Annotated in this window: 404 protein-coding genes, 33 tRNA genes, 3 rRNA genes, 1 pseudogene and 1 riboswitch (2 of these 442 running past the window's edge); of the genes and pseudogenes, 272 read left to right on the forward strand and 169 right to left on the reverse strand. The window is 36.0% G+C overall.

Translation table 11 applies throughout. The annotated features are described in order from the left end of the window. From ribD to rbfA, 6 genes are all read right to left on the reverse strand, one after another. Nucleotides 1-376, reverse strand: the beginning of a protein-coding gene (ribD, locus tag BUE84_RS03125; protein ID WP_079240453.1) for a bifunctional diaminohydroxyphosphoribosylaminopyrimidine deaminase/5-amino-6-(5-phosphoribosylamino)uracil reductase RibD. 650 nt of this gene lie to the left of the window's left edge; 376 of the gene's 1,026 nt are visible here — the first part of the coding sequence; it begins with the start codon at nt 374-376; the stop codon falls past the left edge of the window. Nucleotides 377-440: 64 nt separating this feature from the next. After that, nucleotides 441-2,240, reverse strand: coding sequence for a DUF349 domain-containing protein (locus BUE84_RS03130; protein WP_079240454.1), 1,800 nt, complete (start codon nt 2,238-2,240; stop codon nt 441-443). Between the two features lie 74 nt (nt 2,241-2,314). Then, on the reverse strand, nt 2,315-3,052 hold the full coding sequence (locus BUE84_RS03135) for a shikimate dehydrogenase family protein (protein WP_079240455.1): 738 nt from the start codon (nt 3,050-3,052) through the stop codon (nt 2,315-2,317). A 61-nt stretch (nt 3,053-3,113) separates the two neighbouring features. Beyond that, nucleotides 3,114-4,907: an endonuclease gene (locus BUE84_RS03140; RefSeq protein ID WP_079240456.1), complete on the reverse strand. Its 1,794-nt coding sequence runs from the start codon at nt 4,905-4,907 to the stop codon at nt 3,114-3,116. Nucleotides 4,908-4,986: 79 nt separating this feature from the next. Continuing rightward, nucleotides 4,987-6,192 (reverse strand): ABC transporter permease, encoded by a 1,206-nt coding sequence (locus tag BUE84_RS03145; protein WP_079240457.1) that lies wholly within the window; start codon nt 6,190-6,192, stop codon nt 4,987-4,989. A gap of 3 nt (nt 6,193-6,195) precedes the next feature. Then, on the reverse strand, nt 6,196-6,555 hold the full coding sequence (rbfA, locus tag BUE84_RS03150) for a 30S ribosome-binding factor RbfA (RefSeq protein WP_034693455.1): 360 nt from the start codon (nt 6,553-6,555) through the stop codon (nt 6,196-6,198). A 93-nt stretch (nt 6,556-6,648) separates the two neighbouring features. Between rbfA and mce the strand changes: the two genes are divergently transcribed. The 10 genes from mce (at nt 6,649) to BUE84_RS03200 (ending at nt 15,609) form a co-directional block, all read left to right on the forward strand. Beyond that, nucleotides 6,649-7,047, forward strand: a complete 399-nt coding sequence (gene mce / locus BUE84_RS03155; protein ID WP_062675576.1) for a methylmalonyl-CoA epimerase — start codon at nt 6,649-6,651, stop codon at nt 7,045-7,047. A gap of 62 nt (nt 7,048-7,109) precedes the next feature. Continuing rightward, nucleotides 7,110-7,183 (forward strand) — tRNA-Ile (locus BUE84_RS03160). Nucleotides 7,184-7,640: 457 nt separating this feature from the next. Continuing rightward, nucleotides 7,641-7,847 carry a hypothetical protein gene (locus BUE84_RS03165; RefSeq protein ID WP_079240458.1) on the forward strand — a complete coding sequence of 69 codons (207 nt, stop codon included), beginning with the start codon at nt 7,641-7,643 and terminating at the stop codon, nt 7,845-7,847. Between the two features lie 197 nt (nt 7,848-8,044). Continuing rightward, nucleotides 8,045-8,335 carry a lantibiotic dehydratase C-terminal domain-containing protein gene (locus BUE84_RS25020; protein WP_409993847.1) on the forward strand — a complete coding sequence of 97 codons (291 nt, stop codon included), beginning with the start codon at nt 8,045-8,047 and terminating at the stop codon, nt 8,333-8,335. Between the two features lie 394 nt (nt 8,336-8,729). Next, entirely contained in the window at nt 8,730-9,251 is a 522-nt protein-coding gene (locus BUE84_RS03175) for a DUF6624 domain-containing protein (RefSeq protein ID WP_145953201.1), read from the forward strand. Between the two features lie 315 nt (nt 9,252-9,566). Beyond that, nucleotides 9,567-9,722 (forward strand): hypothetical protein, encoded by a 156-nt coding sequence (locus BUE84_RS24335; protein WP_158521340.1) that lies wholly within the window; start codon nt 9,567-9,569, stop codon nt 9,720-9,722. 88 nt (nt 9,723-9,810) lie between these two features. Then, nucleotides 9,811-10,839 carry a grasp-with-spasm system ATP-grasp peptide maturase gene (gene gwsG, locus BUE84_RS03180; protein WP_079240461.1) on the forward strand — a complete coding sequence of 343 codons (1,029 nt, stop codon included), beginning with the start codon at nt 9,811-9,813 and terminating at the stop codon, nt 10,837-10,839. Between the two features lie 182 nt (nt 10,840-11,021). Then, a complete protein-coding gene (locus BUE84_RS03190; protein WP_079240463.1) occupies nt 11,022-12,020 on the forward strand; it encodes a hypothetical protein in 999 nt (332 codons plus the stop codon). Between the two features lie 102 nt (nt 12,021-12,122). Further along, nucleotides 12,123-14,315 carry a peptidase domain-containing ABC transporter gene (locus tag BUE84_RS03195; RefSeq protein WP_079240464.1) on the forward strand — a complete coding sequence of 731 codons (2,193 nt, stop codon included), beginning with the start codon at nt 12,123-12,125 and terminating at the stop codon, nt 14,313-14,315. After that, a complete protein-coding gene (locus tag BUE84_RS03200; protein ID WP_079240465.1) occupies nt 14,305-15,609 on the forward strand; it encodes an HlyD family secretion protein in 1,305 nt (434 codons plus the stop codon). Before BUE84_RS03195 ends, BUE84_RS03200 begins: the two co-directional genes overlap by 11 nt. A 329-nt stretch (nt 15,610-15,938) precedes the next feature. On the opposite strand, the gene BUE84_RS03205 is transcribed toward BUE84_RS03200, so the two are convergent. The 4 genes from BUE84_RS03205 to BUE84_RS24340 are packed head-to-tail and all read right to left on the reverse strand — an operon-like array spanning nt 15,939 to nt 21,388. Beyond that, complete coding sequence (locus tag BUE84_RS03205; protein ID WP_079240466.1) at nt 15,939-16,784, reverse strand: thiopeptide-type bacteriocin biosynthesis protein; 846 nt, start codon at nt 16,782-16,784, stop codon at nt 15,939-15,941. Nucleotides 16,785-16,795: 11 nt separating this feature from the next. Further along, nucleotides 16,796-19,024 (reverse strand): lantibiotic dehydratase family protein, encoded by a 2,229-nt coding sequence (locus BUE84_RS03210; RefSeq protein ID WP_079240467.1) that lies wholly within the window; start codon nt 19,022-19,024, stop codon nt 16,796-16,798. Beyond that, nucleotides 19,025-21,205 (reverse strand): prolyl oligopeptidase family serine peptidase, encoded by a 2,181-nt coding sequence (locus tag BUE84_RS03215; protein ID WP_079240468.1) that lies wholly within the window; start codon nt 21,203-21,205, stop codon nt 19,025-19,027. Between the two features lie 6 nt (nt 21,206-21,211). Beyond that, nucleotides 21,212-21,388: a hypothetical protein gene (locus tag BUE84_RS24340; RefSeq protein WP_158521341.1), complete on the reverse strand. Its 177-nt coding sequence runs from the start codon at nt 21,386-21,388 to the stop codon at nt 21,212-21,214. A 202-nt stretch (nt 21,389-21,590) separates the two neighbouring features. On the opposite strand from BUE84_RS24340, the gene BUE84_RS03220 reads away from it, so the two are divergent. After that, nucleotides 21,591-23,306 carry a helix-turn-helix domain-containing protein gene (locus BUE84_RS03220; RefSeq protein ID WP_079240469.1) on the forward strand — a complete coding sequence of 572 codons (1,716 nt, stop codon included), beginning with the start codon at nt 21,591-21,593 and terminating at the stop codon, nt 23,304-23,306. Nucleotides 23,307-23,379: 73 nt separating this feature from the next. On the opposite strand, the gene BUE84_RS03225 is transcribed toward BUE84_RS03220, so the two are convergent. After that, nucleotides 23,380-23,886: a hypothetical protein gene (locus BUE84_RS03225; protein ID WP_145953202.1), complete on the reverse strand. Its 507-nt coding sequence runs from the start codon at nt 23,884-23,886 to the stop codon at nt 23,380-23,382. 224 nt (nt 23,887-24,110) lie between these two features. Between BUE84_RS03225 and BUE84_RS03230 the strand changes: the two genes are divergently transcribed. The 4 genes from BUE84_RS03230 to BUE84_RS03245 all read left to right on the forward strand — a co-directional run bounded on the left by BUE84_RS03230 (nt 24,111) and on the right by BUE84_RS03245 (nt 28,922). Continuing rightward, a complete protein-coding gene (locus BUE84_RS03230) occupies nt 24,111-25,862 on the forward strand; it encodes an alkaline phosphatase D family protein (RefSeq protein ID WP_079240471.1) in 1,752 nt (583 codons plus the stop codon). Nucleotides 25,863-26,153: 291 nt separating this feature from the next. Then, nucleotides 26,154-26,849, forward strand: a complete 696-nt coding sequence (locus tag BUE84_RS03235; protein ID WP_079240472.1) for a hypothetical protein — start codon at nt 26,154-26,156, stop codon at nt 26,847-26,849. 162 nt (nt 26,850-27,011) lie between these two features. Continuing rightward, nucleotides 27,012-28,061: an MBL fold metallo-hydrolase gene (locus BUE84_RS03240; RefSeq protein WP_079240473.1), complete on the forward strand. Its 1,050-nt coding sequence runs from the start codon at nt 27,012-27,014 to the stop codon at nt 28,059-28,061. 12 nt (nt 28,062-28,073) lie between these two features. Beyond that, on the forward strand, nt 28,074-28,922 hold the full coding sequence (locus BUE84_RS03245) for a GLPGLI family protein (RefSeq protein ID WP_079240474.1): 849 nt from the start codon (nt 28,074-28,076) through the stop codon (nt 28,920-28,922). 51 nt (nt 28,923-28,973) lie between these two features. Here BUE84_RS03245 and BUE84_RS24750 read toward each other — a convergent pair whose 3' ends face one another. Then, the gene (locus tag BUE84_RS24750) at nt 28,974-29,813 is read right to left on the reverse strand and encodes a DUF4822 domain-containing protein (protein ID WP_079240475.1); all 840 of its coding nucleotides are present in this window, start codon (nt 29,811-29,813) and stop codon (nt 28,974-28,976) included. 237 nt (nt 29,814-30,050) lie between these two features. Here BUE84_RS24750 and BUE84_RS03255 point away from each other — a divergent pair, with 237 nt between their 5' ends. The 3 genes from BUE84_RS03255 to BUE84_RS03265 all read left to right on the forward strand — a co-directional run bounded on the left by BUE84_RS03255 (nt 30,051) and on the right by BUE84_RS03265 (nt 32,471). Then, on the forward strand, nt 30,051-30,764 hold the full coding sequence (locus tag BUE84_RS03255) for a DUF434 domain-containing protein (RefSeq protein ID WP_167595379.1): 714 nt from the start codon (nt 30,051-30,053) through the stop codon (nt 30,762-30,764). Nucleotides 30,765-30,767: 3 nt separating this feature from the next. Continuing rightward, nucleotides 30,768-31,418 carry a hypothetical protein gene (locus tag BUE84_RS03260; RefSeq protein WP_079240477.1) on the forward strand — a complete coding sequence of 217 codons (651 nt, stop codon included), beginning with the start codon at nt 30,768-30,770 and terminating at the stop codon, nt 31,416-31,418. Between the two features lie 267 nt (nt 31,419-31,685). After that, nucleotides 31,686-32,471 (forward strand): TatD family hydrolase, encoded by a 786-nt coding sequence (locus tag BUE84_RS03265; RefSeq protein WP_079240478.1) that lies wholly within the window; start codon nt 31,686-31,688, stop codon nt 32,469-32,471. A 51-nt stretch (nt 32,472-32,522) separates the two neighbouring features. Here the strand turns inward: BUE84_RS03265 and deoD are convergent, their stop codons facing one another. Continuing rightward, nucleotides 32,523-33,233: a purine-nucleoside phosphorylase gene (deoD, locus tag BUE84_RS03270; protein ID WP_079240479.1), complete on the reverse strand. Its 711-nt coding sequence runs from the start codon at nt 33,231-33,233 to the stop codon at nt 32,523-32,525. A 77-nt stretch (nt 33,234-33,310) separates the two neighbouring features. Further along, nucleotides 33,311-34,183 carry an AraC family transcriptional regulator gene (locus tag BUE84_RS03275; protein WP_079240480.1) on the reverse strand — a complete coding sequence of 291 codons (873 nt, stop codon included), beginning with the start codon at nt 34,181-34,183 and terminating at the stop codon, nt 33,311-33,313. A gap of 109 nt (nt 34,184-34,292) precedes the next feature. Between BUE84_RS03275 and BUE84_RS03280 the strand changes: the two genes are divergently transcribed. The 34 genes from BUE84_RS03280 (at nt 34,293) to BUE84_RS24990 (ending at nt 53,512) form a co-directional block, all read left to right on the forward strand. Next, nucleotides 34,293-35,435: an acyltransferase family protein gene (locus BUE84_RS03280; protein ID WP_079240481.1), complete on the forward strand. Its 1,143-nt coding sequence runs from the start codon at nt 34,293-34,295 to the stop codon at nt 35,433-35,435. Between the two features lie 6 nt (nt 35,436-35,441). Beyond that, nucleotides 35,442-35,831 (forward strand): VOC family protein, encoded by a 390-nt coding sequence (locus BUE84_RS03285; RefSeq protein WP_079240482.1) that lies wholly within the window; start codon nt 35,442-35,444, stop codon nt 35,829-35,831. A gap of 281 nt (nt 35,832-36,112) precedes the next feature. Further along, nucleotides 36,113-36,769 (forward strand): hypothetical protein, encoded by a 657-nt coding sequence (locus tag BUE84_RS03290; RefSeq protein ID WP_167595380.1) that lies wholly within the window; start codon nt 36,113-36,115, stop codon nt 36,767-36,769. Next, entirely contained in the window at nt 36,756-37,337 is a 582-nt protein-coding gene (locus tag BUE84_RS03295) for a DUF4919 domain-containing protein (protein ID WP_079240483.1), read from the forward strand. The genes BUE84_RS03290 and BUE84_RS03295 overlap by 14 nt, the downstream gene beginning before the upstream one ends. A 12-nt stretch (nt 37,338-37,349) precedes the next feature. After that, nucleotides 37,350-38,483, forward strand: coding sequence for an AAA family ATPase (locus BUE84_RS03300; protein WP_079240484.1), 1,134 nt, complete (start codon nt 37,350-37,352; stop codon nt 38,481-38,483). Then, nucleotides 38,456-39,199 carry a hypothetical protein gene (locus tag BUE84_RS03305; protein WP_079240485.1) on the forward strand — a complete coding sequence of 248 codons (744 nt, stop codon included), beginning with the start codon at nt 38,456-38,458 and terminating at the stop codon, nt 39,197-39,199. The genes BUE84_RS03300 and BUE84_RS03305 overlap by 28 nt, the downstream gene beginning before the upstream one ends. Continuing rightward, a complete protein-coding gene (locus BUE84_RS03310) occupies nt 39,190-41,568 on the forward strand; it encodes a hypothetical protein (protein WP_079240486.1) in 2,379 nt (792 codons plus the stop codon). Before BUE84_RS03305 ends, BUE84_RS03310 begins: the two co-directional genes overlap by 10 nt. Continuing rightward, complete coding sequence (locus tag BUE84_RS03315) at nt 41,558-43,255, forward strand: hypothetical protein (protein ID WP_079240487.1); 1,698 nt, start codon at nt 41,558-41,560, stop codon at nt 43,253-43,255. Before BUE84_RS03310 ends, BUE84_RS03315 begins: the two co-directional genes overlap by 11 nt. Beyond that, entirely contained in the window at nt 43,248-44,270 is a 1,023-nt protein-coding gene (locus tag BUE84_RS03320; RefSeq protein WP_079243842.1) for a tetratricopeptide repeat protein, read from the forward strand. Before BUE84_RS03315 ends, BUE84_RS03320 begins: the two co-directional genes overlap by 8 nt. Before the next feature lie 424 nt (nt 44,271-44,694). Beyond that, nucleotides 44,695-44,823: a penicillin-binding protein gene (locus BUE84_RS03325; RefSeq protein WP_167595381.1), complete on the forward strand. Its 129-nt coding sequence runs from the start codon at nt 44,695-44,697 to the stop codon at nt 44,821-44,823. Nucleotides 44,824-45,398: 575 nt separating this feature from the next. Continuing rightward, nucleotides 45,399-45,466: transfer RNA gene (locus BUE84_RS03335), tRNA-His, on the forward strand. An 8-nt stretch (nt 45,467-45,474) separates the two neighbouring features. Further along, nucleotides 45,475-45,548, forward strand: a tRNA-Arg gene (locus BUE84_RS03340). A 68-nt stretch (nt 45,549-45,616) separates the two neighbouring features. Then, nucleotides 45,617-45,690, forward strand: a tRNA-Lys gene (locus tag BUE84_RS03345). 7 nt (nt 45,691-45,697) lie between these two features. Continuing rightward, nucleotides 45,698-45,771 (forward strand) — tRNA-Arg (locus BUE84_RS03350). Between the two features lie 68 nt (nt 45,772-45,839). After that, nucleotides 45,840-45,911 (forward strand) — tRNA-Pro (locus BUE84_RS24275). A 6-nt stretch (nt 45,912-45,917) separates the two neighbouring features. Next, nucleotides 45,918-45,989, forward strand: a tRNA-Glu gene (locus BUE84_RS03355). A gap of 5 nt (nt 45,990-45,994) precedes the next feature. Continuing rightward, nucleotides 45,995-46,068: transfer RNA gene (locus BUE84_RS03360), tRNA-Ile, on the forward strand. Nucleotides 46,069-46,072: 4 nt separating this feature from the next. Further along, nucleotides 46,073-46,144 (forward strand) — tRNA-Asn (locus BUE84_RS03365). Between the two features lie 217 nt (nt 46,145-46,361). Then, nucleotides 46,362-46,443 (forward strand) — tRNA-Cys (locus BUE84_RS24280). Nucleotides 46,444-46,642: 199 nt separating this feature from the next. Further along, nucleotides 46,643-46,729 (forward strand) — tRNA-Tyr (locus tag BUE84_RS03370). A 77-nt stretch (nt 46,730-46,806) separates the two neighbouring features. Beyond that, nucleotides 46,807-46,878: transfer RNA gene (locus BUE84_RS03375), tRNA-Glu, on the forward strand. A gap of 372 nt (nt 46,879-47,250) precedes the next feature. Beyond that, nucleotides 47,251-47,324: transfer RNA gene (locus BUE84_RS03380), tRNA-Leu, on the forward strand. A 91-nt stretch (nt 47,325-47,415) separates the two neighbouring features. Next, nucleotides 47,416-47,491: transfer RNA gene (locus tag BUE84_RS03385), tRNA-Leu, on the forward strand. Nucleotides 47,492-47,569: 78 nt separating this feature from the next. Continuing rightward, a tRNA-Phe gene (locus BUE84_RS03390) sits at nt 47,570-47,641 on the forward strand. A 177-nt stretch (nt 47,642-47,818) separates the two neighbouring features. After that, nucleotides 47,819-47,889 (forward strand) — tRNA-Trp (locus BUE84_RS03400). A 126-nt stretch (nt 47,890-48,015) separates the two neighbouring features. After that, the gene (locus tag BUE84_RS03405; RefSeq protein ID WP_034693776.1) at nt 48,016-48,501 is read left to right on the forward strand and encodes a ribonuclease H-like YkuK family protein; all 486 of its coding nucleotides are present in this window, start codon (nt 48,016-48,018) and stop codon (nt 48,499-48,501) included. A gap of 36 nt (nt 48,502-48,537) precedes the next feature. Continuing rightward, nucleotides 48,538-48,909, forward strand: coding sequence for a cyclic-phosphate processing receiver domain-containing protein (locus tag BUE84_RS03410; protein ID WP_079240490.1), 372 nt, complete (start codon nt 48,538-48,540; stop codon nt 48,907-48,909). Further along, entirely contained in the window at nt 48,909-49,472 is a 564-nt protein-coding gene (locus BUE84_RS03415) for a DinB family protein (RefSeq protein ID WP_079240491.1), read from the forward strand. The genes BUE84_RS03410 and BUE84_RS03415 overlap by 1 nt, the downstream gene beginning before the upstream one ends. A 6-nt stretch (nt 49,473-49,478) precedes the next feature. After that, nucleotides 49,479-50,495, forward strand: a complete 1,017-nt coding sequence (locus tag BUE84_RS03420) for an RNA ligase, Rnl2 family (RefSeq protein WP_079240492.1) — start codon at nt 49,479-49,481, stop codon at nt 50,493-50,495. A 199-nt stretch (nt 50,496-50,694) separates the two neighbouring features. After that, on the forward strand, nt 50,695-51,639 hold the full coding sequence (locus BUE84_RS03425; protein WP_079243843.1) for a peptidase: 945 nt from the start codon (nt 50,695-50,697) through the stop codon (nt 51,637-51,639). A gap of 22 nt (nt 51,640-51,661) precedes the next feature. Further along, nucleotides 51,662-52,225, forward strand: a complete 564-nt coding sequence (locus BUE84_RS03430) for a metallophosphoesterase family protein (protein ID WP_079240493.1) — start codon at nt 51,662-51,664, stop codon at nt 52,223-52,225. A gap of 87 nt (nt 52,226-52,312) precedes the next feature. Beyond that, complete coding sequence (locus tag BUE84_RS03435) at nt 52,313-52,855, forward strand: 3'-5' exonuclease (protein ID WP_079240494.1); 543 nt, start codon at nt 52,313-52,315, stop codon at nt 52,853-52,855. Between the two features lie 106 nt (nt 52,856-52,961). Next, nucleotides 52,962-53,282: a 3'-5' exonuclease gene (locus tag BUE84_RS24985; RefSeq protein WP_317047288.1), complete on the forward strand. Its 321-nt coding sequence runs from the start codon at nt 52,962-52,964 to the stop codon at nt 53,280-53,282. Continuing rightward, nucleotides 53,255-53,512: an exonuclease domain-containing protein gene (locus tag BUE84_RS24990; protein WP_317047289.1), complete on the forward strand. Its 258-nt coding sequence runs from the start codon at nt 53,255-53,257 to the stop codon at nt 53,510-53,512. Before BUE84_RS24985 ends, BUE84_RS24990 begins: the two co-directional genes overlap by 28 nt. 66 nt (nt 53,513-53,578) lie before the next feature. Here BUE84_RS24990 and BUE84_RS03445 read toward each other — a convergent pair whose 3' ends face one another. The 3 genes from BUE84_RS03445 to BUE84_RS03455 are packed head-to-tail and all read right to left on the reverse strand — an operon-like array spanning nt 53,579 to nt 55,237. Next, on the reverse strand, nt 53,579-54,460 hold the full coding sequence (locus tag BUE84_RS03445) for an alpha/beta fold hydrolase (RefSeq protein ID WP_079240495.1): 882 nt from the start codon (nt 54,458-54,460) through the stop codon (nt 53,579-53,581). A gap of 5 nt (nt 54,461-54,465) precedes the next feature. Then, nucleotides 54,466-54,804: a GIY-YIG nuclease family protein gene (locus BUE84_RS03450; RefSeq protein ID WP_079240496.1), complete on the reverse strand. Its 339-nt coding sequence runs from the start codon at nt 54,802-54,804 to the stop codon at nt 54,466-54,468. Between the two features lie 7 nt (nt 54,805-54,811). After that, nucleotides 54,812-55,237, reverse strand: coding sequence for a MarR family winged helix-turn-helix transcriptional regulator (locus BUE84_RS03455; RefSeq protein ID WP_079240497.1), 426 nt, complete (start codon nt 55,235-55,237; stop codon nt 54,812-54,814). Nucleotides 55,238-56,041: 804 nt separating this feature from the next. On the opposite strand from BUE84_RS03455, the gene BUE84_RS03460 reads away from it, so the two are divergent. Genes BUE84_RS03460 through BUE84_RS03470 form a run of 3 tightly spaced genes read left to right on the forward strand, consistent with a single transcriptional unit; the run spans nt 56,042 to nt 60,409 of the window. After that, the gene (locus BUE84_RS03460) at nt 56,042-56,359 is read left to right on the forward strand and encodes a hypothetical protein (protein ID WP_145953203.1); all 318 of its coding nucleotides are present in this window, start codon (nt 56,042-56,044) and stop codon (nt 56,357-56,359) included. A 6-nt stretch (nt 56,360-56,365) separates the two neighbouring features. Next, complete coding sequence (locus tag BUE84_RS03465) at nt 56,366-59,062, forward strand: DUF6493 family protein (protein ID WP_079240499.1); 2,697 nt, start codon at nt 56,366-56,368, stop codon at nt 59,060-59,062. A gap of 3 nt (nt 59,063-59,065) precedes the next feature. Next, entirely contained in the window at nt 59,066-60,409 is a 1,344-nt protein-coding gene (locus BUE84_RS03470) for an SWIM zinc finger family protein (RefSeq protein ID WP_079240500.1), read from the forward strand. 82 nt (nt 60,410-60,491) lie between these two features. Here BUE84_RS03470 and BUE84_RS03475 read toward each other — a convergent pair whose 3' ends face one another. Then, nucleotides 60,492-60,944, reverse strand: a complete 453-nt coding sequence (locus tag BUE84_RS03475) for a VOC family protein (RefSeq protein WP_079240501.1) — start codon at nt 60,942-60,944, stop codon at nt 60,492-60,494. Nucleotides 60,945-61,360: 416 nt separating this feature from the next. Between BUE84_RS03475 and BUE84_RS03480 the strand changes: the two genes are divergently transcribed. The 5 genes from BUE84_RS03480 to BUE84_RS03500 all read left to right on the forward strand — a co-directional run bounded on the left by BUE84_RS03480 (nt 61,361) and on the right by BUE84_RS03500 (nt 66,902). Continuing rightward, nucleotides 61,361-62,878: a TROVE domain-containing protein gene (locus BUE84_RS03480; RefSeq protein ID WP_079243844.1), complete on the forward strand. Its 1,518-nt coding sequence runs from the start codon at nt 61,361-61,363 to the stop codon at nt 62,876-62,878. A 161-nt stretch (nt 62,879-63,039) separates the two neighbouring features. Continuing rightward, nucleotides 63,040-63,702 (forward strand): hypothetical protein, encoded by a 663-nt coding sequence (locus BUE84_RS03485; RefSeq protein ID WP_079240502.1) that lies wholly within the window; start codon nt 63,040-63,042, stop codon nt 63,700-63,702. A gap of 252 nt (nt 63,703-63,954) precedes the next feature. After that, a complete protein-coding gene (locus tag BUE84_RS03490; RefSeq protein ID WP_145953204.1) occupies nt 63,955-64,482 on the forward strand; it encodes a DUF6584 family protein in 528 nt (175 codons plus the stop codon). Between the two features lie 344 nt (nt 64,483-64,826). Next, entirely contained in the window at nt 64,827-65,048 is a 222-nt protein-coding gene (locus tag BUE84_RS03495; RefSeq protein WP_079240504.1) for a phosphate ABC transporter substrate-binding protein, read from the forward strand. A 1,014-nt stretch (nt 65,049-66,062) separates the two neighbouring features. Further along, nucleotides 66,063-66,902 (forward strand): hypothetical protein, encoded by an 840-nt coding sequence (locus BUE84_RS03500; protein WP_079240505.1) that lies wholly within the window; start codon nt 66,063-66,065, stop codon nt 66,900-66,902. Nucleotides 66,903-67,338: 436 nt separating this feature from the next. Here the strand turns inward: BUE84_RS03500 and BUE84_RS03510 are convergent, their stop codons facing one another. Next, nucleotides 67,339-67,644: a helix-turn-helix domain-containing protein gene (locus BUE84_RS03510; protein WP_238594352.1), complete on the reverse strand. Its 306-nt coding sequence runs from the start codon at nt 67,642-67,644 to the stop codon at nt 67,339-67,341. A 43-nt stretch (nt 67,645-67,687) separates the two neighbouring features. Then, nucleotides 67,688-68,116, reverse strand: a complete 429-nt coding sequence (locus BUE84_RS03515; RefSeq protein WP_079240508.1) for a transposase — start codon at nt 68,114-68,116, stop codon at nt 67,688-67,690. A gap of 620 nt (nt 68,117-68,736) precedes the next feature. Between BUE84_RS03515 and BUE84_RS03520 the strand changes: the two genes are divergently transcribed. After that, on the forward strand, nt 68,737-70,275 hold the full coding sequence (locus BUE84_RS03520; protein WP_079240509.1) for a SulP family inorganic anion transporter: 1,539 nt from the start codon (nt 68,737-68,739) through the stop codon (nt 70,273-70,275). 128 nt (nt 70,276-70,403) lie between these two features. Here the strand turns inward: BUE84_RS03520 and fusA are convergent, their stop codons facing one another. After that, nucleotides 70,404-72,470: an elongation factor G gene (gene fusA / locus BUE84_RS03525; RefSeq protein WP_238594353.1), complete on the reverse strand. Its 2,067-nt coding sequence runs from the start codon at nt 72,468-72,470 to the stop codon at nt 70,404-70,406. Between the two features lie 625 nt (nt 72,471-73,095). Between fusA and BUE84_RS03530 the strand changes: the two genes are divergently transcribed. From BUE84_RS03530 to BUE84_RS03570, 9 genes are all read left to right on the forward strand, one after another. Next, nucleotides 73,096-73,764 carry an HAD family hydrolase gene (locus tag BUE84_RS03530; protein WP_079240511.1) on the forward strand — a complete coding sequence of 223 codons (669 nt, stop codon included), beginning with the start codon at nt 73,096-73,098 and terminating at the stop codon, nt 73,762-73,764. A gap of 8 nt (nt 73,765-73,772) precedes the next feature. Beyond that, nucleotides 73,773-74,597 (forward strand): phosphoribosyltransferase family protein, encoded by an 825-nt coding sequence (locus BUE84_RS03535; RefSeq protein WP_079240512.1) that lies wholly within the window; start codon nt 73,773-73,775, stop codon nt 74,595-74,597. Then, nucleotides 74,587-75,144 (forward strand): TerD family protein, encoded by a 558-nt coding sequence (locus BUE84_RS03540; protein WP_047377805.1) that lies wholly within the window; start codon nt 74,587-74,589, stop codon nt 75,142-75,144. Before BUE84_RS03535 ends, BUE84_RS03540 begins: the two co-directional genes overlap by 11 nt. Before the next feature lie 2 nt (nt 75,145-75,146). Next, on the forward strand, nt 75,147-76,322 hold the full coding sequence (locus BUE84_RS03545; RefSeq protein ID WP_185117012.1) for a toxic anion resistance protein: 1,176 nt from the start codon (nt 75,147-75,149) through the stop codon (nt 76,320-76,322). Nucleotides 76,323-76,338: 16 nt separating this feature from the next. Then, nucleotides 76,339-77,286 (forward strand): hypothetical protein, encoded by a 948-nt coding sequence (locus tag BUE84_RS03550; RefSeq protein ID WP_079240513.1) that lies wholly within the window; start codon nt 76,339-76,341, stop codon nt 77,284-77,286. Between the two features lie 67 nt (nt 77,287-77,353). Beyond that, entirely contained in the window at nt 77,354-77,962 is a 609-nt protein-coding gene (locus BUE84_RS03555; protein ID WP_079240514.1) for a TerD family protein, read from the forward strand. 85 nt (nt 77,963-78,047) lie between these two features. Next, nucleotides 78,048-79,091 carry a TerC/Alx family metal homeostasis membrane protein gene (locus BUE84_RS03560; RefSeq protein ID WP_079240515.1) on the forward strand — a complete coding sequence of 348 codons (1,044 nt, stop codon included), beginning with the start codon at nt 78,048-78,050 and terminating at the stop codon, nt 79,089-79,091. 346 nt (nt 79,092-79,437) lie between these two features. Then, complete coding sequence (locus BUE84_RS03565; protein WP_079240516.1) at nt 79,438-79,965, forward strand: TetR/AcrR family transcriptional regulator; 528 nt, start codon at nt 79,438-79,440, stop codon at nt 79,963-79,965. Nucleotides 79,966-79,968: 3 nt separating this feature from the next. Further along, on the forward strand, nt 79,969-80,382 hold the full coding sequence (locus tag BUE84_RS03570; protein ID WP_079240517.1) for a DUF1348 family protein: 414 nt from the start codon (nt 79,969-79,971) through the stop codon (nt 80,380-80,382). 208 nt (nt 80,383-80,590) lie between these two features. On the opposite strand, the gene BUE84_RS03575 is transcribed toward BUE84_RS03570, so the two are convergent. Then, on the reverse strand, nt 80,591-81,598 hold the full coding sequence (locus BUE84_RS03575) for a catalase (RefSeq protein ID WP_079240518.1): 1,008 nt from the start codon (nt 81,596-81,598) through the stop codon (nt 80,591-80,593). Between the two features lie 296 nt (nt 81,599-81,894). Here BUE84_RS03575 and BUE84_RS03580 point away from each other — a divergent pair, with 296 nt between their 5' ends. The 5 genes from BUE84_RS03580 to BUE84_RS03600 all read left to right on the forward strand — a co-directional run bounded on the left by BUE84_RS03580 (nt 81,895) and on the right by BUE84_RS03600 (nt 85,802). After that, nucleotides 81,895-82,332, forward strand: coding sequence for an FKBP-type peptidyl-prolyl cis-trans isomerase (locus tag BUE84_RS03580; RefSeq protein WP_079240519.1), 438 nt, complete (start codon nt 81,895-81,897; stop codon nt 82,330-82,332). A gap of 141 nt (nt 82,333-82,473) precedes the next feature. Further along, entirely contained in the window at nt 82,474-83,424 is a 951-nt protein-coding gene (locus BUE84_RS03585) for a hypothetical protein (protein WP_079240520.1), read from the forward strand. Nucleotides 83,425-83,489: 65 nt separating this feature from the next. Then, nucleotides 83,490-83,900 carry an Rrf2 family transcriptional regulator gene (locus BUE84_RS03590; RefSeq protein ID WP_079240521.1) on the forward strand — a complete coding sequence of 137 codons (411 nt, stop codon included), beginning with the start codon at nt 83,490-83,492 and terminating at the stop codon, nt 83,898-83,900. Nucleotides 83,901-83,958: 58 nt separating this feature from the next. Next, entirely contained in the window at nt 83,959-84,612 is a 654-nt protein-coding gene (locus BUE84_RS03595) for an NAD(P)-dependent oxidoreductase (RefSeq protein ID WP_079240522.1), read from the forward strand. A gap of 17 nt (nt 84,613-84,629) precedes the next feature. Then, a complete protein-coding gene (locus BUE84_RS03600; protein ID WP_079240523.1) occupies nt 84,630-85,802 on the forward strand; it encodes an MBL fold metallo-hydrolase in 1,173 nt (390 codons plus the stop codon). A 313-nt stretch (nt 85,803-86,115) separates the two neighbouring features. Here BUE84_RS03600 and BUE84_RS03605 read toward each other — a convergent pair whose 3' ends face one another. Next, on the reverse strand, nt 86,116-87,147 hold the full coding sequence (locus BUE84_RS03605) for a M23 family metallopeptidase (protein WP_079240524.1): 1,032 nt from the start codon (nt 87,145-87,147) through the stop codon (nt 86,116-86,118). Between the two features lie 224 nt (nt 87,148-87,371). Between BUE84_RS03605 and BUE84_RS03610 the strand changes: the two genes are divergently transcribed. Beyond that, complete coding sequence (locus BUE84_RS03610) at nt 87,372-88,412, forward strand: NAD(P)H-dependent glycerol-3-phosphate dehydrogenase (RefSeq protein WP_079240525.1); 1,041 nt, start codon at nt 87,372-87,374, stop codon at nt 88,410-88,412. 76 nt (nt 88,413-88,488) lie between these two features. Here BUE84_RS03610 and BUE84_RS03615 read toward each other — a convergent pair whose 3' ends face one another. From BUE84_RS03615 to BUE84_RS03625, 3 genes are read right to left on the reverse strand one after another with little or no spacing between them, the layout of a single operon-like run. Further along, entirely contained in the window at nt 88,489-89,232 is a 744-nt protein-coding gene (locus BUE84_RS03615) for a hypothetical protein (protein WP_079240526.1), read from the reverse strand. A 38-nt stretch (nt 89,233-89,270) separates the two neighbouring features. Continuing rightward, the gene (locus BUE84_RS03620) at nt 89,271-90,092 is read right to left on the reverse strand and encodes a hypothetical protein (RefSeq protein ID WP_079240527.1); all 822 of its coding nucleotides are present in this window, start codon (nt 90,090-90,092) and stop codon (nt 89,271-89,273) included. 14 nt (nt 90,093-90,106) lie between these two features. After that, the gene (locus BUE84_RS03625) at nt 90,107-91,210 is read right to left on the reverse strand and encodes a hypothetical protein (protein WP_145953205.1); all 1,104 of its coding nucleotides are present in this window, start codon (nt 91,208-91,210) and stop codon (nt 90,107-90,109) included. 502 nt (nt 91,211-91,712) lie between these two features. Between BUE84_RS03625 and mqo the strand changes: the two genes are divergently transcribed. The 3 genes from mqo (at nt 91,713) to BUE84_RS03640 (ending at nt 94,555) form a co-directional block, all read left to right on the forward strand. Continuing rightward, nucleotides 91,713-93,218 carry a malate dehydrogenase (quinone) gene (gene mqo, locus BUE84_RS03630; RefSeq protein ID WP_079240529.1) on the forward strand — a complete coding sequence of 502 codons (1,506 nt, stop codon included), beginning with the start codon at nt 91,713-91,715 and terminating at the stop codon, nt 93,216-93,218. Between the two features lie 67 nt (nt 93,219-93,285). Next, complete coding sequence (locus BUE84_RS03635) at nt 93,286-93,687, forward strand: hypothetical protein (protein ID WP_034693615.1); 402 nt, start codon at nt 93,286-93,288, stop codon at nt 93,685-93,687. A 1-nt stretch (nt 93,688) separates the two neighbouring features. Then, entirely contained in the window at nt 93,689-94,555 is an 867-nt protein-coding gene (locus BUE84_RS03640; RefSeq protein WP_079240530.1) for an AadS family aminoglycoside 6-adenylyltransferase, read from the forward strand. Nucleotides 94,556-94,557: 2 nt separating this feature from the next. Here the strand turns inward: BUE84_RS03640 and BUE84_RS03645 are convergent, their stop codons facing one another. Beyond that, on the reverse strand, nt 94,558-96,138 hold the full coding sequence (locus BUE84_RS03645) for a GMC family oxidoreductase N-terminal domain-containing protein (protein WP_079240531.1): 1,581 nt from the start codon (nt 96,136-96,138) through the stop codon (nt 94,558-94,560). Nucleotides 96,139-96,329: 191 nt separating this feature from the next. Between BUE84_RS03645 and BUE84_RS03650 the strand changes: the two genes are divergently transcribed. The 4 genes from BUE84_RS03650 to BUE84_RS03665 all read left to right on the forward strand — a co-directional run bounded on the left by BUE84_RS03650 (nt 96,330) and on the right by BUE84_RS03665 (nt 101,041). Next, complete coding sequence (locus BUE84_RS03650) at nt 96,330-96,887, forward strand: DUF1684 domain-containing protein (protein WP_309521825.1); 558 nt, start codon at nt 96,330-96,332, stop codon at nt 96,885-96,887. 4 nt (nt 96,888-96,891) lie between these two features. Further along, nucleotides 96,892-97,365: a GNAT family N-acetyltransferase gene (locus tag BUE84_RS03655; protein ID WP_238594354.1), complete on the forward strand. Its 474-nt coding sequence runs from the start codon at nt 96,892-96,894 to the stop codon at nt 97,363-97,365. Between the two features lie 73 nt (nt 97,366-97,438). Further along, on the forward strand, nt 97,439-98,248 hold the full coding sequence (locus BUE84_RS03660; protein WP_079240533.1) for a glucose 1-dehydrogenase: 810 nt from the start codon (nt 97,439-97,441) through the stop codon (nt 98,246-98,248). 120 nt (nt 98,249-98,368) lie between these two features. Further along, nucleotides 98,369-101,041, forward strand: a complete 2,673-nt coding sequence (locus tag BUE84_RS03665) for an MGH1-like glycoside hydrolase domain-containing protein (protein ID WP_079240534.1) — start codon at nt 98,369-98,371, stop codon at nt 101,039-101,041. Between the two features lie 6 nt (nt 101,042-101,047). Here the strand turns inward: BUE84_RS03665 and recO are convergent, their stop codons facing one another. From recO to BUE84_RS03685, 4 genes are read right to left on the reverse strand one after another with little or no spacing between them, the layout of a single operon-like run. After that, a complete protein-coding gene (recO, locus tag BUE84_RS03670; protein ID WP_079240535.1) occupies nt 101,048-101,734 on the reverse strand; it encodes a DNA repair protein RecO in 687 nt (228 codons plus the stop codon). After that, nucleotides 101,734-103,998 (reverse strand): hypothetical protein, encoded by a 2,265-nt coding sequence (locus BUE84_RS03675; RefSeq protein WP_079240536.1) that lies wholly within the window; start codon nt 103,996-103,998, stop codon nt 101,734-101,736. The genes recO and BUE84_RS03675 overlap by 1 nt, the downstream gene beginning before the upstream one ends. A gap of 1 nt (nt 103,999) precedes the next feature. Then, nucleotides 104,000-104,950, reverse strand: coding sequence for a bifunctional metallophosphatase/5'-nucleotidase (locus BUE84_RS03680; protein ID WP_079240537.1), 951 nt, complete (start codon nt 104,948-104,950; stop codon nt 104,000-104,002). 2 nt (nt 104,951-104,952) lie between these two features. Then, on the reverse strand, nt 104,953-105,708 hold the full coding sequence (locus tag BUE84_RS03685; RefSeq protein WP_079240538.1) for a 5'-nucleotidase C-terminal domain-containing protein: 756 nt from the start codon (nt 105,706-105,708) through the stop codon (nt 104,953-104,955). 107 nt (nt 105,709-105,815) lie between these two features. Here BUE84_RS03685 and dapA point away from each other — a divergent pair, with 107 nt between their 5' ends. From dapA to BUE84_RS03705, 4 genes are all read left to right on the forward strand, one after another. After that, nucleotides 105,816-106,688, forward strand: coding sequence for a 4-hydroxy-tetrahydrodipicolinate synthase (gene dapA, locus BUE84_RS03690; protein ID WP_079240539.1), 873 nt, complete (start codon nt 105,816-105,818; stop codon nt 106,686-106,688). 124 nt (nt 106,689-106,812) lie between these two features. Next, on the forward strand, nt 106,813-107,316 hold the full coding sequence (locus BUE84_RS03695; RefSeq protein WP_079240540.1) for a GNAT family N-acetyltransferase: 504 nt from the start codon (nt 106,813-106,815) through the stop codon (nt 107,314-107,316). A 294-nt stretch (nt 107,317-107,610) separates the two neighbouring features. Then, a complete protein-coding gene (locus tag BUE84_RS03700) occupies nt 107,611-108,192 on the forward strand; it encodes a helix-turn-helix domain-containing protein (protein WP_034693638.1) in 582 nt (193 codons plus the stop codon). Next, nucleotides 108,185-108,634, forward strand: a complete 450-nt coding sequence (locus BUE84_RS03705; RefSeq protein WP_079240541.1) for a response regulator — start codon at nt 108,185-108,187, stop codon at nt 108,632-108,634. Before BUE84_RS03700 ends, BUE84_RS03705 begins: the two co-directional genes overlap by 8 nt. 610 nt (nt 108,635-109,244) lie before the next feature. Here the strand turns inward: BUE84_RS03705 and recG are convergent. From recG to BUE84_RS03735, 6 genes are all read right to left on the reverse strand, one after another. Continuing rightward, nucleotides 109,245-111,332: an ATP-dependent DNA helicase RecG gene (gene recG / locus BUE84_RS03710; protein WP_079240542.1), complete on the reverse strand. Its 2,088-nt coding sequence runs from the start codon at nt 111,330-111,332 to the stop codon at nt 109,245-109,247. Between the two features lie 163 nt (nt 111,333-111,495). Further along, nucleotides 111,496-112,029: a thioredoxin family protein gene (locus tag BUE84_RS03715; RefSeq protein ID WP_034693649.1), complete on the reverse strand. Its 534-nt coding sequence runs from the start codon at nt 112,027-112,029 to the stop codon at nt 111,496-111,498. A gap of 41 nt (nt 112,030-112,070) precedes the next feature. Beyond that, on the reverse strand, nt 112,071-113,582 hold the full coding sequence (locus BUE84_RS03720) for a peptide MFS transporter (RefSeq protein ID WP_079240543.1): 1,512 nt from the start codon (nt 113,580-113,582) through the stop codon (nt 112,071-112,073). Between the two features lie 23 nt (nt 113,583-113,605). Next, entirely contained in the window at nt 113,606-114,598 is a 993-nt protein-coding gene (locus BUE84_RS03725; protein WP_079240544.1) for a YhcG family protein, read from the reverse strand. A 58-nt stretch (nt 114,599-114,656) separates the two neighbouring features. Next, the gene (locus tag BUE84_RS03730) at nt 114,657-116,411 is read right to left on the reverse strand and encodes a peptide MFS transporter (protein WP_079240545.1); all 1,755 of its coding nucleotides are present in this window, start codon (nt 116,409-116,411) and stop codon (nt 114,657-114,659) included. Between the two features lie 134 nt (nt 116,412-116,545). Next, nucleotides 116,546-118,201, reverse strand: a complete 1,656-nt coding sequence (locus tag BUE84_RS03735) for a peptide MFS transporter (protein WP_079243847.1) — start codon at nt 118,199-118,201, stop codon at nt 116,546-116,548. A 263-nt stretch (nt 118,202-118,464) separates the two neighbouring features. Between BUE84_RS03735 and BUE84_RS03740 the strand changes: the two genes are divergently transcribed. The 3 genes from BUE84_RS03740 (at nt 118,465) to BUE84_RS03750 (ending at nt 121,110) form a co-directional block, all read left to right on the forward strand. Next, nucleotides 118,465-118,653 carry a hypothetical protein gene (locus BUE84_RS03740; RefSeq protein ID WP_079240546.1) on the forward strand — a complete coding sequence of 63 codons (189 nt, stop codon included), beginning with the start codon at nt 118,465-118,467 and terminating at the stop codon, nt 118,651-118,653. A gap of 72 nt (nt 118,654-118,725) precedes the next feature. Next, entirely contained in the window at nt 118,726-120,285 is a 1,560-nt protein-coding gene (locus BUE84_RS03745; RefSeq protein ID WP_079240547.1) for a vitamin K epoxide reductase family protein, read from the forward strand. A 6-nt stretch (nt 120,286-120,291) separates the two neighbouring features. Then, a complete protein-coding gene (locus tag BUE84_RS03750) occupies nt 120,292-121,110 on the forward strand; it encodes a GLPGLI family protein (protein ID WP_079240548.1) in 819 nt (272 codons plus the stop codon). 69 nt (nt 121,111-121,179) lie between these two features. On the opposite strand, the gene BUE84_RS03755 is transcribed toward BUE84_RS03750, so the two are convergent. After that, entirely contained in the window at nt 121,180-123,309 is a 2,130-nt protein-coding gene (locus BUE84_RS03755) for a S9 family peptidase (RefSeq protein WP_079240549.1), read from the reverse strand. Nucleotides 123,310-123,530: 221 nt separating this feature from the next. Between BUE84_RS03755 and BUE84_RS03760 the strand changes: the two genes are divergently transcribed. The 5 genes from BUE84_RS03760 to BUE84_RS03775 all read left to right on the forward strand — a co-directional run bounded on the left by BUE84_RS03760 (nt 123,531) and on the right by BUE84_RS03775 (nt 127,646). Then, entirely contained in the window at nt 123,531-124,004 is a 474-nt protein-coding gene (locus tag BUE84_RS03760) for a hypothetical protein (protein WP_079240550.1), read from the forward strand. A 12-nt stretch (nt 124,005-124,016) separates the two neighbouring features. Beyond that, the gene (locus BUE84_RS03765; protein WP_047428132.1) at nt 124,017-124,205 is read left to right on the forward strand and encodes a DUF6496 domain-containing protein; all 189 of its coding nucleotides are present in this window, start codon (nt 124,017-124,019) and stop codon (nt 124,203-124,205) included. Between the two features lie 507 nt (nt 124,206-124,712). Continuing rightward, nucleotides 124,713-124,874 (forward strand): hypothetical protein, encoded by a 162-nt coding sequence (locus tag BUE84_RS24345; protein WP_158521342.1) that lies wholly within the window; start codon nt 124,713-124,715, stop codon nt 124,872-124,874. Nucleotides 124,875-124,893: 19 nt separating this feature from the next. After that, entirely contained in the window at nt 124,894-126,501 is a 1,608-nt protein-coding gene (locus BUE84_RS03770; protein WP_079240551.1) for a sulfatase, read from the forward strand. Between the two features lie 47 nt (nt 126,502-126,548). Continuing rightward, entirely contained in the window at nt 126,549-127,646 is a 1,098-nt protein-coding gene (locus BUE84_RS03775; protein ID WP_238594355.1) for a formylglycine-generating enzyme family protein, read from the forward strand. Nucleotides 127,647-127,648: 2 nt separating this feature from the next. On the opposite strand, the gene glgP is transcribed toward BUE84_RS03775, so the two are convergent. Further along, nucleotides 127,649-129,313 carry an alpha-glucan family phosphorylase gene (gene glgP, locus BUE84_RS03780; RefSeq protein WP_079240553.1) on the reverse strand — a complete coding sequence of 555 codons (1,665 nt, stop codon included), beginning with the start codon at nt 129,311-129,313 and terminating at the stop codon, nt 127,649-127,651. Between the two features lie 204 nt (nt 129,314-129,517). On the opposite strand from glgP, the gene BUE84_RS03785 reads away from it, so the two are divergent. From BUE84_RS03785 to BUE84_RS03805, 5 genes are all read left to right on the forward strand, one after another. Beyond that, nucleotides 129,518-130,315 carry a hypothetical protein gene (locus BUE84_RS03785; protein ID WP_079240554.1) on the forward strand — a complete coding sequence of 266 codons (798 nt, stop codon included), beginning with the start codon at nt 129,518-129,520 and terminating at the stop codon, nt 130,313-130,315. A gap of 199 nt (nt 130,316-130,514) precedes the next feature. Next, a complete protein-coding gene (locus BUE84_RS03790; RefSeq protein WP_079240555.1) occupies nt 130,515-132,617 on the forward strand; it encodes a T9SS type B sorting domain-containing protein in 2,103 nt (700 codons plus the stop codon). Nucleotides 132,618-132,702: 85 nt separating this feature from the next. After that, on the forward strand, nt 132,703-133,293 hold the full coding sequence (locus BUE84_RS03795) for a DUF1572 family protein (RefSeq protein ID WP_079240556.1): 591 nt from the start codon (nt 132,703-132,705) through the stop codon (nt 133,291-133,293). Between the two features lie 66 nt (nt 133,294-133,359). Then, nucleotides 133,360-134,706 carry a tRNA (N(6)-L-threonylcarbamoyladenosine(37)-C(2))-methylthiotransferase MtaB gene (gene mtaB / locus BUE84_RS03800; protein WP_079240557.1) on the forward strand — a complete coding sequence of 449 codons (1,347 nt, stop codon included), beginning with the start codon at nt 133,360-133,362 and terminating at the stop codon, nt 134,704-134,706. Nucleotides 134,707-134,759: 53 nt separating this feature from the next. After that, a complete protein-coding gene (locus BUE84_RS03805) occupies nt 134,760-136,277 on the forward strand; it encodes an FMN-binding glutamate synthase family protein (RefSeq protein ID WP_079240558.1) in 1,518 nt (505 codons plus the stop codon). A 65-nt stretch (nt 136,278-136,342) separates the two neighbouring features. On the opposite strand, the gene BUE84_RS03810 is transcribed toward BUE84_RS03805, so the two are convergent. Further along, the gene (locus BUE84_RS03810; RefSeq protein ID WP_079240559.1) at nt 136,343-137,116 is read right to left on the reverse strand and encodes a hypothetical protein; all 774 of its coding nucleotides are present in this window, start codon (nt 137,114-137,116) and stop codon (nt 136,343-136,345) included. Nucleotides 137,117-137,171: 55 nt separating this feature from the next. Here BUE84_RS03810 and BUE84_RS03815 point away from each other — a divergent pair, with 55 nt between their 5' ends. Continuing rightward, nucleotides 137,172-137,609, forward strand: coding sequence for an RNA-binding S4 domain-containing protein (locus tag BUE84_RS03815; RefSeq protein WP_079240560.1), 438 nt, complete (start codon nt 137,172-137,174; stop codon nt 137,607-137,609). Between the two features lie 19 nt (nt 137,610-137,628). Here the strand turns inward: BUE84_RS03815 and BUE84_RS03820 are convergent, their stop codons facing one another. Beyond that, a complete protein-coding gene (locus BUE84_RS03820; RefSeq protein ID WP_079243848.1) occupies nt 137,629-138,144 on the reverse strand; it encodes a shikimate kinase in 516 nt (171 codons plus the stop codon). 115 nt (nt 138,145-138,259) lie between these two features. On the opposite strand from BUE84_RS03820, the gene BUE84_RS03825 reads away from it, so the two are divergent. From BUE84_RS03825 to BUE84_RS03835, 3 genes are all read left to right on the forward strand, one after another. Continuing rightward, nucleotides 138,260-138,332, forward strand: a tRNA-Lys gene (locus BUE84_RS03825). A 35-nt stretch (nt 138,333-138,367) separates the two neighbouring features. After that, nucleotides 138,368-138,450: transfer RNA gene (locus tag BUE84_RS03830), tRNA-Leu, on the forward strand. Nucleotides 138,451-138,505: 55 nt separating this feature from the next. Continuing rightward, nucleotides 138,506-138,578: transfer RNA gene (locus BUE84_RS03835), tRNA-Lys, on the forward strand. Nucleotides 138,579-138,764: 186 nt separating this feature from the next. Here BUE84_RS03835 and panC read toward each other — a convergent pair. Further along, nucleotides 138,765-139,613, reverse strand: coding sequence for a pantoate--beta-alanine ligase (gene panC, locus BUE84_RS03840; protein ID WP_079240561.1), 849 nt, complete (start codon nt 139,611-139,613; stop codon nt 138,765-138,767). Nucleotides 139,614-139,784: 171 nt separating this feature from the next. Here panC and BUE84_RS03845 point away from each other — a divergent pair, with 171 nt between their 5' ends. From BUE84_RS03845 to BUE84_RS03885, 9 genes are all read left to right on the forward strand, one after another. Continuing rightward, nucleotides 139,785-140,555, forward strand: coding sequence for a glycogen/starch synthase (locus tag BUE84_RS03845; RefSeq protein WP_034693703.1), 771 nt, complete (start codon nt 139,785-139,787; stop codon nt 140,553-140,555). Between the two features lie 13 nt (nt 140,556-140,568). Then, nucleotides 140,569-142,218, forward strand: coding sequence for a DUF4270 family protein (locus tag BUE84_RS03850; RefSeq protein ID WP_079240562.1), 1,650 nt, complete (start codon nt 140,569-140,571; stop codon nt 142,216-142,218). A gap of 36 nt (nt 142,219-142,254) precedes the next feature. After that, nucleotides 142,255-144,108 carry a glutamine--fructose-6-phosphate transaminase (isomerizing) gene (gene glmS, locus BUE84_RS03855; protein ID WP_034693705.1) on the forward strand — a complete coding sequence of 618 codons (1,854 nt, stop codon included), beginning with the start codon at nt 142,255-142,257 and terminating at the stop codon, nt 144,106-144,108. 108 nt (nt 144,109-144,216) lie between these two features. Next, the gene (gldK, locus tag BUE84_RS03860; protein WP_079240563.1) at nt 144,217-145,638 is read left to right on the forward strand and encodes a gliding motility lipoprotein GldK; all 1,422 of its coding nucleotides are present in this window, start codon (nt 144,217-144,219) and stop codon (nt 145,636-145,638) included. Nucleotides 145,639-145,697: 59 nt separating this feature from the next. Then, nucleotides 145,698-146,390, forward strand: coding sequence for a gliding motility protein GldL (gene gldL / locus BUE84_RS03865; protein ID WP_079240564.1), 693 nt, complete (start codon nt 145,698-145,700; stop codon nt 146,388-146,390). Nucleotides 146,391-146,442: 52 nt separating this feature from the next. Next, nucleotides 146,443-148,035 (forward strand): GldM family protein, encoded by a 1,593-nt coding sequence (locus tag BUE84_RS03870; protein ID WP_079240565.1) that lies wholly within the window; start codon nt 146,443-146,445, stop codon nt 148,033-148,035. A gap of 20 nt (nt 148,036-148,055) precedes the next feature. Next, entirely contained in the window at nt 148,056-148,994 is a 939-nt protein-coding gene (gene gldN, locus BUE84_RS03875; RefSeq protein WP_062675469.1) for a gliding motility protein GldN, read from the forward strand. Nucleotides 148,995-149,051: 57 nt separating this feature from the next. Then, nucleotides 149,052-150,086: an NAD(P)/FAD-dependent oxidoreductase gene (locus tag BUE84_RS03880; RefSeq protein ID WP_079240566.1), complete on the forward strand. Its 1,035-nt coding sequence runs from the start codon at nt 149,052-149,054 to the stop codon at nt 150,084-150,086. A gap of 34 nt (nt 150,087-150,120) precedes the next feature. Next, on the forward strand, nt 150,121-150,381 hold the full coding sequence (locus tag BUE84_RS03885) for a SemiSWEET transporter (protein WP_079240567.1): 261 nt from the start codon (nt 150,121-150,123) through the stop codon (nt 150,379-150,381). A gap of 69 nt (nt 150,382-150,450) precedes the next feature. On the opposite strand, the gene BUE84_RS03890 is transcribed toward BUE84_RS03885, so the two are convergent. Both BUE84_RS03890 and BUE84_RS03895 read right to left on the reverse strand, forming a co-directional pair. Then, nucleotides 150,451-150,885, reverse strand: coding sequence for an META domain-containing protein (locus BUE84_RS03890; protein WP_079240568.1), 435 nt, complete (start codon nt 150,883-150,885; stop codon nt 150,451-150,453). 38 nt (nt 150,886-150,923) lie between these two features. Beyond that, entirely contained in the window at nt 150,924-151,316 is a 393-nt protein-coding gene (locus tag BUE84_RS03895; protein ID WP_079240569.1) for a multicopper oxidase domain-containing protein, read from the reverse strand. Between the two features lie 637 nt (nt 151,317-151,953). On the opposite strand from BUE84_RS03895, the gene BUE84_RS03900 reads away from it, so the two are divergent. The 8 genes from BUE84_RS03900 (at nt 151,954) to BUE84_RS03935 (ending at nt 166,991) form a co-directional block, all read left to right on the forward strand. Next, on the forward strand, nt 151,954-152,340 hold the full coding sequence (locus tag BUE84_RS03900) for a hypothetical protein (protein WP_079240570.1): 387 nt from the start codon (nt 151,954-151,956) through the stop codon (nt 152,338-152,340). Between the two features lie 148 nt (nt 152,341-152,488). Next, nucleotides 152,489-153,571 carry an efflux RND transporter periplasmic adaptor subunit gene (locus BUE84_RS03905; RefSeq protein WP_034693811.1) on the forward strand — a complete coding sequence of 361 codons (1,083 nt, stop codon included), beginning with the start codon at nt 152,489-152,491 and terminating at the stop codon, nt 153,569-153,571. 21 nt (nt 153,572-153,592) lie between these two features. Next, nucleotides 153,593-156,784 (forward strand): efflux RND transporter permease subunit, encoded by a 3,192-nt coding sequence (locus BUE84_RS03910; protein WP_079240571.1) that lies wholly within the window; start codon nt 153,593-153,595, stop codon nt 156,782-156,784. Further along, the gene (locus BUE84_RS03915; protein WP_079240572.1) at nt 156,756-158,213 is read left to right on the forward strand and encodes a TolC family protein; all 1,458 of its coding nucleotides are present in this window, start codon (nt 156,756-156,758) and stop codon (nt 158,211-158,213) included. The genes BUE84_RS03910 and BUE84_RS03915 overlap by 29 nt, the downstream gene beginning before the upstream one ends. A 273-nt stretch (nt 158,214-158,486) precedes the next feature. Next, on the forward strand, nt 158,487-160,133 hold the full coding sequence (locus BUE84_RS03920) for a T9SS type A sorting domain-containing protein (protein ID WP_079240573.1): 1,647 nt from the start codon (nt 158,487-158,489) through the stop codon (nt 160,131-160,133). A gap of 4 nt (nt 160,134-160,137) precedes the next feature. Further along, nucleotides 160,138-162,987, forward strand: coding sequence for a hypothetical protein (locus BUE84_RS03925; RefSeq protein ID WP_145953206.1), 2,850 nt, complete (start codon nt 160,138-160,140; stop codon nt 162,985-162,987). 10 nt (nt 162,988-162,997) lie between these two features. Next, the gene (locus BUE84_RS03930) at nt 162,998-166,687 is read left to right on the forward strand and encodes a DUF6443 domain-containing protein (RefSeq protein WP_079240575.1); all 3,690 of its coding nucleotides are present in this window, start codon (nt 162,998-163,000) and stop codon (nt 166,685-166,687) included. A 16-nt stretch (nt 166,688-166,703) separates the two neighbouring features. After that, nucleotides 166,704-166,991: a hypothetical protein gene (locus BUE84_RS03935; RefSeq protein WP_079240576.1), complete on the forward strand. Its 288-nt coding sequence runs from the start codon at nt 166,704-166,706 to the stop codon at nt 166,989-166,991. 118 nt (nt 166,992-167,109) lie between these two features. Here BUE84_RS03935 and BUE84_RS03940 read toward each other — a convergent pair whose 3' ends face one another. Continuing rightward, nucleotides 167,110-167,514 carry a helix-turn-helix domain-containing protein gene (locus BUE84_RS03940; protein ID WP_079240577.1) on the reverse strand — a complete coding sequence of 135 codons (405 nt, stop codon included), beginning with the start codon at nt 167,512-167,514 and terminating at the stop codon, nt 167,110-167,112. Then, entirely contained in the window at nt 167,481-167,648 is a 168-nt protein-coding gene (locus BUE84_RS24350; RefSeq protein WP_158521343.1) for a hypothetical protein, read from the reverse strand. The genes BUE84_RS03940 and BUE84_RS24350 overlap by 34 nt, the downstream gene beginning before the upstream one ends. 415 nt (nt 167,649-168,063) lie before the next feature. On the opposite strand from BUE84_RS24350, the gene BUE84_RS24995 reads away from it, so the two are divergent. The 6 genes from BUE84_RS24995 (at nt 168,064) to BUE84_RS03970 (ending at nt 172,928) form a co-directional block, all read left to right on the forward strand. Next, the gene (locus BUE84_RS24995) at nt 168,064-169,371 is read left to right on the forward strand and encodes an RHS repeat-associated core domain-containing protein (protein WP_079240578.1); all 1,308 of its coding nucleotides are present in this window, start codon (nt 168,064-168,066) and stop codon (nt 169,369-169,371) included. After that, nucleotides 169,368-169,808, forward strand: a complete 441-nt coding sequence (locus BUE84_RS03950; RefSeq protein WP_079240579.1) for a hypothetical protein — start codon at nt 169,368-169,370, stop codon at nt 169,806-169,808. The genes BUE84_RS24995 and BUE84_RS03950 overlap by 4 nt, the downstream gene beginning before the upstream one ends. 168 nt (nt 169,809-169,976) lie before the next feature. Next, a complete protein-coding gene (locus BUE84_RS25000) occupies nt 169,977-171,077 on the forward strand; it encodes an RHS repeat-associated core domain-containing protein (protein ID WP_409993848.1) in 1,101 nt (366 codons plus the stop codon). Between the two features lie 17 nt (nt 171,078-171,094). Continuing rightward, nucleotides 171,095-171,631, forward strand: a complete 537-nt coding sequence (locus tag BUE84_RS03960) for an STM3941 family protein (RefSeq protein WP_079240581.1) — start codon at nt 171,095-171,097, stop codon at nt 171,629-171,631. Between the two features lie 228 nt (nt 171,632-171,859). Next, the gene (locus BUE84_RS03965; RefSeq protein WP_079240582.1) at nt 171,860-172,225 is read left to right on the forward strand and encodes a hypothetical protein; all 366 of its coding nucleotides are present in this window, start codon (nt 171,860-171,862) and stop codon (nt 172,223-172,225) included. A 37-nt stretch (nt 172,226-172,262) separates the two neighbouring features. Then, a complete protein-coding gene (locus BUE84_RS03970) occupies nt 172,263-172,928 on the forward strand; it encodes a hypothetical protein (RefSeq protein WP_079240583.1) in 666 nt (221 codons plus the stop codon). Between the two features lie 111 nt (nt 172,929-173,039). Here BUE84_RS03970 and BUE84_RS03975 read toward each other — a convergent pair whose 3' ends face one another. Beyond that, nucleotides 173,040-173,450 carry a helix-turn-helix domain-containing protein gene (locus BUE84_RS03975; RefSeq protein WP_079240584.1) on the reverse strand — a complete coding sequence of 137 codons (411 nt, stop codon included), beginning with the start codon at nt 173,448-173,450 and terminating at the stop codon, nt 173,040-173,042. 748 nt (nt 173,451-174,198) lie between these two features. Between BUE84_RS03975 and map the strand changes: the two genes are divergently transcribed. After that, the gene (map, locus tag BUE84_RS03980; RefSeq protein ID WP_079240585.1) at nt 174,199-174,963 is read left to right on the forward strand and encodes a type I methionyl aminopeptidase; all 765 of its coding nucleotides are present in this window, start codon (nt 174,199-174,201) and stop codon (nt 174,961-174,963) included. A gap of 269 nt (nt 174,964-175,232) precedes the next feature. Here the strand turns inward: map and BUE84_RS03985 are convergent, their stop codons facing one another. Continuing rightward, complete coding sequence (locus BUE84_RS03985; RefSeq protein WP_079240586.1) at nt 175,233-175,820, reverse strand: FMN-dependent NADH-azoreductase; 588 nt, start codon at nt 175,818-175,820, stop codon at nt 175,233-175,235. A 178-nt stretch (nt 175,821-175,998) separates the two neighbouring features. Here BUE84_RS03985 and BUE84_RS03990 point away from each other — a divergent pair, with 178 nt between their 5' ends. Then, nucleotides 175,999-177,531 carry a M20/M25/M40 family metallo-hydrolase gene (locus BUE84_RS03990; protein ID WP_079240587.1) on the forward strand — a complete coding sequence of 511 codons (1,533 nt, stop codon included), beginning with the start codon at nt 175,999-176,001 and terminating at the stop codon, nt 177,529-177,531. A gap of 360 nt (nt 177,532-177,891) precedes the next feature. Then, nucleotides 177,892-178,587 (forward strand): hypothetical protein, encoded by a 696-nt coding sequence (locus tag BUE84_RS03995; RefSeq protein ID WP_079240588.1) that lies wholly within the window; start codon nt 177,892-177,894, stop codon nt 178,585-178,587. Nucleotides 178,588-178,709: 122 nt separating this feature from the next. Here the strand turns inward: BUE84_RS03995 and BUE84_RS04000 are convergent, their stop codons facing one another. The 4 genes from BUE84_RS04000 to BUE84_RS04015 all read right to left on the reverse strand — a co-directional run bounded on the left by BUE84_RS04000 (nt 178,710) and on the right by BUE84_RS04015 (nt 181,674). Next, nucleotides 178,710-179,504, reverse strand: a complete 795-nt coding sequence (locus BUE84_RS04000) for a DUF2490 domain-containing protein (protein WP_158521344.1) — start codon at nt 179,502-179,504, stop codon at nt 178,710-178,712. A 417-nt stretch (nt 179,505-179,921) separates the two neighbouring features. After that, nucleotides 179,922-180,338, reverse strand: coding sequence for a hypothetical protein (locus BUE84_RS04005; protein WP_034696971.1), 417 nt, complete (start codon nt 180,336-180,338; stop codon nt 179,922-179,924). 177 nt (nt 180,339-180,515) lie between these two features. Next, nucleotides 180,516-180,602, reverse strand: a tRNA-Ser gene (locus tag BUE84_RS04010). Nucleotides 180,603-180,657: 55 nt separating this feature from the next. Further along, on the reverse strand, nt 180,658-181,674 hold the full coding sequence (locus tag BUE84_RS04015) for an asparaginase (protein ID WP_079240590.1): 1,017 nt from the start codon (nt 181,672-181,674) through the stop codon (nt 180,658-180,660). Nucleotides 181,675-181,834: 160 nt separating this feature from the next. On the opposite strand from BUE84_RS04015, the gene BUE84_RS04020 reads away from it, so the two are divergent. Further along, on the forward strand, nt 181,835-182,515 hold the full coding sequence (locus BUE84_RS04020; protein ID WP_079240591.1) for a TrmH family RNA methyltransferase: 681 nt from the start codon (nt 181,835-181,837) through the stop codon (nt 182,513-182,515). Nucleotides 182,516-182,563: 48 nt separating this feature from the next. On the opposite strand, the gene BUE84_RS04025 is transcribed toward BUE84_RS04020, so the two are convergent. From BUE84_RS04025 to tsaD, 3 genes are read right to left on the reverse strand one after another with little or no spacing between them, the layout of a single operon-like run. Then, nucleotides 182,564-183,259 carry an RsmE family RNA methyltransferase gene (locus BUE84_RS04025; RefSeq protein WP_079240592.1) on the reverse strand — a complete coding sequence of 232 codons (696 nt, stop codon included), beginning with the start codon at nt 183,257-183,259 and terminating at the stop codon, nt 182,564-182,566. Then, nucleotides 183,256-183,651, reverse strand: a complete 396-nt coding sequence (locus BUE84_RS04030) for a hypothetical protein (protein WP_079240593.1) — start codon at nt 183,649-183,651, stop codon at nt 183,256-183,258. Before BUE84_RS04030 ends, BUE84_RS04025 begins: the two co-directional genes overlap by 4 nt. Continuing rightward, on the reverse strand, nt 183,648-184,664 hold the full coding sequence (gene tsaD, locus BUE84_RS04035) for a tRNA (adenosine(37)-N6)-threonylcarbamoyltransferase complex transferase subunit TsaD (RefSeq protein WP_079240594.1): 1,017 nt from the start codon (nt 184,662-184,664) through the stop codon (nt 183,648-183,650). The genes BUE84_RS04030 and tsaD overlap by 4 nt, the downstream gene beginning before the upstream one ends. A 4-nt stretch (nt 184,665-184,668) precedes the next feature. On the opposite strand from tsaD, the gene BUE84_RS04040 reads away from it, so the two are divergent. The 3 genes from BUE84_RS04040 (at nt 184,669) to BUE84_RS04050 (ending at nt 190,511) form a co-directional block, all read left to right on the forward strand. Beyond that, the gene (locus tag BUE84_RS04040) at nt 184,669-189,459 is read left to right on the forward strand and encodes a translocation/assembly module TamB (protein WP_079240595.1); all 4,791 of its coding nucleotides are present in this window, start codon (nt 184,669-184,671) and stop codon (nt 189,457-189,459) included. Nucleotides 189,460-189,593: 134 nt separating this feature from the next. Further along, nucleotides 189,594-190,064: an Lrp/AsnC family transcriptional regulator gene (locus BUE84_RS04045; RefSeq protein WP_034696982.1), complete on the forward strand. Its 471-nt coding sequence runs from the start codon at nt 189,594-189,596 to the stop codon at nt 190,062-190,064. 69 nt (nt 190,065-190,133) lie between these two features. Beyond that, complete coding sequence (locus tag BUE84_RS04050; protein WP_062675432.1) at nt 190,134-190,511, forward strand: hypothetical protein; 378 nt, start codon at nt 190,134-190,136, stop codon at nt 190,509-190,511. Between the two features lie 82 nt (nt 190,512-190,593). On the opposite strand, the gene gwsS is transcribed toward BUE84_RS04050, so the two are convergent. From gwsS to BUE84_RS04080, 6 genes are all read right to left on the reverse strand, one after another. Then, complete coding sequence (gene gwsS / locus BUE84_RS04055) at nt 190,594-191,664, reverse strand: grasp-with-spasm system SPASM domain peptide maturase (protein ID WP_079240596.1); 1,071 nt, start codon at nt 191,662-191,664, stop codon at nt 190,594-190,596. Further along, the gene (locus BUE84_RS04060; protein ID WP_079240597.1) at nt 191,661-191,840 is read right to left on the reverse strand and encodes a hypothetical protein; all 180 of its coding nucleotides are present in this window, start codon (nt 191,838-191,840) and stop codon (nt 191,661-191,663) included. The genes gwsS and BUE84_RS04060 overlap by 4 nt, the downstream gene beginning before the upstream one ends. Further along, the gene (gwsG, locus tag BUE84_RS04065; RefSeq protein WP_079240598.1) at nt 191,837-192,742 is read right to left on the reverse strand and encodes a grasp-with-spasm system ATP-grasp peptide maturase; all 906 of its coding nucleotides are present in this window, start codon (nt 192,740-192,742) and stop codon (nt 191,837-191,839) included. The genes BUE84_RS04060 and gwsG (BUE84_RS04065) overlap by 4 nt, the downstream gene beginning before the upstream one ends. After that, entirely contained in the window at nt 192,739-193,605 is an 867-nt protein-coding gene (locus BUE84_RS04070) for a hypothetical protein (protein ID WP_079240599.1), read from the reverse strand. Before BUE84_RS04070 ends, gwsG (BUE84_RS04065) begins: the two co-directional genes overlap by 4 nt. A gap of 94 nt (nt 193,606-193,699) precedes the next feature. After that, nucleotides 193,700-193,864, reverse strand: coding sequence for a grasp-with-spasm system A modified peptide (locus tag BUE84_RS25025; RefSeq protein WP_158521345.1), 165 nt, complete (start codon nt 193,862-193,864; stop codon nt 193,700-193,702). A 642-nt stretch (nt 193,865-194,506) separates the two neighbouring features. Further along, nucleotides 194,507-196,357, reverse strand: a complete 1,851-nt coding sequence (locus BUE84_RS04080) for a helix-turn-helix transcriptional regulator (RefSeq protein WP_079240601.1) — start codon at nt 196,355-196,357, stop codon at nt 194,507-194,509. A 238-nt stretch (nt 196,358-196,595) separates the two neighbouring features. Between BUE84_RS04080 and BUE84_RS04090 the strand changes: the two genes are divergently transcribed. The 7 genes from BUE84_RS04090 to BUE84_RS04115 all read left to right on the forward strand — a co-directional run bounded on the left by BUE84_RS04090 (nt 196,596) and on the right by BUE84_RS04115 (nt 200,349). Beyond that, a complete protein-coding gene (locus BUE84_RS04090) occupies nt 196,596-196,916 on the forward strand; it encodes an import component protein (protein WP_079240603.1) in 321 nt (106 codons plus the stop codon). Between the two features lie 18 nt (nt 196,917-196,934). Next, on the forward strand, nt 196,935-197,396 hold the full coding sequence (locus tag BUE84_RS04095; protein ID WP_079240604.1) for a hypothetical protein: 462 nt from the start codon (nt 196,935-196,937) through the stop codon (nt 197,394-197,396). 28 nt (nt 197,397-197,424) lie between these two features. Next, nucleotides 197,425-198,381, forward strand: coding sequence for a DUF3829 domain-containing protein (locus BUE84_RS04100; RefSeq protein ID WP_079240605.1), 957 nt, complete (start codon nt 197,425-197,427; stop codon nt 198,379-198,381). Between the two features lie 26 nt (nt 198,382-198,407). Continuing rightward, nucleotides 198,408-198,584: a DUF6903 family protein gene (locus tag BUE84_RS24360; protein ID WP_158521346.1), complete on the forward strand. Its 177-nt coding sequence runs from the start codon at nt 198,408-198,410 to the stop codon at nt 198,582-198,584. Nucleotides 198,585-198,682: 98 nt separating this feature from the next. Further along, nucleotides 198,683-199,216, forward strand: coding sequence for a DUF4303 domain-containing protein (locus BUE84_RS04105; RefSeq protein ID WP_079240606.1), 534 nt, complete (start codon nt 198,683-198,685; stop codon nt 199,214-199,216). Between the two features lie 157 nt (nt 199,217-199,373). After that, nucleotides 199,374-199,853 carry a hypothetical protein gene (locus tag BUE84_RS04110; RefSeq protein WP_079240607.1) on the forward strand — a complete coding sequence of 160 codons (480 nt, stop codon included), beginning with the start codon at nt 199,374-199,376 and terminating at the stop codon, nt 199,851-199,853. Then, nucleotides 199,831-200,349, forward strand: a complete 519-nt coding sequence (locus tag BUE84_RS04115) for a hypothetical protein (protein ID WP_238594357.1) — start codon at nt 199,831-199,833, stop codon at nt 200,347-200,349. The genes BUE84_RS04110 and BUE84_RS04115 overlap by 23 nt, the downstream gene beginning before the upstream one ends. Before the next feature lie 139 nt (nt 200,350-200,488). Here the strand turns inward: BUE84_RS04115 and BUE84_RS04120 are convergent, their stop codons facing one another. From BUE84_RS04120 to BUE84_RS04130, 3 genes are all read right to left on the reverse strand, one after another. Beyond that, nucleotides 200,489-201,433, reverse strand: a complete 945-nt coding sequence (locus BUE84_RS04120) for a transketolase family protein (protein ID WP_034697001.1) — start codon at nt 201,431-201,433, stop codon at nt 200,489-200,491. Nucleotides 201,434-201,463: 30 nt separating this feature from the next. Further along, a complete protein-coding gene (locus tag BUE84_RS04125; protein ID WP_079240608.1) occupies nt 201,464-202,315 on the reverse strand; it encodes a transketolase in 852 nt (283 codons plus the stop codon). 110 nt (nt 202,316-202,425) lie between these two features. Then, the gene (locus BUE84_RS04130; protein WP_079240609.1) at nt 202,426-202,944 is read right to left on the reverse strand and encodes a hypothetical protein; all 519 of its coding nucleotides are present in this window, start codon (nt 202,942-202,944) and stop codon (nt 202,426-202,428) included. A 336-nt stretch (nt 202,945-203,280) separates the two neighbouring features. Here BUE84_RS04130 and BUE84_RS04135 point away from each other — a divergent pair, with 336 nt between their 5' ends. Further along, nucleotides 203,281-205,518 carry a reprolysin-like metallopeptidase gene (locus BUE84_RS04135; RefSeq protein ID WP_079240610.1) on the forward strand — a complete coding sequence of 746 codons (2,238 nt, stop codon included), beginning with the start codon at nt 203,281-203,283 and terminating at the stop codon, nt 205,516-205,518. Between the two features lie 296 nt (nt 205,519-205,814). Continuing rightward, nucleotides 205,815-208,043, forward strand: coding sequence for a reprolysin-like metallopeptidase (locus BUE84_RS04140; protein ID WP_079240611.1), 2,229 nt, complete (start codon nt 205,815-205,817; stop codon nt 208,041-208,043). A 63-nt stretch (nt 208,044-208,106) separates the two neighbouring features. Here BUE84_RS04140 and BUE84_RS04145 read toward each other — a convergent pair whose 3' ends face one another. The 14 genes from BUE84_RS04145 to BUE84_RS04210 form a co-directional block, all read right to left on the reverse strand. Next, nucleotides 208,107-209,666: a sodium:solute symporter gene (locus tag BUE84_RS04145; RefSeq protein ID WP_079240612.1), complete on the reverse strand. Its 1,560-nt coding sequence runs from the start codon at nt 209,664-209,666 to the stop codon at nt 208,107-208,109. Nucleotides 209,667-209,851: 185 nt separating this feature from the next. Beyond that, the gene (locus BUE84_RS04150) at nt 209,852-210,139 is read right to left on the reverse strand and encodes a GNAT family N-acetyltransferase (protein WP_171006298.1); all 288 of its coding nucleotides are present in this window, start codon (nt 210,137-210,139) and stop codon (nt 209,852-209,854) included. A 1-nt stretch (nt 210,140) separates the two neighbouring features. Next, a complete protein-coding gene (locus BUE84_RS04155) occupies nt 210,141-210,536 on the reverse strand; it encodes an OsmC family protein (RefSeq protein WP_034697005.1) in 396 nt (131 codons plus the stop codon). After that, nucleotides 210,536-210,754, reverse strand: a complete 219-nt coding sequence (locus BUE84_RS04160) for a (4Fe-4S)-binding protein (protein ID WP_034697006.1) — start codon at nt 210,752-210,754, stop codon at nt 210,536-210,538. Before BUE84_RS04160 ends, BUE84_RS04155 begins: the two co-directional genes overlap by 1 nt. A 1-nt stretch (nt 210,755) precedes the next feature. Beyond that, the gene (locus tag BUE84_RS04165) at nt 210,756-211,334 is read right to left on the reverse strand and encodes a TMEM175 family protein (RefSeq protein ID WP_034697007.1); all 579 of its coding nucleotides are present in this window, start codon (nt 211,332-211,334) and stop codon (nt 210,756-210,758) included. Next, nucleotides 211,335-211,865, reverse strand: coding sequence for an NADPH-dependent FMN reductase (locus BUE84_RS04170; protein WP_079240613.1), 531 nt, complete (start codon nt 211,863-211,865; stop codon nt 211,335-211,337). It abuts the gene before it with no gap. A gap of 22 nt (nt 211,866-211,887) precedes the next feature. Continuing rightward, entirely contained in the window at nt 211,888-212,787 is a 900-nt protein-coding gene (locus BUE84_RS04175) for a pirin family protein (protein WP_079240614.1), read from the reverse strand. Between the two features lie 55 nt (nt 212,788-212,842). Continuing rightward, complete coding sequence (locus BUE84_RS04180; RefSeq protein ID WP_079240615.1) at nt 212,843-213,154, reverse strand: GNAT family N-acetyltransferase; 312 nt, start codon at nt 213,152-213,154, stop codon at nt 212,843-212,845. A gap of 153 nt (nt 213,155-213,307) precedes the next feature. Next, entirely contained in the window at nt 213,308-214,183 is an 876-nt protein-coding gene (locus BUE84_RS04185; RefSeq protein ID WP_079240616.1) for a pirin family protein, read from the reverse strand. A 101-nt stretch (nt 214,184-214,284) separates the two neighbouring features. After that, a complete protein-coding gene (locus BUE84_RS04190) occupies nt 214,285-215,688 on the reverse strand; it encodes an MFS transporter (protein ID WP_079240617.1) in 1,404 nt (467 codons plus the stop codon). A 139-nt stretch (nt 215,689-215,827) separates the two neighbouring features. Beyond that, nucleotides 215,828-216,670, reverse strand: a complete 843-nt coding sequence (locus tag BUE84_RS04195) for a hypothetical protein (RefSeq protein ID WP_034697012.1) — start codon at nt 216,668-216,670, stop codon at nt 215,828-215,830. 389 nt (nt 216,671-217,059) lie between these two features. Further along, nucleotides 217,060-218,727 (reverse strand): asparagine synthase B, encoded by a 1,668-nt coding sequence (asnB, locus tag BUE84_RS04200; protein WP_079240618.1) that lies wholly within the window; start codon nt 218,725-218,727, stop codon nt 217,060-217,062. Nucleotides 218,728-219,047: 320 nt separating this feature from the next. Beyond that, the gene (locus BUE84_RS04205) at nt 219,048-220,715 is read right to left on the reverse strand and encodes a GLPGLI family protein (protein ID WP_079240619.1); all 1,668 of its coding nucleotides are present in this window, start codon (nt 220,713-220,715) and stop codon (nt 219,048-219,050) included. A 190-nt stretch (nt 220,716-220,905) separates the two neighbouring features. Next, nucleotides 220,906-222,111, reverse strand: a complete 1,206-nt coding sequence (locus BUE84_RS04210; RefSeq protein ID WP_079240620.1) for an RsmB/NOP family class I SAM-dependent RNA methyltransferase — start codon at nt 222,109-222,111, stop codon at nt 220,906-220,908. 464 nt (nt 222,112-222,575) lie between these two features. Between BUE84_RS04210 and BUE84_RS04215 the strand changes: the two genes are divergently transcribed. Beyond that, on the forward strand, nt 222,576-222,920 hold the full coding sequence (locus BUE84_RS04215) for a zinc ribbon domain-containing protein YjdM (RefSeq protein ID WP_034697018.1): 345 nt from the start codon (nt 222,576-222,578) through the stop codon (nt 222,918-222,920). 301 nt (nt 222,921-223,221) lie between these two features. Here BUE84_RS04215 and BUE84_RS04220 read toward each other — a convergent pair whose 3' ends face one another. Further along, nucleotides 223,222-224,157, reverse strand: a complete 936-nt coding sequence (locus BUE84_RS04220) for a sulfate/molybdate ABC transporter ATP-binding protein (RefSeq protein WP_079240621.1) — start codon at nt 224,155-224,157, stop codon at nt 223,222-223,224. A gap of 75 nt (nt 224,158-224,232) precedes the next feature. Here BUE84_RS04220 and BUE84_RS04225 point away from each other — a divergent pair, with 75 nt between their 5' ends. Continuing rightward, on the forward strand, nt 224,233-224,892 hold the full coding sequence (locus tag BUE84_RS04225) for a YceI family protein (protein WP_079240622.1): 660 nt from the start codon (nt 224,233-224,235) through the stop codon (nt 224,890-224,892). Between the two features lie 126 nt (nt 224,893-225,018). Next, nucleotides 225,019-226,029 (forward strand): phenylalanine--tRNA ligase subunit alpha, encoded by a 1,011-nt coding sequence (pheS, locus tag BUE84_RS04230; RefSeq protein ID WP_079240623.1) that lies wholly within the window; start codon nt 225,019-225,021, stop codon nt 226,027-226,029. A 300-nt stretch (nt 226,030-226,329) separates the two neighbouring features. Here pheS and BUE84_RS04235 read toward each other — a convergent pair whose 3' ends face one another. Further along, nucleotides 226,330-227,100 carry a DUF3108 domain-containing protein gene (locus BUE84_RS04235; RefSeq protein ID WP_079240624.1) on the reverse strand — a complete coding sequence of 257 codons (771 nt, stop codon included), beginning with the start codon at nt 227,098-227,100 and terminating at the stop codon, nt 226,330-226,332. Between the two features lie 153 nt (nt 227,101-227,253). Between BUE84_RS04235 and BUE84_RS04240 the strand changes: the two genes are divergently transcribed. Together BUE84_RS04240 and BUE84_RS04245 are read left to right on the forward strand one after the other, a co-directional pair. Next, nucleotides 227,254-228,309, forward strand: a complete 1,056-nt coding sequence (locus tag BUE84_RS04240) for an NAD(P)/FAD-dependent oxidoreductase (protein ID WP_034697025.1) — start codon at nt 227,254-227,256, stop codon at nt 228,307-228,309. A gap of 12 nt (nt 228,310-228,321) precedes the next feature. Beyond that, nucleotides 228,322-228,651, forward strand: a complete 330-nt coding sequence (locus tag BUE84_RS04245; protein WP_034697026.1) for a 2Fe-2S iron-sulfur cluster-binding protein — start codon at nt 228,322-228,324, stop codon at nt 228,649-228,651. 64 nt (nt 228,652-228,715) lie between these two features. Here the strand turns inward: BUE84_RS04245 and BUE84_RS04250 are convergent, their stop codons facing one another. The 5 genes from BUE84_RS04250 to BUE84_RS04270 all read right to left on the reverse strand — a co-directional run bounded on the left by BUE84_RS04250 (nt 228,716) and on the right by BUE84_RS04270 (nt 232,517). After that, nucleotides 228,716-229,084 carry a hypothetical protein gene (locus BUE84_RS04250; protein WP_079240625.1) on the reverse strand — a complete coding sequence of 123 codons (369 nt, stop codon included), beginning with the start codon at nt 229,082-229,084 and terminating at the stop codon, nt 228,716-228,718. Between the two features lie 17 nt (nt 229,085-229,101). Continuing rightward, the gene (locus BUE84_RS04255) at nt 229,102-229,683 is read right to left on the reverse strand and encodes a TIGR00730 family Rossman fold protein (protein ID WP_079240626.1); all 582 of its coding nucleotides are present in this window, start codon (nt 229,681-229,683) and stop codon (nt 229,102-229,104) included. Between the two features lie 190 nt (nt 229,684-229,873). Further along, nucleotides 229,874-231,316 (reverse strand): aminoacyl-histidine dipeptidase, encoded by a 1,443-nt coding sequence (locus tag BUE84_RS04260; RefSeq protein WP_079240627.1) that lies wholly within the window; start codon nt 231,314-231,316, stop codon nt 229,874-229,876. A gap of 80 nt (nt 231,317-231,396) precedes the next feature. Further along, a complete protein-coding gene (locus BUE84_RS04265) occupies nt 231,397-231,888 on the reverse strand; it encodes a hypothetical protein (RefSeq protein ID WP_079240628.1) in 492 nt (163 codons plus the stop codon). 23 nt (nt 231,889-231,911) lie between these two features. After that, complete coding sequence (locus BUE84_RS04270) at nt 231,912-232,517, reverse strand: hypothetical protein (RefSeq protein ID WP_034697031.1); 606 nt, start codon at nt 232,515-232,517, stop codon at nt 231,912-231,914. 542 nt (nt 232,518-233,059) lie between these two features. Between BUE84_RS04270 and recR the strand changes: the two genes are divergently transcribed. After that, nucleotides 233,060-233,671: a recombination mediator RecR gene (gene recR, locus BUE84_RS04275; RefSeq protein WP_076596214.1), complete on the forward strand. Its 612-nt coding sequence runs from the start codon at nt 233,060-233,062 to the stop codon at nt 233,669-233,671. Continuing rightward, entirely contained in the window at nt 233,667-234,506 is an 840-nt protein-coding gene (locus tag BUE84_RS04280) for a glycosyltransferase family 2 protein (RefSeq protein WP_099049831.1), read from the forward strand. The genes recR and BUE84_RS04280 overlap by 5 nt, the downstream gene beginning before the upstream one ends. 52 nt (nt 234,507-234,558) lie before the next feature. On the opposite strand, the gene secG is transcribed toward BUE84_RS04280, so the two are convergent. The 3 genes from secG to BUE84_RS04295 all read right to left on the reverse strand — a co-directional run bounded on the left by secG (nt 234,559) and on the right by BUE84_RS04295 (nt 238,454). Continuing rightward, complete coding sequence (gene secG / locus BUE84_RS04285; protein ID WP_079240630.1) at nt 234,559-234,909, reverse strand: preprotein translocase subunit SecG; 351 nt, start codon at nt 234,907-234,909, stop codon at nt 234,559-234,561. 133 nt (nt 234,910-235,042) lie between these two features. Then, on the reverse strand, nt 235,043-237,088 hold the full coding sequence (locus BUE84_RS04290) for a M16 family metallopeptidase (protein WP_079240631.1): 2,046 nt from the start codon (nt 237,086-237,088) through the stop codon (nt 235,043-235,045). A 52-nt stretch (nt 237,089-237,140) separates the two neighbouring features. After that, nucleotides 237,141-238,454: a M16 family metallopeptidase gene (locus BUE84_RS04295; RefSeq protein ID WP_079240632.1), complete on the reverse strand. Its 1,314-nt coding sequence runs from the start codon at nt 238,452-238,454 to the stop codon at nt 237,141-237,143. Nucleotides 238,455-238,877: 423 nt separating this feature from the next. Here BUE84_RS04295 and BUE84_RS04300 point away from each other — a divergent pair, with 423 nt between their 5' ends. Both BUE84_RS04300 and BUE84_RS04305 read left to right on the forward strand, forming a co-directional pair. Next, a complete protein-coding gene (locus tag BUE84_RS04300; RefSeq protein WP_079240633.1) occupies nt 238,878-241,208 on the forward strand; it encodes an ATP-dependent helicase in 2,331 nt (776 codons plus the stop codon). A gap of 410 nt (nt 241,209-241,618) precedes the next feature. Next, nucleotides 241,619-244,396 carry a TonB-dependent receptor plug domain-containing protein gene (locus BUE84_RS04305; RefSeq protein ID WP_079240634.1) on the forward strand — a complete coding sequence of 926 codons (2,778 nt, stop codon included), beginning with the start codon at nt 241,619-241,621 and terminating at the stop codon, nt 244,394-244,396. 74 nt (nt 244,397-244,470) lie between these two features. Here the strand turns inward: BUE84_RS04305 and BUE84_RS04310 are convergent, their stop codons facing one another. From BUE84_RS04310 to BUE84_RS04330, 5 genes are all read right to left on the reverse strand, one after another. Then, nucleotides 244,471-246,312, reverse strand: a complete 1,842-nt coding sequence (locus BUE84_RS04310) for a carbon starvation protein A (protein WP_185117013.1) — start codon at nt 246,310-246,312, stop codon at nt 244,471-244,473. A 194-nt stretch (nt 246,313-246,506) separates the two neighbouring features. Further along, complete coding sequence (locus BUE84_RS04315) at nt 246,507-247,541, reverse strand: alpha/beta hydrolase (RefSeq protein ID WP_079240635.1); 1,035 nt, start codon at nt 247,539-247,541, stop codon at nt 246,507-246,509. A 21-nt stretch (nt 247,542-247,562) separates the two neighbouring features. Continuing rightward, the gene (locus BUE84_RS04320) at nt 247,563-247,946 is read right to left on the reverse strand and encodes a DUF3037 domain-containing protein (protein WP_079240636.1); all 384 of its coding nucleotides are present in this window, start codon (nt 247,944-247,946) and stop codon (nt 247,563-247,565) included. After that, nucleotides 247,933-248,706: a HipA family kinase gene (locus BUE84_RS04325; RefSeq protein WP_079240637.1), complete on the reverse strand. Its 774-nt coding sequence runs from the start codon at nt 248,704-248,706 to the stop codon at nt 247,933-247,935. The genes BUE84_RS04320 and BUE84_RS04325 overlap by 14 nt, the downstream gene beginning before the upstream one ends. A 15-nt stretch (nt 248,707-248,721) precedes the next feature. Continuing rightward, nucleotides 248,722-249,978, reverse strand: coding sequence for a T9SS type A sorting domain-containing protein (locus BUE84_RS04330; RefSeq protein ID WP_079240638.1), 1,257 nt, complete (start codon nt 249,976-249,978; stop codon nt 248,722-248,724). Nucleotides 249,979-250,039: 61 nt separating this feature from the next. Here BUE84_RS04330 and BUE84_RS04335 point away from each other — a divergent pair, with 61 nt between their 5' ends. Next, complete coding sequence (locus BUE84_RS04335; protein ID WP_079240639.1) at nt 250,040-250,882, forward strand: alpha/beta hydrolase family protein; 843 nt, start codon at nt 250,040-250,042, stop codon at nt 250,880-250,882. Nucleotides 250,883-250,930: 48 nt separating this feature from the next. After that, nucleotides 250,931-251,440, forward strand: a complete 510-nt coding sequence (locus tag BUE84_RS04340; RefSeq protein WP_079240640.1) for a hypothetical protein — start codon at nt 250,931-250,933, stop codon at nt 251,438-251,440. Between the two features lie 54 nt (nt 251,441-251,494). Here BUE84_RS04340 and BUE84_RS04345 read toward each other — a convergent pair whose 3' ends face one another. The 10 genes and pseudogenes from BUE84_RS04345 to BUE84_RS04390 all read right to left on the reverse strand — a co-directional run bounded on the left by BUE84_RS04345 (nt 251,495) and on the right by BUE84_RS04390 (nt 261,892). Next, nucleotides 251,495-252,094, reverse strand: coding sequence for a hypothetical protein (locus BUE84_RS04345; RefSeq protein ID WP_079240641.1), 600 nt, complete (start codon nt 252,092-252,094; stop codon nt 251,495-251,497). Nucleotides 252,095-252,107: 13 nt separating this feature from the next. Continuing rightward, nucleotides 252,108-252,929 (reverse strand): flavin reductase family protein, encoded by an 822-nt coding sequence (locus BUE84_RS04350; RefSeq protein ID WP_079240642.1) that lies wholly within the window; start codon nt 252,927-252,929, stop codon nt 252,108-252,110. A gap of 80 nt (nt 252,930-253,009) precedes the next feature. Continuing rightward, nucleotides 253,010-253,396 (reverse strand): annotated as a pseudogene (locus BUE84_RS04355) (GxxExxY protein). A gap of 32 nt (nt 253,397-253,428) precedes the next feature. Then, nucleotides 253,429-254,676 carry a fumarylacetoacetase gene (fahA, locus tag BUE84_RS04360; RefSeq protein WP_079240643.1) on the reverse strand — a complete coding sequence of 416 codons (1,248 nt, stop codon included), beginning with the start codon at nt 254,674-254,676 and terminating at the stop codon, nt 253,429-253,431. A gap of 54 nt (nt 254,677-254,730) precedes the next feature. Further along, nucleotides 254,731-255,192 (reverse strand): hypothetical protein, encoded by a 462-nt coding sequence (locus BUE84_RS04365; protein ID WP_079243851.1) that lies wholly within the window; start codon nt 255,190-255,192, stop codon nt 254,731-254,733. Nucleotides 255,193-255,263: 71 nt separating this feature from the next. Then, on the reverse strand, nt 255,264-256,394 hold the full coding sequence (gene hppD / locus BUE84_RS04370; RefSeq protein ID WP_062675378.1) for a 4-hydroxyphenylpyruvate dioxygenase: 1,131 nt from the start codon (nt 256,392-256,394) through the stop codon (nt 255,264-255,266). Between the two features lie 237 nt (nt 256,395-256,631). Further along, nucleotides 256,632-257,423 (reverse strand): hypothetical protein, encoded by a 792-nt coding sequence (locus tag BUE84_RS04375; RefSeq protein WP_034697425.1) that lies wholly within the window; start codon nt 257,421-257,423, stop codon nt 256,632-256,634. Nucleotides 257,424-257,563: 140 nt separating this feature from the next. Then, nucleotides 257,564-258,838 (reverse strand): acetyl-CoA hydrolase/transferase family protein, encoded by a 1,275-nt coding sequence (locus BUE84_RS04380; RefSeq protein ID WP_079240644.1) that lies wholly within the window; start codon nt 258,836-258,838, stop codon nt 257,564-257,566. Nucleotides 258,839-259,057: 219 nt separating this feature from the next. Further along, on the reverse strand, nt 259,058-260,569 hold the full coding sequence (locus BUE84_RS04385; protein WP_079240645.1) for a succinate CoA transferase: 1,512 nt from the start codon (nt 260,567-260,569) through the stop codon (nt 259,058-259,060). A 171-nt stretch (nt 260,570-260,740) separates the two neighbouring features. Next, nucleotides 260,741-261,892, reverse strand: a complete 1,152-nt coding sequence (locus BUE84_RS04390) for a homogentisate 1,2-dioxygenase (protein ID WP_079240646.1) — start codon at nt 261,890-261,892, stop codon at nt 260,741-260,743. Nucleotides 261,893-262,015: 123 nt separating this feature from the next. On the opposite strand from BUE84_RS04390, the gene BUE84_RS04395 reads away from it, so the two are divergent. Next, nucleotides 262,016-264,085, forward strand: a complete 2,070-nt coding sequence (locus tag BUE84_RS04395; RefSeq protein WP_079240647.1) for a TonB-dependent receptor plug domain-containing protein — start codon at nt 262,016-262,018, stop codon at nt 264,083-264,085. After that, on the forward strand, nt 264,082-264,543 hold the full coding sequence (locus tag BUE84_RS04400; RefSeq protein ID WP_079240648.1) for a thioredoxin family protein: 462 nt from the start codon (nt 264,082-264,084) through the stop codon (nt 264,541-264,543). The genes BUE84_RS04395 and BUE84_RS04400 overlap by 4 nt, the downstream gene beginning before the upstream one ends. Nucleotides 264,544-264,927: 384 nt before the next feature. Here the strand turns inward: BUE84_RS04400 and BUE84_RS04405 are convergent, their stop codons facing one another. Beyond that, nucleotides 264,928-265,422, reverse strand: coding sequence for a cupin domain-containing protein (locus tag BUE84_RS04405; RefSeq protein WP_079240649.1), 495 nt, complete (start codon nt 265,420-265,422; stop codon nt 264,928-264,930). A gap of 3 nt (nt 265,423-265,425) precedes the next feature. Further along, nucleotides 265,426-266,415, reverse strand: a complete 990-nt coding sequence (locus BUE84_RS04410) for an NADP-dependent oxidoreductase (protein WP_079240650.1) — start codon at nt 266,413-266,415, stop codon at nt 265,426-265,428. A 91-nt stretch (nt 266,416-266,506) separates the two neighbouring features. Here BUE84_RS04410 and BUE84_RS04415 point away from each other — a divergent pair, with 91 nt between their 5' ends. Continuing rightward, nucleotides 266,507-266,884 carry a winged helix-turn-helix transcriptional regulator gene (locus tag BUE84_RS04415; RefSeq protein WP_034697438.1) on the forward strand — a complete coding sequence of 126 codons (378 nt, stop codon included), beginning with the start codon at nt 266,507-266,509 and terminating at the stop codon, nt 266,882-266,884. A gap of 292 nt (nt 266,885-267,176) precedes the next feature. On the opposite strand, the gene BUE84_RS04420 is transcribed toward BUE84_RS04415, so the two are convergent. The 4 genes from BUE84_RS04420 to BUE84_RS04435 all read right to left on the reverse strand — a co-directional run bounded on the left by BUE84_RS04420 (nt 267,177) and on the right by BUE84_RS04435 (nt 271,012). Then, entirely contained in the window at nt 267,177-268,031 is an 855-nt protein-coding gene (locus tag BUE84_RS04420; RefSeq protein WP_079240651.1) for a glycine betaine ABC transporter substrate-binding protein, read from the reverse strand. Between the two features lies 1 nt (nt 268,032). Continuing rightward, complete coding sequence (locus tag BUE84_RS04425; protein ID WP_079240652.1) at nt 268,033-268,860, reverse strand: ABC transporter permease; 828 nt, start codon at nt 268,858-268,860, stop codon at nt 268,033-268,035. A 1-nt stretch (nt 268,861) separates the two neighbouring features. Further along, the gene (locus BUE84_RS04430; RefSeq protein ID WP_079240653.1) at nt 268,862-270,112 is read right to left on the reverse strand and encodes a glycine betaine/L-proline ABC transporter ATP-binding protein; all 1,251 of its coding nucleotides are present in this window, start codon (nt 270,110-270,112) and stop codon (nt 268,862-268,864) included. Between the two features lie 534 nt (nt 270,113-270,646). Next, nucleotides 270,647-271,012, reverse strand: coding sequence for a DUF1304 domain-containing protein (locus BUE84_RS04435; RefSeq protein ID WP_047429381.1), 366 nt, complete (start codon nt 271,010-271,012; stop codon nt 270,647-270,649). A gap of 63 nt (nt 271,013-271,075) precedes the next feature. On the opposite strand from BUE84_RS04435, the gene BUE84_RS04440 reads away from it, so the two are divergent. The 3 genes from BUE84_RS04440 (at nt 271,076) to BUE84_RS04450 (ending at nt 272,595) form a co-directional block, all read left to right on the forward strand. Further along, nucleotides 271,076-271,648 (forward strand): Crp/Fnr family transcriptional regulator, encoded by a 573-nt coding sequence (locus BUE84_RS04440; RefSeq protein ID WP_079240654.1) that lies wholly within the window; start codon nt 271,076-271,078, stop codon nt 271,646-271,648. Nucleotides 271,649-271,711: 63 nt separating this feature from the next. Continuing rightward, the gene (locus BUE84_RS04445) at nt 271,712-272,143 is read left to right on the forward strand and encodes a DoxX family protein (RefSeq protein WP_167595382.1); all 432 of its coding nucleotides are present in this window, start codon (nt 271,712-271,714) and stop codon (nt 272,141-272,143) included. 8 nt (nt 272,144-272,151) lie between these two features. Then, nucleotides 272,152-272,595, forward strand: a complete 444-nt coding sequence (locus BUE84_RS04450; protein ID WP_079240655.1) for a carboxymuconolactone decarboxylase family protein — start codon at nt 272,152-272,154, stop codon at nt 272,593-272,595. 246 nt (nt 272,596-272,841) lie between these two features. Here BUE84_RS04450 and BUE84_RS04455 read toward each other — a convergent pair whose 3' ends face one another. From BUE84_RS04455 to BUE84_RS04480, 6 genes are all read right to left on the reverse strand, one after another. Beyond that, entirely contained in the window at nt 272,842-273,810 is a 969-nt protein-coding gene (locus BUE84_RS04455; RefSeq protein ID WP_079240656.1) for a cyclase family protein, read from the reverse strand. Between the two features lie 195 nt (nt 273,811-274,005). After that, nucleotides 274,006-274,989, reverse strand: coding sequence for an aldo/keto reductase (locus BUE84_RS04460; RefSeq protein ID WP_079240657.1), 984 nt, complete (start codon nt 274,987-274,989; stop codon nt 274,006-274,008). Between the two features lie 164 nt (nt 274,990-275,153). Then, nucleotides 275,154-275,906, reverse strand: a complete 753-nt coding sequence (locus tag BUE84_RS04465) for a type 1 glutamine amidotransferase domain-containing protein (RefSeq protein ID WP_202971508.1) — start codon at nt 275,904-275,906, stop codon at nt 275,154-275,156. A gap of 2 nt (nt 275,907-275,908) precedes the next feature. Continuing rightward, the gene (locus tag BUE84_RS04470; protein WP_079240658.1) at nt 275,909-276,196 is read right to left on the reverse strand and encodes a putative quinol monooxygenase; all 288 of its coding nucleotides are present in this window, start codon (nt 276,194-276,196) and stop codon (nt 275,909-275,911) included. Nucleotides 276,197-276,198: 2 nt separating this feature from the next. After that, entirely contained in the window at nt 276,199-277,083 is an 885-nt protein-coding gene (locus tag BUE84_RS04475; RefSeq protein ID WP_079240659.1) for an NAD-dependent epimerase/dehydratase family protein, read from the reverse strand. Further along, entirely contained in the window at nt 277,080-277,697 is a 618-nt protein-coding gene (locus tag BUE84_RS04480) for an NAD(P)H-dependent oxidoreductase (RefSeq protein WP_079240660.1), read from the reverse strand. Before BUE84_RS04480 ends, BUE84_RS04475 begins: the two co-directional genes overlap by 4 nt. 314 nt (nt 277,698-278,011) lie before the next feature. On the opposite strand from BUE84_RS04480, the gene BUE84_RS04485 reads away from it, so the two are divergent. Both BUE84_RS04485 and BUE84_RS04490 read left to right on the forward strand, forming a co-directional pair. Then, nucleotides 278,012-278,758, forward strand: coding sequence for a metallophosphoesterase family protein (locus BUE84_RS04485; RefSeq protein WP_079240661.1), 747 nt, complete (start codon nt 278,012-278,014; stop codon nt 278,756-278,758). 40 nt (nt 278,759-278,798) lie between these two features. Continuing rightward, entirely contained in the window at nt 278,799-279,695 is an 897-nt protein-coding gene (locus BUE84_RS04490; RefSeq protein ID WP_079240662.1) for a LysR family transcriptional regulator, read from the forward strand. On the opposite strand, the gene BUE84_RS04495 is transcribed toward BUE84_RS04490, so the two are convergent. Together BUE84_RS04495 and BUE84_RS04500 are read right to left on the reverse strand one after the other, a co-directional pair. Continuing rightward, the gene (locus BUE84_RS04495; RefSeq protein WP_079240663.1) at nt 279,672-280,139 is read right to left on the reverse strand and encodes a GNAT family N-acetyltransferase; all 468 of its coding nucleotides are present in this window, start codon (nt 280,137-280,139) and stop codon (nt 279,672-279,674) included. The genes BUE84_RS04490 and BUE84_RS04495 overlap by 24 nt on opposite strands. Next, nucleotides 280,139-280,573 (reverse strand): GNAT family N-acetyltransferase, encoded by a 435-nt coding sequence (locus BUE84_RS04500; protein WP_079240664.1) that lies wholly within the window; start codon nt 280,571-280,573, stop codon nt 280,139-280,141. Before BUE84_RS04500 ends, BUE84_RS04495 begins: the two co-directional genes overlap by 1 nt. 332 nt (nt 280,574-280,905) lie before the next feature. On the opposite strand from BUE84_RS04500, the gene BUE84_RS04505 reads away from it, so the two are divergent. From BUE84_RS04505 to BUE84_RS04520, 4 genes are all read left to right on the forward strand, one after another. Next, on the forward strand, nt 280,906-281,781 hold the full coding sequence (locus BUE84_RS04505; protein ID WP_079240665.1) for an aldo/keto reductase: 876 nt from the start codon (nt 280,906-280,908) through the stop codon (nt 281,779-281,781). A 103-nt stretch (nt 281,782-281,884) separates the two neighbouring features. Then, on the forward strand, nt 281,885-282,589 hold the full coding sequence (locus BUE84_RS04510; RefSeq protein ID WP_079240666.1) for a DNA alkylation repair protein: 705 nt from the start codon (nt 281,885-281,887) through the stop codon (nt 282,587-282,589). A 140-nt stretch (nt 282,590-282,729) separates the two neighbouring features. Beyond that, nucleotides 282,730-283,788 carry an NAD(P)H-dependent flavin oxidoreductase gene (locus BUE84_RS04515; protein ID WP_079240667.1) on the forward strand — a complete coding sequence of 353 codons (1,059 nt, stop codon included), beginning with the start codon at nt 282,730-282,732 and terminating at the stop codon, nt 283,786-283,788. A gap of 94 nt (nt 283,789-283,882) precedes the next feature. After that, nucleotides 283,883-284,497 (forward strand): hypothetical protein, encoded by a 615-nt coding sequence (locus tag BUE84_RS04520; RefSeq protein ID WP_079240668.1) that lies wholly within the window; start codon nt 283,883-283,885, stop codon nt 284,495-284,497. A gap of 51 nt (nt 284,498-284,548) precedes the next feature. Here the strand turns inward: BUE84_RS04520 and murC are convergent, their stop codons facing one another. Genes murC through BUE84_RS04540 form a run of 4 tightly spaced genes read right to left on the reverse strand, consistent with a single transcriptional unit; the run spans nt 284,549 to nt 287,809 of the window. Further along, complete coding sequence (gene murC / locus BUE84_RS04525) at nt 284,549-285,886, reverse strand: UDP-N-acetylmuramate--L-alanine ligase (protein ID WP_079240669.1); 1,338 nt, start codon at nt 285,884-285,886, stop codon at nt 284,549-284,551. A 6-nt stretch (nt 285,887-285,892) separates the two neighbouring features. Next, the gene (locus BUE84_RS04530) at nt 285,893-286,330 is read right to left on the reverse strand and encodes a hypothetical protein (protein WP_079240670.1); all 438 of its coding nucleotides are present in this window, start codon (nt 286,328-286,330) and stop codon (nt 285,893-285,895) included. Between the two features lie 15 nt (nt 286,331-286,345). After that, nucleotides 286,346-287,152, reverse strand: a complete 807-nt coding sequence (locus tag BUE84_RS04535; RefSeq protein WP_034697173.1) for a lysophospholipid acyltransferase family protein — start codon at nt 287,150-287,152, stop codon at nt 286,346-286,348. A 27-nt stretch (nt 287,153-287,179) separates the two neighbouring features. After that, nucleotides 287,180-287,809 carry an NUDIX hydrolase gene (locus BUE84_RS04540; RefSeq protein WP_079240671.1) on the reverse strand — a complete coding sequence of 210 codons (630 nt, stop codon included), beginning with the start codon at nt 287,807-287,809 and terminating at the stop codon, nt 287,180-287,182. A 481-nt stretch (nt 287,810-288,290) separates the two neighbouring features. On the opposite strand from BUE84_RS04540, the gene BUE84_RS04545 reads away from it, so the two are divergent. The 6 genes from BUE84_RS04545 (at nt 288,291) to BUE84_RS04570 (ending at nt 293,702) form a co-directional block, all read left to right on the forward strand. Then, complete coding sequence (locus BUE84_RS04545) at nt 288,291-289,109, forward strand: RIP homotypic interaction motif-containing protein (protein ID WP_079240672.1); 819 nt, start codon at nt 288,291-288,293, stop codon at nt 289,107-289,109. Between the two features lie 118 nt (nt 289,110-289,227). After that, nucleotides 289,228-289,626, forward strand: a complete 399-nt coding sequence (locus BUE84_RS04550) for a hypothetical protein (protein WP_099049832.1) — start codon at nt 289,228-289,230, stop codon at nt 289,624-289,626. A gap of 7 nt (nt 289,627-289,633) precedes the next feature. After that, nucleotides 289,634-290,368: a curli production assembly/transport protein CsgE gene (locus BUE84_RS04555; protein ID WP_238594359.1), complete on the forward strand. Its 735-nt coding sequence runs from the start codon at nt 289,634-289,636 to the stop codon at nt 290,366-290,368. Between the two features lie 11 nt (nt 290,369-290,379). Next, nucleotides 290,380-290,790, forward strand: a complete 411-nt coding sequence (locus BUE84_RS04560) for a curli production assembly/transport component CsgF (RefSeq protein ID WP_034697196.1) — start codon at nt 290,380-290,382, stop codon at nt 290,788-290,790. Nucleotides 290,791-290,814: 24 nt separating this feature from the next. Then, on the forward strand, nt 290,815-292,179 hold the full coding sequence (locus BUE84_RS04565; RefSeq protein ID WP_079240674.1) for a CsgG/HfaB family protein: 1,365 nt from the start codon (nt 290,815-290,817) through the stop codon (nt 292,177-292,179). A gap of 11 nt (nt 292,180-292,190) precedes the next feature. Next, nucleotides 292,191-293,702: a carboxypeptidase-like regulatory domain-containing protein gene (locus BUE84_RS04570; RefSeq protein ID WP_034697159.1), complete on the forward strand. Its 1,512-nt coding sequence runs from the start codon at nt 292,191-292,193 to the stop codon at nt 293,700-293,702. A 271-nt stretch (nt 293,703-293,973) separates the two neighbouring features. Here BUE84_RS04570 and BUE84_RS04575 read toward each other — a convergent pair whose 3' ends face one another. The 5 genes from BUE84_RS04575 to BUE84_RS04595 form a co-directional block, all read right to left on the reverse strand. Continuing rightward, nucleotides 293,974-294,624, reverse strand: a complete 651-nt coding sequence (locus tag BUE84_RS04575; RefSeq protein WP_238594360.1) for a response regulator transcription factor — start codon at nt 294,622-294,624, stop codon at nt 293,974-293,976. Between the two features lie 213 nt (nt 294,625-294,837). Then, entirely contained in the window at nt 294,838-295,305 is a 468-nt protein-coding gene (locus BUE84_RS04580; protein WP_079240675.1) for an OsmC family protein, read from the reverse strand. A 170-nt stretch (nt 295,306-295,475) separates the two neighbouring features. Then, a complete protein-coding gene (locus tag BUE84_RS04585) occupies nt 295,476-297,035 on the reverse strand; it encodes a ribonuclease E/G (protein ID WP_079240676.1) in 1,560 nt (519 codons plus the stop codon). Nucleotides 297,036-297,403: 368 nt separating this feature from the next. Continuing rightward, nucleotides 297,404-297,694, reverse strand: a complete 291-nt coding sequence (locus tag BUE84_RS04590) for an HU family DNA-binding protein (protein ID WP_002984212.1) — start codon at nt 297,692-297,694, stop codon at nt 297,404-297,406. 318 nt (nt 297,695-298,012) lie between these two features. Next, entirely contained in the window at nt 298,013-298,684 is a 672-nt protein-coding gene (locus BUE84_RS04595; protein WP_034697153.1) for a response regulator transcription factor, read from the reverse strand. 179 nt (nt 298,685-298,863) lie between these two features. On the opposite strand from BUE84_RS04595, the gene tssO reads away from it, so the two are divergent. The 19 genes from tssO (at nt 298,864) to polA (ending at nt 323,202) form a co-directional block, all read left to right on the forward strand. After that, nucleotides 298,864-299,400, forward strand: a complete 537-nt coding sequence (tssO, locus tag BUE84_RS04600) for a type VI secretion system TssO (protein WP_079240677.1) — start codon at nt 298,864-298,866, stop codon at nt 299,398-299,400. Nucleotides 299,401-299,411: 11 nt separating this feature from the next. Further along, nucleotides 299,412-299,936: a type VI secretion system transmembrane protein TssO gene (locus BUE84_RS04605; protein WP_034697149.1), complete on the forward strand. Its 525-nt coding sequence runs from the start codon at nt 299,412-299,414 to the stop codon at nt 299,934-299,936. A gap of 49 nt (nt 299,937-299,985) precedes the next feature. After that, the gene (locus BUE84_RS04610; RefSeq protein ID WP_034697147.1) at nt 299,986-300,897 is read left to right on the forward strand and encodes a PKD domain-containing protein; all 912 of its coding nucleotides are present in this window, start codon (nt 299,986-299,988) and stop codon (nt 300,895-300,897) included. 47 nt (nt 300,898-300,944) lie between these two features. Further along, on the forward strand, nt 300,945-303,350 hold the full coding sequence (gene tssR, locus BUE84_RS04615) for a type VI secretion system protein TssR domain-containing protein (protein WP_079240678.1): 2,406 nt from the start codon (nt 300,945-300,947) through the stop codon (nt 303,348-303,350). 372 nt (nt 303,351-303,722) lie between these two features. Beyond that, complete coding sequence (gene tssD / locus BUE84_RS04620) at nt 303,723-304,130, forward strand: type VI secretion system tube protein TssD (protein WP_034697144.1); 408 nt, start codon at nt 303,723-303,725, stop codon at nt 304,128-304,130. Between the two features lie 171 nt (nt 304,131-304,301). Further along, nucleotides 304,302-306,233 carry a type VI secretion system Vgr family protein gene (locus tag BUE84_RS04625; protein ID WP_079240679.1) on the forward strand — a complete coding sequence of 644 codons (1,932 nt, stop codon included), beginning with the start codon at nt 304,302-304,304 and terminating at the stop codon, nt 306,231-306,233. Between the two features lie 95 nt (nt 306,234-306,328). Continuing rightward, nucleotides 306,329-307,627: a hypothetical protein gene (locus tag BUE84_RS04630; protein ID WP_238594361.1), complete on the forward strand. Its 1,299-nt coding sequence runs from the start codon at nt 306,329-306,331 to the stop codon at nt 307,625-307,627. Between the two features lie 6 nt (nt 307,628-307,633). Next, nucleotides 307,634-308,242 carry a hypothetical protein gene (locus BUE84_RS04635; protein ID WP_079240681.1) on the forward strand — a complete coding sequence of 203 codons (609 nt, stop codon included), beginning with the start codon at nt 307,634-307,636 and terminating at the stop codon, nt 308,240-308,242. A 266-nt stretch (nt 308,243-308,508) separates the two neighbouring features. Beyond that, the gene (locus BUE84_RS04640; protein WP_145953207.1) at nt 308,509-308,910 is read left to right on the forward strand and encodes a hypothetical protein; all 402 of its coding nucleotides are present in this window, start codon (nt 308,509-308,511) and stop codon (nt 308,908-308,910) included. A 35-nt stretch (nt 308,911-308,945) separates the two neighbouring features. Next, nucleotides 308,946-309,617 (forward strand): hypothetical protein, encoded by a 672-nt coding sequence (locus BUE84_RS04645; protein WP_079240683.1) that lies wholly within the window; start codon nt 308,946-308,948, stop codon nt 309,615-309,617. 258 nt (nt 309,618-309,875) lie between these two features. Beyond that, nucleotides 309,876-312,371, forward strand: coding sequence for an ATP-dependent Clp protease ATP-binding subunit (locus tag BUE84_RS04650; protein ID WP_079240684.1), 2,496 nt, complete (start codon nt 309,876-309,878; stop codon nt 312,369-312,371). 64 nt (nt 312,372-312,435) lie between these two features. Then, a complete protein-coding gene (locus tag BUE84_RS04655; protein WP_062675332.1) occupies nt 312,436-313,299 on the forward strand; it encodes a lytic transglycosylase domain-containing protein in 864 nt (287 codons plus the stop codon). Nucleotides 313,300-313,648: 349 nt separating this feature from the next. Next, entirely contained in the window at nt 313,649-314,062 is a 414-nt protein-coding gene (tssD, locus tag BUE84_RS04660; protein WP_047429480.1) for a type VI secretion system tube protein TssD, read from the forward strand. Nucleotides 314,063-314,269: 207 nt separating this feature from the next. Further along, nucleotides 314,270-316,438 carry a type VI secretion system Vgr family protein gene (locus BUE84_RS04665; protein ID WP_079240685.1) on the forward strand — a complete coding sequence of 723 codons (2,169 nt, stop codon included), beginning with the start codon at nt 314,270-314,272 and terminating at the stop codon, nt 316,436-316,438. Nucleotides 316,439-316,442: 4 nt separating this feature from the next. Then, nucleotides 316,443-317,495 carry a LysM peptidoglycan-binding domain-containing protein gene (locus tag BUE84_RS04670; RefSeq protein ID WP_079240686.1) on the forward strand — a complete coding sequence of 351 codons (1,053 nt, stop codon included), beginning with the start codon at nt 316,443-316,445 and terminating at the stop codon, nt 317,493-317,495. A 15-nt stretch (nt 317,496-317,510) separates the two neighbouring features. Then, nucleotides 317,511-318,047 (forward strand): hypothetical protein, encoded by a 537-nt coding sequence (locus tag BUE84_RS04675; protein WP_079240687.1) that lies wholly within the window; start codon nt 317,511-317,513, stop codon nt 318,045-318,047. 74 nt (nt 318,048-318,121) lie between these two features. After that, entirely contained in the window at nt 318,122-319,432 is a 1,311-nt protein-coding gene (locus BUE84_RS04680; protein ID WP_079240688.1) for a hypothetical protein, read from the forward strand. 356 nt (nt 319,433-319,788) lie between these two features. Further along, nucleotides 319,789-320,202 carry a type VI secretion system tube protein TssD gene (gene tssD / locus BUE84_RS04685; protein WP_034697132.1) on the forward strand — a complete coding sequence of 138 codons (414 nt, stop codon included), beginning with the start codon at nt 319,789-319,791 and terminating at the stop codon, nt 320,200-320,202. Between the two features lie 165 nt (nt 320,203-320,367). Beyond that, complete coding sequence (gene polA, locus BUE84_RS04690; protein ID WP_079240689.1) at nt 320,368-323,202, forward strand: DNA polymerase I; 2,835 nt, start codon at nt 320,368-320,370, stop codon at nt 323,200-323,202. A gap of 90 nt (nt 323,203-323,292) precedes the next feature. Here polA and BUE84_RS04695 read toward each other — a convergent pair whose 3' ends face one another. The 4 genes from BUE84_RS04695 to BUE84_RS04710 form a co-directional block, all read right to left on the reverse strand. Then, nucleotides 323,293-324,027, reverse strand: a complete 735-nt coding sequence (locus BUE84_RS04695; protein ID WP_079240690.1) for a protein phosphatase 2C domain-containing protein — start codon at nt 324,025-324,027, stop codon at nt 323,293-323,295. Between the two features lie 44 nt (nt 324,028-324,071). Then, the gene (locus BUE84_RS04700) at nt 324,072-324,683 is read right to left on the reverse strand and encodes a hypothetical protein (protein WP_079240691.1); all 612 of its coding nucleotides are present in this window, start codon (nt 324,681-324,683) and stop codon (nt 324,072-324,074) included. A 105-nt stretch (nt 324,684-324,788) separates the two neighbouring features. Next, nucleotides 324,789-325,187, reverse strand: coding sequence for an immunity 22 family protein (locus tag BUE84_RS04705; RefSeq protein ID WP_079240692.1), 399 nt, complete (start codon nt 325,185-325,187; stop codon nt 324,789-324,791). Between the two features lie 15 nt (nt 325,188-325,202). Next, nucleotides 325,203-325,787 carry a hypothetical protein gene (locus BUE84_RS04710; RefSeq protein WP_079240693.1) on the reverse strand — a complete coding sequence of 195 codons (585 nt, stop codon included), beginning with the start codon at nt 325,785-325,787 and terminating at the stop codon, nt 325,203-325,205. Between the two features lie 203 nt (nt 325,788-325,990). Here BUE84_RS04710 and BUE84_RS04715 point away from each other — a divergent pair, with 203 nt between their 5' ends. Continuing rightward, a complete protein-coding gene (locus BUE84_RS04715; protein WP_079240694.1) occupies nt 325,991-326,638 on the forward strand; it encodes an MgtC/SapB family protein in 648 nt (215 codons plus the stop codon). Between the two features lie 41 nt (nt 326,639-326,679). Here the strand turns inward: BUE84_RS04715 and BUE84_RS04720 are convergent, their stop codons facing one another. After that, nucleotides 326,680-327,165: a copper resistance protein NlpE gene (locus BUE84_RS04720; RefSeq protein WP_238594362.1), complete on the reverse strand. Its 486-nt coding sequence runs from the start codon at nt 327,163-327,165 to the stop codon at nt 326,680-326,682. Nucleotides 327,166-327,464: 299 nt separating this feature from the next. Here BUE84_RS04720 and BUE84_RS04725 point away from each other — a divergent pair, with 299 nt between their 5' ends. From BUE84_RS04725 to BUE84_RS04735, 3 genes are all read left to right on the forward strand, one after another. Then, nucleotides 327,465-329,603: a S46 family peptidase gene (locus BUE84_RS04725; protein ID WP_079240695.1), complete on the forward strand. Its 2,139-nt coding sequence runs from the start codon at nt 327,465-327,467 to the stop codon at nt 329,601-329,603. A 71-nt stretch (nt 329,604-329,674) separates the two neighbouring features. Then, on the forward strand, nt 329,675-330,673 hold the full coding sequence (locus BUE84_RS04730) for a polysaccharide deacetylase family protein (protein WP_079240696.1): 999 nt from the start codon (nt 329,675-329,677) through the stop codon (nt 330,671-330,673). Beyond that, nucleotides 330,670-331,746, forward strand: a complete 1,077-nt coding sequence (locus BUE84_RS04735) for a GNAT family N-acetyltransferase (RefSeq protein WP_079240697.1) — start codon at nt 330,670-330,672, stop codon at nt 331,744-331,746. Before BUE84_RS04730 ends, BUE84_RS04735 begins: the two co-directional genes overlap by 4 nt. Before the next feature lie 74 nt (nt 331,747-331,820). Here BUE84_RS04735 and BUE84_RS04740 read toward each other — a convergent pair whose 3' ends face one another. Then, entirely contained in the window at nt 331,821-334,688 is a 2,868-nt protein-coding gene (locus BUE84_RS04740; RefSeq protein ID WP_079240698.1) for a M16 family metallopeptidase, read from the reverse strand. Nucleotides 334,689-336,238: 1,550 nt separating this feature from the next. Here BUE84_RS04740 and BUE84_RS04745 point away from each other — a divergent pair. From BUE84_RS04745 to BUE84_RS04805, 14 genes are all read left to right on the forward strand, one after another. Then, a 16S ribosomal RNA gene (locus BUE84_RS04745) occupies nt 336,239-337,755 on the forward strand. Nucleotides 337,756-337,947: 192 nt separating this feature from the next. Next, a tRNA-Ile gene (locus tag BUE84_RS04750) sits at nt 337,948-338,021 on the forward strand. A gap of 82 nt (nt 338,022-338,103) precedes the next feature. Then, nucleotides 338,104-338,177: transfer RNA gene (locus BUE84_RS04755), tRNA-Ala, on the forward strand. Nucleotides 338,178-338,330: 153 nt separating this feature from the next. Next, nucleotides 338,331-341,087, forward strand: a 23S ribosomal RNA gene (locus tag BUE84_RS04760). Between the two features lie 126 nt (nt 341,088-341,213). Continuing rightward, nucleotides 341,214-341,321: ribosomal RNA gene (gene rrf / locus BUE84_RS04765) — 5S ribosomal RNA — on the forward strand. The 16S, 23S and 5S rRNA genes sit together here with 2 tRNA genes alongside, the layout of an rRNA operon. A gap of 558 nt (nt 341,322-341,879) precedes the next feature. Beyond that, nucleotides 341,880-343,202: a sigma-54-dependent transcriptional regulator gene (locus tag BUE84_RS04770; protein ID WP_079240699.1), complete on the forward strand. Its 1,323-nt coding sequence runs from the start codon at nt 341,880-341,882 to the stop codon at nt 343,200-343,202. A gap of 353 nt (nt 343,203-343,555) precedes the next feature. Continuing rightward, nucleotides 343,556-343,633: a potassium-transporting ATPase subunit F gene (locus BUE84_RS25030; protein WP_077415921.1), complete on the forward strand. Its 78-nt coding sequence runs from the start codon at nt 343,556-343,558 to the stop codon at nt 343,631-343,633. 6 nt (nt 343,634-343,639) lie between these two features. After that, nucleotides 343,640-345,334: a potassium-transporting ATPase subunit KdpA gene (gene kdpA / locus BUE84_RS04775; RefSeq protein WP_079240700.1), complete on the forward strand. Its 1,695-nt coding sequence runs from the start codon at nt 343,640-343,642 to the stop codon at nt 345,332-345,334. Nucleotides 345,335-345,506: 172 nt separating this feature from the next. Continuing rightward, nucleotides 345,507-347,546, forward strand: coding sequence for a potassium-transporting ATPase subunit KdpB (gene kdpB / locus BUE84_RS04780; protein WP_079240701.1), 2,040 nt, complete (start codon nt 345,507-345,509; stop codon nt 347,544-347,546). Nucleotides 347,547-347,556: 10 nt separating this feature from the next. Beyond that, a complete protein-coding gene (gene kdpC, locus BUE84_RS04785; RefSeq protein ID WP_079240702.1) occupies nt 347,557-348,114 on the forward strand; it encodes a potassium-transporting ATPase subunit KdpC in 558 nt (185 codons plus the stop codon). A gap of 69 nt (nt 348,115-348,183) precedes the next feature. Continuing rightward, nucleotides 348,184-349,269, forward strand: coding sequence for a porin (locus BUE84_RS04790; protein ID WP_202971509.1), 1,086 nt, complete (start codon nt 348,184-348,186; stop codon nt 349,267-349,269). Between the two features lie 57 nt (nt 349,270-349,326). Further along, entirely contained in the window at nt 349,327-350,436 is a 1,110-nt protein-coding gene (locus BUE84_RS04795; protein ID WP_079240703.1) for a histidine kinase, read from the forward strand. Nucleotides 350,437-350,441: 5 nt separating this feature from the next. Further along, entirely contained in the window at nt 350,442-352,157 is a 1,716-nt protein-coding gene (locus BUE84_RS04800; RefSeq protein ID WP_079240704.1) for an ATP-binding protein, read from the forward strand. A 91-nt stretch (nt 352,158-352,248) separates the two neighbouring features. Further along, a complete protein-coding gene (locus tag BUE84_RS04805; RefSeq protein WP_079240705.1) occupies nt 352,249-352,707 on the forward strand; it encodes a hypothetical protein in 459 nt (152 codons plus the stop codon). Nucleotides 352,708-352,788: 81 nt separating this feature from the next. Here the strand turns inward: BUE84_RS04805 and BUE84_RS04810 are convergent, their stop codons facing one another. Together BUE84_RS04810 and ligA are read right to left on the reverse strand one after the other, a co-directional pair. Next, a complete protein-coding gene (locus BUE84_RS04810; protein ID WP_079240706.1) occupies nt 352,789-355,080 on the reverse strand; it encodes a T9SS type A sorting domain-containing protein in 2,292 nt (763 codons plus the stop codon). Between the two features lie 183 nt (nt 355,081-355,263). Then, entirely contained in the window at nt 355,264-357,270 is a 2,007-nt protein-coding gene (gene ligA, locus BUE84_RS04815; RefSeq protein WP_079240707.1) for an NAD-dependent DNA ligase LigA, read from the reverse strand. Nucleotides 357,271-357,594: 324 nt separating this feature from the next. Here ligA and BUE84_RS04820 point away from each other — a divergent pair, with 324 nt between their 5' ends. The 8 genes from BUE84_RS04820 (at nt 357,595) to BUE84_RS04855 (ending at nt 371,248) form a co-directional block, all read left to right on the forward strand. After that, complete coding sequence (locus tag BUE84_RS04820; RefSeq protein ID WP_079240708.1) at nt 357,595-360,678, forward strand: TonB-dependent receptor; 3,084 nt, start codon at nt 357,595-357,597, stop codon at nt 360,676-360,678. A 171-nt stretch (nt 360,679-360,849) separates the two neighbouring features. Continuing rightward, nucleotides 360,850-361,596 (forward strand): glycerophosphodiester phosphodiesterase family protein, encoded by a 747-nt coding sequence (locus BUE84_RS04825; protein ID WP_079243857.1) that lies wholly within the window; start codon nt 360,850-360,852, stop codon nt 361,594-361,596. 488 nt (nt 361,597-362,084) lie between these two features. Then, nucleotides 362,085-365,045 carry a SusC/RagA family TonB-linked outer membrane protein gene (locus tag BUE84_RS04830; RefSeq protein ID WP_079240709.1) on the forward strand — a complete coding sequence of 987 codons (2,961 nt, stop codon included), beginning with the start codon at nt 362,085-362,087 and terminating at the stop codon, nt 365,043-365,045. Between the two features lie 11 nt (nt 365,046-365,056). Then, nucleotides 365,057-366,505, forward strand: coding sequence for a SusD/RagB family nutrient-binding outer membrane lipoprotein (locus BUE84_RS04835; protein ID WP_079240710.1), 1,449 nt, complete (start codon nt 365,057-365,059; stop codon nt 366,503-366,505). A gap of 71 nt (nt 366,506-366,576) precedes the next feature. Next, complete coding sequence (locus BUE84_RS04840; protein WP_099049833.1) at nt 366,577-368,139, forward strand: calcineurin-like phosphoesterase C-terminal domain-containing protein; 1,563 nt, start codon at nt 366,577-366,579, stop codon at nt 368,137-368,139. 336 nt (nt 368,140-368,475) lie between these two features. Next, a complete protein-coding gene (locus BUE84_RS04845) occupies nt 368,476-369,189 on the forward strand; it encodes a 3-ketoacyl-ACP reductase (RefSeq protein WP_077415804.1) in 714 nt (237 codons plus the stop codon). A gap of 367 nt (nt 369,190-369,556) precedes the next feature. Then, the gene (prmA, locus tag BUE84_RS04850; protein ID WP_079240712.1) at nt 369,557-370,384 is read left to right on the forward strand and encodes a 50S ribosomal protein L11 methyltransferase; all 828 of its coding nucleotides are present in this window, start codon (nt 369,557-369,559) and stop codon (nt 370,382-370,384) included. Nucleotides 370,385-370,408: 24 nt separating this feature from the next. Next, nucleotides 370,409-371,248: an SH3 domain-containing protein gene (locus BUE84_RS04855; RefSeq protein WP_079240713.1), complete on the forward strand. Its 840-nt coding sequence runs from the start codon at nt 370,409-370,411 to the stop codon at nt 371,246-371,248. Nucleotides 371,249-371,390: 142 nt separating this feature from the next. Here BUE84_RS04855 and BUE84_RS04860 read toward each other — a convergent pair whose 3' ends face one another. Beyond that, nucleotides 371,391-372,869 (reverse strand): helix-turn-helix transcriptional regulator, encoded by a 1,479-nt coding sequence (locus BUE84_RS04860; protein WP_079240714.1) that lies wholly within the window; start codon nt 372,867-372,869, stop codon nt 371,391-371,393. Between the two features lie 371 nt (nt 372,870-373,240). Here BUE84_RS04860 and BUE84_RS04865 point away from each other — a divergent pair, with 371 nt between their 5' ends. Next, nucleotides 373,241-373,963 carry a hypothetical protein gene (locus BUE84_RS04865; protein WP_079240715.1) on the forward strand — a complete coding sequence of 241 codons (723 nt, stop codon included), beginning with the start codon at nt 373,241-373,243 and terminating at the stop codon, nt 373,961-373,963. A gap of 759 nt (nt 373,964-374,722) precedes the next feature. On the opposite strand, the gene BUE84_RS04870 is transcribed toward BUE84_RS04865, so the two are convergent. The 4 genes from BUE84_RS04870 to BUE84_RS04885 form a co-directional block, all read right to left on the reverse strand. Then, nucleotides 374,723-374,796 (reverse strand) — tRNA-Arg (locus BUE84_RS04870). A 12-nt stretch (nt 374,797-374,808) separates the two neighbouring features. Next, nucleotides 374,809-374,883 (reverse strand) — tRNA-Pro (locus BUE84_RS04875). Nucleotides 374,884-375,129: 246 nt separating this feature from the next. After that, nucleotides 375,130-375,203, reverse strand: a tRNA-Arg gene (locus tag BUE84_RS04880). Between the two features lie 13 nt (nt 375,204-375,216). Further along, nucleotides 375,217-375,291: transfer RNA gene (locus BUE84_RS04885), tRNA-Pro, on the reverse strand. A gap of 232 nt (nt 375,292-375,523) precedes the next feature. Here BUE84_RS04885 and BUE84_RS04890 point away from each other — a divergent pair. The 11 genes from BUE84_RS04890 to BUE84_RS04940 all read left to right on the forward strand — a co-directional run bounded on the left by BUE84_RS04890 (nt 375,524) and on the right by BUE84_RS04940 (nt 392,677). Continuing rightward, the gene (locus BUE84_RS04890) at nt 375,524-376,075 is read left to right on the forward strand and encodes a hypothetical protein (protein ID WP_145953209.1); all 552 of its coding nucleotides are present in this window, start codon (nt 375,524-375,526) and stop codon (nt 376,073-376,075) included. A 9-nt stretch (nt 376,076-376,084) separates the two neighbouring features. After that, on the forward strand, nt 376,085-376,582 hold the full coding sequence (locus BUE84_RS04895) for a hypothetical protein (RefSeq protein WP_079240717.1): 498 nt from the start codon (nt 376,085-376,087) through the stop codon (nt 376,580-376,582). Between the two features lie 104 nt (nt 376,583-376,686). Then, entirely contained in the window at nt 376,687-376,929 is a 243-nt protein-coding gene (locus tag BUE84_RS04900) for a hypothetical protein (RefSeq protein WP_079240718.1), read from the forward strand. Between the two features lie 48 nt (nt 376,930-376,977). Beyond that, nucleotides 376,978-377,616 carry a hypothetical protein gene (locus BUE84_RS04905; RefSeq protein WP_079240719.1) on the forward strand — a complete coding sequence of 213 codons (639 nt, stop codon included), beginning with the start codon at nt 376,978-376,980 and terminating at the stop codon, nt 377,614-377,616. A 305-nt stretch (nt 377,617-377,921) separates the two neighbouring features. Beyond that, a complete protein-coding gene (locus BUE84_RS04910) occupies nt 377,922-379,313 on the forward strand; it encodes a T9SS type A sorting domain-containing protein (protein WP_079240720.1) in 1,392 nt (463 codons plus the stop codon). Nucleotides 379,314-379,321: 8 nt separating this feature from the next. After that, complete coding sequence (locus BUE84_RS04915; protein WP_079240721.1) at nt 379,322-389,632, forward strand: SpvB/TcaC N-terminal domain-containing protein; 10,311 nt, start codon at nt 379,322-379,324, stop codon at nt 389,630-389,632. A gap of 4 nt (nt 389,633-389,636) precedes the next feature. After that, nucleotides 389,637-390,236, forward strand: a complete 600-nt coding sequence (locus BUE84_RS04920) for a hypothetical protein (RefSeq protein ID WP_145953210.1) — start codon at nt 389,637-389,639, stop codon at nt 390,234-390,236. 212 nt (nt 390,237-390,448) lie between these two features. Beyond that, on the forward strand, nt 390,449-390,919 hold the full coding sequence (locus BUE84_RS04925; RefSeq protein WP_238594416.1) for an RHS repeat-associated core domain-containing protein: 471 nt from the start codon (nt 390,449-390,451) through the stop codon (nt 390,917-390,919). A gap of 134 nt (nt 390,920-391,053) precedes the next feature. Next, nucleotides 391,054-391,311 (forward strand): hypothetical protein, encoded by a 258-nt coding sequence (locus BUE84_RS04930; RefSeq protein ID WP_079240724.1) that lies wholly within the window; start codon nt 391,054-391,056, stop codon nt 391,309-391,311. Nucleotides 391,312-391,330: 19 nt separating this feature from the next. Further along, nucleotides 391,331-392,011 (forward strand): hypothetical protein, encoded by a 681-nt coding sequence (locus BUE84_RS04935; RefSeq protein ID WP_079240725.1) that lies wholly within the window; start codon nt 391,331-391,333, stop codon nt 392,009-392,011. A 141-nt stretch (nt 392,012-392,152) separates the two neighbouring features. Next, nucleotides 392,153-392,677 carry a thermonuclease family protein gene (locus tag BUE84_RS04940; protein WP_079240726.1) on the forward strand — a complete coding sequence of 175 codons (525 nt, stop codon included), beginning with the start codon at nt 392,153-392,155 and terminating at the stop codon, nt 392,675-392,677. Nucleotides 392,678-392,831: 154 nt separating this feature from the next. Here the strand turns inward: BUE84_RS04940 and BUE84_RS04945 are convergent, their stop codons facing one another. From BUE84_RS04945 to prpB, 9 genes are all read right to left on the reverse strand, one after another. Then, entirely contained in the window at nt 392,832-393,656 is an 825-nt protein-coding gene (locus BUE84_RS04945; protein WP_079240727.1) for a 5'-nucleotidase, lipoprotein e(P4) family, read from the reverse strand. Between the two features lie 139 nt (nt 393,657-393,795). Continuing rightward, nucleotides 393,796-394,578 (reverse strand): enoyl-CoA hydratase/isomerase family protein, encoded by a 783-nt coding sequence (locus BUE84_RS04950; protein ID WP_079240728.1) that lies wholly within the window; start codon nt 394,576-394,578, stop codon nt 393,796-393,798. A 2-nt stretch (nt 394,579-394,580) separates the two neighbouring features. Beyond that, complete coding sequence (gene mmsB / locus BUE84_RS04955) at nt 394,581-395,465, reverse strand: 3-hydroxyisobutyrate dehydrogenase (RefSeq protein WP_079240729.1); 885 nt, start codon at nt 395,463-395,465, stop codon at nt 394,581-394,583. Between the two features lie 2 nt (nt 395,466-395,467). Continuing rightward, the gene (locus tag BUE84_RS04960) at nt 395,468-396,577 is read right to left on the reverse strand and encodes an enoyl-CoA hydratase/isomerase family protein (RefSeq protein WP_079240730.1); all 1,110 of its coding nucleotides are present in this window, start codon (nt 396,575-396,577) and stop codon (nt 395,468-395,470) included. A 15-nt stretch (nt 396,578-396,592) separates the two neighbouring features. Next, nucleotides 396,593-397,753, reverse strand: coding sequence for an acyl-CoA dehydrogenase family protein (locus tag BUE84_RS04965; protein WP_079240731.1), 1,161 nt, complete (start codon nt 397,751-397,753; stop codon nt 396,593-396,595). Between the two features lie 7 nt (nt 397,754-397,760). Further along, nucleotides 397,761-399,257, reverse strand: a complete 1,497-nt coding sequence (locus BUE84_RS04970; protein ID WP_079240732.1) for a CoA-acylating methylmalonate-semialdehyde dehydrogenase — start codon at nt 399,255-399,257, stop codon at nt 397,761-397,763. Between the two features lie 67 nt (nt 399,258-399,324). Further along, on the reverse strand, nt 399,325-400,776 hold the full coding sequence (locus BUE84_RS04975) for a bifunctional 2-methylcitrate dehydratase/aconitate hydratase (RefSeq protein ID WP_079240733.1): 1,452 nt from the start codon (nt 400,774-400,776) through the stop codon (nt 399,325-399,327). A gap of 34 nt (nt 400,777-400,810) precedes the next feature. Further along, nucleotides 400,811-401,965 carry a 2-methylcitrate synthase gene (gene prpC, locus BUE84_RS04980; RefSeq protein WP_079240734.1) on the reverse strand — a complete coding sequence of 385 codons (1,155 nt, stop codon included), beginning with the start codon at nt 401,963-401,965 and terminating at the stop codon, nt 400,811-400,813. After that, complete coding sequence (gene prpB, locus BUE84_RS04985; protein ID WP_238594363.1) at nt 401,952-402,809, reverse strand: methylisocitrate lyase; 858 nt, start codon at nt 402,807-402,809, stop codon at nt 401,952-401,954. Before prpB ends, prpC begins: the two co-directional genes overlap by 14 nt. Before the next feature lie 495 nt (nt 402,810-403,304). Then, nucleotides 403,305-403,498: riboswitch (cobalamin riboswitch) on the reverse strand. A gap of 248 nt (nt 403,499-403,746) precedes the next feature. On the opposite strand from prpB, the gene BUE84_RS04990 reads away from it, so the two are divergent. Next, entirely contained in the window at nt 403,747-404,313 is a 567-nt protein-coding gene (locus tag BUE84_RS04990) for a hypothetical protein (RefSeq protein ID WP_079240736.1), read from the forward strand. 94 nt (nt 404,314-404,407) lie between these two features. On the opposite strand, the gene BUE84_RS04995 is transcribed toward BUE84_RS04990, so the two are convergent. The 5 genes from BUE84_RS04995 to BUE84_RS05015 all read right to left on the reverse strand — a co-directional run bounded on the left by BUE84_RS04995 (nt 404,408) and on the right by BUE84_RS05015 (nt 405,366). Then, nucleotides 404,408-404,671 carry a GIY-YIG nuclease family protein gene (locus BUE84_RS04995; protein WP_079240737.1) on the reverse strand — a complete coding sequence of 88 codons (264 nt, stop codon included), beginning with the start codon at nt 404,669-404,671 and terminating at the stop codon, nt 404,408-404,410. 85 nt (nt 404,672-404,756) lie between these two features. After that, the gene (locus tag BUE84_RS05000) at nt 404,757-405,026 is read right to left on the reverse strand and encodes a GIY-YIG nuclease family protein (protein ID WP_079240738.1); all 270 of its coding nucleotides are present in this window, start codon (nt 405,024-405,026) and stop codon (nt 404,757-404,759) included. Between the two features lie 49 nt (nt 405,027-405,075). Beyond that, nucleotides 405,076-405,149, reverse strand: a tRNA-Arg gene (locus BUE84_RS05005). 42 nt (nt 405,150-405,191) lie between these two features. Continuing rightward, nucleotides 405,192-405,266, reverse strand: a tRNA-Pro gene (locus tag BUE84_RS05010). A gap of 15 nt (nt 405,267-405,281) precedes the next feature. Further along, nucleotides 405,282-405,366 (reverse strand) — tRNA-Ser (locus BUE84_RS05015). 136 nt (nt 405,367-405,502) lie between these two features. Here BUE84_RS05015 and BUE84_RS05020 point away from each other — a divergent pair. From BUE84_RS05020 to BUE84_RS05035, 4 genes are all read left to right on the forward strand, one after another. Further along, nucleotides 405,503-406,528, forward strand: coding sequence for an N-acetylmuramoyl-L-alanine amidase (locus BUE84_RS05020; protein WP_079240739.1), 1,026 nt, complete (start codon nt 405,503-405,505; stop codon nt 406,526-406,528). A gap of 72 nt (nt 406,529-406,600) precedes the next feature. Further along, on the forward strand, nt 406,601-408,001 hold the full coding sequence (aspA, locus tag BUE84_RS05025; RefSeq protein WP_079240740.1) for an aspartate ammonia-lyase: 1,401 nt from the start codon (nt 406,601-406,603) through the stop codon (nt 407,999-408,001). Between the two features lie 86 nt (nt 408,002-408,087). Next, complete coding sequence (locus tag BUE84_RS05030) at nt 408,088-408,942, forward strand: glycosyltransferase (RefSeq protein ID WP_079240741.1); 855 nt, start codon at nt 408,088-408,090, stop codon at nt 408,940-408,942. Between the two features lie 119 nt (nt 408,943-409,061). Next, nucleotides 409,062-410,102 carry a glycosyltransferase gene (locus tag BUE84_RS05035; protein ID WP_079240742.1) on the forward strand — a complete coding sequence of 347 codons (1,041 nt, stop codon included), beginning with the start codon at nt 409,062-409,064 and terminating at the stop codon, nt 410,100-410,102. Nucleotides 410,103-410,123: 21 nt separating this feature from the next. Here the strand turns inward: BUE84_RS05035 and BUE84_RS05040 are convergent, their stop codons facing one another. The 7 genes from BUE84_RS05040 to BUE84_RS05070 form a co-directional block, all read right to left on the reverse strand. Beyond that, nucleotides 410,124-411,623 carry a lipopolysaccharide biosynthesis protein gene (locus BUE84_RS05040; RefSeq protein WP_079240743.1) on the reverse strand — a complete coding sequence of 500 codons (1,500 nt, stop codon included), beginning with the start codon at nt 411,621-411,623 and terminating at the stop codon, nt 410,124-410,126. Between the two features lie 8 nt (nt 411,624-411,631). After that, nucleotides 411,632-412,426: an FkbM family methyltransferase gene (locus BUE84_RS05045; protein ID WP_079240744.1), complete on the reverse strand. Its 795-nt coding sequence runs from the start codon at nt 412,424-412,426 to the stop codon at nt 411,632-411,634. 267 nt (nt 412,427-412,693) lie between these two features. Next, nucleotides 412,694-413,359, reverse strand: coding sequence for a DUF2461 domain-containing protein (locus BUE84_RS05050; RefSeq protein WP_079240745.1), 666 nt, complete (start codon nt 413,357-413,359; stop codon nt 412,694-412,696). Between the two features lie 147 nt (nt 413,360-413,506). Next, nucleotides 413,507-414,736, reverse strand: coding sequence for an ABC transporter permease (locus tag BUE84_RS05055; RefSeq protein ID WP_079240746.1), 1,230 nt, complete (start codon nt 414,734-414,736; stop codon nt 413,507-413,509). Nucleotides 414,737-414,759: 23 nt separating this feature from the next. Next, nucleotides 414,760-415,509 carry an ABC transporter ATP-binding protein gene (locus BUE84_RS05060; RefSeq protein ID WP_079240747.1) on the reverse strand — a complete coding sequence of 250 codons (750 nt, stop codon included), beginning with the start codon at nt 415,507-415,509 and terminating at the stop codon, nt 414,760-414,762. A 48-nt stretch (nt 415,510-415,557) separates the two neighbouring features. Further along, nucleotides 415,558-416,826 (reverse strand): efflux RND transporter periplasmic adaptor subunit, encoded by a 1,269-nt coding sequence (locus BUE84_RS05065; protein WP_079240748.1) that lies wholly within the window; start codon nt 416,824-416,826, stop codon nt 415,558-415,560. Between the two features lie 3 nt (nt 416,827-416,829). Beyond that, nucleotides 416,830-418,140, reverse strand: a complete 1,311-nt coding sequence (locus tag BUE84_RS05070) for a TolC family protein (RefSeq protein ID WP_079240749.1) — start codon at nt 418,138-418,140, stop codon at nt 416,830-416,832. Nucleotides 418,141-418,367: 227 nt separating this feature from the next. Here BUE84_RS05070 and BUE84_RS05075 point away from each other — a divergent pair, with 227 nt between their 5' ends. The 8 genes from BUE84_RS05075 (at nt 418,368) to BUE84_RS05110 (ending at nt 426,562) form a co-directional block, all read left to right on the forward strand. Continuing rightward, entirely contained in the window at nt 418,368-420,074 is a 1,707-nt protein-coding gene (locus BUE84_RS05075; RefSeq protein WP_079240750.1) for a DEAD/DEAH box helicase, read from the forward strand. A 151-nt stretch (nt 420,075-420,225) separates the two neighbouring features. Then, the gene (locus BUE84_RS05080; protein ID WP_027374906.1) at nt 420,226-420,864 is read left to right on the forward strand and encodes a DUF47 domain-containing protein; all 639 of its coding nucleotides are present in this window, start codon (nt 420,226-420,228) and stop codon (nt 420,862-420,864) included. A gap of 13 nt (nt 420,865-420,877) precedes the next feature. Then, a complete protein-coding gene (locus tag BUE84_RS05085; protein WP_079240751.1) occupies nt 420,878-422,020 on the forward strand; it encodes an inorganic phosphate transporter in 1,143 nt (380 codons plus the stop codon). Nucleotides 422,021-422,122: 102 nt separating this feature from the next. After that, nucleotides 422,123-423,094: a polyprenyl synthetase family protein gene (locus tag BUE84_RS05090; protein WP_034697588.1), complete on the forward strand. Its 972-nt coding sequence runs from the start codon at nt 422,123-422,125 to the stop codon at nt 423,092-423,094. A 73-nt stretch (nt 423,095-423,167) separates the two neighbouring features. After that, nucleotides 423,168-424,118, forward strand: coding sequence for a GSCFA domain-containing protein (locus tag BUE84_RS05095; protein WP_079240752.1), 951 nt, complete (start codon nt 423,168-423,170; stop codon nt 424,116-424,118). Next, nucleotides 424,119-424,640 carry a DUF4269 domain-containing protein gene (locus BUE84_RS05100; protein ID WP_079240753.1) on the forward strand — a complete coding sequence of 174 codons (522 nt, stop codon included), beginning with the start codon at nt 424,119-424,121 and terminating at the stop codon, nt 424,638-424,640. Nucleotides 424,641-424,645: 5 nt separating this feature from the next. Further along, nucleotides 424,646-425,413 carry a TatD family hydrolase gene (locus tag BUE84_RS05105; protein WP_079240754.1) on the forward strand — a complete coding sequence of 256 codons (768 nt, stop codon included), beginning with the start codon at nt 424,646-424,648 and terminating at the stop codon, nt 425,411-425,413. Nucleotides 425,414-425,416: 3 nt separating this feature from the next. Further along, on the forward strand, nt 425,417-426,562 hold the full coding sequence (locus BUE84_RS05110) for a hypothetical protein (RefSeq protein ID WP_145953211.1): 1,146 nt from the start codon (nt 425,417-425,419) through the stop codon (nt 426,560-426,562). Between the two features lie 46 nt (nt 426,563-426,608). Here the strand turns inward: BUE84_RS05110 and BUE84_RS05115 are convergent, their stop codons facing one another. Continuing rightward, nucleotides 426,609-427,913: a DEAD/DEAH box helicase gene (locus BUE84_RS05115; RefSeq protein WP_079240756.1), complete on the reverse strand. Its 1,305-nt coding sequence runs from the start codon at nt 427,911-427,913 to the stop codon at nt 426,609-426,611. Nucleotides 427,914-428,547: 634 nt separating this feature from the next. On the opposite strand from BUE84_RS05115, the gene BUE84_RS05120 reads away from it, so the two are divergent. Then, nucleotides 428,548-429,693 (forward strand): hypothetical protein, encoded by a 1,146-nt coding sequence (locus BUE84_RS05120; protein ID WP_079240757.1) that lies wholly within the window; start codon nt 428,548-428,550, stop codon nt 429,691-429,693. 12 nt (nt 429,694-429,705) lie between these two features. Further along, entirely contained in the window at nt 429,706-431,424 is a 1,719-nt protein-coding gene (locus BUE84_RS05125) for a T9SS type A sorting domain-containing protein (protein WP_079240758.1), read from the forward strand. A 57-nt stretch (nt 431,425-431,481) separates the two neighbouring features. Here the strand turns inward: BUE84_RS05125 and BUE84_RS05130 are convergent, their stop codons facing one another. From BUE84_RS05130 to BUE84_RS05145, 4 genes are all read right to left on the reverse strand, one after another. Then, nucleotides 431,482-431,973: a DUF6438 domain-containing protein gene (locus tag BUE84_RS05130; RefSeq protein ID WP_079240759.1), complete on the reverse strand. Its 492-nt coding sequence runs from the start codon at nt 431,971-431,973 to the stop codon at nt 431,482-431,484. A 341-nt stretch (nt 431,974-432,314) separates the two neighbouring features. After that, nucleotides 432,315-433,298: a GTPase ObgE gene (gene obgE / locus BUE84_RS05135; RefSeq protein ID WP_079240760.1), complete on the reverse strand. Its 984-nt coding sequence runs from the start codon at nt 433,296-433,298 to the stop codon at nt 432,315-432,317. A gap of 56 nt (nt 433,299-433,354) precedes the next feature. After that, nucleotides 433,355-433,933, reverse strand: a complete 579-nt coding sequence (locus BUE84_RS05140; RefSeq protein WP_079240761.1) for an adenylate kinase — start codon at nt 433,931-433,933, stop codon at nt 433,355-433,357. A gap of 152 nt (nt 433,934-434,085) precedes the next feature. After that, entirely contained in the window at nt 434,086-434,640 is a 555-nt protein-coding gene (locus BUE84_RS05145) for a phosphoribosyltransferase (protein WP_034697447.1), read from the reverse strand. Nucleotides 434,641-434,853: 213 nt separating this feature from the next. On the opposite strand from BUE84_RS05145, the gene BUE84_RS24905 reads away from it, so the two are divergent. Further along, complete coding sequence (locus tag BUE84_RS24905) at nt 434,854-434,988, forward strand: hypothetical protein (protein ID WP_262487978.1); 135 nt, start codon at nt 434,854-434,856, stop codon at nt 434,986-434,988. A 50-nt stretch (nt 434,989-435,038) separates the two neighbouring features. Next, nucleotides 435,039-436,628, forward strand: coding sequence for an ABC-F family ATP-binding cassette domain-containing protein (locus BUE84_RS05150; protein ID WP_079240762.1), 1,590 nt, complete (start codon nt 435,039-435,041; stop codon nt 436,626-436,628). 227 nt (nt 436,629-436,855) lie between these two features. Here BUE84_RS05150 and BUE84_RS05155 read toward each other — a convergent pair whose 3' ends face one another. The 4 genes from BUE84_RS05155 to BUE84_RS05170 all read right to left on the reverse strand — a co-directional run bounded on the left by BUE84_RS05155 (nt 436,856) and on the right by BUE84_RS05170 (nt 439,561). After that, nucleotides 436,856-437,374: a hypothetical protein gene (locus tag BUE84_RS05155; protein WP_079240763.1), complete on the reverse strand. Its 519-nt coding sequence runs from the start codon at nt 437,372-437,374 to the stop codon at nt 436,856-436,858. An 80-nt stretch (nt 437,375-437,454) separates the two neighbouring features. Next, nucleotides 437,455-438,000, reverse strand: a complete 546-nt coding sequence (locus tag BUE84_RS05160) for an AAA family ATPase (protein ID WP_079243858.1) — start codon at nt 437,998-438,000, stop codon at nt 437,455-437,457. Between the two features lie 31 nt (nt 438,001-438,031). Continuing rightward, nucleotides 438,032-438,958, reverse strand: a complete 927-nt coding sequence (locus BUE84_RS05165) for an alpha/beta fold hydrolase (RefSeq protein WP_079240764.1) — start codon at nt 438,956-438,958, stop codon at nt 438,032-438,034. An 18-nt stretch (nt 438,959-438,976) separates the two neighbouring features. Further along, complete coding sequence (locus BUE84_RS05170) at nt 438,977-439,561, reverse strand: hypothetical protein (RefSeq protein WP_079240765.1); 585 nt, start codon at nt 439,559-439,561, stop codon at nt 438,977-438,979. A gap of 180 nt (nt 439,562-439,741) precedes the next feature. Between BUE84_RS05170 and BUE84_RS05175 the strand changes: the two genes are divergently transcribed. The 26 genes from BUE84_RS05175 to BUE84_RS05300 all read left to right on the forward strand — a co-directional run. After that, on the forward strand, nt 439,742-441,028 hold the full coding sequence (locus BUE84_RS05175) for an adenylosuccinate synthase (protein ID WP_079240766.1): 1,287 nt from the start codon (nt 439,742-439,744) through the stop codon (nt 441,026-441,028). Nucleotides 441,029-441,231: 203 nt separating this feature from the next. After that, the gene (locus tag BUE84_RS05180; protein ID WP_079240767.1) at nt 441,232-441,519 is read left to right on the forward strand and encodes a hypothetical protein; all 288 of its coding nucleotides are present in this window, start codon (nt 441,232-441,234) and stop codon (nt 441,517-441,519) included. Between the two features lie 253 nt (nt 441,520-441,772). Further along, on the forward strand, nt 441,773-442,615 hold the full coding sequence (locus tag BUE84_RS05185) for a hypothetical protein (protein WP_079240768.1): 843 nt from the start codon (nt 441,773-441,775) through the stop codon (nt 442,613-442,615). Between the two features lie 164 nt (nt 442,616-442,779). Further along, nucleotides 442,780-443,553, forward strand: coding sequence for a ParA family protein (locus BUE84_RS05190; protein ID WP_002981269.1), 774 nt, complete (start codon nt 442,780-442,782; stop codon nt 443,551-443,553). Between the two features lie 69 nt (nt 443,554-443,622). Continuing rightward, a complete protein-coding gene (locus BUE84_RS05195) occupies nt 443,623-444,513 on the forward strand; it encodes a ParB/RepB/Spo0J family partition protein (protein WP_034697457.1) in 891 nt (296 codons plus the stop codon). Continuing rightward, entirely contained in the window at nt 444,514-445,152 is a 639-nt protein-coding gene (locus BUE84_RS05200; protein WP_079240769.1) for a DUF5683 domain-containing protein, read from the forward strand. A gap of 63 nt (nt 445,153-445,215) precedes the next feature. Then, the gene (gene dapB, locus BUE84_RS05205; protein ID WP_079240770.1) at nt 445,216-445,917 is read left to right on the forward strand and encodes a 4-hydroxy-tetrahydrodipicolinate reductase; all 702 of its coding nucleotides are present in this window, start codon (nt 445,216-445,218) and stop codon (nt 445,915-445,917) included. Nucleotides 445,918-446,051: 134 nt separating this feature from the next. Then, on the forward strand, nt 446,052-447,698 hold the full coding sequence (lepB, locus tag BUE84_RS05210; protein ID WP_079240771.1) for a signal peptidase I: 1,647 nt from the start codon (nt 446,052-446,054) through the stop codon (nt 447,696-447,698). 59 nt (nt 447,699-447,757) lie between these two features. Further along, on the forward strand, nt 447,758-448,381 hold the full coding sequence (locus tag BUE84_RS05215) for a WbqC family protein (RefSeq protein WP_185103729.1): 624 nt from the start codon (nt 447,758-447,760) through the stop codon (nt 448,379-448,381). 87 nt (nt 448,382-448,468) lie between these two features. Continuing rightward, on the forward strand, nt 448,469-450,151 hold the full coding sequence (locus tag BUE84_RS05220) for a S8 family serine peptidase (RefSeq protein ID WP_079240772.1): 1,683 nt from the start codon (nt 448,469-448,471) through the stop codon (nt 450,149-450,151). 124 nt (nt 450,152-450,275) lie between these two features. Further along, a complete protein-coding gene (locus BUE84_RS05225) occupies nt 450,276-450,767 on the forward strand; it encodes a lipocalin family protein (protein WP_034697462.1) in 492 nt (163 codons plus the stop codon). A gap of 25 nt (nt 450,768-450,792) precedes the next feature. Next, nucleotides 450,793-451,482, forward strand: a complete 690-nt coding sequence (locus BUE84_RS05230; RefSeq protein WP_034697463.1) for an OmpA family protein — start codon at nt 450,793-450,795, stop codon at nt 451,480-451,482. 107 nt (nt 451,483-451,589) lie between these two features. After that, entirely contained in the window at nt 451,590-452,477 is an 888-nt protein-coding gene (locus BUE84_RS05235) for a decaprenyl-phosphate phosphoribosyltransferase (protein WP_079240773.1), read from the forward strand. After that, nucleotides 452,474-453,793, forward strand: a complete 1,320-nt coding sequence (locus BUE84_RS05240) for an FAD-binding oxidoreductase (protein ID WP_079240774.1) — start codon at nt 452,474-452,476, stop codon at nt 453,791-453,793. The genes BUE84_RS05235 and BUE84_RS05240 overlap by 4 nt, the downstream gene beginning before the upstream one ends. Then, on the forward strand, nt 453,793-454,518 hold the full coding sequence (locus BUE84_RS05245) for an SDR family NAD(P)-dependent oxidoreductase (protein ID WP_079240775.1): 726 nt from the start codon (nt 453,793-453,795) through the stop codon (nt 454,516-454,518). Before BUE84_RS05240 ends, BUE84_RS05245 begins: the two co-directional genes overlap by 1 nt. A 3-nt stretch (nt 454,519-454,521) precedes the next feature. Next, entirely contained in the window at nt 454,522-455,109 is a 588-nt protein-coding gene (locus BUE84_RS05250; protein WP_079240776.1) for an HAD-IB family hydrolase, read from the forward strand. A 24-nt stretch (nt 455,110-455,133) separates the two neighbouring features. Next, entirely contained in the window at nt 455,134-455,601 is a 468-nt protein-coding gene (locus BUE84_RS05255; RefSeq protein ID WP_079240777.1) for a hypothetical protein, read from the forward strand. A gap of 2 nt (nt 455,602-455,603) precedes the next feature. Further along, nucleotides 455,604-456,779: a cysteine desulfurase family protein gene (locus BUE84_RS05260; RefSeq protein ID WP_079240778.1), complete on the forward strand. Its 1,176-nt coding sequence runs from the start codon at nt 455,604-455,606 to the stop codon at nt 456,777-456,779. Between the two features lie 84 nt (nt 456,780-456,863). Further along, the gene (gene trxA, locus BUE84_RS05265; RefSeq protein ID WP_027374941.1) at nt 456,864-457,181 is read left to right on the forward strand and encodes a thioredoxin; all 318 of its coding nucleotides are present in this window, start codon (nt 456,864-456,866) and stop codon (nt 457,179-457,181) included. Nucleotides 457,182-457,307: 126 nt separating this feature from the next. Continuing rightward, nucleotides 457,308-457,381 (forward strand) — tRNA-Asp (locus BUE84_RS05270). A gap of 31 nt (nt 457,382-457,412) precedes the next feature. Then, nucleotides 457,413-457,486: transfer RNA gene (locus tag BUE84_RS05275), tRNA-Asp, on the forward strand. Nucleotides 457,487-457,519: 33 nt separating this feature from the next. Beyond that, a tRNA-Asp gene (locus BUE84_RS05280) sits at nt 457,520-457,593 on the forward strand. A 31-nt stretch (nt 457,594-457,624) separates the two neighbouring features. Further along, nucleotides 457,625-457,698, forward strand: a tRNA-Asp gene (locus BUE84_RS05285). A 233-nt stretch (nt 457,699-457,931) separates the two neighbouring features. Further along, a complete protein-coding gene (locus BUE84_RS05290) occupies nt 457,932-459,845 on the forward strand; it encodes a polysaccharide biosynthesis protein (RefSeq protein WP_079240779.1) in 1,914 nt (637 codons plus the stop codon). Nucleotides 459,846-460,173: 328 nt separating this feature from the next. Then, on the forward strand, nt 460,174-460,884 hold the full coding sequence (locus BUE84_RS05295; RefSeq protein WP_238594364.1) for a polysaccharide biosynthesis/export family protein: 711 nt from the start codon (nt 460,174-460,176) through the stop codon (nt 460,882-460,884). Nucleotides 460,885-460,887: 3 nt separating this feature from the next. Beyond that, nucleotides 460,888-461,373: the 5' portion of a GumC family protein gene (locus BUE84_RS05300; protein WP_079240781.1), read on the forward strand. Its footprint extends 1,857 nt past the window's final position; the window shows 486 of its 2,343 coding nt (coding positions 1-486); the start codon lies at nt 460,888-460,890; its stop codon lies beyond the right edge, outside the window.

Below are 461,373 nucleotides of genomic sequence, written 5' to 3' on the forward strand. Positions count from 1 at the left end.
TGGCTTCAATTCCAGCATCCTGAATGATTTTCTTTCCTTTGCCATTCACTTTATCATGAGAATCCATAGCACCAATCACCACTTTTTTAAACCCTAATTCTTTAATTTTCAAGGCACATGGCGGAGTTTTTCCATAATGTGCGCAGGGTTCCAGAGATACATAGATTGTAGATTCCGGAATAAGATCTTTATTCTTAACAGAATTGATTGCATTGATCTCTGCATGGTGTTCTCCTGCTTTGTGATGATATCCTTCACCAATGATCTCTCCGTTGTGTACGATCACACTTCCAACAAGAGGGTTAGGATAGGTGTTGCCAAGAGCTTTTTGAGCCAGCTCGATACATCTTTTAATATAAAATTCGTCGTTGTTCATATGTATAAAAAGAAAAAAGCGAAGACAAATTGCTTTGCTCCGCCTTTATTTATTTTGTTATCTGTTAATCTCCGCTGATAATACTGTGAAGATTTTGTTTTAACGTTTCAAGATGAGCTTTTTTCTCATCAATCGTGTTATATGTGTCTTTTAAAAGAGGGTTTTCTCTGGACGGTTTGTTAAAGAAAGAAAGGTTATTTTCCAGTTTAACGATTTCTGCCTCAAGATCAGAGATTTGATTTTTGATCTTTCTGGCTTTGTCTGTAAGTTGGTTTTCAGATAAACCTTCCTCTTTCAGTTCAAGTTCATTGATTTTGTTTATTTTCAATTTCTCTCTTAATGTCTTGTTGAATTCAGAGTTGATTGAAATTTTATCTCTAGGAACTTTTCCGATGTTATTCCATGAAGTTTTAATTTGCTCAATTCTTTCGATACTTCCTTCTTCGTTGGAAACTTCCTTAAGCTCATCAAGAAGAGCTTTTTTGTTCTTATAGTTTTCTTTCCAGTTGTCAGTAGATGTGTTGCTCTTCTCTCTGTAGTTGTTGAAGAATGCATTACAAGCGTCACGGAATTCATCCCAGATTTTATTGGTCATGCTTTTTGGAACATGCCCGATTTTTTTCCAGTCTTCCTGAAGTTTTTTGAATAACGGAACGGCAATATCCCATTCCTCATTATTCATATTGTCCTGTGCAGTCTGGATCAGTTTTAATTTTTCTTCAAGATTCGCCTGTTGAGAACCTTTTAACGATTTATAATAGTTATTTTTCGTTGTATTGAAACCTCTTAGTGTTGTTTTGAAATCATTCCAGTTTTGGTTGGAAAGTTTTCTTGGAACACTTCCTGTCATTAAAAAGTCAGAACGCAGATCTTCCACTCTTTTGATGGCATTTTGCCAGTAGTTGTGGTTAGGAGTTTCAGAAGGTTCAGACAGTTTCTTGATTTCAGCAATAATCTGATTTTTCTTTTCAAGATTTTCACTCTGTTCTTTTTCAATAGAAGCTGAAAGTTCAGATTTTCTTTCATGAATTTTGTTCGAAATTTCTTTGAACTCTTCCCATGTTTTCTCACGGAATTCCTCTGCTACAGGCTCAGCTTCTTCTTTCCAAAGTTTGTGAAGATACTGAAGTTCATTTAGAGCCTTCTGGATAACGGGTTCATTTTCCAGCTCTTTAGCACGGGCAATAATGTGTTCTCTCTTTTCCAGATTGTGGCTGTATTCCTGCTCCAAAAATTCCTTATTAAGATCCAGCATCTGATAAAACTGATTCAGGTGGTGGAAATAGTTATTGTTAAGAATTTTGAATTCAGACTTTGCAACCTGTCCGGCTTTTGACCAGTCTTCTTTAATCTCACGAATAGATTTGAAAAGATTGACACCCGGTTCAGAGTTGGTGTATAGATTTTTAAGTCTTTCGATAATGCTTTGACGGTGATCAAGGTTTTTCTTTTGCTCTTCTTCCTGTCCTTTCTGGAAGGTATCATGTTTTTCCTTGAAAATATTAACCAACGCAGAATACTTAGTCTGAGAAGGGTGTTCGTAGCTGAAATTTTCAGCTGGATTTCCGGCTTCTACATATTCATGCTTTTTATCCTCCACTTCATCATGGATGTAATGACTTGCTTTCTCTTTCAGCTGGTTGAATCTTTTGAAGTTCTCACCGGCGTTGGGAGTATTGATGATTTTTTCCATTTCCTTTAAAGCATCGGCAAGGGAAATTTCTTCTTCATGGTCATCCAAGTGTTCTGTATCATCTTCATGTTGGTTTGCATCATGAGAAACGGTGTTTTCTGATGGGTCCTGAGATACTTCGTTAGGATTTTTCTTTTCTTCGTTTTCAGAAAGATTGTTTTCTGTAGTCATAGCAAATCTTTTATGTGAGTGGCGTTAATATCCTTTAAATATAGCTTTAAGGCCAATTAAAGTACTAATTTATGTTATTTTTTTTGAAAATTCCAAATTTCCCAAGCTTTTTCTGCTTGCTGTTCAAGCATATAGTACCCATTCACTGTTTTTGCTCCTTTTTCTGAGGCATTGATGATGAATTGGGTGTAGTTTGGGTTGTAAATCAGATCAATAACCAGATGATCTGAAGAAAGCCCGTCAAAAGGAAAGTTCAGACAATCTTTCACATTCGGGAAAGTACCTACCGGTGTACATTGGATGATAATTTTATGTTTGGCAACAGTTTCCTGATCAAGATTTTCATAATTGATTTCTGTACTCCTTGAAATAGTTACAGAAGGAATATTGTGTTTGTCCAATGCATATTTGACTGCTTTTGCTGCGCCTCCGTTTCCTAAGATCAATGCTTTATCCTGTGAAGGTTTTTTGTGTAAAAGAAGCGTCTTTTCAAAACCGAACGCATCTGTATTGTAGCCGGTTTTTTTGCCATCCTGAATAAGAACGCAATTGACGGCACCTATTTTCTCAGCTTCATCACTTAGTTCATCAAGATAATCGATTATTTTTTCTTTATAAGGGATGGTCACATTGAATCCTAACAGGTCCGGAGAAGCAAAAAGGTTTTCTACTTCATTGATTTCATTCAGATCAAAAATATCGTAGGAGAAATTCTTCAGCATGAGCTTTTGGAAATTGTTTTCGAAGAATTTTTTAGAAAAAGAATAAGAAATATTTCGTCCTATCAATCCTAATTTTTTATTGGAATCCATACATCAAAAATAAAAAAAAGACCGGATAAATCCGGCCTTGGTTTGAAATATTTTTTAATAATTAATCTACGATAAATTTAGAAGAGAAATTATCTGTTTTAAGGATATAAGTTCCTTTTACCATACCTTTAAGGTTGATTTTGTTTGAATGTCTGAAAGGGTTTGCAATTGTTTCAATTAGTTTTCCTGAAAGATCATAGATCTCAGCTTTTGAAATTTTGCTAAGGTTTTCTCCTTTTACAAATAATTCATTATTTCTTACCGGGTTAGGGTAGATGGTAAATGCTGATTTGTCTTTTTGGTTTTCAGCAGTAGCTAACGTAGTTCCGAAACATGTCCAGCTAAGATCATCCAGAGCAACTCTGTTGGAAGTAGAAGAATTTGTCAGTTTAATCACCGCATTTCCGCTTACATTTATATTATTGATGGTAGTTGTAGTAACAACATTACTGTAAGGAATAGTTCCTACATTAACATCGTTTACAAAAACATTGAAATATCCTGCGCTTCCGGAGAATTTCAATTGAGTTGTTAAAGTTAAGCTTTGAACTCCACCTGAAAAAGTTGAACTTGTTAAAGTTCCATTTTTTATGGTAATGGCTTTATTATTGATGGTTTGGTCAACTCTTGAGTCAGTAGCAGTCCATGAAATTCCATTGTTGGTCCAGTTTACTGTCAGGTATGTATTTACAGGACCGCTGATTGTTTCAAAATTTTCAGTTCCACAGCTTCCTCCACCGGCAGGTACATCAAGAGTTGTTTCTGTAGCTGTTGTACTTTGTGGAGAAGAGTTTGCGAAAGCATCTTTAGCAATGATGTAGAATGTGTATTGAGTCAATGGTGATAATCCAGAAACAATAGTAGATGTTGTTGTGCCTGAAACAGTCGCTTTTAAGGTTCCGTTGGCATAAATCTCATACGAAGTTACTCCCACATTATCCGTAGCAGCTGTCCAGCTTAAAGCAATAGAGTTTGAAGTTGGGTTGCTGGCAACAAGGTTGGTTGCTGCTGTAGGGGCTTGGTTATCAACAACCGGAGCTCCCCAGATCTGAGTGACATATTCAGGGTGATCAATGAAAGGATTTCTGTTTCCCTGGTAAGTATAAGAAGCATTGTTTCTTGCAATTTCTTCAGCAGACACAGGGTCCATAGCATTCCATGCTAAATATTGATTAAGTGCCCAAGGCTGTAGTCCCGGGAATGCTGTGTTACCAAGCATGTCACCAGTAGTGAAATTAGGAAGTTTATCCTCATATCTTGTCACAAAATAAAGAATCATTCTCGCAATGTCTCCTTTGAAAGCGTCAATAGGTTCAAATACCGTACCTCCGTATCCTGCTGATACGGATGTACCTAGTTTAGATCCGTTTTTAGATGTAAAAGAAGTATTGCCAACGATTCCGAAAGGGTAGTTGGATCTCATTCCGTTTACTTTTCCATCGGTAGCTCGGATAAAATGAATATCCGCAACCATAGGAGAAGCACTGTTGAATAAACTCTGAGGAATCACGTGCTCTCTGTTGTAGCAGTCGCCTTCATTAGAATATCCTGTAGATCCGCACTGACTGGTTCCCAGGGTGAAATTATACTGATCCGGTCCATTTGGATTTTCAGAATAAATATCCAGAATTGTCCCGTCATTTTCATAGAAATAATCACGATCCGTGGTAGCATAGCCTGTCCATAAACCACCATAGCCATGATCTATATGTCCATCACTGATAATGGTTTTAAGAGCTGTTTTAAGAGCAGCACCTGTTAAGGTCGGCGATTGGTTATAATATCCTGCCGGAGCCTGTGCCAAAGCGCTTATAAATGTCACGCTTAAAAGAAAAAAAGATAAAATTTGTTTCATTTTTTAAAATTGGGGCGTAAAGGTACGAAAAAATGAAACCGAAGTATATTAATTGTATGTAATATATAAAGATGAAATGTTAGCCTTTAGTAATATATTCTTTACTGATTTTTGAAAAGAACCATGAAATAGTAATTCCAAATAAGGAAGCTGTAAGAGCTACGATAAGATAATTTTTACCTACAATTTTTACCGGGAATGGCAGAACCTCATTGGCTCTGAAGAATTCTGTGTAAAGCTGGAAGTAGCAAAGTGCTGTTCCAAGAATTAATCCTGTAATCACTCCGGAAATAACAATCAGGAGCCCAGTGTAGAAATAGGTCATTCTTAAATGGCTTAAAGGGAAGCCGAGTGATATCAATGATTTTGCCTGCTCCTTTTTATCAAGCTGAAGAATAATAATGGCTCCGGCAAGATTAAAGGTCGTAATAAAGATGACCAATGCAAAGATCAGGTAAATAAAAAGCTTTTCAGTGTTGATCATTTTCCAGAAAGCAGCATTTTCCTCTTCCTTGGTTTTGATCTCGATATTTTTTCCGAGAGAAGAAAGCAGGCTTTGTTTTACAGTATCTGCATTTTCCGGATTTTTCAGTTTAATAACAATCTGGTAAGCGGACTTTTTAGGAAGAGTAAGTAATTCTTCTGTAAGCTCAATAGGAGAAACGATATAATTGTCCAGCTGGTCTTTTCCCGGGAAAACACCCGTTACCAGAATATCTCTTTTATTATAGATGTCTTCTTCCTTACTGATAATCCCTGTTCCCGGTTTGGGCATAAAAACGGTTGCATAATGATTGGAAGAATCCACAGGAATTGAAAGTCTGTTATCCAGACTGTTTTCCATCAATACCTCATTCGAGTATTTGAAACTTGGATAAGTTCCGTAAAACACTTCTTTATTAATAGGATTTACCTTAACATAAGCCGAATCTACACCTCTTAGGTAAGCAATATCACCCTTTCCGTTGAAACTGATATATACTTTTTCTTCAATAACGCGGGAAAAACTACTGATTTCCTTATTGTTGCTCAAAACTTTACTGACGTTATCCAGATTTTTGATGGTTTTTCCGGAGGTGCTTTTTAACGTAAGATCAGCATGAAGATTGGAAATAAGATCTTTGTTCAGGTCTTCAAGTCCTGAAAAAACAGAAATAATGACGAACATTGCAGCCACAGCAACCGTCATGGCACCTACGGCCAGCCACGTAATGAACGTAACGGCAGTACTTCCCTTTTTAGCCAAAAGGTATCTGGATGCTATGTAAAATGCAATATTCTTCAAGATCTATAAAACAGGATTGTCGCCTTCGCCTCTTAATTCTCTTTCCAGTCTTTCAACATCATCAAGAGCGGTATCCAGGTAAAAGTTAAGTTGTGGAATAATACGCACCTGTTTTGCCATTTTCTGGCCAATGAAGTTTCTGTATTGAGGTTTGTTTTCTTCAATCTCCTTCATCACAGCGGTACGGAATTCCTGTGGGAAAATGCTTAAATAAATCTTAGCAATTCCTAAGTCAGCAGTTACTTTTACATCTGAAACAGATACCAATATGCTCTGTTTGCTTTCTGAGGCCTGTTTGCGGAAAAGCTCTGCGAAGTCTTCCTGAATGATCTGTGCTACTTTTCTTTGTCTGTTACTTTCCATAATTTCTGCAAATTTAGTACTTTTGTTTGAATTGATACTTTGAAATTCAACTACAGTATCAAATTTACGATTTAATTATATTGATTAGTATTTATGAAACTAGAACATATTGGTATTGCTGTAAAGTCTTTAGGGGTTTCTGATGAACTTTTTGCCAAATTATTAGGAAAAGAATCCTATAAAAAAGAAACAGTGGAAAGAGAAGGAGTAGTAACTTCTTTCTATGAAACGGGAGAAAGTAAAATTGAGCTTTTAGAAGCCAGTAATCCTGAAAGTCCGATCTCTAAATTTATCGATAAAAAGGGAGAAGGCATCCATCATCTGGCATTTGGCGTTGAAAATATCGTGGAGGAAGTGAAAAGACTGAAAAAAGAAGGATTTCAGTTTATCTCCGAAGAACCGAAAGAAGGTGCTGATAACAAATTAGTTGTATTCCTTCATCCTAAGTCTACAAACGGTGTACTGGTAGAACTTTGCCAAGAAAAGCAATAAAAAATTTTGTAGTGAAAGAAATTTTACTATTTTTGCAAACACAAAATTTAACCAAGTTTTGAGGTCCTATAGCTCAGTTGGTTAGAGCACCTGACTCATAATCAGGTGGTCCCTGGTTCGAGCCCAGGTGGGACCACTTTTTAAATCAAGCACTTACAGAAATGTAGGTGCTTTTTTATTTTTCTGACTAACATTTGAGAGCGGCTAATCTTTTTTATATTTTATTTGTATTTTTATATTCTAAAAAGATTGGAAAGCAGGACAAAATATAATTCTTGAATTTATAAATAAATATAGCACATTTAAAACCTCGCAAAAGGATTATTTGGAACTAAACAAAGGTGATTTCAGTTTAACAGCAGATATTTTGTCAAGATATAAGGATAAATTATAACTATCTTAGTTGTAATACAAGTCCTTTCGTATTTAATAATCGCCAAATCATTGCAATAAAAGATGCAATGATTTTTTTGTTGTAAAAAAAACATTGTAAAAATGTGTTCAATACTTAGTTTATCTTATTTAGGTTTATTTTACAAAATTGTACTGGTTTAGTAAGTGCTGTAAGCATATACTTTTGATAAAAAAGTTTTATGAAACCAACAGAAAAAATTATTGCATTAGGGAAACAAATTGCTACTCTAATAGAAACACAAACAGAATTCACTTCAAAAGCCTTGTTAATCCTCTCTTTAGGAGTTAAAAGTATCTATTCAAAAGAAGAGGCTGCACTTTTTTTTAATCTTGACCCTGATTATCTGTATCAGCTTAAACACCATTGGAAGATATTACACGATTAAAAAAGACTTTATCCTTAAAAAATATGTTGAAATGTTGAATTGATAGCTAATGAAAATAAAATTATTGTTTCGATGTTTTACATCGAGCAAATGTTTTCAGAACTTAAATTACCGATTACTGAAAAGCATGATTGGTTAGCGAATCAAACAATTCTTTCAAGAAAGAGTTCAATGCAGATAAGAGATTGAATAACCAATTGAATAAAAAATTTATGGAATTTGATCCAAAATATCACGCATTTTTTGAATCGGCCGAGTTTGAAGAGACAAGAAATTTAATTATTGAAAACATATCAGAAACCAAATCGGCTTTAAAAAAGATAACAGAATATAATTCTAATTTTTTGGTTTCTTTTTTTATTGATATTTTCCATATGCATATCAACAGGACTTTTATTTCCAGCCAAAGATTGTTCGAAATGATCATTTATGATTACTTACTCCGCCACAATAAGATATTGTCTAAACAGTCCTGGATGTTAAATTAAAATATTGAAAACCAATATTTTGAAATAGAAATAAGCCCTGTAAATTTATAAATCTATATTGTATTTATTAGGAAATCTTATAGTGAACAGATAAATTTGCTGCAGAAAATATAACATAGCAGAATCCGAAAAGCTTATAGAGTAGGACAATTCAAGGAACTTTCAAATGATTATTAGTAATGTGTATTTTCCGAATCAATTAAATGTTATGATGTTTATGTTTTGTATGTGTACGGTACATAATTAAATATAGCTGATCATCAAAAAGCCCAATGCCAGGGTGTGTATGGCAAAAACAAATTTTAATTTTTATTTTTTTTTAATTATGAGAATAAAAAAAATATTACTTAGCATATTCGCTGCTCTTGTTTTAATGATATCAATATTTCTTTATATGAATAAGGATAAATTTGTCTATGTAGGTTCAGTAGATATTATTGAAGTCGATTGCAGCAAAAAAATTCAAATCTTGAGCGAAGTTTTAGAAAGTGACCAAAGGATTAGAAAATCAAATGAATTAATCAAATACGCTAAAGAAGATCACAGGAATCAAGAATTAGTCATTAGCATTATTGAAAAGTGTGGGATGCCAACATTAAAGGAGGTGGGTCAAAAACAAATGGATGCAATCTGGTTGGGACTGCAACATACTACTAATGAAATCAGAAAAAAGTATTTTCCACAAATAGAGAAAGCGGTTGAAAATGGAGACTTATCTAAACAACAATATGCATTGATGAAAGATAGGATTTTAATGGACGAAGGAAAACCCCAAATATATGGTTCGCAAATAGAAAATGGTAAATTGTATAAATTAGAAAATCCTGAAACTGTGAACGAAAGAAGAAAAAAAATGGGAATGGAACCAATAGAGGATTATTTAAAGAATTTCCATATTCAGTTCAATCCGAATTAACAACACAACATATAACTCCGGTCATAATTATAGGAGTAGGTGATTTATCGATACGTTTATGTCTTTCTGGACGAAGTGCGTTTAATATTCTTGAATTAATGAAATGCATGGGTGCCCCTATAGAATACTGCAAAAAACTTATTCTTACGACGCATATCAATGTGATTTCGAAATAAGTTTACAAAGATAAAATTTCTTATAATTTTTCCTTAATGCAAAATATTTGCATTAATATATTTTACATTATTATAAATCATATAATAGGGAATGCCCTGCCCCCTTTAAGTGCAGAGTTAATACTTAAATCGTTTTATTATGTTAAAATTAGAAGATTTCAAAATTAAAGAAATTGAGACTTTAGATTCAATCAAAGGTGGTAAAGGAGATTGTCTTTACACGACCCATGAAACTGTGAATTTTTTAGGTTGGATCATTGAAACTGGTACTAAGGGTGATATAAGCCCAGATTAGTATTAGCAAGAGCTAATTTGCAATTAATTACCTCTATAGCAAATTCTTATTTGTAGATAGAGGTAATTTTATTTTAAAATAACAATCAATGGCAAAACATTTAATTGTAACTCAAGATAGTGATGGATCTTCAGATGAAGTTTGTAGCTGGTTTTATAGATATGGTGTGTCTTTTAAAAGATTAAATCTTGATTCATATAAAATAATAGATCGTAATAATGATCTATATTCAGACTATTTTAATTTCGATAATATTGACATAAGTATTCCCGGTGAAAAAAAAGTTAATGATGAAAACTTTACGGAAAAATTTACTTCGATTTGGTATAGAAGGCCAAGTGCTAATGTTGAAAACATGGTAATTGACGAAACTGAGTCAGGTCTCTCTAAATTTCTTCTCCATAAAATAAGATCAAATCAAAAATCGGAATTAAAAGAACTTTACAGTTACATTTTCAATTCCATACAGGGTTCGGTCATATTAGGAAATAGATTAAAAACTAGAGTGAACAAATTAGAAATTCTATCTATAGCAAGCAAATTAGGAATTTGCATTCCTAGAACCAAAGTAATTTCTACAAAAAGTCAAATTTTAGAATTTCAAAAAGAGGTTAACAGTTCCCTTATAACTAAATCAATTTTTGAGCCAATAGCTGCTATGGACGATGACTCAAAACAAAGACACATATCTTACACGAATGAATTGACGGATTCTATACTAGACAAAATACCAAATTATTTTTCACCGAGCTTGGTACAAGAAAAGATAGAAAAAGATTTTGAAATCAGAACTTTTGTTATGGGAGAAAACTACTACAGCATGGCTATATTCTCCCAGAACAACGAACAAACCGCTGTAGATTTCAGAAGATACGATTTTAAAAAACCAAGTAGAAATATTCCTTTTACTTTACCTGAAGAATTGACTATAAAAATAAAAGAACTGTTAAAAATAATAGAATTTAATACGGGTTCAATTGATATTATCAAAGGTAAAGATGGGAAATACTATTTTTTAGAAATCAACTCAGTCGGACAATTTGGAATGGTTAGCAAGCCTTGCAATTATAATATAGAGTATCACATATATAAATATTTAACCAGAGATGAAGAATAAACTTCTTAATTCGGAAATTTCACTTGAAAAGTTATCCCTTAACAATATTTTAATTGATTCATTTGAATATTCAGATAATAATAACATTAGGAAATTTTTTTTAGCTCGAAATTCATTGATAAATACTAATCAATATGTAGTCAGAGAATACTATAAACAAAATACGACAGTAATTTTGAATTATGAATAAAAATAAATATGTAAGAGTTTTTACAGACTGTTATTTAGTTGATGGAGATAATGGCTATCTAATATATGATTTATCAAGACAGAAACTCCTTTCTATAAGTCAAACTGCATACAACGTACTAAAAGAAATTGATGGAAAAAGGATTGATTCTATAATATCAAAATTTGGGAATGGCATAATTGATATAATTGATTATTTCCTTACAGAGGAAGTATGTTTTTTAACTGACAGTCCCACAAATTTTCCTAAAATTAGCGAAGATATACATTTTGAGAATGAATGCTATTCAGCTATTTTAGAAATAGGTACTTCTACTAATTATGATTATGTTGAAGTAATAAATGAACTTAATCAATTAGGATGTCAAATGTTGATGCTTTCCATTAAATCAGATAGTAATATCACATCAGAGGAAATTTTAAACATTTTTAATGCTACAACAAATTCTTTTTTAAGATGTATTGATGTTGTTGTTCCAAGCTCTTTTGAGAATATATTTTCTATGGACTTTTTCAACCACAATATTAGAATTACTTCTGTAACTTATTTAGGTTCTAAGCAATTTAAAACAGAAGAAAATAAGAATTATGTATTAATAAAAAGAGTAAAAGATGAAGAGTTAAATTGGACTGAAAAATTTGTTCGTTCAAATTTCACTTTTACTTTGAAGAGTTTTATGGAATCAAAGAAATATAACATTGCTCTTAATCGTAAAATTTGTATTGATGAATTTGGTTATATCAGAAATTATATAAATCATCAAGAGCATTTTGGAAATCTATCAGATACTACTACTTCAATAAGCCAAGTATTTAGAAGTCCTGAATTTCAGAAAAAATGGGAAGTTAGTAATGATTTAATTGAAAAATGTAAGTTGTGTAAATTCCGCTATTGCTGTTTTTCCAATACAGATCTTCATTATTCCAATGAGAAATGGTATAAAGTAAATTCTTGTGAAAATTTTGAGCCTGTAAAAGAAAATGCAAAATGATTTTTATTAATATCTAATTAAGACAGTAATAATAAGTCTAAAACAGAAGACAATTAAATATCAGAAAATATAATTAAAAAATAATTTTCAAATAGATTTATTTTGAGAAAGTTCCCGTTTTATAAACAACCCGATACCAAAGATTGCGGCCCCACTTGTTTGCGAATAGTTATCAAACATTATGGTAAGACCATTCCTTTGCAGCAAATCCGTAACCTTACAGAAACTACCAGAGAAGGAAGTTCTATGTTAGGGCTTAGTAATGCTGCTGAAAATATGGGGTTAAAAAGTTTAGGGATTAAAATAAACTATAAAACCTTACAAGAAGACGTTCCATTACCATGTATTGTACATTGGAATAAATCTCATTTTGTAGTAGTTTATAAAATTGATAAAAATACCGTTTATATTTCCGATCCCAGTTATGGTTTAATCACTTATAACAAAGAAGATTTTATCAAAAACTGGATTGGAGCAAACGCAAATGAAACCACAGAAGAAGGTATTGCCTTACTTTTAGAAACCACACCTCAATTTTATAAAAGCGATTGGGACGAAACCAAAGATAAAAAATCACCATTACAATTTGGTTTACAGTATTTTGCGAAATACAAATCATTAATCGTTCAACTTTCTGTGGGTTTATTGACTGGAAGTATTATTTCATTAATTACTCCGTTTCTTACCCAAAGCATGGTAGATGTGGGGATACAAAATCAGGATTTAAACTTTATTTATCTTGTTCTCATTGCACAAATAATGCTTTTTATCGGCAGAATAGGAATTGAAGTGATACGCAGTTGGATTTTACTTCATCTTTCCGCAAGAATCAATATTTCCATTATATCAGACTTCTTTATCAAACTGATGAAACTTCCGATTTCATTCTTTGATACAAGAATGACGGGAGATATTATGCAGCGAATCAACGATCATACGAGAATAGAACAATTGCTTACAAGTTCATCTCTGAATACATTATTCTCATTAGTCAACCTGATTATTTTCAGTATTGTACTGCTGTTTTATGATTATAGACTATTTCTGGTTTATTTGGCTGGAGCAATTCTTTATATCGGATGGATTAGTTTTTTCCTCAAAAAAAGGAAAGAACTTGATTACAAAAGATTTTCCCAAATATCCCAAGAGCAAAGTAAGGTCATTGAATTGGTTAACGGAATGCAGGAAATTAAAATGCATAATGCCGAAAAGCAAAAACGTTGGGGCTGGGAGTTTTTGCAGGTCAAATTATTTAAGCTTAGAATAAAATCTTTATCATTAGAGCAATGGCAATCTGTAGGAGGAAATTTCATCAATCAAATGAAAGATATTTTAGTGAGTTTCCTTTCTGCCAAATTGGTGTTAAGCGGAAATCTTACTCTGGGAATGATGCTTTCGGTTCAATATATCATCGGTCAGCTCAACAGTCCTTTATTACAATTGGTAGAATTTATAAGACAAACGCAGGATGCTAAAATATCGTTGGAACGTCTGGGAGAAATTCACGATAAGGAAGATGAAGAAAATGCTGATGAACAATATGTTTCGGAAATTCCACAAAATGATATAGAGGTACACAATATGTCTTTTAGATACATCGGTTCCAGCCAATTCGTTTTTGAAAATCTCAATCTTTCAATTCCGTACCAAAAAACCACCGCAATAGTCGGAGCCAGCGGAAGTGGAAAAACTACTTTACTGAAATTGTTGATGAAATTTTATGAACCCAACAACGGTGAAATTAAAATAGCAAATACTAATCTCAAAAATATTTCTCCCAAAAAGTGGAGAGACCATTGCGGCGTGGTGATGCAGGAAGGTTATGTTTTTAATGACACTATTGCGGAAAACATTGCTGTCGGCGAAGATTTTATTGACAAGCAAAAACTAAGAAAAGCTGTAGAGATAGCAAATGTCAAAGATTTTATTGAGGGACTTCCGTTAAGTTACAATACTAAAATCGGGAATGAAGGAGTTGGTATTAGCGGAGGACAGAAACAGAGATTATTTATTGCAAGAGCTGTTTACAAATCCCCTGATTATATTTTATTTGATGAAGCAACAAGTGCTTTGGATGCTAATAATGAAAAAGTGATTATGGAAAACCTTGAGCAATTTTTCAGAGGAAAAACTGCAGTTGTAATTGCCCACAGACTTTCCACTGTTAAACACGCCGACAAAATTATTGTTTTAGACAAAGGAAAACTGGTAGAAGAAGGAAATCATACCGAATTGGTAGCTAAAAAAGGTGAATATTACAGACTTGTAAAAAATCAATTGGAACTTGGAAACTAGGAAAGACATATTAGATAATATCGAACTTCGCAGCGAAAGCGTTCAGGATATTCTTACACAGCCTCCACATTGGATGATTCGGTGTGGAAATACGGTTATTTTCATTATTATGATAATGGTATTATTGATGAGTTGGTTCATCAAATATCCTGAATTTATTCCCTCATCCATCGTGGTGACTTCACAAAATCCACCGGAAAAACTGGAAGCAAGAACTAACTCGAAAATTGAGAAAATTCTTATCAAAGACCATCAGAAAGTTGAAAAAGGCCAGGTAATGATGGTTTTGCAATCTACGGGAAATTATCAGGATATTTTAAAACTGAGAAACTTGATGGATTCTGTTTCCACCAATCATTTACAAGATTTTCCTTTGAAAATGGTGTCTGCTTTTAAATTGGGAGAGATTCAGAGTGATTATAATAGTTTTGCAAAAGCATTTCAGGATGAAAATTTATTTACAAGACTACAGCCTTATGCTCCGGAAAATCTAGCAGCCAATCAAGGTATTTCAGAGTCTAAAAGTAGAATCACGAATTTAACACAGCAAAGAAATCTTGAAGTTGCAAAAACCGAACTTACACTAAAGAATTATAAACGTTCACAAGAATTGTTTAACCAAGGAGTTATCGCAGCGGTAGAGTTGGAAGGTGAAAAAATAAAATATCTTCAGGCTCAGCAAAACTTAGAGAACATAAATATTTCTTTGTCTCAAATGCAGGAAAGTATATCCAATTTCAACAAAACAAAAAGCGGAGCGGCGATTAATACAGAAAAAGATAAAATCACTTATTCATCCCAGACCCTTCAGTTATTTGAGCAATTAAGAAAATCTTTAAAGCAATGGGAGCAGAATTATTTAATAGTGTCATCCACAAACGGAACGGTAAGTTTTCAACAATTCTTCGGCGAAAATCAATTTGTTAAATCAGGGGATGCAATTCTTTCAATTCTGCCTAATGACAAAGTTGCTTTAGTGGGTAGGATGTCCGTTCCTGCAACCAACTCTGGCAAAGTTACTACAGGTGAAAAAGTTTTAATAAAATTGGATAATTACCGCTACCAAGAATTTGGAATTGTAGAAGGTAGGGTTCAAAATATATCATTAACACCGAATGGTGAGGGCAATTATTATGTAGATGTTATCCTTCCTAAAGGTTTAAAAACTTCATATAATAAGAGACTTCCATTTGACAAAGAATTGAAAGGGAATGCTGAAATAGTTACCAAAGATTTAAGACTAATTGAAAGGTTTTTCTATCAAATTAGGGAACTTTTAGGACATCAGACATGAAACAATCATCAGAAAATATCCCAAATTATAAACTTAATTTTTAATAATTATGGACCTGAGAAAACTAATCTATATAAAATACGGCTTCTATTAAAGATGTATTGGCAAAATAATGAAGTTAAAAGTTTTGAAGATTTTATACGCAAATACTTTTCTATTCTACAAAAAACGGTAATTTAGGTCAATAAAAAAGTGTTGGCTTCGTTCAGTTTTAATATATTTCCATTAGTGCCCTGCGTAAGAATTTATGAGATACTAATGGAAAGTGTTTTTTAAGGGAATAATATCAGGAAACAGAAGGAAAAGAATGGAGCATTTTGAAAAATTCTTTATAAGGATGACACGTAAGCAAGCGTTTTATAATACCTCACGAGATAATCATAAATTACCATTTCAAATAATCTTTGTTGAGAAACAAATATTCTATTGATATTCATATGGAAAATACTCTGAAATAAGAATTGCAGAGGCATTTCTAAAGATTGATCTTTATGTTTATAAAGAATGCTTTGTAGTGCTGTGTTCTTTTCTTCAATCGTATGAATAACAAAGTTTCTTTCTTCCAAAAACTCTTTAGAATTAATAAAGTCTACAAATTTAGGTTTGAACTCGCGGTATTTTTTGTCAAGCTGGCTATTGAGCTTTTTATCTGCCTTAAATTCCTGTTTGAAAGTATGATTAAAGTATTTGATCCACTCCAGCTTTTCTTGAATGGAGAGATTAAGTTTATTCAACATCTCATCCATATAAAACAAGCTAACGATGATCTTTTCCTCATCATCATAATGCAAACATTCCAATGTGAACTCACTATTTTTGTAAAACAAGGTTTCTACTTCTTCCATGGTATTCTTTCCATACCTTTCAATTTCCCGGTTATAGGTGTCGACCATAATGGTAAAAATCTCTCCACTATCTATATATGGCTGGAAAATATTTTGTGCCGTGTTAAGAATTTCATGGTAATAGTGGGGATCATTTAATTTTAATCTTATCCTCAAATGGGATTTAGGATCATAATACCGTATAAAAAACCATTCGGAAATATAGCCGTTCTTCTGAAAAGACTCTATTAAAGGTTGTATTGCTTCTTCAAGGATAATATCAGAAGTTTTTATACCTGTATATATTTTCAGGTATAACCAATTACTTCCGGGGATAAAAGTTCGTTGCATTATTAAATATCTTACTTATTTTTCTCTTCTACGGCTTTATACACTGGAAAAATGAACTCTCGTCTGAAATGGTCATTTTCATTGTATAAAAATTCTTCTATAACGATTGATTTTTGACTTTTAACAGTTTCAATAAAAAGCTTTGCCATGTCATAATTTTCAAGAGCCATGGTTAAAGTATTGTCAAATTTAGACCATTGAATCCAGTCCGGAATTTTTCTTTTGTTTCTCCAGTTTCTTAGTTCCTGTAAAAAATCCTTTTTGTTCAATTTTAATTGATCTAACAAAAAAATATCTTTTTCTGTAATCTTCCACCGTGCTTTTGAAAGAATGATATTATGATATTCTACCCTTGGCAAAAATGTATAAATATATTCTAAATCACCCCAGTTAAAATAAAGCCCGGGTTTGATATTCTGTGTATGTAAATCTGATAAGAAATGATAGACAGGTAATGTATTGGTATAATAATTATGGGCGTTTGTGAGATAAGGTATAACCCTCTTATTTAGTTTTTTTGAACGTAAAATAATCTCATCATTTTTTAAAGAAATATAAAGATCCTCTGTAGATATCTGATTTTCTTGAGGCAATAAAGATTGAGCTAAATAAGGAATTTCATACGCTCTCAAAGTAGGTCTTCTTATTATATTTCCTATTCTTGCTTCTGGTAAATGAATGATTTCGGCCAGGATCTCATCAGGTCTGAGTTCTTCTTCTTTTTTAGCAATATTTTTGAGGAGATTCTGTACTTCCGATTTTTCGGAACAAAATCGTCCTAACAGCGTGCCGGCACTACTTCCTGAACTTGCATTTAAAAATATTTTTTCCTGATTATTTTCAGAAATGATTTCTGCCATGATAGAGGTGGTATCAGGCATATTATCCCAGTTTTCCTGGAAATCTTCAAAATCCGTATCGGCCAGTTCTATACTATACTGGTTATCTAACAGAGCTTCCTGTAACTTTTCGTTAAGTATTATCTGGATTGGAGTAAACTCAATTTTTTTGTTTTGTTTTTCCTGCAGGGTAGGAAGTGCCAAATCTTCTATATAAGGATGGATACCCTTTGAAGATACATTTTGCTTATATCCAATACCTATTTCAGTATCTAAGACATAGAGTAGGGGCATTTCCTGAGTGTCAAACTTTTCGACAAAAGCTTTTTTAAATCTGGAAAATTGATTTTCCTTTTGTGTTAAAGTGATTTTATTCAGAAAACTTATTCCGGTTTTTAATTCTTTTTTCCAACTTTGGGATAAGTAAAAAGGAGAGGTATTATAGAGATCCGTCTGAAAGAGATATTTTTGTTCATACTCCATTGTGAACGATTGTATCAGATCTCTGATTTCATCGTATAGTATAGTAGGATTACCAATATTTAAATCCAGTTTCTCCAGGTTATCCTTTAAAGAAACTAAAATATCAGTTTCATTTTTTATTTCTAATCTGTTTAGAACAGTGATAATAGTATTTAAAAAATCAGTTCCCGACACATTAGGTTCCAGCTCACTTACCAGGACCTGATTATCAATTAATTCTTCTATAAATTCTCTTGCATCATCTTCTGTTATCTCTTCATTAATTAGAATACGAGAAATCTCACTAATGGTTTTACCTTGTTTTGAAAAATTTATTATTTGCTGTAACTCTACAGATATTGGAGCTGAGGAAATAATATATTCTCTTTTTCCTCCTGTATATTGATATTCTATATATCGAATTCTACGGCCTATTTTATAGATGCTGTTATTAGGGAAAAATAAAAGCTTATTCTTTACTATGGGTAGTTGTGTAAAATATTGTGCAAGAGAAACAAGAAAATGCATATCCAATCTGGTATCCCGTACTAATTGATCAGTTGGTAGCTCGCATCCTGTTGTGTTGTCGGAAAATTTGGATGCTTCCAAAGAAAATTCTCCTAACCCTATACCAGAAAATAAGCCGAATGGAGTACAACGGGTACTCATTCGGCTATAATATTTTATAAGGGTATTTTTTAGTTTATGAAATTCTTTGGAAGAGAGTGGTTTTTCTGAGCTCAGCCATTTATCAAATTCTTCATATAGATGAGATGAAGCAAGATAGATAGCCTCCCTAAAAACAGGATTGTTAAAAATTTCTTTTAATTTTCCATCTGAAATTTCATCTTGGCTAAGTTGTTCCTGAAAGTTCTTTTGTGAGAATAAAGGGGTTCGTACTATATACTCATTAAAAAAATGATAAGGGAAGCGTGACATCTACTTTTTTATTTGTTCTTTTGGTTGGTAGTCGGGATGGCCTAATTGCCAAAATGCAAAAGTAAATATATCATCAATATTAGTATATCTTTGATCTACTGCGACATTATTTCCATGACCTCCTTCAAAATCTATTTTTAATAACTGAGGATTGGAAGAAGTATCATTAAACATTAGTTTAGCAGCATATTTTACTGGCTCCCAGACTATAACCCGCTGATCATTTATTCCTCCGGTTATAAACGTAGCAGGATATTTTTCTCCTTTTTTAATATGCTGATAAGCATCCATTTCCAGCAAACTTTTGAATTCTTTTGGATCGTTAATCGTTCCAAATTCTTTGGGCTGCCCATTAGGGGTTATTTCATCTCTTAGCGGATTCATTACTCCTACTTCAGCAATAACTACTTTAAAGAGGTCAGGTCTCTCCGTCATGGCTCTTCCTACAGTGATTCCTCCGGCACTGGCGCCCCAAATCGCTACTTTTTCCGGGGAGGTGTATTTTTCTTTTATCAGATATTCTGTACAATCTATCAAATCCCTCCAGGTATTGGGTTTAGTTTCTTTATATCCTCCCAAACGCCATTCTTCTCCTTTTTCTCCTCCTCCTCTTACATGAGCTATTGCAACTACACCACCTTGTTGAACCCATAATAAATAAGTGGGTGAAAAATAGGGATTATTAGAAATGCCATAAGAACCATAGCTGTTAATAAGAGTCATATTCTTACCATCTTTTTTTATATTTTTATTATATAGTAAGGATACCGGGATTTCTTGTCCATCTCTTGATTTTACGATGATTTCATTAACAATAATATCCTGAAACTCGGGATATTTAGTAATAGGGGTAAGATTTTCTGGCTTGAAAGAATTGGTCTTTAGGTCATATTTAAATCTTTGCTCATCATTGGCCCAACCGGAGCAAGTTATCCACATATCGGAATGATTTTCTCCTTTGCCTCTTAAATTAATGTCTCCGGATGGATAGGGAAGATCAATAGAATGGTTTTGTCCGTTTTTATATAAGTACAGCTTAGCTTCTACTCCGTTTTTTGTAGTGGTATAATAAATACCATCTTTTGTAATTTTATAGCTTTTAATGATTTCGTCTTTTTTTTCAGGAATCAAAACTTCACCATTCTTAAAGTCAGGATTGAGAATGTTGGTTTTACAAAGCTTATTGAGAGAAGTATTGTAGCCTGATATAAAAAATATTTTATCTTTTTGAAAAGTTAAACTTTTAGCTTTATCGTCCGAATTGGAAAATAATTTCCAATTTTTTTTACCTGCTAATAAATCCTGCTTACGAATGATAAATGTTTTTCTATAAGACTGGAAATCAACCAACATACCAATATAGTATTGATCATCAGTACTAAAGTCTAAAATGATTGGAAATTGATCTTCGGTAATATGTAAATCAGGATTATTTTTAGCAGAAAAAACGTCTACCGATTTATTAGGATCAGTTCCAATTTTATAGAATACAGTTTTTGTATTTTTATAAAAGTTTTGAGATGTTGGGTCAGTTGTAGAAAACTCTACATAGATAAACCCTGTATTATCATCTGTCCATTTTATGCCATCGAAAGTAGCGGGTGCTGAGTTGGTAATAATCTCAGGATGTACATATTTCGTTTTTACATCCAGGATAATTATTTCTGATAATTCTTTTCCTTTTTCAGACATGGAAACAGCTATTTTACTTCCATCCGAACATGGGCTTATATAATTGATAACGAAAGAATGACTTCCGTTATTCTCTTTATACATAGCAGGATCATATAGCAATATTTCTTTGCCTAAAAACCCTTCCTTATAATATAATTTGGCAATCTTTTCATCGCCATTTTTCTTTAAATAAAAATATTTGTCATTATCGGTAATTTCAAAATCCGATATAGAGTACCCCTGCCTTCTGTCAAATTCCAACCTTTTTTCAATATAATAGTTTTTTTTGGGAATTTGATTTAATATAGAATTGGTATAATTGGTTTGAGACTGCATCCAATTTATAGTTCCAGCGTTTTGAAGATCCTCAAGGTTTCTATATTCATCTATTATTTTAGTTCCAAAATAATTTTCTGTAACAGGTTTTGAAGGTGCTAAATTGTTTTTTTGAGCCTTTATGGGAAGTACATATAAAATAGCAATAATGACAAATATTAAGTTTTTCATATTTATTTAAGGCTTGATTGTATGTTTAATGGGTGTGTTTGGATCAACTTCGCCATTTTCATCTAAAAATACCTGATTACCATTCCCTCCATATCCTCCATGGATTCTCTTTAAATCATTAATCTTCATAATCTGTACTTTTTTTAAAGACAATTTCTTTTGCGCGTTGTTTTCTTTTTTCATGATTGTTATTATTATGGTTTATAAAAATTAATTGTACAAAGAAAGCAATATTTCTTTGACCTACTGAAAATATATCTATAGATTTATAAATATATGTTTGTAAAATGTCAATAAAATAATAATGATCAATTAGTTAAAATCAAAATACAAATTATACATTTTCTTGAAAAAATGAATATTTTTGTACGGTATAGAAAAATTAATGAAAAAGATATTCCTGCTTTTATTTGCATTCTTTTGTAGTCTATTTTTTGCTCAAAACAAAATTGATAGTTTAAAATTATTGAATTATGAGGAGTTAAAAAATAAATTTAATGTTTATGATGAATCTAATAAAAAGTTAGAAGCAAAAGTTATTTCTCAATATTACTTAGCAAAAGCAAAAAAAGAAAAAAATATCCTTGAAATTGCAGAAGGGTATAATCTTATGCATTCAACTGAGGACTTCCAGGGGGCTTTAAAGTATATTGATAGTCTGGCTATAATTACAAAAAATGTGAAAGGAGATGTATATCCAGCCAGAACATTTATTATAAAAGGAAATTTATATTATAAATATGACAATTTAAAAGCTGCCCTTGATAACTATATTTTAGGTTTAGAATATTCTAAAAAGCAAAAGAATTTGAAGCAAATAGCTTATGCCAATATGAATATTGCTTATTTAAATAGTTATATGGGGAAAAATAAAGAAGCAGCAAAAACATTTAGATATTATTTATTGAATTCCGACGATATAACAGATGAATATCAGCATGATCAGATGCGGGTAAGTCTTGCATACTGCTATATTAAAATAAATAAAATTGATTCTGCCAGTTTTTTCATTAAGGAAGGATTGAATTCTCCCTTTGTACAAAAGAATATATATAATAGGAATCAGTATTTATATTTATCTGGACAGCTGCATCTTAAAACCAAAAATTATCAAGCTGCTATTGCTGAGTTAACAAAGGCGTATACTTATTTTTCAAGTATTAATGATAACAATCAAAATTTTGTATTATATAGTCTGGGAAAATGTTATGAAGAATTAAATAACAAACAAGAGACGATAAAATATTTTACTCAGATAGATTCCAATGTAAAAAAAACGGAGATTACTTTTCCAGAGCTAGGAGATGTATATACTTTTCTAATAGATTATTATAGGGAAAGCGGTGATAAAGAAAAACAACTCTATTATATTGACCGTTTTCTAAAAGTTGATAAAAAGCTTGATGAACAATTTCGATACTTATCAACGGAGTTGCACCAGAAATATGATACACCCAATCTTTTACAAGAAAAAGAAGTTATAATAAATGAATTAAAAAATAAAAAAACATTTTTGTATGCTTCTGTTAGTATTTTAGTATTAATATTAATCTTGCTTACCTATTTTTATTACAAAACTAAGAAAGCTGAGAAAGAACATCGAAAAATTGCTCAGGACTTAATTCATTTGATTGAAAAAAGAAATCTTGAAGCAGCTCAAAATAAAAATGATAAACCAGTAGAAATATACGAACCGGTAAAAGTAGAAAGTGAGACCAAAACAATTAAAACGGTTCCCGAAGATGTTGCTCAATCTATTTTAAAGGATCTGGACAATTTCGAAAACAAACTTCTTTTTTTGAAAAACGGGATTACATTAACAAGTCTTGCGAAAAATATAAAAACCAATACTGCTTATTTGTCGGAAATCATTAATAACCATAAAGATAAAAATTTCACTACTTATCTTAATGATTTGCGTATTGATTATGCTTTAGATCAGCTTGTAAAAGATAAAAAATTTCGTTCTTATAAGTTACCTGCTATTGCTGAAGAAATAGGTTATAATAATGTTCAGGCATTTTCGATTGCTTTTAAGAAAAAGACAGGAACTACTCCGTCTATTTATATTAAAGAGATTGAAAAATCAATTTTGAATTAAACCAAAACAAATAGTGTTTTAGTATAGAATATATTTTCTGTGTAATTCGAATAATTTCATATTTATCAAATACTTACTTAAGAATTAAAACCGGTAATCTATACCTGTCAAACTGACTTATAATAGTAAGCAAGCGATTATTATCCACTGGAGTTGCCCAGCCGGTTAATCTATTTTGAAGTCCCAGATCATTTTGATCTAATGAAATTTCGCTTTCAAAGACTAATGTATTATTTGAATAGATAAATATTTTACTTGGTATTGTTGAAACATCTGCATTATTATAGTTGAAATCACAGTTGAGCAGACTATGTATCAAAGCTGTATTGTCAGACTTTAGAACTTTCCATTTCGGGATTGATGAGTTTAAATTTTTTCGGTCTTCCGGAGTTAATATTATATATACAACCATATTTTGAGAGCTTTTCAGTTCCGGAATATCTTTTAATTTAAATATTTGGCCGGGTTTAAAGTTAATGGGTTCAGGATCTTTTATATCAGTCGATGAAATGATCAGCGGATTATAGAAAAAATATCCTGCCATTAAGAGGAGCATCGAAAAAATAACTTTTTTAGTCATGTAGTTTAATCATCATTATTAGTATTGTGAATGTAATAAAAAGCCGCACAACTTTTTAAAAATATTTATACAATTTTCATTTTTATTTTCTTAAAAAGAGACATTTTGCAAAGGCTGAATTTCCTATGTATAACATTAAACATTTGTTTAAAAAACCATAAAATACATTTAAAATTCAGTTAACAACCTTTTTCCCCAGATACTGTTGCTTTGCAAAAAAAGTAATGATGGAAAACAACCCCCAATTCAACAGAAGAAGGTTTCTTAAAAATTCACTATTGGCAGCCGGAGGAATTTTTCTTGCTCCTCTTATTGAAAGCTGCAGTGATGATTTTACTGAAAATGGAAATGCTCCCGATAATCTCCAAAACGGAGGTTTCGAATCCGGGGTAGCGAGTTTTGATCCCAGCGCAACAGAAATTATTATCTGGACCCGATATTCAAAAGGAACGGATGCCGAGATTACATGGGAAATCAGTAAAAACAGTAACTTTTCAGAAGTGGTAAGAAGAGGACAGGCGAATGCCACCGTTGTGAATGATTTTACTATAGCGGTAGATGTTCAGAATATCTCTTCCAACACAAAATATTACTATAGATTCTATAATGGTAAAACTAAAGAAGTCAGTGTAACAGGAGAGACTCTTACTTTACCTTCAAAGTCAGATGCTGTAGGTGAAGTAAAAATGGCAGTGGTGTCTTGTTCCAACTTTCCTGCCGGACTTTTTAATGTATACGGTGCAATTGCAAAATCTGAAGCTGATGTTGTCGTACACCTTGGAGACTATATTTATGAATATGCTCCGGGAGAATATGGAACAAATCCTTACACCAACCAGTTGGGAAGAGCCCATCAGCCGGCGAAGGAAATTCTTAACCTCAGCGATTACAGAGAAAGATACAAGCAGTACAGAGGAGATAAGAATCTTCAGCTTCTTCATCAGAAAAAACCGTTCATCTGTGTTTGGGATGACCATGAATTTGCCAATGATACCTATAAATCCGGGGCAGAAAATCATCAGCCTAACGAAGGAGATTTTCAGGCAAGAAAAATGGCGGCTTTCCAGGCATATAGCGAATATATCCCTCTTAAAACGGGGAAAGATATGAGAATTTACAGAAGTTTCAACTTCGGGAATATCGTTTCACTTTATATGATGGATACAAGGGTGATTGCAAGAGATAAGCAAATGGAATATTCCGATTATCTTGATAACACTGGGAATTTTAATCAAATACAGTTTAAAACAGATTTTTTAAGTACGAACAGAAAACTGATCGGTAATGAGCAAATGGCATGGCTGGGCTCTCAGATCAATAGCGATATAGCAAAATGGAAAGTGCTTGGACAGCAGATTTTAATGACTAAAATGATGGTTCCTGCAGAACTTCTGATGCTGTTGAATCAAATTCTGGCAGAAATTAAACAACATGGAAGCGCACAGCCGGCAACCATGCAGGCACTTCAAAATACGATCACACAACTGATTATTCTTAAAACAAGACACCAGCAGCAGGATCCAACGCTGACTCCGCAGGAAATTGCAAGAATCACAACTACTTTACCATACAATCTGGACGCATGGGATGGATATTTCATGGAAAGAGAACAGCTTTATTCCCTTCTTGCAGGAAAAAATGTAGTGGTATTAGCAGGAGATACTCACAATGCTTGGTTAGGAAAACTGAACGATGCACAGGGTAAATTCATAGGAACAGAGCTTGCTTGCAGTTCCATTTCTTCTCCTGGTCTTGAAGGATATCTGGGGCTCACTTCAGATCCTGCAAAAGCGATAGAACTGGCACAGGCATTTTCATTACTGATTGATGATCTGGATTATGCCAATCTTTATAAAAGAGGATATCTGCATGTGAAATTTACCACTGGAAGTTCAGTTGCAGAATGGAGATTTGTAGATAACGTTATCTCTGACACTTATAATGTAAGCACAGAAAAAACCTATACCATTTCATAGTTTCAATAATCATATCTTATTTTCAATTAAGTAAAAAGAGTCACGGTGTACTACGGTGGCTCTTTGTATTATCTAATCTGATTAAGTAGTTTGGAAGCTGGAAGCAGGAGGAGGAAAGTTATTGAGATCATAACAAAAGCTACTCTTCACAACTTTATCATTTTTTTATGGAAAAATTTATGGATTTTACGATAACTGCCAGAAATTATCAGACTAACAGTTGCCCCCAGCCTCCCTCTTCCAGTTTCCATCTATACCAGAGTTTACTTAATTTTTTTGTATCTTGAACAGATGCAAGAGGAAGTAAGAAAAGATTTTTTGCCATTAGTTTCTACAACATGGTGGTTCATGACCTTGTTGACCAGGACTTTTGGGATACTTTTATTGTTGGTAGCGTTTCTGATCATATTAGGATTACCTGTTGTGATGAGTGATAAACTGGTCATATTGGTTATTGTAGCCATACTATACTATCCGGCAGTTGCTTTCGGTTTATATCGTTTTTTTCTTTACCAACGGAGAATCAGAAAAAGAATAGTCAGAAAAATAAAGGTTGATGATAAAGGAGTTCACTATGAGAGAGCCGATGGAACGATAGATAAAATTTTGTACAATAACCTGAAAAAATATTCCTTTTCTGATGAATATGATGTGAGTATCAGTCCAAGGCACAAAACTTATATATTGAAAGTAAATGACAATGGCTCGGTAGCAGAAGTTGACTTTAATGGAATGGATGCAGGCTACACTACTTATATTGGAAATTTGAGAGCTTTACGAAGAAGATACATCCAGGGAATTGTGTATTTTCGACCAGATTTGCGTATAAATCCTTTGGTGTATGATGTCTATTATATTAAGCCTGTTGATTTTACTTTCGATCATAAAAAGTTTTGGGCAGAATTTGGGAAGATTTTTGCGGTAATGATCCTATTCTGTTTAGTATTAGGAACAATCATGCTCGTATTAGTTAAATGGCTTTTTTAAGAATTTCTCATTGATTAATGAAGAATTTAAATTTCATATCCTTTTCAATTTATTTTTACATCTCAAAATCTTATGCTTATATTTATTTTATATTAAGGTTTGCCGGTCAATAAAATAGAGTGTATTTCTCTAGAAACTATGGCTGGATTTAAAATTAAATGAATGAAAAGTTTAAAAAAACAGCTCGGACAGTTTCCCGATGAAAAAAGAAAAGAATATTTCAGTACATTGCCCAATTATCTCAACGGACGATTTCAGAATATATTAACAACTCCGGCACTGTTAGAAGGAGAAAGCATGACTAAATTGCTCCTTCAAAGCTTGTGCAAAGTAGAAAATGCATCACCAAAAACCGCTCTCCCTTTTGTCGTGACTGACCTTAAGAATCTTCGGCCGGATGAAAATGTGTTGGTATGGTTTGGGCACAGTTCCTATTTCATACAGGTTGATGGAAAGAAATTCCTGATAGACCCTGTTTTCAGTGGCAATGCATCCCCAATGCCCGGTTCTATAAAAGCTTTTCAGGGAGCAGATTATTACAAACCGGAACATATGCCGGATATAGATTTTCTGCTTATTTCCCATGACCATTGGGATCATCTTGATTATAAAACTGTTCAGGAATTAAAAGATAAGGTCGGTAAAGTTATTTGTGGTCTGGGAACTGGACAACATTTCGAATACTGGGGATGGAACTTTGATACCATTATTGAAAAAAACTGGTGGGAAAGTATAGATATTGCAGAAGGCTTCAGAGTTACACTCACTCCGGCAAGACATTTTTCCGGAAGATTACTGAACCGTAATATATCACTCTGGGCTTCTTTTGTTTTAAAAACTCCAACTAAAAATCTGTTTTTGGGTGGTGACAGCGGCTATGGAAGTCATTTTACAGAAATTGGAGAAAAATATGGACCATTTGATTTAGCCGTAATGGAAAATGGACAGTATAATGAAAAGTGGCCTTATATTCATACATTGCCAGATCAGTTGATGACAGAAATAAAAGAACTGAAGGCCAAAAACTTTATCCCGGTACACAATTCTAAATTTAAACTGGCACAGCATACCTGGTATGAGCCTTTAGAATTGGCTTCAAAACATGCAGAAGAAAATAATATTCCGATAACCCTTCCGATGATGGGAGAAAAAGTAGATCTGAATCAGTTGGGAACTGCAGTATGGAAAAAATGGTGGGAAAACTATATATAATTAAAACCCTTGATGTACTACTATAAAAAACTAATAACATTATTAATTCTGTTTTACAGTATTTTGTCATACGCTCAATCCTATGAAAAAGATACTTTGCATGGAGATTTTACATATCGCTTAAAAGCCAGGTTAAATATACAAACAGATTACATTCACGAGGAGCTCTTCTCATTACAGGTAAGTAAGAACCGGGCATTTTTTACGAGTGTTCAATCCCTTAAAAGAGATTCGGTGATAGAAAATTCTTTGCAGACAACAAAGAATCCGGATGGAAGCATTAGTCTTAGCCTTGCAGGGGTATCGGTACCTAAAACAAGATTTCTCTCTACTATATTACAGACCAATGAAAATGTACAATATTTCCAGTTAGCCGGAATGTCTTTGCTTACTTATAAGCAACCCGTTATGAACGGCTGGAAACTTATTAATGAATCAAAAATAATTAATACACTACAGTGCAAAAAAGCGGAACTCAGCTATAGAGGAAGAATCTGGATAGCATGGTATTCCACTGAAATTCCGTTTCCTTATGGTCCCTATAAATTTGGTGGATTGCCAGGACTGATCATAAAAATAGCTGATGAAACAGGAGATTTTGATTTTGAACTTGTAAAATCTGTACCCACTGCTGAACTAAAGGGTAAACCTGTTAAGATCAATAAAAGAAGATATACTGAAGCTATAGAAACTACACAGCCAAAACTGGAACAGGCATTAAAGACTGCCAGAGAAAATACTGCTGCTGTGCTGGCAAGCTATGGTACGACAATTTTAAAAGGGCAGGAAATTGTACGGCAAAGGGAAAGAGAGCAAAAACAGAACCTTACATATGATAATCCGATAGAACTGGAAAAATAAAATCCGGCCCATTATTGGGCCGGTTCATCATTTTTATCAAAAAAATAATCACTACAAAGGCTCTTTATGGTTGACCTTAGTATGAATGATATCGTAAAATACAGAGGAATTTGCAGCGTCAGGTGTAATTCTGTAAGTAAATGTTGTTTCATTCAGCACCAAAATATCTACAACACGGGTAAAATTAGGAGTAGTAAGCGTTCTCTTTTTCCCATCCGGAGAAATAGACCATGTCCCTTCAGATCTCAAGACATCATTTAAACCGAAAATTTTAAAAGTTCCGTTGGCCTTAAAGTAAGAATATCCTACAAATCCGGCTACACTGGCATCATTTAATGCAACATTATTTCCATTTTTATCCTTAGCTCCGGTAGTTTCCCATGGTGTAGAAGCCAGAGTAAGCTGTCCATTGGTTGGCTCAGCATGAGAGGTTTTTGTATGGATGATATCATAATAAACAGAAAGATCATTGGAGTTAGGGCGAATTCTGTAGGTGAACTCATTTTTGTTCAAAACAAGAATTTCAACATCACGTGTGAAAATAGTGGTCCCATCCGGGTTGAGTGCGGCAATAGTTCTTGTTTTTCCCTGTGCATCTACAGACCATGTTCCCATAGATCTTAATACGTCAGTAAGATTATAAATCGCAAACTTTCCATCTGCTTTGAAATAAGCAAAACCCACATATCCGGCTACGCTGGCATCGGTAAGGGCTACGTTATTTCCATTTTTATCTTTGGCTCCTGTAGTTTCCCATGGAGTAGAAGACAATACCTGTGAGGGAGTCTGTTGTTCAATGCTTATTTCATTGTCATCACTTGAGCATGAAACAAAAGATGCTGACAATAATATAGCAGCAGACAGATAACATAATTTTTTCAGTGTATTCATAAGGGTATTTTTTAAGTCTTTGCAAACTTATTTCTAATAAATATCAATGTGTTGTACGAAATATCTCTTTTGTTGTAGAAAACATAACAGATCCCAGATTAGAATGAGAAGAATAATATCATTGACAAATTTAACAATCAAAGGTGTGAAATTCCCCTCCCTTGGAGGGGTGTCAAAAATTCAAAGAATTTTTGACGGGGTGGTTTCTAACATCCATCAAAAATTCTATTTTTGAGTATGAATAACAGAAACCGTGGAAAAAATACAGGTGATGATACCTTATTTGGCTCAGAAAAACAGATCTCTAAACTGAGACTAGCTGTTGAAGACATGCAGTATCTGTTAAGCAGAGAGTATCCGGAAAAAGCCGCTTCTGATCTTGTAGGCAACAGATATAGGCTCAAAACCCGTCAGATACAAGCTCTTCGGGGAGCATCAGCATCCTTTCAACAGCTTCATAACAGACAATTAAAGCATGTTGGTACTTTAGATTTAAAAGATAAAACGGTATATCTTGATGGATTTAATGTTCTTATCTTACTGGAAAGTCTGCTTTCCGAAGCTTATATTTTTGAAGGATTGGATGGCTGCATCCGTGACCTTTCAGGAGTTCATGGAACTTATAAAAGAGTGAATCAAACCTTAAGAGCAGTAGAATTAGTGGCTTCTTTTTACCGGAAAAATCAGATTCATCAATTGGTATGGATCTTTGATAAGCCGGTTTCCAACAGTGGAAGAATCAAACAGATTATTCTGGAATTTGCCGAAGAACATTATCTCAATTGGGAGGCAGATCTGCAATACAATCCCGATAAATTCCTGGCAGAAAGTTCAGCAATTGTTATTTCCTCCGATGCCTGGATTCTGGATCACTGTAAAGAATGGTTTAATCTGATCGGATATTTGATTACAGAAGAAAGTCTTCCTGTTAATCTGATTAAAATGAAGTAAAATATGAATCTGTTCGAACCCTATATTGGCCTGTTTTCCGAAACATGGAAAGACCAATACAAAGCTCTTTTAGCAAAAGAACATCTGGAAGATCTGGAAAAAAATATTCAAAGATTTAAAAAAGGAACCTTAGATTGGGATTTTCCCTATTTTAATGAAGAAATAAAGATCAACAGAGAAGAAAGCTTTGAAAAGTTGATGAAAATTCTTGATAATAATGATTCAGATGAGGTAAAAGCCAAACTTATGGAAACTATTTCAATTGAGGATTGGCTCAGCATTTTAGGACAAAGATTGACTTCAGCAAGCATTCGTGATGAAAATGCCATTCCCCCATTGAAAACAATGTTGATCAATGCCTGCAAAGACCCATTCAACAATGAAATTACGATTGCACAAAGAGCCTGGGAAAAGCATATTGGAAGAATGGATGATGATTTCTGGGGAGAAATAAAAGGAAACAATCAACAGAAACAGGAAAAAGTAATGGCAAAAATCAATGACATCCTTGATAATAAGACCTGGTGGAATGTTTTTTTCCATTACAAACATGAGCTGGTTTTTGAAGTTCGGGAAAAAGAAGGCCATGGAATCCGCTGGAGCCATGGAGGAACAAAGCTGATCGGTTTTCTCGAAAAATTTATCAACGAATAAGTTATCCACAAACATCTGCGCCATCTGTGAAATCCGTGGGAAATAAAAACTCCCGCCGATTATGTTGTTTTTACTCTTAAAACTATTTCACCTTTTCGTTTTTTTTAACTTCTTTTTTACTGCGTAAAAACATTGCGTACCATGCTTCTAGTTTTGCAGCCAAAAAACAGAAGCTATGAATCAGTCAGAACAAAAGTTTTCAAACAGAATTCTGCGAGTTTCCATTTTATATTTAGAAATTAACATTTAATAAAGATTAAAAAACAAATGAATACTTATATTGATATTGGCATTAATCTGACCAATAAACAGTTCCATAATGAACACGAAGAAATTATCAACCGCGCATTAGATCATGGTGTTGAACATATGATTCTCACAGGAACCAGCGTACGTGGAAGCAAAGAATCTGCAGAAATTGCAGAAGAATATCCTGAAATCTTGTTTTCAACAGCAGGAATTCACCCTCACGATGCCAAATCTTTTAATGGACAAAGCATCACCGAACTGAGGAATTTATTAAAAAAGGATCATGTGATTTCAGTAGGTGAGTGCGGACTGGATTTTGACCGGGATTTTTCTCCCAGACCTGTTCAGGAAAAATGCTATAAAGCACAACTGGAACTCGCCATAGAAATGAATAAACCCCTTTTTCTTCATGAAAGATCCGCATTTAAAAGATTTAATGAGCTCACAGATGATTACCTCTTACAGTTACCTGAAGCCGTTGTACATTGTTTCACAGGAACATTGGATGAAGCGAAGATCTATCTGGATAAAGGATTTTATTTAGGATTTACAGGAGCTATCAGTGATGGAAAAAGATTTAAACATCTTGAAGACGTTATAAAATATACACCTCTTGACAGGATGATGATTGAAACGGATGCGCCATTTATGCTTCCGAAGAATATGCCCAGAATACAGAACAGGCGAAATGAACCTTCTTTCTTGCCTTATGTAGCACAAACGATTGCCCATCTGAAGAAGATCAGCATTTCTGAAGTAGCAGAAGAGACTACAGAAACAGCCAGAAATTTTTTCAGACTATAAAAAAGAGCTCTACTGATAAAGTAAAGCTCTTTTTTATAATTAATTTATTTCTTACAAACTCTTTATTGCCGATTCCAAAGCCAGTTCCATCATCGGATTCAACGCTTTTTCTCTTTCGTCAGCAGAGATTTTTTCATGGGTAGGGATAATATCCGTTACCGTAAGAATAGTTGCTGCATTTTTTCCTAAATGTTGGGCATTGGCGAATAAGCCGAAAGCTTCCATTTCTACTGCAGGACAATTATATTTTGTAGCAATTTCCGGAGTGTTAGGATCTTTTCTGTAGAAAATATCACTACTGTGGATATTAATGGCTTTAGCATTTAAAGATAAATCTTTAGCCGTTTCATTGATGGTATTAAAGATATTCCCCTGGTGAGAAAGGATTTCGTCTTCAATTCCCCATGCATATTTGGCATAAGTGCTTTCGCTGGCTGCTTTGTCAATATTTAAAATATCAAAAAGTTTAAGATCTGTATTGTAAGCACCACAAGTTCCGATTCTGATGATCGTATCTACTTCATATTCTGTAAACAGCTCAAAAGAATAAATTCCGATACTCGGGAATCCCATTCCACTTGCTCCTACAGTAATTTCTTTACCCTTATAAAGTCCTGTATAATAAAAAATACCTCTGGTTTTGCTTACCAGTTTAGCATTTTCTAAATAATTTTCAGCAATATACTGTGCACGAAGCGGATCCCCCGGCTGCAATACTACTTTAGCAATTTCTCCTTTTTTTGCACTGATGTGAATACTCATAATATTTTTTTGAATGCGACAAAGATAGCAAATATGTAAATAGTGAACAGACCATCCGGTAGGTTATCATTTTTTATCTATTGCATTCCGGATGCACTGGAGTGTTCTGCATTCTTCCTGAACTGTGTGGGAGGAACGTTTTTAATTTTCTTAAAAACCCGGTTGTAGTAAGGAATATCACTAAACCCTGAAGCAATACAGATTTCAGCGACTGACAGTTTTGTCTTCAATAACATTTGACACGAAGATTCTATTTTAAATTCTGTCAGATAAGTGAAAAAAGATTTTCCTGTCATTTTTTTGAAAAAAACACAGAAGGATGATTTTTGCATTCCTACAGACCTTGAAATTTCTTCCAGGGTAATGTTCCGCTGAAAATTATTTAAGATAAAAAGATATATTTCCTGCAGCTTTTTTTCTTTTTTGTTTTCAGAAACGGGTCTTCCAACCACCTGCATTTCTTTACAGTAAGAAACTAGCTCTAATAGTTTGATAAAAGAAGAAAGCCTCTCAATATTGTTCTGATGAATCATAGAAGCCATTAAGGTCTGAAGCTTTTCCAATAGTTCATTTTTAAAAGAAACCGCATTTTTATTACTTTGAAGTTCGGAAATACTATTCAACAGTTCAGGGAAACTATTTTTACAGCTTTCTAAAAAATCGTTTTCAAAAACAATCGTGATATTTTCAATGTTACCTTCACTGTCATGCACAGATTCATCAAAAGACCAGCAATGTGGAATGTTGGGAGGAATAAGAATGATTTCACCCTTTGAAAAATTTTCCACAATATCACCAATAATTCTTACACCGCTTCCGGTAATAATATAAGACAATTCCCAGGTTTCCTGCTGATGTAACGGAACCTGCTGATTCCATTTGATATGAACATGATCAAAATGAAACGTATGGGTTCTGGCTTTTGGATAATATTTTAAATTTTGCTTCATTTAAAGAATAAAAATCATAATAATGTAAATATAAGACAATGATTGGAAAATATAGAACAAACTTTTTGATGACAGACCCTCTATTTTTGCATCAAATCTTATTTAAAATATGAATCAGACCTTATCTGTTTCTCAATCGAAACCCCATTATGAAATTCTTGACGGCCTTCGTGGAGTAGCTGCTATCATGGTTGTATTTTTCCATGTTTTTGAAACTTTTTCCAATGGAGATCATACAAAGCAGATTATTAATCATGGCTATCTGGCAGTAGATTTTTTCTTTATGCTTTCCGGATATGTGATCAGTTACGCATATGATAACCGATGGAACAACATGACACTGAAAGATTTTTTTATCCGTCGTCTTGTGAGATTACAGCCGATGATCATCATAGGCTCTTTGGCAGGAGCTGTTTTATTCTATTTTCAACATTCGGAAGGATTAGGGTGGGGCGGAATTTCCACGACTCCGGTTTGGAAAGTAGTATTGGTTATGTTGGTAGGGATGACGGTTATTCCGGTGGGTAAAAGTCTTGATATCAGAGGCTGGAATGAGATGCATCCTTTGAACGGGCCATCATGGTCGCTGTTTTTTGAATATATTGCCAATATTGTGTATGCTTTGGTTTTAAGAAAAGTTTCCAAAATCGTATTGGGAATTCTGGTATTAATTTCTGTTGGTTTTACCATTCATTACGCATTTACCAATCCAAATGGTGATATCATCGGAGGTTGGTCTATAGACGATGCAATACAATTGAAAATAGGCTTTACAAGGCTGGCTTTCCCTTTTTTGATGGGAATATTTTTAGCGAGAGCTGTATCATTAAAATTTACAAAAAATGCCTTTTTTTCAACAAGTATTTTACTGGTCATTTTATTTGCATTTCCACGTCTGGGAGGAACTTCTGCACATTGGCAAAATGCGTTCTATGAATGTTTCGTTTTGATGATCATGTTTCCGGTTGTTATTCTGCTGGGAGCTGGAGGAAAAGTGACGAATGCAGAAGCGAGCCGTTTCTGCAAGTTTTTAGGAGATATTTCATATCCGATATACATCACCCATTTTCCATTGGTGTATGTTTATATGGCCTGGATTGTAAATGGAAAACATACATTGGAAGAACCTTTGTCCTGGATTTTAGGATTGATAACCGTATTGGCTTCGGTAATTTTAGCATACTGTTCTATGAAATTCTACGATATTCCTGTAAGAAAATGGTTGAACAAAAAATTAATTTCAAAAAAATAAAAAGAAATGAAAATAGAGCATATCGCGATTTGGGTGAAAGATCTTGAAAAATCCAGAGCATTTTATCAGAAATATTTCGGAGCCGTTTCCAATGAAAAATACCATAATCCTGTTAAAAACTTTCAATCCTATTTTTTAAGTTTTGAAAATGGCTGCCGTCTTGAAATCATGACCAGACCGGATATCAAAGAAAGCGAAAACTCTTATGAATCTCAGCAATATGGAATGATTCATCTTGCATTTTCTGTAGACAATAAACAAAAAGTAGATGAACTTACAGAAATACTGAGAAAAGATGGATATAAAGTGGTCGGCGAACCTCGTACCACAGGAGACGGATATTATGAAAGTGTAATCCTTGATCCTGAAAATAATATCATTGAAATCGTAGCTTAACCTGTCATTGCGAGGAGCTTTAGCGACGAAGTAATTTTTAGTATAGTAATGAATACGTAATTTCAAACCTTGTAGGTTTTAAAAATCTATAAGGTTTAGATTGTAAGATTTATTTTGCTGAAAATCTTTGATTTTCTTGTGCCTTAAAAACAACATAATGCTATAACCTTTGCGCCTTTGCGTTTTCCAACCATATAATTTCCCCAAAGAATCCATATTTAACACGAATCTTCTTCGCAAAAATTTTATTCTCAACGAAATAATTTTATTTTTGTTAGATCATGGAAACCAAGTCACCGTTTTTAGACACGATCTTTTTGCTTCGTAAAGAAGAATGTATTACTCTTTTTTCAAACTTACAGCAAATTTCCCCTCAGGAAGAGGCGGAAGCAGGAGATTATTTTGAAACTGAATTCGAAAAAGAAAGACTTGAATTTTTGTCAGATCAATTAATCTGCAGCAAAGAAACATCTGTTTGGGCTGCCAAAGTGCTCTACCATAGTATACAGCTTTATCTCATTAGAGAAAATACAGAAAAAAATATTGACAATCTTATTCCCCGATTCAATGGAATACGGGATATTCCTTCTATCTTATCTGCAGATTTATCCCTAAGATTTTTGCCACAGGTAATAGTTGCCTTAAATACTGTTGATCCTGAAGATCCAATAATAACCATGCTGGAAAATATTCTGACACAGTTTCACTATTCCGGAATAGGGTATGATCTTGATCTGAAGAATGTGAACTGGAAAGAAGAACTGAAAGACAATACATACAGAAAACTCTATCTGGAAAGAATTGTTGAAAAAAGAGATTATAAACTGGCGGAAATTCCGTTTATTAATAAATTACTAATAGCCGAATTCGGAATGCACAAAGATACATTCTGGCGAGAACTAAAAACTATAACCGAAGACCACAATGAAAACGTATGAGAAAGTATTTGAATTTTTAACTGACCCTACAAAAGAAACATTCCTGAAATGCCGTGAACTGGTGATCAATAATCCTGAATATGATCCCTATTCCGAAGACATTGAAAACATGCAGGATTTACTGAATGAAAGTAAATTTGAAGAGGTTATACAATATGTCAACGTCAATATTTTGTTGAGTCCCAGAGCACATATCTGTAAATATTTTGCTTACAAAGAGCTGGGTGATGAAAAAGGAAGGAATATTGAAATGACCATAGCACAGCTTATTTTTGAATGCCTTGAAAAAACAGGAGACGGAACCAAAGATTCTCCTTATATGATCACAAGAATTTCTGACGAAAGAGATCTGATCAGACATCACCTCAATAAACAGGATGTTTCACAAAGTCTGGTTAAGGATGGAGATAAAATCATGGATGCCCTTACACTGGATGACGGAACACAGCTGTATTTCGATATCAAAGTGCCTTATCAGAGACTGGCTTTTTCATTCAGTAAAAGAAATGAACAGGCAGAAAATAAAGAAGAAGAGAAAAACCCGAAGAAAAAGTGGTGGAAATTTTAATTTTTAAAATCAATGAACCAAAATATAAATCAGCTTAATACCGTCCTTAACTACGTAAAAGATACTTTTGTAGGTAAAAATGATGTCGTAGACCTATTGGGAATATGCCTTTTGGCCAGAGAAAATGCCTTTTTGTACGGACCTCCGGGTACTGCAAAATCAGCTATTGTCAGAACATTGGCAAAAACAGTAAAAGACGGAAAAAACTTTGAATATCTGTTAACCCGTTTTACAGAACCGAACGAAATTTTCGGACCTTTTGATATCAGAAAACTGAAAGAAGGGGAGCTTTTGACCAATACAGAAGGAATGATGCCCGAAGCCTCAATGGTTTTTCTTGATGAGATCTTCAATGCGAACTCGGCAATTTTGAATTCCCTTCTGACGGCACTCAATGAAAAAATATTTAAAAGAGGAAAAGAAACCAAACACCTTCCTGCACTGATGTTTGTAGGAGCAAGTAATGTTCTTCCGGAAGATGAAGCACTGAATGCATTATTTGACCGTTTTCTGGTAAGAATTAACGTAGACTATGTCAATCCTGAACTTTTACAACAGGTACTTTTGGCAGGAAGAAAACTGGAGAATGATGAAGAAACAGAAGTTCCTGAAATCCATGCCGATGAAATCAGGCAGCTCCAGAGCCTATGCCGGACAATAGACCTTAAACCCATTTATGAAGTATATCTGAACACAATCATGAGCCTCAGAAATACAGGAATTGCCATCTCAGACCGTAGAGCGGTGAAACTTCAGAACCTGATTGCTGCAAGTGCTCTGATCTGTGGAAGAAAAGAAGCCGTACTTTCTGATTTGTGGGTGTTGAAGCATATCTGGGATACCGAAGAACAGATTGAAATTCTGGAAGGAATTATCAACAGAACAATTGAGAAAGATGACCATCCGGATTCCCATCCACAGGCCATGCAAAACAAAACTCCCAATCCTGAAGAAGTCATGAAAGACGTAAAAATTCTTGTGGAAAAATGGAATGGAGGAACATTGAGTTTTGAAGAACAGAATGTAATAAAAGATAAACTGAGATATCTGCAGACCCGTTGCGACTGGATCAGAAATCCGGAACAGAAGCAGTATATCCAGCAAGAAATTGAAAGCTTATGGCAGAAGATTCTTCAAAGCGTTTAAAAGAATTCTGGGCGGAAATTCCCCGGGCAGATGAAGACTTTCTGGGCTCAATCCGAGACTGGAAGAATATCCAGATTGCTGTAGAGGATGAAACGATCTGGCTGAAAGGTTTTACCGAAGAACAAGCAACAGCCTCAGAAATACAACAATTGCCCGATTTTATTTTATATGAACTTCGTGATGGCCTTTTATTCAGAAAAGAGGCTTTGGTTCCCAGTAAAAAAATGAGAACAGCATTGCTCTGGATTCCTATAGACAAAGCATTACAACTTAGTCTTCCCCCTTCAAACCAAAACTATTTTGGGATTCACAAGCAGATTCAGATACAACTAAAAGAAAGTAATGAAGAACAGCCGGCCATCGCTTTACTCTGTAATATTGCTGATATTAAAGACCGTATTGTAGCATTGCCCAAATTTAAACTTGAAAAAATACAATGGACTTTACTGGGAGATCAAGCACTGTTTGTAGGAGTTCCTTTACTCAGCTTTCCCGGAAAAACCTATTGGACCAAAGACAGACATTTACTGCCTGCAGGTCTGGATTTTGAATTTAAAAATGTAAGCCCACTGTTGCAGCAGAAATATAATAAAGAGCCGGAAGGATGGCTCTTATGGGATGAAAATGGGAACTGTATTTTAATGAAAGATACCGATTTCCGTTCGTTGTCCGTAAGCTCATTCCGTCTTACCGAAAAATCAAGAGAATGGAATTAAAGACTTATTTCCAGTCCTACGAAAATTACTTTTGGGAATGGAAAACAGATGAAGATGTTCCCGGAGATTCCGGTTATCATGATCATAATCTTCTCTCGGTTCCGGGAGTGGGAGCCATTGCTTACAGACCTTATGTAATGGAGATTCTGAATTATCTTCAGCCTGTGGGATGGCCTCCGTTCGGGGCATTGCTTATGGTTTTATATGCGATGCAGGATGGCTATACAGATTTTACCAGTCCATTAAGACGTACAGCAGAGTTTTATAGCGGAGAGGATTTTGAATTCAGTGTAGAAAAACAAATTGAATTTCTTGAAAAAATAAAATCACTTCCTAAAGCCTATAAACAAAGACAGAACAGAATTGTACTGCTGCAGACTCTTTTTGAAAACGGACACAACAGATTGTCTCCAAGCCTTTCCGATGGTTTCCTAAGATTCTATTATAAAAGACCACAGGAACTTGCTTCCAGTGCAGAAAAACATGACGAAGGTTCATCTGCTTTAAACAAAGATTTAAGTGCTCTGAACCTGAACGAAAAGTTTCCTACCATGCAATCCATCATCGATGCCATGAAAGGATTGATACATGAGCCAGAGCTGGATGATGAGGTGATAGAAGAAGAAACAACTGCAGATACCGATAAAGATTTTATCAGAGAATTAATTGAAGAACCTAAGACATTTCAGGTGGGAAGCCTCATTAAAAGAATATGGAGCGGGCTGAAAATTCCGATGCGTCATCTCTCTCCCGGTGAACAACCTATCGGAGGAATTTCTGATATGACCAACAAAGGTGATTTTCACAGGATGCTTCTTTCCGAATTTGCCAATGAAGATGATGTCTTTATGAATCGTGTTGCCAATAACGAAGCCCTTTATATTCAAAGAGAAATTCCGCCTGAAGAAAATATTTTTGAAAGAATTATCCTGATTGATACTTCCCTTAGAAACTGGGGAACCCCGAAAGTATTGGCTTATGCTTCTGCAGTAGCCATTATCAAACATCCGAAAGCCCATTCCGAATGTAAAGTCTTTGCATTAGGCCAGACAAACCTGCCCATTGAACTTAACAAAGTGGAAGAAGTGGTGGAAAACCTGAATCAGGTAAGTCCTGTGCTAGAAGTTTCAGAAGTGTTGGAAAAATTTTTTAATGAACACCATTCACAAAAAGATATTGAAGTTTTCTTCATTACCCATCAGGACAATATGGATGATGAGAAAATTCAGCGGGTTGTACATCAGAACAGAGATAAACTGAAGTTTTTGGTGACAACAGCTTCAGATGGTGAAATTAATTTTTATAAACATCATAAAGGAGCAAGAAAACATATTCAGAAAATAAAACTTCCATTGCAGGAGATGTGGGCCAATCCGCCGCAGCAAAAACAATCTGCTCAGAACTTTAATGGAAGGAAAACAGATCTTCCGCAAAATTATCCGATCTTATTCCCAACACCCGTTAATAAGATTGCTAAGTTCTTATATGAAGGCGAATTTTTCATTCTGAGTTCAAAAAAACAATTGCTGAAGACTTATCTTTCCGATAATTATTATGACAGACATTCCTATGATTATTATAAAACACATCATGGCTGTGAAGTACTGTTTGATCAAATTTCCATAAAACCCAAAGGACAGTTTGCTCTTGCAAAAAACAGACAGCAGCAGTTTATTCTGTGTCAGTATCAGCCTGGTCAGAAACTGATTTCAAAGCTTAATCTTAATACTGGAGAATATTCTGAGCAGAATCTTACAGGGATGAATATTCCGGAATCTTATATACTGATTTATTTTGGCCGAAATTTTTATCTGCATCACCCTGACAATGCTACCCATTATAAAATCAATATGGATGGGAACATTTCTATAGAACCTATTACCGGAAAAGAAAAAGAATTTGAAAAAAACACCATAAAAGCAGAAGCCGAAGTGGCAAAATTGCAGGGAAGCGGGTTGAGAATTGTTAATAATTTCAATAAGATCGGAATCAACACCTTTCAAAATCTGGTTGTTTCAGGAAATGAATTATACAGTGCTTCTGAAAACACCCTGGATTTTTCCAAAAATAAATATGATATTAAAATTTTCGCAGAGCAGAATAAAAATAAATTTACATTTCCGGATGGAAGTGAAATTATTACCGATTCACGAGGAATGCTGACATTCAGAAGCAGTAACAAAAGCATTGAAGAATTCTTTATTCCCTCTACTTTGGGAGGCTTTCTATCACTGGCAACTTATACGGAATTTGGAGGATCAGAATATTATCTTCCGGAGCACGCCCTGTTGAAAGTAAGAACCATGGATGATATGTGTGACAGGTTTTTAAAACCGTTTATAGAACAGATTTTGGATTATGGAGCTTAGAATAAAACCTTTCCCGAAAAATAATTTTCCCAAAAAAGGACTTTTGATCAGAGGCTCTTCACCTGTGGTATGGCTTCAGGAAATGGAAATCCTTGGAATCAGTTTGAACCAGGTCAGGTCTTATGCTATTCCGGCGGATACTCCCAATGTGCTGTATGGTTGTTTTCTGGTTTTTAATGACCATGTTCCACAGGAAATAGGCAGAAATGCTTACTTTCAAAATGTGGACGACAGGCTTTTTATTCCTGAAAATACAACTTTTTATCCCAAAATAAATCCGGAAGACTGGGCACAGCTTGATTCCCGTTTTCTGATTATGCATCCTGAATTCGGATTGGTAAAGCTGTCTGAAGAGATTGATTGGATTGCTCTGATTCAACAGCCCGGAACGATAGATGAAAGAATCACAAAACCTCTGAAGGGCGTTTCAATTCCTCAAAAAATAGAAAGCTATACGGTTGAAATAGATGATGAAAAAGTTATCGAAGCATTGCAGCCAAAACAAACCGAAGAAGAATGGATGAACAGCCTGCCGTTTGACCTTAAAAAAGTGATGGCCGGGAACAAAAAAGAAATAGAGAAATATTTACAGTATATTGAAAAATACCCTGAAAGAGCTGTAGAATTGGGCATTTCTCTGGATGTTATGGGAACTTCCCGAGGAGATGGCTTTGGTAAGTTTACCTGGCTGGAAGGATTATTTGGCGGAGGTTCAGGTGGGAAAACAGAAAGTGCGGGGACAAGGAATTTTCGTAGAGCATTCTGGGCGCTTATTATTGTAGCTATTGTTTTAAAGATTGCACTGCCTTCAGATAAAATAAATTCAGAGCAGGAAGAACATAATAATTCATCAGGAACTATTGTAAACAATGAAGTAAAGGCACCTTCTGATATGATTGCTTTTCAGTCCGGAACGTCGGAAATTGATCTTAAGATAGATTCAATGTATCATCAGGAGAGAAAAGGATTGTCCCAAGAACTTATTCATGCGGGAATTATAGAATCCAAAACAAAAGAAGACAAAGAAAACTATAAGAAAGGAGGTGGAAGAGATGTAAGCGAAATAGGAAGGGATATTGAAAAGCTTGTTCATAAAGAAAAGCAGAGCAGAGATTCCCTTAAAACCATTTACACCCAGAAAATTACAAAACATATTGAACAAAAAACTGAAAATCTGAAACGTAAAATTTCAGATTCTCTAAAGCAATACACCAAAGGAAAACCGGTGAATGGTGATGTTGTAAAATATCTTCTGAAAAAGAAGAAGGCATTGATGGCAGATTCACTAGGGAAACTTTACGGTACACTGGAGATCGTGGACCCTTCTCCTGCTTCCATAGACAAATCGAAAGTAAAAGGCTTGGGTACAGAAGGTACTCCGCTAGAGAAAAAGGCTCCGGTTTCAGATATTCTGTACATGGTTATTCTCATGATTGCCGGAGTAGGATTGTACTCATTCCTGTTTAAAAATAAATTGTTAAACCTTGGTGGAGACAATGTACCCAACTGGGTAAAGTTTGTTTTAATAGCAATTCTTGTAGCCATGCTGGTGTATTTATTTTACCCGTTGGTAAAAATGTTTGGATACAACTGGTTTGTTTGGGTTCTGGTAATTTGTGTGCTGTTACTCCTTTACCGTCTGTTTAGAGAAGATAAAACCATTTTAAACTCCGATGATGATGAATAGACAGAAATTTATAGACAAATTTATGGCAGCATTTGTACTGTTGGCCATGTTTAAGATTGTTGGAATTGTAGCCCAGTTATTCCATGAAAGTTTTTGGAGTGTAGTGGGAACATTGGGTATTTTCTTAATTGTAGCCTTTATTATCCTTTTGGTGATCACTTCTTTAAAAGATAAAGAGCAAAATAACAGGAATTCATCAGGAAGAAAAGGCAGCGGAAGCAGCAGTTTCTATCTGGAAAATTCACTCTTTGACAGAATCAGAAGTAAATATGAAGAACTTGCCGAAAAATACATCGCCGAAAAAGACTATAAAAAAGCAGCAAGAGTCTATATGAATCTTCTGCAGGATAACTACAGAGGTGCAAAAACACTGGAAAATGGAGAGTTCTACAACGAAGCAGCAGTAGTATACCTAAAAAAACTGAACAATAAATCCGATGCTGCCGTTTGTTATGAAAAAGCAAAGCAACATAAAAAAGCCATTGATCTTTATAAAGAAATGGAGCAGAAAGAAAAAGTAGGAGATCTCTATAAAGAAATCAACGACCTTAAAAACGCTCATCACTATTATCAAATGGTTGCTGATGATTATGTGAAAAACAGTCAGATGGTAAAAGCTTCTTTGGTATACCGCAGAAAAATGGAAAAAATAGAAGAGGCACAAAAAGTACTGCTGAAAGGATGGGAAGAAGATAAAGATGCCTTCAACTGTTTGAATAATTATTTCGCCAATATTTTTGATATTAAAAAGTTGGAGTCTGAAATACAGAATTTATATGAAAAAGCTCCGGCTCACAAAAAAATCACGTATCTGGACGTTATGAAATATGAATTCAAGAAAGATCCGAAACTCCATACCGTTACAAGAAATATAGCTTATGAAATCATTGCTGAAAAAGTAAGCACCCGATCCGAAATTGTGAATGAACTGAAGTTTTTTAATCCTGATGATGAGGTGATTTTGAAAGATATTTCAAGATTCAAAACAGGAAGAAATAAAATGTTCAGGAATTAAATATTTAAAGATTGAAGAATTTAAAAATTAAAGAAAAATTTCTCTTTGGAAAAGAAATATCATCCGCTTAATCAAATCAATTGTAATTGATCCATAAAGATAAGAAACTCTTGAAATAAAAGATAACTTAACAATTCTATTTTTGTTGAAAAATTGCAAAGACGCAAAGGTTTTATAAGTTTTATCTATAATTTTTTTAAGTCGCAAAAAAAATCAAAGATTTTCAACAAGGTTAGCTTATTAATTAATTGCATTATTTAGCAATATTAATTAGCAGTATTAAATTTTATCGGAGATAAAATCCTCGCGCCTTAAAGCACAATTTTTTGATATTATTTTGCGCCTTTGCGTATATAAAACCTTCCAGAAATTGTAAATATTATAAAAATGATACCAAAAAGATTTATCTTTGCACCAGAAAATTATGACAATACAAAGAGCACATATCAATGCAGAACTATTCAAAAGTCCTTCTAATAAAGGATTATTTGGACGTGATGAGGTGATATGGAATGAGGCGAAATGTGCTGACTTTGGAAATTATTTACTATAAACTTGTAAAAAATTAATCAAAATACAACAGAAACGCCTCGGAAAACCGAGGCGTTTTTTGTTTTTTAGGTCAGAAATTATTTAGAATGAAAAAAAATAACCGTAAACATGAAAATTTTTTAATAAACAATGAAACTTTAATACGATAAAATAGAGTGATAAGCAACCCGGTGAGAGACAGTCATTTAGGTAATTAAGATATCCGCAAAATATTGCGGACAGAAATTCTCTATTCTAAAATTCAAACTTAATTAATTGATTGTCAATAATTTAATTTGAAAATTTATTTGCGGATTCCAAAAATTCATATTTACTTTGCAACCGAAAATTGAAAGCAACAGGTTTTCAGGATTCAGTTAAAAATAATTTAGAAACAAACAAAAATAAAATGAAACAGTTACACAGCATATTCAATCAATATTCAAGACTATTCGGACAGGAACCGACAGGTGTTGTGTGTATTCTTGATCGTGGAATTGTGGATAAAAGGTGCTTATATACGTGGGTCAGCTAATGATCTCTTACGTTTAAATATATGAAGCGCCTCCCTAAAAGAGGCGCTTTTTTTATGGTTTCTTTAGCTTATTTGGTAAAGCGCCGGTCTGTGGAACCGGAGAACAGGGTTCGATCCCCGGAGATACCCAAAGTAGAAAATCTCATGGCTCAATTGGATAGAGCGTCGGTTTACGACACCGAAGGTTGAAGGTTCGAGTCCTTCTGAGATTACAAAGAATGTGAATTTTAAAATTAGCAAGCCAAGCAAATTGATTATTGATGATTCACAAAACCAAAACAATCTCATAGCTCAAATGGTTAGAGCACCGGTCTTTTAAACCGGGGGTTGAAAGTTCAAATCTTTCTGGGATTACAAAAACGGTTCCGTAGCTCAACTGGATAGAGCATGGGTTTTCTAAACCCAGGGTTAGAGGTTCGAATCCTCTCGGAATCACAAAAAGGTTCATGGAAACTTTCCCATCCGGCTGTCTCCCGGAAAAGAAACGGAAGTGAACCCCAAAGCTGGAAAGATAACGGTGGTTGTTTACCCGTCTTGGACGCGGGAGGTCGCAAGTTCGAGTCTTGCTTTCCAGACAATTTGTTCCATTAGCATAGTGGTAAGTGCATTCGGCTTTCTACCGAACGACAAGGGTTCGATCCCCTTATGGAATGCAAATGATTTCGTAGCTCAAGTGGTTAGAGTGTCGGTCTGATACACCGAAGGTTGAAGGTTCGAGTCCTTCCGGAATTACAATGATTTTGTAGCTCAATGGCAGAGCACCGGTCTGTTAAACCGGAAGTTGAAAGTTCGAGTCTTTCCAGAATCGCAGGTAACTAATTGTTAATTGTTTCAGGAGAAAAAGTAAAAGTTTGTCGAGAGCAGAAGATCTTTACGCCAAACACGAAAAATAGAGACAGGCTTTTCTTCTCTCCGGATTCATTAAAAGTAGGAATATCATTTATAAATTTTTAGGTAAAATAAAGTTTGTCAAGCGCAGAAGTTCTTATATCAAACAAATGAAGACAGACTTTATTTTTTAATCTGATGGTTCGCCGAAGTGGAAGAGTCGGGGCGGTCTGCAAAACCGTTGTGTAAACTGAGTGGGTTTGAATCCCATAACCATCTCAAAAAAGGGAAAATAATAGAAAGGGAAATACACAAATGAAATATTATTACTCTTATGAAATATCCTTTATTAATAAAAGAAAAAGGCTGTCGAGCGCAGAAGATCTTTAATCAAACATTCAATAAAGACAGACCTTTTCTTTTTAAAAGGAAAAATGAGGAATTACTTATTAATCATTATTAATTGCTCATAAAATACGGAAGTACGCCGAAGTTGGAGAGTCGGGGCAGACTGTAAATCTGTTGCTTCATTGCTGAGTAGGTTCGAATCCTACTACTTCCACCAGCCGCTGATAATGTAATGGCAGCATGCAGGAAATGTACTCTTGTTGTTTAGGTTCGATTCCTGGTCAGTGGCTTAATGCTCTATTCGTCTAACGGTGAGGACGCCTGCCTTTCGAGCAGAAAACAAGGGTTCGATTCCCTTATAGAGTACTGGATGTGAATAGCTGGTCAATATTGAATTGATATTAATACCATGAAAGTTCAGATTTTTTTAAAAAAATTGGCCAGTTACCATTCACACAAAAAATGAAGAAAAGAGAAAAAAGGACTGTCGAGAGCAGAAGATCTTTAGTCAATAAAAACAGACAGCCTTTTATTTTTTTAAACCAAAATACAATTAGGAAACGAGAAAGGTTTGTCAAGCGCAGAAGATCTTTACAAACACTAACAGGCATAGTTTATCAACAGACAGAGCTTTCTCAAACCTAGACACAATATGATGAGTAATAAGCAATGAGCAATAAGTAATAACCATAGATTTTCATATTACTAATTACCCATTACCCATTACTAATAAATTACGCCTCTCTATTCCAATTGGCAGAGAAAACGGCTTTAAACCCCGTAAAGTCCCAGTTCGAATCTGGGGAGAGGTACAAAACATGAGCAATAAGCAATGAGCAATAAGTAATAACTATAGGTTTTTATATTACTTATTACCAATTACTCATTACTCATGAAAAACCTGCGGGAATGGTGGAATGGCAGACACTCTTGATTTAGGATCAAGCTTTTGGGGGTTCGAATCCCTCTTCCTGTACCAAAAATAAGCAATAAATAATGAGCAATGCGTAATAATGCCAGTCATAGATTTTCATATTACTCATTACTTATAAAATCCGGAAGAGTGGTGTAGAAGGTCTGCACGTTAGTCTGAAAAACTAAAGTACAGGTTCAATTCCTGTCTGTTCCGCAAAAACATGAATGATAAGTAATAAGCAATGAGCAATCATTGATACCTGACTGATTTTTGATATTACTTATTACCAATTACTCATTATTCATAAAATTGATTCATAGTGTAATAGGCAGCACACAAGATTTTGATTCTTGGAGTTTAGGTTCGAGTCCTAATGAATTAACAGTATTTACTCTGATAGTATAATGGCAGCATCTCAGTCTCCAAAACTGATGGTATCGGTTCGAGTCCGGTTCGGAGTGCTAAAAATGAATGGTCAATAGTGAATTTTGCTTTGCAAATGAATCTTTAAAAATTGACGGTAAAACGAATTGACGATTCACAATTCACAAATTAATTTAAAACAAAATTTAAAACATGTAGAAAAAATGGAAACGCAACAACAAACATGGCAGAATATGAATGGAAAAATTTTCCAACACTCTATCACGCAGCTGGTAGAAGAAGCCATCCTCCGCGAACAGGCCAACGGACATCGTCTGAAAGTATGTGTGGGATCAGACTCTCATGTATACGGAGATGCCATCAACTATGCTACAGCAGTAGTATTTATTCGTGAGGGAAAAGGAGCGTTTACCTTTATCAGAAAAGAAAGAGAAATACAGAGTATCAGTATCAAAGAGCGAATGCTGAATGAGGTCAACAAATCCGTAGAAATTGCATACGCGATCTGCTCTGTGTTGGATGCTTATGGTGTGGAAATGGAGGTACACGCAGACATTAATACCGATCCGGATTTTAAATCCAACGTAGCATTAAAAGATGCCATGGGATATATTCTCGGAATGGGATATGTGTTTAAAGCAAAACCTTTTGCCTTCGCAAGTTCCAATTGTGCTGATATGATGGTGTAATAAAGCTGGAAGCTTAAGAACTATAAAAATTAACTCATGGAAAAAACAAAAAGATTATTATTTCTGGATGATATAAGATACCCGATTGAGGCTTATCATTATACAAAACAGGACATTTTCCTCAGAAGCGACTGGCATATTGTTCGGAATTACGAGCAGTTTGTCAACAGAATTCTGGAAAAAGGCCTTCCGGAAATGATCTCTTTTGACCATGATCTTGCGGACGAGCACTATTTGAAACAGAATTCTCAGGAATTTGTTGAAAAAACAGGAAACGACTGTGCCAAATGGCTGATAGAATATTGCATGGACAATTATCTGGACCTTCCAGAATTCTATTGTCACTCCATGAATCCGGTAGGAAAGGAAAATATCTTAAACCTGCTGCAAAACTTTAAAAAATTGTAATGAACATTTTTAGATTTATCGAAGATATAAAAAGCCATTTGAAACTCACATTTGACGAAGTGGATGGATGGTTTGAAAAAGATAAAAAAATGTTGAATCATCAGCCTTCTAATGGAGGCTGGACGGTTCAGCAGATTTTAGAGCACATTTATCTTACAAATTTTTACCTGCTGATCCTTATCGAAAAAGGTTTCAAAAAAGCAATGAAGAATTCTTTAGATCTTGATATTGAATCTGAAATAAAAAATTACAGTTTCAACAAAGAAAATTTTGACAAAGTAGGAGAATATGGTGCTTTTAAATGGATAAGACCAGAACATATGGAGCCGAAAGGAGAATTGAGTTTGAATGAAATCCGAAACTTAATTAACCAGCAATATCTTCAATGTTTAAACTATCTTGAAGTAATGAAAAATGGGGAAGGACTCTTGTATAAAACGACAATGACAGTGAATGACCTGGGGAAAATTAATGTATATGAATATATTTATTTTCTGGCACTCCATGCCCAAAGACATAGTACCCAGATGGAAAAAAACGAATCAGAAACGATTAAAAACTAAAACAAAATGATTTTCAAAACATATAACGCTATAGAAAATGCTTACCAGGCCCGCGTGATCGAACAGATCAGGATGCAGGGTTTTGGGGATGAGGTTTTCATTGTACAGGAAAAAGTTCACGGAGCTAATTTCTCTTTCTTTACCGACGGAAAGGAAATTAAAATCGCTAAGAGAACTGCTTTCATCGAAAAAGATGAGAAATTTTTCAATGCCCATCAGATGTTGGAACGCTACAGAAAAAATGTAATAGAAGTGTTTCAAAAAGTAAAAACCATTCATCCGGATGTAGAAACTGTAGTGATCTACGGTGAATTGTTCGGTGGCGGTTACAAACATAAAGAAGTAGTACCCGTAAAAGATGCTGTAAAAGTACAGAAAGGTATTGAATATGCACCTTACAACGAATTTTACGCTTTCGATATTAAACTGAATGGTATTACCTATTTAGATACAGAAGTTGTCAATCAGATTTTTGAAGAAACAGGATTTTTCTATGCAAAAATTTTGTTTCAGGGAAGTCTTGAAGAAGCTTTGAAATTCCCTAATGTTTTCAATTCAAAAATTCCCGCTTGGCTTGGATTACCCGAATTGGAAGACAATAGGTGTGAAGGAACCATCGTAAAAACTTTGAAAACCAGATACTTTGGAAACGGAGCCAGAATTATTCTTAAAAATAAGAATGAAAAATGGGTAGAAAAGTCCAAAATGGTTAAAAAAGAGGGTAAAACTGTTCAGAAACAGATTCACTTCAGCGAAAAAGCTCAGGAAATCTGGGAGGAAATCCAAAAATATGCTACAGCCAACAGATTGAATAATGTGGTGAGCAAAATCGGCGAATTCGAACCTAAAATGATAGGTAAGGTAATTGGTCTTTTTTCACAGGATATTTTAGAGGATTTCCAGAAAGACTTCCCGGCAGCTTTTGCAACTATTGAAAAAGAAGAGCAGAAAAGGATCAACAAAAAGTTGAATTCTTTAGTCATTGATTTTATAAAAAAAGAGTTGATGACTCTTAAAGTATAGTTTCGGTAAATTTTTACCGAAACTTTTTTATGTATAAACTAAACCATAGAGGCAACATAAGTCTTAGAAATTTGATTTTCATTATGCAGTAAGTTTGTCATTCCGTTAGGAATTTCAATTGTTAAAAGTGAAAATATATTTTAAGATTCATTCAAAATGGCAAATGTTATAAAGATTTATGGTTCAAAAAAAGAAAACTATGTTACAAGCAGAAATAAAAAGTCTTTTAAAAGAAGACATCAGTATATTAATCAAAATTCCTAATTCCGGAAAGCATTATTTGTGCGATTGTGGGGAAGCGAGTTTATTGACTGTGAAAGAAGTTCAGTCCATATCCGCAATATTCATCAGTCATACGCATATAGATCACTTTTCAAATTTCGACGGAATTTTCAGACATCAGATCGGAAGTGGTGAAAAAGTAGTGATTTGCGGACCGAAAAATATCCATCTACAAGTTGAAGCAAGATTAAAATCTTACACTTGGAATCTGATTGATGAAAAGGCAATTGCCTACGAAATCCGTGAGATTGTTTCAAAAGATGAAGTTAATGTTTACACCCTTCGTCCGCCACAATGGGATATGGAATTGATCAACACCCAGAATTTCCTGTTTGAAGACGAATATGTCAACGTTGACTTTGCTATTCTGGATCACAAAACAGATTCTATTGCTTATTTGTTTAAAGAAAAAGACACGGTAAGCTTCAGTGAAAATGCTTCAGATTTCAAAAAAGGAAAGTGGATTGGTGAGCTGAAGACTGCATTTGAAAATAATGATACAGAGAAAGAGATTGAAATCGAAGGGAATGTTTACAAAGCAACAGAATTGTTCCACTTATTAACCCTTAATGAAGGTTACAAACTTGGTGTCATCATGGACCATGCAGTAGCCGAAAACAATTATGACAAAATAAAAGCGGTTTTTGCAGGAACGGATTTGGTATATATCGAAACATTCTACAAGGACTCTGATCAGGAATTTGCAAAGATCAACTATCATAGTTTTGCTTCAGCATCAGGAAAAATCATGAATGAATGTCAGGTGAAAGAAGCCATTCCGATTCACTTTTCGAGAAGATATACAGAAAGTGATCAGGAAGAAATTGAAACTGCTTTTTATAAAGCATTTCGTAAAAATTAATTAAAAACAAACAATTAAAAAAATGAAACCCAATATATTTTTTACAGCAGATCATCATTTTGGTCACGAGAATATTATAAAGTTTTCAGAGAGACCTTTTGAATCACTGGACCATATGAATGAAGAACTCATAACAAGATGGAACGAGAAAGTTGCTACCGGTGATACCGTCTACCATTTAGGAGATATGAGTTTAGGAAAACCTGATTTTACAAAAGAAATTTTAGATCGGTTAAATGGTAATATTCATCTGATCAAAGGCAATCATGAAGGAGCGGCTTTAACCTATCCCAAGCGGTTTGCTTCCATCAGAGATTACCACGAACTGAGAATTGATGAACCGGAGGAAAGTAATGGTAAACAGAAAATCATTCTTTTCCATTACGCCATGCGTACCTGGAATGGCTCACATCGCGGAGTCTGGCAGTTATACGGCCATTCACACGGAACCTTGCCGGATGATGAAATGGCACTCAGCTTTGATGTAGGGGTAGATTGCCACAATTTTTATCCGGTTTCCTATGAGGAAGTCAAAGAAATAATGAAGAGGAAAAAATGGACGCCTCCATTTGCTCCCAGAAATTAACAATTAATGATGAAAATGAAGCTTGAGGATATGAGAAGTATAAACCTAACTAACTTCTAACCTCTAGCTTCTAATTTCTAAAAAATCATGAAAACAGCCAATGAGATGATAATCATCGATCTGGAAGCTACATGTTGGGAAAACGACAGAATTCCCAATGGACAACAGGTCGATATTATAGAAATAGGAATTTGCAAATTAAACTTAACATCAAAAGCAATTTCCCAAAAACAAAGCATTTATGTAATTCCAGAACGGTCAGAAATCAACAGATTCTGTACACAATTGACCGGAATTACCCCGCAACTGATAGAAGAAAAAGGAATCTATTTCGAAGAAGCCTGTGAAATAATCAGGGAGCAATATCATTCAGAACTGCTTATCTGGGCAGGATATGGAAACTTCGACGGTGAGCAGATCATAGAACAATGTGATTGGCTCGGGATAGCCAATCCTTTTTCAGAAAACTATATGAATGTGATGCATGAATTTAAAAGGCATTTCAGACTGCATAAACAAATAGGACTTAAAAGAGCTCTGAACTATCTGAATATGGATTTTGAAGGTACCCATCACAGCGGAGCAGACGATGCTTATAATACAGCCAGAATTTTAAGTAAGATTCTGTAAATAGTAATCAGGCCGGAAGACTGAAACTAAAGGCGGGAGGTAAAGTAGATACTATGGAAAACTTCCGTATCCGTCTTCTATCCTTTAACAATTAAATTTTTAACAAGTGAAAATAACAGAAAATATATTAATAGTAGACCTTGAAGCAACGTGCTGGGAAAACCGGCCGCCAAGAGGTCAGGAAAGTGAGATCATCGAAATCGGAGTATGCATTATGAATGCAAAAACCGGTAAGATCTCTAAAAATGAAGGGATTTTAATAAAACCCCAACATTCAAAAGTAAGCCCGTTCTGTACGGAACTGACCACGCTTACCCAAAATATGCTGGATCATGAAGGCATTATGCTGGATGATGCTTTCGATATCCTGAGAGCAGAATATGATTCCGAAGAATTGACATGGGCGAGTTACGAAATTATGATCTGAATATGCTTCAAAACCAGGCAAGAAGATTCTACACAGATTATCCGATGAGTGATGACCACATCAATGTAAAAACATTATTCGGTGAAATTCACCCTACTATCAGGAAAAGTGTCGGAATGAACAGGGCTTTGGGTGAATTGGGGATGACTTTAGAAGGTACCCACCACAGAGGAGTAGATGACGCCAAAAACATTGCAAAGATTCTGCATTGGTGTCTGAAGAATTATTAAATCATCTGAAATAAAGCAGATATTTAAAAAATGAAGACTGTCTCAAATGATGAGGCAGTCTTTTTATTATGCTATATCAGATATCCTGTTACAAATAAAGTTGTGAAGCTCCACCGGAATAGAATGTCCCATTCCTTCAATAAGAAGCCATTCAGCACCGGGAATAGAATCCGCAATATCTTTTCCGCAATCAGAATGAAAGATCAGATCGTCTGTTCCATGAATAATCAAAGTCGGAGCTGATATTTTTTCCAATATCTCAGCATTATACTGATAAGAACCCATCGCTAAAAGCTGACGGATAATTCCATTTTTTGTTTTTGAACGGGTAAGTTCTTTTTCAAGCAAAGCCATTTCTTGATTCGAATCAAAAATATATCCCGAACCCGATATTTTCTTTGCAAAACGGATCTTTTCCCTCAAATACTCTTCTTTCTGAAGAACAGGATCAGCAGATACCTGTGTCATCATAGCCATCATTTCAGAATCAGGCTTAGGAAGAGACGGATTCATAGAGGTGGACATGATGATCGTTAATGATAAAACTCTTTCAGGATAATAGGAGCCTAAAAGCTGTGCAATAATTCCTCCCATGGAACGTCCCACAATATGCGCTTTTTCAATCTTTAAATAATCCAGTAAACCAATAACATCATTTGCCATATCCATCAATGAATAAGGTATACCTTCCTTACTCAATGCAGCAAAGATTTCGTCAATCCCTTTACCAGACGGAAGTTCCCTTTGTATATCGAAAACAGAACTGCCTGAATCTCTATTATCAAAACGGATTACTCTGAAACCTTTTTTTACCAAAAGATCACAGAATTCACGATCCCAGCGGATCATCTGACTTCCTAATCCTGAGATCAGGACTATATTTTTGGAATTTCCTTCACCAAAAATTTCGTAACATAAGTCTACATCTTTTATAGAAGTTATTTTCATAGAGTTTAATAGAATTCTGCTTTACTTTCTGATCTTACTTTTTGTTCAGCTTTCTGTATCTCCTGACGATAATTGATATATTCATTATTCTGGTCAGGTACAATTGTAGCAAACTCAAATGTAAAAGATTCACTTCCGAGCTCAGTCCATTCCTTTTGTAATTGATAATTGGTAAACAATCTGCCATTTAAAAGAAATTTCATCTTGTTCACCAATGCTTCCAGATGTAAAGAAGCCTGAACATATTTTTTCCCGTTTAAAGTATTGGTAACAGCAAGTACTCCCATTGTTGTGGTATAGTCTTTTGCCTTTTCTCTTAGCTGTTTCTTTAATGCATTTTTCATATTTTCATTATTGTATATTTCCTCCTAAATCAAATAAAAGCTCATTGACTATGCGTAGAGATTTACCTTTTTTGGATGAAAGAATTTCTTTAGTAATATTTTCGGCGCTTAGCTTAGCTTCTTCAAATATTTTTTTACCGTTAGAAGTGATGACCACATAACTTACGCGGGCATCTCTTTCATTGGTTTCTCTGGATACCAGTCCGATTTTTTCCAATGGATTCAATAAGCGGGTGACTCCTGATGCTGTAAGTCCTATTTTTTCGGCAAGATCTATTCTTCTCATTTTGCTCTCAGAGGAAGAATAGAGCACATAAAGAATAACAAAGTCATTGAGTCCCAGACCATGAACGCTCAGAGAATCAAATTTTCTGGCAATTACAGACTGTAATTTATTAATGTTTATTAAAAATAATAATTCTGTGCTTATCATTGATATGTATTTGAGTTGTTAAGTATTTTATTTTGCAAATATATAAAATTTAGAGAATTACAATCCTGTTTTTATTATTTTAAAAAAAATTAACGTATTGATAAGCTAACCTGATTTGTTATATGGTATCTCAAATTCTGGAATTAAGACACCAAATGTTGTGTAAATATCATGATATAGTGCTTTTAATCACTTTTTTATTAATATATCTTTAAACAGGGAATTGTTTTTATATGACCAAAGGCTTTGATAGCTATTGTTTTAATTAACTTAATATTTGTTAAAAAAATCACTTTTATGGGATAATTTACTGTCTGTCAGTCATTTTTTTTTATTTTAGCCGATAAGAATGAGTTTATGCTTATTGATAAAGATTTTCAGGTGAAAAATTTAAACTGTTGACGTATTGTAAAACAGGAAACGAGTACAAATAACAGAATTCTGATATGACAAGACGCCTGTTGACATTGTCATATCAGAATTCTTTGATCGTTACATTCCTGATAATACTTCTTTTTTAAATACTTCATTCAATTTTATCAAGGTGTTTATGATAATAATCTGATGAGAATTTTACATATGGTATCCTGTTTTTCAGACTCTGCTTTTACAGGAAAAAAATAGTAAAACTTATTAAGTATTGTATATCAGTGTTTTATTTAAATATATATTATATTTCCGAATGTTTAGATGAAACAGAATTCGCTTCTCGGAAGAGGCTTTGTTTATTCCTGTTTTTGGGGCTGTTTAATACTGTTAAATGCTCTGTGGTACGGCTTTTGAAGCCTTATAAACAGGATGTTTTTGAATAATTTTAAAGAAATGAAGTGGGGAACAATAATTGGTAAAAAGTTAAGTTTTGAATGGAATCAGATAAAAGGATTTATCAACAAAATTCCAAAACTTATCAATCTGATTATCAGTTATAATGTTGCTTCCGGAAAACTGCTGATACCCATTCTTTCAACAGTTGAAAAGACAGTTTTGAATGCTGAAAAGTTCTTTGGGCTTTATCATAAACTGTTAAAATCAAATCAGTCTGGGATGAAAAAAATTTTGTCAGACAACCTAAAGAATGGAAAAAAAATGAATAACCTGAAACAAATTTATACATCAAATTAAAGCACCATGAAAGAAAGACTTTATGAGATCCTTAATGAGGAAAAAATACATGAGATTATTCCCTTTCTAAAAGAGCTTAGTATTGAAGAAAGGAAAACACTGGTACCGTCTATAAAGAAAATGGACCGTGAGATCAGTAAAATTGTAATGACTAAAAACTCCTACCATACGGCAGGATCTGTGAATCAGCATTCCATTATAGATATTGCTTCATTTGTCTGCATGGACAAAAAGAATTTCGGTAAAAATTACTGGAGTCTTTTCCGCAATGTAGAACAAACTGATCAGATACTGGAATGGGGCTGCCCCGATTGGTTTTCAGACTTTATCAATGAATCAGTAGAAGCTGAATTTACAGCATTTAATTATAAGGATATTTTAGGATGGACAGAGAAAGGCTATGTACAACCTAAACCGGAATTACTGGGACATCATCTGAGTAATTATCCGGCAGATCTTGACCGCCATCCTGAAACACTCAATACTCATTTTTGGTATTTGTGCGAATTTCCTTCCAAATCTTTACCTTTCCGTAAAGAATGGTTTCCTATTGTTCAAAAGCTTATTACGGATAAAAAAATTGAAAGAAAAAGATTTCTGAAAGAGTGTCTTCTGGCTGCCAACAGGAATTTTAATAAAAATGTCACGGGTTGGTTTATGGATGCGTTTACCTCATTAAAACCCACGGAAGAAGAATTATCTGATTTACAGGATGAACTCCTAGCAGGGCTTGTTTCTTCACAGTCAAAAGCCGTAAATACATTATTATCACACTTGAAAAAAATTGTGGGAACTTCAGAATTTAAGAATGAAGAATTTTCACATTATCTTCCGAATCTACTAAGCTCTGAGGTAAAAACAGTAGTGATTTCCAGTCTGGGACTTACTGAAAAAATATTCCAGAGAAAGAAAATGGATCCGGATATGCTTGGAATGGCTTTAAGTACAGCATTTGTCAGTAAAGATGATGGAATACAATCAAAAGCAGCCAAGATCATCCTTAAATACATTCCGGCTTCAGAAAATATGATAGAGGCACTTTCCCATTATTCAGATAATATACTGACCAATGTGCGCCCTCTTTTGGTAAAATATATTGAAGGAAAACAACCAGAGCTTGAGGCGATAGCTTCGGAAAAAAGAGTATTGACCTCAGACGAAAATGCAGTACAGGTACTTCAGAACTTTGAAGATCTCATGTTCTATCTGCCTTTAGCAATGGACGATCCGTATAGCTATCATTGTGATATTGCTTTGACAGCGTTTATCAAATTTGCCGGAGACGTGGATGCAGAATCTGTAAAACTGGTGGAACCTGTATTTTTGAAGGCTTGTAAAACCATTGCGAAATGGGAAGTTCCTTATCTGAATGTTTTACTGTGCAATGCAATCATCAATTATGGTTTGGCTTTGATGGAGCAATATCCTGTTCAGCTAAAGAATCTGGAAAAAATATATCAGAAAACCAAAGAAGAGGAAGCTGCTAGAGAGTCTTACTCCAATTATCAGAAAAAACTAGGTCCGATAGAAGATGTTGGGGCAGATTGCCCAGCAAGACAGGCTTTTAAAGATATTGCTATCTATGCAGTTGAAAAAATAAAATCCGGTGACAAACTTCCTTTGTTGTTTCCTATCACCCATGCACCTTGTTGGATTTCTCCTGTTACTTTGGTTGAAAGGCTTGAGAGCTATCAGAACAGCAATACAGAGCCCCATCATCTGGATATTCAGCTTGCTCTGCAACGTTGTGCTTTAGATGATACTTTAAAAGCTATTGCCGAAGCAGAGAAAAGATTAAAAGGTGAATATAAAGAATTACTGCTTTTCTTCTTTGGAAAAAATGAAAACCCGGAAGGTAATTTTATACATCCTTCATGGTGGATGACAGCGGGAATTACCCGTTCACCGGAAACTGTTTTTGAGGAATTTAAAAATTTCGGATATGATAATATTCCCACAGAATTCTTTTCAGGAGCTTACCAATGGAAAACCATTGACAATAAGAAAAACTCATACTATCCGGTAGAACTGAACATTACGATTCCAAAATATCATCTTGAAAAAAGAAAAGAACCTTTGTTCATGGAATATTTTGTTGCTGAGCAGAAAGAGCTTAATGAAATTCCTGCACTGATGCTTTGCTTCCCCAATACACCTGCAAACGCGCTGGCGAAGGTAATTAAATATTGCCTTTTCTATTCAGGAATTGCAGAAGTTTTTGAAAGAAGTCTTGTTCTGAATACTGCCAATACATTATATCAGATCAAAAAACCTCTCGATGAAATTGGGTATCTGTTTCTGGGGACTATTTTTCTGGACAGTGATAAGGCCATTCGTGGAACAGCTGCTGAAATTTGGCTTGAACATGTTTCTTGCCAGATGATGGATAATGCATGGTTGGGAAGAGTAATTGGTTTACACGAAAAATTGGAGTGGGCACCAGTGAAGAGATTGACCGATCTTATGCAGCACCACATGCTTAATATAAGTAAAAATCATAATGCGGCTCTTGAAGAATTGATTTTCAATATTTTACTTCAAATGGAAGAACCTGTTACCAATCTGAAAAGAATTCTGGAAATTTACCATGAAGTATTGGCATTGAACCATTCCTCAGTACACCAGGAAGTCGTTGAAAAATTAAACAGCTGGAAAGAAAACTCGAGTCTTAAAAAAATATGTAATCTTCTTCTGAAAAAATAAAACATGGAAGATATGCTTATTTATAGCTATTCAGGAGTATCCTCTTTAGCCAGGAGAGGTGCACTTGAAGAGTTATTTCTTGCTAAATACTGTGAGATTGACAAAAATACCAATGTTCCCTGTTTTTTCTGGGGAAATGTAGGACAACCCTTTATTTTAGCCCGATGTCTGATTACACTTTCTAACATTGTAAAATCCAGTTTTAACCTGTCACCTTTTCAGATGGTATTTCTTAAAGATCCCATAGTAACGGCAGGAAATGAAAGACTAAGGTTTGAAGGTTTTTCTCATTGTGCAGGAGTGTATGCAAGAGTAGATGTGCTACCTGAGGGATTGGATGGAGAGTTTCTTGAAAACGGTACAACGAATGTGGATTTCAATCAGCCTATGATAACGGCTTTGGGAAGCATCTGTCCGAATGAAAAAATTATGCTTTCTGTAGGACAAAAAGAAGTTGGGTTATACAAGGAGGGAAGTAAGGTCATAGAAAGAAAAGTACCATTGCCTGCTAAATGGATCAAAGGACTGGGAACTGTTCAGGTGTACTTATCAGAGTCAGAAAAGCGTCATACCTTCAATAAAATCCAGACACAGCAATTGTTTAAAGGAATGCCTAAAGGAGTGGTGAAGCCAGATTATTATTTAATTGTGAGAGGAAATAAACCTATTTTTTCTCCGGTAAAATCTGCAGATTCTGTTTGTATAGGAGGACTTCACAGACTACGTCTAATAGAACCTCTTCTTCCTTATATTGATGGTATGCTGGTTTTCGCACATGCTAATATGAAGTCTACCACATGGCAACTCAATATGGGAAATATCCGGTTTAGTTTTTCTTTATCGAGAGAATGCTGGAGAGGTTTTCCAGGTGAAGGTGCGGTGTTGGATAGTCTGATCTCAGATGTTCCTGATGAATGGATTGATGCGTTGGATAAATATGCCTTTGCCAATCAGACTTTTAATCCTGGCAGATTTGCTTTGGAAGAGAATATCAGTTTTGACAAAGTTGAAAATATTACTGGCAGACTCGCTGCAATGGGATTACTGGGTTACGATCTTAATGACAGAGAATTTTTTTATCGTAGACTTCCCTTTAAATTAAGCCGTATTATCGGACTCAATCCCCGCTTAAAAAATGCAGAAAAACTGATAGAAGACGGAAAAGTTGAGATTTTAAATAATAATAAAGAAAGGACAGAAGCCAGAGTAAAAGGAACTGGTGTGCATCATACAGTAATTATTCAAGAAGAAAAAGTACGTTGTACCTGCGAGTGGTTCAGTAAGTATCAAGGGGAGAGAGGTCCTTGTAAACATGTGTTGGCAGTAAAAAAACTAATCAATGTTTAAATACTGCTGATGCTCATCTTATCATTTTGTTGACCAGCACAAAACCGCAACATCTTGCGCGACTGTGTTGTATTAACTTTTATTAATTGTCAGTCCACTTCATCCATTCTTCATAGCTAAGTACTCCCAATTCGGGTTTGCCTTCACCCTCCAGAATAGAAATAAATTCAAGCTGGTTTCCATCTGGATCATTAAAATAAATAGCCAATGCAGGCATCCATGCAAATACCATAGGCTCTACAGTTCCGTTTTTCAGAAAATTGTAAGGTTTTAAATCTTTTTTTTCAAGAAACTCCACAGAATAATTCAAAATATCCTCCTTACTGCTGGAAAAAGCAAAATGTCTGGTCTGAAGATTCTCCTTCTGCTCCCACAGCCCCAGCATAAAATCTTTTCCTTCTCCTGCCCATAAAAAAGCAATAGGTCTGGTTTCATCTCTATGAGCGAGCTTCAACCCTAATATATCTGTGTAAAATTGTATTGCATTTTCCAGATTGCTCACCTGAATATGAGTCTCATATATTCCTTTAATCATAGCTTAATTTTAATAAAAACAAAGCTAGAAAACTCTCATCTGAAAATGCTCTATACGCGATTTCTTTAATAAAAATGAATGATAGAAGGATTTTATAATTAGGAATTAGGAATTAGGAATTAGGAATTAGGAATTAGATTGTCATTAAATATCAATATCAGTTTTCAACTTTTATTCAATAGGGGTGGGCTTTAGCCCACTCTTTCAAATATAGCCACTTTCATCCGGCTTTAGCCGAAACCTATCTAATTTAAGCACAAAATATCCAGCATACATTATCATTTAATCACATTTTAATAAAAAAAATCTAAGAAAATTTTTATGCGCAAATAGATTGCGCAATACTGTTTTTATTTTGCATCAGAAATCAGAGAGGAAGTATCAACCTTCCCATGTTTAACAAAAAAACAGTAACCATGAAATTTAATTTTTTAAGAAAAGAAAATAAAGTAGTACAGAACTACGAAGGTGCAAAAGCATATGCCATGACACCTGCAGAAGAATTGTATAGTGCTGTTGTTACAACAGGACTGTCAGATGCCAATTATGAAAAAGGAAATGACAGATTGAAGAGAATCCAGTCTCTGATCAAAAAAAATGATCCTGAATTTGTGGCAAAGCTGGCCGTATATGCAAGAAAAGATATGTATCTGAGATCTATCCCATTGGTTTTGACAACTGAATTGGCAAAGCAGACTTCGGGTACAGATCTTGTAAGCAAAACAGTAGATGGAGTAGTTCAGAGAGCAGATGAAATCACAGAATTGCTGGCGTATTACCAGCTTGCCAACAAAAGAACAGATACCAAGAAACTGAACAAACTGTCCAAACAGATTCAGAAAGGTCTGGTAAAATCATTCAATAAATTTGATGAATACCAGTTTGCAAAGTATAACAGAAAAGCAGAAGTAACGCTGAAAGATGCATTATTCCTGGTTCATCCGAAAGCTAAAGATGAAAATCAGCAGGCTGTTTTCAACAAAATTGCCAATAATACACTGGAAACCCCTTACACTTGGGAAGTAGAACTTTCCGTTTTGGGTCAGAAGAAATTTGCAAACGATGCAGAAAGAAAAATGGCCTTCAAAAACAAATGGGAAGAATTGATTTTCAGTAATAAATTAGGCTATATGGCAACCATGAGAAACCTGAGAAATATCCTGGAAGCCGGAGTATCACCTGATGCAATGAATAAAGTTTGCAGATATCTTTCCGATGAAAAAGCAGTATCCAACTCAAAGCAGCTTCCGTTCCGATTCCTGGCAGCCTATAGAGAATTAAAAACAATAGATTCTCCTTATCTGTCTTCAGTACTGGAAGCCTTGGAAAATGCGGTGGTGGTAAGTGCTGAAAACATCAAAGGTTTTGGCTTTGACACCTCTGTAGTAATTGCAGCGGACGTGTCAGGCTCTATGCAGAAAGCCGTTTCGAGTAAAAGTAAAATTTTACTGTATGATATCGGTTTGCTGATGTCTATGATCTTGCAGTCACAGTGTAAAAATGTGGTAACGGGTATCTTCGGTGACCGTTGGTTGAGGGTTTCAATGCCGAAAAACGGTATTTTAAGGAACGTAGATGCATTCTACAAACGTGAAGGTGAAGTAGGATATTCCACCAATGGTTACCTGATAATTGAAGATCTCATCAAAAGAAAAGAGCAGGTGGATAAAGTAATGCTTTTCACCGATACTCAAATGTGGGATAGCACAGGAAACAGAAACTCTTTCGAAGACGTGTGGAAAAAGTACAAAGCCATCGCGCCTCATGCAAAGCTGTATATTTTTGACCTTGCGGGTTATGGTACACAGCCACTTGATATCAGAAAGGATGATGTATACCTTATTGCTGGTTGGTCCGACAAAATTTTCGATGTACTGAATGCTCTGGAAGACAAAAAATCTGCCGTAAAAATGATTCAAAAAGTAGTGCTGTAACAGGCACTGCTTTTAAATAAAAATAAATATTCACGAACATCCTCAATATATTTAGGAGCTTAATCCCGCTTTCCACTGTATCTTTTTCGCCAAAGCTTTTTGCAAGCCATTAAGAAAAAGGATGCCGTTGCAATCGGGGCTAGAAAAACAAACGATACGCTATGAAACTCATTAATACCATTGAAATTAGTCCACTGAGATATGCTAAAGAAGAATTCGAACTGCCGGAAAGTTCTGATTATCCGGATCCTGAAGAGTGGTATACAAAATGGGAAGAAGTTGCTTCTCGATTGAATTTTAATTTTAAAACAATTCAAAAAGGATCTTATCTGGTGAATATTGAAGATATTGATGACGATAATCTAGAGATGATTGTAGAGGCCAAAATGGAAGACATGGAATCAGATGAATCTGAAGAAGATATTTGCATCATGGCTTTTGACGGTGGAATTGTATTAAAAATAGAAGATGAAATATTGATACAACCTAGCTGTTGTGGTGATATAAGCAATATTGAAGATTGGAGAAATATTTTTAAGATACCATCTTCAGAATGGAAAAACCTTTGGATAGGCCATCCATGGGTGTTTTACAAAAGGGAAAATGGAAAAGTCTGTTTCTCAGAATATACAGAATCCAATGTTGAAGACGTTGAAAACATAAAAATTGTTGCAGAAGTAGAAGAATCTGAACTCAAAGCTGAGTTAGAAAAAGTAGTCATGCAACAAATCAATTTAAAAAACAGAATAATGTCTGTTCTAAAAACACTGAATTGTAAATATCCAGAGAAAATTTCAAAACAATTGGCGGGAACTAAAGAATGACATAGGAAACGGAGGCGTTAAAAAAATAAACTATGCGAACGTTAAGAAAATTCTATTGTCTGAAGCGCGACAAAGAAATTGAAACGAAGAACTCATATTACATTCGCGCAAGTTTTAGAATTTTTAGTGAGCGTAGATTATTTTTAGCCGGAGTTTCCAAGTCTTGAACTTTTGGTTCTTTTGCTTCAAGGCAAAACGAACAGAATCAAAAACTCTTATACATGGTTACTTGGTTTAATTTAAAATAGTACTATGGGTAATTTAATGTTCAGAATTGAACAGGATCTTAAAGCAGGCAGAAAGAAAAAAGCATGTGACAGGCTAAGAAATATGATCAATCAGTTTCCCAATGATATTTCCCTGAGAAAAAAATTAGGACAGATTTATTTTGAAGCAGGATTTCTTGATGAAGCAGGTAAATTTTGGATTCTATGTACTCCAGAGAATAATGAAATGAAAAATGCTGTGGAGATTTACAGAAAATCATTAAGCAAGTCGGGAAGCGCAATTCTAAAAGATATTGTTTTCAGAGGAGACAAAGATTGTCTTGATGAGTATGCTATAAAAGTAATGGCTGAACTTGAGCAGGATAGTTTCAAAGCCACAAAGCATATTCCTGTTTTTAAAGCTAAAATAAGAGAAAAGGGAAAATATTCAGAAAGTCAAACAGGTTTTCTAAGTATACTTGGAACTTTTTTATTCGTTGGATCAATTATTTTGATCCCTATTCTCGGAATATATAAACTGTTTGAATTGATAAAATCATTTTTCTTTCAATAAAAAAATAAACTACGTAAAAAGATTGCGTACATGTAATATAATTTTGCAGTGTTAATACTATCGGTGCCGTTAGAAAGACATTCTTCGATTCCAAAAACAGACAGAGTCTTTCACATGATTGCCCGCTAGCTAACCAATGCCGTCGATAAGAGTTTCATCGTCAACTTCCAATTGAATATCATTTACTCTTATTATTAATTTGCTTGGTTTTTTAATAAAAAAATAAGTGTGTAAAAAGAATGCGGACTAGCCATATAAATTTGCAAAATATAAAACGAATAATTATGATTCATCATAAACCAAATCTAAAAGGAACACTGTATTGAGGTTAATACTCAATACTTATGAAAAAAATTAAAAAAGTAAGAAAGAAATTCGGATTCAATGAATATGAATTGACTGACTTTCCGAAGAAAATTTCCGGTGTACAGATTTCAAGAATCTTGTACGGGAATGAAATGGGTTGTTCGTACTGTTTTCCACACGGTTATGAAGTGGTGAATGCAAAGTACACCAAATTCCAGAGAAACTGGAAGAAGTATAGAAGAACTCAATGGAAAAATTAAAATCAGGTGTCGTTTTGGAATCATACTTCGGGTTACTCCTTCAGATGCGGGTTCAACTCCGGCCATTCCTGTTGTAAACGGAATGTAGCTCAAATGATAGAGCAGAGGGAAAGGAAAAGGTTCCGCCACTTTTACCCTGATCATATAAAAGACTGCCATAGGGAATACTTACTTCGGTATAAGTTGGTTCGACTCCAGAATGTAAATGATCTTGTATCAGTCTTTTTGAACCTAACTTCTTTTATTTAAATCACACACATGAAAAAATAATAATAAATAGGATGAAATATCCGGCGATGACAGCTATGGAAATGTGACATAGTAAACGGAGGCGTTAAAAAAATAAACTCTGCGAACGTTAAGAAAATTCTATTGTTTGAAGCGCGACACAGTAAAGGAAACGAAGAACTAATGGTAAATTCGCGCAAGTTTAGAATTTTTAGAGAGTAGAGATTATTTTTAGCCGGAGTTTCCAAGTCTTGAACTTTTGGTTCTTTTGCTTCAAGGCAAAACAAAATTTAAATAAAAAATAAGTGCGTAAATAGAATGCGCAGTGACAATATAATTTTGTAAAAAGAAAACGAATAACTATGAATAAACATAGAAAGTAAGTGTCGTAAAGCAGAGTTACTTCTTTAGGGACGGTAATACAGGTTCGAATCCTGTTCTGCAATCGCAGATAGTAGAAATGGTAACACCCCGTATAAGTCTCTGTTTGATTTAATTACCTTACTAAAATAAAAATCAGGTGTCGTCTTAGAATCATACTTCGAGATTGAATAAACATTGGGTCGCAGGTTCGAATCCTGCCTTTTCCCCAGAAAAGGAGAGGTAGCTCAGCAGGTAGAGCAAATGCACGGAAGATTCTGAAAAAAATTACCTTGATTGATATAAAAGAGTGCCGTAGAAAAGGCCTACTTCGGTTTAATTTGGTTCGACTCCAGAAGGTCATGGAAATGATCTTGTACAAGTCTTTTCGAATCTTGCCTCTTTTTTATTATAAAATTAATAACAATGGATATACCAAGTAATCTGACTGAATTTTTATACTGGATTAAAGAACGCACAGAAAAACTGTGGTCTGTAGATGATGAAAATTGTCCGAAAGGATTTTATGGTGCCAGATGGCAAGGGCTTTCTGAAGAACAGATTGATCAGGTTGAGCGAAAATATGAGGTCAGTTTTACTCCTGAACATAGAGCGTTTCTAAAAATTCTTCATGCGATCGACAAAAAAGAAATTGTTGAATATGAAGATGAAGGAGAATTAATTACTGAAGAACGTGATTTCTTTTATAATTGGCTTGCTGATGAAAAGGAAGTTAAAGAAATAATAAAAGGTTCTTATAATTGGATGAAGTACGATGTGAATGAGAAGAGCCAGGTGTGGCTTAATTCCTGGGGAATAAAACCTGCATCTTTGGAAAAGAGAATAGAAGTTTTTGAAGAATGGTTTTCTCATGTTCCTGCTCTTTTACCATTAACAGGTCTCCGATATGTTATAAGTGATGAGAATCTTAAATGGAAGCCCATTATTTCTATGGGATCTTCCGATATTATTGTCATGGGTTGGGATTTTAGAACTTATTTATTAAATGAAATAGGTAACCATCTTGATATTCATATTGAGGTCTTTGATGAAGAAGATCAAATGTTTTATCCGGAACTTATTGATGAGGTAAAGAATATATTTAGTGAGAACTTTAAGTATGATGAAACCAAAGATATTCCTTATCTGAAAGAAAGGATTCTCTATTGGTCTTCCGGATTGAGTAGTTTTGGTTTAAGCTATCACCCTGAAAATGCCAGAGTTCATCCTATTGTTAAAACATATACAACTGAAGAAGAAAAATAAAAACAAACAAGTGTCGTAGAAAAATGTTACTTCGCTCATCACGACGGGGTCACGGGTTCGAGTCCCGTCTCTTCCACAACAAAAAACACAGTCTATAATAGGAAGAGTAGCTCAGTTGGTTAGAGCACGACTACATTATTCGCGTATTGCCTTGTTTTCATAATATGAGAAGCCGGAAGTGGGACGTTGAAAGATTTCTTTGTATCATAATTTTCTATAAAGTCAGAGAGATTTTCAGGCTTTAACCCCTTTCTTCTGCCCACTTCCAGCTTCTTTATATGACCATTTTGAAGTGTCGTTAGGAAAAAATTCATCGTAACACAATCATGGGAGGAATAGCGAAGCCGGTCACTCCGGCAAGGTTATCCGGTTCGACTCCGGCATACGTTTAGCCCAGTTTTTTCCTTACTTTTACCTTTAAAAAAATGCCGGTAGATTACTTACTGGCATTTTTCATTGTATTTTCAAGCTCTTCTTCAAACATTCCTTTCCATTTTGAAAGCGTTGTTCGGCTTATTTTATATTTTCGTGACATATAACTCGTAGAATGACCATGCTTTTTTTGATACTGAAGCAGTTTTAGCATAGTCTGTCTGTCATAGGTTTTGAGTTTTTGATTTTCTCTGGACTGTTTGAACAGTTTTTCATTGAACTTAAGAACATCTTCGCTCGTATGAAGCTTTTCAAGAAGGTCTTTAACTTTTGGATCTTTAAGCTTTTCGGGATATTCCATCCTCAGCATATCCTGGTAAATTTTTTTGTAATTAGGGCGCATGTTTATCTGTTTATCCGTTTGCGTTATCACTCTTCTGAAGCCATCTGTGAAGAGTGCTTTTCGGAATAGAATATTCTTTAATAACTTCACTTTGAGTCATTTCACCAGAAAGAATTCTTTTCATAATAAAATCTTTGATTTCCTGTGTATAAATATTTTTCCTGAAATAAGGTGTTTTTTCGGATTTCTGCTGATTTTTATTAATGGCGGAAGGAGGAGCGTATAAAATCAAATGTGAACTGTAAAGTCTGAAAAAATCATATTCCAGCAATTTGCTCCATCTTAAAAGAAGATCCGTATCCATTGATCTGCTGTCATACATCATTTCGACAGCCTCTTCATCTTTACTTAAAAATTTACATATTCTCTCTACTGTAATTTCATTTTCATCAACTCTTTCCTTAATGAATTTCCCAATATGGATTTCTTTATATAACATTTTTACTAAATATTGTTCTTTTGTTTAAACTTATATATAAAAAAACGAGAATAGGTGATATATATTATCTTAGGTGGTAGGAAATAATTCACAGAAATTTGAAATTGATAAAGAATAGAAATTATGATTAAGAATATTAAAATAGCTTTCATAAGACGATTTATCTTATAAAAGTTGATCTTTATTTTGCCAAATATCTTAAAGACAGGTGGGTAGGGATCACCTTAATGTACTTGGATTATATTCTTTATTTTCAATGGTTTCCTCTTCTTCTCTTTCAAACTTCTTTTCCTGCCATTTGTGTGAAATAATATATAACCTATTAAGGTTTTATACAATTCTATGAGTTGAAACTGCGGATAGGTTGATAAACAGCTTTTTACTCGTTGAATTTTTAATTAGTACCAAATAATTACTTATTCGCTTTCAAATGTAGACAAAAATAAGAAGCAAAAACAATCATAAATATAAAAATTACACCTTATGTGTTTATTTTAATTAAAATTAACATATTATAAGAACTGATGTGTGAATTATTCAAATTAACAGATTTGTTCATGAGAAAATCATAAAAAGAAAAAATTGTATACCATCGTGACAGTCCATACCTTTGTCAATCAATGAAAAATACTATAAGCTTTTTCGATTTTTCAAAAAAAATCAATTATAAAAATGAGCTGCTGGCTGGCTTTACGGTAGCGATGACGATGATTCCGGAATCTCTTTCATTTGCTATCCTGGCCGGTCTTTCTCCGCTTACAGGTCTTTATGCAGCTTTTATGATGGGACTTGTAACAGCTGTTTTGGGAGGTCGTCCGGGAATGGTTTCTGGTGGAGCAGGAGCAACCATCGTTGTGTTAATTGCTCTTATACAATCTCATGGGATAGAATATCTTTTTGCAACTGTAGTACTTGCCGGAATCCTTCAGATGATGGTAGGTATTTTTAAACTGGGAAAATTTGTAAGACTGATTCCGCAACCCGTTATGTACGGATTCCTGAACGGGTTAGCCATTATTATTTTTATGTCACAAGTAGAACAGTTCAAAGTTACAGACAACAATGGAGCGGTAAGCTGGCTGCAGGGAATGCCTTTGTACATCATGGCGGGTTTAACTGCCCTCACGATTGCCATCGTCTATATTTTTCCAAAAATAACGAAAATTGTTCCTGCCTCTCTGGTGGCTATTATCATCATATTTGCTGTAGTTCTTGGGTTTAATATTCCAACAAAAACGGTAGCAGACATTGCCCATATCAGTGGGAATCTTCCTAGTTTCCATATCCCACAGATTCCTTTTTCTCTGGAAACTTTACAGATTATTTTTCCCTATGCCTTAATCATGGCTGGAGTAGGTTTAATTGAATCTCTTCTGACATTATCTATGGTGGATGAAATTACCAATACCAAAGGAAGTGCCAATAAAGAATCCGTAGCTCAGGGATTGGCTAATATTACCAATGGTTTCTTTGGCGGTATGGGTGGATGTGCGATGGTAGCACAGACTCTGGTGAATCTTAATGCAGGTTCCAGAGCAAGATTATCCGGGATAATAGCATCATTGTTAATTTTAATCATTATTCTGTGTGGAGCACCTGTCATAGAGAAAATTCCTATGGCTGCTTTAGTAGGAGTGATGATGATGGTAGCCATCAGTACTTTCCAGTGGGTATCCATCAGGATTGTGAATAAAATGCCGAAGTCTGATATTTTTGTAGGAGTTACCGTAGCATTGATTACAGTGATTCTGCACAACCTGGCTTTAGCGGTTTTAGTAGGAGTTATCATTTCAGCATTGGTTTTTGCATGGGATAATGCTAAAAGAATTAGGGCGAGAAAATATGTTGATGAAAACGGAATAAAGTATTACGAAATATACGGACCTTTGTTTTTTGGTTCAGTAACAGCGTTTACAGATAAATTTGATCCGATGAACGATCCTGAGCAGGTAGTTGTTGATTTTAAAGAAAGCCGTATTGTAGATATGAGTGCAATAGACGCTCTGGACAAGTTATCCAAACGCTATAAACAGGAAAATAAAATAGTACATCTGCGACATCTCAGTGAAGACTGCCGGAAGATCCTTAAAAATGCAGAAGCTGTAGTAGAGGTGAACATCCAGGAAGATCCAACCTATAAAGTGATGCCGGAAAAATAAAAAAGGGGTCAATAAGTGAATTTTGCTTCGCAAGTGAATAGTGAGCGTAGCGGATTGACGATTAACAATTCACCAAACATCCATAACCAGACAAGGACTGTAAGAAAAAATCTACAGTCCTTGCTTGTTTAGGTTATTAATGTATTGGCGATAAAATCAGGCACTAAAGCATAGTGCGACAATTTCATGCTGATGGAAGCCCTTCCGCTTGTCAGCGTTCTCAGATCAGAAATGTACCCGAAAGTGGAGGCTAACGGAACTTCCGCTGCAAAGATCTTTCTTCCTGATCTTTCATCAATAGAAGTAATTATTCCTCTTCTTCTGTTGATATCGGCAGTGACAGCGCCTGTGTATTCCTCAATACTTTGGATCTCAACCTGCATGATAGGTTCCAGAAATTTAGGACTGCATCCTTTTGCAGCTGCTTTGAACCCTTCTCTTGCTGCAATTTCAAAATCAAAAGCTGCAGAATCCTGAGCGTGGAAAGAACCATCCAGAAGAGTGATCTTCATATTTTCAAGAGGATATCCCTTCAATGGTCCGTGTTCCATGGCTTCTCTGAATCCTTTTTCAGCAGAAGGAATAAATTCAGTGGGGATAACTCCTCCTTTGATCATGTTGATGAATTCCAATCCATATTCATGATCATCCCTTGGTCCTATTTCAAAAGTGATATCAGCAAACTGACCGCTTCCTCCGTTTTGTTTGGAAAGCTTTTCTCTGTGAATTCTGGTTTCTGTTAAGACTTCACGGTAAGAAACTTTAGGTTTTCCCTGATTAATTTCAATACCATGGTTCAGACGGATTTTCTCCAAAGTAACCTCAAGATGAAGTTCTCCCAATCCACTTAATAAAGTTTCTCCGGTCTGTGGGTCTCTTTCAACCACCAAAGAAGGATCTTCTTCCTGAATTTTTGCCAGCACCAAACCGAAAGATTTCTCATCACCATTCGTTTTCGGCTCGATAGCCACTCTGATCACAGGAGTCGGAATTGTAATGGCTTCCAGTAAAATCGGTTGCTCTGTAGAAGATAAAGAATCTCCGGTTTTGGCATCCTTTATTCCTGTTAGAGCAACAATATCTCCTGCTTTAGCTTCTTCCATGGATAATGTTTTATCGGACTGCATTTGTAAAATTCTGGAAATCCTGAAACTTTCACCCGTTCTTACATTCAGTAGGGTGTCTCCGGATTGTATCGCTCCGGAATATACACGAAGCATAGCCAGTCTTCCCATATGTTTATCAATCACCACTTTGAAAACAAGGCCTGAAAAAGCTGCCGCTTCATTTCTTTCCAATGTTACCGTTTCTTCCGTATAAGGATCCCTTCCCTGTAGGTCAGCAAGCTGATCAGGAGCCGGAAGATAAGTTACGACAGCATCAAGAAGAGGCTGAATCCCTTTGTTTTTAAAGGCAGAACCACAGAGAACAGGTACGGCTGATCCGGATCTGCAGACTCTTTGTATCGCTTCTGAGATCATTTCATCGGTGATACTTTGTTCATCATCCATAAAGATCTCAAAGAAAGTCTCATCATATTCTGCCAAAGTTTCCAGTAATATTGTTCTGTATTCCTTTGCTTCAGCAATAGAATGATCGGGGATTTCTTTTTCCACCATGGTTTCTCCATTTTCATCCGTCCAGTATAATGCTTTCATTTTGACCAAATCAATGACCCCTTCAAAATGTACTTCAGCTCCAATCGGAATCTGAAGAGCAAGAGGAACGGCATTCAGTTTAGTTCTTATCTCATGAAGAACGGCGAAGAAATCGGCTCCAATTCTGTCCATTTTATTGATGAAGCAAATTTTGGATGTTCCATGTTTCTCAGCCTGGAACCAAACATTCTCAGTCTGTGGCTGTACTCCTGAAGAAGCACAGAAAACAGCAACAACGCTATCCAGAACCCTTAGAGAACGTTCCACTTCCACCGCAAAATCAATGTGCCCAGGAGTATCAATAATGTTGATATTATACACATTATTATCTTTTTTCCATTGAGTAGAAATGGCTGCAGAAGAAATCGTAATTCCTCTGTTTCTTTCCTGAATGTCTTTATCCATGGTGGTATTTCCATCATCTACATTCCCAATTTTATGAATGAGCCCTGTGTAATAAAGAATTCGTTCTGATAATGTTGTTTTTCCTGCATCTACATGTGCTATAATCCCTATATTTCGTGTGTTGTATTTCATTTTGTTTGATTTAAATTGTTGATTTTTAGATCTGTATTTTGAAAAGGTTCTGAAAAAAATGAACACAAAATACACTCCGGACTTATGAAGCCGGCAAAACATTTTTGTATTTCGTATCAAAGGAAAATTTTCAGAGATCTTAACAAACAACAGAAGTTTTTGGATTTGTTAAAGTCTGAAAATAGGGCAGCAAAAAAGACCTATCCGAATAGACAGGTCTTCAATATATTTTTGGGTATAAAAGATCTATAGAACTATTCAGATAAATATTCAGTGCTGCCAAAGAACACAGCTCTGACAGGATTGCTTAACGTTATAATATTTATCATTTTTGTTGACATTGTTGATTTTTAATCGGTTGCGAAATTATAATTTTTTTTTGATTTCCAAAGAATTTTTCAAATTATTTTTTGTAAACGGATATTAAACACTTCGTAATCCATCTACTTTGAGCCTCTCAAATTCATAGGATTTCATAAAAATATCTTAAAACAGATAACGAACGTAATGCTTTTATGATAAATATTTTATCTTTGGGAAGAATAGTATTGTAAACACTTTTTGATGATTAAAAAATTTTAAATCTTTTTCAAGAAGCTAATAAAAACTTTTAACTTAAAACCTATTGAAAACAGATATCGACATCCATAACCACTGTCACTTTTCCTTTGACCTGTGGCTCACTTTAATCAAATCTCATCCTGAATTTAAGGCAAAAAGAGTTGAGCTGTTCTCCTCATTTTTCAACGTAGAAAAACCGATAGAGGAGGTTGCGAAAACCGTAAAATATTATGATGATCTTTGTAATACCATTAATGAAGTCACTGGAGGGAATATAGATACTTTTGAAATCTATCTGATGATTCTTGGTGTTTTGGATGTAGATGTAAAACAATTGAATAAAGAAAAACTCAATGCGTTTTACAATAAAAGCGAAGATTTGTTTCTGGAATATAAGCCCGTTGTAATTTTTGAAAATATCCACGGTTTTTTTGAGGATATCAAAAATCAGGGAAAGACAATTAATATTCTGAGTAATACAGGCTTTATCAAAGGAAAAACAATGAGGAAATTTCTGATCCATGAAAATCTGGATCAGTACATAGATTTTCATATCTATTCTGATGAGATTAACTGTTCCAAACCGAACCCGCTTATTTTCCAGGAAGTGAAGAACAAGGTTAAAGATCAGGATTTGCCACTGCATCAGATCCTGCATATCGGAGACAATCCGGTGGCAGATTATCAGGGAGCAAAAGACTTCGGTTTCAGTGCACATTTACTTAAACACTAAAAATAAACATGAATAAAAGATACAGCTTACACCACATTCATTCGGCGGATGAGTTCACTTTCTCACCTGCGGAATACAGCTATTTCAAGTATGGCGATAAGTCGTATGCTGAAAAATTTGCCAAAGAATTATTCGATGGATTTATTTCTGAAAATGAGGAACTTTTAAATACCGATAAAGAGATTGTTGTGCTGCCAAGCCCTTATATGGCGATTCCTACGGCATCCAACTTTTTATGCTTTTACTTTAAAAAACACCTGGATTTTTACCTGTTTCAGAAAGGAAAGAAGTCAAGTATTTTATCTAAGATCAATCGTAATCATACCTATATCACAGATTATGGGAATCTTAATTTTGAAGATCGTAAAAATCTGATTGCAAATGATACTTATTATATCGATAAAGATTTTTTGAGAGGAAAACTTTGTATTTTTATAGACGATATAAAAATCACTGGAAGTCATGAATATACGGTCAACAGAATTTTGAATGAATATGATGTGGAGGCGGACTTTATGTTCATGTATTATGCTGAGCTAATGAATTTTGACCTTGACCCTAAAATTGAAAACTTTTTCAATTACTATGCAGTAAAAAATGTAAAACATGTTGCAGAAGTGATGAATAAAGAAAGTTTTCAGTTCAATACAAGGATTGTAAAATATATTTTAGGACTGGATTCAAGTAATTTTGATTATCTTACGTCTAAAGTAAAAAGAGAACAGATGGACCTGCTTTTGGAGCTGGCTATCAGTAACAATTATCATTTAATAAAAGAATACGAAAATAACATCAATACTTTAACACAAACGGAATTATATTATGGCTATTAACTTACAAAAAGGACAAAGAGAAAATATTAACGCACCTAAATTCACTGTAGGTTTAGGATGGGATATCAATAATACTTCTACAGGAACAGGGTTTGACCTTGATGCCTCCTTATTTTTGCTTGGGGACGACAAAAAATTAGTTTCAGATAATCACTTTATTTTCTATAACAACCTTGAGTCTCCGGACAAATCTGTAATCCACACAGGAGATAACCTTACGGGAGAAGGTGCGGGAGATGATGAGCAGATCAAAATTGACCTTACAAAAATTGATGATGCCATCAAAGAAATTACAGTAGTAGTAACTATTCACGAAGCAGATTCAAGAAAACAAAACTTTGGACAGGTAAGAAATTCTTTCATCAGAATTTTCAATACAGATACGAATGAAGAGATCTTAAAATATGAATTAGACGAAGATTTCTCAATCGAAACGGCTGTAGAATTCGGAAGAATCTACAACAGAAACGGAGAATGGAAATTTGAGGCTGTAGGTGCAGGACAAAGAGACGGCCTTGAGAAGTTTGTATCAATTTATCAGAAGTAATCATGGACAATCAGGAAAATCAACCCATAGATCCGCTAGGATCAATAGAACCTCTTAAAACCTTTGAACCTACTCCAATGGTTCCGCCAACACCGGCTCAGCCTGTTCAAAATGCAGCGCCGGCAGTGCTTGTGGATAGAGAAGGGAATGTAAATCTGACTCAGCTGCAGTCGGAAGAACGTGAGAAATATGAAGTTCTTGCAAACTCTATTGACGAAGCCAATCCAGGTTCTATCGTGAATTTCGGGGCAGAGCTTCAGAAAACATTAACCAACCAGAGTGACAGCTTCTTAGGAAATGTAAGAAGATCCAACTCAGGAGAAGTAGGAGGGCTTATCAATGATCTTTTGGTAGAGCTTAACTATGTAGATGTAGAAGAACTTAACGGAAATAAAGTGAAAAGTTTCCTGAGCAAATTACCCTTCATGAAAAAGGTAATGACTCAGGTAGAAAATCTGTTTGCTAAATACGATAAGATCATCAACAATATCGAGCAGATCTCTTATAAAGTAAATGCAGGAATCATTACTTCTACAAAGGATAATGCTGTCCTTCAGACCATCTTTGAAAGCAATGTGAATTCTATCAAACAGATTGAAGGTCTTGTGATTGCAGGAAATATAAGAATGGAAAGAGCTGCTGCAGAATTGGCTCAGATGGAAACGAGTCCTCAGAATTTTCAGGATTATCAGATTGCTGATAAGAGAGATTTCATTGCAAGATTAGACAGAAGAATGGCTGATCTTAAAGTGGTGCGTGTGATCATGATGCAGTCGCTTCCACAGATCAGACTGGTACAGAATAACAACGTTTCTATCGCTGAAAAAGCACAGACTATTCTTACCACTACACTTCCTGTTTGGAAAAACCAGCTTTCACTGGCTGTAGCAATGTACAGACAACAGCAGAATATTGAGATCCAGCAGAAAGTATCTTCTACTACAGAAGAAATCTTAAGAAAGAATGCAGAGCGTCTTGGTCAGAATTCAATAAATGTTGCCAGAGCAAACGAACAAACTATTGTATCTGTAGAAACATTGAAAGAAACAACGTCAATGCTTATCAATACACTGAATGAAGTGAAACAAATCCAGAAACAGGGAGCAGATAACAGAAGAAAACTGGATCAGGATCTTCAGACATTGGAGCATGAACTTAAAGCGAATGTCAGAGGTTAATTTATAGAGTACTAAGGTGGGGGATGATGCAGCAACCATATTGTCGCAAAGCAAAAGAAGATTAACAAAGCTTAAGCTTCTCGCTAATTTTTTTGAACATATTGATATCATATCAATTTATATCAAAACAGATATTATCCACAATCTGTTCCAGGAAAATACGGCTTTGGATTACAATAAACTGGAACTTTTCCACCTGCAGTATACGGACAGCCTCATAGAACTTCTGACTAAAATTAAAAAGCAGAAAGAAAATGATATGCTGGCGGTCATTAATGAAATTAACATCAACAGTAAATATATTTCAGGTTTTGAAGAAAGACAGGTAGACAGTTTTCAGACCGACAGGAAAATGTACAGCGGTGTATTTTCCCAACATCTGAAAACATTGTATAAAGATCTTACGGAAGATAGTTTTACAGCCAATTGGGATAATGTATTATACTTTCATAAAAAATATGCTCAGGAATTTTACAGAGCGGAAGCAGATGAAACGCTGTTGAAATCCGATTCATTTCCCGCCTATCAGTATAAAGATTACTCTATTGAAAGAAAACTGCTGGGAAGGCTTAATATACAGGGGTTTAAAGTCCGTTTTGTATGTGGTTACCTCATTGGAATCCACGATTATGAACTTTTCAAAATCTTTCAGTCTGATGATCATTTTATTTTCAGTGTTGACGAAAAGAAATTGTATCTTTTTGACAAAGAACTGGATAAGCTGGATATTTCTGAAAATCAATCTAATCAGAGTTCCATTATTGATCAGCTGAAAAGTAAAAATGAACTGCTGGAACACAGTATGAACGAAAGAAAACGTACGTTGCCGGCAGAAGTGGAAGGGGTTTTGAAAGACTATATCAAAAACCTGGAAAATATGGACATTATGAGCAAAATATTTGACTTCGATGAAGAAACAAATATTCTGCGGGCAATGCTTAATTTGAATTTGAATAATAACTAGAACGAAATTTGAAAAGCAAAGAAGATTACTTTTTTGCAAAATGTAAATAACAACTAAACATAAAAAGATGGCTATCAACTTACAAAAAGGTCAGAGAATTAACCTTAAAAAAGAAAATGGTGCTGAACTTTCCCAGGCATGTGTAGGAATCAACTGGGGAGCAATTGAAAAGAAAGGATTTTTTGGAACTAAAAAAGAAGCAGTAGACTTAGACGGAAGCTGTATTTTATATGATTCAAATAAAAACGTTACTGAAGTAATTTATTTCGGAAATCTTAAATCCAGAAACGGATCTGTAAGACACAGTGGAGATGACCTTACAGGTGACGTAGATGGAGATGATGGATTGGATAACGAAGTAATCACAGTAGATTTCAGTCAGCTGGAGCCCAATGTAGAACACGTGGCAATGGTTTTGAACAGCTACAGAGGCCAGGATTTCGGAACAATTCCTTTTGCTTCTATCCGTATTTATGAAGGATCACCTACCAATGTAAGAGAGGTTTTTGCAAAATATGATATTGCCAATGATGCCTCTTTCAGCGGACATGTTGCCATGATAATGGGTGTTTTCTACAAGAGAAACGGAGAATGGAAATTCAACGCTATCGGAGATCCTACAGCAGACAAAAAGCTGGAGCAGACGATCCAAACGGTTCAGATGAATTATCTATAATCAATTGACAATCAAAAGATAAATAAAATAGCAATATTTGTACTCTGTGCATCTATTGCTTTTATCATATAATAACATAACTCAAGTGGAACATCAAAGTATTTTAGAACTGCACCCAGGTCTGGTGTGGGGATTTGCAGTAACAGTCGTTATCATGCTGCTCCTGGACTTAGGAGTATTTAATAAAAAAAGTCACGAAGTATCTTCCAAAGAAGCTACCATATGGTCTATCGTGTGGATTTCGCTTTCTATGGTCTTTTCAGGAGTGGTGTATTGGGTATTCAATACCGATGGTACTCCGGCAAGCCATGCTTTGGCAATAGAAAAATTCACACAATATCAGGCTGCCTATTGGATTGAAAAAGCCTTGTCTGTGGATAATTTATTTGTATTTATCCTCGTTTTCGGATTCTTTAAAGTTCCGAAATACCTTCATCATAAAGTCCTTTTCTGGGGGATTATCGGGGCCTTGATCTTCAGAGCAATCTTCATTTTTGCAGGAGTAGGATTAATAAATCTGACTTATCTTCCTGAGATGAACATCTTCGGAGAAGCAGTGAAAATCAACGTTGTAATGACATTATTCGGGTTGTTCCTTGTTTATGCAGGGATTAAATCCTGGGGTGATGGTGGTGATGACGATGATGAAGATTACAGCAATACAGCAGGTGCAAGACTGATCAAAAGTTTCTGGAAAGTTTCTGACAACTATGATGGAGATAAATTCTTCACGATCCAGAACGGTATCAAAATGGCAACTCCTCTTTTAGTAGTGGTAGGAGTTATCGAATTTACTGACGTTCTTTTCGCAGTAGACTCTATTCCGGCTATTTTTGCGATTTCAAATGATCCATTCATCCTTTATACATCAAATATCTTTGCGATTTTAGGATTAAGATCATTATACTTCCTGTTAGCAAACTTTATCCACATGTTCAGCAAACTTCCCTACGGATTGGCCATTATCCTTTCCTTCATTGGAGTTAAAATGCTTATTGCACCATGGATTCACATTCCGTCTCCGGTTTCTTTAGGAATTGTAGGAGGAGTATTGGTGATCTCTGTTCTTTTATCTATCATCTTCCCTGAAAAAGAAGAAGAGAAGAAGGAAGAATTGGATGAAAAATAATCACATTTAAAATAAAATGAAGGCCTCCGGATTTAGTTCTGGAGGCTTTTTTTTGATTTTTTTTTGTTGGAGAACGCAAAGGCGCAAAGAAGATAAAAATTATGCTGCTTTTTAAGACGCAAAAAAAATCAAAGATTTTCAGCAAGATCATTTCTTAATTTTTCAGTCCTATTTGCGGTATTCAATTTTATCGAAGATAAAATCCTTGCGCCTTAATACATTATTATAAAAACTTTGGCGGCTTTGCGTTTCCAACAAAGCAAAAAAATATTTTAAAAATAAAAACAGACAGACTGGTCTGTATATTGTTTTTTTTCCTACATTTGTTGCATAAAAGAAAAGCAATATGAAATCTCCAAGAGAAAGAATTATAGAAACCACATTTCAATTGTTCGCAAGACAAGGCTATAATTCTACAGGAATCAATCAGATTATTTCAGAAGCAGAAGTGGCCAGAGCAAGTTTCTATCAGTATTTTAAATCCAAAGAAGACCTATGCGTGGAATTTCTGAAAGTGAGACACGAATATTGGTTCAATGAACTCAATAATTTTTTAGCAAAAGAAAAAGATTCAAAATCTAAAGTCACCAAATCTTTCGATTTCTTAGTCTATATGAACGGGAAAGAGAACTTCAGAGGATGCAGTTTTTTGAATATTCTCTCTGAGATACCCATGGATAATACTAAAATTCTGAGTGTCATTCAATCTCACAAAGCCGATCTCAGAAACTTCTTTTCAGAATGGGTGAATGATGAGGAACTTTCCGATCATATCTACATGCTTTTTGAAAGCAGCATCATAGAAAGCCAGCTTTTTAAATCCAATGAATTAATTGAAAAATCAAAAAAAATAGTCACCAATTTAATACAATAAGTTATGGAACAAAAACATCCGCTTCCGCCTTTCACTCTTGAAACGGCACTTGAAAAAATCCAACTGGCAGAAGATGCCTGGAACAGTCAGAATCCTGAAAAGGTGTCCAAAGCATATACTACCGATAGCGAATGGAGAAACAGAGATACCTTTGTGAATGGGAGAGAAGAGATTGTAGCATTTCTCCAGAAAAAATGGGAAAGAGAGTTTAATTATAAACTTAAGAAAGAATATTGGGCTCACACAGACAATCGTATTGCTGTTCGTTTTGAGTATGAATATCAGACCAAAGAGGGAAACTGGTTCAGGGCATACGGAAACGAAAACTGGGAGTTTGATGAGAACGGACTGATGGCGAAAAGATATGCCAGCATCAATGACCTTGCCATCAAAGAAGAAGACCGAAAGTTCAGATGAAATAATAAGAAATTATCTCAAAACTCAAATTATTTGGTTTTTGTCATTCTGACGAAGGAAGAATCTTTATGATAAACAATGATATGAGATTCTTCACTACATTTCATTTCGTTCAGAATGACACTTCCAAGAAATGCTCTTTTTTAGATAAAACCTTTAGATCTGCATGCAAAAATTCATCACTCATCATTTATAATTCATCATTATTTTAACTGTTTTTCCCATGCAGCAGTTTATTAATCTTTCTCCTCGTCTGTACAGACACTTTATAAGCTTCATCACGCAGCTTTTGTATTTTTCCTACAGGCTGAAAAAATATTTTACTTTCAAAAGGATTGAATGAAAGAAGTTCTGTCGTACAATTATGTGAATCCAGCAATGAATTTTTATTGATTCTGACTTCGCCGATTTTAATAAAAGGAGCATTTTTCCATTCAACATTAAGTTTGTTGATGGGTTGGTCTTTCAAATCATGGCAAATCTGTATCAAAACATCTGCTGCAAAATCATTCGTTTGCAGATAATTTTTTAAAGAATCCTTGACCTTCTGTTTTTTTCCAAAATTTTTATCCACAGATTGAGGAGACAGTTTTATTTTAATGACCTGATCCCCCAGACGGTAAGTTCCTACAGAATGATAATCAAATGACAGAATAAAATCATTTCTCTTCCCGATAAGTTTTATCATATTGCGGAGCATATCCCCAGTGAATAAAGAAGGAATTATTTTAACCATCTGAATACACAAAGGGAATACTTTTCTCCATTGCTTCATATAAAGCTGGTTAATGGCTGTAAACAACTTCAAAAACGTAGAAACAGAATTAATAGGAAACAAAGGAAAATTGACCAACGGATAATTGGCAAGCAATACTCCGTTTTCATCCTTGATCTGCACAGCAAAGCCATAAGCCGGAATATCTTTCTTTGAGTTTTTGATTTTCAGCTGAGCATTAGAGAAACGTATGGTAAGGTCAAACTTTTCCTTATCGAAAAAAGATTGCAGCGATTCCGGAATATCGGGTTCTATCCAGAATATACCCTTTGCTACCGCATAGGTTTTAGCATGGGCATTTCTGGTCGCATAATTGACGTCACTGATGGAAGAGGATTGTTCAACAAAATCTGCAATTGTTTTTTTATTGATTTCCAGAAGTTTTTTTTCCTCCTCATTCAGTTCATCAAACTTCTTATTATATTTTAATGGATTTGGCATTTAGTTTTTAAAATTCAATTATAACGCCAAGTTTTGAAATCTGTGTTAAGCAAGTATTACAATTGTTTGAATTTTGTGGAAAAGAAGGTTAGTAATAAAGAATTATAAGTCAATATGATTGTATAATTTTAACTGATAATTTATTTAAGTTGTTGATTAATAATGTTTAATTGTTTTTAATAAGAATGAATTAATTAGATCTTGTTGAATGTTGAAAGACTTGATTTTTGAATTTCCATCCTCGAGCTTCCATCTTCCAAGCTTAAAAAAGCCTTATCTTTGTAAAAAATTATAATATGGGAGTAGCAGATATGTTATTTAAACGTAAAAAAGAATTAGCAGAAAAGAACCTGAAAGATGGTAAAGAATATATGGAAGAGTATGGTAAAAGAGAAAGCGTTGTGCAGTTACCAAGCGGCTTGCAATATGAAATCATTACAGAAGGTGACGGTGCAAAACCAGGTCCTAAATCTACTGTAAAGTGCCACTATCACGGAACTACCATTTCCGGGAAAGTATTTGACAGCTCTGTAAAAAGAGGCACACCAGCATCTTTCCCTTTGAACAGAGTGATTTCAGGATGGACAGAAGCTCTTCAGTTGATGCCTGTCGGAAGCAAGTGGAGATTGATTATTCCTCCACACTTAGCATATGGAGATCAGGAAATCAGCAAAGAAATCGGGCCCAACAGTACTCTTGTTTTCGAAGTTGAATTGCTGGATATTAAAAAATAATCCTTCTTAAAAATAGATTAAAAATTTACCTGATTTCAGGTAAATTTTTTTATTTGTGCTATATTCGTATTGATAATTGTAAAGAAGAAGAGGAAAATGAATGAAATACAATATATCAATCCTGCACAAAAAAATGACTGAATGAAAAAACTTTTTTACCTTTTGATTGTTTTCGGGCTTCTTACTTCCTGTGTTTCCAGGAAGAATCAGGCTATTCAGCAGAATATTCTCACGCTGAAAGACAGTTATTGTAAAGCTCCGTTCAAATATAACTACAGCAATAAACTTCCGTCGTATAATTCTGACTCTATCTTAGCAGCCAATAAAGAATTAAAAGAAGTCTTTTCTGACCAAAGTATCCTCATCTTAAACGCACTGGATAATTTAGATGAGGTTCATGAGATTATAGATCTTAAAAAAGATTCATCCCTTGCTTCTCAGGTTAAAGTTTTACAGCTGAAGACAAAAATAAACAGTAAAATAACGATTGCTCTTACAGAATTAGATGCTGTCGCTGCAGAATTTGACTGTGAAGGAGAAAGAGTAGCCCAGATTGGAAATTATGTAGATAATCTCAACTCATCAAGAAATAACAAGCTTATTTTATATTCCATAATTGCAGGAGCGGCAGCTTCCATCGCAGGAGGAATTGTACATGATGAAGGCTGGAGTAACGCCATCGATATAGGCGGAGGGGTTCTGGGAGCAGGTTTTGGATTGGCAACTCTTAATCCAAAAGGAAAAAAAGTTGAGTTTATTCACCAGAGAAACCTTTTGAGGGATATCTGGAGAGAAAAACTGGAATCACCCAATTTTCCTCCTTTTATCTGGTATATGTACACAGAGAAAAAGTTTTCCAATAGAGAAGAACATTCCATTATCGGAAACATGAAACTAAGATGGCTTCACTATCAGTTTGATGACAATAAAGAAGTAGCAGATAAGTCTGTGATTTTCAGTGATGGCGGGCTTTACAGAGCCGATGATCTTCACAACCGTGCAGCCATGCTGAATCAAATGCAGTCGGCTACCCGTACCATCAATCAAAACATCAATTATTTGTTGCTTGATCTGGATAAATTAATCCTTTAAGAAAAATTTAACTGTAATAAATTTTGTTACAGTTAAAAAATGTATATCTTTGCAACGTAATTACAATGAACAATACAAGATTTGCTACGGCAGTACATATTATGACATTATTGGCGAAAAGCCCTCAGGAGTGGCTTACTTCTGACTGGATGGCTGGTAGTATCAATGTGAATCCGGTGATTATCCGAAAGGAGATCAGCGTATTGAGAGAAGCAGGTCTGATTATCAGCAGACAAGGAAAAGAAGGAGGGAGCCAGCTTGCAAAAAATGCTGAAATGATCACTATTTCTGAGATCTATAAAGCAGTAAAAAATACAGAAGTATTAGGCAAAAAAAATCAGAATCCCAATCCCGCATGCAGTGTTGGTAAGGAGATTAACAATCATTTAAATACTTTATTTGAAGAAACAGATCGTTTGGTGGTAAACTTTTTAGGAAACAAGTCATTACAAGAATTCACTGACCAGTTTGAATAAAATTTTTTATCCTTAAATGTAACAAAATTTATTACAATTTAATTAAAAATAAAACATTATGAAAAAAGTAGCAGTAATCGGTGCAACAGGATTTGTAGGAGCACACGTAGTATCAGAATTAGCAGACAGAGGATACGCAGTAGAAGCATTGGTAAGAGATGCATCAAAAGTAAAAACACAGGAGAATGTGACAGCAAAAAGTGTTGATGTAAACAATGTAAATGAACTGGCTGAAGCATTGAAAGGAAGTGATGCTGTAATCAGTACATTCAATGCAGGATGGACGAATCCTAATCTTTACAACGATTTTTTAAACGGTTCCGAGAACATTGAAAAAGCGGTAGAACAGTCAGGAGTAAAAAGACTGATTGTAGTAGGTGGGGCAGGAAGTCTTTACACGCCTGATCATGTACAAATCGTAGATACTCCTGATTTCCCGGAAGCTTACAAACCTGGTGCAACAGCAGCAAGAGATTATTTAAACAAAATTAAAGAAAATAATACGTTGGATTGGACATTCTTCAGCCCAGCTGTAGAAATGAATCAGGCGAAAGTAGGGGAAAGAACAGGAAAATACAGAACCTCATTAGAAACTCCAGTGTTTGATGAAAACGGAAGAAGCCGTCTTTCTGTAGAAGATGTAGCCGTAGTTTTAGTAGACGAATTAGAGCAGAATAATCACATCCGTGAACGTTTCACAGCAGCTTACTAATCGATAAAAGAACAGAAATGATACAAAAAAAATTATGGTCGTTATTAGCACTGTTGGGATTCATCAGCATATTTGCGGGGAATCTCAAAGTGAAAGTTTATAATCCGGGAACCAAGGCTATTTTTCCTATTACGTCAACTATTATCTATGGAGATAAAGATGCTATATTGGTGGATGCTCAGTTTCAGAAACAATATGCAGAACAGCTGGTTAAAGAAATAAAAGCAACAGGAAAAAACCTGAAAACGGTTTTTATTTCTCATAGTGATCCTGACTTCTATTTTGGATTGGATGTGATTAAAAAAGCTTTTCCTAATGCTAAAATTATTTCAACGGCACAGACTGCTTACCTTATATCAGCATCAAAAGATGATAAAATGGGAGTGTGGAAACCACAATTGAAAGCAGATGCACCAATAGAAATTATAATTCCTGAAGCTGTTACGTCAATTCCTGATCTTGAAGGAAACAAAATTGAAATCAGACAAAATCCGGAAGATCCTGCACATAGCTTTCTTTGGATTCCTTCCATCAAAACTATTGCAGGCGGTATTTCAGTTTCCGTTGGTTCACATCTCTGGATGGCAGATACTCAGAATGTAAAAGCAATTGATCAATGGATAGAACAGATTGATGCTATGAAAGCACTGAAACCACAGCAAGTAGTTCCTTCTCATTTTGCAGAACTTTCCACATCACCACAATCTCTTGATTTTGTGAAAAGCTATCTGGAAAATTATAAACAGGCAGTTACCGAAAACAAAACTACATCTGCTATTGTAGATTTCATGGTAAAAAAATACCCTAATCTGCCAGGAAAAGAAGAACTTGAAATGGGAGTAAAAGTTTATCTTAAAGAAATGGATTGGGATCTTAAGTCACCATATCCGGCAATCGGACAGAAAGTGGAAGTGGACTTTGGAGAGGTAAAATTCCTTCTTGATTTTAAAGATAATAAAACCATGACGTTCACAGGAACAGCCGGAAGTTCAAAAAACAGTACAGATACGGTAGAATATACTGCTGTAGAAGTGGCAAAGAATGTTTTTATGGTTTACTGGCATGAGCCCCATCTTGGTTTCAATGTAACCCATATTCAGGATTATAATAAAAATATCATTTATTCAAATATTGCTGGTCCGGACGGTACATTTACCCATCCAAAAGGAACGCTTAAAGTCTTAAAATAAAAAACAGCTGCATGGGCAGCTGTTTTTTTATATCATAAGAATTAACAATCAAAATATCCTTAAAGCTTCGTTAAATCAGCTTGCTGATTCCAACCTTACCTCCTTAAAAGCAAAGAAGGGAAATTAAAAACTTTGTGTTAAAATAATCTCTCGCAGATTTTACAGATTCTGCAGATCTATGATCATGAGCATTATATTCGTGATTCGTGACATTCGTGAAACTATTCGTGTTCTTCGTGTTTAAAAAAGGCCTTTAAATGAATACTCTATTTTTTAAAACCAAAAAACTGCCTCATAAGAGACAGTTTTCTTTTTATAGATTCATAAACAATTTCGGGTTAATCGGAGTATTGTTTTTGTGTACTTCATAATGAAGATGAGGACCTGTAGAGCGTCCGGAATTTCCGGATTTTGCAATTACCTGACCTACTTTTACTTTTTCGTTTACTTTAGCAACAAGCTGAGATAAATGGCCATATAAAGTAGCCAGTCCGTTTCCATGCGAAACAATTACACAGTTTCCATAGCCTCCTTTTTGTCCGGAAAAAATGATTGTTCCGGCAGCGGCGGCTCTTACATCAGAGCCATAGGCAACAGCAATGTCCAGTCCTTTATGGAACTGCATCTGATCAGCTTCAGCAGGTGGATTGTTTTTTTCAGCTACAGCAGTTTTAGTTGCAGGCGTTCCGGAAGCAGCTTTGGTTGTCGTTGCAGGAGCAGAAGTTGCAGCTACAGGAGCCGCTTTTGGGGTAACCATTACTTTTACTTCTCTCTTATTTCCATAGCTGTCTGTAAGTTCTATAATTTTCTCCACAGGTTCAGCTTTTACTTCAGGCTTAGCTGCTGCCACTACTGTTGGTTTTGCCTCTGTTGCTGCACTTGATCTTACCGAAGCAAAAACAGTTTTGAAAGGAATAGGATTTTTTCTTATCCCGAAATTAGAGGAAATATAACCATCAGTAGGCATTCCTAATGGAACCTGCATCAGTTTTTTCTGAAGATCCATTAAATACTGGCTGTATCGGTTGGCCTGTTTGGAAAGATAAATAGAGTTTGAAATACTGTCCTGGTTGAGCATCATTAGTTTTTCATTGGTGATGTCTTTGGACTTCAGGAAGGAGTTGAGCTGAGCAACGGTTTGATCTACAAGAGTAAGATCAGTTTTCATTTTTAGATAATCTACACTGTCTTTTTCAGTGTTTATTTTTACAAGGTTTACTTCGTAGGTTTTGTCATCTCTTTCAGAAAAGAGCTTCGCAATGAATACACCTTGTGCAAAAACTACTAGTAAAAGTCCTCCCAGGAGAATGTTTACGTTCTTCTTGCTGTTTAGAAATTTTTTCATATTTCTTCTCTTAGTAAGTTAAAACGGTTTTGAAGCTGCAAATTTAATTAAAAATAAGCTTTGTGAGTTATTTTTAATTAAAATTCAGTTTTTTCTGTATTTAACGGCTAATTAGCTATTTAATTGTGTTGTAGTGTTAATTTTTTCAGAAAATGGCTTTTATCATAGTTTCAAAGCCCGCGTTACGTCTTTGTTTTAATATCTTTGCAGTTCACATTCCAATTATGGCTAAAAAGAAAATTATTTCAGAATCTTCGAATCCAAAAAAGAATAAAAAGGATATTTCTGTAGGAGTTGTAGGAAGCGGAAGTTTTGCAACCGCTATCGTAAAAATGCTTGTTGAAAACTGCAAAGTAGTACACTGGTGTGTAAGAAGTGAATTTGTAAAAGGAGCTATTGAGCTTCGTGGACACAACCCAACTTATCTTACGGCTGCCCATTTTAATCTTAAAAGTTTAAAACTGACAACAGATATCAACGAACTGGTTACTGCCTGTGATGTTATTGTTCTGGCAACACCGTCTATCTATCTGTCTGATACGTTGGATAAAATGACCTGTGAATATTCAGATAAGATCTTTATTTCAGCAATTAAAGGAATTATTCCTAAAGTAAATGATGTGGTAGCGCATTATCTGCGTGATGAATTTAAAATTGGTTTCAGAAACCAGGCCGTTATTGCAGGGCCATGTCATGCCGAAGAGGTGGCTATGGAAAGACTTTCTTATCTTACTATTGCGACCGTAGAAGATGAGACTGCTGAAAAACTTGAAGGAATCTTCAGTTCAGATTTTATTAAAGTTCATACAAGCAAAGATATTTTAGGAAATGAATACAGTGCAATCCTTAAAAACATTTTTGCCATAGGAGCGGGAATCGCAAGTGGATTAGGGTATGGAGACAACTTTACGGCAGTATTTGTTTCCAATGCGATCCGTGAAATGGAAACATTCCTGGAAGCGATTTATGAAGCACCAAGAGATGTAAATGAAAGTGCCTACCTGGGTGACCTTTTGGTAACGGCATATTCACTTTTCTCAAGAAACAGAAACCTTGGAAACCTGATTGGGAAAGGATATACCGTGAAATCTGCCATTCAGTCTATGAACATGGTAGCAGAAGGATATTACGCTGCAGATTCCATTTATAAAACGGCAAAACAGAAAAATCTTAAACTTCCGATTATTGATACCGTATATGCTATTTTGTATGAAGGGAAAAATGCTGAAAAGCAGTTTAAAAAATTGACCGCAAAATTGAATTAAAAAACAGGACTTTAAAAATTAAAGTCCTGTTAAACATAAATAATGAAACTTAAGCATTTTTCATGCTTAAGTTTTTTTATAGACTCATCTTGGTAATGACAAGTGATAATGATGATCTGACATTAAGATTACTGGCGGTGAAACCATTTCCTGTATCAAATTCGAACTTCTGACGGATCGTTGTTGGAGCTGCCAATGTTAAAAAATAACTTCCCTGAAAGAATGTAAAAGAGCTTGATAGCTGGCACATTCTGTTGGTTTCCGTAATCGTTGCTGTAGTAGCGGAGTTAATCAGGTAAGAACGGGTACAGGTGAAATTCTGGGAAAGATACTGAGTGTTGGCTGTTCCGTTGTTATTATTCGCATTGCTGGAATCCACAGAATACCGTACAATATAAGTTCCGGCAGGCAGGGTAATCGTGGAATTATCTGCCCCTAGTGAAGCTCCTGTAATTTTATTCGAAGTAACGGCAAAGTTTCCTAACGTATTATTCGTACTTCCAGTAGGGATAAGTACTCCCGAACTGATGAGGAGAGACATAATCTGAGGTTCAGAACCGGAAACGACAATACGCTGCCATTGATTTCTTACCCAAACATAATATCCTTTCGGAAAAGTAGATGCTCCTCCGTTATTGTAAATAATAAGTCCGTCCGTAGGATTAGCAATGGGAGTTGAGGTACTATTCAGAACAAGCAGGTCATATTGAGGAAAAAGAACTCCTTTATTGGAAGAACTAATGTCCAGAACACTGCTCGAATTGGGTGTGTTTGTATTAATACCAACTTGTGCATTTGAGAAAATGCTTAACAGTATCATACAGATTATGTAAATAGATGTTTTCATTGTGCAATTGATTATTGATTAAGCGCTGATCTTTGAATATCAACTTTAGCATTTGTGATGATGATTTCTCCGTTATTAGGAGTTGTTCCTCCGGATCCATTTTGGTAAGTTCCTCCGGCATCATGAGCAATGGCAGGAACTAAAAGAATAGGAGCTGCTGAAGTAGTCACAAAAGAGAAACTCATATTCAGGGTATGGGTCTTATTACTGGCAATCGATTGGGCGTTGATACTAATTGTTTTACCATATTGATTTCCGCTGGACGGATCAACAAGTTTTACAAGATACTGATGCAAATGAACAGAAGTTCCTCCGATTCCGGCAGTAGTGCTTTCAAGAGCTGTTCTGATATTCAGACATACATTCACCAGATAACCACTGTTTCCGGGAAGTGTGATAATTCCTGTAGAAGTATTGTATAAAGCTCCGATATCATTAGATACAACAGTAAATGCAGCATCGTTGAAATTTTTGTATGTACCGTTGGCAAGACCTCCAAGTATTGAATAATCAGAGGTGCGTTGGAGCATCATATAACTTACAAGGTTATACGTATCAGAAAGCTGAGTCCACATATTGTTTTTCCAGATATAAAGACCGGGACTAATGGAGTTCCCTTTATTATAAACAACCAGCCCTTCTGCCGGATTATTTACCGGAGAGGTATTACTCAAAACATCTACAATATCTACTCTTGGAAGAAGTACTCCTTTATTGGTAGTCTGCGAAACATCCAGAACAGCTGAGCTGTTGACTGAAGTTTTTCCAATAGCAACCTGTGCATATATGGTCTGGGCTATAATCAATAATAGCAGAATATAACTTTTTTTCATATGTTGATTGTTTTTTATAACTGAGATATTTTAATATAAGAACCGGTAGGAATTACATTCACGAGATCGTAGAATGTACTGTTTTGCATTCTTCCAAGATTTAATCTTAAGCCTCCTATAATGTTGGCATTCGCATTAGCAGGAACGGTGTAATAATAGGACCAGGTTGCAAGATGGTTGGTGCTGACTTTAGAAACAATAGGAACTTCTTTCCTTGTAGCGCTTCCTCCGGTAAATGTATTCGTAGTATTATTATAGGTGTCGTTGATGAAATCTATAAAATATCCCATCAGATAATAAGTACTCCCGGAAAGTGGAGCTGTTCCTCCCTGTCCGGATGGACTTTCCTGAGGTGAATTTAAATTCAGGTTAACTTCTACCAGATATTTTCCCTGTGGAAGAATCAGCGAATATCCTCCGGAAGTGTTCGGAAGAACTTTAAATCCACTGATGTTTGATACCCCTGAAACTGCCGGATTATTAACCATAAGCTGAGTGCTGGCACCCGCTATCGCATTGTCAAGAGCTGATAATGATCCGGTAAAATCAAGATAGGCAACTTTGGGAGTGTTTTGTGCATCAATTGTGCTTTGCCATGAATTGGTAGTACTATTAAAAAAATGAAGAGCTTTGTTGTTACTGTTAGTTCCTCCATTGAATCCAATAAGTCCATTGGCAGGAGAGGCAACAGGACTTGTTGTACTGGTCAGGTTAGCAATATTCAGGTTGGGGAATAATACTCCTTTATTACCTCCGGAAACGGTTACCGTGGGAGCTGTGGTATAGCCACTACCTCCGTTGTTAATCGTTATACCTGTAAGCTGACCATTGGAAATAACTGCTGTAGCACGGGCTTTTGAACCTCCGTTCACCACAGATCCTCCTGCATAAAAATTAATTGTTGGTGCGGAAGTATAACCACTACCTCCGTTGTTGATGGTAATTCCGGTAACAGCACCTCCCGAAATGGTAGCTGTAGCTGTGGCTGGGGTTCCACTGAAGTTCTCAATGTGCAGAATTGCACTGGGGTCCGGTGTGGACGTGTTGATTCCTACACTTCCGCTCTGGGCAAATCCCATTGTCGCGAACAATGTACTCACGAAGTTAATAATTCTCATCTTTAGTATGTTTATGAAATAATTTTAATTAAATACTTGTTGGAATAGGTATTAAATCAATTGAAAGGTACGTAAAAAAAACAGTTATCCAATGTGGTATGTATAGAATTACATCTATAAAATTATTCATTTATCAATAAAAAGTGATATTTTATGTTTTTAATATAATTGTTTATCGCTTATTGTTGATAAAATATAATGACGTAAATAGTTATGGTTACAGTATTTAATATGATGAACTTAAATAAACTTAAATTTTTATAAAATTTTATCCTTGAAAAATTTGTCAATTAGTTACCATTCAGTGAAATAAAAAAAATGAAAAATTAATATTTTTATAAAGAAATATTTTACATTATCAATCATTTCAATGGTGCTTTATTGAAATTTTCCATGGTTTTTTGTTGTGTACTCAATAAGTGCTTTGAGCTAAAAAATAACGTGTTAAAATCGTTCCGGTTTTTAAAACTTTTCCCGAAATTTGAAGTAAAATTTTAAAATTATGTCACAATCGCTTACAAGCAGAACACCGAAACCTAAATACGACGTTGTACTGATAGGCGGCGGAATCATGAGCGCCACTTTAGCAACGCTGCTTCATGAATTTGATCCAAATCTTGAAATCGCTATCTTCGAAAGACTCGGAAGATTTGCCAAAGAAAGTACAGCTGCATGGAACAACGCCGGAACAGGACATTCCGCTTTTTGTGAGCTAAATTATACCCCTGAAAAACCAGACGGATCTATTGATATTTCCAAGGCAGAAAGCATTGCAGAGCAGTTTGAAATTTCCAAACAATTCTGGTCTTATCTGATTACCAAAGGATATATTCATGAGCCGAAAGAATTTATCAATTCCTGTGCACATATGAGTCTGGTATTCGGAGAAAAGGATGCTGAATATCTTAGAAAACGTCATGATAAAATGGCAGAATCTGTCCTTTTTTCAGGAATGGAGTTTTCTACTGATCATGAAAAACTGAAAGAATGGATTCCTTTGGTGATGAGCAAAAGAAACCAGTCTGAAGTAATGGCTGCAACGAAGATGGATATGGGAACGGATGTGAACTTCGGAACACTGACAAGAAAAATGGGAAGACATCTTCTGGAAGATTCCAATGTTGAGGTTTTCTTATACCATGAAGTGAAAGACATCAGCCCGAGAGAAAGCGGTAAATGGGAAATGAAAGTGAAAGACAGAATCCATAGCCACAAACAGGAAGTAGTAGCAGATTTTGTATTCATCGGGGCAGGAGGCTATGCGCTTCCGCTACTGGACAGTTCAGATATTAAAGAAAGTGAAGGATACGGAGGTTTTCCGGTTTCTGGTCAGTGGTTGGTCAGCCATAATCAGGAGTTGGTAGAAAAGCACCATGCTAAAGTATATACTCAGGCTACGGTAGATGCTCCGCCAATGTCTGTTCCGCACCTTGATCTTAGAATCATTGATGGGAAAAAAGCACTTCTTTTCGGACCTTTTGCAGGATTTTCAACCAAATTTTTAAGAGAAGGAAGCTATCTTGATCTTCCTGAAAGTGTTAATACGAAAAACTTAAAATCACTTTTCGGAGCATGGTGGCACAATATTCCACTAACGAAATATCTTATTCAACAGGTTGCCATGACGAAATCTCAGAGAATGCAGCATTTGAGAGAGTTTATCAAGGATGCTAAAGAAGAAGACTGGGAACTGAAAGTAGCAGGACAGAGAGTTCAGATCATCAAAAAAGATGAAAAAGAAGGAGGTAAGCTGGAATTCGGAACTGAAGTAGTGGTGAACAAGTCTGGAACTATTGCTTCTTTATTGGGAGCTTCACCGGGTGCTTCCACTGCAGTCTATGCCATGCTGAACGTGCTGGAAAAATGTTTCCCTGAAAAACTACATGGAGAATGGAAAGGGAAGCTGCTCGAAATGGTTCCTTCTTACGGACAAAAACTTGCTGAAAACCCTGAGCTGACCCATGAAGTAAGAAATTACACCAAAGAAAAATTAGAACTAGAATATTAACATCAATAATGAGCAATGAGTAATAGCCTTTATTACTCATCGCTCATTACTTATTACTCATAAAAAGGTGGAGGAAGTAATTGTAAAACCAGTCATTGCAAAGGAAATCCTGGAATCTCTTCAGGCAAAAACAGAAGAGGAGAGGCAGGTGATTGTACATTGTTGTTTTCCGGCGTCACCGTTTCTGGGAAACCTGATCAGGATCTGGCATTCGACCTATCTTTTTGACAACCAGTCTGAGCATAGAAGCAAAATGATTCATGCAGAAAATATTTCAATTTCGCCCTATTGGACGCCGGTTCCTTTTATGAAAGACTTTTGGTTTACCTTGATATTTTCCGGGCTTCCGAAAGATTGTAAAAGTTTTGATCTGAAAGAAGTGATTCCTGAGGAAGGAGGCTTTTTTGTAGAATCAATCAAGAGAAATTCTTCTGACGTATATCGTGTGAAAATATCAGAATCTTATTAATATGAAAGTAAGGGAAGAAAAGCTGGAACAGATTATTCAATGGGCTGAAAACAATCCTGATATCCGTGCTGTTCTCCTGACCAGTTCATTGGTAAATCCTTATGCTCCGGTAGATGATTTTAGTGATCTTGATGTAGAACTTGTTTTTGAAAACAGAACATCTTATGAATCCGGAAATGAATGGATCAGACTCTTTGGTGAGCCTATTTCCATGATTGAAGAAGATGACGGCGTTTTTGACGGAAAACATGCCATGAAAATGGTGTTGTACAAAGACCATGTGAAGGTTGACTTTAAACTGTATCAGGCAGCAGAGTTTATTGAAGAAATTAAAGAAGAAAACCTTCCTGAAGACTGGGACGTAGGATACAAAGTTTTAATAGATAAAGATAAGCTGACTAAGAATTTGAAACCACCAACGTATCAGTCTATCATGATTCAGAAGCCAACGGAAAAAGAATTTCAGCAACTGATGAATGATTTCTGGTGGGATACAACCTATGTGGCAAAGTGCTTGAAGCGTGGAGATATTTTTTACGCCAAGTTTATGTCTGAAAATATTCTCCGTACAGATTATTTTGTCCCTTTGATTGAATGGCATATTGCCGGAAATCATGACTGGCAAAATACCACAACCAATAAACACGGAAGACTTTTCAAAAAATATTTATCACAGGATCTATGGAATAAAGTAGAAAAAACATTCTCTGGAAGCAATATTGAAGAAAACTGGAATGCATTGTTTGCTTTTGCAGATCTTGTTCATGAGTTGGGAATTTCACTGGCTGAAAAGCTTCATTTTATCTATCCGGCAAAGCTGGAGGATGATATTCGGAACTATCTTAAGGAAGTACAGACAATGCCTTAATTTCAGGCAAATTCATTCTGCTTAATAAGATTTTCAATACAATATTCTGCAATGGCCGTAATGGTTACAAACGGGTTCACACCAATGGTTCCCGGAATTAAAGATCCATCCAGAACATAGAGATTTTCATGATCTTTGAGTTTTCCATATGAGTTGGTTGCTTCTCCTAAAACACACCCACCAAGCGGATGATAACAAATATCTGCCCCAAAGCCATTATCGAAAAGAAGATGACTTCTGGTACCGCCATTAGCTTTATTCATTTTGCGGATAAAATACTGCGCATTTTCTTTCATTTTGATAGTGTTGCTTTCATTCCAGTTTAATGTCAGTGACTTGCTGGCTTTATGGTAAGCAACTTCTCCTTTTTTATCCACCCTGTTGATCAGCAGATACAAAGCGGTGGCAACATCCATTCCCATTGGCAGAGGGGCAATTTCTGTGAAAAACGGATGCTCAGGATCATCCCAGTTATCAATTCCTCCTACAGGGATAGTGGATTGCTTAGCTCCGGTGCCACCAGACAAAGGCTTAACCCAGTTTCTTCCTGTCATGAAATTTCCGTTATTTCCCCAGTTTTTGCCAATCTTTTCATGGATGGGAAACCCGTTTTCTGCATTGGATTGCAGCAGCAGCTGTAAAGTGCCCATAGTTCCTGCAGAAAGAATCAGTTTTTTACAGTTGAAAACTTTGTTAGTAATCAAAGTCCCGGAAGTATCAGTCTGCTGCACATTTAATGTATAGCTTTTGTCATCATTCAATTGAATAGTCTGGACACGATGAAGATCAAGAATTTCTAAATTTCCGGTCTCCATTGCTTTTCTGAGATAGGTTTTATCTAAACTGTTTTTCCCGTGATTGTTTCCATAAATCACTTCAGTATTAAGAGCTGAACGGGGAACTTCATTCCGGAACTCTTTTTCCATGTATTTAAAATCATACACATTCGGAACCCGAATGGTTTTAAAACCGGCTTTATGAGCTTCTTCTTCACCCACCCGCGTAAATTTATAATATGGACAGTCTTTCAGAAACTGTTCGTCAATCACATTTACTTTAAGTTCTTCCCGTACCAGAGGAAAGTAATGGCCATAAAATTTTTCAGCATCAAGATCAGGGAAAACCTCTTTGAAATAGCTTTCTTTAGGAGTGACAGCCATTCCGCCATTCACCAGAGAACCTCCGCCTACACCTCTTCCTACCCAGATTTTAATATGATCAAAATCCAGACGGTCCAGTGTTCCGGTAAAAGGAGTCAGCGAAAAAATATTCATAAAAGGAGCAATACTTTTGTTTTTCAGCCATGCAGAACTTTTCCCTGGTTTCAACAGATTGGAATAGGGAATTCCTGCTTTTTCCCAGTTAAGCCCCATCTCCAGTAGTACTACTTTTTTTCCGGCTTCACACAGACGAAGGGCAGATACAGCACCTCCATATCCACTGCCAATAATAACAATCGGAACATCATGATATTCCTTTATCCGATTGTTTCTTCTTTCCGCAGCATGAAATAACTCGGATTGAAGAAAGTAAAATCCTGATATTGCCAAAACACCGGTCTTAATGAAGCTTTTTCTGTCCATGAGCTTTGTTTTTCAAAAAGTATGCTACATATGCAGGTGCTTATTTTATTTATTACAGATTATATCTTTTTATTACAATTTTAACTTTTATTGTTTCGGAAATTCATAGTTTTACTTATAATTTTAAATTCATGAAAAAATATATCATACTCTTTCTATTGCTTCCACTATGGGTTTTTTCTCAAAAAAAGATGTCAAAGGAAGAGAAAGAAGTACAGAAATTTCAGAAAGAACTTAATGCCGAATACCTCAATCCAAAAGAAACTCCATTAAGAGGTGATAATTTTAAAAATTTTAAAAAACATCCTTTCTTTCCTTTTGATGCTAAATACAGAGTTACTGCAGAATTTGTAAAATCAGAAGATACAAAACCCTTTGATCTTCCTACGTCTTCAGGAAAAACAAAATCTTATCAGGAATACGGAAAAGCAACATTTACACTGGATGGGAAACCTTATACCGTTACTTTATACCAGAGTCTGGATTTGATCAAACAGGAAAAATATAAAGATTATCTCTTCCTTCCGTTCCGTGATGCTACCAATGAAAAGGAAACCTACGGAGGAGGGAAATATATGGATCTTAAAATCCCGAAAGGAAATACCATTGTGCTTGATTTTAATCAATCCTATCATCCTTTCTGTGCTTACAATGCTTATGATTACAATTGCCCTATTGTTCCTGAGGAAAATAAACTTCCCGTGGAAATACGTGCTGGGGTAATGTATGAAGATATTTACCATCACTAATACTATGATACACTTAGAATTCTTTAAACCAGAAGATCTTTCCGGAGTCAGTTATGCTTTGGATGAAAATCAGATGAGATTTACAGCAACTGCTCAGCAGGCCTTACAAAGCATCAGCGAACGGGATGATGATGACGCATTTCCCGTGACAATCTTTGAAAGTGATCTGCCTGTAGGTTTTTTTGTCCTTGATTTTGGAAAAGATAAATTAGATCTTACGGATAATGAGAATTCGGTTTTACTGCGTTCCCTTTCTGTGAATCCCCAAATGCAGGGCAAAGGAATTGGAAAAGCGGCGATGCTTGAAGTGGGTACTTTTGTTAGAAACCGTTTCAATAGCTGTGATGAAATTGTACTTGCTGTCAACCAGAAAAATGAATCTGCTTACCATATTTATCTTCAGGCAGGATACATTTATGATGGTAAAACCAGAATAGGAAGAAGCGGACCTCAATACCTGATGTACAAAAAACTTTAATAAAATTTTAAAATCATAATTTTTTATCTGCTGATATCTTTCCCTAACTTTGAGTAACATCAAATTATAAAACATGGAAATATCACTTCAGAATCAGGTAGCTGTAGTCACAGGAGCTTCCAGTGGAATCGGTTCAGGAATTGCAAAATCATTGGCAGCAGCAGGAGCAACAGTCATTGTTAATCATTCTTCAGAAAGATCTGCAGAAGAAGCTAAAGCTGTTTTAAAAGAAATAACGGATGCGGGAGGTAAAGGAATAACCTACCAGTGTGATGTTTCCAAAGAAGATCAGGTAGTGAAGATGTTTCAGGATGTTGTTTCTGAATTACAAACGGTAGATATTCTGATCAATAATGCAGGTATTCAAAAGGATGAGAAATTCACTGAAATGACTATGGATCAATGGAATGCTGTGATAGGAGTCAACCTGACCGGACAGTTTCTTTGTGCCAGAGAAGCTATTAAAGAATTTCTAAGAAGAGGAATTGATCCTTCAAGGTCTGTTGCCTGTGGAAAAATCATTCATATCAGTTCAGTACATGAGATTATTCCATGGGCAGGACATGCTAATTATGCTTCCAGTAAAGGTGCAGTCAGAATGCTGATGCAGACATTAGCTCAGGAATATGGTGCAGACAAAATTCGTGTCAATTCCATTTGTCCGGGAGCTATTCAGACACCGATTAACCAGAATGCATGGGGCACTCCGGAAGCCCTCAATTCTCTTCTTACTCTTATTCCCTATAACCGGATCGGTCAGCCTCAGGATATTGGAAACTTAGCCGTATTTCTTGCGAGTGACCTTGCAGATTATATTACAGGAACCAGCATCTTCGTGGATGGTGGAATGACTACGTTTGAGAGTTTTTCTACGGGAGGATAGGGGAGTTCAGAACTCAAGGATTAAAGTTCAAAGTTTAAGGTTCAAGGTTTAAAGTTTCTGAGGTTGTTCTCAGAGCTTGAAAAGAAATTAAATATAGCTCATTATTCATAATTATCGCTTATGTCAGAAAAACAGAGAATTTCAGATGTTTCATGGAAAAAATGGGGACCTTATGTCAGTAACCGTGAATGGGGACTTGTTCGTGAGGACTACAGTGAAAACGGAGATGCATGGAACTATACCAATCATGATACTGCTGAAGCCAAAACCTACCGTTGGGGTGAAGAAGGAATATGTGGAATCTGTGATGATCTCCAGAAGCTTGTATTTTCTGTAGGATTTTGGAATAAAAAAGATAAAATGGTTAAAGAGCGGTTCTTTGGACTCACCAATGGCCAGGGAAACCACGGTGAAGATGTTAAAGAATATTTTTACTATCTGGATTCCACCCCTACGCATTCTTACATGAAGATGCTGTATAAGTATCCTCAAAATGCTTTTCCTTATGAAGATCTCATAAAAACAAATGCTGCAAGAGGAAAAGAGGAAGCTGAATATGAATTGCTTGATACAGGGATTTTTGATCACAATGAATACTTTGACATCTTTATTGAATATGCAAAAGAAAGTCAGAATGATATCCTTGTAAGACTAACAGTAGTCAATAAATCCGAAAAAGAAGCACCTTTGGTAATTCTTCCGACTGTCTGGTTCAGGAATACATGGAATTGGGGATATGATGATTATAGACCACAATTGTCTGCTGAAGATGCAGATCATATTAAAATCAATCATCAGGATATCGAGGTTAAAAATGTCTATGCAAAACAATCTTTAAAGACATTGTTTTGTAACAACGAGACCAATAATGAAAGGCTTTACCAATCTTCCAATGAGTCAAAATACTGTAAAGACGGGATTAATAATTTTGTGATGACGGGAAATTCTCAGTCTGTGAATCCCCAAAATACTGGAACCAAAGCTTCTTTCTTTATTGATGAGGATTTTAAAGGCGGAGAATCAAAAACATTTGAATTCAGGCTTTCAGATAAAGATATAAGAGGACCTTTTAAAGATTTTGAGATTCTTTTTGAACAAAGACAGAAAGAAGCAAATGAGTTTTATGCAGAAATTCAGAAAGGAATTGCTTCAGAAGATGAAAAACTGGTTCAGAGACAGGCTTTTGCCGGAATGCTTTGGAATAAAATGTTTTATCACTACAATGTAGAAAAATGGCTGAAAGGTGATCCTGCAGAAATGCCACCGCCAAAGTCCCGTGAAACTATAAGAAACTACGACTGGAAGCATCTTAACAATGAACATATCATTTCAATGCCCGATAAATGGGAATATCCATGGTATGCAACATGGGATCTGGCATTTCATACCATCAGTTTTTCGCTGATAGATCCGGATTTTGCAAAACATCAGCTAAAACTTTTCCTGTTTGAATGGTATATGCATCCCAACGGACAGCTACCTGCTTACGAGTGGAATTTCAGTGATGTAAATCCTCCGGTACATGCATGGGCAGTTTTCAGGGTATTCAAAATTGATGAATATTTAAAAGATAAACCCGATCTGGAATTTCTGGAAAGTGCTTTCCAAAAGTTATTGATGAATTTTACATGGTGGGTTAATAAGAAAGACCTTAACGGAAATAATATCTTTGAAGGCGGATTCCTGGGGCTTGATAATATTGGGGTTTTTGACCGGAATTCTGTTTTACCCAACGGAGAACAGCTGGAGCAGTCGGACGGAACGAGCTGGATGGCGATGTTTGCCCTGAATATGATGAGAATTGCTTTGGAACTGGCACTCTATAACAATGTATATGAGGAAATGGCGATGAAGTTTTTCGAACACTTTCTGGCTATTGCCCATTCACTGGACAATATGGGTGATGAAAATTTCAGTCTTTGGGATGAACAGGATGAATTTTTCTATGATGCCATAGCTTCCAGCGACGGAACTCATATGTATTTGAAATTGAGAACCATTGTCGGACTAATTCCGATGTTTGCCGTTGAGGTCATCGATGATGAAATGATTGAAAATCTTCCCAATTTCAAGAAAAGAATGAAATGGGTGCTGGATAATAAACCTGAACTGGCTTCTCTGGTTTCAAGATGGGAAGTGAAAGGACAGGATTCCAAACACCTTTTGTCTCTGCTTCGGGGGCATCGTTTGAAAAGACTGTTAAACCGAATGTTGAATCCGGATGAATTCCTGAGTGATTACGGAGTAAGAGCTTTATCCAAAGAATATGAAACCAATCCTTACACTTTAACATTAAATGATACGAATTACAGCGTGAAATATACACCTGCTGAAAGTGATAGCGGACTTTTTGGTGGAAATAGCAACTGGCGCGGTCCGGTGTGGTTTCCTATCAATTTCCTTATTATTGACAGCCTTCAGCGTTTTTTCTTTTATTACAGCCCGGATTTTTTAGTGGAATATCCTACAGGAAGCGGTAATTATTCTAGCCTGGATCAGATTGCAGATTCCTTAAACAAGAGATTAGCCAAGATATTTTTAAAGGATGAAAATGGGAAACGCCCGGTTCATGGACAGTATGAAAGATTTCAGACCGATCCTGATTTTAAAGATTATATTTTGTTCTATGAATATTTTCACGGCGACAACGGCCGTGGAGTAGGAGCTTCTCATCAGACGGGCTGGACAGGACTTATTGCTAAGATTCTTCAACCTAGATTTTCCAAAAAAGAAATGGCAGAATCCGAAACAGAAATGCCGGAAGATATTGGAAAAGCAACAGGGAAGGAATAATATTATCTATTCAAATATCTGCTGTATAATTTCCAAGGAGGCAGGAGTTTTGAAATCCGTGATATGATAATGATAGTATACTAAAAGACTGTCAAGGAAATCTTTTCTTAAGGAGGAATGGATTTTTGTGGCGTAAAAATCTTCTGCACAAAGTGCTTCTTTCCACAGCATGGAAATTTCTTCATTGAAAAGCTGGTGGCTTATTCCCAGTGAAAAAGTGCCTGTTTCCGGATCTAAAAACCTGCCTTCGCTCAATAAGGGTGCAACACCCTGAATTTTTAAAAAAGCAAGCAAAAACAGAAGATGTGCCTGATAATTTTTATTGGTCAGCTCACTGATAAGATGATCAATACAAGAATAGATCGGAATATTTTTATTCTCATGTTTAAGAATATGACTCAGAAAATCTGAGATAAAGAAAATGACGGTATTGACCTTGATGTCTGTATAAATATCATTGTTTTTTACCAGTTCAAACTTTGAAACAGACGGAATACCGTTGCCTCGTGATGGATTTACAGAAAAATTGAGCTGGCTCAACGGTTGAAGCAAGGCTTTCTTTTTATTCTTTTTGGAATAAATTCCCTTCAGAAAATAGCTCTGGAAACCTTCTTCTTCTGTAAAACAATGCAATACAGCATCATTTTCCCCATATTTGATAAATGAAAGTAAAAAACCGTTTTGTGAATTCATTAATTAACTACTCCTATTTTGGCGGTAGCTTTATCAGATCCGTCTTCATTCGTCATCAGGACAAAATAAATTCCTGAGGCTACTCTTGTTCCTTTCTGATTATTCAGATCCCATTCATAATATCCTCCTCTTGCTACAGCTGAGTGAACTACATTTCCTGCAGCATCTACAATTCTTATATTGGTCTTTTCTGCAAGGCCTTTTATCGTTACTTTTCCTTTGAAATTAGAATAAACAACAGGATTAGGATATACTACCACATCACCAAAATTAGATGTCACATCTGCAACATCTCCCTGATACGTTACAATACCATTATACGTCACAAAATATACCTTACCTGTTTTCTTATCAACTTTTATATCAGTAACACTATTCGTAGGGAGTGGTGAATTTTCTTTTGTAAAATGTTTTATGGTTCTCTGACCGTCTGAAGACAGGTAATAAACACCACCACCATCAACAGATACCCATTTATAATCACCTGCATCCACAGCGACCTGAAGAATTGCGGATTCTCGGAAAAGTTCTTCACCTAAACCATTCTGCTCTATAACTATAGGCTCCACTTTTGGCTGGGCGCTTTTTATTTCTGTTGCTGCATTAGGCATAATCCTTAAGCCTCCGTCCGTACCGATCCATGCATCTCCGGACTTATCAAATGCTACCGATAAAATTCCTCCCGAACTGTTAAATCCATTAGATGTTCCCAGGATATAATCATTATCATCAGAAAGATTAGTGGCATTTTTATAGTCATATACCCAGAAATTATTAGATCTTGGCAGAGGAGTCCATAGCATGTTTTCATGGTAAATAGTCTTTTGTATTCCATCACTGGCAAGAACTATTTTCTTGATAAGAAAATCATCAGCTGCTTTATCGTAGATTCCTATAGAAGGGTTTCCATCATTGAACCCAAAAGAAACAAACAGATTATTTTGCGGGTCTACAGCAAAACCTACCGGACGTCTGAGGTAAGGCTGTGCTCCCAGATTATAATATTTTACCAGTTCAAAATCTTTGCTTGTAGGATTATATTTCATTTTATATACCCCGTTATCCAACATTGTATAATTGGTAAAGAGTACTTCATTACTGTTATAAGGACTTATAATAGCATCCAATACGTTGATAAAGATGGGACGATTGGGATTACTTTTATTGAAAAATGAAGGATAAATCCACTCTGTACCATTGAAATAATAAAATCCTGGTTCTTGTGGCTGAATAAACGGATGGTTGTAGTTATTGGCTCTGGCACCAGAGGAAACCAGAAGCTGATTATTATCAAAAAGATTGATATTATAAGCAAAATTGAAGTAAGGTCCGGAAGGTTTAAAAGTATTGTTCCCTTCATCCTTAATTCCCGATAATACTGTTCCGCCTAAAATCTTTCCACCAGCTGTTAAAGCAGTATTACATTCTTCACCAAGGCTTACCGCATTTTGCGATACTCCGTTGATTCCATAAGTGTATACTCTGTTATCTGTAACCACAATACTATTTGAAGTCATAACAACATCCCTGATTTTTTCAAAAGTAGTCGGAAGCTGTGTTGGAGTACCGTTGTTATAAATATAAGCTGCTGTAGCCGTTGAATAAACCAATTCTGATTCTGAATCTATGTGTTTGAAAGCTCCCGGAGCTTCCGTTGTCCAGGTAGAATATACAGGAAATGTAGTATTCATTTGATGACTTTTCAATCCTGTATCTGTTACAGAATATACTTTATTCCCGAATATCGTAGCTTCATTACTTGCCTGATAAACACCACCGGACAGGAAAAATGCAGAATCACCAAACTCTTTATTCTGAAGGTTAAATATGGAAACTCCATATCCAACAGAAATGACAGCCTGATTTCCGGTGATAGAAATGTGGTTAATCTTTTTATCTCCATTATATCCTGTAGCAATAGGAATATCAACAATATATTTGATCTCCTGCGGGGTAATCACATCCATAGATCCGTTTTCATAACCAATAAGCCCTGTTTTAGTCTGAGGATTATAATCGAAAGCGGTAATTCCGATGTTGTGCAGACCATTGGCTTTGGATAACTTCGTAATTTCTCCTGTTGATATTGTATAATAGAATATTCCGTTTTGAGTGGCTGCAATGATTTTTCCATTGTCTTCTTTCATTGCTAAGACATTATTGTAGGAAAAAAGATCTGCCCACTTTTTGGATGAAATTACCTGCGCTTTTGTCAGTTGCAGGGATGCTAAAATACCAAGAGAAATTATAGAGAGTTTTTTCATATTATGCGGTTATGCTGCTATCTATCACCTGATTGTTCCAGGAAATATGCTGTACGTTTTTGTTTGTATCAAAATAAAAATCTATTCTACCTAAAAGAAGACCTGCCCATCCCACCTGGTTAACAAGGACATTTTTGCCCTGTCTGTTGGTAAAGGTCTGAGGTTCCGGTAAGAATGTATGAGTATGGCCTCCTAAGATAATATCAATATTTTCTGTATTGACCGCTAAAATTTTATCACTTATTTTATTAGGTTCGTCCCTGTAGTCGTAACCGATGTGTGAAAGACAAATCACAAGATCACATTTCTTCTCTTTCTTCAGGAAGTTTGAATAATGCTGTGCTACATCAATCGGGTTGGAATAAACGGTTTCTCCGTACTGTTTTTTGCCTACAAGTCCATCCAGCTGGATTCCCACTCCAAAAATTCCTACTTTGATTCCATTCTTATTGAATATCTGGTAGGGAAAAGTTTTCCCGTCAAGAACAGTGTTTTTAAAATCATAATTGGAACAGATAAAAGGAAACTTCGCATTAGGAAGCACTTTTAAAAATCCATCAAGTCCATTGTCGAAATCATGATTTCCCATGGTAGAGGCGTCATATTTCATCATAGACATTAATTTGAACTCCAGTTCTCCTCCGAAGAAATTAAAATAAGGAGTTCCCTGGAAAATATCTCCGGAATCAAGAAGAAGAACATTGCTTTCCTGACTTCTGATCTGTTGGATTAAGTTTGCCCTTCTTGCAAAACCTCCCTGATTAGGATTTTTGGTATAGCTTGCATCAAAAGGCTCTATTCTGCTATGTTGGTCATTGGTATGTAGAATAGTCAGTTTATTTGCAGATTTTAAATTAAGAATTTTTAATTCCTCTGCCATCATCATATTGGGAGCTAAAGCCATTGCTAAAGATCCTCCGCCTATTGCTTTTAAAAAACTTTTTCTATCCATTATTACTTCCCAATAAAATTTAAACGAACATCCGAATTAGCCACCACTTCAGGTGATTTTTTAAAATAATCGATAAATAAATCTCTCATTTTAATTCCTGTTGCAATGGATTCTCCTTTGGCAAAGAATTTCATATTGTCTCCTCCCAGTGCAAGATAGTCTGAAGTAGCAATATAATAATCTTTAGAAGGATCTACTGTATTACCATTGATTAAGGATTTGATTACCTGTCCGTTTTTTGTTTCAATATATAAATGAGAAACAGGATTGTTGACCTGCGTTTTTGCATAATACTCAAAAAGCCCCTGTAAATCTGCTCCTTTCATTTTTACAATGACCACTTCATTTTCGAAAGGCATTACTTCAAATACATTTTTAAGTAAAATATCTCCTTTTCCAATAGTGGTTCGAATTCCTCCGATATTGATTAGTGCAGCGTCTACGTTTTGCTTAAGATGAGTTTTAATCCATTCATTACCTCCTTCAAACGTATAGTCAGCTAAAAGATTACCCAGATTGCTGTTATCGCCCTGCTTGGTAAGATCCACATTGGTATGCGAGATCTTCTGGTTCATTTCTTTGTCCAGTTTCAGCTTATAAGGTTCGATAAATTTTACAAACTCCTCATCATTCTTTAGCTCATTATTAATAGAAATATTTTTCTGGGTCTTTACACTCACAAGCTGCGGCACAGAAGCCGTTTTGCATGCAGTAAGCGACACCAGAGCAATTCCTAGTAATAAGAATTTATTTTTCATAATCTCTTTTAGTATATGCAAATATAACTATATGTATAATAAAACATTATTATTTATTATAAATTCTTACTGTAAATTATTAAATTTGACAAAAATAATTCTAACAGATGAGCATTTTAAAAGGAGTAGGAGTTGCATTGGTAACGCCCTTTAATGAAGATTTATCCGTTGACTTCGACAGTTTAACAAAACTGGTAGAGTACAATATCGAAAACGGAACCAATTATTTAGTTGTATTGGGAACAACGGCAGAAGCCGCAACGCTTTCTGCAGAGGAGAAAAAACAGGTAATTGAGCATATCATTAAGGTGAATAATAAACGTCTTCCTTTAGTTTTGGGAATTGGCGGTAACGATACTCTTGACGTCAAGAAACAGATTGAAGAAGCAGATCTTTCTGCATTTGAAGCCGTACTTTCAGTATCTCCATACTATAATAAACCTAACCAGGAAGGTCTTTATCAACATTATAAAGCTTTAGCTTCCACAGGGAAAAATATTATTATTTATAATGTTCCGTCAAGAACGGGGCAAAATGTAGAAGCAGATACTACGCTTCGTCTTGCAAAGGAATTTCCGAACTTATTCCTGATTAAGGAAGCTTCTCCTAACATTCTTCAGTATTTTGATATTCTGAGAAAGAAACCTGAAGGATTTTCTTTAGTTTCCGGAGATGATGAATATACATTACCGGTAACATTAGCAGGTGGAGATGGAGTGATTTCAGTAATCGGGCAGGCATATCCTAAAGAATTTTCTACGATGGTACAGCTGGCTTTCGAAGGTAAAGTAAAGGAAGCTTATGAAATTCATAACAAACTGGTAGATATTACCCGTCTGATTTTTGCTGAAGGTAACCCTTGTGGTATTAAAGTAATACTAACAGAAAAAGGAATCATCAAAAATTATCTGAGACTTCCTTTGGTAAAAGCTTCAGAAGGACTTCATGCAAAAATTAAAGCTGAAATGGCTAAGATTTAATTTAATAATGAACCGACAAAATGGTTTTTAATAATGTTAAAAACTCATCAGTCATCATTGAACAATATAAAGGGTGAAAAGTTTAGGCTTTTCACTTTTTTTAATCATCATAATATAACCAATCATGAAATTACAACAGGCAACAGCAGCAGATATCCCTTTGATTCAGGATCTTGCAAGACGATCATGGGAAAATGCTTATGCAGACATTCTTTCGAAAGAACAAATGGAGTTTATGCTCGCAGAAATGTATTCTGAAAAGGAAATTTTACATCATTTCCAAAATCCGAATTATCATTATTATCTTATTCAGGATGAAAATAATGATACCAGTGAAGGCTTTATCGGATACGAGTATAACTATGAAGAGAAAACCACCAAATTACACAGGATTTATCTGGTTCCTGAGAGTAAAGGAAAAGGATTTGGGAAAGGAGCACTTCAGTTTCTGAATGAGAAAGTTTCTGAAAACGGAAACAACAGAATTATCCTGAATGTCAACAAAAACAATGCTGCCAGAAACTTCTACGAATCCCAGGGATACAAAGTGTATGACGAGGGTGTTTTTGATATTGGTAACGGTTTTGTGATGGATGATTTTCTTATGGAATATCTAATTCACAGATAAATGACTTAAAATTTTGTAACTTTATCCTGTAATTCTATAACAAGTGATTTCTTTTTTTAATTCATCTTTGCTTCAGAACCAAATCACTTATACAATACATTCATATGCTTGGTTTTGAGCTGAAAAGCTTTTTATCAGTATATTTTTTTCATCCTTAGTGTTTAAATTCCTGTATTCTAAAATACAGGAGTTTTTTCGTATATATAGTAAAATATTAAAAATATACATCTATTTCACATTTACTTGAAATAAATTATTATATTTACTAAATAATATTGGCTTATATATACTAGGATGAAAATGTATGTTAAATTTGATTTCAATGCCCTTTGTAAAAAGGTATTGGACGAGAAACTTAAAGAACACGGGCTGAAGTACAGATTACTGAACTTCGGTGAAGTGGAATTCTATGAGCCCCTTACACAAGAACAGCACAATCTTTTTAAGAAAAATCTTGAAGATTATGGGATCGAGATCATAGAAAGCCAAAAAAGTGCGCTGGTACAGAAAATAAAAGATGCTATTGTAGAGCTTGTCTTTTCTGATGAAATTATACCGGTAAAAGCGTCCATATATATTTCTGAAAAGCTGAATCACAGCTATGGATATCTTTCCAATCTTTTTTCAGAAGTTGCTTATACCTCTATTGAGAATTTTATTATTCTGCAAAAAATTGAGCATGCAAAGGCTCTGATCATAAGAAATAAACAAAGTCTTACAGAAATTGCCCATAAGCTGAACTATTCCAGCGTGGCGCATTTAAGTACCCAGTTCAAAAATACAACAGGAATTACACCATCCCAGTTTCAAAAAATTATTGGCAAACGAAGAAGAGCACAAAGCACTGTAATAAACCATAAAATGCAGTATGAATAAAGAATTTCTGAACGTAATTGTAGCAGATAACGATGAAAACACTTTGATTTTTTTTAAAAATATTCTGAAAGAGTTGAAAATCTCTATAAAAGTTCAATGTTTCAGTAACGGAAACAATCTGATGGAATACCTGAATAATGATGATGCAGTAGTTCCGGAACTTGTTTTTATCAATTATATGATTCCCGGAAAAGAAAGCATGGAATGCCTGGAAGATATCGGTTCGAATTCAAAATTCAACAATATGGTAACGGCTATTTTTTCTGACCCCATTCCGGAAAATGAAATAGAAGACATTTTTGTAAAAGGAGCTCATATTTTTATGAAAAAACCTGAGTGTTTTGAGAAGCTTAAAAAGGTACTTACGGAAGTGATTACCATCAATTGGCAGTATCATACTTCTGGATTGAATAAAGATAATTTCATCTTGAAAATAGGATGAATAAAGGATTTGTTAATTAAATATTAATAATTTTTAAATCATATTTATAGCATACTATTCACAAATAGGTGAAAATTTTATAACTAATGATTAAAATAATATAAAAGGCAACTGAATTAATATACAGACATTTGTAAAAGTAAACTAAGACACAAATTTCATAATATAGTAGAAGATACAGATGAATGAAAGTAATTGTTTCTAAAGAACAAAATTATATAAATCACGATGTTAGTTAAACAAAATGGATTATACTAATTTTCCAATTATAAAGCACAGAAGATCTTTAAACAAAACGGTACAATCATGAAAACTCAATAAGTAGTTGGAGATATTTTTATTCGTTTCATTCCCTCATCTCCACCGAAACACAGTTAGTTTTTATAATAAGCAAGTTGGAAAAAAATAATTCATTTTGTTTTTTATAATTTATTTTAATAGTTATGGTTTTAGCTCATTATTATATTGTTATATAAATATTTTCACACCACATCACAAAATATTAAGCCTGAACTATTAAAATAAATTTTTTTTGGACATACCAAAAAGTAATTTCTTCTAAATAACAGTTTTATAAGGGGGCCGCAGGAAGTTTTTTCTGCGGTTTTTTTTATGATATTTTACTCCACTTATTTTTTCCTTTGTAGTATCTGATATAATAATTTTTGATGATCAGATTGTCAGGTCTTGAAAGCATAGGATCTGCTTCAAGTATTCTTTCTACCGTATTTTTTGTTGTTTTGATGATCACCGAATCATTAATAAGATCCAGTCTTTTAAAATCTACCACACCACTTTGCTGAGTACCCAATATATCTCCGGGGCCGCGAAGTTGCATATCCACCTCGGAAATTTTAAAACCGTCATTGGTTTCTGTCATTGTTTTAATACGTGTTCTGCTTTCTTTTGACAACTTATCGGAAGTCATCAGGATACAGTAACTCTGTTCAGCTCCTCTTCCCACACGGCCTCTGAGCTGGTGAAGCTGTGATAGTCCGAACCTTTCTGAGCTTTCAATCACCATTACCGAAGCATTCGGAACGTTTACCCCAACTTCAATTACCGTTGTTGCAACCATTATTTCAGCTTTTCCTGAAGCAAAATAAGCCATGGCAGCATCTTTTTCATCTGGTTTCATTTTTCCGTGAAGCATGGTCACATTGTATTCTGAGAAATAATCCATTACATGCTCCAAACCTTCCATCAGATTTTTATAATCCAGCGTTTCTGATTCTTCAATGAGAGGATATACGAAATAAATCTGCCTGCCTTTTTTGATTTCATCTTTACAGAAATTATACACATACAATCTGTCTTTTTCCCTGCGGTGGGCTGTAATAATAGACTTTCTTCCTACAGGCATCTCATCTATCACGGAAACATCCAGATCGGAATAAAAACTCATGGCCAGAGTTCTTGGGATAGGAGTGGCGGTCATCACCAGAATATGGGGCGGGATTTTATTTTTAGCCCACAATTTAGCCCTTTGAGCAACTCCGAATCTATGCTGTTCATCAATAATGGCTAATCCCAGGTTTTTAAATTTAACCTTGTCTTCTAAAACGGCATGAGTTCCTACCAAAATAGAAAGTGTACCATTTTCCAGTTCTTCATGAATAATTCTTCTTTCTGCTGCTTTGGTAGAACCTGTGAGAAGTCGGATATTAATTCCTGTTTTTTCCAACAGCTCTTTGATACCATTGTAATGTTGTTGGGCAAGAATTTCCGTGGGAGCCATCAGACAGCTTTGAAAGCCGTTGTCCATTGCGATAAGCATGGTAAGAAGGGCAACCATCGTTTTCCCAGAACCTACATCACCCTGCAAAAGCCTGTTCATCTGAATCGGCCTTTTCATGTCCATTCTTATTTCTTTCAAAACCCTTTTCTGCGCATTGGTAAGCTCAAAAGGAAGGTGTTTTTCATAAAAATCATTGAAGTGATCTCCAATAATCGGGAAAGGATTACCATGGGACTGTGTTTTATGATGGAGTTTCTTTAAGCCATATCCTAACTGAAAGAAAAATGATTCTTCAAATTTCAGTCTGTAATCTGCTTTATCAAAATGTTCCTGATCTTTTGGAAAGTGAACATTCAGAAAAGCATGTTGTCTTGACATGAACTTGAATGTCTTCATCAGATATTCCGGAAAATTTTCTTCAATAAGACTCGGTATCTCTTTGCAGATATTTCTTAAAGCATTTTGGAAAAATCTTTGATTTAATCCTCTTTTGGTCAGTTTTTCAGAACTCGGATAAATCGGTTTAAGACGGGTGTCGCCTTCCTTTTTTTCTTCTGCTTCAATCTCAGGATGCGGCATAGAAAACTGGCGGTTGAAAACATTAATCTTCCCAAAAATATAAACCTCTTTATTGATTGGAAGCTGTTCTTTCAACCACTTGGAGTATTGAAACCAAACCAGATCTATACTACCTGTTTCATCATTGAACTTTGCAGATAATCGCTTGGTTTTACCAGTCTGAATTTCCTGTACCTGAGTAATTCTTCCCTTCAATTGTATTTCCTGACTGGTTTCTTCTTTGAGCTGAGAAACGGTATAGATTTTACTTTTGTCCAGATAACGGATAGGGTAGAAATTCAACATGTCTTCTACAGTAGATAACCCCAACACACTTTTGATGAGTTTGGCTCTTTCCGGACCTATTCCTTTTACATATTCTATGGAGGTTTCGAGATTCATTTTCAGGTTTCAGGATACTAATTTTCGAATTTTTTGATCCTTATTTCGGATAATAGAAATAAAGGTTCGAATTTCGGTAAAATAAAAAAGACTTCCAAAAAATTGGAAGCCTCTATAGTGAATTTTTAGAATTGAAACAGAAAATCCGTTTCAGAGTTCTCAATTAATCTTTTATTTTAGATTTGAATTTTTTCTGGTAATCCTCCCATTGTTCTCTGGTCTTAATCTTTTTAAATAAATCTTTTGAGATAAGTTCCAGATAAGGTTCCAGTTCTTTGGCAGACAATTCTCCCTGAAGAATGGTAATGGGATCGCCATGTTCATCCAGAAATACGGTACTTGGAACAGCTCCTACATTCATATACTGTGTAAACTCATGCAGAGAATTCTTTCCCTTTTTATGTTCAGAATTAGGATTTGAAAATGTTCTTCCAAAGATTTCAATGCTCTTTTTTTCTTCTGCATTGAACTTTACAGGATAATAATTCTCATTTAAAATCTGAGCAATTACAGGGTGACCATAGGTTTTTTTATCCATGATTTTGCATGGACCACACCAGTCTGCGTAGAAATCAATTAATATTTTTTTGGGACTTTCCTTTTGGGCTTTTAAAGCTTCTTCAATGGTCATCCACTTTACCTGGGCAAAACTAAAATTTAATAAAAATAAGAGTAGTATGCTTAAAATTTTCTTCATATTGTGATATTTGGATAAAAATAAGCATAATTACTTATTTTTTATTTTACATCTTGCATTAATTTTTTCACGTACGGAGATATCAAAATTAATACCACTCCGGCAATTACCGCATATAAACCCAATTGTTTATATCCATCAGTATAAGTGATCAATTCATCATAGTTCGTAGAACCTTCTTTGGCTGTGGCAAGACTTGCACCAATAATTCCGGCAACATACTGTCCATAAGCAGAAGCAAGGAACCACATTCCCATCATCATTCCCTGAAGATTCTTGGTAGAAAGCTTGGTCATGATGGATAATCCGATAGGAGAAAGGCATAATTCTCCAAGTGTAATGATTAGCAGTGCCAGCGTGAAGAAGTTCAGTGAAGTGATGCCCTGAAGATCAGCAAACAGACGGGTTGCAAACAAAACATAATATCCTAGTCCTAAGAAAATGAATCCTAATCCGAATTTGATAATCGTGTTGGGTTCAATTTTTCTTTTGTTCAGCCAGATCCAAAGAAGACCGATTAATGGAGCAAGGAAAATAATGAAGAATGCTCCTCCAGAGTTGTTTACACCATTTGGGTCTAATCCCAGAAGGTCTTTATTCAGGTTTTTAGCTGCGAAAATACTTAAAGAACCTCCACTTTGCTCATAGATTCCCCAGAATATGATGGAAAATATAATGAATACTAAAGCTGCCCAAAGTTTTTTGCGTTCAGAAGCGGTTACTTTAGACATTTCATAAAATAAATAGATTAAGGTTAATGGCCCGATTGTCCACATGAAATAATCTGTATATTCTGTCTTGGCTACCATGGTCATGATGATAGGAACGAAAATTAAAGACAAAACATATACTCCATACTCTTTCCATTTTGGTATTGGAGCGTTTTTTTCTTCTGCTAAAGGGTGTCCCGGTTGTAAACCAATAGTACCCAATGTTCTTTGTGTGAATACAAAATTAATTAAGCTCACCACCATTACTATTGAAGCAAGTCCGAAAGCAATATGCCATCTCATCTCTTCTGCAATGACATTGCCCAGGAATTCTCCTTTACCAATAGCGATACACAAATAACCTCCCAATAATGCACCAAGGTTAATTCCGGCATAGAAAAGTGAGAATCCTGCATCTGCTCTTGAATCATTAGGTTTATAAAGCTGTCCCACCATAGATGAAATATTAGGTTTAAAGAAACCTGTCCCTACTACGGTGAATGCTATTCCTAAGAAAAAGAATTTGTGGGGATCGGTTGCAAGAATTAAACTTCCTACAATCATCAGAAGGCCGCCCCAGAACAAGGATTTTCGGAATCCTAAAATTTTATCAGCAAAAAGACCTCCTACAAAAGTAAAGGCATAAACGAAAGCCTGGGTGGCTCCATATTGAAGGTTGGCTTCTTTTTCATGGAAATTTAGCTGGGAGATCATAAAGAAAACCAGCATTCCGCGCATTCCGTAGAAACAGAAACGTTCCCACATTTCAGAGAAAAACAGGCTCCAGATTTGTCTGGGATACTTTCCTTTGAAATTTTGTATTTCATCTAAAGTTAAGCTCATAATGGTATATGATTAAGTTCTAATTAAGGGTTTTTATCTTTCTGATCCAGTTCAAAACGGATTCTGTCCTGGTCAATAATTTGTTTTAGTTCTTCTTCTTTTGGGAGGTACAGCAGGTATTTGCTGGCAAATAAATTGTTTTTATCATTCAAAACGGAATATTTTACGATAGTCTCATCCTTTTCTGAACATAATAAAATTCCGATGGTTGGGTTATCTCCTTCACCGCGTTTCAGATCATCATACATTCTTACATACATATCAATCTGTCCGATATCCTGATGGGAAAGTTCTCCGGTTTTTAGATCGATGATGACAAAACACTTCAAAATGTAATTATAGAAAACAAGATCAATGTAGAAGTCCGATGTATCCGTAGAAATATGTTGTTGTCTGGCTACGAAGGCAAAACCTTTCCCGAATTCCAGTAAAAACTTTTGAATATGGTCAATAATGGCTGTTTCAATTTCTTTTTCTGAAAATTGTTCATCAGCTTTAAGACCGAGAAACTCAAAAATATAAGGATCTTTTAAAACACTGTGAATAGTTTCCGGAGAAGATTTTTTATGTTCTAAAACTCTTTCGTAAGCAAGCGAATTGATTTGTCTTTTAAGATCCCTGTAATTCCAGTTATTTTGAACGGATTCATTGACATAGTAATTTATTTTATCAGCATTATCCAGCCTTATCAGTAATCTGTAATGGGTCCAGCTCAATTCGTGACGCAATGCGTCAACAATTGGAAATGCGGTGTAAAATTTCCGCATATTGGATAGATTGGTATAATCAAACCCTTTTCCAAATTCCAAAGTGAGTTTTTCAGAAAGTTTTTTCAGCGTATATTTTCCGTATTCTGCACGTTCTTTTCCCTGTTGTTCATCTTCAACAATTAATTTTCCAATCTGCCAGTATGTAAGCAGTAGTGTAGAATTCGCGATCCGAAAAACTTTTTCGCGCGACTGTCTAATGATTTCCTGTACGGATTGGAATAAAGAATCTTCGGAAATTTCCATCATACGAAAATAAAAAAAACCTCTGACTTTGCAGAGGTTTTATTATATTTTGTTGACACAATTAGTTTACACCATGCATCATTTTCTTTAAGATAGGTGAAATTAAACCTAAAATTACAGAAGCAATACCGCAAAGTACTACGAATACCATGAAGAATTCGAATAGATTGTGAATTTCAAATCCTACAAACGTAGGGTTGTGTAATGGAAGCTGAGCCTTATCAAAAGCTGCTACCTGATCAGCTGTCAGTGTTACTTTTTTATCCAAAACATCCTGTAGATTAACTCCCATTTCTTGAGCTTTTTTGAATTTATCACCTGTTGCAGGGATAAGTGCTCCTAATGAACCTGCTAATGCATAACCAGCAGCGTTAGAAATGAAGAAAACACCATATAATAATGAAGCAAATCTTTTCGGAGCTAGTTTACCAACCAATGATAAACCAATTGGAGAAAGACAAAGCTCACCACAAGTTTGGATGAAATATAGTAACATTAACCATTTGATAGCTAGCAGACCTGAGTTTCCAAGATCTTTTACATTGTGTGCAATGATGAAATAAGAAAGTGCGATCAATGCTAATCCCATCGCTTGTTTGAACGGAGATACCGGCTCTTTTCCTTTAGCCCTTAACTTGTCCCAGCATAAACTGAAAGGAACAGCTAAAAGAACTACGAAAATACCGTTGAAGATCTGTACCATTGAAGGAGGCATATTCCATCCGAAAATGTTTCTGTCAGTCTGGTTGTCTGCAATAAATGTTAATGAAGATCCTGCCTGTTCAAATGCTGCCCAGAAGAAAATAATAAAGAATGATACGATATAAATTACCCAGATTCTCTGTCTTTCAACTTTATTTTCTGCAGAAGACATAATTAAGAATGCAAGAGCAATACCAGCCGAATAGATGAATGGATAAATGATCCCTTTAATCAACTGTCCCATTTCTACGGAGTTGAATCCAAACTCACCTACAAGAAGGTATCTGAAAACGAAGAATAAAACAACAAATATTCCTCCGGTGATTCCTAAAGCCTGACCTGAGAATTTAGCAGTTTGAGTTTCTCCTTCCTCGAAGTCAGCACTTGTATTATTTTTTGGTAACCCTCCGATAGGTCTTCCTTCAGGAGTTACTACGTATTTGTTTTTAAGGATAAAGAATGTAATTGTTCCGATTACCATGGCAATAGAAGCAGCTAAGAATCCCCATTTGAAAGCGAAGATATCTCTTACTCCAGTTGCAGCATCTTTTACATCACCTACATATGGACAGATAAATTGACCTAAGAACGCCCCAATATTGATCCCCATATAGAAAATGGTGAAAGCAGAATCCAGTTTGGATTTTTCCTGCTTTGGATAAAGGCTTCCTACCATTGAGGAAATATTCGGTTTGAAGAATCCGTTACCGAAAATAATAACGAATAACGCCAGCCACATGATAAGTTTAGCACTTCCAATATCCGCTGAGAAAGTAGAGGCACTGATGAATAATAAGAACTGGCCGATAGCCATTAACGATCCTCCGATGATGATCGCATATCTGTTTCCGATATATTTATCAGCAATAAATCCTCCTAAAAGAGGGGTTAAATAACATAAAGCTAGAAATCCACCATAGATGATCGCTGCATCAGCTTCTTTTATCAATAAGGAATTTACCATGAAGAGCGTTAAAAGAGCTCTCATTCCATAAAAGTTGAAACGCTCCCACATTTCTGTTCCGAAAAGAACCCATAATCCTTTAGGATGCCTGGAATTCTTATTCTCTACAAATTCATCCGGTTTCGGACTCAATGCTTCAATATTATCCATTTCTATTGTTAATTTTTGTTAAGACTGACAAATATAGTTTATTTTGGGTTTTTGGCAAGGTTTTAATTTTATTTTTAAATAAAAAAGCTGCGGGACTCTTCCGCAGCTTAGTTATCTTTATAATATTAAGGATTTTAGTGCCCTTTTTCTGTCATAATTTTATTCAGTCTTTTTAACATAGAAAGGCCTAAAAGTGTAGCAAATATTAACAAAGTGAAGTTCACAAGGAAATAATTCGTCTTGTTTTCGTAATTGTACCATGTACTTGCGAGGATTCCGGAAAGTTTATTTCCCACAGAGTTAGCCAGGAAAAATCCTCCCATCATCAATGCTGTAATTCTTGCAGGAGAAAGTTTGGATACAAAAGAAAGCCCCATCGGAGACAGACATAGTTCCCCGATCGTAATTACTCCGTAGCTGGCAACCAGCCATAGAGGAGAGACTTTTACAGATCCATTGTCCCCGGCCATTACTGCTAAAACCATTACCAGACAAGAAAGTCCTGAAATGAATAATCCTAAAACAATCTTGGTAGGCGTTAAAGGTTCTTTACCCTTTCTTCTTAACAGTGCCCAGAAGCCCACAATAACAGGAGTGAGCGCAATAACCCAGAATGGATTGATAGACTGGAATAATTCTGTATTGTATAAATATACTTTGTTTTCAGGATTTTTTTCAAGGGCAGTACGTTGCTCAGGAGAGATGTTTTTAAAATATACATCTTTACCCATTTCCTTTTTAGTCTCACCATTATCATCTTTCTGAGAACGGAACTGATTGTCATAAACAGGAGTTTCTTTGTCTTCATAACTTTTCCCTTCCACCATATAAATTCCTTCCAATGGTTTTTCAAGAGAAGCAGGAACACTTCTGTCCGTATAATAATTGGCCCATCTTGTTAAAGCCGTACCATTCTGTTTGAAAACAGCCCAGAAGAACATACTGATCAGGAATACAGAAAGTAATGCTCCGATAGAGGCTTTTTCATCAGGTTTAGCTTTAAAATAAAGAGAAGCATAGAAATAAATAACGGGTATACAAGCGAAAATAAAGGCATCCGTACTGTCACTTCCGAAAATATTTCCAGGAATAAACCAACCTATTGCTCCGGCAACGATAGCAGGAACGAATACTTTGATCAGAATTTCAGAAAGCTTCGTATCTCCTTCCTGTACAGGTTTCATCTGAGCAGCGTGGATATAATGTTTTCTTCCGATAGTAAAAATAACCATTCCGATAAGCATTCCCACACCAGCAGTGATGAACGCTTCACCCCAGCCGAATTTATTACGCATGAAAGCGGCAATAATATTACAGATAAACGCTCCAATATTGATTCCCATGTAGAAAATATTATATCCGGAGTCTTTATTCGCTTTATAAGGTTCCTCTGAATAAAGATTTCCTAAGAGTGTTGAAATAGTAGGTTTAAAGAAACCATTTCCAATGATAATTAATGCCAGAGAAGCATAAAACAAAGGCAAATCTTTAAAAACACCCATTCCTATATATCCTGCGGCCATTAAAAAACCTCCAAGATAAATAGATTTAATATACCCTAAAACCCTGTCAGCCAGGAATCCTCCAATGAATGGAGTCAGATAAGTTAAGGCAATATAAGTTCCGAAAATGTCATCAGCAGTTTTATCCGGAAGTCCAAGTCCGCCTTTCATACCCGTAGGCTCAATAACATATAGGACAAAGATTCCAAGAATCAGGTAGTACCCGAAACGCTCCCACATTTCCGTAAAAAAGAGAAAGGGTAGCCCTTTAGGATGTTTAGTCTTCATATAATCAATTTTCAAATTTCCCAAAAATAGCTTTTTAATTTCAATTGATAAAATAAATAATACTTACCCAAATGATTAATGAAATAAATAAGAAATATGAATGTACATAAGGGTTTTCTTTATTTAAAAACTTGTACATATTTCACAAATTAAAATACAATGAATAAACATAAAATATGCATATGTATTTCCTTTCTGAGTGACATTTGTTTTCTATTTTCGCCCATGTCAATAGTGACAAATAATATCAAAAAACATTTATTATGAAAAAGATCAATTTAAAAAAGATGAAAGGAAGTTTATCCCGAAATGAGTTGAAAACTATTAAAGGGGGATTAAGACAGGAAGATCCTATTTCGGATGGAGGATGCGGGTGTACGAATGCAGCTTGTGCCAATACCCATAATGGGAATGGTGATTCTTATTGCAACGGTACCTTTTGTTGTGGATAATCACTGGAAACCTTTTAAAATGGCAACAGGAAACTGTTGCTGTTTTTTTTAATACAAAATAGTTATAGTAAAATGACACGCAAAAGTTATACTGCTGTTATCAATTATCTGGATGATTATAAAATACATATTGATAAGAATGAATTTGAACTTCAGCTGGAAGGGCATCCTGATTTTCCAAGTCTTCTGGCATTTTCTGATGCTTTACACTTTTTCAATATTGAAAATTACAGTTACAGAATTGATAATGATGAAAAAGACATTTTACCTGAGGATTTTCTGGCTTTAGTAAAAGGAGAATTAGCAGTGGTGAATAATATAGGTGATAAAATAACAGTCAATGGTTCTCCTACAGAAGGTTTTTTTTCAGAATGGGAAAATGTAATACTTATTGTAGAAAAGTCTGAAGAGAAGTCCTATACAAAATCAAAACTTGATTATGCATACCTTAATTGGGGAATTGTAGTGCTGCTGTTTCTGTTTCTTTTAGGATATGATGATTCTAACCTGGTTTTGAAATTAATCTTTGCGGCTACTGGCCTTATTGGATTCATCTTTGCCCGTGAAGCCTACAAAAAAACTCATGGCAAAGGAACATTCATACCGGTTGGAGTATGTAAAAGCAATTATTTGAATACGGACTGCGATCTGGTTTTTAATTCGAAAAAATGGAAGATTTTTAACAAAATAGATTTATCTGAGATTTCACTGCTGTTTTTTACCAGTCAGATCGTATGTTTTATTTTATTTGGTCTGATAAAAAATCTTGAACTCTTTTTTGAGATCTATCAATATGGATTATTTGCCTTCATACCCATTGCTTTCTTATCATTATTCTATCAGATATTTATTGTTAAAAAATACTGCCCTGTCTGCATGGTAATCATAGCCTCAGTATGTATTCAACTGGTGGCTGCCAACCTTATATCCTTTACCAGTAAAAAGCCAGACATAAGTGCTGTTCTGTTTCTAATTGGAAGTTTAGGCTCGCTCATCGTTTTGATGAATTTTAGGATAAAAAATCAAAATGCACAGAAAGATGAAAATACGCTTAAAAGAAATTTAAAATTCAGGAGAAACTATCAGTTTTTCAAAAATAATTTGTCTTTGCAGAAAAGGTTTACGAATAAAGATTTTTCGAGCGCTTTTGTGTTTGGAAATGAAAAAGCAGATCAAACTTTAACCTTTGTTACCAATCCTTTTTGTAAGCATTGTAAAGAATTTTATCCTGTTTTTCTAAAGCTGGTTAAAAAGTATTCTGATGAGTTGAGAGTCAATATTTTCTTTGATATAGATCTTAGCAGGGATGATCTGGATAATAGAACCGTTCATGTAAATCTTACCAATATCTATATCAACAGCGAAAATAAAATAGAATTTCTGGAAGCATTGAGCGGCTGGTATGACGTTCAGGGATATAGTGAAGACAAAAGTAACTGGTATCAAATGTATTCTAAATATTTTGGAAGTTCAGAGAATGCACTGGAATTATTAAAAGGACACGAAAAGTGGGTAAGCAGCAATGGTGTGCATTTTACACCCAATATCTTTATCAATGACACGGAATACCCGGTTCAGTATGAAAGAGCAGATCTGGAGTTCTTTATCCCGGAATTATTATCTGAAAATTAAATTATTATGAAAAGCTTATTATTTATATTGCTGGGAACATGTATGATGTTGGCTCAGAACAACAGGTTCATCTATGAGGTGAAATACAAGAAAGATTCAACCTCAAAAGATATTACAAGGGAAAATTATTATCTGGATGTTACAAAGGAGGATATAGCCTATTATAACAGATTGAATTATATTAGGGATTCAATATTTACAGCTACAGAACGATCTCCAATTAATAGGCTGACTTCGTTTCTCATCAAACAGAACAACAGCAATGTCTATCAAAACTATGAATACATAGGAGATGTGAATTTCTACAAGATTAACGAAAAGGCGGAACAGAATTGGAAAATTTCAGATAGTATCAAAACAGTTGAAGGTTATCGGGTTCAAAAAGCGGTAACCGCGTTTGGTGGAAGAAGTTGGGTTGCATGGTTTTCCAAAGATATCCCAGTTTCTTACGGACCCTATAAATTTAATGGTTTGCCTGGTTTAATCATGGAGCTATATGATTCAAAAAAAGATTATTATTTTAAAGTAATCAAAAGTGAAAAAATTCCGGAGAGTTATCAACGTATTTCATTGGAAGGCTTTATATCCAGAGCAATTCCCGTTACCCAAAAAGATTTAAATAAACTAAGGCTGGACCTCTATTCCAATCCCTTTAAATACGCTTTTAATGGAAATCTTACAATTCCTGAAGGTAAAAAACTACTTTTGGAGGATGGAACAGTCTTGTCCAAAGAACAGCTAAAGCCAGCAGAAGACAACGAAAGGAAAAAACTAAGAACTTTTAATAATCCTATAGAACTGGATAAAGCGGTAAAATATCCTTAAGAGGTACATCAATAAAAATTCCTTTCAGAATTTCTGAAAGGAATTTTTATGATATATATATATTTGATATTATAGATTATTCACGATGAAATCCGTTATTTTCTGATACAACTGAGGTCTCGTCTGTCCACCATAGATTCCGTGGTTTTTATCCGGGTAAGCCATGAAGTCAAACTGTTTTTTGTTCTGAATTAAAGCTTCAGAGAATTCCATAGAGTTCTGGAAGTGAACGTTATCATCAGCAGTTCCATGAATCAACAGGAATTTACCTTTCAACAGATTCGAATATTCTGTAGGAGAATTTTTATCGTATCCATCAGGGTTTTCCTGAGGTGTTCTCATAAATCTTTCTGTGTACACAGAATCATAATATCTCCAGTTGGTTACCGGTGCTACAGCAATTCCTACTTTGAAAACATCGGCACCTTTAGTCATTGCTAAGCTGGTCATATAACCCCCAAAGCTCCATCCAAACATTCCGATTCTGCTTTTATCAATATAAGATTGATTCCCAAGCCACTTGGCTGCAGTGATCTGATCTTCGATCTCATATTTTCCTAAATTCATATAGGTTACTTTCTTATATTTTGCTCCTTTATAACCAGTCCCACGTCCGTCCACACAAGCAACAATATATCCTTTTTGTACAAGGTGATTGAACCACATGGCGTTTCCGTTGTCCCATGAGTTGGCAACCTGTTGAGATCCAGGGCCAGAATATTGGAACATGAATAGAGGATATTTCTTATTCGGATCAAAGTTTTTAGGCTTCATGATCCAGGCATTCATCTGATCGCCTACAGCATTGGGAATCGTAATAAATTCTTTTTCAACAAAATTATCACTCTTCAACTTCTGAAGCTGATCGTTGTTGTTCTGAAGTTCTTTTACTGCTTTTCCGTTACCGTCTTTTAAAACGTATGTATAAGGTTTTGCTGCGGTAGAGGATGTCTCAATGAAATAATTATAGTTTTTGCTGAAATTAGCAGAATTATTTCCTTCTGCATTAGAGATCAGCTGAGTTTTTCCGTTTTCAATATTTACTTTGGAAATCACTTTATTAATGCTTCCTTTTTCAGTAGTCTGAACGTAAATTTCTTTAGATTTTGGATTAAAACCATAATAATCCGTTACTTCCCAATTTCCTTTTGTGATTTGTTTTTTCAACTTACCGTCTTTATCATACCAGTAAAGGTGACGGTTCCCGTCTCTCTCAGAAGCCCAAAGGAAGGAATCATCTTCAAGGAATTCGAGAGTAGGGCTGTCTGTATCGATCCATTTGTCATCCGTTTCAGTAAATAATTTCTGAACTGCTCCTGTTTTGGTATTTACTTTTAAAATATCCGAAGCATTCTGGATTCTCTCAGAAGTAATTAAAACAATTTCGTCCGGTTTTGCGGTCTGGAATACATTCGGAATATAATAGTTTTTGAAAGAACCTAAATTCAACTGCATTGTTTTCCCGTTATCAAGACGGTATAATTGTGCTGAAACTACAGAGTTCTTTTCACCTGCTTTTGGATATTTATAACGCATCTCAGCAGGATAAAGGTTTTTCCCGTAAATCGGAATATAGATTTCCGGAACCTGGCTTTCGTCAGACTTCACAAATACGATGGCATCAGAATTTTTTGTCCATTCATATTGTCTTGCATGCCCGAATTCTTCTTCATATACCCAATCTGCCAAACCATTCAGAATAGAGTTCTTTTTACCATCCGTAGTAATTTGTGTGATTTTTCCTGAGCTAAGATCCTGATAGAAAAGATTATTGTCAGATATAAACGCCACTTTTGTAGCATCTGGTGAAAATGTAGGCTCCTGAACCGGTTTTCCTTCATTCAGGCTTATTACTTTCCCGGATTTTAAATCTTTTACATCAAATTTTCCCAGAAAAGAATGTCTGTAAATAGGCTGGCTTCCTGTTTGTAAAAGGATTTTAGATTCATCATCAGAAAAAATATAGCTTTCAAATCTTCCATCCACAAGATTCCCTTCCTTCTGTGAAGTTTTGTAAGAATATTTTGCAATTCCTGAAGGTTCAATGACAAGATAGTTCTCTCCGTTTTTCATAGATGAGATTCCTGCAATCCCTTTTCCACGGTAATATCCTGAATATATTTTATCTAAAGTAATTTCCTGTGCTGAGACATTTTGAAATACGGCAGCAACAGTAAGAGTTAAAAGGAGTTTTTTCATTTTCAATTTTAATGATTCCAAATTTAATAATTCTTACTTACATAACCATATAAAATAAAAATCAGAACCGGATGTCATTTTTTCTTATTGTTTCAGGAAAATGGTTTTTAGTTTTCGAATCTGGAGTAATTGAAAATATTCATTAATGAAATTTCTTTAAAAAGGCAATTTGGCAAAAAAATTGAATATATAATAAGTATAAATCAAATCAAATAATAATTATGGAAACGAATGCATACAACCAGAAACTGAACCGTTATGTATTAAACGACCAGATTGTTTATACAGGTTTTTCCAGCTTTAGTGATGCGGAAGAATGTGCTCATAAAAAAGGAGGAACATTGGTAGAAGTGGTGTTTAGAGACGGAAATGATAATCCCGAAATTACAGATGAAGCGGGTTTGATAGAGAAAAAAATTCATTACTATGTGTATGCAGGCGATGAGTATAAATTTATCCATTCTTCAGATCCGGGATTCAGAAAATATGCGGATGAGCTGCAGAAAATAAAAGCACGAAATGATAAAACCAGTCCGGACGAACGATACTTTGCCAATTTTGAAATTGAAAATATAGAAGACCCGATTATTGTGATCAAGAATGATCATTTTGAATCGGTAACATCGAGAGAGCGTTCAAAGTATTTGAAACATGCCTGTGTCTATGAATTAGGGGTATCCCTGCCAAAATCTTAAAAAAATCTGATCATGAGCAAGACTAAATATTCGGAAAAAGCTCAGGACAAAGTAGGAAAAGTGATGCATGAATTCAAGGAAGGAAAACTGAAATCTTCTTCCGGAAAGAAAGTGACAAGCAGAAAACAGGCCGTAGCCATCGGTATTTCTGAAGCGCGGGAAAAAGGTATGAAAGTACCAGTGAAAAAGAAAAATAAGTAACTCATAAAATCCAGAAAGAATACCTTTCTGGATTTTTTTTATCTCAAATTCTATATTTTATCTGTTTCGAACAATAAATAGGCAAAGAAGTGATGGGGAAATTAGCTGATTTTGTTTTTTTAAGTGCAATTTTTCCTATACTTTGATGTTATTTAATTTATTTTAAATATCTGCAAATTAATATGTTGTGTTGTTGATGTATATATGCTGTAGTTTACTTTGCTGTAGTTTATTCTTTTTTGTTGCAAATTCACATCATTCATAATTCGTTATATTTTATTTCAAATAAACACAAATGATGAAAAAGAATCCTTAATGTTTTATGAATGGTTAAGTTTTTCTTTATCCAGTGTTTAATTAAGATAAAACAGCCTTGGAAGTCTCAACTTCTGCCATAATGTAGTTCATATTCTTGCAAAGCTGATTATTTAAAACTAATTGATATGTTCGGAGTTTCTACTTTAAAAACACTAGCTATTCTTTTGTTGACAAAAGCCTGGAGAACTTGTGGCCTGGGAGCTCTATGATCTTACTTCAGATCCCAAAGAGAATTTTAATATTGCCGTTTATCCTGAAAATAAGGACATCCTGGAAAAGCTTTCGGACGAGCGTAAGAAAGGATGGAAAGAAGTGAAAAATAAGCTGATAAAGACCAGGTCTTATCAATAAAAAGAAAAAAATATATCCGATGAAAAATTTCAATTTTTTTAAAATATTATTCATTGTAGCGTTTTGCAATTGCATAACGGTATGGGGAGGTAATTTCAAAGATAATCCTAAACCTAAAAAAAGTATAAAATCCAGTATAAAACAAACAAGACCCAATATCTTATTTATTCCTATTGATGATTTAAGACCTGAAATGGGCAGCTATGGGAACACGGTTATAAAAACACCTAATATGGATAAACTTGCGGCAAGAGGAGTAGTTTTTAAAAGGGCATACTGTCAGCAGGCTGTATGTAACCCTTCAAGAGCCAGCCTTCTGACAGGTCTGAGACCTGATTCCGTTCGTGTATGGGATCTTCAGACAGATTTCAGGAAGAACCTGCCGGATGTAGTAACGCTTCCCCAGTTATTCAAGAATAATGGTTATTATACGGTGGGTATCGGAAAAACTTTTCATAATATTTTTCCTGATGAGAAGTCCTGGAATGAAGAGCTTCATGTAAACGGATATCCTTTTGATCCGGATGCGGTATATCAACTGGAGAAAAACAAGATAATTCAGAAAGAAAAGGAGCTTGCCCTTAAGAAAATGGGAAAAGCCAATCCGGATGCTTATGGATTTATCTACACAAAGTCCAATTCCGTTGAAATGGCAGATGTTGATGATGATGCTTATTATGATGGGGCACAAACAACCATGGCCATTCAAAAGCTGAAAGAATTAAAAGGAAAAGATAAACCTTTCTTTTTTTCAGTAGGTTATTACCGTCCGCATTTACCATTTAATGCTCCTAAAAAATATTGGGACTTGTATAACAGAAACGACATACCACTTGCAAAAAATCAATTCATGCCTGAAAATGCTCCGGAATTTGCGGTACATGGAGATAGTGAACTGAGAGGCTATACAGACAGATCAGACCTGCCTTTACCATCGGAAAAGCCTTATGATGTGGAAAAGCAAAGAGAGCTTCTCCATGGGTATTATGCCTCTGTCTCTTATACGGATGCCCAGATAGGAAGGCTGTTAAAAGCACTTGATGAATTAGGGCTGAGTGAAAATACCATTATTGTATTGTGGGGAGATCATGGCTGGAAACTGGGAGAGCATAACGGTTGGTGTAAGCAAAGCAACTATGAGATTGATACCAGAGTGCCGCTTATTATCAGTGGAGCAGGAGTAAAGGCAAAAGGTAAAGCAAGCAATGCTCTTACAGAATTTGTGGATATTTATCCTACTTTATGCGATATGGCGGGACTAAAAGTTCCGGATTATCTTCAGGGAACCAGTATGAAACCCCTGCTTACAGATCCTGCCCGTGCATGGAAAACTGCGGTCTACAGTCAGTTTTTATTGGGAAGATATGGAGTAAAAGCCAAAGGAACACAAAATATAGAAAGAATGGGATATGCGATCCGTACCGGCCGTTATCGATATGTAGAATGGTTCGAATGGAATAAAGAAACGGAAAAACCCGGAGACTATCTCGCCAGAGAACTTTATGATCATAAAAATGATCCTGATGAAAATATAAATATTGCTGAAGAAGTTTCTTCTAAAAAATTAGTCAGTCAACTTTCACTTCAGTTGAAAAAAGGATGGAGATATAGTAAACCGAGATCATAAAAACTATAAATATTCAGATAGAGATGATGCTTTCCGTTATAAAAAAAATGATCATTTATACAGGTGTATTAAGTTTTGTCTGTTCCTGTAACAAAGAGAAAACCTTAAAGCCGGAGGAAAATAAATCCGGGCATACCTGCATGACTATTCCGAAGAGATTAGGTACAGCAGATTCTTCTCATATCAGTTTTAGCGGAGCTATTTCTCTGGAGGGAATGGTGCTTATCCCGGGCGGAGAATTTGACATGGGTGGTGATAACCGTCAGGCTGATCCGGATGAATACCCTAAACATAGAGTAAAAGTTTCTCCGTTTTATATGGATATAACAGAAGTCACAAATGCACAGTTCCGTAAATTTGTAGATGCTACAGGATATATCACAACGGCGGAACGTAAACCCGATTGGGAAGAATTAAAAAAAAACCTGCCCGAAGGGACTCCGAAACCTCCGGATAGCTTATTGGTAGCTGCTTCATTAGTATTTAAACCTACAAATAAACCTGTGAATCTGAATGATTTCAGCCAATGGTGGAAATGGGTAAAAGGAGCTAACTGGAAACATCCGCAAGGACCGGCTAGCAATATTGAAGGTAAAGATAATTATCCTGTAGTGCACATAAGCTGGGACGATGCGCAGGCGTATTGTAAATGGTCCGGTAAACGTTTACCCACAGAAGCGGAATGGGAATTTGAGGCGCGAGGCGGATTAAAAAATAATATTTATCCATGGGGAAATGAGTCCATTAATGCAGGAGTGCCTAAGGTGAACAGCTGGGAAGGAAAATTTCCTTACCTTAATGAAAAGAAAGATGGCTATAGTACCCTTGCTCCTGTACAGTCATTTAAAGCCAACGGATATGGCCTGTATGATATGGCTGGAAATGTTTGGGAATGGTGTAATGATTTATACAACTATGATTATTATAAAAAGCTTGAAGGCAGACTGGTTCTAAATCCTCAGGGTGCCGACAGGTCGTATGACCCTCAGGAACCATATAGTGTAAAACGCAGCCTGCGCGGAGGAAGCTTTTTATGCAATGATAGCTATTGCAGTGGATACAGGGTAGCCAGACGCATGAAAAGCAGCCCTGATACAAGTCTTGAAAACACCGGATTCAGGTGTGTTCAGGATATTGCTCATTAATTCTATTGCTGATTATTATAGAGGATTCTGTAATATTCATCCGCCATCCTGTCGCTGTTGAAATGATCTTTCACATCATTCATTGCATTATGCTGAATTTTTCTCCATTGGTCAGGACGATCGTAGTAGGTGGGAAGAATTTCGTTTTCCAGGATTTCATACAATGTATTTAAATCATAATTGTCCTGTTCATAAATGCTCATATTCTGATAATCAGCTTTAGGAACAACGAAAGAGTTTTCTCCGTGCTTGGCAAATTCCGGAATCCAGCCGTCATCTGTTGATAAATTCACAGAACCGTTCATGGCAGCCGTCATACCGGAAGTTCCTGAAGCTTCCCTTGGAACTCTCGGATTATTAAGCCATACATCAGAACCCTGCTTTAAAGACTTGCTTAAAGAAAGCTCATAGCCTGTAAGAACAGCAATGTTTTTATGATTTTTACTTTCTTCCACCAGGGTGTTGAATGTAGAAATTGCTGAGTAGTCCATTGGGTAAGGTTTTCCTGCCCAGATGATCTGTACCGGATATTTTGGATGATTCAGAAGTCTGTAGAATCTTTCCTTGTCGTGCAAAAGAAGTTCTGCTCTTTTGTAACCTGCAAATCTTCTTGCCCATACAATCGTGAAGACATTAGGATTAAATAAATTACCCGTTTGATCAGCAACAATATTGAACAGTTTTTTCTTTAAATATTTTTTACGGAAATCAAAAACAGTGGCATCATTTTCATCTTTTGCATTGTATAAAGGTTTATCAGACCAATATTTAAATTCCTGAGCATTGGTAATAGAGGTGATTTCACAGATTCCCGGGTATTTATTCCACATAGCTCTGGAAACTACCCCATGAAGCTGGGAAACACCATTAGCCATTCTTGCCATTCTTAAGGCACAGAGAGAGTGATTGAAACGGTCATCATCAGATCCTTCAATCTTTTTTACTTCTTCCATGCTGTATCCCGAAAAATAGGACATATCATAACATAATCTGAAACTATGCTTTTCATTACCTGCTTCTTCCGGAGTATGAGTGGTGAAAACGAGTTTTTCTTTAACTTTATTAAGGTCGCCGTTATATTTTCTCAGAAGATGAAAGGCTGCCGGAAGTCCATGGGCCTCATTAAGATGGTAAACCTCTCTCTCAATATTCATTTCATCCAGTAACTTGGCGCCTCCTTTTCCCAGTAAGATGTATTGTGCAAGTTTTGTGGATTCATTGGCATCATACAATTTGTGACAGATCGTTTTTGAAACGTGATCATTTTCCGGAACATCTGTGGAAAGGAAAAACATAGGTGCTGTATTGAAAATTTCAGGATCAAGATACCAAACCTTTACCCAAACCGGAGCACTATGGATTTCGATTTGGAATTTTATTCCGGTGTCTTTAAGAAAACTGTACATTTTTCTGGTCCATACAGGCTGTAAAGTCTGATCGTGATTTCTTGCCTGGTCATAATAACCGAACTTCCATAAGATACCAATTCCGATAAGATCCTGCTTAAGGTTATAAGCGCTTCTCATGTGGGATCCTGCCAAAAAGCCAAGTCCTCCTGAATATATTTTCAGTACCTGCTCAAGAGCAAATTCCATTGAGAAATAGACGGTCTTTTTTGAATATTGAGGATTGATAGTGTAGGGTATTCTGAAATTCCTAAAATCCATAAATGTGGGTTTGTGTTTAAAAAGACAAAGGTATTAATTATGAAAATAAACTTTACATTAATTAATCGATAAATTAATTAAAAAACTAAGTATTGAATTGTTTTTTTACTTACCTTTAAGAGTGTAAATTTTTGATTATCAAAAACTTTTAATAATGAAAGCCATTGGCTGCATGTGTTCTTTAATTAAATAAAAAAATCACACATGAAAAAGACGTTTTCTGAAGAAGATCTGATCAAGAATCTGAGTTTATATTACCTGAACCGGCATTTGAAAAAAAAGCCCATAGAGAAGTATCACCGTACCATAGACGAATCTCCGCTGCATGACCGTGAAAAGTACAGAAAGAAATCCGAGATTCTGCTTCTCAATTCTTTTATGCATCACTTCCCCGAAGTGAAATTTGAAAACCTTACCTGCGAGAGTCCAGACTTTATTGCCAAATTAAACGACAAAAAAATCGGAATAGAACTGACTGAAGTAATCAATCATCTGGAAATGAAAAAAGTAGAAAGTACTTTGAATAAAATGTTCCGTCAGGCAGAAATATTATTAGAACAGGAAGACACTACGAAATATCGTGGTGTTTATTTTTTAGAATTCTACCCGGAAACTAAATTTGATAATCTGGAAGTACAACAGGAAAACATCATCAGCATTTATAAGAGCATCAAAAAAAATAAAGGAGTGGGCTGTGTAAAAAGTGTAAGAAAATCTTTCCATCGTAGAAATGTATTTATAACCCATGAGTACAGCATGAATCTGTTTGATGAACTATGCTCCGAAAAGATTCTGGAACTCATTGAAAAGAAGAATGAAAAATTTCCTTATTATGACACCTCTGTTGACGAATGCTGGCTGGTCATTGTTTCCGATATGAATTCTATTGCTTCACGATATACTTTCATTCAGGATAAAGAACATCTGAAGGAAGTGAAAAGTCCTTTCCATAAAATATTTCACCTTGAAAATCTCTGTGGAAATATTACAAGTATAAAATAAATCTAATGTTTTATTGTATTTGGTTATTTCGTTCTTTAATTTGATATAATGTGAATAATTGAAGGTTATTTAGTGTTTTAATTTGTAATAGTTTAAAATTATTTAGATTTTATTGTTTTTAATTAAAATAAGATTATATTTGATGTGCATTGAAAATCAATACAATGTATAACTAATGTAACCATAAAAACATTAATCTATGAGAAAATTTTTACTTTTTATACTTCTCAGCCTCTCTCATACTTTCTATGCTCAGGCCGACTGTGCTACCGCACTGTCTGTTTGTGGAAACTCAAATATTACGTATAGCCCTACAGGATATGGCAATATAAAAGAATTGGTCAACTCAGGAAGCTGTATAGACTTTACAGGAGAGCACAACTCAATCTGGTATAAAATTACAATTGCTACTGGAGGAACTCTTACTTTTGATCTGGTTCCTAATAATCCGGATGCTGATTATGACTGGGCGATTTTTGGTCCCAATGTAAACTGTGGAAGTTTAGGCTCACCAATACGCTGTAATGCTGCAACAGTTATTGGGCCTGGTCCTGCAACAGGATTAAATATGACAAGTACGCTTTTAAGTGCTGCAGGAGGTTCTTTAACTCCTTATTGCAGATATCTTGATGTTTTGCCAGGACAGACTTATTATTTGTTTATCGACAACTGGGTGAGCAGTACCAGTTCTACAACAGCTCCGTTTTCTTTGACATGGGGAGGAACTGCAACACTGGCTTCACCTTTTACAGATCCAAATATCCAGACTCAGCCTTTTAATCCTCCCGGAATTCCGGCTGCAAATCCTGCAGACCCAAGAGAAGTGGTGATATGTTCTACAACAGCATTATTTGATTTTTCTACCTTATCCTCAGGAATTCTTAATGGAAATCAAAACTTTGGGGTAAGCTATCATCTGAGCCAAAATGATGCTTTAACAGGGAATAACCCTATTACAGTTCCTATCACTGTAAATACAACAACTGTCTATTATTACAGCATCAATTATACCGACCCAGCCAATGCATCTAATCCGCTGAATAAATGTAAACAGGTTGGAACCTTTAAATTTAAAGATGGTTCTATTACAGCAAAAAATGCAACTTTGACCCAATGTAACAATAATAATGCAGGTACAGCTTTATTTGATCTCACAACTGCAGATGTTATCGCCAATCCGAATGTTACTAAAAAATATTATCATACAATGGCAGATCTCAATGCCGGAACCAATGAGATTACCACCCCAATGGCGTTTGTATCTGCAGAAGGAATTATTTATGTGAAAATAATATCTGAGTTTGGTTGTACTGCAGTCGCACAGATTACTTTGAAGTTTTATCCGGTAGTGGTAGTGAATGAAACAACCCTGAGATCATGTTTCATTGAAGCCAGTCCATCTACTGCCTCTTTTAATCTTGTGAATGCTTCGGTGACCGGACAAACCAATCCAACAAAAAAATATTATCCTTCATTAACGGATGCTCTTAATCAGACCAATGAAATTCTGAATCCTAATAATTACATTGCACCTAATGGTTTTGTGTATATTAGAGTTTCTAATGCTCAGGGTTGTTATAATGTGGCTAAAGTTACTTTGATCGTTATTCCACCTGTCTATTCTGATAAACTTAAAGATGTGATTATTTGTGCAGAAGACCAGACAACGCTGGATGCAGGCCCCGGATTCAAAAGTTATGAATGGAGCACAGGAGCTACTACACAAACCATCAAAGCCGGAATAGGTGTATATTGGGTAAAACTTAAAACAGGAGAATGTGTTACCACACAAACGGTAAAAGTACTTCCTTCCGAACAGCCTGTTGTTTCCGGCATCGATATCTCAAATAATACAATCACAGTATCTGTCATAGGAGGAACTCCGGCTTATAAATATTCAATAGATAATATTATCTGGCAGGATTCCAATGTTTTCAATAATCTTTCAAGAGGAGATCATAAAGTATACGTAAAAGATGCTTATGACTGTGATCCGATAGAAATAGGAATTGTTGTCCCTAATCTGGTGAATGTGATTACCCCTAATGCAGACGGAATAAATGATGTGATTGATTATTCAGCACTGGCAAACAAACAAAACCTGATCATGAATGTCTTTGACCGCTATGGAAATAAAATTTTCCAGGCAGACAGATCCAATGGCTATAAATGGGATGGTACCCAAGGGGGAAGAAGAGTCCCTACAGGAACATACTGGTATTCTATCACATGGAATGAAAATGATAAAAAGAATACAGCCATTAAATTCACAGGTTGGGTATTGGTGAAAAACAGAGAATAGTATATAAAACAGATAGAAAAAACCACTTCAATAGAAGTGGTTTTTATTTTTAAAAGTTTTTAAATTAGATATCAAAATAGAAAGAATGAAAGACCTGTTTGTAAAACGTTTTGAATACTATAAATCTCTTGGTGATAAAACCTTTGAACAGTTAACAGATGAGCAGATGTTCTGGCAGTATAATGAAGAAAGTAATTCTATTGCCATTATTGTAAAACATCTTGCAGGAAATATGCTTTCAAGATGGACTAATTTCCTGACTGAAGATGGTGAGAAATCCTGGCGTAACCGTGACGGAGAATTTGTCAATACTTTTAGCACTAAACAACAGGTTCTGGATTTTTGGGAACAGGGTTGGAAATGTTTCTTTGATGCTCTTGATAAAATAAACGAGGAGAATCTCTACTCAACAACATATATCAGAGGAGAAGCCCATCCGGTGATTGATGCCGTTCTTCGTCAATTGGCTCATTATCCTTACCACATCGGGCAAATTGTTTATATCGCCAAAATGATAAAGAACGAAGACTGGAACACACTTTCCATTGCCAGAAACCGATCTCAACAGTTTAATACAGAAATGAAAACCAAATTTTCAAATCAGGATCCGGAGACCAATTCATCACCTGTCTGCTTTCAAAACAGCCCCGAAGTAAGAGACGAATATAAACAATAGATTGAATCAATCTTGGATTCTTATTAAAATTACTATCTTTGCACCCATAAAATTCAGGAGTAACAAATGTCTACTTTTCATAGAACTGCCGCGTTTCATACACTTGGCTGCAAATTAAACTTTGCAGAAACATCTACTATTGCCCGTCAGTTAACAGATGCAGGTTATGATAAGGTAAGCTTTGATGAAAAGGCGAATGTGTATGTTATCAATACATGTTCTGTGACAGAAAATGCTGACCGTGAATGTAAACTTCACGTCAAAAGAGCAATGAAAGCCAATCCGGAAGGACTGGTTGTAATTGTTGGATGCTATGCACAGCTAAAACCTGAAGAAATTTCACAGATTGAAGGTGTTGACCTGGTTTTAGGAGCAAAAGAAAAATTCAATATTCTGAGCTACCTGGATGATTTGGAGAAATCTGAGAGTGAAGGCGTAGTGCATTCATGTGAAATTGAAGAAACCGATTTCTTTATCGGAAGTTATTCTATTGGGGACAGAACCAGAGCTTTCCTGAAAGTACAGGATGGTTGTGATTATAAATGTACCTACTGTACGATTCCATTAGCTAGAGGAATTTCACGTTCTGATACCATTGAAAATGTTCTCAAAAATGCCACGGAGATCGCTGCAAAAGACATCAAAGAAATTGTTCTTACAGGGGTGAATATCGGTGATTATGGTAAAGGAGAATTTGGAAATAAAAGACACGAACATACTTTCCTTGATCTTATTTCTGAATTGGATAAAGTAGAAGGAATAGAAAGAATTCGTATCTCTTCTATTGAACCCAATCTTTTAAAAGATGAAAGTATTGAACTGGTTTCTAAAAGCAAAAGCTTTGTTCCGCATTTTCATATCCCGTTACAGTCCGGAAGCGATGATCTCTTGAAAAAGATGAAACGTCGTTATCTCACCAAGCTTTATAATGACAGAGTGAACAAGATCCGCGAGGTTATGCCTCATGCGGCTATCGGTGTGGATGTTATTGTAGGATTCCCGGGAGAAACAGAAGAACGATTTATGGAAACTTATAATTTCCTTAATGAACTTCCTATCACTTACCTTCACGTATTTACCTATTCTGAAAGAGAAAATACGGAAGCCGCAGCAATGGAAGGTGTAGTTCCTGTTGCGGAAAGAAAAAAACGTAATAAAATGTTGAGAATTCTTTCTGAAAAGAAGAAAATGGCATTTTATCAGACACAACTTGGAAAAACGCTTCCTGTTCTTTGGGAGCATGAAAATAAAGACGGGAAAATGTTCGGCTTCACAGAAAACTATGTGAGAGTCCAGAAAGACTTTGATCCTGCATCCATCAATCAAATTGAATTTCTAAATTTAGAAAAAATCCTGTCAGATGGCACGGTTTCTGTGCAATCTTCTTACCAAAATTTTTTAGCAAAAGCATAGGCTCTTTGCAAAAATTCTACTAAATTTATTTTTAAACTTTAAATACTACATTCATGAGAGATAAGTTTTTATCTTGGGGAATTGTATTAGTAGTTGCTACATGGATTGTAGCAATACTGATCAGAGCGCATTATTGGATACCAACGCTGTTATCCGCCATTTATGCATTGGGTGTTTACAATGCTTACCAATCGAAACACGCTATTTTGAGGAACTTTCCTGTATTGGGATACTTCAGGTATTTTTTCGAAAGTATTTCACCCGAAATGCAGCAATACTTCATTGAAAGGGAGACAGACGGGAAGCCGTTTCCAAGAAACCAGCGTTCTGCAGTATACAGACGTGCAAAAAATTTAAGTGATACCGTCGCTTTTGGTACGCAGTTGGAAGTGAATCACAGAAAATACGAAGGGATCAAGCATTCTATTTATGCAAAATCACCATCAGAAGAACTTCCGAGAGTATGGGTAGGCGGAGAACAATGTACACAGCCTTACCATGCTTCTTTATTCAATATCTCTGCAATGAGTTTCGGAGCTTTGAGTGACAGAGCACAGATCTCACTAAACAGAGGAGCTAAAAAAGGAAACTTTTACCACAATACAGGAGAAGGAGGAATTTCGTCTTATCATATGGAAGGAGGAGATTTATGCTGGCAGATTGGGACAGGGTATTTTGGATGCCGAGACGCTGAAGGAAAATTCAATCCTGAATTATTTACAAAATATTCCACCCTCCCGAATGTGAAAATGGTTGAAATAAAATTATCACAGGGAGCAAAACCGGGACACGGAGGAGTTCTTCCAGGAGTAAAAAACACACCGGAAATTGCAGCAATTCGTCACGTAACACCGGGAATGACCGTTATTTCACCACCATCCCATAGCGCTTTTTCTGATGCTGCCGGATTGCTGAGGTTTGTACAGCAATTAAGAGACCTTTCCGGAGGAAAACCGGTTGGTTTTAAACTTTGTATTGGTGATACCAAAGAATTTGAAGATATCTGTGTACAGATGAATGTTCTGAAGATTTATCCTGATTTTATCACTATAGACGGAGCAGAAGGAGGAACAGGAGCTGCACCACCAGAATTTTCCGATGGAGTAGGGATGCCTTTAGAACCTGCGTTGATCTTTGTGAACAGAACGCTTAATAACTATAATCTGAGAAGTAAATTAAGAGTGATCGCCAGCGGTAAAGTTCTTACAAGCCTTGATATCCTGAGAGCAGTCGCAATGGGTGCAGATATGTGTAACAATGCCAGAGGATTTATGTTTTCTTTAGGGTGTATTCAGGCGTTGAGATGTAACTCAAACAACTGTCCTACGGGAGTAGCAACACAAGATAAAATGCTTATCAAAGGACTTGATGTGACAGATAAGGCAGAAAGAGTATATCACTTCCACAAAAATACACTTCATACCTGCAATGAACTGATTGCTGCTGCAGGAAGAAGCTCTTATGAAGAAGTAGATGCTACCATGTTTATGAGAGGAGATGAGTTTGACCACCTTGCAGATCTTTACTTCCCTGATATTTTAGGAAATGTAAAACAGAAAGCAAGATCGTAATAACATTCTATAAAATAAAAAACACCATCATTGAGACGGTGTTTTTTATTTTATAGAATTATCTTTTATTGCTGTTGTTCCTGTGTTTGTTTGTCATCACTTGGTCTATCTTCTCTTCCATAAATTTGAAAGTTGAACACAAAAGATTTATTTCTGTACGAAGTATTTAAATAAGGGTAATGAGGATTTCTTGCAAAAGCAGCTCTGGAAGGAATGATAATTACTCCTTGTAAGTTATATGGAGTTTCACCGGTAAGATTATCAAATGCTTTAAACTTCTGTAAAGCTTCTCTAAATCCTGGAATTTGATAATATTTTGCTTTTTTTGCAGCATCAGGGGTAGTAACAGTGTTCAATATTGATTTCTTTACATAATAATACATTGGGTCAATAACAGGCACACCTGTTCCGTCAATGGTATTTAAAAAGGCAGCTTTCGCTTGGAATGTAGTGTTTCCATCAGCATTAACGGCCAGATACGAGTATCCTCTTCCCATAATTTTGATAATATCATCATCCTTGATGGTTTGATTAGCTGCAGGATTAACAGGCTGAGCACCGCTTCTCATTATATAGATTGTTCCTGAAGGAAGCGTTACAGGCGAAAGCTCAGATAATTTCTTTTCGTTATCATCTGACGTGTCCGTAGAGCTGAAAGCTTTTATATTACCTTGCGCATCGAGATAATTCTCATCCATGAATTTCTTAATGGCTTGATCATCATAGGTGTTTTGTGTAGTAATGTCTTCCGGTTCTACATAGGCTGATGTATCATCATCTTTCTTACAAGCAGAAAAACACAAAGATCCTGCAAGGATATATAAAAATATTTTTTTCATTTCAAAAAACTTTAATTACTTTACAAATAATATAACGGCAAAAGTATAAAAAATTATGAGAATAGATAAATTTTTATGGAGCATTCGTTTTTATAAGACGAGAAGTATTGCAGCAGAGGAGATTAAAAAGAATAGAGTTTCTATAGGAACGTCTGCCGTAAAGTCATCTAAAGAGGTAAAAGAAGGAGATACTATTAAAATCCGTAAGAATCAAATTGATTATAAAATAAAGGTAATTCAGATTCCTAAAAGCAGAATTGGAGCCAAGTTGGTGCCTCTTCATATTCAGGATGTGACAGATAAAGAGCAGTACGAACTGTTGAAACTCCGTAAAATGTCACAAGATTATTACAGGAATAAAGGAGAGGGAAGGCCTACCAAAAAAGACAGAAGAGAGATGGATGACTATGTAGGAAACGATATCGACTCCGATTTTACAGACTGGGATGACTTCTTTGGAGAAACAGGTAGTGAATCTGATGATGAGGATTAATAGTAAAATAAAAAAAGCTCTAGAGATAGAGCTTTTCTATTATTTCGTTGACAATGTCTTCCGGCTCTCTGGAATCTGTCCCTACAGTGAATTGTGCTTTGCTGTAAAATTGATTCCTTTCAAATAAATGTTTGGCAATGAATTCCGGCAGGTCTTCGTCAGATATATTGGCAATTAATGGCCTTTTTTCTTTCTGTTTTGAAAGTCTTTCTACCAATGTTCCAACTCCTGTTCTTAAAAAAATACTCTTGGAGTTATGATTAATGATCTCCATATTATTATAATATACAGGAGTTCCTCCACCAAGGCTTAAAACCACATTTTCTTCAGAAGCTAATATCTCTTCAAGTGTCTCTCTTTCCAGTTTTCTAAAGTAAATTTCTCCCTTTTTCTCGAAAATTTCAGGGATGGTTAATTTATTTCTTCTGGAAATCTCTTTATCGAGATCAATTAATTTAAAATCTATTTTTTCGCTTAATATTTTGGAAATGTGAGATTTGCCACTTCCCATGTATCCTATCAGTGAAATTACCATGAATTTTTTTTTAACAAATTTGCGAAAAAGTTTTGAGATAAAGAAAAAAGTCATATCTTTGCACCACTTAAAACAAGGGACATTACTTAAATGAAAACTTGTTATACAAGTGGCCGACTCGGTAGCTCAGCTGGTAGAGCAATACACTTTTAATGTATGGGTCCTGGGTTCGAATCCCAGCCGGGTCACTAGCAATAATAATTACTTAATTTGTAATTTTATTGCCTGCGTGGTGAAATTGGTAGACACGCCATCTTGAGGGGGTGGTTTCCTAAGGATGTGCTGGTTCGAGTCCAGTCGCAGGCACTGCAAAGAAAATTTTATAATTAATATTGAAATTTATTTCATTTTAATTGTGGCCGACTCGGTAGCTCAGCTGGTAGAGCAATACACTTTTAATGTATGGGTCCTGGGTTCGAATCCCAGCCGGGTCACAAGTTTACTGAAAAGTAAATTTTTTTCATATTAATATTTTGTGATTTGGTGTTTCAAAGGCTTCCTTCAGGAGGCCTTTGATTTTTGTATGAATTCAAGTCTAAACCTAGTCTCGTTTTGTTTGTGTATTCAAAAAAAATCCCCAGCTGAAATAGCTAGGGATAGTATATTTTAATAGATAAAGTTTAATCCAGGTGCATGTTGTCAATTAATCTTACTCCATCTACTACAACTACGATGAAGGCTCTGAAATTTCTGTCTTTATAGAAAAAATCAGTCTCCTGTAATGTGTTTTCATCAGCAATCAGAAAGTATTCAAGCTTCATGCCCTGCTGGTCATCAAAAACATCAGCTACTCTTTCTTTTATTTCCGGAATACTAACAGTTCTGAACCAGTCGTTTACTTTTTTTAAAGTCTCATAAATTATTTTAGAAGTTTCTTTTCGGTCTTCATGAAGTCTTTGGTTTCTTGAGCTTAGTGCCAGTCCGTTTTCTGCCCTGTAAATAGGAACTCCAGTTATTTTAACGGGAAGATGTTTTTTTTCCACCATTTTTTTAATAATAGCAAGCTGCTGAAAATCTTTTTCACCAAAATAGGCATTATCAGGCTGTACCTGTCTGAAAAGCTCTTCTACAACAGTTCCGACTCCGTTGAAATGTCCCGGCCTGGATTTACCTTCCATTTCATTTTCCAATCCATCAAAATCATACGGTTGGCTTTCTGCTTTTTCAGGGTAAATATCTGCTACTTCCGGGATGTAAACAGCATCTACAAGGCCTGAATTCTGAAGAATAAGTATATCTCTGTTAACATCTCTTGGGTATTTTTCAAGATCTTCAGGGTTATTGAACTGAGTTGGATTTACAAAAATTGAAGAGATAACAAGGTCATTTTCTTTTCTTGCCTCTTCATACAGAGAAAGATGGCCATTGTGCAGGGCGCCCATAGTAGGGGCAAAGCCAATTCTTTTTCCCATTTCTTTCTGTCTTTCAATGAAATCCTGAAGGACTTTTCTGTTTTTTAGAACTTCCATAGTTTATTTTAATACTATTTCAAAAATACTAAAAATATCGCATAATAATATGTACTTTTAATAATTTGGAAAAGGGAATTTTCGTAAAAAAATGTTAATTAAAATAATGTTGGATGTTTTTTTGTAATTTTGCACATTAAAGCATTTTTACAAAAATTAGATAGAAAGTTTATGCCGAATCAAAAAATACTGTACATTACTACAGAGATGTATCCATATCAGGAAGATACAAATATGGCTGCAGTGGTAAACAAAATGGCACTTAAGATGCACCAAGAAGGCAATGATGTAAGAGTTTTTATGCCAAGATTTGGACAAATAAGTGAGAGAAAGTTCCAGCTTCATGAAGTAATCCGTCTTTCAGGGATGAATATTATTATCAATGACCTGGACCAGCCTCTAATCATTAAAGTAGCGTCTCTTCCGGGGGAAAGACTTCAGGTTTACTTTATTGACAATGAAGAATACTTCAAAAGAAAACAATATTATTTTGATGATGAAGGAAACCCTTTCGAAGACAACGACGAAAGAGCTATTTTCTTTGCCAGAGGAGTTATTGAAACCATTAAGAAACTAAACTGGGTGCCGGACGTTATCCATTTAAATGGATGGATGTCTTCTTTTGTTCCAATTTATCTTAAAACTTACTACGAATCAGATACTTATTTCAAGGACGCGAAAATTGTACTTTCTCTTTACAATGAGAAAGATGCCGACCTGGACAAAAAGATCGATGAAAAGCTGCAGTTTGATAATATTTCAGGATTAAAAGCGTTAGATAACCCAACTATTAAAAGTTTTGTTATCGAGAGTATGAACTATGTAGATGCCGTTGTAAAAGGTGACGAGTTTCTGGATGAAGACCTGGATAAGGCTTTCAACGAAACAGCAACCCAGAAATCGGAATATCTGGACGTAGATTCTATAAATCAACTTTATTAAAAACACATTTTTAATGACTCATAATCTTAAAAAGACCTTCGCCATGCTTTTATTGGCGATTTTTGGAAGTGCATTACTTTATAACTGTGAACCAGATCCGGATTCTCTTGGGGAGCAGCTGTTTAATGGTGATGCAGCACAAGGCAATGAAACTGCATATCCTGTTATAGCATACAATTATGACAATAATGATTCCATCAGAAGTGATGCTTCAAGATTGATCAGTGGGTTGAGTGAATCAGGGGTTACCACAAATGTTGCTGTTCTTGGAGCCTTTACTGAATCCCAGTTTGGAATGCAGAGAGCATCTTATGTTACCCAGTTGAGAATGCCAACAGATAATTTCGACTTCAACGGTGCGAATCCAAAAGTAGATTCCGTAGTCCTTGTAGTAAGACCCCCTGCGAATACAACTTCGAATACTTACTTCTTTGAAGGCGATTCATTAAGAACAAATACATTAGAAAAAAGTGATTTTCCTGTAGATGGAGTTGCTACAGCGGTTTCCATTGAGAAGAAAACTTATCCTGTTCGTAAATACGGTAAAATAGGTGGTGCTTCAAAATCAATGAAAATCAACGTACATGAAGTGACTACGTTCTTAGATGCAAATAATGATGCGCTAAAACGTTCCAATGCATCAATAAGTACTGGTGAGCTATTAGGTTCAGGAGTATTTGATGGTAACATGAGTTCTTTGTCTATTACAAAAAAATCGGATAATTCAATTGTATTCTCAGGAAACCTAGGATTCAGAATGAAATTGAGTAATACAGATTTTTTCCAGACTCATATTCTTGATAAAAAAGGAAAACCTGAACTTCAGGATGCTGCGAACTTTATCAGATATTTTAAAGGAATAAAAATTTCTGTGGACGAAACGGACAGATATCTGTATCAGTTCTCTCCTAATGACCTGCAGGTTATTATGTATTATAAATATGATAAGACAGACAACGGAACAACCACAAGACCACAAACAACACTCAATTTTAACCTAGGAAGTGCTAATGCGCATATCGGGCTGTTTGAATATAACAGATTGGGAACACCTGTTAAAGAAGCATTGTCAGGAAGTAATCCTAGTGAAGGAGATGAAAGACTTTTTGTTCAGGGAATGGGAGGTCCTTCCGTGGTAGTAAAAATTAAGGATGAGACAATTGTAAAGCTTAAGGAGATTTATGCTGAAAAGAAAGCAGGTATTTTAAGTGCTAAGATCAGAATCTATCTGGACCCTGCAACATGGAAAAATACTGGTTCTACTGAAGATCGTAAGTTTACACTTTTAAACAATACATTAAATGCCGGTAAAATTGATTACTCAAAATTAGCATTCACTTCAGATCTGACAAACGGACTTGGATTGTACTATTTTAAGGATAAACCTGAGCCAGGTTATTATGATTTTGTAGTCACAAAAACAGTCAAGGATATTGTTGAAGGAAAAACAGAAACAGTTGGAGATGCTACACAGCCGATTGTTAATAAACCATTAATCATCAGTGCAGGAGCATTTGCAGCAAGTACTACAGGAACCCTTTTAGGTGTTCGTAATACGACAAGAGCATTTGATATGAACAGAATTATTCTGACAGGTATAGATAAAGCCAATACGAATCCAAAAAGAATCCAGCTAATGGTGACTTATGGTACGAAAAAATAGAACACGATAAACAAACAACACTAGACAAAATAAAATATGTGCGGAATAGTAGGATATACAGGTTTTCAAGACGCTTATGAAATTGTAATTAATGGTCTTAGAAGATTGGAATATAGAGGGTATGACAGTGCCGGAATTGTTTTAGAAGGACCAGAGAATAAACTGGAAGTAGAAAAAACAAAGGGTAAAGTTGAGGATTTGGTGAATATTTCAAAAGGACTAAAAGGAACGTCTAAAATTGGAATGGGACATACCCGTTGGGCAACCCACGGAGTTCCAAGTGACAGAAATTCCCACCCGCACTTGTCAAACAACGGAAAAATTGCAATTGTACATAATGGTATTATTGAAAACTATGATACCATTAAAACAATGCTTACTGAGAAAGGCTTTACTTTTAAATCAGAAACAGATACTGAAGTACTGGTAAACCTTATCCAGTATTTTATGGATCTTAATCCGGATATAGACTTCCCAACTGCAGTGAGATATGCATTGAATGAAGTATATGGTGCCTATGCAATCACTGTACTTCATGAAGATTATCCTGGAGTATTGGTTGTAGGAAGATTAGGATCTCCTTTAGCAATCGGAATCGGAGATAAAGAATATTTTATTGCCTCTGATGCATCTCCTTTCGTAGAATTTACAAAAGAAGCTATATATCTTGAAGAAGGACATATGGCAACAATTTCTCTGGAAAATGGAGTAGATATCAGAACCATCAATGAAAACTCTAAGATTGAGCCTGAAATCCAAGAACTTAAGTTGAGTCTTGAGCAAATCGAGAAAGGTGGATATGAGCACTTTATGCTTAAAGAAATCTTTGAACAGCCTAAATCTGTACACGATACCATGAGAGGTAGGCTTCTTGTAGACGAAGGAGTAATCAAAATGGCTGGAATCTGGGATCATGTTGAGCGATTCAAAAATGCTAACAGAATTATCATCATTGCTTGTGGTACTTCATGGCATGCAGGTCTTATCGGAGAATATCTGATCGAAGAATATGCAAGAATCCCTGTGGAAGTAGAATATGCATCAGAATTCAGATACAGAAACCCGATCATTACAGATAAAGATGTGGTGATTGCCATTTCTCAATCTGGAGAAACAGCTGATACCATGGCTGCTTTAAAACTAGCAAAAGAAAAAGGTGCATTTATATATGGTATATGTAATGTTGTGGATTCTTCCATTGCAAGAATTACAGACGCTGGTTCATATACCCATGCCGGTCCTGAAATAGGGGTTGCTTCTACCAAAGCATTTACGGCACAGCTTACCATTCTTACTTTAATTGCATTTAAATTAGGAAAACACAACGGAAACTTAGGAAACGCTGAATTTATGAGCTTAATTGCTGAGCTTGATGCTATTCCTAAGAAAATCGAAGAAGTGTTGAATACCACGCATGAACTTACGCAGAATATTGCAAAAGATTTTGTGAAAGCTACCAATTTCCTTTACTTAGGAAGAGGATACAATTATCCTGCAGCCTTAGAAGGAGCCTTAAAATTAAAAGAAATTTCTTATATCCATGCAGAAGGATACCCGGCTGCAGAAATGAAGCACGGTCCGATTGCCCTGATCGACGAAAATATGCCAATTGTAATTATAGCACCTAGAAAAGGTCACTATGATAAAATTGTAAGTAACGTTCAGGAAATTAAAGCGAGAAAAGGAAAAATTATCGCTGTAGTTAATAAAGGAGACCGTCAGGTGAGCGAAATGGCAGATTATGTTATCGAAATCCCTGAAACTTCAGAATGTTTCTCTCCAATCGTTGCTTCCGTACCTCTGCAACTGCTTGCTTATTATATAGCAGTATATAGAGGAGCCAACGTAGATCAACCGAGAAACCTTGCAAAATCTGTTACCGTGGAATAAAAAGTTGTTGTAAATAAAATAAATTTAGATTTCTTCCGTTATTTCAAAAAAAATCTTAAAAGTTTCTTAAAAAAATTATATATTTACGGCTTAATTATAAAAATTAACATGAAAAGGATATTTCTTTTATTATTGTCTGCGTCGGTAGCATCGGTATCTTGTTCAGGTGGTGGCAGCTCTTCTGTAGGGAAGCCAGGAACAAAAGGAGAATTGATACCAAGAGAAAAAACTAAATCATTTGTTGCGGAAAGACCATACGGAATGGTTGCAATTCCTGCAGGTTCATTTGTTGCTGGTTTAGCAGACCAGGATCCAACAAATACTCCTGAAAAAGCAGCATTGAAGACAGTTACTGTTTCTTCTTTCTTCATGGATGAAGCAGAAACTACCAACTCGGAGTACAGAGTATTTATCAATTATGTAAGAGACTCTATCGCGAGAACTTTACTTGCCGAAGCTGCCGGAGAAGGTGGTGATGAAGGCGGACGTAAAGGAGCTGCAATAGGAGATTATGCATATCTTGCTAAAAAAGAAGAAAATTTAACACCTTATCAAGAATATATGGAAGGCCAGGGTGGCCGGGAAGACGGAAGCTATGATGCCAGCAAAAGATTAGATTGGAAAATCCCTTTACACTGGAGCACATCAAAATATCCGGATGTAGAATACGCAGAAGTTTTAGAATCTCTGTATCTACCTTCTTCTTCAAGAATCGGAAACGAAAGAATTTTAGATGTAAGTAAGCTGAAATATACTTACCGTTGGGGAGATATGGACGCTGCAGTTGCAGATAACGAAAGAGGAGCTAATTATCTGAAAAGCGAAAGTATCGCGATCTATCCTGATACTACAGTTTGGGTAAAAGATTTCCACTTTGCTTACAATGAGCCATTGTTTGAACAGTATTTCTGGCACAAAGCTTACAAAGACTATCCTGTTGTTGGGGTTACCTGGGATCAGGCAAGGGCTTATTGTAACTTCAGATCTAAATTGAAAACAGATTACAACGAAAGTTTAAAAAGAAAAAAACAAAGACCATTAGAGTTCCGTCTTCCAACAGAAACTGAATGGGAATATGCTGCAAGAGGAGGTATGCAAAATGCTACTTACCCTTGGGGTGGTCCATATTTAATGGACGACAGAGGTTGCTATTTGGCTAACTTTAAGCCGAAAAGAGGTAACTATATGGAAGACGAGAAAAAAGGTACTTATACATATACAGCTCCAGTTAAGAAATTTAAGAAAAATGGGTTTGGGTTATTTGATATGGCTGGAAACGTTTCTGAATGGACACTATCTTCATTTAACAATTCTTCTTCAGGATTCTCTTCTACATTAAATCCTTCTACTAAGGATAAGTTGGATACGAAGAAATCTGTAAGAGGTGGATCTTGGAAAGATATAGGATATGCACTAATGACAGGTGCTAGAGATTGGGAAAGAAAAGATTCCGCAAGAAGCTATATCGGATTCAGAACTGTACAGGACATTCCTGAAGCAGCCGTTAAACCAAGAAGAGTTAACAGATAACTAATCAGACAATTATTTTCAATAACAATTTTATTTAACATTAAAAAAACTAACTCAATATGTTTAAGACTAAAGATGCTTGGATGAATTTCTTTTATTCATTCGGTGCTGCAATTGTAATTCTTGGAGCTTGGCTTAAAATTACTCACATTACCTTGGGACCTATTAACGGTAACATCGCTCTTACCGTAGGACTTATCACTGAGGCGATTATCTTTATCATCTTTGCATTTGACCCTCCAAAAACTGAAGAGTCTTATGCTTGGGAAAATGTTTATCCTGAGTTATTAGATAAACATGCTAACCCAAATCCTTTACACTCTAATGTAACAACTAAAAATACAAGCGCTCAATTTGCTGAATTAGAAAACTCTCTTTCTAACAAATTGGATAAAATGCTTGAAGATGCTAGATTAGACGTTCAATTATTTGAAAGATTAAGAACAGGAATTGATAAATTCTCAAACTCTGTTGATCAGATCAATCAAACTGTAGACGTATCTGCTTCTACTCATAAATATAACGACCAATTAAATAAAGCAGCTCAGCACATGGAAAGCATGAATGCTCTTTATGCAATGCAACTTGAAAGCGGTAAGAGACAATCTGAATTTGCTAACAAGTATGTTGCAGATATGCAGAAATCTGCAGAGCAATCTGAGAAATTCAACCAAGAGCTACAAGGTTTAACATCTAATCTTAATAACTTAAATAGAGTTTATGGTGGTATGCTAACTGCTATGAAGTCTTAATTCCTAACCATTTCTAAATTTAACTACTTAATCAAAAAACAAAGAAAAGAGAATGGCACAAGGAAAACAGACCCCTCGTCAGAAGATGATCAACCTGATGTATTTGGTGTTCATCGCGATGATGGCCCTAAATATTGATGCAGAAATCATCAGATCATACTATGACTCTACCAGAGCATTGAATGAAACAAGAACTTTAACTGAAAAAAAGAACGAGAAGATTTTTGAAAGAACGTTGGAAGCTAAGGCTCAGCAAGTTCCGGATACTTATGCACAGCCGTGGTCCCAGTACAAAGTATTGAAAACCAAAATTGATGCATTGGTGAAGTCTGCTCAGGATATTAAAGATTTGTTGAAAAAACAATCTGAGTTTCACGACAAAGATCCTCAAACAGGAAAAGATATTGATGTAAGTGAAAACTTTGCTGCATTGAACAATAATGAAGCAACTACTGAATATTTCTTCAAAGAAGGAGATGAAAATACTCCATCTAAGAATGCATTAGACCTGAAAGCTAAAATTGATGATGTAAGAAACTACATCAATGCAACTTTCGGAAACAATGCTCAATTACAGGATTTAGTAGCAAGAGCTAACAAGTCTCTGATTGCGGAGTATCCTAAAGGAACATCTCCAAATGAAAAGACCTGGTTTCAAAATAAATTTTATCATCAGCCGCTAATTGCTGCAATATCTAACTTGGAGATTATCCAAAATGATGCCAGAAATGTGCAGTCTGATGCATTGGCATTATTACTTCAGGAAAAAGTAGATGCGAGTATTAAATTCTCAAGCTACGAGCCTATCGTTTCAGGTCCGGTGGATATCCAGGCAGGAAAACAGGCTGAAGTAAAAGTAATGCTAGGTACTTATTCTAATAGTAATAAGATCAGCATTTCTGGAGTAAGTAAAGTAGAAAACGGTAAAGGTTCTATCGCAATTTCAGGTTCTGGAATTGGTGAACATAAATTGGGTGGTACTATTACATTAACGGATGCTTCAGGTAAGCCACAAAGCTTCCCTTGGACTCATACTTATAATGTAATTGCAGGACCAAGAGAAGTAAAACTTGAAAAAGGATTATTACTTGCTGCAGACAAAATGAATGTAATGTACAGAGGACTTGAGAACCCTGTTTCAGGATCAATCTTAGGTGCTGACAATTCTAAACTTTCATTATCTGCTCCAGGTGCATCTGTAAGAAGTACAGGTCCAGGTAAATGGAGTGTGAAACCAAGTTCAGGTAATGTTGTTAAATTAACATTATCAGGAATTGATCCTTACGGAAAATCAGTATCTCAGGTATTTGAATACAGAATTAAGAACGTTCCGCCTCCAAGAGGAGAAATGAGAGGGCAGAATGTATTGTCTATGCCGGCAACTTCTATTCCTAACCAGTCTGTTCAGGCAGCAATCCCTGACTTTGACTTCCCTGTTTCATTTACTGTAACTCAGTTTATGGTAAGAGTACCAGGTAGAGCAGCGCTTCTTGTTCATGGTAACTCTCTGGATGAAGCAGCAGGTTTAGTGAAGAATTTGAGAACAGGTGATGTAGTTTCTATCTTTGATATTAAAGCAACAGCTCAAGGTCTTGACGGTCAGATTATTAAAAACATTACTCCTATAATCATTAATGTTCAATAGGACTAAAATTGTAATTTATTATGAAAAAATATATTAGCACCCTTTTAGTATTAGTTTCGGGATTTGCTTTTTCCCAGACTATTCTGAACGCATCTTCTCCGGAAGAGTTCAGACAGATGAGAGCAGAAAACAAACAGAAAGTTGGTGATACTATTGTAGATAAAACAGTAAAGCCTCTTGAATATGGTTTTGTAGAAGACAAAGATATCCTTAAGAGTATGTTTGTATGGGAGATCATTGATATGAATGATAAGATCAACCAGCCATTCTATTACGATAATCCGGATGGCCTTCTTGCTACACCTACAAGATCTCTATACCAATTATTATTGGATGCTGCTTTGAGCGGTAAGATTGAGCAGGTATATGATGATGAAAACTTTACTGTAAAACTTTCGCCGGAAGGAATTCAGAAGAGATTGGAAAAAGTAATCATCAATGATGCTGCTATTGATATCTTAAACTCTGGAAGACAGCTTACAGAAGCAGAAAAGAAACAATATACTGACGTATTTAAGACAACTACTGATAAAGTAAAAGTTCTTAAAATCATGGGTATGTGGTTTATTGATAAGAGAGACGGACAAATGAAATACAGACCTCTTGGTATTGCTGCAATGGGACCAGATCCTGCAGTACAGGGAGTTATTGGTCCGGATGGTAAGCCTATTGCAAGTAATGATGAGCTTATTGACCTATTCTGGATCTATTACCCAAGTGCTCGTGATATCTTAGCAAACAATTTTGTTTTCAATAGAAAAAATTCATCTGCTGACTTATCTTTCGATGATGTTATCAATGCAAGAAGATTCTCTTCTATCATTTATAAATCTTCAGCTGGTTTAGGAGACGGTACTATTAAGGATTATATTCCTAAAAATGCCGATGAACAACTTGAAGAAAGCGATAGAATCAAAGCGCAGATTCTTGAAATGGAAAATGATATGTGGAATTACTAGATTTCGCTTGATATTTATAGAAAACCTGAGTATTTTTACTCAGGTTTTTTTTTTATTATGAGAAATGTAGATTATATTATTGTAGGAGACGGATATGCAGGGCTTTTCTTAGCTCATCAGCTGATTAAAAATAAAAAGTCTTTTGTGATCTTTACGGAAGGAAGAAAAAGTGCTTCTCAGGTTTCAGCAGGAATTATCAATCCTGTTGTTCTAAAGAAGTTTACCACATTCTGGAAAGCACAGGAACAAATAGATTTTCTTAAAGACAGTCTTAAAGAAATAGAATCATATACCGGAGAAAATTATTTGATCAATGCTCCCATTCACAGAATTTTCCATGATGAAAATGAACAGAATTTATGGTTGAAAAAATCGGCAAATGAAGAATTATCAAATTTTCTTGATCAAAATTTTGATCGTTTAAATGTAGTAAAAAACGACTTTCTTACCGGAAAGGTGAATCAATCTGCAAGACTTAATGTTAATGGATTTTTCAGTGGTTTATTCAATTATTTTGAAAAAAATGATCATCTGGTAAAAGAAAAATTCGATTATTCAAAATTGAATCCATCTGAATCGGCATATAAAGATTTTACATTCAAAAATATAATCTTTTGTGAAGGAATGGGTGTGAAGGATAATCCGTATTTTTCAGAGATTACAGTAAACCCGAACAAAGGGCACCACATAAAAGTGAAGCTTTCTCAACCGATTCCGGAAAATATAACCATTAAAAAGAAACACTTTTTATTTCCAACCGGAAACGGATTATATTTTTATGGAGGAACTTATGACAGAGAGCAGCTTCACCATCATATTGATGAATCAGCAGTTGCCCAGCTGGTGAAAGGACTTTCAGAATTTTATCCTTATGATTTTGAAGTAGAAGAAGTACATTTTGGATTTCGTCCAACCGTAAAAGACAGAAGACCTATCATCGGAAGGCACGATAAGTTCAGTAATCTTTATGTCTTTAATGGGCTTGGAGCCCGTGGGATTCTTAATGGGTGTTATTTTTCAAGAGATCTGTTCCGTTTTATGGAAGAAGATATTCCATTGCATGAAGAAGTTTCATGGAAGAGATTTCAATAGTGTATCTTAGTATTGATATTCAAGGTGAACATTTATGAATGAAAATATATTAGGTATAGTGGCCGGAGTTCTTACTTCCGTTTCAATGATTCCACAACTTATAAAGGTAATCAGAGAAAAGAATGTAGAAGATATTTCTTTACTCATGCTCCTGGTTCTGATTTCAGGGCTCTCTTTATGGGTATGGTATGGTTTTGAAAAAGACGAACTCCCTATTATTATATCAAATGCATTTGCTGTTCTGGTGAATATCAGCCTCCTGATCTGTTATATAAAGTACAACAACAAAAAATAGAAATATCAATATAAAAAATACGCCTCATCATGATGAGGCGTATTCTATTTTTATTTAAGTGAGATTCAATTACTGAAGAACAAATTTAGCTAAAGGAGCCATTCTTGCTTTGTTTAAAGTAAGTGTATTTCCGTTTACTGAGTAATTGTCTGCTGCAAGAATTGCTTTGGTAAATTGATTTTCAATATCAAGATCCTCGCAAGCCATCATGGTAGACATTCCCTGATTGAATTTAATTCTCATCATTTCAGGTTTGATCTCAAAAGTTCCTCCCAAACCATTACATCCTGCATGTCCCTGATATCTCATACCATCCATTTCGAGTTTAAAATAAGGATTGTTTTTAGGATTTTTCAGTTCAATCGGCTTTCCGTTAAGCTCTGTAAGTTTCCATGTTTTTCCTGTAATATCAGTAGTTGCTTTTTGAGCATTTTGTGTTTTACATGAAACAACTAAAAATGTTGCGAGAACAAGTGCCGATAAATAATAATATAAACTTTTCATAATGTTTATTTTTTTAATTTGAATTGCTAATCCCTATGCTAATACGATGCCATTTTTGCAGGACCAGATTCTTTTTTTGCCTGTTTAAGATGGAACAGAACCATATCTACATTCTTTTTCAGGAAGGTGATATTTCCTTTAATATCAGAATATTGATACTCTTCATTGGAGGCAGTATATTCAGGTAAGGCATCACTTTTTTTAAGGTCAAAAGTTTTGCCGTTTAAATGTATTGTTGCTGTATTTTTGGTGTTGTTGATTGTGACTTCTATTTTTTCTCCATAGCTGTCAACATACACATTTTTTGAAATGTCATCTGTATTTTCTGGAGCAACAGCAGTAATGGTTTCAGCTTCTTTTCCGGGATGTTTACACGCTGTTAGGGAAATAATGGTCAATCCGAAAAGGACTGGTAATAATAATTTTTTCATAGTGATAAGTGATTTTAAAGTGTTTCATGAATTATGATGTTAATGCTATATAAATTTACAAATATTTTTAATAAATATATGTTAATTTTTCATAAACTAACAGAAAATTAAAGTTTTAGATAATTTAACTCACTGTTTTTGGAAACAAAATTCACAAAACAGAAAGTAATAATTATTGAAGAAGATTAAGGATAACCGTTGTTAATTCAGGGTTTTTAACGAACTTGTTTTCAGTAGTATAATGTTGTTTTTTTTCATTTTTCATTTGTTGTGTTAATTTTCGGCAAAAATAATTCAAAAAGAAGAGAGTAACAATAAGTTAATGTTAATAATTATAATTCATGATAAAGTTTAGGTTTGCCTAATGAAATTTTCAAAATAGAGTACCAGGTCACTTAAAATGTTCAAAAAAGCAACAACTTTAAAATTAAAATTTCCTTAAATCAAAAAAAATGGCTTGATATTTGAAAATTGAAACTTGCACAGATGAGATGTCAGGGTTGCTCGAATTATGCTTGAATAAACGAAATATTTAATATTTATCATTTTTTAATATTCAGGTATTTTAAAGAAGAGTTAAATTTTGTTAATCCATGATGGTAATATCATAATCTGGGTGTACATTTGCAACTTCAAAATGAGAAACTTCGTAGTATATTTTTTAACCGGTCTTTTTCTGCTCTTTGTAGTAGAAAGCAGACTTGATGTTAAAACGCTCCGAAACGATTATAACGGTCATGTTTCTCATCATATGCCGAAAAGAGCCAACCGCCTGAATCAGACTTTTGAAAAACTCTCTGTTCAGCAGATGGCCGATAATGTAGACAATTCCACTTTAGAACTTACCGAAGATGATTTCCAGCTTTCTGATGTATGGCAGGCTGTTATTGTTTTTGCCGGAGTCTTCTCTTTAGTCTATATTTTTGGATTAAAAAGCTATAAACGATCCAAACCGGATATTCATGGCTTTGTTCTTGGTTTAGCAACCAAAAGATTTATTCTTATCCGCTCTATTAGAATTTAAAAATTTTCCGTTCTATTTATTTTCTGCCTGATTCCGGGTGGAAAGTACTTGCGTTGTGTATGCCGGTAATCATCACATCGTACTCCTTTTATTACCATTTTTTATTTCTATCAAAACATTAACGATTTATATAAACTCTAGAATTATGATAAAAAGAGTTGCTTCGGGAATTGCGCTGAGTGCCCTTTTGTTGGCGGTTGGCTGCAATAAGAAAAAAGAAGAAAAAGAAGAAGTTACCGTCTATCCGGTGACGTCCCCTGTGGTAATGGATACCGTAATCAACAAAGAATACGTAGCCCAGATTCAATCTGTAAAAAACATTGAAGTGAGAGCTCAGGAAAAAGGTTTCCTGGAAAAAATCTTTGTAGATGAAGGACAATACGTACAGGCAGGACAAACATTGTTCCGTATTATGCCTAAACTGTATCAGGCAGAATTATTAAAAGCAAAAGCAGAAGTAGAACAAGCTTCTATTGAGCTTAAAAATGCAAGTACACTGGCAGGAAACAACATCGTTTCTAAAAATGAAAGAGCAATGGCAAAAGCTAAATTGGATGCTGCCAATGCAGAAATGAAACTGGCTCAGATCCATCTGTCTTTTACTGATATCAAAGCACCGTTTTCAGGGATTATTAACAGAATTCCACTGAAATTGGGAAGCCTTGTAGATGAAGGCGATTTGTTGACTTCGTTATCAGACAACACAAGTATCTACACCTATTTCAACGTTTCAGAACCTGAATATTTAAGCTATCAGACTCATGCTGCAGACAGAGGCAGTAACCAGGTTTCTTTGATTACAGCAAATGGAGAAACGTATACACAAAAAGGAGAAATTCAGACGATTGAAGGTGAATTTGATAACGAAACCGGAAATATTGCTTTCCGTGCGAAATTCCCTAATCCTGACAAACTTCTGAGAAACGGAGAAACCGGAAAAGTGCAGATGTCTATGCCTGTTCATAATGCATTGATTATTCCACAGAAAGCAACCTATGAAATTCAGGATCAGAAATATGTATTTGTAATTGATAAAAATGGAGTGGCAAAATCCAGAAATATCAAAGTAGCCTATGAACTGCAGGACTTGTATGTGGTAGGATCAGGAATTTCAAAAGGAGATCAGATCCTTCTTGAAGGAGTTCAGAAAGTAAAGGATGATCAAAAAGTGAAAACAAAATTCCAGGATCCTAAGAAAGTTCTTCAATCATTGAAACTAAAAGCAGAGTAGTGGTCTCTAAAGTGAAACAGTATGTTTAAGAAATTCATTCGCAGACCAGTTCTGTCTATAGTAATCTCATTGATTATTGTATTTATGGGAATACTGTCATTGGTAAAACTTCCGGTGACCCAGTTCCCATCCATTTCTCCGCCTAAAGTAAATATCACCGCAGAATATCCCGGAGCTAACAACGAATTGTTGATTAAATCCGTAGTAATTCCTTTGGAAAGAGGATTAAATGGAGTTCCAGGTATGAAATATATGACTTCGGATGCCGGAAATGACGGGGAAGCTTCCATTCAGATTGTATTTGATCTGGGAACAGATCCCAATGTAGCTGCAGTAAACGTGCAGAACCGTGTATCTTCAGTGGTAAATAAACTTCCGCCTTTGGTAGTGCGTGAAGGGGTAAAGATCACGCGTGAAGAACCCAACATGTTGATGTATATTAACCTGTACAGCGATGATCCTAAAGCTGACCAGAAATTCCTTTTCAACTATGCAGATATCAACGTAATGTCTGAATTGAGAAGGGTAAGCGGTGTTGGTTTTGCCGATATCCTGGGAACCCGTGAATATGCCATGCGTATCTGGCTTAAGCCTGATAGATTAACAGCTTATAATATTTCAGCAGATGAAGTAATGGAATCTCTGAATGAGCAGAGTTTGGAAGCTTCCCCGGGTAAAACGGGTGAGAGTTCCGGGAAACGTTCTCAGTCTTTCGAGTATGTATTAAAATATCCAGGTCGTTTCAATAATGAAAAAGATTACGGAAACATTATTTTAAAAGCAAAACCGAACGGAGAATCTGTAAGGCTGAAAGATGTTGCCGATATAGAGTTTGGAAGTTCCATGTATGATATTTATTCCACATTGAACGGAAAACCTTCAGCAGCAATCACGGTAAAACAATCCTATGGATCCAATGCAAGTGACGTTATCAAAAATGTGAAAGCATTGATGAAAGATCTTGAAAAAAATAACTTCCCTAAGGGAATGCATTACGATATCAGTTATGACGTTTCAAGATTCCTGGATGCATCTATGGAAAAAGTAATCCATACTTTGTTTGAAGCCTTTATTCTGGTTGCTATCGTGGTATTCCTATTCCTTGGTGACTGGCGCTCAACATTGATTCCGGCATTAGCCGTTCCGGTTTCATTGGTAGGAACATTTGCGGTAATGTCTGCTTTCGGAATTACCCTGAATATGATTTCCCTCTTTGCCTTGGTAATGGCGATCGGGGTTGTGGTAGATGACGCGATTGTAGTTATTGAAGCCGTTCACGCCAAGATGGAAGAAAAACATCTTTCTCCATTGAAGGCTACTGAAGAAGCTATGCATGAGATCAGTGGAGCAATTATCGCAATTACATTGGTAATGGCATCGGTATTCATTCCGATTGCATTTATGTCCGGGCCGGTTGGGGTATTCTATCGTCAGTTCTCTATTACAATGGCTTCATCCATTATTTTATCAGGGGTAGTGGCGCTTACTTTGACGCCGGCTTTATGTGCTTTGATCTTAAGAAATAATCATGGAAAGGCGAAGAAGAAAACTCCGATTACTATTTTCCTTGATAAATTCAACAATCTGTTTACGAAAGGAGCTGGGAGATATGAGAAGATGCTGAATAAAACAGTAACGAAAAAGACAATAACATTACCGTTGTTGTTAGCGTTTTGTGCCTGTACATTCTTTCTGAGTAACTCTTTACCTTCAGGATTTATCCCGGCTGAAGATCAGGGAATGATCTATGCCATTATTCAGACGCCTCCGGGATCTACATTGGAAAGAACAAACCAGATTGCCAGAGAACTTTTGAGGGAATCTGAGGATATTGATGGGGTACAGTCTGTTTCTTCTCTTGCCGGTTATGAGATTTTGACGGAAGGTACTGGGTCAAACTCCGGAACCTGTCTGATCAACCTTAAAAGCTGGGAAGAACGTAAAGAATCTGCTGCAGAAATCATTGAAAAACTGGAAGAAAAAGCCAAAAATATTCCGGGAGCTAATATAGAATTCTTCCAACCACCTTCCGTTCCGGGATATGGAGCTGCAGGAGGTTTCGAACTTCGTTTGCTGGATAAAGCGGGAAGTGGAGATTATCATAAAATGGAGCAGGTGAGTAATGACTTTGTGAAGGAGCTTAAGAAGCGTCCGGAGCTTGGATCAGCATTTACGTTCTATTCTGCGAGTTTCCCACAATATATGCTGAAAATTGATAATGATCTTGCAGAACAAAAAGGAGTCACGATTGAAAAAGCGATGGATAACCTTTCAACATTGATCGGTTCCAACTATGAAACGAGTTTCATCCGCTTTGACAGACCCTATAAGGTAATTGTTCAGGCCGGTCCTCAATACCGTGCCTTGCCAACTGACCTGCTGAAACTGTATGTTAAAAATGATAAAGACCAGATGGTTCCATACTCAGACTTTATGAGATTGGAAAAAGTATATGGACTATCCGAAATTACCAGACATAATATGTATAACTCTGCAGAGGTAAGTGGAACTCCGGCACCTGGATATAGTAGTGGACAGGCCATCAAGGCCATTCAGGAAGTTGCGGATAAGACACTTCCAAGAGGTTTTGGTATCGACTGGGCGGGGATCTCTAAAGATGAAGTAAGCCGTGGTAATGAAGCCGTATTTATCTTCCTGGTATGTTTAGGATTTGTTTACTTGATTCTTTCGGCACAATATGAAAGTTTCATCCTTCCGTTACCGGTTATTTTATCCCTTCCGGTAGGTATTTTCGGAGCATTTTTATGCTTAAAATTATTAGGATTGGAAAACAATATCTATGCACAGGTGGCGATGGTCATGCTTATTGGACTTCTGGGTAAAAATGCCGTGTTGATTGTAGAATTTGCCGTTCAGAAAAAGGCAGAAGAAGGAATCCCTGTGGCAAAGGCTGCTATTGAAGGAGCTGCAATCCGTTTCCGTCCGATTTTGATGACATCATTTGCATTTATTGCTGGGTTGATTCCTCTGGTAATCGCAACAGGACCGGGAGCGGTCGGTAACAGAACCATTGGTACTGCAGCAGCAGGAGGAATGTTAATCGGAACTATTTTCGGATTGATGATTATCCCCGGACTGTATTATATCTTCGGAACAATTGCAGATAAGTCACGATTGGCCAGATATGAAGAAGAGAATCCTTTAACAGAACAAACTGAACCTTATGAACATGATGGAAAATTTGAAGACTAAAAATATAATCGCAGCCATTGCCTTATCACTTGTACTTGCAAGTTGTAAGACACCGATGGCGACTGTTATAAAAGACGAGGTAAAAGAAAATATTCCTCAGAACTTTAATCAGGAAGAACAGCAGGATGCTAACAACAATAGCGGAACAACACCGTGGAGACAGTTCTTTACTGATCCCAACCTTGTAACGCTTATTGAAACTGCTTTAAAAAATAATCAGGAGCTTCTGATCACTCTTCAGGAGATTGAAATTGCTAAAAGTGGTGTTTTAGCTAAAAAAGGAAGATTGACTCCAACGGTTTCTGCTGGAATAGGAGCGGGATTGAAAAAATCCGGCCGCTATACCAGTGAAGGAGCTGGTGATGCTACCACAGAAATAGAACCCGGAAAAGAAATGCCGGATCCTCTTGGGAATTTTGAAGCAGGATTAAATGCAAGCTGGGAAATTGATATCTGGAAAAAACTGAGAACTGAGAAAGAATCTGCAGTGGCCCATTATCTTTCTACAGTGGAAGGGAAGAACTTTGTTTTATCTAATCTTATTGAAGAAGTTGCAGATAATTATTATGAGTTATTGGCGCTTGATAATCAATTGGATATTATACAGCAGTATATCAAGCTTCAGCAGAGAGCATTGGAAATTTCCAAAATTCAGAAAGAAGCGGCTGCGGCAACGGAACTCGCTGTGAAAAAATTTGAAGCAGAACTTGCGAAATCCAAAGCAGCAGAATATACAATCCGCCAGCAGATCACGGAGAAGGAAAATGAAATTAATGCTTTACTGGGAAGATATCCACAGCCAATTGTGAGAACAAAGGAAAACTTTATGTCTACCATTCCTCCCACAGTGTATACCGGAATCCCATCTCAGTTATTAGCCAACCGTCCTGATATCAAACAGGCAGAGTTGGAATTGAAGGCCTCAAAACTGGATGTGGAAGCAGCAAGAAAAGAATTCTATCCTTCTTTGGAAATTTCTGCAACATTAGGATTGGAAGCGTTCAAGCCTTCATACCTTGTTAAATTACCTGAATCGATTGCTTATAATCTTGTGGGCGAGCTGGCTGGACCACTTATTAACAAAAGTGCGATAAAAGCCAATTTTCAGACAGCAGATGCAAAACAGGTTCAGGCATTATACGAATATGACAAAACCATTTTGAATGCTTATCTGGACGTTGCCAATTTAATGTCAAAGGTGAAAAATATAGATCAGTATTATCAGTTGAAATCACAGGAAACCAGAGCCCTGGATCAGTCTATTGATATTGCCAATCAGTTGTTCCGTAATTCAAGAGCAGATTATCTTGAAGTGCTTTTGAACCAGAGAGATGCTTTAGATGCTAAAATGGAGCTTATCGAAGCAAAACAAAAACAGCTCAGCACTGTAGTCGACATCTATAAAAGTTTAGGTGGAGGCTGGAAATAAAACATCATAATTCTATCAATAAACAGTTAATGTTTTTTGGAAGGGTCAATTCTTTTGAGTTGGCCCTTTTTATTTTTAACACGACATGTTCTGTCGCTGCGGATAGATATTTTTGCATTATAATAAGATAAATTGTAATACAACATAAAGTAAATTTGATTATTAATAGTATGATTTATAGCAGGTTGAAGTATTTCGATTTTCGTATCTTAAAAAGTGTTAAATTCGCTTCGTTTTAATAAACTAATTACTAACTCAAAAAACAACACGGGAATGAAAAAATTCTATCTCGGTGCATTTACCTTATGCACGGTTCTGGGCGCATCTGCTCAGGAAGTGGTGTGGCAAAAAGACATCCAATCCTCTACCCAGGATTTTCTGAGCCAGGTCACCACAACCATTGATCAGCAGTATCTGATCACAGGTAGTTCTATTCAAAGCAATAAGCAACAGGCTTCAGGCAGTAAGCAAAACAACGGTTACGATTTTCATCTGGTAAAACTTAACCAGCAGGGACAGGAAGTCTGGGAGAAATATTTTTCAGGACAAAACCATGATTATTTATCTGCTACGGTCACAACACAGGATGGCGGATTTCTTTTAGCTGGAACTTCCTATTCAGGAAAAGGCTTAGACAAAAAAGACGATTCCAAAGGCGGTTCAGATATCTGGCTGATCAGAATCAATGAATTCGGGGATGAATTGTGGCAGAAAACTCTGGGAAGTTCTTCTGATGAAGAAGCAAGATCTGTTATTCAAACTACCGATTTAGGATTCTTTGTGGCCGGGAATATACAGAACTCACCCAAAGGATACGGGTCAAAAGATGTTTCAATTACCCGATTAGACAAAGACGGAAAAGAACTTTCTCAATTAATTTTAGGCGGAAAAGGCTTGGATGAAGTGGAAAAGATGATTCCAACGAGAGATGGAGGTGCGCTACTTGGGATTTATTCGAGGAGTTCCGAGGTTCGTGATTCGGGATCTGAACAAGGTTCCGGGATGCGAGGTGCGGGTTCTGCATCAAACGTTCAAAACCCGAACCCCGTATCCCGAAACTCGAAACAAACTGAAAACTTCGGTGAGGGTGATTACTGGATCGTAAAGCTCGACAAAAATGGAAAAGTAGAATGGGAAAAGAATTTTGGAGGAAAAGGAGATGATCATGTCAGAACTTTGGCTTTAACTTCAACAGGTTTCATCATTGGCGGAGAATCAAGATCAGAAAGATCAGGAAGCAAAACCGTTGGATTGGAAGAAGGAACAGACCTTTGGCTGATTGCTCTCAATGAAAGAGGAGACGAGCAGTGGCAGAAATCTTACAATTTCAAAAACAGAGATATTCTAATGGGAATGAGTGTGATTCAGAGCCAAGATGCAAGAACCAAGAATCAAGACTTTACAAAAGGAATATTGTTGGGAGGTTATACTCAGGCTGAAGGAAGAATACAAACGGATGATGAAACCTTCTGGATGCTCTATCTGGACCAGAATGGAAATGAGCAGTGGAGAAAACACGTAAAGGGAGAGTCCAGACAAAAAGAAGAAAGACTTTCCGACTTAAAACTGAACAGAGACGGTTCGATTATTCTGGCAGGAACCAGCGCAGAAGAACTCGGAAAAGAGAACTGGAAAATCGTGAAACTGGGAGACAAACAGGTTGATCAGCTGATTGAAAAATACGATATCAAAATCTATCCCAACCCTGTTTCAGATTATGCTTACGTAGAAATTGGCTTCAACGACTTTAAAGAAGCTGATATTCTGTTATATGACATGAGCGGAAGGCAGCTTCAAAGTATAAAAACCAAAAACAGAGTCACAAAGATCAATACCCAGGCTTTGGTACAGGGAGCTTATCTGGTGACGATAAAAACTGATACCAACAAAACGGCGAATGCCAAATTAATTAAGAAATAAACAGATGAGAAGAAAAGTGATACTAGTATCCTTATTGTCCATGATGGCACAAAAGGGATATTCTCAGCAAAGTGTCGGAGATGTTGTAACAACTCCTGTTGCGTCACCGTCCATGGCAGCCATGTCCCGTTATTCCGATGTACCCATGTCATTATCCTCAGGGCTTCCTGAAATCGGCCTTCCTCTTCTGAATGCACCGCTTTCAGATGATACGGCATGGCCAATGGGATTAGGTTATAATACAGAAAGTATTTATCAGTCCGGTACAGCGAGTGATGTGGGAGCAGGCTGGTCATTCTTTGGAGCTGCCGTCATCTATAAAAAGATTATTAACGGACTGGATGAATGCTATGATAATGCAAGTTCTGCCAATTATCTGAAAAATGAATTTGATGATATCTACTACTATAATCTTCCGGGATTATCCGGAAAGTTCACTATAAAAAGGGATATCGTAAATAATACGTTTACCCTGATTAATCTTACCCCTAACCATGTCAAAATTGATTATGTAAGGAACAGTAATACAGCAACTTTTAAAGCAGATAGTTTTACCATTACCGCAGATAACGGATACCAATATATTTTTACAGATTTTGATGCGGCCAGATATAGCTGTGGAGAGTTTTTTATGGGAAATGAATACAAAACAGCATATTACCTTACCCGTATTCTGAATCCTATCGGAGTAGAAACAGCGGCGGTAACCTATGATAAAAAAACAAAATACAAAGGAACCAATAATCAATACTTAATCTTCCAGCAGAATAAAATCAAAAGCATTACCAGCCGCAAAGGGCAGGTAGCATTTGACTATGTATATGATGAAACGCTGGAAAACAAAGATGCCAATGCAGAGGCTACTAGTGATCCCTATAGTTTACAGAAAATATACATGAAAAACCCTGCCGGAGAAACATTGTATTCTTATGCATTTAATTATACCATGCTTTCTGTAGGAACTGCTGCTGCACAGAAGAAAAGGATACTGAATTCTGTTATTAAAAATGATAAAAATGGCACTCCTATAGAAAAAAATACTTTTGTGTACACCTATCCTTCAGGGGATGGAGCATTAAAAAAAATGATATCTCCTACGGGAGGTGTAGCTGAATACAACTATGAACCCGGAGAACTGTATTTTAATTTTAATGATCCTGCATTTCTTGCCGGTCTTGTAGGAACCAGTGAGATATCTTATCCCAATATTCAGTATTTTTCTGCTATTAACAGTGGTACGATTAATACCACACAATCTCTGGTTTATAACTTCAATATCCCGGGAAATCAACAGGTAAAGAAAAACTTCCGATTTGTCCTCAATATTACAGATTATGAACGTCCCGATCCTCCACCACCACCATTCCCACCTAAAGAACATAATCTAAAGATTACCTTAAAAAGAGGAACTGAAGTTATTATTCCCACTTTTACCGTTACTTATGATCTATATAACCAAATATATAATCTGAATGCTTATCCGGGAGATTATACTCTGGAAATCGTGCGTACTGGAGAAGCAAAAGCCAATGGAACTTTCAGCAGTTCGGAAGTAAAGGTATACCCGGGACCTTTCAGAAATGCAAAACCAGTAGGACATTCGAGGATTAAAAATATTAAGTATTATAAAGATATCAATGACACAGCTCCACAGAGAACTGTAAATTATACCTATGATTCTTTTGATCTGCCTGACAGTGCAAGCGGATATTTATTTGAAAATGAGAAAGACAGTGAAGAAGATATGGGGACTACGTATACCCTATATAAAAATGTAAAAGTTTCAGAAGCAGGTAAGGGGTCTGTACGTTATTCATTCAAAAATCCGGATGATTATCCGAAGCAGCAAACCGTAGGAGGATCATCTCCTGAATATTTCTGGCCTTATTACAATATCACCAAAGGAGGACTGCTTTCCAAAAAAGAAAATTATGATGATCAGAATACCCTTCTGACCACAGAATTGTATGATTATGAACTGGATAATTTTTCAGATAACGAATATAGCTTTGTAGCAGGTTCCAAAATGACTTCAAAACCCGCCTACATAAAGAAAAGCATCAATACCAATAAGGCGTTCTACCCGGGAGGAAGATTTTTGGAAAGTAAATCTGAAACTACAGTCAGCAGTTCTAACTTAAAACCCGTCTATACAAAGATGACTACAGATGGTGATATTGCTGAAAAGACTTATACGTATCCGATAGGACTGTCTGCTTACCAGAAACTTGAAAATGCCTACATGACAGGGGTTCCTGTGATTACAGAAGAAAAGAAAAACGGGAAAATATTGTCCAGAGGAGAAACATTATACAGTAATCCTTCTCTTCTGATGCCTACCTCTGTATTGGCAACCAATATTGCAGACGGTTCTAAGAAGGAAACCGGAACATTTGATTTGTATGATGATAAAGGAAATCTTCAGCAGATAACATCCGCTGTGGGAATTTCCACGACCTTCATTTATGGATATAATAAAACACAACTCATTGCCAAAATAGACAGAGCCAAGTTATCAGACATCCCGCAGTCTGCTATCACGGCTATTGTAAATGCTTCCAATGACGATTATATCCAGCCTCAGGGAATAACTCCACAACAGTCAGAACAAAATCTCATTAATGCCCTTGATACGTTCAGGCAAAATCCGGCATTGGCAAATTATGTTGTTACCACCTATACCTATGATCCTTTAGTAGGGATGACCAGTACAACTCCACCATCAGGTTTCAGGGAAGTGTATGAATACGATGATGCAGGAAGACTGAAGAAGGCAAAAAAAATGGAAAAAGATGCAGGAGGAAATATCTCGTATAAAACTGTAAAAGAATATCAGTATCACAACAAACAATAAGCACCATACCATGAAAAATTTTTTAAATATACTCAGTCTGTTGTTTGTGACATTCAGCTTTGCGCAGACCAACCTAACGGCTTCTGAAAATTATATTTACAGCAAAACATGTCTGAATAACGATTGTACCAAAACTTCAGAAAACGTACAGTATTTTGACAGCTGGGGAAGGCCGGTACAGGGCGTAGCCATTAAAGCTTCTCCTTTGGGAAATGATGTGGTAAGCCACATAGAATATGATAACTATGGAAGACAGGTAAAAGATTATCTTCCGGTACCACAGACAGGAACACAAAACGGAGCGTTTTACCCCTCTCCGCTTGCCAATGCCTCCTCTTTATACGGTAATGAAAAGATCTATTCTGAGAAACTCGTGGAAAACTCTCCGTTGCAAAGAATACAACAGCAGATTCCTTTAGGAAATGCCTGGAGTAATAATCCTATCATGTTTTCTTATGATGCTAACAAAGATGGTGAGGTCACAAAATATACTGTGACAACCACATGGGTAGAAGGAAGAACAAACAGTATTCTTTCCAACAATGGAAACTACGCTGTTAATACTTTAGCCAAAAACATGGTAACCGATGAAGACGGCAATGTTACCATAGAGTTTACCAACAAACAGGGACAAATGATTCTTGCCAGAAAAATGCTCAGCGCTACCGAAAAGGCGGATACTTATTATGTGTATAATGAATTCAACCAATTGGCATATACTCTTCCGCCGTTGGCTTCTGTTTCCGGTGCGGTTTCTGCATCCACCCTGGATAATCTTTGTTACCAATACCGTTATGACGGATGGAACAGACTGGTAGAAAAGAAACTACCGGGGAAAGGCTGGGAATACTTGGTGTATAACAAAGCTGATCAGATTATTCTGACTCAGGATGCAGCGCTTAAAGGAAAAGGGCAATGGTTTTTTACCAAATATGACCAGTTTGGAAGAATTATTTATACAGGAATTACAAATAATACAGCAAGCAGGGTAACGATACAAAACAGTGCCAATATCAATACTGTTTTATATGAAACCAGGGTTGCAACAGCAGGACTGACCTTAAATGGCATGGCTGTTTATTATACTAAACTTGCCACACCTACCACTGTCAGTCAGGTGCTAAGTGTTAATTATTATGATACTTATCCTGCTGGAACTCCTGCAGCACCCACTCAGGTAATGGGGCAGGATATTCTTTCTCAGGATGCCCAAAACAGTGTGATCAGTACGAAAACCCTGCCTACAGCTGCTTATGTAAGGAATATTGAAGATAATGGCTGGACAAAGAACTATATCTGGTATGATACCAAAGGAAGAGCAGTTGGATCGCACACGATTAATCATTTGGGAGGATATACCAAAACTGAGTCTGAAATCGATTTTTCAGGACTTATTAAACAAACCAAAGCTTACCATAAAAGGCTGACTGGTGATCCTGAAAAGACCATTACCCAAAATTATGAGTACGACAGCCAGGGCAGACTGCTGGTACACAAGCATCAGATTGATAATAATACCGTAGAGATCCTTGCGCAAAACACCTATAACGAGCTTTCTCAGCTTTTAAATAAAAAAGTGGGCGGAACCCAGATATCCCAGCCTCTTCAGACGATTGACTACCAGTATAATATCCGAGGGTGGATGACTCAGATCAATGATCCTGCTAATCTTGGGAATGATCTTTTTGGATATAAGATGAACTATAACCAGGTAGAAGGGCTGGAAACTCCTAATCCTGATTATCCTAATTTGAAGGTGAAGCCAAGGTTTAACGGAAACATTGCCGAAATATCCTGGAAGACTCTGACAGAAGAAAATGAGCCTCTGAAAAGATACAGCTATTCTTACGATGCCTTAAACAGACTTTCTGCAGGCTTTTACCAAAAGGCAGGGAAAGAAACGGCGAAAGAGTATTTTGAAAGTATGGAATACGATCTGAACGGAAATATCACGAGACTGAAAAGATCCGGAGAACTGGTCATTGGAAATACAACAGCTCTGGCCATAGATAATCTGAAGTACGATTACACAGGAAATAAACTGATCAGGGTTACCGATGAGCAACAGAACCCATCAGGCTATCCTTATATGGCTAATCCCGGAACCATAGGCTATGATAATGACAACTCAGACGGAAACGGAAATATGATCAGCAACCCTGATCAAGGTATTTCTGCTATCCAATATAATTATCTAAATTTACCGCAACAAATTACCCAAAACGCTAAAGTAACCCAATATACCTACAGAGCGGATGGTGTAAAGGTAAAGAAGCTCTTTGGAGATATAGAAACGGATTATCTGGACGGGTTTCAGTATAAATCTACCTTCCAAATAGAATCATGGAATGGAGAAGGAATTTTCCAGCCTGATCCGAATGAGATCCCGGTTTTAAAACTAAGGATCATTCCCACAGCAGAAGGATATTACGATGTACTGAATGAACGCTATGTCTATAACTATACAGATCATCTCGGAAATGTAAGACTTAGCTATACAGACACCAATAAGGACGGGATCATCCAGCCAAGAAGATATTATACCTCCATTTGTACAGGAAAATTTTGTATTGATGATTGGAAGCCTGGTGAAATAGTAGAAGTGAATAATTATTATCCTTTCGGAATGATGCATAATTATACCGCTACGACGCAGAATGCTTATCAATACAAGTACAACGGAAAGGAGCTTCAGGAAAGTGGAATGTATGATTATGGGGCAAGAATGTATATGCCTGACCTTGGAAGATGGGGTGTAATAGATCCGCTGGCAGAAACATCCAGAAGATGGAGTACTTATGCCTATGCCTATAATAATCCTGTGATGTTTATTGATCCGGATGGAAGAGAAAATGTGTCTGCATTACATTGGAAATTTGATCAAAACAGTACTATCCTTGGAAGCAGTTGGTTTGGCAGTTCTTATGAAAGTGCAGGATTTGGTAATAATTTCAAAACCATGTGGAATGGTGGAGATCATGGTGGAAGTTCTCGAGCTATGCAGGGGCCTAAACCTGGTTTTTGGAAAAGTATAGGTAATGCCATTAGGTGGTTATTTGGTGGGAACAACAATAAAATTAAATTAGAAGTTGGTCCAGCAGAAAGAATACCAGAAGATTATAGTGCCAGCGGGAGCAGGTTATTTGGTTTAATACAAGGAGCCAATTATAATCATATGGCTGAATACCGCGCACGACGTGATAATCCTTTTTATAATGAAGGAGAATCTAGTCTGGACAGGTCTTTTAGACTAATGAATAGTTCCCACATAGAAATAATGCAGGACTTCGGTGGTGGTGGTTATAATATGTTTGGAGGGTATGGTAGACTTGCAAAAGCAGCTAATGCAGTTGCGGCAGCAGAGGAGACGGGAAATGGAATATCTAAAATACTTTCTTCTATCGATGAATTTGATCCTCTTGTTACATTATACAGAGGAACTAGTGGATCTGAAGTTGGAAGTGAATTTTTGTTTTTAACAGATAATGTTGAATATGCAGCCAGTTATATTAAAAATGGAGGAACAATCAATCAATACCAAATTAGTAGATCTGGGCTATACATTTTGGAACATACTCAAAGACTATCAATTAGTCCCGGACAGCATATGGGAATCTCAGGTACTTTTAATGAATATCTATTCACAGGGAAAGATTTGGTCGAAGCTTTAAATAAGCTAGGTATATCACATATTCCTTAAAGATAAAATAAATAAAATGGAAAATAAAAATTTTTGTTGTGAGAGATTAAGTTTTTTTAATAGACCACAAAATAAAGCAAGTCTCAATTTTAGAATTGTAAAATACATTGGTGATTTTAGAAAAAAAATGCTTTTACTAGATCCTAAAGCCGACGAAAAAGGATTTGTCATTACTTCAGGTTATGAAATAAGTGTAAATGATGAAAAGACTATGAGAATGGTCGTAAATTACTGCCCCTTTTGTGGTCAAAAACTGAGTGATTTTTATAAATCTGATGATTATGTACAAGAAATCATTGGGTAAAAATTGATAATGCTTTCCCCCGCTGGCGCGAGCGTCCCGCTCGTGCCCACAAATAAACAAAACCACTGCACAGCAGTGGTTTTTCGTTTTATTAAAAGTGTATTTTTTATAAGCTCTATTATTTATCAAGCAGCTTTTCCAGTCTGCTCATCATTTCATCCTTTTCCTTCAGCATACGCTCATACAAAGCTATTTTTTCTTCGTGAAGCTGAACAATTTTATCAATAGGATTGATATTTTGGACTTCAATTCTATTATTAAACATTGCATTATCTGAAAAAGTACAAGAAATTAAATTCACAGCTTGCTCCTCATCAAAATTCTGAAAAGCTTCTACAGGAATTTTCAGTACTTCGGATATTTTTTCCAGCAGCTGGTTTTCAATGGTTTCTTTTTGTTCAAGTAAAGAGATCTTTTTTTGGTTCCAGTCTTCACCTAAGTCCAGCGCCAGTGCTTCCTGCTTGATGCCCAGCATTTCTCTGAAACGTTTTACATTTCTTCCCTGATGTATTTTGTAGTCCATTCTTTAATCAATTTGTGAAGATTCAAAGATAATACATTCTGTAAAGTAAAGGTTAAAAAATGTCCGGTAAAATATTCCGGCCATACGTAGTAAAGTGTCGGCAACTGGTTTATAAACGGTTTCCAGCCACTCATAGAGTTTCTCTAACCATTATCCTAAGTGTCTATACCACCTTCATTAAGTGAGTAAAGGCACTTCAGAGCTGCCTTTACTCACTTAATGAAGCCTCTCCGCCCGCTGGCACAAGGGTTTCGCTCATATTCGTGAGTAAAACAAAAAGCCACTGTTTTTGCAGTGGCTTTTATATGTATAACTGGTTAATAATTATATTTCTCCACCCAATATAATTATCTAAATTTACCGTAACAAATTACCCAAAACGCTAAAGTAACCCAATATACCTACAGAGCGGATGGTGTAAAGGTAAAGAAGCTCTTTGGAGATATAGAAACAGATTATCTGGACGGTTTTCACTATAAATCTACCTTCCTCATAGAATCATGGAATGGAGAAGGATTTTTCCAGCCTGACCCTAATGAGATTCCGGTTTTGAAACTGAGAATTATTCCCACAGCAGAAGGATATTATGATGTACTGAATGAGCGCTATGTCTATAACTATACAGATCATCTCGGAAATGTAAGACTTAGCTATACAGACACCAATAAGGATGGGATCATCCAGCCAAGAAGATATAATGCTTCTATGTGTAGTGGTAAATTTTGTATTGATGACTGGAAACCGGGGGAAATTGTAGAGGTCAATAATTATTATCCTTTCGGGATGATGCATAACTATACAGCCACTACTCAGAATGCCTACCAGTACAAATACAATGGTAAGGAGCTTCAGGAAAGCGGAATGTATGATTATGGGGCAAGAATGTATATGCCGGACCTTGGACGATGGGGTGTAATAGATCCGCTGGCAGAAATATCCAGAAGATGGAGTAACTATGCTTATGCTTATAATAACCCTGTAATGTTTATAGACCCGGATGGAAGACAGAACGTGTCTGCACTAAATTGGAAATTTGAGCAGAACAGTACTATCCTTGGAAATAGTTGGTTTGATGATTCTTATGTGAGTTCAGGCTTTGGAGGGAATTTCAAAACCATGTGGAATGGTGGAGATCATGGAGGTTCGGGAAGTAGACCCTTCGTACAGACACAGGCGTTTGCAGATCTGATGGATGCATTTTATAATGGGGGAAGTGGCGGATTGGTTAATCAGAATGGTACTTTGAAATGGTGGACAGATTATGAGGATTCTGACCCAAATGTCACTGGAGTGGGACAATTTAACATGCTGAAATTAAGGCGTAAAAATTTTCCTTCAAATAAAGAAATAACTCCTTGGCAATTAGGTGTAGAGTGGCTTTCAGGAACAGGTCCAAAACATCGAGATTTTACTAATGGAGACTTAATGACAGAAATGTTAAGACAACATAGTCATGTACAAGCCACTAGGGATATTATCCTATCTAAAATGGCTTTAAGTCAAAGTAGTTTAGAGGGGTCAAATTCTTATAAGCTAGGTGGTATAAAAGGAGTTGGGCTTTATCTTAAAGATTATTCAACGTTATTAACAGGCGGGTTAACAGGGAATTTAGCAGTAACATATTTAGGATCTTATAACTTAGAATACACGGCAGCAGCATATAATAAGAGTGTAGTTGTTTCATTTCATGTTGAAAATTCTTCTACAATGCAATCTGCGTCCCGCCCTCCTGTGCTTGGCTATCTTCCAATTTGGCAACAGACAGCGGGGAAACTTATTAATGAAAAATTTAAAACAGGTTGGGGGTCTAAAACTACTCAATCATTTCACTGGACAGAAGTATTATATCTAAAATGAAAACAAAATTAAAATATTTATTAATTACACTATTAACAATTATGTTATATAGTTGTGGTGAAACTAAGCCAAAACAATCAGATTTTATAGGAACTTGGAAGTCATCTGATAATGCATATATCAAATTAAATAAAAATGGAACTTGTATTTTGAAAGGGGTCGATCATTATAAAATCAGTAGTTTTCCAAAAAATAAAAATAGAGAATTAAATGATGAAGGAACTTGGCAGTTTACAGAAAATGTAGAAAGTGGTATTCTTGATAATATAGACAATGGAATTACTATGAAATATAATCTACCCGAGGGAACAAAAGGGGAAATTTTATTTTATATCTCAGGGCAAGGTATCAATGGAAATAACCCACCTTGGAATATTTTTATATGGGAAGGTGATCCTGATGAAATGCTAAAATACGAGTTTGAAAAAAATAATTAAATACATAAGCAACAAACTGCAAGCTAGTGTTAGCGTTCATATCAGGTGTTTCAGATGTGTTGGTAAAAAGACCACCTTGGAAATGCCAGGGTAACCTTTACCAAAAACAGCGCAGGCGTTCCTGAAATTATCGATACCAACAATTATTATCCTTTTGGGCTGAACCATATCTCAGGGGCTTTCAGTACTTCTAACTTTGGAGGTTTCTACAGTTATAAATACAATGGTAAAGAGCTTCAGGAAAGCGGAATGTATGATTATGGAGCAAGAATGTACATGGCTGACATCGGACGATGGGGTGTAATCGATCCGCTGGCAGAAACATCCAGAGGATGGAGTACCTATGCCTATGCTTATAATAATCCTGTGATGTTTATAGACCCGGATGGAATGCAGAATGTGTCTGCATTACATTGGAAATTTGATAGGAACAGTACTATTCTTGGAAACAGTTGGTTTGATGATTCTTACGTAAGTTCAGGCTTTGGTAATAATTTCAAAACCATGTGGAACGGAGGGGATCATGGAGGAGGTTCTGGTTATTATTTTAGTGGAAGTGACGCAGTTAAAATGCTCAATTATTTTAAAGATGGAGGCACCATGGATGGACTCAGTTTTGATGGTAATGAAGCGACATGGTGGAAAGGAACACCTACTTTAACTTCTTATAGTGGGACAGATATACATGGAGAAATTGATCTCGGAACAGGATATCATGCCAAATTTAGTGAGCTTCCAATGGAAGCCTATAAAAACTGGGCAGATTGGGGAGCTACTACTGTTGGAGGAGGATTTAAATATGTTGCTGACCAGAGAACGTCTCTTTATAATAGCGGATATTGGATTGATAATCTTGGACAAATGAGAAGTACTGCATATGCAGGAAGAGCTAGAGGATCGTTAATAGGACTAAGAAGCGATTATGTTCGAACTACTACAATGCTTGGGAAATATGCCAAAAGAGCAGGTTATGTAGGCTATGCAATCAGTGCAGGACAAATAGGGTATGGAGTTTATAAAGATGATTGGAAGTTTGGTGTTAGGGCTCAGGTAGCAACAGCAAATGTAGCCGGAGGAATGGCTGGAGCGGCAGCCGGAGCTTGGGCACTAGGTAAATTCGGCGGAGCTATAGGAACCCTTGTTGGACCTGAGGGAACGATTATTGGAGCTGCAGTTGGTGGTATTGTAGGAAGTATTGTAGGAGGAGTTTGGGGTGGTGACATTGCCGAGGGTTGGGCAAGTAAAGCATTGAATAAAGCCGATTATTAAATATAATAAAATAAATAATGAATACAATTGAAATAAAAAGTAGTAAAACAAAATTAATATTATTAGTATTAGGCTCGCTGATATTTACAATATTAGGTGTCTTTTTTGTAGTTAGTCCTCATAAATTTGCGTCTTTTATATTTAGAAGTGTAACAATCATACGTATGGTAGGAATTGTAGCAATATTGTTTTTTGGATTATGCTTGATAATTTTAATAAAAAGTTTGCTTACAAAGAAATTTAATCTTATAATAAATGAAAAAGGAATTATTGATAATTCTAGTTATGTAAGTGTAGGACTAATTTTTTGGAATGATATTAACTCAATAAAACGGATTGATGTTGTCTCAACAAAATTTTTAATTATTAATGTAAAAGATCCCAATAAATATTTAAATAAACAAAGCGGGATAAAGAGAAAAATATTAGAGAGAACAAATAAAATATATGGTACGCCTATTTCGATTTCTTCCGCTACATTATCTTATAATTTTGATGAGTTTGAAAAGACTATTTCCGAATTTTATAATGAATATAAGAATGCTCCGAAGTAAAAATAAATATTAGAAATACATGTAAAAAACTAGGAACTATATTACCCCCGCTCTCGCACGAATCCTTTCGTGTGGCAGGTAATAATAAAAGCCACTGCAAAAACAGTGGCTTTTACTTTTTATTCTAGAGAAACCGTTATATTTACTAGTATAGAAATCATATCAAATATAAAATGAAAAGAAATGTCACGAAAGGTAATGGTTTATAAAAAATGGTAAAGAAATTATATGGAAGAAAGAGATATTATTATACGAAAAATCCTAGAAAAATTATATATTGAATTTAATCCAGAAAATCTCTCTAGGCTCACTATAGATCAATATAGAGATTTCTTCTTTTCAATATTTGAATACATAAATCTGTACAAAAATAAATATCATTTGACAGAAAAAGATTTTGTTGAATTTAGCAAGAATATACATCATAAGTATAACTTTGATGAATACGAAGATAACTGTTGGGAAAGAGTTGCTTTTTTTATGGATGAGCTAATATTTCGGTTTGCTACACCTCCACCTTATTTTTTTCATGCTAACTTTGAAGATTTTAAAGATAAATTAAAAAGAGACTTTACAGAAGGTAATGGTTTGTGAAAATTAGTATACATCTACTCCTTTGAATATCTAAAATATGAAGTTAAAACAATTAAATAAAATAATAGTTTTGATAGTTTTTGCTATCAATACAAATATCTTTTCGCAAATAAAGATGTCTGATATTGAGAACAAGAAATTTTCAATTAATTCAAAAACGCAAAAACAGAATCTTATAAAAATATCTGATAACAGCGATTATAGTATTTATTATATAGTAAATAGAAGAGATTTTAACTTAAAAAAAGGAATAGGAACCAGTGGCATAGCTAAAATTATCTTTTTTTCGAAGATGTATAATAAAGGTATACTTATTAATTTTAAGCAGATGATATATCATGCAAAAACAAATATTTATAATATCAGTTTGCATACAGGGGCTAATGATAAGTATATGTTTGTTTCTTCAATGGCTGTACTAGATAAAGACTTCAACTACGAATATTTTATAAAATATCATTATATGCAATCACCCCCATCAGAAAATGGGGTTTACAAATCCTGGATTACAATACAAAACACTAAAAATTATTGTAATTTAATAGACATTGATCTAAGAGATAATGTTATTTATGAAAACATTAATGATATTTTGAGTAATATTCCGAAGATACCAAAAGAAAATAATATTGAAAAAAAGTGTACTCCTATAATTTATGATATGGACTTAAAGGACTTTTTTTCAGAGAAGATTATCAAATAGTTTTTATGTCCCCTGCTGGTGCGAGCGACTCGCTCGTGTTCACAAATAAACAAAACCACTGCTGTGCAGTGGTTTTTCGTTTTATTAGAAGTGTATTTTTTATAAGCTCTCTTACTTATCAAGCAGCTTTTCCAGTTTGCTCATCATTTCATCCTTTTCCTTCAGCATACGCTCATACAACGCGATTTTTTCTTCGTGAAGTTTTTTAATTTCTTCAATAGGATTGATGTTGAAAGTAGGTTTGGAATTTCCTATGTAAGCATCTTTATCAATATTAAATGTATTAGAAATAATATTCACAGCCTGTTCCTCATCAAAATTCTGAAAAGCTTCTACAGGAATTTTCAGTACTTCGGATATTTTTTCCAGCAGCTGGTTTTCAATGGTTTCTTTTTGTTCAAGTAAAGAGATCTTTTTTTGGTTCCAGTCTTCACCTAAGTCCAAAGCCAATGCTTCCTGCTTGATGCCCAGCATTTCTCTGAAACGTTTTACATTTCTTCCCTGATGTATTTTGTAGTCCATTCTTTAATCAATTTGTGAAGACTCAAAGATAATACATTCTGTAAAGTAAAGGTTAAAAAATGTCCGGTAAAATATTCCGGCCATATGTATTAAAGTGTCGGCAACTGGTTTATAAACGGTCTCCAGCAACTTCGGAAGTGTTTTCAGTCACTCTAGTAAATGTCTGCAGTCGCTCATTAATTTGCTATAACCATTTCGTAAACTGTCTCCAAACATTTAAGAAATGCCTTCAGACACTATTGTAAGTACCTTCGGACACTTTATCAAATAGGTATAACGACTTTACAACCGTTTCAACTGTTTTCATAAGTCCCTATAGCCTTTTATTCAAGTACCTGGAGACCGTTATTGAACCCTCTTCAGCCCCTTCGGAACAGCCTGTAACCCCTTCCTTAAAAGCCTCCAGACCGTTCCATAAGACCCTTTATCCACTTATCAAAGTACCTGGAGACCGTTATTGAACCCTCTTCAGCCCCTTCGGAACAGCCTGTAACCCCTTCCATAACAGTCTCCATACCGTTCTATAAGTGCCTGTCACCCCTTATTCAAGCAGCCGGAGACCGTTATGGAACACCCTTTAGCCCCTTAGATAACTGGATCTACCCCCTTACCCAAGGGGGTAGAGGGGGTTGGTGAAGGGGGTAATCACTATATTTTCAATAAATAGATGTAAGTAATGGAACCAGGGCATACGGTAATATTTTAATTTCCTAACTTTGTAGTTCTCAATAACAATCAAAACAAAACGATGTCAATCACCAACGAAGATCAGATGCTCGGAATGCAAAAAGTAAGCGAAGCTGTTGCCTATACGCTGAAGAAGATGATGGATTACGCCAAACCCGGTATGACCACCAAAGATCTGGACGAATATGGAGCCAAAATACTGGAAGGCTTTGGAGCAAAATCAGCCCCTTACCTTACGTATGGATTTCCAGGCTGGACCTGTATCAGCGTGGACAATGAATTCTGTCATGGGATTCCAACAGATCAAAGGATTTTGAAAGAAGGCGATCTGATCAATATTGATGTTTCTGCAGAATTGGACGGATATTGGGCAGATAACGGAGGTTCTTTCGTGATTGGAGAAGATATTCACGGACATCAAAAATTGGTGGAGGCCTCCAAAGATATTTTAAGAAAAGCTATCGACAATATCAAAGGCGGGGTAAAAATAGCAGACATAGGATTGTTAATGGAAACAGAAGCAAAGAAGAGAGGTCTTAAAGTTATTAGGAATCTTGCAGGCCATGGAGTAGGGAGAAGCTTACACGAACAGCCTGATGAATTGCTGAACTACAGAAACCGCTATGATTCCAGACGTTTTAAGAAAAATTCTGTAGTGGCTATTGAAACATTTATTTCCACCGATTCCAATATCGCTGTAGAATTAAAAGACGGCTGGACCATGGTAGGCAATAAAGGCGGTTATATGGCCCAACATGAACATACCATTGTAATCACGGATGGAAAACCGATCATTTTAACTGAAATGAACGAAATCCTGAATTAAAAGAGGTAGGTTTATCACAAAAACATGTATAATAAAAGTTTTATAAGGCACAATTCTATCATAACTTCCTTGCTGAAAATCTTTGATTTTCTTGCGCCTTATAAAACAAAGCAATATTAAAAAACCTTTGCGCCCTTGCGTTAAAAAAATAAGTGTTCTTTTAATTTCAAAGCTTCATCCAATCAACTTGTTGATGTTTTCTTTGCTCCCTTATCTTCAATATTAATAATTGAAAACTTTGCGTTAAAAATAAACCCTATTATCCACCATCAAAACTCTTTCAGAATACTTTCATAATCCGCTGTAAAACCATTTTCCATAGTCCCTTCAATACAATAGGTTTCCACATCTGTAATTCCGGTATAACTCCTTAAAACATCTTTGATATAAGCGGAGATATAATCAGGTGCACCCTCCGTACTTCTTCCGCCCGAAGCAACCGCTAGATATACTTTTTTATCTTTAAACTGTCCCACACGATTCCAGTGTTCATCAAAAATATAGGTAACACCTGCCCGGATCAGCTGGTCCAGCCATGCTTTTAAAAGAGTAGAAATTCCCAGATTAAACATGGGCGTTCCCATAACAATAATATCTGCTTCGCGGAGTTCATTCACAATCCTGTCGGCATATGAAAGAAGCTGTCTGCTCTGTTCATCATACAATTCCGGATGTTTGTAAAACTCATGAATAGAAACTTCATTCGCTAGCGGTGGCATATCCTTTACCAGATCTCTTACCGTAATCTGACTGATAGTATTTTGTTGTAAAATTTTTTCGACAATAGCTGAGCTGAGTCCTTTGCTGTAAGACAGATCTCCTCTTGCGCTGGAGATAATGTGCAGAATATTCTTCATACTTTTTTTCTTTATTCCAATGACGATCTTGTTTTTATCAAAGGGACATGATTAATTAATTTAAAACGGTAAAGAGTGTATTCACTGGATTTGTCGAGTGAAAGCCGGGTTTTAAATTGTCAGACATGAAATACTTTGTTATATTTATAGAATAAAATCACATCACAAACTATCCGCTATGAAAAAATTTCTTTTAATCCTTTTTGGAATCGTGGTCATTCTGACTGCTGTCGTATTGATCAAAACCTATACTTATCCGTTTAAGAAAAATAATATCGGGGCAGGTGAGGGCTGGAAACCCATAAAAAATGATTCTGCAGTCATGAGACTTTCAGGAGGAATAAAAGTACCCACCGTTTCTACAGGAAGTTTGGGTGAATTTGATTATGCACCGTTTGAACAGTTCAAAACCTATTTAAAAACATCTTATCCGTTAGTCTATCAGAATACAGAAAATGTTGAGGTCAACCAATACGGATTGGTGTTCAGACTTAAAGGAAGCAATTCTTCGCAGGAACCTATTTTATTCCTTTCCCATATGGACGTAGTTCCTCCCGGAGATGCTGATATTAAAAATAACGAAGAAAATATATTCCGTCCCGATGATAAACCGTCCGAGCCTGTTTCAAAAGTAGCGGAAGATTGGGAATTTGCCCCTTTTTCAGGAGCTGTTGCCAACGGAAGAATCTACGGAAGAGGTGCCATAGATATGAAGGGAATGCTTTTTTCCTTGATGGAGTCCATGAATTCGATGATCAAAAACAAACAGATTCCACAGCGTGATATTTATCTGGCTTTCGGTTTTGATGAAGAAGTAGGCGGAAAAAAAGGAGCGATCCAGATTGCCGATTATTTTAAGAAAAAAGGATTGAAGTTCGATGCCGTTTACGATGAAGGCGGATTAATTATGCGAAAAGGAAATGTGGCCGGAATTGATACAGACGTTGCCGTAGTAGGATGTGCTGAAAAAGGGTTTCTTTCTGCAAAAATCAAAGTAAAAGGGTTGGGCGGACACTCTTCTATGCCTCCTATGGAAAGTGCAATCGGAAAAGCAGCCGTTATCATGCAGCGCCTGGAGGATCACCAGATGAAGCCTGTTATTACCCCTTTAATCAAAGAATTTTTTAATAATATCGGAGGCGAAATGCCTTTTACTACAAGAATGGCACTTGCGAATCAATGGCTGTTAAAACCGGTATTGATTTCCCAGCTTACCAAAAATAATACAACCAATGCGTTGGTGAGAACCACAACAGCTTTAACGATGATGAAAGGAAGTGATGGGACCAACGTCCTTTCTCCCGAAGTGGAATTTGTGGTTAATTTCAGGTTACTTCCCGGAAATTCAGTGAAAGATGTAAGAGATCACATTGCCAAAGCCACTGAAGGTTTTGATGTTGAAGTAGAAGAAATTGATAATACGAGAGAAGCTTCCGCTATTTCTCCAACCAATACAAAAGCTTTTAAAATGATAGAAGCCGGAGTGAAAGAAATTCATCCAGGAGCTATTGTCACTCCATATCTTACCATGGCTGGAACTGATGCCGGTAAATATGAAATTGTAAGCAAAAATGTCTACAGGTTCATGCCGATTAAGATCAACAGTGCCGAACAGCAGAGTATTCACAGTACCAATGAATATCTTAGTATTGAAAACTATCTGAAGATGATCCACTACTTTGAGTACATCATGAAGAATTATGATAAATAAATGTCAATGGTGAATGGTGAATTCGCTGCACTTGTGAATTTTAATATAAGCTCGTATATAATTAAACGCGGTGTTCGCAAAGTTTTTTATGATGTTTAATTTCTTTCGATCGCTAAGGCGTTTCACTCAGCAATGTATGTACTAAGGTCCTGGCTGAACGAAGTGTCTTTGCGAACTAATAAATTCTGTATATCAATAAACCTTGCGAACCTTAGCGTTAATTGTGATTGACAATTGATTTTGCACAGCAAAAATTGCCCCTTGACTTAACAATCTTTCAAATCTTTTTCACAAAAAATATATTGCGTCAAGTTTTGTCGCATTACGGATATAGCTTTGTCATATCAAAATTACAGAGCTATGGAATTGCCATTTTACTTAAACTTTAACGACTTTGAAAGTAATTATTACGATAACCTTGAAAAATGGTTTGAAGAATATCATAATACCAGCGAAACAGATTATCTGAAAGCGCTTGCGGAGCTTTACCGTCCGTATGTGTATTATAACTTTGCAGATGACATGCTAAAGCCCGATGCCTCCATCGAAGTGAAAGACTGCTTTTTCCCCTATCATGAAAAAATCGGGATCTCTTTCTGTATTGATAGTGAAAACGGAATTTCCCCATCCAACGGAATCAATCAGGTATTTGAATTTAAAAATATCTCCATGATGGAGTATGCCCAGCATATTCTGGATAAGATCAATAAATTCTGTTCAAAAAATACCCATGCTCTGGACGGCAGTAAGAATATTCAGGATTATATTAATAACTATGCTATTATTACCTCAATGGAAGGAGTTGGCTATTGTATCAGCTATAACCGTCATCAGAAAGCCATTCCTTTTTTAAAAGCGTATCTTCCTTATTATGGACAGACCGTTAATATGGCGGTATACAGAGACTTTCTTTTTTCTGTTGTTCAGATTGCAGAGTTTATAGATCAGAAATTAAAAACTGTACATGCTTTTAAACAGACTATTTATGCACGCTCAAGAGCAGAAGCCAAATTCAATGTGCAGTTGAGCCGTCAGTTTTTGACTTTGTGCAACTAAAATTTTACACCAAACATTCATACTTAATTATATTGCGGAAAACTTATGTTTTCAACCAAAAATCCCGGTCAGTAATGATCGGGATTTTGTATTGCAACTTAATGAATACTTGCTTACGTGTATTACTTGTTTTTTTTATAAGGAATGTTCCATACCAGATCAGCAGCCAGATAATGAACACCTCCATGGTGAATACTTCTGCTGTCTCTGATCAGATCATCCATATATCCAATATCTACAGTAAAGGGTGAATTGGGAATCGTAAACATATAATAAGCCGAAATACGCATTTCACGATATCCAAACGAACTCCATTCAGGATCCGGTTCGTTGAGATGGCTTATAGAAAACAACGCTTCTGCACTCAGGGCCAGTTTCTGATTGTTTTTTGGAGATAAATTATAGGTGAGTTGACTCTTGATACGTGTTCTCAACTGAAAATCTTCTTCGACTTTATGAAAGTCTGCATCAAAAAACTTCCTGAATTCCTGACGTATGGTACTTTTAAGTTTCCATTTCCTGCCAAGATCAAAAGTATAGGCATATCTTCCATAAATTCTGAATTCCTGTTCTGTATTTTCCTTATCATAAGGAGCTGTACTTTCGTATTGTGGCTGACGTCTGTAACTTAATGCATAACTATACTGCTGGTGTGGAGCAAAGGAATGATAAATTTCATGATTTAAAACAATGATCGCTTGCTTTGAAAACAGATTGTGATCATCCGGACTGCTTTTTCTCCCGATGGCCACATAGCTCAAAGCCTGTTTTTTGCCCAAAGAGTCAAGTTGTCGCTTTACTCCAAAGGCTCCCCAGAATGCATTGTTGGCATCTCCCAGTCCAGGTGGACTGATCTGTGCTTTTATTGATGTTCCTATACATCCCAATAAAAATAATCCTGCAAAAAATTTCTTCATGCTCAATAGTATAGATAGCTGTTTTACTGTTAATTTTAAATAACTGCGAAACCATGAAACGGATGAGAATACTGTTGATACGCAGAGAGAATACTTTGTAATAGCAAAATTAGAGGCTTTGTTCATAGAATGTTTATTCAAAATCTTTTAATACTGTTTAAAAACAAGACAAAGTAAAGGCCTGATTTAGGATAGATTTAGGAATAAAGATTGTCTAAGAATTGAAAATGAGTTTCAGAAGAGTATTCTGATTGTGGATAAAATGTTGGTAACTTGTTAGTAGTTTATGGATAACCTATTTTTTATTTATAAATAATGCCATAATAGATTGATTGTCTATGGTATAGGTGTAATAGTAAATTGCCACAATATAAAATACTGTGGCAATGGGGTTGTATGGACTGGTTGATTTACTTGTTAGTTCTGTCTTACTCCGCACATAGCATCCCATGTTGTCCAGAAATGGGCATTAATAGCTCCGATAGGAGGATTTGTACTGTCTGCAACAATGCCTACCATTGAAGCACAGTTGGAGTTACAGCCTATTTCATTATGACTTCCAGCCTGAGGTGGAATCTGGCGCCAAGTACCGGTAGATCCGCTTAATAATTCTACTTTGATTTCAAAAATCCCTGAAAGATTAGGAGTCTGAATCTGTTTAGTAGGATTCTCACTTGAGATGAAATCACTCCAGTCTCCCTGTGAAAAAGTTACACGCCATGTAGAAATCATTTTAGAAGTATCATTTTGTGGGGAAAGATACACCCAGAATTGTGCTCCGTTTCCAAGTACTAACTGACCTGAAGAATTTGCATTTACACTTGTTGATGTCATATTGATTTGTTTTTTAGGTGATTAGATTGTATTTCAAAGTAACGAAGAACAAGGCTCCTGCAGTAGAGTATAAATTACCAATTATTAGAGTGGGTATAAATACCTATGAGAAAAGGTATTAAAATCTTAATCATAAAAAAGCCTGTGCTAATCATTAGCACAGGCTTTTATTTCTTGCAGAGAGGAAGGGATTCGAACCCTCGATACAGTTACCCGTATACTACCTTTCCAGGGTAGCTCCTTCAACCACTCGGACACCTCTCTTTTTGAGATTGCAAAAATAGTGTATTTTCTGGAATATCCAAATAATTCTTACAAATTAATCTGTAATTTCTCCACAAAGGCTTCTGGTGAAATTATCAGCAAAACTTCCGGAGTAGCTTGGATTATCAATTAAGTGCATAGCTTTGGTAATCGCTGTTTCTGCTGTCATGTCTCTTCCGCTGATCGCTCCGATTCTGGAGAAAATATTACTGTTTTCATATTTTCCGAATGAGATACCTCCTGAAATACACTGGCTTACCACCACAATTTCAGTTCCGTTATCCCGGATTTCCTGAAGCGTTTCCTGGGTTTTTGCACTGCTGAAAATAGTTCCCGAGCCAAAAACCTGAAGAATAAGAACCTTCATTTTAGGGATTTCTCTGAAGTGGCTCAGATGCATTCCCGGAAAAATTCTCCAGAATAAAATATCTTCAGAAATATGTTCATCCACGTGAAACTCTACCTCAGGATCACAACGGAATAAGTTGTCTTTAATAATATTCAGATGAACGCCGGATTGTCCTAAAATAGGATAGTTCGGACTTGAGTAAGCATCAAAATACTCTGCAGAATATTTCAACGTTCTGTTTCCTCTTAATAATTTGTATTCAAAATAAATGGCAACCTCCTGAATGACTGCTTCATCATTCTCGTAAAGACTTGCATAATAAAGACTGGTCAGAAGATTTTCCTTGGCATCTGTTCTCAGATCACCAATCGGAAGCTGAGACCCTGTCATGATGACTGGCTTTCTTAATCCTTTTAGCATGAAACTTAGTGCTGATGCGGTATAAGACATCGTATCCGTTCCGTGAAGAATCAGAAAACCGTCGTAGTCATCATAATTTTTGTGAATATAATTTGCGATAACTCTCCATTCTTCAGGTCCCATATCCGAAGAATCCAGTGGTTTGGCAAAAGGATGAACAAAGACTTCACATTCCATAAGCCTCATTTCAGGCATCTTTTCGAATATATTTCCAAAATCAAAGGCACGGAGACTTCCGGTTTCGTAATCTTTTTCCATTCCGATGGTTCCACCGGTATAGATGAGCAGGACTTTTCGCTTCATGTACTAATTTATTAAGAATTGGGCCCCGATTAGGGTTCATAGGTCAAAATTACGTTAATTTGCAAAGATTTGAAAATGAATGAAACGCTTATCATGAAATTTTATAAAAATAAAATGAAAATGGCAGATGTTTTATAGGGCTATTGAAAAAAATAACTAAATGCGGATGAAAGATTTAGCGCAAACTTTTGAATATTTAAAACAGTTTTTAACCGAAGAAAGACTAGAGAAAATTGAACATTTTTCTCAGGAAAGTTCAGACTTTGTTCTTCCGGTGGTAGAAGATATCTATCAGTTTAGAAATGCAGCTGCGATTGTACGTTCTGTGGAAGCCTGTGGTTTCCATAAAGTAGTGGCGTTGCAGGAAGAATATAGTTTTGAACCCAACCTTCGTGTAACAAAAGGAGCAGATACCTGGGTTGAGGTGGAAAAACTACCCCGGAATATGGAATCTTTCCAGAATATTAAAGACCGGGGATATAAAATAGTGGTTGTTTCGCTGGAAAAGAACGCTAAAATGTTACCAGAATACGAAATAACACAACCCATTGCTTTGGTTTTCGGAACTGAAATGGAAGGCGTTTCCCAGGAGATTTTAGATTTTGCTGATGAGACACTGGCTATTCCAATGTATGGCTTTACCAGAAGCTTTAATGTTTCTGTAGCCGCATCAATTTGCATGTATGAATTAAAACAAAAGCTGATAAAGTCTGGTATTGATTATAAACTGAATGAAGAAAAGCTTTTAAGGATGCAGATCCTTTGGGCAGTGAATTCAATGAGAAGCGGACAGCAGATTTTTGAAAAATACCTGAAAGAGAATAATATTGACTGGAAATAAGATTCAGAAATAAAAAAGAGAAGATTCAATGTCTTCTCTTTTTGTTTTTTATATCATATTATAATAATTCCAGGCTGCTACAAAAACGCCGGCCGTTTCCGTTCTGAGTCTTTGATTTCCGAGTGAGACTGCTCTCACTTTATTTTCTGCCAGAAATGCAATCTCCTTTTCAGAAAAATCACCTTCAGGGCCAATTAAAAATGTAAGCTGCTGCAGTTGAGGAATGTTTTTAAGATCAATCCTTTCCAGATTCTCATGGCAGTGCGCCACAAATGTATGTTCCGGATCAATATTTTTCAGAAAATCACCTAGTCTTACAGCGTCGTTGATAACCGGAAAATGAAATCTCAGACTTTGTTTGGAGGCAGCAACAGCCTGTTTTCTGATTTTATCAATATTAATATTCTTACGTTCTGTTTTCTCTGTAACAATAATACTGATCTCAGAAATTCCCATTTCCACAGCTTTTTCTACAAAGAATTCAATTCTGTCAATATTCTTAGTAGGAGCGATCGCAATATGAAGTTTCGGATTGAATTCTGGTAGATTTTCTTTGATCTCAGAAACTTCAATACCGGCTTTCTTGCCTTCTATAATAAGTTTCCCGGAAGCCCGTTTCCCTTTTCCATCCGTCACATGAATATCTTCTCCATCTCTCATGCGAAGAACTTTTACGATATGCTGCTGCTCTTCATCATTGATTGTAACTTTATTTCCGTTGATATCTCCGTAGAATAGTTTCATATATCCTGGTTTATAAATGCAACTCCTGTTTTGATGGTTGTATATATGTCTGTATCACATTCCCGGTAAGAACACATGTATATTTCTTCTATCCATACATTATTAATGAAAATCAGATTTAAATATTCCTGTTTTCTCAAATTATTTTTGATGGATAAATAATCTCCTTCTTTTGGAGTATAGGGAAAACTAAAAAGATGTTCAGAATTGATTAATTTTAAAACTTCATCTTTGATATCCTGAATATATCCTGTTTCAGAACTTTCTCCGTTAAACTCTGAAAAAGTTTCTGATCCCTCATGTCTTCCTGTAATAGTTTCTAATACCCAATAATATTTTGAGTTCTTTTTAGAATGCGTTCCCAGTACTTTTTCTTCTAAGAGTATTTTCATAAATCGTATTTTGCGGTTGCGGAAGTTCTTAAATCTGTAAATTCTCCTCGCTCAAACTTCAGTTTTGCCACCATAGCAATCATAGCTGCGTTGTCTGTTGTATATTCGAACTTAGGAATATAAATATCCCAACCAAGTCTTTCTTTGTTATCTTCCATTACTTTTCTAAGTGCAGAATTGGCAGATACACCTCCTGCAATCGCCACCTGATTTACATTGAGATCTTTGGCTGCTTTTTCAAGCTTATTCATCAGTATTTCAATAATTGATTTCTGTACAGAAGCACACAGATCATTAAGATTTTCCTTGATGAAATCCGGATTTTTTCTGACTTCTTTCTGAATGAAATACAGCACGGAAGTTTTAATTCCACTGAAAGAATAATCGTAGTTTTCCAGCTTCGGTTTGTTGAATTTAAAAGCATCAGGATTTCCTTCCCTGGCCAGTCTGTCGATGATAGGTCCCGCAGGATAATCAAGGTCAAATATCTTTCCGATTTTATCAAAAGCTTCTCCCGCTGCATCATCAATGGTTTTCCCGATGATTTCCATGTCAAAATAGTCTTTTACCAATACAATCATGGTATGTCCACCGCTTACGGTAAGACATAAAAAAGGAAAGGTAGGCGGCACAGGATTTGCATCTTCGATGAAATGGGCCAGAATGTGGGCTTGAAGGTGATTTACTTCAATCAAAGGTACATTCAGGCTCATAGCCAAAGACTTAGCAAATGATGTTCCTACAAGAAGAGATCCTAAAAGTCCCGGTCCGCGAGTAAATCCTATAGCAGAGATAGCATTTTGTTGTATATTTGCTTTAGAAAAAGATTTTTCAACAACGGGGATAATATTTTGCTGATGGGCTCGTGAAGCCAATTCAGGGACAACGCCGCCATATTCTTTGTGGATGGCCTGGTTCGCGGCAATGTTTGAAAGAATAGAATTTCCCTTGATGATAGCTGCTGAGGTGTCGTCACAGGACGATTCAATACCTAAAATTATAGAGTCGCTCATAATAATGGCAAAGTTAGAGAATAATAACGAGAATGAGAATAAAAAATCAGTAGCTGAAAACCTAGGGGATCAGGTACAGAAAACTGTTGAAAATGTAGAGGGAAAAGTACGGGAAACAGTGAAAGAAGCATCTGAGCTAGCTTCGGATGCTATACATCATCCTGTGGAAACAGCTGAAGAGTTTGGGAAACAGGCGGTAAAGGATGTTACCAGCTACACTTGGTGGGCAAAACTTCTCTTGATTCTCTTTTGGCTGGGGATTTTCCTTGTAGGTGGAGTACTGATTGCCATCAATCTTCCGGTAACAAAAAAATGGGCAGCTGATCAGGCACTAAAGCTTGTTAATAATGATTTTAAATCTGATTTTTCTACAGAAAGTGTGGATGTAAATTACTTCGGTGATGTTACCATAAAAGGGTTAAAAGTAAAAGACTATAAAGGATTTAATTTTATTACAGCCCGTGAGTTTCGCGCAGATTCAGACTGGATATCTCTGGCGGTAAATGCCATCTCAGGAAGCAGCAATTCTCTAAGTTTTAACTCTCTTGCTCTTGTGAATGCTGATGTAAAAGTAATTACTTATAAAGGCGATAGTATATCCAATTTTGTCAGGTTTGTAGAACTCTTTGACAACGGGAAGAAGAGAGATCCAAAGAAACCACCTTTTCAGCTGAATTCCAGAATTCAGATTATTGACTCTAAAGTTTCTATTGTTAATGAAAATTCTCCCGGTGAACAAGGAAAATGGCTGACTGCAACAAAATTTAACTTAAAGGCACCAAACGTAAAAGTCAATGGTCCGAATGTCTCGGCATTAATTAATAATATGTCATTTGTAACTTCAAGGTGGGGGAAATCTCATTTTGTAGATACTTTTTCAACAGAACTGTCTCTAACGAAGCAGTTTTTGTCATTAAAAGACCTTACCCTGAATACAGATCATACCTTACTTCAGGGAGATATTAAATTTAATCTTCACGACGGATCCTGGGCTGATTTTGCAGACAAGGTACGTTGGGATATGAATATTCAGCAGGGAAGCCAGCTAAGCGGATACGATATCAGTTATTTTGTAACCAACTGGGATAATATTAAACCTTTCAATCTTTCCGGGGTAATGACCGGCCCTTTGAACAAATTCCATCTTGAAAATTTTCTGATCAGAAACCCTGATGTGAATATTGCCACCAAAACAATGAAGGTGAATAATTTACTGAAAGGGAATTTTGCTATTGAAACGAAAGAACTTTCCACAGATTTTACCTACAAAGATTTAAAAGCGATGATGCCTTCTTTTATCTCCAAAAAGATGAAGAACTTTGCCGATGATTTTGGAAAACTGAAGTACAATGGAACGGCAAAAGTGAATCCGGATCAGATCTATGTGGATAATGGAAACTTAATGACAGGAATCGGGCAGGCGAAAATCTCCAAGCTTACCTTGACGGGCTACAGTACTGCTATGCCGAAATATTCCGGTTATCTTGATGTGAAAGATCTCAATACCTCAGTCATCACAAAGAATAAAGCAGTAGGTTTAATTTCCGGTAAATTTGATCTTAACGGGCAAAGTTTTGATGTTAATACCATGCGTCTGACCACAAAATCTCAGATTGCAAGTATTGAAATTATGGATAAAACGATCAATAATCTGTATCTGGATGGTTTATTGGATCATAAAAAATATAACGGGCTCATCACTGTTAATGATGAACAGGCTAAAGCTACGGTCAAAGGATTGATAGATTTCAGTACTTCGAGAATTGCTATGGATGTGAATGCAGATGTTACTTATCTGAACATGAACTATTTTACCAATAAGCCTGGTAGTCAGGTAGTAAGTGGTCAGGTTGACGGTAAAATGGCGATGTCTTCTATCAACGATCTTACCTTAGATGTGAATGCCAATAACCTTCACTTTGCTTCAGCTACACAAAAATATAATATTCCGAATGCCAAGTTAAAAACGTTTGTTGAAGCAGGCGGTCGTGTGATTGATGTGGATGCTCCGGGAGCAGCTACAGGTAAGATTTCAGGAAAATACAGTCTTGCGGATCTTGCAGGAATGGTAGAAAATGGAGTAGGGAAAATATTAGTGGGACCACCACCAAGAAAATTATACCGTGGACAGAATTTTGCGTTGAAGTTTGATGTTCAACAGGGATTGATCAATTATTTCTTACCCGAATTGAGATTGCCACAAGGAGCTCTTGTAGAAGGTGAATATGATGGAAACTCAAACAATCTGATTCTGAATCTTGATGCGGCATCTTTAAAATATATTATGACTAAGGAGGAAGAGATTACAGATGCTGATCAGGCGCTGGCATCTTCAAATCCTGATTATAAAATTAATGATCGTAAGAATCTCAGCAGAGACAGTGCGATGGTGGATAGTGTTAAAGTTAGAATTAACACAGGTGATCTTAACCAGCAATTGTACGCGAAGATTAACAGAGTTATTTATAATAAAAATGTGATCAAAGATTTTGAGCTTAAAGGGAATAATGAAAATGGAAATACACTTCATTTAGCCACTGTATTTAAGCATGGAAGTCCTGATGACGAGATTAATGAAAAGCTTAAAGAATATGCCATCAATGTGGATCAGTCTACTGATGCGGCCGGAGATTATGTATTCAGGTTTGAACCTACCGAAGTAAAATTCAATGACGTTACGTGGGCAATAGATACAAGTCCAGAACTGGATCACTCCATTACCTACAGAAAGAAAACCGGAGATTTTGATATCAGAAATCTGAGAGTTTATTCCGATAAAAGCGCTTTGTTTATTAAAGAAGCCCAGTTTAAGTCTGCGAAAGATTTTTATGTAGATGCAGACATCAACGATTTTGCTGTAGAAAAACTTCTGGAAATGCAGTCCGGAGGAAATACCATGGATATTAAAGGTCTTGCCAATGGAAGCGTTAAAATCAAAATGGATAAAAGTACCCTCCAGCCACTGGTAGATCTTAACATTGATGATATTAAGATGAATGGTAATGATATGGGAGATATCTCTATTTCTGCTACCAATGGATTCTCACTGAATGTATATGATATTGATGTGAAAGTTCACTCTGCCGGTGTACTGGGAAATAATAGTCTTAATCTGACAGGAACAGTTAACAATAATACATCTTCGCCAATTATTGATCTTACAGCAGAAATGCGTGATTTTGACTTATCATTTACACAGCAGTTTGTGCAGACTATTTTTGGAAACCTTCGTGGAAAAGCAACAGGTGATCTTAAAATCAATGGAAAGCTTAACAACCTTGATTATAATGGAGATATTGCTTTAAAAGATTTTGGATTAAAGCTTCTGTTTACCGGAGTTGATTATTCATTTGATGATACGGTAATTCAGCTGACCAAAGGACTTGCGATTCTCAACAATATTGAAGTACACGATGGAAGAACCAATTCTAAGGGGAATATTTCCGGTGCGATCCAGTTTGAAACCCTTTCTTCAATGGGGGTATCTCTCGTAATGAGAGCAGATAACCTGTTGATGCTGAATACTACGCAAAAAGATTTTGACTTGTTCTGGGGAAGAGTTTACGGACAGGGAGATCTGTACGTGGACGGACCTGTTTCAGGACTAAGTATAACGACTCCTAATATGAAGGCACTTAACGGAAGTACCTTTACCTTTAATTCCAGCTCTACTTCCAATGTGGAAGAATTTAAAATGCTGAGGTTCCTGAAAGAAGGAAAAGATGGTCTGATCACGCTGGAAGAAAAGAAAAAAACAGGAGCCAATATGAACATTGACTTCAATCTGGCAGTAGATAAAGGAACTACTGTAAATGTACTGGTAGGAGACGATGTGGGAAATATTACGGTAAAGGGATCTGCTGATCCGCTAAGGTTCCATATGAACAGACAGGGAAATATTGCCATGAGCGGTACCTATAAAGTAGATAACGGAACATTTGTCTCTAAAGCTATTCTGAATAAAACATTTCAGATTGAAAGAAACAGTAGTATCAGATGGGATGGGGATGCTATGAAACCTACATTAGATATTAATGCCAATTATATAAGAATGGTTTCCAATGCAGGAGAATACCTTAGCATGGGAAAACTACAGCCTATAAGTATTTTGCTGCAGGCCCATATTACTCAGTCGTTGGTAGATCCTCAGATTGATCTTAATGTAACTGCAATGGATGTATCCAGTCAGGTAAGAGAAACGCTGGCTGCGAAAATGAGCCAGGAAGGAGAGAAAGTTCTCCAGTTTGGTTCTGTATTGCTGTTGAGTACCTTCAATGTATCCAATACAGGTGGATTTGATGTAAATGTAGGAAATGTAGCAGAGTCTTCCGGATATAATATGCTGTTGAAACAGCTGGGATCTGTTCTTAATACGATGAGTAATGAATTCCAGATTGACCTTAATTATGTAAAAGGAGACCAGAATTCCAATTTTGGAGATCGAGCCAATGCAGGAGTAAGTGTAGCACTTTCCCCAAGAGTTAATATCAAGACCGGTTTGGGTATTCCGTTATCAAAAACAGATGGTGCCCAAAACAATTACCTTTCCACGGAAGGTTCGGTAGAATATGATTTGTCTAAAAAGAATGACGGTTCACTGGTGATACGTGCTTATTCCAAGCCTACAAACATCGGAATGGTGAGTACAAACGGTTCTGCTAATCAAGCCTATGGTGGAGGGGTAGTGTGGAGTAAAAGCTTCAATTCTTTGTTTAAAAAGAAGAAAAAAGACAAAAAAACTTCAGACGCAAAAGGTGAAATAAAAACAGATTCTATAAAATCAAATGGTAAATAATTAGAATATTTTAATGATTTTTATCATCTGTGTTAATTATTGTTAATATTTGATATATATTTTTTAGTTAAATTATTTTTCGTAAATTTGCAAAAAATACATAGATTTTTTAAAGAAATTGTAATTTAACTAATATGAACTATCAACTGGACGAAATAGACAAGAAAATTCTTGATTTCTTAGTAGAAAACACAAGAATGCCTTTTACTGAAATTGCAAAGCAGATGGATGTTTCTGCTGGAACAATTCACGTAAGAGTGAAAAAGATGGAAGATGCAGGTATTATTTTGGGATCATCTCTTAACATCGATTATGGTAAGCTGGATTATCACTTTACAGCTTTTATAGGTATCCTTTTGACAAAATCAAACCGTACTCAGGAAGTATTGAAAGAATTGTCAACTCTTCCTAACGTAATCGAGGCTAGCGTTATTTCCGGGAAATATAATATTTTCTGTAAAGTAAGAGCTAAGAATACTGATGATGCTAAAAGAATTATTTACCAGATCGACGACATTCAGGATGTAATGAGAACTGAAAGTATGATCTCTATGGAGGAATTCTTAAGTGACAAAAACAGACTGATCAACGCAATCTCTGTGTAAGTCAAATTTTAAACGAATAATTATAAAAGAACTTATGAAATCTCTCATAAGTTCTTTATTTTTGTAGGTATGGAAGAATACAGCTATTTTGACGAAGACCCAAAGAAAGGATGGGGATTTATACTGGCATTTGCAGCCTTAATGTTGTTTACTATAATGGGGCTTGGTATCGATGTGGATGAATATCTGCAGCATGAATATCTTCAGATTCCAAGGTGGTATTTCTATGTGATTTTTTCTATTGATGTACTGATGATGATCGGGCTGGTGCTGATGTTCTTTTACAGAAAAGTGGGAATCTTTATGTTTCCGGCTTTGCTGGTGCTGCATTTCTTTATGCACAATTACTACCTGTCTACATTTTTGTATACAGATGTTACCAACCTTTTCCTGTTTACAGGTTTCGGAATGCTTGCCATTATCCCAAAATGGAAGTTTTTTAAATAAAGTTTCAAATACAATAAGATAACAAACCGCTTTTAAATCAAATTTAAAAGCGGTTTTCAATTAACAAGGTTTATGGAAAAAATTATCTGAGTTCCAGAGAATTAAAAATTTCCTGTTTTAAAGGATTTTTTGACCAATCATCCCAAATGCCTGTATAAGGATTGTAGCCACATTTCAGAGGTTTTGATACATTCAGTCCTTTTTTGTTTTTAACAGCATTTTCAGTGTATGCCCTGCAGTCTGTGCAGACATAACGGAATTCGCAGTCTTTGCATATTTCAATATGGTCTTTGGTGAGATTCCAGTATTTTTTGAAATCAGGCTGATTGAGTGTTTCTTCAAGGCTTTGTTGATAGATATTTCCAAAGCTTTCACTCATGAGCGGACAATTTTTGATGTTACCATGCCTATCAATGCCTATCTTTTTATACAGGCAGGAATTGTGGTTGATAGCTTCTATAACTTTAGTTATATTCGTATTGAAGTATTTCAAATCCACTTTTCCACACGCAGATATTTTCAGGTCATCTTTCAGGAAATGCAGCGAGAAACGGTATTCATCTTTAGCTTTGAAAGGAGGTTTCGAACAATTGTAAAGAATGAGACTGTAAATTCTTACCGTGTTTTTTTGAAGATCCTGTATAAAAGATAGGTTGATTTTCTGATGAAACGGAGAGAAAATTTCTATTCCGGATAAGACCGAAGTTTTAAAAATTTCATCAATTTCTATAAAATCTTTTAAAGCTAACGGGTTCAAACTGTAAATAACCAAATGTTTAACTCCAAGATTTTCTATTGACAGGTATATCTTCTTTAAGATCCCTATATCTTCCATTTCTATAAAAAGATCTGTTACAGAACTGGGTTCATGATAGTCGTAAGAGAGAGGAAGGAAATTTCTGTCCCAATCATTTTCAGTAACAAATCCATACTCTTTTTCCAGTAGAAGATTGATGTAGGCCTGAACAATTTCTCTGGATTCTTCATCATAATTTGTCATCATAGTTTCAATAGAATGAGTTTTCAATTCTACAATGATCTCGTATAACTCCAGAGGATACAGTTCTGATACATTTCTTTGTAGATCCGAAATCAGGATTCTGGTGGTTCCTTTGGTGATAAGGATATTACTAAATAAGTTGAAGTATTTCATAGTAGCCGGTTCAATGATTTGATAGGTCTTTCTCGTATATAATAATTGGTCTGATATTTTTCACATTCTAAAACATAGATGACATCATTAGGTTTTGTAAGTTTCTGATCATTGAAGGGTTCAATATGTTTGAAGGTAAGCGGAAGCTTGTTTTTTTCTTTAACTTTAATTTTCATAAATAATCTGCTATTTCTTTGTCCAACGAATAGTTACAGGTATGAGACAGTGCAAGAAACTGGCCGATGGTATTAACTTCTAAAAAGTAAAACTTGCCATCTTTTCCTTTTAAAAAATCAAGTGATCCACAATTAAGATCCAATGATTGCATCAGAAGTTTAATTTTTTCTTCAATGCTAGAGGAAAGATTGTAGGGAACATTTCTATTAGGTTTTTCTAAATTATATTTTCTGAAATCAGTTTTTGTCTGTTCATCATTTTGAGAAAAAATAGCCATCGAGTAGCATTTTCCGTTGAGATAAAATGTTCTGATTTCAAATTCTTTATCAACCTTATCCTGAAAGAAAGTAATGAAGAACTTTGCTTTCTCTCTTTCGTGTACCGTTGAGGTATACATGATACCATTTAAATCTTTATCAATGTCATCCAAAATAGGATTTCCACCAATGGTTTTTACAATAGTTTTATCCAGAGAAACCAGATCTGTATTATCTGCCAGATAATATTCAGGAATTTCTAAACCTATTTTTTTAGCCTTTTCCAGTACCAGCAGTTTATTAATATCACTATTACTTTCTTTGTTGATATGTTTTTTGGATTCCAGGCTTTTTCTTACATAATCTTCCAGCCAATGCTGTACTTCATTCATATGAGCGTTTACAGAAAGGTTTTCATACTTTAAGCGTTTGATTTTTAATCTGCCTCTTCTGTACCACACGCTTGTGATCTCATCCAGAAAAAAAGAACTTCTGCTACTCCTTAATAGTATTTTTTTGTTCTCCACTGCAATTTCAAAAATTTCATCTTCATGAATACGGATGAATTTCTTTTTCATTTCAAGGAGCCATTCTATAATTTTATTAGTGGTTCTTTCATTGTTGTTGGAAATAATAAGAATCATTTTTTTAAGTAATCTTTTGTGATTTTAGAAGAATGTTGAATACTGGGTATACCTATTTTTTTTCTTTCCTGATTGGCTTTTATTGTATCCACAATAGCATCATAGCTTAGATAAACTCCATATATGATTCCTTCTTTACTTATTTGCAGATTGTGGCGGTCTACCATATTGGCATAGTCTTTTGGAATGCAGTCTCCGGATTGTATATATTCCAGCATTTTAGTTTTGAAATAAGGATATTCTTTTTCACCTATCATGTGACTGAACAAGGGGTGCATAGGCATAAACACGCCACCATTTCCAATGAGACCTATTTTTTGTACTGAAGGATAGCCGTAGTTTTCAAAGGTCCATTTCAACAGTTGTGCATTGATTCTGTCATTCTTTTCCATAAGCTGTGGGTTTCTCCTGCCTTCCGCCTGATCACGGACAAATGCCACGCTGAAAGAATCTACCAGTCGCTTATTCAAACTTTTTTTCCAGCTTGCAATTCTTTGTTTCACCTCAGTACTGTCGATACCGTATTTTTGAAACAGACCGAAATAGCTTTTTTCTGAACCTTCATAGGGAGCAATCAGAGGGATAAGCTTGTATAGACTTTTCTTTCCACCGAAATTCTTTTGATGTTGATCAGCCAGCTTAATATAAGTCTCATATTCTTTGATACGATCTTGATTTTTTGGAATGTATTTTTTAAATAGTTTTCTGTACTGCTTTATAGCTTTCTCAGGTTGGTTTGCAATCCGGTAAATACTATCAATTTCGTTCACTCTGTTATAGTAAGCAATATAATCATTGCTTTTACAGGAAAGGACGATGAAGACGGTAATGAGTAAGTATATCAAAATTGAATTTCGTTTCATTGGTAATCAGTATTTATTGGATTAACGATACTCTTATTTGTAAAAGGGAGGAATTATTTCCTCCCTACACAATATATTAACACTTTTATTGATCTTAGCAGATTTCTAAAGTTGAATCAAGTGTGTGGTCAATCCACGTTTCTTTGTCATAACATTCTCCTTTGTTAGTAGCAACGTAGTTGATAGCAGTTTCCCCACCTTTAATAGTCTGTAGATTTTTCATTTTTTTGTTTTCCAAAGAAGAGAAGTCTCTCTTCATTCCATTTAATTTTTTCATGTGTGTAATTTTTAATTGTTTTATGTAAATCATTTGTGTCAAATTATCCCATGACCTGGGGTGAATAATTCTAAACTTTATCATACACTGTACACTTGTAGTCAAAAATGAAGAATGTATTTCATCAACGTTGATGGGATAAAACTATAACTATTTAGATCACTTTATAGGGATAAAATGTGCAAATGATTTGTATTTTTTCTGTATACACAAATGCAAATTTTACTCTGAAAGAGAGCTGGGTTTTGGTGAAATATTTGAAATATGAAAAAGTATAAATTACATGATCATCATCTAAATAAAACAAAATGTCTTAATACGAGGTTACAGAGTAATATTTTCTATTGTACAATATCCGGAAATAAATAGTTTTTAGTCCGGAAATAAGACCTTGGTCAACTTATGTTGGTTATAATTTGTATGCTTTCGGTGTGATTTTTTATGAAGAAGTCCCACTTTTTACTCAAAAATAAAGGTAAATATCTTCTCTTTTTTTATAGAAAACCTCTGGTTTTAAAAATTTAAAGCTGAACAAATGAAATATAAATATAAATATAAATATAAATATGAGGCATTTCAGCAATGAGTTGAAATGCCTTTTAGTATACTATAGATATTGACTGCTTACTCAGCGAGTACTCCCTGAAAAAAAGATTCTAAGGCCATATTTTCATCCAGCCCGAACTTCTTTTTCAGGCGGTATTTGGTCATTCTTACACTCTTGGGCTCTACATTGAGGAGGTTGGCTATCTGTTTCGTATCCATTCCCAGATAGATGTAGGCGCAGTATTTTAAATCCAGAGCTGTAAGTTTTTGTTGGGCTTTTTCAGTAATGTTTTTAAAAAAATCAGGATGCAGTTCCTGAATGGTGAATCTGATCTTTTCAAAATCATTATCAACGCGGTTTTCTCCCTTTACAACCTGATGAATATTGATATCAGTATCAGAAAGCTGGTTCTGAAGGTTCTGAAGAACTTCATTCTTATGTTGGATATGAAGCTGGCTGGCTAGTACCTCACTTTGAAGCTTTTGTTGCTGAAGGGTAAGAAGTTCCTGCTCTGCTTTTAATCTGGCCTGTTCTTCCTTCTGGAGTTTGATTTGTATTTCTGCTTCATGCTTTTCCGTATCAAGCTTATTTTCTCTTTCTATAGAATATCGCAGCTTAAAATGATAAGAACGGAACATAAAGAATGCTCCAATCAATCCTATAATCCCCAAACCGATATAGAGGAGTTTCTCTTTTTTCAGACTGGCTGTTTTTTCGGTGAGAGATCTGAGTTCAGTTTCTTTTTTCTGAGATTGAAATTGAGCTTCCAGTCTTTTGGCAGTTTCAGCCTGTCCTTCATCAAAAAGAAGGTTATTGTATTCTGTTACCTTTGACTCATACTCATAGGCTTTCTGGTAATTTTTTTGTTTGGCATATAGCTGGGCAAGATCTTTTACCACATTAATCATCACATGGTAATAGACCGGCTTTTGGGTAAGAAGAATTGTTTCTGCTTTCAGGAGATATTGTTCTGATAAAGCGTCATTTTGATCCCGTGATGCAAGATTGCTCAAAACACCAAGTGCTCCAGCCTGCATTCCCTGATTAAGGGTGGTATGCTCAGTAAGGGCTAATATTTCGTTAGCATTCTTCTGAATTTCCTCCCGTATCTCAGGAGTCATAACAGGATAGCTCAAATAGTAATTGATAAGATTCAGCAGTGCCATAGCATGTACGTGTGCAGAAACATGCCCAGGAAACTGATGATATAGGGCTACAGCCTTTTTACACATTTCTATGACAGGTTTCAGATCTTTTAAGTCTCCGGTCTTTGCATGTTGGAAAGAGTAGCAAACTGCCAATGCAGAATAGGCCGAACTCAATAGATTTTTATTTCCTGATTTCTCAGCAAACTCAATGGATTTTTTTGCATATTTGGTAGCATTTTCAGCATCATTCCATTCAGTGTAGATTCCGTAGAGAAGATAATTGAGTTTTGCATTCAGCATGATTTCTGAAGGCTGCTTTTCTACCATAGGAAGTACTTTCTGTATCAGTTTGATTGTGCTTTCAGATTCACCAAGAGCATTCATGTAGTAGATATTCAGATAACTGGCATATAGCGAGGCAGTTTTATTATTGCTCTTCTGAACAATTTCATTCGCAGCATCAATGATAGGTGGAATTGTATTGTACTCGGACTGGTTAAGCTTAATAATTCCTTTTTGGGTAAGTGCTTTTACTTCTTCGGCATCATTTTGTTCCTTTTTAGCCAGTTCCATTTGTTGCTGTACATATTTTTCGGCGGTATTATATTGATCACTGACTCTGTAATATTCGGTAAGCTCGTTATAAATTTTGAATTTTTCTGCGGTTGTAATATGCTCTTCGCTCAATTGGTTTTTAATGCCATCGATAAATGTATTCTGTGCAGGGTATAAGGTGCAGATAAAAAGTATACAATATAAAAGTGAGTACTTTAGTTTCATAGGGTGAAAGTACAAAAATTGTAGACACCTGTCAATTTCCTACATAAAAAAGTAAAAATGATTTTAGTTTTTATATTGTTGTAAATCAGTGTTTTATTTGTTTTTGTAGACGTTTTGTAGTCAGTTTTAATCTCGGTTGAAGGTGTTTTGTAGTTGCTGAAATGATGAAGAAGGAATTTTTCTGTTGCAATTTTGAACCAGGAAAAAATCAAAAAATATTAATTAAAATTTTACAATTATGGACAACAAAACATTATCAATTGTTTCTTATATTACGCTTTTCGGATGGCTGATTTCCTTCATTATCGGAAAAGAAAAGTCGAATAAACTTTTAAAATATCATCTGAAACAGTCTTTGGGATTGATTATTTTTTCAGTTATATTATCCATCCTTCTCAATATCATATTGATGGTAACCAAAATCGGAATTCTTGGGATATTTGGTTTTATTCCTTTGGTACTGATGATTATCGGAATCATTAATGCAGCCAATGATGTTGAAAAGCCTTTACCTCTGATCGGAAAAATGTTTGAAGATAAATTCTCTTTCATCGGTTAGGATCTGATTTTTTTGGATATGGAAGGCTTTAAACACTTAAAGAAAAAGGGTACGGAATATGAGGTGAAGCAGTATATGGCACTTCAGCATATTATAGGAATAGCCTGGGTTTGCATTTCGATGTTGCTTATTACCAATACCGGCTATATGAAGACAGGAATTGTTTTGCTTATCTTTTCATTATTGCTCACCATAGTTTCTTTTATTCCCCCAAAAGTAAATTTCGATACTGAAAATAAAACTCTTACTGTAGCGAATAATGGTTTGAACCGAAAGATATTTATTTATAATCTGGATGATTTTGAAGGTTTTGAACTGCAGACATTTCAGTTGGGATTTATTCCTCTGGGATGTTATTTGTATGCCAATTTTAAAAATGTATCACAATTTAAACGGCCTGTAATATCCCAGTCTTTCAGCAAAAGAATCATACAGGAAATCACTAATGAGCTGGAAGATATTACTACAAAAATAAAATAAAAATACCTATCACAATTAATATAGAATTATGAAAAGATCATTCGTTATCATTGGAGTAATTTTTCTGAGCCTTTCTGCAATATCGTGTGATAAATTGGAGAAAATTAAAGAAAAGCTTTCACAGAATACTGCTCCTAAGCAGGTAAATCCTTTCAGTGTCAATTCAGGAGATCCCAACAGAGATATTATTTCTTTTAACAATAAAATCGTAAAAATGGATGATGCCCATTCAGATTTTATCAAAAACTTCCAGAATTCACTGATTCAGATGGAAGAGTATGTAAAGAATGTAACTGCTAATCCGCAGTTTTCAGGAATCACACCTATTTTCACACCTACAATTATGATGCATGCCCATCAGGAATTGAAAGCTCCTGATGTATTGGGAAAAGATTTTCAGACACTTGTTGATACAATGAAGGATACAATGACTCAATTGGAAACTTTAAAGAAAGAACTAGAAAGCTATAAAGAAGCAGAAGACTGGAAGGATGATCAAGGTAAAAAAGTAACTGAGATGAGTGAAAAAGCTAAAAAGCTAATGCAGGAAAACCGTACTGCTGCCACGGATTTGTTTGCAAAACTTTCTCCCAGAGCAGATAAGGCGGAAATAGAAATCCTTAAAGATCATCCGCTTAAAACACAGATCCTCCAATCCAGAGAAACGATGGAACTGGCTCAGAAGATCATAGATGACTCTTATGATGTAACGGATATCAATGTCTATAAAAATAAATTTTCCCAACAGTATCTGCAGATGGAAAAATTATACAACAGAAATATCAGCGAAAGTATTCCATCATCGGAAAAACAGAAGGAAAGCAGTTATCAGGCATTCAATAATTCTGTTAACGATTTTCTTGGTAAAATGAGAATTGTACAAAGGAGTCTGAATGAAAATAATCAGGAACTGAACAGAGATCTTGATGACCTGGAAAGAGAAGCAGGCTACATCCTTGATCGTTATAACAGTTTTGTAGACTGATTTACCAATAACTAAAACCTGATAGTATGAAAAAAATACTAGGAATTATTTTGATAATAATAGGCTTTTGCCTGGTAGTTGTGATTAAAATAGGACCATCCAGAGAAACTTCCTGGCTGTTTAAATATGGAGAGCTGATTCCTATGCTCGCTGGAGCAGCGATTTTGATTCCCGGATTAATCCTCTATAATAAAAACAGATAGCTATAATCATGAAATTGAACAGCCTTTGTAAGAATATAAGGTGCTGATTTGACAGGATAAAGGTATTTTTACCGCCCATTTTAAAAAAGAAAAGAAATATGGATTTTGAAATTTTGAAACAGCAGATAGAAGACGCTGCTAAGAAAGCTTTTTTAGAAGTGTATGAAAAGCATGGTGCAGAAGGAATTTACAGCTTTGCACTGTACAGCGATGAGGGAGCAATGACAGTATGTCCTGCAGCCAATACATTGAAAGTAATGGAAAATGCAGAGGAGGAAGATGCTCTTTATTATAAATATGAACCGGCAGAATGGACCTATGAAATGGAAGGAGCCGATAAAGAATTTGATAGCATCTGTACTCAGTTGAGGGCAGAGCTTAGTAAACATGATGACGATGATCAATGGTTTGAGCGTTTTCAGATCAAATTATATTCAACCTGCATTGAAGTACTGGAGAAACTTAAAAATGAGAACTTTTTCACAAAGATTACAGGCAAAGATGTTTTCCTGATTTTCACGGTTTCAGATTATGAGTTTGAACAAAAAGACCTGAAGAATCTTATCATTAGACTGAATGATAATGAATACAAAAATGAATATCTGGACTGGATGGCTACCTGGGGCAATTAAAAGAATGAGGAATTAAAAAAACACTTTAAATATATACGTATGAAGTCCGATAAAATAATTGTCTCAGAAGCCTCTTATACATTACAATCTATATAAAAGCTTTTTAAAGCATTAGACTCAACTCCCAACTAAAATATAAAGAACAATTACATTCATTATGAACAACTATCAATTTTATAAACAAGAAGGAAATCAATACATTTTTAGAAACCAGCCGGTGTTTATTGCGGTGCTCTGCATTATTTTTCTGGTCATTGCAGGGTTAATTTTTAACAGTGTAAGAACCGGTAGCTATATTATTATGGCAGTAGTAGCACTTATTGTAGTCAACTTCTTTACCAAGAAATTTATCATCGATATGGATCGTAAAACGATTACCGGGAAACATACGATTTTTGTTCCGGCAAGAACATATCCTATTGAGAATTTCAGAAATTTTCATGTGGTAGCAACAAAATATATGGGTTTTATTACCACCAATGTAATGCTTTCTGTTTATTTTGAAGTAGATGGTAAAGAAAAACAGCTTACAATAGGCCAGGCGCTTACCCAGAAAGGAATACAGAAAATGGTCAATGAAACAGAGGATATTTTGAACATTAATCATCCTGAAAATGAACATCAAAGACCGCTATAAGTTTGAAGAAAACGGAAGTGAAATCAGCTTTATGCCCAATTACAGTTTCATTCGCACTTTGGTTTGGTGGCTGGCATTGGGAGTCATTGCACTTCCTGTGATCATCTATTATTTTATGGATAAAATGTCCGGAGATCAGTTCAAAATTGCCATGGGATTATGGGTTGTTTATATGATCTACTTCCTGTTTGACCTCTTTTTCAGAATTCCTGTGAAATATATTTTTGATAAATCGGAAAAGTGTATTTACAGAAAACTGTTACTTTCCAAAAAGCTCATGAATTTTGATGAAATGACCTATTTTGTGAATGATGAAAGAGGTGGATATTATTATTCCATCGGTAAAAAGAGAAATCAGTTTGTAAAAAACTACAGAATCAGTAATTATTTTTCAGGTTCAAAAGCTTCCGAGAGAAGACAGGACGAGTATATAAAAGAAATTTTATGTCCTGTTCTCATTGCAGTAGGAATTCCCTTGAGTCAGGAAGAACAATAATAAGCAGGGTAAAAACTAATACGATGAAGAATGAAGGTGTAACCATTCCTCTCTTTTTGACGGGGTGGTTTATACACAATAAAAAAACCCGACGGTTTCGAAGAAACCGCCGGGTTTTGTCTATATAAAACAGCTTATATTAAGCTAAAATTCTCTTCACAGCTTCTTTTACTGCAGCAGCATCAATTTTATACTTCTTCATAAGCTCTGCTGGTGTTGCAGACTCTCCGAAAGTGTCGTTTACCGCCACAAATTCCTGTCTTGTAGGTCTTTTTCTTGCAAGCATTCCTGCAACAGATTCTCCTAAACCTCCAAGGTAGTTGTGCTCTTCAGCCGTTACAATCTTACCTGTTTTTTCAACAGATTTTAAAATGATCTCTTCATCAAGAGGCTTGATCGTGTGAATGTTGATAACTTCACAAGAAATACCTTCTTTCTCAAGCTCATCAGCAGCTACAAGAGATTCCCAAACAAGGTGTCCTGTTGCAACAATTGTTACATCAGTACCTTCCTGAAGCATAATTCCTTTTCCGATTTCGAAAGGCATATCTTCCGGAATGAAAACAGGAACTACTGGTCTTCCGAATCTTAAATATACAGGACCTTCAAAATCTGCAATCGCTAAGGTAGCAGCTTTTGTCTGGTTGTAGTCACAAGTGTTGATCACGGTCATTCCAGGAAGCATTTTCATCATCCCGATATCTTCAAGAACCTGATGAGTAGCTCCATCCTCTCCTAAAGTAAGACCTGCGTGAGATGCACAGATTTTTACATTTTTGTTAGAATAAGCGATAGACTGACGGATCTGGTCATATACTCTTGAAGTAGAGAAGTTAGCGAAAGTTCCTGTAAAAGGAATTTTTCCTGTAATACTAAGACCAGCTGCAATTCCCATCATGTTTGCTTCTGCAATACCAATCTGAAAGAATCTTTCAGGAGCTTTCTCAATGAATTTCTCCATCTTCAAAGAACCGATAAGGTCTGCGCAAAGTGCTACTACATTAGGATTTTTGTCAGCCAGTTCAGCTAATCCTGCTCCGAATCCTGAACGCGTGTCCTTTTTTTCTGTATATGTATATTTCATTTTTATTTTATTAATCGAGATGTTAAGATATTAGTAGTCAGCCGGAGCTTCTAGGTATAATTGCTTGATTGCTGTTTCCAACTGCTCATTATTAGGAGCTTTACCATGCCAAGCATGAGATCCCATCATATAATCAACACCGTAACCCATTTCTGTATGAAGAAGAATTGCTACCGGTTTTCCTTTTCCAGTTTCTGTTTTTGCTTTCTCAAGGATTGCAATCACAGCTTCAAGATCATTACCATTTTTTTCTTCCAAAACAATCCATCCGAATGCTTCCAATTTAGCATGAAGATTTCCTAAACTTAATACATCATCTGTATCACCATCAATTTGACGACCATTATAGTCGATAGTAGAGATGATATTATCTACTTTTTTGGCAGCCGCATACATCAATGCTTCCCAGATTTGACCTTCCTGAAGCTCACCATCTCCGTGAAGAGAGTAAACAAGAGATTGATCACCATCCAATTTTTTACCCTGAGCTACTCCAAGCGCTACAGAAAGTCCTTGTCCAAGAGAACCTGAAGCAATTCTGATTCCTGGTAGTCCTTCATGAGTAGTAGGGTGTCCCTGTAATCTTGAATCTAATTTTCTGAAAGTTTTAAGTTCTTCTACAGGGAAGAAACCAAATCTTGCTAAAGTAGAGTAGAATACCGGAGAAATGTGCCCGTTTGATAGATAAAAATGATCTTCATTTTTGCCTTCCATTGTGAAAGGAAGTTTATAGTTCATTACCTTTCCATAAAGTGCTGTAAAGAACTCTGTACAACCTAAGCTACCACCTGGGTGTCCTGAATTTACAGCGTGAACCATTCTTAAAATGTCTCTTCTGATCTGCGTAGTAAGAGTTTTTAACTCTTCGATACTTTTACTCATTATATCTGATTTATTTGCATGCGAATTTACAATTTTTTACCGGCTTATGGAAATGCAAAAATCCGGATATGAAAACCCGGATTTTGACTGAATTGAATATTTTTCTGCTTTTAACAGCCTTCATTGAGATAAACTGAGATTTCTGTCACGATATTATTAACAAATTTAAAGCTTAGTAGTGTTCCTGCCTGACTGTCTTCAATATTAAAATAACCGGAATCTTTAATCGGTTTACCATTGGAATCCCAATCCGGGCGTACACTGAAATTGGCGTAACTTCTATAAGCATTAATCAGATCATCTCTGGTACTTCCTACCCCGATTCCGCTTTTCGTTTTAAATTTTTTACTCGAGGTTGTCATAAAGGTAATGGAAGGAACACTAGGATTAGCTTCATTGATGTAATTGTCAAAAAGATCAATCTGGATCGTCTCCCCATTATACTTCACCCTATTTTTTTTCTCTCCATTTGAGTTGACCAATTTTGTTCCTGCAATTTTTTCTGCTTCAACCTTGGGCATAAAGACTTTAAACGGTCCAATTCTTAAGGTTGATACTTCAAAATTTTCCTGAGCATTCATAAAGTTAAACGTCAATAGAAATGTAAAAATCGAGATAATTTTTTTCATGGTTTTTTAATTTTTGTTTTTTTTATTTCGATGATTTTAAAAATTAATTTATATCATTCGTGTCAAAGATAATTAAAATATAAAAGTCTATAAAATCAGTTATTTATACAAATACAAAAAAATGAAAAATATTTATTAACGGTAATGCTTTGTGGTAGCTGGATCATTGGTTTTTTACTATTAAATATCGCTCTTTTTTGAATTTTAGTTTGTGATGATTAGATTAATTTAACTAATTTTATAATTCAAATAATCTTGAATTATAAACCTTTAACTAATTATTCTTTGGTTTTTAGTCTGAATGTTTGAGTTGATAAAAATTACATACCATTATATATGAAAATTAAACAATTATTTTATTTGGGGATATTTGTGATATCCGTTTCCTCAGGGAAAGCCCAGGATTTTTTTACTGTAATCAGTGAAAGGTCTATCAAAGCAGATCCTAAAAACAGAACAGTGCAGCCGGAAAAGTCATTGACTTATACACTGGATGTAGCGGGAATGAAAAGCTATTTTAATTCAGTTCCTGAACTAAAAGACAATGACCGTAAAGACAATGCTCCAATCATTGTATTGCCAATGCCTGACGGTACGAAAGCAAAATTCAGAATCTGGAAATCTTCAGTGATGGCTCCCGAATTAGCCAGCAAGTTTCCTCAGATTGTCACTTTTACAGGACAGGGAATTGACGACAAATATGCAACCCTAAAACTTGATTTTACAGAACTAGGATTCCATGCACAGATAAAATCTTTGGTAGCAGGTGATTCTTATATTGATCCTTATGCAAAACAGGATGTCAACAATTATATCATTTATAAAAAAAGTGATTTGATTGATAAAAATCCAAAATCCTGCGGAGTGAAGGATGAAGAAGATTCTTCACTAGCAAAAAAAAACGCTCAAAAAACCACAGCTCCAAGCGTAGGAACTCAAATTAGAGTTTTCAGACTTGCAGTAGCTTGTACCAATCAGTATGCAATAGCGGCAACAGGTACAGCAACTCCCACTGTTGCGCAAACCCTCTCGGCAATTGTAACTTCTGTAAACAGAGTGAATGGAGTGTATGAGCAGGAAGTAGCCTCCAGACTAGTGTTGGTAGATAGCGAAACCAATGTTATCTTTACAAGTGCTGCTACAGATCCATTTACTGGAAATAATAATGCGAATACATTAATTAATGAAAGCCAGACTCAGATTGATTTACTTATTGGGAATGCTAATTATGACATCGGACATACCTTCAGTACCGGAGGTGGTGGATTAGCGGGATTAGGAGTAATCTGTAATAATTCAAATAAAGGAAGAGGGATCACTGGTTCACCTAATCCTGTGGGGGATCCTTATGATATTGATTATGTAGCTCATGAAGTAGGCCATCAGTTTGGAGGTCCACATACTTTTAACGCAACTACAGGAAGTTGTGGAGGAGGAAACCGTAGTGCAGCCAACGCTGTAGAACCTGGAAGTGGAATCACCATTATGGCCTATGCAGGAATTTGTGGAAGTGTAAATAACTTAGCAGCTAACAGTATTCCAACTTTCCATACCAAATCCTACCAGTCTATTACAACGAAAGTTCAGTCAACAACATGTCAGGTTACTCTTCCAACCAATAATTTCGCTCCTACTGTAAATGCAGGAGGTGATTATACCATCCCTAAGAGTACTCCGTTCAGATTAGAAGGATCTGCTTCAGATATAGATAACAATCCACTTACTTACAGCTGGGAACAGAATGATGTAGGCCCGGCAAGTGACTGGAATGCACCTACAGGCAATGCTGCTATTTTCAGATCCTATGTGCCGGTAACTGTTCCTTACAGATATTTTCCGAAACTTACTGATGTAATCAACGGTACGGTTTCTAAAGGAGAAGTTAGACCAGCTTATGCAAGAACAATGGAGTTCAGGCTGACGGTAAGAGATAATAATGCGGGTTGTGCGGGGGTAGCCAATGATGATGCAATCATTACCGTTGATGGAAATTCAGGACCTTTTAACGTAACTGCACCTACTACAGCGGTAAACTGGGCTGGTAATTCTACTCAAACAATCACATGGGATGTAGCTAATACTACTGCATTCCCGGTGAATGCTGCTACTGTAAATATTTACCTTTCCACGGACGGCGGGCTTACTTATCCTACGTTGATCCTGGCATCCACTCCGAATGATGGTTCTGAAGCTGTTACCATTCCTAACGTCAATACGACACAGGCAAGAATTATGGTCGCTGCAGAAACAAATGTTTTCTACAACATTAATCCAATCAACTTTACGATTACCCAGACATTGGGAGTGAATGAGATTGCGGCCAATAAAGATGTGTTTGTAGTGTATCCTAATCCAAGCAAAGGACTTCTGAATGTGAAATTTACCAATTCAAATGAAGTGTATGATATTACAGTATATGATGTAAGCGGTAAATTAGTGTTCACTCAGGTCAATAATAAACTGAATCATGATAAAACAGGTACTTTTGACTTGTCTCACCTGGTTACAGGAGATTATCTGATTAAAGTTAAATCTGAGAATACGGAGAAAACCATCAAATGGATTAAAGAATAATTACTTCACTCCATTGATTAAAAAAATCAGGGCTGTTTCTTAGAAACAGCCTTTTTTATTTTAAATGATGAAAATCTCAATATTCAAAGGGTAATTTTGTTTTTTCTATTGGGTTCTCAGGAAATAAAAGTTTAAACAATTTTAATAATTATTGTGGATTAATAGATGGTTATTTTTCGAATGTAAATATTTGATTTATTTTATGTTGGTTATTGTGGTTTTTTGATGTAAAATACTGTTTTTCACTATGTTGTGGTTTTTATTTTTATATTTGAAACTCTTAAAAACATCATAGTATGAAAATTAAACAACTATTTTATTTAGGGATATTCATTTTATCAATTTCTCTAGGAAAAGCTCAGGATTTTTTTACTGAAATCAGTGAACGAACAATTAAAGCAGAATCTAAAAGCAGAACAGTACAGCCTGAAAAATTTCTTACTTATAAGTTGGATGTGAGTGGTCTGAAAAACTATTTTGCTTCAGTTCCGGAGCTGAAAGATAATGAACGTAAAGATAATGCCCCAATTATTGTTTTACCAATGTCAGATGGAACGAAAGCTAAATTCAGGATCTGGAAATCCTCAGTAATGGCTCCTGAGTTAGCTGATAAGTTTCCCCAACTTATTACGTTGACAGGGCAGGGTGTAGATGATCAATATGCTACCATAAAACTCGATTTTACAGAGTTAGGATTCCACGCTCAAATAAAATCAATAGCATCAGGAGATACTTATATTGATCCCTATGCAAAAAATGATAGTGGAAATTATATCATTTATAAAAAAGGTGATTTAATTGATAAAAAGCAGAGAGGCTGTGGATCAAAAGATGAGAATTTTAAATCAGGAAAAAAAAACGTCCAAAAAACCGTAGCTCCAAGCGTAGGAAGTCAAATTAGAGTTTTCAGACTCGCTGTTGCCTGTACAGGAGAATATGCGGTAGCAGCAACAGGATCAGCTACTCCTACTATTGCACAAACTTTGTCTGCTATTGTAACAACTGTAAATAGGGTAAATGGAGTATATGAACAGGAGGTTGCTGTAAGATTGATCCTCATTCCTACTGAAAACAATATTATATTTGTAAATAATACGAATGACCCTTTCACAGGAAATGATGATGCAGATATATTAATTGATGAAAGTCAGACGGTCATTGACTCAATAATAGGAACAGCTAATTATGATATAGGGCATACCTTTAGTACCGGAGGAGGTGGATTAGCTGGATCAGGTATATGTGATTCTTCATACAAAGCAAATGGAATTACCGGTTCATCTAATCCTGTTGGTGATCCTTATGATATTGATTATGTAGCCCATGAAATGGGGCATCAGTTTGGAGCTCCGCATACTTTTAATGCAATAACAGAAGCTTGTTATGGAAACCGTGAAGCTTCCCATGCTGTAGAACCGGGAAGCGGAATTACCATTATGGCATATGCCGGAATTTGTGGAAGTACCAATAATCTGGCTTCTAACAGTATTCCTATTTTTCATACCAACTCATTTCAATCAATTACTTCAGAAGTTCAGTCTCTCACATGTCAAGTGACAACAGCAGTGGCTAATACGGTGCCTGTTGTTAATGCCGGAAATGACTATACAATCCCAAAAGGAACACCATTTAAGTTAACAGGTTCCGCAATAGATACTGAAAATAATCCGCTTACCTATTGCTGGGAGCAGAATGATGCAGGGCCAGAAGGTGACTGGAATATACCATCAGGAAATGCTGCTATATTCAGATCATTTATGCCTGTAACCGTTCCTTACAGATATTTTCCAAAACTTACAGATGTAATCAATGGCACGGTTTCCAAAGGGGAAGTTAGACCTTCTTATGCAAGAACGATGGAATTCAGGTTGACTGTAAGAGATAATAGCGCAGGTTGTGGAGGAGTAGCCAATGATGATGCTATTATTACAGTTGATGGAAATTCCGGACCTTTTAATGTAACTGCACCTGCTACAGCGGTAAGCTGGATAGGTAATTCTACTCAAACAATCACATGGGATGTAGCCAATACAACTGCATCTCCGGTGAATGCTGCTACTGTCAATATTTATCTTTCCACGGACGGCGGGCTTACTTATCCTACGTTGATCCTGGCATCCACTCCGAATGATGGTTCTGAAGCTGTTACCATTCCTAACGTCAATACGACACAGGCAAGAATTATGGTCGCTGCAGAAACAAATGTTTTCTACAACATTAATCCAATCAACTTTACGATTACCCAGACATTGGGAGTGAATGAGATTGCGGCCAATAAAGATGTGTTTGTAGTGTATCCTAATCCAAGCAAAGGACTTTTGAATGTGAAATTTACCAATTCAAATGAAGTGTATGATATTACAGTATATGATGTAAGCGGTAAATTAGTGTTCACTCAGGTCAATAATAAACTGAATCATGATAAAACAGGTACTTTTGACTTGTCTCACCTGGTTACAGGAGATTATCTGATTAAAGTTAAATCTAAGAATACGGAGAAAACCATCAAATGGGTTAAAGAATAATTACTTCATTCCATTGATTAAAAAAAGGCTGTCTTCATTTCGAGGACAGCCTTTTTTATATGATTAAACAACTCTTAAATGTTGTTTGTTTTTTACCAACCACAGACCAATGAAAGTAAGTAATCCGTTTAAAACAATTAGTTCTACACCAATTTTATAATCCGTATAAGTTGTAACTGCCGTATTAATGAAATAAGTCAATACCGGTGCTAAAAGGGTAACTGTAAGAATTGAGTATTTTCTGGAGATCTGGAATTTGGTAAAAATGCCAAAAGCAAAAAGTCCCAGAAGCGGTCCGTAAGTATATCCTGCAATTTCCATGATCAGATAAACGATGGATTTATCATTCAATGCTTTGAAAACCATAATCAGGACGAAGAAAACTACCGTGAAAATCAAATGTACTTTCATACGAAGGCGTTTCTTTTCTTTTTCAGTTTTGGTTTTGTCTTCGTTAAGGTTTAGTAAATCTACACAATATGAACTTGTTACAGCTGTTAAAGCACCATCAGCAGAAGGGAATAAGGCTGAAATTAATCCAATAATGAAAATAACAGAAATAGCCATTGGGAAATATCCCTGAAGTGATAATGCAGGGAAAAGATCATCTCCCATGACATTTTTAATATTTCCTGAAGCATCTTTAAATCCGAAAATATTGGTAACCGTTTCAGCGTTCAGTGTTCCATATTCTGCTCCGTGTTGCAATGCAAAAAGATATAATAATCCTCCCAGGAACAAAAATGCAAGGTTCACAATAAGAAGTGTTCCTGCAAAGGTTAACATGTTTTTCTTTGAATTTTTAAGATTATCTACAGAGATATTTTTCTGCATCATTTCCTGATCCAATCCTGTCATAGCAATGGTGATGAAAATTCCGCCCAGAATCGTTTTCAGGAAAAAGGTTTTGGAATTCGGATCAAAATTTATGAAATGAGTATAGTTTTTCTGTTCAAGAATTGTATAAGCTTCACCAAAAGATAAATTCAGGTTGGATAAGATATAAACAATACAAGCTACAAGACTGATAATCATAAAAGATGTCTGCAGTGTATCTGTAATAACAATGGTTTTTACACCGCCTTCAAAAGTGTACAGAAGTACCATTAATAAAAGAACAAGAGATGTTACCCAAAACGGAACTCCCAATCCTTCAAGTAAAAATATCTGTAAAACATTCACTACCAGGTATAATCTTGCGGTAGCTCCAATGGCTCTTGAAATAATAAAAAAGATCGAACCGATTTTATGTGCTTCCACATTGAATCTTTTCCCCAGATAGGTATAAATAGAAGTCAGATTCATCTTATAATAGAGCGGGAGCAATATTGCAGCAACAATAAAATATCCGATGAAGAACCCGATCACCATCATGTAGTATTCAAAACCTCCGTAAATATATTCGGAACCGGTCATTTTCCCTACAGTTCCCGGAACTGAAATAAAAGTAACCCCGCTTAAGCTGGTTCCTATCATTCCGAATGCTACGAGCCACCATTTACTCTTTTTGTTACCAATAAAAAATGACTGGTTATCAGAATTCCGGCTGGTAAAATAAGAAATTACCAAAAGGCCGATAAAATAGACGAAAACAAATAACAAAAGGATAGTTCCTGGATTCATTCTTGATTTTTAAATTTTAGCAAATATATAAAAAAGATCAGTCGTGAATCATGAATTTGAATCCCTGTTGGTTTCAAAATAAATTGTGATGGTTAATTTACTTGTAAGCAATGATTTCCTTTAAAAATAAAAACCTTCCAGAGATTGCTCTGAAAGGTTTGTATGGTAAGGGAGTTATACCGTGATTAATTCACCAAAACATCCTGAAGTTCTTCACTTTTCTGAAAACTTGCTTTAGCGAAAGGGCAGAGGGGAATAATCTTCTTATCATTTTTTCTGGCAAAATCTACGGCTGCCAGAAGCATTTCCTTGCCTACACCTTTTCCGTTGTAAGCTTCTTCCACCTCAGTGTGGTCAATAATAAATCTTTCTTCTCCGGCCCAGGTATACGTCATCATTCCTGCGCGTCTTCCATCTATGAAAGCTTCAAAACTTCCGTGTTTTTCGTCGTTGTTTTGTTTTACTTCGATCATGTTATGAGAATTTAGTTAGTATTTCTATGTCGTTGGTTAATATTTTATGAACTGGGCATGCATCCGCAATGGTGTGCAGTCTTTTTCGCTGCTCATCATCCAGAATACCTTCAAAGCTGATGTCTCTTTTGAAAACTGCTCTTTTTGTTAAGGGGAAATTTTCAAGCTCTACTTCTACATTGATGTTTTCCACATCCCATTCCTTTCTTTCAATATACATTCTCAATGTAGCTGCTGTACAGCTTGCCAGTGATGTGGCCAGAATTTCCATAGGATTAAGACCTTTATTCTGTCCGCCTTTATCAATCGGTTCATCCGTAATGATTGTATTTTCGCCGGCTGTTACTTCTGTATAATATTTTGTTTTTCCTAAACTTGCTTTTACCGTTACCGCCATTATTTTGCTGTATTGAATTTATAACTTAATGCACCTGATGGGCATAGATCTATCTGATTTTTAAGTTCTTCAGGACTTGCGTTTTCTGCTTTTATCCAAGGTCTTTCTTTAGGGTTATAGACTTTTGGAAGTGTTTTTACACATACAGCCGAGTGGATACACTTTTGAGGCTGCCAGATGACGGTGATGTTACCGTTGGGATATTCGTGTGTTTCCATATCAATTTTCTTTTAATGTTTTTTCGATTCTTCTGTCCGGAATCAGCCATATAAGAGCCACGATATAATAAAAACCTATGGCAATATAAGGATAAAAAAATGAAGTAGCGATTCCCAGGACATAAAATACAATAGAGATATATTCTTTATATTTCGAATGAATAGCTTCCTTTAGCTTTGAATCTTCTCCTTCGCACCTGATAATCAAATGTTCCAGAATGGTGTAAGCAATAGCTGACATAATGAGCCCAATACCATAGACTGCAACAGGATTTTTTGCAAAATTCGTAGTTCCGATCCATTCTGTGGCAACAGGCATCAGAGAAAGCCAGAACAGCAGGTGAAGATTAGCCCAAAGAATGCTACCATTTACTTTCTTTACCGTCTGAAATAAATGATGATGATTGTTCCAATAGATTCCTACATAAATAAAACTGAAAATATAAGCCAGAAACTTAGGAAGAAGAGGTTTGACACTGGCCCAGCTATTCCCTTCAGGTACTTTCAGTTCAAGTACCATAATCGTGATAATAATAGCAAGGACACCATCACTGAATGCCTCCAGTCTTCCTTTATTCATTTACTTTACCTGATTTTTAAAGTTTTGTATCTTCCCTTTAAGATCATTCAGCATATCCGGATTGATAACACCGCTTTCCATATCAAAATTTTCATAAAACTTTGGGAGTGAAAAAGTATCCTTGATATCTGCTGCAAACTGAGGAAAAAAAGTTTTTGCTGTATTCATTACATTTCCACCTCCGTAACCTCCGGGAGAGGTGCTCATCAAAAGCATGGGTTTATTCTGAAATACTTTTACATTAATCCTCGAGGACCAGTCAAAAACATTTTTAAAGGCTGAACTGTAAGAACGGTTGTGTTCTGCAAGAGAGCAGATGATGACATCACATTCCTCAATCACTTTTAAAAACTGATGCGCTTCATCCGGAAACCCTTTCTTTTCGAGATCCACAGAAAAAACGGGCATCGTGAAATCGTTGAGGTCTATCAGATTGATTTCTTCGTCCTGAAAATCTTTCAGAACAAATTTTACCAGTTCTCTGTTGATGGAGGTGGAAGACGTACTTCCTGCAAATGCTAATATTTTCATGGCTGATAAATCTGGTGTGAAGTTATTTTCTGTTTAAAATAGCCTTAGGCAGCGGAACGTATTCCTTTTCATCGCCAGGAACCAAAGGGAATGCTTCGTGATTCTGGTCATTCCAGTTTACCTTTGCCTGATCGATTAATTCTTTATCAGAGTTAACAAAATTCCAGAATATAAAACGTTCTTCATCGAATGGCTCGCCACCGAAAAGATAAACTGTTCCGTTTTCACTCATCTCAAATTCGCAAAGCTTGGTATCTTTAGCAATCATCAGCTGTTTTGAACCATAAGAGTTTCCGTCTGTGGTTACCGTTCCATCCAGAACATACATGGCTGCTTCCCCATAAAGATCTTTCCCGATGCTAATTTTCTTTGCTTCTTTTGTTTTGATCTCAATGAAAAATAATTTGCTGTGTACCGGAACTGCTGACGTTCTTCCGAATGCTTCACCGGCAATTAATTTATACTGAATACCATCTTTTTCCCAAACCGGAATATCATCCGCTTCAATATGATGAAAAGTAGGCTCCGACTGCTCGAGGTGTTTTGGAAGCCCTACCCAGATCTGAAATCCGTGAAGTCTTTTATCACTGTGTCTTAAATATTCAGGTGTTCTTTCAGAATGTACAACTCCTTTTCCGGCAGTCATCCAGTTGACAGCACCTGGTTTTATTTCGATAGCGCTTCCGATACTGTCTCTGTGGAAAATAGAACCTTCCAACAGGTAAGTTAATGTAGATAAGCCGATATGCGGATGTGGCGGAACATCAAGATTCTGATAATCTTTTAATTCTGAAGGTCCCATGTGGTCAATAAAAACAAAAGGGCCAACGGCTCTTTTTTCACGGAAAGGAAGGAGTCTTCCTACCAGAAAATTTCCGATATCTGCTGCTTTTTCTTCAATAATAAGTCCAATATTTGACATGATGTGATACTTTTTAAAATGTTATTTAAATAAATTGATGAGTACTGATGAAGGTTTAAAGTTTGTCATAACCTTCAAATCTCTCATCTACGATACGTTTCCATTCAGGATGTTTCTTAATAAAAGCGAAAACATAAGGACAGAAAGGAAGAAGTTTTTTTCCGCTTTCTTCAATAAAATTCAATGTCTTCTCTACTACCGCAGCCGCTGCGCCAGTTCCGGCTAATTCCGGTTCTGCTTCAGTATGGATCAAAGAAATCTGATGCATGGTTTCACGGTAATCAATAAATGCAAAATGTCCGTTGAATTCTATTTCAAACCTTTTTTCGGCTTTTACAAGAGTTATATTTTCAAATTCTGGTTTCATAATATTTGTACTAAGGGAATCACATTTCCTATAAATGCAGGAAATTGTGTGTTAAGACAATTAAACCTTATAGGTTTTAAAACCTATAAGGTTTGCCATTATATAAAGTTAATAAAAAAGGAATAATCAAAGATTAAGATAAATTTAAATCTTTTAATCTTCCAGATATCCGAATTTTCCGGTATTATAATCCTCGAAAGCCTGCATGATTTCTTCTCTGGAATTCATCACAAAAGGTCCGTGAGGATAAATAGGTTCGTTGATAGGCTCGCCACTGATAATTAAAATAACTGCATCTTCTTTTGTTTCGATGGTGAATGTTTCACCTTCATTTTTAAATAATACAAAATGATCTGATTTAACGGTTTCTTCTCCATTAATGATTATACTTCCTTCAATCACCAAAGCAGCCGTATTGAAATGAGCGGGGAAATTAAATTCTGCTTTTCCTCCAGCTTTAAGTTTGGCATTCATCATATGAACCGGAGTGAAAGTACTGGCAGGTCCTTTGTGACCATCATATTCTCCGGCAATTACTTCTATAAAACCATTTTCACCCAGATCCACTCGTTCCATTTTGGAATTTTCTATAGCCTGGTATTTTGGGCAGCTCATTTTATCCTTCGCAGGGAGATTTACCCAAAGCTGAACCATCTGAAAGATTCCTCCTTTTTTTGCCCATTCGGTTTCATGGTATTCTTTATGAAGAACTCCTTTAGCAGCAGTCATCCACTGAACATCACCTTCTCCGATCACACCGCCACCGCCAGCGCTGTCATGGTGCTCTACTTTTCCGCTATATGCTATGGTTACTGTTTCAAAACCTCTGTGCGGATGTACACCAACCCCTCTTGGGGTATCTGATCCGTTGAAATGAAATTTTGAATTGTAATCCAGCATAATGAACGGATCCATTCTTTTCATATCCAATCCAGGTACTCCCGGAATGAAATTGTGAACCCTGAATCCATCACCTACAAAGTGCGCAGGTTTTGGAGATACTACGATTTCTATTTTTTTGGTTGCCATCACATTGTTGATTTATGTAAACAAAATTACCATTGTTATATGCGAAAAGCATTGATCTGTGTTAAGTTCGTAGGAAGGGGTGAAGCTGTGATCAGATCTATTTAATCTTCCTTCGACTTCATATTCTTTCCATCCGAAATATGCAGTCTTCTAAACACGAATCCGGATAAAATTGTTAATATTCCTACGGTGAGAAAGGTTAATCGAAAAGCATTGTGGATTTCTCCTTTAATAAGATCTGTATTTTCAAATAGCTTTAACACAATAAGTCCGAAGGCAATTCCGAAACCGATGGCCAATTGTTGATTAACGGAGATTAATGAGTTTCCGCTGCTGGTCTGGAAATTTCGAAGATCAGCGATTGAAATCGTGTTCATGGACGTGAATTGTATAGAGTTGAAAAAACCTAATACAGCGATGATGGGAACAAACCAATAGAGAGAAGTGTGAATGTTAGGTATGGCAAGAAGGCATATTAATGTTCCGATGATGAATGTGTTCACCATTAAAGTCTGACGATAACCATACTTATCTAAAATTTTAATGACAGAGGATTTCCCGAAGATAGCCGTTAAAGCCATAGGAGCAATGATCCATCCTGAAGTGACTGCAGATTGTTTGTAGGCGATCTGAATCATCAATGGAAGCAATAACGGAACGGAGCTGATTCCTAATCTGGTAGCTAGATTTCCTACAATACCTACCCTGAAAGTTCTTACCTGAAACAAGTTTAAAGGAAAAATAGGATGTCCTCCCTTTTTTGCATGTTTGTAATAATAATAAAGGAATAAGAAACCAAGGATAAAGACTACAAGGACCGGCGTAATATTCTGCATATCTCCGAAAAGTTCCAGGGAAACGGAAAGTAGGAGTGAGGCCGCTGCAAAGATCAGGAAACCTTTTAAATCAAAATCAACATCATCGGATTTATAATCGGGCATGAATTTTAATCCTAAAAGAATTCCCAGCACTCCAATCGGAATATTGATAAGGAATATCCAGTGCCATGAAAGATAATCTACCATATAACCTCCTACCAATGGACCGAGTACAGGTCCGATAAGAGCAGGAATGATGGCAAAGTTCATTGCTTTGAGCAGTTCACTTTTATCAAATGTTTTGATAAGTGCCAGTTTTCCGACAGGGGTCATCAAGCTTCCTCCAACTCCCTGGACGACTCTCGAAATAACGAGATGGGTAAGATTTTGAGACATAGAACAAAACAGTGAGCCTAAGCTGAATAGCACTAATGAAAAAATAAATACTTTTTTTGTCCCAAACCGGTCTGCCAGAAATCCACTGGCAGGCATAAAAACCGCTAATGTCAGAACATAACTGATGATGGCATTCTGCATATTAAGCGGAGACTCTTTCAGATCTTTTGCAATAGAGGGCAGGGAAGTGTTCAGAATGGTAGAATCCAGCATCTGCATGAAAATAGCAGTGGCCAGAATTAAGGGAAGGATTTTCTTTATGGATGTCTTTTGTGGGTTTGCTTCTGTCATTTTGTATAGGCTGGACATAGAAAACATCCAGGCTTATTTTTATTTGAAGAACTTGCTTGCTTTAAGCGGTCTGATCCTTAGATCATGAAATCCATATAAAATTAAAAAAGTCCTGCGAGATTTCACAGGACTTTTTGATTTATTTTCTAGGTTTTTCTACTCCTTTCCATTCATCACCAGCTTTTCTATACTGGCTTAAGGTGAAAGTTTTGAAATCCTTTGTTTTATATTCGATATTATCGGTATTCTGCTCGAACGGCATGATGTAGTAGTATTCAATGTCCGTTTTATCAGATTTGTTTCCTTTTTTTACAGAAGGAACATATTTTGAGAATTTATAGCTTGGAAGATATTGTTTCAATCTTGTGTAGAAAGCTTTGTCTTCTTTTTCGCTAGGGATGATATCTACAATATTCAGATCATCTTTTTTCTTGTCAATCCAAAGATAATAGGTTTTTTCTTCTCCTATATTTCTGTTGAATGAGTTGAAAGCAAATAATTCTTTTGGTACAAGTTCCTTGATTTTCTCCGGATCTACTTTAGTATAATACTGACCTTTTGAAGGATCTACATATGTTTCAAGGTTATACATTAAAACAGAATTGTTCTCGAATTTTTTATTTTTAAAATATTGATTTAATGATAATTCTGCAGTTGCTCTCAGTTCTTTACCTCTTGCGTCCAGTTTTTTTGTCGGATTCTGTGGGTTTACATATTTTACAAATTCATATAAAACAACAGGTTTAATGTCTTTAAGGTGAGGATAAGTTTTCAGTTGCTCTGCCTTTACAAGCCAATAGAATTGTTGATAATAGTCATCCTTATCTTGGTCTTTCACACTCTTATAAGCCAAAGCAAGCTTCTTTGAATTCAGATATTTGCCATATTTTCCTTGTCCAAAAGCAAAACTTATGGCTAATAAGGCAAATAAAACAGTAAGGTTTCTTCTCATTTTTTTATAATTGATATTTTCGTTTTCCAAATATAATTATTTATTAGATATTATTTTGGATTGTGAGTTAAATTATGCCATATTGTTATTGTTAATTCAAGAAAAAATCCTGTATTGCTACAGGATTGATAAATTATAACTGAGAGAGTTATATGTTTGAATGAAAAAAATATATATTTCAATTAGTGAATTATTAAATAAACGCTATGGTCGCAAGGTTATATTCATTTTGTATACTTCGTTCGCGAGAGCACTTCGTTCAGCTATGATATCGTTTGTCTGTTGCTGAGTGAAACGCCATTGCGATCGTTTTTAAATATTAGAAATATCTTAGTGTACTCCGCGCTAAAATATCCCGAAACCCGAAACAGATTCACTAGCGCAGCGGATTGACGATTGACAATTCATCAAATACCTCTCTAATACGAAGTCTCATGTACTTTCACGGCTCTTCCGCTTGGATCATTCATTTTTTTGAATGCTTCATCCCATTCTAATGCGATAGGAGTGGAGCAGGCAACAGAAGGAACCGATGGAACGGTAGCAGCTGCAGTTTCACTTGGGAAATGTTCTTCAAAAATAGTTCTGTATCGGTATTCTTCTTTGTTCTGTGGAGTGTTTAGCGGGAATCTGAATCTTGCATTCGTCATCATTTCATCCGTAACTTCTTTTTCAGCCACTTCTTTTAAAGTATCGATCCATGAATAGCCTACACCATCCGAGAACTGTTCTTTTTGTCTCCAGACAATAGAATCTGGAAGCAAGTCTTCAAAAGCTTTTCTCAATACCCATTTTTCAATTTTCCCTTCAGCAGTGTTGATCATTTTATCCTGAGGGTTAATGGTCATGGCAATATCCATGAATTCTTTATCAAGGAAAGGAACTCTTCCTTCAATTCCCCAGCTCATCAGTGCCTTGTTGGCTCTTAAACAGTCATAAAGGTGAAGTTTGCCCAGTTTTCTTACAGTTTCATCGTGGAATTCTTTTGCGTTAGGAGCTTTATGGAAGTATAAGTAACCACCGAACAATTCATCGGAACCTTCTCCTGAAAGAACCATTTTAATCCCCATAGATTTGATAACTCTAGCCAAAAGATACATCGGAGTGGATGCTCTGATAGTGGTTACATCATAGGTTTCAAGGTGATAAATGACGTCACGTACAGCATCTAGTCCTTCCTGAACGGTAAAGTTAACTTCATGGTGAACAGATCCGATGTGCTCTGCTGCCTTTTGTGCAGCTGCAAGATCAGGAGAACCCACAAGTCCTACTGCAAAACTATGAAGTCTCGGATACCATGCTTCCTGCGTGTCGCCACTTTCAATTCTCTGGCGGGCAAATTTTGCAGTGATTGCTGAAATAACAGATGAATCTAATCCTCCTGAAAGAAGAACACCATAAGGAACATCGCTCATCAGTTGTCTGTGGACAGCATCTTCGAGACCTTTTCTCAGTTTTGAGATATCGGTTTCATTTTCCTTTACATGATCAAAGCTGTCCCATTCTCTTGTGTACCATTGCTGAAGTTCTGTTCCGTCCGGACTGTACATCAAATGTCCTGGTAAGAAGGTTTCTATTTTTTTACAGATTCCTTCGAGAGCTTTTAATTCTGACGCAACATAGTAGTTTCCGTTTTTATCCCAACCCTGATAAAGTGGGCAGATTCCCATATGATCGCGGGCAATAAGATAAATGTCGTTTTCTGTGTCGTATAATGCGAATGCAAAAATTCCGTTAAGTTTCTCTACGAAATCTTTTCCGTATTTTCTGTAAAGGGCAAGGATCACCTCACAGTCGGACTGAGTCTGAAACTCATAATCCGGAAATTCTTCTTTAAGTTCTCTATGATTATAGATTTCTCCGTTCACCGCTAATACTACTTTTCCATCTTTAGTAAATAGAGGCTGTTTTCCAGAAGTAGGATCTACAATGGCAAGTCTTTCGTGAGAAAAAATTACTTTCTCGTCCTGAAAAACTCCGCTCCAATCCGGTCCTCTGTGACGGATTTTTTTTGACATTTCCAATACCTGAGGTCTTAATACTTCAGTTTTTTGCTTGGCGTCGAATAAACATACAATTCCACACATGATTTTTATTATTTATGGAACAAAAGTAGAAGGGATGTTTATAAATAACAATAAAAAATATTTAAAAACGAAAATTTTTAATTAATTAATGTTTTAAAGTTAAAAATTTTAACTATTTCTTGAAATTGGCATGTTTTTGATTAATTTTTTTCGTTGAGCCGAAATTGATGTGATTTCCATACGAAATAAAAATGACATATTTATTAATCTATGGTAATTAATTATATGAATTTTACCCCTTACTTTGTGGCTCGAAATAATTTTTTTTCATCATTTGTGTTTTTACCTTCTTGCAATTCTCATGCAAGAAGGTTTTGTTTTTATTGTACTCCCAGTAACGTTCCTGAAACATTCCATGAGCTGAAACTTGTTCCTTCTGTAGGTCCCTGCGGAATTTTTACCTGTATAGTGTGTTTACCTGCTTTCAAATCTCCCAGAGGGATAAAATTAGGATTGGTAACCGTTCCCGGACACCAGTTTGATCTGCTGAGGTCTGAGGATGAAAGCCCGTCCTGGAAATTTCCGGAAGCCGGATTGTATAAACGATACGAGCCGCAATCTGTTCTCCATGGAATAAATGAAAATACAGCATTTCCATCCATGAATATAGAATTGGCTTTTGGAACGAATTCATCGCCATTTTCCCAACCGCCGTGTCCTGTTGTGGTATATCTTAGCTGTGCATTTTTCAGATCTTTATCCAAAGTAAAAGAAACAAGAAGGCCTTTATCCTGATTGAACATGGTAGAGTAGTCCTGTCCTGCCATTTCCATAATATTTAAAGTATTAAACAAAGGAATAGCTGTATTGTTCTTATTTACGGTCTGATCACTGCTATGAATTGTAATATCAAGGCTTACTTTATGACCTCCTTTATCATAATTGCCGATAAAGGTACCTACCCAAAGTTCTTTTCCTGATAAAGCAGGTTTCAATTCTGTGATATCCTGTCGGTAAGGGCTGATGGTCTGCCAGTCTTTTCCTTTAAGCTGGATATGATTGAATTTCTGGATGCCAAAAGCAGTAAAGAATCTCATCATTTCCATAGCAGGGCTATAATTGTCGGTCGTGGTTACTCCGTAATATTGCTTTCCATTTCCGTTTTCGTAGAGAGGAAGTGTTTTTGCACCCTTTTCCAGGCCGTCAAAAAAAGATTTTTCTTTGTCATGCGGAATGAAAAATACAGTTCCGGTTCTGTCATAAGCATCTCCGTTAGACTGTTGTTTCAGTTCTACAAAAATATTTTCTCCTTCTGTAATGACAGGGAATTTTATTTTTTTAAGAATGATGGTTCCGTTGGCGTATCTCTTGATCTGGTCATCAGATTTTGAAGCGTCAGAGAAGTTGATGGTTTCATTTTCAAAAATATTCAGTGTGGTAAACCTGCTTTTCCAAAGCAGATCTTTATATCCCAGCTGATCGGTTGTCTGTATGTTTCCTTTTACAATGCTTTCAATCCCGGTATTTTTGATTTTTTTGATTGATCCGGCTGTAACTAAAGAATTTTTGTTTCTTTCTACTTCCAGAACTAATCCTAAATTCTGTCCTAAAACAGAAGGCCCACCTTTAAGTTTTAAATCATTGGTGTACCAGACTTCAATGGTATTTGAATTGACCTTTGTAACCGCTTTTTTACAGTTATATCCTAAGATCTTTTTTGTTTCATTGGTAAGTTCAAAATTCTGTTTTCCAACAGACTCTGTATCTGATGCTGAAATAATGGCTTCCGGTTTTAAAAATGCATAAGAAACAATCGTATTAGACGGCTTTTCTACCTTAGTAATCTCATAAGGATAACTGCTTTTTTGTTCTTTGATGGTACTGTTAAGAATGAAATTTTCCTTCTCATTGACCCAAACGATGATAGGAGGCTGATCCGTTGATACCTTTCCGTTATAAGAACTGGTGTACTGAATTTCATACGTCTGTGCAGAAAACAGACAGTATACGAAAACAGCCACAAAATTGAAAACGATTCTTGTATGCATAAATAATTGAGTTTGCTGCAAAAGTATTCCAAACTTTCTACAGCATCAAACCGGTTTTAATCTATACAGTTAGTAGACAATGGGATTGAAATGTTACAAAAATTGTTACATTTTTTTCTGGTAGGTTTTAAAACAAAAAAAACTACTCCGGAAAATAGAGTAGTTTAATGTATTGTTTGTTGGATTTGGATTAAGAAACTCTCTCAATCAAAGCCATATAGAATCCGTCATACCCTTCGCTAGGCATTACTTTTTCATCTTTAATCATCTTGAATCCAGGATTGTTTTTGATGAATTCATCTACCTGAAGATTGTTTTCAGATGGAAGGATAGAACAGGTAGCATATACCATTTTTCCTCCTTTTTTAAGCATTTTAGAATAGTCCTGAAGAATTTGTTGTTGTTCCTTTTTAATTCTGTCAATAAAGTCCTGATCAATTTTCCACTTACTGTCCGGGTTTCTTTTCAAAACTCCAAGACCTGAACATGGTGCATCAATCAGAAGTCTGTCAGCTTTTTCATGAAGACGTTTGATCACTTTGTTGTCAGAGATCATACGGGTTTCAATATTGTGCGCTCCCGCTCTTTTGGCACGACGCTTCAGCTCGGCAAGCTTCCATTCGAAGATATCTAATGCTACAATCTGACCTTTGTTTTTCATTAATGCAGCCAGGTGAAGTGTTTTTCCACCAGCACCAGCACATGCATCTACTACTCTTTGTCCTTCTTTTACGTCAAGGAAATACCCGATTTTCTGAGAAGAAGCATCCTGAACTTCAAATAATCCTTCTTTGAAAGCCGTGGTAAGGAAAACATTTTTCTTTTCTTCCAGCTGAACAGCATCAGGATAATTTTTAATAGGGTAAGAAACAACACCCTCATCTGAAAGGTCAGAAATAAGTTCTTTCGTTGTTGTTCTTAAAGAGTTTGCTCTTAAAACTGTAGGAGCCTGCTCATTCAAAGCAGCCATTTCTTTTTCCCAATTGGCACCTATTTCTTTTTCAAGAGTTTCAGCCAGCCATTCAGGAATAGAGTGTTCTATTGCTTTTGTAGGAACAGTGTTCTTTTTAAGTTTGGTAAGAATATCGGCGATTTTGATTCCGTCAAATTCTTCGAATTTTTTATAATTGGTTTTACTCCAAAGTAAATACGCAATAATCAATTTGTAGATATTGTTGGGTTTCACACCTTCACCCATATAGTATTCAAGGCGTTTTTTCCAACGGATAATATTGTAAAAAATTTCAGAAACAACGGCTCTGTCCTGGCTTCCCCATTTTCTGTTTGCTTTCAAAAGTCTTTCGATAACTTTATCGGCATATTTGTTTTTCTCAAAAAATGTCTCCTGTAAGGCATCGTGAATTCCGATTGCCAAGTTTCTGTGAATAAGTTCCATAAATTTGCTTCGCTGTTTGAATCTGCAAAAATACGACTTTTAATTGAGAGTTGAAGATTGAGTTGATAGGTTTGGGAATTGGAGGAGTTCAGAGTGGGGAAGTAATGCGATCTGATCTAATATTATTGATGTAAAGTCAATCTCTTTATTGATTTTTTAAGTGGTAGAAATACATTTTAATGCTGAATTTGTAAAGATTTTCCGAATATTTATATTTTTTATTTGTTGACAATAGCCTTTCACTTTAAAAACAAATACACCTATGTTTTTGCTTAATGAAAAATATTTGCTGACAAAATATACACTGTTCATTACTATACCTTATTTTCTTTGTAGCAAGTTTATTTAATTTGTACTAATTCACTATGTCGTGTTATATTAATATGCGCTTATTATCTACTATACTGAACTTTATCTCTTGACTTCAACCTCTAAAAATTTTTACCTTTGCAAAAAATAAGAATATGAGTGATACAATACTTTGTCCAAAATGCAGCTCCGAGTTTACCTATCCGAGCGATAATATGATGGTATGTTCCCAATGTTTCTATGAATGGGATCCGGCAGAAGTAGCTGCTGAAGCTGCCAATGAAGGAAAAATTCTGGACTCCAACGGAAATGAACTTCAGGATGGAGATTCTGTAGTGGTTGTAAAAGATCTTCCGGTAAAAGGAGCACCAAAACCGGTAAAAGCAGGGACTAAAGTGAAAAATATTCGTCTGAGACCAGGAAGTGATCACAACATTGACTGTAAAATTGATGGTTTTGGAGCAATGGCTCTTAAATCAGAATTTGTAAAGAAAGCGTAAGAAAACTCCGTTTTTTTATGCCTAAAAATAAGAAAAGGAAAAAATTGGACAGTGTAATCTTTCGAAAGACTTAATTGCAAGATTGCTAATGTCCGTCTGGAAGGCAGAAAGAGAATTAACCAAAAATTTCCTTATACTTTAGAAATACAAATGTAAGAAAAAGTTTCATATACAGATTCTTATGTTTGTATTTTTTTATTGATAAGTGTAAGTAAATGTATAAGTTATGCAACGAATATTGAAAGTTTAAACGGGCTCATAGGGAAAGGTCTGTTTCACTTTTAGGGTTAAGAGTTTTCGCTTAAATAAACGAAACATTTATGGTTCCTGAAATTTTCTCATCCGTATACACAACAAGTTCCTTTTCTTTTGCTCTTAATTTATTCCAGTAATAATTTCCTGCAAATCTGCTTTCAAGAACTTCGGCTTCGAGACCGGTTTCTGTAATTTTGATTTCTTTAGGATAATAAGAGAACTTTTGAAGCTGGAAATCTTCCGCTTCAGCCTCACTGAAAATATTCACTTCTCCAAATAATTTAGCAACATAAGAGTTGTAAGGATTTCTATAGGTTTCTTCCGGGCTGTCATTTTGAATCAGTCTTCCGTCTTGTAGAATAACAATCTGATCCAGCCATGGCATGATGTCCTGAAGTTCATGAGTGGAAATAATCAGAGAAACGCCATGTTGTTTTACATATCTGAAAAGCCTTTCCCTCAGTTCAATTTTTCTCGGAAAATCCAGATTACTGAATGGTTCATCTAAAATAAGAAGCTTGGGAAGTACAGATAATGCTCTGGCAATAGCGACTCTTTGCTGTTGTCCACCGCTTAGGTATTTTGGAAGTACATTCGCAAATTCCTGAAGCCCTACCACCTCAAGAAGCTCTGTTACGGTTTCTTTTTTTTGTTTTAAATTGATATTAGAAATAAATTTTCCTACGTTTTCAGCAACGGTAGCATAGGGCATAAGATCAAAATTCTGTGCTACAAATTTCATTTCAGCTTCTCCCGGAACAAGATTTCCTTTCGGTCCCAAAAGCTTTGTTCCGTTAAAAATAATCTCTCCGCTTTCCCAATCCAAAAGACCATAAATAAGGTTAAGGAGAGTAGATTTTCCACATCCGCTTTCACCGGCAAGAGCTATAATTCTGTTTTCTTCAAACCTTAGGTTAAGGTTCTGAAACAGGGGATTTTCTTTGTTGTGAGAGAAAAATAAATTGTTTATTTCTAATAGCATATTACAAATGTAAGGTTTTTATGAAAACATAATTTTTTTTATTATATTAGCGGAACTAATAAAAATAAATCAAAAATGAGAAAAAAGCTGTTTTCATTAGCTATTCCTGCATTATTTATCGCCGCTGTAATGGTTTCTTGTAAAAAAGACAAACCACTTACCAGTGAAAGTAATGAGGTGACGACTACTAAAGAAGGTAGTCAGTTCACTTTGGATACGCTAAACAGTAAGGTTGAATGGAAGGGATATAAAGTATTTAAATCTGAGAATACAAGTCATTTTGGAACAATCAGGTTTGAAAGTGGAGATGTGACGGTGAAAGACGGAAAACTGGAAAGCGGAAAATTCGTTGCTGATATGAACTCTTTAACTTCTGTGGATCTGAAAAACAGCCCGGAAGATTTAGGAAAATTAAATGGCCACCTGAAGAGCGGAGATTTCTTTGAAGTTGAAAAATTCCCAACAGCTTCTTATGAGATTACAAAGGTTACTCCGGCTACAGAAGGTGATTACAATACTCTTTTAGATGGTAATTTAACGATTAAAGGAATTACAAAACCTGTTCAGTTTAAAGCTAATGTTTCTGTGAAAGATGGAGAGGTAAGTGTAGCTACTGAACCGAAAGATATCAAGAGAGAAGAGTTTGGAGTGAAGTTCCAGGCTCCGGCTGAAAACGGCGTGATTAAAGACGAGGTAACTCTTCAGATCAGCGTTAAAGCTTTAGAAAAGAAATAATTTTTTTATTTAAGTGAAATAAGTGATTGAAGTCTGCCTCCCGAAAAAGAGGCAGATTTTTTTTTGACGGACTTATTATTCAACTTAAAATCGTATTTTTGCAAAACATTTTGAAAGGGTAAAACAATGATAGAAAAGATAGAAGAATTACTGGTCGAAGTAAATGGCTTCAATGCTACCTCTAAGGAAGATATCGAAAACTTCCGAATCAAGTACAATGGTAAAAAAGGGGTTCTTAATGATTTTTTTGAAAAATTTAAAGAAGTTCCTAACGACCAAAAGAAAGAATTCGGACAAAAGATCAATACTTTAAAACAGGCAGTTGCTGTAAAACTGGAGGATTTGAAAAATACATCAACATCTTCTGTTGTAGTTGAAAAAGAAGATCTTACAAGGCCTGCTTTTCCATTGGAATTGGGGTCAAGACATCCGATCAATCTGGTAAAAAACAGAATTATTGAAATCTTCAAATCGATTGGCTTTGCTGTGGCAGATGGTCCAGAGATTGAAGATGACTGGCATAACTTTACTGCGCTTAACCTTCCGGAATACCATCCGGCAAGAGATATGCAGGATACATTCTTCATTGAACAGAATCCTGATATTCTTTTAAGAACGCATACTTCTTCCGTACAGACCCGTTATATGGAAGAAAATCAGCCGCCAATCAGAATTTTATCTCCTGGAAGAGTGTTCAGAAATGAAGCGATCTCTTCACGTTCTCACTGTATTTTCCATCAGATTGAAGGATTATATATTGATGAGAATGTAAGCTTTGCAGATTTAAAGCAAACGATTCAGTTCTTTACCACTGAGCTTTTCGGAAAATCTAAAATCAGAATGAGACCTTCTTTCTTCCCGTTCACAGAGCCAAGTGCTGAAATTGATGTGTATTGGGGATTAAACTCTGAAACAGACTACAGAATCACGAAAGGAACAGGATGGCTGGAGATTATGGGATGTGGAATGGTAGACCCTGCCGTACTGAAAAATGTGAATATCGATTCTGAGAAATATTCAGGATATGCATTCGGAATGGGTATCGAAAGAATTACCATGCTTCTTTACCAGATGAGTGACATCAGAATGTTCTTCGAAAATGATATCAGAACACTGGAACAGTTCAAAACACTATAAAAAATCAAACCTCCGGAGCTCCGGAGGTTTTTTGTTTTTAATTACTGACCTAAGAAACAAAACGTAATTAAAAACTGATCTTATTGAAAATTTACACGTGTCTGTTTCTTATGCCCATACTTCGGTTCGAATCCGCTAGAGACCTCAAATGAAGTATTGACATGCTGCAGCTCTCTGTCTGCCTCTATTATAAAGACAATCAATGTTAACCTTCTATTACATTAAACATAAAAAAAACCTGTCTCAAAAATCAAATTATTTGACTTTTGAGACAGGCTTTATCTTTAAAACTGATGATTGTTATTTGCTAAACTTTAAAGGATATTTTACATTCTTGTAATCATCGATACTTGCTTTCAGTGATCCTACTGCAAGCTCTGCTTTCAATAACATAGGAACGTGGTTAGCATCATTGGAAACCCACATGGTTACGCCTTCTTTTTCTTTGAATACTCTTCCGCTCTTTACCGATGGAATAATCTTTAAACAGTTGATGGTACCAAATTTTGTCTTTAAATTTTCTGTTCCTGTTACTTTCAGCTGAAAAGGAAACATTTCATCATCAATCCATACATTCATATTAATGATAGTTCCCACTTTCAATTCATCCGGGCTTTTACTTCTTAAATAATAAAAGCAGGAAAGCATGTCCTGAACACCTTTTACTGATTTTAAAACCTTTGAACCATTGGCCGGAGTCTTTTTATCAGTTAATATTAAAGTATTATTATCGTGATTAAAAACGGTTTCAAAATGCTGGCGGTAGCTTCCTTCACGTACATTTCTGACATAAAAGCTTGGTAATCCCGTCTGTGTATTGATAAAGCTTTCATATAAATCTTCTACTTTGAAGAATGCTTTTACAGCACCTGTGGTTTGTCCTGTTCCTTTTACATAAAGATGAGGAACCCCTTTATAAGTGGTTTGCTTTGTAGTAAGGTTAGCAGTTCCTGCATTAAGGAAGCCGTAATGGATTCTTAGAGTAATAGATTCGCCGTCCGCGATATTATCAATCTGGGCTGTGCCAAAAAAGAATATTAATAATGCAAAAAGGATTGAAATTTTCTTCATAACAAGACATTTACAAAAACATTGCCAAATTTAAAATCTTAATTGATAGATATTTGACAAATCTCAGGTTTTTATTTAGAATCAATTAAATATGCTTCGCATTAAAATTAGTAAATTTGCAGCTACATGTATAATTAAATTATCTTAAAGATTATGATAACCACTGATATATTGATCATAGGTGCGGGACCTACAGGACTTTTTGCAGTTTTTGAAGCTGGTTTATTAAAAATGAAGTGTCATATTATTGATGCGCTTCCACAGCCGGGAGGGCAATTGGCAGAACTTTATCCTAAAAAACCGATCTTCGATATCCCAGGTTATCCTTCAGTAAATGCTGGAGAATTGGTGGATAATTTGATGGAACAGATCAAGCAGTTTCAACCTGGATTTACTTTAGGAGAGACCGCTGTTTCTTATACAAAAGTAGATGATGAGTGGTTTGAAGTGATCACGAACAAAGGAACTGTTCACAGATGTAAAGCGATTGCCATTGCAGGTGGATTAGGAACTTTTGAACCTAGAAAACCTACTTTTGATAATCTTGCTGATTATGAAGAAAAAGGGCTTGAATATTTCGTGAAAGAGCCTGAGCATTTCAGAAACAAAAAAGTAGTAATTGCCGGAGGTGGAGATTCTGCTTTGGACTGGAGTGTTTTCCTTTCAAACGTTGCAAGTGAAGTGACTTTGATCCACAGAAGAAATGAGTTCAGAGGAGCTTTGGATTCTGTAGAGAAAGTTCAGGATCTGAAAAACCAGGGAAAAATAAAGTTAATTACACCTGCAGAAGTTACCGGTATTAAAGGTGACGGAAAAGTAGAAGCGATCACTGTAGAAGTAGAAGGGCAGGAAGCTTACGATATTGAAACAGATTATTTCATTCCTTTATTCGGATTGACTCCAAAATTAGGTGAGATCGGAAACTGGGGATTGAATATCGAGAAAAATGCAATTGTTGTGAACAATGCTCTTGATTATCAAACAAACATTGATGGAATCTACGCAATTGGTGATATCAATACATATCCTGGAAAACTGAAGTTGATCCTTTGTGGTTTCCACGAAGCTACTTTAATGTGTCAGAGTGTTTATAACAGACTCAATCCTGGTAAAAAATTCGTATTAAAATATACAACGGTAAGCGGTGTAGACGGATTTGACGGAAGCCGTAAAGAAGCAGAGAAGGCAGTTGTGAAAAAAATTGACTAATTTTGCAGAATTATGTCAGACGTTAATATTAAAATCACCGACAGAGAAGGTGTAACCCACGATGTCGTAGCTCCTACGGATATGTCCATGAACTTAATGGAAATTATCCGTTCCTATGAATTGGCAGAAGAAGGTACTATTGGTGTATGCGGAGGAATGGCGATGTGTGCTTCATGCCAGGTATATGTAATTAATGATCCCGGTTTGGAACCGATGGGAGATGAAGAAGATGCCATGCTGGCTGAAGCTTTCCATGTGAAAGACAACAGCAGATTAGGATGCCAGTTACATATTGCCGATGCCATGGAAGGGCTCGAAGTGGAAATTGCTCCTTATCCTTAGAAAATATTTTTTAATCTTAATAAGAAACCCGTCCGAATTTTTCGGACGGGTTTTGTTTTTATATTTATTTCGGAGAACATATATACTCGTGTCTGATTAGAGTGTCTTCTTTGATAATTTCAAAATGACTTTCCCCTTCATTCTTTATAAAGTAATCTCCAGGGTCTATTTCATTTTTATAGGAAACCCACCATTGGCCATCTTCAGAACATTCGCAAGGTTGAATGCTTTCAGGAATTGTTCCTTTTAGCTTAAGAGATCTTATACCTTCAATACTTTCGACTCTAATTTTACATTTTTGCTTCCTGACTCTTTCCATGGCAGTCTTACAATCTTCCTTAGAATAAAAAGAAAGTGCAGGAACAATAATGAATATAGTTACAAATACTGTAGCAACGCCAAGCATTTCTTTATTAACGTTGTAGTTATTCATATGAAAATTTATAACCGTTATATTTCCTCTTTAGAAATCCACTTCCCAACCGTAGGAGCCTGATAATTTCTCATCTTTTCCAGCAGATCATGAATAGTATTGCTGATCAAAAGCATATCTCTGTTCACTTGCTTTAAGAATCCTTTATCTACCATGGTTTGAACCAGCTTGATCAGATCATCATAAAATCCGTCAATATTCAAAATTCCGATCGGTTTTTTGTGAAGCCCAAGTTGTGCCCATGTAATCATCTCGAAAAACTCTTCCAGCGTTCCGTAGCCACCGGGAAGAACGATAACCCCATCACAAAGTTCATTCATTTTGGTTTTTCTTTCGTGCATCGTTTCCACGATGATAAGTTCTGTCAGATTTTTATGAGCTATTTCTTTGGATTGTAAAAAGTGGGGAAGGACTCCAATGACATTACCTCCTTCTGCCAATGCTCCATCAGCGATGGTTCCCATCAATCCGACATCTGCACCGCCATATATAAGCTGTATACCTTGTTGAGCTAAAGTTTGTCCCAATAAAAATGCCTGTTCTTTGTAAATGTCATGCGAACCAAAGCTTGAGCCGCAGAATACAGTGATACTTTTCATTGTTTAAGTTTTTTTATGGTTTAGATGCTTCGACAAGCTCAGCATGACATCTCTAATACTAACTGTTTTTTTTAGAGTTGAATTTTTAACAGCACCATGCTGAGCCTGTCGAAGCATTTTTATTTCAATTAAAACTAAAAATATCCAAAATCATAAGACTTTGGATATTCAATATACTCATTTTACTATTCTATTTCTGAGGAATATTTGCTAAAATATCTTTTAGGAAACTCCAGAATTTCTGAGTTGAAGGGATATTTGCTTTTTCATCAGGAGAGTGAGCTCCTCTGATCGTGGGTCCAAAGCTTACCATTTCCATTTCAGGATAGTTAGCTCCGATGATTCCACATTCAAGACCTGCGTGGCAAGCCACAACATGAGGTTTCTCTTTGAACTTCTCAGTATAAAGCTTCTCCATCAACTGTACAATCTCAGAACCTGGTTTTGGCTTCCATCCTGGGTAAGAACCACTGAATTCAATATTCATTCCAGCTAATTCTGCAACAGATTTCAATTGCTCTGCTACTGAATATTTAGAAGAATCTACAGAAGATCTTGTAAGGTTTAAAATCTTAAGTTCTCCACCTTTCAGTTCTACTCTGGCTACGTTGTTGGAAGCTTCTACAAGATCAGCCACATCCGGACTCATTCTGTATACTCCGTTATGAAGAGCTTTTAAAGTAAGAATTACCTTTTTAGAATCTCCTTCTGAAATCGCTTTGTCAGAAGAGGTAGAATTCTCAATATTGATTTGAAGTCCCGGTTCTACCGTAGCAAATTCTTCTAAGATATCTTTTTTAAGAGCAGTTACATTTTCAATAAATTCCTGAGCGTTTCTCACAGAAATCAGAGCTGCTCCTTCTCTAGGAATAGCATTTCTCAACCCTCCGCTGTCGATAGAAACCAATTCAATATTCTGATTTTCTAAACCGCTGTAAAGAAGTCTTCCCAAAATAATATTGGCGTTTCCGAAACCTTTATGAATATCCATTCCGGAGTGTCCACCCTGAAGTCCTTTTACTTCAATTCTTACAATTTGTCCTTTTGAAGCTTCTGTAGCATAAGTTTGAGTGATCGTCACATCTACACCTCCTGCACAGCCGATATCGATTTCATCGTCCTCTTCAGTATCAAGGTTTAATAGAATCTGTCCTGTCAGCTGTCCTGGTTTTAATCCTAAAGCACCGGTCATTCCTGTCTCCTCATCAATCGTGAAAAGAGCTTCCAATGCAGGGTGTGGAATATCTGAACTTTCAAGAATAGACATGATGGTAGCTACTCCTAAACCATTATCAGCTCCTAAAGTAGTTCCTTTTGCCTTCACCCAGTCACCATCAATTTCCATTTTAATTCCTTCCGTTTCAAAATCGAAATTAACGTCATTGTTTTTCTGGCAAACCATATCAAGGTGCGATTGAAGCACAATCGATTTGCGGTTTTCCATTCCTGCAGTGGCCGGTTTCTTAATAATAACGTTTCCTACTTCATCTACCATAGTTTCCAGGTCTAAATTTTCACCAAATCCTTTGATAAAAGCAATCACTTTTTCCTCCTTTTTGGAAGGTCTTGGAACTGCATTTAATTTGGAGAAGTTTTTCCAGATGATCTGCGGTTCTATATTAGATAATTCCATTGAATTTTATTTTTCTCAAATTTACGAAATAAAAAATGCTTCTGTGAGATACAGAAGCATTTTTGTATGATTTTGCTTTATTAACACCCGCATTCTCCATAGATCGGAGTAGTAAATGTAGTTCCGTCTGGTTTCTCTATTGTCAGAGTTCCTTCAAACAGTAAAGCTTCTTCGCCTTTTACTTTTTTACCTTTTACAGAAATTTTGTAATCGTCATTTTCTATTTCTTTGGTAAGCAATTCATCTACTTCCATATCACTTGATGAAATAAGATTCATGACCAGCCTTTTGCCATCCAGCATCATATAAGCTGTTTTTCCGGCATCATCAGCATAGATGTATCTCTCATTTTCAAAATCAGCTTTGCTTGCAGCAAAATAGCAGGAACATTCTTTGATTTCTTTTGGAAACGGAATGGTTCCCACCAGAATATTTCCTGAAGAATGACCAATAGAAGCAGTATCTTTTGTAACATGCAAAGAATCGGCAGGAGCAGAACCTGAAACTGTTTCTTTTTCCTTTTTACAGGCTACCAATAGAAATGTGGAAAATAAAATGATTAAATATTTCATGTGTTTGTGGTTTTATTATTTGTTTATCCTCTTGCTCTTTCAAGAAGTGTCATCATTAGTAGAGAAAGGATTACCAAGCTTTCTTCCTCATCATCAATGTCAATCAGTCTATCCAGCTGGAATCTTCTTCCAAAGAATGAAGGCATTTTTTTCAGTTTAAAATAAGCCTTTCCGTCAATTCCAGTTACTGTGTAAGATGGATTAAGGAAATACCCTGTAAACATTCCTATGATGGGAAGTTCTCCTACAAAGCTGTCCCAGAATCTTACCCATGCACTGTCTTCCTGAATTTTAAACTTAGGCTGATCGTGTGCATCCAGAATATCATAACTTGCTTTCCAGATAGAGCGCATTCCTTTTCTCGCCAGTCTACCGAAGTTTTTATTATCGATAAGATCATTCAAAGAATAAGAAGCGTTAAAATCAATCCATTGATTCGCTCTGATTCTGAAAAGTTCTTTAGACTTGCTTTCATCATTAAAAACGATAACATCTTCTTTCAACTTGAACATTTTCTGACGAACATATGCTACATAATTTCCGTTTTTGTCAGTAATGTTGAAGTCTCCTGCTAAAGTAGTGATTTTGAATTTGAAATCCAGAGGATAATTAAGGTTGTTAAGTACCATGTTAGTTTATTTTTTTCATATTTAATTTAAGCCGCAAATATAGAGGTTTTTTCCAGAGTTCTCAGCGATGGGAGAAATTTAAAATATCATAATGGGACATTGTATTGCGCATGCTTTGATTAAAAATAAACGCTATGTCCGCAAGGTTGATATGTACTTTTATCTATTTCGATCGCAAAGGCACTTCGTTCAGCCAGGATATCCGCTTTGTCTATTGCTGAGTGAAATGCTTTTGCGAGCCTTTTTTAGCCATTAGATATCTTAGCGGAATTCGCCGTTAGAGTCTATTTAACGCAGCGTTTGCAAGGTTTGTTTACCGGATTTGTATGTTTTGTTCACAAAGGCACTTCGTTCAGTCAGGATATCTGCTTCGTATATTGCTGAGTGGAACGCCCTTGCGATCGTTTTTTAAGAACTATAAAAATTCCTTAGCGAACACTGCGCTAAAATTTATTCATGTTGTATGAAAATTCATAAGCAAAGCGAATTGACGATTCATAATTCACTATCAATTATCAACTTTAATCCTTATTTTTGTATCTATGGATTACCCTAGTAAAGTATTGGCAAAAGCAGTAGATGAGATTTCGGGATTGCCTGGGATTGGAAGAAAAACGGCTTTGAGGTTAGCACTCCATTTGTTGAAGCAGCCCAATTCCAGAGCTGTAAGTCTTGGAAACTCCCTGATTAACCTTGTCAATGAAATAAAATACTGTAAAGAATGTCACAATTTTTCAGATTTTGACATTTGCGAAATATGCAGCAATGAAAAGAGAAATGGTGAACTGATCTGTATCGTTGAAGATGTACGTGATGTAATTGCTATTGAAAATACAGGGAAGTACACAGGGAAATATCTGATTCTGGGAGGGAAAATCTCTCCGATGGAAGGAGTAGGGCCAGGACAGTTAAATATCCCAAGCATCGAAAAGAAACTGAATGACGGAAAGGTAAAGGAATTTATTTTTGCGTTGAGCGCCACCATGGAAGGAGATACCACCGCGTATTATATTTATAAGAAATTTAAAAATTTCAATGTGAATTTTTCAAGCATTGCAAGAGGAATTTCAGTAGGGGACGAATTGGAATATGCGGATGAAATTTCTTTAGGAAGATCTATTATCAACAGGTTGCCGTACAACGAAAAGGATTAATATGAAGCTGTCTGTTATTATTGTTAATTATAATGTTACCCAATTGCTCAGAAGCTGTCTCCTGTCTCTTCAGAAATACGTACAGGAGATAGAATATGAAGTTATTGTCATTGATAATGCTTCTACGGATAGTTCCTGGGGAGATCTTATTCCGGAATTTCCCAATGTACATTTTATATCATCTGCAACAAATGGTGGTTTTGCAAAAGCGAATAACCATGGTGTTCAAACTGCCAAAGGAGAATATATATTGCTTTTAAATCCCGATACGGAGTTGGAAGGGTTCTATATGAAAGAATTGCTGGATTTTGCAGAGGCCGAGCCTTCATTCGGATGTCTGGGAGTGAGAATGCATGATGCAGAAGGGAATTTCCTTCCTGAAAGCAAACGTTCGGTTCCGGATATGTTCAATTCGTTTGAAAAGCTGTTTACCAATTTTAAAAAAAACAATTCGAAATCTTATTACAGAAATGATGTAGAAGAAAATGCTATTGCAGAGGTGGATGTGATCACCGGAGCATTTTTATTGGCTAAAAAAGAGGTCTATGAAAAAATAGGAGGATTGGATGAAGCTTATTTTATGTATGGAGAAGATATTGATCTCTGCTATACATTTTTAAGAAATGGATATCATAATTTCTATTATGGAAAAGTTTCTATCCTTCACCATAAAGGAGAAAGTACCATCAAAGATGAAGTCTATCTCAACAGATTTTATGGAGCCATGCAGATCTTTATTGATAAATATTATAAAGGATCTAAGCCTATGCAATACTCATTTTTAAAGGCAGGATTAAAACTTCGGCATCAGATTGAAAAGATCAAATTAAAATAAAAAAGCAACTCAATTTGAGTTGCTTTTGTTTTTATGTAAGATGATATTCTTCTTATTTTGCCGGAGCTACAGGAGTCTGTGCCGGAGTTGTTGTAGAAGAAGCAGGAGCTGACTGTTTAGCAGGAGCTTCTTTCTTAGCAGGTTGTTGTGCAGGAAGTGCCTGAGATGGTTTACCTGTGATAACAACGCTTAAAAGGATAAGAACGATGATAGTTCCGCCTAGAGTCCATGTTGCTTTTTCCATGAAATCATTGGTTCTCTGTACTCCGAACTGTGCAGATGATGCACCTCCGAATGTACTGGAAAGGCCTCCTCCTTTTGGGTTTTGTGCCATAACGATAATTACCAATAAAACACTGGCAACCATAACAAGAACCATTAGTAGTGTAAATATAGTATCCATTAATTCTTATATCTTTTTGAATGGGCAAATTTAATCTTTTTTTACTGAATGACAAAAAAAGATGTCGCCAAATGTTGATAAAAATAAAAACGGCAACAATTGTTGCCGTTTTTTCTATAAAAATAGGATGTTCTTATTTAAAATCAGCATCTGTAGCCTTATTGATCTCATAAGACTTTACTGTCATCGTCATGTCCATTCCCATTTGACTTACAGAGATGGTGTAAGGCATTTTCACTCCGTTTACATCTTTGTAATTAGAGAATGTTGTTGGGATAGTCATTTCCTGACCTTTAGCTTTTACTTTTTTAGTTTCTCCGGTTTTTAATCCCGTTGCAACACTGTAGTAATAGGTTGTATCTCCACCTTTAATAGCATAAGAATCTTCACCTCCGATTTTCTCAATTCCGCCTAATGTATAATCAGCAGATTTTGCAAAACCTAATTCTTCGAAAAGCTCAGGATTCTTTTGTTTTTCAGCAATTTCTTCCGGAGTGATATCAACTCTTTGTCCCATTTGCATAGAATAACCGGTTTTTCCATCGAAAACCTGCTTCTGAACAACCTGTCCCATTGCTGTTACAGTGGTAAGTTCCTTTCCACCTTGTGCTTTAACGATTTTAAAATCGATGTTCTGTCCTTGCATAGACATTGAAGCGTTGGTAGTATAAGAAGTGATCTTTGCCAGATTAGCTTTTCCTCCGATAGCATTGATGTATTTATCAACTACAGAAGCTACCGTTACGCTAGCATCCACTTTTTGTACAGTTGGTTTTGCAACAGGGTTAGCTTCTTTATCGAAATATTTTACAGGGTAACCTAATTTTTCCAATCCTTCAGAAATGTCAGATGCTTTACCAGCAATGAAAATTCTGCTTTGGTTTGGTAAAATAGTAGCTTTTACAGCATTGGAAACATCTGCTGCAGTTACTTTATCGATAGATTTTAAGTAATTGGTATAGAAATCAGCAGGAAGATCCTGAACTTTTTGGTTCAAAGCAAATCTTGCGATAGTAGCTGGCTGTTCCAAAGACATAATGAAAGATCCTTTCAGCTTAGCTTTAGCATTGGCTAATTCTTCCGGTTTTACTGTAGAAATAGCGTTAAGTTCATTCATGAATTCTTTAACAGCTTTGTCTGTAACTTCGTTTCTTACGCTTGCACTTGCAGAGAATTGTGGAGAATATTTGCTGGCAACCATACTTGAGTAAGCACCATAGGTAAATCCGTTTTTCTCACGAAGGTTCATGAAAAGTCTTGCTTCACCACCACCACCAAGGATATAGTTTGCGATTGTTGCAGGGAAGTAGTTGGCATCTTTCATTTTCAGGGTGTTCAGGTTGTTTAATGAAACAACAGACTGTACAGCTGAAGGAACATCTACTACATTGATTTCTGTTTTAGCAACATTCGAAGCAGGTTCTAACTGTGCAATAGGTGTGTTCGCTTTTTTCCAGCCATTGAAAGCTTTTTCAATCAAAGGTTTAACCTGGTCAAACTTTACGTCTCCAACAATTACTAAATAAGCATTATCCGGAGCGTAGTATTTTTTATAAATGTTTTGTACGTCAGCTAACTGAATTTTATTGATAGATTCAACAGTTTCAAATTCTCCTCTTGAAGTATTTTTTCCATACATCAAAGCGTTAGAAACTCTTTCTGCAATAGAAGAAGCATTTTTTTCTTCGGATTTTAATCCTTCGATTGCTCTTTCTTTAGAGTTTTGAATTTCTTCAGCAGAGAATTTAGGATTAATCATAGCATCAGCCATTAAACCTAAAACTTCAGGGAAATATTTTGAAAGTGAATTGGCAGATGCACCACCTGAAGAGAAATTAAGGTTTGCTCCAAGGTAGTCTACTTTTTTATTGAAATCATCTTTGCTGATGTTGGTCGTTCCGTTTTCGAACTGTTCAGCCATAATCTCGCTTACTCCGGTTACTGCTCCTTCGTTGTATGGAGGTCTGTCCATAGAAAGACTTGCGCTTACTCTTGGTAATTTGTTGTTTTCAACAACCATTACTGTTAGGCCGTTGCTTAGCTGGAAAGTTTTTGGCTTCGCAATGTTAATCGCAGGAGTAGGTCCCGGTTTCGGCATTGCATTAAGATCTATTTTTTGTGCTGAAACCATTCCTGTAAAGAAAAACGCTGCAGCTATATATGTTAATTGCTTTTTCATTTGTAAAAATTTAATTTTTAATAATCATGTTATCACCTAAAAAGTTGAATGATTACTTTTTCTCAGGTACGTAATTGATGATTATTCTTTGGTTGGAATTAAGATACTTTTTAGCTGCATTTTGAAGATCCTGTCTGGTGATAGATCTGTAAATGTCGATTTCTTTGTTGATCAAATTCGTGTCACCCATCAATACGTGGTTGGTTGCCAATGAAGCCGCAATTCCCTGAATGCTTGAATTAGCATTTACAAACTGGTTTTCGTATTGGTTTTGAAGTTTTTGATAATCTTCTTCAGAAATCAGAGTAGTCTGTACTTTTTTGATTTCAGCATCAATGTCAGTCTGTAAAGTCTGTTTTGTAGTCTGTCCCATTGGAATCGCGAAGAAGGCAAAAATACTGTAGTCTTCAAGCCCTTGGTTGAAAGCAGCTACCTGAAGTGCTTTTTTATCCTGGTCAACTAATTTTTTATATAAAACTGAAGATTTGCCGTTGCTCAGATAAGAAGAAAGCATATCCAACACATAAGCATCTTTTTCTTTGTTAGCCGGAGTTCTGTACGCGAATACATACGCCGGAAGTTGAATGTTCGGATCCGTAGCAGTAACTTCTTTTTCCTGTGTGATAGGAGCATCTTTCGGGAAATCTTTTGGATAAAGTGTTCCTTTTGGAATTCCACCATAATAGGTTTCGATCCATTTCTTGGTTTGCTCAGGTTTAATGTCTCCTGCAACCACTAAAGTAGCGTTATTCGGAACGTAATACTTTTTGTAGAATGCCTGGAATTCCTCCAGTTTCGCTGAGTTCAAATCTTCCATAGAACCAATTGTTGGCCAGTTGTATGGGTGATTGGTAAATAAGTTTTTCTGAATAGTAGTGAAAAGATTTCCGTAAGGCTGGTTATCCATTCTTAATCTTTTCTCTTCTTTTACAACCTCTCTCTGTGTATCTACACCAATCTGGTTGATAACAGCGTGACGCATTCTTTCCGCTTCCATCCAAAGTCCAAGCTGTTCGTTATTGGAAGGGAACGTTTCGTAATAATAAGTTCTGTCATTGGTAGTGTTGGCGTTGTTTTGCCCTCCGTTTGAAGAAACGATTTTAAACCAGTCTCCTCTCTTGATGTTAGGAGTTCCTTCGAATAAAAGGTGTTCAAAGAAGTGAGCAAAACCTGTTCTGCCTTTTACTTCATCTTTTGCACCTACGTGGTACATTACACCTGTTGTTACAACCGGTGCTGAGTTATCCTGATGAAGAATTACGTGAAGACCATTGGGAAGGTCATACTCTTCGAATTTGATTTGCTGTGCGTTCAGCATTAGCCCGAAGAAAGCTACGGCAGCAGCAGAAAGAAGTCGCTTTTTCATAAAATTTAGAAATTGTTTATCAATTAGTATGAAAAGTGAATTAAATGTTACAAAATGTATATAAATATATGTTTGAAGAAGGGAAATGTCAGAAAATAATAACTCATTTTTTTAATGAGCTTGTATTTTAACGCAAGGTTCGCTAAGAAATTATATAATTTTTTAAGAACGATCGCAAAGGCGTTTTACTCAGCAATAGTTGAAAGCCGATATCCTGGCTGAACGAAGTGCCTTTGCGGAACAAAAGATATAGTATAAAATTAATCATTAGCCTTGCGAGCATTCGCGTTTAATTCGGAATGATGGTTATTATATATGTGCTTAAGACTCAATACCGAATACTTCAAATCGCTAACTTCTCTATGAAAGTTTGAATTCTGCTCTGAATACCTTAATTTTGTGTTCCCAAAATTTTTTTGCTGTATGGACTATTTGAAAGGACTCAATGAATCACAATATGAAGCCGTTACCTCTTTACAAGGGCCTCTCATGGTACTTGCCGGAGCAGGTTCCGGGAAAACGCGTGTATTGACCATGCGTATTGCCCACTTAATACACAACGGAATAGATCCCTTCAATATCCTGGCGCTTACCTTTACCAATAAAGCGGCACGTGAGATGAAAGAACGTATTGCGAAGGTAGTGGGAGACAGCAATGCAAGAAGTCTTTGGATGGGAACATTTCACTCGGTTTTTGCAAGAATTCTGAGAATTGAAGCTCATTATCTTGGATATCCTTCCAATTTTACCATTTATGATCAGCAGGATGCCCTGAACGTGATCAAAAAAGTTCTGAAGGATATGAATATCGATGCAGATCTTTATAAACCTAAAAAAGTTCAGGCAAGAATTTCAACCTATAAGAATAATCTGATTACGGTAAAAGCTTACTTCAACAATCCTGAACTGATGGAAGCGGATGAAAAAGCAAATATGAAATTTATCGGGCAGATTTATCAGAAATATGTGGATCAGTGTTTCAGAAACGGATCTATGGATTTTGATGACCTGTTGTTGAAAACCAATGAATTGCTGACCCGTTTCCCGGAAGTGCTGGCAAAATATCAGGACAGATTCCGATACATCATGGTAGATGAGTACCAGGATACCAACCACTCTCAGTACCTTATTGTAAAAGCTTTGGCTTCAAAATTCGAAAATATCTGTGTGGTAGGGGATGATGCGCAGTCTATCTACTCTTTCCGTGGAGCAAATATCTATAATATCTTAAACTTTAAAAAAGATTATCCTGATGCTATAACAGTATCTCTGGAGCAAAATTACCGTTCTACACAAAATATTGTAAATGCGGCTAATGTAGTGATTGCAAAAAACCTGCAGCAGTTTAAGAAAAATGTATTCAGTGATAATGAAGAAGGGGACAAGATCAAAATATACAGATCTCTTTCCGACGCTGATGAAGCCAATTTCGTTGCTGGAAATATCTGGGAGCTTCGTAACCGCGACCAGAGAAAATACAGCGATTTTGCCATTTTATACAGAACCAACTCTCAGACGCGTGCTTTTGAAGATGCTCTGAGACGTAAAAATATTCCTTACAAAGTGTATGGAGGCCTTTCTTTCTATCAAAGAAAAGAGGTAAAAGACCTTATTGGATACCTTCGTCTTCTGATTAATGAAAACGATTCGGAAGCATTGATGAGGATTATTAACTATCCTGCAAGAGGAATTGGTGAAACAACACAGAATAAACTGATTGTTTTTGCTGATGCCCACAATATTGCGGTTTCAAAAGTATTGGAGAATCTTCCGATGTATGCACCACAATTAGGTCTGAATAATGGGGTTTTAAACAAACTGAACGATTTCTGGTCAATGATTAAGGCTTTTCAGGTCTTACTGAAAACAGAAACGGCTTACAGTGTTGCAATGGAAGTGGCAAAGCGAAGTGGTTTAATCAAATTTTTGAAAGATGATCAGACTCCTGAAGGGATTTCCAGAGTAGAAAACGTACAGGAATTGATGAACTCAATGCAGGGATTCATTGAAGAGCAGATGCAGCTTGAAGATGGAGATCCAAGTCTTTCCAATTTCCTTGAAAATATTGCACTTTCTGCAGATACTCAGGATAAAGAGCTGGAAGATGATATGGTTTCTTTGATGACGATTCACCTTTCTAAAGGACTGGAATTCCCGGTGGTTCACTTAGTTGGGCTTGAAGAAAACCTGTTCCCAAGCTTTATGAGTTCGGCAACCAGAGAAGATCTGGAAGAAGAGAGAAGATTATTCTATGTGGCATTGACAAGAGCAGAAAAGCAAGCCTTTTTCTCTTATGCTGTTTCCCGTTTTCAATGGGGGAAAATTACGGATGCAGAACCTTCAAGATTCTTAAGTGAAATTGATGATGAATATATTGAATTCCTTAATCCGGCATTGGAAAAAAGGTTTATCAATAATTCAGGGGTGAAATCCAATATCTTTGATGAGCATCCTTCAGAAATGAAATCTTTCAAAAAGGTTGAAAAGAAAACCATTGACAGAGGAGATACTTCGAAACCAGTTCCTGAAGTCAGAAAACTGAAGCCCGTGAGCACAGCTAAAATTATCAATCCTAGCGGAGCTTCTTCTCAGGATATTGAAGTAGGAGATAAAGTGAGACACGACCGTTTTGGAATAGGAGAAGTTACTTTCCTGGACGGAACAGATCCTCAGAATATCAAAGCAAAAGTAGTTTTCATGCATGAAGGAGAGAAAAATCTGATCCTGAAATATGCTAAACTGACTAAGATTTAATTTCAGAACAAAACAATATAAAACGAACGGATTCAATTTTTGGATCCGTTTTTTATTTAAACGCGAAGTTCGCAATGTTGCTATCACACTATGTATATTTTTTCGTTCGCGAAGGCGTTTCACTTAGCAAAGTAACCTGCATTGCTGAACGGAGTGCCCTTGCGATCGTCAGAATAATAAATAATATATTTCTTAGCGTGCATGGCGTTTTTAATATTTACTTTGGATTTAACTTTCTATAAAACAATGTTTTTATGAATGTTTCCTTAATTTATCATAACTTTAAATGAGGGATAGAAAGAAACGATAATAGTTTTTTACAAAAACAAAGTCTATCTGTTTTGTAGACTAATAAATAAATTTTACATTTGCACCTTGTAAAAACATAAATGTTAATCAAATTCTAAACTATGAATAATAAGAAAACTATTCTTTCGGCCTCAGTTTTATTTTTCCTCGGCGTGTTTACTTACGGACAGGAAAAAGACAGTATAAAAGCACATAAAGACACCATAAAAACCAATAATGTAGAAGAAGTTGTAGTACTGGGTTCAAGAGCCGGTGCCAGATCTAAAGTAGACAGCCCTGTTCCTGTAGATGTATTCAATGTAAAAGAATCTTCAATTATCCTTCCACAGACGAATATCGGGCAAATTCTAAATGCGGTTGCTCCTTCATTTACTTCTACCATTCAAACGAATTCAGATGGAACAGACCATTTGGATCCTGCGCAGCTGAGAGGTTTGGGACCGGATCAGGTTTTGGTTTTGGTGAATGGAAAAAGAAGACATACTTCAGCATTGGTGAACGTTAACGGAACACCAGGAAGAGGTACGGTAGGAACTGATTTGAATGCTATTCCATCCTTCGCTTTGAACAGAATTGAAGTTTTAAGAGACGGAGCAGCTGCACAATACGGATCTGATGCCATTGCCGGAGTAATCAATCTTGATCTGAAAAGAGATACAGGAAAACTGGCAGGACAGATCAGCTATGGAGGAAATCTTACACCAACAGCTAATGACCACACCGGAGATTTTGACGGACAAAATATTCAGCTGGATTTGAACTATGGAAATAAAATCGGAACCAAAGGAGGGTTCTTTAATATTACCTGGTCTTCACAATTCAGAAATCCAACGTACAGAGCAGGTACAGAAAGCGGAACTCTTTATAATGCTTACAATGCTATTGAACAGAGAGCACTGAATGATGGTGTAAACCTTTCATCTTTGTTTACCAATATCAATAATACTCCAAATTCGCAGCAAATTATCAACTATATTCACCAATATGCCCAGGGAGTAAATTATTTCAACAGCAGCCAGCTGGCAGCCATTCAGGGAGCTTCTACCATTCAGGATATTAAAGATTCTCAGGGAAATGTACTCCAAAAGGGTCTTCAATCCTTATTAAACTTCGATGTTACAGATCAGGAACTGGCTTACCGAGGGCAGACCAGAAAAGACTTTAATATGCAGGTAGGTCAATCTAAACTGAATAACCATCAGCTTTTTGTGAACGCAGAGATTCCTGTAAGTGATAACTGGAAAGTATATACTTTTGGTGGATACAGTTTAAGACACGGAACTTCCGGCGGATTTTACAGAAGACCAAGAGAAAGCAGAACTTTTACAGGATTATATCCTAATGGTTACCTTCCACAGATCGGGACCGATATTCAGGATATCTCATTAGCTGCAGGAATCAAAGGAAAATGGGAAGGCTGGAATATTGATTTCAGTAATACCTACGGGCAGAATTCATTCACCTATAACATTCAGAATACAGGAAATACTTCTTTACGTTTTGCTTCACCAAGAGAATTTAATGCCGGTGGACTGCGATTTTCTCAGAATACCATCAATTTAGATTTCTCTAAAAAATATGACGTATGGGAAGGAATCAACGTAGCGTTTGGAGCTGAGCACCGTTATGAGAATTTTAAAATTACTCAGGGGGAGCAAGCTTCTTATGCAACCTATGATGTTTCAGGAAACGTATGGAACGGAAATTCTGTGAGACCTACAGATTTCTTTGGTGCATCGCTTCCGGGAGGATCGCAGGTATTTAACGGGTTTAAACCTGAAAATGCGGTGGATAAAAACAGACAGTCAGTAGCAGCGTATGCAGATATTGAATTCAACTTTACCAACTGGTTATTGGTGGATGCTGCAGCCAGATATGAAAACTATTCGGATTTCGGGTCTACATTCAATTATAAACTGGCTTCAAGAATCAAGGTAGCGCCTAATTTCAATGTGAGATTTGCAGGTTCTACCGGATTCAGAGCACCATCTATCCACCAGATTTATTATAATGTAACGTCTACATTGTTTACGAATAATCAACTTCTGGAAGTAGGAACCTTTAGTAATGATTCTCAACTTGCAGGATTGCTGGATATGCCAAAACTGAAGCAGGAAACATCAAAATCAGCAAGCGTAGGATTTACGTACAGAATTCCTTCGGCTAGTCTTACCTTTACAGCAGACGGATATTTCACGAGAATTGATAACCGTATTATTCTTACCGATCAGTTTCTGAAAGCAAACGTTCCTCAAAAAGCGCAGGAAGCTTACGACCAGCTTGGAATTAATGCTGCGCAGTTCTTTACGAATGCTATTGATACAGAAACAAAAGGGTTAGATGTAGTGATTTCACACAATGCCAGATTCTCAGGATTTAAGTTGGATAACAACTTTGCGATTAACCTTAATAAAACAAAACAGGTTGGTGATATCCATTCTGCAGGGCTTCTGCAGTCGCCACAATTGGAGAAGGTATATTTCTCTGAAAAATCAAGAGTGTATCTGGAAGAAGCCGTACCGAGAGTGAAAGCCAGTCTTTCTCATACGCTTTCCTGGAAGGAGGCAAGTTTATATTTGAGAAATACCTATTTCGGGAAAGTAACAGGCGCTGATATTATTGATGTGAACGGAGACGGAATTATTGATTTTAATGAACACCAACAGATCGGAGATAAGATCATTACGGACTTATCTGCAGCTTATCAGTTTACTAAAAATGTAGGATTGACGTTAGGAGTAAACAATTTGTTTGATATCTATCCAACGAAAAATCTTACTGCTTCTACCAATAATGACCAATTTATCTATTCACGTTCCACTTCACAGTTTGGACAGAATGGAAGATATGTTTTTGCAAGACTTAATTTCAATTTTTAAATAAAACAAAAGATAATGCTTATAAAAAAACAGTTCAGAAGTCCTGAACTGTTTTTCTTTATTATTTAGGAACCTTATCTTTCTACCAGTTCTTTCACGGGTTCACCATAATGATCAATTTCAGTGGTGTTGATTTTAAGGAGCTGATACCACTTGATGAAAGCTCCTATAAATACAATAAGCATAAGAATCATTGCTGTTGCTGCTAAAACTGCAAGTAAATACTGTCCTTTTGGAATATAAATAGCTGTTACCTGAATATAGCCCGCCCAGAATGTAATTCCAGCCATGAAAACGCCGGGAATAGCCGAACATAAAGCATATTTTCCTCTGTTCATTCTGATCAGCATCGTTGTACAGACGATAAGTCCACAAGCTGCCAAGAGCTGATTACTGATTCCGAATAATGGCCAGATACTGTTTACATTTCCGGTATACACCAGATATCCCCATGCAAAAGTGAAAAGAAGACTGCTGATAATAATCCCCGGAATCCAGTTTTTATCATTAAATTTTGGAACAACAGATCCAAGCATTTCCTGTAAAAAGAATCTACCCACTCTTGTTCCTGCATCAATGGCAGTAAGAATAAATACTGCTTCAAACATAATCGCAAAATTATACCAATAAGCCGTCAGCTGATCCATATACGGGATTTTATTAAAGATATGAGCCATTCCTACAGCCAGAGATACTGCACCTCCGGTTCTTCCGTAAAGATCAATACCTATTTTTTGTGAATAATAATCTATATCTACTCCGTGCAGGGAAGGATGTGCTGCGAGAAATGAATCATAAGCTTCTTTTGGAGTATTGATGGCAAAATAATCACCTGGCATCAGCGTACATGCTGCAATAAGTGCCATCAATGCCACAAAACCTTCTACAAGCATTGCTCCGTAACCTACAAAAAGAATTTCTCTTTCTTTATTCAACATTTTTGGAGTGGTTCCCGTCGCAATCACAGCATGAAATCCGGAAATCGCTCCACAAGCAATCACAATGAAAATAAAAGGAAGGACCGGACCGCCAATAATAGGGCCGCCTCCATTCACAAAAGCTGTAATCGCAGGCATCTGTATCGTAGGATGAATAACAATTACCCCGATAGCCAGCATAATAATAGTTCCGATCTTTAAATAGGTTGAAAGATAATCTCTAGGAACTAAAAGAAGCCAAACCGGTAATACAGACGCAATAAAACCATAGAGAGGAATCGCTATAGAAATCGTTTTAATATCCCAGGAAAATAAACCATTCATCGTAGGATTCTGCATCAAAGTATGTCCCCCGATAATCCCAGCAATCAGAAGAATCCCCCCGAGAATACTTGCAAAAAGTACACTGTTCTTTTTATATCGCATAATCAGTCCCATAATGATGGCAATGGGCATAGTAATCACAACGGTAAAAAGAGACCATGAAGCTTCGTGCATGGCGTTGATACAGGCCAACGATAAACCTGCCAATGTAAGAATCAGAATGAAAAGGATAGCAAAACCTGCCACCGTACCCGTAGCCTTTCCAATTTCTTTGGAAGCAATCGTTGCAAGACTTTGCCCTTTATGTCTCACAGAAGCAAAAAGAACAATCATATCATGTACTCCGCCTCCCAGTACGCATCCTATCAATATCCATAAAGCACCGGGAAGATATCCGAACTGTGCAGCAAGAACAGGCCCTACCAAAGGTCCGGCAGCAGCAATAGCAGCAAAGTGATGTCCGAAAAGTACATTTTTATTGGTCGCAACATAATCTTTACCATCTGCAAATTCCACGGCAGGGGTGGTATTCTGGTCATTGAGTCGGAGGACTTTATTGGCAATAAAAATACCATAGAAACGGTAAGCTATCGCAAAAATAAGAACAGATACAAATATGAGAGTAAGCGCATTGATATTGTTTAAAGATTCCATATTGCTTATTTTTGTTGATGAATAATTAATTGATTGGCGTTTTTGTTGTTAATAATTTAAACAATAGCCAAGGTAATTAATTCTCAATGAAAAAATATCAATATGTATATCAATCTAGCAAATTTGTTGTTGTAATGTGTTTTATTATATTGATTTATAGTTATTTGTGTTATAGTTGAATAGGTAAATATATATTACTTCTTTTGTGAAAGAACAAAATCTACCATTTCATCAGTGAGTTTATCCAGATAAGCTTTATCAGTTGTTCCAAAACCATGTACTCCGCCATCAACAATGATGAGAGCGTTTTGTATTTTGGCTCTGTTTAATTTTCTGTGAAGCTTTTTAGACTGATTTAAAGGAACCACTTTGTCATTATTTCCCTGAACAATTAAAGTTGGAACTCCTCCTGAAACAAAATAAACAGGAGATAGGGTTTTAAGGTAATCAATAGCGCTGTCCTGATCTTTTCTGATATCATACCCGGAAATTCCTTTGACAAGATTTTCCTGTAAACCCACTATTTTTTTGGACATCAACCCGATCATTCCTACCGGAATTGTTCCTAATCTTGTATGAAAAAGCTTATTAAGATCAGCAGGACCATAATGATCAATTACATAATTCACCTTAGCTGAATAAGACAAAAGTTCCGGATTACCCAGATAAGTATTGTCTGGTGTATAGGCTGCCATCAGGGATAGATGAGCTCCGGCTGAAGCCCCGAATAATCCTATATTATTCGTGTCGAAATGATATTTCTCTGCGTTTTTTCTTACCCATCTTACAGCATCTTTGGTATCTTCCAAAGGCAATGGAAAATGCGTGCTGTCATTCAGAAGCGTATAATTGATACTGATCACTGCATATTGTTTGCCTATCAGTTTTTTTACAGTCGTTTCAAGATAATTATCAGCATTAACAACTTTGTCACCTTCTACCCATCCGCCTCCATGAACGTAGATCAATACCGGAAGTTTTTCAGTGGTGGCATTCTTGGGAGTGTAGAGATCAAGAGCGAGAGGTTTCCCCTTTCTGTTTGTTTTGTAGACGATATCTTCAGAAACTGCTGCAATTTCAGGAAGTAATGTACTTTTTACAGCAGAAGCTTTGTTTGGTCTTAATGGTAATTCTTGTGAAAAAAATAAATTATAAAATCCTATAATTAAAACAAAAAACAGGTTTGTGAAAAACCTGTAGATTGATATGTTGTTTGTTGATGAATTCATAATAAATTTTTTAAGGAAGCGTTACTTTACTAACTCCTCAAAAAGCTTACCAAAAGTGGCATTTAGATCCTTTGATTTTCCCGGATGAGGTCTTGAGGTCTGTACTACAGAACTTCTTACTGCTGTCAACCATCGGAAGCGCTCCGGAATATCAAAAAAAGCAATAGGACCGCCATCTTTATCTCCATTCGCAATTTTCTGAAAGCTTTCCAGATTGTGGATAATATCGTCGTAATCCAGTTTGCTGTGCATCAGTTTGAACTTGTCCGGACACAAATAGAATTCCACTCTGATGAATTTTTCCTTCTTGGAAAACATCACCAGTCCGATATTGAAAAACTCTTCTCTTTCAACTTTGGGTACCAGGCGTATTACCGCGTATTCATATATTTTATCCTCTTGCATTTTTCGCTTCGTTTACAAAGATTTGAGAATTTTCTAATCTGGTTTTCATAAATTGAAAATAGATCTCACGAATTTCATCCGGCGTTTCATCTGCATCATTCCAGCGTAACCAGTCTTCAGGAATCATGTTGACAATGTCTCTGAAAAGCGTATCATTCAAAATTTCATGGGCAAATTTATCCGCTTCGTCAAGCATTTTTGCCTTGGGAAGAAGTACATGGTCTTTCACATATTTGAAAGGTGTTTTGGCCGCTGCATCAAAATTCTGCCATGAGTGATGGAAGTAGAACGAAGCACCATTATCGATGATCCAAAGTTCTTTATGCCACATCAGCATATTCGTATTTTTAAAAGTACGGTCGATGTTGGTAATAAATGCATCCAGCCATACTATTTTTGAAGCCAGAAGGGGATCCACACTTACTCCCGGATCATAAGTAATAGAACCGGAAAGATAATGTAACCCGAGATTCAGCCCTTCAGAAAACTTCAGAAGATCCTGGATTTCTTCATCGGCTTCCGTTCTTCCGAAATCAGCATCAAGATTAACGAAAACAAGTTCAGGAATTTTAAGTCCTAAAGCTTCGGTAATTTTCCCACCCAACAGTTCGGAAATCAGCATTTTTACTCCATGGCCTGCACCACGGAATTTTAACACATACTTGAAATCATCATCAGCTTCCGCCAGAGCGGGAAGAGATCCTCCCTCTCTCAGTGGCAGAATGTAACGCATCACGGTTACAGTTCTTAAATTCTGCATGCAGCAAAAATAAGCTTATTTTTTAATAATTTTTTTAGTGAATTCCTTTTCGCCTGTTTTATATTTCAGGAAGTAAACTCCGCTGGTCAGATGCTGAAGTGAAATATTGTAGCCAGCTTCTGTTTTATTCAAATGATAAGGAATGATTTTTCCTGATATATCTGTAAGAGAAAGTATCTCAACTTTATTTTTAGAAGCAATGTTGATAAGGTTTTGAACAGGATTTGGATAGATTTGAATACCGTTTTCTATAGTTGTTTCCGCAGTATTTAATGTGCTTACAACAACCAGTTTTGTTTTAGTGGTGGTTGCTCCGCAGGCATCTGTTGTAAGTTTTACATTATAACTTCCTCCCACAGCATAGGTGTGCATAGGATTTTCCAGAGTAGAAGTAGTACCATCACCAAAATCCCATGAATATGAAGCCGCATTCTGGGTTGTATTCGTAAACTGAACGGTTCCTGCTCCATTTATCTGATAGGTGAATCTGCTGTGAACATCATTGTTGGTTACATACCATTTACCGGGCTGGTTATATACTTCTGTTTTCACAATATCTTTGATCAGCTGTGCCTGTGACGGAGTAAGATTTCCATTAAAAGGAATCTGTGTTGGATCTTTCTTGAATATAATAGTGTAAAATGTATACGCAGCTGCCATAGAACCTATATAACTAGGATGTGATTCGTCCTGATCATACAATTCAATTGCTGGGTTTTGCTCTCTGATTGTTCTCCAGACTTTACCTACAGGAGAGACAATTCCTTCATTGTTCATAGCCATTTCCATATAACGGTTATAAATTTGAGTGTCCATTCCCAGGTATGTACAGACCGTTGGAAGACCAGGACAGTTGGTTGCATCACCATTTTTACGCCCCCAGGTCATGTAGAAAATAACATTTCCACAAGGATTGGCTGTTTTAATTAAATTGGAAAGCTGAAGGGCATAAGGATACACCTGATTTTGTACCTGTGAATCGGGAAACGAAGGAAGCTGGCTCTGTTCCTGTAATACCACGTAATCCCAGTTTCCCTGATTAATGTCTGAAATGACATTGGGATTATTGGAATGATCCTGCAGGGTAGCACCTCCCGGAGTCTGACTGTGATGTTCAAATATATCGCCATTAGATGTGGCAATGCTTTGAATAAGGCCAGGTAAATTGTTAACGTAAGTATAACTGTTTCCAATAAAGAAGACTCTTTTGGTGGTCTGACTGAGGAGTAAAGAAAAAGTAATTAAAAATAAAAAAAGTAGAGTTTTTTTCATAAATTTCAGTTTGAATTAATCCTATAAATATAAATAATATTAAGTAAAGCCAGTTTGTTTTATGAATTTGATTATAGAAAAGAATATATACTTAGAAAATAAAGAAACAAAAGGTTTTCTTGCTGATATTTTTTATAAAGACACTCAAGAAAAACTTCCTTTGGTCATATTTGTTCACGGATACAAAGGGTATAAAGATTGGGGAGCCTGGAATCTGATGGCAGAAAAGTTTGCTGAAGCAGGTTTTTTCTTCGTCAAGTTTAATTTTTCGCACAACGGAACCACAACAGATGATCCGTTTAACTTCGGAGATCTTGAAGCTTTTGGACAGAATAATTATTCTAAAGAACTTTCAGATCTTGGTGTTGTAATTGATCACTTTAGTAAAGATCCGCATGTGGATGATGAAAAGATTGTGCTGATCGGGCACAGCAGAGGAGGAGGGATTTCTATTATTAAAACTTTTGAAGACGAAAGAATCAACGGTTTGATTACGTTGGCCAGTGTGGATACTTTAGATCGTTTCCCAAAAGATACTGCTTTTGAAAACTGGAAAAATAATGGTGTTTATTATGCTTTGAATGGGCGTACCCAACAGGAAATGCCTCATTATTATCAGTTTTATGAAGATTATGAAAAAGATATTCACCGTTTTGATGTAGAACGGGCTACAGAAATGGCTAAAGCTCATATGTTGATTATTCATGGAACAGAAGATGAAGCGGTAGAGGTGAAGCAGGCAGAACATCTTCATATTCTTCACCCCAATTCTGAATTGTTTCTGATTGAAAATGCTAACCATACTTTCGGGGCAAAAGAACCATGGGAAGGAAATGAATTACCAAAAGATCTCAATACTGTAACTGAAAAATGTATTGATTTTATCAAAGGAAAATTGAAATAAAACGTTTAAAACTACGTTATTATACATTAACCACCATAAAATATAATTATGAGAAAAATTATTGCAGGCGCATTTGCGCTTTCACTATGTGTTGTTTCATGTAAAAAAGAAGCAAAAACAGACTCTTCTGTAAGCAGTGATACTTTGGCAGCCGTAATGCCTAAGGATTCCGTAACAACTCCAAAAACAGATTCAGCAGCAACTGCAGCTCCTTCTGCTCCTGCTCCGGATAATGTTATTACCAAAAACGTTGGGAAATATCCTCATGATATTAAATTCTTTGAAGATAAAGGTATCTCAGAAAGACTGAAAAAGCTTATTGGTGCTGAGTATGGTGAGATGGTAAAGAATTTCAATGTGGAAAGTCCTATTGCATCAGAAAATGGAATCTACAAACTGACAGGATGCAAACAGCACGATTGCCCGGGATATGCTACAAGTATTTTCTACGATGCTAAAAATGATAATCTAAACGTTTCTATCGATAAAAACGGTAAAGCAACAGAATTTGCTGAAAAAGGAAAAATTACTGTTTCAGAATCGCTTAAATCCAAATAATAAAAAAGGAGTGAAACTTTCACTCCTTTTTTTATTGATTTTCAATAGATATCTTTAGTTCGTTTTAACAGCGTTCTTTTTTACTGCCTTTAAAAGACTTCGAAAGTTTTTCATAGTCATCATTTCTGTTGAAGGATCGAAGATAGTCACCTTTTGATCTTTCTCCACTGAAACTTCTGAATATGCTTTGAGTGAATATATTTTCTTCATAGTGCTGATATCATAAACATCCATCATTGCAAAAGTTTCATTTTTTTTATATTCATATTGTGTTCCAATTGAATTGTCTAAACCGTTTCGCACTTTCATGGTGTAGATGTTTACCAGGAAATTGAAATCAGAGTTGCTTTTCAATACCTCAAGATCTTCAGTTTCCGGATCAAAAGGAATACTATTTTGAATTATATTTTCTGCTTTTGCCGTTTTTAAGTCAAAGGCTTTGCCATAGCTTAAATCCTGGAATAGTTGAAATGTCTCTTTGCTCATCATTTCTCGGTGGTGCGAATCTACATCCGTTTTGATATTGTTAATCAGCCACTTTTTGTCCTTCGAAAATACCAATGACTTGCTATAGATCCCATAATCTTTTTTTACAGGATAATAGCATGATTGTAATGTAATTAAGAGAAAAAGAAAGAAAATGTATTTTTTCATCAATAAATTCAGACTATTTAATCAAAATCTTCCAGGCTTCTTCAACTTTACTTTCCAGAAGTAATTTCTGGGCATCAAGATGGATATTTTCATCGGCATGAAAGTCTCCGGCAGGTAATATTTCCGTATTGGCAAGCATTCCAAGGTCATTTCCTGTAAACACTTTACTGTACTTAATAGAATCTGGTAGCAGATCGAAACCAATTCCTTTTGTTACCAAAGGTTTTGGCACTTCAAAAAGACTGTTTTCATTGCTTCTTGAATACCAGTTACTGCCTAAACGGGCTACCATATCCAGTTTTTTCTGATCCAGATTTCCGGCCTCATTCAGATATTCTTCTCTGATATGGATTTTCTGAACTTCACAGATCACCAGATTTCCGGCACCACCCTGATCTCCCAATGATTTTACCTCTAAAACTTTACATTCAAAGTTAACAGGACATTCTTCAATCAGTTTCGGCTGTACAAGATCTGCATCTTTCATGGTAAGACCGGATTTGATAAATTCATTGACTCCGGTTTCGTATTCTGTAGAAGCTAAAGAGATCTGCTGTACAATCGGAAAGTTTACTGTTCCGATTACTACTTCAGGAACTTCAATAACATTTTCCAGTGTATGTTTGGTAGTATTATCACGTACCCTCCTCGATGGTGAAAAAATTAAAATAGGAGGAACTGTACTGAACATATTAAAAAAACTGAACGGAGATAAGTTATTATTACCGTCTTTATCCACTGTAGAAGCCAATGCAATGGGACGTGGTGAAACGGCTGTCTGCATAATGGTCTGCAATTGTACGGAGGTTATCTCGGAGGGGATTACTGTTTTCATATTCTATTTAACCACAAAGGCACAAAAGTTTTAAGTAAAATACTTTTAATCATTAAAGTTTAAAAAAGCATATCATAATATTAATTTATAAAGGTTTCCTGCCCTTCGTGATATAGATTTTTTACATTAAAATTGACTAAAATGCCTTTGGGTTTCTTCATTAAGTTAATATAGTTAAGAAGTTGAGCTCAATGAATATCATTAAGCTTTGTAACTGACTTTAATTCTACCACAATTAAGTCCTCAATTAAAAAGTCGCAAAAGAAATCACAATTAATTTCTTTTCCTTTATAATGTACCGGAACTTTCAATTCAGATTTAAAATTAATATTTCTTAATTTGAATTCTTCTTCCAAACATTTATGATATACGCTTTCCAATAAACCAGGACCTAAAATTTTGTGAACTTCTATGCAAGCACCATTTATTTTATAGGTAAGATCTGTTAAGTATGATTGCGTAATCATCAATTCTTTTGTGACTTTTGTGGTAAAAAAAATTAAAGTGTTGGAATGATTTTACCGGAAACTTCCCCGAAACCTACTCTTACACCATCTTTTTCTGCCCAAGCCTTCATGGTAACCGTATCATTATCTTCAATGAATTTTCTTTCTTCGCCGTTGCTTAATGATAAAGGATTTTGTCCTCTCCATGTAAGCTCAAGCATAGAACCGAAAGATTTTGGATCACTTCCTGAAATGGTACCGCTGGCATATAGGTCACCTACTTCCACATTACATCCGTTCACGGTGTGGTGTGCCAGTTGCTGAGTCATATTCCAGTACATGTGTTTGTAATTACTTTCACAGATCAGGTTTTGATCTCCGTTTTCAGGTTGGATATATACCTCAAGGTTGATATCGTAATTTTTATCACCTTCAAATTTTAAATATTCTAAAACTTCAGGATCCTGAGTTGGAGAAGCTGTTCTGAATGGTTCCAAAGCTTCAAGCGTAACCACCCATGGAGAAATTGAAGAACCGAAGTTTTTTGCAAGGAATGGCCCTAGTGGAACATATTCCCAAGATTGGATATCTCTTGCAGACCAGTCATTGAAAACTACCATTCCGAAGATCGCATCTTCTGCATCTTTGGTAGAGATACTTTCTCCCATCTCTGTATTTTTATTGATGATGAAAGCCATTTCCAGTTCGAAATCCAATTGTTTAGATACTCCGAAAACCGGTTTGTCTGCATCGGCGGGTTTCGTCTGACCTTTAGGACGGTTGATTTCCGTTCCGGAAACTACGATAGAGGATGCTCTTCCGTGGTAACCTACAGGTAAATGTTTCCAGTTGGGTAATAAAGCGTTTGCCGGATCACGGAACATTTTTCCTACGTTGGTAGCATGTTCGATGCTGCTATAGAAATCTGTATAATTCGGGATGTGAACAGGCATCATCATTTTTACTTTATCCAGGTCATAGAAAGCCTCTTCAATGGTTTTCTGATCTTTTGATAAAGTTGATCCTTCCTGTAATAAAGTTTGGATTTTAGTACGAACAGCATTGGTAACAGGTTTACCAAGTTCAATAAATTCGTTGATGGTATACGCTTCAAAAACATTGTCGTCTAATCCTTCAATATCTTCAAAATAACCAAGATCATACAATGTAGCAAGATCAATTACCTGATCTCCGATTCTTGTACAGCATCCGATATATTCTTTGTTAAAAACTGCGACTCCGAAAGGAATATTGTGTATAGAAAAATCCGAATTTGAGGAGTAGTCTACAAATGATTTCATAAGTTTAGATTTTAGTTAGATTCAATATGATTCAGAGAAATTCCCCCGAAACATTTATTTGGTCTTTTTTGAGTAAGATGCTTCATCAATCCACCTATCTCTGGTATTGACATCAATAAGGTACAGAATATTATCCTGTTGTGTCAGCAATAACGTTTTGGTGACAGGCATTGGGATTTTTTTGTTTTCAAGCATATCTGCTCTTAAAGAAATAATATTTTTTTTCCTGATAATATCACCGGTGAAAACATTGGAGCTGCTTTCTCCTGTTGCCTTATCATCGAAAACTTCTACATAAGTGGCATTATTCCCTTTGATAATAATAAAGTCCCTCTCCGTATGGTCGGCTTCATCTTTAATGAAAACAAACTTTTTGTTGTCAATATTTACATTTTCAAGATGCTGATTGATGCCTTTTCTTTGTTCAAGTCGGTTAAGGATTTCATTCAAAGTTCCATATTGGGCTTTAAGCCCTAAGGTTCCCAGAAGGAAAGTCCCAATTAAAAGTTTTCTCATATACTGTGTTTTATAAAAAAGTTTTGCCAGAATACTGTATTCTGACAAAACTTATATTTTCTAATGTAAAATTAAAGATTACCTCTTCTTTCCTGCTCTCTTTCTAATGCTTCGAACAATGCTTTGAAGTTTCCTGCACCAAAACTCTGTGCACCGTGTCTTTCAATAATTTCGAAGAATAGAGTAGGACGGTCTTCTACAGGCTTCGTAAAGATCTGTAATAAGTATCCTTCTTCATCATGATCAATAAGTATACCTAACTCCTGAAGTTTTTTAAGATCTTCATCAATATGACCTACTCTTTCAGGAACCATGTCGTAATATGCTTCCGGTGGAGCTGAAAGGAACTCTACACCACGTTTCTTCAATTCAGTTACAGTGTGGATAATATCCTTTGTTGCCACAGCGATGTGCTGTACTCCTTCACCTTCGTAGAAATCAAGATATTCTTCTACCTGAGATTTCTTTTTACCTTCTGCAGGTTCGTTAATAGGGAATTTAGCATATCCGTTTCCGTTTGACATTACTTTAGACATCAATGCAGAATATTCTGTATTGATCTGCTTATCGTCAAAAGAAAGGATGTTTACAAATCCCATTACTTTTTCGTACCATTCTACAGTTGGGATCATTCTGTTCCAGTCAACATTTCCTACACAGTGGTCTACATATAATAAACCTGCTTCTTCAGGCTTATAATCGCTTTCCCACTTTTCATAACCAGGCATGAAAGCTCCGTTATAATTTTTTCTTTCCACAAACATGTGAACAGTTTCCCCATACGTGTAGATACCAGACATTCTTACCTCACCATGCTCATCAGTTAACGTTACGGGCTCTAAATAAGGCTTTCCACCTCTTTTAGTTGTTTCCTCGAAAGCTGCATAAGCGTCATCTACCCAAAGTGCCAAAATTTTTACTCCGTCACCATGTTTTTTTACGTGCTCGCTGATAGGAGAGTCAGACTTTAGTCCTGTTGTTAATACCAATCTGATTTTTCCCTGTTGAAGCACATAAGATGCACGGTCTCTTACTCCTGTTTCAGGACCCGCATAAGCTACAGACTGAAAACCGAAAGCGGTTTTGTAATAATGGGCAGCCTGTTTTGCATTTCCTACATAAAACTCAATATAATCTGTACCGTTAATCGGTAAGAAATTTTCTGCTTGAGCTATTTTCTCGGCAAATGTAAGTGTTGACATATTTTCTCTTTTACTTTTATTTTATTGGTATGCAAATTACAAAATTCTTAGATATGGCGAAAATATTCCCAAGGATTCATTGAATATATTTAACATAACGTTAAAGAAGAGTTTACTTAAGTATATTTAAGTTTCATAAGTCTAAAATCATCTGCCTACATTTGTTATACAAAAGACAAGTGAAAAAAAATATTTCGAAACATGAAAGCCGTAGATACTCTCTACGGCTTTCTTATTTTAGGTTGTTTCAATTTTTCTGTTGAGCATTCCCGCATCGGGATTATAGTTGTCCCAGATCTTCCAGGTATTATTTATTTTTTTGATAAAGTAAATTTGGGTACTCAGTTGATTGACAAAATGTTCTTCTCCGGTTTCACCTACTTTGAACAGAAGATTCCAGAATTCCTGAGATTCCAGGATTTTTTTCTCAGGATCATCAGTGACCACCTGAATGTCAAAAACTTCATAATTGGATCTGTTGTTCTTAGTCACCAGCTGGAAGTCTTTATCACACAATTCTTTGCTGAACAGCGAAACTCTTTCCAGGAATGGAGAATCATCAAAAACCAGGTCTTTAAAAAGCTTGGTATTATGATTGGGAAACTGTTTACAAAACTCAAAAGCGGTTGCACAGTATTCATAAACCATCTGCGTAAGATAAGACTGGTCATCCGTTTCCTCTTCTTCCTGTTTCTTATATCTGATGGTAAGGATGTAATCATTAAGGTCTTTATATCCTAAGAAAATGCAGATTTTATCAAGTGTTTTAAGGAATCTAAGGTCACTATGGGTTTTATCCTGATAATCATTTTCAAAAAAACGCTGAAGAGTAACGTGAGAAATGGTATTTCCGATTTCAAATTTTTTTCCTCCTTTCAGTTCTTCAGCTTCGGAGAGTTCGTCTTTGATAATTTCAGAAAGAATAATATAATGGCTTCTCTTCCACTCATTCACATTCCCCAAAACAGAATTCCTTACCTTGGAATGTTTTACCACTTCGTCTCGTATCGAATTATATATAGTTTTCAATTTCCTTGTTTTTGAAAGAGTTTTATCAAATATACTGCCAAAATTTTAATATTTTTTTATCATTTTATGATGAAGAGTTCAAAATTTGTTTTAATATTTCAATTTAAAAATGCAGTTGTAAGGACTTTATAGTTTGATAATCAGTGTTTAAATCTTTCAAAAGCTGCTCTTTCCAGCATTTCTCTGTCATCAGGATGGGCAATACTGATAAGTTCCTGTGCTCTCTGGCGAAGGTTTTTCCCATAGAGATAAGCCGTTCCATACTCAGTTACTACATAGTGAATATGCCCTCTTGTGGTTACTACACCAGCTCCCTGTTTAAGAAAAGGAACAATTCTGGAAATTCCTTTTTTGGTTCTTGCGGTGATAGCTATGATAGGTTTTCCATCATCACTTAAAGCTGCCCCACGCATAAAATCCATTTGCCCTCCGATTCCGCTGTACTGCATCGTTCCGATAGAATCGGCACATACCTGTCCTGTAAGGTCTATTTCAATGGCAGAGTTAATGGCTACCATTTTTTTGTTTCTCATGATGTTGATCGGGAAATTCACTTCACTTACATCTCTGAAGGCAAAAACCGTATTGTCATCTACATAATCATACAACTTTCGAGTCCCGAAACAGAAACTTGTGATGGTTTTATTGTCATTGTAGCCTTTATATTTATTATTGATTACATCATCCTGAATAAGGTCAATAACACCGTCGCTCAGCATCTCTGTGTGAATTCCAAGATCTTTATGATTGGTAAGGCATTTTAACACGGCATCAGGAATTGTTCCGATGCCCATCTGCAGCGTTGATCTGTCTTCAATAAGCTCAGCAACATTTTTTCCTACGAGCATTTCTTCAGGGCCTACTTTAGAACCATAGTCTACGGTAGGAAGTTCCTCTTCATGCCAAACCAGTTTATGAATTCTGCTGATGTGGATCATCCCGTCTCCATGAGTTCTTGGCATTCTTGGATTGACAATAGCAACGATGATTTTTGCTGTATCTACAGCGGCTCTTGCGATATCTACAGAAGTTCCCAAAGTACAAAACCCGTGTTTGTCGGGTGGAGAAACCGTAACAATAGCTACATCAAGAGGCAGGATATTTTTTCTGAATAAAATAGGAATTTCACTTAAGAAAACGGGAACAAAGTCTCCGCGGTCAGAATTCACAGCATCACGTACAGGAGTGGAAACAAATAAAGAATTGATAAAAAAACTGTCCTTGTATTCCGGTTTTGCAATTTCCACATTTCCCTGTTGGGTAATGGAAACCATTTCCACATTTTGCAAACGATTAGACTGTCTTGCCAGTTCATCAATAAGGTAATTGGGAGTACAGGCACTACCATGAAAAAAGACACGGTTACCACTTTTTATCGTATATATTGCTTCTTCTGCGCTGATGTAATTATTCATATTTTGTCTTTTTAAAAAGGTGTTAAGAGTATGAGTAGAGCTTATAAAATACCTCTCTTCTTTCAAAGATAATCTTTATAATTTTATATTCATACAAATATTTTGAGGATATTGAACAGACTTTTATCATATGAATAAGCCAGTTGTGATTTAAAAGATAAAGGACTAAATGCATTGGCATTCAGTCCTTTCGTCTTATTTGTTGTTTTGATAAAAATCTTAATTAGCTATTTCTACAGCTGTTTTCTGCTTCATAGTTCCGGTTTCTGCAAATCGTAAATGCCAGCTGAAAGATTCTTCCAATAAATGAGGGGTATGGCCACCTCTTTCACAGGCCCTGTCGAAGTAAGATTGTAGTTCTTCCTTATAATCCGGGTGAACACAATTGTCGATGATTTTCTGGGCTCTTTCTCTTGGTGCCAATCCTCTTAAGTCAGCCAATCCAACATCTGTTACCAGAATATCTACATCATGTTCTGTATGGTCAGTATGAGAAACCATGGGAAGAACATGGGAAATATTGTTGCCTTTTGAAGCTGCCTGAGTCACAAAAATACTTAAATAAGCGTTTCTTGCAAAGTCTCCGGAACCACCGATTCCGTTCATGATTTTTGTTCCTCCGATATGAGTAGAGTTTACGTTTCCATAGATATCGAATTCAATTGCGGTATTGATGGCTATCACACCCAATCTTCTGATCAATCCCGGTGTATTGGAAATATTCTGAGGTCTTAAAACAAATTTGTCTTTATATTTCGATAGGTTTCCTAACACTCTTTCGTAGCATTCCTGGGAAACGGTAATAGATGATGCTGAAGCAAAGCTTAGCTTACCGGAATCGATCAGATCAAATGTACTGTCCTGTAGCACTTCGGAAAACATGGTCAAATCATAGAAATTACTGTCTTTGAATCCTGTCAGAACAGCATTGGCTACCTTACCAATACCTGCCTGAAGAGGAAGTAAACGGTCTGTAAGACGTCCTAAAAGAACTTCATTCTCAAAGAAGGCAAGAAGGTGTTTGGCAATAGCTGTTGTTTTTTCATCCGGTTCTGCAATATCTGCCGGGCTGTCTTTACGGTTGGTAAATACAATGGCCTCAATTTTTTCAGGATCTACAGGAATACTTTTTCTCCCGATTTTGTTCCATGGCGCAACAATTGGAATAACATTTCTGTAAGGATAATCTTCCGCCTGGTAGATATCATGAATTCCGTAGACTTCTTCAGGAACTTCCGTATTGATTTCAATAATAACCTTTTTAGCCAAAGCCGCAAAAGTCACTGAATTCCCTACAGATGTTGTGGGAACAATACTTCCGTCTCTTTCAATATAAGCAGCTTCGATAATGGCTACATCAATGCTCTGAAGATTTTTGGTGTGAAGAAGCTCGGCACTTTCACTCAAATGCTGGTCGATGAAGAGAATTTCACCATTGTTGATTTTGTTTCTTAAAATAGGATCTACCTGGAACGGCATTCTTTTCTTCAGAACGTTGGCTTCTGCCAGTTTTCCATCGGTACCGTGCCCCAGTGAAGCTCCGGTCATCAAAGTGACTTTCAGGTCTTCTGTTTTTCCTCTTTCAGCCAATGCCGGTAAAATGGCTTTGCTATCACCTGCTTTTGTAAAGCCGCTGGACCCGATGGTCATACCGTCTTTAATGATTTTTACAGCGTTTTCGGCTGTGGTTACCTTTTGGTGTAAACTTTCTAATCTGATTCTTTCTAACATGTAATATTGATTTTGTTTTAAACCACCATTACTTAGGATGCGATATGAAAAATAATGATGGTAAATATGTTAACCATACCTCACAAATTTACGAAAAAAGACGCTTTAAATAAAGGATTTAAAGCGTCTTTTGTATGTATTCAGTAATACTTTTTGATAATTTTTACTGTTTTATTCTAACCATGAAGTTTTATAAGAAGGATCTTCTACTTTTAAAGCTTCTTCTGTAATTTTTAACGGGCGGAAAGGGTCTACCATTACCGCATATTCTTCCGTGAATTTTTTACCGATACTTCTTTCCATCGCTCCCGGATGAGGTCCGTGTACAATTCCGCCAGGGTGCAGGGTAAAGTCCATTAAATCAATATGGTTACGGCTCATGAAATCACCTTCTGTGTAGAACAATACCTCATCAGAGTCAATATTAGAGTGGTTATAAGGCGCCGGAATAGCCTGTGGATGATAATCATACATTCTTGCACAGAATGAGCACACTACGAAATTGTGTCCTTCAAAATTCTGGTGAACCGGTGGCGGTTGGTGAATTCTTCCCGTAATCGGTTCGAAGTTTTTGATATTGAATTTGTAAGGATAAAAACAGCCGTCCCAACCTACCACATCAAACGGGTGTGTAGCGTAGATGAAGTCGGTAATCTGGTTTTCTTTTTTTACTTTAATTAAGAATTCTCCTTTTTCATCGATAGGTTCCTTATAAGTAGGAGCAATCATATCTCTTTCGCAGAATGGAGAATGTTCCAAAAGCTGTCCGAATTCGTTTCTGTATCTTTTTGGAGTATAAATAGGAGAGTGGCTTTCCAACACAAAAAATACTGTATCATCAGACTTCAGTTCCACCTGATAAATCGTTCCTCTCGGAATAATCAGATAATCTCCGGTTACGAATTCAAGATCACCTACAAATGTTTTCAAAATTCCGGTTCCGTTATGAACATACAAAAGCTCATCACATTCTGCATTTTTGTAGAAATAATCCATCGATTTTCTTGGCTTTGCCAATCCCATTTTCAGGTCGTTATTCATCAAAAGGATTTTTCGGCTGTCCATGAAATCGTCTTCAGGAGTGACATTCATTCCCTTAAACATTCTCGGAGCCACATTTTTTTCCACAGCTATTTTTGGAGTGACATCTTTCGGCTCACCGATAGATTTAATCTGTGTAGGGCGGTGGATATGATATAACAAAGAAGAAATACCATGGAAGCCTTCTGTACCGAAAAGCTGCTCATAGTAAAATTTATCTTCCGGAGACTTAAAGATCGTATGCCTTTTTGGTGGGATATTTCCCAGTTGATGATATCTCATTTTACTTTCATATGTAGTTTCTCAAATTTAATCATTTTTCATGAATTGGCTCAACCTATATTTTTTGGATTAAGTTTTGTATTTGAAAAATAATTGTTAGATTTGTCTAACAATTTTAATTTCATGAAGCGAATATTATTTTCTATTACTTTTTTATCAACCTATTGTTTTGCGCAGGAGACCGATAGTTTGAGTTTACAACAGACTAAAAATCTGGATTCTGCGAGAGTTACGAAGAGGGAAATCAAGACAAGTAACATTGAGGATGTAGTGGTTACCGGTACCATAAAACCGATGAGCAGGTCGAAAAGTCCTGTTGCAGTAGAGATCTACAGTCAGAAATTTTTTCAGAAAAATCCTACTCCCAGTATTTTTGAAGCCATTGCGATGGTAAATGGAGTAAAACCTCAGCTGAACTGTTCCGTATGTAATACTGGAGATATTCATATTAATGGACTGGAAGGACCATATACGATGATTTTGATTGACGGAATGCCCATTGTAAGTTCACTTTCTACTGTCTATGGACTGAGTGGAATTCCGAATAGTCTTGTAGATAGAATAGAGGTTGTAAAAGGGCCAGCTTCTTCAATCTATGGTTCTGAAGCAATGGGAGGCGTAATTAATATTATTACCAAAAATGCACTGACTGCTCCTAAATTAAGTGTTGATCTGATGACATCGAGCTGGTTTGAAAATAATCTGGATCTTTCCACCAAATTCAACGTTGGGAAGAATGCTGCTTCATTATTAAGTTTAAATTATTTCAGTTTTCAGGAAAGAATAGATCAGAATAAAGATAATTTCACGGATACCACTTTACAAAGCAGAATTTCCGTATTTAACAAGTGGAATTTTAAGAGAAAAGAAAACAGACAGGCAAGTTTTGCTTTGAGGTATCTGTATGAAGACCGTTTTGGGGGAGAAATGCAGTGGAATAAATCTTTTCGTGGAAGCGATGAAGTATACGGAGAAAGTATTTATACCAACAGAGCAGAGGTTTTCGGATTGTACGAATGGCCGATGAAAGAGCATATCGTGACTCAGTTTTCTTATAATTATCACGACCAGAATTCGTTTTATGGATCCAATCCGTTCAATGCGACACAAAAAGTGGCTTTCGTGCAAACGTATTGGGACAGAAGTTTTGGGAAACATGATATCACGGCCGGACTTACTTTCAAAAGAACTTTTTACGATGATAACACTCCAGGAACATTAGCTTCAGACGGTATCACGAATGCACCGATGAAATCTCCTATCTGGGGAGCCTTTATTCAGGACCAGTGGGAAATCAACGATAAAAATACGTTGTTGCTTGGCTACCGATATGATTATGATAAAGTACATCATTCCGTCCATTCACCGAGGTTTGCATGGAAATTTAATCCTAATCCGTATCATACTTTACGTTTTAATTTTGGAACAGGTTTCAGAGTAGTTAATTTATTTACGGAAGATCACGCAGCTTTGACAGGTTCAAGAGAAGTTGTGGTAAAATCTGACCTGAAACCGGAAAGATCTATCAACGGGAACCTGAATTATATCTGGAAAATCCCTGTCGGTAACCGGATGGTGAATCTTGATGCGTCTGCATTTTATACTTACTTCAGTAATAAAATTGTAGGAGATTTTGATTCCGATCCTAATAAAATTATTTATGACAATCTTCACGGATACGGAATTTCAAGAGGTGCTTCCCTGAATGTGGATTTCAGTTTTCAGTTTCCTTTAAGTGTTAATCTGGGAGTTACTTATCTGGATGTCTATCAGAAATTTGATAACGAAAATCAAAAAACACAACAGCTGCATGCACCCAAATGGAGTGGAACTTATAACCTGACTTATAAATTCGCGAATAACCTGACCATCGATTTTACAGGACAGTTCTACGGACCAATGAGGCTTCCTGTTCTTGTGAACGATTTCCGCCCTGAATATTCACCATTTTATTCTTTGGCCAATATTCAGGTGTCCAAGAGTTTCAAATCCGGATTTGAAGTGTATTGCGGGATGAAAAACTTATTCAATTTCAGACCTAAAGATCCTTTGATGAGACCATTTGACCCGTTTGATAAGCATGTTGATGATCCTATCAATAATCCTAATCATTATACTTTTGATACAGCGTACGGCTATGCACCGATGCAGGGGATCAGAGGTTTCCTGGGAGTAAAATATACTTTAAAATGAAAAAAATAGCTTTATTTTTAATGTTAGTGCCCTGTTTTTATCTGTCTCAGATGAAGACAGGCACTTTTTCTGATCTTGAAGTTCAGCAGAAAGAAAATCCTAAGCCGGTTGTTATTCACCTTTATACGGACTGGTGTGCAGTCTGTAAGATTGAGTCTTTCCGTATGAGTAAAGATAAAGAGTTGGTTGGTATGATCAATGATCATTTTTATTTTGTCAATTTCGAGGCAGAAAAGACGAAGGAAAAAATCCATTTCCAGAATCAGGAGTTTGAATATCTGCAGAATGGAAATTCCGGAATTCATGAATTGGCGTTGGCTTTGTCTAAGAATAAAAATCAGCCTGTTTATCCTTTGTGGGTATTTCTGGATAAGCATCAGAATCTGGTGTATTATCAGGAAGGGCAGATGACACCTGAGAAAATGAAGCAGAAACTGTTGGAGATTTCTGCTTTGTAATTGAATGTTGTTTATATATTATTTCCCACAGATTACATGAATTACACAGATGCTTGTGGAAAATCTGAGTGCGTTTTTTTATGTTTCTGAGTTTTGTTGGAAAAACGCAAAGGCGCAATTTTTTTCTTTCTTCTGTTTTAAGTCGCAAGGATTTTATCTGTGATAAAATTGTATATTCCTAATACTTTATAAATAATTCCTTGCTGAAAATCTTTGATTTTCTACGCTTTAAAAAACAACACATTATTTATTTTTATTGCGCCTTTACGTTTTTCTAACCTTGCAAAATCTTATTTTTATTTCCCACAGATTGCACAGATTTACACAGATTTTTTAGTTTGTTGAATTTTTAAAATTTGTGAGAACTATCCCAATCTTTAAATTTTAAATAATTAAATCTTTTAATTCTCCCCCCTCAGCATCAATCAAAACAGCCAGCTGAATACAAGGTTCATCAGTACGGTTGCTCCACGCATGATTCGTTCCTCTTTGAATGACGATATCTCCCGGTTTCAGAAGAGTTTCGCCTTCTTCCATGATGAGGAAAAGCTCACCGGAAAGAATAATGATATAATCCAGTGTTGGTGTCTGATGCATCATCGGGTGAGGTTCATTCTTTTTCCATTCTACACCTAAACCTTTATCCGGAGGGACAACAACATATCGAAAATAAGTTCCATTTTTAGGAGTTTGTGGAAATCCGGTATTGGGAATTCTGGTTTCAAAATCCAGACTGGCCGGCGTGGTCTGAGTATTCCAAACATCGGAAATGATAAGTCCCGGAAAGTGTTCTACAGCATTTTCTATCTGCTTGTCTTCTATAATGACAGATTTTCCGTCTTTCGTTCCTGTTACGATTCGTCTTGGTATTTTGTTCATAGATTAATGTTTCATGATCAGTTTATGACCTTGGGTTTGATTATTTTTTAGAATAGAATGTGCCTTCAGAACAGTATCCAAAGAAAGATTTCCAACGGTTTTATATTGTGGAGGGAGGATCGTTTCGTTTTCAATGAGTGTCTTGATGGTAAGCAAACTGTTTTTATAATACTCATATTTTTTTACCATTCCATACGTATAATTGGAGATATTCATAATCAATGTCCCTTTATTGAAGAGGATTTCGTGAGCATCTTTTGTAACCAAAGCGGTTACATCCACATACATTCCGTTAATTTTTAAAACTTCTGCAGTCACTTCAGACATATAATTTCCTACGAGATCAATTCCATATTCAAAAGGTTGATCAGCATTGGCTTTTAAAATGTTTTTAATAAGATTTTCATCTCTGTAATGAATGATTTGATGATCTTTTAAACCCAATTTGAGAAGAATCTGTCTGTTTTCTTCACTTCCCACTGTGGCTGTGATCTGTCGGATATTATGTGCTAATAAAAGTTTGATTAAAAATGAACCTACGCCTCCGGCTGCTCCTGTTACCAAAACAGTGTTTTCCAGGTTTAAATTTAAACGATTAAAGATCTGTAAAGAAGTAAGCCCTGCAGAAGGAGTGGCTGCCGCCTGTTCAAACGAAATATTTTTTGGTTTAAAGGAAACAATAGCTTCAGGAACTGCAATATATTCAGCGTAAGTACCGTTGCTTCCCATAGAGCCGCTTCCACTATATACTTCATCACCAATATTGAATTCTGTAACTTCGGAACCTTTATCCACTACAATTCCTGATAATTCTCTTCCTAATATGGGTGAACTGATCAGCTTGCGTTCCAATTCATTTTCCAACATTTGATAATCAATAGGATTGAAGCCGCTTGCCTTAATCTGGATTAAAACTTCATTGTTTTTGGGTTGAGGCTGCTCTGCCAGTCCGTCTTCCAGCTTTCCGTTTTTATTTAAAATAATTGCTTTCATACATTTAATTTGATACACAAATGTAAAGAGGGAATAGTTTATATTTGCTACTAGTTAACCAATGGTAACTAGTTACCTTCATGAAACTATTATGGCAAAAATCATTGAAAACGGCATCGAAAGAGAAGCCAGCTGCACAGAAGAATTGTTCGCGATGCGGGACAGTCTGGACGTTTTGGGAGGAAAATGGAAACTGATGATTTTACGATATCTGACGAACAGACCGGATCAGATGATTCATTTTAAAAAGCTGGAACGCAGTATTGAAGGAATTTCAGCTAAAATGCTGAGCAAAGAATTAAAAGAACTGGAAACCAATCTGCTGATCACAAGGACCATTCAGGATACAAAACCGATTACGGTAACGTATGCAGTGACGGAATATGGAAAATCTGTATTTCCTGTAACAGAAACATTAGTCAATTGGGGAATAATCCATCGGGAGAAAATTAAAGAATCAATGGGATAGTTATGAGATATTGGCAAACGCAAAGACGCAAGAATTTTCCTTTAAATATGTCTTAAGGCGCAAGGATTTTATCTTTGATAAAATTTAATTCTGTTGAATTTTGGATAAAATAAACTTGCTGAAAATCTTTGATTTTCTCGCGCCTTAAAGCAGTATGTTATTAAATTTCTTTGCGCCTTTGCGATTACTAATAAATATTGCTTCATAGAGAAAAGATTAAATAATCTATGTCGATGAAAAAATCCTCAGACCCATTTAGAGTTGAGGATTTTAAATGATACCAAATTGTTGATTAATTTTGATCTAACCACGACTGTATCAGCTCAGCGTGATCTTCTACCCATTCTTTAGCGGTAGCTTCTTTATTTTTACTCTGTTCCATTTTCATTAAAAGATCAGACATATTTTCATCATCAAAATGAAGTCTGGAAAAAAACTTGGCCAGCTCCGGATGATCCTTCACAAAACTTTTTCTGGAATAGGTTTTAATCTGTTCTGCTTCGCCGTAAATCTTTTTGGGATCATCAAGAAACTTTAGCTTCATTTTACCGAACATCCAATGGGGCTGCCATCCGGTTACCACAATCCATTCTTTACGCTGTATGGCATTCTGTAACTCGGTGATCATGGCAATGGTAGAGGAGTTGATCTGCTGAAAATCTAGTTTATAATCAACAATTGCTTTATCTGTTCCGGTAGTTAATCCGGCTCCTTTTTCAATTCCAATAATTCTGTGACTGAACTGCTCTTTATGCTCATTGAGCTCTTCAATGGAATTAACAGGAATGTATTCCGGCACAACCAATCCTATACGACCGTTATCATAATTGGTTCCAAGATGAGTCAGTCCCGGAAATTTAGCCAGCTTTTTTGCGTGGGTGTAAGGTAACCAGACTCCCATGAAAAGGTCTGTATCTTCATTATTCATCGAAGCCAGAATCATATCTGTAGAAGCTTTTTGAATAATAACATGATAACCTTGCTTATCCAGAATAGCTTTAGCAACGTGTGTCATCGCTACATCTTCTGCCCAGCCATCTACCATTCCTATGGTGATATACTTTGAGTTTTTTATGTTTTCACACGAACTTAATGCGGTAAATATGAACATTAAAACGGGTAAAAACAGATATTTAAGTTGTTTCATCTTATTGCTTTTTCTTTACAAATCCCTGGGTAATACGGTCGAGGATAATGGCCAATATCACCACGGATAAACCACTTTCAAATCCTAATCCGATATCCAGATTATTAATTCCTTCCAGTACTTTCTCTCCTAAGCCACCTGCAGCAATCATTCCTGCAATAACAACCATGGATAATGATAACAATATGGTTTGATTAATTCCCGTTAAAATCGTTTTCATTGCTAAAGGAAGTTCTACTTTAAATAGAATCTGACGGTTGGTCGCTCCGAAAGCTCTGGCAGCTTCCACAATATCTTTTGGAACGGCTTCAATTCCTAATGTCGTTAATCGAACTGCTGGCGGCATGGCGAAAATGATGGTTGCAAAAGCACCTGGTACTTTACCGATACTAAAAAACAGCACAGCCGGAATGAGGTAGACAAATGCGGGCATGGTCTGCATCAAATCCAGTAAAGGACGAATGATTTTGTCGGCTATTTTGCTTTTAGCTGCTAAAATCCCAAGTGGAATAGAAAGAATAAGAGCGGTAATGGTAGATACAAAAATAAGTGCTAGGGTTTCCATGGTTTCTTTCCATAATCCCATTAAAAATATTAAACTTAATCCGGCAGCAGTTACCACAGCGATACCTTTTCCGGCTTTCCATAATGCCAGGAGTGTAAAAAAGAGAATGATTACATAAAAAGGGGTGTTTGTTAAAATCCATTCAATTCCCATAATGGAGGAATTTCCCAGATGTTTTATGACATCAAATACAGGCTTTCCGTTTTCTGTGAGCCAATTGATTGCAGTTTCTACATATTGGCCTATATCTATAGTTTTATTCATCTTATTGATTGTTTGCGATTTCTTTTAATTCTATAATCTCTTCTTCGTTAAACTTGGTAGCTTCTATGACAAGCGATAACTGGGTTACTAGACCTAAAAATTTATTGTCTTCATCAATAACAGCAATGGACGATTTATTTTCAGAGATCAATGGTAGCATTTCTTCTACAGTCACTTCCGGATAAACCGAGGGAACATTACTGTTGATAATAGATTCTACCGTAGGTTCTTTCTTTTTGGCGATGCGCACAACATCTTTAAGCGTTACAAAACCAAGGAATTTATTTTGAAAATCTACCACAGGCAAGTTTTCCAGACCTGTAGCCCTCATTTTTCTTAAAGCGCCTTCAGGACCATCTTTTCTGAAACGTACTACCGTTGCTTTGTCGAACATCAAAGATCTTGCAGTGATAATGGTCTTACGGTCTACTTTCTCTACAAACGCTTTCACATAGTCGCTGGCAGGATTGGTTAAAATATCTTCCGCTGTTCCTATTTGTTCTATCACCCCATCTTTCATAATGACGATACGGTCTCCGATTTTAATGGCTTCATCCAAATCGTGGGTAATAAAGACTATGGTTTTTTGCAATGTATTCTGGAGTTCAAGCATCTGATCCTGCATTTCAGATTTGATCAATGGATCCAATGCAGAGAAAGCTTCATCCATAAGCAGTACTTCAGGATCGTTTGCCAGGGCTCTTGCTAATCCAACTCTCTGCTGCATTCCTCCGGAAAGCTGAGACGGATACTGATTTTCGAAACCATTTAAACCGACAATATCCAGTGCTTTTTGTGCTTTTTTATCACGGGAAGCTTTATCTTCTCCTCTTATTTCCAGTCCGAAGCCTGCATTATCTAAAATGGTATGATGGGGAAGCAGTCCGAATTTCTGGAATACCATACTCATTTCTGTTCTTCTTACTTCCAACAGTTCTTTGTTGTTTTTTCCGGTAATATCATCGTCATTGATGAATACTTTTCCTGAAGTAGGTTCATTCAGTCTGTTAAGGCAACGCAGTAAAGTCGATTTTCCGCTTCCTGAAAGTCCCATGATCACAAAGAATTCTCCTTCATAAATTTCAAAACTGGCTTTGTTGATTCCTATGGTACAGCCAGTTTTTTCAAGAATTTCCTTTTTGGAAAAACCTTTATCCAGAAGCTCCTGTGCTTTTTCTTTGTTTTTACCAAAGATGATCGTCAGGTCTTCCACTTTAAGTTTTACTTTTCGAGTGTTTTCATTTTTTTCCATATTCAGAATTTTTCAATTAATAATTTGATATAAAAAATTGTACACCAATTCATTATATACATTTAGCATTCGTTGTTCTGCTGATGACGATAGGATAAAATAATTTGCTAAGCCTTTAGTAATAAAAGCTTTAAACAAAAAAATAACAGCATAAAGACCTGCTGGCCTTATGTTTATTTTAAATATTTCAATAGATTATACTCTAGAAAAAGAGTGCATTATGTAAAAAGAAACTGATCTTTTACATAGATTCTACAATTAAATTACTGATGAGGTAATTACAGATATGTGTACTGAACAACTTGAATGGCTACATTTCATCAAAATGCTTGCCAGCATCAAAAAACTGTATATCAATTTTTTATGACGGTGCAAATTTACGAATTATATATTAAATGGATTTTTGTATATGTAAGTTATTGATTATCAATGATATTTTAAAAAGATGATTTCATGACGAATTTTCTCTTATTATTCAAGTTAAGAGAATATTGAGGTTGGAATTATTTTAGAAAAATCTTAACGTTATACCAGTTATTTTAATAAAACGGCAATAATGGCAAGGATAGCGGGTAAAGCCTGAACGAAGAATATTTTTTTAGTGGCTGAAATTGCTCCATAGATTCCTGCTACGGCTACACATCCTAAAAAGAATAACGCTACATTGGTCTGCCATTGAGGATCTTTAATCAAAAAAGACCAGATCAGCCCGGCAGCCAGAAATCCATTGTAAAGTCCCTGATTGGCAGCAAGTCCTTTTGTTGGCTTAAACATTTCTGCAGGCAGAGCTGCTTTAAAAACTTCTTTTCCTTTGGTTTCCCATGCGAACATTTCCATCCAGAGGATATAAAGGTGTTCCAGTGCAACGACGGCGATCAGAATTTTAGCAACGATTTCCATAATAAATATTTTCTCATTGTAAAACTAAAAAAATAAAGTTAAGTTTGAGTATTAATTCTTACAATGGATCCATTCAAAGCACATTTAAATAAATTTATTACCATAACCGATGAGGAATTTGTTTCCATCATGTCTTTTTTCCAGGTTCTTGATGTGAAAAAGAAACAGAAGCTGGTATTGGAAGGAGAGGTCTGCCGAACAATGTATTTTGTGTTGAATGGATGTTTGAGAAAGTTCTTTATCAACGAAAAAGGAGTGGAGCAAACTACGGAGTTTGCTATTGAAAACTGGTGGATAACAGATACATTTGCTTATGAAAGACAAATCCCGACAGATTTTTCTATACAAGCGGTAGAGCATTCTTCTATTTTGGTGATTGATCTGGAGCGTCAGGAAGAATTATTAAAAAAACATCCAGTGATGGAAAGGTACTTCCGGATGATCTATCAAAGAGCGTATGCTGCTTCGGAAAGGAGAATCCGTTACTTGTATGAAATGTCCAGAGAAGAACTTTATATGCATTTCAGTACATTATATCCGTGGTTTATCCAGAGAATTCCACAATATTTAATTGCTTCCTTTTTGAATCTGACTCCGGAATATCTGAGTGAAATCAGAGCAAAATTACGATCTTAAACCAGTTTAAGTTTTTTACGGATCAGAAGCCGGAAATTTGTCATGTAATTAAAAGCTAATGCAATGACAGATCACAAAAATCAATTTCCGCAACTTTTTTTAAGACTGGCTCTCGCTGTTACGATGCTTTCTGCAGTGGCAGATCGGTTTGGATGGTGGAGCAAGGAAAATTCGTCATGGGGAAACATGGAGAGTTTTAAAGAATATACAAGACAGCTGACCTATTTCCTTCCGGAAGCTTTGAGTACGGTTTCAGCGTATGCCGCTACCTTTTTAGAAATTCTTTTTCCTTTGATGCTGATTTTTGGATTTAAAACAAAAATGGCAGCCTACGGAAGCAGTATCCTGCTGTTAATTTTTGCCATATCCATGACCATTGCATCAGGGCCAAAGGCTCCACTCAACTATTCTGTATGGGTGGGATGTGCTGCTGCGCTTTTACTGGCAGTACAACAACATTATTCTTTAAGTATAGATCAATTAACCAAAAAATAATACATATTATGAGCGCAAGATTAAATATTGCAACAGTAGATTCCGCAGCCTATAAAGCCATGCTTGGATTGGAAGGTTATTTACAAACTATTTCTTTAACACACATTCAGAAGGAACTGATTAAGATCAGAGCTTCACAGATCAATAAATGTGCTTTCTGCCTTGATATGCATACCAAAGATGCCATCAAATACGGAGAAAATCCTCAAAGAATTTTTATTCTGAACGGATGGACGGAAGCAAAAGAATTTTTCACTGAAGAAGAACAGGTGCTATTGGCAATGACCGAAGAAATTACGCTGATCAGCGATAAAGGATTAACCGAAGAAACGTATCAAAAAGCGAAGTCTTTCTTTGATGATAACCAGATTGCTCAGATCATTATGGCTATTGTAACAATCAATGCCTGGAACAGAATTGCAGTAAGTACTCATCTTCCGATTGCAAAATAGAGAAGTCGGGAAGATGGGTGATGGAGGATGGAAGTTGATGAAGACTGCATCATCTACGGATGTTTACTTTATTTAAAAAAAAACGGCCTTTCAAATTTTTGAAAGGCCGTTTTGATGCAAGATGCAAAGTGACAGTGTAACACGGTTTGGTATTAATTCTAAAAATAAATTCTTTGGTTCATTTTATTTTTTAAACCGGAATTACATTGTCTCTCCGTTTCTCGGATTATATTTCTAATATTTAAATTAATAAATAGCCACAGGATTCACATTCACCTGAGTAGAACCTACATATAAAGGCTGCCCCAGCACGAATAGAAATTCCCATACTTTTTGTTTTACCAAAGGACGACTGTCAATCAGTTCCAGGTTATAGATTCCTTTTTTAGCCAGCATAAACTGATTGATAGGGAATTCTTCTTTACTTTTTGGGTTGGGATATACTTCGGAAGCCCAGGTATCACCACCAAAAGCAACGATTCCCTGATCGGCAAGCCATTTTGCAGCATCCATTCCAATTCCGGGTTCTGTTTCAAGGAATTGCTGGTTGTTTTTACCAATCAATTCAAGCCATCCGGTATTGAAAAGGACAATATCACCTTTTCGTAGGGTAAGTTTCTGTTTCTTTAAAACGGATTGGATATCTTCTACGGTAAATTCTGTTCCTCCCGGCACAATAGATTTTCCATAATGAGCCGTCATGTCAAGAACTACACCGCGGGTAACGAACGGAGGTACTTTTTCAACACCCAGTTTTTTTACTCCTTCTACAGTTACAAAATCTGTTGCTTTATTTCCGTTGTAGTAAGTATTGTCAATACCAATGTGTCCAATACCATTCAGTTGTGTTCCTACTCCGGTCCATCCGTTTACTAATTCATCATTGAAGGTGAATTTATTAGGGCCTATGCTTTTTCCGGCCTGTTCTCCGGGCTGAATATTGTATAAATTGAAACTTCTGTGTCTGAAAGCAGGAAGGTTTTTATCAATAGGAATGGCAAGTGCTAATGTTTTACCTTGTTTTACTAATCCTAGTGCTTGTTTTACGACTTCCGGTGTTAACAGATTGGCTGCTCCAATCTCATCTGTCACACCGTAAGCGGAAGGATACCATGATTTGTCTTCCGGATTGACGAGTGTCTGAGATTTTAAACTAATGCTGTTGAAAATCAATAGTGTAGCTAACCCGAACATTTTGATCAGATTATTTTTCATTTTTAAAAAGATTTGGGGGTTAGAGGTAGGAAGCTGGGAGAGGGAAGTTGTTGAGGTCTGATAACAAATGGATTAGTGTACAATTCAACTTCAATTGTCATTCCGACGAAGGAGGAATCTCTTTGTTATAGTCAGAATAGTACAATAGAAATAGCATAGCTTCTATCTTCCATCCTCCAGCTTCCAGCATTTACATTAAATTTCGCTCAAAGCAGAATTGATAAAGCTTAATTCTTCCTGTGAAAGGTCAATAGACATTGCTTTTGCGTTTTCGATGGCTTGCTGTGCATTTCTTGCTCCTGCCAATACGACTGTAATGGCTGGCTGCAACGTAGTCCATCTTAATACCAGTTGAGAAAGGCTTGCTCCTTTTTTCTGAGCAATAGGTTCAATTTTTTCTAAGAAAGTTTTTACTTTATTCAGATCAAACTGAGAGAAATATCCGTTTCTGTGGTCGTTATCTTTCAATTGGGTTTCTTTGAAATATTTACCGGTTAAAAGACCTCTTTCCATCGGGCTGTATACGATAATTCCTGTATTGTTTTCCAAAGAATAAGGGACAAGATCGTTTTCAATGGCACGGTTCAGCATGCTGTAAGAAACCTGATTGCTGGCAAGTTGTAAAGTTTTGTTAGCTTCTTTCATTTGAGCAACGCCGTAGTTGCTTACTCCTGCTGTACGGATTTTTCCCTGCTGTATCAGTAATTCCATAGCTTCCATAGTTTCGGAAATTGGTGTTGTGCTATCCGGCCAGTGAAGTTGTAGAAGATCAATATAATCTGTACCTAATCTTTTTAAACTTTCTTCAACTTCTTTGATGATGTTTTCTTTAGAAGCCAATTTGTACACGGGAATAGTTTTTCCTTCGTCTTCTGCGTCAAAGAAAAATTCTCCTTTACCATTATTACTTCCGTCCCATACCAATCCGAATTTTGTTAAAAGCTGGATTTTTGAACGGTCTTTTCCTTTGATTGCTTCACCGATCATTTCTTCACTCAGTCCAAAACCATAGAATGGTGCCGTGTCAATAGAAGTTACCCCATGATCTAATGAGGCGTGAATAGAATTGATAGAATCTTGTTTTTCATTACCGCCCCACATGTTTCCGCCAATGGCAAAAGCTCCGTGTGTAATTGTTGATAATTTTAAATCAGTGTTTCCTAATTTTCTATATTCCATTTTGTTTGTTTTAAAATTGTTATTGTGTTAAACCACCCCGTCAAAAATTCTTTGAATTTTTGCCACCCCTCCGGAGGAGGGGAATTCTCGCCGTTTCAATAGTGACACTTCTAAGAACTTAAGTGTCTGAAACTTTTATGGCTTTTGTGGTTAAAAATTGTCTGTTATTTCTTTAGTTCTTTTACGATAGCCTCTCCAACGCTTTTTGCAGATTGTGGATTCTGTCCTGTGATCACTCTCTGATCGGTTACCACATGATTTTGCCAAAGCCCGGATTTTTCAAATTTTGCGCCTCTTTCTTTCAGTTTATCTTCCAGTAAGAAAGGAACTACGCTGGTTAATTTTACTTCAGATTCTTCTTCATTGGTAAAAGCATTGATTTTCTTTCCGTCCACAAGATATTTCCCATTATTCAGCTTGATATTCACAAGACCTGCTGGGCCATGACATACTCCGGCTACAATTCCTCCGTTTTCATAAATTTTAGAAGCAATATCTGCCAGTTCCTTATTGTCTGCAAAATCCCACATCGCTCCGTGTCCTCCTGCATAAAAAATGGTTGAGTATGCTTTGGGATTCACCTGTGATGGCTTCATAGAATGATCAATCTTGTTTTTGTATTCTTTGTTTTCCCAGAATTCCTTGTTGACAGGATCTTTCAAATCAAAACCATCTACCGGAGGAGTTCCGCCTTTCGGACTTACAAAGTCAATTTCATATCCTGCTTTGTGAAGAACTTCCCACGGATGAGAAACTTCACCCAGATAATATCCTGTATCTTCACCGGTACTGCCTTTTTTATCATGGCTGGTAACAACGAATAAAATTTTCTTTTTCATATTCTTTGATTTTTTGGTTTGTGCCTGTACGAATCCTATGGTAAAGACCGCAAGCATTAAAAACGCTAATTTTTTCATTATTAAAGAAGATTAGTGATATAAATTTGTGGTTTTTCCTGAAGCTTTTCATCCACCAAAGCTCCGAAGGCTTGAATGTAAGGCTGCTGGTTGTGCTGATCCAATCCTTCTTTACTTTTCCAGATTTCGTAGAAAACAAATTCATTTTTGTCTTCAATGCCCTGATGCAGGCTATAAAGCTCACAAGCTTCTTCTTTTCTTGTTTCTTTTACCATATTCTGAAGAACTTCCAGTACTTCTGCCTGATGTTCTTCTTTGGCTTTTATAATGGCTGTAAGATGAATTTTCATAATTAAATAAAATTTTCAATTGAGTTATAGATAGGTTTCCAGTCCAGTTCTACTTTAGCTTTATCTGAGCTGCATCTGCTGTTGGATGCAAAACCGAAATAGCCTCCCGCCGGACCAAATTTATTAACAGCTTCCTGTATACTTAATGATTTTGCAGGTTGTAGGCTGTATTTTTTACTGATGTTTTCTGCAATGTTTTTTAAAGAAGATGAACCATTTTCTGCATAATAAATGGAACCTCCTTTTGCTTTTTCCAATGCGAGTACATATAAATCTGCAAGGTCTTCAATATGTAAGTTAGACCAGATATTTTCCCCTTCACCAAAATAGACTCCATGTCCTTTTTCCTTAGAAAAATTGATAAGAGCAGGAATCTGGATGCTGTCTTTTTTTATTCCTAAACCTTCTCCGTAAACCATTGTAGGAACAATAACAATACTTTTTATGCCTTTGTTTGCAGATTGCAGTACATAATTGTTGATAAGAACTCTTGATGCCATTTCCAGTCTTGGTTGCAAAGGGAAATCTTCCCTGAAGATAAAGTCGCTTTTTTGACCATTCTCTTTTCCTCCAAAAATGGCAGAGCCTGAAGTGAAAATAAACGTTTTGTGACTTTCTTCCAATGCTCTGATAAAGTTATCTGCTGCATAGGAATCATCTGCAGAATCAGCATTATGAATAACCGCATCTACCTCGGAAACTGCTGTTCTGATAAGATCTTCATCATGAATACTTCCCACTATGGTTTTGATTCCTAATGATTCCAGTTCCTGTATATGGGTTTCATTACGAACCAGCCCAGTCACTTCATAATTCTTGTTTAGTAGTTTTTTTGCGATAGTTCCGCCAATATAGCCGGTAATACCTGTGATCAGTACTTTTTTCATGATACCAGTTCCGGTTTTAATTCTTTTTCAAATACATTTCTTACATGCGCTCTGTACAATGTCATATCACGTTCTACATTGGCATTCTTTTCCACATCATGAAAGTGGAAGCTTTCCATTTTTTCTAACGAAACAAAGGCATTCATTCTGTGGAATCCAAATAACGGGCCTTCATCCACACTTTTTTCACTGAAAAACTCTCCGGGAAGAGTAAAAGCTGTTGCAGGAGCGTTCCAACTTGTAGTCAGCATATATTTTCTTCCTCCAAGCATTCCTCCAGTTCCGTAGTTGATTTCGGGATTCTCAGCTTTTCTTCCGTCGCTCATATAAATTCCTTTGGCATGTCCGGCTGTGAACACTTCGTCAATATATTTTTTCAATCCGTTGGGTAATTGGAACCACCAGATAGGAGTGTGGTAAACAATGTAGTCTGCCCATACAAATTTCTCCACTTCTTCATTCTTGTCATAGGTTTCACTTACATTGGTTATCTTTACTTCTACATTATCAAATTCTTTAAGAACGGCTAATGTATTGTCTGCAATAGTCTGATTATATTTTCCTCCGGAATGTCCGAAATTCTGTCCTCCGTTGATGATTAGTACTTTTTTCATTTTTTTATGATTGTTTGAATTTTACTCTGCAAAGTTAGAATGGATGTTTGTATAATAAAAATAATATAAATTATAGTATGTTATTATTTTTGTGATAGTTTGTTTTTTTTGATTCGTGTTGCGTGATTCGAGGTTGATTTCAACCGATTCGTTTATGTATGGAGACATTGCTAACCGTGAGTTAATCATTCACGATTGACTTTGCGCAGCAAAAATTGACTATTGACAATTTCCCTTTCATGGTAAAATGTCATAGTATATCCGAGCTGAAATTCCTTTCCGTCATGTAAATTTGTCTAACAAATTGAAGGACAATGATACAGATAGCTGTTTTTAGTGATGTGCATGGAAATCTTCCTGCCCTGGAAGTCGTGTTGGAAGATATTGAGAAAAGAGGAATCAGGCAGAGGTTCTGTTTGGGAGATCTGGTAGATTTTGCACCCTGGGGCAATGAAGTGATAGAAAAAATAAGAAGTCTGAACATTCCTTGTTTAATGGGAAATCATGATGAAAGAATTGCCTTTGATATTCCTGTAGTTCCTTTGTCTAAGCATTCCGAAGAAGAAACGAGTGCCAGATTTATTGCGATCGATCATTCTAAAAAACATATTACAGAGGAGAATAAAAATTTTTTATCAGAACTACCTTTTCATTTAAAATTAAATTATAAAACAGGGAAGAAGCACTGGAATATTCAGTTGGTACATTCCAGTCTTGAAAGTAATGATACGTATCTCTATGAATCAGAAAATGATGAGGTTTTTGAGAATATGCTAAAAGATTCCGGAGCTGATGTTGTGGTGATGGGACACACCCATTTATCCTTTAAAAAGCAGTTTGAGAATAAAGCATGGGCTGTCAATTGTGGTTCTGTAGGTCGTTCCAAAGAAGAAAACAGACTGGCTTCTTATCTGATCCTTACTTTAGATGAAGAAAAAATTACTCCTGAAATTGTACAGTTATCTTATCCGATTGATGAAACAGTCCGTCAGATACGGGAAAGCGGGATTCCGGATTATTATGCCTTGTTTCTGAAGAATGAAAATGTATTAATATTATAATTATTTTGTAATTTTGCATTATAATATTAATAATTAAGTCATGGTTAATTTAGAATGGTATCGTACTTTTAAAGCGATCTATAAAACCGGGACATTGACAGGTGCTGCCGATGCTCTGTTTATATCACAACCAGGAGTGAGCCTTCACTTAAGCTCATTGGAAGCTTATGTAGGATACAAACTATTCGACAGAACAGGTCGAAAAATGATTCCGACAGAACGTGGGAAAGTATTATTTAATGCAGTTGCTGAACCTATTACTAAACTGGAAGATGTAGAGAAAAACTTTCAAAAATCTACAGAGAAGCATACTCCTACTATCAGTGTCGGGATGTGTTTTGAGACTTTTCAGACCACTTTGGAGCAATATGTTTCTTCATTGCCTTTTAATCTGATTATCAGTTTCGGAGAATATCCTGAAATGCTGGATCAACTGGATAAGGGAATTCTAGATCTTATCATCACTCCCAAAAAAGGCTCTTCATCCAATATCGAACATGAAGCATTCTCTTCGGAACAAATTATTCTGGTAGGAGGGAAGGATGTGGATAAAGCAGCTTTCAATAAGGTTTTAAAAACAAAAGATGCAGAGCAGATTGAAGAGTGGTTGAAGAATGAAAAATGGTATGGAACAACCGGTGATATGGAACACCTTTTCCAGTACTGGATATTAAATTTTGGTCATAAACCGAATTTCCGTCCTAATTATATCGTTCCTAACATGAACTCTATCATCCGTTGTCTCAAAGGAGGAACAGGATTAGCCGTTGTTCCTGATTTTCTATGCAGAAATGATATTGAAAGCGGTGATATCCAGTTGATTTGGGAAGGAAAGAAAAAGTTTGAAAATACCCTGTATTTCGGTTGTCGTAAGAAAACCAATTATCAAACCGAAATAGAGCATATTAAAGGATTATTCCGCAAGGTGATGGCTTAATAAAACCATATCTCTCATCTGTAAACCGTTTTCATAAATAGGAGCGGGATAGTTTTCAATAAAAAAATCTTTCAGGATTCCACTTTTAATGAAACCGTTTTTCTCATAAAATATGATCTGTTGGAAACCGGTATCCGATGTTCCAACAATTAGTGTTTTATAATGATTTTCTTTAGCAATTTCTTTTGCCTTATCTATCAGGATAGTTCCAATACCTTTATTTCTGTAGCTTTCAATAACAGCAATGTTTTTAATTTCCAGTTCAGTATGGGTCTTCTTGTACAACGCCATTACAGCAATGTTTTCAATACCGTCATGTAAAAGATAGATCTCAGAATTAAAAATATATTGATTGATAGCTTCTCGTGTTTCATCAGCCAGAAGCAGTAGATGATAAGGAATTTCTGAATCAGAATTTAGCTTGTTGAAGGTGAAATTTTCCATTACAGGCTCATATGGATAAGTGGATAGTCTTTTCCTGAACCGTCTTTCTCGGATCTTCCGGTCTTTTTGAAACCCATTTTTTCATAAAATCCGATGGCCTGAGGGTTTTGTTCATTCACATCCACTTTGGTCAATCCGGTTTTCTCTTTCATAAACTGATAAAGTGTTTTTCCGTAGCCTTTTCCACGCGTGTCATTGTGAATGAAAAGCATTTCCAGGTTGCCTTCTGCTACGGATGCAAAACCTTTAGATTCGTTATTTTCAGTAATTAAATAGACTTCCAGATTAGGAAGATAATCTCTTGGAATAGCTTCTTTGAAATAATTGAAATCCTCTTCGGCAAGAAAATCATGAGTTGCTTTTACTGCTGATTCCCATATTTCCATAATTCTCGGATAATCCTCTGCTGTAGCCAATCTGATATTTTGTGACATGATTTTTTAATTTTGAACAAAAATAGGGAAAATGAAGGTGAGAAGCCAGAAGAAGGGTAAATTTTGGGCTGGAGGATGCAAGATGGGTGCTGGAAGTTAGAAGTTAGAAGTTAGAAGTTAGAAGTTAGAAGTTAGAATGATCGGTTTTATCGACCACTTATTCCCCTTCTCTGAAGGGGTGGATTTTTGCAAAGCAAAAGACTGGGTAGTTTAAACAAACCTCCATTAAATAACAATTTTTTAACAGAAACAGTAAAATTGGTAGGCAGGATTTTCAATTTTTTATTGCAAATTTGTTTATCACTTTATATTAATCATTAAAATAAAGATTTATGCAAAAGAAAACCTATACAGGACAACCTGTGGTAACATTAAATAACGGAGTGGATATTCCGGCTTTAGGATTTGGAGTATGGCAGATGGAAGATCTGAAAGAATGTGAAAATGCGGTAATCAAAGCTATTCAGACAGGATATAGAATGATTGACACCGCTGCTATTTATCAGAATGAAACTGCAGTAGGTACTGCTGTGAAAAATAGTGGTGTAAAAAGAGATGAACTGTTTATCACATCCAAAGTATGGGTTCAGGATCATGGATATGAAAAAGCAAAAAGTGCTTTTCAGAGAACATTAGACAGATTACAGATGGATTATCTTGATATGTATCTAATCCACTGGCCATATGGAGATTTTCTGGGTACATGGAAAGCTTTGGAAGAATTATATCATGAAGGAAAAATCAAAGCGATTGGAGTGTGCAATTTTACCGTGGAGAAACTGGAAGAACTGAAAGCGAATTCTACGGTTTTACCAGTGATTAATCAGATTGAGCTGCATCCTGTATTCCAGCAGAAAGAATTACAGGTATACGACAGGGAAAATAATATCGTAACACAACCTTGGAGCCCGCTAGGAAATGGTAATGCCAACCTTTTAAGCAATCCTGATCTGAAAGCGATTGCTGAAAAATATGGCAAAACTGTAGCTCAGATCATTCTAAGATGGCACTTACAGGAAGGTTTTGTTGTAATTCCGAAATCTGTGACCCCTTCAAGAATCGAAGAAAACTTTAATGTATTTGATTTTGAACTGACAGAAGATGAAATGAATGTTGTACGTTCTTTAGATACCGGAAAAAGATTATTCTTTGATCCTAAAGATCCGGAATGGGAGCAAAAAATGCTAAATTCCGTAGCGGATATTTAATAGAAATAAAGAGTAAGAATATACCCACGGATCTCACAAATTACACAGGTTTTAATCCGTATAATTTGCGAGATCTGTGGGCTTTTTAAATCAATAATAACCCATGACTGCAAAAGAATTCATAGAAACACTCTCATTATTTAAGAATGAAAAAGAACTCAATAAAGCTGAGAAGTTTTTCAAAGGAAATGATGGAGTTACCAAGAGTTTCGGGGTGAAATTCGGAGATGTTTTTACTACGGCGAAGGCATTTTCGATGATGCCTCTGGATGAAATCAATAAGCTCCTTGACAGTGACTTTTATGAAGTAAGAATGGGAGCTGTAAGTATCATGGATTTTCAGGCAAGAAGTAAAAAATCGTCTGAAGACCTGAAGAAAGCCCTTTTTGATTTGTATCTCAACCGTCATGACCGTTTGAATAACTGGGATTTTGTAGACAGAGCAGCCTGTCATGTTATTGGAGAATATCTCATTGATAAATCCAGGGATATTCTGCATAAGCTTGCTTATTCCGACAGTCCATGGGAAAGAAGAACAGCTATTGTCAGCACTCATGCATTTATCCGGAAAAATGATGTAGCAGACACCTTTGCTATTGCGGAAATCCTTGTTTACGATCCAAACGAACTTGTGAATAAAGCTGTAGGAAGCTGGATCCGGGAAGCCGGAAAAAAAGACAAAAAGAAATTACAGCATTTTCTCAATACTTACGTGAAAACAATGCCTGCTGTTACATTTTCTTATGCAACAGAAAAGCTTGATCCGGAATCAAAATTACACTATAAAGAACTCAGGAAGGCAAAATAAATCCTGCTTTGTTCCATATACAGTAGATGTTTATCAACAACTCTAAACCTTAAACTTTAAACCCTATTCTGAGCAATATCATATCATTGAATAAGAAGTATTGTCTGATTCTTCGTACATTTTAATAAAAAATAATTCTTATGTTTTGGCCGGATACAATCAGTAAAAAACTAGGGATACAATATCCTCTTATTCAGGCTCCGATGTTTGGAGTAAGTACCGTAGAGATGGCTGTTGCTGCAACGAAAGCAAATTGTCTGGGATCACTGGCGCTGGCTGATCTTTCTGCGGATCAGTCTGTGGAATTGATCAGAGAGACGAAAAAATTGACGGATAAACCTTTTGCTGCCAATATATTTGTTCATCACATTCCGGAAGTGACTGATGCTTTAAAAGAAAAGTATGGTAAAACTAAGCTTTTTATTGAGCAGCTGGCAAAGGAAAATGCAATTGAAGTACATCTCCCGGATCTTGAAGAAATCAGGGTAAACGGCTACCATGATCAGGTGGATGCCATCATTCAGGAAGACTGTAAGATTTTAAGCTTTACTTTCGGAAATCTGGATGATCAGAGTATTCAGAAGTTAAAAGAAAATGGGGTTACTCTTATCGGAACTTGTACTTCTGTGAGAGAAGCTTTATTACTTGAAAATTCCGGTATTGATATCATTTGTGTTCAGGGAATAGAGGCTGGAGGGCACAGAGGAAGTTTTGAAGCAGAAAATATTCCGCAGATCGGAGGATTATCTTTGCTCTCACAGATCTATGAACAGGTAAAAGTTCCTTTGATCTATGCAGGAGGGATTTATGGAGCGAAGACATTGCAGGCTGTTAAAGAGTTAGGAGCACAGGGTTTTCAGGTGGGCAATCTTTTACTGGCTTCTCAGGAAAGTGCTTTGCATCCTTTTGAAAAAGAAAGATTGAAAAAGGTAAGAGAAGAGGAAATTGTTTTAACGAAGAGTTTCTCCGGGCGGTATGCAAGAGGAGTGAAAAACCATTTTATAGAAACAGTAGAAAATTCAGAATATATTTTACCTTATCCTTATCAGAACAAGCTGACCAATGCTTTACGTAAAGCGGCAAAATCTTTGCAAAATCCAGAATTTGTAGGAATCTGGGTTGGACAGTCTATCCATCAGTACAGCGAACTTTCTACAGAAGAAATTTTGAAGAAACTGATCAAAGAATGTGAAAGATGAATCTGTATGTTTTAATTTGATGATAATTTTATATTTTCGTGCATCAATTGTATTGATCTGCCCAATATAAAAACTAAAACCAATAAAAACATCCATGAAATATTCAGAAGGAATTCAGAGATCACTTCCATTCGGGTATCTTTTTCTCGTTATAATGGGAATATTAAAAGAGAGTGTCTTCTACTATCAGATCAATATTAATATTTTAAAGTACTCAACCATAATGGACATTCTGATAAGCCCGATTGCGACTTTAACTGCTCATCCCATTATATTGATTGCCCTGATTATTATAGTCGTATTTTCATTTGCTTTTCCCTCTTTTTTATCGAGACAGGCCAATAAAAATAAACGTTGGGCATTCCAGATGGCATCTCTCAAAGGACATGAAAATATGAGCAAAGAGGCTATTGAGAATCATTTTACCAATATGTTTGTGAAATTTCTCGCCATGATGTTACTGTCTTTCTTTGTAGGAATAGGTTGGGGAGAAGGACTTGGACTCACCAGAAAGATAAGGGAGAACAAGCTTAAATATGACTATAAATTAAACTATGGTGATGATAGCTTTGAGCAGGTGCATCTGATAGGATCAAACAGCATGTACTATATTTATCTGGCAAAAGGAAATAAAACGATAAAAATAGCACCGTTGGGCTCCATAAAGAGTATTGAGCTTACCAATAACAAAAAATTGAGCGACAATTAGAAAGCATACTTAATAAAAAAAGCTTCAGAAATAGAATCTGAAGCTTTTTTATTATTTTGTTAAATCAAGACCGCCGAAATTTCCGGAGCTCATCATAAGATAAACACCATCTGTTTTATCTAATGTATTCCAGTAGGCATGTAGATCCTCAGCATTCGTGAAAACCTTTAGCTTTTCATTCTTGAATTTTTCTTTAATAAACTCAGGAGAAATAGGCTCCATTCTCTTGATCTTCAATGCGTCTTCAGAATAGAAAACAATTGCTTCCTCCAGACCATCCATGGCGTGGTCATACTGCTCAAGGAAAGCAGGATTTAAGCTTGAATAGGTATGAAGTTCCAGGAATCCATATTTCTTATCATTCTTAAATTGCTCAGCGAAGGCTTTTACAGCTGCTTTCACCTTACTTGGTGCATGGGCAAAATCTTTGTAAAGCGTTGCTTTATCTTCTCTTTCCACTTTTTCAAGACGCTTGGATGCTCCTTTGAAGCTCATGATCGCCTCATAGAAATCTTCATCCATAATCCCAAGCTGCTGGCAGATATGTCTTGCTCCTTCAAGGTTCAGTAGGTTGTGCGCTCCAAAAACAGAAAGAGGAACATCTCCCATTTCGGTTTTTAAATACACTTTACCATTATTGATTTCGTATTCAGGAGTTTTGTAAGGGATCTTTCTGAAATAGTTCTCTGCATTTTCCACCACTTTTACTACTTCCGGATCTTCTTCATTATACACAAGAACTCCGCCTGCTGTAATGCTTGCTACAAACTTTCTGAACTGCTCAATATAATCATCAAATGTTTTGAATACATTGATATGGTCCCATGCAATACCACTCATTAAAGCGATATTAGGCTGATACAATAAAAATTTTGAACGAAGATCAATAGGAGAAGAAAGATATTCGTCACCTTCCAACACCATGAAATCATTATCCTGAGTCAGCTTTACCATACAGTCGAAACCTTCAAGCTGGGCACCTACCATGAAATCCACATCTTTCTGATGGAAATTCAAAACATGAAGGATCATTGAAGTAATAGTCGTTTTACCATGTGATCCGGCAATAACAACTCTGGTTTTATTTTTAGACTGTTCGTACAGGAATTCAGGATAAGAATATATTTTCAAACCCAGTTCTTTTGCTCTTGCCAGCTCAGGGTTATCCTGGTGTGCATGCATCCCCAGAATGACAGCATCAATATCCTGAGTGATCTTTTCCGGGAACCAGCCCATTTCCTGAGGCAGAATTCCTTTCTTTTCCAATCGGGATTTTGAAGGCTCAAAAATAGCGTCATCAGAACCTGTCACCTGATATCCTTTGTCTTTTAATGCGATTGCAAGATTATGCATGGCGCTTCCGCCAATGGCAATGAAGTGGGTTTTCAATTGTATTTACTGTTTTTTAACATTAGTATTAATGATCTGCTGGAAAGCCTCAAGAATATTCTTCCAGTTGGTGTTGTAATTCGGAATAATCATACTGGCATCCGTTTTACTGCCTTCATTAGGACCTTTCTTGATATTGATGGAAGTTGAAATATTGTCGTACAACTTTTTACGGTCTTCCTGTATTCTTCTGAAATTATTCTGAGAAAGAACCTGATCCAGTTTCTTTAAATCTTCATCAGAAATTTTAAAATCCTGTTTGTATTTTTTTCCTTGTCCTTCAAAAGAGTAGTGTACATTATTTCCTTTGATAAGAAGATTTTCATAAATAGGAGCAACACCTCCGCTTTTCGAATAGCTGATGTCAAAATCCGAATATACCTTTTGGCTGTTGCATGAAACTAATACTATGATAGCGAATAAGATTCCAAGTATTTTGTTCATAATTTTTAATTTACTTTAATTATTTGAGTCCTTTTGTTCTAATTTTTTAGCTTTAAGTTCTTCATCATAACTGTGTAATACATTGAAATCTTCTGTCTGCTCAATGGCAGTCATAATTTTCAATAAAATTTCCGGTGCTTTTTCATTATCATAATCAATGTCCAAAGGAGCTTTGAATTCCATCGTAGGTTTTACACCGGTTACCTTTACGCGGAGTCCTTTTTTATCAAAAGCTCTTCTGAATCCGTTTATTTTGATTGGAATTACTATAGGACGTTGGTTTTTTACCAATTTGGCCGTTCCTCTTCGTCCCTGTGCAAAAGCGGAAGTAGTTCCTTGAGGGAAAGTAGCTACCCAGCCATTGTCCAATGCTTTCATAATATTATCTACCTCACTCATGTCTACCATTCTGTTGACATTTTTCCCTTCAGCTCTCCATGTTCTTTTTACGGTTACAGCGCCTGCAATTTTGAAAATTTTGGGAAGAATACCTTTGTTCATGGTTTCTTCAGCTGCTACATAATAAAAATCAATCTTTGGGTTTAGTAGATAGATCGGATTTTTTATCGTATTTAAATATCCGTTGTTTACAGCACAGAAGGCATGGTACATTGCCGCCACATCTGCAAAATACGTCTGATGATTGGATACAAAAAGGACGTTAGAGTCCGGAAGATCCACAAGGTGTTCTGTACCGGTTATTTTTAACTTATTAAAGCCATTGAATCTTCTGTAAGACACAATACCTAAAATAAAAATAATAAACCTTTTCAAAAAATAAGGAGTTCCGAATGCATCGGTGAAAATATTTTTCTTCGCCATCTCTCAATTAAACACGGTAGTGCAAAGTTACATTTTTTTCAGCAACTGACTGAATTCACTTAATATCATTGCTGTAGCACCCCAAATGATGTATCCGTTGAAATTAATGACCGGAACATCATGTCCGCCTGCACTTGGCAGAGCCATAATTTCCGGGGTATCTGACAGGTTTAAAAAGGAAGTGATGGGAAATTCTATGGTTTCCACAGCTTCAGTCTGTTGAAGAACAAAAGCAGGATTCTTTTTGGTGTAAGAGATATAGGGATATACATAAAAATTGCTTGGCGGAATATAAATAGGAGACATTTCTCTGATGATCCTTACATAATGCTTATCTATTCCTATTTCTTCGGAGGTTTCACGAACTGCTGTTTCAGCAAAATCTCTGTCCATTTCCTCACGTTTTCCTCCAGGAAGTGATATCTGCCCGCTGTGCCTGTCGTGCTCATTAATCGTTCTTTGAATCAATGGAAAATACCACTCGTTGTCTTTCAGATAGAGAACAATATTGACAGCCGCAAATTTGGGATTCTTTGACAATACTTCATCATAAGTAAAAACGGGACGGTAGGGAGGCGAGAATACTCCATGTGCGTGTTCGCCGGGAAGTGCCACGCTTTTTATTTTTCTCAATAAATCTTTTCCAAAATTTTCCATAGCTCAAATTTAGCAATATATCTTGAAGAAATAAGTGCCTTAACATTAATTAACCTATGAGAAAGACTGCATTGTAGCCGGAAATATTTGCTTCTTAAACCCAATGAGATATTATGAATGATAAAATGGAATCTATTTCAACTTTCGGTCTTGAATTTTTAATGCAAAATTGATTTTAGGTTGAGAAAATAAATTTGACAGGAGTTTGTAAAAAAAAGCGTAAAACCCTGAATTGTGATGTTTTAAAAATATAAAAGATCGAACTTGCTTAGAAGAAATCATCCTTGTAGAAATATCAATATTCACTATTGATGGATTTGGCTGTAAATCAACATTTTGTGATAGTGTTTTTCCGTAACGGTAAATAATGACTTGTCCAACTGGAAACAGTGATTTTCAAAATTTACACTTTGATGGTGGTTTTTCATTTTGACGGGGAAGCTACCTTTGCCTTACTATTAACCAATTAATTTTTACTAAGATGAAAAATTTACTTACAGGTGTACTTACACTATTCGCAATGAGTTTCGGATTCGCACAATTCAATATTGATGTGACTACTCAAACAGGAAACTTAAATGTTGCAACAGTAGACCAGACTGGTCTTTTGAACATCAATTCTCTTACACAGACAGGGAATCGTAATACTGCAGATATTGATCAGGTAGGAATTTTAAATGTCAATAATGCACAAAGTATCGGAAACAGAAACTCTGTAGATGTAGATCAGATGGGTATTGGAAACTCAAATGAAGTGTTGCAGATGGGAAACAGAAACTCTGCTTCAACTTGGCAATTAGGAGTACTTAACTCTACAGAACAAACTCAGATCGGAAGAAGAAATGATGCTTCTTCAGTACAGATTGGATTAGGAAACTATGTTTTCCAATATCAGGATGGAAGAAGAAATGATGCTTCTGCTGTTCAGGTGGGTATTGGGAATGACGCTTATCAGGTTCAGCTAGGAAGAAGAAATGATGCCAGCGCCCTTCAGATAGGAGCTAATAATGTTCTTGTTCAGTATCAGGATGGAGATGACAACAGTGCCACTCATATTCAAGCAGGAAACGGTAATATCGCTGCCTCAGTTCAGATAGGAGATGACAACACTTCTGCAGGAGTACAGATAGGTAATGCTAACCAGCTTTATCAGTTCCAGATAGGTGATTCCAACACAGCTATTGATCTTCAGATGGGTAATGGTAACTTTACCTGGGTAGCTCAGAGCGGTCTTGGCCATGTTCATGTAGGAACTCAGATGGGTAATGGAAACTCAATGATTGTAAATCAGTCGAATTAAGCCCTATAACAACATACTGTAAATCTTAGAAATTGTAAAGGAGAAACTGCAGTGTTTCTCCTTTTTTAACCCTTCGATTTTCTCCGTTTTGTTATCATGTAATTTTAATACTAAGGCTATGTTTAACTTGAAATGGAGTGTTTTGGCTCTTTTCATAATGTTGCCACTACATGCACAGGAAATAGACTGGGATAAGGTCAACAGCAATACAATCTTTAATCTTATAGCCAGACAACAGACAGATCAGAGTTCTTATGGATCCGATATCATTCAGATAGGAGACTATAACAATGCCGAACTTTCCCTTAACGCCCGAACCAATATTATAGTAAGACAGCTGGGAGATTTTAATACCCTATATTTTATCAATTCATTCACAGATAAAGAAACAAAAGCTGCCATTACTGCACAGGGAAACAATAATATTATTGATGTTACAGGAAGCAACAGCATTTCGGATGGAATTCAGATTAATGTAAAGGGAGATAATAGGACAGTTTTCATGAGAAACTATTAAAACACAAATGATGAAACTTTTATATTCCCTTAGCTTGGGTACATTTTTTACCTTCCTGTCTGTATGGGTTTATGGGCAGGAAGATAAGAAAGTAAACGCAAGGATAGAGAGTAGTGTCCTTGAAAACCAGGTCAGATTAAAAGCAGTCGTAATCAATAACACTGCTGTATATAAAGAACTGAATTACCTTTTGATTTCTATTAAAAAAGGAAATAGTGGAAATCTCTCAAACAATCAGCAGAATGGTAAATTTTCTGTCAATCCCAATGAAGTAAAGATATTGTCGGAAATCAGTGTGAATCTCGAGTCAAAAGATGCCCTCAAAGCTTTCCTTTACATCAGAGATGAAGAAACCCAGAAGCTGATTGCCAAAGACAGTCTGGAACTGAACAGCGACCTTTTCAAAAAAAAAACAGCTAAGATAGAAGAAGACGCTGCTTATGAGCTCAGAGGACTTACCATCGATGAGACAAAAACCAAAGTAGGAAAAGACTTTTATGATATGTTTTACATGCAGTACAGTCAGCTTCCTGATAAAAGCAGTAGCGTAATAACTATTACAGAACTTCCTCTCCGTGGAACAAGTGGTCAGATTAATATTCAGATGGAAGATAAAATTATTTACAGTTTTATGACCAATCCGGCAGAGGATTATTTAAAAGAACAATTAAACTATAGCTTAAAATATATCAAAGAATTTAATGCCAAGAAAAATCTTATTAAAAATGAATTCATCTATTAAAAATGTCCGCCATGAAAACGTTTATCATTATTTTGACATGTATTGCGGGTATTTTCTACGGAAAAGCTCAGCAGCTCGTCTATAAGCCGGTAAATCCAGCCTTTGGAGGAGATACATTTAATTATCAGTGGCTTTTAAGCTCTGCTAATGCACAGAACCCATTTGATGAAAAAAATGATTTCAGCGATTTGCTGGATCGGGTGAACTCTCTTGATAGTTTTACTGAGAGTCTTAACAGGCAGATCCTCAGTGAGCTTTCACGAAAACTGTTTGAAGAACAGTTTGGTGATGGAAACATAAAGCCCGGAAATTACCTTTTCGGATCTCTTTATCTGCAAATTACCAATACTAATCAGGGACTTTTAATCAATATTTTGGATACCAGCAATGGCGATCAGTCCGAGATCGTAATTCCAAAATAGGTAATCACTAAAAATAAACTTACCATGACAACCTACACTTATACCAGAATCTTTTTCTGCACCTTCCTGCTATGCATTTTGCAGGCCTGTAGTTCAATATTTGGTTTACCTTCGGATCCCGAAAAACCAACAATGGGAGAGGTTACATCTTCCACCGCAGAATTAAAAAATCTTCCACTTCCCAAAGAGAAGATTGTAATAGGAGTCTACAAATTCAGAGACCAGACCGGCCAGTATAAACCTTCCGAAAATGGAAATAACTGGAGTACGGCAGTCCCTCAGGGAACTACAACCATTCTTATCAAAGCATTAGAAGACAGCCGCTGGTTTGTCCCTATTGAAAGGGAAAATATAGCCAATCTTCTCAATGAAAGACAGATCATCCGTTCCACCAGACAGGAATACATCAAGGATGCAGACAAAAACAATCAATCACTTCCTCCTCTTTTATACGCCGGGATTCTTCTCGAAGGCGGCGTTATCTCATACGACAGCAATATTCTGACCGGAGGACTTGGAGCAAGATATTTCGGAATCGGAGCTTCTACACAATACCGCCAGGACAGAATTACCATCTATCTCCGCGCTGTCTCTACACTCAACGGAGAAATTCTTAAAACGGTTTATACTTCTAAAACCATTCTTTCAACCAGTGTTAACGGAAGCTTTTTCAGATATATTGATACGGAAAGATTACTGGAAGCTGAGGTAGGTCTTACTCAAAACGAACCTGTTCAGCTCGCCGTAACAGAAGCAATAGAAAAAGCTGTGAAAGCCCTTATTGTTGAAGGAATCAGAGATAAAATATGGGGGAAAGCAATAGATGAGAATGGAGGATATCAAAGTTTAATCAACGAATATAACAGAGAGCAGGAGCAAAATAATGACAGAGTTGTTGGAGGCAGATATCCGCAGGATTACAGACAGAAAGTATCCATATTTGCGAATGTTGAAGGACAGAAAATTAAAGATGACTATGTAGGTCCTAAGATGAATGTTGGTGGAAAAATAGGACTTAAATATTTCCTTACTCCTTATCTGAATATGGAACTGAACGCAAGCTATTTTACGCTTGAAAATTCTAATATTGTGAAAAGAAACTACTATGGTCCTGAAGTGAATCTGGAATACATCCTTTTTCCGAAATACAGATTCAGTCCATTTGTTTATGGTGGAGCAGGAGCGTTGTATTCAAAATATAAACCTCAATATAAAGCACAGTTCGGTGGCGGCCTGGAATATATGATCAGCAAGAATTTTTCGCTGAGAGCTTCCGCCCAATATGACCTTGGCTTCAAAGACGACTGGGAAGGCCTTGTTAATGGGAAAAGAAAAGATCAGGCTTTACGCTTTGGAATAGGAATCAACTTTTACTTCGGAAACAAATAAAAACACGAACTATGAAAACTATAATTAAAATATTCAGCATATTCATCTTTGCTTTTTGTCTGTTTTCATGCAATGAAGACCTTGTAGAACAGGCTCAAACAGGAATGTTAAAAGGAAAAGTCGTAAAAAGAGGTAGCAATGTGCCGCTTTCTAATGTGAAGATATTTACCAATCCTACGACACAAACGGTTTTCAGTGGTACAGACGGTTCATTTGAAATCGCTGCCATGCCGATAGGTAATTATTCTGTAAAAGCAGAGCTTTCAGGATATATCACAAGCTTTCAGTCAGTCAATATACAAAATCAAAATCAGGTGGTAACGGTAGTTTTTGAGATGGATGATGATACTTCATTGAATTCTCCTCCCGCTACACCACAGTTGCTAAGTCCGATAGATAACGCAGTAAATCAACCTTTGAGCGTCGAATTAACCTGGAGCGCAACAGATCCCGATACAGCAGATGTATTAAGATACAGCCTGACAATTAAAAATAATCTTGACACTAATGTGATTCAGGTTAATGATTTGACAGCAAACCACTATACGCTTTCAAATCTGAAGTTTGGTGTAAGTTACTTCTGGCAGGTGTCTGTTTCGGACGGCATTCACCAGCCAGTTTTAAGTTCTATCAGTAAATTTACCACCAATACAGTTCCGGCTAACAGGTATCATTACGTTCAGAAACAAAATGGAAACTTTGTGATTATTTCCAGTGATGACCAGGGAAATAACTTCCAGTTTACCAGTTCTTCCTACAACAGCTGGCGACCGCGCAAAAACAATAATGCAGGTCTAATTGCATTCCTTCGTACGGAAGGTGGAAGTACCCATCTTTATACTGCCAATCCGGATGGCTCCAATCCATTTAAAGTAACAACAGTGGCTGTTGCAGGCTTTAATAACTATGAAATGGACTTTGCGTGGAGTACAAATGGTAAAGAACTTATTTATTCCAATTTTAATAAGCTTTATAGAATTAATAAAGATGGAAGCGGTCTGAGTTTAGTGTATACAACTCCGGACGGAAGCCTGATTTCCGAATGTGACTGGAGCTATGATGGTAGTAAAATAGCATTGAAAACCAATGATTATAACGGATATAATACTAAAATTTATGTAATAGACATCAATGGTGCTGTTCTTAAAACGGTATTGTCAGGTACTGCAGGTGCCAGCGGAGGTTTGAACTTCTCTGTAGACGGACAGCTTCTTCTGTTTACCCGTGATATGTCCGGATATTTGGATGGAAGTGGAAATTATCGTCAGCTGGATTCACATATCTTTATCTATAACCTTGTTACGGATGCTGTGAGTGATATTTCTGCAGAAAGCGAAAAAGTACTGGGAACGAATGATCTCGATCCTAGGTTCTCACCAAATAATGCTCAGATTATCTTCATGAATACCTCCAACGACAATATTTCTCAAAGGAATGTAATGGTCATTGACCTTAGTAGCACGCTGACGGATATGACAAGGACAACACTGTTCAGCAATGGAGAGATGCCGGATTATGAGTAAGATATAACGTTTAATGTTTAAAGTCCAAGGTTTTAGTTTTAAAGTGAGGTATGAGATCATATCTGTACCCATTAGAGATCAATTTTTAGAATTAATTAAATAAGTTTTTCATGTTTTGTCTCTAGTTCCTCTGCCTCACTTTTTATGCTATAGACTTTGATGACATCTAACAATAAAGTTCTCCCTGAAGAATACTAAAGTTAAAATCAGGGGTAAAAAAATTCCAGACTTTGCATAAGCCTGGAATTTTTGAGTGATTCATGGAAGTCTTTCAGTCGATGATATGATTCTCGATCGCATATTTTACAATTCCGACTGAGTTTTTGGCATTGAGTTTCAAAAGAATTCTTTTTCTGTGTGTTTCTACCGTATTGATACTGATAAATAATTTTTCTGATATATCTTTACTGCTGCATCCGTCACAGATCAGTTTAAGAATTTCCATTTCGCGACGGGTGAGAGGTTCTTTGATGTGAGGATTGGGTTTTCCCTGTTCACTACTGATAAAATTGATCATTCTTTCCTTTGCATGATCACAGATGTAGATCTCATTAAGAAGTAAAACATTGATGGATTTAAGGAATTCATCATAGGTACAATTTTTATCCAGATAAGCCTTAATACCTTTATTAAAGAGTTTTCGGATGTCAATCACATCATATGAACTCCCAATGATGATGATTTTGGTATTTTTATGTTCTGAAATAATACTTTCCACCAGTTTGCAGATTTCCGAAAGCATGAGCATGTTGGAACTCATCACAAGCATTTCCGAAGGTTCTTCTTTTAAATATTTGGAAAGGTTTTCTAAAGAATTACAAATATCAATGGTACTGAAAATTTTGCTTTGGGTAAGCAGTCTTGATAATCCCTCTGTGTAGAGCATGGGTTCATCAAAAATAGTCAATTTTGGTTTCATCATGGTTTGTTTTGTTTATATAAAAATAGGAAAAAAACTTTACATTTTGAATAAAATTGTTAAATATTTTAAAATTATTATGTTTTTATTAATAGTAAAATGTTATTTTTATTGATTTTTCATTAAATAATTCTCTTTTTGTGGAGTTTTTTGGAGTTATTTCTGTTAAAATCTATTATTCATAGTTGTTTTCAAAGGTTATTTTGAAATTTGGTACTATTTAACTAACGTGGTAGGGATATGCTTTACCGGAAAATTAACGGAGTTGGCAATGAAGCAGAATTCGTTGGCCTTATGATGAAGTTGTTCTGCTTTTTCAATCATAGATTCTTCTGCAACCGTTACGGTAGGGTGTAAAGTTACTTCTGTAAAATGACCGCTTCCACTGGCTGTTTCTGTCATGATACCTGTTGCTTCATCAGTATAATCTGTAACGATAATACCGGCTTCAGAACAAAAATGAAGATACCATAGCATATGACAGGAAGAAAGTGAAGATAACAGCATATCTTCCGGATTGTGTTTCGTTTTATCGCCTCGGAATGCAGGATCAGACGAACCTTCAATAACAGTTTTGTTTTCTGCTGAAATAGTATGGCTTCTTTCATAATCTCTATAACTACTTGTTCCCGTTCCCTGGTTTCCTGTCCACTGAATGGTAATTTTGTAATGGTGGTTTTTCATATTCTAAAGATAAAAGATGTTGTTGTTAAAATTCAATAGGAGTGGGCTTTAGCCCGCCTTTAAAATTATAAAATTCATTGGCTTTAGCCAAAACTTAAACTATAAATCATATTCTATAGGTATAAATGCAAAATAAAAAAACCTCCAGAAAACTGAAGGTTTTAAATTTTTTAATTAGAGAATTCTATCAATTCTTCTTTTTTGGCATTGTAGATTTTGTATTCTAAATATTTAAAAGAATCCCTTGGGACAATGGTTACCCACTTTTTGTATTTGATAAACCATTTCATCTGGATACTTTTAATGCCTTTTGTAAGGTAAGCTTCCACAAATGGGTGTACATGCAGGTAGATTTTTCCTTTTTCTTTCTGCAGAATGTTTCTTAAGGTTTCACCCATTCTTTCCACGATAACAATAGGAGCTACAATTTCTCCGTCTTTGTTCGGGTTTTCTTCTTTGGTGTCGATCTGTTTTTCCGGACGGTTTCTTTGTCTGGTGATCTGAATCAGACCAAATTTACTAGGAGGAAGGATTTTGTGGCGAGCCTTGTCGCGCTTCATTTCCTCTTTCAGATGCTCGTAAAGATCTCTTCTGTGATCAGAATTTGGCATATCTATGAAATCGATAACGATGATACCTCCCATATCGCGGAGGCGAAGTTGTCTTGCGATTTCTGTAGCAGCCATTTTGTTCACTTTCAGCGCATGCTCTTTGTTGACAGCAGTTCCGGTAGTAATATTGTTTCCGGAGTTGACATCTACCACGTGAAGTGCTTCTGTGTGTTCAATAACAAGATAGGCTCCTTTGGAACTCGGAATGTTAACGTGTTTTCCGAAGCTCTGTTTAAGCTGTTTTTCAACATTGTAATATTCCAGAAGTGGAATATGAGAATCATAAAACTGGACAATATTTTTCTTTTCAGGGGCAATGACTTCAATGTAATTTTTCATTTCGTTGACCATTTGCTCATCGTCGCAGATGATATTCACGAAGTCCTGATTAAAATTGTCTCTTAAAATAGCTGAAGCTTTGTCTTCTTCGCTTAAAACTTTAGACGGAACTTTATTTCTCTGGATGTTTTTGAAAGTGCTTTCCCACTTCTGAACCAGCTGGTTCATATCATTATGCAGGTCGGCTACTTTTTTTCCTTCTGCTACAGTTCTGATAATCACTCCAAATCCTTCAGGCTTAATGCTGTCGATAAGGGTTCTTAATCTTTCTTTTTCTTCAAAGCTTCTGATCTTTTTGGAAATGGAAACTTTATTGTCAAAAGGAATTAAAACCAGGAAACGTCCTGTTAATGAAATCTGGGTAGAAATTCTTGGGCCTTTGGTAGAAATAGGTTCTTTGGTAATTTGTAGCAGAACCACATCGTCCTTGGCAATTACTTTGTCTACCGTTCCGTTTTTGTCTATTTCGGGTTGTATCTCGAAATTCTTTAAGCTCGAAGTGCTTTGTTTTTTAGAAATAGTATCTTTTAAAAACTTTCTGTACGTAAGATACTGAGGTCCCAGATCCTGATAATGCAGAAATGCATCTTTGTCGTATCCGATATTGACGAATGCTGCATTCAGATTGGGTGCCAGTTTTTTTACTTTTCCTATAAACAGATCTCCAACTATAAAATCGCTTTTGTCTTCTTGCTCATGAAGTTCACATAGTCTTCCGTCTTCCAGCAGCGCAATCTTTGTAAGATCATCTTCATGCGAAACTATTAGTTCTTTCTTCATTTTTTAATAAGATAAAATTGTTAAGATTATAGGAAGTGGATGTTTTTTATCGATTAATTCATCTATTAAATATAATGATTTTGAATGAAAACCATTATATGTTTATTAAAATAATATTTGAAACCCTCCGTTTTCCGCGGAATCTTATAGTTGCAAACAAAAATATAGTTAGTGAACTTTAAAAATTTAAATCCACCAACTATATTATTATATTGTAAATCTCGAGAAAAAGAGATTATTTTTTCTTATGTCTGTTTGCTCTTCTTCTTTTCTTTCTTTTGTGAGTAGCAACCTTGTGTCTTTTTCTTTTCTTTCCGCTTGGCATAATTTTAATTTTTTAGTAACTAGTTAATATTCAGTTAATGTTCTTATTTTACTGCAACTTTAGTTTTTACTTTCTCAACAAAAGATTTTGAAGGTTTGAAAGCAGGAATGTTATGAGCAGGAATCTCAATTGCAGTGTTTTTAGAAATATTTCTTCCTGTTTTAGCAGCTCTTGTTTTAATGATAAAAGATCCAAAACCTCTTAGATAAACGTTATCCCCATTATACATAGAAGTTCTGATCTCCTGCATAAAAGCTTCTACAACTTTCTGTGTTTCATTCTTTTCTGTTCCCAACTTATTTGAGATGGTGTTTACCAATTCTGCCTTTGTCATTTCCTTATTTTAATTTTAAATTTTAGGTGTGCAAATTTAGTTAAAAAAATTGAATACTAGCAAATTAGTGGCAAAATATTTTTATTCAAAGAGTTGGACTTTTTATGTATACACTATATTAAGGTGCATTGAAGATTATTTAACAATAAAATAATACAGCCGGATAAAGGTACAAAAATTTGATGAACAAAATTTAATAAATGCTGGTTATAGCAGGCTTTACAGTACTTTCTTATCTTGAATATGATATTTTGAGATCCTCTTCTCTGTCCTGATACATCACGAGGAAATGATTTTTATTAGTGAAATCAAAATTTTTTATAAACTGGAATTATAATATCCGTTTTCTACACAGAAGCGTATAAGGTGAAGTTTGGTTTTTAACCCCAGTTTTTCTGTTAGCCTGTTGATGTAAGTATCTATAGTCCTGGTACTCAGATTAAGTTTTTCTGCAATTTCTTTATTACTGAATCCTTCATAACAGAATCTCATAAGCTGTATTTCTGCCGGTGAAAGCTCTTCCTGTCCTTTCTTCTGCCTGTCCATATATTCCTGTACTGCAAGAGGTTGTTGTTCCCATTCTTTAGAATATGCCTGATAATCAAAGTCTTCAGAGGCAATACTTCCTTTGATAATATCTTTTATGATGGTACTTTTTTTCTGACAATAATAGATGTTGGGAATCTTTGAAAGGATTTCGGCCATATCTTCCTGGTAAGTGCCGGAGTAAGTGATGATAGGAGTTTCTGTATTGTTTTTTCTGATGTACTTAATGGCTTCAATTCCACTTAATACCGGCATGAAGAGTTCAATAATGAACACATCTTCCTGTCTTCTGTAGATTCTGTTTACCAGTTCATGCCCATTGTTACAATCATTCAGAAGCATATAGAAAGGATTTTCCATAAGGGTTTTGATCATTATTTTTTTAAAATAAAAATCACTGTCTGCAATGGAAAAACGTACGGTATTAGATAATATTTTACTCATTCTTAATATCGATTTGGCGAATGATATTTAAAATTTAGAGGTCTAATTTATGAAAAACTTATCAAAGTGAAAATTAATATTAATTTAATCAGGGTTTTCACGAAACAGGGTTGGGGAAATTACGTATTGTGCATAAAATTTTTTTTTTATATTTTCACAGGCCAAACAAATCGCAAATTATGTCTTCTAACAGGGAAAAAAAATTAAACAAATCTGACGTCAGAACGGGCATTTGGAAGTTTATTCTGTCATTTGTTGTTTTGTCGGTTGTAACTTTTACGTGCTTATTTCTCTTCTTTAAGAGTTATGATATACAGCGCGAAGGGATTAGCCGTGAAGCTGAAGCCTATAAAGAATTGATGCTTCGAAGTGACGTGCTAAAGGATCACATTGATGATATTTACGACAAAATGAACCAGCTTAGCATTAATAAGGTGGAGAATGAAGTGTTTCTCAGAACCAGTATTATGGATAACGTGAGAGATGCTAAAAACATTATGGGTAAAGACAGTGTACAGAGCTTTAAACATTATGCTGTGCTGATGAAACAGATTGTACCGATGATGACTTTAAAAGCCAAGATCATTGAAGTGGAGTATCAGAAGAAAACAGTTTTAAGAGATCTTGATGAATGTATGGGTAAGATCAAAGTGACCAATAATGAGCTGAGAAAAGACCCTACAAGAAATTTCACAGGAAGTAAAAGAAGAAGATAAAAAGAAAAGATATGCAAGGACAAATCACATTATCAAAGAAAGAAAGGCATTATCAGTTTTTTTATTTAATACTGATGCTGGTAACTGCAATGTTATTTTTGGGAGTGATCTTTTTAAAAGGATTTGTATCTCCTTTTTCTGATGAAGATGTAAGAGGAATTCAGAATCTTGAGCAGAAAGCCGAATTTGAACAACACCAGAAAGTTGTTCTTCCTATCATGGACAGTACTTATACCATGATTACCAAACTTACTGATGACGGACCACAGCCTTTTATAGAAAACAATATCCAGTTGGGAGTAAACGACCTTAACAGCTATTTCAATAGTACTGACGTTGTGGATATCCGCAAAGATGCCTATCCACAGATCGCAAAATTTTATAAAATGTATTTTGATGACAAAAAAGTCATTTCAACAACCTCTGAAGACATTAAAATTTTCCAGAAACAGGTAGATGAATGCAGAATCGGATTTAAAGATAAGCAGAATAAGCTCTATCAGCGCGAGCAGGATCTGAAAGCAAGAATGCAGTAAGCAAATAAATACTAGGAATTTTAAATAAAACACATCACAATTACTAACTATGAATTATTTTCAAAAGAACAAGAAAAACATTATTATCGGTGTTATTGCAACTTTGCTGATTGCAGCATTGGTTGCTCTGTGGCTGCAGAAAAAGGTAATACACTCAGCCGATGATATTGTTGGGGTGGTTTATCCGTCTTCACTGGCGGTAGGAGATACACTTTTATTCGAAGATAAAACCCAGTTTGCGAAAACCAAAAGATGGAATTTCGGAGATGGAACAACTTCAGATAAAAACAGTGGTATTCACTTCTATAATAAACCAGGGTACTATCAGGTAAGTTTGATCGTTGACAACAAGTACACGAAATCTTTCCCTGTAATGGTAGGCGCAAGAAGCGTTCAGAAACCAAAAGATACTGCACAGTCTAAAACAACTATTGAAGCGGTTACTCAGGCGATGCAAAATGAAAATGTGACTTTCCGTGCTGTTTCTGATGCAAAACAGTTTGCATGGAAATTCGGTGAGTCTGGAAATACAGATGCTAAGGATAAATTTACCATCTATTCCTATAAAAAACCTGGAGAGTATCTGGTGACTCTTTACACAGAACAAAGCCAGGATCCTATCTATCACCGTATCAAAATTCTTCCGGCTTATGATGCTCTTGCAGAAGATGAAGTTTCAGTAGAAGACTCTTATGCAAAAGTAGATAATGATTTTAAATATCACCTGCAGCAGATTGCTAACGGAAACAGTTTCAATATGCATTACAATTACCTGTTGAAAACGTATCTGTGTAACAATGAAAATACAGTGGTAAAAGTAAATGACAGTAAAGTCAATAACTTCTACATGTATTGTGCTGGCCTTCAGTTTGACAAAAATACGGTAATCCAGACGGTAAAAGTAAACCTGGATGATACGCAGAACTGTGTAACTAAAGTAGATATTAATCAAAGCAAATAATTTCGTCCGGTCTTACGGATGTACCAATCATAAAAAGATTAAATAGGATGAAAAATAAATTTCCTCTAGCAGCATATTATATAGGGTTATCAGTATTATTGACGAGTTGCCAGGTAAAACTGCCGTCAAAGAAAACCCCGGAGCCTTCACAGTATGGGCAGGTGGACGCTTCACCTGTCGTTAACGGATATCCAAAAAAGTCAGTTCCATGGATTGTTATTTCAGACAGATCAAGAAATACAGCTTATTTGGATAAAGATGATGAGAAGTCTTACAAAGAAGTAAAATTCCTTGAACCTTTAATGGTTTTAAAACATAGAGACGGAATGGTAAAAGTGGCGGAATATGTTCCGGATGCTTTAATGAAAAAAGTTTCCTCGAAATCAGTCAAAACCTACGGCTGGATTCAGGAATCTGACCTCCTTCTTTGGAATAATGCCTTAAAAAGCGAAAAAACAGGTTATCCTGTAAGAGTGGCAGTAGTCCCTAATAACAGCGAAGTTATCAGAAATGCTGAAAGATACTACAAAAATGACTCTATTATGGTGTTTAATTCACCAAGTCTTATTGAAACAGCCAACGTGAAAATTCCCAACGGACAAATTGTTTACGTATACAAGATGGCTGAAAATAACAAACGTTTCCTGGTAGGTAAAAAACCGTCTGTTGACATGGACAGTATCAACAAAGGACTTTACGGATGGGTAAGCTCAAATGTAATTTCCAGCTGGGGAGAGCGTTCTGCTATCAAATTAAAAAATACCACAGGAATTAATGATACAACACTGGGAATTCATGAAGGATATCCAGGTGGATCTGCTTCAGATGCTGATAATAAAACAGCAGTTCTTCTTACTGATGTAAACAAGAGAACACCTCTGGAAAATATTTTTCCTGTTCATCTTCCTTTAGAAGAAGCTCCAACTCCTGATTCAAAGACAAAATATTTCACCAATATTTTAGATTACAGCAAGAACTTTGTATCCAATGTATTGGGGGAGCCCATCTATTTTGACCGTTACAGAGAGATTACGGAAAGAGATAAAAATATCAATATTGTTTTCGCATTAGACGTAAGTGCTGCCAACGCACCTTATGCACCTATTGTAAAATCATTATTACAGGATCTTCAACTTAGATTTGAAAAACCATCTTACTTCAGTAATGTTAAATATGGAGTGGTTTTATATAAAAATAATCCTTGCGGGGAGAATATTTCTGTATCCAACTTAAGTACAGATTACAGCAAGATTTCCTCATTTATTGATCAGAAAACAAATGAAATGAACTGCGCAAGCAACAATGGTTACCAGCCGGTAGGAGAAGCTCTTACAGCAGCTGGAAATCTTCTTTCAAATGTTCCTGATGAAACCAATATTGTGGTAACGGTAGGTACTTCTGCCAACCAAAGCGGAAATATGTACAGCGTAATCAGCTCATTGACGCAGGCTCAGGCAAGGTTAATCATGTTCCAGACCAGTGCAAGATCGTCTGATACTTACAATGATTTTGTATTGATGGCGGAAAATGTGGTGACGAACACAGCTAAAAATATTGCTGAACTTAAAAAGCAAAAGATCATCAACCAATATGATGTGCTTACCAAGAATAATTTCAACCTTGTGGAAGGTGATGAAGGATTCTTCTCTTTAGCTTATCCTAAACAGAGTATGTCTCAGGGCTTTGTTATTTTCCCTAAAAAAGGAGACATTACCACTCCGGGATTCCTGAAAAAATCTGTTGACAGTCTTATTTCACAGGTTACTTTGGATAATCAGACTGTCGATAAATCTCTGAATGAATATTTCCATTCATCTGTAGGAGCAGGAAGAACAGATGTAGATCTGAAATATAAATATCTGTATCCGGGACTTACCAATCCGGTTTCTGCCGGAATTGCTGCACAGCTGATCAACTACGGAAGCCCATTCCTTGTGAAAGGATATATTCCAAAAGAGTTGAAGGAATTTACACCGGGAATAGAAAAGGGAATCCTTATTTCTGAATCTGAATATGATAATTTAAAAGCTTTCTATACCGAAGTTTACAGAAATACTCAGGCGGACCGTGCAGATTTTAATCAGGCAAAAGCAGTTAAAGAATATGTAAAGCTGTTGAAGAAATATAATCCTACAATAAAATTCTTAGATAAAGGAGCACTTTATGAGCTGCCAATGTCTTATGCTATCGGAATGAGTACAGGATTTGATCTTACTGAAGAAGAACTGATGGCTAAATATAAACTGAAAGGTTGGAAAAAATCAAAAGTCGTTCCTAGTGAAACGGTAAAAAATTATTTTCAGCACTATAAAAACTTAGCAGACAGAATGCTTGCCAACAGAAACAATCCGGCTGTGAAGATTCAGCAGAACGGACAGACTTTCTACTGGCTTAATGAGTACTTTACCCCATCAAGAATTCCAACAGAACAACCGGAATACACAAAACATTAAGAAATTCATTTTATGATATCAAAAGCAGGAGTACATACTTCTGCTTTTTTGTATGGTAAAATGAGGCAGCATATATTAATTAATTTTAAACCTTAAACCTTGAGTTTTTGAACCCTAGACTCTCTTTATTTCTCTTTTATGTGTAAAAATATTTTTTATCTAAAAATAGAGATATAATTTAAAACGCTGTTTCTATGGGTGTTATAATGTGGTATGTAAATCCATTATCGTAGAATTACTACAAGAAATCGTAGAACTACTACAAATTTTCAGATTTGTATTCAAAAGTTTTTTTTAGCGGAAAAGAGCCTCTATATTTGCTAACACAATCACCACATCACAAAATATTACTAACGATTAAATTTACTAATCATGGCCGAAAGAAATTCAAGAGGAATCTTAAAATTCAATAATGGAGAAGGGCAGAAGCTGTTAAAAATGAATTACAGCGTTTCCAGATCTACAGACGTTTCAGGACGTGTAGCATCAGATCCTTCTAACGCATTAATCAAGGTTACAGTAGAAGCTACTGAAAAGTCAGACATCCTTGAAAGCTTACTAAACGGTAAATATAAGCCAACAGTAGGGGAAATTACTTTCAACAAATCTCACGAAGAAGGTACATTGATTACGCTGAACTGGCAAAACGGATATGTTATCCAGCATCAGGTAGATTTCGATGCCATAGACAGCAACAGTATGCTGATCAGCTTCGTAATCAGTGCTGAGACTATTGACTACGGTACTTCTCAATACGCTGGGCTATGGCCATCCAGCTAAAATTAACACACATTATCAACATTCATAAGAAAAAAGACTGTCCCATTTAAGACGGTCTTTTTTTGCCTGAATGAAAAAACTATACCTGAAAACTTTATTTTATAACATGTTTATATAGTGTCTGTTATATAAATTTTGTTATCTTTAATACCAAACACAAACACAAAGCATATGAAAACCGAATCAAAGACCAAGGGATCTTCCTTCCGTCCTTCGCAGAATGCAGACGGAATATCCGAGAATCATCACGCAGGCATCAACCGGCTTGTCAAATTATCACTGGTTGTAGAAGGTAAAATTATTAAGTACTATAAACATTTCACTCTTAAACAAAAAGCAGGTCACCACCACGAATTTAATCTTATTCTTGCTCATGATGCATTGGGAGACAGGCAGAGCCATACCCTTGAAGAAGCCAACAAATTTCTGGGAAAACGTCTTACAGCGGTCATTTCCTACAAAGATATTGAGAAGAGTCCGGAAAGAAATTTCATTGGAATTATTACCAAAGTAGGATTCAGTCAGGAAAAAATGAGTCTGGGAAATATTGTACTTTCCGGATACAGCCCGACCATCTTGCTGGACGGTGCTCCGCATATTCAGAGTTTTGGTGGCAGCCAGCCCGTTAATATGGGAATCATAGCCAAAGAAGTAATAAAACAGGGAATAGATAAAGAGCGGTTCGATATAAGAGTCGATACCAATGATTATTCCCAGATCATTTACAGCAGCCAGTATAACGAAACCCATTATAATTATCTGTCGAGAATGGCAGAAGCCTATGGAGAGCAATTTTATTATGATGGTGAAGTATTGCATTTTGGAAAGCTTCCTCCACAGAATAAGCCTATAAAACTTTTATACGGAAGCAATGCAGATAATATTAAAGTAGAGCTCAAAGCGGTTCATACAAAACCTCAATATTATGGCTATAACAGTAGTAAACATGAAAAACTGACCTCAGGGGAAACTCCGGTTGATCATTTAGGTGATTTGGCCCGTACAGCATATACTCATAACGATAAAATCTATAAAACTCCGGCACTGCAGGTTGCTCCTATTAAAGCAACAACGCATCTGGATGTGGAGCATTCTCAAAGAAGTACATCAGGAAGCGAAGCTGTTAATGTATTTTCGGTCTCCGGATCTACAACCGTTCCTTTTTTGCATCCCGGATGTATTGCGGATATTCATATGAGAAAAACGGATAGCAGTGAAACATCTTATTTTACGAAGGTGATGGTGACAGAAGCTGTTCATGAAATTGATACCATCGGACATTACACAGGAACTTTCGAATCCATTGCTGCAGACACGGGTTTTCTGCCCAAACCGGAATTTTCGGTACCGGCTGCCCAGCCACAGATTGCAACGGTAATCTCCAATACTGATCCGGAAGGACAGGGAAGAGTTCAGGTAAGATTCGACTGGCAGATGAATGATAACACTCACTTTGTAAGGGTAATGAGTCCTGATGCAGGAGGAACCGATCAGATTACGCAAAATCGTGGTTATGTAGCCATTCCGGAAGTAGGAGATCAGGTAATGGTTAATTTCGTTCATAGTCATCCGGACAGACCGTTTGTGATGGGAGGAATGTTCCATGGCGGAATAGGACTTGGCGGTGGAGCAGACAATCGTGTGAAGTCTATTCAGACAAGAAGCGGCCACAGAATTGTCTTCACAGAAGATGAAAGTATCATTATTACGGATAAAAGCGGTAATGAGATTCATCTGGATACAACGGGAAGTAATATTAATATCACAGCACCGGAAACCATGACGCTGAATTGTAAGAATATGAATATTAATGTTGGAGAGAATATGACGACGACGGTGGGAATGAATAAAGCAGACAGTGTCGGATTAAATAATACTGAGACTGTAGGCGCGATGAAGCTTACTTCGGTCATAGGAAATGTAAGTACATTCATTACAGGTAAACTTACTGAGATTATTGAAGGGGACGTACACAGTGAAACTAAGAAGGAAAGAAATGAAATTTCGGAAAAGGAAATTAACATTACCTCCAATGCTTCTATCAATAAACACGCCCAGCAGGAAGTTCAGAACAACAGTGGAGAGAGATCTAAAGCCTATTAATGATGAGCAGAACGAGAATTGTAAAAGGCACCTACACAAAAATCTCTCAGGAAGATCATAATATGTATTCTCAGGAGAGTATTATTTCACGTGCCATGAAATGGATTTCTGAAAAGGGTAATGCTAAAGGAGTGAGTCATAATACGCCACAATCTCCTCCATTAGCTCCTCAGCCCATTCAACTTATTGTTCAGTTCAGACCTAATAAGGGGTGGAAAGGAGAATTTGGGTTTGATTGGATGAGAATAGGTGATACCAGTCTTTTTAATGATCAAAAGTTTAGTGATATTATAGCTTATCAGTATGAGGATGCTAAATTTACTACGAAAGTAAAAGATGGTAATAAATATAAGGGATATTTTAAGGTTGATGAAACAATGTTTAATAACCTTAAAAAAGAATATAATCCTTTCTCTATTTTATGGAAAACGAAAAAAGATAAAAATACAGGCAAAGATATTCCGGAAGAATATTTTATACCATGGTTGTCCATTATAAAAGATAAAGAAGTTAAGATCACTTTTTTTGCAGAAATTCAACAGGAGGCTGATTATTTAGAATTTACAAAATCAGATTATTTTACTTTTACTCCTAATAAAATAGAGATAAAAGGGAAAAAGAAAATAACTTTGAATGATTATGAAGTGACAATCAAATGCATAAAGGAGTTTACAAATAACCAAACTATAGAGTTAAAAGCTTTTAAAGCTCAAGATGGGAAAATCATTGAGGCTATGGTAGGAAAACTAAATGTCTGGGCAAATGATAATACTAAACAAAAGAAAAAAGATGTTGTATTTGTGGAAATAAAAACTCCAGAATTATCTACCGGATCAGGAAAGAATAAACCTAATGTTAATGATGAGAAAGATAGGGTTAATCAATACCTTGGGCAAGCATATATTCAGTTATCTGATCAGTCAGATATTGTTGAATTAGATTTAACGTCAGATAAGAATTTTGTGGATTTTGTGACCAATGGTGAGGTAGATTCTGATAAAAAAAGCGGTGGAAAAGAATTACAGGATTATTTGAAAGCTCAATTGGAAAAGGCCTATCCTAAGAAATACACAAAGCATTTCAAAGCATTTTATTTTGCTGAACATGGGTACAGTGCAGGAGGAGGGTATGTTTCTGGGTATTCAAATTATGGAGCAGATTATGTGGTGGTATTTAAAAGCAAAAACAATCAGACAGCGGCCCATGAATTTCTTCATTCTATGAATTTAGCCCATACATTTGCAAATAAAGAAGCATCTTCTCATGCCTTATTTACTTATGAATATAAAAAGACAGATAATTTACTGGACTATTCACATCATGGAGGAAATGATAATAAACGATGCTCATTATATTATTGGCAATGGAAAAAAGCCAATTCATCTATAAAATAGGTAGTTATGAATAAAATAATAATGTTAATGTGGTTGAGTATATTTATACAATGCCAATCTCAAAAAATAGATAAATATATGATACCAATTGTTGATAATAAGTATGAAAAATTTGATATTGAAAATTTTCAAAAGAAATCAGTAAGGGGATACCTAAAAGTACGAGAAAATAGCAATACTTATATTCAAGATTTTCAATCACCAGGTTATAGAGAAATGATTTATAATGATAATTTGTTTTATAAGGTGACTAAATTTTTCTATGAAAATGGTAATATTGAGAAAAAGGGTTGCTTATTTAATGAAGGATCGGTAGCTGGTATTTGGTATTATTTTGATAAATCAGGTAAAATTATAAAAGAAGAAAATACAGATGAAGGCTATGGATTTAAACCTGAAGATATTATTGTATACTGCGAAAAAAATAAAATTAATCTTTCAAAAGGTTATCATGATTCAGGTTATCAGACAAGAGTACTAAAACAGGATTTTGAAGGCAAAAAAGTATGGCGGATTTCTCATCAGACCAGTGGTGATTCTATAGAAGAAATTATTCTGGATGGTAAAACAGGAAAAGAGCTTCAAAAGAAGACAGTACCATTTTATAACTCATAATTAGATGATTCATAAAAAGTTTATAGAAAAACTATTTGTAGTATTCTTGTTGGGTTTTCTACAATGTCAATCTCAGGAATTACAAAAGACAATGATTCCAAAAAATTAATAACGAATTTGAGAAGATTACTATACAGAACTTTAAGAAAAAAAAGACGACATATGTATTGAGACTTCAGAAGCAGAAAAAGTTTCTTTTACTGCTTCTAAAGCTGGATACAGAATAAGTATTTATCATGGAAATTCTTTTTATAAATTAGGTAGTTATGAAAAAATTAATTTACATGGCATTAATATGTAGTTTATTTTCATTGTTAGGATGCAAAAGTAAAGAACAAAAATTTTTGGATAATCATAAAGTAATTCTCTATGAGACTAAGGAAGCAGGAGATTTTATTAATACTGCAAACATAAAACCTGATGAAGCAAAACAGATTCAAGCAGCTTTTGCTATAAATAATAATAAGAAACCTGAATCTTATAACTTATTTATAATAGACAATAATTATGTTTTTACCTCTTATTTTCATCCTAAAGTTCCAGAAGCTTCAACAAGTGGAATATGGGTAGATGCTAAAACGGGTAATGCAAAATACATGGAAACTGGAATATGGTTAAAAACCTATAAACCTTACCTTGAAAATGATGATTCCATTCCTTTTAATTAAAACTAGACCATATTATTCAATTAAACAATTTGTCAATGAACAAAATCACAGATCACCTGAAATATTTGTCCAAACTGTCTGCAGTATTCATATTCAACGTGTTGAAAATTTACTCAATTGGAGCCATTTCAACAATTATTGTACTCGTCCTGGGAATCTATATTTTATCAGAAAAGCTGGGACCGTCTTTAGGGCACAGTGGTGCTGGAGGATTTTTGATAACCACTATTACTGCTCAACCTGTTTCAGCGAGTATTTTCTATCTGCTGATTATTATAGCTCCGATTTTTACTGTAATTTTTGCCACAAAATATGCAATGTCTGTAGTGATCAATAAACTGCTGCAGGATCATTCCAAAACCATTGTAACTCCGTTTATAGATAAGGTTATCAGTACATTTAAAGCCAAACAGCCTACGGTAATCCGGACCAGTGCAGATTTTGCTATTGCAAAAGTTAAACTGTTGAATGAATTCAGAACCAGCTCTGAAAACAGAATATTGAAAAAAATATTAGGATATGCTTTAAATAAAATCAAATTTGATGAACTGAACTTAGCACAGGAAAATGCTGACTTTTCAGAAATTATTAAGACCACATTGATTGAAAAATTATACGAATTGGCAGAACCTTCAGCCATGCTGTTCTATATCTACATAGGACTTCAATGGTTCAGTTTGATTTTATTATATTTTTTGAATATTTAAAAGAAAACGGAGTAAAGAACAACAATGGGTCATTAAATGATAGTCACGTAATCATGCTTTAAAACAAAAAAATACAGTGGCTACTTCTCTAATTGAAGAATTAACTATCTTTATATCATTTAGAATAAAATAGCTAATTTTAGCTGCACAAAAAGAATAAGTTTTGATTCTTTGAAAAAAGAGATGAAAAACATACTTTAAAATCATCAAATCGTAAGCACAACAGAATGCAAATATATTAATATAAGAAAATTATAAATGGGAGTACTAGTAACCAACGAAACAGTAAAGCAACTATTTCACATTGCTCAGTCGATAGCGAAGGAAAATTATAATGGAACTTATGGAGGGCCACACATCCTGCAGGCTTTAATGCATAAAGATATCGGACTTAATGAATTCCTGAAAAGTATAGATAAAGATCCAGGCTATTTCTACGAATGGGCAGATGTCCGTATTGAAGAATATCCAAAAACCAACCACCTTCCTGATGAGGTAGGGCAGGATGATGCTATAGACACCCTTATAGAAGAAGCAGATGATATCCGTTTAAAATTAGGACTGGATGAGATCACTCCCATCTGTATTCTTACCGCCATTGTAAAGCCACAGGTGGTATTCTCACTTCAGCAGCTGAAATCACTTCCGCTGAGAGAACATGAGATATTCAATCTCTATAGAAAAGATACTCCGTTTACCGTTTCAGAAGATGGAAATTTTTCATCATTATTTTCAAATGGTGCAGATTATTCAGACTCTTCATTTCCTTCCATTAAAAGCTACTGCGTAGACAGAACAGCACAGGCAAGAAAAGGAGAAATCGAAAATATCATCGGTAGAGATAAAGAATTAAGAATGTTGGTGGAAATTCTTTGTCGAAGAAGCAAACCGAATGTAATCATTATCGGAGAGCCGGGAGTAGGAAAAACAGCTTTGGTAGAAGGTTTCGCTACAGAAATTATTAAAGGAAATGTTCCTGAAATGCTTAAAAACGGTACTCTTTTAGAACTGGATACCGGAGCACTATTGGCAGGAACTTCTTATAAAGGCGAAATTGAAGACCGTTTGAAAAAAGTAATCAATGAATGCAAGAAAATTGAAAAAGCCATTCTTTTCATTGACGAAATTCATACCCTTTTAGATCCGAAAGGAAGCATCGGAAACGTTGCCAATCTTCTGAAACCTGAGCTTGCCAGAGGCGAAATTACCGTAATTGGAGCTACCACTCAGGAAGAATATAGAAAAATTATAGAGCCGGAACAGGCTTTCAACCGTCGTTTTGAAGTGTTAACGGTGAATGAACCAGACGAGAAAACCTGTGTCAAAATGATCGATGTACTCCTTGAAGGGTACAAAAAACATCACGGAATTGAAGTTGAAAAAACAGCTCTTCCCGAATGTGTACGTCTGGCAAAAAGATATGCAAAAGGCAAAAAATTGCCGGATGCGGCTATTGACTTGTTAGACAGAACAATGGCAGCCATCAAAATGCTGGATGAATTATCAGAAAAAGAACTGGACAGCTGGAAAGAAAGCTATGATGCGATTTTAACAGAAGAATATGCTGACAGCAAAGATAAAGCGGATGAACTGATCTGGACTTACAACCTGCTAAGAGATAAAATAAGTCCAATTTTGTGGGGATCACTCAGTGAGCAGCCATCTATTGACAACTCTATGCCTGTAGATCAGATTCAGAAAATTATTGAAGATACTTACGCAGAACTTTTACAGCATGCTGCCAAGAAAAGAGAAAAAGTGGACAGGCTGGAACTGGCAGCTGTAATGGCCGCTAAAACCAATATTCCAATCGGGAAAATCCAGGCTCAGGAAAAAGAAAAACTCCTGAATATGGAATCTCTTCTATTGAACAGAGTCGTAGGACAGGATCATGCACTAAAAATCCTTTCCGATGCTATTGTTGAAAACCGAAGCGGATTGAATAAACCAGGACAGCCAATCGGGTCTTTCTTCCTTCTGGGGCCTACCGGAACCGGTAAAACAGAGCTGGCAAAATCTATGGCGGAACTGCTTTTCAATGATGAAAAGGCAATGGTACGCTTTGATATGTCAGAATTTAAAGAAGAACATTCCGCAGCATTGCTATACGGAGCGCCTCCGGGATACGTAGGATATGAAGAAGGAGGGATGCTTGTTAATAAAATCAGACAACAGCCTTATACCGTTGTGTTATTTGACGAGATTGAAAAGGCCCACCATTCCGTTTTTGATGTATTCCTTCAGATTATGGATGAAGGAAAAGTTCATGATAAATTAGGTAAAGAAGGAGATTTCAGCAATGCATTGATCCTGTTTACCTCCAATATCGGAAGTGAAGAAATTGTAAAACAGTTTGAAGAAGGAAAGATTCCTGAATCATCTTCACTCATGCAGATTATGTCAAACTCCGGACGATTCAGACCTGAGTTCCTGGCAAGAATTACAGAGATTATTCCTTTTGCACCGATCACAGAATCCATTGCAGAAAGAATCTTCAATATTCAGCTGAAATCACTTCATACTTCATTAACAAGATTGGGAATTGCTTTAAAAATTACTGATGAGGCTGTGAAAAACCTTGCATTAGGAGGATTTAGCAGTAAGTATGGCGCAAGACAGATCTCCGGAGTCATCCGTGCTCAGCTTGCAAGACCAATCTCCAAAATGATTGTGAGAGAAGAAGTGAAATCCGGCCAGACGATTCATGTAGATTGGAATAAAGACGAAGAAAAATTAAGCTGGAACGTAGATTAAATGTAAAGTAAAAAGGCAAATTTGCTATCCACTTTTGCTTTTTTTGCTTATAAATAAAATTAAAATGAAAACAATTGTCAGAAATATCTTTACAGGTTTTCTATTATTAGGATCCGTTATCATGATCAACGGACAGTTTCTTGCCGCCTCCGATACTTCGGAAAGCAGTGTGAAAAAGTATAAAGGTATTATTAATGCCAATAAGGATCTTGTAGAATTTATTGAACAATTACTCCTTCAGAAAGGTCTTCCCAAGCATTTGAGAAATCTCGCCCTGATTGAGTCCCATTTTGACAGAAATATTACATCAGGCGCCGGAGCAGTAGGGATCTGGCAGTTTATGACTGCACATGCCAATCAGTATGGACTTACAGAACAGGGACGTACAGACATTTATAAAAGTACTAAAACCGCTACTATTTCCTTAAGTAATCTTTATAAAAAGTATAATAATTGGGTGACCGTGGTAGCAGCCTATAACTGTGGTGAAGGAAATATTGCCAAAGCAATGGAAGCTGCAGGTTCTACTCAATACCATGTGTTTTACAAATATCTTCCGGGAGAAACCATTAATCATGTGAAGAAATATCTTAATGCATGCTATGCAACAGGAGAACTTCAGAGTGTATTGAACAATTATAATTCTGCAAGGCTCAACAAGATTTTCTTTGAGGGAGATCGTAAAGAGACTGCTGCAGCACTTTCAGAAACAGAGATCAATGCCGGATTCAATCTGAACGTTGTTGCTGCTGAATTGAATGTAGAAGTAGATAAAATCCTTGCCTGGAATCCGGGAATTGTGGAAGAACTCCAGAAAAAAGGAGAAAGCCCTTTCTACCTTCCTGTAGATCTGATGCCAGATTTTCTTCTGAGAAAAAATAAAATATTGGTTCGTTCCATCAAAGAAGGTGGAAAGACCCAACAATAAATATACTATCCAATAAATAATAAAAAAGCAACCCATAAAACGGTTGCTTTTTTATTGAATAATATGTTAAAAACATGCCAATGTTTTATTAATAAAATCTTAATATTTCTCACTGATGTGGATAATTATTGTTTTTGTTGTTAGTTTTCAGTTAATTAAAACCCTTTATTGGTGGTGTTTTTAATGAGGTTGTTAAATCAATTGTCGTAGAATTACTACAAGAAATCGTAGAACTACTACAAATTTTCAGATTTATATTCAAAAGTTTTTTTTAGCGAAAAAGAGCCTCTATATTTGCTAACACAATCACCACATCACAAAATATTACTAACGATTAAATTTACTAATCATGGCCGAAAGAAATTCAAGAGGAATCTTAAAATTCAACAACGGAGAAGGACAAAAGCTGTTAAAAATGAATTACAGCGTTTCCAGATCTACAGACGTTTCAGGACGTGTAGCATCAGATCCTTCTAATGCATTGATCAAAGTAACAGTAGAAGCTACTGAAAAATCAGACATCCTTGAAAGCTTGTTAAACGGTAAGTACAAGCCAACAGTAGGGGAAATCACTTTCAACAAATCTCACGAAGAGGGAACACTTATTACTTTGAAATGGGAGAACGGATATGTGATCCAACACGAAGTAGATTTCGACGCAATAGACAGCAACAGTATGCTGATCAGCTTCGTAATCAGTGCTGAAACCATTGACTATGGTACTGCTCAATTCGCTGGGCTATGGCCTTCAGCAGGTAAATAAGCCTATTCATCATCTTAGTAAAAATAAAATTGGTACAGAACAGTACGCTCATTCGGGTATACTGTTCTGTTTTTCCGTTTAAAAGAATTTTGAAAATCATTTTTCAAAAAGAAAAATGATAGAAGCACAAGTGATTCATCAATGTCATATTTTCTATGCTGTAAGTATCAGCAGTTTATTTACAATTTAATATAAATACAAAACGCTATGTTTCAGGATGATAAAAAAATTAAAGTAGCAAACCCGAAAAACGAGATAAATACGGGCAAACAACAGCTGAAAAGTACATTACCTGAGAATGTTACCAAAAAAGCAGAAGGAAAATTGAATAAGGCAGATGAAAAAGTAAAAAAGGTAGCAAAAGCAGGACAACAAAGTTTAAATGCTGCTCAAGGTGCAGATATGTTTATGAACCAAACTTTTGTACCGAACAATCCTTCTATTGTTGATAATAAAGTGTGGGCGAAACAGCCAACTTCAAAAATACACAATGCTGAAGCTATTGCTCAAAGTGTTATTGCAGGAATCAATCGTGTGGTAAAGCTGGAGGTTGTTATTGAAGGACAAATTATCAAACATTTTAAACATTTCAAACTTATCCAGAGCGCAGCAAAACATCATGAATTCAATCTAATGCTGGCTCACGATACTCTTGGCAATGCAGAAAACCACAATCTTGAAGAAGCTCAAAGCTTTTTAGGAAAAAGAATTACTGTTGTATTTAAATATAAAGATGTAGAAAAAGGCGCTGAACGTAATTTTGTGGGAGTCATTACAGAAGTAGGCTTTAGTCAGGAAAAGGGAAGCCTTGGAAATATCGTTCTTAAAGGTTTTAGTCCGACAGTACTTTTGGATGCCGCTCCGCATATTCAGAGTTTTGGAGGTGGGCAGCCGGTTAGTCTGAACAGTATTGCTGATCAGGTGATCCGTGAAGGGCTGGGACAAAATAAATTCGACTTCAGAATTGATGCCCAGCATGGAAATGTGGCCTACAGTTCACAGTACGAAGAAACCCATTATAATTATCTGGCAAGAATGGCTGAGGCCTATGGTGAGCAGTTTTATTATGATGGTGAAGTATTACATTTTGGAAAACTTCCACCCCAGGAAAAACCTGTTAAGCTTACCTATGGAAGCAGCGTAAGTGATATCGCTGTTAAAATGAAGGCACAGCACGTCAACCCTACATTTTATGGCTATAACAGCAGTAAAAATGAAAAACTGACCACCGGAAGTTCGAAGATCAGCCATACCTCAGATATTGCAAGACGAGCCTACGAAATATCAGAAAAAACATTCACCACACCTTCTTTGAGAGTAGCCCCAATAAAAGCAACCTCTTTTATGGACATTGATGCCTCACAGAAAGGAACTGCAGGAAGTAAGGCCTCGGAAGTATTTATTACTTCGGGGACAACTACTGTTCCTTTTTTATACCCGGGATGTACAGCAGATATTGAAATGCGGAAATCTTCAACAAATGAAACTTCCTATTTTACCAAGCTGATGATTATTGAAGTAACCCATGAAGTAGATGCAAGAGGTTACTACGACGGTAAATTTGAAGCGATTGCAGCAGACACAGGTTTCATACCACGTCCTGAATTTGAAACTCCAAGAGCTGAGGCTCAGTTTGCAAAAGTAATTTCCAATACAGATCCTATGAATCAGGGAAGAGTTCAGGTACAGTTTGACTGGCAAAACGGGCCAGACAGTACAGAATTTATCCGTGTAATGTCTCCGGATGCAGGAAGCAGTGATAAAGTCAATAAAAATAGAGGCTTTATGTCAGTTCCCGAAGTTGGAGATCAGGTAATTGTCAATTTTGTACATCAACATCCTGACCGTCCTTTCGTAATGGGAGGAATGTTTCATGGTAATGTCGGAGCCGGAGGTGGCGCCGGAAATAATGTCATGAGCTTTAGTGGTAGAAGTGGTGCAGAATTAAAATATGATAACGGAGCCGGATCGATGAATCTTAAAGATCAGGGCGGTGCCAATATGTTCTTTGACGGATCTGGAAATGTAATACATAATGCCAATAACAACAGTACTAAAACTATTGGTAATGATAAAACAGATAAGATAGGAAACAATAAAAAACTGGAAGTAGGCTGTGATCATATTTCAGACGTAGGCAATACCCATAAAGTTTCAGTAGGTAAAGATCAGAGTGTATTTACAATGGATAATGCCGGAGTGATTGATTTAACCGGAGCTCAGAAAATTACCATTAAAGTGGGAAATAGCGAGATTGTCATTACCGGCACTAAGGTTTCTATTAAAAGTGATGAAATCGACATCAACGGAGGCGGTGCAACAGCTAATTTTAAAGGTTTGACAAAAATAACGGGATCACAGGTAGATATCAATTAACAGGATGGATTTTATAAAATACGAGATTAAAAAAGGTGATACCTTAGAATCTCTTGCAGAGAAACAAGGGACATCGGTTAAAGAACTTATCAATTTCCATAACCTGTATTGTGGAACAACAAATTTTATTATTGGAGAAAAATTGCCTATTCATCTGCAATATCTTTTTTTAGAAAAGAAAACGGGTGAAGAAATCAATAAGGCAATAGAAGACAGAAAATTTCCCCAAAAAGCAAGATACAGATGCGAACAGTTCAATACTACAAAGGTTGAAGACAGAATCACGTTCCATTGCAATACAAAAAAGGAATACATTGTTGAAAAAGATGCAGCCAACACAAAAGCTAAAGTTAAGCTTAAAGAATATCTGTATAAAATAAATCCCGAAAATATGGCTCTTGCTATAGAAGCTGTTAAAGAACTGGAATTTGATAAAGAAAACGTAATTTTCGATTTAAATCATGACCATACCATAAAAGAAGTAGAGAATTTTCCTCAGATAAAAGAAAAATGGGAACTTTTTAAGCCCAAATTAAAAGCATCAGAATTTTACAGACAAGTCGAAAAAATCAATGCAAAAGCAGCGGAAGATATTATTACAGGTGGTGGTCTTGAATTTGAGAGCGAAGCCAATCTGAGAAAGACCTATGACAAGTCTCTTCTGTATCATGTATTGTTCAATGATTATGATGCCCGTAAAAAAAAGAAACAAAATGATGTTTTAAAGTTTATTTCACAGATATTTGTCAATATCCCCATAGAACTGGAATTGCAGCATACCATTATAAAAGAAGATGATTATTTTATAGAATTCAGAACAGTGGGAACACTTGTAAAAGATAAAATAGATAATTCTTTGCTGGAAGAACAATACAATAAGTTTTATAAACCTATTATCGAGTATGGTTTCAGTGAATATAATTATGATTACAGAATCAGAAGAATGGTAGATAAAAAAACAGGAACTATTGTGAATGCTTCGGCATTAATGAAAGAAGAAGTGAAAAATAATTATCAGTTTGTCACCCAGTTTGATCTAAAACAAATTGAATATTAAAAGTAATTTTTAAGTATGGCCGAAAATAAAGTGTTTACATTCAATAACGTTTTGCCTTATCATATAGCCAGGACTCTTCTGGTTATTATACCCTGTCTGGTTTTCTATGGAGCATTGTATTATTTTCTCTTTAAAGGAGTATTCAGACTTTCATTCGTTATGTTTTTTTTCCTTTTTTATTTTGGAACCTGTTATGTGATCCTGAAAGCAATTTCTGTGAAGTTGAAGATCTGGTTTGATGAAAACTATTTTTATATCCAGAAGGGAAACCAGACTCCTGAAAAATATTCCAAGACAGATATTGAAGGATTTTACGCTTATGATTATGAAACGAAAGCACCCTCATTACAAAGTTCAAAAATATACTTCAGATTCCGCTTGAAAAATAAGACAGACATTTACTTAAATGATGTTGAATACAAAAACAAATATGAAGAAGAAAAAGGGAACGAACTTAAAAAATTTCTGATATCGGCTCAGAAAGAACTCCATTTTTCCAAAACAGAAAAGAAAAGTCTTCAGAATGTTTATTGGTATTCACAATACAATTAAGGCATATAAACTCTGAAAATTTAAAAGACAAATTCACTATTTACAGGATGTTTTAATCAATAAAATGTAACATTATGAGTGCTTCCTATATACCCAAAGATGTTTACACAGTGTGTACATTTCAAACCGATTCAGAACCAAGACAATTAATTCCTACAAGAGAACCTATTACTGTTTTCTACGGATCAGATAAAACACGTCCTTTATTAACCATAGAAGATCGTAATATCAATAAGGAATTTCCCTGTAAAAGCCCTAAAAATGCAATGTGGGGATTTCTCTGCTTTGGAGCTGGCCTTATTGTAGGTGCACTTCTTGTGTTATCCGGCCCTATTGGCTGGGCGGCATTAGCTGTGGGAGTAGGAGTTCTCGCATGTGCGGGAGCAGCAGCCTATCATGCTACAAAAATTAACCATTTATGTACCGAATCTTTAGGAAAAGGAAGCTGGAAAATTGAACATGAAAAAGTAACATTTGATAAGTTTAGGGCTATCACCCAGAATTCTATTTTGGTTTGTGATACCGGAGGATTATTAAGTCCGATTTTCAGTTATTCAGTAGCCAAAAAGTATGCTCAGCAAATCGACAGCAATAATGGAAAAGAAATTATTCTCAATGCCGCTGCTTCTTTCTTCGGAGGAGCTGGGATCGTTATTGCAGGAGTAGAAATGGGAATTGGTAAAACACTATTGTGGATGGGGGGAACCATGGCAGTAATGAACGAAGGAAGTTATTGGGAAAGAGAAATAATCAGAAGCAACTCATTGGAAGATAATAGCCATTATCAGGATATGAATAATGAAGCAGATGAAAACAGCCGAATTCCCGGATATTTAAAAGATTTTCCGAAAAATGTGACAGGTATAACTCCTTCAGACCTTGCCAGTCCGGATATTCTGGAACTTAATGAAAAAGGTGGATTGGCAAGCAGAGACGGTAAAACCCCTATTTTCTTTAACGGAAAATGGTACGTTCAGGATTGGCAAAAAAATCTTATAGAAATAAAACAGGGTACAGCTTTATCTAAAGATTTGACAGCTTTAGAAGGCGTAGATTCCCGTGAAGTATGGAAGACACCTGAAGGAAAAGCTATTGTAGAAAATATCCGTAATGGCAAATATTCAGAATCCCTGGTTGCCACAGCAAAAGACGGTTTAGGAAGAGTACGCCCCCGAAACTTACCGAATTTAGCCAAAGAACTTCCCAGCATAAAAATGCAGAATATCAAAAATATTGGTAAACTTGGAGTAAAAGGTGGTGGATTCATCGGTTTCTTTTTCCCATTTATTGCTACGTATTTTTCTGAAGACTCAAGAAGAATATTAGCCAATGCAATGGCAGAAGATGCCGGAAACGGTATACATGTAATAGCAAATGATGCCTAAACTCAACCCATTTTTTTGATTTAAAAAAGATAAAATAACCAGACCTTAATAAGGTCTTTTTTTTTGTATATAAGTGAATTTTATGTGTTTTATTTCTCTTAATAGTGTAATAAGTTGGTGTTTGTTGATATTTTTCAATCCTTTTTAAAATATTTATTTACAGTATATTGTGTTTTATTTTAAATCTAATGTCGTAGAATTACGACACGAAATCGTAGAACTACTACATCAAATCGTACAATTACGACACTTTTTCAGATTTCCTTTCAATTGCTTTTTTTTCAAAACCAAGGAGGCTATCTTTGTTATATAATTATTGAATTACAATTTATTACTAACGATTAAAATTTACAATCATGGCAGAAAGAAATTCAAGAGGAATCTTAAAATTCAACAACGGTGAAGGACAGAAACTGTTAAAAATGAATTACAGTGTATCAAGATCTACAGACGTATCTGGACGTGTAGCATCAGATCCTTCTAACGCATTAATCAAGGTGACAGTAGAAGCTACTGAAAAATCAGACATCCTTGAAAGTTTATTAAATGGTAAATACAAGCCAACAGTAGGAGAAATCACTTTCAACAAATCTCACGAAGAAGGAACATTAATCACTTTGAAATGGGAGAACGGATATGTGATCCAACACGAAGTAGACTTCGACGCAGTAGACAGCAACAGTATGCTGATCAGCTTCGTAATCAGTGCTGAGACTATTGACTATGGTACTTCTCAGTACGCCGGACTATGGCCTTCTTCAGGTAAATAATCCCATAAACTTAAATAAAAAAGGAACAGTATGCCTTCGGGTATGCTGTTTTGTTTTTTTAACCCCATCTCGGACCCCTCGAACCCCGAATCTCTATTCCCAAAACCCTTCAACGGGCTACCAATTTTTACTCCTATTTTCTTATATTTGTTCATTATTCAAAATATGGACGCAACACACGATAAAAGGCTGTTTCTCATCGATGCTTATGCGATGATTTTCAGAGGATATTACGCACTAATCAGGAATCCGAGACTTACCAGCAAAGGACTGGATACTTCTGCCATCTTTGGGTTTACCAATTCTTTGATCGAATTGATCAGAAGAGAAAAACCTACTCACCTGGCAGTTGTTTTTGACGTAGGACAGGCCAGTGTAAGAACGGATGACTATTCAGATTACAAAGCCAATAGAAGTGAAACTCCTGAAGCGATCAAAATTGCGGTTCCATACATTCACAAAATTCTGGAAGCAATGCATATTCCGATTCTTGGAGTAGAAGGATATGAAGCCGATGATGTCATTGGAACTATTGCATGCAAAGCAGAAAAAGAAGGATATACCACTTTCATGGTGACGCCGGATAAGGATTTTGCACAGCTGGTTACGGATAAAATTAAAATTTATAAGCCAGGGTTAAAAGGTGGCGATATCGAAATTCTCGGAGTTGAAGAAGTAAAGGCAAAATATGAGATTGAAGACCCTAAACAGGTAATAGATTTCCTTGCCATGATGGGAGATGCAGTAGATAATATCCCTGGATTAGAAGGAGTAGGAGAGAAAACGGCTATGAAATTCCTGAAAGAATTCGGAAATATTGAAACGTTGCTTGCCAATACCGATAAGCTGAAAGGAAAGCTGAAAGAAAAAGTAGAAGCTTCAGCAGAACGTGGTATTATGTCTAAAAAACTGGCAACCATTATCTGTGATGCTCCCGTAGAATTCCATCAGGAACAATATGACCTGGAAACTCCGGATTTTGAAAAAGTAAAAGAAGTCTTTGATGAAATAGAATTCAGAAGACTATACGAAAATCTTTACAGGGCTTTTGCTCCTGCTGCTGTAGAAACAGTGGTTGTAAGCGAGGTAGAAGTAAAACAGACTCCGGCCGGAACCGAAGTAAAAGGACAGGTCATGCAGCTTGATCTTTTTGCCAATTTCGAAGAATTGGAACAGGCTACTTCAACAAAATCTACCATTGAGAACAACGATCACCTTTATCAGTATATAGACAATCCAAAAGCTCAGAAAAAACTGGTTGATAACTTATTACAGCAAAAAGTAGTTTGTTTTGATACGGAAACCACTTCATTGAATGAACTGGAAGCGGAATTGGTAGGAATGAGCTTCTCTTACAAGAAAGGATTGGCCTATTATATTCCACTTTCTGAAAACAGAGAAGAAGTGTTGCAGACCCTGGAGATTTTCAGACCGTTTTTCGAAAAAGAAGATCTGCTGAAAGTTGCTCACAATCTTAAATACGATTATAAAGTTTTAAAACAATACGACATCACCGTTAAAGGGGCAATGTTCGATACCATGATTGCCCACTACCTGCTGAATCCGGATGGAAGACACGGGATGGATTACCTTTCAGAAGTGTATCTGAACTATAAACCGGTATCTATTGAAACCATCATTGGAAAGAAAGGGAAAAAACAAGGCAGCTTCAGAGATGCAGATGTAAGAACACAGACGGATTATGCGGCAGAAGATGCAGATGTAACTTTTCAGCTGTATGAGCTTTTTGCTCCTCAATTAAAAAAGGAAAATCTTGAAGAGCTTTTCTTCAATATTGAAATGCCTCTGATGGAAGTACTGGCAAAAATGGAACTTTCGGGGATTTCTCTGGATGAAAAATGGCTGGCACAGGAAAGTATTGACCTTGAAAATGATCTGAAACAGCTGGAAACAAAGATTTTTGAACTTTCAGAAGAAGAATTCAATATGAACTCTCCAAAACAGTTGGGAGAGATTCTGTTTGAAAAAATGCAGCTGGATCCAAAAGCCAAAAAAACAAAGACAGGACAATATGCAACCTCAGAAGATGTTCTTCAAAAATTGAGTTCAAAACATGAGATCATCAAGCATATCCTGGAATACAGAACCTATCAGAAATTAAAATCAACCTATGTAGACGCTTTGCCTTCACAGATTGAGAAAAAAGATAACAGAGTACATACCAACTTTTCACAGACTACAGCCGCTACAGGCCGTTTGGCGAGTGTAAACCCGAACCTGCAGAATATTCCTATCCGAACGGTGAGAGGACAGCAGATTCGTGGAGCATTCGTTTCCGGAGAAGGGAAGAAGATTATTTCTGCCGATTATTCACAGATTGAACTTCGTTTGATTGCTGAGATTTCCGGAGAGAATAACATGATCAAAGCTTTCCAGGATGGAGAAGATATCCACGCTTCCACAGCAGCCAAACTTTTTAAAATTCCTTTGGCTGAGGTTTCAAAAACTCAGAGAAGTCAGGCTAAAACCGTAAACTTCGGGATCATCTACGGACAAGGAGCTTTTGCGTTGGCAGAACAAACCGGATTATCCCGTACAGAAGCTAAACAAATGATCGAAGCTTATTTCGAAACCTATCCGAAATTGAAGGAATACATGGCAGAGCAGGTGAACAAAGCACGCCAGGTAGGATATGTGGAAACCATTTTAGGAAGAAAACGTCATTTGAAAGATATTAATTCCAATAATTTTGTGGTAAGAGGTCATGCAGAAAGAAATGCAGTGAATGCACCTGTTCAGGGAAGTGCAGCAGATGTTGTAAAGCTTGCCATGATTAAAATAGACAGAGAACTTGAAGAGCAACAGCTTAAAACAAAAATGCTGCTTCAAGTACATGACGAATTGGTGTTCGAGTCTCCGCTAGATGAGATTGATACCGCTTCAAAACTCATCAAAACTGAAATGGAAAGTGCCTTAAAAACACAGGTTCCGCTATTGGTAGAAATTGGAGTAGGAGATAACTGGTTAGAAGCGCATTAATAAATACGATTTATCCTTAATGAAATAAAAAACTTCCGTCTTTTAGGCGGAAGTTTTTGTTTTTTAATATAATAGATTTTCAGAATAGTTTTATTTTATCATCCTTATAATCGCTAAATCATCTGTAGGTTTTACTCCATATTGATGTTCCATCTGTTTAAGCTTTCTGTTGAGCATATCTTCCGTATCGTTGTTGTTTTGATTAATCATCAGATATTCCATAAAGTTGATGACTTCATCGGGATCGGTCTTTTTTATTTGTGAGAAGCTGGAAATGCCATCAGTAGCAATAGAAATATCATCCAGGTGATCAAAAGATATTTTCTGAGACAGACCGGAATACCAGTTTTCAAAATCTTCATGAAGATGATAAGCTAAATAATCAGGTTTATTATTACGGTCAAATTCTGTGATATTTCCATTGATACAAACAACTCCGTCACCAATGGTTAGGATTAATCCTTTGTCTTTTGATATATTATAAACCAAAATTATAAGAGTAGATAACAGTTCTTTTTCATCCAGCATCAGATGCTTTTTAATAAATTGAAGTTCATGGAATAAGCCTTTGATGATTTCTTTGAGTTCTTCTTCCGGACTGTGCTGGCTGTCTTTTTCATATAATGCTCTGTAGCCTATTTCAATAATGGTTTTACGTAAAATTTTTCCAATAAGTGTTGAAGCAAAATGACTGTCCAAAGCGGTAGAACAACCATCCATCACAGCACATACAATTTTATCCGAACTGATTTTTTTGATGAGAAGATCATCTTCGCAATGATTAATATGATAATCTCCGATTTGTAGGGTAGAATATAAATTCATCAGCTGCAAAAATACTTCTATTTTTTTGATGGACAGTAGTAAGTTTACTTCAAACCATCAATCTCCTTTTGCATCTTATCTTTCCAGTCTTTTCCATTTCTTTTTTCAAGATAAGGATTCACTGTTTCTGTGTATTTCTTTTGCGCCTCATTATCTACAGGATCAATAATACAACCTGTATTCACATAAGTTACACCATATTTCTTCCGGATGTCCCGGATTTTGCTTAGCGTTGATTCATTATAAGCAGGAATTGAAAAACCTCCGGCATAAGATAGCGTAACCTGATCATTCTGTATATCTTTTTTGGCTTGCAGAATATATTCAGTTTCTTTTTTTGAAAGTTCTTTTTGTGTTTTTATCAATTCATTTCCAGATGAAATGATGAAGAAAAGAAGAATCATAGAATTGAGAATAGGATAAATCCTTAAAAACTTAGCCTTGAAACTTAATTTTTTAATTGAAACATTACTCAAAAGATAGGTGATAAGAGCGGTACCAGCTAATATAAAAGGGAAACATTCAAAACCGGATTCTTTAAAGGAATACCAGAAATTGAATTCCAAAGGATAATTAATAAAATAATATCCGGAAATATAAGCTACTGCCAGCAGCAGTATGATCGTAAGATTGATGAGAATAAGATTTCTGTTCATGATGATAGTTTACGGATTAAATTATCACTTATTATGCCATTTCAGAATCTTATCAATAACAAGTAACTGCATTTCTGATGAAGTTACCTGTTATTAATGATAGTATTAAATATCGTATTCTACTTCACCCACATAATGCAGTGAAAAATCGTCATTTTCTACAGAAATCGGATTAGGAATCACAAATCTTGTTGCAAAAATGATAGCATTTACAGGCGTATCCAGACTTAGTTCATTCAATTTTTTCTCTAAGATTGGAATCCACTGGTCTGCATAAGAATATTCAGCAAACTTATCATAAAGACTAAGGCTTTCATCCTCAAAACCATATTCTATAAAGTCATCGTCAAACCACTTGATATTCTGTGATTCTGCAAACTTGGAAACATACTGATCATCAGTTTCTTCCTCTATATAATAGTGTTCATCCTCTTCTACGAAGCTATAAAAGTCTTCTTCATTCTTGAAATATCCTAACCAGAAGTGCGAAATTTCTTTATCCATAATTGTATATAAGTATTATTTTTTGATATTTTTTAATAAGTGAGACTTTTCCCCGCTGATAAGCATACCGGTCATGATTGCGAAACCTGCCTCAGCTCCTATATTGACATTGATTTTTTCTGAGAACTGCTGAATAAACTCACCATTATTAAGATCATAGAGCCGGAATAGTGAATTTCCAAAGGTCATTCCCATAGATTGGTTGACATTGAAAACAACCGGAAGCAGCAATAGATCTGCATTGCCGAATTTTTCTTTAATATAGCTCATTTCCTCTTTACTGATGATAGTTGTAAGATTGGGAAACAGTTTTACTTCTTTGGATTTATAATCTTTTTCAGCGACTTTCTTTAAAATCTCCATCACCTTTGTATCCATATTAGCCCGTAAAACAGCTACATCATTAAATTTTAATTGAAGAGTATCCCTTAAAATTTTCTTGGTAATATCGTCATTATCTTTAAAATCATTGATAATGGGTACAAAAGCAACCGTTGATCCATCACTTTTAAAAGAATAACTTTCATTGAACACTTTTTGAGCATGTAAAAATGTCATTCCGGATAATACGGTAAGCAATGCAAAAATAAGGTTTTTCATAGGCGTTTTTTTATGACAATCTCTTTGTTGATTATCTTTTTAAACTCTTTGGTACAAGAGAATTGTTACAATTAAAATGTAATATTACAAAAGTTTTTTCGTGAAATAAATTTTTTGGGGGTAACAACACAAAATCTCTGCAGCAAAGATAGTTCCTTAATGGTATTTTATTGTAAATTTATTCTCAGTTTAAATTTAAAAAAATGGATTTTCTTCAGGACCATTACGCTATTAAAAATGAATTGCTGCTGATTCTTATTTCAGTTATTTTAGGACTGTTCATTGGTGCTGAAAGAGAATACCGTAATAAGTCTGCCGGTCTCAGAACTTTTATTCTGGTGTGTTTCGGTGCCTGCCTGTTTACCATACTTTCCATAAAAATAGGTGTTGCGAATCCGGATCGTCTGGCAGCTAATATCATTACAGGAATAGGATTTCTGGGAGCAGGAGTGATTTTCAAAGGAGATAATAAAATTGAAGGAATTACCACAGCAACCACTATTTGGGCCACCGCTTCTATAGGAATGGCGGTAGGTTCCGGATATGTCTATATTGCACTTCTGGGAACTGCATTGGTTTTGATTGTTTTGAGTGCTTTAACCTATCTTCAGAATTTTATTGATAATTATAATAAAGTAAGGGAATATAAAATTGCGTTGACTCATGCTGCAGATATCCAATATTGTGAGCATATTTTTAAAGGACATCATTTAAGATATCAGATGCTCAAACAGCAGTATTCACCGGAAAGTTTAACAGTTATCTGGAGGCTGACAGGAAAAAATAATCACCATGAAGAAGTGATCAGAAGGCTCATAGATGATCCGAAGATTACAGCCTATCAGTTTTAGATGATATAAAAGCAAAAAAATAAAGGGCTGAGCCTTTATTTTTATTTTTTCTTGAATACATAAAGATCCTTGTTCGGACCATCGATCTCTTTTCCTTCCATATCCAGCTGGATCAGCATATTCTCACCCACTTTATATTTATAGTTGGCTGATTTCCCTTTTAAAGTAATCATGCTTCCTGTAGCATCCCAGGTGAAAGACCCTTTATCCTGGTTCTTTGAATTTCTGTCAAGATATTCTTCTGTAATACTGAATGTTTTATCATCATTCAATGTCAATGAAGTCTTGATTCCCGGACAGTCAGCACAGGGAACAGTAGCCTCATAAGTACCTGCCCAGTCTAAAGCATTTTCAGAAGTATCTCCGGCTGCTGTAGGGGTTGCTTTTGTAATACTGTCTGTAGCAGCAGGCTGTACTGCCGTTGCAGAATCTGTAATACCAGTTGTTTCGGTTGCTTCTTTTTTAGAACATGAAGCAAGGAATAGAACAGCTGCCATTCCCAACATGAGCATTTTGCTTTTCATCATAATAATTAATTTAAGGATGTTTTTAATAATAAAATTACTTCCAATCAACAAAAACTAAGCCATAGAGAAGGAATATAATGAAGTGAATAGTTAATTTGCTTTGTTTGTCAATTTTTCATTTTTAGCCACAATTTTAGATGAATTCGTGTCATCTTAGAAAAAATATTCACCATTCACTTGCGAAGCAAAATTGACTATTGACTATCCATATTTTCAAAAACGAACTCTTAATAACTTTTCTACGTGTTTTATAAAGCCTGTTCCTATTTTTCTTTGTAAATTGGGGCAAAATTTTGATTATGACAAAAAAGATACTTTTATCTGTATTTCTTTTGCCAGCTGCAATGGCATTTGCGCAACAATATGGAGGAATGTGGATTCCTACGGAGCTGAATGAAAAGGAAATGAAGGATTTAGGAATGAAGATTTCTGCAAAAGATATTTTCAACCCTCAGAAACCAAGCATTAAAGATGCGGTAGTACAGTTTAACGGCGGATGTACTGCAGAAATTATTTCGCCTAAAGGATTGCTTTTAACGAACCATCACTGCGGTTTTGGTCAGATTCAGGCACATTCTACTGTTCAGAATGATCTTCTTTCAAACGGATTCTGGGCAAAAAATACAGAAGGTGAACTTCCTAACCCGGGAGTAAAAGTAGATTTTATTGTAGATATAAAAGAAGTTACTGATCCAATATTAGACGGTACAGACAATCTTACAGAGCCTGAGCTTACTAAAAGGATCAACAACAATATTGAGGTGTATAAAAACTCTCAGAAAATTGAATCTTACCAGTCGATCATGGTAAAACCAATGTATTATGGAAACAAATACTATGCTTACACCATCGAAACGTATAAAGATATCCGTCTTGTAGGAGCACCTCCTCAAAGCATCGGAAAATTCGGGAGCGATACGGACAACTGGGTTTGGCCTAGACATACCGGAGATTTCTCTATGTTCAGAATTTATGCAGACAAAAACAATAAACCTGCAGAATATTCAAAAGACAATGTACCTTATGTTCCAAAACACTATTTACCGGTTTCTATAAAAGATAAAAACGAGAACGATTTTACTTTTGTATTCGGATTCCCGGGAAGAACTACAGAATATCTTCCTGCAGTAGGTGTTGAGAAAATCATGAAGGATATTGATCCTGCAAGAATTGCGGTACGTGATGTTGCGTTGAAAACATTGGACGAAAAAATGCGTGTTGACAATGAAACGCGTATCAAATATGCATCCAAATATGCTTCAGTAGCGAACTATTGGAAAAAATGGATCGGTGAAGTAGAAGGATTGAAAAAATCCAATGCCGTAGAAAAGAAAGTAATGTATGAAGGTTCTTTGGTCGCTAAAAACCCGGAGATCAAGACTACTTTGGATCAGTTGAACAAGCTGTACAATGATCAGGCTCCTTATGCATTAAACAACGCTTACTATACAGAAGTAATCAGAAATGCAGAGACTTTGAAACTTGCGGGTGATTATTATGACTTCGTAGCCTCTGTGGAAGCGGGAAGAATGGATGAAAAGGAACTTTCAAAGTTAAAATCAAAATTAACTTCTTTCTATAAAGATTACAGTGCTGAGCTTGATGCAAAAGTAACTGCAAAACTATTGGCTTTATATGTGAATAAAACGGCAACACAGTTTTTACCGGCAGGATTCAACAAGTATAAAGATGAGAATGCTAATATTCCTGTAGTAGAAGATATGTCTAAAAACTCTATCATCACAGGAAGAACTGCTGTAAACGGAGGAGCATTGACTACAGATATTGATAAAGCGTTTTCTAATCAGGATAAATTAATCAAGACTTTAAAGAAAGATCCTATTTATCAATTATATGTTTCCATGAAAGAAACGTATATGAAAACTGCAGACCCACAATATACTTCTATGCAGGCAAAAATTGATGCCTTACAGAAAAAGTTTATGGCACAGCAGATGCAGACGGATAAAGACAGAAAATTCTTCCCGGATGCGAACTCAACGCTTCGTGTAACGTATGGTAAAGTAAAAGGTTCTACTCCTAGAGATGCTGTTTCTTACGGATACCAGACTCACCTTGCGGGAGTAATGGAAAAATATGTTCCTGGAGATTATGAATTTGATGTTCCAAAGAAACTGATTGATCTTTACAACAAAAAAGATTTCGGAATTTATAAAGATAAAACAGGTGACGTTCCTGTAGGATTCACTGCAACCAACCACACAACTGGAGGAAACTCCGGAAGCCCTGCTCTTGATGCCAACGGAAACTTAGTTGGATTGAATTTCGACAGACAGTGGGAAGGAACAATGAGTGATATCAATTATGATCCACGTTTCAGCAGAAACATCATGGTAGATACAAAATATATTCTTTTCATCATTGATAAGTTTGCTGATTCAAGGTGGCTTGTTGATGAAATGAAGATTATAAAATAATTTTAAAAGTTATACCTTTAAGAATCTATTTGAATTTAATTTTGAATAGATTCTTTTTTATTTAAAATAGGATGAAAGACAGGATCATCAATGTTTTGGCAGCTTTTGAATCTGAGAATATCGGGAAATCATTTCCGCTGGATTATTGTCTGCCGCTTTATCATAGTGTTTCAGACAAAGAACTTCTTCATTTAAAACATGTGATCCGTTATAAGACGACTCATCAGTTTGAAAATGATCTGGATTATATCGCAAAGCATTTTCAGTTTGTAAACTGGCAGGAGTTTAAAGAATTTACGTCCGGGAATTTCAAACCTCAGAAAAAGATTGCCATGCTCACTTTTGATGACGGCTTCAGAGAATTCTATGATGTTGTGGCTCCCATTCTGGAACGAAAAGGAATTTATGCCTGTAACTTTATCAATCCGGCTTTCATAGACAATGCAGATATGATGTTCAGATGTAAAGCAAGCCTTCTTGCCGATGCTGCTGAAAAAATAAAAACCATAGATCCTGAAATATATTTTATCCTGTCGTTGAAAAATGTAGACAGACGTGTTTTACAAAAGAAAATTTTATCTATAAATTATCAGGAAAAAGATATTCTGGATCAGCTCGCAGAAAAATTTGAAATAGATTTTAAGGCTTATTCAAAGGAATTTAAACCTTATTTAGCAACAGAAGAATTGAAAGAACTTACCCGCAAAGGTTTCGGAATTTCTTCGCACAGCTGGGATCATCCGAAATATGGAGACTTATCTTTGAAAGAACAAATGGAAACAACAGATAAGACTTTTGATTATTTAAAAGAAAATGATTTCCTGTATGAAAGTTTTGCATTTCCGTTTACCGATTTTGAAGTAAGGAAAGATTTTTTTGATGAACTCTATAAAAATAAAGAAATCTACTGCAGTTTTGGGTGCGCTGGTATAAAACTAGACAGTATACAAAGAAACTTTCAACGAATTCCAATGGAAGTGGGAGAGAGCGGAGTAGAGACCTTAAAAAAAGAAATCGCTTACTTCAGACTGAAAAAACTCATCCATAAAAATACGATTATTAGAGAATGATAACGCTGAAAACATTCAATAGAAGGGAACTGGAAGGTTTTATATCCTCCGGAGATTTTCAGCAATATGATTTTCTCCCGATTACCAGACATCGTGCGTTGTCTCATATTCAAAATCCAAAAGCATCAGATAATGATGTTCTTCTTATTCTGGCTTTCTCTGAAGAAAAACTGGTAGGTTACGTAGGATGTTTTCCGGATTGTTTTACGATTGATGGAAAAGAAATCCGTTATGCCTGGCTCAGTACCTTGTATGTAAACCCGGAATACAGAAAGAAAAGACCAGCCAAAGCTTTATTGAAAAGAGTTTTTGAAGAATACGAAGACCGGATCGCCATTACAGAATTTACCAAAGAAGCCGAAGCACTCTACAATATTATGGGTGTTTTTGAATATGTCTTTCCTAAAGAAGGGAAACGCTATTACTTCAGAACCGATGCAGCCAAAATGATTCCTGAAAAGAAACCGGGAACAAAATCGTTGAAACCTCTTTTTAAAATTCTGGATGCTGCCGCCAATGGATTGATCTCAATAAAGAATATTACAGCATCAAAACCGGATTTCAAATATGAAGTTCTGGATCAGATTGACAAAGAAAGTGCAGATTTTATTAACGGATTTTCTGGGAAACGTGATGCAGATGAAATCAATACTTTTATCAATCATCCATGGGTTTTGGAAGGCAAAAAAGATGAAAAATACCTCTTTTCAAGTTTTGCTGAGACCTTTAAATATTTCTGGATCAAAATTTTCGATAAAAATAACAAGCTTACATCCTGTTTTCTGTTACAGCTCCGTGATGGCTATCTTAAAATCCCTTACCTTTTTGTAGATAGTAATGCAGATGAGGTTGCCAGGTTTTTAAAATATTTCATTGTGAACTATAGAGTAAAAGGTTTTACTTCTTATCAAACCCTATTGAATAAAGAAATACAACAGTCAAAAGTATTTTCCACTATCTACGAACGTGATTTCAAAAGAGAATATCTGTTTCACAAAAATCTACTGGAATTACTTCCTGATCATTTTGATCCAAACTATCAGGATGGAGACGGAGATTGTATGATGACGTAAAAGAATTATAAATGATGTATCATTCATCATTTTAAAATAAACCGCCTGATTGAATTATCAGGCGGTTTGTTTTTTTAATGTCCGAAAATATCTTTCAGACTTACTTCTTTAAATGCTCCCATTTTATTGACAGCTTCCATATCAAGATTCTCTTTTTTGCCGATAATGGCTGTATTAAAATGTATTGATTTAACTTCCGTCTGGTAAAAATGTTCGATATCTTCAAATTTCAGGTTTTGAATCTGTTCGTATATATTCTTTCTGAAATCATGATAGATATTCAGTTTCTGTAATCTTAAGGTATTGAAAAATATATTATTTCGGGTTACCCTTGTTGAGGCAATCTGTTTCAGTGCAGCATTTCTGGCATTTTCAAACTGAATGGGTACTTCAGGAAGTTCATTCATCAGTTCATTCAACGTATCTACAGCGATCATCAGTTTGTCAGGCTGAGTCCCGATATACGTCGTCACATAGTCCGGATGTTTCAGCTCAGAGTTCGCAGCATAAGAAACATAAGCAGAGTAAGCAAGACTTTTACTTTCACGCATCTCCTGGAAAACAATGGAAGATAATCCTCTTCCAAAATATTCATTGAAAACATTGATCTTCCCGAAATGAAGTGGATTCACCTCGTTTCCTTTCCCAATCTTGCTCATTTCTATCTGAACCATATCATAATTGATGAAATTCACATTTCCTCCCGTTGCTGGTTCCGGATATTGCTTGGCTTCCGGGATCTGAAGACTTTCAGGTTTTATATACTGACCGATGTACTCTTTAAAGCTTTCAAAATTTTTACCATAGAAAAATACCTGATAGGGATATTGGAAAAGCTTCTTCATTCTGTTGGTGAATACTTCAGAATTGCTGCTTTCAAGCTCTTCCTTAGAAATAACATCCGTAAAACGTGAGCTGCTGCCCAGTTTCGTGTAATTGTTCAGTGCTGTTATAATTCGGTTTTTATCTTTCTTAATGGCTTCACGGTTTTCCAGTACTGTGCCTACAAACTGATTATAGATTTCCTGATCAGTTTGTACGTCATGCATCCAGTGCTGTAGAAGAGCAATTCCTTCTTCTATATTTTCTTCTAATCCGCTTAAAGAAATGATAAGTTGGTTGTTCGTTGTTTTGAAATCATTGCTGATCCCGATTTTAAAGAATTCCTTTTTTAAATCTTCTGGTGAAAGCGTATCTGTTCCCAGATACTGCAGAAGCTGAGTTGAAATCCCTAAATCTCTGTCATTATCACTCCCCAAAGGAAAAATAAAATGCAGCTGAGCGATATCGTTGTACTTATTCTTTACAAAGCTTAATTTCTTTCCATTAAGCTGATCCGTAATGATTTCTTTCTGGTAATCGATAAACTCGGGTTTAATATCCTCTGTTTTATCCGCCAAAATCTCTTTCAAAAATTCAGATTGTGTATCACGGTTGATCTTAACAGGAGTGATTCCAGGATTTTCAACCCTGATCAATTTGTCATTGACTCCCTTTTCTTTATTGACAACCACATAATTTTCTTTGAAAAAATCATTGGCAAAATTTACGACATCCTCTTTAGTGAAAGCGGCATATTCATCCATTTCATTCAGTTCCTCTTCCCAGGTTCTTCCTTTGATATAAGAATCATAGAGAGTCGTGGCAAGTCCTTCGGCAGTTTCAAGGCCTTTCATTCTCTGAAGTTTGAAATCATTGATGATTGCCGGTAGCATCCAGTCCGGAAAATCTCCTTTCTTGATCAGTTCAATTTCATCCAGTACCATACTCTTGGCTTCTTCCAGAGTTTGCGTTTCCTTAGGAACGGCAACAATAGAAAAATATCCGTATTGTCTTAACCCTACAGAAAAGGCCTGAGCCCAAAGCATTTTCTGAGTCTGGTTGATATGCAGATCCAGTAGTCCTGCTTCCCCTCTGTTGCTGAGAATATTGGCAACTACATCAGCCAGCATTGCTTCTCTTGTTCCATAGCTTTCTGTTCTCCATGCAAGCTGAGCGCGTGGAGTAGTAGGACTTTTTACTGTTCTTGTTACAACTTTTGTAATGGGCTGTTCAATAACAGGTGTCTTTTTAGGGAGCTCTTTATAAGGTAAAGTCCCGAAATATTGATCGATTAACTGAATGGTCTCTTCAAAATCAAAATCCCCAACCAGTACCATCGCATAATTATTAGGAACATAATATTCATCAAAATACTTATGAATAGCCTTCATCGATGGATTCTTTAAGTGTTCCGGTTTTCCCAGTGTCGTTTGCTGTCCATTAGGATGAGTGGGGAAAAGAGCATCCATCAGTTCGTAGTTCACAAGTCTTGTGTCATTGTCCTGCGCCCTGTTGAACTCCTCGTATACCGATTCCAGCTCAGTATGAAAAAGACGAAGAACAATTTCAGAGAATCTTTCCTTTTCTATTTTCAGCCATTTTTCAAGTTCGTTATTTGGAATATTATTTTTGTAAACCGTTTCATCAAACCAGGTATGAGCATTGGTTCCACTCGCTCCCAGAGAAGAAATTGCCTTGTCATACTCATTGGCAATGGCATATTGACTGGCTTCCTGAGAAACTTCATCAATCTTTTTATAGATTTCTCTTTTCTTCTCAGAGTCCTGTTCTGCCTTATGCTCTTCATATAAAGCTGAGATCTGATCAAGAAGCTCCTTTTCCTTTCCCCAGTTCTGAGTTCCTATGTGAGAAGTTCCTTTAAACATCATATGTTCAAGGTAATGAGCTAAACCTGTATTATCAGAAGGATCATTATTACTTCCTGTTCTTACAGGAATGAAGGTCTGTATTCTTGGAGCATCAAAATTCTGGGCAAGAAAAACCTTTAATCCATTTTTCAAAGTATAGATTCTGACGTTATTTTCGTCGTGGGTTACCGTAATATAGTCGTATTGGTTTTTATCTGTATGTACGGTTTCCTTATATTTTCTGTCTGTCATATATAAAACTCATTTCATTCCTTAGAAACCGGAATGCACTACAAATGTAAGGAATCAAAAAAAATGTAGACCTCTTTTTATCATTATTACATCTATTATTACAGTTGAGAAGGTGAATCATTCCACAGAAACTGTTTCCCAATCCTGCATGCCATCATATATATACTCTCACTGCAATTTCCTATTTCTCACCAATTCTCTCATCCTCCCACACTTCAACTCTCCAACTCTCAAACTCTCCAATCCAATTAGGAGCTTCATCCTGCTATCCATTTCTACTCCTCGCGCCCGCGCATTCCCACACTCAAACCTACCCACACTCCAACCAAGCTGCGGGGTAACCATTACTATCAGGGCTAGGGTAGGAGTTGTAAATGATGAATGATGAATGATAAATGATGAGGTTCGGGTTATTGTGTTGCAGGTTTCGGGTTTCCAGGTAGAAAAGGAACATTGGTATTGAATTTTCATCTTGCTGGTTTCTATAGAAGCGGTTATAGGTATCCATTTCTATTTCCATTGTGTCATTCCGAAGGAATCCCAACTTCTTTACGAGAGCCTTAATAAAGGAAGTAAAATGACAGTATAATGTCTAAGGTTTTTTTATCAGATAGTATTAGCAATATCATGCTGAGCAGAGTCGAACATTTTAATTAATTACGGGGATAGGAGTTAAATCTTATTACTCTATATTATATATAAATATACTCTTTAGCATTTCCCATCCTTCCCATTCTATATATAATATAAAAGCAAACATTTTATCTGTGTCAATCTGTGCCATCTGTGGTTCATTATAACTATTCAATAGGAGCGGGCTTTAGCCCGTTTAGTAAAAAATAATTTTTAGCCAAAACATATATATAGGCTATTAATTTAAAAAAGCCATTCTATATAATTCTATATACCTCATTTTGATCCTTCGACCCCAAAACCCCGCATCCCGCTCCCCGAATTCTACCCTTTCACCCTCTCCACCGCTCAAACTTTCTAACCCTCGAACACCCTCACCCGATCCTCCAAACAAATGTTTAAAATTTTTCACCCTGCTATCCAGTTGTTTAGGCCTAAATATTAATAAAAGGTAAAATTTATGTTAAATAAAGTTGCGTAGTGTATGGGAAGTTTCTATCTTTGCCCCACTGAAAAACGAAATACATTCAGTAGCGCAGAAGCGCCTTTAGAAAGGCAGAAACATAAACTACTTCATAAGATAAGGACGAAAAAAAACTTTAATTTTTTTTACAAAAAAAGTTGTCAGTTAAAAAATAGTTATTATCTTTGCAGTCCCAATTAGAGGGAGCGCAGGAGTAGATGGATTGAGGGTTTTGGAAGGATTAAGGTTACTTAAAAAACTTTAAAATTTTCTTCAAAAACATTTGGTCAATTAAAAATAAAGTTTTACTTTTGCACTCGCAAATACGGAGCAACACTGACAGAAAGATTGCTGCGTTAAAAAGCGAAAGATATAAAGATCATTGACATACAATATAACAACCAAGTAAGGAAAAACTAAAGCGTTAAAAACTTTGAGTGAGTCAGACAAACATACAATGGAGAGTTTGATCCTGGCTCAGGATGAACGCTAGCGGGAGGCCTAACACATGCAAGCTGAGCGGTAGAGATTCTTCGGAATCTTGAGAGCGGCGTACGGGTGCGGAACACGTGTGCAACCTGCCTTTATCAGGGGGATAGCCTTTCGAAAGGAAGATTAATACCCCATAATATATTGAATGGCATCATTTAATATTGAAAACTCCGGTGGATAGAGATGGGCACGCGCAAGATTAGATAGTTGGTGAGGTAACGGCTCACCAAGTCTACGATCTTTAGGGGGCCTGAGAGGGTGATCCCCCACACTGGTACTGAGACACGGACCAGACTCCTACGGGAGGCAGCAGTGAGGAATATTGGACAATGGGTGAGAGCCTGATCCAGCCATCCCGCGTGAAGGACGACGGCCCTATGGGTTGTAAACTTCTTTTGTATAGGGATAAACCTAGATACGTGTATCTAGCTGAAGGTACTATACGAATAAGCACCGGCTAACTCCGTGCCAGCAGCCGCGGTAATACGGAGGGTGCAAGCGTTATCCGGATTTATTGGGTTTAAAGGGTCCGTAGGCGGATTTGTAAGTCAGTGGTGAAATCTCACAGCTTAACTGTGAAACTGCCATTGATACTGCAAGTCTTGAGTGTTGTTGAAGTAGCTGGAATAAGTAGTGTAGCGGTGAAATGCATAGATATTACTTAGAACACCAATTGCGAAGGCAGGTTACTAAGCAACAACTGACGCTGATGGACGAAAGCGTGGGGAGCGAACAGGATTAGATACCCTGGTAGTCCACGCCGTAAACGATGCTAACTCGTTTTTGGAGCGCAAGCTTCAGAGACTAAGCGAAAGTGATAAGTTAGCCACCTGGGGAGTACGAACGCAAGTTTGAAACTCAAAGGAATTGACGGGGGCCCGCACAAGCGGTGGATTATGTGGTTTAATTCGATGATACGCGAGGAACCTTACCAAGGCTTAAATGGGAAATGACAGGTTTAGAAATAGACTTTTCTTCGGACATTTTTCAAGGTGCTGCATGGTTGTCGTCAGCTCGTGCCGTGAGGTGTTAGGTTAAGTCCTGCAACGAGCGCAACCCCTGTCACTAGTTGCCATCATTAAGTTGGGGACTCTAGTGAGACTGCCTACGCAAGTAGAGAGGAAGGTGGGGATGACGTCAAATCATCACGGCCCTTACGCCTTGGGCCACACACGTAATACAATGGCCGGTACAGAGGGCAGCTACACTGCGAAGTGATGCAAATCTCGAAAGCCGGTCTCAGTTCGGATTGGAGTCTGCAACTCGACTCTATGAAGCTGGAATCGCTAGTAATCGCGCATCAGCCATGGCGCGGTGAATACGTTCCCGGGCCTTGTACACACCGCCCGTCAAGCCATGGAAGTCTGGGGTACCTGAAGTCGGTGACCGTAACAGGAGCTGCCTAGGGTAAAACAGGTAACTAGGGCTAAGTCGTAACAAGGTAGCCGTACCGGAAGGTGCGGCTGGAACATCTCATTTTAGAGCGTCTTAAGACGTTAAACAAAATCAGTATCGTAAGATACATTATACTTACTTAAAGTATAGCTTTAGTTTTTTGTTTGGTTGATATATAAAAATACAAAACCCACTAGAAATTAGTATAGGGAAGAGATTGAGAAATGAAGAAGAGGAAAAGTATTACTTATTACTCATCACCCATTACTCATAAAAAGTCTCGTAGCTCAGCTGGTTAGAGCGCTACACTGATAATGTAGAGGTCGGCAGTTCGAGCCTGCCCGAGACTACTAATTAAAGCGGATAGCAAATAGCTTATAGCTAGAGGCATTAAGCCAAAAGCAACAAGCCAAAAGCTAGCAGCAACTAGAGGGGGAATTAGCTCAGCTGGCTAGAGCGCCTGCCTTGCACGCAGGAGGTCAAGGGTTCGACTCCCTTATTCTCCACAGTTTTGGACGACTGATTTAAAAGTTACGAATGGAGCCAAAAACAACATTTGTTCATCAGTTTGAAAGAAAGAAATTAAGATCATTGACATTAACGGTAAAGACATCACAAAGAGAAAACCGAGCGCATAAAGCGCTTGAGTAACCAATAGGAAAGAAATCGTTAAGGGCGTATGGCGGATGCCTAGGCTTTCAGAGGCGACGAAGGACGTGGTAAGCTGCGAAAAGCTGCGGGGATTGGCACACACGAATTGATCCGCAGATATCCGAATGGGGCAACCCGGCATGTTGAAGACATGTCACCTCGTAAGAGGAGCAAACCCGGAGAACTGAAACATCTAAGTACCCGGAGGAAAAGAAATCGAAGAGATTCCGTAAGTAGTGGCGAGCGAAAGCGGATTAGCCCAAAAGTCTTTTTATGTTTAATAGAATGTTCTGGAAAGAACAGCCGTAGAGGGTGATAGCCCCGTATATGAAAGGCATATTAAGATGATAAATGAGTAGGGCGGGACACGTGAAATCCTGTCTGAATATGGGGGGACCATCCTCCAAGGCTAAATACTCCTGAAAGACCGATAGTGAACAAGTACTGTGAAGGAAAGGTGAAAAGCACTTCGAATAGAAGGGTGAAATAGAACCTGAAACCGTACGCCTACAAGCGGTCGGAGCAGCATACAGCTGTGACGGCGTGCCTTTTGCATAATGAGCCTACGAGTTAATTTTACTAGCGAGGTTAAGGTATTAAGTACCGGAGCCGGAGCGAAAGCGAGTCTGAATAGGGCGCATAGTTAGTAGGATTAGACGCGAAACCTTGTGATCTACCCATGGGCAGGTTGAAGCTCTGGTAACACAGAGTGGAGGACCGAACCGGTTGACGTTGAAAAGTCTTCGGATGACCTGTGGGTAGGGGTGAAAGGCCAATCAAACTGGGAGATAGCTCGTACTCTCCGAAATGCATTTAGGTGCAGCGTCGTATATAAGTTTATTAGAGGTAGAGCTACTGATTGGATGCGGGGGTTTCATCGCCTACCAATTCCTGACAAACTCCGAATGCTAATAAATGTTCTACGGCAGTGAGGGCATGGGTGCTAAGGTCCATGTCCGAGAGGGAAAGAACCCAGACCAACAGCTAAGGTCCCAAAATATATGTTAAGTTGAAACAACGCGGTTGGACTGCATTGACAGCTAGGATGTTGGCTTGGAAGCAGCCATTCATTTAAAGAGTGCGTAACAGCTCACTAGTCGAGCGGTCCGGCATGGATAATAATCGGGCATAAACATATTACCGAAGCTATGGATTTGTATTTTAGATACATCTGGTAGGAGAGCATTCTATTTGCGCCGAAGCAGTACTGTGAGGTATTGTGGAGCGGATAGAAAAGAAAATGTAGGCATAAGTAACGATAAAGCAGGCGAGAAACCTGCTCACCGAAAGACCAAGGCTTCCTCAGCCATGCTAATCAGCTGAGGGTTAGTCGGGACCTAACGCGAACCCGAAAGGGGTAGTGGATGGACAATGGGTTAATATTCCCATACTTGCTCACGAATAAAGGGGACGGTTGGATGTAGCTGCTGGAGACTGACGGAATAGTCAAGGCCTAGCCTTCGGGCGAAGCTGCTGTAGTGTAATCTGATCCAAGAAAAGCCGAAGTGAAGCAACCCGTACCAAAACCGACACAGGTGGTCGAGGAGAGAATCCTAAGGTGCTCGAGTGAGTCGTGGCTAAGGAACTAGGCAAAATAGTCTCGTAACTTCGGAAGAAGAGACGCCAACAGCAATGTTGGCCGCAGTGAAGAGGCCCAGGCGACTGTTTATCAAAAACACAGGACTCTGCTAAATCGAAAGATGCTGTATAGGGTCTGACACCTGCCCGGTGCTGGAAGGTTAAGGAAGGTGCTTAGAGTTAAATCGAAGGCATTAACTGAAGCCCCAGTAAACGGCGGCCGTAACTATAACGGTCCTAAGGTAGCGAAATTCCTTGTCGGGTAAGTTCCGACCTGCACGAATGGTGTAACGATCTGGGCACTGTCTCAGCCACGAGCTCGGTGAAATTGTAGTATCGGTGAAGATGCCGATTACCCGCAATGGGACGAAAAGACCCTGTGAACCTTTACTATAACTTCGTATTGACTTTGAGTAAGTAATGTGTAGGATAGGTGGGAGGCTTTGAAGCAGGCACGCTAGTGTTTGTGGAGCCAACGTTGAAATACCACCCTTTACTTACTTGGAGCCTAACTTCTTTTAGAAGGACATTGCGTGGTGGGTAGTTTGACTGGGGTGGTCGCCTCCAAAAGAGTAACGGAGGCTTTCAAAGGTACCCTCAGCACGCTTGGTAACCGTGCGTAGAGTGTAATGGCATAAGGGTGCTTGACTGTGAGACCTACAAGTCGATCAGGTGCGAAAGCAGGACATAGTGATCCGGTGGTTCCGTATGGAAGGGCCATCGCTCATAGGATAAAAGGTACTCCGGGGATAACAGGCTAGTCTCCCCCAAGAGCTCACATCGACGGGGAGGTTCGGCACCTCGATGTCGGCTCGTCACATCCTGGGGCTGGAGAAGGTCCCAAGGGTTGGGCTGTTCGCCCATTAAAGTGGCACGCGAGCTGGGTTCAGAACGTCGTGAGACAGTTCGGTCTCTATCTATTGCGGGCGTTAGATGTTTGAGAGGGCTTGATTCTAGTACGAGAGGACCGAATTGAACAAACCTCTGGTGTATCAGTTGTACCGCCAGGTGCACCGCTGAGTAGCTACGTTTGGAAGAGATAAGCACTGAAAGCATATAAGTGCGAAACTCGCCTCAAGATGAGACATCTTTTAAGGGTCGTTGTAGATGACGACGTTGATAGGCTATAGGTGTAAAGACAGTAATGTCATAGCCAAGTAGTACTAATTACCCGTAGATTTATAGTCTATGGTTACTAATAAACCAAGTGCTTTATGCGCAGTGAAGGTTTTGTCTTTGTGAAAGTTTTTATCGCTTAAAAACGCAATAAGCTTCAGGCTTCAGTCCTAATGCTTAAAGCTATATACAACCTTTAGGGTGGTTTTAGCGGTGGGGCTCACCTGTTCCCATTCCGAACACAGAAGTTAAGCCCACCAGCGCCGATGGTACTGCTAACGCGGGAGAGTAGGCCGCCGCCAGTTTTTATTTTATTTTTAAAAAACCTTTATCTTTACGATAAAGGTTTTTTTTGTTGTATACCTACACCAACAGACACATAAGTAATGAGTAATAGATAATAAGTCACCATCACTAATCTCCGTTGTCTTTATGCCTCCAGCTTCCAGCTCTCTTTTTTCCATGCTTTAACTAACAATTGGTCTTTACCTTCAATACTATTCTTTATTCCAGCCAAATCCTGTCACTCCGTAGGAGTCTAAACAATCCATTTGAAATTCTGTAGTTTATCCTTTGAATTCTTTAGACTCTAATAAATGTGGCTAGATTCCTACGGAATGACATAATCGGAACTATTAAATCTCACGATATAAAACTTATCATTCTTAAATCGGATCCCCCCAACTTATAATTCATAACTTATATTTGAAAACATCGATTGACGATCCCTACCTAATCCTGCAATTCGAAGCTCCCAACCAAATTCTTCATCATTAGTTATTCACAAAACTATTTCCCTCAATTACCTCATTTTCCTCGAATAAATTCAATAAGTTTGTACTAGTTTTCCAAAAATAATTATAATGTCAGGAAATATTCTGATCATCGATGATGAGATCAAACTCCTTAAATTGTTAGGAATGATCCTTTCCCAAGAAAATTTTAATGTAAAAGAAGCTTCTACGGCACGTTCAGCAATGACGATGCTGGAGCAACATGAATTTGATGTTGTTTTGAGCGATGTGCGTCTGCCTGATGCGTTTGGAGTAGAACTGGTAAAGTCTATCAAGAATAAATATCCTCAAATTGAAATTATCTTGATGACGGCATTCGGTAATATTACGGATGCAGTGCAGGCCATGAAGAATGGAGCGTATGATTACCTGGTGAAAGGAGATGATAATGAGAAAATAATCCCATTGGTATATAAAGCTCTTGATAAGGTGAAAGATAATAAATCAAGAGTTGTTCAACAGGTTGTGACGAAAGGGTTTAATCAGATTATAGGTAAATCACCATTAATTTTACAGGCTAAGAAATTGGCTGAAAAAGTGGCTTTAACGGATGCTGCTGTCCTTCTTACAGGAGAGACAGGAACAGGTAAAGAAGTTTTTGCCAGTGCTATTCATGAAGGGAGTGACAGAAAGAAAAACAGCTTTGTAGCCATCAACTGTTCAGCATTCAGTAAGGAGATACTTGAAAGTGAGCTTTTTGGTCATAAACAAGGTGCTTTTACCGGTGCAGTTAAAGATAAAAAAGGATTGATTGAAGAAGCTAATGGAGGAACTCTGTTTCTGGATGAAATTGGTGAGATGCCTATAGAACTTCAGGCGAAGCTACTCAGGGTTTTGGAAACCAGGGAATTTATCAAAATGGGGGAAACTAAAGTTTCAAAGTCAGACTTCAGACTGATTGCTGCAACCAACAGGGATTTAGAAGATGAAATAAAGCAGGGTAATTTCAGAGAAGATCTCTATTTCCGACTAAATGTATTTGAGATCACTCTTCCGGCATTAAGAGAAAGAAAAGAAGACCTTAAAGCTCTTGCAAAAAACTTTGTAGATATTTTTTCAAATAAACTTCACTTGTCCTCTGTTCAGGTTGATCCGGAATATTATAAAGTTTTAGAGAGAAATGATTGGAAAGGAAATATCCGTGAGTTGAGAAACGCAGTAGAGCGTAGTTTAATTTTAATGGATAATAATATTCTTGATGCTGAAAGTCTTCCTCATTATTCTGAAAAAACAGTTCCTGAAAGTGATTCTTTGAGTATCCGGTCATTGGAAAAAATACATATCCAAAAAGTATTACAGTACACAAAAGGAAATAAAGCAGAAGCAGCCAGATTACTGGAAATCGGTATCGCTACACTTTACCGTAAACTGGAAGAATACGGATTGAAATAAATCTTTTATCATTTTAATAAAGAGCCTATCATTTTGATAGGCTTTTCTGTTTTTATATAGTTTGGTTTTTAGATTTAATTTATTGTTATTCAATGCTTTAAATATTGTTTTTTCAAAATGGACTTTCTTTTGGCATATAGTCTCTGAATAAAATATTTAAAAATGACAATTTCAAGAAAAACGTTTAAAAAACGGGAGCATTCTACTTTTAGTTTGCTGATTGTATCGTATGTATTGTTGACTCTTTTAACCCTAATGATTAAGATATGATGCTCATAAGTTTAATTCTGCTTTTTGCAGTGTTGTTTTGGCTTTTATGTAAATCAGTTGAATTTTTTGATAGAATATAAATTATGTGGAGTTTATTTTTCCTCTCAATACTTGCCTTTGTGTATATCTGTTATGTTTTAATTAAACCTGAAAAATTTTAAACGATCATGAATACAGAAATTTTAGGCATTATAGCAATGTTTGCTATTACATTAGTTATCGGAATATTTTTAGGGAAATATATAGCTAATGTCTATGGATACAAAAAGACTTTTCTGGATCCGGTTTTTGAACCTATTGAAAAGTTAATTTATAAAGTTTCGGGAATTAATCCTGCCCGCCAGATGAACTGGAAGCAGAATATGTATGCCATGCTGGCGATCAACCTGATTTGGTTCATCATTGGTTTTCTTCTTTTGCTGAATCAGGCTTGGCTTCCTTTAAATCCTGATGGAAACCCGAATATGTCACCTGATCTGGCTTTTAATACAACCATTTCATTTTTAGTGAACTGTAATTTACAGCATTATTCGGGAGAAACAGGAGTCAGTTATCTGAGCCAGCTTTACCTGATGTTTTTACAGTTTGTTACGGCTGCAACGGGAATGGCAGCAATGGCTGTTCTCTTCAAAGCTTTTAAAGAAAAAACAAGTACTGAACTTGGGAACTTCTATGTTTTTTTCACCAAATCAATGATCAGAATCCTGGTTCCAATAAGTATAATTGTTGCTTTAATTCTTTCCATCAACGGAAGCCCGATGACTTTCGAAGGTAAAGATCATGTTATAACACTGGAGGGCCAGAAGGCTGATGTTTCCAGAGGTCCTGTATCTGCATTTGTTGCGATCAAGCATTTGGGAACTAATGGAGGTGGATTTTTCGGGGCAAACTCTGCGCATCCGCTTGAAAACCCTAATTATATCACCAATATGACAGAGATGATCACTCAGATGATTATTCCGTTTGCATTGGTATTTGCACTAGGTTTTTATCTAAATAAAAGAAAACTTTCGTGGGTAATCTTTACGGTAATGACGGTCGGTTTTCTGGCACTTACCATTCCGAATATCGTGAATGAAACCGGAGGAAATCCTTTGATTACACAAATGGGAGCAGATAACAGTCTGGGAGCAATGGAAGGAAAGGAAATCCGATTTGGTAGTGCTGCATCCGGCTATTGGAGTATTGCCACTACGGTGATTTCTACGGGCTCTGTAAATGCCATGCATGACAGTACGATGCCACTTTCCGGAATGAATGAACTGCTTGCGATGATGATCAACTGTTTCTACGGAGGTTGTGGAGTCGGAATTCTGAACTATTTCATCTTTATTATTCTGGCAGTATTCATCAGTGGTCTGATGGTAGGAAGGACTCCTGAATTTATGGGTAAAAAGATTGAAGCCAAAGAGATGAAGATTGCGATGATTGTGGCTTTATTCCATCCTTTCTTAATTCTTGCAGGAACAGCTTTAACGGCTTATTTACCTGAGTTTGGAGCAAAAACACTGAACAATCCTGGCTTCCATGGTTTTAGTGAAATGCTGTACGAATTTACTTCTTCAGCAGCCAATAACGGATCAGGATTCGAAGGACTTGGAGATAATACACCTTGGTGGAATATTTCAACGGGAATTGTACTGTTACTATCCAGATTCATTCCGATTATAGGACCGGTAGCGATTGCAGGGCTATTGGCACAGAAGAAATACATCCCTGAAAGTTCCGGAACCTTAAAAACAGATACAGCTACTTTCGGATTTATGACACTAGCAGTGATTCTACTGATTGCAGCACTGTCTTTCTTCCCTGCATTGACATTAGGACCTATCGCAGAGCAGATCCAGTATTTCTCAAAATAAATGTGAACATTAAAAATTACAATCAATATTCAACCATTAAGGAAGCCGAAAAGTTAGGAAGCTAGTCTGACACTTACGAAACGTTCACTTAATATTATCCATATCTATCCTTATTATTGGGCAGACCTTAATGGTGATTATTGATTCACAATGATATAAACTCTTTCAAAAAATGAAAAATCAGTCACAAACATTGTTTCAAAGAGATTTGGTCAACGAAGCGATAAAACAGTCTTTCGTAAAGCTGAATCCGAAAATTATGTTTAAAAATCCAGTAATGTTTCTGGTGGAGATCGGAACCATTGTCATGTTTATCGTAAGCATGTTCAGTCTTACTGGTGATAAATCACAAGGAAGCTTTTCCTATAACTTTTTAGTATTTATTATTTTATTTTTTACCGTTCTGTTTGCCAATTTTGCAGAAGCTATTGCAGAGGCAAGAGGAAAAGCACAGGCTGATACTCTAAGAAAAACAAGGGAAGAAACGCCGGCCAAACTGGTACTTGATAACAAACCCGGATTCCAGGTAGAAACAAGACTGAAGATGTCTGCTGAAATGACATTAGGCGATATTTTCCTTTGTGAAGCCGGAGATCAGATTCCAATGGATGGTGAGATCATTGAAGGTCTGGCTACCATTGATGAATCTGCAATTACCGGAGAAAGTGCTCCTGTAATCCGTGAAGCCGGAGGAGACAAAAGCTCTGTAACAGGTGGTACAAAAGTACTTTCAGACAGAATAAAAGTGAAAGTAACTACAAAACCCGGAGAATCCTTCTTAGATAAAATGATTGCCCTTGTAGAAGGAGCGTCAAGACAGAAAACACCAAACGAAATCGCATTAACCATACTTTTAGCAGGATTCACGCTTACATTTATTATTGTTACCCTCACCTTAAAGCCTTTTGCAGACTATGCGCAGACTCCGATTACCATAGCGGCATTTATATCTCTTTTCGTTTGTCTTATTCCGACAACAATCGGAGGTCTGCTTTCTGCAATCGGGATTGCAGGGATGGACAGAGCATTGAGAGCGAATGTGATTACCAAAAGCGGAAAAGCTGTAGAAACTGCCGGAGATATTGATGTGCTTTTGCTTGATAAAACCGGAACAATTACCATCGGAAATCGTAAGGCAACTCAATTTCACCCTTCTAATGGAATTCAGTTTGAAGAATTTATTAAAGCGTCTGCACTAAGTTCTGTAGCCGATGAAACACCGGAAGGAAAATCCATTATTGAGCTGAGTGCTTTGAAATCTGAAGATTTATTGGTTGCTAATCCTACTTATATCGATTTTACTGCAGAAACAAGAACTTCAGGAATTGATTTTGAAGAAACAAGAATCCGTAAAGGAGCTTATGATACTATAAAAAAACTGACTGAAAAAGCCGGGAATATCTTCCCTCAGGAAACCCAGGATGCGGTAACCAAAATTTCCGAAAATGGCGGAACCCCTCTTGTAGTTGCTGTTAATGAAAAAGTATGGGGCGTTATTGAACTTCAGGATATCATCAAAACAGGAATTCAGGAGCGTTTCCAGAGACTGAGAAAAATGGGGGTGAAAACGGTAATGGTTACCGGAGATAACCCTTTGACCGCAAAATTCATTGCAGAAAAAGCAGGTGTAGACGATTTTATCGCTGAAGCCAAACCTGAAGATAAGATGAATTACATCAAGAAGGAACAGCAGGAAGGTAAGCTGGTAGCCATGATGGGTGACGGAACCAATGATGCTCCGGCATTGGCTCAGGCCGATGTAGGTGTAGCAATGAACAGTGGAACTCAAGCCGCAAAAGAAGCTGGTAATATGGTAGACCTTGATAATGACCCTACAAAACTGATCGAAATTGTGGAAATCGGGAAGCAGTTGCTGATGACCAGAGGAACATTGACCACTTTCAGTATTGCGAATGACGTAGCGAAGTATTTTGCTATTATTCCGGCACTGTTCATCACTTTTATTCCTTCTCTTCAGAAGCTGAATATTATGAATCTTCATAGCCCGGAAACGGCCATATTATCTGCGGTTATTTTCAATGCGATAATTATTCCGTTCCTGATTCCGCTGGCCTTGAAAGGAGTGGCTTACAAACCAATCGGTGCAAGTGCATTATTGAGAAGAAACCTTTTGATCTACGGTCTGGGCGGGGTAATTGTTCCGTTCATAGGGATCAAAATCATTGATCTGGTAATCAGTTTATTCTATTAAAATTTAAAAAATGAAAAATCATATTGTTTCAGCATTCAGATTAACTCTTGTAATGTTGGTCGTTACAGGTATTTATCTGGCTGTTGTATACGGAGGTTCTAAAATACTTCCCAACAAAGGAAACGGAGAAATTGTGTACGATAAAGGGCAGAAGTTTTATGCCAATATCGGACAGGAATTTAAATCTGAAAATTACTTTCATGGCCGACCTTCCTCAGTCAATTATAATGCTGCAGGAAGTGGAGGAAGCAACAAAGGTCCAAGTAACGATGAATATCTGGAAACAGTACAGAAAAGAATTGACACTTTAAAAATGGAGAATCCTGAAATGAATGGTGTTAAAGTTCCTGTAGAACTAGTGACGGCAAGTGGAAGCGGTCTGGATCCGGATATTTCTGAAGAAGGAGCATTATATCAGGTAAAGAGAATTGCAAAAGTGAGAAATGTTTCAGAAGAACAGATCAAAAACTTGGTTTATACCCAAATTGAAAAGCCTTTCTTAGGTCTTTTCGGACCATCAAAAGTAAATGTGCTGAAGCTTAATATTGCTTTAGACCAATTAAAATAGTAATTTAATAATCAATAATCATGTCAAGGTTTAAAACATTGACATGATTCACATACCTTAAAAATAAAAGTGAAAAAATATCTAGCTATAAGTGCACTATTAGGATTATTTTTAACAAAAGCACAGTCATCAGATTCATTGAAAACAGGTAATAAAGTTACATTTTCCGCCTATGCAGAATTGTTTTATACCTATGATTTTAATGAACCGGGAAATCATATCCGTCAGAATTTCTTATACTCCTATAACAGGCATAATGAAATGAACCTCAATCTGGGATTGGTTAAAGCCAATTATCAAAGTGAAAATATCCGCGCCAATGTAGCTTTAATGGCCGGAACTTATGCCCAGGATAATATGGCTGCTGAACAAAATGCACTGCGCTATGTAAACGAAGCCAATGTAGGAATCAAAATATCGAAAAATAAAAATTTATGGATTGATGCAGGGATCATGCCTTCTCATATTGGCTGGGAAAGTGCTATAGGAAAGGATAATATCAATCTGACCAGAAGTTTTGCAGCAGAAAATTCTCCTTATTTTGAAACAGGTGCTAAAATTTCTTATACCTCAGATAACGGGAAATGGTTTTTAAGCGGATTAGTCCTGAATGGCTGGCAACGTATCGCTAAACCGGAAGGAAACCAAAGTATTTCTTTCGGACATCAGGTTACTTACAAACCTAATGAGAAAATTACTTTGAACAGCAGCTCGTTCATCGGAAATGATAAAGCAAAGGATGATAAAAGAATGCGTTATTTTCATGATTTGTACGGAAGTTTTCAGCTGACAGACCAGTTTTCCGCTGTATTGGGATTTGATATAGGGGCAGAGCAGAAATCAAAAGGAAGTGAGCAGTATAACATCTGGTACAGCCCGAATGTTCTTATGAAATATCAGTTTGATGGCAAATGGGCACTGGCTGGAAGATTAGAATATTACAATGATAAAAATGGGGTCATTATCAACACCGGAACTCCAAATGGATTTCAGACCTTTGGATATTCTCTCAACGTAGATTATGCGATCTTTAAAAATGTGGTTTTCCGTACAGAGGCAAGAGGTTTTACTGCGAAAGATGCCATTTTTGCAAAAAATGATGAATTTAAAAAAGGAAATTTCTTCATTACAACAAGCCTTGCAGCCTGGTTTTAGAAACCAGTTTAACCACGATTAAAGGTGTTTAAAGTAAAATTAAAAAGAATAAAATCAATGTCATCAGCAAAAGATTTTTTAGAACTTATCCAGAAATCCCGTAAAGGAAAATTCAAAATTTATATTGGGATGAGTGCAGGTGTAGGAAAGAGTTTTCGTATGCTTCAGGAAGCACATTCTCTTTTGCGAAATGGCATTGATGTAAAGATTGGGTATATTGAAACCCATGGCCGTGAAGAAACCGAAGCTCTGGTAGAAGGGCTTCCTCAAATTGAAAGAAAATCAGTTTTTTATAAAGGAAAGAACCTTGAAGAAATGGATCTTCAGGCTATTATCAATGGGCATCCTGAGGTTGTTCTGGTAGACGAGCTGGCTCATACCAATGTGGAAGGTTCTAAAAATAAAAAAAGATGGCAGGATGTACTTGAAATCCTGGATAACGGGATCAATGTCATCAGTGCCATGAATATCCAGCACATTGAAAGTCTGAATGAAGAGGTAAAGAAAATTACAGGAGTAGAAGTAGCAGAGAGAGTTCCGGATAAAATACTGGCACTCGCCGATGAAGTGGTGAATATTGACCTTACGGCTGATGAACTGCTGACCCGTTTAAAAGAAGGAAAAATTTACAAAAAGGAAAAAATTCAAACGGCTCTCAGTAATTTTTTCCAGAGTGGACATATTCTCCAGCTTCGTGAGCTGGCTTTAAAAGAAGTGGCTACCCATGTAGAAAGAAAGGTAGAAACAGAGATTAAAACTGAAAATTTTAAACCGATAAAATTCCTGGCCTGTATCAGCAGTAATGAGAAGATTGCCAAAACAATTATTCGTAAAACTGCAAGATTAGCCAGCTACTATAACAGTCCGTGGACTGTTTTGTACGTTCAGAAGCCTTCTGAAAATCCGGAAAAAATTGCGCTGGATAAACAACGGTATTTAATTAATAATTTTAATTTAGCACAGGAATTAGGTGCCAAAGTAGTCCGCATCAAAGAAAGCAGTGTTCATAACGGAATTTTGGAATATGTGATTGCTCATAACATCACTACGGTCTGTATTGGAAAACCTCACGCCAGTTTCTGGCAGCGAATGTTGGGGTACAGTTGGATCTATACTCTCATGAACAGACTGAATGAAAGACAGATAGATATTATTATTTTATCATAAAAATAATGAAACTTAAAACAAAACTTACCTTAGGCGTTGGCCTTTTATTTCTACTGATCGTTCTGCTTTCAGTGATAGGTTCAGTATACATCAACAAATTAAAATCTGATACTGAAAAGATCCTTACGGCCAATTACAACAGTCTGGAGTTTTCCAAAAATATGCTTCTGGCATTGGATAACATCAGCACAGACAGTACCGTTGCCATAGCAGATTTTCAGAAAAACAATAAACTTCAGGAAAAGAACCTTACAGAATTTGGAGAAAAAGAAGCGACACAAAATCTGAATCTTCATTTCAACAGCTACCTGAAAGCTCCCGATATCAATAAGGAAAAACTAATCCGTGAAGATCTTTCGAAGATCATGTCTTTGAATATGAAAGGGATAGAACGGAAAAGTGATATTGCGATTATTACAGCAGAAAATGCCACTTTTTGGATCGTAAGTTTAGGAACAGTATGTTTTCTGATCGCTTTTATCCTGCTTTTTAATTTACCACAAACCATTGCAGAACCTATCAATCAGCTTACTTTCAGTATCAAACAGATTGCTGATAAAAACTATAGTGAAAGAGTTCATTTCAAAGGAAGTGAAGAGTTCAACAGTTTGGCAGATTCATTCAACAGTATGGCGGAAAAACTTCAGGAGTACGAAAGCAGTACACTTTCCAAGCAACTGATGGATAAAAAACGGATCGAAACATTGGTCAATAATATGCACGATGCGGTGATTGGTCTGGATGAAAATCATTTTATCTACATGATCAATGATGAAGCGCTGAAAATCACCAATCTCCATAAAGAAGATATTATCGGAAAAACAGCTCATGAAGTTGCTATTAACAACGATCTGATGCGTGAACTGCTGAAAAATATTGACCATCCGGTAAAAGATCCGATTAAAATTGTTCGTGATAACAAAGAAAACTATTTCGAGCAGGATATTATTCCCATCAATATAGTAAAGACAGGCGAAAAAGAGAAAAAATATATCGGAAAGGTAATCTTGTTAAGAAATATTACGCCTTTTAAAGAACTTGATTTCGCCAAAACCAATTTCATAGCAACGATCTCTCATGAACTGAAAACTCCGATTTCAGCGATCAAAATGGGCGTTCAGCTTCTTGGAAACCAAAAGTTCGGAGAACTGAACGAGCAGCAGCAGGAATTGTTGAAGAGTATCAATGAAGACGGACAGCGTTTACTGGATATCACTGGAGAATTGCTGAATCTTTCTCAGGTAGAATCCGGAAATATCAGACTTACTGTTGAGAAATGTTCCCCTAAAGAAATTGTACAGACTGCTGTGAAAAATGTTGAAAAGCTTGCGGAACAGAAAAATATCTCCATCAGTACAGAATACCTGCTGGAAGATAGTGATGCCGTGACAGCAGATTTTGATAAAACAGTCTGGGTAATGAATAACTTTTTAACCAATGCTGTAAAACACTCTTATCAGGATGAAAATATTAAGATTGTGGTAGAAAAACTGAACTCGTTCATTCAGTTCAGTATTATTGATACCGGAAGCGGAATTGATGAAAAATACCATCGTCAGATCTTTGACCGCTATTTCCAGGTTCCCGGAGAACATCAGAATGGGACAGGCTTAGGTTTGGCTATTTCAAAAAACTTTATTGAAAAACAACACGGAGAAATAGGAGTGAAAAGTTCCCTGAATAATGGAAGTACGTTTTACTTCAGGCTGCCGGTTTCATAAGGATTATTGTTCTGCTTTGATTGGATAATTTCCGATCTCCTCAGTTCAAAAACTTATATTCCTATTCTTTATATTTGCGATAAAAATAACAATGAGAAAAACGTTAGGACTCCTATTATTTTCAGTTGTAATGAGTATCCAGATTTCTGCACAGACATTCACAGTAGAACAGCTTAAAGGTTTCAATAAACTTACAATGGATGAGTTTAAAAAGGAAATGAAACAGCAAAAGTTCAAGTTTTATGACAGAACTGAAGGGATGGGTTTCGCTTTAACCGAATATGAAGCTCCTGATTACACCTCAAAAATTGGGAAGTTTGAATATGCTGAAGAAAAATCTGAAGACAGAATTGAATTTGAGTTTAAAACAAAGAAAGAATATGATCAGTACCTTACACTGATTTTAGCAGACGGATATAAACCAATAGAAAAAGGAAAAATTATCACCAAAGAGCCATATGTGGATTACTACAAGGATAAAGAACATATCAGGCTTATTCTGCCAAAGACAGGAGAAAGTTCTCCATATACTATTATTGCTTTTAAGTGAAATATGAATTTTGAGACAGATTCGAAAACAAAAAAGGGCTGCGAATAATTTTTGCAGCCCTTTTTTATAACATTTACAAGTCTACTCTTTAATAAACTTCTGTACAATTACATTCTCTTTCGTGAAAGCTTTTAGAATATAGTTTCCTTTAGTAAGTTCAGAAACAGAAATTGAGTTTCCTGTTACACTTAATGAGCTGATAATTCTTCCAGTCGCATCATAGATTTCAGCTTTGATGATTTCCTGCTTGGATCTGATATTTAAAACATCTTTTGCAGGATTAGGATAAACAGAAATACTCTGGTTTTCCTTATGGGTTTCTGCTGTTGCTAATACATTTTGAACACTTGTTGTGTAAGTATTGGTAACAATCGGGCTGTTGTAATCAAAATAGATTTTTGCAGTATTGCTGAAGCTGTCCCCAAGATTTAAGGTAGACTTTGTTTTGATTTTAAACGAAACATATCCATCGTTATTCGCATTATTAAAAGGAAGCTGAATATTTTCAAAGATAAATTCAATGATATTCGGATTGCTGATTTTAGTAACAAAATTATGGCTTCCACTTAACGCAACAAGCGAAGAAATATCAAATTTATTAATGTCAATTTCATCCTTTACCACAATATTCTGTGCATTGGCTGTCCCAGTATTTTCAAACCGGATCAGGTAATGAACATAGTCTCCCACCTGAGTTTGAGTGATAGAAGTTCCTTCCAGACAGGTTTTATCATTGGGATCAAAAGAGTTGACAACAGTTTGGTTTAAAGTAAAACTATTGTCAGCAGGCGTTTCATCAGTTGCACCATTGATCTGTGCCGTGTAATGCAGAATATCACCTCCATTGACTGGCGGAGTTTGTGTTGGAGTATTTAATTTCAGAGTTACGGTAATTTCTTTGGTTTCAAAAGGGAGAAGATTCGTGAAATTCCAGTTCAACATTCCGATAGATTGAGAGCTTGGAGATGTCGTTGCACTCAGATAGTTCACCAGGTTATTATTGAAATTAAAAACTATATTTCCCGACTGAGCTGCAGTACCTTTGTTTTTATAGATGATTTTATATTTTGATTCAAAACCAGGTGAAGCTGCTGTCACAGGGATAATAGCTGTTTCTAAATCATTGTGAATCCCGTTGGGAGTTATGCAGAAATTTTGAGTGAAAGGACTTACCTGTTGAGGGAAATTAGCCGTAAAGTTTGCCGGAGAAATATTGAAATAGGTAGGGTTTTCCAGAACCGGAGTTACCGTATGACTACCTGCCTGTAACGGAATACTGTAATTTCCGGAATTATTGGCAATCATACTTCCCGTTATTCCGCCTCCTGCTATTGTGAATTTCTGAAAAGCTTTGTTGGGATCATTGGGATCGCATCCGTTATTGTTGATATCAACTTTTGTATTCCCTTGAATAGTATAGAATGTGCCTCCCGGGGTGAATGAGCAATAGGAATTGACCATAGTAGTGGGTAACAATGAAGTGATATTAGGAATTTCAAAATCATCTGCACAGATATAAACAAGATTGGGAGTCCCTGAAAATGTTGAAGTATTATTCTGTGTAAAGTTATTGACCCCATTTTTAATAAATAAATACTTAAGATTCGGATTCATATCACATCCGAAAATTTGAAGTTTTTCATTTTGGGAGAGATCAATACTTGTAAATTTATTGTAGGTACAATTTAGGGATTCAATTTTTGGAAAAGCACTGAAATCGAGTGATGTAAACTTATTACCGGGGATACCTAGAAATTTCAGATTAGGAGTCTGGTTTAAAGGAAGTGTCTGAAGATTATTGGAAACCAGTGATAAGTTGGTCAGATTCGTGTTGTTATTTAAAAAGATATTAGCAAGCTGGCACTGGGTCATATTCACATCATATAAATTTGTCAATCCTGATAGATCAATCGAAAGGACTTTAGTAAAGAAAATATCCAGATCATGCAACTGGCTGCAACCCTGAAGATTGACTGATGACAAAACATAGCATCTGCTGATATCCAGTTTATATAATACTGTATTATTACTAAGATCTATACTTTGTAGTAGGGGAAAATTGTCAATATTAAAATGTGTCAGATTCGTAAAGCTTTTTATCCCTTCTATTGAAATCACATTATTAGAAAATGAGGTATAATTTTGTAAAGTAGTAGTGTCAAAGTTTAATTTACTGATGTTGGCGGCTTCAGATAACTGGATTTCTCCATCATGGTTGGTATCAATAATCGTACTGTTACCCATAATATTTGTAGCCAGATAAGGTATATTGGCTACCAGCAGGCTTTTAAAATGAGCATCAGGAATATTGACAATCTGCGACTGGAGTACAGAAAATATAGCCAGCAGAATAGCTGAGTAAAGTTTTTTCATGGTTGAGTTGGTTACGTTTTAGTTTTTTACTATTTGATTACAAATCAAAAGCAAATGTAAACTTTTAAGTGAATACTTTATTATTTTTTTTATCTCTGAATTCAAAGCACTTATGTCAAAATGAAAATAAAAAAGACTGTGATAGATTTCACAGTCTTATATAAATGATTAAATCATTATTCTTTATTGCTTTTCAATCAAATCCAGGAACTGTTGTTCGTCCAGGATTTCAATGGTTCCTATATCCTGAGCTTTCTTCAGCTTGCTTCCTGCCTTTTCCCCTACCACAAGATAGTTGAGGTTTTTCGAAACAGCAGAAATATTTTTTCCGCCATGCTTTTCTACCATCTCCTCAGCAGATTCTCTTGTGAATAAAGACAATTTCCCGGTGAATAAGAAGGTTTTTCCTTCCAGCACATTGGATAATACTTCATTCGTGCTTTCTCCTTTTTCAAGCTGTACTCCGTAAGATTTTAAACGTTCGATCATCAATACGTTTTCAGAATTCTGGAAAAATTCAACGATACTTACTGCAATTTTAGCCCCGATATCTTCTACCTGGCAAAGTTCTTCTGCCGTTGCATTCCTTAATTCTTCAATGGTTGGGAAGTTCTTTACCAGTTTCTTGGCAACCGTTTCCCCCACATGCTTGATCCCGATTCCGTACAGTACTTTCTCAAAAGGAATTTCTTTTGATTTTTCAATTCCTGTAATAATATTCTGAGCAGATTTCTCAGCCATTCTTTCCAAAGGAAGAAGCTGTTCTTTTGTTAAAACATAAAAGTCAGCAGGATTCTCAATTAATTTTTCTCTGTAAAGCTGTTCAATAGTTTCGCTCCCCAGATTATCAATATTCAAAGCTTTTCTGGAAACATAATGAATCATTCTTCCCACTACCTGTGGCGGACAGTGAAGTTCATTCGGACAGAAATGAATAGCCTGGTCTTCAATTTTTACCAGTTCGGTATCACATTCAGGACAATGTTTGATGTATTCTATTTCCTTGCTTTCTTCTGTTCTTTTATCCGTGTTTACGCCTACAATTTTCGGAATAATTTCTCCCCCTTTTTCCACATAAACAAAATCGTTTTCATGAAGATCCAGTTTCTTGATAATATCCTCATTATGAAGAGATGCTCTTTTTACAATTGTTCCTGCCAGTAAAACAGGCTTAAGGTTGGCAACAGGAGTAATAGCTCCGGTTCTTCCTACCTGATAAGAAACGCTCTGAAGTTCTGTTTCTACCTTTTCTGCTTTAAATTTATAAGCCATTGCCCAACGGGGAGATTTTGCTGTATAACCAAGCTGTCTCTGCTGCTGTAATGAATTAACTTTCAATACAATCCCGTCAATTTCAAAAGGCAGATTATGGCGTTCAGTATCCCAGAATGTAATAAATTCCTGTACCTCAGCCATCGTTTTACATAATTTGGCCTGCTGAGAAGTTTTGAATCCCCAGCTCTGAGCTTTTTGAAGCAGTTCCCAATGGGTTTCTGCCGGAATATCTTCAGAGATAAACTGATACAGTACCGAAGAAAGTCCACGCTTTCTTACCTCAGCGCTGTCCTGCATTTTCAGGCTTCCACTGGCTGTATTTCTAGGATTCATGAAAGGATCAAGACCTTCTTCCTCACGCAGTACATTAAGCTTGTCAAAGTTTTTTCTGGTCAGATAAATTTCTCCACGCATAAAAAATTGTGCTGGGAAATCACCTTTTAAAGTCAAAGGAATATCTGAAATGGTCCGTACATTCGGAGTAATTTCATCCCCCTGGAAACCATCTCCACGGGTAACTGCCTGTGACAGTTTTCCGTTTTCATAAAGAATAGAAATGGAAGCACCGTCATATTTCAGTTCGGCAACAAATTCTACAGGGTCTTCAATGGTTTTGATAATTCTCTTTTCCCAATCTTCAAGATCATCAAAATCATAAGAATTATCCAGAGAGTACATTCTGAATTTATGCTGAATGGTAGGGAAAACCTTAGTGACACCACCACCTACACGGACCGTAGGAGAGTTCTCATCGTAAAATTCCGGGTACTTGGCCTCCAGATCCTGAAGTTCCTGCAGAAGCATGTCGAATTCAAAATCTGTAATGGTGGGAGTATCCAGTTGATAATAGTTGTCGTTATGCTGGTGAAGCTCTTTGCGGAGCTGTTCTATCTTTTGTTGAATGTTTTCAGACATTGCTTTTCTATCTTTTGAGCAAAAATAACCAAAGTAATTGCATTTAAAAAATAACAGAATAAAATAGTACAGGAAAATTAAAAATATGTAACATGCTTTAACAGGTTGATTGTGTTGTAAATAAAACACGTGTTTAAAGTAATTTAACATAACGTTTTGATTTAATTAAAAAAATGTTAAAACTTTCTTAAACATCCCGCTGTTAAAGTCAAAATACCTTTGCACATCTGATTGAAAGAAACCTCAACATGATCTATTAACATGAAAATCAAAGAGGTTTCCTGGCGAACATCAAAAAATTAATCATAAAGATCTTCGGAAGAAATGAAAAAAGTAAAGATTGTACTGGGATTATTGTTTTTAGGGCTTGGGACAATGGCTTATGCACAGACCACACAGGCTTCTATTGTAGGGAAAGTTACCGGACCGGGAAGTACGGCTCAGGAAAAAGTGAAAGTGACAATTGTGAATGAGTCTACCGGATTCAGAACGGAAACGGAAACCAACTCAAAAGGGGAATATATTTTTAAAGAAATTCCTTTGGGTGGGCCTTATACTGTCATTGTAAACGATGATAAAAAAGAAGGTTACAGTGTCAACTTCGGAGATCAGGTTACCGTAAATATGGATCTGGGGAATGAAAAGACTATTGAAGAAGTAAAGATTACGGGAAATCTTAAAAACAAGATCGGAAACCTTGGAGCTGCTACTGCAATTTCTGCTAAAAATATCAGTATACTTCCGGTAAACGGACGAAACTTTGCAAATCTTGCCGAATTATCCCCATTAAGCGGAAAAGGCGGAAACCTTTCCGGACAGCTTGGATCTTCCACGAACTTTACTATTGATGGAATGACGGCGAAAAACCCTACTTCTGCAGGAGCCACTACCAGCCGAAGTGGTGCCCCTTTCTCCATTTCCATTGAAGCGGTACGTGAATTCAAAATTACAACCAACCAATATGATGTGACATTGGGAAGAAGCGGAGGAGGAACTGTAAGTGCCGTTACCAAATCAGGAACCAATAAATTTTCAGGAAGTGCCTGGGAATATTTAAGAACCAACTGGCTTTCCAGTCCGTATGATATCAGAGGGAACAAAAGAGATAATGATTTCTCTACTTCTCAGTTCGGATTTTCATTGGGAGGTCCCATCATTAAAAATAAATTGCATTTCTTCGTAGCCTGGGATCACCAGCTGGATTCAAGACCTTTGATCATTGCTGATATCAAATCTCCGGATGATGAGAAGAGATTCAACACAACCACGCAGACGCTTAACCAGTTTTTGGATATTGCAAGAGCAAAATATGGGGTAGGAAGCAGCCCGCAATTCGGAACGTTTGATAAAGTAAGGAATTCTGATGCAGGATTTTTACGTTTAGACTGGCAGATCAATGAAAAACATTTATTAACACTTAGGAATAACTTCACCTACGATCTTAATAAAAACGGGTTGGGTGATAATACCAATATCAACTTCTTTGAATCTTACGGAAATGATAAGAACCTTGACAACAGTTTATTATTGACTTTAAGATCAAATCTGCAACCTAATTTAACCAATGAATTAAAGGCGCAGTACCTTTACACCTTCCAGGACAGTTACCAGAACAATCAGCTGGGAAAACCTGTACCAAGAGCGATTGTTGAAGGAATAGCTTCAAGTGCCGGATCTACCAATATTCAGATCGGAGGACACCGTTTTGCACAGGAAAGCTTTAGAAATAATGTATTCCAGATAGTTGACAACCTATATTACAATACCGATAAGGTAAAATATACTTTTGGTGCTGATTTAATGTATACAACAGCAAAATCGGTATACGGAAGTGAGGTGAACGGAAAGTTCTATTTCCAGGGAATGAGCAACTTTGACACTATGACTCCTTACCGATTCTACAGAGAAGTTCCTTTGGTGGATGATCCATCTGTTAGATCAAACATATGGAACATTGGTCTGTATGGACAGTTTCAGACCAAAGTAGCAAAAGGCTTGGATTTAATGGCTGGTTTAAGATTAGATTACGGTGGTTACCCAAAAGCAAAATTCAACCAGAAATTGTTTGATGAAATGGGAATCAGAACAGATAATCAGCTCAAATCATTTGTTATTCAACCAAGATTCCAGTTTGATTGGAACATCAATGAAGAAAATAAAGACTTCCTTAAGTTTGGTGCCGGAATTTTCTCTTCCGATATCAACAATTATATGATCATCAACAACCTTGTATTTGACGGTAATCATCTTGCTACCGTGGATGTAACGGGTAAAGATGTTCCATTCCCGGATTTTAACAGTTATAGAGATAATTATAATACGATTCCTACACTTTCTCAGAAGCAGATGCCAACCATCAACTATACGGGGAAAGACACAAAAATTCCAATCGTTTATAAAGCGAATATCTCTTATACGCACTTCTTCAATGAAAGGTTCAGAGCAGGAATTGCAGGATACATGGCTTTAGGTAGAAATAATTACTATTACTACGACAGAAACATGGTAGCCAATCCTTTCTTTACTTTAGCTAATGAAGGCGGAAGGGGAGTGTTCATTCCTACAGGAGCTATTACCAACAATACCAATAACAGTGTAAGTTTCGACTGGAAACAGGGAAGAATCAATAATAATTTCGGAAGAGTACTGGAATTGGTAAGTGATGGTAAAGTAAACCAGTTCTCATTCGTATTGGATACAAGTTACCGTTACTGGAAAGATGGAGAAATCACAGCAAGTTATACATGGTCTGATATTAAAGACAATACCTCTTACAACGGAAACGTAGCCAACTCTGCGACATTGTCCACCATGATTCAGAGTGATCCGAGAGATTTAAGAATGACGTATTCTGATAACCAATTTAGAAATAAAGTCGTGATCTATGGAAACTCTCCTACGATTGCAGGATTTACATTAGGAATCAGGTATTCAGGGATTGGAGGAACGCGTTTCTCAGCAACAACCGGAGGAAATATTAATGGTGATTTCGTAGATTCCAATGACCTTGCTTTTATCTTCCCGAACCTTACCAAAGCCATTCTGGATGATCCACAGGTGGGACAGGCTCTGAAAGATTATATCAACGAATATAATGGTAAAATAGCAGAACGTAACGGAGGAAAAAATGGTTTCTATGGCGTTTGGGATGTACGTGTAGCTAAGAAAATAAAATTTGATAAAGTAGGAGCTTTCGAACTTTCTGTAGATATTTTCAACGTAGCCAACCTTCTTAACAAAGAATGGGGTGTAAACAAATCATATAATAATACATCTTTGTATAAAGTAACCAAGTTCAATAAAGACACCATGCAGTACGAATACACTAAAAACGTAAGTGGAGGTGGACTGGTTCCTCTATCCGGAAATCCATATCAGATTCAGATCGGAGCGAAGTACTCCTTCTAATATCTGTTTTTAAACTACTAAAGACATAAAAGAAATTAAAACGGCAGATTAATAGGTATTGAAACCTTAGTTTTAGCCAGAAAATCTTTTATGTCTTTGTGGTTTCCATTTTTTAATAACTACCTTTATCAGAAGTTTCAGGACTTTCTTTTTAATAATCTAAATTATATTATGAAAAATTTTATCTTAGGGTTAGCAGTTTTAAGTACAGTTATGATGAAAGCACAAACCCAGATCATTGCCCATAGAGGATATTTCCAGGCTCAGCCTCCTACAACGGAGAATTCACTTCAATCACTGGAGAATGCCCAGAAATTAAAAGTATATGGGTCTGAATTTGATGTAAGAATGACAAAAGATGGTGTATTGGTCATCAACCATGATGAGCACCACGGTAAAATGGAAATTTCAGAAATGAACTTCAAAGAATTGGAAGCATTGAAATTATCCAACGGAGAAAACTTTCCTACTTTAAAAGATTATTTAAAACAAGGAAAAAAAGACAAATCTCTGAAGCTTATTGTTGAAATCAAACCAGCCAAGACTCCTGAAATTGAAAATGAGATCACTCAGAAAACAATTAAAATGATCAAAGATATGAAGCTGGAATCTCAGAGTGAGTTTATTTCATTCAGCCTTAATATCTGTAAAGAGATCAAAAAACTAGCTCCATCATTCAAAGTTCAGTACCTGAACGGAGAATTGTCTCCCGAGCAGATTAAAAAAGAAGGATTAGACGGAATGGATTATCATTACAGTGTTTTCCAGAAAAATCCTACCTGGATTGCGGATGCAAAAGCATTAGGATTAATTACCAATGCCTGGACAGTGAATGACGTTGCTGTATACAATGAACTGAAAAAGCAGGGAATCGGATTTGTAACCACCAATATTCCTGATCAGCTAAAGAATAAATAACAGTTGGAAATTTCTCACAAAGAATACAACCTAAGGACAAAATATTCCCCTCCTCGGAGGGGTGGCAAAAATTCAAAGAATTTTTGACGGGGTGGTTTAACGAAATTTTTTAATCATCTCAACAGATAACCAATAATTTACACAGTCTGCCTCTTTTAAGGGGCAGACTGTTTCTTTTTACGGGCTAAGCTCTTCTTTTTAGTGATCGTAAAATAAAGAGTATCACTAAGGTTGTTTTTATTTTGCTGTAAATCAGTTAATTGTATTTGTTTTGCAGTATTATCTCAAGGAAAGACAATAAAGATACATAAATACCGCTGGAGACAGGTATTAAAAATAATTAATTGATTAATTTCTTGATAATTAGTTATTTGTGTAATGTTATTAAGGCTGGATTAATATATGGTTTAATTATTTTTTAAGAAACGTTAAAATTGTGTTAAGACCATCCTTGTAATGTCGTTTTAATTTTGCGCAAACAAAAAGAAATGCGTAAAGAGACACAAAAACTGCTGGTTTTGTCGCTGTTAGGATGTATCAGTGTCAACCTGGCAGCTCAGCAGAAAGTAAAAAAAGATACCGTTAAAGGTCTTGATGAGGTAGTGGTTACTGCTTTGGGGATTAAAAGGCATGACAGAGCTTTAGGATATGTTGCAGAAAAAGTAGATGCCAAAACATTTGAAGAAACCCAGAATAATAACTGGGCACAGTCCATGGAAGGGAAAGTGGCAGGTCTTAAAATTCAGACCGCAGGAGCAGGACCGCTTGGAACTTCCAGAATTACTTTGAGAGGAGAAAAATCCATTATGATGGATCATAACTATGCTCTGATTGTCGTAGATGGAGTACCATTGGGTAATTCTACAACAGGTACTGATACTGCAGCTTATGGAGCAGGTTCGGGAGGAGATGTTCCGATTGATCTTGGAAATGGACTGAACAGCATTAATCCGGATGATATTGAATCTGTAACGGTATTAAAAGGTGCTTCTGCTGCCGCATTATACGGATCACGCGCTGCCAACGGAGCCTTAATGATAACCACAAAATCCGGAAAAACAAAAAACGGAAAACTGAGAGTAACCTTCAATTCTTCCTCCAGCTTTGATTCCGTCCTGAAGTGGCCGGACTGGCAATATGAATATGGACAGGGAACACTGGCAACCAATAATGGTAATTTTTATTACTCTTATGGTCTTTCTCCTGATGGGCCAAGTACAGGTGGAACAAGTAGCGCTTTCGGACCTAAATTTGCTGGCCAGTATTACTTTCAATACGATCCTAATGTGATGGGACAAAGTAAAGAAAGACAATTGTGGAGATCTTATGAAAACAATATCAAAAGCTTCTGGAGAACTGGCTCTAACTACTCTAACAGTATTTCTGTAGAAAGTTCTAACGAGAAAACTAGCTTCCGAACTTCACTTACTTACCTTAATAATGAGTGGATGATGCCGAATACAGGCTTTGACCGGTTCAATTTTGCTTTATCTTTTGCGCATCAGCTTACCCAAAAATTAAAAATTTCTACAAAATTTGCTTATAACACGACGACCAGTGATAACCTTCCTGCGACGGGATATAACAATCAGTCGATTTCCTATTTCATGATCTTCCAGAATCCCAATGTAGATCTTGAATGGTATAAACCGATCTGGAAACCCGGACAGGAGCAGGTTGACCAAATCCATCCGTTCAGTTCATATATTGATAATCCTTACATGATTGCTTACGAAATGCTGAATGGTGTCAGAAAGAAAACCATTACAGGAAATATCACGGCAGATTATCAGTTTAATAAAAATTTCAGCTTAATGTTGAGGTCAGGAATTGAAATTCTGAATGAAAAAAGAACAACCAAAAGACCATGGAGCTCTGCCAACTATCTGAAAGGGTTCTACAGAGAGCAGTTTATTAAAAATCAGGAATATAATAACGACCTTTTATTTTCTTACAAAGCAGATTGGAATAAATTCAGTATTTCTGCATCAGCAGGAGGAAGTATCCGCTATAATGAATATCTGCAGAACGATTATCAGGCCATAGGATTGAAAACTGCCGGCGAATACAGCCTTACCAATGCTCTTAATATTCCGGTTAAATATCCCGCTCCAAGAGATAAACATGTAGACAGTGTCTATGGGTTGCTCACATTGGGATATGATAATAAAATATTTGTAGATGTCACCGGAAGAAATGACTGGAGTTCCACACTTCCCAAGCAAAACAGATCTTTCTTTTATCCTTCAGTAAGTACCAGTTTCATTCTTTCGGATATCTTTAATCTGAAAAGTAATAACCTGAACTTATGGAAACTGAGAGCTTCATGGGCGAAAGTAGGAATAGACAGTGATCCTTATCTTTTGGATAACTATTATACAGCCAGTAACATTACAGGAAGTGTAGTAGCGCCCACCATTTTTAATAATCCTTCCCTTAAACCTGAAAAAAATACCAATATAGAAGCCGGTATGGATTTCAGCCTTTTCAAAAACAGATTGAACCTTAATCTCACCGCTTACCAGAATTTTAGTGAAAATCAGATTATCCCTGTATCGTTGCCCACAGAAACCGGATATTCCAAAAGAATCATTAATGCAGGTAAAATCAGAAACAGAGGCCTTGAACTTTCAGCCGATATCTTAGCGGTAAAAGGCAAAGACTTCTCCTGGAAAGTAGGGGGAAACTGGTCTACCAACGAAAACAGAGTAATGACCCTGCCTGAAGGATTTGACGGAATCGTTTCCAACGTAGGAGATGTGGTCTTCTATAAAATGGAAGTAGGAGGTTCGCTGGGAGATATGTATGGATTTAAATTATTAAGAACTCCTGACGGGAAAGTAATTTATGGAGATAACGGGCTTCCTGCCAGACCTGCAGATATTGAAAAAGTAGGAAATGCATTCCCGAAATGGAGAGCCGGTCTTCAGAATGATTTCAAGATTAAAAACTTTACAATTAGTTTCTCTTTTGATGGACAATATGGTGGTATTGCTTATTCACAGTCACATCATAAAATGTCTGAACAAGGTAAGCTGAAATCTACCCTTCCGGGCAGAGACAACCCTGGAGGAATGATTGTTGGGGATGGAGTTGTTCAAAATCCTGACGGATCATTCAGTCCAAATACAAAAGGAGTACTGGTATCTTCTTATTACGGAGATTACTACAGAAGAGCGAATGTAGAAACCAACAGCTTCAGTACAGATTTTATCAAGCTGAGAGATGCCAGAATTGCCTATTCTTTCCCGAAAGAAACCATAAAATCCATAGGTCTGGATGATCTTACGATTGCCATTTTCGGGAAAAATCTGTGGATGTGGACGAAGTTCCCGCTGTTTGATCCTGAAGTAGCCACACTGGATAACGCCACCATCACTCCGGGAGTGGAAATGGGACAACTTCCATCGGCAAGAACAGTCGGTTTCCAGTTAAATCTTAAATTCTAAAATCTTAAAAAATGAAAAAAATAATCATACATCTGGCATTGGCTGCTTCTGTTTTCATGCTTCAATCCTGCGACAGAACATTCGAGGAAATTAATACAGATACCAGTAAAGTCAAAGATCCGTCAGTAGGAAGCCTTCTTGCTCCTATTCAATATGAAATGGGAAGCTACGGATATAACAGGGCCGACGATTTTACTTTTGATATCATGCAGATTGCTTTAGACTTTCCCAATGAAGGAAACTCATACAGCAGATATTATATGGATGAAAAAAGTGGTAACGGTTACTGGAATACTTCCTACAGATGGCTTAAGCAGGTAAGTGACTTAAGAAAATATGCCACAAAAGAACAGAACAATAATTACCTTGCCATTTCAATGGTTCTGAATGCCTGGATTGCCTCCAATCTTACTGATGCTTTCGGTGATATACCTTTATCTGAGGCAGTGAGGGTTGAAGAAAATATTTTAAAACCAAAATATGATAAGCAGAAGGATATCTACATCCAGCTTTTGAACGATCTGAAAACAGCCAATTCACTATTCAACACCACTCAGGCATTAACGGAAACTGATTTGTTTTATAATGCCAATACCAACAGTCAGACTGGTATTTTAGGATGGAAAAAATTCTGTAATTCACTGTCATTAAGATTGCTCACCAGAATTCTGAGCAGAAACGGAGAAGTAAATGTACATGAAAGAATTCAGGAAATTGTGAATAACCCTGCTCAATATCCTGTTTTCCAAAATAATACAGATAGTGCGGTGCTTCCGATTTCGGGCATTTCTCCATACTTACCTCCCATAGCCCGTCCACAGGATTTTACAGCTTACAGATCAGCAGGCGAATTCTTTGTAAATGCTATGAAAGATAATAATGATCCAAGGCTTAGCATGTTTTTTACTAAAGCTAAAGCAACATCAGGAGAAGATCTTGGCTATAAAGGAGCTCCGTCAGGATATGCTCTGGGAACATCTTTCAACTATCAGCCCTCTAACCTTAATCAAAATCTTGCGAAAGCACCTTTAAAGATTTTAATTATGACCTATTCTGAAGTTCAGTTTATTCTGGCAGAGCTTGTCAACAAAGGAATTATTACAGGTAATCAGCAAACTTATTATGAAACAGGTGTAAAATCTATTATTGAACAGTGGGGAGCAACAGTTCCGGCTAACTATTTCAGTAATACAAAAGTAGCATATGACGGCTCCTTGGAAAAAATAATGCTCCAAAAGTACATTTCCCTGTTTTTTGTAGACCATCAGCAATGGTATGAATTCAGACGTACGAAGCTTCCGGTACTTCCTAATAATGGAGGACTTCAGAACGGTGGACAGATGCCGGTAAGATTTATGTATCCTACTGCTACAAAAGTGATGAATACAGACAATTATAATGCAGCTGTACAATCGATGGGTGGAGATAATATCAATGTGAAAATGTGGTGGAATAAATAATATCCTTAATTGAAAAATTAAAAAATAATTTAAAGATTTAAAAAACTATGAGTATCAATATAAAATTTTTAATGCCATGTATGCTGGTTTCAGCAATGGCTTTCTCACAAACTTCTGTTGCCGGATATGTATTCGAAGACAACAACAAAAACCAAAAGAAAGAAAATCGCGAAAAAGGAATAGAAGGCGTAGCTGTTTCCAATGGTGTTCAGGTAGTTCTTACCGATAAAAACGGAAGATACAGCCTGCCGGTTCAAGAAGATCAGACTATTTTTGTTATTAAACCTTCAGGATATCAAACGGCTTTAAATGCTAATAATCTTCCCCAGTTTTATTATCACCATAAACCAAAAGGTTCTCCCGCAGATTTTAAATATCAGGGAGTTGCTCCCACAGGAGATCTTCCCAAAGAACTGAACTTCCCGCTTTATAAGCAAAATGAAGACAAGAACTTTGATATTCTGGTTTTTGGTGATCCACAACCTTACACAGAAAAAGAGCTGGATTATTTCAAAAGAGGCATTGTGAACGAAGTAAAAAACACCAAGAAAAATGCCGTGCTGGGAATTAGTTTGGGAGATTTGGTGGGTGACAATCTAAGCCTTCAGAAACCGTATGCAGACGTCATGAAAGAAGTAGGATTGCCATGGTACAATGTAATGGGAAATCATGATATGAATTATGATGCAAAGGAAGATAAGTTTTCCGATGAAACATTTGAGTCAAATTTTGGTCCTGCCAATTATTCTTTCAACTACGGTAATGTACATTTCATTATTCTGGATGATATTCTTTATCCCGATCCGAGAGACAACAAAGGATACTGGGGAGGTTTCCGTGAAGACCAGCTTCAGTTCATAGAAAATGACCTGAAACTGGTTGACAAGAATAAACTGATTGTCATTTCTTTCCATATTCCGTTGGAACATAATAATGAAGACAACTTCAGGAATGCAGACCGTCAGAAATTATTTGATTTCTTAAATCCTTTCCAGAATGTATTGCTTTTATCAGCACATACTCACATCCAGCAGCAGATTTTCTACGGCAAAAAAGCAGGTTGGAACGGAATCAAAGAACTTCATGAATATAACGTAGGAACCACCTGCGGGGATTGGTACTCAGGAACTCCTGATGATGCCGGACTTCCTACCTCAACCATGAGAGACGGAACAGCAAAAGGATATTCATTCATCAGCTTTGCAGACAATCAGTATAAAGTTAAGTACAGAACAGCCGGAAAACCGGAAGACTATCAGATCAAATTATATGTTCCAAAAGTGATTTCTTCTTCAAGAACCTCAGCAAAAGTGCTGGCTAATTTTTTCATGGGAAGCAAAAAAGACAAAGTAGAATACCGAATAGACGGAGGAAAATGGGAAGAAATGAAGTACGATGAAACCATCGACCCGAATTTTGCCCTTTCTGTTTTCAAATGGGATTCTACAGAAAAAATTCTACCAGGAAGAAGACCTTCCAATCCTGAATTGTCAAAACATATCTGGGAAGCAGATTTTCCTAAGAAATTATCATTAGGAAAACACAAAGTTGAGGTGAAAGCTGTTGATATGTATGGAAATGAATTCTCCAATTCAGAAGAATTTGAAGTTCAGAACGCCATCCAGATTCCTTAAGCATTTTATTTTTTTTACTATACCTTTTTTTAGATTTTAAAACCGGTTCTTACGAGCCGGTTTTAATTTTATCAGAGGCTTAGATTAACCACAAAAGTCACAAAAGTTTTTTTAAGCTATAACTTTGGAGATAAGAAGTACGCTTAAGTTTTATAAAAATCTGCGTTTTTCATCCTATGTGAACTTTTATACAGGATGATTATAACTTTCAAATATTTTCAATGTTAATCATCTTTTGTGACTTTTGTGGTTCATGAAATATAAGTTAAATCCCTGTTTTCACCCCTTCATAAAAATGTTCTTTCGTAACTTTGTACAAAGAAAAGTATCATTACTATGAATATAAACGGAAAAAATGCCATCGTAACAGGTGGAGGAAGAGGATTAGGGAAAGCTGTAGCGTTAGCTTTAGCCAATGAAGGAGTAAACGTTGCCATTACAGGAAGAAACGAGGAAAACCTTAAAATGACGGTTGAGGAAATCAAAAAATTAGGAGTAAACTCAGCCTACGCTGTATTTTCTGTAGACAATGAGATTCAGGTAAAAGCTGGAATAGAATCTTTAGCAGAACAATTGGGAGGAATTGATATTTTGATCAATAACGCAGGAATCGGAGACTTTGGTTCTATCGAAGAAATGCCTTCTGAAACTTGGGAGCAAGTTATTAAAACCAATTTATTCGGAGTATATTATGCAGCCAAAGCAGCTCATCCATTCATGAAAGCAAAAGGAGAAGGTGATATTGTCAACGTAGCCTCTACTGCAGGTCTTAAAGGTGGCCCGAATATGTCTGCATATGCCGCTTCAAAAGCAGCAGTTGTATCTCTGTCTCAATCCATGATGGCAGAATGGAGAAAACAAAATATTCGTGTAATCACTTTAACTCCAAGTACCATTGCTTCTGATATGAGTATCCAGGGAGGACTTACAGATGGAAATCCTGATAAAGTATTACAGCCGGAAGATTTTGCAGAATGGGTAAGGGATATCCTGAAAATGAACAGAAGAGCATTAATTGCAAATGGTTCTATCTTTTCCACGAATCCATAAGAGAGTTAAAATTTAAAGTCCAAGGTTTTGGGTTTAAAGTTTTCAGCAAAGAACTCTTCTTTTTCCTTGGATCATAAAATTCTATAGGAGCGGGCTTTAGCCCGCTTTTTCTTTTTTCATACTTTTGAGGCTTTAGCCAAAACCTGGAATTTCTTGCATTTCAAAAAATCTGGGAATTTATTTCCATGTCTTTTATAATAAGTTTTAGCTAAAGCCCGTCCCTATTGAATATATTGTATGCAGTCATTTGCGTAATCAGGGCAATCTGCAGGATAAAAAATCATAAAAATCCCCGGTTTCAGCCAAAAATTCCTCCATCATTTTTTTAACCGTAATAACATTAGTATTTTTGCAGCAAATTAGTCACATGCAAAATTATTTAGAATTCAATTTCAAGATTTCTCCATTGCAACCTTGGAACGAGATATTAATGGCAGAACTTATAGAAATAGGTTTTGACAGCTTTACAGAAGAAATTGACGGAATTTTAGGATATATTCAGACAGAACTGTTTCACGAAGATCAGTTGAAAGCACTTCCAATCTTCGAAAACGAAAATGTAAAAATCGAATACACTTTTGAAGAAATGCCAAACATCAATTGGAATGAAGAATGGGAAAAGAACTTCTCTCCAATCAATATTGATGATAAAGTATTGATCAGAGCAGAATTCCATGAATCTGTACCGGGAATGCATGAAATTATCATTCAGCCTAAAATGTCTTTTGGAACAGGACATCACCCTACAACCCACTTGATGATCCAGCAAATGATGGACATTGATTTCAATGGTAAAAAAGTATTGGATATGGGATGCGGAACTTCTGTATTAGCTATTTATGCAAAACAACAGGGAGCTGGAGATACAAAAGCTATTGATATTGACGAATGGTCAGTGGAAAACTCAAAAGAAAATGCAGTAAGAAACAATGTAGAACTGGATATTGAACAAGGAACTGCCGAAAACCTGGGCAAAGAGAATTATGATATCATTTTAGCTAATATCAACAGAAATATCCTGATTTCAGATATCCCGACTTACGTTTCAGTATTGAATGAAGGAGGAAAATTATTGCTTTCAGGACTATGCTTCTTTGATGTAGATGATATTCTGGAAGTATGCAAAGAAAGCGGTCTGGAGCTTAAAAAGAAATTACAGCGTGAAGAATGGGTAAGCCTTCTGCTTGAAAAATAACACACCAAAAAACAAAATACGAATATGAAAACTTTATGGACAGCTTTATTTTTACTGATGCTGCAGTTTTTTACAGCACAGGAAAATGAAGTATATGCAGACGGTATCTTTAGCTTTGAAGAAAATAAAACTCAAAAAATCTTTACGGATTGGACCCGCGTGAGGTTAGATCCCGGAATGAATGCTCAGATTGTAGATTCACTGCAGGCGAACCAACAGGTTATGATTCTTAAAAAGGAAAATGCAGTCCTGAAACTGGGAGAAAGAAATGCCAATTGGTATAAAATCTCTTATCAGAAAGGAGAAAATACGTTGGAAGGATATATCTGGGGTGGTAATCTTTGTGTAGGCTACCGTAACAAAAATGGGTATGATTTTCTCTTTGGGCTTTCTAAAACAATTGAACGGAAGAATAAAGAATACAATCAGATCGAAAAACAAAATATTGCGGGAATAAAAGCAATAGAAGGAAATACACTTATTGATGAAGTGTATTTTGATACTGGAAGAGGAGAAGAATTGAGTTCCACATCATTCAATATAGAAAGCAGCCACAAGTTGCAAAATGTAGAATTCACACTCAAAGCAATGGTTTCCGGAGAGGCTTGTGGAATAGCAAGTTATGATCAGTATGTTCTTTTTAAGGACAAAAAGCTCATTGCCCTTCCACAATTGATGAATGTGGGGGATGCCGGTGCTTTTTACCATAGTGAAGAATTTATTTTTCCAAATGATAAAGGAGGAATTTCCAATGCATTTATCTTAAAAGTGGAAGATATGGAAGTAGATGAACAAGATAGGGAGAAGAAAAAGCATTCTTCCAAAACTTATCTTTGGAATGGAAATACCTACAAACTGAAATAAAGTCAGTACATATTAAAATTAAAATAATCCCTCAATTATAGTTGAGGGGTTTTTACGTATAATATCGGGGTAAAATCATTTATTACTTTTGAATATAATCACAATCATATTCATTAAGTTCATAAAAATAACATCATCAAAATTATTGAACCTCAGATATTGATTTAATAAATTGATAGAGATCAGTCTCTGTTTCAAGGTGTAGTTTTTTACGTAAACGATATTTCTTTGTTTGTACAGATCTGTGCTCCATAGAAGAATATTGCGCAATCTCTTTTGAAGAGAACCCCAAGCATATCATAGCACAGAAAGATAGATCAGAGAGGGAAAGATGAGGGTTGATTTTTAAAAGTTGCTGGCAGACTTCAGGATAAGTTTCCTGAAATAATGCTAAAAAACCAACACTATTTTTCTTTGCCAATTGGATGATCTGCTCATGATTTTCACTGAGTTTTCTTTTTAGAATTTTTGCTTCTTCTTCCTGCTGTAAAATAATTGTTTTGCTCTCGATAAGCCTTTTTTTCTTTCTTTTAAACTGCAGATAAAAATAAAGAGACAGTAAAAAAACAAGTACAAATAAAATCCCTCCATACCATAAAGCTGTCTGAAATTTAGTTTTTTGTTTTTCTTCTTCTTTCTTTGATATTTTATTAAAAGCTAATGTGATCGCTTGGCTTTGGTCGGTATCTATGCTGTCTTTTAGTGTGGTTGCCTTGTTTAAATATTCAACTTCTTTATCTGCTTTTTTAAGTTCTTTATACAATAAGGCAAGTAATTTGTAGTTATTTAAAACCAGCTGAGGTCTGTTGATTTCTTTTGCCAGTTTAATCGACTCTATAAGGGCATCGATAGCCTCATTATTTTTTTTCTGAACCTGCAAAAAATTACTATAATCATATAAGACTACTGCTTTTTGGTACTTATTATGCTTAAATCTTTTGGTTTCTAACAGATCAAAGACTTTTTTAAAATAATAGTTGGCTGAATCTAAATTCCAGTTGTATTTTGTATAATGGTAGGCTACATGTGAGATGTCTAAAGGGTTAGGATCTATTTTTATTGCCTTGCGAAGATAGACGAGTGATGAATCGGGGCGTTCAATTCCGTTGAAATAAACTGCTCGGGTAGAATAGACATACCGTAAAAAAAATCGGCAATCCTGATTATCTTTTTTCAATCTTAAAGCAGATTTCATTGCTTTTAAATTATAATCTAAAGCCATTTTAGGGAGATTCATTCTGTTGTAGACTTGTGAATACTCCTGATTAATTTTACCAGCAAGAAAGTCGTCATTAATCTTTTTTGATTTTTCCTCAGCATCGTTCAGATATTCTATAGCCTTTTTGAATTCTCCAGTCAGCCACAGGCGATTGGCAATATTGGCATATCCCCAGGCTTCCCCTTTAGGATAATTATTTTGAATAGCTTCTTTTATAACTTTTTGATTCCAAATGATCAGATCTTTGTTAGATATTCTGGTTCTAAGCTCTTCATTTGTTTTTATAAGTAAAGTATCTATCTGCTGTGTACTGTAGTGTTGTGGAAATAGTTTTGAACAGCAAAATGTAAAAATCAGGCAATAGATTACTCTATTAAAGTTTTTCAAAGAGTTCGTGGTCATAGAATAAATACTGTATTGAAGATAGTACAAGAATAATACAATGGAAGTTGAAAGTGGATTTCATTATAATATAAGCTGCAGTTTATTAATTCTTGTAATTAAGGCTAATGTTGATAAAAAACAGATGGGATTATTAACCCCACCTGTAAGTATCAATAAACGTATTTGATCATTTGTGTGTTTTAGATCGAAAATTTGACTGCAATTTCAAAAAAAAAAAAGAAAAAAAAGAATAACAGGATACATCACTCATACATCATTTTGTTTTGCCTGTCAGATATACCTATCGTGACATATGAAGTATGTGTGGTGTATGTTGATTTTATAAGGAGGGTGTGGTTGTGTTTACTTTTGCAAATTAAAATTAAAAAATGAAAAAAATAATTTTATGCTCTGGTATAGTATTCTCAATACCAGTATTTTCGCAGGTAGGAATTAATACCTCAAATCCTACCAATACTTTAGATGTAAATGGAACAACAAGAGTTAGGAATCTGGGAACATTGACAAGCTCAACAGTTTCGGCTTTGTTCGCAGATGAAAATGGCGTGTTAGGAAAAGCTAATATGGCTCCCCAGTCTCAGATTGCATTTTATGCGTTTAAAAATGATATGCCATATACAGCTGCAAGTTATAATGCAGGAACAGATCAGGTGGTCCAAATTCAGAATTCTCAAATGGTGCTTAATACTATAGGAACAACGGTTCCTTCAACAGGAAATGTCAGAATCAGTCAATCTGGAGTTTATATGATATCTGGATCAATATCTCCAACATTGGGAATAAATAATGATGGGGACGGATATGCTTATATGGCTGTTAATCTAGATATAAGTACTAATGGAGGAGCTTCATGGCAATCTATTTCAGGAGGACGCCCTATGTTTCCCAGAGTTCTTGTTGGAGTAGGGAGAAGTTATGGTTTTGCAATCCCGTCAGTACTTCAGCAATTAAATGCTGGTGATTTCGTTAGACTCAATTTTTACAGAACAAAAGATAGTGCTGGTACTTTACAGGGATCTTCTTTAAGTTCAGTAAAGCTTGAAGATTCTTATGGAGCTCCTTCTTATACATTATCGCTTACAAAATTATGATTACTTAATGGTTAAAAATCAATTGAGAATATTCTGATAAGGTTAATGGATGCTTAGAGAAAGGTATCTAAAACTGAAATTACTTGTGCATGCAATTTAAATTTCAGTTGATTTAAATTAATGCGTGTCCTCAAAAGGGAGGAATGCCGTAATTAATTGATTGTAAAAAATACATTTTTAAACGCACCTTTAGTAAAAAGTTATGTGTAAATAAGAAGAGCCTCTCAATTTTTATTGTGAGGCTTTTTGTATAATCAAAAGGATTCGAAGAAATCGGATACTCTATTCAAACTGATTAATTAGTGATTGTTTAAGAGTAAATAAAAACAAAAAAGACTCACTGTTTTCCAGTAAGTCTTTAAGTGAGCGCGAAAGGATTCGAACCTTTATCGTCCCGATTGAAATCGGGATGGTCTATCCAATTTGATTAATCATTGGTTGTTTGGGGGTAAATAAAAAGCAAAAAAGACTCACTGTTTCCAGTAAGTCTTTAAGTGAGCGCGAAAGGATTCGAACCTTTGACCGTCCCGATTGAAATCGGGATGGTCTATCCAATTTGATTAATAATTGGTTGTTTGGGGTAAATAAAAAACAAAAAAGACTCACTGTTTCCAGTAAGTCTTTAAGTGAGCGCGAAAGGATTCGAACCTTTATCGTCCCGATTGAAATCGGGATGGTCTATCCAATTTGATTAATCATTGGTTGTTTGAGGGTAAATAAAAAACAAAAAAGACTCACTGTTTCCAGTAAGTCTTTAAGTGAGCGCGAAAGGATTCGAACCTTTGACCGTCTGCTTAGAAGGCAGATGCTCTATCCAGCTGAGCTACGCACCCTAAATTTGTAAGTCGGGGCGGCAGGATTCGAACCTGCGACCTCCTGGTCCCAAACCAGGCGCGATGACCGGACTACGCTACGCCCCGAGGGTGTCATCTGTAACGAATTTTACTTCGTTTTTGCGGTTGCAAAGGTACAATACTTTTTGGAATAAAAAAATAAAATCAGGAATAATTTTTAATTATTTTTTCGTGAATCTTCTTTGAATACTTATACTTGTTTAAGAATCATATTCTTACATTGTTTTTATTATCACTCCCTAAAATGGACAACTTTTATCCAGGCCTGAGCAAAAACAAAAAAGACTCACTGTTTTCCAGTAAGTCTTTAAGTGAGCGCGAAAGGATTCGAACCTTTGACCGTCTGCTTAGAAGGCAGATGCTCTATCCAGCTGAGCTACGCACCCTAAATTTTATAAGTCGGGGCGGCAGGATTCGAACCTGCGACCTCCTGGTCCCAAACCAGGCGCGATGACCGGACTACGCTACGCCCCGAAGGGTCATCAATAACGAATTTTACATCGTTTTTAGGGCTGCAAAGTTGCAATTCTTTTTGGAATAAAAAAAGAAAATGAGGTATAATTTTTAATTAATTTTTTATGGCTCCTTTTTTATTAACTTTACCCTGTTAATAACCATTGATTTAGCCTGCTTAAAAATGATGAAAGAATTTTCTTGTTTTTTGTTCACATTAAATATTCTTATCCCAAAATATAAAAAAATCGCCTTGAAAACAGAAGCTCGTTTTCTTCTGTTCTTCTGTTTTCTGATGATGATGTATTCTTGCTGCAAGAATCAGGAATTTGTTAATCACACTATTGCAAATACATCACTGAGTTTACCCAAATCAATGAGCATTAAAAAAGAACGGGCTGAAGATTCCCAGGTATATAGCATTAATACTGGGAATAAGCACGTTGGCTATATTTATTATGGTGATTATAAACCTTTTGTGGAAGATGATTATATGGTTACGGTAGAGCCTGAGATTTTTGAGAAGTTTAAGAATAACAGAGAATTCAGAGCTTATCTTTCTGATAATTCTGACAGAGATTACAGAAATGGAATTTATAATGTTAATTATTATTACTACGATACAATCAATAAACACAGAGCTCAGATTATGATGCCGAAAATAATGAATAAAGGGTTTATGGGGATTCATTTTGACAGTATAGATATTCACCAAAATAAAATGGCAATTATTATCAATGATTTGAGTGAAGAGAATAAAGAGTTATTTTTAAAAGTTTTTAAAACTATTAAATTCAATCCGTAAATATCCAATATGAAATCATGGCCATCATGTTCAGTACTTATCATTGGTCTTTCTGCAGTGCTTTCTCTCTTTATTGCATGTAATAAGGAATATACAAGCTCTTACGGATATGATTGCATTAAGGTGTATGAATATAACAAAGAACCATGGGATTCTGATGCGGGAAAAAATAAAATCTATATAAGTGAATTATCTGATCAGGACAGTATTCTTTATCCGAAAATAAAGACATTGAATTTTACGCTTATAGATTCTCTAAAACCCAGTAGGAAAACGGACTCTCTGTTCTTTAAAGGAAAGTATGAAGAATATTCCCCGAGCCCCAAGTGTCCGGCAGGAAATAATCATATTTTATTATTTTACAAGGGATCTGATTTGAAATATGTTGCAAAGTTTAGTGTTTATTGTGATGAATGTTTTTTAATCAATTATACTACCCACGAGAGATATTATATGAAGGTTGGATATGACAAAATTATGAAGTTGATCAGCCCGGTTCACCATTAATGTTGATGAAAAATAAATAAAATAAAAGTGACCATTATTCAATTACATATACTTGACTGGTATGATGATATTATAACATCATTGCTTTTATTGAAGATCGTTCAGTGTATTGGAGAGGCGGTTGTTCTGATAATCAGATTAATGGAGGATTGTGTGCTGGTGAGGATGTAATAATCAATATCAATGATTTTGTGAAAGAATTTATTGCATTTTTTTTACACCTGGAAATTACGATACAGGAAATTGAGATAAATATGGAAGACTTTTATTTTTATCGTTTTGATCATGATGCTTTTGTTGAAACTTATTCTTCTCTGCCTGTCAATATTGGCTGTTGGGAGTTATAATTATTCTATCGAAAACTGAAATATCTTCCAAAAAAAACATGGTATTTTATGAAGAAATATAGAGATATCCATCATTATTACCTTTCAAATTTTTTTAAACACAGTGAATTGAACTATGATAGCTTCTGGTTGTTTTATAATCATGAAGACGGAATTCAAATGGATGATTTTTTTCCTGATCAAAAGGTTTATTCTTTTTTATGGGAGTATGCAAATGCAGATATTTTAATAAAAATTGATGAATGGAAAAGAGCTTTCAGAAGAAATAATATTGAGATTTTACAAGCAGCCAAGTTGCATACCCGAAACTACTTGTCAGGTGGGCGAAAAGTATATCTGGATTGCCTGGAAACCAATCTTATAACTGCGGATGAAAAATTTAAAGATCTGACTGCATATGATATCGGGCAACGTTTTGTTCAGATCGTAGCCGATGAAAATGTCTCTTTTACAGATATTGATTTAAGTTTCCTTGAATTAACAGATACAGCAAATAAATTTCAAACGTTGATCAGGATTTTAGATACTGATGGTATTCAGGCACTCATCTTAAATGGTTACCATCATCGTGGAGAATTACTTAAAGCCTGTATTGTGAAGAGGGGAGAAGCCTGTCTACAACCAACGGAAGTTTTGTCCTTACCTATTTTTGAAAATACCTATGTGGCGATGCCATTTAATTGGTGAGATTTTTTTAAAGTTTGAATAATTCTTTATTTAAACTCTAAAAATATTCGTTTTTAATAGATGTTTTCTGTGTTATAAAATTTGTTAAAATTTTATTAAATAAAAATTCGTAGTGTTTGTTTCTTTTGTAAATTTGCAAAAAAAAACTAAAACTAATAATACTATGAAAAAATCAACCATTTTCATCTTATCTTTTTATCCTGTTCTTGGACTGTAAAGATGGCTTTCTTCTTTAAGGTTAATTTTATTCAAACTAAACTCCAGTTGGTTTCTGCTAACTATTTATGTAGTCAAAAATACCCAGCATGTATAAACTTTTTTATTCCAAAGCATTCACGGTAATTGGATTGTCGTGTTCTGCTTTATTTTATTCTCAATTGGTAGGATCTGATGCCCAGCTATGGGAAAAAGCCAATCCAACACTTCGAGAAGTAACGAAATGTAAAGACGAAAATTTACTCAATTTTCATTGTGGCATCAAGGACAAACTTTTTAAGAAATATATTAAATACAGTAAGAATAAGAGTCATACTCTTACAGCTGTTCATCGGTCGAAGGAGGATGAGTTAATATGGGAAAATACTGAAAAAAAGATTTCCTTGGGCAACAACAACTTTAAAACAGGTAAAGAAAAAACGGTTGAAATTAGAAAAAAACCCAGTATTTTTTCATTTATAGCAGCAGCTGATATTAATCGTGAGAAATCAGACAGTATAAAAATCAAATTCGAGGACCAGAATCTTTACGAAATTATATTTCTGCCAAGAAAGGCGAAATCTTCAGATCTAGGTAAGATACATTCTTACCTCTCTATTAAATATGGAATTTCATTGGAAAAAGGGAAATATTACAGCAGTGATGGAAAGGTTATCTGGGATCCTGAAAAACATAAAGAATTTAAATATAAACCCACAGGATTAGGAAGAGATAATGGTAATGAATTATATCAAAAACAATCTTCCAACCAGGCTGATCAGTTTTTAACAATTGGTAAAAATTCTATTGAAAGAATAAACGTAGAAAATCAGGCTGTTTTTGAGAATAATCAGTTTGTTATTTGGTCGGATGATAACAAAGAATTAGCGTTGAAAAATGATGGGAATTTTGATATCCTGCAAAAAAACTGGGAGATCAATTTTATTGGTAATAAGGTTTCTAAAACTGATTATAGTGTAAGGATTTTGAAGACAACAATGAATCCGGATTCATTATCTGCTACTTACTGGCTGTTTTTGAAAAAGCCTGATGGAAGTATTCAAAAAATCCAGGGAGCTGAAACTGATCGTTATATCATTTTTAATAAAGTTGATTTTCTTAATGAATTTGATAGTGGTGATATCGCTCATTTCACCTTTGCTGTGAGTCCTACCAAAGATTCTAAAAAAGATGTAATGGGCCAAACCCAGCATTCTGGTTCGGGATTACCAATGAGCAGTAATGAATTATCACTGAATCAAACTAAAATTAATCTTTATCCCAATCCGGTTAAGAAAGGACAGACCTTTACAGTAACTTTTCCACCTATGGATAACCTTGGTATTTCCATTTATGATGGGGCAGGAAGACTTATTAAGCTTGATAATATAGATCGCAAATCGACCCATTATACAGGACAGCTTGCTGTTCAGAGTGTTTATATCATCAATCTTATCCAGGATAAAAAAATTATAAAAACGTTCAAATTAATTGTTGATTAAATTATACCATGAAAATAAATAAGAATCAATTTCCCGTTACGAAGAAATCGTTTCTGCTGATATGCTTTTTTGCGTGTATGTTTGTTTTTGCAGGCTTCACCAAAGAGGACAGGCAGAAGGTTCGGGGATTCAAGAAAGAACTGATGAGTAAATGGACCGATAAAAAGGTTGATTCGCTTAATCAGAATGCAGATGAAAGCTCTTCTCATCAATTAGTACAATCTGAAAAATCTCTTCAAAAAAATATCATAGGAGATCTTGGAATTTCAAATTCTGATAAGGAAAATTTAGGATTTTCTGAATTGGGAAATACTATTGCTAACAATAGCGAAAGTTTTTATCCATCAAAAGAAAAAGAAGGAACAATTGGTGCTTTCACAGAACAGGATGAAGATGAGGTATCTGATAACTTTTTTACGGTGGATGTTCCGTCGGTGGAAAAAAATGCAGTCGCTTATCTGGAATATGATTTGTTTGGTCTGGCTTCTCATGAGTCAGTATCCAGATCTATCAACCATAATATTGCGATAGGAGGAGGAATTATTATTCCTAGTGCAAAATGGAGTCATCAGAAAGAAACTCTTAATTCAGGACTTATTAAAACAGGTTTCAACACGGTATTATTCACTTCACCGACTACGGGAGTAAAATATAAAATAAAAAACCTACGTATCGTTTTTGATAAAGAGAAGAGATCAGAAAATAATCTGCATCTAACTTCTGCGCTGTCAGGAGATCAGCTGTATGTAAAAGGAAACACTACTTCACTATCAGATTTGGTAGTTAATAATGAGGTTATTGCTGTGAAAAACGGTGAATTTGAAAAGGTTATCAAAATTTCTGAGGAAAATAAAGTAGCTGGTTCATTCTCTGTTATTGCAGGAGGTGTAGCCAATACTTACAAAATTCCGGTTTCTACAAAAGCTTTTAAAGTAGTTGATCACTACTACGCAAAGCCGAAAGGAGTTGAAATTTCAAAAGATAAGGAGTTTAGCATAAGCTATGAAAATATGAATGTTTCTATTGAAAAAGGAGCATCAGAGTCGGCTTATATAGAAATACTGAAATTAAGAGAAAAGGATATTCCTGCAGTTTCTCAGGGGCTTAAAAATGTTACCCTGAATAATGCTGCCTATAGATTTTCTTTAGTCTCAGGGAAGCTGGAAAAAAAGGCTAAGATTACTATTCCTTATGATACGAAAAGACTGGGATTATTTTCTCCTAAAGATATTAAGGTTTTCCACTTTGATTATGCTAAAAAACAATGGGTTTCGGATAAATCAGTTGTTGATGAGAAAAATAAAACGGTAATGGTAGAAGGAGATGGAGACCATGATTATATCAACGGAATTATTTCCGCTCCGGAATCTCCCCAGACAACAGCTTTTTCACCAACAAGTATCAGCGGATTAAAAGCAGCAGATCCAATGGCAGGAATGCAGCTGATGAATGCTCCTACTGCAAGCCAAAAAGGAGATGCCAATATGAATTATCCTATCAAAGTTCCTGCTGGTTTGGGAGGATTACAGCCTTCTTTAGCAATAGGATATAACAGTGGTGCCGGTAACGGATGGATGGGTGAAGGATGGGATCTTCAGGGATTATCGGCGATCTCAGTAGATACCAGATGGGGAACACCTAAGTTTGGTGCCCAGGAAACGGAACTGTATACTTTAGATGGGGAAATGCTTGTTTATCCTAATGGTTATCTGCCACACAGACATAATAATACAAGTGAGACCTCTACAGATATTACAACAGCAAGGCAGGTACGTAATTCGACAGGGAAAAAACAATTTTATCTCAGAAAAAACCATGATTTTACTCTTATAGAAAGAGAAGGGAATACACCTTCTGATTATGCATGGATAGTAACTTCTACAGATGGTACTAAGAGTTATTATGGCGGAAGTGATAATTCTGTTATAAAAAATGATGAAGGCCAGATTGTTCATTGGGGATTAAGAATGATAGAAGACAGTAATGGTAATAAAATGATGTTTACCTATCAGAAAAATATATTAGATCTTGGATCAACTAATGCCCTAACCGGAGGAGTTTATTTTCATATTCAAAAAATAACTTACGGAAAAAATCAGGATTACAGTGTTAATTTTATTGCTGAAACCGGAATTAGTAGAAAAGATATCAATATCAATGCGAAGCAGGGAGTAAAAAGAGTGGAACCATATCTTTTAAAAGCTATTGATATAAAACATAAGACAGAAAAAATACGAACCTATGGAGCAGAATACGAAGATGGACAATTTAATAAAACAAGGTTAAGAAGATTATACAGTCAGGTATACAATATTAAGATCGTGAATCCGCTTCCTATTGTTGATGACTATTCTTTTGAATACTATAACCAGGTAGAAAATAATCAGATATTTGGACCTGATACTCAGGTGCAGGTACAGAATTCTGAAAATGTCTATAATGGACTGATCGAAAATCTTCTGAAACCATCCAAAATCAATGGAAATATTTCCTCTGAAAATGGATTAAACTTTAGACCGGCTGCTGGGTTGAATTTCTTTTATTCTTCCAATGACGCATATGGACACCTGATGTTTGGGTTCCCTTTTGGATATTCCACGGCTGAAGCAAAGAATGCCCAGCAGCTTATTGACTTTAACGGAGATGGTATTCAGGATATGATCTACAGAACCTCTTCTCAACTGAAATTCAGTCAGGGAAAACTGGATCAGGACGGTCATTTATCTTTTTTACCAGCCAAACCCTTATTAAATTATAACAACAACTTTACCTATACCGAAACCAAGACCAACAATTCAGGATGGGATATGGGAGCTACAGTATACAGTAGATCCCAGATTAAATCTACATCCAGAGGAACCACATCTACCTATCTGATTGATGCTAACTCTGACGGATTAGTTGATGTTGTCAATAATGGACAGGTCTGGTTTAATAAATATAATAAGATCTCACAACAGCCTGAAATGACCATACATTCTGAATTTACAGAAAATATGGTAGTGAAGGACAAGCCAATTGCACCTCCGGTCTTACCTCCGGACGATCCTATTTTTACTCCAGATATTCCGGCAGTACCCATTACTGATGTTGTAAAAGTATGGATAGCTTCACAGGATGGGTATATCACGATTAAAGATAATATATCCGTACCTTCTTATACTGGAGATCAGGGTGATTTACCCATAAAAATGTATTATTCGGTGGAAGCTCCTTACGCGTCTTCGGGTTCTTCTGTTAATACAAGAGTTTATCTTACTGAACTTACCCCTGGTGGCCTTGCGAAAAATATTTCGATCTCGAAGTACAATGATTATTATACAGAAATGAATGCCATTTCACCGGGAAATAATACAGTATCCAATCAGGTAGGAGCTGCTAATAGTTCCAACAGGATTTTTGTAAAAAGTGGTGAGAAAGTATACATAAGATTGCATAAAAGCCAGAATAAGAATTTAGAGGTAAACTCTAATCCGGAAGTTATTTATGTTGATCCCTCAACCGGATCCCCATTGTCAAGCAAGTTTGTATTTCAGGATCAGTTTAAGCTGAATAATGGAAATTATGGAAGTAATTTCCTGACCAATAATTTATTATCATCAGTGTATCTGGATGGTACGGGAACAGCAAATATTACAGTGGAAAGTGTTAACTTTACCTCTAGTACAGATAACTTTACCTTTAAAGTGATTGCAGAAAATGCAGCTACTGGTGCAGCTACAGTGCTCCATTCTTCTGAATATATTCAGTCATATGATCCATTCAGTACTGAAGCTTTTACAGGTACTTTGAATGTGAATTCAAGTGAACCGGTATACTTGAAGTTTATTGTAGAATCTGATTCTCATACATCATTCTTCAGCAGCAACTGGAAAGATAAAATCAAAGTACATTATAATGCTGTTTCAAATAATAATGCATCAGTTAACTTAGATTTGTATCCGGTTGCTCAATATCCTTCATATGCAGTAACGCAACTAAGAGCAAGAATAGATATTAGAAATACTCAGGACAATCCTAACATTGTTAGTGGAAAAAGAGCTTTTGGTGTTCAGATAGACAAAGGTGTTACAAACTTTTCTACTCTTTCAACCGGAACGTTTTATTACGTAATTAAAACCGGATCAACGGTGATGGGGAAAAGAAAAGTAACTGTAGCTGCTAACGGAGCTAACTCCGTGATTAAAGAAGAGGATATGATTGGTGGATTTGATGTTCCGGGAATGAGTCCTATCAGCTTTTATAAGGGAGATTTAACAATACCGGAATTTGGTCAACCTCATCTTGTTAATATTCAGGTGTATTGTAAAACTGATGGTGATTACGCTTTATTCAATAAATATTCTCAGTACTTCCAGGGGAAACCATTCAAAATTTACGGAAGTGGTGAGCTGATTACCTCTGTACCGCCAACTTCGGTAAATACAGCAATGTATAACCCAAAAACTGCTGTCTATAATAACTGGGGACAATTTTTATACAATCCGGGAATTATCGAAGGTTACACCTATGGAAAACCAATTGAAGCAGAAACTATGACTCCGGGTAATGCAGCTCAAAATACTTATCCACAATGTATTCAGCAGCCTCCTTTAAGTGCAGAGGAGTTGGCTAAGTGTATTGATAACTTACCTAATGCGAACCCTAATACAGGAAATAATACAGTTTCCCAATTTGTTTCTCCTATGAAACCACATAGTTCACTGGTAAATACAGGAGGTAACTATACTGTTAAAAGCATTTGGGTGGGAGCCGGAGAGAATCAGTTTGCTTCTGCAGGTTCTTTCAAGGATGATGAAACTGTCAATTATTTCAATAATCCTATACCTAATACACCATCGGTAACACCTACAACTCTGGTGACAAAAGTACTTTCATTGGATACCACAATGAAGGCTATCAGTAGAAAACAGAGCAGCTATACCCGTAATACAACAAATACACTAAATGTATCAGTAGGAGGTGTAGGAATATCTGAAGCCGAATCAGAAACTGTACCTTGGGGAAAAGGAAGTATTGAAACTCAGACTTTCTCTGATATAAATGGAGACGGGTATCCTGATATGGTATATCCTGAGTCTATTCAAATGACAAACTCAGTCGGAAGTTTAGATGATATAAACCTGGTACCATCGGGAGGTTTTCCTACAGATTCCAATACCTATCAGAAGATGAACTCTCTGGGATTCTCTTATAATCTTTTTTCTGCTAGTGGAAGAATTAGTGTAAATGGTCTTTTAGGAACTACTTCAAAAGGAGATTCTTCTATGCCATGGTCTGGGTCCGGATCTGCGAGTGCAGGAGTTACCAAGTATTTTAACTCATTTGATTCAGGGAGAAATTTTTGGATGGATATTAATGGAGATGGACTTCCTGACAGAGTGGTAGATGGAGGCGATCTGAATATGGGTGTAATGCTCAATCTAGGGAAAAAGCTGTTAACGCGAAAGCCTGTTGAAAATATGCTTACTTACCGATCTCACCCGATAGGAAGTGAAAATATTTCTATAGGTGGAGGGTTAGGTTCTTCAGCAAATATGGGTGCCTTGAGCAGCTTTGGATTTGGTATCAGTGCAAGCTTAGGCGGTTCAGCTTCAAAGGGGACTGCAGATGTTGTATATGAAGATATCAACGGAGATGGTTTAATTGATATTCTTGAGGTGAAAAATTGCGATCTATTGCCAGGTTGTACTAAATGGACCAATGTTCGCTATAATTTAGGGCATAAATTTGATACAGCTGTTCCATTGCTTAAAACAGTAGGAAATGTAGATTTTACTGAAGAAAGTGGCTCATATAATGGCTATTTCTCTTTCGGAGGAAGCTTTATGGTAAATATAGGACCTATCCCGATTATTCCTCCTGTTCCGATTCTGAATCTTTTCATAAAAGTAGGAGCAGGAGCTACGGCCAACTTGGGGATCAATGTTTCTGATACTCAAAAGGCTTTCAGAGATATGAACGGAGATGGATTTGTTGATCTTGTAGTAGATAACAGTAATGGATTTACAGTTAACTATTCTTTGATTGGAAAAACCAATAAACTGAAATCTGTTACTCAAAATATAACCAAAGGGAAGTACACTATAGACTATCAGTTTACACAACCAAACTATGAGGATCCACATGCAAAACTGGTGGTTAAAGAGGTTAAAATATTAAACCCGGATGTTTTTAGTACAGACTATACGCTTTCCAGTACAGAAAAAGATATTGTAACCCAATATAAATTTGAAAATTCCAGATATGACAGAAGGGAAAGAGATAATTTTGGTTTTGGAAAAGTAATACGTGAAGAAATCAATATCGATGGAAATCCTTACCGTAAAACTGAGGATACGTATTACAACACAAGTTATTTCTTAAACGGATTAATTAAACAAAGTAAAATCCTTTCGGGAAATGATGAGTTAATTTCCAAAGTGATCTATAACTATCGTTTATATAAATTTAAAGATAATACAACCAAAATAGACCCTAATTACTTAGCTGAAAGTTTTGATAACGGAGGAACAGAAGGTAGAAAAATGGCTACCGTTCTGTTGAATACAAAGATCAATACGAGATTTGAAAATGGTGGTGAAATAGAGACTACGGAAAAAATGGAGTATGATTACAATACCGGATTGGTTTCAAATTATACCTATACCAGCCCTACCAATTCCTATAAATCTGTGATCACTTATTGGACCGGTCTGAATAAAAATATGATCGCAGTACCAAAAGAGATCAATGTATATGACGGAACAGGTTCTACTCTTTTAAGGAAGAGAAAAACCCAGGATATAAACGTTAATACAGGAGATGTCGGAAAATATATCGTATTTGATGGCTCTCAGGATATCATAACAGATTATACTTATGAACCTTCCGGTAATGTTAAAACGGTAACTTATCCGCCTGATGAATCACAGAACAGATATTCCATATCCTACGAATATGATGATGAAACAGGTAAGTATGTAATAAGAACAACAGATGCCTTTGGATATATTTCCTTTGGACAGTATAATCTTTATTTGGATGTTTTAACAAAAAGTACAGATATAACAGGAAATGTAATACAATATGGATATGATGACTATGGAAGGGCTATATCCATCATTGAACCTTATAGTCCTGCAAATATTTCTACAATAACTCACTCTTATTATTATGATCATTATGGTATGCCGAGTTCAGATCAGAATATTAAAATATTCCGTGCCAGAACCTCTCATTATGATGCAGACCATCCGAATAACCTGATTAATACAGACTCTTATTCAGATTTTATGGGAAGAGTAATACAGGTGAAGAAAGATATTGATGTAAGTGGTGTGGAAAAAAGATCTGTTTCAGGAAGATCTGTTTTTGATGTATTCGGAAGAACAATAGAACAATATCATCCGGTACAGGAAGATCAGATGACAGATAATCTTAACCTTTCAATTGCTCAGAATGTAGTAAGAACCAGTTATGATCATTCAGACAGGATTAACAGTATGAAGGATGAAGATGGAGTGATGAAGAATCTTACCTATCAGATTGAAGGAAACCTGCTTAAAACTACAGAAGAGTTTGATGTTATGAAAACGGAAACCTTTGCTAATGTGGAAGGACAGGTTGTTGAGAAAATAAATTACCTGAATAGTGACCCGCTGTCTACAAAATTTGAATACAATACAATAGGTGAACTGCTTATGGTAACTGATCCGCAAGGTATTAAGACGACCTATAAGTATAACCTTGCCGGAAGAAGAACAGAAATGTTACATCCTGATAAAGGACTTACTACTTATGTATATGATTCTGCGGGACATCTTATCTGGTTTGGAACTCCAAATCTGGCAAATGATCCCACTATACAAACCCATCAGATTCATTATAAATATGATAAGAGCAGACTGACAGATATTATACTTCCTGATCTTCCGAGCGGAGTTACTAATCCTAATAACGTTCATTACAATTATATGCCTGCCAATTCAGGAAATAATTCCGGAAGGATTACGACAAAAACAGACGGGACAGGTTATACCAATTATAATTATGGTAAGCTGGGCGAAGTAATATCGGAGACTCGTAGAATATTCGGATACAATATTCCAACGATGGAATTCAAAACGGATTATGTCTATGACAGCTGGAACCGTCTTAAAAAACTGACATATCCTGATGGAGAGCAGCTTACTTACAGCTATGACCTGGGAGGGAATCTTAAAACGGTAACCAACGGAAGTTATAATTATATTCAGAATATCAAATATGACCTTTATGAGCAGAGAACAGCAGCCAACTATGGAAATGGAACAAGAACAGATTATTCATATATTGCTACCAACAGAAGGTTAGATCACTTTGGGTTATGGAGCAATTCCAATGCGTTTTTATCCAACAGCTACGAGTATGATAAGAGAGGAAATATTATCCGTCTTGCCAATGATGTAGGGGTAACGCCAAATCAAATGGGAGGAACCTATGCTTTCAAATATGGGTATGATACCTTAAACAGATTGATTGGTACGGAAAGTGATATGGGACTTAATGATAAAGGAGGAACTCCTACAACACCCAATACTTCTCCATATGCGCAAAGTAACTCACATTTTGAGCTTAGAAAGGTAACATATAACGAAAGTGGAGGGATTGTATTGAAGGAGCAGGTGCATCAGATCGACCAGCAGCCGGAACCACTGAATACCTACGCTAATAATTATAAGTATATTCCGGAAACTCATAAAGTGAAGACGATTATTGATGGTAATATCAGTGGTACGCAGCAACTTTTCGAATATGATGATAATGGGAATACCATTAAACATGTTGATGAATTTGGTGCCAAGCAGATGTTCTGGGATGAGCAGGATCGTTTAAAAGCTTTTTATAGTGACGACTCTGGTGTATACCAGTATTATGCCTACGATGATAAAGGAGAAAGAACAATAAAATACAATCTTCATGGAAGTTCTCAGCTATATCAGAACGGAGAATTGGTAGATCCGGGTAGCTTAAGCTTAACTGATTATACTTTGTATCCTAATCCATATGTAACGGTATCCTTAAACGGACAGTACACCAAACATTATTTTGAAGGAGCAACCCGCTTTGCCAGCAGAGTGATGGATGGAAGCAATATTTTTGTTCCTCTAAATCTCAGAACATCTGATCAGGGAACAACAATGAGAGAACCTGATCCTTCTGTTGATTTCAAAACGTATCTTGAAAAAGCAGGAGTAGGTGATATTTCCTTAGCAGAGCTGAATACTTTAAATGGACCAACCAGCCAGTTAGGATTATACTATTTGCATAATGATCATTTAGGAACGGCAACATTTGTTACCAATTCCAGTGCTCAGAGTACGCAGTTTTTCTTAAATTTACCATTCGGAGAAACGATGCTGGAGCAGAGAACAGGAGTATATGATAACCCATATAAGTTCAATGCAAAAGAATTGGATAGAGAAACAGGGTTATATTATTACGGAGCGAGATATTATAATCCGAGAGCAAGTATTTGGTATGGGGTAGATCCATTAGCCGAAAAATATCCAAGTTGGAGTCCCTATGTTTATACATTTGATAATCCTATCAGATTTATTGACCCAGACGGACAAGCTCCAAATGACATTGTTTTTATGGGGGTTAATGGTCGAGAAATTCATAGGATTAAAAGTAATACAGTTTTTAAGACCTATATGATTGATATTAATGCAAAAAGTGTTGCAGTAAGTGGTTTGACGGCAAACGGAGGAAAAGGATGGATAGAAGCGGTAATGCCCAATATAATACAAGAAAAAGGAGGAGGTAATACTACTGGATCAATTTATCAAAAATATGATTATTTAATAGCGTCAGAAACTGGATATTTTAATCAATACAAAAATGCGGGTATTACTCCTAAACATACAAATGGGTTAAGTATTGATGACGCATCTACAGTGCCAGATTTAGATCCCACTTTAGTCAAAGCTACAATCATGCAAGAATCTATGATGGGAACATATGATGAAAACCCTAATGATCTAAATAACCCCAAATCCGATATTATGCAAGCAAATGTTTATTATAGTGTATTTTCAAATGACTGGGCAAATGGACATAAAACTCAATTTGGACTAACAAAAGGAGGGGGAGCTACTCCAGAACAATCAGTTAGTGCTGGTATTGGATTGATGTATCAAAAAGGACTTACAACAAGTAAGGGAAAAACAAAATGGACAGGTGGAAAGACATGGGATAATGCAAGTAAAAACTATAATGGAGGTGGAGCTTCAAACTATGGTAATGTATTGAAAATGAGGGATTCGGCAAAAAAACCACAACCTAAAAATTATTAATAATATGAAAACCTTTTTATGTTTAATTTGTTTGATAGTGTTATCTCAGTGTCATAAAGTACCTCCACAGAAAGAACAAAAATCAAAAACATTAGAAAATCTACCAAGTGTAATTATAGAGGGTAGTAGTTTAACAAAAAAAAATATATCCTTGGATTGTATTGAATTAAAAAATAATAAGTTACAAGATAATTTTAATTTTTTAAAAACAAATATTGTTTATTACAGTATCAAAACAATTAATAAGAATAAATTAAATGATTTGGAATATTATAAATCATTTTTAGTTAAAATACCCTTTTTGAATTTTTTACCCAATGATTTTATTAAGAGTAATTTCAAGTTTAAAAAATATTTTAAAGAAGTAGAAAATTATGGAGATTGTCATATTGGAGAATTTATCTTTTTAAATAAAATTAATTCAAGACAAAACAAAGCTTATGTATTATTTAATACTACTCGAAATGAAGTAACAATTTGGTATTATGATAATATGAAATTTGACCCAAATGATATTGTTCTAACTTATAGTATTAAAGGTATTAATTCTTATTATATAGTTAAATATTCAGAAGAATGTCAAGCTTTTGTTCCTTTAGAATAATGGTTATCAAATGAATTAACATTTTACAAACAAAAAAACGCTCTATAAAGTCTCTTGACTTCTAGATGAAAAGTAAATAATTTAATATTATACAAAGCCTCGCATTTTGCGAGGTTTTGTACTTTAAGAATCGTCTTTATCATTTGTAATGTTATTTATTCAGTGCTCAGACAACACTGTTTTTCTTAAATTTACCATTCGGAGAAACAATACTGGAGCAGAAAACAGGAGTATATGATAACCCATATAAGTTCAATGCCAAAGAGCTTGACAGAGAAACAGGGCTGTATTATTACGGAGCGAGATATTATAATCCAAGGTTGAGTATTTGGTATGGTGTGGATCCGCTAGCGGAGAAGTATCCGAGCTGGAGTCCGTATGCATATTGTGGAAACAACCCTATTAATTACATTGATCCTGATGGAAATTTTAGATTACCAGCAAATGCTACGAAAGAGGAAAGAGCATTATATACAGCGGCAATAAAAACTATAAAAGCGGTGTTTCGAGATTCAGAATTTCGAGAAGCGTTTAAAAATAGATTTGGTGTAAATGATAAAATGATACAAACAATGCTCAGAGATGGAGATGGGCCCACTGTTATAATGAATGAAAGTTTACTTGATTTGGCGAGTTTTGATCCAGGTGGTGATCCCAATGTTATTAAAATAGATTCTGCGTAGTAAATACGGTTTCAAAAAATAAAGGAAATAAAAAGTATATTGATAATTTAGCAGAAATAATAATTCATGAAGGTGGTCATTGGGCAGACTATGCAATTGACCATCATTCCAAGGAATCTGAACCACTTTTTAAGATGAGTCTTAAATCAAAAAGTGGTAGGTCAGATGCAGGAGATAATTGGGAAATTATTTATTTTAGAACAGATACTCAATTTTCTGCTTCTGATCGTGATATAATTAGTGAAAAGTTTGATGGAATTAGGAGGAATAATGCTGCAAAAGACTTTAGGCAACAACGTCAAATCAGGGACTTGAAATCAGAAAAAAAACCATCTATTTTAGATAATTATAAAAAACCAAAAGATAATTTGCGAGTAAGAGGATGTTATTAATCTAAAATTTTCAAATAGTATGAATTTTAAAACTAAGATAGTTATGATTTTATTATCCTCTTTATTAATTACGAATTGTAAAGAGGAAATGAAGAAATGTGTAAGTCAATCAACCGATACTAATGTAAAACTATATAATGATTTAACAGATCAGTTGATACCTTATTTTTTTCGAGAAGATTATTTAGGTGAAAAAAGATATTTTGATAGTTTAAGAGTTCATAATGAGGATTTATATATCGAAGAGAAGACAAAAGCGCACAACGAAATTTTTAATCATCCTGAAAAATTTTGCAATTTGTATATAGATTCTACTAAAAGTAAAAATACATATTTCGGGACAGATAATACCGAGGTTTATTTAAGACGCATAAAAAGAACGAAGGATTCTTTTAAAGACTTTTCTAATAGTCCAGATATTAAAAATTTAAGCATACGAAGTTCTATAAAAGCAAATCAATTTAATTTGTGTACCGCAAAAGTCCTGGATCTGGCAGAGTATGATAAACATACAAATGAATGTGAGATAGGTGTTGTCTATTTTTCAGAGATTGTATTTGATCCTTCTAAAAGAACAGCATTAGTTTTTGTTGACCATCGTATAAAAAAAGATTATTACGGTAGAAATGCTATATTTAAACTAAGATTGCATGATAATTATTGGGAAATAGAAGATTTTATATTAGTGTCAACTTCCTAATTTCCGGCTCTTTACATCCGCTCCGCAAAGTCTCCAGACTTTGAGGTAGGAAATCAAATAACTCAATTCAATATTATAAAAACCTCGCAAAACGCGAGGTTTTTTCATTAAACAAGTCCCACTATTCCCTATATTTGCCCCATGAAACGATTAATGCTGCTGTACGTACTTTTCCCTGTATTTCTATTCTCACAGACTACCGGAAAAGTGATCAAAATTTCAGACGGAGATACCATTACTTTACTATTAAAAGGTAATCAACAAAAAAAAATCAGATTAGCCGAAGTCGATTGTCCTGAAAGTGGACAGGCGTTCGGTAAAAATGCAAAGCAGTTTACTTCTGCTCAGGTATTCGGGAAAACGGTAAGCTTTGTTGAAACCACTACAGACCGTTATGGAAGATCCATTGCGAAAGTGTATTATGATGATGGGAAATACCTTTCCAAAGAGCTTATCAAAGCAGGATTGGGATGGTGGTATTTTTCCTACTCAAAAGATGCTTCTCTGGGCAAAATTCAGGAAACTGCAAAGCTTAAAAAAATGGGTCTGTGGCAGGATAGTAATGCTCTCGCTCCCTGGGACTACCGCAAAATGAAACGTGAGCTTAGAAATAATAAGAAAATCGAAGCAGCTAAAAACGGAACTAAAATAAAAGGAGTCGCATAAATATTTTGACAGAAGCTTGGAGAAAGCAGTCAATTGATTAGTCTCCTGACAACTTTCATCATTTCTTGCCTTTCTACTTTATGAAAACATATAAAAAAAACTCACAACAATATTGTGAGGTTTTTCGTTCTTATATCTACAGTTTAGATTTTATTTAAGGATTAGATTTTACTGCATCGTACATCATTGAATTTTTCTGCTGATCCGTGTAATCATATTTGTATTGATAAAATGATGATTCCCAGTCTCCATAACCAACGTTAGGTATAATTATGAATTTCTTACCAAAATCATTAGCTGAATTCTTTACTGCTGAAGAACGATCTGTTTCTGATTTTTTATCAAATATATCTGAGAAATCGGCAAGATTATCGCCTAGCAGCAAAACAATATTATAATTTTTAGCAATATCTTTTCTTCGGGTTTCCTTGCTGCTTTCTTTGGATCTCAGGATAAGGTTGGCATCGCTTTGAATTGGAAAATTGTATTTTTTTAAATTCTTTAAAGTTCCTTCGCGCTCCTGTTCCACACGGTTGGTCACATAAAATACCTGGATTCCTTTGCTGGCAGCATACTGATAGAATTTCTGAGAACCTGTAAGCGGAGTAGCAATACCTTTTGCGGTCCATTCTTCCCATGTTTTCTGATCATAATTTTTCCCCATTTTTGAGCGCTCAACAGCGTAATAAGAATTATCTAGAAAGGTCTCATCAATATCAGAAACAATGGCTAAAGGTTTGTCAGATTTCTGCGATAAAGCTTCATCCAGACGAAGCGTGGCAATATTGTACGCCTGAAGACACAATGCTTCATATTCTGCGGCCCTTTGCTGATAAAAAGCGGCGTATATCTTCCCGTCACGTCCAAGGTTTTGATAAGGTGTATTATCTGTAGAAGTCTTTGAAACTGGTGCCGTTGTTGTACACGATATAACCGAGACAAAGAAGCAGCTGGCGATAATGAGATTAAAATTTTTCATAGAATTTGAATAGGAAGAACAAAATTATGACAATTTGATTGTATGACAAGTATTTTTGGGAAGTAAAAAAAGGAGACCGGTAACAAAAACAGACCAGCCTCCTAAAAATCAAATATATCTTTTAAAATTATTTTATCTTTTATTCTCCTTTAAAATCAGGGTTTCTTTTTTCTATAAATGCGCCAATACCTTCGTGATGATCCTTCGTGTCGAATAATTCCCCGAATAAAATGGCTTCCTGTTGCAAACCATCTGTAATGTGTAATTCTACACCTGTATTCAATGATTGTTTTGCCTTCGCTACGGCTACAGGACCTCTTGATGCAATTGTTAATGCTAATTTCTGGGCTTCATTCAATAATTCTTCAGGAGCAATCACACGGTTTACAAATCCCAATTCTTTACAGGTTTCTGCTGAGTAAAATTCACCGGAGAATACCATTTCCCGGGCTTTGTATAGTCCGATAGCTCTCGGTAAACGTTGTGTTCCTCCAAAACAGGGTAATAATCCAAGAGTTACTTCTGGTAATCCGAATTTTGCTTTTTCACTGGCCAGAATGATGTCACAGGATAAAGCCAGTTCGCACCCGCCACCTAATGCAAAACCGTTTACTGCTGCGATCACGGCCAATGGTAATGCTTCAATAGAGTTGAAAGCGGTTTGAGCCATAACAGAAAAATCGGTTGCTTCCTTTGGGGGCATCCCTTGCATTGCTTTGATGTCGGCACCCGCAACAAAAGCTTTTTCTCCGGATCCGGTAATGATTAAAACACGGATGTCTTTATTGGATTGGATTTGTTCAGCAAATGCTTTCAGCTCTTTTAAAACCGTTTCATTCAAAGCATTTAAAGCCTGCGGGCGGTTAATGGTTAAGGTGCCAATATATCCTTCCTGCTGGTATAGTAGTGTTTCAAAATTCATGATTACTGATGTTTGTTTAAGAATTGAATAATGCTTGAAAAATCGCTCGTGCCATTTCCGGCTTCACTCCAGATTCTGTAAAGGTTTAAAGCAGCATTTCCTAATGGGGTAGAGGTTCTGGTTTCCAGGCCTGCTTCTGCTGCCAATCCTAAGTCTTTTGTCATTAAATCTACTGCAAAACCTCCCGAGTATTCTCTTGATGAAGGTGCATTTTCCATCACTCCGGGATATGGATTATAGACTTCCAGCGACCAGTTTCTACCGGAACTTTTCTGCATGATTTCACTTAGTATTTTCGGCTCTAATCCGTGACGAACTCCTAAATTGATAGCTTCTGAAGTTCCGATCATATGTATGGCAAGCAACATATTATTACAGATTTTTGCTACCTGTCCCGCTCCGGAATCCCCGGCATGGAAAATATTCTGTCCCATACATTTGAGTATCGGTCTTGCCTTTTCGTAGTCTTTGGTTTTACCACCAACGATAAAGGTTAATGTTCCTGCCTTTGCTCCTGCAGTACCGCCAGAAACAGGTGCGTCGATCATTTTACATCCCTTTGATGTGGCCAGTTCAGCAACAGAGCGGGCAGTTATGGCATCAATAGTACTGCTGTCGATGATCAATGTATCAGGTTTCAGTTGGCTGATAAACTCTTCAGAATAGAGTTCCGCAACGTGTTTACCAGATGGAAGCATGGAGATAATGACATCCGCGTCTTTCGCAGCAGCTAGAGCAGAATCGGATATCTGTCCGCCTGCTGAAACCAGTATTTCCAAAGCTGATGGGGAAAGATCAAATCCGGTAACGTTATGACCTTTTTGTACAAGGTTGATGGCCATGGGACCACCCATATTTCCTAATCCTATGAATGCTATATTTGACATATTTAATCTTTTTTTCCTAAGTTTTTTAATGGATGTTCCTCACCGGACCAAAGCGGAGTAAAATAGCTGTCTACCCATTCTTTGGTTATATCATTTAATGTTACAGGCTGCCACTTTGGAGACTGGTCTTTATCTACAAGCAATGCTCTTACGCCTTCTGCAAAATCCGGATGGATGCAGCATTGGCACGATAAGTTTAATTCAGATTGAAAGACTTCTTCCAAACTTAAATTTTTACCTTCTTTTAATTGTCTGAAGATAATATGTGCTGAACTTGGAGAGCCTGCTTCAAAGCTTTTTATTCCTGGATTGATCCATTCATCTTTATCAGGATATTGCAGTAAAATTTCTTTAAACTGTTCTAAAGAATCTACTCCTTCAAAATTTTTGATGAATAAATGATGGTTCTGTGCCTGTGACTCGGGGATATCTGTTTCTTTGGAGATATTTTCCAGAATTACAGAAACCGTTTGATGGTTATTTCCATTCCATTGAGCCTGATTAAGCATATTTAATAAGGTTTCTTTTGAATTGGAAGAAACGTAATAGTCTGCCAATCCCAAGAACTTACAGTCTGCTCCATCTAATCTGGCACCCGTTAATCCTAGATAAATTCCATAAGCGGAAGGCATTTTATTTAAAAACCATGTACCGCCAACATCCGGATATAAACCGATAGTAATTTCAGGCATTGCCAGCTTACTTCTTTCGGTCACAATACGGTGGGATGCTCCTACCATAATTCCGATTCCTCCACCCATCACAATTCCGTGTCCCCAGACAATAATGGGTTTCGGATAAGTATGGATAGCATAATCTACCTGATATTCCTTGAAAAAGAAATCGAAACACAGCTGGGGTACTTTTGTTTCATCAACGCTTTGCTGTTCAATAATAGCATCATGCAGCTTTCTTACATCTCCTCCGGCGCAAAGAGCTTTTTCACCGGCTCCCTGAATGAACAGACAGACTACTTCATCAGCTGTTTTCCAGTCTTCCAAAACAGCTTTCAGTTCTTCAATCATTTCTAATGAAAGCGAATTGAGTGTCTTTTCGGAATTCAGGGTGATGATCCCGACTTTATTTTTTATTTCTGTTAGTACTAAACTCATTTTTAATCTTTTGAATTAACGGATTTGTATCATGTCTCCTTCTTCTAAAATCTTCCTTGAAATCACCAGTTTCATAATTTCGTTGGTTCCTTCTACCACCTGATGCACTCTGGCATCCCGCATAAGACGTTCCACCGGAAAGTCCTGTGTACATCCATATCCGCCCAGTATTTGTAATGCTTCGTTGCAGATGTTAAAACACATATCGGTTGCCAGACGTTTTGCCATAGCACAGTAAGTAGTAGCATTCGTGTCTTTAGAATCTAATTTGAAAGCCGCCAAAAGCACCATCTGACGGGCTGCCACCAATTCTGTTGCCATGTCAGCAATTTTAAACTGCAGTGATTGAAACTGAGCCAATGATTTTCCAAACTGAAGTCTTTCATGCATATATTTTCGGGCTTGGTTAATAGCTCCCTGTGCAGCTCCTACAGAACATGTTCCGATGTTGATACGGCCACCATCCAGACCTTTCAATGCTATTTTAAATCCCTGCCCCAATTCACCTAAAAGATATTTCTCATCTACTTCCACATGATCAAAGAAGACAAAGCGTGTCGGCTGGGTATTCCAACCTAATTTTTTTTCTTTTTCGCCAAAGCTGATCCCTTCAGAATTAGCAGGTATTACAAATGCACTGATTCCTTTAGGACCAGAGTCTCCCGTACGGGCCATTACAATAAGTATATCACTTTCGCCGGCTCCGGAGATGAATGCTTTCGTTCCGTTAATAATGTATTTGCTGCCTTTTTTTACTGCCGTAGTTTTTAGGGCTGCAGCATCAGAACCGGAACCTGGCTCTGTAAGACAATAAGAACCTAATAATGTGCCTGATGACAAATCCGGACATAGTTGTTTTCTGATCTCTTCATTCCCAAATTCATCAATCATCCATGAAACCATATTGTGTATGGTAATGTAGGCGGTAGTAGAAGGACAGGCTGCTGCAAGTTCTTCAAATATAATGGCAGCATCTAATCGTGATAATCCCAGACCTCCGGCATCTTCACTGGTGTACACACCGCAAAAACCTAATTCTCCGGCTTTGGCAATTGCGTCTCTCGGAAATATCTTCTGAGCATCCCATTCCGAAGCATAAGGAGCCAGTTCTTTATCGGCAAATCTTCTTGCGGCATCCTGAAACGCCAATTGATCTTGATTTAGGTTGAATTCCATAGACAACTTATTTTAAACTGATCGTCATATTCAGGTCGCCTGCAGGAATATCTTCCTCAAACCAACGGGCTGTAATCGTTTTGGTCTCTGTATAAAAACGAACTCCTTGTTTTCCGTAAGAATGCAGGTCGCCAAAAAATGATTTTCTCCATCCTGTAAAAGAGAAAAACGGTAATGGAACAGGAATCGGAAGGTTTACCCCGATTTGTCCCACTTCAATTTCGTGCTGAAATTTTCTAGCTGCCGCCCCTGAGTTGGTAAAGATGGAGGTTCCGTTTCCATAAGGATTAGCATTGATGATTTTAATGGCTTCATCCAGTGTTTCCGCCTTTAATAATAATAAAGCAGGTCCAAAAATTTCTTCCTTGTAAATGTCCATATCTGTTGATACGTTATTGAATAACGTTGCTCCTACAAAGTATCCGTTTTCATAGCCTTCTACTTTACAGTCGCTGCCATCCAGTAATACCTCAGCTCCCTGATCATAGGCACTTTTAATCAATCTTAAAACCTTATCTTTTGATTGTTTGTTGATTAAAGGACCAAAAGCTGCTGAATCATCAGACCAAACTCCAGGTTTAATGGTGCTTAAAGCTTTTTTGATATCATTCACCCAATTTTGAGCTTCCCCCACTAAAACAGCTACACTGATTGCCATGCAACGTTGTCCGGCAGCTCCGCAAGAAGCTCCTACAAGATTATTGATGACCTGTTCTTTATTGGCATCCGGCATTACTACCATGTGATTTTTTGCTCCTCCAAAAGCCTGAACTCTTTTCAGATTATCAGTTCCTGTGCGGTAAACATGCTCCGCAACGGGAACAGAACCTACAAATGAAATGGCTTTTATTTCCGGATGATTCAGAATGTGATTCACCTGGTCTTTGGAACCATGAACAATATTCAGAACTCCTTTAGGAAAACCTGCTTCTAAAAATAGCTCAGCCATTTTCATCGAAGTCATAGGGGTTTGCTCAGAAGGCTTTAAAATAAAGGTGTTTCCACAGGCAATGGCCATTGGGAACATCCATAGAGGAATCATTGCCGGAAAGTTGAATGGAGTGATTCCTGCACAGACTCCAAGAGGCTGGATGTAGCTGTAAGTATCTACGCCTCTTGCCACATTTTCTACCGTTTCTCCCATCAGGAATGTCGGAATGTTGCAGGCATGTTCTACCACTTCAATCCCGCGCCATACATCTCCCATGGCATCAGGAAATGTTTTTCCATTTTCTTTGGCAAGGATTTCGGCAATTTCTTTTTGATTTTCTTTTAAAAGCTGCTGGTATTTTAGAAAGAATCTGGCTCTTTCCGGGGTAGCGACCTCTTTCCATGTTTTGAAAGCTTCTTTAGCGGATTCTATCGCCTGATCTATTTCAGATAATTCCGTTAATGGGACTTCTGCAAGAATTTCCTGGGTAGCAGGATTTTCTACAGGAAGATGCTGTACCGCTTTACTTTCTATAAAATTTCCGTTGATTAATATTTTTACTTTTTGTGACATGATTTTTAGATTGAGAGTGAAAAGCTGAGAGTGAATTTGTATTTTTCACTCTCAACTTCTTATTAGATTATATTACCAGCAGATCAACAAACTCGTTGACATCCAGATTAACAAGCGTATCGTATTCTAAAGAGTTTTCTAATACAATTCTCTGTTGTTTTTCCGGGAATATTCTGGCAAGATTTACTTTGTATTTCTTGATCAGTTCAGGAATTCCTTCTTCTCTTCTGCGTTTGTGACCAATTGGGTATTCTACTACGATTTCGTCCAGCACGGTTCCGTCGTTTAATTCTACCGTTAAAGCATTGGCAATGGAACGTTTTTCAGGATCATGATAATCTGTGGTGAACTGTACATCTTCCACACATTCAATTTTATCACGAAGGATGTCGATTCTTGGATCTGATGCTATGTTATCTTCATAGTCTGCAGCAGTCAGCCTTCCGAAGATCAATGGAACTGCTACCATATACTGGATAGCGTGATCACGGTCAGCAGGGTTGTTTAATGGACCTTTTTTATCAATGATGCGAATGCATGCTTCGTGGGTACGGATGGTTATTTTCTTGATATCTTCAGATGATTTTCCTGATTTTTTTAACTGATGATGTAAAGTCATTGCTGCTTCTACAGCTGTCTGAGAGTGGAATTCTGCAGGGAATGAAATTTTGAACAAAACATTTTCCATAACGTAAGAACCATATTCTCTCTGGAATTTGAATTCATTTCCTTTGAAAGATACATCATAGAATCCCCATGTTTTCGCTGTTAATACTGATGGATAGCCCATTTCACCTGTTTGGGCAATTAATGCCAGACGTACAGCTCTTGAAGTGGCATCTCCTGCTGCCCAGGATTTACGGCTTCCGGTATTGGGAGCATGGCGGTATGTTCTTAAAGATTGTCCGTCTACAAATGCTAATGAAACGGCATTGATCAGCTCATCACGGGTTAAGCCGATCAGTTTTCCGACAACGGCTGTAGAGGCTAATTTTACCAATAATACATGGTCTAAACCTACTTTGTTGAATGAATTTTCCAATGCGATAACTCCTTGAATTTCATGGGCGATGATCATTGCTTCCAGAACCTGTTTCATTTTTAACGGAGCTTTTCCTTCCGCAATATTTGTTCTTGAAAGCCAGTCTGCTGTTGCTAAAATTCCTCCCAGATTGTCTGAAGGATGTCCCCATTCAGCAGCTAACCAGGTGTCATTGAAATCCAGCCAGCGGATAATTGCCCCGATGTTGAAAGCAGCCTGTACCGGATCCAGCTGAAATTGTGTACCAGGAACTTTAGCTCCGTTCGGAACAACAGTACCTTTTACGATAGGTCCTAAAAGTTTGGTACATGCAGGATAAGTCAGTGCTTCCAATCCGCATCCGACCGTGTCTAATAAACAGTAGTGCGCTGTTTTCCAGGCTAAATCATTTTTGATTTCATAGCTTAACACATAATCTGCAATATCTGCTAATACCTGATCCGGTTGTGGTCTTTCGTTTGAAATGTGTGATGACATCTTTATTTTTTAGTTTAATTATGAATTGATTTTTTTATTTTCTGTTTTCGATGTTGACAAAGTCTTTATTTTCAGGACCTGTATAATTGGCACTTGGGCGGATAATTTTTCCATCCTGTCTTTGTTCAATAATGTGTGCGCTCCATCCTGTGACTCTTGAAATCACAAATAGTGGAGTAAACATCAGGGTAGGAGCTCCCATCAGATGGTAAGATACTGCTGAGAACCAGTCCAGATTGGGGAACATTTTCTTTTCTTCCCACATCACAGTTTCCAGTCTTTCAGCAATATTGTACAGCAGCATATCTCCGGCTTCCTCGGAAAGTTCTTTGGCTACTTTTTTAATGACTACATTTCTTGGGTCCGATATGGTATAAACAGGATGTCCGAATCCGATGATTACTTCTTTGTTGGCAATACGTTTTCTAATGTCTTCTTCTGCTTCATCAGGAGAATTGTAGCGGCTTTGGATTTCAAAAGCCACCTCATTGGCTCCTCCATGTTTTGGACCTCTCAAAGCACCAATAGCTCCTGTGATACAAGAATAAAAGTCTGATGAGGTTCCGGCAATGACACGTGCGGTAAAAGTAGAAGCATTAAACTCATGTTCAGCATACAGATTAAGAGATATTTCCATTGCTTTCACCCATGAATCAGGAGCTTTTTTACCATGTAAAAGGTGAAGGAAATGCCCGCCAATAGTATCATCATCAGTTTCTACATTGATTTCTTTGCCATTGTGGGTATAGTGATACCAGTATAAAAGCCCGGAACTGAATGATGCTAATAATTTATCTGCAATATCTCTTGCTCCGGCTACATTGTGATCATCTTTTTCCGGCTGAATACTTCCAATTGCTGAAACCATCGAACGCATAACGTCCATGGGATGTGCGGCCGCCGGAATACTTTTTAAGATATTTCTTACAGAGTGGGGAAGTCCTCTCAGTGATTTTAATTTTGCTTTATAATTTTTGAGTTGAGCTTCAGTAGGCAGCTGGCCATAAATCAGAAGATAGGCTACTTCCTCAAATTGCGCTCTTTCTGCAAGATCCAGGATGTCATAGCCTCTGTAATGGAGATCATTTCCGCTTTTTCCTACACTGCAAAGAGCGGTATTACCTGCTGTCACTCCGGAAAGTGCTACGCTTTTTTTAGGCTTAAATGTTGGTTCGCTATTCGTTGACATGAGTATTTTGTTTAAAAAGGTTATCTAATTTTTGTTCATAATCATGGTAGCCAATGCTTTGATAGAGTTCTTCTCTGGTCTGCATTGTGTCCAGTACATGCGCTTGTGTTCCATCTTTGCGGATATGCTGATATACATTCTGTGCGGCTTTATTAGCTGCTCTGAAGGCAGAAAGAGGATAGAGGATAAGCCCTACACCTGCGTTTTTCAGTTCTTCAACGGTGTACATTTTGATCATCCCAAACTCAGTAATGTTGGCTAGTACAGGGATTCTGGCAGCATCAACAAATTTTTGATAAAAGCTTAAGTCAGGAACTGCTTCAGCAAAAATGAAATCTGCACCGGCTTCTTTGTAGGCGATGGCTCTTTCTAGCGTTTTTTCAAGACCTTCATTTGCAAAGGCGTCTGTTCTGGCTCCAATCACAAAATTTTCATCGGTACGGGCATCTGCAGCTGCTTTAAGTCTATCTACCATTTCCTCTTTGCTTACGATTTCTTTTCCAGGGCGGTGTCCGCAACGTTTTGCACCTACCTGATCCTCAATGTGAATGGCTGCTGCTCCGGCTTTGATTAATGATTTTATAGTTCGGGCAACATTAAAAGCAGAAGGCCCAAATCCTGTATCAATATCTACCAAAAGTGGTAAATCACAAATATTAGTAATACGCTGAACATCTATGAGTACATCATCCAGAGTCGTAATTCCTAAATCAGGAATTCCTAAAGACCCTGCAGCAACACCTCCTCCTGAAAGATAAATGGCATTAAAACCAGCCTGCTGTGCTAATAATGCATGGTTTGCATTGATGGCTCCAACAATCTGAAGAGGATTTTCTTTTTCCATAGCCTCCCGGAATTTTAAGCCGGGCGACTTCCAATTTTCATTTTTGATCATTATAATATTTATTGTTGAGTTGAAATTTGTTTGTTATTAAAGAAGCGGAAGAGCTGTAAAGACATCGCTTTTGAGTAAAAAGTAAAAAGTAGGAAAGGAGTTGAGACATCTTTCCATTGTGCTGATGTTGGGAATTTTGAGAAACTCTGATTGTACAGGTTTGTAAAATAAACCTGTTGAAACTCCACGAATAATTAAAATTGCTTTGGTACACCTTATCCCTTTTTACATTGATTAAATCCTATAAAAAGTTCTCTGTAAACTTCGCGGTGCTTTATTAAGAAAGAAAAATTACGGAAAGGGGATACGAATGAGCTACAGAATCATGAGAAGCACGAAACGTACGCTCATATTCATCTCAAAAAATAACACAGTTTGATAAAAAAGTTATCGTACTATATCCATATCGCATCATACCTGACTGTAAGCTTCAAATCGCGAAAGCATCGTCAATACGAAATAGGCAGGTCTCCTGACTTGTAACTGTTTTTATCATCCTTCCCATATAAAAAATATACAGTGGATATCAATTGATAAAAACTTTTTGTATGTTACTTACAGTTGCGCGACAGTTCGTGATTTACACACGATTCCCTTTTAATACACAGCTAAGTGTAACCAGTTTCGGTTGATAAAGAAGGTTTTAAGAACTCCTTGGTGGTAAATATAAGTATTTTATAATAACGAAAAAGATATTTTATGTAATCAATAGTTTTTTTACTGTAATCTATTGGAAATTATTGAGTTGTGGTGCGTGTGTTAGGGTAAAAACGGATTGTTTATGTTGTTAAATTAATATAAAAGATAACCGGAAAATTAAAGATAGTTAATAAATTTGCTGTTCTTCTTTCATTTTATAAATTTTATTAATCGTATATTATTGATTATGGTAGACATTGCAGAATTTAAACAAAATCTGGGTTTGAGTGAAGTTCCTGTAGAGCTTGAAAAACTGATTTACTTCCAGAATACTATCTCTTCGTTTGAAAATTATTCGCAAGGATTTGGTGTACTAATCGATAGTAAATCAGGACTGAAAAGCTGGAGTGATGATGAAAGTTTTTTGAATAATATATTACCTTTTGCTCAGGCTAATGGTTCCGGTTCATTCTATGCGATCTGGAATAATGCAACGGATCAGTCTTTGAATAAAATACCTGTTGTGGTTTTTGGAGATGAAGGTGGAGTTCATATTGTCGCTGAAAATAGTGTACAGCTTTTACATTTGCTTACTTTTGACACTGAAATTTCCGTAGATTGTGATGAAGCTTATTTTTATAGAGATGAAGAGGATTATGAAGAGAGTCCGGATTTAAATGAGTATTTGAGGTGGATGAAAGGAGATTACGGTTTAAGCCAGATTGAAGAACCTGATGTGTTGATTCAAAATGCTCAGGCCCGATATAAAGAAAGTTTTGATATATGGTTTGGACAATACTTTGAAGATCATTAATCTTGTATTAATAACTTCTCTGTATAAGATTTTCATTTTTGATAAGTGAAGTTTTTTTTGAGTGAAAAAGGATTCGAACCTTTGACCGTCCTGATTACAAATCGGGATGCTCTATCCCTGTTATATTTATAAGTTTTTGAATTCTGGATTTACTTTTCCATGCTTTGATTTGTCTTTCTCTTTTATATGCTATTGATTTGGATTCGAAAGTTTCAAAATAAACAATAACCCAATCTTTAGCTTTTGATGTAAATCCTTTGTGATCAGATAAGTGTTTTCTTAATCTTTCCTGTAAAGATTCTGAAGAATGCCCAATGTAGAATTTTTCTAAGGTCTTGGAATGAAGTATATAATACATGGAACTAATATAAACAAAAAAGACTCACTGTTTCCAGTAAGTCTTTAAGTGAGCGCGAAAGGATTCGAACCTTTGACCGTCCCGATTACAAATCGGGATGCTCTATCCCTGTTATATTTATAAGTTTTTGAATTCTGGATTTACTTTTCCATGCTTTGATTTGTCTTTCTCTTTTATATGCTATTGATTTGGATTCGAAAGTTTCAAAATAAACAATAACCCAATCTTTAGCTTTTGATGTAAATCCTTTGTGATCAGATAAGTGTTTTCTTAATCTTTCCTGTAAAGATTCTGAAGAATGCCCAATGTAGAATTTTTCTAAGGTCTTGGAATGAAGTATATAGCAAAAATACATGGAACTAATATAAACAAAAAAGACTCACTGTTTCCAGTAAGTCTTTAAGTGAGCGCGAAAGGATTCGAACCTTTGACCGTCTGCTTAGAAGGCAGATGCTCTATCCAGCTGAGCTACGCACCCTTAGAAGTTGATTCTCGCTTAGTAAATAAGCACATTAAAAAGTCGGGGCGGCAGGATTCGAACCTGCGACCTCCTGGTCCCAAACCAGGCGCGATGACCGGACTACGCTACGCCCCGAATATATAAGAAGAGCGGAGGGTAAGGGATTCGAACCCTTGCGACACTTTCGCGTCGACAGTTTAGCAAACTGCTCCGTTAACCACTCCGGCAACCCTCCTTTTTTGTTTATTTTTTAATGATCGTTGTTCCGTTATTGCGAGTGCAAATATAGAACAGATTTCTTTATTTACCAAATAAAATTCAAGAAATTTTTGTGTATTTTTGAGGTAATAAATCATTCAAAAACCAAACTGATGCGTAAAACATTATATATCATCGGATTAAGTACTTTTGTTTTTTCATGTACTTCCCAACAAAATGTGAAAAAAAATACTTACAAACCGAAAACCCCAATAACACAGGCGAAACCAACGGTTCAAACAACTCCTCCGGTGGCTTCAAAACCAAAAGTTGTATCTGATCATGGAGTAGACTTTTTTACTACTAATATAGCAGACCCAACAAAAAATGATAATACGGCAAGTTATGGTTCTATTGTATCTGCAAAACCAGCCGGATATAAGGTGGTGAAAACTTATTTCCCTGCGGTAGCCCAGAATTTCAGACAACGTTATCTTATATTACATTATACAGCTCTTCCGGACGATAAATCTCTTACTGTTCTTACCCAACAGGCAGTGAGTGCCCATTATCTGGTAAATAATACAGGAGATAACGAGATCTATCAATTGGTAGATGAAAATAAGCGAGCCTATCATGCAGGAGTAAGCGCGTGGAGAAATGACAAAAATCTCAACGATAATTCTATTGGTATTGAAATTGTAAATACAGGCTATACCACAGATAGTACAGGTAAAAGAACTTTTGCTCCTTTTAGCGATGACCAGGTGAAAAAAGTTGCTGCCTTGGTTAAAGATATTGTGACAAGATATCAGATTCAACCTACAAATGTATTGGCACATGCCGATATTGCACCTACAAGAAAACAGGATCCGGGACCTATGTTCCCATGGAAAAAACTGTATGATGAGTACCAGGTTGGAATGTGGTATGATGAAGCAGCTAAACAGACTTATCTTGAGGCAGCACAGGCTGATATTACAGCAAGATATAATGAGGCCAGTTTTATCTTCCTTATTCAGACTTCATTGCAGAAATTTGGATATGCACTTGATCTTAGCGGAAAATGGGATGATGCTACGAAGAAAACAATTGAAGCTTTCCAGTATCATTTCCGTCCACAGAATTATGACGGAATTATGGATGGAGAAACATGGGCAATACTCCAAGCTTTAAATCAAAAATATCCAACAAAATAATTCAAATTAAAACGCATCGGTTAGATGCGTTTTTGCTATCTTTAAACGATCAAAAACAGTAAAATATCTGTAATGGAAAATTTCAGAAAAGAAAGTGATTTATTAGGCGAACTGAATGTGCCTTTAGATGCTTATTATGGGGTTCAGACACAAAGAGCTATTGACAATTTCAAAATTTCAGGGCAGCTTTTGTCTTCATATCCGGATTTCATAAAAGGATTGGCTTTTGTAAAAAAAGCAGCAGCTAAAACCAATTATGAACTTGGACTTCTAGACGAAAACCTGTATTTTAAAATAGCAGAAGCGTGTGATGAAATTGTAGAAGGGAAATATCATGAGCAGTTTCCGGTAGATATGATTCAGGGAGGAGCAGGAACTTCCATCAACATGAATGCGAATGAAGTGATCGCCAATATCGTGTTGGAAAAACTAGGGAAAAATAAAGGAGAGTACGAATTCTGTTCACCTAATGACCATATCAACCTTTCTCAGTCTACCAACGATGCTTACCCTACAGCAATCAAAATGGGATTGCTTCAGATGAATATCGGACTGGTAGAAAAGCTTGAAAGAATTATTACCGCTTTCCGTGCAAAAGGACAGGAGTTTCATGATGTTATCAAAATGGGTCGTACGCAGCTTCAGGATGCCGTTCCAATGACTTTGGGCCAGGAGTTTGAAGCTTATGCTGCTACTTTGGAAGAGGATATTTCCAAACTGAATAACAACGCCAACCTATTTGTAGAAGTGAATATGGGAGCAACGGCTATCGGAACAGGATTAAACGCTCCGGTAGGATATGCCACTCTTTGTGCTAAAAACTTAGCTCAGATTACAGGATTCCCGATTGTTTCAGCACCGGATTTGGTAGAAGCTACTCCTGACACAGGATCTTATGTCATCTACTCTTCAGCAACAAAACGTCTTGCCGTGAAATTATCAAAAATCTGTAACGATTTAAGATTACTTTCATCAGGTCCAAGAGCTGGTCTTTTTGAAATCAACCTGCCACCAATGCAGCCAGGATCTTCTATCATGCCAGGGAAAGTAAATCCTGTAATTCCGGAAGTAGTAAATCAGGTTTGTTTCAAAGTATTTGGAAATGATCTTACTGTAACTTTTGCTGCAGAAGCAGGACAGTTACAGCTGAATGTAATGGAACCGGTACTTTCTCATGCCATCATGGAAAATATCAACTTCCTTTGCAATGCCTTAGATACCCTTCGTGACAAGTGTGTAGTAGGAATTACTGCCAATAAAGAAATTTGCCTGAATATGGTAAAACATAGCATTGGTATTGTAACAGCATTGAACCCTTATATCGGGTACAAACAATCTACACAGATTGCAAAAGAAGCACTGGAAACCGGAAAAAGCGTTTACAACCTTGTCCTTGAAAAAGGAATTCTTTCTCAAGAGAAACTGGACGAAATCCTTGATCCGAAAAACATGCTGAAACCGCATAACAAATAAACTCTATAAACGATGAATGATCAATGGTAATTGATATCCTAAAGATTTCTTATCATTGATCACTCATCATTAATCAATTATAATTCGTGAGGTTTTTAATCATAATTCCTGCCCATAACGAAGAAGACAACCTCCCATTTACTCTTACTTCTCTGCAACAGCAAAGTAGCAAAGATTTTAAAGTGGTGGTAGTGAATGACGGTTCTACAGACAGAACAGCTGAGGTCATCAGAAATTATACAGAAACTGATTCACGTTTTGAAACAGTCACTCTTCAGAAATCTGAACATCAGCCAGGGTCTAAAGTCGTTCATGCTTTTAAAAACGGACTTCAGACTCAATCTATGGATGAATTTGATATCATCTGTAAATTTGATGCCGATATCATCCTTCCGGAAAACTATCTGACAGCAGTAGAAACCGCTTTCGCCACTATCCCTGAATATGGGCTGGTAGGAGGACTTCTGTACATTGAAAAAGACGGAAACTGGGTGTATGAAGGGAATTCCAATAAACATCATGTAAGAGGTCCTATGAAGGCGTATCGTAAAGAATGCTTTGTTCAGATTGGTGGTTTAAGGGAAACGTTGGGCTGGGATAATATTGATTCCATATTACTCGATAATCTGGGATGGAAAGAAGTGGTGATTCCGGAGCTCCATGTAAAACTGATTAAAGTAAAAGGAGCTGATTACACCATACGTCCGGCAGATTATTATGGAAGGTATTTTTATTTCCTGGGACTGAACAGGTTTCTGGCTTATATAGCCTCTTCAAAAGAAGCTATGAAAAGCAAATCTGCTTCATTTTTCTTCGATATTATAAACTCTTATGAAAGCTGCAGGTCAAAGAAACTTGAACTGAAAATTACCAAAGAAGAACAGAAAACTGTTAACGATCAACGTTGGAGAATGTTGAAAAAGAAATGGCTGAAAATGTAGAAGAAGATTTTTTAAACATTGTAAATGTTCATCAATAGAAACGGGTTTTAACCCGTTTAATAAAAAAATAAGATTCCATTGGCTTTAGCCAAAACTTAAGATATAACTCTCGCAAGCCTGTGAAAAAAATAGCTTACATAGAAATAGATACCCATGCAGAAATTGCTCAGGCTTTCATGGATATTATGGAAGGTTCTCAGGATTTTGCGGTAGACTATTATTTTTCAAAGAGAATCAAAGATCAAGTAAGTCACCGCCATGAAGCTGTGTTTTTATCAGATAGTTCTATGATTCTGGATCAATTAAAGGGAAAAGGATATGATCTTGTGGTAATAGGTACTGTACACCGTTATTTTAATACATTTTTAGCAATCACAAAAAAGTACAATGCGGCAGTTATTTCCCATAATCTTAATTTCATAAAAGCTTCTAAGCTGGATCTGATGAAAAGTGTTTTCAAAGGAGATGTTATTTTCAGATTAAAACTATGGCTGAAAGAAGGACTATTCTACAAAACTAAAGTTTATCAGACATCAAGATCTCTTTTCGTACTGGATGCTGCTTTGATTTCAGAGAGATATCAGCTTTTACCTCTGTTCTATACCAGAGATTTTGACAAGACAAAAAATGAAAATCTTGTCGTGGTAATCCCTGGTGGTGTTTCACAGAAAAGAAGAGATTATCATTATATTTTTGAAACGATTCAGAATCTGCATACGGATCAATCTTGTAAATTTATATTCCTGGGAAAAGCCAGCGGACATGAATTAAAACAACTACAACATTTATCTGAAAAACTGCCTGAAAATATTCATATTACCTATTTTTCCGAAAGAGTATCTTCCGAAGATTTTGAACAATGGATGAAGAAGGCAGATGTTTTATGGTGCCCGATTCAGCAGGATACAGAGTTTTTCAGCATGAAAGAAGCTTATGGGCAAACTAAAATGACAGGAAACCTTGGTGATGCCATAGCGTATGGAAAACTGGCAGTTTTTCCCAAGAATTACCCTTCAAAAAGTGACTTTATTATTCCTGAAAAAGAAAATATTCTTGAGCAGTTAAAAGCTCTTTCAGACACTCCGTTTGATTTTTATACAACCTATAGCAAGAAAGAAGTTCAACAAAAAATGGAACAATTCTTACAGGGTCTAATCTGATTTTCTTTGCCTTAAAACACCTTATTTGATCTTAAATACACTCTTAATAAACCTCATATTCAGATAGTCTTCAATCGGGAATATTTTTGTGAAATAATTTCCTACATAAATGAGTATCAGAACAACAGCTGGTTTGTAAACGAGATTCAACAGATTGCTGTCGAAGTTCGGAAGGACAATAGCAACTGTAATGGCTAGCGTGCAGATGATAGAGACAAAAATCATTTCAATACTTAAAGGAGAAACTTTAAATACAATATAATTGAAAATGATTTTTACAACATTGTAAATGGTAAGGGAAATCGCTGTAGATAAAGCAATTCCAATCAATTTAAGATCTGTATTCTTAATGAAGTAATAGTTCAATCCAATAGTAAGTCCGGCCAGTAAAAGCATCACCAGAATATTGAATCTGTAATATTTTGAAAGCGAAATAATATTCCCGTTGAATCCTGTTGCAAGGTCTATCAATACTGCAGAGCCCCAGATCCAGACTACAGGTTCATATTCTCTGAGCATGGTTCCGTTCTTTGGCATAAATTGCGTCAGGTAAGGGAATCCCACCATGATACAGGAGAATAAAACGGCTCCAAGGAAATACAGGGTTAAAGATGTCTTTTTGTGGAATCTGTCCAGTTCGACCATATCTCCGTCTGCCAGAGTTTTGTTGATGATAGGTGCCGAAATATTAAATAATCCAAGCTGTGGAATAGAAATCAATGAGATCAGAGCATACAGAACAGAATAAATTCCTACTTCTTCCATTCCCATAAATTCTCCGATCATAAAACTGTTGATCGCCAGATAATTTCCAAAAGTTCCCAGGAATCCAAAGAAACTGTAATTGAAAAATTCTTTCCAGAAATTATTCTTTTTAAAATAATCGGTATTGAAATCCAGCTGAATTTTTTCCAATTTATTCGTATAATATATATACCCCAAAAGCATTAAAAAGAAGATTCCAAAAAAGAAAGCATATGCAATGGTCTGTGATGTAGAAGCTGTAATATTCTGCGATAAAGCAAAGAAAAAGAGACAAAACGCTCCCAGATTGGCTATTTTCGGAAACAGATTATCGAAAATATTGGAAACCACAATTCTTTTATAATTGGATGTATATTTATTGAAAATAGCGCAAAATGAAAGAATTAAAATCAGGGGAAGAATCATTTCTTTGATCTTCCATGCCTCAGAATGCCTGAACTTTGGATAAAAATAAGGAAGGATAAAAAATACAGCCGTGAAAATAACAAAGTTGATAAAAACCGTCAGTAGTGACAGTGACAGCATATTCTGTTTTTTACCATCCTTTTCCACGGTGTGAAAAAACTTTACATTCGAATAGGAAATACCCAATACAACAAAGGGAACCAGCATCTCAGCTGTAGGAAGAATGTAGCGAAGCTTTCCGTAAAATTCAAAATCATTCGGAAATATAAATATTGCGGAAACGGTGCCCAGCAAAAAACCAATATAACCGATAATGGAATATTTGAAGCCTTGTCTCGCTACTACACTCATAAGTTGTTTTAAATGTTTTTAGGTATAAAAATAATATTGTTGATGTACTGAGTTTTATTTTTTTCGTCGTTTGTATTTTGTATTATGATATCTTCTGTAAGATCTTCCAGTGTAAAGCTGTTTCTGTTCAGATATCTGGCATCGTATCCCCAGCTCATCACTTTGGATATTTCATTCCATATAGGAGTTTCATGGTGTCTTTGCTCCATTTCAACCATTAGTGTCGGCTTGAACTGTCTGATGGTTTCTCTCGCTCCGGAAAGAGTCTTTATTTCGTTTCCTTCAACATCTATTTTGATAAAATCAAGTCTGTTGAAATGTTCCAGTGCTGCCCATTCGTCAAGTTTAATAACTTTTACTTGTTCCGTATAGCTTTTCTCTTCTCCTTTTTCTTTGTAAGAAGTGTTTAAAGTACCACGGGAAGCAATAGTTTTTCCATTAATAATGGGTACTTTGAACTCTGCCATTCTGTTTTCATCCGAAAGAGCCAGAGGGAGAATGTGCATGTCAGAAAACAGTCTTTTCAGTCTTCTGTAAAGCTTTTTATTAGGTTCAAAACCATAAATATGCTCATGCTTCAAGGTGTTTTCCAGCTGAAAAAGGAAAGTTCCCACATTAGCACCAATATCCAGTATCACAGCATTTTTAGAAAGGTATTCTTTGATCCATACCAATTCCGGTTCTACATTACGTTCCGAAAAGTTATTTTTATTAAGATTATTTAAAGCTTTAAAATATCTTTTTTTGTAGAAATTCGGGCTTATGTATTGTAGTTTCTCTGCAATTTTTTGGTATAAAGACATCTTTGGCTTTTTGGCGAACAGCAAAGATACGTAAAAATGTAAAACTTTTCTTAAAAAATGTTAATTATAATGGTTTGATTTTCAGGATGGATTCCTGAAATTTGTTTTTGTAACCTGTTGGATTTTACTATATTTTTGATTTGTCACAGAGACACCTGTATACCCTGAACATTTCTTTAAAACATTCTGTAGAAATAGAAATTCAGCCAAAATACACTCAATCATCTGCAAAAAACCGAGTGATCTGTAGTTGAAAAATAAAACTGTCTAAAGAAAAGGGGTATTCAGGAAATCATTGAAAGGTTTCATCAGTTTGAAAACTTTGGTCATGTTTTTCACTGCATTTTTGTCCAAGACTTCCTCATCTTTCAGAGAATAGACGACAATAAAGTTTTTAAGTTTGAGATATTCTCCCATAGGATCTTCTTTCTCAAAACCCTGAGGTATTTTCTTCAGTTTATCTTCCTGGTCAAGCTCCGGAAAATGTTTTTTGAAATCTTTATTATTGAGAATTTTTAGAAAATCATCTCCATATAAAGAAATCTCCTTGCGAACATCTTTCAGGACAGAAGATTCAGGCATGTAGATTCCTCCGGCTAAAAAGGACTTTCCTGGTTCCATGTGAAGATAATAACCTCCTTTCTGATTTCCCTTACCCATTCCCAGAGAAGCTCCGAAATTGGTTTTGTAAGGAGATTTGTCCTTGGAAAAACGGGTATCTCTGTAAATCCTGAATAAGGCCTTTTTACTGTCTATTTTAGCAAGTTCTTCATCGAAACCGGACATCTCTCTGATGAGTTCATCTAAGAATGAAACCACATTTTGCTGAGATTCTGTGTACAGGTTTTTATTTTCAGTAAACCAATCGCGGTTATTGTTTTTATTTAATTTGTTTAAAAAATCAAATGTATTGGAAGATATACTTGCAGACATATTGTAATAGGTGTTTTTTTGTTATTAAGTGATATTCAAAATGGTTTCTAAATCCGGAATCTTCGTACCTCGAATCCCGGATCAAAATCTCAAAGCCTCAAATCTCGCAACCCGAACCCCGGATCTCATAACTCAAATGTACAAAAACTATTCATATCTCAATGCTTCGATCGGATCTAGTTTTGAAGCTTTCAACGCCGGGTAATATCCGAAAAATACGCCTGTTACAGCACACACAATGAAGGAAACAATAATGGAAGATTCTGTAATAAAAGTAGGCCATGAAAGGAAAAAAGTAACCAGTTCCGAAGACAGGATGCCTAAAAGTACCCCAAGAATTCCACCGGTAATGCTGATCAGTACCGCTTCAATAAGAAACTGGTAGAGGATATCTTTTCCTCTTGCTCCGATAGACATTCTCAACCCAATTTCTTTGGTTCGTTCTGTGACAGAAACGTACATAATATTCATGATTCCGATTCCACCTACAATAAGGGAAATTCCGGCAATAGCAGATAAGAGTACAGTCAGAAGCTGACTGGTAGAACTCATGGTTGAGATAAGCTCCGCCTGAGTTCTTACGCTGAAATCATCATTATTTCCGTCTGCAGGCAGTTTATGCTGTTTTCTCAGAATTTCTGAAACCTGATCTGTGGCCTGTTGTGAAGTGTTTTCATTCGAAGAAGCGGCATAAATGGTCTGAACATAGGTAATTCCTAAAAATCTTCTCTGAACGGTATTGAACGGGGCGATTATTACATCATCCTGATCCTGCCCGAAGGCATTAGATCCTTTTGAAGCCAGAATTCCAATTACTTTCATAGGAACTTTATTGAATCTGATGATGCTTCCTACAGCATCTTCACTGTTGGGAAATAAATTATTGTAAACCGTCTGTCCGAGAAGACAAACTTTATTAGATGAAGTGACATCCTTTTTGGTGAAAAGATTGCCTTCTGCAATACTCCAGTCTCTGATGCTGAAATATTCCTCATTCACGCCCTGTAGTTGAGTAGGCCAGTTATTCGCTCCGTTGATGGATTGTCCGTTGGTTTGTACGGCAGGGGAGACGTAAGAAACATCAGGAGCTCCTTTTGAAATGGCGTCTGCGTCCTGTGGCCGCAGTGTTTGTAATCCGGAAGCTCCAATTCTGGCACCTCCTGAAACATTCACATTGCTGGACGGACGGATGGTAATCATATTAGAGCCCATCGAAGAAAGCTGGTCGCTGATGCTTTTTTTTGAACCTTCTCCAATGGCGGTCATTGCAATCACTGAAGCCACACCAATAATAATACCGAGCATGGTTAAAAATGCACGAAGCTTATTTCTTAAAAGGGCTTTCCAGGCAATCCTGAAGAGGTTTGAGAGGTTCATTGTAATAAATTTTCAGATTAAAATTATTTATAATCGTCGTTTACCGGAAGATTTTCTAAGGCTTCTCTGGCTGATTTTATATTATCGTTTTTAACATCTTTAATCACTTTTCCGTCCCGAAGCGTTACTGTTCTGCTGCTAAAAGTAGCAATATCAGGTTCGTGGGTTACAAAAACAATGGTTCGTCCCTGATGGTGAAGATCCTGCATAAGTGCCATGATTTCATAAGATGTTCTGGTATCCAGATTTCCTGTGGCTTCGTCTGCAAGAATCATCACAGGCTCATTTACCAAAGCTCTGGCTATAGCTACTCTCTGCTGTTGTCCTCCAGACATCTGATTGGGGAGGTGATCAATTCTGCTCTCTAGTTTTACTGCAGTCAAAGCATCTATGGCTCTTTTGTGGCGTTCTTCTGTAGATATTTTTGAATTATAAAGAAGTGGAAGTTCTACATTCTCCTTTGCCGTAGTTCTGGGAAGTAGATTGTAAGACTGAAATACAAACCCTATTTTCTGATTTCTGAGAACAGCTAGTTCATCACGATCAAGATTTTTAATGTTAACACCATCCAGAATATAATCTCCTCCTGAAGGTTTGTCCAGACAGCCAATAATATTCAGTAAGGTGGATTTTCCTGAGCCGCTGCTTCCCATAATGGTAACAAATTCGCCTCTTTCCACTGTAAATGTTACGCCTTTCAGTGCATGAACAACTTCTTCGCCCATCCTGAATTCTCTTTTCAGATCCATGATCTCCAGAATTTTTTCTGCCATGACTTTTTGTTTTAGGTTTGCTGGTTGATTAGGAGTATAAAATTCTTGTTATCTTGGTCCGCTGCCACCGCCACTGCTGTTTCTGTTGTTTCCACTACCTCTTCTTTGAGGCATGAAAGGGCTTTTGGCCTGTCCACCGGAAGATTTTTTCGACAGAACTTTATAGCCGGTGATGATATTGTCATTTTTATTTAACCCTGAAACAACCTGTATTTCGGTGTCATTATCCATTCCTGTTTTTATCTTTTTACGGGAAATGGTACTGTCTTTTGCAATCACCCATACCGCCGCTTCGTTTTTGTTTTCAGTTCCTTTGTTTTGATTTTTACCTTGTCTTTTTTCATGTTTTTTACCATAGGCAAACGAAGCATTTACTTTATATTTTTTAATCACCAGGCTGTCAGGTCTGAAACTCGTAGCCGCTACCGGAATTTTCATAATGTTGTCTAAAACCTGAGTGTAAATTGTGATATTGGCTGTCATTCCCGGCTTCAGTTTTAAGCTTGAATTATCTGCATTAATGATGGTGGTATAATTCACAACATTTGATGAAACGGTAGGATGAAGACGAACTTCCGAAACCTCACCGTCAAAAGTTTCATCCGGAAAAGCATCTACTGTAAATGTGGCTTTCTGGCCTACTTTTACATTTCCGATATCTGCTTCGTCCACCGATGCCCGAACTCGCATCTTGGTAAGATCCTTGGCAATACTGAAAAGGGTAGGAGTACTGAAGCTTGAAGCCACAGTTTGTCCTTCACTTACATTTCTGTTGAGTACCGTTCCGTCAATGGGAGAATAAATATTAGTTAACGACAGATTTTTATTGGCGGTGGAAAGCTGAGCATTCACTGAACCTACCTGCGCTTTTGCGGCATTGTACTGATTGGTGGCAACATCATAATCTGCCTTGCTGATAGCACCCACTTTGTACAGTTGTGACTGTCTGTTGATATTGATTTCGTTATAAGCCAGATTGCTTTTTGCATTTTGCAGATTGGCTTTGATCTGCTGTGACTGGAACTGAAGTAAATCCGGATCTAAAGTAGCCAGTAATTCACCTTTTTTCACAGTAGAATTGAAATCCACATAAATATTTTTAATGATTCCCGATACCTGAGTACCCACTGCAACCGTATCTACAGGCTGAATAGTTCCTGTAGCCGTAATGGAATTTGAAATTTCTCCCATTTCAGGCTTCACTGTTTCCATCTGAATTTTTATTTCTTTTTCCCGAATGAAGAAAAACCAGACTGCACCTGTTACAATGATGCCGCCCACAACCCAGTACAACCATTTTTTATTCTTTGTTTTCATAGCTTACTTTAGATTTATAGGGTTACCTGCGTAAAATTCGTAGATCTGTTTATTGAGGATTGCTGTATATTTTGCCTGAAGATAATTCTGAACAGACTGTATATAAAGCAATCGTTGTTGTTGAAGTTGTACATAATCAATGCTTCCGATTTTCATCTGAGCATTCACGATATCATAACTCTGCTTGCTGATATTCATTTGCTGGGAAGATGAATCGTATTGGGACAATGCATTCTGAAGATTGATATAAGACTGTTCTACCTGTTGATTCAGGATCGTTTTGGTGTTCTGTAAGTCAAGATTGGCTTGTTCAATGGCGATTTTTGATTTCTCAATCTGTGTTTTGTAAATTCTGTTGTTGTAAATCGGAATACCAAGGCTTAATCCGATGGGCATATAAAAATTGTTTCCCAACTGGTTAAAATAATTTCCATTTCCGTTAGAATAATTGGTGGAAATGTTTCCAACTAAACTCAAAGTAGGTTGAATAGATGCCTTAGCCATCTTCAGATTGGTATTGGAGTTTTCTACATTCAGTTCACTGTATTTTACTTCCGGACGTTGATTTTGTGCCAGATTTTGAACATCTTGTAAGGGTTTCAATTGATCATCTACGATAATGCTGTCTGGCTTTACAATTTGAAAATCATAATTTGAAGGCAGCTGCAGGATTTGTTTTAAGTTAACAGTATTGGTCCGTAGATTGTTCTGGGCGGCTACCAGGTTGTACTGATCCTGGGCGACTTGAGATTGGATCTGAAGATAATTTAATTTGGAAAGGCTTCCGGCTTTATACAGCTGATCACCTTGTTTTAACTGAGTTTGGGTGGTTTTCAGAACATTTTCAAGGGAAATGATGTTTTCCTGGTTCATCAGAATATTCAGATAGGCCTGGGTGATATTGAGTGTGATATTATTTTCGGATTCCTGTACAGACAAATCTGCCATTTGCACGAGAAGATTCTTAGAAGTTTCATTGTTTTTAATATAGTTGGCATGATAAAGGGTCATGGAAGAATTGGCTCCGATACTTTGGGATTGTGCTCCGGTCATGTGAAGTCCTTCACTTCCATTGAGAGCAAAAAGTCCTTGTGAAACGGTTCCGCTTACATTAGGATATTTGGCGTCTTTTGCCTGAAGAAGATCCTGTTGGGCAGAATTTTTTGAAAGCCTGAGGGAATTGATGGAAATATTATTTTCTTTGGCATATTCAATACAATTTTCCAGAGTCCAGGCGGACGGATAATTAGGTGTTTGGGCAAATATTTCAACGAGTATACACGAGAATATCAAAAAGAAAAATTTGCTTTTCATGGCTTTATTTTTGAAAATTCATAAATAACACAGAAAAAATCAATCCAATTTAATAAAAAAAAATAATGTTTAACAACTTTTTAACCCAAACCTTGTTTTTTTAGATTTAATTTTCCAAAAATTAAAAATATATTAAAGGATTGTGAATTTAAGTTTGCATATTTAAAAATTTATTCAAAAACAAATCAAATATTTATTGTATCTTTGCAAAAATTTTAAAATAGTTAATGAATTTATTTACGGAAACCAATTTAAGTCCTGATATCCTTAAGGCAATTGGCGAACTGGGTTACGAAAGCCCAACAGAAATCCAAAAACAGACTATCCCTTTTATTCTTTCAGATATTCGCGACTTGATCGCACTTGCGCAGACAGGGACAGGCAAAACAGCAGCGTTTTCGCTTCCGATTTTGGATATGATTGACGATACGAGTCGCAAAATCCAATTATTGGTGCTTTGTCCGACACGGGAATTATGTCTTCAGATTTCGAAGGACATAAAGAATTACTCTAAGTATATGAAAGACATCAAGACAACTGCGGTTTATGGTGGAAGTAGTATTGTAGAGCAGATGAGATCTTTGAAGGATAAACCACAAATTATCGTGGGAACTCCGGGAAGAGTAATTGATCTTATCAACAGAAAAGCATTAGACTTTTCTGCGATTCATTGGTTAGTATTAGACGAAGCTGATGAAATGCTTTCTATGGGATTCAAGGATGAATTGGAAACCATTCTAAGCGAAACTCCGGAAACGAAACAAACTTTCTTATTCTCTGCAACGATGAATAAAGAAGTGGAGAGAATTTCCAAAAATTATCTTACAAAACCACACCGTATTTCAGTAGGTTCTATCAACGAAGTGAAGAAGAACATTACTCACGAATACTATGTTGTAGGATACCGTCAGAAAAAAGAAGCATTGAAGAGACTTATTGATGCAAACCCTAACCAGTACTCCATTATCTTCTGTAGAACGAGAATGGAAACTCAGGAGGTTGCTGATTTCTTAATGCAGAACGGATATGCAGCTGATGCTCTTCATGGTGATCTTTCTCAGGCACAGAGAGATACGGTGATGAAGAAATTCAGATTGAAAAACATTGATATTCTTGTAGCGACAGACGTGGCAGCAAGAGGATTGGATGTAAACTCTTTAACTCACGTTATTCACTTCTCTTTACCAGATGATCCTGAAGTATTCGTTCACAGAAGCGGTAGAACAGGTAGAGCTGGAAAAGATGGTATTTCTATGGCTTTAATCAAGCCTGAAGAAAGCAGAAAGCTGAAACAGATCAAATCTGCAACAAAAATTGAAATTAACGAAAGATTTATCCCTACAGGTGAAGATATTATCAAAGCTCAGGTAGGAGGTGTATTCGAAAAACTATTGACGGAGCACGAGGATCTTTTTGAATTTGATGATAGCTTAATCCCGGATCTGAGCAACTTTACAAAAGAAGAACTGGTACACCAGCTTCTACAGTTCCAGTTGAAAGATCTTGCTTTATACTACAAAGACAAGCATGACCTTGTTGAGCAGAAATTAAGCAACAGAGATGACGACTACTCAAGAAGAGATCGTGGACGTGACAGAGACAGAGATAGAGATAGAGGTCGCGACAGAGATAGAGGAGAGCGTGGAAGAGACAGAGATCGTGGCGGAAAACCAAGAAGAAGAGATGAAAACATGGTAAGATTTTTCTTCAACCTTGGTAAAAAAGACCACTTGAAGAAGCTTGATGTTTTAGATATTATCAACAAGGCTACTGCTGGCGGAAAAAGCAAGAAAAGAGCTGAAATCGGTGATATTGAGATCCTTGAGAAATTCTCTTTCTTCGAAGTTGAAAAATCGTTCAAAGACAATGTTTTGAGCAATATTCAATCGATGAAGTTCAAAGGAAAAGATATGAGAGCTGAAGTAGCAAACTAATCTCTTCTTATACCATACAAAACCGGCATTAATGCCGGTTTTTTTATTTGATAATCAGTAGTTAAGCGAATGTTAACAAAACTTAATGTTATATAGTTTCACGTGCAATCCTTTTTTAAGAAATTTGCACACGAATTATAAATACTAAACAATGGGAATTGGTAATATTTTCCACGCTTTTCAACCAAAAGATAAAATCTTCTTTGTACTTTTCGAAAAAGTAACTGAAAATCTAGTTGCAATGTCAGAAGAATTCAACACAGGAATCAAGGATTTCGATCTTAACGACGATTCAATGTTGAAGAAAATGAGCGACTTTGAACACAAGAATGATGAACTTACTCACGAAATTTTCGTAGAATTAGGGAAGAACTTCATTACACCTTTTGACCGTGAAGACATTCACACACTGGCAACAGGACTTGATGATATCGCTGATTATATCTACGCATCCACAAAATATATTTTCCTTTACAAATCACCTGAGATGAAGGCTTATTCAGACTTCTCTTTACTAATCCACAAAGCATGTCTTGAAATTCAGAATGCAATGAAAAACCTTAAAGGGTTCAAAAATATGGAACAGGTGAAAGAAGCTTGTATTAAGGTGAACTCTATTGAGAATATTGCTGACGATTTGCTTTCCAACTCAATGGTAGAATTATTTGAAACCAATGATGCCATCAACATTATTAAAGTTTCATCTGTATTGAACTACCTTGAAATTGTAACGGACAAAGCAGAAGACGTTGCCAATACGATTGAGAACATCATGATTAAATACGCCTAATACATAGCAAAAAATGGAATTTCCGATTTTACTTGTAGTTATTATTGCGCTGGCCCTGATCTTCGATTATATCAATGGTTTCCATGATGCTGCCAACTCAATTGCAACTATAGTTTCTACAAAAGTTTTAACTCCATTCCAGGCTGTACTTTGGGCGGCACTTTGGAACTTTGCAGCGTTCTTTATTGCTGCTTATATTATTGGAGAATTCAAAATTGGTAATACAATTGCCAAAACAGTTAATGAAAATTTTATCACTCTTGAGGTTATATTTTCCGGCCTTATTGCCGCAATTGCCTGGAACCTTTTGACATGGTGGTTTGGGATCCCTTCATCATCTTCACATACGCTGATCGGAGGTTTCTTAGGAGCGGCTCTTATGCACGCTTTCATGATGGATTATCATGATGTAGCTGCAGCACAACCCGGGCTTGGGATGTGGGATACCATTAAAGAAGCTTTCAGCCAGGTAACACAACAGGGTGTAGTAAAGTTTGATAAAGTAATTCCTATCTTCCTGTTCATTTTCATGGCGCCGATCATAGGGATGATTATCTCGATCATCATTACCCTGATTATCGTACACCTTTATAAAAGATCAAACCCACACAAAGCAGATCAGTCTTTCAAAAGATTACAGCTGGCTTCATCAGCACTGTTTAGTTTAGGACACGGTTTGAACGATGCTCAGAAAGTAATGGGGATCATTGGTGCAGCAGTAATCTATTATCACGTTAATATGCTTCAGGATGCACAGTATCTGAATATTCCTTCTGCAGAACGTTTTGATTATTTTGCGCAGCATTATATCTGGGTTCCGTTGGTTTCTTTCCTTGCAATTGGTTTAGGTACCATGAGCGGTGGTTGGAAGATCATCAAAACAATGGGAACGAAGATTACTAAGGTAACTTCACTAGAAGGAGTAAGTGCAGAAACTGCAGGGGCTATTACCTTATTTATTACAGACCACTTCGGTATTCCTGTATCTACTACACACACGATTACAGGTTCTATCATCGGGGTAGGGTTAACGAAAAGAATTTCAGCGGTAAGATGGGGAATCACCGTAAGCTTACTTTGGGCTTGGGTTTTAACCATTCCAATCTCTGCAATAGTAGCTGCAATTACCTATCTTGTGGTAACCTTCGTTTTCTAAAAAAACAAATCATACAATTATATAAACTTTGTCCGTTTGGGCAAAGTTTTTTGTTTTATAAAGCCTTGAAAAATCGTATTTTTGTTCAAATTATAAGATTTTATGGAATTTTTAGACAGATACCAGCAGATTGTTGCAGATGCCATCACTAAATATACTTTTAAAGATAAACCTTCGGAGCTCTATGATCCGATGAACTATATTATTTCCCATGGAGGGAAACGCCTTCGTCCTATTATGGTGCTGATGGCATGTGATATGTTCGGAGGAGATCTTAAGCAGGCAATCAAGCCGGCATTGGCTATCGAATTTTTCCATAACTTCACTCTGATCCATGATGATATTATGGACGAAGCTCCTTTAAGAAGAAACAAACCTACCATTCATACTTTACACGGTCTTAACGTCGGGATTCTTTCCGGAGACGGACTGATGCTGAAAGCCTATAAGTTTTTTGAAGATCTTGAACCTGAGATTTTCAAAGCATGTATCAGAATATTTACCCACACAGGACTTCTTTTATGTGAAGGACAGCAGTATGATATCAATTTTGAAACTCAGAAAGATGTTACTTTTGATGATTATATCAGAATGATTACTTACAAAACCGGAGTTTTAAGTGCTTCTTCATTTGAGATCGGAGCTTTGATTGCAAGAGCTGATTTTAAAGATGCAAAAGCTATTTTCAATTTCGGAAAACATATCGGAATTGCTTTCCAGATCATGGATGATTATCTTGATGTATTTGGAGATCAGGCACAGTTTGGGAAAAAACATGCAGGAGATATTTATGAGAACAAGAAAACGGTTCTGTATCTGCTAGCAAGAGAGCATGCTACTGATGAAGAAAGAAAAGAACTGGACTACTGGTATTCTAAGAAGACTGAAAATGTTGATAAAGTATATGGAGTAGAAAAGATCTTCAGAAGAACAAAAGTAGATGAAAAAGCATTACGTCTGATTGAAAAACATAATGAGATCGGACAAAGCTATCTTCAGAAAATTGATGTTCCGGAAGAAAAGAAAAAACCTTTTATCGAACTGGCAAATTATTTGTTGAGAAGAGAAAGTTAAATAAGGTTATAGGTATTAGGGCTTAGGAATTAGATAGCCTGAGCCTTAATACCTAAATCCTAATCCCTTATAAATGAAATTCAGAACAGAAGTTGATATTCCTGCATCAGAAAAGAAAATTGAGATTGAAGATAAAATATTTTCAATAGGATCATGTTTTGCCTCTGAAATGACAGATTTGCTGCATGACGGACAACTTCAGACCCTCAACAACCCTTTTGGGACTATTTTTAATCCTTTTTCCATCAATAATGCAGTCAACAGATTACATGATTCTGCATTTTATGAAGAAGAGGAACTGATCACTTACAACGAAGAATATATTTCTCTGGATCATCACACCAGTTTTGATACCCGTTATATTCATCAGACCTTAGATAAGATTAATGGAGCGATTGAAGCGGGAAATGCCTTCCTTCAGGAAGCTGACTGGATTATTATCACCTACGGATCTTCATTTATCTATGAATTTCTTCCCAAGAAAAAACTGGTGGCCAACTGTCACAAGATTCCGCAAAAGTTTTTTGAAAAAGGACTGCTTTCCCATCAGGAGCTCACCACTTCAATTTACCAGACTATTCTGGACCTTAAGGATATTTGCAAAGAAGGAGTACAAATCCTGTTTACAGTTTCACCTGTAAGGCATACGAAAGACGGAATGGTGGAAAATCAATTGAGCAAATCCAAGCTGATTACGGCTATCCATGAGTCTATTTCAATGTTTGAAGACTGTCATTATCTACCTGTTTATGAGATTTTAATGGACGATCTCCGGGATTATCGTTTTTACAAAGAAGATATGATACATCCCAGTACACAGGCGGTTAATTATATTTTTGAGAAGTTTGGAAAATCTTATTTTTCAGAAGAAACCCAGAATTTTATCAAAGAAAACTTTAAGATTATGAGAGCTCTGGAACATAAAACCAGTGATAAGAAAGATCCTAAGTTTATCGAATTCAGAGAAAAACTGGATCAGAGAATTGAAGTACAGCGTAAAAAAGTAAAACATAAAATATTTTAAATGCTTGATTTCACCAGAATTGACTATCTGAAAGATGGTAATGAAAGACAGAAAAAAGCGTACGAAATTCTTACAAAGTATCGTGTCTTTGAGAAACTGAAAGATTATTCTCCAATTTTGGCAGGAACTGTTCCTATTGAGATTGATATCAAAGGAAGTGATCTGGATCTTATTTTCAAGGTGGATTTAAAATATGATCAGGATTTTCTGGACGATTTACTATTTTGTCAGCTTATTCCTCATGATGTAGAAGTGGAATATCCCATTGTAAACGGTGAGAAATGCATTACATTAAATTTTATGCTTGACGGGTTTCCTATTGAGATTTTTGGGCAAAATAAGCCTACAAAAGAGCAGAATGCATATCTTCATATGATTGCTGAATACAAAATATTACAGGAAAAAGGAGAAAAATTTAGACAAAAAATAATAGAACTTAAAAAACAGGGAATAAAAACGGAGCCGGCTTTCGGACTATTGCTGGGACTTGAAAACCCTTACGAAGATCTATTGAAATTTTAAATAAAATGATTGATACACATACACATCTATACGCAGAAGAATTTGATGAAGACAGAAAAGAAGCCATTCAGAGAGCTTTAGATAAGGGAATTACAGAATTTTATCTTCCTGCTATCGATTCTGAATCGCATGAAAAAATGCTGCAACTGGAAACAGAATATCCAGGACAGATTTTTTCAATGATGGGATTACATCCTTGTTATGTAAAGCCGGAATCGTGGGAAAAAGAACTTGAAATCGTAAAAAATTATCTTGATCAGAGACACTTTCCGGCAATAGGAGAGATCGGAATTGATCTGTATTGGGATAAAACAACACTGGATATCCAGGTAAAAGCTTTTGAACAGCAGATTGACTGGGCCATAGAAAGAGACCTTCCCATTGTTATTCATACAAGAGAAAGCTTCGATGAGACATTTGAAGTACTGGAAAGAAAGAAACATCCTAAACTAAGAGGTATTTTCCACTGTTTCTCAGGAAATCTGGAACAGGCAAAGCACGCTATTGACCTTAATTTTATTTTAGGGATCGGTGGAGTAGTAACCTTTAAAAACGGGAAAATAGATCAGTTTCTGAGTGAAATTCCATTGGATAAAATTGTTCTGGAAACAGATTCTCCATATTTGGCTCCGGTTCCGCACCGAGGAAAAAGAAATGAAAGCTCTTATCTTGATCTGGTTGCCGGAAAGCTGGTGAATATCTATGGAAAAGATTTTTCTGAGATAGACCGTATTACGACAGAAAATGCTAAAAACATTTTTCAAATCCCATAATTAATGAGTGCCCTGTTAAATTTTATTAGGAGCAACAGGTTGAATGGCATATTGCTGTTTGCTGTTTATTTCATCATTAATCTTTTATTTCTGACAAAATATGGAATCAGACAATCTTTTGTTCCTCTTACTTTTTTAATTATTCTTTTTTCAGGGGGAAATTTATTGTTGTTTTCTTTAGGAAAATGGTCCTGGTTGAAAAAATTATGGACCAGGAAATCTGTATATCTTCTTATCGTTTTTATAACGATTGCTTACATTGCGATGTGCCATGTGATGAAAGATCCTTACAAAATGAATATTGACAGGTGGGCAACGTTAGAATTTTCTGTGCAACATTGGGTAAAAGGAGAATACATCTATGATACTCCAAATTTCATGGGGAATTTATCATCATATCTTCCCGGGCAATTGCTTTTGTCAAGTGTTTTTTATTTTTTAGGGAATGTCGGCTACCTTCAGGTTGCAATCTTTTTACTGTTTTCCTGTGTTATCTTTTTAGAATTTAGGAGCAATTTTCATAGATTTCTTGCGATAGGAATGTTAGGTATTTCCCTGGCTTATATTTATGAAGTGGTCTGTAAGAGTGATTTTATCTCTTCCTTTATTACAGTTGCAGCCTTTATTCTTTTTTGGAACAGAATGTTTAAAGATGATTATTTTAAAAGACCCTTTCTGCTGGGAATATGCATAGGAATTCTATGTCTTACAAGAAGCGTAGTGATCATTCCTTTGATTATCTTTTTATTACATCCTTTTTTGAAAACGTGCTGGAAAAATAAAATAAAATTTGGATTAAGTTTTTTATTAACGGTAGCAATCTTATTGGCATCCGTTCTGCTGCCTGCCAAAAGTATAGAGCATGTGCTGCAATATAATCCTCTTAATCTTCAGGGACAAAGCAATAAATTTGTTATGCTGTTCTTTATGATACTGTCGGTCATCCTTTCCTTCTATGTTAAAAAAATAGAAACAGTATTTTACTTTTCAGCCTATATTCTTTTTTTGGTGATGTTGAGTTTTGTAAGTGAACAGTATTTCACTTTAGGGTTTTCTTACCAGAATAATTTCTTTTCTACCACCTATCTGGCTGCTTGTTTACCATTTTGTATTATAGGTTACTGCTATACAAAACAAAGAATAGAATAATAAACGATCAATAAAAAAGTCCTTTTCTTTGAAAAGGACTTTTATTTTATTTTTTTCTGGTGAAATTCTTATTTTTAGGTTTTTTAAACCCTACCGAAGCTCCCGCAGAAGGTTTTTTACGGTTGTTATTTGGTCTTGAAGTGTTACCATTACCTGTTTTAGGTTTTCCACCTCCTGCAGCTACAGGTTTATTATTCGAATCCCTTTTCTGTGCTACCAGATCATCAGTATGGAACGGATGATCCTTGATCACAGGAATTTTCTTTCCAATTAGCTTTTCGGTATTCTTTAAATTCAAAAGATCAAGTCCGTCTACAAAAGATATAGAATTACCTTCAGCTCCGGCTCTTCCTGTTCTTCCGATTCTGTGTACATAGGTTTCAGAAACATCAGAAAGCTCAAAATTGATAACGAATTTCAGCTCATCAATATCAATTCCTCTGGCTGCAATATCAGTCGCAACAAGAACTCTTGTTTTTCCGGATTTAAAGTTGTTCAAAGCATTCTGTCTCGCATTCTGAGATTTATTACCATGAATAGCTTCTGCGGAGATATTATCCTTCTGAAGTTTTCTGGAAATCTTATCTGCACCATGTTTCGTTCTTGCAAAAACCAATACAGAGTCTGAAATATCATTTTGCAGAATATGAGAAAGCAAGTTCAGTTTGTTGTCTTTTTCTACAAAATATACAGATTGTTTGATGGTATCTGCGGTAGAAGAAACAGGTGTTACTTCCACTTTCACAGGATTATTTAGTATAGAATTAGCCAGCTTTTGAATCTCACCAGGCATTGTTGCTGAAAAGAATAAAGTCTGTCTTCTCTGAGGTAAAAGTTTAATGATTCTTTTTACATCATGTACGAATCCCATATCCAGCATTCTGTCTGCTTCATCAAGAACAAAAATCTCAAGGTTTTTCAGGCTGATGATTCCCTGGGCAATAAAGTCCAGAAGTCTTCCCGGAGTTGCCACCAGAATATCAACGCCTTTTCTCAAGGCTGCCTCTTGATTTCCTTGTTTTACTCCTCCGAAAATAACAAGTTGCTTTAATGGAAGATATTTACCGTAAGCATTAATATTTTCCTCAATCTGAATAGCCAGTTCTCTGGTTGGAGTAAGGATTAACGCTTTTATATGTTTATTGGGAATTTTATTTTTGGATAAATTCTGTAGAATAGGGATGGAAAAAGCTGCTGTCTTTCCTGTTCCTGTCTGCGCACAACCTAAAAAGTCTCTGCCTTCCAAAATATCAGGAATAGATCTTTCCTGGATAGGAGTAGGAGTCGTGTATCCCTGCTCCTGGATTGCTTTTGCAATAGGTTCTATTAAGTTTAAGTCTGTAAAATTCAAATGAATTATTTTAAAATTTAAATAAAAATTCCTTCAGTCTGAAAGAATTACATTTTGCAAAGGTAGTTTAAAAAAAATTAAGATATTCTTGTTCTCTTAAACTGGTAGTCTTTACCAAATAAAGAAGTAAAGATAATCCCCTGCACCGATGCATTGAAGGTTTTTTAGAATATTATCTATTTCATTAGAATTATATTGTCAGATAGTACTACAAATCTATAAATATGTAATGTTTCAGGATAATTATATAATAGACAATACTTATTTGTTATCTATATTTGGAATATCATAAAACTAAAACCATGAGAAAAATAACCATTTTACCTGCAGATATTGCAGGTTTAGAAGCCAGTATTCTATTACGGCATATACCGGAGACATAAAACCAGTATCCGGAATCTAGTCCAAATACTTTTCTGATTTTATTGAAATTTAAACTAATATGAATTTGGTTTAAAAATACATGTCCTTCAAAATGAAATTGAACAGGCAAGGAAAAAGTATATCTATATTGGAGTAAGATATTTATATTTCGGATGTGATTGACCTAAAAAATCTTTAACACTAAAATCATAAAAGATCTGGTAATCTGCCGGGTCGTTTTTTACTATTAATTTTTACAAAACTATTAAACATGAAAAAAACAATCATTTTACTTGCAGCTGTTGTAGGTATCCAAGCGAGTGCGCAATCCTGGAATCTTACTGGAAATACAGGAACCAATCCAACCACCAACTTTATCGGAACAACGGACAACCAGTCATTAATCTTTAAAACCAATAATGCTGAAAAAATGAGAATTACTCCGGGTGGAAGATTTATTTTTCACGGAGTAACAGCAGCAGGACAGATCTGGGATAAAAATTTATTCTTTGGAGGTGGAATGGATGTTACAAGTACTGCTAACAATGCTGTATTTGGCATGGGTGCTCTTACTCAGCTTGCCGAGGGAGGTGGAAATACTGCAGTGGGAACGAATGCACTATCCTTATTTTCCAATGGAACCATGAATGTTGCCATAGGATTTAATTCCATGAGAGGCACGGTATCCGGCAACAGCAATACAGCTCTGGGAATGAATGCTCTGGAGTCATTTAAAACAGGAGACTATAATATAGGAATAGGGCAGGCTGCAATGGCATCAGGTTCTTTGACAGGAAATTTTAATGTAGCGCTGGGCGTAAGTGCATTACGGTACATTAATAGCGGAAATAATAATACAGTTGTAGGCGCAGAATCTTTCAGGTCTATTGTCAATGGATCTCATAATATCAATCTTGGCTTTTCTAATGCTAAATTAATTACCTCGGGAAGTAATAACATTTTCATAGGAAACTATATAACACCGTATAATACGGCTGATCCCCAAAATGAACTGAATATTGGAAACTGGATCGTAGGGAACAATGGTACTATAGGAATTGGTGAATTTACCAATCAGCTCCCTGCTGATGGAGTTGCTCCGGATGGAGAGAAATATAAGCTTTTTGTAAAAGATGGCATCAGAACTGAAAAAGTGAAAGTAGATATTGCTGATAATAACGGTTGGGCAGATTATGTTTTTGAAAAAGATTACAAGTTGATGCCATTGAATGACTTAGCTAAATTTATTGATAAAAATGGTCACTTACCTGAAGTTCCTACTACAGAACAAGCTATTAAAAATGGAATTGAACTTAAAGAAATGAACATTCTTTTGCTTAAAAAGATTGAAGAACTGACATTATATACCCTTGAGCAACAAAAAAGAATAGAAGCTCTTGAACAAAAAGTGAAATAATAAAATAAATATATGAAACGATTTTATATAGTTTTTATATTGGTTATACCTTTGTTTTTATTTTCTCAGAAAGAAAATGATAATTGGTATTTTGGAAATAAGGCGGCTGTTAATTTCTCAGCTTCTGCTGCTGTAGGTTTAAGCAACAGTGAGATGGAAGCTTCTGAAGCATGCGGTACTATAAGTGATAGCAGCGGGAAACTGCTTTTCTATATGAATGGACAAACAGTATGGAATAGGGAACACCAAATTATGTCTAACGGTACTTTAGCTCCTAGTAATAATAATAGTGCACAGCAGCTGGCTATTGTTAAAAATCCGGCAGACAGTAATCAGTATTATGTTTTTATTACGGGTGAAAACGCGTTCGGACAGTTTGCGATTAATTATTCAATTGTTGATATGACTTTAGGAGGTATCGGCGCTGATGGAGCGCCGTTAGGTGATGTTGTAAAGGATAAAAAAAATATTTCAGTCCTGAATCCATCCGGAAATGAGTTGTTCTCGGAAGCGGTAACTGTTGTGGCTCATTCCAATAAAGAAGACTTTTGGGTTTTAATACCTAATGGTTCGGATATTTATGCCTACAAGATTGATAGTAATGGATTTAGTAATGGACAGCCTATTGTAAGTAACCTGAGTCTTCCGTTAAATTTAGGGTCTGGTAGATATTACAGTATTAAAGCTTCTCCTAAGATTAACAATCCAATTTATTCTAACCTTGTAGGTATTTCTTTTTGGGGAGATTTTAATGCGGGAAATGTTCCGGACACTTATTTCTTTAATCAGGTATATTCATTCAATGCATCTACCGGATTGATTACAAATGATTTTTTTCTGCATGTAAAAGGACTGAAAGCCTACCTGCCTGAATTTAATAGAGATGCATCCGTATTATTTCTTGGTTATGGACATATATATGCAGTAGACCTCGTTAATTCAACCTCTTCGAACGTTCAATATATGAAAATTTTTCACGATCCATCTAGTATTACTTCTTCTTCAGCTACTGGGATTCAGAGGAATATCTACGGGGATGTTTATATTAGCCGACAGTCTAAATCATATCTTGGAAAAGTCATAAATCCTGATGTGTATACTTCGTTTATGAGTGTAGATATGAATGCCGTAAGCTTACTGAAAGCATCTGCAAGTTATGGGCTGCCTCAAATCGTTCCTATACATGATAAATCCGGATTTGAAGGATATTATCCCTGCGTAGGAAACCTGACCCTTTTCTCGGAACCGAATATGTCTTTTTACTACAAAATAGCAGAAACAATAACGACAAAAGATAAATATATTTTACAAGGGAAACATAATATAACCATGCAGGCTGGAGAAAGTATTAATCTTTTACCAGGTACTTTTATTGATAATGATGCCTCATATTATGGTTTTATAGCTCCTTGTAGCAAAGAAGAGGATAAGTTATCGAGGTCAGCATATAGAAAACCATCTCCTGTAAAAATGTTTTTAGAGTTGGATAAGAAAGAGAGAGTGGAAACTAACAGTGATATCAAAGTATATCCAAACCCTGTATCTGATTTCCTGACTATTACTGCTGCTGCAAAAATAAATAATGTTGAAGTATATGATATTTCTGGAAAAAGAATTGAAGTCAGTTTAAAAGATAATAAAGTAGATGTAAGAAACCTTTCTGGAGGTGTATATCTTATTATCATTGAAACGAAAAACGGAAAAATGACCAAACAGTTTATTAAGAAATAAAATCTGTTAAAAATAAATGGCTGCCTATCAGGCAGCCATTTTTATAATTGAGCAAAATTACTTCACTTTAGTCCATTCCTGGTTCTTTCTTAAATTCTCAAAAAACTGATACACTTCCGAAAGTTTTTCACTACCACGTTTTCCGTAATCTTCCACATTTTTTGAAGTTCCATTAGCGAATTTTATTCTTAAATATGACGTTGGAAGATCGGTAATATTGTGTTCACCGTATTTATCATTCAAACCTTTTACATTTAAGCCATCAAGTAAACTGATTAATTTATTGTAATCTTCTTCTTTAATGGTTCCTTTAAAAGTTCCTTCACGGGGTTTGGAAAATTCATCTTTTGAAGGTTTATCGTTAAAATTAAAATGTTCTGCTTCAAAAACTGCAGTTCTGTCCGGATTGATTGTCATTTTAAAAACTGGACAGAATCCAAAGCAGGGAGTTGCTTCATATTCAATTGTAGTATATTTTGAATTGACTTTTTGAGAAGTTGTACAGGATGTCAAAAACACAAATGCACAAATGGCTAGCAAATATTTCATAGTTTTTTCAATTTAAGAAGGTCTCCCAATAATTGTTCCAAAAGTATTCATCTTACTATGTTTTTATGTTAAATATAAAAAAGGAAACTTGTTTAATCCCTTGCTTTTTTAACCATTAAGATTGTATTAAGATGTTAGAATATAAAGGTAAGCTTCGCCTTATGCTTAAGAAATCAGAATGATTCATCTTAACTATACTTTATTTCTTACATCTTTCTTAATGGTTTAAAATATTGAGTGGAAGAAATTGTATAAATAAAAACAGTCTCAGAGTAAATCTGAGACTGTTTCTTTATGATGCAGTTCTATTTTCAAAATAAAACTGATAAATCAATGTATTTCTATCCGTGCAATTGTTTCCAGATGGCATCTTTCAGCTCCATAAGACCTTCTCCTGTAACACCTGAGAAGAACAGAGGCTGTTTGTTTTCCGGGAACTCTGCTGCAATTTCTTTTTTCAGTTCATCATCCAAAAGGTCAGATTTTGAAACAGAAACAATGAAATCTTTATCCAGTAATTCTGGGTTATATTCTTTCAATTCATTTTCAAGAATTTTAAACTCCTGGAAATGATTTTCAGAATCAGCCGGTATTAAGAATAAAAGGATAGAGTTTCTTTCAATATGTCTCAGGAATCTGTGTCCTAAGCCTTTTCCTTCTGCAGCTCCTTCAATAATCCCGGGAATATCAGCCATTACAAATGATTTGTAATTTCTGTAATCTACAATCCCAAGGTTAGGAGTTAAAGTGGTAAAAGCGTAGTTGGCAATTTTTGGTTTTGCCGCAGAAACAGATGCTAAAAGTGTAGATTTTCCTGCATTTGGAAATCCAACAAGTCCTACATCGGCCAAAATTTTAAGTTCGAAGACCACAAAGCCTTCTTCACCATCCATTCCGGGTTGAGCATATCTTGGAGTCTGGTTGGTAGAGGATTTGAAATGTTCGTTTCCTTTTCCACCTTTTCCTCCCTGCATCAAAATGATTTCCTGCTTGTCATCAAGAATTTCCCCGATAATTTCACCTTCTTCATTTTTAGCGATAGTCCCAATTGGAACATCAATATAAATATCAGAACCGTCAGCTCCTGTCAGCTGGTTTTTCGCTCCGTTTTCACCTCGTTCTGCTTTTATGTGACGGGTGTATCGGAGTGGAAGCAAAGTCCATTCATTAGCATTTCCTCTCATGATGACGTGTCCGCCACGACCTCCGTCGCCACCGTCAGGACCACCTTTAGGAATATACTTTTCACGGCGAAGGTGGGCAGAACCAGCACCTCCGTGTCCGCTTTTACAATGGATCTTTACGTAATCTACAAAGTTAGACATATAGTTTGTGTTGCGGGTTGCAGGGATGAAACTTCTTATCCCTTGCCATATCCCGATTATTTAATTTTCTCTACCTCAGCGAAAAGTTTTTGGGAAATCTCATCAATTTCTCCAACACCGTTTACCTCTACATATTTACCCTGCTGCTTATAAAGCTCGGCAACTTCTGCTGTTTTGGTATAATATTCTTTAATTCTGTTTTCGATGATCTCTACATTGCTGTCGTCTGATCTTCCGCTGGTTTCACCTCTTTTCAGAAGTCTTTCAACCAAAATATTGTCCTCTACTACCAATGAAAGACAGATGTCAATCTCATCATTCAGTACTTCTTTAACGATTGTTTCCAAAGCTTCTGTCTGAGCAGTTGTTCTTGGATATCCGTCAAAAATAAAACCGTTGGTATCAGTAGGTTTTTTGATCTCGTCGATCAGCATATCTGTTGTTACCTGATCCGGAACCAATTCTCCCTTATCGATGTATGACTTAGCCAATTTACCAAGTTCAGTGTCATTTTTCATATTGTATCTGAAAAGATCACCTGTTGAAACCTGTTTTAAATTGAATTTCTCGATTAGATTCTGAGCTTGTGTTCCTTTTCCACTTCCTGGAGGGCCGAACAGAACAATGTTTATCATAATGTTGATACGCTTCCAGCAATGGGCATTTTGCTTCTGGCTTGTGGCTTTTGGCGGCTTGCTTTTTTGCTTTCAGCTTTTTTAAGTTATTATTAAATTTATTTCTTTATATAATTTTAAGCTAAAAGCTATCAGCTAATAGCCAACAGCATTTAATGGTTGATTTGTCCGTCTTCCAACTGATATAAATTCGGTAGGTTTCTTCCTAACTCATCATAATCCAGTCCGTATCCAAGTACAAACTTATTAGGAATTTCTTTTCCGATATAATCCAGTTTGAAATCTTTCTTATAAATCTCAGGTTTCAATAAGAAACTAGCCAGCTTTATAGATTTAGGACGTTGTGTTTCCTTGAAATATTTGAAAAGACTTTCAACCGTATTTCCTGTATCTACAATGTCTTCTACAAGAATGATGTGACGGTCTTTTACTTCTTTAGTAAGCTCCATTTTCTGATAAACGATCCCTGTAGATTCAGTTCCTACATAAGAACTCATTTGAATGAAGGCAATTTCGCATTCTCCCGGGTAATATTTTAAAAGATCAGAGAAGAACATCACCACTCCATTTAAAACCCCAATGAAAACAGGAACTTCATCCTTGTAATCTTCATAAATTCTTAGCGCTGTCTCTTTTACAATTTCCTGAATTTCGGCATCCTTTAAATAAGGAACGAAAGTTTTGTCGTGAACTTTAATGCTTTCCATAAAATTTTTAGTAGTTGGCAAAGTTACGGATTTTTGATTAAAATACTTTCCTGTTTTTATCAGTTTGAAAGTTTAAGGGGTTCGGGATCGCAAAATTGAATCTCCTGATGAAGTCTGTTTAAATAATAATAACAATAAGCTTTTTAGCGGGATAGAATGGTATAGCCTTAAAAAAAGGATTCAGGAAAGTATTTTAAAAAGCAGGTGTTTGAAATGATGAATAAGGTAAGGATGATAAATGTCCTGATTATCGATGAAAAAGCAGATATTCAGAAAAATGACTATCTTTGTTCTTTCAAAACCCAAAAATACAGACATGTAGGATATCATTTCTTTCAGACTCAATAAAACGGTAACGAAGATGTTGCCGGTGTTCAACCTTTATTAAGAAAGAAATCATGATTTTACTGCAAAATATATCCTTTGGGTTTCCGGGAGGAAATCTTCTATTTAATCATATCAATTTAACAATACAATCTCACACCAGATCAGCTTTGGTGGGAAGCAACGGCATGGGGAAATCAACCCTGTTGAAAATGATTGCTGGCGAAATACAGCCTTTAAACGGCAATATCAATATCCATGGTGATATTTTTTATGTTCCTCAGATGTTCGGGAATTGTAATCATCTTAGCATTGCTGAATGTCTGAAAATAGATCAGAAACTTCACGCTCTCCAAAAAATCATCGAAGGAGAGGTGGACGAAATGTATTTTGAAATGCTCAATGACGACTGGGATATTGAAGAACGATGTCAGCATGCTTTGGAACATTGGGGACTCGATAATTTTGAATTAACTCAAAAACTGGAAGGCCTGAGTGGAGGGCAGAAGACCAAAGTTTTTCTTGCCGGAATTCAGATCAGCCAACCTGATATTATCATATTGGATGAACCAACTAATCACCTGGATAGAGAAGGAAGAAAACTCTTGTATGATCTTATTGGCAAAACAGATGCAACAGTGGTTATCGTAAGTCACGACCGTACATTGCTCAATCTCGTTGATGTCATATTTGAGTTAAGTAACCAGGGAATTGCATCTTATGGAGGGAACTACGATTTCTATGCTGAGCAAAAAGAAGTAGAGGAGGAAGCTTTGCATAATGATATTCACTCGAAAGAAAGAGCTTTGAAAAAGGCAAAAGAAAAGGAAAGGGAAACCTTGGAACGAAAGCAAAAGCTGGATGCAAGAGGTAAAGGAAAGCAGGAAAAATCAGGAGTAGCGAGAATTATGATGAATACGCTTCGGAATAATGCTGAAAAAAACAGTTCAAAACTTAAAGGTGTACATGCTGAGAAGATCAGTGGGATTTCCGATGATTTGAGAGACCTGCGTTACTCTTTAAAAAATTCGGATCAGATGAAAGTGAATTTTAATGATTCCAATCTGCATTCAGGAAAAATTCTTGTGGCTGCTGAAGATATTAACTTCAATTATGGAAAGGAAAAACTCTGGAAAGAAAATATCAGCCTTGAGTTGCGAAGCGGCGATAGAATCTCAATTAAAGGTTCCAATGGCTCCGGAAAAACTACTCTGATAAAGCTTTTGTTGGGAAGTATTCAACCTTCGGAGGGGAAAATAACAAGGGCAGAATTCAACAGTATCTATATCGATCAGGAGTATTCTCTGATTGATAATGATTCAACTCTCTATGATTTTGTTCAGACTTTCAATGACAGTGCATTACAGGAATCTGAAGTGAAAACATTATTGTCAAGATTCTTGTTTTGGAAAGATACCTGGGACAAAAAATGTGGAATGCTGAGTGGAGGTGAACGTTTGCGGTTGCTTCTTTGCGGACTTTCAATCAGCAATAAGACACCTGATATGATTATTCTTGATGAACCAACCAATAACTTAGATCTGCAAAATGTAGAAATTCTCACCAGTTCTATCAAAAATTATCACGGAACTCTGCTGGTGATTTCGCATGATGAAGTTTTCCTGAAAGAGATTGGTGTGAATAGTGAGGTTTTGTTGGATTAAGAACTATATTCATACTTTGTCATTCCGTAGGAATCTAAATATTATGAGGTTTCTGCGAAATGCTAATTATTTATTTTCTGCGAATGAATAATGTAGTTGGTATTCAATAGGGATAGGCTTTAGCCCGTCTTTAAATACAGAATAAGAATCCATTGACATTAGCCAAAACCTATCATAAAAAAACCTGGAAATTGATTTCCGGGTTTTTTATTTTATATGAAAAAAGATTATTTCTTCGTTTTCTTAATCGCATCCAGATAAATCTTTTTAATACTGTTTTTCTCTTCTTTTTCACTGATGTTTTCAAGAGCTGGAAGTAGAGTCGTATTATGCTTAGTCTTCAGTTTCAAAATTTCTCCCAAGGCAAATGCTGCACTCCAGCGTACCACAGTTCCTTCATGTTCTGTGTTGCCCAAAAGGTTGCTGATAGCTTGATCCAGATTTTCAGGGAATAAATGAGCGGTATTTCCTATTACTTTAGCACTTTCCCATTTTATTCTGGCTGCTTTTTCAGTAAGCGTTTGGGTAACAAATAAAAATAAGGTTTCATCTGCAAGGTTGGGATTTTGTTTTGTAGCATATTCCATGGCTTCTATGCAGGTGGCTTTTGCTGGATCTTTTGATTTCTCTGCGAAAGCAATCAGTTCATCGGCAGGCAAAGAAGAATCAATAATCCACTGGCTGATGATTTCTACTTTTTCCTTTGATTTTATAGTTTTGTCTTTTATAAGTTCTTCTATAGTCACAGGTATTGATTTTTTTTCAGTGTCCTAAATTAACAATTCCTTTTTAAGTACCAGTCATTGCGAGCAAAGCGAAGCAATCTCTATATAGTCTGTTTTATTGTATTCAGAATAATATCCATCTTCTGGTGCAGTTCATAATCACCTGAAAGCTCAATCAAAGGAGTATTCATCCCGGAAAGCCATTCCAAATGGGCTTTTAAAGTTCTGCTCGCAATACCGGTATTGTGATCGTAATCTTTAGCCCAATCCATAAACTCCTGGAACTTTTGGGCTCTTTCCGGGCTGGTAATGATGTCATCGCCATATCTTTCGTATTCCCTTTTTCTCAGTCTTTCCATTCTGAGTTCAGATGGCAGATAGAGAAATATAATCAGATCGAATGCCGGAAACACATTTTCACCCCAATGAATAATTGAACCTCCAAAAATCCAGCTGTCTGTGGAGTGAAGTTTATCTGAAACAGCTGCGTTTCTTATTTCAGGATCTTGTCTTTCCGTAAAAGGATTTGATGTGGTAAGCCAGAAAAAATCATCACTGTCGAAGTATTCAATATGGAGTTCCTCAGACAATGCCTTCCCTAATGTTGTAACTCCGGAACCGGAAGCTCCGAAAATATGTATTCTCATGGTTTTAATTTTATAAAATCTGCGGGAATTTTTAATGTTTTGAAATCCAATGATCAATTTCATCCAAGACCTGCTCCCGTATTTCCTCATTCAAAATCTCATGACGCATTTCCGGATAGATCTTCACGTCCACATGCTGAAAACCGTCAGCCTTTAAGTTGTTGACTGTATGCATTACCCCTTTTCCAAAATCTCCAATCGGATCATTCTCACCACTTACAAATAAAAAAGGAAATGACTTTGAAATAGAAGAAGCCCAGTTTCTTGCTGTAGCCTTTTTATAAATGGTAAATAAAGTATAAAAAGCATTATGAGTAAACGGAATACCACAAAGTTCATCCTGTTCAAAAGCTTTTCTGTTGTTAGGATTTACACTGAGCCAGCTGGTATCACTGAAATCTTTATCTTTTTTAAAATGCTTGTTGTTGACACTCGTAAAAACAGAATTCAAAAAAGTACGATGACGTGGGGCGATGGCATTGGTTAATGATAAATAAGCTCTCAATAGATCTATTCCTGGTAAAGGCCCGCCGGTTCCCGTAATGACAGCTCCTGCAAACTTATTGCTAGCCTTTTGAAGGAGACAACGGGTGATAAAAGATCCCATCGAATGTCCCATAATAAAATGAGGAACCTCCGGGAACTGCTCTGCAAGATGATCTGCCATCATTTCTGCATCGGCTACAAGCCTTTCATCCGGTTTTTCAAGCTGAAAGAAACCAATGTCTTTTTTCTCTTTTACAGATTTTCCATGTCCCAGATGATCATAGGTCAATACAGCAATTCCATGAGCTGCAAAATATTCTGCAATCTCAGTATATCTTCCGCTGTGCTCCTGCATGCCGTGAACGATGAGAAGGGTAGATTTTGCTGTTTCCGGAGAAAACAAGGTGTAGAAAAGCTGGGACTTGTTGTTTATTTTTGATGAGAGGTATGATGATGTTTGGGATACTGGCATAATAAATAGGGTTTTACGTTATTTTATCTCAATGTCCGGAAGTTTATAGTTTCCTACAATTTCAATTAATTGAGAAGAGTTTGCTTTTAAATTACCAAAGAAAGCATCCATATTTTTCTCATATCCTCTTTCACTTACGGCAAAAAGAAGAACTCCTTTATTTTTGTTTTTATTAATAAGTTTATAACGGTAAATATTTCTTTCTGCAATCAGTATTTCCTTGCCATTTTTTGAGTTTTCACTAATAAGAAAGTCTAAAATATATTCTCCATTATTTTCAAGAACCTGATAATTAACAACAGGATTAGTTTTTTTCATCTCCTGAAGTTCACCTACTTTTTGATCAATAATATCTTTAAGAGTGAAATCTCCTTTTACAAACTCAATTAAAACCATGTTGTTGTATTGATTGATATTTTCTTTTGGGTTTAAATATTCCTGTTTGTAATAATTTTCATTGGGATGTGAGCTCCATACTAAATTATATTCTTTTTGATTCAAATTGATAGGTCCAGGTACACTTAAATAATCATTTACCTTATTTTGAGCTTTTATATAAAACAGAGGAACTATTAAAAATAGAATCAGAATTTTAAATTTCATGAAGTATAATTTATCGAGTAAATATAATCCATTTTATATAGGTGTGAAAGTAAAAAGGTAGAAATGAAGTGATCTTCAACCTCATGATTTTCACCCCAACCCAAAATAAATATCCTCTAGAATTTGGTCGTCATTTTTTTTAAAAGTAATTTTGCACGAATCTAAAAACAAAAGTAAAATATGTCAACTTATGTAGTTGTAGGTCTTCAGTACGGAGATGAAGGCAAAGGAAAAATCACGGATGTTTTATCAGCAAAATCGGACTATGTAGTACGTTTCCAGGGTGGAGACAACGCTGGTCACACGGTTTATGTGGGTGAAGAAAAATTCGTTTTGCACCTTCTTCCTTCAGGAGTTCTTCAATGCAAAGGGAAATGTATCATTGCGAACGGAGTAGTGGTAAACCCTAAGTCTTTCATTAAAGAGGTTGGTCAGATCGAGAGCAAAGGCTTGAGAACAGATCATATCTTTATCAGCAGAAGAGCGCATGTAATCATGCCTTACCACATCCTTTTGGATACTTACCGTGAAGAGGAACACGGAGGAACACAAATCGGAACTACCAAAAAAGGAATCGGACCTTGTTATGAAGATAAAATTGCAAGAGTCGGGATCAGAATGGTAGACCTTTTAAATCCTGAAATTTTAAGAGATAAAATCGAGAAAAACTTAAAAGTTAAAAATTCTCTTTTTGAAAAATATTACGGAAAACCAGCTTTAGACGTTGAAGAAATCTACAATGAATATTTAGAAATCGGAAAACAACTTCAGGATAGAATCGTTGATACTGAATTAGAGCTGAACGAAGCAATCAGAGACGGTAAAAACGTTTTATTCGAAGGAGCACAGGCATTAATGCTTGATATCGACTTCGGAACGTATCCATACGTAACTTCATCTTCTCCATCTACAGGAGGTGTTTGTTCAGGAGCTGGTGTTCCGCCAACTGCACTTCAGAACTTAATTGGTGTGGCAAAAGCATACTGTACAAGAGTAGGAAACGGACCTTTCCCTTCTGAATTGGATAACGAACTGGGTGAAAAAATCAGACAGATCGGTGGTGAATTCGGAGCGACTACAGGTAGACCAAGAAGAACAGGTTGGTTAGACCTTGTTTCTTTAAAGCATGCTTGTATGATCAATGGTATCAACAACCTTGTAATCACTAAGCTTGACGTTCTTACAGGAATTGAAAACCTGAAAGTGGTAACACACTACAAAACTGAAGACGGAAAAATCATCGATTATTTCACTTCTTCAACAGAAAAGCTATACAATTACGAGCCAATCTATCAGGATTTACCAGGTTGGAGCGAAGATATTACTAAAGCAAGAAGCTATGATGAACTTCCTGACACTGCTCAGAAATACATCGAGTTTATTGAGAAATATTTAGGAATCAATGTATACTTAGTTTCTGTAGGTCCTGAAAGAAGTCAGAACATCATCAGAAAAGAATTATTCTAATATTTTTAGACTTAAAATAACAAAGAGATCATCATAGGATGGTCTCTTTTTTTGTTTAAAGTTTACTTTACCGGTTTGTTAATCAATCCTTGTCAAGGTTTTAAACCTTGACAAGGATGTTAGACTTCCTGTTATTTAATAGACAATTCCAATCTTAAATTTTTATATACTTTTGTCTTAAAACAAAGTGCAAATAAGAAATTATGGAAGAAAATAAAATACCACAACGCTTTCTGGACAATATTGTGATCAGCTTATATTTTACCATTGCCTATGCTGTTTTAATTATTGTTTATTTAGGCTTGCCGCTAAATGTAAGTGCAGACTTTTTACTGATTCTGTTTATTGCCTGCAGTTTGATTTTTAGCATAGGCGCTATCTATTTTGCTGCTAAAAGTTATTCGAAAACTAAGATCAGTTCTGTTATTCTCATTATTATTAATGGTTTGGGGTTATTAATACCGCTTACGCTTCTTCTGTTGCTTATTTAGTCTTCTGTACTAGTTTAATAATCTGTTACTTGTGTTATTTTTCTCTTATTTGTTTTTATGAAAAAATAAGAGTGTTTTTCTGGAGAAATTTTCTAATTACAAATGTTAAAATTTAAACATTGTCATAAAATTTTCTAATATTATGTTGTTTTGGTAAAATTTTGGCAAATGTTTTGATATTACAACAGTGCTTATCGATAAGAACTAACAAAACTAATAATCACAATTTTTAACAGTTTAAATAGTAGTAGTGATGAAACAACATAATCAAAACCAGGAATTTCGTTTTAACGAAGTTCTGTTCGAGCACCGCAATAAAGACTATGGTGCCTATGCATTAAGAAACGAATCAGATAGAATATTAACCAAAGCACTTTTTATAGGAGCAAGTTTAATGGCTGCAGTATCAATTACACCATTTGTAATTTCTGCATTTAAAACTCCGGAAGTGATTACTGATGGTGGATTTGTACTTCCTCCTCCGATGATTATTCCAGAGGATGATAAACCCAAAGATCCTCCTGCGCAGATTGTAAAACCCACTCCGCCAGCTCCTGCTGTAAAGACATATGATAACACATTGCCGGAACCTAAAGCAATAGTTACCAATGAAAAACAAGTAGAGGATAAAATAAACGCGGTAGCAAGCACGCAAACATCAGAAGGTAAGGAAACTCCAAATACCACCTATATTCCGATTGTTCCAAGAGTTATCGGAGGTGATGGGCCGCCTGCAGTAAAGGCTGATCCTGTAGTTGAAAAAACTGACCCTTCAGTAATTGATAGAGATCCTAGCGTAGAAGCCAGCTTTGCAGGAGGAATAGACTCCTTCAGAAATAAAGTAATGAACAGCTTTGACGGTTCAGGATTTGAATCAGAAGATGTTGTAAAGACGACAGTTACCTTTATTGTAGAAATGGACGGAACCATCTCAGGGGTAAAAGCTAACGGAACCAACGCCGATTTTAATAATGAGGCAATGAGAACAATTAAAATGATTTCCAATAAAGGAAAATGGGTTCCCGCCAAAAACAAAAAAGGAGAATACGTAAGAAGTTATTTCAAATTTCCTATCTCCATGAAATTTGAGAATTAATACGAAAAAGTAAATTTCAAATAGTTATCCACAAAGAATTTTTTTTGTGGATAATTTTTTTTATCGTTAAATTGCTTATTAACAATATTTTAACTCAATTTTGATTTTCCCCACTCACCGAGAGCAAAGAAAAAAGTGTATTTTTGAAACTTAAAGTTCTAATAATGGCAAAAATCATAGGTATTGCTAATCAAAAAGGAGGTGTTGGTAAAACTACCACCGCTGTAAATTTGGCAGCAGCATTAGGAGTATTGGAAAAAAGAATATTAATCATTGATGCTGACCCTCAGGCGAATGCAACATCCGGTCTGGGTGTTGAGGATGTTCAGTATTCTACCTATAATCTACTGGAGCACAGTGCGGATACAAGAGTTTGTATCAAAAGAACGGCAACTCCAAACCTTGATATTATTCCGTCACATATCGATTTGGTAGCTGCGGAAATCGAATTGGTAGACAAGGAAGACCGTGAGTATATGCTGAAAAAAGCATTGGCAAGTGTGAGAGATGATTATGATTATATTATCATCGACTGTGCACCGAGTTTAGGTCTTATTACCGTCAATGCGCTTACAGCAGCAGACTCTGTCATCATTCCTATCCAGTGTGAGTACTTTGCATTAGAAGGGCTTGGGAAACTTTTGAATACCGTTAAAAATGTTCAGAAGATCCACAATAAAGATCTTGGAATTGAAGGTCTTCTTTTAACCATGTATGACAGCCGATTGAGATTATCCAATCAGGTTGTTGAAGAAGTAAATCTTCATTTCCCTGAAATGGTTTTTGAAACTATTATCAGCAGAAACGTAAGATTGAGTGAAGCACCAAGTTTTGGAGAAAGTATCCTGAACTATGATGCAGAAAGTAAAGGAGCGGTTCAGTATATTCAGTTAGCTGAAGAAGTTCTTTTGAAGAATGAAAACTTAATAAAGAATTAAATTAATAATAAATGGCCAACAAGTGAATGCCCGGCATCACTTTTCAAACATCATTTATCAATTATATCTATGAAGGACAAAAAAAGAGCTATGGGACGCGGCTTGGGCGCTATTTTAAGTGCAGAATCCAAAGCAACTATCAATTCCGCTACTGATGAAGGAGCAGATAAGTTTGTGGGAAATATTGTGGAAGTTGCGCTTGAAGATATCTATCCGAACCCAACGCAGCCAAGAACTTATTTTGATGAAAAAGCATTAAACGAACTTGCACAGTCCATTAAAAACTTAGGCGTAATCCAGCCGATTACCCTAAGAAAAGACGGTGAAAAGTTTGAAATCATTTCCGGGGAAAGACGTTACAGGGCAACTAAAATTGCAGGGTTAACGACTATTCCTGCCTATATCCGTTTAGTAAATGACCAGGAGCTTCTTGAGATGGCTCTTGTTGAAAATATCCAGAGAGAAGATCTTGATGCTATCGAAATAGCATTAACCTATCACAGGCTTTTAGAGGAAATCGGTCTTACTCAGGAAAACCTGAGCCAGAGAATAGGAAAGGACAGAAGTACCATTACCAATTCTATCAGGCTGCTAAGATTAAACCCGGATATTCAGAATGCCATCAGAAGCGGGGAAATTTCTGCAGGACACGGAAGAGCGATTATCAGTCTTGAAAGTGAAGAAGATCAGCAGGTTTTATTTGATCTTATTATCAAAGAAAAATTAAATGTTCGTCAGGCTGAACAGGCTGCTGCTGCATTGAAGAACCCGAAGTCTCCTGCTGCCAAAAAGGCAAAAGTGGAGCTTTCCAATAACTATAAAAAAGCCCAGAAGACCATTGCAGATATCTTAGATGTAAAAGTGGAGATCAAATCTTCTGGAAATGGTAAAAAAGGTAAGATTGTTCTGGACTTCAAAAATGAAGAAGAGCTGGAATATATTTTATCCCATATTAAATAAATGAAGAAAATATTTTTCACATTTTTCTTGTGTATTGCTGCACTGGCTTACTCACAAGTAAAACCTATCGATACCGTTCGGATGCAGACTCTTCCGAAAGAAGAATCTCGTGTGGTAAAACCAAGCAAAACAGAAGCAAAGATTATTGAAGACCTTGAAAAAGCCAATGGTCCCACAGCAAAAACCATAAAGCTAAACCCTACCAGAGCCGGATTATACTCTGCAGTTTTACCTGGATTAGGACAGTTTTATAACAAAAAATACTGGAAGATTCCCATTGTTTGGGGAGCGGTAGGTGCAGGAGTTGGTATTGCCGTATGGAATGATAACCAATACAAAAAATACCGTGAGTATTACGTGGCAAAACTGAATGGTACTCCTAATGAATTTGTAGACAGTCACCCGTGGCTGGACAAAAAAGCTTTGGGTAATGCACAGGACAGAGCCAAAAGGCAAAGGGATTATGCCATTGCCATTACAGGTTTGATCTATATTCTGAATATTGTAGATGCTGTAGTAGATGCCCATCTTTATGAAAGCCGTCATGATCCGGATTTGGTTTTTAAACCATCGGTTATTCAGGATCAGTATGGGTACAGCGCACCAAAAACAGGATTCAGTTTAAGTTACAGATTTTAAAAGACAATAGACCTGCAGGAGTTCTGAGGATTGAATGCAGAGTAAAAAAAATAAAAAGATTATATGAAAATAGCATTAGTCGGTTACGGTAAAATGGGTAAGATCATTGATGAGATCGCACAGAAGAGAGGTCATGAAGTAGTTGCCCGTCTGAAGGAAACCCCAACTGCTGAGAATCTTAACAATCCGGACGTTGTGATTGAATTTTCACTACCGGAAGTTGCATTTGAAAACATCAAAGCTTGTCTTGAAAATAAAATTCCGGTGATCTGCGGAACAACAGGATGGCTTGATCAAAAAGCTGAAATTGAAAAACTGGCGGTAGATAACAATACTGCTTTCCTATATGGTTCTAACTTTAGTTTAGGCGTGAATTTATTCTTTGCTCTCAACGAAAAGTTGGCGGATCTGATGAAAAACGTTGATGAATATTCTTGCCAGCTGGAAGAAATTCACCACATCCATAAAAAAGATGCTCCAAGTGGAACAGCAATTTCCATTGCAGAAGGAATCATTCAAAACAATCCGAAATTCGATGCCTGGAAGCTGGAAGAAACAGAAGGCAAGCAGCTTGGAATTTTTGCGGTACGTGAAGACGAAGTTCCGGGAACACACAGCGTGTATTACAGAAGTGAAGTAGACGAAATCGAGATCAAACATACCGCTTTCAACAGAAACGGTTTTGCACTGGGAGCTGTAGTCGCTGCCGAGTGGATTAAAGATAAAAAAGGAAACTTCGCAATGAAAGACGTTTTGGGGCTTTAATTTGTAACAAATTCTGTAAATTGCAGACCAATAAGCAGAAAATGATGAATAGTGAATTGTAAACAGCGGATGCTTTTATCATTTATTACTCATCATTTTTATTATTTATATCATAAGAATAGGCACAAAAATTTATGAATTATTTTTTAACTTATACAGTATATGTCCTCATACTATCCATATTGATGGGGATTTCATCTTGGAAACTGTTCAAAAAAATGGGGTATAGCCCTTTATTTGCTTTTATCCCTTTCTACAACTATTTCATTATTCTTAAAGAAACAAAACATCCGAAATGGTGGGCAATCCTTTCTTATCTTCCGATAGTAGGGCCAATCATGATGTCTGTTTTCCACCTTTACTTAGTGAAGAAGTTTGGGAAAACTCTCTTCAAAGATCAGATTCTTACCGTGATTCTGCCGTTTATTTATATGGCGGTTATCAACTATTCTAAAGATGTAGAGTTAGAAGATGAAAATGCAAACGATCTGTTTCTTACAGACGAAGAGAAAAATGATAAGAAGAAAGATACATTCATTGGTTCTATTACCTTTGCTGTAGTCTTCGCTACTATTATTCACGTTTTTGTAACACAGCCTTTCGGGATCCCTACAGGATCTATGGAAAGAACATTATTGGTAGGTGACTTCCTTTTTGTAAACAAATGGAGCTACGGGTACAGACTTCCAATGCGTCCGGTAGCAATACCTTTCCTTCAGGGAACTATTATGGATACAGGACAGAAAGGTAATCCTAAAGATGATCCTAAATCTTATGTAGATGGAGTAAAGCTTCCTTACACAAGAATTTTACAATTCAATAAACCACAGAAAAATGATGTAGTTGTGTTCAACTATCCTCAGGATTCAGTACATACTGCTATTGACAGAAAAGATCCTTACGTAAAGAGATGTGTGGCTACAGCGGGAGATACTTTTGAAATGAGAGCCGGAAGACTTTTCGTGAACGGAAAGCCGGAGACTGTTTTAGGAGATCAGGAAGTACAGCACAGATACCTTGTAACAACGGATGCGCAATTAGATATCACTACTTTATATAAAGCTTATGGATTTTTACCAGTTCAGGAAGTGCAGCAGAATAACGGAGGTTTCCTTTATGGATTCCAGGGTTTAACGGATAAAACGGCTAAAGAAATTAAAGAACTTCCTCACGTTATTGATATGAAGGAAGAAGTTTCACCAAAAGGAGAAGCTGCAGTATATTACAGAGACGAAGCTAAAACTAAAATCGATACAACGCAATCCATTTTCCCAATAAACAAACCTTGGAATCAGGATTGGTACGGACCTGTCAGAATTCCTAAAAAAGGAGATGTAGTAGCGATCAATCAGGAGACACTTCCAATGTATCAATGGATTATTTCTGAATATGAACACAACAGTTTAGAGAAAAAGAACGGAAAGATCTTTATTAATGGTAAAGAAGCGAGTCAGTATACTATTCAGCAGGATTATTATATGATGATTGGTGACAACCGTGATGCTTCATTAGATGCAAGATTCTTTGGTTTCGTTCCGGAAGAAAATATTGTCGGAAAACCAATGTTTACCTGGATGAGTCTTCAGGGTGCATTCTCTGACAGCAGCTCTACTTATCAGGCACCATTTAAAATCCGTTGGGAAAGAATGTTTAAAGCTACCAACACAGGAGAAGCCAATAAAACTTCTTACTGGTGGGTTGCAGCGATGATCCTGATTTTATTCTTCGGATGGGAGTATTTCATGAAATTATTCGGAAAGAAAAAAACTGAAGACGAATAATAGAAAAATTAAACTTAAAATAGAATGAAGTATTTGAAAAAATACTTCATTTTTGCATTATGAATATGACGAATGTATTATTGCCGGCATTTTATATGCCCCCAATCTCATGGTTCTCAGTGTTTTTGAACCCTGAGAATGAAATTGTATTTGAACAGTTTGAAAACTTCCCGAAGCAGACATACAGAAACAGAGCCAATATTTACGGAGCTAACGGAAAATTGTCATTAATAATTCCTATCAACCATAACGGAAAAAGAGAATTTAAAGATGTTGAAATCTCTTACCGCGAAGACTGGAGAACACTTCACTGGAAATCTATTAAGACCGCATACCAGAGCTCTCCTTATTTCGAATATTATGAAGATAAGTTCAGAAAAATATTTGACCTTAAAGAAAAGTTTCTTCTGGATTTTAACCTTAAAGGAATAGAAGTAATCCAACAGATACTGAAAACAGAAAAGGCACACTCTTTGAATGAAGAATATATCAAAAATCCGGAGAGTATTAATTTCAGAGAAAAGTTTTCGGCAAAACTTCCTTCAGAATTTCAGATGGAAGAATATTACCAGACATTTTCTGATAAATTAGGATTTTTGGAAGATCTTTCGGTTCTTGACCTTATTTGTAATAAAGGCCCGGAATCATTGGTATATATAAAAAATATAAAACAATCATATTAGCATACAATCGCTTTTGATAAAATTTTCAGGATAAAAAACATGAAGGTGGCGATTGGAATATGTCTTTAAAAAATTAAATATCAACATATGAAAAAGGTATTATTAGCTGCAGTTTTTTTAGCAGGTTTTAGTTTCTCTTTTGCACAGGAATCTAAAGCTAAAAGTATTGATCCCAACGAAGATAAAGATTTGATGACATGGTATCATAAAGATTTTGCATCTTCAAAAGTATATGGAGTAAATACAGCAAATGCTTATAAATACTTGGAATCTAAAGGCCTGAAGCCTAAAACCGTAGTGGTGGGTGTATTAGACAGTGGAGTACAGGTAGATCACCCCGGATTGGTAAAGAACCTATGGTCAAACCCTAATGAAGTTCCTGGAAATGGTAAAGATGACGATGGAAACGGATATATTGATGACGTACACGGATGGAATTTTATAGGAGGTAAAAACGGTGATATTGATATCGATAACATGGAGGTAACGAGAGTAGTTGCCAAATATAAGCCTGTTTTCGAAGGAGATGATTCCACAAAGAATAAAGCCAACCAGGCTAAAATGAAGGAGGAGTTTGAGATGTACATGAAGGCCAAAGATATGTTCAATAAAAAAAGTATCGAGGCGAAACAAAATTTTCAGACCTATTCTATGTTGAATGAGCTGATTCCTAATATGGTAAAACTATTAGGAGGTAAGCCTGTAACCGCTGAAACTATTGCAGCTATCAAAGCTCCAACAGATCAGAGAGATGCTATTGCCCTGGATTTCTTAGGCCAGATTTCACAAAGCCCGGAATTCAAAGGAAAATCAGCAGAAGAATTTGAAAAAAAGATGAAGGAGGAAATGAAAGAAGCCATCGATCATTTTGCTCCTGCAGCAAAACAATATGACCTTTCATACGATCCGAGAAAAGAGATTGTAGGGGATAACTACGATGATTATTCTGAAAAAATCTATGGAAATAATCACTATGAAGGACCGGATGCAGAACATGGAACTCACGTAGCAGGTATTATTGCCGGACTTCCGCAAGGAAAAGAAGTTCAGTACGGAGTCGCTTCCAAAGTGGCTAAGATCATGTCTGTTAGAACAGTGCCTAATGGTGATGAAAGAGATAAAGATGTTGCTAATGCGATCAGATATGCAGTAGATAACGGAGCAAAAGTATTAAATATGAGCTTTGGAAAACCTGTTTCTCCTGGTAAAAATGTGGTTTGGGATGCTTTCAAATATGCTGAAGATAAAGGAGTTCTTTTAGTAAAGGCTGCAGGTAACGAAAATGAAGATGTAGCAGAGCATCTGGCATATCCTACCAACTTTAAAAACGTTACGGACGAAAAACCGTTTGTAAGTAATGTTCTTGTGGTAGGTGCAAGTACCAATAAAAACAATGCGCTGAGAGCAGATTTTTCTAATTACAATAAAAAGATGGTGAACGTTTTTGCTCCTGGAGAAGAAATCTATTCTACCGTTCCTAAAAACGAATATAAATATCTTCAGGGTACTTCTATGGCTTCACCTGTTGTAGCCGGAGGAGCAGCTGTTTTACTGGCTTATATGCCGGACCTGAAACCTTATCAGATCATTGAAGCTCTTGTGAAAAGCAGCAATCCAAGTACAGCAGATGGGTTTGGAGACCAATCTCAGGCTGGTGGAGTTATAGACCTTAAAAAAGCTGCAGAATATGCGTATACGAATTTCTACAAAGGGAAACCTTCAGGCACTGTCAAGCCTTCGAAATCCGTAAAAAAGGCTGTTAAAAAATAATTTATCTCCCTCTGTTTAAGGAGAAACCATAAAGAGTCCGAATTTTTTCGGACTTTTTATTTTTTATTTTAAATTTTGGCACGGTTTTTTGTAACTTTATAGTAACAAAATAATAAACAACAAAATGAAAAAGTTACTACTTGCAGGGATGTTGGGAACATCACTTTTTGCAGTTTCGTGTTCCTCTGTTAACAAAGCAGCTACATCTCAAAATCAAAGAGCCGACTTCCTTAAAATGAAAGGAGACTGGCAGATTGTGAGCATAGATTATGATAAAGGTTATAAAATTAAACCTTTTGACGAAGGTGCAGACGCACAGTGCTTCGTAGGAAGTCACTGGAGATTGATTCCTAATAACTGGACAGGAGCGTATACTTTAAACGGTGGTGGAGATTGCCCGGCAATTACACAACCTATCAAATTTGAAGTAAAAGGCGGTAATACGTTTATGTTTAAAAAAATTGCTACAGGTACAAAAGCAAAACAAAATACAGCTGGTTACAGCCTTACAATGATCAATCAGACTACAGATCAGTTTTCACTTGAGCAAGATGTTCCTTTTGAAGGAGGTAATGTAAAAGTAGTTTACAACTTCCAAAGAACAGGAATGAAATAATTTATCAACATAAAAGATCAAAAAAATGAAATTTACAAAAACATACGTAGGAGCCCTTTTCTTGTCATCAGCATTATTATTGACAAGCTGTGAAGCGGTTCAGAATTCAAATCACCAACAAAGAGGTACAGCAGTAGGTGTTGCTTCAGGAGCAGTACTTGGAGGTATCCTTGGAAATAATGTAGGTAAAGGAGGAAACGGTGCTATCGGAGCTGTATTAGGAGGTATTATCGGTGGTGTTGCAGGTAACGTTATCGGTAACAAAATGGATAAGCAGGCTAAAGATATTAAAGAAACTTTACCAGGAGCTCAGGTAGAAAGAGTAGGAGATGGTATTAAAGTAACCATGAATGAAAGTATTGTTAACTTCGCTTTCGACTCTTCAAACCTTACTTCTGTAGCACAGACAAACCTTGATAAATTAGCTGAAGTACTGGTTAACAATCCAGATACCAATATCAACATCTATGGTCACACAGACAGCAAAGGTTCGGATGAGTACAATCTTAAACTTTCTCAAAGAAGAGCAGACGCTGTGAAAGCATATTTATCAGGAAAAGGAATTGCATCAAGCAGAATGTTTACAAAAGGTGAAGGTGAAGCAATGCCTGTAGCAAGCAATGATACCGATGAAGGAAGAGCTAAAAACAGAAGAGTAGAGTTTGCTATTACTGCCAATGAAAAAATGATTAACGACGCCAAACAAGGCCAATAGTTAATTTAATATATAAATATTTTCGTAAAAGACCGCCCCGGCGGTTTTTTTTGTATTTTTATGCTAGAAATTTTGAATTTATTATTTTTGTATTTGAAATAACATAAATGAAGAAATATTTAAAGCTGCTCCGTGTGGAGCAATGGGTGAAAAACCTTTTTGTATTTGTCCCTCTGTTCTTTTCAGGTAATATTACCAATATAGATCTGCTTCTCAAAAGCATTTTTGCATTTGTTATATTTTCCCTTGCAGCAAGTGTGGTCTATATCCTGAATGATTATAATGATATTGAAGCAGACAGAAAGCACCCGGAAAAAAGAAGAAGACCATTAGCAAGCGGAGCTATTTCAAAATCAAAAGCGATAGGAATTCTTATAAGCCTCATCGTGGTTGATATAGTTCTTGTATTTTTTACTCAACTTTATTTCCATGAATTTCTTTGGAAATTTGCAATCATCATAGGGTTTTATGTGGTGATGAATCTTGCCTATACTTTCAGGCTGAAGCATGTTCCTATCATTGATATCTTTATCATTGCCATAGGATTCGTATTGCGTGTACTGGCTGGAGGTTATATTACCGGAATCAGTATCTCACAATGGGCGATCCTGTTGACGTTTGTATTGGCTTTGGTACTGGCTATAGGAAAAAGAAGGGGAGAACTTATCAATGCCCAGGTTTCAGGAAAAACAAGAAAGGCACTGGATGGATATAATGTTCAGTTTGCAGATATTGCTTTATCCATTTCTATTACACTGGCTATTGTTTGCTACCTGATGTTTACCCTTTCTCCCGAAGTTCAGGAGAGATTTCACGAAAGAGTTTTTTATACTGTAATTTTCGTTGTTTTCGCGTTGTTAAGATATCTTCAGCAGACACTGGTTTATAACAGAACGGAATCTCCTACAAAAATTGTATACAGAGACCGTTACATACAGGTTACTTTATTACTTTGGGTAGTGGCATTTTTAATTCAAATTTATTTTAAGAAATGAAACCGAATTTCATACAGAAAGTTACAAACTGGGGAAATTTCCCAATAGTAGAGAAGGAAATGAGATCTGAGGACAGTTTCAGAAGAATAAAAGAATTTGTACTCAGTCACAACGAGGTTATTGCGAGAGGAAACGGGAGATGCTATGGAGATGCTTCGTTGGGAGAATCTATATTTTCAACTAAAAAATTAAATAAATTCATCAATTTTGACCGATTGAACGGAATCATAGAATGTGAATCCGGAGTACTGCTTTCAGATGTACTGGAGATAGCGGTTCCACAGGGATATTTTCTATACGTTACTCCAGGGACAAAATTTGTATCAGTAGGAGGAGCTATAGCTTCCGATGTTCATGGAAAAAACCATCACGCAGAAGGATGTTTTTCAGAATATGTGATCGAGTTTAAGTTAATGACTGAGAAAGGTGAAATTATTACCTGTTCCAGAGAAGAGAATGCAGAAAAGTTCTGGGCTACCATTGGAGGAATGGGACTTACAGGAATTATTCTTACCGCAAAATTTAAACTCAAAAATATAGAGTCTGCATACATTCGTCAGGAAAGTATAAAAGCAGACAATCTTGATGAGATATTTAAGCTCTTTGATGAAAGTGAAAACTGGACCTACACTGTTGCATGGATTGATTGTCTTCAGAAAGGAAAAAATATCGGAAGAAGTATTCTCATGAGAGGAGAACATGCGTTTCAGCATGAACTTCCCCAGAGTTTTTCAAAAACACCTTTAAGACTAAAGAAAAAATTACAACCTACCGTTCCTTTTTATTTTCCGGGATTTGTACTGAATGCCTTTACCGTAAAAATATTCAACTGGCTGTACTATAAAAAACAGTCTAAAAAAGAAGTGAAAAACTTTATCGACTATGAGACGTTTTTCTATCCTTTGGATGCCATCACAGATTGGAATAAAATCTACGGTAAATCCGGTTTTATACAGTATCAGATGGTAATTCCTAAAGAAGCAGGAAAAGAAGGAATGAAAAGAATTCTTGAAACGATTGCCAAAAGCGGGAACGGTTCATTCTTAGCGGTTTTAAAACTTTTTGGAAAAAACAATCCCCAGGCCTACAACTCATTCCCTGTGGAAGGGTATACGTTGGCTCTTGATTTTAAAGTTAATTCAAAACTGAAAAAACTGGTAGATCAGCTGGATGCTATTGTTCAGGAGTTTGGAGGAAGAATTTATCTTACCAAAGACAGCATGAGCAGATCATCCCTTACCAATTACCTGAAAAATATTCAAAATCCTAAATTTGTGTCTTTACAGCACAAAAGAATCATAAATAATAACTCATAATGATAGTTCTGGGAAGTACATCTGAAGTGGCACAGGCTTTTGTGGAAAAGGCACTTCAGGAAGGAGAGAAGTTTGAAAAAATCTATCTTTTTACCTCAAATAAAGAAACTACAGAGCGTTTTGCAAGACACCTCGATGTGAAGTTTCTACAACAGGCGGAAGTCATTGAACTGGATCTGACTAAAGAAATTGATTACAATAGATTTGATAATATCAATTCAAATGTATTATTTTGTGCCGTAGGATATTTAGGAGAAGGAACCGAAGAAGGATTGTATGATAACAGAAATACAGAACGTATCATTGATATCAATTATTCAAAACTGGTTCCTGTGATAAATTATTTTGCTCATAAGTTTGAAAGCAGAAGATCCGGAACGATTATCGGGCTTTCATCTGTGGCAGGAGACCGGGGAAGGCAGAGCAATTTTATCTATGGAAGTGCAAAAGCAGCTTTTACTGCTTATCTGAGTGGGTTGAGAAACTACCTTTTTGAAAAAAAAGTACACGTTCTTACCATAAAACCGGGGTTTATGGAAACTAAAATGACAGAAGGTCTGCCTTTAAATCCGAAACTGACAGCAAGTCCCAAACAGGCTGCTTCCTGTATTTACAATGCCTTCAAAAAGAGGAGAAATGTGGCATATGTTTTGCCGGTTTGGAGTATTATTATGATGATTATCAGGAATATCCCTGAGTTTATATTCAAGAAATTAAAGCTTTAAAAAATGAAAAAATTGTATTGTTTTGATTTTGACGGAACCCTTACCTATAAAGATACAATGTTTATGTATCTTAAATTTTACGATTCTACAAAATATCGTATACAATTTTTAAGACATGTACCTCTCTTTATTCTGCTGAAGCTGAAACTTGCTGAAACAGAAAAAGTGAAAAAAAGCTTTATAGGCTCTATTTTAAGAGGCCAGACTCAGGAAAAAATTGAACAGAAATCTAAACAGTTTTTTGAACACCATTATCCTAAAATAGTGAGGGAAAATGCATTAGACTTTATAAAAAATATCGATAGGAATAATACACAAAGTTTATTGGTAACCGCTTCATTAGATATCTGGGTGAAACCTTTCGCTGATGAGCTGAAAATGGAACTTGTTTCTACGCGGGCAGAGTTTAAGAACGGAGTTTTCACAGGAAATTTTGTAGGAAAAAACTGTAACGGGAAAGAAAAACTGGTAAGAATTAAAGAAGAAATTAACGATTCTAAATACGATAAGATTATTGCATTTGGTGATACTTCAGGAGATCGGCCAATGTTGAAATGGGCAAATGAGGGACATTACCAATTTTTTCACTAATTTTGGGAGATAAAATTGTAAAAAATGAAAAGCCTGTTAATCGCATGTGCAGCAATTTTCATGAGCTGTGCAAGCACTTCATCTCAGAAGTCTTCTCCTGCGCAGGGAAATGCTGAACTTATTGTCTCTGAATCCCAGGGAGGAGCAGATACTCCCGGCTTTAGAATTATTAAGGAAGAAAAAGATTTCCGCAATATTATCAGCGGAAGTTTTGGTATTTCAGAAATAGGAAAAGAATCTTATATCAAATATCCGCAGTTTCCGAAAAATAAAAAAGTCGTTTTATACAATTTGGGAACCTTCAGATCAGGGAGCCACAAAATTGAAGAGATTAAAAGTATATCTGTGAAAAATCAGATTCTGTATGTAGAAGTTCCGGCTGGAGAACCTTCCGGTGGAATGGAAATTCAGGTGATCTCAAGCCCTTGGTTTATATTTACTGTTCCCACAGATTATAAATTTACCTCTGTAGAATTAAAATATTCAAAATAATAATGGATAAAGTATATTTAGATAATGCCGCAACCACTCCGCTTGCAGAAGAAGTTATAGATGCAATGGTTGGCACTATGAAAATGAATTTCGGAAACCCGTCTTCAACACACAGTTTTGGTCAGGAAGCAAAAATCCTTATTGAAAATGTAAGACGACAGGTTGCAGACTATCTTCATGTAACTCCTGCTGAAATCATTTTTACGTCCTGTGGTACCGAATCAAATAATATGATCATCAAATCCTCGGTAGAACACCTTGGAGTAGAAAGAATCATCAGTTCTCCTCTGGAACATAAATGCGTTTCTGAAAGTATTCTGGATATGAAAAGCAGAAAAGGAGTAGAAGTAAACTACATCCGCCCGAATGAAAAAGGAGATATTGATCTTGCTAAATTAGAAGAACTTTTAAAAGCTTCAGATAAAAAAACATTGGTTAGCTTAATGCATGCCAACAACGAAATTGGGAATATCATCAACCTTAAACAGGTTGCCCAGCTGTGCAAAGAACACCATGCACTTTTCCACTCAGATACGGTACAGACAATGGCTCATATGAACCTTGACTTCTCTGATATTCCTGTAGATTTTGCATCCTGCAGTGCCCATAAATTTCATGGTCCAAAAGGAGCTGGATTTGCGTTTATCAGAAAAGCAACAGGTTTAAAAGGAATTATTACCGGAGGACCTCAGGAAAGAAGCCTTAGAGCAGGAACTGAAAATGTTTGTGGTATCGTAGGATTAGGAAAAGCATTAGAACTTTCTCTGAATCATATCGAGGAATATACCAACCATATGCAGAGTATAAAGGATTATGCAATTGAAAGACTTTCTGCCGAAATAGAAGGAATTAAATTCAATGGAAGAAGTGCTGAAAAGGAAAACAGTCTTTATACAGTTTTAAGTGCTTTATTACCTTATAAAAATCCACTGATAGGACTTCAATTAGATATGAAAGGGATTGCTATCTCTCAGGGAAGTGCATGCTCATCAGGAGCCTCAAAACCTTCAATGGTAATGATGATGGTACTTTCTGAGGACGAAATGGATCATTGTACTCCATTACGTATCTCGTTCAGCCATATGACGACCAAAGCGGAGATTGATACATTGGTCAATGCATTAAAGGAAATTTCAAGCGATTACACTATAGAAAAAACTAATGTTGAGCATAGATAGGCTTGTGCTCTAAAAAGCGTAATTTTGAACATCCAATAAAGGATTAAAAGAAAAATAATATTAATTAAAATAAAAGAAACAAAAATGGCTTTAGAAATTACAGACAGCTCATTTCAGGATACGGTTTTAAAATCAGACAAACCGGTATTAGTAGACTTCTGGGCAGTATGGTGCGGACCTTGTAGAACTTTAGGACCAATCATCGAAGAAGTAGCATCAGATTTTGAAGGTAAAGCAGTAGTTGGAAAAGTAGATGTAGACAACAACCAGGAGATTTCTATGCAGTATGGTATCAGAAATATTCCTACAGTTCTTATTTTTAAGAATGGAGAAGTAGTAGATAAATTAGTAGGTGTAGCTCCAAAAGAGGTAATTGCTGAAAAATTAAGCGCTCACTTATAAAAAAAATAAGTTTGATAATGAACGCCTTCCAGTATTGGAAGGCATTTTTTTTGAAAAAATTTGCAGATAACAAAAAAAGTTGTAATTTTGCAACCACGAAAAAGAAACGACGTTCTTTCAAATAATGATCCGGTAGTTCAGCTGGTTAGAATGCCGCCCTGTCACGGCGGAGGTCGCGGGTTCGAGTCCCGTCCGGATCGCAGAGTTTTCTCAATTTCTTTAAAAAAAATTGATCCGGTAGTTCAGCTGGTTAGAATGCCGCCCTGTCACGGCGGAGGTCGCGGGTTCGAGTCCCGTCCGGATCGCAGAAGTTTTCTCAATTTCTTTTAAAAAAAATTGATCCGGTAGTTCAGCTGGTTAGAATGCCGCCCTGTCACGGCGGAGGTCGCGGGTTCGAGTCCCGTCCGGATCGCAGAAGTTTTCTCAATTTCTTTTAAAAAATTGATCCGGTAGTTCAGCTGGTTAGAATGCCGCCCTGTCACGGCGGAGGTCGCGGGTTCGAGTCCCGTCCGGATCGCAACTGCGATATCAAAGTAGTCAAAATACTGTAAAATTTATATTTTACAGTATTTTTTTTTGAGAGTATGCGTATGAATTTTAGGTCAAAATATCTTGGCACTATTGATTTATATTTTGAATAAAAATTAACGTATGCTATTAAAAATATTAATAATAATTATTATCTTCGCTCGATAATAAAAACCACCAATTGTTGAAATAATGAAAAAGATACTTTAGGTTTATTTGTGTATGGGGAATGTTTTTAAAATCAGGGAGTTAAGGTATATACCCAGGTGGTCGGTTTTTCTTATTGATATTTCTGTCATTTTTTTTTCAATTTTAGTTTCATATTTTCTTCTGAATAGTCTGGAGGTAAAACTCAATTTTATTAAGTATCAAAAGGAAAAAATATTTTCAGTGGTGCTTATTAATATTCTGTGTATAGTTCTGTTCAAAACGTATGCGGGAATTATCAGACATTCTACTTTTTTTGATTTTTTTAAAATTGTATGGTCTTCAGGCAGTGCTCTTATTGTTTTGCTGGGACTGAATTTTATGTCAGAACTGATATTGGGTAAACCAGTATTTTTATACCCTGTTCTTTTTTTATTTTTCTTTATCTCCATTTTTTTGATGTTCTTTTTCAGAATGGCAATCAAAGAGCTTTTCGGTGTCTTAATAGATTCTAAGGATACTCCATCCAAAGCTAGAATTGCTATTGTTGGGGTAGAGGATACTTCCGTGTCATTAGCAAAGGCTATTATTCACAATCCCGATCATCCCTATCAGCTGGCAGGATTTCTTAGTGCAAGATCGGATTCTAAAAAAGCAAGGTTGCTTGGCCATAAAATTTATAGTAAAAAACAATTTCTTAGGAGCGATACTTTGAAAGAACAATTTGATGCGGTTTTAATCAAAGATGTGATGACAAAGCGAGAGATAGAAGAATGGACTAGCTTTGCATTGGATAAAGGGTTGAAAGTATTAAAAGTACCCGTAACCAATATCATAAAAGAGGATGATAAGGTGAGAAGCATCCGTCCTCTTCAGATTGAAGATTTACTGAATCGTCCGACAATTAAAATAGAAAACAATGAGGTAAGATGTTTTCATGTTAATAAAAATATTCTGGTAACCGGAGGAGCCGGGTCTATAGGAAGTGAGATTGTAAGACAGGTTGCTCAGCTAAATTCATCATTGATTGTTGTCGTAGATCAGGCTGAGTCTCCTTTATATGAATTGCAGCTTGACTTATTAGAAAAGTTCCCAAACCAAAGGTTCAAATTTATACTGGCTGATATTTCAAACTATTCCAGAATGGAAAAATTGTTTGATGATTATCAGTTTTCAATAGTTTATCATGCGGCAGCCTACAAGCACGTACCATTAATAGAAGATAATCCGCATGAAGCTATTTTTGTCAACATTGGGGGAACTAAAAATGTAGCACTCTTATCGAAAAAATATAATGTAAATCGTTTTGTGATGGTGTCTACAGACAAAGCTGTAAATCCCACCAACGTAATGGGAGCATCTAAAAGAGCTGCTGAACTTTTTGTACAGTCTCTACAAAATTCTTCGGAGAATACAACAAAATTTATTACAACGCGTTTTGGAAATGTATTAGGTTCCAATGGCTCAGTGATACCGCATTTCAAAAAACAAATTGAAAAAGGAGGTCCGGTAACGATTACTCATCCCGATATCATTCGTTATTTTATGACGATTCCTGAAGCGTGCGAACTGGTACTTCAGGCAGGAACAATGGGGCAGGGAGGAGAGATTTATGTTTTTGATATGGGTAAACCAGTTAAAATTCTGGATTTAGCGGAAAGAATGATCAAATTATCAGGATATACTCCGGGTATCGATATTAAAATTGATTTTATTGGGTTAAGACCTGGCGAAAAACTGTATGAAGAACTTTTAACAGATAATTCTACGACTATTCCTACCCATCATGAGAAAATTATGATATCCAGAGATCCATTGATGAAGTTTGAAGATATAGATATTTTGTGCAAGCAAATCATTCTTTCAGCAATGAATAAAGATAGTTTGCAGATTGTGAGAATATTAAAAATAATTGTCCCGGAATTTAAAAGCAATAATTCTGAATTTGAAATTCTTGACAAAATATCTGAACATAAAGCATATGAATGAAATTAAAGAATAAAATACATAAAAAAACTAATATAAAATAATAATTTTGCTATTTTAATTCCAAACGGAATGAAAATTGCTAGAGAAAGAATTAATTTAAATATAAAGATTAAAATACCTCTCACATTCGTAAATTTCTTATAAATATGGAATACTTATGTGGTTAGTTTTCTTCCTATTAGGTATCTTAAATTAAATTCAGATAGATTTTAAATAATAGCACAAGTAGACTTAGAATAAACAACATATGAATAAAAAGATTATTACATATATAACATTGTTATCGGTTATTTTGTTATCATGCAGACCGAAGCAGAATATGGTATATATGTCGAAACATAATATGGAAGAGGAAGTTGCGAAAGCAAAATTTCAGGGCTTACATATTCAGGAAGGAGATGTACTTCTAATTCTTGTATCTGCACTCGATGAAATTGCTGTAAAGCCTTTTAACCTTAATACTGCAAACAAAGTAGGGAGCGACAGTGGTAGAGGAATTAACCAATACGTAGAACCAAGTCAATACCTTGTAAATGAAGAAGGCTATATCTCTTTTCCGGTTTTAGGAAATGTATATACTAAAGGAATGACACAGGTACAGCTAAAACAGGAACTGGAATCACGTCTTAAGAGATATCTAACAGATCCATTAGTGACTATTACCCTTAAAAACTTCAATGTAAGTATTTTAGGAGAGGTAAAACAACCAGGACAGAAAGAAAGTCTCTCCCAGAAAATCAATATTTTTCAAGCACTTGGACTTGCAGGTGATATGACGGATTTCGGAGACCGCACCAATGTAAAACTTATCCGCACAGGAGAAGATGGTGCTGACCAGGTGGTTAATGTTGACCTTACAAGATCTGATATTGTGAGTTCGCCGTACTATTATATGAAACAAAACGACATATTATATGTACAGCCGGACAAAAATAAGCAGGTTCAGGCTAACTCAAATCCGAACAGAGCTCTTACATTCCAGATTATTGGTGCTTTACTTACAGCGGGTACACTTATTATTGCTTTAACTCGAAAATAAAATATGCAGCAGATAGAATTTCAGGAAAGTGAAGAATCTTTGAATTTAAGAAAGATCATTGGGAAATATTTAGTAAAATGGCCTTGGTTTATAGCATCTGTCTTATTATTTGTTATTATAGCCTTTATATATCTAAGATATGCTGTACCTCAATATGAATCGACTACTACTTTAAAATTTGATAAAAAACAGTCTGATTTAACAGGAGCATTAATTGATCTTGATAACTTAGGACTTGGTTTAGGAAACGCAGATGAACTTAAAAGTGAAGTGGCTGTGGTAAGCTCCAGACCAATCCTTATGAAAGTTGTTGAAAATCTAAATCTTAATATACAATATTATAATTCGGGTGAGATAAGGGATTCAGAATTATTTATCAAAGTACCAATTGTTGCAAAAATTATTTCTTATAAGAATACCAAAAAATTTGTTTCTTCCCAATATATGGTAAAAGAAGTGAACGGAAACGAATTTGTTTTGGAAGATAAG

The sequence above is a fragment of the Chryseobacterium indologenes genome (assembly GCF_002025665.1).
GTDB classification, from domain to species: domain Bacteria; phylum Bacteroidota; class Bacteroidia; order Flavobacteriales; family Weeksellaceae; genus Chryseobacterium; species Chryseobacterium metallicongregator.

Excerpts from the sequence above, each read along its gene's own strand:
- BUE84_RS03130 (WP_079240454.1), bottom strand. The coding sequence starts at position 2,240 with ATGACTACAGAAAACAATCTTTCTGAAAACGAAGAAAAGAAAAATCCT.
- BUE84_RS03135 (WP_079240455.1), bottom strand. The coding sequence starts at position 3,052 with ATGGATTCCAATAAAAAATTAGGATTGATAGGACGAAATATTTCTTAT.
- BUE84_RS03140 (WP_079240456.1), bottom strand. The coding sequence starts at position 4,907 with ATGAAACAAATTTTATCTTTTTTTCTTTTAAGCGTGACATTTATAAGC.
- rbfA (WP_034693455.1), bottom strand. The coding sequence starts at position 6,555 with ATGGAAAGTAACAGACAAAGAAAAGTAGCACAGATCATTCAGGAAGAC.
- mce (WP_062675576.1), top strand. The coding sequence starts at position 6,649 with ATGAAACTAGAACATATTGGTATTGCTGTAAAGTCTTTAGGGGTTTCT.
- BUE84_RS03165 (WP_079240458.1), top strand. The coding sequence starts at position 7,641 with ATGAAACCAACAGAAAAAATTATTGCATTAGGGAAACAAATTGCTACT.
- BUE84_RS03175 (WP_145953201.1), top strand. The coding sequence starts at position 8,730 with ATGAATAAGGATAAATTTGTCTATGTAGGTTCAGTAGATATTATTGAA.
- BUE84_RS24335 (WP_158521340.1), top strand. The coding sequence starts at position 9,567 with ATGTTAAAATTAGAAGATTTCAAAATTAAAGAAATTGAGACTTTAGAT.
- gwsG (WP_079240461.1), top strand. The coding sequence starts at position 9,811 with ATGGCAAAACATTTAATTGTAACTCAAGATAGTGATGGATCTTCAGAT.
- BUE84_RS03190 (WP_079240463.1), top strand. The coding sequence starts at position 11,022 with ATGAATAAAAATAAATATGTAAGAGTTTTTACAGACTGTTATTTAGTT.
- BUE84_RS03205 (WP_079240466.1), bottom strand. The coding sequence starts at position 16,784 with ATGCAACGAACTTTTATCCCCGGAAGTAATTGGTTATACCTGAAAATA.
- BUE84_RS03210 (WP_079240467.1), bottom strand. The coding sequence starts at position 19,024 with ATGTCACGCTTCCCTTATCATTTTTTTAATGAGTATATAGTACGAACC.
- BUE84_RS03215 (WP_079240468.1), bottom strand. The coding sequence starts at position 21,205 with ATGAAAAACTTAATATTTGTCATTATTGCTATTTTATATGTACTTCCC.
- BUE84_RS24340 (WP_158521341.1), bottom strand. The coding sequence starts at position 21,388 with ATGAAAAAAGAAAACAACGCGCAAAAGAAATTGTCTTTAAAAAAAGTA.
- BUE84_RS03220 (WP_079240469.1), top strand. The coding sequence starts at position 21,591 with ATGAAAAAGATATTCCTGCTTTTATTTGCATTCTTTTGTAGTCTATTT.
- BUE84_RS03225 (WP_145953202.1), bottom strand. The coding sequence starts at position 23,886 with ATGACTAAAAAAGTTATTTTTTCGATGCTCCTCTTAATGGCAGGATAT.
- BUE84_RS03230 (WP_079240471.1), top strand. The coding sequence starts at position 24,111 with ATGATGGAAAACAACCCCCAATTCAACAGAAGAAGGTTTCTTAAAAAT.
- BUE84_RS03235 (WP_079240472.1), top strand. The coding sequence starts at position 26,154 with ATGCAAGAGGAAGTAAGAAAAGATTTTTTGCCATTAGTTTCTACAACA.
- BUE84_RS03240 (WP_079240473.1), top strand. The coding sequence starts at position 27,012 with ATGAAAAGTTTAAAAAAACAGCTCGGACAGTTTCCCGATGAAAAAAGA.
- BUE84_RS03245 (WP_079240474.1), top strand. The coding sequence starts at position 28,074 with ATGTACTACTATAAAAAACTAATAACATTATTAATTCTGTTTTACAGT.
- BUE84_RS24750 (WP_079240475.1), bottom strand. The coding sequence starts at position 29,813 with ATGAATACACTGAAAAAATTATGTTATCTGTCTGCTGCTATATTATTG.
- BUE84_RS03255 (WP_167595379.1), top strand. The coding sequence starts at position 30,051 with ATGAATAACAGAAACCGTGGAAAAAATACAGGTGATGATACCTTATTT.
- BUE84_RS03260 (WP_079240477.1), top strand. The coding sequence starts at position 30,768 with ATGAATCTGTTCGAACCCTATATTGGCCTGTTTTCCGAAACATGGAAA.
- BUE84_RS03265 (WP_079240478.1), top strand. The coding sequence starts at position 31,686 with ATGAATACTTATATTGATATTGGCATTAATCTGACCAATAAACAGTTC.
- deoD (WP_079240479.1), bottom strand. The coding sequence starts at position 33,233 with ATGAGTATTCACATCAGTGCAAAAAAAGGAGAAATTGCTAAAGTAGTA.
- BUE84_RS03275 (WP_079240480.1), bottom strand. The coding sequence starts at position 34,183 with ATGAAGCAAAATTTAAAATATTATCCAAAAGCCAGAACCCATACGTTT.
- BUE84_RS03280 (WP_079240481.1), top strand. The coding sequence starts at position 34,293 with ATGAATCAGACCTTATCTGTTTCTCAATCGAAACCCCATTATGAAATT.
- BUE84_RS03285 (WP_079240482.1), top strand. The coding sequence starts at position 35,442 with ATGAAAATAGAGCATATCGCGATTTGGGTGAAAGATCTTGAAAAATCC.
- BUE84_RS03290 (WP_167595380.1), top strand. The coding sequence starts at position 36,113 with ATGGAAACCAAGTCACCGTTTTTAGACACGATCTTTTTGCTTCGTAAA.
- BUE84_RS03295 (WP_079240483.1), top strand. The coding sequence starts at position 36,756 with ATGAAAACGTATGAGAAAGTATTTGAATTTTTAACTGACCCTACAAAA.
- BUE84_RS03300 (WP_079240484.1), top strand. The coding sequence starts at position 37,350 with ATGAACCAAAATATAAATCAGCTTAATACCGTCCTTAACTACGTAAAA.
- BUE84_RS03305 (WP_079240485.1), top strand. The coding sequence starts at position 38,456 with ATGGCAGAAGATTCTTCAAAGCGTTTAAAAGAATTCTGGGCGGAAATT.
- BUE84_RS03310 (WP_079240486.1), top strand. The coding sequence starts at position 39,190 with ATGGAATTAAAGACTTATTTCCAGTCCTACGAAAATTACTTTTGGGAA.
- BUE84_RS03315 (WP_079240487.1), top strand. The coding sequence starts at position 41,558 with ATGGAGCTTAGAATAAAACCTTTCCCGAAAAATAATTTTCCCAAAAAA.
- BUE84_RS03320 (WP_079243842.1), top strand. The coding sequence starts at position 43,248 with ATGAATAGACAGAAATTTATAGACAAATTTATGGCAGCATTTGTACTG.
- BUE84_RS03325 (WP_167595381.1), top strand. The coding sequence starts at position 44,695 with ATGACAATACAAAGAGCACATATCAATGCAGAACTATTCAAAAGTCCT.
- BUE84_RS03405 (WP_034693776.1), top strand. The coding sequence starts at position 48,016 with ATGGAAACGCAACAACAAACATGGCAGAATATGAATGGAAAAATTTTC.
- BUE84_RS03410 (WP_079240490.1), top strand. The coding sequence starts at position 48,538 with ATGGAAAAAACAAAAAGATTATTATTTCTGGATGATATAAGATACCCG.
- BUE84_RS03415 (WP_079240491.1), top strand. The coding sequence starts at position 48,909 with ATGAACATTTTTAGATTTATCGAAGATATAAAAAGCCATTTGAAACTC.
- BUE84_RS03420 (WP_079240492.1), top strand. The coding sequence starts at position 49,479 with ATGATTTTCAAAACATATAACGCTATAGAAAATGCTTACCAGGCCCGC.
- BUE84_RS03425 (WP_079243843.1), top strand. The coding sequence starts at position 50,695 with ATGTTACAAGCAGAAATAAAAAGTCTTTTAAAAGAAGACATCAGTATA.
- BUE84_RS03430 (WP_079240493.1), top strand. The coding sequence starts at position 51,662 with ATGAAACCCAATATATTTTTTACAGCAGATCATCATTTTGGTCACGAG.
- BUE84_RS03435 (WP_079240494.1), top strand. The coding sequence starts at position 52,313 with ATGAAAACAGCCAATGAGATGATAATCATCGATCTGGAAGCTACATGT.
- BUE84_RS24990 (WP_317047289.1), top strand. The coding sequence starts at position 53,255 with ATGGGCGAGTTACGAAATTATGATCTGAATATGCTTCAAAACCAGGCA.
- BUE84_RS03445 (WP_079240495.1), bottom strand. The coding sequence starts at position 54,460 with ATGAAAATAACTTCTATAAAAGATGTAGACTTATGTTACGAAATTTTT.
- BUE84_RS03450 (WP_079240496.1), bottom strand. The coding sequence starts at position 54,804 with ATGAAAAATGCATTAAAGAAACAGCTAAGAGAAAAGGCAAAAGACTAT.
- BUE84_RS03455 (WP_079240497.1), bottom strand. The coding sequence starts at position 55,237 with ATGATAAGCACAGAATTATTATTTTTAATAAACATTAATAAATTACAG.
- BUE84_RS03465 (WP_079240499.1), top strand. The coding sequence starts at position 56,366 with ATGAAAGAAAGACTTTATGAGATCCTTAATGAGGAAAAAATACATGAG.
- BUE84_RS03470 (WP_079240500.1), top strand. The coding sequence starts at position 59,066 with ATGGAAGATATGCTTATTTATAGCTATTCAGGAGTATCCTCTTTAGCC.
- BUE84_RS03475 (WP_079240501.1), bottom strand. The coding sequence starts at position 60,944 with ATGATTAAAGGAATATATGAGACTCATATTCAGGTGAGCAATCTGGAA.
- BUE84_RS03480 (WP_079243844.1), top strand. The coding sequence starts at position 61,361 with ATGAAATTTAATTTTTTAAGAAAAGAAAATAAAGTAGTACAGAACTAC.
- BUE84_RS03485 (WP_079240502.1), top strand. The coding sequence starts at position 63,040 with ATGAAACTCATTAATACCATTGAAATTAGTCCACTGAGATATGCTAAA.
- BUE84_RS03490 (WP_145953204.1), top strand. The coding sequence starts at position 63,955 with ATGGGTAATTTAATGTTCAGAATTGAACAGGATCTTAAAGCAGGCAGA.
- BUE84_RS03495 (WP_079240504.1), top strand. The coding sequence starts at position 64,827 with ATGAAAAAAATTAAAAAAGTAAGAAAGAAATTCGGATTCAATGAATAT.
- BUE84_RS03500 (WP_079240505.1), top strand. The coding sequence starts at position 66,063 with ATGGATATACCAAGTAATCTGACTGAATTTTTATACTGGATTAAAGAA.
- BUE84_RS03510 (WP_238594352.1), bottom strand. The coding sequence starts at position 67,644 with ATGCTGAGGATGGAATATCCCGAAAAGCTTAAAGATCCAAAAGTTAAA.
- BUE84_RS03515 (WP_079240508.1), bottom strand. The coding sequence starts at position 68,116 with ATGTTATATAAAGAAATCCATATTGGGAAATTCATTAAGGAAAGAGTT.
- BUE84_RS03520 (WP_079240509.1), top strand. The coding sequence starts at position 68,737 with ATGAAAAATACTATAAGCTTTTTCGATTTTTCAAAAAAAATCAATTAT.
- fusA (WP_238594353.1), bottom strand. The coding sequence starts at position 72,470 with ATGAAATACAACACACGAAATATAGGGATTATAGCACATGTAGATGCA.
- BUE84_RS03535 (WP_079240512.1), top strand. The coding sequence starts at position 73,773 with ATGAATAAAAGATACAGCTTACACCACATTCATTCGGCGGATGAGTTC.
- BUE84_RS03540 (WP_047377805.1), top strand. The coding sequence starts at position 74,587 with ATGGCTATTAACTTACAAAAAGGACAAAGAGAAAATATTAACGCACCT.
- BUE84_RS03545 (WP_185117012.1), top strand. The coding sequence starts at position 75,147 with ATGGACAATCAGGAAAATCAACCCATAGATCCGCTAGGATCAATAGAA.
- BUE84_RS03555 (WP_079240514.1), top strand. The coding sequence starts at position 77,354 with ATGGCTATCAACTTACAAAAAGGTCAGAGAATTAACCTTAAAAAAGAA.
- BUE84_RS03565 (WP_079240516.1), top strand. The coding sequence starts at position 79,438 with ATGAAATCTCCAAGAGAAAGAATTATAGAAACCACATTTCAATTGTTC.
- BUE84_RS03570 (WP_079240517.1), top strand. The coding sequence starts at position 79,969 with ATGGAACAAAAACATCCGCTTCCGCCTTTCACTCTTGAAACGGCACTT.
- BUE84_RS03575 (WP_079240518.1), bottom strand. The coding sequence starts at position 81,598 with ATGCCAAATCCATTAAAATATAATAAGAAGTTTGATGAACTGAATGAG.
- BUE84_RS03580 (WP_079240519.1), top strand. The coding sequence starts at position 81,895 with ATGGGAGTAGCAGATATGTTATTTAAACGTAAAAAAGAATTAGCAGAA.
- BUE84_RS03585 (WP_079240520.1), top strand. The coding sequence starts at position 82,474 with ATGAAAAAACTTTTTTACCTTTTGATTGTTTTCGGGCTTCTTACTTCC.
- BUE84_RS03590 (WP_079240521.1), top strand. The coding sequence starts at position 83,490 with ATGAACAATACAAGATTTGCTACGGCAGTACATATTATGACATTATTG.
- BUE84_RS03595 (WP_079240522.1), top strand. The coding sequence starts at position 83,959 with ATGAAAAAAGTAGCAGTAATCGGTGCAACAGGATTTGTAGGAGCACAC.
- BUE84_RS03600 (WP_079240523.1), top strand. The coding sequence starts at position 84,630 with ATGATACAAAAAAAATTATGGTCGTTATTAGCACTGTTGGGATTCATC.
- BUE84_RS03605 (WP_079240524.1), bottom strand. The coding sequence starts at position 87,147 with ATGAAAAAATTTCTAAACAGCAAGAAGAACGTAAACATTCTCCTGGGA.
- BUE84_RS03610 (WP_079240525.1), top strand. The coding sequence starts at position 87,372 with ATGGCTAAAAAGAAAATTATTTCAGAATCTTCGAATCCAAAAAAGAAT.
- BUE84_RS03615 (WP_079240526.1), bottom strand. The coding sequence starts at position 89,232 with ATGATACTGTTAAGCATTTTCTCAAATGCACAAGTTGGTATTAATACA.
- BUE84_RS03620 (WP_079240527.1), bottom strand. The coding sequence starts at position 90,092 with ATGAAAAAAAGTTATATTCTGCTATTATTGATTATAGCCCAGACCATA.
- BUE84_RS03625 (WP_145953205.1), bottom strand. The coding sequence starts at position 91,210 with ATGAGAATTATTAACTTCGTGAGTACATTGTTCGCGACAATGGGATTT.
- mqo (WP_079240529.1), top strand. The coding sequence starts at position 91,713 with ATGTCACAATCGCTTACAAGCAGAACACCGAAACCTAAATACGACGTT.
- BUE84_RS03640 (WP_079240530.1), top strand. The coding sequence starts at position 93,689 with ATGAAAGTAAGGGAAGAAAAGCTGGAACAGATTATTCAATGGGCTGAA.
- BUE84_RS03645 (WP_079240531.1), bottom strand. The coding sequence starts at position 96,138 with ATGGACAGAAAAAGCTTCATTAAGACCGGTGTTTTGGCAATATCAGGA.
- BUE84_RS03650 (WP_309521825.1), top strand. The coding sequence starts at position 96,330 with ATGTCAAAGGAAGAGAAAGAAGTACAGAAATTTCAGAAAGAACTTAAT.
- BUE84_RS03655 (WP_238594354.1), top strand. The coding sequence starts at position 96,892 with ATGATACACTTAGAATTCTTTAAACCAGAAGATCTTTCCGGAGTCAGT.
- BUE84_RS03660 (WP_079240533.1), top strand. The coding sequence starts at position 97,439 with ATGGAAATATCACTTCAGAATCAGGTAGCTGTAGTCACAGGAGCTTCC.
- BUE84_RS03665 (WP_079240534.1), top strand. The coding sequence starts at position 98,369 with ATGTCAGAAAAACAGAGAATTTCAGATGTTTCATGGAAAAAATGGGGA.
- recO (WP_079240535.1), bottom strand. The coding sequence starts at position 101,734 with ATGAATTCACAAAACGGTTTTTTACTTTCATTTATCAAATATGGGGAA.
- BUE84_RS03675 (WP_079240536.1), bottom strand. The coding sequence starts at position 103,998 with ATGAAAAAACTCTCTATAATTTCTCTTGGTATTTTAGCATCCCTGCAA.
- BUE84_RS03680 (WP_079240537.1), bottom strand. The coding sequence starts at position 104,950 with ATGGATAGAAAAAGTTTTTTAAAAGCAATAGGCGGAGGATCTTTAGCA.
- BUE84_RS03685 (WP_079240538.1), bottom strand. The coding sequence starts at position 105,708 with ATGAAAAATAAATTCTTATTACTAGGAATTGCTCTGGTGTCGCTTACT.
- dapA (WP_079240539.1), top strand. The coding sequence starts at position 105,816 with ATGAGCATTTTAAAAGGAGTAGGAGTTGCATTGGTAACGCCCTTTAAT.
- BUE84_RS03695 (WP_079240540.1), top strand. The coding sequence starts at position 106,813 with ATGAAATTACAACAGGCAACAGCAGCAGATATCCCTTTGATTCAGGAT.
- BUE84_RS03700 (WP_034693638.1), top strand. The coding sequence starts at position 107,611 with ATGAAAATGTATGTTAAATTTGATTTCAATGCCCTTTGTAAAAAGGTA.
- BUE84_RS03705 (WP_079240541.1), top strand. The coding sequence starts at position 108,185 with ATGAATAAAGAATTTCTGAACGTAATTGTAGCAGATAACGATGAAAAC.
- recG (WP_079240542.1), bottom strand. The coding sequence starts at position 111,332 with ATGAATCTCGAAACCTCCATAGAATATGTAAAAGGAATAGGTCCGGAA.
- BUE84_RS03715 (WP_034693649.1), bottom strand. The coding sequence starts at position 112,029 with ATGAAGAAAATTTTAAGCATACTACTCTTATTTTTATTAAATTTTAGT.
- BUE84_RS03720 (WP_079240543.1), bottom strand. The coding sequence starts at position 113,582 with ATGAGCTTAACTTTAGATGAAATACAAAATTTCAAAGGAAAGTATCCC.
- BUE84_RS03725 (WP_079240544.1), bottom strand. The coding sequence starts at position 114,598 with ATGATGGAAATTTCCGAAGATTCTTTATTCCAATCCGTACAGGAAATC.
- BUE84_RS03730 (WP_079240545.1), bottom strand. The coding sequence starts at position 116,411 with ATGGATAATATTGAAGCATTGAGTCCGAAACCGGATGAATTTGTAGAG.
- BUE84_RS03735 (WP_079243847.1), bottom strand. The coding sequence starts at position 118,201 with ATGAAGACTAAACATCCTAAAGGGCTACCCTTTCTCTTTTTTACGGAA.
- BUE84_RS03740 (WP_079240546.1), top strand. The coding sequence starts at position 118,465 with ATGAAAAAGATCAATTTAAAAAAGATGAAAGGAAGTTTATCCCGAAAT.
- BUE84_RS03745 (WP_079240547.1), top strand. The coding sequence starts at position 118,726 with ATGACACGCAAAAGTTATACTGCTGTTATCAATTATCTGGATGATTAT.
- BUE84_RS03750 (WP_079240548.1), top strand. The coding sequence starts at position 120,292 with ATGAAAAGCTTATTATTTATATTGCTGGGAACATGTATGATGTTGGCT.
- BUE84_RS03755 (WP_079240549.1), bottom strand. The coding sequence starts at position 123,309 with ATGAAAAAACTCCTTTTAACTCTTACTGTTGCTGCCGTATTTCAAAAT.
- BUE84_RS03760 (WP_079240550.1), top strand. The coding sequence starts at position 123,531 with ATGGAAACGAATGCATACAACCAGAAACTGAACCGTTATGTATTAAAC.
- BUE84_RS03765 (WP_047428132.1), top strand. The coding sequence starts at position 124,017 with ATGAGCAAGACTAAATATTCGGAAAAAGCTCAGGACAAAGTAGGAAAA.
- BUE84_RS03770 (WP_079240551.1), top strand. The coding sequence starts at position 124,894 with ATGAAAAATTTCAATTTTTTTAAAATATTATTCATTGTAGCGTTTTGC.
- BUE84_RS03775 (WP_238594355.1), top strand. The coding sequence starts at position 126,549 with ATGATCATTTATACAGGTGTATTAAGTTTTGTCTGTTCCTGTAACAAA.
- glgP (WP_079240553.1), bottom strand. The coding sequence starts at position 129,313 with ATGGATTTTAGGAATTTCAGAATACCCTACACTATCAATCCTCAATAT.
- BUE84_RS03785 (WP_079240554.1), top strand. The coding sequence starts at position 129,518 with ATGAAAAAGACGTTTTCTGAAGAAGATCTGATCAAGAATCTGAGTTTA.
- BUE84_RS03790 (WP_079240555.1), top strand. The coding sequence starts at position 130,515 with ATGAGAAAATTTTTACTTTTTATACTTCTCAGCCTCTCTCATACTTTC.
- BUE84_RS03795 (WP_079240556.1), top strand. The coding sequence starts at position 132,703 with ATGAAAGACCTGTTTGTAAAACGTTTTGAATACTATAAATCTCTTGGT.
- mtaB (WP_079240557.1), top strand. The coding sequence starts at position 133,360 with ATGTCTACTTTTCATAGAACTGCCGCGTTTCATACACTTGGCTGCAAA.
- BUE84_RS03805 (WP_079240558.1), top strand. The coding sequence starts at position 134,760 with ATGAGAGATAAGTTTTTATCTTGGGGAATTGTATTAGTAGTTGCTACA.
- BUE84_RS03810 (WP_079240559.1), bottom strand. The coding sequence starts at position 137,116 with ATGAAAAAAATATTTTTATATATCCTTGCAGGATCTTTGTGTTTTTCT.
- BUE84_RS03815 (WP_079240560.1), top strand. The coding sequence starts at position 137,172 with ATGAGAATAGATAAATTTTTATGGAGCATTCGTTTTTATAAGACGAGA.
- BUE84_RS03820 (WP_079243848.1), bottom strand. The coding sequence starts at position 138,144 with ATGGTAATTTCACTGATAGGATACATGGGAAGTGGCAAATCTCACATT.
- panC (WP_079240561.1), bottom strand. The coding sequence starts at position 139,613 with ATGGAAGTTCTAAAAAACAGAAAAGTCCTTCAGGATTTCATTGAAAGA.
- BUE84_RS03845 (WP_034693703.1), top strand. The coding sequence starts at position 139,785 with ATGCCGAATCAAAAAATACTGTACATTACTACAGAGATGTATCCATAT.
- BUE84_RS03850 (WP_079240562.1), top strand. The coding sequence starts at position 140,569 with ATGACTCATAATCTTAAAAAGACCTTCGCCATGCTTTTATTGGCGATT.
- glmS (WP_034693705.1), top strand. The coding sequence starts at position 142,255 with ATGTGCGGAATAGTAGGATATACAGGTTTTCAAGACGCTTATGAAATT.
- gldK (WP_079240563.1), top strand. The coding sequence starts at position 144,217 with ATGAAAAGGATATTTCTTTTATTATTGTCTGCGTCGGTAGCATCGGTA.
- gldL (WP_079240564.1), top strand. The coding sequence starts at position 145,698 with ATGTTTAAGACTAAAGATGCTTGGATGAATTTCTTTTATTCATTCGGT.
- BUE84_RS03870 (WP_079240565.1), top strand. The coding sequence starts at position 146,443 with ATGGCACAAGGAAAACAGACCCCTCGTCAGAAGATGATCAACCTGATG.
- gldN (WP_062675469.1), top strand. The coding sequence starts at position 148,056 with ATGAAAAAATATATTAGCACCCTTTTAGTATTAGTTTCGGGATTTGCT.
- BUE84_RS03880 (WP_079240566.1), top strand. The coding sequence starts at position 149,052 with ATGAGAAATGTAGATTATATTATTGTAGGAGACGGATATGCAGGGCTT.
- BUE84_RS03885 (WP_079240567.1), top strand. The coding sequence starts at position 150,121 with ATGAATGAAAATATATTAGGTATAGTGGCCGGAGTTCTTACTTCCGTT.
- BUE84_RS03890 (WP_079240568.1), bottom strand. The coding sequence starts at position 150,885 with ATGAAAAGTTTATATTATTATTTATCGGCACTTGTTCTCGCAACATTT.
- BUE84_RS03895 (WP_079240569.1), bottom strand. The coding sequence starts at position 151,316 with ATGAAAAAATTATTATTACCAGTCCTTTTCGGATTGACCATTATTTCC.
- BUE84_RS03900 (WP_079240570.1), top strand. The coding sequence starts at position 151,954 with ATGAGAAACTTCGTAGTATATTTTTTAACCGGTCTTTTTCTGCTCTTT.
- BUE84_RS03910 (WP_079240571.1), top strand. The coding sequence starts at position 153,593 with ATGTTTAAGAAATTCATTCGCAGACCAGTTCTGTCTATAGTAATCTCA.
- BUE84_RS03915 (WP_079240572.1), top strand. The coding sequence starts at position 156,756 with ATGAACATGATGGAAAATTTGAAGACTAAAAATATAATCGCAGCCATT.
- BUE84_RS03920 (WP_079240573.1), top strand. The coding sequence starts at position 158,487 with ATGAAAAAATTCTATCTCGGTGCATTTACCTTATGCACGGTTCTGGGC.
- BUE84_RS03925 (WP_145953206.1), top strand. The coding sequence starts at position 160,138 with ATGAGAAGAAAAGTGATACTAGTATCCTTATTGTCCATGATGGCACAA.
- BUE84_RS03930 (WP_079240575.1), top strand. The coding sequence starts at position 162,998 with ATGAAAAATTTTTTAAATATACTCAGTCTGTTGTTTGTGACATTCAGC.
- BUE84_RS03935 (WP_079240576.1), top strand. The coding sequence starts at position 166,704 with ATGGAAAATAAAAATTTTTGTTGTGAGAGATTAAGTTTTTTTAATAGA.
- BUE84_RS03940 (WP_079240577.1), bottom strand. The coding sequence starts at position 167,514 with ATGGACTACAAAATACATCAGGGAAGAAATGTAAAACGTTTCAGAGAA.
- BUE84_RS24350 (WP_158521343.1), bottom strand. The coding sequence starts at position 167,648 with ATGAGTGGCTGGAAACCGTTTATAAACCAGTTGCCGACACTTTACTAC.
- BUE84_RS03950 (WP_079240579.1), top strand. The coding sequence starts at position 169,368 with ATGAAAACAAAATTAAAATATTTATTAATTACACTATTAACAATTATG.
- BUE84_RS03960 (WP_079240581.1), top strand. The coding sequence starts at position 171,095 with ATGAATACAATTGAAATAAAAAGTAGTAAAACAAAATTAATATTATTA.
- BUE84_RS03965 (WP_079240582.1), top strand. The coding sequence starts at position 171,860 with ATGGAAGAAAGAGATATTATTATACGAAAAATCCTAGAAAAATTATAT.
- BUE84_RS03970 (WP_079240583.1), top strand. The coding sequence starts at position 172,263 with ATGAAGTTAAAACAATTAAATAAAATAATAGTTTTGATAGTTTTTGCT.
- BUE84_RS03975 (WP_079240584.1), bottom strand. The coding sequence starts at position 173,450 with ATGGACTACAAAATACATCAGGGAAGAAATGTAAAACGTTTCAGAGAA.
- map (WP_079240585.1), top strand. The coding sequence starts at position 174,199 with ATGTCAATCACCAACGAAGATCAGATGCTCGGAATGCAAAAAGTAAGC.
- BUE84_RS03985 (WP_079240586.1), bottom strand. The coding sequence starts at position 175,820 with ATGAAGAATATTCTGCACATTATCTCCAGCGCAAGAGGAGATCTGTCT.
- BUE84_RS03990 (WP_079240587.1), top strand. The coding sequence starts at position 175,999 with ATGAAAAAATTTCTTTTAATCCTTTTTGGAATCGTGGTCATTCTGACT.
- BUE84_RS03995 (WP_079240588.1), top strand. The coding sequence starts at position 177,892 with ATGGAATTGCCATTTTACTTAAACTTTAACGACTTTGAAAGTAATTAT.
- BUE84_RS04000 (WP_158521344.1), bottom strand. The coding sequence starts at position 179,504 with ATGAAGAAATTTTTTGCAGGATTATTTTTATTGGGATGTATAGGAACA.
- BUE84_RS04005 (WP_034696971.1), bottom strand. The coding sequence starts at position 180,338 with ATGACATCAACAAGTGTAAATGCAAATTCTTCAGGTCAGTTAGTACTT.
- BUE84_RS04015 (WP_079240590.1), bottom strand. The coding sequence starts at position 181,674 with ATGAAGCGAAAAGTCCTGCTCATCTATACCGGTGGAACCATCGGAATG.
- BUE84_RS04020 (WP_079240591.1), top strand. The coding sequence starts at position 181,835 with ATGCGGATGAAAGATTTAGCGCAAACTTTTGAATATTTAAAACAGTTT.
- BUE84_RS04025 (WP_079240592.1), bottom strand. The coding sequence starts at position 183,259 with ATGAAACTATTCTACGGAGATATCAACGGAAATAAAGTTACAATCAAT.
- BUE84_RS04030 (WP_079240593.1), bottom strand. The coding sequence starts at position 183,651 with ATGAAAATACTCTTAGAAGAAAAAGTACTGGGAACGCATTCTAAAAAG.
- tsaD (WP_079240594.1), bottom strand. The coding sequence starts at position 184,664 with ATGAGCGACTCTATAATTTTAGGTATTGAATCGTCCTGTGACGACACC.
- BUE84_RS04040 (WP_079240595.1), top strand. The coding sequence starts at position 184,669 with ATGGCAAAGTTAGAGAATAATAACGAGAATGAGAATAAAAAATCAGTA.
- BUE84_RS04045 (WP_034696982.1), top strand. The coding sequence starts at position 189,594 with ATGAACTATCAACTGGACGAAATAGACAAGAAAATTCTTGATTTCTTA.
- BUE84_RS04050 (WP_062675432.1), top strand. The coding sequence starts at position 190,134 with ATGGAAGAATACAGCTATTTTGACGAAGACCCAAAGAAAGGATGGGGA.
- gwsS (WP_079240596.1), bottom strand. The coding sequence starts at position 191,664 with ATGAAATACTTCAACTTATTTAGTAATATCCTTATCACCAAAGGAACC.
- BUE84_RS04060 (WP_079240597.1), bottom strand. The coding sequence starts at position 191,840 with ATGAAAATTAAAGTTAAAGAAAAAAACAAGCTTCCGCTTACCTTCAAA.
- gwsG (WP_079240598.1), bottom strand. The coding sequence starts at position 192,742 with ATGATTCTTATTATTTCCAACAACAATGAAAGAACCACTAATAAAATT.
- BUE84_RS04070 (WP_079240599.1), bottom strand. The coding sequence starts at position 193,605 with ATGAAACGAAATTCAATTTTGATATACTTACTCATTACCGTCTTCATC.
- BUE84_RS25025 (WP_158521345.1), bottom strand. The coding sequence starts at position 193,864 with ATGAAGAGAGACTTCTCTTCTTTGGAAAACAAAAAAATGAAAAATCTA.
- BUE84_RS04080 (WP_079240601.1), bottom strand. The coding sequence starts at position 196,357 with ATGAAACTAAAGTACTCACTTTTATATTGTATACTTTTTATCTGCACC.
- BUE84_RS04090 (WP_079240603.1), top strand. The coding sequence starts at position 196,596 with ATGGACAACAAAACATTATCAATTGTTTCTTATATTACGCTTTTCGGA.
- BUE84_RS04095 (WP_079240604.1), top strand. The coding sequence starts at position 196,935 with ATGGAAGGCTTTAAACACTTAAAGAAAAAGGGTACGGAATATGAGGTG.
- BUE84_RS04100 (WP_079240605.1), top strand. The coding sequence starts at position 197,425 with ATGAAAAGATCATTCGTTATCATTGGAGTAATTTTTCTGAGCCTTTCT.
- BUE84_RS24360 (WP_158521346.1), top strand. The coding sequence starts at position 198,408 with ATGAAAAAAATACTAGGAATTATTTTGATAATAATAGGCTTTTGCCTG.
- BUE84_RS04105 (WP_079240606.1), top strand. The coding sequence starts at position 198,683 with ATGGATTTTGAAATTTTGAAACAGCAGATAGAAGACGCTGCTAAGAAA.
- BUE84_RS04110 (WP_079240607.1), top strand. The coding sequence starts at position 199,374 with ATGAACAACTATCAATTTTATAAACAAGAAGGAAATCAATACATTTTT.
- BUE84_RS04115 (WP_238594357.1), top strand. The coding sequence starts at position 199,831 with ATGAACATCAAAGACCGCTATAAGTTTGAAGAAAACGGAAGTGAAATC.
- BUE84_RS04120 (WP_034697001.1), bottom strand. The coding sequence starts at position 201,433 with ATGAAATATACATATACAGAAAAAAAGGACACGCGTTCAGGATTCGGA.
- BUE84_RS04125 (WP_079240608.1), bottom strand. The coding sequence starts at position 202,315 with ATGAGTAAAAGTATCGAAGAGTTAAAAACTCTTACTACGCAGATCAGA.
- BUE84_RS04130 (WP_079240609.1), bottom strand. The coding sequence starts at position 202,944 with ATGAAAAAAATTATCTCGATTTTTACATTTCTATTGACGTTTAACTTT.
- BUE84_RS04135 (WP_079240610.1), top strand. The coding sequence starts at position 203,281 with ATGAAAATTAAACAATTATTTTATTTGGGGATATTTGTGATATCCGTT.
- BUE84_RS04140 (WP_079240611.1), top strand. The coding sequence starts at position 205,815 with ATGAAAATTAAACAACTATTTTATTTAGGGATATTCATTTTATCAATT.
- BUE84_RS04145 (WP_079240612.1), bottom strand. The coding sequence starts at position 209,666 with ATGAATCCAGGAACTATCCTTTTGTTATTTGTTTTCGTCTATTTTATC.
- BUE84_RS04150 (WP_171006298.1), bottom strand. The coding sequence starts at position 210,139 with ATGATCGAAGTAAAACAAAACAACGACGAAAAACACGGAAGTTTTGAA.
- BUE84_RS04155 (WP_034697005.1), bottom strand. The coding sequence starts at position 210,536 with ATGGCGGTAACGGTAAAAGCAAGTTTAGGAAAAACAAAATATTATACA.
- BUE84_RS04160 (WP_034697006.1), bottom strand. The coding sequence starts at position 210,754 with ATGGAAACACACGAATATCCCAACGGTAACATCACCGTCATCTGGCAG.
- BUE84_RS04165 (WP_034697007.1), bottom strand. The coding sequence starts at position 211,334 with ATGAATAAAGGAAGACTGGAGGCATTCAGTGATGGTGTCCTTGCTATT.
- BUE84_RS04170 (WP_079240613.1), bottom strand. The coding sequence starts at position 211,865 with ATGAAAATATTAGCATTTGCAGGAAGTACGTCTTCCACCTCCATCAAC.
- BUE84_RS04175 (WP_079240614.1), bottom strand. The coding sequence starts at position 212,787 with ATGTCAAATATTGGACTTATTATTGAAGAAAAAGCAGCAGATATCGGA.
- BUE84_RS04180 (WP_079240615.1), bottom strand. The coding sequence starts at position 213,154 with ATGAAACCAGAATTTGAAAATATAACTCTTGTAAAAGCCGAAAAAAGG.
- BUE84_RS04185 (WP_079240616.1), bottom strand. The coding sequence starts at position 214,183 with ATGGCAACCAAAAAAATAGAAATCGTAGTATCTCCAAAACCTGCGCAC.
- BUE84_RS04190 (WP_079240617.1), bottom strand. The coding sequence starts at position 215,688 with ATGACAGAAGCAAACCCACAAAAGACATCCATAAAGAAAATCCTTCCC.
- asnB (WP_079240618.1), bottom strand. The coding sequence starts at position 218,727 with ATGTGTGGAATTGTATGTTTATTCGACGCCAAGCAAAAAACTGAAGTA.
- BUE84_RS04205 (WP_079240619.1), bottom strand. The coding sequence starts at position 220,715 with ATGCATACAAGAATCGTTTTCAATTTTGTGGCTGTTTTCGTATACTGT.
- BUE84_RS04210 (WP_079240620.1), bottom strand. The coding sequence starts at position 222,111 with ATGGAACTTATTCACAGAAACTTGGCAATCGGAATTCACGATGCCTTA.
- BUE84_RS04215 (WP_034697018.1), top strand. The coding sequence starts at position 222,576 with ATGAGTGATACAATACTTTGTCCAAAATGCAGCTCCGAGTTTACCTAT.
- BUE84_RS04220 (WP_079240621.1), bottom strand. The coding sequence starts at position 224,157 with ATGCTATTAGAAATAAACAATTTATTTTTCTCTCACAACAAAGAAAAT.
- BUE84_RS04225 (WP_079240622.1), top strand. The coding sequence starts at position 224,233 with ATGAGAAAAAAGCTGTTTTCATTAGCTATTCCTGCATTATTTATCGCC.
- pheS (WP_079240623.1), top strand. The coding sequence starts at position 225,019 with ATGATAGAAAAGATAGAAGAATTACTGGTCGAAGTAAATGGCTTCAAT.
- BUE84_RS04235 (WP_079240624.1), bottom strand. The coding sequence starts at position 227,100 with ATGAAGAAAATTTCAATCCTTTTTGCATTATTAATATTCTTTTTTGGC.
- BUE84_RS04240 (WP_034697025.1), top strand. The coding sequence starts at position 227,254 with ATGATAACCACTGATATATTGATCATAGGTGCGGGACCTACAGGACTT.
- BUE84_RS04245 (WP_034697026.1), top strand. The coding sequence starts at position 228,322 with ATGTCAGACGTTAATATTAAAATCACCGACAGAGAAGGTGTAACCCAC.
- BUE84_RS04250 (WP_079240625.1), bottom strand. The coding sequence starts at position 229,084 with ATGAATAACTACAACGTTAATAAAGAAATGCTTGGCGTTGCTACAGTA.
- BUE84_RS04255 (WP_079240626.1), bottom strand. The coding sequence starts at position 229,683 with ATGAAAAGTATCACTGTATTCTGCGGCTCAAGCTTTGGTTCGCATGAC.
- BUE84_RS04260 (WP_079240627.1), bottom strand. The coding sequence starts at position 231,316 with ATGGAATTATCTAATATAGAACCGCAGATCATCTGGAAAAACTTCTCC.
- BUE84_RS04265 (WP_079240628.1), bottom strand. The coding sequence starts at position 231,888 with ATGAAATATTTAATCATTTTATTTTCCACATTTCTATTGGTAGCCTGT.
- BUE84_RS04270 (WP_034697031.1), bottom strand. The coding sequence starts at position 232,517 with ATGGTACTTAACAACCTTAATTATCCTCTGGATTTCAAATTCAAAATC.
- recR (WP_076596214.1), top strand. The coding sequence starts at position 233,060 with ATGGATTACCCTAGTAAAGTATTGGCAAAAGCAGTAGATGAGATTTCG.
- secG (WP_079240630.1), bottom strand. The coding sequence starts at position 234,909 with ATGGATACTATATTTACACTACTAATGGTTCTTGTTATGGTTGCCAGT.
- BUE84_RS04290 (WP_079240631.1), bottom strand. The coding sequence starts at position 237,088 with ATGAAAAAGCAATTAACATATATAGCTGCAGCGTTTTTCTTTACAGGA.
- BUE84_RS04295 (WP_079240632.1), bottom strand. The coding sequence starts at position 238,454 with ATGAAAAAGCGACTTCTTTCTGCTGCTGCCGTAGCTTTCTTCGGGCTA.
- BUE84_RS04300 (WP_079240633.1), top strand. The coding sequence starts at position 238,878 with ATGGACTATTTGAAAGGACTCAATGAATCACAATATGAAGCCGTTACC.
- BUE84_RS04305 (WP_079240634.1), top strand. The coding sequence starts at position 241,619 with ATGAATAATAAGAAAACTATTCTTTCGGCCTCAGTTTTATTTTTCCTC.
- BUE84_RS04310 (WP_185117013.1), bottom strand. The coding sequence starts at position 246,312 with ATGGAATCTTTAAACAATATCAATGCGCTTACTCTCATATTTGTATCT.
- BUE84_RS04315 (WP_079240635.1), bottom strand. The coding sequence starts at position 247,541 with ATGAATTCATCAACAAACAACATATCAATCTACAGGTTTTTCACAAAC.
- BUE84_RS04320 (WP_079240636.1), bottom strand. The coding sequence starts at position 247,946 with ATGCAAGAGGATAAAATATATGAATACGCGGTAATACGCCTGGTACCC.
- BUE84_RS04325 (WP_079240637.1), bottom strand. The coding sequence starts at position 248,706 with ATGCAGAATTTAAGAACTGTAACCGTGATGCGTTACATTCTGCCACTG.
- BUE84_RS04330 (WP_079240638.1), bottom strand. The coding sequence starts at position 249,978 with ATGAAAAAAACTCTACTTTTTTTATTTTTAATTACTTTTTCTTTACTC.
- BUE84_RS04335 (WP_079240639.1), top strand. The coding sequence starts at position 250,040 with ATGAATTTGATTATAGAAAAGAATATATACTTAGAAAATAAAGAAACA.
- BUE84_RS04340 (WP_079240640.1), top strand. The coding sequence starts at position 250,931 with ATGAGAAAAATTATTGCAGGCGCATTTGCGCTTTCACTATGTGTTGTT.
- BUE84_RS04345 (WP_079240641.1), bottom strand. The coding sequence starts at position 252,094 with ATGAAAAAATACATTTTCTTTCTTTTTCTCTTAATTACATTACAATCA.
- BUE84_RS04350 (WP_079240642.1), bottom strand. The coding sequence starts at position 252,929 with ATGAAAACAGTAATCCCCTCCGAGATAACCTCCGTACAATTGCAGACC.
- fahA (WP_079240643.1), bottom strand. The coding sequence starts at position 254,676 with ATGAAATCATTTGTAGACTACTCCTCAAATTCGGATTTTTCTATACAC.
- BUE84_RS04365 (WP_079243851.1), bottom strand. The coding sequence starts at position 255,192 with ATGAGAAAACTTTTAATTGGGACTTTCCTTCTGGGAACCTTAGGGCTT.
- hppD (WP_062675378.1), bottom strand. The coding sequence starts at position 256,394 with ATGTCAACACTTACATTTGCCGAGAAAATAGCTCAAGCAGAAAATTTC.
- BUE84_RS04380 (WP_079240644.1), bottom strand. The coding sequence starts at position 258,838 with ATGAATAATTACATCAGCGCAGAAGAAGCAATATATACGATAAAAAGT.
- BUE84_RS04385 (WP_079240645.1), bottom strand. The coding sequence starts at position 260,569 with ATGTTAGAAAGAATCAGATTAGAAAGTTTACACCAAAAGGTAACCACA.
- BUE84_RS04390 (WP_079240646.1), bottom strand. The coding sequence starts at position 261,892 with ATGAGATATCATCAACTGGGAAATATCCCACCAAAAAGGCATACGATC.
- BUE84_RS04395 (WP_079240647.1), top strand. The coding sequence starts at position 262,016 with ATGAAGCGAATATTATTTTCTATTACTTTTTTATCAACCTATTGTTTT.
- BUE84_RS04400 (WP_079240648.1), top strand. The coding sequence starts at position 264,082 with ATGAAAAAAATAGCTTTATTTTTAATGTTAGTGCCCTGTTTTTATCTG.
- BUE84_RS04405 (WP_079240649.1), bottom strand. The coding sequence starts at position 265,422 with ATGAACAAAATACCAAGACGAATCGTAACAGGAACGAAAGACGGAAAA.
- BUE84_RS04410 (WP_079240650.1), bottom strand. The coding sequence starts at position 266,415 with ATGAAAGCAATTATTTTAAATAAAAACGGAAAGCTGGAAGACGGACTG.
- BUE84_RS04415 (WP_034697438.1), top strand. The coding sequence starts at position 266,507 with ATGGCAAAAATCATTGAAAACGGCATCGAAAGAGAAGCCAGCTGCACA.
- BUE84_RS04420 (WP_079240651.1), bottom strand. The coding sequence starts at position 268,031 with ATGAAACAACTTAAATATCTGTTTTTACCCGTTTTAATGTTCATATTT.
- BUE84_RS04425 (WP_079240652.1), bottom strand. The coding sequence starts at position 268,860 with ATGAATAAAACTATAGATATAGGCCAATATGTAGAAACTGCAATCAAT.
- BUE84_RS04430 (WP_079240653.1), bottom strand. The coding sequence starts at position 270,112 with ATGGAAAAAAATGAAAACACTCGAAAAGTAAAACTTAAAGTGGAAGAC.
- BUE84_RS04435 (WP_047429381.1), bottom strand. The coding sequence starts at position 271,012 with ATGGAAATCGTTGCTAAAATTCTGATCGCCGTCGTTGCACTGGAACAC.
- BUE84_RS04440 (WP_079240654.1), top strand. The coding sequence starts at position 271,076 with ATGGATCCATTCAAAGCACATTTAAATAAATTTATTACCATAACCGAT.
- BUE84_RS04445 (WP_167595382.1), top strand. The coding sequence starts at position 271,712 with ATGACAGATCACAAAAATCAATTTCCGCAACTTTTTTTAAGACTGGCT.
- BUE84_RS04450 (WP_079240655.1), top strand. The coding sequence starts at position 272,152 with ATGAGCGCAAGATTAAATATTGCAACAGTAGATTCCGCAGCCTATAAA.
- BUE84_RS04455 (WP_079240656.1), bottom strand. The coding sequence starts at position 273,810 with ATGAAAAATAATCTGATCAAAATGTTCGGGTTAGCTACACTATTGATT.
- BUE84_RS04460 (WP_079240657.1), bottom strand. The coding sequence starts at position 274,989 with ATGGAATATAGAAAATTAGGAAACACTGATTTAAAATTATCAACAATT.
- BUE84_RS04465 (WP_202971508.1), bottom strand. The coding sequence starts at position 275,906 with ATGAAAAAATTAGCGTTTTTAATGCTTGCGGTCTTTACCATAGGATTC.
- BUE84_RS04470 (WP_079240658.1), bottom strand. The coding sequence starts at position 276,196 with ATGAAAATTCATCTTACAGCCATTATAAAAGCCAAAGAAGAACATCAG.
- BUE84_RS04475 (WP_079240659.1), bottom strand. The coding sequence starts at position 277,083 with ATGAAAAAAGTACTGATCACAGGTATTACCGGCTATATTGGCGGAACT.
- BUE84_RS04480 (WP_079240660.1), bottom strand. The coding sequence starts at position 277,697 with ATGAAAAAAGTACTAATCATCAACGGAGGACAGAATTTCGGACATTCC.
- BUE84_RS04485 (WP_079240661.1), top strand. The coding sequence starts at position 278,012 with ATGATACAGATAGCTGTTTTTAGTGATGTGCATGGAAATCTTCCTGCC.
- BUE84_RS04490 (WP_079240662.1), top strand. The coding sequence starts at position 278,799 with ATGGTTAATTTAGAATGGTATCGTACTTTTAAAGCGATCTATAAAACC.
- BUE84_RS04495 (WP_079240663.1), bottom strand. The coding sequence starts at position 280,139 with ATGGAAAATTTCACCTTCAACAAGCTAAATTCTGATTCAGAAATTCCT.
- BUE84_RS04500 (WP_079240664.1), bottom strand. The coding sequence starts at position 280,573 with ATGTCACAAAATATCAGATTGGCTACAGCAGAGGATTATCCGAGAATT.
- BUE84_RS04505 (WP_079240665.1), top strand. The coding sequence starts at position 280,906 with ATGCAAAAGAAAACCTATACAGGACAACCTGTGGTAACATTAAATAAC.
- BUE84_RS04510 (WP_079240666.1), top strand. The coding sequence starts at position 281,885 with ATGACTGCAAAAGAATTCATAGAAACACTCTCATTATTTAAGAATGAA.
- BUE84_RS04515 (WP_079240667.1), top strand. The coding sequence starts at position 282,730 with ATGTTTTGGCCGGATACAATCAGTAAAAAACTAGGGATACAATATCCT.
- BUE84_RS04520 (WP_079240668.1), top strand. The coding sequence starts at position 283,883 with ATGAAATATTCAGAAGGAATTCAGAGATCACTTCCATTCGGGTATCTT.
- BUE84_RS04530 (WP_079240670.1), bottom strand. The coding sequence starts at position 286,330 with ATGAACAAAATACTTGGAATCTTATTCGCTATCATAGTATTAGTTTCA.
- BUE84_RS04535 (WP_034697173.1), bottom strand. The coding sequence starts at position 287,152 with ATGGCGAAGAAAAATATTTTCACCGATGCATTCGGAACTCCTTATTTT.
- BUE84_RS04540 (WP_079240671.1), bottom strand. The coding sequence starts at position 287,809 with ATGGAAAATTTTGGAAAAGATTTATTGAGAAAAATAAAAAGCGTGGCA.
- BUE84_RS04545 (WP_079240672.1), top strand. The coding sequence starts at position 288,291 with ATGAAAAATTTACTTACAGGTGTACTTACACTATTCGCAATGAGTTTC.
- BUE84_RS04550 (WP_099049832.1), top strand. The coding sequence starts at position 289,228 with ATGTTTAACTTGAAATGGAGTGTTTTGGCTCTTTTCATAATGTTGCCA.
- BUE84_RS04555 (WP_238594359.1), top strand. The coding sequence starts at position 289,634 with ATGATGAAACTTTTATATTCCCTTAGCTTGGGTACATTTTTTACCTTC.
- BUE84_RS04560 (WP_034697196.1), top strand. The coding sequence starts at position 290,380 with ATGAAAACGTTTATCATTATTTTGACATGTATTGCGGGTATTTTCTAC.
- BUE84_RS04565 (WP_079240674.1), top strand. The coding sequence starts at position 290,815 with ATGACAACCTACACTTATACCAGAATCTTTTTCTGCACCTTCCTGCTA.
- BUE84_RS04570 (WP_034697159.1), top strand. The coding sequence starts at position 292,191 with ATGAAAACTATAATTAAAATATTCAGCATATTCATCTTTGCTTTTTGT.
- BUE84_RS04575 (WP_238594360.1), bottom strand. The coding sequence starts at position 294,624 with ATGATGAAACCAAAATTGACTATTTTTGATGAACCCATGCTCTACACA.
- BUE84_RS04580 (WP_079240675.1), bottom strand. The coding sequence starts at position 295,305 with ATGAAAAACCACCATTACAAAATTACCATTCAGTGGACAGGAAACCAG.
- BUE84_RS04585 (WP_079240676.1), bottom strand. The coding sequence starts at position 297,035 with ATGAAGAAAGAACTAATAGTTTCGCATGAAGATGATCTTACAAAGATT.
- BUE84_RS04590 (WP_002984212.1), bottom strand. The coding sequence starts at position 297,694 with ATGACAAAGGCAGAATTGGTAAACACCATCTCAAATAAGTTGGGAACA.
- BUE84_RS04595 (WP_034697153.1), bottom strand. The coding sequence starts at position 298,684 with ATGAGTAAAATATTATCTAATACCGTACGTTTTTCCATTGCAGACAGT.
- tssO (WP_079240677.1), top strand. The coding sequence starts at position 298,864 with ATGTCTTCTAACAGGGAAAAAAAATTAAACAAATCTGACGTCAGAACG.
- BUE84_RS04605 (WP_034697149.1), top strand. The coding sequence starts at position 299,412 with ATGCAAGGACAAATCACATTATCAAAGAAAGAAAGGCATTATCAGTTT.
- BUE84_RS04610 (WP_034697147.1), top strand. The coding sequence starts at position 299,986 with ATGAATTATTTTCAAAAGAACAAGAAAAACATTATTATCGGTGTTATT.
- tssR (WP_079240678.1), top strand. The coding sequence starts at position 300,945 with ATGAAAAATAAATTTCCTCTAGCAGCATATTATATAGGGTTATCAGTA.
- tssD (WP_034697144.1), top strand. The coding sequence starts at position 303,723 with ATGGCCGAAAGAAATTCAAGAGGAATCTTAAAATTCAATAATGGAGAA.
- BUE84_RS04625 (WP_079240679.1), top strand. The coding sequence starts at position 304,302 with ATGAAAACCGAATCAAAGACCAAGGGATCTTCCTTCCGTCCTTCGCAG.
- BUE84_RS04630 (WP_238594361.1), top strand. The coding sequence starts at position 306,329 with ATGAAATGGATTTCTGAAAAGGGTAATGCTAAAGGAGTGAGTCATAAT.
- BUE84_RS04635 (WP_079240681.1), top strand. The coding sequence starts at position 307,634 with ATGAATAAAATAATAATGTTAATGTGGTTGAGTATATTTATACAATGC.
- BUE84_RS04640 (WP_145953207.1), top strand. The coding sequence starts at position 308,509 with ATGAAAAAATTAATTTACATGGCATTAATATGTAGTTTATTTTCATTG.
- BUE84_RS04645 (WP_079240683.1), top strand. The coding sequence starts at position 308,946 with ATGAACAAAATCACAGATCACCTGAAATATTTGTCCAAACTGTCTGCA.
- BUE84_RS04650 (WP_079240684.1), top strand. The coding sequence starts at position 309,876 with ATGGGAGTACTAGTAACCAACGAAACAGTAAAGCAACTATTTCACATT.
- BUE84_RS04655 (WP_062675332.1), top strand. The coding sequence starts at position 312,436 with ATGAAAACAATTGTCAGAAATATCTTTACAGGTTTTCTATTATTAGGA.
- tssD (WP_047429480.1), top strand. The coding sequence starts at position 313,649 with ATGGCCGAAAGAAATTCAAGAGGAATCTTAAAATTCAACAACGGAGAA.
- BUE84_RS04665 (WP_079240685.1), top strand. The coding sequence starts at position 314,270 with ATGTTTCAGGATGATAAAAAAATTAAAGTAGCAAACCCGAAAAACGAG.
- BUE84_RS04670 (WP_079240686.1), top strand. The coding sequence starts at position 316,443 with ATGGATTTTATAAAATACGAGATTAAAAAAGGTGATACCTTAGAATCT.
- BUE84_RS04675 (WP_079240687.1), top strand. The coding sequence starts at position 317,511 with ATGGCCGAAAATAAAGTGTTTACATTCAATAACGTTTTGCCTTATCAT.
- BUE84_RS04680 (WP_079240688.1), top strand. The coding sequence starts at position 318,122 with ATGAGTGCTTCCTATATACCCAAAGATGTTTACACAGTGTGTACATTT.
- tssD (WP_034697132.1), top strand. The coding sequence starts at position 319,789 with ATGGCAGAAAGAAATTCAAGAGGAATCTTAAAATTCAACAACGGTGAA.
- polA (WP_079240689.1), top strand. The coding sequence starts at position 320,368 with ATGGACGCAACACACGATAAAAGGCTGTTTCTCATCGATGCTTATGCG.
- BUE84_RS04695 (WP_079240690.1), bottom strand. The coding sequence starts at position 324,027 with ATGAATTTATATTCTACCCTACAAATCGGAGATTATCATATTAATCAT.
- BUE84_RS04700 (WP_079240691.1), bottom strand. The coding sequence starts at position 324,683 with ATGAACAGAAATCTTATTCTCATCAATCTTACGATCATACTGCTGCTG.
- BUE84_RS04705 (WP_079240692.1), bottom strand. The coding sequence starts at position 325,187 with ATGGATAAAGAAATTTCGCACTTCTGGTTAGGATATTTCAAGAATGAA.
- BUE84_RS04710 (WP_079240693.1), bottom strand. The coding sequence starts at position 325,787 with ATGAAAAACCTTATTTTTGCATTGCTTACCGTATTATCCGGAATGACA.
- BUE84_RS04715 (WP_079240694.1), top strand. The coding sequence starts at position 325,991 with ATGGATTTTCTTCAGGACCATTACGCTATTAAAAATGAATTGCTGCTG.
- BUE84_RS04720 (WP_238594362.1), bottom strand. The coding sequence starts at position 327,165 with ATGATGAAAAGCAAAATGCTCATGTTGGGAATGGCAGCTGTTCTATTC.
- BUE84_RS04725 (WP_079240695.1), top strand. The coding sequence starts at position 327,465 with ATGACAAAAAAGATACTTTTATCTGTATTTCTTTTGCCAGCTGCAATG.
- BUE84_RS04730 (WP_079240696.1), top strand. The coding sequence starts at position 329,675 with ATGAAAGACAGGATCATCAATGTTTTGGCAGCTTTTGAATCTGAGAAT.
- BUE84_RS04735 (WP_079240697.1), top strand. The coding sequence starts at position 330,670 with ATGATAACGCTGAAAACATTCAATAGAAGGGAACTGGAAGGTTTTATA.
- BUE84_RS04740 (WP_079240698.1), bottom strand. The coding sequence starts at position 334,688 with ATGACAGACAGAAAATATAAGGAAACCGTACATACAGATAAAAACCAA.
- BUE84_RS04770 (WP_079240699.1), top strand. The coding sequence starts at position 341,880 with ATGTCAGGAAATATTCTGATCATCGATGATGAGATCAAACTCCTTAAA.
- BUE84_RS25030 (WP_077415921.1), top strand. The coding sequence starts at position 343,556 with ATGTGGAGTTTATTTTTCCTCTCAATACTTGCCTTTGTGTATATCTGT.
- kdpA (WP_079240700.1), top strand. The coding sequence starts at position 343,640 with ATGAATACAGAAATTTTAGGCATTATAGCAATGTTTGCTATTACATTA.
- kdpB (WP_079240701.1), top strand. The coding sequence starts at position 345,507 with ATGAAAAATCAGTCACAAACATTGTTTCAAAGAGATTTGGTCAACGAA.
- kdpC (WP_079240702.1), top strand. The coding sequence starts at position 347,557 with ATGAAAAATCATATTGTTTCAGCATTCAGATTAACTCTTGTAATGTTG.
- BUE84_RS04795 (WP_079240703.1), top strand. The coding sequence starts at position 349,327 with ATGTCATCAGCAAAAGATTTTTTAGAACTTATCCAGAAATCCCGTAAA.
- BUE84_RS04800 (WP_079240704.1), top strand. The coding sequence starts at position 350,442 with ATGAAACTTAAAACAAAACTTACCTTAGGCGTTGGCCTTTTATTTCTA.
- BUE84_RS04805 (WP_079240705.1), top strand. The coding sequence starts at position 352,249 with ATGAGAAAAACGTTAGGACTCCTATTATTTTCAGTTGTAATGAGTATC.
- BUE84_RS04810 (WP_079240706.1), bottom strand. The coding sequence starts at position 355,080 with ATGAAAAAACTTTACTCAGCTATTCTGCTGGCTATATTTTCTGTACTC.
- ligA (WP_079240707.1), bottom strand. The coding sequence starts at position 357,270 with ATGTCTGAAAACATTCAACAAAAGATAGAACAGCTCCGCAAAGAGCTT.
- BUE84_RS04820 (WP_079240708.1), top strand. The coding sequence starts at position 357,595 with ATGAAAAAAGTAAAGATTGTACTGGGATTATTGTTTTTAGGGCTTGGG.
- BUE84_RS04825 (WP_079243857.1), top strand. The coding sequence starts at position 360,850 with ATGAAAAATTTTATCTTAGGGTTAGCAGTTTTAAGTACAGTTATGATG.
- BUE84_RS04830 (WP_079240709.1), top strand. The coding sequence starts at position 362,085 with ATGCGTAAAGAGACACAAAAACTGCTGGTTTTGTCGCTGTTAGGATGT.
- BUE84_RS04835 (WP_079240710.1), top strand. The coding sequence starts at position 365,057 with ATGAAAAAAATAATCATACATCTGGCATTGGCTGCTTCTGTTTTCATG.
- BUE84_RS04840 (WP_099049833.1), top strand. The coding sequence starts at position 366,577 with ATGCCATGTATGCTGGTTTCAGCAATGGCTTTCTCACAAACTTCTGTT.
- BUE84_RS04845 (WP_077415804.1), top strand. The coding sequence starts at position 368,476 with ATGAATATAAACGGAAAAAATGCCATCGTAACAGGTGGAGGAAGAGGA.
- prmA (WP_079240712.1), top strand. The coding sequence starts at position 369,557 with ATGCAAAATTATTTAGAATTCAATTTCAAGATTTCTCCATTGCAACCT.
- BUE84_RS04855 (WP_079240713.1), top strand. The coding sequence starts at position 370,409 with ATGAAAACTTTATGGACAGCTTTATTTTTACTGATGCTGCAGTTTTTT.
- BUE84_RS04860 (WP_079240714.1), bottom strand. The coding sequence starts at position 372,869 with ATGACCACGAACTCTTTGAAAAACTTTAATAGAGTAATCTATTGCCTG.
- BUE84_RS04865 (WP_079240715.1), top strand. The coding sequence starts at position 373,241 with ATGAAAAAAATAATTTTATGCTCTGGTATAGTATTCTCAATACCAGTA.
- BUE84_RS04895 (WP_079240717.1), top strand. The coding sequence starts at position 376,085 with ATGAAATCATGGCCATCATGTTCAGTACTTATCATTGGTCTTTCTGCA.
- BUE84_RS04905 (WP_079240719.1), top strand. The coding sequence starts at position 376,978 with ATGAAGAAATATAGAGATATCCATCATTATTACCTTTCAAATTTTTTT.
- BUE84_RS04910 (WP_079240720.1), top strand. The coding sequence starts at position 377,922 with ATGTATAAACTTTTTTATTCCAAAGCATTCACGGTAATTGGATTGTCG.
- BUE84_RS04915 (WP_079240721.1), top strand. The coding sequence starts at position 379,322 with ATGAAAATAAATAAGAATCAATTTCCCGTTACGAAGAAATCGTTTCTG.
- BUE84_RS04920 (WP_145953210.1), top strand. The coding sequence starts at position 389,637 with ATGAAAACCTTTTTATGTTTAATTTGTTTGATAGTGTTATCTCAGTGT.
- BUE84_RS04930 (WP_079240724.1), top strand. The coding sequence starts at position 391,054 with ATGAGTCTTAAATCAAAAAGTGGTAGGTCAGATGCAGGAGATAATTGG.
- BUE84_RS04935 (WP_079240725.1), top strand. The coding sequence starts at position 391,331 with ATGAATTTTAAAACTAAGATAGTTATGATTTTATTATCCTCTTTATTA.
- BUE84_RS04940 (WP_079240726.1), top strand. The coding sequence starts at position 392,153 with ATGAAACGATTAATGCTGCTGTACGTACTTTTCCCTGTATTTCTATTC.
- BUE84_RS04945 (WP_079240727.1), bottom strand. The coding sequence starts at position 393,656 with ATGAAAAATTTTAATCTCATTATCGCCAGCTGCTTCTTTGTCTCGGTT.
- BUE84_RS04950 (WP_079240728.1), bottom strand. The coding sequence starts at position 394,578 with ATGAATTTTGAAACACTACTATACCAGCAGGAAGGATATATTGGCACC.
- mmsB (WP_079240729.1), bottom strand. The coding sequence starts at position 395,465 with ATGTCAAATATAGCATTCATAGGATTAGGAAATATGGGTGGTCCCATG.
- BUE84_RS04960 (WP_079240730.1), bottom strand. The coding sequence starts at position 396,577 with ATGAGTTTAGTACTAACAGAAATAAAAAATAAAGTCGGGATCATCACC.
- BUE84_RS04965 (WP_079240731.1), bottom strand. The coding sequence starts at position 397,753 with ATGGAATTCAACCTAAATCAAGATCAATTGGCGTTTCAGGATGCCGCA.
- BUE84_RS04970 (WP_079240732.1), bottom strand. The coding sequence starts at position 399,257 with ATGTCACAAAAAGTAAAAATATTAATCAACGGAAATTTTATAGAAAGT.
- BUE84_RS04975 (WP_079240733.1), bottom strand. The coding sequence starts at position 400,776 with ATGTCATCACACATTTCAAACGAAAGACCACAACCGGATCAGGTATTA.
- prpC (WP_079240734.1), bottom strand. The coding sequence starts at position 401,965 with ATGTCAACGAATAGCGAACCAACATTTAAGCCTAAAAAAAGCGTAGCA.
- prpB (WP_238594363.1), bottom strand. The coding sequence starts at position 402,809 with ATGGAAAAAGAAAATCCTCTTCAGATTGTTGGAGCCATCAATGCAAAC.
- BUE84_RS04990 (WP_079240736.1), top strand. The coding sequence starts at position 403,747 with ATGGTAGACATTGCAGAATTTAAACAAAATCTGGGTTTGAGTGAAGTT.
- BUE84_RS04995 (WP_079240737.1), bottom strand. The coding sequence starts at position 404,671 with ATGTATTATATACTTCATTCCAAGACCTTAGAAAAATTCTACATTGGG.
- BUE84_RS05000 (WP_079240738.1), bottom strand. The coding sequence starts at position 405,026 with ATGTATTTTTGCTATATACTTCATTCCAAGACCTTAGAAAAATTCTAC.
- BUE84_RS05020 (WP_079240739.1), top strand. The coding sequence starts at position 405,503 with ATGCGTAAAACATTATATATCATCGGATTAAGTACTTTTGTTTTTTCA.
- aspA (WP_079240740.1), top strand. The coding sequence starts at position 406,601 with ATGGAAAATTTCAGAAAAGAAAGTGATTTATTAGGCGAACTGAATGTG.
- BUE84_RS05040 (WP_079240743.1), bottom strand. The coding sequence starts at position 411,623 with ATGAGTGTAGTAGCGAGACAAGGCTTCAAATATTCCATTATCGGTTAT.
- BUE84_RS05045 (WP_079240744.1), bottom strand. The coding sequence starts at position 412,426 with ATGTCTTTATACCAAAAAATTGCAGAGAAACTACAATACATAAGCCCG.
- BUE84_RS05050 (WP_079240745.1), bottom strand. The coding sequence starts at position 413,359 with ATGTCTGCAAGTATATCTTCCAATACATTTGATTTTTTAAACAAATTA.
- BUE84_RS05055 (WP_079240746.1), bottom strand. The coding sequence starts at position 414,736 with ATGAACCTCTCAAACCTCTTCAGGATTGCCTGGAAAGCCCTTTTAAGA.
- BUE84_RS05060 (WP_079240747.1), bottom strand. The coding sequence starts at position 415,509 with ATGGCAGAAAAAATTCTGGAGATCATGGATCTGAAAAGAGAATTCAGG.
- BUE84_RS05065 (WP_079240748.1), bottom strand. The coding sequence starts at position 416,826 with ATGAAAACAAAGAATAAAAAATGGTTGTACTGGGTTGTGGGCGGCATC.
- BUE84_RS05070 (WP_079240749.1), bottom strand. The coding sequence starts at position 418,140 with ATGAAAAGCAAATTTTTCTTTTTGATATTCTCGTGTATACTCGTTGAA.
- BUE84_RS05075 (WP_079240750.1), top strand. The coding sequence starts at position 418,368 with ATGAATTTATTTACGGAAACCAATTTAAGTCCTGATATCCTTAAGGCA.
- BUE84_RS05080 (WP_027374906.1), top strand. The coding sequence starts at position 420,226 with ATGGGAATTGGTAATATTTTCCACGCTTTTCAACCAAAAGATAAAATC.
- BUE84_RS05085 (WP_079240751.1), top strand. The coding sequence starts at position 420,878 with ATGGAATTTCCGATTTTACTTGTAGTTATTATTGCGCTGGCCCTGATC.
- BUE84_RS05090 (WP_034697588.1), top strand. The coding sequence starts at position 422,123 with ATGGAATTTTTAGACAGATACCAGCAGATTGTTGCAGATGCCATCACT.
- BUE84_RS05095 (WP_079240752.1), top strand. The coding sequence starts at position 423,168 with ATGAAATTCAGAACAGAAGTTGATATTCCTGCATCAGAAAAGAAAATT.
- BUE84_RS05100 (WP_079240753.1), top strand. The coding sequence starts at position 424,119 with ATGCTTGATTTCACCAGAATTGACTATCTGAAAGATGGTAATGAAAGA.
- BUE84_RS05105 (WP_079240754.1), top strand. The coding sequence starts at position 424,646 with ATGATTGATACACATACACATCTATACGCAGAAGAATTTGATGAAGAC.
- BUE84_RS05110 (WP_145953211.1), top strand. The coding sequence starts at position 425,417 with ATGAGTGCCCTGTTAAATTTTATTAGGAGCAACAGGTTGAATGGCATA.
- BUE84_RS05120 (WP_079240757.1), top strand. The coding sequence starts at position 428,548 with ATGAAAAAAACAATCATTTTACTTGCAGCTGTTGTAGGTATCCAAGCG.
- BUE84_RS05125 (WP_079240758.1), top strand. The coding sequence starts at position 429,706 with ATGAAACGATTTTATATAGTTTTTATATTGGTTATACCTTTGTTTTTA.
- BUE84_RS05130 (WP_079240759.1), bottom strand. The coding sequence starts at position 431,973 with ATGAAATATTTGCTAGCCATTTGTGCATTTGTGTTTTTGACATCCTGT.
- obgE (WP_079240760.1), bottom strand. The coding sequence starts at position 433,298 with ATGTCTAACTTTGTAGATTACGTAAAGATCCATTGTAAAAGCGGACAC.
- BUE84_RS05140 (WP_079240761.1), bottom strand. The coding sequence starts at position 433,933 with ATGATAAACATTGTTCTGTTCGGCCCTCCAGGAAGTGGAAAAGGAACA.
- BUE84_RS05145 (WP_034697447.1), bottom strand. The coding sequence starts at position 434,640 with ATGGAAAGCATTAAAGTTCACGACAAAACTTTCGTTCCTTATTTAAAG.
- BUE84_RS24905 (WP_262487978.1), top strand. The coding sequence starts at position 434,854 with ATGATGAATAAGGTAAGGATGATAAATGTCCTGATTATCGATGAAAAA.
- BUE84_RS05150 (WP_079240762.1), top strand. The coding sequence starts at position 435,039 with ATGATTTTACTGCAAAATATATCCTTTGGGTTTCCGGGAGGAAATCTT.
- BUE84_RS05160 (WP_079243858.1), bottom strand. The coding sequence starts at position 438,000 with ATGAGAATACATATTTTCGGAGCTTCCGGTTCCGGAGTTACAACATTA.
- BUE84_RS05165 (WP_079240764.1), bottom strand. The coding sequence starts at position 438,958 with ATGCCAGTATCCCAAACATCATCATACCTCTCATCAAAAATAAACAAC.
- BUE84_RS05170 (WP_079240765.1), bottom strand. The coding sequence starts at position 439,561 with ATGAAATTTAAAATTCTGATTCTATTTTTAATAGTTCCTCTGTTTTAT.
- BUE84_RS05175 (WP_079240766.1), top strand. The coding sequence starts at position 439,742 with ATGTCAACTTATGTAGTTGTAGGTCTTCAGTACGGAGATGAAGGCAAA.
- BUE84_RS05180 (WP_079240767.1), top strand. The coding sequence starts at position 441,232 with ATGGAAGAAAATAAAATACCACAACGCTTTCTGGACAATATTGTGATC.
- BUE84_RS05185 (WP_079240768.1), top strand. The coding sequence starts at position 441,773 with ATGAAACAACATAATCAAAACCAGGAATTTCGTTTTAACGAAGTTCTG.
- BUE84_RS05190 (WP_002981269.1), top strand. The coding sequence starts at position 442,780 with ATGGCAAAAATCATAGGTATTGCTAATCAAAAAGGAGGTGTTGGTAAA.
- BUE84_RS05195 (WP_034697457.1), top strand. The coding sequence starts at position 443,623 with ATGAAGGACAAAAAAAGAGCTATGGGACGCGGCTTGGGCGCTATTTTA.
- BUE84_RS05200 (WP_079240769.1), top strand. The coding sequence starts at position 444,514 with ATGAAGAAAATATTTTTCACATTTTTCTTGTGTATTGCTGCACTGGCT.
- dapB (WP_079240770.1), top strand. The coding sequence starts at position 445,216 with ATGAAAATAGCATTAGTCGGTTACGGTAAAATGGGTAAGATCATTGAT.
- lepB (WP_079240771.1), top strand. The coding sequence starts at position 446,052 with ATGAATTATTTTTTAACTTATACAGTATATGTCCTCATACTATCCATA.
- BUE84_RS05215 (WP_185103729.1), top strand. The coding sequence starts at position 447,758 with ATGAATATGACGAATGTATTATTGCCGGCATTTTATATGCCCCCAATC.
- BUE84_RS05220 (WP_079240772.1), top strand. The coding sequence starts at position 448,469 with ATGAAAAAGGTATTATTAGCTGCAGTTTTTTTAGCAGGTTTTAGTTTC.
- BUE84_RS05225 (WP_034697462.1), top strand. The coding sequence starts at position 450,276 with ATGAAAAAGTTACTACTTGCAGGGATGTTGGGAACATCACTTTTTGCA.
- BUE84_RS05230 (WP_034697463.1), top strand. The coding sequence starts at position 450,793 with ATGAAATTTACAAAAACATACGTAGGAGCCCTTTTCTTGTCATCAGCA.
- BUE84_RS05235 (WP_079240773.1), top strand. The coding sequence starts at position 451,590 with ATGAAGAAATATTTAAAGCTGCTCCGTGTGGAGCAATGGGTGAAAAAC.
- BUE84_RS05240 (WP_079240774.1), top strand. The coding sequence starts at position 452,474 with ATGAAACCGAATTTCATACAGAAAGTTACAAACTGGGGAAATTTCCCA.
- BUE84_RS05245 (WP_079240775.1), top strand. The coding sequence starts at position 453,793 with ATGATAGTTCTGGGAAGTACATCTGAAGTGGCACAGGCTTTTGTGGAA.
- BUE84_RS05250 (WP_079240776.1), top strand. The coding sequence starts at position 454,522 with ATGAAAAAATTGTATTGTTTTGATTTTGACGGAACCCTTACCTATAAA.
- BUE84_RS05255 (WP_079240777.1), top strand. The coding sequence starts at position 455,134 with ATGAAAAGCCTGTTAATCGCATGTGCAGCAATTTTCATGAGCTGTGCA.
- BUE84_RS05260 (WP_079240778.1), top strand. The coding sequence starts at position 455,604 with ATGGATAAAGTATATTTAGATAATGCCGCAACCACTCCGCTTGCAGAA.
- trxA (WP_027374941.1), top strand. The coding sequence starts at position 456,864 with ATGGCTTTAGAAATTACAGACAGCTCATTTCAGGATACGGTTTTAAAA.
- BUE84_RS05290 (WP_079240779.1), top strand. The coding sequence starts at position 457,932 with ATGGGGAATGTTTTTAAAATCAGGGAGTTAAGGTATATACCCAGGTGG.
- BUE84_RS05295 (WP_238594364.1), top strand. The coding sequence starts at position 460,174 with ATGTCGAAACATAATATGGAAGAGGAAGTTGCGAAAGCAAAATTTCAG.